415 protein-coding genes, 4 tRNA genes, 23 pseudogenes and 2 riboswitches (1 of these 444 only partly in view) are annotated in these 461373 nt (G+C 65.6%); of the genes and pseudogenes, 233 read left to right on the top strand and 209 right to left on the bottom strand.

Going from position 1 to position 461373, the window contains the following annotated elements:
* Window positions 1-600: 600 nt before the first annotated feature.
* From AADZ78_RS02510 to AADZ78_RS02520, 3 genes are all read left to right on the top strand, one after another.
* Window positions 601-2265 carry a DUF7159 family protein gene (locus AADZ78_RS02510; protein ID WP_341343628.1) on the top strand — a complete coding sequence of 555 codons (1665 nt, stop codon included), beginning with the start codon at window positions 601-603 and terminating at the stop codon, window positions 2263-2265.
* Window positions 2266-2326: 61 nt separating this feature from the next.
* Complete coding sequence (locus tag AADZ78_RS02515; protein ID WP_420873337.1) at window positions 2327-3808, top strand: DUF7159 family protein; 1482 nt, start codon at window positions 2327-2329, stop codon at window positions 3806-3808.
* Window positions 3809-3884: 76 nt separating this feature from the next.
* Window positions 3885-5210 carry a UDP-glucose dehydrogenase family protein gene (locus tag AADZ78_RS02520; protein WP_085248462.1) on the top strand — a complete coding sequence of 442 codons (1326 nt, stop codon included), beginning with the start codon at window positions 3885-3887 and terminating at the stop codon, window positions 5208-5210.
* Window positions 5211-5309: 99 nt separating this feature from the next.
* On the opposite strand, the pseudogene AADZ78_RS02525 reads toward AADZ78_RS02520, so the two are convergent.
* A pseudogene (locus AADZ78_RS02525) lies at window positions 5310-5957 on the bottom strand (PIG-L family deacetylase); the annotation flags it as partial.
* A gap of 95 nt (window positions 5958-6052) precedes the next feature.
* Between AADZ78_RS02525 and AADZ78_RS02530 the strand changes: the two are divergent.
* Window positions 6053-6727, top strand: a complete 675-nt coding sequence (locus AADZ78_RS02530; RefSeq protein WP_085248458.1) for an ArsR/SmtB family transcription factor — start codon at window positions 6053-6055, stop codon at window positions 6725-6727.
* Here the strand turns inward: AADZ78_RS02530 and mddA are convergent.
* Complete coding sequence (gene mddA, locus AADZ78_RS02535) at window positions 6724-7473, bottom strand: methanethiol S-methyltransferase (RefSeq protein ID WP_085248456.1); 750 nt, start codon at window positions 7471-7473, stop codon at window positions 6724-6726. The genes AADZ78_RS02530 and mddA overlap by 4 nt on opposite strands.
* A gap of 107 nt (window positions 7474-7580) precedes the next feature.
* Between mddA and AADZ78_RS02540 the strand changes: the two genes are divergently transcribed.
* The gene (locus AADZ78_RS02540) at window positions 7581-8258 is read left to right on the top strand and encodes a class I SAM-dependent methyltransferase (protein WP_239655275.1); all 678 of its coding nucleotides are present in this window, start codon (window positions 7581-7583) and stop codon (window positions 8256-8258) included.
* A 7-nt stretch (window positions 8259-8265) separates the two neighbouring features.
* Here AADZ78_RS02540 and AADZ78_RS02545 read toward each other — a convergent pair whose 3' ends face one another.
* Entirely contained in the window at window positions 8266-9579 is a 1314-nt protein-coding gene (locus AADZ78_RS02545) for a cytochrome P450 (protein ID WP_085248448.1), read from the bottom strand.
* Between the two features lie 122 nt (window positions 9580-9701).
* Here AADZ78_RS02545 and AADZ78_RS02550 point away from each other — a divergent pair, with 122 nt between their 5' ends.
* Window positions 9702-10304: a TetR/AcrR family transcriptional regulator gene (locus AADZ78_RS02550; protein WP_085248446.1), complete on the top strand. Its 603-nt coding sequence runs from the start codon at window positions 9702-9704 to the stop codon at window positions 10302-10304.
* Here AADZ78_RS02550 and AADZ78_RS02555 read toward each other — a convergent pair.
* Window positions 10285-10911 (bottom strand): class I SAM-dependent methyltransferase, encoded by a 627-nt coding sequence (locus tag AADZ78_RS02555; RefSeq protein WP_085248444.1) that lies wholly within the window; start codon window positions 10909-10911, stop codon window positions 10285-10287. The genes AADZ78_RS02550 and AADZ78_RS02555 overlap by 20 nt on opposite strands.
* Window positions 10901-11644, bottom strand: coding sequence for a TetR/AcrR family transcriptional regulator (locus AADZ78_RS02560; protein WP_085248498.1), 744 nt, complete (start codon window positions 11642-11644; stop codon window positions 10901-10903). Before AADZ78_RS02560 ends, AADZ78_RS02555 begins: the two co-directional genes overlap by 11 nt.
* Before the next feature lie 148 nt (window positions 11645-11792).
* Between AADZ78_RS02560 and AADZ78_RS02565 the strand changes: the two genes are divergently transcribed.
* The 16 genes and pseudogenes from AADZ78_RS02565 to AADZ78_RS02640 all read left to right on the top strand — a co-directional run bounded on the left by AADZ78_RS02565 (window position 11793) and on the right by AADZ78_RS02640 (window position 31284).
* Window positions 11793-12959 (top strand): NAD(P)/FAD-dependent oxidoreductase, encoded by a 1167-nt coding sequence (locus AADZ78_RS02565; protein ID WP_085248442.1) that lies wholly within the window; start codon window positions 11793-11795, stop codon window positions 12957-12959.
* A 13-nt stretch (window positions 12960-12972) separates the two neighbouring features.
* Entirely contained in the window at window positions 12973-13776 is an 804-nt protein-coding gene (locus AADZ78_RS02570; protein ID WP_085248440.1) for a nucleoside phosphorylase, read from the top strand.
* 428 nt (window positions 13777-14204) lie between these two features.
* Complete coding sequence (locus AADZ78_RS02575; protein ID WP_085248438.1) at window positions 14205-17876, top strand: nitrate reductase subunit alpha; 3672 nt, start codon at window positions 14205-14207, stop codon at window positions 17874-17876.
* Between the two features lies 1 nt (window position 17877).
* Window positions 17878-19479, top strand: coding sequence for a nitrate reductase subunit beta (gene narH, locus AADZ78_RS02580; protein ID WP_239655274.1), 1602 nt, complete (start codon window positions 17878-17880; stop codon window positions 19477-19479).
* Window positions 19476-20147 carry a nitrate reductase molybdenum cofactor assembly chaperone gene (narJ, locus tag AADZ78_RS02585; RefSeq protein WP_085248436.1) on the top strand — a complete coding sequence of 224 codons (672 nt, stop codon included), beginning with the start codon at window positions 19476-19478 and terminating at the stop codon, window positions 20145-20147. The genes narH and narJ overlap by 4 nt, the downstream gene beginning before the upstream one ends.
* Window positions 20144-20887, top strand: a complete 744-nt coding sequence (gene narI, locus AADZ78_RS02590) for a respiratory nitrate reductase subunit gamma (protein WP_085248434.1) — start codon at window positions 20144-20146, stop codon at window positions 20885-20887. Before narJ ends, narI begins: the two co-directional genes overlap by 4 nt.
* Before the next feature lie 106 nt (window positions 20888-20993).
* Window positions 20994-22436 (top strand): nitrate/nitrite transporter, encoded by a 1443-nt coding sequence (locus tag AADZ78_RS02595; protein WP_085248432.1) that lies wholly within the window; start codon window positions 20994-20996, stop codon window positions 22434-22436.
* A 16-nt stretch (window positions 22437-22452) separates the two neighbouring features.
* On the top strand, window positions 22453-22821 hold the full coding sequence (nirD, locus tag AADZ78_RS02600) for a nitrite reductase small subunit NirD (protein ID WP_085248430.1): 369 nt from the start codon (window positions 22453-22455) through the stop codon (window positions 22819-22821).
* Window positions 22793-23932, top strand: coding sequence for a uroporphyrinogen-III synthase (locus AADZ78_RS02605; RefSeq protein ID WP_085248428.1), 1140 nt, complete (start codon window positions 22793-22795; stop codon window positions 23930-23932). Before nirD ends, AADZ78_RS02605 begins: the two co-directional genes overlap by 29 nt.
* Window positions 23933-24135: 203 nt before the next feature.
* A complete protein-coding gene (locus AADZ78_RS02610) occupies window positions 24136-24966 on the top strand; it encodes a hypothetical protein (RefSeq protein ID WP_085248426.1) in 831 nt (276 codons plus the stop codon).
* Between the two features lie 191 nt (window positions 24967-25157).
* Window positions 25158-25428 (top strand): annotated as a pseudogene (locus tag AADZ78_RS02615) (hypothetical protein).
* Window positions 25429-25690: 262 nt separating this feature from the next.
* Window positions 25691-26446 carry a maleylpyruvate isomerase family mycothiol-dependent enzyme gene (locus AADZ78_RS02620; RefSeq protein ID WP_085248494.1) on the top strand — a complete coding sequence of 252 codons (756 nt, stop codon included), beginning with the start codon at window positions 25691-25693 and terminating at the stop codon, window positions 26444-26446.
* Between the two features lie 499 nt (window positions 26447-26945).
* Window positions 26946-28337: a group II intron reverse transcriptase/maturase gene (ltrA, locus tag AADZ78_RS02625; protein WP_239656802.1), complete on the top strand. Its 1392-nt coding sequence runs from the start codon at window positions 26946-26948 to the stop codon at window positions 28335-28337.
* A gap of 106 nt (window positions 28338-28443) precedes the next feature.
* On the top strand, window positions 28444-28815 hold the full coding sequence (locus tag AADZ78_RS02630) for a nuclear transport factor 2 family protein (protein WP_085252774.1): 372 nt from the start codon (window positions 28444-28446) through the stop codon (window positions 28813-28815).
* Between the two features lie 27 nt (window positions 28816-28842).
* Window positions 28843-29709, top strand: coding sequence for a glucose-1-phosphate thymidylyltransferase RfbA (gene rfbA, locus AADZ78_RS02635; protein WP_085252775.1), 867 nt, complete (start codon window positions 28843-28845; stop codon window positions 29707-29709).
* Between the two features lie 135 nt (window positions 29710-29844).
* Entirely contained in the window at window positions 29845-31284 is a 1440-nt protein-coding gene (locus tag AADZ78_RS02640) for an ISNCY family transposase (RefSeq protein WP_085251832.1), read from the top strand.
* A 76-nt stretch (window positions 31285-31360) separates the two neighbouring features.
* On the opposite strand, the gene AADZ78_RS02645 is transcribed toward AADZ78_RS02640, so the two are convergent.
* From AADZ78_RS02645 to AADZ78_RS02655, 3 genes are all read right to left on the bottom strand, one after another.
* Entirely contained in the window at window positions 31361-32788 is a 1428-nt protein-coding gene (locus AADZ78_RS02645; RefSeq protein WP_085253203.1) for a selenium-binding protein SBP56-related protein, read from the bottom strand.
* 57 nt (window positions 32789-32845) lie between these two features.
* A complete protein-coding gene (locus tag AADZ78_RS02650) occupies window positions 32846-34417 on the bottom strand; it encodes a PE family protein (protein WP_204903487.1) in 1572 nt (523 codons plus the stop codon).
* A 387-nt stretch (window positions 34418-34804) separates the two neighbouring features.
* The gene (locus tag AADZ78_RS02655) at window positions 34805-35365 is read right to left on the bottom strand and encodes an OsmC family protein (RefSeq protein WP_085251340.1); all 561 of its coding nucleotides are present in this window, start codon (window positions 35363-35365) and stop codon (window positions 34805-34807) included.
* A gap of 252 nt (window positions 35366-35617) precedes the next feature.
* Between AADZ78_RS02655 and AADZ78_RS02660 the strand changes: the two genes are divergently transcribed.
* Entirely contained in the window at window positions 35618-36679 is a 1062-nt protein-coding gene (locus tag AADZ78_RS02660; RefSeq protein ID WP_085251339.1) for an alpha/beta fold hydrolase, read from the top strand.
* A gap of 20 nt (window positions 36680-36699) precedes the next feature.
* Here the strand turns inward: AADZ78_RS02660 and AADZ78_RS02665 are convergent.
* The 6 genes and pseudogenes from AADZ78_RS02665 to iniR all read right to left on the bottom strand — a co-directional run.
* Window positions 36700-36882: pseudogene (locus AADZ78_RS02665) on the bottom strand (HNH nuclease); the annotation flags it as partial.
* Window positions 36883-37721: 839 nt separating this feature from the next.
* Window positions 37722-37868, bottom strand: a pseudogene (locus tag AADZ78_RS28880) (hypothetical protein); the annotation flags it as partial.
* Window positions 37869-37919: 51 nt separating this feature from the next.
* A pseudogene (locus tag AADZ78_RS28885) lies at window positions 37920-38420 on the bottom strand (PE family protein); the annotation flags it as partial.
* Between the two features lie 127 nt (window positions 38421-38547).
* Entirely contained in the window at window positions 38548-39837 is a 1290-nt protein-coding gene (locus AADZ78_RS02675; protein WP_085251313.1) for a pyridoxal phosphate-dependent aminotransferase, read from the bottom strand.
* 30 nt (window positions 39838-39867) lie between these two features.
* Window positions 39868-42795, bottom strand: coding sequence for a heterodisulfide reductase-related iron-sulfur binding cluster (locus AADZ78_RS02680; RefSeq protein ID WP_085251312.1), 2928 nt, complete (start codon window positions 42793-42795; stop codon window positions 39868-39870).
* A 104-nt stretch (window positions 42796-42899) separates the two neighbouring features.
* Window positions 42900-45344, bottom strand: a complete 2445-nt coding sequence (gene iniR, locus AADZ78_RS02685; protein WP_085251311.1) for an isoniazid response ATPase/transcriptional regulator IniR — start codon at window positions 45342-45344, stop codon at window positions 42900-42902.
* A 148-nt stretch (window positions 45345-45492) separates the two neighbouring features.
* On the opposite strand from iniR, the gene AADZ78_RS02690 reads away from it, so the two are divergent.
* From AADZ78_RS02690 to AADZ78_RS28890, 6 genes and pseudogenes are all read left to right on the top strand, one after another.
* The gene (locus AADZ78_RS02690) at window positions 45493-46026 is read left to right on the top strand and encodes an Rv0340 family IniB-related protein (protein WP_085251310.1); all 534 of its coding nucleotides are present in this window, start codon (window positions 45493-45495) and stop codon (window positions 46024-46026) included.
* 341 nt (window positions 46027-46367) lie between these two features.
* Complete coding sequence (locus AADZ78_RS02695) at window positions 46368-48608, top strand: IniB N-terminal domain-containing protein (protein WP_139828800.1); 2241 nt, start codon at window positions 46368-46370, stop codon at window positions 48606-48608.
* A gap of 105 nt (window positions 48609-48713) precedes the next feature.
* A complete protein-coding gene (gene iniA, locus AADZ78_RS02700) occupies window positions 48714-50534 on the top strand; it encodes an isoniazid-induced dynamin-like GTPase IniA (protein ID WP_085251307.1) in 1821 nt (606 codons plus the stop codon).
* Entirely contained in the window at window positions 50531-52012 is a 1482-nt protein-coding gene (gene iniC / locus AADZ78_RS02705) for an isoniazid-induced dynamin-like GTPase IniC (RefSeq protein ID WP_085251306.1), read from the top strand. Before iniA ends, iniC begins: the two co-directional genes overlap by 4 nt.
* Before the next feature lie 699 nt (window positions 52013-52711).
* Complete coding sequence (locus tag AADZ78_RS02710; protein ID WP_204080099.1) at window positions 52712-53935, top strand: IS110 family transposase; 1224 nt, start codon at window positions 52712-52714, stop codon at window positions 53933-53935.
* A 576-nt stretch (window positions 53936-54511) separates the two neighbouring features.
* Window positions 54512-54634: pseudogene (locus tag AADZ78_RS28890) on the top strand (hypothetical protein); the annotation flags it as partial.
* 24 nt (window positions 54635-54658) lie between these two features.
* Here AADZ78_RS28890 and AADZ78_RS02715 read toward each other — a convergent pair.
* On the bottom strand, window positions 54659-56515 hold the full coding sequence (locus AADZ78_RS02715; RefSeq protein ID WP_085252162.1) for an Hsp70 family protein: 1857 nt from the start codon (window positions 56513-56515) through the stop codon (window positions 54659-54661).
* An 86-nt stretch (window positions 56516-56601) separates the two neighbouring features.
* On the opposite strand from AADZ78_RS02715, the gene AADZ78_RS02720 reads away from it, so the two are divergent.
* Window positions 56602-56871 (top strand): hypothetical protein, encoded by a 270-nt coding sequence (locus AADZ78_RS02720; protein WP_204903485.1) that lies wholly within the window; start codon window positions 56602-56604, stop codon window positions 56869-56871.
* Between the two features lie 258 nt (window positions 56872-57129).
* On the opposite strand, the gene AADZ78_RS02725 is transcribed toward AADZ78_RS02720, so the two are convergent.
* From AADZ78_RS02725 to AADZ78_RS02750, 6 genes are all read right to left on the bottom strand, one after another.
* The gene (locus AADZ78_RS02725) at window positions 57130-57672 is read right to left on the bottom strand and encodes a hypothetical protein (protein WP_085252161.1); all 543 of its coding nucleotides are present in this window, start codon (window positions 57670-57672) and stop codon (window positions 57130-57132) included.
* Window positions 57673-57703: 31 nt separating this feature from the next.
* Window positions 57704-58000 carry a hypothetical protein gene (locus AADZ78_RS02730; RefSeq protein ID WP_204804454.1) on the bottom strand — a complete coding sequence of 99 codons (297 nt, stop codon included), beginning with the start codon at window positions 57998-58000 and terminating at the stop codon, window positions 57704-57706.
* A 303-nt stretch (window positions 58001-58303) separates the two neighbouring features.
* Window positions 58304-58858 carry a hypothetical protein gene (locus AADZ78_RS02735; protein ID WP_085252160.1) on the bottom strand — a complete coding sequence of 185 codons (555 nt, stop codon included), beginning with the start codon at window positions 58856-58858 and terminating at the stop codon, window positions 58304-58306.
* Between the two features lie 104 nt (window positions 58859-58962).
* Window positions 58963-59445: a (2Fe-2S)-binding protein gene (locus tag AADZ78_RS02740; protein WP_085252159.1), complete on the bottom strand. Its 483-nt coding sequence runs from the start codon at window positions 59443-59445 to the stop codon at window positions 58963-58965.
* A complete protein-coding gene (locus AADZ78_RS02745) occupies window positions 59438-60325 on the bottom strand; it encodes an FAD binding domain-containing protein (protein WP_085252158.1) in 888 nt (295 codons plus the stop codon). Before AADZ78_RS02745 ends, AADZ78_RS02740 begins: the two co-directional genes overlap by 8 nt.
* Window positions 60322-62652 carry a xanthine dehydrogenase family protein molybdopterin-binding subunit gene (locus tag AADZ78_RS02750; RefSeq protein ID WP_085252157.1) on the bottom strand — a complete coding sequence of 777 codons (2331 nt, stop codon included), beginning with the start codon at window positions 62650-62652 and terminating at the stop codon, window positions 60322-60324. Before AADZ78_RS02750 ends, AADZ78_RS02745 begins: the two co-directional genes overlap by 4 nt.
* Window positions 62653-62704: 52 nt before the next feature.
* Between AADZ78_RS02750 and AADZ78_RS02755 the strand changes: the two genes are divergently transcribed.
* A complete protein-coding gene (locus AADZ78_RS02755) occupies window positions 62705-63286 on the top strand; it encodes a nucleotidyltransferase family protein (protein WP_239655271.1) in 582 nt (193 codons plus the stop codon).
* Here AADZ78_RS02755 and AADZ78_RS02760 read toward each other — a convergent pair.
* The 3 genes from AADZ78_RS02760 to AADZ78_RS02770 form a co-directional block, all read right to left on the bottom strand.
* A complete protein-coding gene (locus AADZ78_RS02760; RefSeq protein WP_085252155.1) occupies window positions 63225-63779 on the bottom strand; it encodes a PadR family transcriptional regulator in 555 nt (184 codons plus the stop codon). The two genes, AADZ78_RS02755 and AADZ78_RS02760, sit on opposite strands and share 62 nt — an antisense overlap.
* 171 nt (window positions 63780-63950) lie before the next feature.
* Window positions 63951-65408, bottom strand: a complete 1458-nt coding sequence (locus AADZ78_RS02765) for an amino acid permease (protein WP_085252154.1) — start codon at window positions 65406-65408, stop codon at window positions 63951-63953.
* 79 nt (window positions 65409-65487) lie between these two features.
* On the bottom strand, window positions 65488-65943 hold the full coding sequence (locus AADZ78_RS02770; protein ID WP_085252153.1) for a nuclear transport factor 2 family protein: 456 nt from the start codon (window positions 65941-65943) through the stop codon (window positions 65488-65490).
* Window positions 65944-65960: 17 nt separating this feature from the next.
* On the opposite strand from AADZ78_RS02770, the gene AADZ78_RS02775 reads away from it, so the two are divergent.
* Both AADZ78_RS02775 and AADZ78_RS02780 read left to right on the top strand, forming a co-directional pair.
* Complete coding sequence (locus AADZ78_RS02775; protein WP_085252152.1) at window positions 65961-66707, top strand: alpha/beta fold hydrolase; 747 nt, start codon at window positions 65961-65963, stop codon at window positions 66705-66707.
* 2 nt (window positions 66708-66709) lie between these two features.
* Window positions 66710-67159 carry a hypothetical protein gene (locus AADZ78_RS02780; protein WP_139828921.1) on the top strand — a complete coding sequence of 150 codons (450 nt, stop codon included), beginning with the start codon at window positions 66710-66712 and terminating at the stop codon, window positions 67157-67159.
* 42 nt (window positions 67160-67201) lie between these two features.
* Here the strand turns inward: AADZ78_RS02780 and AADZ78_RS02785 are convergent, their stop codons facing one another.
* From AADZ78_RS02785 to AADZ78_RS02795, 3 genes are read right to left on the bottom strand one after another with little or no spacing between them, the layout of a single operon-like run.
* Window positions 67202-67801, bottom strand: a complete 600-nt coding sequence (locus tag AADZ78_RS02785) for a hypothetical protein (RefSeq protein WP_085252150.1) — start codon at window positions 67799-67801, stop codon at window positions 67202-67204.
* 25 nt (window positions 67802-67826) lie between these two features.
* Window positions 67827-69443: a long-chain fatty acid--CoA ligase gene (locus AADZ78_RS02790; protein ID WP_085252149.1), complete on the bottom strand. Its 1617-nt coding sequence runs from the start codon at window positions 69441-69443 to the stop codon at window positions 67827-67829.
* Window positions 69440-70927 carry a WS/DGAT/MGAT family O-acyltransferase gene (locus AADZ78_RS02795; protein WP_085252166.1) on the bottom strand — a complete coding sequence of 496 codons (1488 nt, stop codon included), beginning with the start codon at window positions 70925-70927 and terminating at the stop codon, window positions 69440-69442. The genes AADZ78_RS02790 and AADZ78_RS02795 overlap by 4 nt, the downstream gene beginning before the upstream one ends.
* 114 nt (window positions 70928-71041) lie before the next feature.
* Here AADZ78_RS02795 and AADZ78_RS02800 point away from each other — a divergent pair, with 114 nt between their 5' ends.
* The gene (locus AADZ78_RS02800; RefSeq protein ID WP_085252148.1) at window positions 71042-72334 is read left to right on the top strand and encodes a PucR family transcriptional regulator; all 1293 of its coding nucleotides are present in this window, start codon (window positions 71042-71044) and stop codon (window positions 72332-72334) included.
* Here the strand turns inward: AADZ78_RS02800 and AADZ78_RS02805 are convergent.
* The 5 genes from AADZ78_RS02805 to AADZ78_RS02825 all read right to left on the bottom strand — a co-directional run bounded on the left by AADZ78_RS02805 (window position 72331) and on the right by AADZ78_RS02825 (window position 77355).
* Window positions 72331-73116: an SDR family NAD(P)-dependent oxidoreductase gene (locus AADZ78_RS02805; protein ID WP_085252147.1), complete on the bottom strand. Its 786-nt coding sequence runs from the start codon at window positions 73114-73116 to the stop codon at window positions 72331-72333. The two genes, AADZ78_RS02800 and AADZ78_RS02805, sit on opposite strands and share 4 nt — an antisense overlap.
* Window positions 73117-73139: 23 nt before the next feature.
* Window positions 73140-73988, bottom strand: coding sequence for an SDR family NAD(P)-dependent oxidoreductase (locus AADZ78_RS02810; protein WP_085252146.1), 849 nt, complete (start codon window positions 73986-73988; stop codon window positions 73140-73142).
* 114 nt (window positions 73989-74102) lie between these two features.
* A complete protein-coding gene (locus AADZ78_RS02815; RefSeq protein WP_085252145.1) occupies window positions 74103-75020 on the bottom strand; it encodes an alpha/beta hydrolase fold domain-containing protein in 918 nt (305 codons plus the stop codon).
* Between the two features lie 183 nt (window positions 75021-75203).
* Window positions 75204-76571, bottom strand: a complete 1368-nt coding sequence (locus AADZ78_RS02820; protein ID WP_085252165.1) for a cytochrome P450 — start codon at window positions 76569-76571, stop codon at window positions 75204-75206.
* A gap of 283 nt (window positions 76572-76854) precedes the next feature.
* Window positions 76855-77355 carry a nitroreductase family deazaflavin-dependent oxidoreductase gene (locus AADZ78_RS02825; RefSeq protein WP_085252144.1) on the bottom strand — a complete coding sequence of 167 codons (501 nt, stop codon included), beginning with the start codon at window positions 77353-77355 and terminating at the stop codon, window positions 76855-76857.
* Between the two features lie 675 nt (window positions 77356-78030).
* Here AADZ78_RS02825 and dnaK point away from each other — a divergent pair.
* From dnaK to AADZ78_RS28895, 5 genes and pseudogenes are all read left to right on the top strand, one after another.
* A complete protein-coding gene (gene dnaK, locus AADZ78_RS02830; protein ID WP_085252143.1) occupies window positions 78031-79908 on the top strand; it encodes a molecular chaperone DnaK in 1878 nt (625 codons plus the stop codon).
* The gene (gene grpE, locus AADZ78_RS02835; RefSeq protein ID WP_085252142.1) at window positions 79905-80603 is read left to right on the top strand and encodes a nucleotide exchange factor GrpE; all 699 of its coding nucleotides are present in this window, start codon (window positions 79905-79907) and stop codon (window positions 80601-80603) included. Before dnaK ends, grpE begins: the two co-directional genes overlap by 4 nt.
* 43 nt (window positions 80604-80646) lie before the next feature.
* Window positions 80647-81825, top strand: coding sequence for a molecular chaperone DnaJ (gene dnaJ / locus AADZ78_RS02840; RefSeq protein ID WP_085252141.1), 1179 nt, complete (start codon window positions 80647-80649; stop codon window positions 81823-81825).
* Window positions 81826-82206: a heat shock protein transcriptional repressor HspR gene (locus tag AADZ78_RS02845; protein ID WP_085252140.1), complete on the top strand. Its 381-nt coding sequence runs from the start codon at window positions 81826-81828 to the stop codon at window positions 82204-82206.
* Between the two features lie 541 nt (window positions 82207-82747).
* A pseudogene (locus AADZ78_RS28895) lies at window positions 82748-82995 on the top strand (IS110 family transposase); the annotation flags it as partial.
* A 307-nt stretch (window positions 82996-83302) separates the two neighbouring features.
* Here the strand turns inward: AADZ78_RS28895 and AADZ78_RS02855 are convergent.
* Entirely contained in the window at window positions 83303-93907 is a 10605-nt protein-coding gene (locus AADZ78_RS02855) for a PPE domain-containing protein (RefSeq protein WP_085252139.1), read from the bottom strand.
* A gap of 520 nt (window positions 93908-94427) precedes the next feature.
* Here AADZ78_RS02855 and AADZ78_RS02865 point away from each other — a divergent pair.
* Window positions 94428-94583, top strand: coding sequence for a hypothetical protein (locus AADZ78_RS02865; RefSeq protein ID WP_204081231.1), 156 nt, complete (start codon window positions 94428-94430; stop codon window positions 94581-94583).
* Window positions 94584-94702: 119 nt separating this feature from the next.
* On the opposite strand, the gene AADZ78_RS02870 is transcribed toward AADZ78_RS02865, so the two are convergent.
* Together AADZ78_RS02870 and AADZ78_RS02875 are read right to left on the bottom strand one after the other, a co-directional pair.
* A complete protein-coding gene (locus tag AADZ78_RS02870; protein ID WP_085252137.1) occupies window positions 94703-95863 on the bottom strand; it encodes an FAD-binding oxidoreductase in 1161 nt (386 codons plus the stop codon).
* Between the two features lie 34 nt (window positions 95864-95897).
* Window positions 95898-96542, bottom strand: a pseudogene (locus AADZ78_RS02875) (GAP family protein).
* Window positions 96543-96680: 138 nt separating this feature from the next.
* Here AADZ78_RS02875 and AADZ78_RS02880 point away from each other — a divergent pair.
* A complete protein-coding gene (locus tag AADZ78_RS02880) occupies window positions 96681-97964 on the top strand; it encodes a PucR family transcriptional regulator (protein WP_085252136.1) in 1284 nt (427 codons plus the stop codon).
* 121 nt (window positions 97965-98085) lie between these two features.
* On the opposite strand, the pseudogene AADZ78_RS02885 reads toward AADZ78_RS02880, so the two are convergent.
* Window positions 98086-98229: pseudogene (locus AADZ78_RS02885) on the bottom strand (TetR/AcrR family transcriptional regulator); the annotation flags it as partial.
* 137 nt (window positions 98230-98366) lie between these two features.
* Window positions 98367-99485 (bottom strand): annotated as a pseudogene (locus AADZ78_RS02890) (PE family protein).
* A 238-nt stretch (window positions 99486-99723) separates the two neighbouring features.
* Here AADZ78_RS02890 and clpB point away from each other — a divergent pair.
* On the top strand, window positions 99724-102270 hold the full coding sequence (clpB, locus tag AADZ78_RS02895; protein ID WP_085252164.1) for an ATP-dependent chaperone ClpB: 2547 nt from the start codon (window positions 99724-99726) through the stop codon (window positions 102268-102270).
* On the opposite strand, the gene AADZ78_RS02900 is transcribed toward clpB, so the two are convergent.
* On the bottom strand, window positions 102267-103085 hold the full coding sequence (locus AADZ78_RS02900; protein ID WP_085252135.1) for an enoyl-CoA hydratase/isomerase family protein: 819 nt from the start codon (window positions 103083-103085) through the stop codon (window positions 102267-102269). The genes clpB and AADZ78_RS02900 overlap by 4 nt on opposite strands.
* A 154-nt stretch (window positions 103086-103239) precedes the next feature.
* On the opposite strand from AADZ78_RS02900, the gene ttfA reads away from it, so the two are divergent.
* The 5 genes from ttfA to AADZ78_RS02925 are packed head-to-tail and all read left to right on the top strand — an operon-like array spanning window position 103240 to window position 107028.
* Window positions 103240-104124, top strand: coding sequence for a trehalose monomycolate transport factor TtfA (ttfA, locus tag AADZ78_RS02905; protein WP_085252134.1), 885 nt, complete (start codon window positions 103240-103242; stop codon window positions 104122-104124).
* A 29-nt stretch (window positions 104125-104153) separates the two neighbouring features.
* Window positions 104154-104936: an SDR family NAD(P)-dependent oxidoreductase gene (locus AADZ78_RS02910; protein WP_085252133.1), complete on the top strand. Its 783-nt coding sequence runs from the start codon at window positions 104154-104156 to the stop codon at window positions 104934-104936.
* Window positions 104923-105468, top strand: coding sequence for an orotate phosphoribosyltransferase (gene pyrE, locus AADZ78_RS02915; protein ID WP_085252163.1), 546 nt, complete (start codon window positions 104923-104925; stop codon window positions 105466-105468). The genes AADZ78_RS02910 and pyrE overlap by 14 nt, the downstream gene beginning before the upstream one ends.
* A 10-nt stretch (window positions 105469-105478) precedes the next feature.
* On the top strand, window positions 105479-106375 hold the full coding sequence (locus tag AADZ78_RS02920; RefSeq protein ID WP_085252132.1) for a hypothetical protein: 897 nt from the start codon (window positions 105479-105481) through the stop codon (window positions 106373-106375).
* Window positions 106372-107028, top strand: a complete 657-nt coding sequence (locus tag AADZ78_RS02925; protein ID WP_085252131.1) for a TrmH family RNA methyltransferase — start codon at window positions 106372-106374, stop codon at window positions 107026-107028. Before AADZ78_RS02920 ends, AADZ78_RS02925 begins: the two co-directional genes overlap by 4 nt.
* Before the next feature lie 7 nt (window positions 107029-107035).
* Here AADZ78_RS02925 and secE2 read toward each other — a convergent pair whose 3' ends face one another.
* From secE2 to AADZ78_RS02940, 3 genes are all read right to left on the bottom strand, one after another.
* Window positions 107036-107251 carry a calcium dodecin gene (gene secE2 / locus AADZ78_RS02930; RefSeq protein WP_085252130.1) on the bottom strand — a complete coding sequence of 72 codons (216 nt, stop codon included), beginning with the start codon at window positions 107249-107251 and terminating at the stop codon, window positions 107036-107038.
* Window positions 107252-107334: 83 nt separating this feature from the next.
* Window positions 107335-109167, bottom strand: coding sequence for a PE family protein (locus AADZ78_RS02935; RefSeq protein WP_204903483.1), 1833 nt, complete (start codon window positions 109165-109167; stop codon window positions 107335-107337).
* A 130-nt stretch (window positions 109168-109297) separates the two neighbouring features.
* The gene (locus tag AADZ78_RS02940) at window positions 109298-110263 is read right to left on the bottom strand and encodes a LysR family transcriptional regulator (protein ID WP_085251403.1); all 966 of its coding nucleotides are present in this window, start codon (window positions 110261-110263) and stop codon (window positions 109298-109300) included.
* Between the two features lie 51 nt (window positions 110264-110314).
* Between AADZ78_RS02940 and AADZ78_RS02945 the strand changes: the two genes are divergently transcribed.
* From AADZ78_RS02945 to AADZ78_RS02985, 9 genes are read left to right on the top strand one after another with little or no spacing between them, the layout of a single operon-like run.
* Complete coding sequence (locus AADZ78_RS02945; RefSeq protein ID WP_169726346.1) at window positions 110315-111448, top strand: XdhC family protein; 1134 nt, start codon at window positions 110315-110317, stop codon at window positions 111446-111448.
* Between the two features lie 59 nt (window positions 111449-111507).
* Entirely contained in the window at window positions 111508-112398 is an 891-nt protein-coding gene (locus AADZ78_RS02950) for an FAD binding domain-containing protein (protein ID WP_085251402.1), read from the top strand.
* Between the two features lie 13 nt (window positions 112399-112411).
* A complete protein-coding gene (locus AADZ78_RS02955; protein ID WP_085251401.1) occupies window positions 112412-112894 on the top strand; it encodes a (2Fe-2S)-binding protein in 483 nt (160 codons plus the stop codon).
* Complete coding sequence (locus AADZ78_RS02960; RefSeq protein WP_085251400.1) at window positions 112891-115290, top strand: aerobic carbon-monoxide dehydrogenase large subunit; 2400 nt, start codon at window positions 112891-112893, stop codon at window positions 115288-115290. Before AADZ78_RS02955 ends, AADZ78_RS02960 begins: the two co-directional genes overlap by 4 nt.
* Window positions 115291-115299: 9 nt before the next feature.
* Window positions 115300-116004, top strand: a complete 705-nt coding sequence (locus AADZ78_RS02965) for an XdhC family protein (protein WP_085251399.1) — start codon at window positions 115300-115302, stop codon at window positions 116002-116004.
* Window positions 116001-116591, top strand: a complete 591-nt coding sequence (locus AADZ78_RS02970; RefSeq protein ID WP_085251398.1) for a nucleotidyltransferase family protein — start codon at window positions 116001-116003, stop codon at window positions 116589-116591. The genes AADZ78_RS02965 and AADZ78_RS02970 overlap by 4 nt, the downstream gene beginning before the upstream one ends.
* Window positions 116588-117466 (top strand): AAA family ATPase, encoded by an 879-nt coding sequence (locus AADZ78_RS02975; RefSeq protein WP_139828816.1) that lies wholly within the window; start codon window positions 116588-116590, stop codon window positions 117464-117466. Before AADZ78_RS02970 ends, AADZ78_RS02975 begins: the two co-directional genes overlap by 4 nt.
* Before the next feature lie 13 nt (window positions 117467-117479).
* Entirely contained in the window at window positions 117480-118106 is a 627-nt protein-coding gene (locus tag AADZ78_RS02980) for an SRPBCC family protein (protein ID WP_085251396.1), read from the top strand.
* A gap of 6 nt (window positions 118107-118112) precedes the next feature.
* Window positions 118113-119339, top strand: coding sequence for a vWA domain-containing protein (locus AADZ78_RS02985; RefSeq protein WP_085251395.1), 1227 nt, complete (start codon window positions 118113-118115; stop codon window positions 119337-119339).
* 87 nt (window positions 119340-119426) lie between these two features.
* Here the strand turns inward: AADZ78_RS02985 and AADZ78_RS02990 are convergent.
* The 3 pseudogenes from AADZ78_RS02990 to AADZ78_RS03000 all read right to left on the bottom strand — a co-directional run.
* Window positions 119427-119618, bottom strand: a pseudogene (locus AADZ78_RS02990) (VapC toxin family PIN domain ribonuclease); the annotation flags it as partial.
* Window positions 119615-119731 (bottom strand): annotated as a pseudogene (locus AADZ78_RS02995) (antitoxin); the annotation flags it as partial. The pseudogenes AADZ78_RS02990 and AADZ78_RS02995, both read right to left, overlap by 4 nt.
* An 82-nt stretch (window positions 119732-119813) precedes the next feature.
* A pseudogene (locus AADZ78_RS03000) lies at window positions 119814-120571 on the bottom strand (amino acid permease); the annotation flags it as partial.
* 86 nt (window positions 120572-120657) lie between these two features.
* On the opposite strand from AADZ78_RS03000, the pseudogene AADZ78_RS28900 reads away from it, so the two are divergent.
* The 3 genes and pseudogenes from AADZ78_RS28900 to AADZ78_RS03010 form a co-directional block, all read left to right on the top strand.
* A pseudogene (locus tag AADZ78_RS28900) lies at window positions 120658-121245 on the top strand (PPE family protein); the annotation flags it as partial.
* Window positions 121246-121510: 265 nt separating this feature from the next.
* Window positions 121511-121921: a PE/PPE C-terminal domain-containing protein gene (locus AADZ78_RS28905; RefSeq protein WP_264033221.1), complete on the top strand. Its 411-nt coding sequence runs from the start codon at window positions 121511-121513 to the stop codon at window positions 121919-121921.
* Window positions 121922-121959: 38 nt separating this feature from the next.
* Window positions 121960-123069, top strand: a complete 1110-nt coding sequence (locus tag AADZ78_RS03010; RefSeq protein ID WP_085251392.1) for a glycoside hydrolase family 76 protein — start codon at window positions 121960-121962, stop codon at window positions 123067-123069.
* Here the strand turns inward: AADZ78_RS03010 and AADZ78_RS03015 are convergent.
* Window positions 123058-123747 carry a VTT domain-containing protein gene (locus AADZ78_RS03015; RefSeq protein WP_085251391.1) on the bottom strand — a complete coding sequence of 230 codons (690 nt, stop codon included), beginning with the start codon at window positions 123745-123747 and terminating at the stop codon, window positions 123058-123060. The genes AADZ78_RS03010 and AADZ78_RS03015 overlap by 12 nt on opposite strands.
* Window positions 123748-123809: 62 nt before the next feature.
* Here AADZ78_RS03015 and fbaA point away from each other — a divergent pair, with 62 nt between their 5' ends.
* Window positions 123810-124844 carry a class II fructose-bisphosphate aldolase gene (gene fbaA / locus AADZ78_RS03020; RefSeq protein WP_085251390.1) on the top strand — a complete coding sequence of 345 codons (1035 nt, stop codon included), beginning with the start codon at window positions 123810-123812 and terminating at the stop codon, window positions 124842-124844.
* Window positions 124845-124916: 72 nt separating this feature from the next.
* Here fbaA and AADZ78_RS03025 read toward each other — a convergent pair whose 3' ends face one another.
* Complete coding sequence (locus AADZ78_RS03025; RefSeq protein WP_085251389.1) at window positions 124917-125747, bottom strand: hypothetical protein; 831 nt, start codon at window positions 125745-125747, stop codon at window positions 124917-124919.
* Between the two features lie 53 nt (window positions 125748-125800).
* Here AADZ78_RS03025 and AADZ78_RS03030 point away from each other — a divergent pair, with 53 nt between their 5' ends.
* Window positions 125801-126214 carry a DUF3151 domain-containing protein gene (locus AADZ78_RS03030; RefSeq protein ID WP_085251388.1) on the top strand — a complete coding sequence of 138 codons (414 nt, stop codon included), beginning with the start codon at window positions 125801-125803 and terminating at the stop codon, window positions 126212-126214.
* Window positions 126215-126219: 5 nt separating this feature from the next.
* On the opposite strand, the gene AADZ78_RS03035 is transcribed toward AADZ78_RS03030, so the two are convergent.
* Genes AADZ78_RS03035 through AADZ78_RS03045 form a run of 3 tightly spaced genes read right to left on the bottom strand, consistent with a single transcriptional unit; the run spans window position 126220 to window position 128590 of the window.
* Window positions 126220-127119: a cation diffusion facilitator family transporter gene (locus tag AADZ78_RS03035; protein WP_085251387.1), complete on the bottom strand. Its 900-nt coding sequence runs from the start codon at window positions 127117-127119 to the stop codon at window positions 126220-126222.
* A 48-nt stretch (window positions 127120-127167) separates the two neighbouring features.
* Window positions 127168-127938, bottom strand: a complete 771-nt coding sequence (locus AADZ78_RS03040; protein WP_085251386.1) for a site-2 protease family protein — start codon at window positions 127936-127938, stop codon at window positions 127168-127170.
* 10 nt (window positions 127939-127948) lie between these two features.
* Window positions 127949-128590: a peptidase M50 gene (locus AADZ78_RS03045; RefSeq protein ID WP_085251385.1), complete on the bottom strand. Its 642-nt coding sequence runs from the start codon at window positions 128588-128590 to the stop codon at window positions 127949-127951.
* An 88-nt stretch (window positions 128591-128678) separates the two neighbouring features.
* Here AADZ78_RS03045 and AADZ78_RS03050 point away from each other — a divergent pair, with 88 nt between their 5' ends.
* Together AADZ78_RS03050 and AADZ78_RS03055 are read left to right on the top strand one after the other, a co-directional pair.
* Window positions 128679-130001 (top strand): adenylosuccinate synthase, encoded by a 1323-nt coding sequence (locus AADZ78_RS03050; RefSeq protein WP_085251384.1) that lies wholly within the window; start codon window positions 128679-128681, stop codon window positions 129999-130001.
* Between the two features lie 14 nt (window positions 130002-130015).
* Window positions 130016-130657, top strand: a complete 642-nt coding sequence (locus AADZ78_RS03055) for a PaaI family thioesterase (RefSeq protein WP_139828819.1) — start codon at window positions 130016-130018, stop codon at window positions 130655-130657.
* Window positions 130658-130663: 6 nt separating this feature from the next.
* On the opposite strand, the gene AADZ78_RS03060 is transcribed toward AADZ78_RS03055, so the two are convergent.
* Window positions 130664-131998 (bottom strand): PPE family protein, encoded by a 1335-nt coding sequence (locus AADZ78_RS03060; RefSeq protein ID WP_085251409.1) that lies wholly within the window; start codon window positions 131996-131998, stop codon window positions 130664-130666.
* A gap of 220 nt (window positions 131999-132218) precedes the next feature.
* On the opposite strand from AADZ78_RS03060, the gene purT reads away from it, so the two are divergent.
* Genes purT through AADZ78_RS03075 form a run of 3 tightly spaced genes read left to right on the top strand, consistent with a single transcriptional unit; the run spans window position 132219 to window position 135050 of the window.
* The gene (gene purT / locus AADZ78_RS03065; protein ID WP_085251382.1) at window positions 132219-133400 is read left to right on the top strand and encodes a formate-dependent phosphoribosylglycinamide formyltransferase; all 1182 of its coding nucleotides are present in this window, start codon (window positions 132219-132221) and stop codon (window positions 133398-133400) included.
* A complete protein-coding gene (locus tag AADZ78_RS03070) occupies window positions 133397-133813 on the top strand; it encodes a rhodanese-like domain-containing protein (RefSeq protein ID WP_085251381.1) in 417 nt (138 codons plus the stop codon). The genes purT and AADZ78_RS03070 overlap by 4 nt, the downstream gene beginning before the upstream one ends.
* A gap of 7 nt (window positions 133814-133820) precedes the next feature.
* Window positions 133821-135050 carry an O-succinylhomoserine sulfhydrylase gene (locus AADZ78_RS03075; RefSeq protein ID WP_085251380.1) on the top strand — a complete coding sequence of 410 codons (1230 nt, stop codon included), beginning with the start codon at window positions 133821-133823 and terminating at the stop codon, window positions 135048-135050.
* On the opposite strand, the gene AADZ78_RS03080 is transcribed toward AADZ78_RS03075, so the two are convergent.
* Complete coding sequence (locus tag AADZ78_RS03080; protein WP_085251379.1) at window positions 135047-136450, bottom strand: NAD(P)/FAD-dependent oxidoreductase; 1404 nt, start codon at window positions 136448-136450, stop codon at window positions 135047-135049. The genes AADZ78_RS03075 and AADZ78_RS03080 overlap by 4 nt on opposite strands.
* 143 nt (window positions 136451-136593) lie before the next feature.
* On the opposite strand from AADZ78_RS03080, the gene AADZ78_RS03085 reads away from it, so the two are divergent.
* From AADZ78_RS03085 to AADZ78_RS03095, 3 genes are all read left to right on the top strand, one after another.
* Window positions 136594-136953 (top strand): hypothetical protein, encoded by a 360-nt coding sequence (locus tag AADZ78_RS03085; RefSeq protein WP_204804419.1) that lies wholly within the window; start codon window positions 136594-136596, stop codon window positions 136951-136953.
* Between the two features lie 105 nt (window positions 136954-137058).
* Complete coding sequence (locus tag AADZ78_RS03090) at window positions 137059-138063, top strand: PPE family protein (protein ID WP_085251377.1); 1005 nt, start codon at window positions 137059-137061, stop codon at window positions 138061-138063.
* A gap of 633 nt (window positions 138064-138696) precedes the next feature.
* Complete coding sequence (locus tag AADZ78_RS03095; RefSeq protein WP_085251375.1) at window positions 138697-139155, top strand: universal stress protein; 459 nt, start codon at window positions 138697-138699, stop codon at window positions 139153-139155.
* Between the two features lie 12 nt (window positions 139156-139167).
* Here AADZ78_RS03095 and AADZ78_RS03100 read toward each other — a convergent pair whose 3' ends face one another.
* The 3 genes from AADZ78_RS03100 to AADZ78_RS03110 are packed head-to-tail and all read right to left on the bottom strand — an operon-like array spanning window position 139168 to window position 142229.
* Window positions 139168-139788 carry a hypothetical protein gene (locus tag AADZ78_RS03100; RefSeq protein WP_085251374.1) on the bottom strand — a complete coding sequence of 207 codons (621 nt, stop codon included), beginning with the start codon at window positions 139786-139788 and terminating at the stop codon, window positions 139168-139170.
* A gap of 2 nt (window positions 139789-139790) precedes the next feature.
* On the bottom strand, window positions 139791-141023 hold the full coding sequence (locus AADZ78_RS03105) for a serine hydrolase domain-containing protein (protein WP_085251373.1): 1233 nt from the start codon (window positions 141021-141023) through the stop codon (window positions 139791-139793).
* 9 nt (window positions 141024-141032) lie between these two features.
* A complete protein-coding gene (locus tag AADZ78_RS03110; RefSeq protein WP_085251372.1) occupies window positions 141033-142229 on the bottom strand; it encodes an acyl-CoA dehydrogenase in 1197 nt (398 codons plus the stop codon).
* A 35-nt stretch (window positions 142230-142264) separates the two neighbouring features.
* On the opposite strand from AADZ78_RS03110, the gene AADZ78_RS03115 reads away from it, so the two are divergent.
* Genes AADZ78_RS03115 through AADZ78_RS03135 form a run of 5 tightly spaced genes read left to right on the top strand, consistent with a single transcriptional unit; the run spans window position 142265 to window position 146664 of the window.
* Window positions 142265-142645, top strand: coding sequence for a DUF3054 domain-containing protein (locus AADZ78_RS03115; protein ID WP_085251371.1), 381 nt, complete (start codon window positions 142265-142267; stop codon window positions 142643-142645).
* An 11-nt stretch (window positions 142646-142656) separates the two neighbouring features.
* Window positions 142657-143133 (top strand): GNAT family N-acetyltransferase, encoded by a 477-nt coding sequence (locus AADZ78_RS03120; protein ID WP_085251370.1) that lies wholly within the window; start codon window positions 142657-142659, stop codon window positions 143131-143133.
* Window positions 143130-144218 (top strand): LLM class flavin-dependent oxidoreductase, encoded by a 1089-nt coding sequence (locus AADZ78_RS03125; RefSeq protein WP_085251369.1) that lies wholly within the window; start codon window positions 143130-143132, stop codon window positions 144216-144218. The genes AADZ78_RS03120 and AADZ78_RS03125 overlap by 4 nt, the downstream gene beginning before the upstream one ends.
* Window positions 144215-145345, top strand: a complete 1131-nt coding sequence (locus tag AADZ78_RS03130; RefSeq protein ID WP_085251368.1) for an LLM class flavin-dependent oxidoreductase — start codon at window positions 144215-144217, stop codon at window positions 145343-145345. Before AADZ78_RS03125 ends, AADZ78_RS03130 begins: the two co-directional genes overlap by 4 nt.
* Window positions 145342-146664, top strand: coding sequence for an NtaA/DmoA family FMN-dependent monooxygenase (locus tag AADZ78_RS03135; protein ID WP_085251367.1), 1323 nt, complete (start codon window positions 145342-145344; stop codon window positions 146662-146664). The genes AADZ78_RS03130 and AADZ78_RS03135 overlap by 4 nt, the downstream gene beginning before the upstream one ends.
* Here the strand turns inward: AADZ78_RS03135 and AADZ78_RS03140 are convergent.
* From AADZ78_RS03140 to AADZ78_RS03150, 3 genes are read right to left on the bottom strand one after another with little or no spacing between them, the layout of a single operon-like run.
* The gene (locus tag AADZ78_RS03140) at window positions 146661-147248 is read right to left on the bottom strand and encodes a dihydrofolate reductase family protein (protein WP_085251366.1); all 588 of its coding nucleotides are present in this window, start codon (window positions 147246-147248) and stop codon (window positions 146661-146663) included. The genes AADZ78_RS03135 and AADZ78_RS03140 overlap by 4 nt on opposite strands.
* A gap of 30 nt (window positions 147249-147278) precedes the next feature.
* Window positions 147279-147437 (bottom strand): hypothetical protein, encoded by a 159-nt coding sequence (locus AADZ78_RS03145; protein ID WP_204903473.1) that lies wholly within the window; start codon window positions 147435-147437, stop codon window positions 147279-147281.
* Entirely contained in the window at window positions 147434-148180 is a 747-nt protein-coding gene (locus AADZ78_RS03150) for an MBL fold metallo-hydrolase (RefSeq protein ID WP_085251365.1), read from the bottom strand. Before AADZ78_RS03150 ends, AADZ78_RS03145 begins: the two co-directional genes overlap by 4 nt.
* Window positions 148181-148514: 334 nt before the next feature.
* Here AADZ78_RS03150 and fgd point away from each other — a divergent pair, with 334 nt between their 5' ends.
* Genes fgd through AADZ78_RS03165 form a run of 3 tightly spaced genes read left to right on the top strand, consistent with a single transcriptional unit; the run spans window position 148515 to window position 152779 of the window.
* Window positions 148515-149525 carry a glucose-6-phosphate dehydrogenase (coenzyme-F420) gene (fgd, locus tag AADZ78_RS03155; protein WP_085251363.1) on the top strand — a complete coding sequence of 337 codons (1011 nt, stop codon included), beginning with the start codon at window positions 148515-148517 and terminating at the stop codon, window positions 149523-149525.
* Window positions 149518-151599 carry a phosphate acetyltransferase gene (pta, locus tag AADZ78_RS03160; protein WP_139828814.1) on the top strand — a complete coding sequence of 694 codons (2082 nt, stop codon included), beginning with the start codon at window positions 149518-149520 and terminating at the stop codon, window positions 151597-151599. The genes fgd and pta overlap by 8 nt, the downstream gene beginning before the upstream one ends.
* Window positions 151592-152779 carry an acetate kinase gene (locus tag AADZ78_RS03165; RefSeq protein ID WP_085251408.1) on the top strand — a complete coding sequence of 396 codons (1188 nt, stop codon included), beginning with the start codon at window positions 151592-151594 and terminating at the stop codon, window positions 152777-152779. Before pta ends, AADZ78_RS03165 begins: the two co-directional genes overlap by 8 nt.
* A gap of 4 nt (window positions 152780-152783) precedes the next feature.
* Here AADZ78_RS03165 and AADZ78_RS03170 read toward each other — a convergent pair whose 3' ends face one another.
* Complete coding sequence (locus AADZ78_RS03170) at window positions 152784-153986, bottom strand: DUF1501 domain-containing protein (RefSeq protein ID WP_085251361.1); 1203 nt, start codon at window positions 153984-153986, stop codon at window positions 152784-152786.
* 10 nt (window positions 153987-153996) lie between these two features.
* Entirely contained in the window at window positions 153997-155313 is a 1317-nt protein-coding gene (locus tag AADZ78_RS03175; RefSeq protein ID WP_085251360.1) for a DUF1800 domain-containing protein, read from the bottom strand.
* Between the two features lie 53 nt (window positions 155314-155366).
* On the opposite strand from AADZ78_RS03175, the gene AADZ78_RS03180 reads away from it, so the two are divergent.
* Window positions 155367-156269, top strand: coding sequence for an endonuclease domain-containing protein (locus AADZ78_RS03180; RefSeq protein ID WP_085251359.1), 903 nt, complete (start codon window positions 155367-155369; stop codon window positions 156267-156269).
* A gap of 86 nt (window positions 156270-156355) precedes the next feature.
* Here the strand turns inward: AADZ78_RS03180 and AADZ78_RS03185 are convergent, their stop codons facing one another.
* From AADZ78_RS03185 to glnX, 3 genes are read right to left on the bottom strand one after another with little or no spacing between them, the layout of a single operon-like run.
* Window positions 156356-158608: a serine/threonine-protein kinase PknG gene (locus tag AADZ78_RS03185; RefSeq protein ID WP_085251358.1), complete on the bottom strand. Its 2253-nt coding sequence runs from the start codon at window positions 158606-158608 to the stop codon at window positions 156356-156358.
* On the bottom strand, window positions 158608-159591 hold the full coding sequence (locus AADZ78_RS03190) for a glutamate ABC transporter substrate-binding protein (protein ID WP_085251357.1): 984 nt from the start codon (window positions 159589-159591) through the stop codon (window positions 158608-158610). Before AADZ78_RS03190 ends, AADZ78_RS03185 begins: the two co-directional genes overlap by 1 nt.
* On the bottom strand, window positions 159591-160910 hold the full coding sequence (gene glnX, locus AADZ78_RS03195) for a protein kinase G-activating protein GlnX (protein ID WP_085251356.1): 1320 nt from the start codon (window positions 160908-160910) through the stop codon (window positions 159591-159593). Before glnX ends, AADZ78_RS03190 begins: the two co-directional genes overlap by 1 nt.
* A 105-nt stretch (window positions 160911-161015) precedes the next feature.
* Here glnX and AADZ78_RS03200 point away from each other — a divergent pair, with 105 nt between their 5' ends.
* Complete coding sequence (locus tag AADZ78_RS03200; RefSeq protein WP_085251407.1) at window positions 161016-161633, top strand: NUDIX hydrolase; 618 nt, start codon at window positions 161016-161018, stop codon at window positions 161631-161633.
* Here the strand turns inward: AADZ78_RS03200 and thiE are convergent.
* Window positions 161605-162273: a thiamine phosphate synthase gene (thiE, locus tag AADZ78_RS03205; RefSeq protein WP_085251355.1), complete on the bottom strand. Its 669-nt coding sequence runs from the start codon at window positions 162271-162273 to the stop codon at window positions 161605-161607. The two genes, AADZ78_RS03200 and thiE, sit on opposite strands and share 29 nt — an antisense overlap.
* 38 nt (window positions 162274-162311) lie before the next feature.
* A riboswitch (TPP riboswitch) is annotated at window positions 162312-162423 on the top strand.
* On the opposite strand from thiE, the gene thiO reads away from it, so the two are divergent.
* The 4 genes from thiO (at window position 162414) to AADZ78_RS03225 (ending at window position 165133) form a co-directional block, all read left to right on the top strand.
* A complete protein-coding gene (thiO, locus tag AADZ78_RS03210) occupies window positions 162414-163421 on the top strand; it encodes a glycine oxidase ThiO (protein ID WP_085251406.1) in 1008 nt (335 codons plus the stop codon). Its footprint overlaps the riboswitch before it by 10 nt.
* Window positions 163418-163615 carry a sulfur carrier protein ThiS gene (gene thiS, locus AADZ78_RS03215; protein WP_085251354.1) on the top strand — a complete coding sequence of 66 codons (198 nt, stop codon included), beginning with the start codon at window positions 163418-163420 and terminating at the stop codon, window positions 163613-163615. Before thiO ends, thiS begins: the two co-directional genes overlap by 4 nt.
* Complete coding sequence (locus AADZ78_RS03220) at window positions 163608-164366, top strand: thiazole synthase (protein WP_085251353.1); 759 nt, start codon at window positions 163608-163610, stop codon at window positions 164364-164366. The genes thiS and AADZ78_RS03220 overlap by 8 nt, the downstream gene beginning before the upstream one ends.
* Entirely contained in the window at window positions 164363-165133 is a 771-nt protein-coding gene (locus AADZ78_RS03225) for an SGNH/GDSL hydrolase family protein (RefSeq protein WP_239655266.1), read from the top strand. Before AADZ78_RS03220 ends, AADZ78_RS03225 begins: the two co-directional genes overlap by 4 nt.
* A 145-nt stretch (window positions 165134-165278) precedes the next feature.
* Here the strand turns inward: AADZ78_RS03225 and AADZ78_RS03230 are convergent, their stop codons facing one another.
* Window positions 165279-165800 (bottom strand): serine/threonine protein kinase, encoded by a 522-nt coding sequence (locus AADZ78_RS03230; RefSeq protein WP_085251352.1) that lies wholly within the window; start codon window positions 165798-165800, stop codon window positions 165279-165281.
* A 138-nt stretch (window positions 165801-165938) separates the two neighbouring features.
* Complete coding sequence (locus AADZ78_RS03235; protein WP_139828813.1) at window positions 165939-166139, bottom strand: hypothetical protein; 201 nt, start codon at window positions 166137-166139, stop codon at window positions 165939-165941.
* On the opposite strand from AADZ78_RS03235, the gene AADZ78_RS03240 reads away from it, so the two are divergent.
* From AADZ78_RS03240 to AADZ78_RS03255, 4 genes are all read left to right on the top strand, one after another.
* On the top strand, window positions 166133-166465 hold the full coding sequence (locus AADZ78_RS03240) for a CD225/dispanin family protein (protein WP_085251351.1): 333 nt from the start codon (window positions 166133-166135) through the stop codon (window positions 166463-166465). The two genes, AADZ78_RS03235 and AADZ78_RS03240, sit on opposite strands and share 7 nt — an antisense overlap.
* A gap of 14 nt (window positions 166466-166479) precedes the next feature.
* Window positions 166480-166905, top strand: a complete 426-nt coding sequence (locus tag AADZ78_RS03245) for a DUF2752 domain-containing protein (protein WP_085251350.1) — start codon at window positions 166480-166482, stop codon at window positions 166903-166905.
* Between the two features lie 96 nt (window positions 166906-167001).
* Entirely contained in the window at window positions 167002-168504 is a 1503-nt protein-coding gene (locus AADZ78_RS03250; RefSeq protein ID WP_085251349.1) for a M28 family metallopeptidase, read from the top strand.
* Between the two features lie 8 nt (window positions 168505-168512).
* The gene (locus AADZ78_RS03255) at window positions 168513-169985 is read left to right on the top strand and encodes a M28 family peptidase (protein ID WP_139828812.1); all 1473 of its coding nucleotides are present in this window, start codon (window positions 168513-168515) and stop codon (window positions 169983-169985) included.
* 641 nt (window positions 169986-170626) lie between these two features.
* On the opposite strand, the pseudogene AADZ78_RS03260 reads toward AADZ78_RS03255, so the two are convergent.
* Window positions 170627-170866, bottom strand: a pseudogene (locus AADZ78_RS03260) (hypothetical protein); the annotation flags it as partial.
* A 122-nt stretch (window positions 170867-170988) separates the two neighbouring features.
* Here AADZ78_RS03260 and AADZ78_RS03265 point away from each other — a divergent pair.
* Window positions 170989-172452: a peptidase gene (locus AADZ78_RS03265; RefSeq protein WP_085251347.1), complete on the top strand. Its 1464-nt coding sequence runs from the start codon at window positions 170989-170991 to the stop codon at window positions 172450-172452.
* Here AADZ78_RS03265 and AADZ78_RS03270 read toward each other — a convergent pair.
* Entirely contained in the window at window positions 172440-172766 is a 327-nt protein-coding gene (locus tag AADZ78_RS03270) for a hypothetical protein (RefSeq protein WP_085251346.1), read from the bottom strand. The genes AADZ78_RS03265 and AADZ78_RS03270 overlap by 13 nt on opposite strands.
* A gap of 45 nt (window positions 172767-172811) precedes the next feature.
* Window positions 172812-173036, bottom strand: a complete 225-nt coding sequence (locus tag AADZ78_RS03275; protein WP_085251345.1) for a hypothetical protein — start codon at window positions 173034-173036, stop codon at window positions 172812-172814.
* A gap of 47 nt (window positions 173037-173083) precedes the next feature.
* Between AADZ78_RS03275 and AADZ78_RS03280 the strand changes: the two genes are divergently transcribed.
* Window positions 173084-174427 carry a TetR/AcrR family transcriptional regulator gene (locus AADZ78_RS03280; protein ID WP_085251344.1) on the top strand — a complete coding sequence of 448 codons (1344 nt, stop codon included), beginning with the start codon at window positions 173084-173086 and terminating at the stop codon, window positions 174425-174427.
* Here AADZ78_RS03280 and AADZ78_RS03285 read toward each other — a convergent pair.
* The 4 genes from AADZ78_RS03285 to AADZ78_RS03300 all read right to left on the bottom strand — a co-directional run bounded on the left by AADZ78_RS03285 (window position 174318) and on the right by AADZ78_RS03300 (window position 179347).
* Complete coding sequence (locus tag AADZ78_RS03285) at window positions 174318-174962, bottom strand: alpha/beta family hydrolase (protein ID WP_085251343.1); 645 nt, start codon at window positions 174960-174962, stop codon at window positions 174318-174320. The genes AADZ78_RS03280 and AADZ78_RS03285 overlap by 110 nt on opposite strands.
* Window positions 174959-175786: a bifunctional hydroxymethylpyrimidine kinase/phosphomethylpyrimidine kinase gene (thiD, locus tag AADZ78_RS03290; protein ID WP_085251342.1), complete on the bottom strand. Its 828-nt coding sequence runs from the start codon at window positions 175784-175786 to the stop codon at window positions 174959-174961. The genes AADZ78_RS03285 and thiD overlap by 4 nt, the downstream gene beginning before the upstream one ends.
* On the bottom strand, window positions 175783-177417 hold the full coding sequence (gene thiC, locus AADZ78_RS03295) for a phosphomethylpyrimidine synthase ThiC (protein WP_085251341.1): 1635 nt from the start codon (window positions 177415-177417) through the stop codon (window positions 175783-175785). The genes thiD and thiC overlap by 4 nt, the downstream gene beginning before the upstream one ends.
* A riboswitch (TPP riboswitch) is annotated at window positions 177409-177518 on the bottom strand. Its footprint overlaps the gene before it by 9 nt.
* 53 nt (window positions 177519-177571) lie before the next feature.
* A complete protein-coding gene (locus tag AADZ78_RS03300; protein WP_204800886.1) occupies window positions 177572-179347 on the bottom strand; it encodes a PE family protein in 1776 nt (591 codons plus the stop codon).
* 192 nt (window positions 179348-179539) lie between these two features.
* Here AADZ78_RS03300 and AADZ78_RS03305 point away from each other — a divergent pair, with 192 nt between their 5' ends.
* Window positions 179540-180196: a PAS and ANTAR domain-containing protein gene (locus AADZ78_RS03305; protein ID WP_239656450.1), complete on the top strand. Its 657-nt coding sequence runs from the start codon at window positions 179540-179542 to the stop codon at window positions 180194-180196.
* Window positions 180197-180221: 25 nt separating this feature from the next.
* On the opposite strand, the gene AADZ78_RS03310 is transcribed toward AADZ78_RS03305, so the two are convergent.
* The 6 genes from AADZ78_RS03310 to AADZ78_RS03340 form a co-directional block, all read right to left on the bottom strand.
* Window positions 180222-180497, bottom strand: a complete 276-nt coding sequence (locus tag AADZ78_RS03310; protein ID WP_139828455.1) for a hypothetical protein — start codon at window positions 180495-180497, stop codon at window positions 180222-180224.
* Window positions 180498-180546: 49 nt separating this feature from the next.
* Window positions 180547-185124, bottom strand: coding sequence for an HAD-IC family P-type ATPase (locus tag AADZ78_RS03320; protein WP_423752181.1), 4578 nt, complete (start codon window positions 185122-185124; stop codon window positions 180547-180549).
* A gap of 51 nt (window positions 185125-185175) precedes the next feature.
* Window positions 185176-185625 (bottom strand): hypothetical protein, encoded by a 450-nt coding sequence (locus AADZ78_RS03325; protein WP_085248207.1) that lies wholly within the window; start codon window positions 185623-185625, stop codon window positions 185176-185178.
* Between the two features lie 159 nt (window positions 185626-185784).
* Window positions 185785-186591 carry an exodeoxyribonuclease III gene (locus tag AADZ78_RS03330; protein ID WP_085248378.1) on the bottom strand — a complete coding sequence of 269 codons (807 nt, stop codon included), beginning with the start codon at window positions 186589-186591 and terminating at the stop codon, window positions 185785-185787.
* Between the two features lie 48 nt (window positions 186592-186639).
* Window positions 186640-187422 carry a GNAT family N-acetyltransferase, cg3035/Rv0428c family gene (locus AADZ78_RS03335; RefSeq protein WP_085248209.1) on the bottom strand — a complete coding sequence of 261 codons (783 nt, stop codon included), beginning with the start codon at window positions 187420-187422 and terminating at the stop codon, window positions 186640-186642.
* Complete coding sequence (locus tag AADZ78_RS03340; RefSeq protein ID WP_085248211.1) at window positions 187422-188015, bottom strand: peptide deformylase; 594 nt, start codon at window positions 188013-188015, stop codon at window positions 187422-187424. The genes AADZ78_RS03335 and AADZ78_RS03340 overlap by 1 nt, the downstream gene beginning before the upstream one ends.
* Before the next feature lie 140 nt (window positions 188016-188155).
* Between AADZ78_RS03340 and AADZ78_RS03345 the strand changes: the two genes are divergently transcribed.
* The 6 genes and pseudogenes from AADZ78_RS03345 to AADZ78_RS03370 all read left to right on the top strand — a co-directional run bounded on the left by AADZ78_RS03345 (window position 188156) and on the right by AADZ78_RS03370 (window position 192447).
* Window positions 188156-188464, top strand: a complete 309-nt coding sequence (locus AADZ78_RS03345; protein WP_085248213.1) for a DUF3263 domain-containing protein — start codon at window positions 188156-188158, stop codon at window positions 188462-188464.
* A gap of 52 nt (window positions 188465-188516) precedes the next feature.
* Window positions 188517-188990: a LytR C-terminal domain-containing protein gene (locus AADZ78_RS03350; protein WP_085248215.1), complete on the top strand. Its 474-nt coding sequence runs from the start codon at window positions 188517-188519 to the stop codon at window positions 188988-188990.
* 9 nt (window positions 188991-188999) lie between these two features.
* Complete coding sequence (sodC, locus tag AADZ78_RS03355) at window positions 189000-189683, top strand: superoxide dismutase[Cu-Zn] (RefSeq protein ID WP_085248217.1); 684 nt, start codon at window positions 189000-189002, stop codon at window positions 189681-189683.
* Window positions 189664-190815: a glutamate--cysteine ligase gene (locus AADZ78_RS03360; RefSeq protein WP_085248219.1), complete on the top strand. Its 1152-nt coding sequence runs from the start codon at window positions 189664-189666 to the stop codon at window positions 190813-190815. Before sodC ends, AADZ78_RS03360 begins: the two co-directional genes overlap by 20 nt.
* Before the next feature lie 386 nt (window positions 190816-191201).
* Window positions 191202-191782: pseudogene (locus tag AADZ78_RS03365) on the top strand (PE family protein); the annotation flags it as partial.
* Between the two features lie 23 nt (window positions 191783-191805).
* Complete coding sequence (locus AADZ78_RS03370) at window positions 191806-192447, top strand: LON peptidase substrate-binding domain-containing protein (RefSeq protein WP_085248223.1); 642 nt, start codon at window positions 191806-191808, stop codon at window positions 192445-192447.
* Between the two features lie 77 nt (window positions 192448-192524).
* Here the strand turns inward: AADZ78_RS03370 and AADZ78_RS03375 are convergent, their stop codons facing one another.
* Entirely contained in the window at window positions 192525-192908 is a 384-nt protein-coding gene (locus tag AADZ78_RS03375; protein ID WP_085248225.1) for a hypothetical protein, read from the bottom strand.
* A gap of 21 nt (window positions 192909-192929) precedes the next feature.
* On the opposite strand from AADZ78_RS03375, the gene AADZ78_RS03380 reads away from it, so the two are divergent.
* From AADZ78_RS03380 to AADZ78_RS03390, 3 genes are read left to right on the top strand one after another with little or no spacing between them, the layout of a single operon-like run.
* Complete coding sequence (locus AADZ78_RS03380) at window positions 192930-193535, top strand: TetR/AcrR family transcriptional regulator (RefSeq protein ID WP_085248227.1); 606 nt, start codon at window positions 192930-192932, stop codon at window positions 193533-193535.
* Between the two features lie 16 nt (window positions 193536-193551).
* On the top strand, window positions 193552-193779 hold the full coding sequence (locus tag AADZ78_RS03385; protein ID WP_085248229.1) for an antitoxin: 228 nt from the start codon (window positions 193552-193554) through the stop codon (window positions 193777-193779).
* Window positions 193776-194174 carry a TA system VapC family ribonuclease toxin gene (locus AADZ78_RS03390; protein WP_085248231.1) on the top strand — a complete coding sequence of 133 codons (399 nt, stop codon included), beginning with the start codon at window positions 193776-193778 and terminating at the stop codon, window positions 194172-194174. Before AADZ78_RS03385 ends, AADZ78_RS03390 begins: the two co-directional genes overlap by 4 nt.
* Window positions 194175-194190: 16 nt before the next feature.
* Here AADZ78_RS03390 and AADZ78_RS03395 read toward each other — a convergent pair whose 3' ends face one another.
* From AADZ78_RS03395 to AADZ78_RS03415, 5 genes are all read right to left on the bottom strand, one after another.
* Window positions 194191-196392 carry an AAA family ATPase gene (locus AADZ78_RS03395; protein WP_085248233.1) on the bottom strand — a complete coding sequence of 734 codons (2202 nt, stop codon included), beginning with the start codon at window positions 196390-196392 and terminating at the stop codon, window positions 194191-194193.
* Window positions 196340-197200, bottom strand: coding sequence for a CDP-diacylglycerol--serine O-phosphatidyltransferase (gene pssA, locus AADZ78_RS03400; protein ID WP_085248235.1), 861 nt, complete (start codon window positions 197198-197200; stop codon window positions 196340-196342). Before pssA ends, AADZ78_RS03395 begins: the two co-directional genes overlap by 53 nt.
* Entirely contained in the window at window positions 197197-197904 is a 708-nt protein-coding gene (locus AADZ78_RS03405) for a phosphatidylserine decarboxylase (RefSeq protein ID WP_085248237.1), read from the bottom strand. The genes pssA and AADZ78_RS03405 overlap by 4 nt, the downstream gene beginning before the upstream one ends.
* Window positions 197905-197980: 76 nt before the next feature.
* Window positions 197981-199186 carry a gephyrin-like molybdotransferase Glp gene (gene glp / locus AADZ78_RS03410; protein WP_085248239.1) on the bottom strand — a complete coding sequence of 402 codons (1206 nt, stop codon included), beginning with the start codon at window positions 199184-199186 and terminating at the stop codon, window positions 197981-197983.
* Between the two features lie 2 nt (window positions 199187-199188).
* Entirely contained in the window at window positions 199189-200124 is a 936-nt protein-coding gene (locus AADZ78_RS03415) for an SDR family NAD(P)-dependent oxidoreductase (RefSeq protein WP_085248241.1), read from the bottom strand.
* A gap of 314 nt (window positions 200125-200438) precedes the next feature.
* Here AADZ78_RS03415 and groL point away from each other — a divergent pair, with 314 nt between their 5' ends.
* Together groL and AADZ78_RS03425 are read left to right on the top strand one after the other, a co-directional pair.
* Entirely contained in the window at window positions 200439-202061 is a 1623-nt protein-coding gene (gene groL, locus AADZ78_RS03420) for a chaperonin GroEL (protein WP_085248242.1), read from the top strand.
* A gap of 147 nt (window positions 202062-202208) precedes the next feature.
* Window positions 202209-203045: a DUF559 domain-containing protein gene (locus AADZ78_RS03425; protein WP_085248244.1), complete on the top strand. Its 837-nt coding sequence runs from the start codon at window positions 202209-202211 to the stop codon at window positions 203043-203045.
* A gap of 47 nt (window positions 203046-203092) precedes the next feature.
* Here the strand turns inward: AADZ78_RS03425 and AADZ78_RS03430 are convergent, their stop codons facing one another.
* The 3 genes from AADZ78_RS03430 to AADZ78_RS03440 form a co-directional block, all read right to left on the bottom strand.
* Window positions 203093-203494 carry a hypothetical protein gene (locus AADZ78_RS03430; protein WP_085248246.1) on the bottom strand — a complete coding sequence of 134 codons (402 nt, stop codon included), beginning with the start codon at window positions 203492-203494 and terminating at the stop codon, window positions 203093-203095.
* A gap of 21 nt (window positions 203495-203515) precedes the next feature.
* A complete protein-coding gene (locus AADZ78_RS03435; protein WP_085248248.1) occupies window positions 203516-204952 on the bottom strand; it encodes a PPE family protein in 1437 nt (478 codons plus the stop codon).
* Between the two features lie 85 nt (window positions 204953-205037).
* Entirely contained in the window at window positions 205038-206765 is a 1728-nt protein-coding gene (locus AADZ78_RS03440; protein ID WP_085248249.1) for an N-acyl-D-amino-acid deacylase family protein, read from the bottom strand.
* A 17-nt stretch (window positions 206766-206782) separates the two neighbouring features.
* Between AADZ78_RS03440 and AADZ78_RS03445 the strand changes: the two genes are divergently transcribed.
* From AADZ78_RS03445 to AADZ78_RS03455, 3 genes are read left to right on the top strand one after another with little or no spacing between them, the layout of a single operon-like run.
* Window positions 206783-207157, top strand: a complete 375-nt coding sequence (locus tag AADZ78_RS03445; protein ID WP_085248251.1) for a VOC family protein — start codon at window positions 206783-206785, stop codon at window positions 207155-207157.
* A 10-nt stretch (window positions 207158-207167) separates the two neighbouring features.
* On the top strand, window positions 207168-207680 hold the full coding sequence (locus AADZ78_RS03450) for a mycothiol transferase (RefSeq protein WP_085248254.1): 513 nt from the start codon (window positions 207168-207170) through the stop codon (window positions 207678-207680).
* A gap of 9 nt (window positions 207681-207689) precedes the next feature.
* Entirely contained in the window at window positions 207690-208538 is an 849-nt protein-coding gene (locus AADZ78_RS03455) for a hypothetical protein (RefSeq protein ID WP_085248256.1), read from the top strand.
* Here the strand turns inward: AADZ78_RS03455 and AADZ78_RS03460 are convergent.
* Genes AADZ78_RS03460 through AADZ78_RS03495 form a run of 8 tightly spaced genes read right to left on the bottom strand, consistent with a single transcriptional unit; the run spans window position 208535 to window position 217330 of the window.
* Window positions 208535-209239 (bottom strand): anti-sigma factor, encoded by a 705-nt coding sequence (locus AADZ78_RS03460; RefSeq protein ID WP_085248258.1) that lies wholly within the window; start codon window positions 209237-209239, stop codon window positions 208535-208537. The two genes, AADZ78_RS03455 and AADZ78_RS03460, sit on opposite strands and share 4 nt — an antisense overlap.
* A 48-nt stretch (window positions 209240-209287) precedes the next feature.
* Window positions 209288-209851: a sigma-70 family RNA polymerase sigma factor gene (locus tag AADZ78_RS03465; RefSeq protein ID WP_085248260.1), complete on the bottom strand. Its 564-nt coding sequence runs from the start codon at window positions 209849-209851 to the stop codon at window positions 209288-209290.
* A 48-nt stretch (window positions 209852-209899) separates the two neighbouring features.
* Window positions 209900-210670: a DUF1295 domain-containing protein gene (locus AADZ78_RS03470; protein ID WP_139828465.1), complete on the bottom strand. Its 771-nt coding sequence runs from the start codon at window positions 210668-210670 to the stop codon at window positions 209900-209902.
* 17 nt (window positions 210671-210687) lie between these two features.
* Complete coding sequence (locus AADZ78_RS03475) at window positions 210688-211950, bottom strand: class I SAM-dependent methyltransferase (RefSeq protein ID WP_085248264.1); 1263 nt, start codon at window positions 211948-211950, stop codon at window positions 210688-210690.
* Window positions 211947-212645 (bottom strand): DUF1365 domain-containing protein, encoded by a 699-nt coding sequence (locus tag AADZ78_RS03480; protein ID WP_085248266.1) that lies wholly within the window; start codon window positions 212643-212645, stop codon window positions 211947-211949. The genes AADZ78_RS03475 and AADZ78_RS03480 overlap by 4 nt, the downstream gene beginning before the upstream one ends.
* Window positions 212639-213961, bottom strand: coding sequence for an NAD(P)/FAD-dependent oxidoreductase (locus AADZ78_RS03485; RefSeq protein WP_085248268.1), 1323 nt, complete (start codon window positions 213959-213961; stop codon window positions 212639-212641). The genes AADZ78_RS03480 and AADZ78_RS03485 overlap by 7 nt, the downstream gene beginning before the upstream one ends.
* A 55-nt stretch (window positions 213962-214016) precedes the next feature.
* On the bottom strand, window positions 214017-216911 hold the full coding sequence (locus AADZ78_RS03490) for an RND family transporter (RefSeq protein ID WP_085248270.1): 2895 nt from the start codon (window positions 216909-216911) through the stop codon (window positions 214017-214019).
* Window positions 216908-217330 carry an MmpS family protein gene (locus tag AADZ78_RS03495; RefSeq protein ID WP_085248272.1) on the bottom strand — a complete coding sequence of 141 codons (423 nt, stop codon included), beginning with the start codon at window positions 217328-217330 and terminating at the stop codon, window positions 216908-216910. The genes AADZ78_RS03490 and AADZ78_RS03495 overlap by 4 nt, the downstream gene beginning before the upstream one ends.
* Before the next feature lie 253 nt (window positions 217331-217583).
* On the opposite strand from AADZ78_RS03495, the gene AADZ78_RS03500 reads away from it, so the two are divergent.
* The 3 genes from AADZ78_RS03500 (at window position 217584) to AADZ78_RS03510 (ending at window position 221835) form a co-directional block, all read left to right on the top strand.
* Window positions 217584-218270, top strand: a complete 687-nt coding sequence (locus AADZ78_RS03500) for a TetR family transcriptional regulator (RefSeq protein ID WP_085248274.1) — start codon at window positions 217584-217586, stop codon at window positions 218268-218270.
* A 185-nt stretch (window positions 218271-218455) separates the two neighbouring features.
* A complete protein-coding gene (locus AADZ78_RS03505; RefSeq protein WP_204080354.1) occupies window positions 218456-218902 on the top strand; it encodes an MmpS family transport accessory protein in 447 nt (148 codons plus the stop codon).
* Window positions 218899-221835, top strand: coding sequence for an RND family transporter (locus AADZ78_RS03510; RefSeq protein ID WP_085248276.1), 2937 nt, complete (start codon window positions 218899-218901; stop codon window positions 221833-221835). Before AADZ78_RS03505 ends, AADZ78_RS03510 begins: the two co-directional genes overlap by 4 nt.
* 33 nt (window positions 221836-221868) lie before the next feature.
* Here the strand turns inward: AADZ78_RS03510 and AADZ78_RS03515 are convergent, their stop codons facing one another.
* From AADZ78_RS03515 to AADZ78_RS03535, 5 genes are all read right to left on the bottom strand, one after another.
* Window positions 221869-222192: a hypothetical protein gene (locus AADZ78_RS03515; RefSeq protein WP_085248278.1), complete on the bottom strand. Its 324-nt coding sequence runs from the start codon at window positions 222190-222192 to the stop codon at window positions 221869-221871.
* Window positions 222193-222523: 331 nt separating this feature from the next.
* Window positions 222524-222982 (bottom strand): DUF5078 domain-containing protein, encoded by a 459-nt coding sequence (locus tag AADZ78_RS03520; RefSeq protein WP_085248280.1) that lies wholly within the window; start codon window positions 222980-222982, stop codon window positions 222524-222526.
* A gap of 67 nt (window positions 222983-223049) precedes the next feature.
* A complete protein-coding gene (locus AADZ78_RS03525) occupies window positions 223050-223964 on the bottom strand; it encodes a crotonase/enoyl-CoA hydratase family protein (RefSeq protein ID WP_085248282.1) in 915 nt (304 codons plus the stop codon).
* A 21-nt stretch (window positions 223965-223985) separates the two neighbouring features.
* The gene (locus AADZ78_RS03530) at window positions 223986-225020 is read right to left on the bottom strand and encodes a YncE family protein (RefSeq protein WP_085248285.1); all 1035 of its coding nucleotides are present in this window, start codon (window positions 225018-225020) and stop codon (window positions 223986-223988) included.
* Window positions 225017-227353, bottom strand: a complete 2337-nt coding sequence (locus tag AADZ78_RS03535; protein WP_239656796.1) for a prolyl oligopeptidase family serine peptidase — start codon at window positions 227351-227353, stop codon at window positions 225017-225019. The genes AADZ78_RS03530 and AADZ78_RS03535 overlap by 4 nt, the downstream gene beginning before the upstream one ends.
* 65 nt (window positions 227354-227418) lie before the next feature.
* Between AADZ78_RS03535 and AADZ78_RS03540 the strand changes: the two genes are divergently transcribed.
* From AADZ78_RS03540 to AADZ78_RS03555, 4 genes are read left to right on the top strand one after another with little or no spacing between them, the layout of a single operon-like run.
* On the top strand, window positions 227419-228942 hold the full coding sequence (locus AADZ78_RS03540; protein ID WP_085248382.1) for an acetaldehyde dehydrogenase ExaC: 1524 nt from the start codon (window positions 227419-227421) through the stop codon (window positions 228940-228942).
* Window positions 228942-229454 carry a DUF779 domain-containing protein gene (locus AADZ78_RS03545; RefSeq protein WP_085248287.1) on the top strand — a complete coding sequence of 171 codons (513 nt, stop codon included), beginning with the start codon at window positions 228942-228944 and terminating at the stop codon, window positions 229452-229454. Before AADZ78_RS03540 ends, AADZ78_RS03545 begins: the two co-directional genes overlap by 1 nt.
* Window positions 229455-229474: 20 nt before the next feature.
* Entirely contained in the window at window positions 229475-229753 is a 279-nt protein-coding gene (locus AADZ78_RS03550; RefSeq protein ID WP_085248384.1) for a putative holin, read from the top strand.
* Complete coding sequence (locus AADZ78_RS03555; protein WP_085248289.1) at window positions 229746-230294, top strand: hypothetical protein; 549 nt, start codon at window positions 229746-229748, stop codon at window positions 230292-230294. The genes AADZ78_RS03550 and AADZ78_RS03555 overlap by 8 nt, the downstream gene beginning before the upstream one ends.
* Here the strand turns inward: AADZ78_RS03555 and AADZ78_RS03560 are convergent.
* On the bottom strand, window positions 230291-231988 hold the full coding sequence (locus AADZ78_RS03560) for a helix-turn-helix domain-containing protein (RefSeq protein ID WP_085248291.1): 1698 nt from the start codon (window positions 231986-231988) through the stop codon (window positions 230291-230293). The genes AADZ78_RS03555 and AADZ78_RS03560 overlap by 4 nt on opposite strands.
* A gap of 178 nt (window positions 231989-232166) precedes the next feature.
* Between AADZ78_RS03560 and AADZ78_RS03565 the strand changes: the two genes are divergently transcribed.
* Genes AADZ78_RS03565 through AADZ78_RS03575 form a run of 3 tightly spaced genes read left to right on the top strand, consistent with a single transcriptional unit; the run spans window position 232167 to window position 234528 of the window.
* Window positions 232167-232772 carry a TetR/AcrR family transcriptional regulator gene (locus tag AADZ78_RS03565; RefSeq protein ID WP_085248293.1) on the top strand — a complete coding sequence of 202 codons (606 nt, stop codon included), beginning with the start codon at window positions 232167-232169 and terminating at the stop codon, window positions 232770-232772.
* A 55-nt stretch (window positions 232773-232827) separates the two neighbouring features.
* Window positions 232828-234222, top strand: coding sequence for a dihydrolipoyl dehydrogenase (gene lpdA / locus AADZ78_RS03570; RefSeq protein ID WP_085248295.1), 1395 nt, complete (start codon window positions 232828-232830; stop codon window positions 234220-234222).
* Window positions 234223-234228: 6 nt separating this feature from the next.
* Complete coding sequence (locus AADZ78_RS03575; protein WP_085248386.1) at window positions 234229-234528, top strand: hypothetical protein; 300 nt, start codon at window positions 234229-234231, stop codon at window positions 234526-234528.
* Window positions 234529-234531: 3 nt separating this feature from the next.
* On the opposite strand, the gene AADZ78_RS03580 is transcribed toward AADZ78_RS03575, so the two are convergent.
* Window positions 234532-235107 (bottom strand): carboxymuconolactone decarboxylase family protein, encoded by a 576-nt coding sequence (locus tag AADZ78_RS03580; protein WP_085248297.1) that lies wholly within the window; start codon window positions 235105-235107, stop codon window positions 234532-234534.
* The gene (gene ramB, locus AADZ78_RS03585; RefSeq protein ID WP_085248299.1) at window positions 235104-236519 is read right to left on the bottom strand and encodes an acetate metabolism transcriptional regulator RamB; all 1416 of its coding nucleotides are present in this window, start codon (window positions 236517-236519) and stop codon (window positions 235104-235106) included. The genes AADZ78_RS03580 and ramB overlap by 4 nt, the downstream gene beginning before the upstream one ends.
* A 150-nt stretch (window positions 236520-236669) precedes the next feature.
* Here ramB and AADZ78_RS03590 point away from each other — a divergent pair, with 150 nt between their 5' ends.
* The 3 genes from AADZ78_RS03590 (at window position 236670) to AADZ78_RS03600 (ending at window position 239960) form a co-directional block, all read left to right on the top strand.
* Window positions 236670-237464 carry an acyl-[acyl-carrier-protein] thioesterase gene (locus tag AADZ78_RS03590; RefSeq protein ID WP_085248301.1) on the top strand — a complete coding sequence of 265 codons (795 nt, stop codon included), beginning with the start codon at window positions 236670-236672 and terminating at the stop codon, window positions 237462-237464.
* 263 nt (window positions 237465-237727) lie between these two features.
* The gene (aceA, locus tag AADZ78_RS03595) at window positions 237728-239014 is read left to right on the top strand and encodes an isocitrate lyase (protein ID WP_085248387.1); all 1287 of its coding nucleotides are present in this window, start codon (window positions 237728-237730) and stop codon (window positions 239012-239014) included.
* An 85-nt stretch (window positions 239015-239099) separates the two neighbouring features.
* Window positions 239100-239960 carry a 3-hydroxybutyryl-CoA dehydrogenase gene (locus AADZ78_RS03600; RefSeq protein ID WP_139828459.1) on the top strand — a complete coding sequence of 287 codons (861 nt, stop codon included), beginning with the start codon at window positions 239100-239102 and terminating at the stop codon, window positions 239958-239960.
* 6 nt (window positions 239961-239966) lie between these two features.
* On the opposite strand, the gene pcaA is transcribed toward AADZ78_RS03600, so the two are convergent.
* From pcaA to AADZ78_RS03615, 3 genes are all read right to left on the bottom strand, one after another.
* The gene (pcaA, locus tag AADZ78_RS03605; RefSeq protein WP_085248303.1) at window positions 239967-240830 is read right to left on the bottom strand and encodes a cyclopropane mycolic acid synthase PcaA; all 864 of its coding nucleotides are present in this window, start codon (window positions 240828-240830) and stop codon (window positions 239967-239969) included.
* Between the two features lie 145 nt (window positions 240831-240975).
* On the bottom strand, window positions 240976-241986 hold the full coding sequence (locus AADZ78_RS03610; RefSeq protein ID WP_085248304.1) for a prenyltransferase: 1011 nt from the start codon (window positions 241984-241986) through the stop codon (window positions 240976-240978).
* Between the two features lie 9 nt (window positions 241987-241995).
* A complete protein-coding gene (locus AADZ78_RS03615) occupies window positions 241996-242709 on the bottom strand; it encodes a TetR/AcrR family transcriptional regulator (RefSeq protein WP_085248306.1) in 714 nt (237 codons plus the stop codon).
* A 138-nt stretch (window positions 242710-242847) separates the two neighbouring features.
* On the opposite strand from AADZ78_RS03615, the gene AADZ78_RS03620 reads away from it, so the two are divergent.
* From AADZ78_RS03620 to deoC, 6 genes are all read left to right on the top strand, one after another.
* A complete protein-coding gene (locus AADZ78_RS03620; RefSeq protein WP_085248308.1) occupies window positions 242848-244194 on the top strand; it encodes a DUF445 domain-containing protein in 1347 nt (448 codons plus the stop codon).
* A gap of 89 nt (window positions 244195-244283) precedes the next feature.
* The gene (locus AADZ78_RS03625) at window positions 244284-244736 is read left to right on the top strand and encodes a helix-turn-helix domain-containing protein (RefSeq protein WP_085248310.1); all 453 of its coding nucleotides are present in this window, start codon (window positions 244284-244286) and stop codon (window positions 244734-244736) included.
* Between the two features lie 342 nt (window positions 244737-245078).
* The gene (gene hbhA / locus AADZ78_RS03630; protein ID WP_085248391.1) at window positions 245079-245675 is read left to right on the top strand and encodes a heparin-binding hemagglutinin HbhA; all 597 of its coding nucleotides are present in this window, start codon (window positions 245079-245081) and stop codon (window positions 245673-245675) included.
* An 85-nt stretch (window positions 245676-245760) separates the two neighbouring features.
* Window positions 245761-246048, top strand: a complete 288-nt coding sequence (locus tag AADZ78_RS03635) for a DUF2516 family protein (protein ID WP_085248312.1) — start codon at window positions 245761-245763, stop codon at window positions 246046-246048.
* A gap of 3 nt (window positions 246049-246051) precedes the next feature.
* On the top strand, window positions 246052-246486 hold the full coding sequence (locus tag AADZ78_RS03640; RefSeq protein WP_085248314.1) for a DUF2599 domain-containing protein: 435 nt from the start codon (window positions 246052-246054) through the stop codon (window positions 246484-246486).
* On the top strand, window positions 246486-247178 hold the full coding sequence (gene deoC, locus AADZ78_RS03645) for a deoxyribose-phosphate aldolase (protein WP_085248316.1): 693 nt from the start codon (window positions 246486-246488) through the stop codon (window positions 247176-247178). Before AADZ78_RS03640 ends, deoC begins: the two co-directional genes overlap by 1 nt.
* A gap of 8 nt (window positions 247179-247186) precedes the next feature.
* Here deoC and AADZ78_RS03650 read toward each other — a convergent pair whose 3' ends face one another.
* The 3 genes from AADZ78_RS03650 to AADZ78_RS03660 are packed head-to-tail and all read right to left on the bottom strand — an operon-like array spanning window position 247187 to window position 249606.
* On the bottom strand, window positions 247187-248233 hold the full coding sequence (locus AADZ78_RS03650) for a DUF2993 domain-containing protein (RefSeq protein ID WP_085248318.1): 1047 nt from the start codon (window positions 248231-248233) through the stop codon (window positions 247187-247189).
* On the bottom strand, window positions 248230-249060 hold the full coding sequence (locus tag AADZ78_RS03655) for a carbon-nitrogen hydrolase family protein (RefSeq protein WP_085248320.1): 831 nt from the start codon (window positions 249058-249060) through the stop codon (window positions 248230-248232). The genes AADZ78_RS03650 and AADZ78_RS03655 overlap by 4 nt, the downstream gene beginning before the upstream one ends.
* Before the next feature lie 21 nt (window positions 249061-249081).
* A complete protein-coding gene (locus AADZ78_RS03660; RefSeq protein ID WP_085248322.1) occupies window positions 249082-249606 on the bottom strand; it encodes a DUF2505 domain-containing protein in 525 nt (174 codons plus the stop codon).
* 5 nt (window positions 249607-249611) lie between these two features.
* Between AADZ78_RS03660 and AADZ78_RS03665 the strand changes: the two genes are divergently transcribed.
* A complete protein-coding gene (locus AADZ78_RS03665; RefSeq protein WP_085248323.1) occupies window positions 249612-250718 on the top strand; it encodes a UDP-N-acetylmuramate dehydrogenase in 1107 nt (368 codons plus the stop codon).
* A gap of 40 nt (window positions 250719-250758) precedes the next feature.
* Complete coding sequence (locus tag AADZ78_RS03670) at window positions 250759-252111, top strand: L,D-transpeptidase (protein WP_204080344.1); 1353 nt, start codon at window positions 250759-250761, stop codon at window positions 252109-252111.
* Here AADZ78_RS03670 and AADZ78_RS03675 read toward each other — a convergent pair.
* Window positions 252089-252847 (bottom strand): SDR family NAD(P)-dependent oxidoreductase, encoded by a 759-nt coding sequence (locus tag AADZ78_RS03675; protein WP_085248327.1) that lies wholly within the window; start codon window positions 252845-252847, stop codon window positions 252089-252091. The two genes, AADZ78_RS03670 and AADZ78_RS03675, sit on opposite strands and share 23 nt — an antisense overlap.
* 182 nt (window positions 252848-253029) lie before the next feature.
* Here AADZ78_RS03675 and AADZ78_RS03680 point away from each other — a divergent pair, with 182 nt between their 5' ends.
* From AADZ78_RS03680 to regX, 6 genes and pseudogenes are all read left to right on the top strand, one after another.
* Window positions 253030-254334, top strand: a complete 1305-nt coding sequence (locus AADZ78_RS03680) for an ROK family protein (RefSeq protein ID WP_085248329.1) — start codon at window positions 253030-253032, stop codon at window positions 254332-254334.
* Window positions 254335-254372: 38 nt separating this feature from the next.
* Window positions 254373-255713 (top strand): D-inositol-3-phosphate glycosyltransferase, encoded by a 1341-nt coding sequence (mshA, locus tag AADZ78_RS03685; RefSeq protein WP_204080342.1) that lies wholly within the window; start codon window positions 254373-254375, stop codon window positions 255711-255713.
* A pseudogene (locus AADZ78_RS03690) lies at window positions 255710-256247 on the top strand (YbjN domain-containing protein); the annotation flags it as partial. The gene mshA and the pseudogene AADZ78_RS03690, both read left to right, overlap by 4 nt.
* 162 nt (window positions 256248-256409) lie before the next feature.
* Window positions 256410-257165, top strand: a complete 756-nt coding sequence (locus AADZ78_RS03695; protein WP_085248333.1) for a phosphoglyceromutase — start codon at window positions 256410-256412, stop codon at window positions 257163-257165.
* A 135-nt stretch (window positions 257166-257300) separates the two neighbouring features.
* Entirely contained in the window at window positions 257301-258554 is a 1254-nt protein-coding gene (locus AADZ78_RS03700; protein WP_139828461.1) for a sensor histidine kinase, read from the top strand.
* Window positions 258555-258635: 81 nt separating this feature from the next.
* Window positions 258636-259319 (top strand): two-component sensory transduction protein RegX, encoded by a 684-nt coding sequence (gene regX, locus AADZ78_RS03705; RefSeq protein ID WP_085248335.1) that lies wholly within the window; start codon window positions 258636-258638, stop codon window positions 259317-259319.
* Here regX and AADZ78_RS03710 read toward each other — a convergent pair.
* The 3 genes from AADZ78_RS03710 to AADZ78_RS03720 are packed head-to-tail and all read right to left on the bottom strand — an operon-like array spanning window position 259316 to window position 262454.
* Complete coding sequence (locus tag AADZ78_RS03710) at window positions 259316-261181, bottom strand: GMC family oxidoreductase (RefSeq protein ID WP_085248337.1); 1866 nt, start codon at window positions 261179-261181, stop codon at window positions 259316-259318. The two genes, regX and AADZ78_RS03710, sit on opposite strands and share 4 nt — an antisense overlap.
* Window positions 261178-261507, bottom strand: coding sequence for a hypothetical protein (locus tag AADZ78_RS03715; protein ID WP_085248339.1), 330 nt, complete (start codon window positions 261505-261507; stop codon window positions 261178-261180). The genes AADZ78_RS03710 and AADZ78_RS03715 overlap by 4 nt, the downstream gene beginning before the upstream one ends.
* Complete coding sequence (locus AADZ78_RS03720; protein WP_085248341.1) at window positions 261504-262454, bottom strand: hypothetical protein; 951 nt, start codon at window positions 262452-262454, stop codon at window positions 261504-261506. The genes AADZ78_RS03715 and AADZ78_RS03720 overlap by 4 nt, the downstream gene beginning before the upstream one ends.
* Before the next feature lie 29 nt (window positions 262455-262483).
* Between AADZ78_RS03720 and AADZ78_RS03725 the strand changes: the two genes are divergently transcribed.
* Complete coding sequence (locus AADZ78_RS03725; protein WP_085248343.1) at window positions 262484-263200, top strand: FadR/GntR family transcriptional regulator; 717 nt, start codon at window positions 262484-262486, stop codon at window positions 263198-263200.
* Between the two features lie 70 nt (window positions 263201-263270).
* On the opposite strand, the gene AADZ78_RS03730 is transcribed toward AADZ78_RS03725, so the two are convergent.
* Entirely contained in the window at window positions 263271-264050 is a 780-nt protein-coding gene (locus AADZ78_RS03730) for a hypothetical protein (protein ID WP_085248345.1), read from the bottom strand.
* 94 nt (window positions 264051-264144) lie between these two features.
* Between AADZ78_RS03730 and AADZ78_RS03735 the strand changes: the two genes are divergently transcribed.
* The 9 genes from AADZ78_RS03735 (at window position 264145) to AADZ78_RS03775 (ending at window position 271623) form a co-directional block, all read left to right on the top strand.
* Entirely contained in the window at window positions 264145-265164 is a 1020-nt protein-coding gene (locus AADZ78_RS03735) for a Ppx/GppA phosphatase family protein (protein WP_085248347.1), read from the top strand.
* Window positions 265161-266114 carry a hypothetical protein gene (locus tag AADZ78_RS03740; protein WP_085248349.1) on the top strand — a complete coding sequence of 318 codons (954 nt, stop codon included), beginning with the start codon at window positions 265161-265163 and terminating at the stop codon, window positions 266112-266114. The genes AADZ78_RS03735 and AADZ78_RS03740 overlap by 4 nt, the downstream gene beginning before the upstream one ends.
* Before the next feature lie 12 nt (window positions 266115-266126).
* A complete protein-coding gene (locus AADZ78_RS03745) occupies window positions 266127-266969 on the top strand; it encodes a sugar phosphate isomerase/epimerase family protein (RefSeq protein WP_085248351.1) in 843 nt (280 codons plus the stop codon).
* A gap of 1 nt (window position 266970) precedes the next feature.
* Complete coding sequence (locus tag AADZ78_RS03750; RefSeq protein ID WP_085248353.1) at window positions 266971-267813, top strand: thioesterase family protein; 843 nt, start codon at window positions 266971-266973, stop codon at window positions 267811-267813.
* A gap of 36 nt (window positions 267814-267849) precedes the next feature.
* A complete protein-coding gene (gene proC / locus AADZ78_RS03755) occupies window positions 267850-268725 on the top strand; it encodes a pyrroline-5-carboxylate reductase (RefSeq protein ID WP_204080338.1) in 876 nt (291 codons plus the stop codon).
* A 139-nt stretch (window positions 268726-268864) separates the two neighbouring features.
* Window positions 268865-269122 carry a cell division/environmental response transcriptional regulator gene (locus AADZ78_RS03760; protein ID WP_085248357.1) on the top strand — a complete coding sequence of 86 codons (258 nt, stop codon included), beginning with the start codon at window positions 268865-268867 and terminating at the stop codon, window positions 269120-269122.
* A gap of 110 nt (window positions 269123-269232) precedes the next feature.
* Window positions 269233-269334, top strand: a complete 102-nt coding sequence (locus AADZ78_RS03765; RefSeq protein WP_003402602.1) for a 30S ribosomal protein bS22 — start codon at window positions 269233-269235, stop codon at window positions 269332-269334.
* Window positions 269335-269425: 91 nt separating this feature from the next.
* Window positions 269426-270550 carry an SDR family oxidoreductase gene (locus AADZ78_RS03770; RefSeq protein ID WP_085248359.1) on the top strand — a complete coding sequence of 375 codons (1125 nt, stop codon included), beginning with the start codon at window positions 269426-269428 and terminating at the stop codon, window positions 270548-270550.
* Window positions 270532-271623, top strand: coding sequence for a lysophospholipid acyltransferase family protein (locus AADZ78_RS03775; RefSeq protein ID WP_139828463.1), 1092 nt, complete (start codon window positions 270532-270534; stop codon window positions 271621-271623). Before AADZ78_RS03770 ends, AADZ78_RS03775 begins: the two co-directional genes overlap by 19 nt.
* 8 nt (window positions 271624-271631) lie before the next feature.
* Here the strand turns inward: AADZ78_RS03775 and cmaA2 are convergent, their stop codons facing one another.
* From cmaA2 to AADZ78_RS03800, 5 genes and pseudogenes are all read right to left on the bottom strand, one after another.
* A complete protein-coding gene (cmaA2, locus tag AADZ78_RS03780; protein WP_085248361.1) occupies window positions 271632-272540 on the bottom strand; it encodes a cyclopropane mycolic acid synthase CmaA2 in 909 nt (302 codons plus the stop codon).
* A gap of 10 nt (window positions 272541-272550) precedes the next feature.
* On the bottom strand, window positions 272551-273063 hold the full coding sequence (locus AADZ78_RS03785) for an FAS1-like dehydratase domain-containing protein (RefSeq protein ID WP_085248363.1): 513 nt from the start codon (window positions 273061-273063) through the stop codon (window positions 272551-272553).
* Between the two features lie 103 nt (window positions 273064-273166).
* A complete protein-coding gene (locus AADZ78_RS03790) occupies window positions 273167-274090 on the bottom strand; it encodes an HAD family hydrolase (RefSeq protein WP_085248365.1) in 924 nt (307 codons plus the stop codon).
* A 116-nt stretch (window positions 274091-274206) separates the two neighbouring features.
* A complete protein-coding gene (locus AADZ78_RS03795) occupies window positions 274207-275469 on the bottom strand; it encodes an MFS transporter (protein WP_085248367.1) in 1263 nt (420 codons plus the stop codon).
* Window positions 275470-275519: 50 nt separating this feature from the next.
* Window positions 275520-275660 (bottom strand): annotated as a pseudogene (locus AADZ78_RS03800) (MMPL family transporter); the annotation flags it as partial.
* 641 nt (window positions 275661-276301) lie between these two features.
* On the opposite strand from AADZ78_RS03800, the gene AADZ78_RS03805 reads away from it, so the two are divergent.
* The 4 genes from AADZ78_RS03805 to AADZ78_RS03820 all read left to right on the top strand — a co-directional run bounded on the left by AADZ78_RS03805 (window position 276302) and on the right by AADZ78_RS03820 (window position 282310).
* Entirely contained in the window at window positions 276302-277270 is a 969-nt protein-coding gene (locus tag AADZ78_RS03805) for an NAD-dependent epimerase/dehydratase family protein (RefSeq protein ID WP_085248369.1), read from the top strand.
* A gap of 77 nt (window positions 277271-277347) precedes the next feature.
* Window positions 277348-278649, top strand: coding sequence for a UDP-glucose dehydrogenase family protein (locus tag AADZ78_RS03810; protein ID WP_085248371.1), 1302 nt, complete (start codon window positions 277348-277350; stop codon window positions 278647-278649).
* Window positions 278650-278939: 290 nt separating this feature from the next.
* Window positions 278940-279383, top strand: coding sequence for an MmpS family transport accessory protein (locus AADZ78_RS03815; RefSeq protein ID WP_239655261.1), 444 nt, complete (start codon window positions 278940-278942; stop codon window positions 279381-279383).
* The gene (locus tag AADZ78_RS03820; RefSeq protein WP_085248375.1) at window positions 279380-282310 is read left to right on the top strand and encodes an RND family transporter; all 2931 of its coding nucleotides are present in this window, start codon (window positions 279380-279382) and stop codon (window positions 282308-282310) included. The genes AADZ78_RS03815 and AADZ78_RS03820 overlap by 4 nt, the downstream gene beginning before the upstream one ends.
* Window positions 282311-282861: 551 nt before the next feature.
* Here the strand turns inward: AADZ78_RS03820 and AADZ78_RS03825 are convergent.
* The 4 genes from AADZ78_RS03825 to AADZ78_RS03840 all read right to left on the bottom strand — a co-directional run bounded on the left by AADZ78_RS03825 (window position 282862) and on the right by AADZ78_RS03840 (window position 287552).
* Window positions 282862-284499, bottom strand: coding sequence for an IS1634 family transposase (locus AADZ78_RS03825; protein ID WP_085248516.1), 1638 nt, complete (start codon window positions 284497-284499; stop codon window positions 282862-282864).
* Between the two features lie 568 nt (window positions 284500-285067).
* Window positions 285068-286291, bottom strand: a complete 1224-nt coding sequence (locus AADZ78_RS03830) for an IS110 family transposase (protein WP_204903464.1) — start codon at window positions 286289-286291, stop codon at window positions 285068-285070.
* A 690-nt stretch (window positions 286292-286981) separates the two neighbouring features.
* Window positions 286982-287272 carry a WXG100 family type VII secretion target gene (locus AADZ78_RS03835; protein WP_085250405.1) on the bottom strand — a complete coding sequence of 97 codons (291 nt, stop codon included), beginning with the start codon at window positions 287270-287272 and terminating at the stop codon, window positions 286982-286984.
* Window positions 287265-287552, bottom strand: a complete 288-nt coding sequence (locus AADZ78_RS03840) for a WXG100 family type VII secretion target (RefSeq protein WP_275580698.1) — start codon at window positions 287550-287552, stop codon at window positions 287265-287267. Before AADZ78_RS03840 ends, AADZ78_RS03835 begins: the two co-directional genes overlap by 8 nt.
* Window positions 287553-287645: 93 nt before the next feature.
* On the opposite strand from AADZ78_RS03840, the pseudogene AADZ78_RS03845 reads away from it, so the two are divergent.
* The 7 genes and pseudogenes from AADZ78_RS03845 (at window position 287646) to AADZ78_RS03875 (ending at window position 293941) form a co-directional block, all read left to right on the top strand.
* A pseudogene (locus AADZ78_RS03845) lies at window positions 287646-287952 on the top strand (glutaredoxin family protein).
* Between the two features lie 51 nt (window positions 287953-288003).
* Window positions 288004-289371 (top strand): glutamyl-tRNA reductase, encoded by a 1368-nt coding sequence (locus AADZ78_RS03850; protein ID WP_085250403.1) that lies wholly within the window; start codon window positions 288004-288006, stop codon window positions 289369-289371.
* A gap of 13 nt (window positions 289372-289384) precedes the next feature.
* Entirely contained in the window at window positions 289385-290335 is a 951-nt protein-coding gene (gene hemC / locus AADZ78_RS03855; RefSeq protein WP_085250402.1) for a hydroxymethylbilane synthase, read from the top strand.
* Window positions 290336-290357: 22 nt separating this feature from the next.
* On the top strand, window positions 290358-292049 hold the full coding sequence (locus AADZ78_RS03860; RefSeq protein ID WP_139828686.1) for a uroporphyrinogen-III synthase: 1692 nt from the start codon (window positions 290358-290360) through the stop codon (window positions 292047-292049).
* An 85-nt stretch (window positions 292050-292134) separates the two neighbouring features.
* Window positions 292135-293124 carry a porphobilinogen synthase gene (gene hemB / locus AADZ78_RS03865; RefSeq protein WP_139828688.1) on the top strand — a complete coding sequence of 330 codons (990 nt, stop codon included), beginning with the start codon at window positions 292135-292137 and terminating at the stop codon, window positions 293122-293124.
* Window positions 293121-293696, top strand: a complete 576-nt coding sequence (locus AADZ78_RS03870; protein ID WP_239656794.1) for a DUF3093 domain-containing protein — start codon at window positions 293121-293123, stop codon at window positions 293694-293696. Before hemB ends, AADZ78_RS03870 begins: the two co-directional genes overlap by 4 nt.
* Window positions 293693-293941: a hypothetical protein gene (locus tag AADZ78_RS03875; protein WP_085250399.1), complete on the top strand. Its 249-nt coding sequence runs from the start codon at window positions 293693-293695 to the stop codon at window positions 293939-293941. Before AADZ78_RS03870 ends, AADZ78_RS03875 begins: the two co-directional genes overlap by 4 nt.
* On the opposite strand, the gene AADZ78_RS03880 is transcribed toward AADZ78_RS03875, so the two are convergent.
* A complete protein-coding gene (locus AADZ78_RS03880) occupies window positions 293925-294374 on the bottom strand; it encodes an STAS domain-containing protein (protein WP_085250398.1) in 450 nt (149 codons plus the stop codon). The genes AADZ78_RS03875 and AADZ78_RS03880 overlap by 17 nt on opposite strands.
* A 273-nt stretch (window positions 294375-294647) precedes the next feature.
* Here AADZ78_RS03880 and AADZ78_RS03885 point away from each other — a divergent pair, with 273 nt between their 5' ends.
* Both AADZ78_RS03885 and AADZ78_RS03890 read left to right on the top strand, forming a co-directional pair.
* The gene (locus tag AADZ78_RS03885) at window positions 294648-295868 is read left to right on the top strand and encodes an acyltransferase family protein (RefSeq protein WP_085250397.1); all 1221 of its coding nucleotides are present in this window, start codon (window positions 294648-294650) and stop codon (window positions 295866-295868) included.
* Between the two features lie 79 nt (window positions 295869-295947).
* Window positions 295948-296643 carry an Rv0518 family GDSL lipase gene (locus AADZ78_RS03890; RefSeq protein WP_085250406.1) on the top strand — a complete coding sequence of 232 codons (696 nt, stop codon included), beginning with the start codon at window positions 295948-295950 and terminating at the stop codon, window positions 296641-296643.
* Window positions 296644-296695: 52 nt separating this feature from the next.
* On the opposite strand, the gene AADZ78_RS03895 is transcribed toward AADZ78_RS03890, so the two are convergent.
* Genes AADZ78_RS03895 through AADZ78_RS03905 form a run of 3 tightly spaced genes read right to left on the bottom strand, consistent with a single transcriptional unit; the run spans window position 296696 to window position 299891 of the window.
* A complete protein-coding gene (locus tag AADZ78_RS03895) occupies window positions 296696-296869 on the bottom strand; it encodes a hypothetical protein (protein ID WP_204081942.1) in 174 nt (57 codons plus the stop codon).
* Window positions 296870-296919: 50 nt separating this feature from the next.
* Complete coding sequence (locus AADZ78_RS03900; protein ID WP_239656848.1) at window positions 296920-299055, bottom strand: acyltransferase family protein; 2136 nt, start codon at window positions 299053-299055, stop codon at window positions 296920-296922.
* A 2-nt stretch (window positions 299056-299057) separates the two neighbouring features.
* The gene (locus AADZ78_RS03905) at window positions 299058-299891 is read right to left on the bottom strand and encodes an alpha/beta hydrolase (RefSeq protein WP_239656448.1); all 834 of its coding nucleotides are present in this window, start codon (window positions 299889-299891) and stop codon (window positions 299058-299060) included.
* 245 nt (window positions 299892-300136) lie between these two features.
* Between AADZ78_RS03905 and AADZ78_RS03910 the strand changes: the two genes are divergently transcribed.
* Window positions 300137-300880 (top strand): class I SAM-dependent methyltransferase, encoded by a 744-nt coding sequence (locus AADZ78_RS03910; protein ID WP_085250394.1) that lies wholly within the window; start codon window positions 300137-300139, stop codon window positions 300878-300880.
* Window positions 300881-300889: 9 nt separating this feature from the next.
* On the opposite strand, the gene AADZ78_RS03915 is transcribed toward AADZ78_RS03910, so the two are convergent.
* Window positions 300890-302539, bottom strand: a complete 1650-nt coding sequence (locus AADZ78_RS03915; RefSeq protein ID WP_085250393.1) for a PPE family protein — start codon at window positions 302537-302539, stop codon at window positions 300890-300892.
* Window positions 302540-302865: 326 nt separating this feature from the next.
* On the opposite strand from AADZ78_RS03915, the gene AADZ78_RS03920 reads away from it, so the two are divergent.
* A complete protein-coding gene (locus tag AADZ78_RS03920; protein ID WP_239655383.1) occupies window positions 302866-304233 on the top strand; it encodes an amino acid permease in 1368 nt (455 codons plus the stop codon).
* A 90-nt stretch (window positions 304234-304323) separates the two neighbouring features.
* Here the strand turns inward: AADZ78_RS03920 and AADZ78_RS03925 are convergent, their stop codons facing one another.
* Window positions 304324-304701, bottom strand: coding sequence for a hypothetical protein (locus tag AADZ78_RS03925; protein ID WP_139828685.1), 378 nt, complete (start codon window positions 304699-304701; stop codon window positions 304324-304326).
* A gap of 131 nt (window positions 304702-304832) precedes the next feature.
* On the opposite strand from AADZ78_RS03925, the pseudogene AADZ78_RS03930 reads away from it, so the two are divergent.
* The 4 genes and pseudogenes from AADZ78_RS03930 to AADZ78_RS03945 form a co-directional block, all read left to right on the top strand.
* Window positions 304833-304940: pseudogene (locus tag AADZ78_RS03930) on the top strand (hypothetical protein); the annotation flags it as partial.
* 242 nt (window positions 304941-305182) lie between these two features.
* Window positions 305183-307501, top strand: a complete 2319-nt coding sequence (locus AADZ78_RS03935) for a PE family protein (RefSeq protein ID WP_204903463.1) — start codon at window positions 305183-305185, stop codon at window positions 307499-307501.
* A 270-nt stretch (window positions 307502-307771) separates the two neighbouring features.
* Window positions 307772-308113, top strand: a complete 342-nt coding sequence (locus tag AADZ78_RS03940; protein ID WP_085250522.1) for a DUF427 domain-containing protein — start codon at window positions 307772-307774, stop codon at window positions 308111-308113.
* A gap of 7 nt (window positions 308114-308120) precedes the next feature.
* Window positions 308121-308504 (top strand): hypothetical protein, encoded by a 384-nt coding sequence (locus tag AADZ78_RS03945; protein WP_085250521.1) that lies wholly within the window; start codon window positions 308121-308123, stop codon window positions 308502-308504.
* Window positions 308505-308510: 6 nt separating this feature from the next.
* On the opposite strand, the gene AADZ78_RS03950 is transcribed toward AADZ78_RS03945, so the two are convergent.
* The 9 genes from AADZ78_RS03950 to AADZ78_RS03990 all read right to left on the bottom strand — a co-directional run bounded on the left by AADZ78_RS03950 (window position 308511) and on the right by AADZ78_RS03990 (window position 314424).
* The gene (locus tag AADZ78_RS03950) at window positions 308511-309842 is read right to left on the bottom strand and encodes an MFS transporter (protein ID WP_204903462.1); all 1332 of its coding nucleotides are present in this window, start codon (window positions 309840-309842) and stop codon (window positions 308511-308513) included.
* A 77-nt stretch (window positions 309843-309919) separates the two neighbouring features.
* Entirely contained in the window at window positions 309920-310852 is a 933-nt protein-coding gene (locus AADZ78_RS03955) for a transglutaminase-like domain-containing protein (protein ID WP_204903461.1), read from the bottom strand.
* A gap of 45 nt (window positions 310853-310897) precedes the next feature.
* The gene (locus tag AADZ78_RS03960; RefSeq protein ID WP_085251303.1) at window positions 310898-311554 is read right to left on the bottom strand and encodes an ArsR/SmtB family transcription factor; all 657 of its coding nucleotides are present in this window, start codon (window positions 311552-311554) and stop codon (window positions 310898-310900) included.
* Window positions 311555-311927: 373 nt separating this feature from the next.
* Entirely contained in the window at window positions 311928-312221 is a 294-nt protein-coding gene (locus AADZ78_RS03965; RefSeq protein ID WP_239656793.1) for a PepSY domain-containing protein, read from the bottom strand.
* Between the two features lie 51 nt (window positions 312222-312272).
* Window positions 312273-312701: a hypothetical protein gene (locus AADZ78_RS03970; RefSeq protein WP_204079710.1), complete on the bottom strand. Its 429-nt coding sequence runs from the start codon at window positions 312699-312701 to the stop codon at window positions 312273-312275.
* On the bottom strand, window positions 312614-313192 hold the full coding sequence (locus AADZ78_RS03975) for a cytochrome c biogenesis CcdA family protein (protein WP_204079709.1): 579 nt from the start codon (window positions 313190-313192) through the stop codon (window positions 312614-312616). Before AADZ78_RS03975 ends, AADZ78_RS03970 begins: the two co-directional genes overlap by 88 nt.
* Window positions 313189-313782, bottom strand: coding sequence for a thioredoxin-like domain-containing protein (locus AADZ78_RS03980; protein ID WP_085251289.1), 594 nt, complete (start codon window positions 313780-313782; stop codon window positions 313189-313191). The genes AADZ78_RS03975 and AADZ78_RS03980 overlap by 4 nt, the downstream gene beginning before the upstream one ends.
* Before the next feature lie 29 nt (window positions 313783-313811).
* Window positions 313812-314096 carry a hypothetical protein gene (locus AADZ78_RS03985; protein WP_085251290.1) on the bottom strand — a complete coding sequence of 95 codons (285 nt, stop codon included), beginning with the start codon at window positions 314094-314096 and terminating at the stop codon, window positions 313812-313814.
* 19 nt (window positions 314097-314115) lie between these two features.
* Complete coding sequence (locus AADZ78_RS03990; protein WP_085251304.1) at window positions 314116-314424, bottom strand: ArsR/SmtB family transcription factor; 309 nt, start codon at window positions 314422-314424, stop codon at window positions 314116-314118.
* Between the two features lie 171 nt (window positions 314425-314595).
* On the opposite strand from AADZ78_RS03990, the gene merA reads away from it, so the two are divergent.
* The 4 genes from merA to AADZ78_RS04010 all read left to right on the top strand — a co-directional run bounded on the left by merA (window position 314596) and on the right by AADZ78_RS04010 (window position 318038).
* A complete protein-coding gene (gene merA / locus AADZ78_RS03995) occupies window positions 314596-316005 on the top strand; it encodes a mercury(II) reductase (RefSeq protein WP_139828798.1) in 1410 nt (469 codons plus the stop codon).
* A gap of 18 nt (window positions 316006-316023) precedes the next feature.
* On the top strand, window positions 316024-316449 hold the full coding sequence (locus tag AADZ78_RS04000) for a MerR family transcriptional regulator (RefSeq protein ID WP_085251292.1): 426 nt from the start codon (window positions 316024-316026) through the stop codon (window positions 316447-316449).
* An 81-nt stretch (window positions 316450-316530) separates the two neighbouring features.
* Window positions 316531-317190, top strand: coding sequence for an organomercurial lyase MerB (gene merB, locus AADZ78_RS04005; protein WP_085251293.1), 660 nt, complete (start codon window positions 316531-316533; stop codon window positions 317188-317190).
* Window positions 317191-317234: 44 nt separating this feature from the next.
* Entirely contained in the window at window positions 317235-318038 is an 804-nt protein-coding gene (locus AADZ78_RS04010; protein ID WP_085251294.1) for a phytanoyl-CoA dioxygenase family protein, read from the top strand.
* A gap of 1280 nt (window positions 318039-319318) precedes the next feature.
* On the opposite strand, the pseudogene AADZ78_RS04015 reads toward AADZ78_RS04010, so the two are convergent.
* From AADZ78_RS04015 to AADZ78_RS04025, 3 genes and pseudogenes are all read right to left on the bottom strand, one after another.
* Window positions 319319-319577: pseudogene (locus AADZ78_RS04015) on the bottom strand (NlpC/P60 family protein); the annotation flags it as partial.
* Window positions 319578-319599: 22 nt separating this feature from the next.
* Window positions 319600-319860, bottom strand: a complete 261-nt coding sequence (locus AADZ78_RS04020) for a thioredoxin family protein (RefSeq protein ID WP_085251305.1) — start codon at window positions 319858-319860, stop codon at window positions 319600-319602.
* A 114-nt stretch (window positions 319861-319974) separates the two neighbouring features.
* The gene (locus tag AADZ78_RS04025; RefSeq protein WP_169726338.1) at window positions 319975-320121 is read right to left on the bottom strand and encodes a hypothetical protein; all 147 of its coding nucleotides are present in this window, start codon (window positions 320119-320121) and stop codon (window positions 319975-319977) included.
* Window positions 320122-320699: 578 nt separating this feature from the next.
* Here AADZ78_RS04025 and AADZ78_RS04030 point away from each other — a divergent pair.
* From AADZ78_RS04030 to AADZ78_RS04050, 5 genes are all read left to right on the top strand, one after another.
* Complete coding sequence (locus AADZ78_RS04030; protein WP_085251296.1) at window positions 320700-321185, top strand: SRPBCC family protein; 486 nt, start codon at window positions 320700-320702, stop codon at window positions 321183-321185.
* A 12-nt stretch (window positions 321186-321197) separates the two neighbouring features.
* Complete coding sequence (locus AADZ78_RS04035; protein WP_085251297.1) at window positions 321198-322010, top strand: helix-turn-helix domain-containing protein; 813 nt, start codon at window positions 321198-321200, stop codon at window positions 322008-322010.
* A 132-nt stretch (window positions 322011-322142) separates the two neighbouring features.
* Window positions 322143-322673 (top strand): beta-class carbonic anhydrase, encoded by a 531-nt coding sequence (locus AADZ78_RS04040; RefSeq protein WP_085251298.1) that lies wholly within the window; start codon window positions 322143-322145, stop codon window positions 322671-322673.
* Window positions 322674-322686: 13 nt separating this feature from the next.
* Window positions 322687-323817 carry an NmrA family NAD(P)-binding protein gene (locus AADZ78_RS04045; RefSeq protein ID WP_085251299.1) on the top strand — a complete coding sequence of 377 codons (1131 nt, stop codon included), beginning with the start codon at window positions 322687-322689 and terminating at the stop codon, window positions 323815-323817.
* A gap of 225 nt (window positions 323818-324042) precedes the next feature.
* Window positions 324043-324480 carry a MarR family winged helix-turn-helix transcriptional regulator gene (locus tag AADZ78_RS04050; RefSeq protein ID WP_085251300.1) on the top strand — a complete coding sequence of 146 codons (438 nt, stop codon included), beginning with the start codon at window positions 324043-324045 and terminating at the stop codon, window positions 324478-324480.
* Window positions 324481-325058: 578 nt separating this feature from the next.
* Here AADZ78_RS04050 and AADZ78_RS04055 read toward each other — a convergent pair.
* The 8 genes and pseudogenes from AADZ78_RS04055 to AADZ78_RS04090 form a co-directional block, all read right to left on the bottom strand.
* Entirely contained in the window at window positions 325059-326687 is a 1629-nt protein-coding gene (locus AADZ78_RS04055) for a transposase (protein ID WP_085250103.1), read from the bottom strand.
* 65 nt (window positions 326688-326752) lie between these two features.
* A complete protein-coding gene (locus tag AADZ78_RS04060) occupies window positions 326753-326974 on the bottom strand; it encodes a hypothetical protein (RefSeq protein WP_085252580.1) in 222 nt (73 codons plus the stop codon).
* Between the two features lie 74 nt (window positions 326975-327048).
* Entirely contained in the window at window positions 327049-327840 is a 792-nt protein-coding gene (locus AADZ78_RS04065) for a class I SAM-dependent methyltransferase (protein ID WP_085252579.1), read from the bottom strand.
* Window positions 327837-329354: a radical SAM protein gene (locus AADZ78_RS04070; RefSeq protein ID WP_085252578.1), complete on the bottom strand. Its 1518-nt coding sequence runs from the start codon at window positions 329352-329354 to the stop codon at window positions 327837-327839. The genes AADZ78_RS04065 and AADZ78_RS04070 overlap by 4 nt, the downstream gene beginning before the upstream one ends.
* A gap of 462 nt (window positions 329355-329816) precedes the next feature.
* On the bottom strand, window positions 329817-330500 hold the full coding sequence (locus AADZ78_RS04075) for a deiodinase-like protein (RefSeq protein WP_085252577.1): 684 nt from the start codon (window positions 330498-330500) through the stop codon (window positions 329817-329819).
* 43 nt (window positions 330501-330543) lie between these two features.
* Window positions 330544-331875, bottom strand: coding sequence for an MFS transporter (locus tag AADZ78_RS04080; protein WP_204903460.1), 1332 nt, complete (start codon window positions 331873-331875; stop codon window positions 330544-330546).
* A gap of 77 nt (window positions 331876-331952) precedes the next feature.
* Window positions 331953-332114, bottom strand: a pseudogene (locus tag AADZ78_RS04085) (transglutaminase family protein); the annotation flags it as partial.
* A 14-nt stretch (window positions 332115-332128) separates the two neighbouring features.
* The gene (locus AADZ78_RS04090) at window positions 332129-332863 is read right to left on the bottom strand and encodes a Crp/Fnr family transcriptional regulator (protein ID WP_085251513.1); all 735 of its coding nucleotides are present in this window, start codon (window positions 332861-332863) and stop codon (window positions 332129-332131) included.
* A 119-nt stretch (window positions 332864-332982) separates the two neighbouring features.
* On the opposite strand from AADZ78_RS04090, the gene AADZ78_RS04095 reads away from it, so the two are divergent.
* From AADZ78_RS04095 to AADZ78_RS04140, 10 genes are all read left to right on the top strand, one after another.
* Window positions 332983-333549: a hypothetical protein gene (locus tag AADZ78_RS04095; RefSeq protein ID WP_239656790.1), complete on the top strand. Its 567-nt coding sequence runs from the start codon at window positions 332983-332985 to the stop codon at window positions 333547-333549.
* Between the two features lie 26 nt (window positions 333550-333575).
* The gene (nrtS, locus tag AADZ78_RS04100; RefSeq protein ID WP_169726350.1) at window positions 333576-333899 is read left to right on the top strand and encodes a nitrate/nitrite transporter NrtS; all 324 of its coding nucleotides are present in this window, start codon (window positions 333576-333578) and stop codon (window positions 333897-333899) included.
* Window positions 333900-334079: 180 nt separating this feature from the next.
* Entirely contained in the window at window positions 334080-334649 is a 570-nt protein-coding gene (locus AADZ78_RS04105) for a peroxiredoxin-like family protein (RefSeq protein ID WP_085251514.1), read from the top strand.
* Complete coding sequence (locus AADZ78_RS04110; protein ID WP_085251515.1) at window positions 334646-335194, top strand: protein disulfide oxidoreductase; 549 nt, start codon at window positions 334646-334648, stop codon at window positions 335192-335194. The genes AADZ78_RS04105 and AADZ78_RS04110 overlap by 4 nt, the downstream gene beginning before the upstream one ends.
* Window positions 335195-335284: 90 nt before the next feature.
* Entirely contained in the window at window positions 335285-336196 is a 912-nt protein-coding gene (locus AADZ78_RS04115; RefSeq protein ID WP_139828838.1) for an Rv1678 family membrane protein, read from the top strand.
* Window positions 336196-337317, top strand: a complete 1122-nt coding sequence (fadE16, locus tag AADZ78_RS04120) for an Rv1679 family acyl-CoA dehydrogenase (protein ID WP_085251517.1) — start codon at window positions 336196-336198, stop codon at window positions 337315-337317. Before AADZ78_RS04115 ends, fadE16 begins: the two co-directional genes overlap by 1 nt.
* A 9-nt stretch (window positions 337318-337326) precedes the next feature.
* A complete protein-coding gene (locus tag AADZ78_RS04125) occupies window positions 337327-338151 on the top strand; it encodes an Rv1680 family SBP-like protein (RefSeq protein WP_085251557.1) in 825 nt (274 codons plus the stop codon).
* Window positions 338148-339143 carry an Rv1681 family radical SAM protein gene (locus AADZ78_RS04130; protein ID WP_139828839.1) on the top strand — a complete coding sequence of 332 codons (996 nt, stop codon included), beginning with the start codon at window positions 338148-338150 and terminating at the stop codon, window positions 339141-339143. Before AADZ78_RS04125 ends, AADZ78_RS04130 begins: the two co-directional genes overlap by 4 nt.
* A gap of 133 nt (window positions 339144-339276) precedes the next feature.
* On the top strand, window positions 339277-340947 hold the full coding sequence (locus tag AADZ78_RS04135; protein WP_139828835.1) for an HsdM family class I SAM-dependent methyltransferase: 1671 nt from the start codon (window positions 339277-339279) through the stop codon (window positions 340945-340947).
* Window positions 340934-341677, top strand: a complete 744-nt coding sequence (locus AADZ78_RS04140) for a hypothetical protein (protein ID WP_204080204.1) — start codon at window positions 340934-340936, stop codon at window positions 341675-341677. Before AADZ78_RS04135 ends, AADZ78_RS04140 begins: the two co-directional genes overlap by 14 nt.
* A gap of 146 nt (window positions 341678-341823) precedes the next feature.
* Here AADZ78_RS04140 and AADZ78_RS04145 read toward each other — a convergent pair whose 3' ends face one another.
* The gene (locus AADZ78_RS04145) at window positions 341824-342219 is read right to left on the bottom strand and encodes a nitroreductase family deazaflavin-dependent oxidoreductase (protein ID WP_085251519.1); all 396 of its coding nucleotides are present in this window, start codon (window positions 342217-342219) and stop codon (window positions 341824-341826) included.
* A gap of 306 nt (window positions 342220-342525) precedes the next feature.
* Between AADZ78_RS04145 and hemL the strand changes: the two genes are divergently transcribed.
* The 7 genes from hemL (at window position 342526) to AADZ78_RS04180 (ending at window position 350019) form a co-directional block, all read left to right on the top strand.
* Entirely contained in the window at window positions 342526-343947 is a 1422-nt protein-coding gene (gene hemL, locus AADZ78_RS04150) for a glutamate-1-semialdehyde 2,1-aminomutase (protein ID WP_085251520.1), read from the top strand.
* Window positions 343947-344555, top strand: a complete 609-nt coding sequence (locus AADZ78_RS04155; RefSeq protein ID WP_085251521.1) for a histidine phosphatase family protein — start codon at window positions 343947-343949, stop codon at window positions 344553-344555. Before hemL ends, AADZ78_RS04155 begins: the two co-directional genes overlap by 1 nt.
* Window positions 344556-344632: 77 nt before the next feature.
* On the top strand, window positions 344633-345253 hold the full coding sequence (locus AADZ78_RS04160) for a TlpA disulfide reductase family protein (RefSeq protein ID WP_169726351.1): 621 nt from the start codon (window positions 344633-344635) through the stop codon (window positions 345251-345253).
* Window positions 345250-346017: a cytochrome c biogenesis CcdA family protein gene (locus tag AADZ78_RS04165; RefSeq protein WP_085251522.1), complete on the top strand. Its 768-nt coding sequence runs from the start codon at window positions 345250-345252 to the stop codon at window positions 346015-346017. Before AADZ78_RS04160 ends, AADZ78_RS04165 begins: the two co-directional genes overlap by 4 nt.
* 113 nt (window positions 346018-346130) lie before the next feature.
* Entirely contained in the window at window positions 346131-347690 is a 1560-nt protein-coding gene (locus tag AADZ78_RS04170; protein WP_085251561.1) for a cytochrome c biogenesis protein ResB, read from the top strand.
* Window positions 347687-348664 (top strand): c-type cytochrome biogenesis protein CcsB, encoded by a 978-nt coding sequence (gene ccsB / locus AADZ78_RS04175; RefSeq protein ID WP_085251523.1) that lies wholly within the window; start codon window positions 347687-347689, stop codon window positions 348662-348664. Before AADZ78_RS04170 ends, ccsB begins: the two co-directional genes overlap by 4 nt.
* Window positions 348665-348708: 44 nt before the next feature.
* Window positions 348709-350019 (top strand): MinD/ParA family ATP-binding protein, encoded by a 1311-nt coding sequence (locus AADZ78_RS04180; RefSeq protein ID WP_085251524.1) that lies wholly within the window; start codon window positions 348709-348711, stop codon window positions 350017-350019.
* Between the two features lie 6 nt (window positions 350020-350025).
* Here AADZ78_RS04180 and AADZ78_RS04185 read toward each other — a convergent pair whose 3' ends face one another.
* The gene (locus tag AADZ78_RS04185; protein WP_139828837.1) at window positions 350026-350184 is read right to left on the bottom strand and encodes a hypothetical protein; all 159 of its coding nucleotides are present in this window, start codon (window positions 350182-350184) and stop codon (window positions 350026-350028) included.
* Between the two features lie 46 nt (window positions 350185-350230).
* Here AADZ78_RS04185 and AADZ78_RS04190 point away from each other — a divergent pair, with 46 nt between their 5' ends.
* On the top strand, window positions 350231-350551 hold the full coding sequence (locus tag AADZ78_RS04190; protein WP_085251525.1) for a DUF4229 domain-containing protein: 321 nt from the start codon (window positions 350231-350233) through the stop codon (window positions 350549-350551).
* Here AADZ78_RS04190 and AADZ78_RS04195 read toward each other — a convergent pair.
* Together AADZ78_RS04195 and AADZ78_RS04200 are read right to left on the bottom strand one after the other, a co-directional pair.
* The gene (locus AADZ78_RS04195; protein WP_085251526.1) at window positions 350548-351555 is read right to left on the bottom strand and encodes a beta-ketoacyl-ACP synthase III; all 1008 of its coding nucleotides are present in this window, start codon (window positions 351553-351555) and stop codon (window positions 350548-350550) included. The genes AADZ78_RS04190 and AADZ78_RS04195 overlap by 4 nt on opposite strands.
* A gap of 48 nt (window positions 351556-351603) precedes the next feature.
* Window positions 351604-352476 carry a 1,4-dihydroxy-2-naphthoate polyprenyltransferase gene (locus AADZ78_RS04200; protein ID WP_085251527.1) on the bottom strand — a complete coding sequence of 291 codons (873 nt, stop codon included), beginning with the start codon at window positions 352474-352476 and terminating at the stop codon, window positions 351604-351606.
* Between the two features lie 34 nt (window positions 352477-352510).
* Here AADZ78_RS04200 and AADZ78_RS04205 point away from each other — a divergent pair, with 34 nt between their 5' ends.
* Window positions 352511-353287 (top strand): S-methyl-5'-thioadenosine phosphorylase, encoded by a 777-nt coding sequence (locus AADZ78_RS04205; protein WP_204080199.1) that lies wholly within the window; start codon window positions 352511-352513, stop codon window positions 353285-353287.
* On the top strand, window positions 353284-354336 hold the full coding sequence (locus AADZ78_RS04210) for an NAD-dependent epimerase/dehydratase family protein (RefSeq protein ID WP_085251529.1): 1053 nt from the start codon (window positions 353284-353286) through the stop codon (window positions 354334-354336). Before AADZ78_RS04205 ends, AADZ78_RS04210 begins: the two co-directional genes overlap by 4 nt.
* Here the strand turns inward: AADZ78_RS04210 and AADZ78_RS04215 are convergent, their stop codons facing one another.
* Window positions 354337-355866: a hypothetical protein gene (locus AADZ78_RS04215; RefSeq protein ID WP_239655381.1), complete on the bottom strand. Its 1530-nt coding sequence runs from the start codon at window positions 355864-355866 to the stop codon at window positions 354337-354339.
* Window positions 355867-356255: 389 nt separating this feature from the next.
* Here AADZ78_RS04215 and AADZ78_RS04220 point away from each other — a divergent pair, with 389 nt between their 5' ends.
* The 3 genes from AADZ78_RS04220 to AADZ78_RS04230 are packed head-to-tail and all read left to right on the top strand — an operon-like array spanning window position 356256 to window position 359472.
* A complete protein-coding gene (locus AADZ78_RS04220; RefSeq protein ID WP_085251531.1) occupies window positions 356256-358127 on the top strand; it encodes a hypothetical protein in 1872 nt (623 codons plus the stop codon).
* A 29-nt stretch (window positions 358128-358156) separates the two neighbouring features.
* A complete protein-coding gene (locus AADZ78_RS04225; protein WP_085251532.1) occupies window positions 358157-358813 on the top strand; it encodes a glycosyltransferase family 2 protein in 657 nt (218 codons plus the stop codon).
* Window positions 358810-359472, top strand: coding sequence for a TIGR04282 family arsenosugar biosynthesis glycosyltransferase (locus AADZ78_RS04230; RefSeq protein ID WP_085251533.1), 663 nt, complete (start codon window positions 358810-358812; stop codon window positions 359470-359472). The genes AADZ78_RS04225 and AADZ78_RS04230 overlap by 4 nt, the downstream gene beginning before the upstream one ends.
* Window positions 359473-359478: 6 nt before the next feature.
* Here AADZ78_RS04230 and AADZ78_RS04235 read toward each other — a convergent pair whose 3' ends face one another.
* From AADZ78_RS04235 to fadD8, 12 genes are all read right to left on the bottom strand, one after another.
* Window positions 359479-360735, bottom strand: a complete 1257-nt coding sequence (locus AADZ78_RS04235; RefSeq protein WP_085251562.1) for an APC family permease — start codon at window positions 360733-360735, stop codon at window positions 359479-359481.
* 6 nt (window positions 360736-360741) lie between these two features.
* Window positions 360742-362094, bottom strand: a complete 1353-nt coding sequence (locus AADZ78_RS04240; RefSeq protein WP_085251534.1) for a hypothetical protein — start codon at window positions 362092-362094, stop codon at window positions 360742-360744.
* Window positions 362095-362105: 11 nt separating this feature from the next.
* On the bottom strand, window positions 362106-363209 hold the full coding sequence (menE, locus tag AADZ78_RS04245) for an o-succinylbenzoate--CoA ligase (RefSeq protein WP_085251535.1): 1104 nt from the start codon (window positions 363207-363209) through the stop codon (window positions 362106-362108).
* Between the two features lie 44 nt (window positions 363210-363253).
* Entirely contained in the window at window positions 363254-363556 is a 303-nt protein-coding gene (locus tag AADZ78_RS04250; protein ID WP_085251536.1) for a DUF3349 domain-containing protein, read from the bottom strand.
* Between the two features lie 56 nt (window positions 363557-363612).
* Entirely contained in the window at window positions 363613-363903 is a 291-nt protein-coding gene (locus tag AADZ78_RS04255) for a hypothetical protein (protein ID WP_085251537.1), read from the bottom strand.
* Window positions 363900-365144: an inorganic phosphate transporter gene (locus AADZ78_RS04260; RefSeq protein WP_085251538.1), complete on the bottom strand. Its 1245-nt coding sequence runs from the start codon at window positions 365142-365144 to the stop codon at window positions 363900-363902. The genes AADZ78_RS04255 and AADZ78_RS04260 overlap by 4 nt, the downstream gene beginning before the upstream one ends.
* Before the next feature lie 119 nt (window positions 365145-365263).
* Window positions 365264-365650 (bottom strand): VOC family protein, encoded by a 387-nt coding sequence (locus tag AADZ78_RS04265; RefSeq protein ID WP_085251539.1) that lies wholly within the window; start codon window positions 365648-365650, stop codon window positions 365264-365266.
* 51 nt (window positions 365651-365701) lie between these two features.
* The gene (locus AADZ78_RS04270; protein ID WP_085251540.1) at window positions 365702-366583 is read right to left on the bottom strand and encodes an SDR family oxidoreductase; all 882 of its coding nucleotides are present in this window, start codon (window positions 366581-366583) and stop codon (window positions 365702-365704) included.
* Window positions 366584-366643: 60 nt separating this feature from the next.
* Entirely contained in the window at window positions 366644-367546 is a 903-nt protein-coding gene (locus AADZ78_RS04275; protein ID WP_085251541.1) for a 1,4-dihydroxy-2-naphthoyl-CoA synthase, read from the bottom strand.
* Window positions 367543-368241, bottom strand: a complete 699-nt coding sequence (locus AADZ78_RS04280) for a hypothetical protein (protein ID WP_085251542.1) — start codon at window positions 368239-368241, stop codon at window positions 367543-367545. The genes AADZ78_RS04275 and AADZ78_RS04280 overlap by 4 nt, the downstream gene beginning before the upstream one ends.
* Entirely contained in the window at window positions 368241-368690 is a 450-nt protein-coding gene (locus AADZ78_RS04285; RefSeq protein WP_085251543.1) for a nitroreductase family deazaflavin-dependent oxidoreductase, read from the bottom strand. The genes AADZ78_RS04280 and AADZ78_RS04285 overlap by 1 nt, the downstream gene beginning before the upstream one ends.
* 97 nt (window positions 368691-368787) lie before the next feature.
* Entirely contained in the window at window positions 368788-370404 is a 1617-nt protein-coding gene (gene fadD8, locus AADZ78_RS04290) for a fatty-acid--CoA ligase FadD8 (RefSeq protein ID WP_085251544.1), read from the bottom strand.
* A gap of 308 nt (window positions 370405-370712) precedes the next feature.
* Between fadD8 and AADZ78_RS04295 the strand changes: the two genes are divergently transcribed.
* The 7 genes from AADZ78_RS04295 to AADZ78_RS04325 all read left to right on the top strand — a co-directional run bounded on the left by AADZ78_RS04295 (window position 370713) and on the right by AADZ78_RS04325 (window position 378231).
* Window positions 370713-372317 carry an amidohydrolase gene (locus AADZ78_RS04295; protein WP_085251545.1) on the top strand — a complete coding sequence of 535 codons (1605 nt, stop codon included), beginning with the start codon at window positions 370713-370715 and terminating at the stop codon, window positions 372315-372317.
* The gene (locus AADZ78_RS04300) at window positions 372314-373279 is read left to right on the top strand and encodes an o-succinylbenzoate synthase (RefSeq protein WP_085251546.1); all 966 of its coding nucleotides are present in this window, start codon (window positions 372314-372316) and stop codon (window positions 373277-373279) included. Before AADZ78_RS04295 ends, AADZ78_RS04300 begins: the two co-directional genes overlap by 4 nt.
* A gap of 10 nt (window positions 373280-373289) precedes the next feature.
* The gene (locus AADZ78_RS04305) at window positions 373290-374078 is read left to right on the top strand and encodes an alpha/beta fold hydrolase (RefSeq protein WP_085251547.1); all 789 of its coding nucleotides are present in this window, start codon (window positions 373290-373292) and stop codon (window positions 374076-374078) included.
* Window positions 374079-374175: 97 nt separating this feature from the next.
* Window positions 374176-375813 carry a 2-succinyl-5-enolpyruvyl-6-hydroxy-3-cyclohexene-1-carboxylic-acid synthase gene (gene menD / locus AADZ78_RS04310; RefSeq protein WP_085251548.1) on the top strand — a complete coding sequence of 546 codons (1638 nt, stop codon included), beginning with the start codon at window positions 374176-374178 and terminating at the stop codon, window positions 375811-375813.
* A 7-nt stretch (window positions 375814-375820) separates the two neighbouring features.
* Window positions 375821-376309, top strand: coding sequence for a DUF3592 domain-containing protein (locus AADZ78_RS04315; protein ID WP_085251549.1), 489 nt, complete (start codon window positions 375821-375823; stop codon window positions 376307-376309).
* Window positions 376310-376371: 62 nt separating this feature from the next.
* Complete coding sequence (locus AADZ78_RS04320) at window positions 376372-377499, top strand: glycosyltransferase family 4 protein (protein ID WP_085251550.1); 1128 nt, start codon at window positions 376372-376374, stop codon at window positions 377497-377499.
* 30 nt (window positions 377500-377529) lie between these two features.
* The gene (locus AADZ78_RS04325; protein ID WP_085251551.1) at window positions 377530-378231 is read left to right on the top strand and encodes a demethylmenaquinone methyltransferase; all 702 of its coding nucleotides are present in this window, start codon (window positions 377530-377532) and stop codon (window positions 378229-378231) included.
* 4 nt (window positions 378232-378235) lie between these two features.
* Here AADZ78_RS04325 and AADZ78_RS04330 read toward each other — a convergent pair whose 3' ends face one another.
* A complete protein-coding gene (locus AADZ78_RS04330) occupies window positions 378236-378574 on the bottom strand; it encodes a DUF732 domain-containing protein (RefSeq protein WP_085251552.1) in 339 nt (112 codons plus the stop codon).
* Window positions 378575-378649: 75 nt separating this feature from the next.
* The gene (menJ, locus tag AADZ78_RS04335; protein ID WP_085251553.1) at window positions 378650-379876 is read right to left on the bottom strand and encodes a menaquinone reductase; all 1227 of its coding nucleotides are present in this window, start codon (window positions 379874-379876) and stop codon (window positions 378650-378652) included.
* Between the two features lie 15 nt (window positions 379877-379891).
* Between menJ and grcC1 the strand changes: the two genes are divergently transcribed.
* Window positions 379892-380899 carry a nonaprenyl/(2E,6E)-farnesyl/geranylgeranyl diphosphat synthase gene (gene grcC1, locus AADZ78_RS04340; RefSeq protein WP_085251554.1) on the top strand — a complete coding sequence of 336 codons (1008 nt, stop codon included), beginning with the start codon at window positions 379892-379894 and terminating at the stop codon, window positions 380897-380899.
* Between the two features lie 85 nt (window positions 380900-380984).
* Window positions 380985-381848 carry a zinc metalloprotease HtpX gene (gene htpX / locus AADZ78_RS04345; protein ID WP_085251555.1) on the top strand — a complete coding sequence of 288 codons (864 nt, stop codon included), beginning with the start codon at window positions 380985-380987 and terminating at the stop codon, window positions 381846-381848.
* A 235-nt stretch (window positions 381849-382083) separates the two neighbouring features.
* Here htpX and AADZ78_RS04350 read toward each other — a convergent pair whose 3' ends face one another.
* Window positions 382084-384768, bottom strand: a complete 2685-nt coding sequence (locus AADZ78_RS04350; protein ID WP_204903459.1) for a PE family protein — start codon at window positions 384766-384768, stop codon at window positions 382084-382086.
* A 779-nt stretch (window positions 384769-385547) separates the two neighbouring features.
* Between AADZ78_RS04350 and AADZ78_RS04355 the strand changes: the two genes are divergently transcribed.
* Window positions 385548-385727, top strand: a complete 180-nt coding sequence (locus AADZ78_RS04355) for a hypothetical protein (protein WP_139828529.1) — start codon at window positions 385548-385550, stop codon at window positions 385725-385727.
* 631 nt (window positions 385728-386358) lie between these two features.
* On the opposite strand, the gene AADZ78_RS04360 is transcribed toward AADZ78_RS04355, so the two are convergent.
* The 5 genes from AADZ78_RS04360 to AADZ78_RS04380 form a co-directional block, all read right to left on the bottom strand.
* Complete coding sequence (locus AADZ78_RS04360) at window positions 386359-387384, bottom strand: NAD(P)H-dependent glycerol-3-phosphate dehydrogenase (RefSeq protein ID WP_085249207.1); 1026 nt, start codon at window positions 387382-387384, stop codon at window positions 386359-386361.
* Window positions 387374-388858, bottom strand: a complete 1485-nt coding sequence (locus tag AADZ78_RS04365; protein WP_085249206.1) for a flavin-containing monooxygenase — start codon at window positions 388856-388858, stop codon at window positions 387374-387376. Before AADZ78_RS04365 ends, AADZ78_RS04360 begins: the two co-directional genes overlap by 11 nt.
* Before the next feature lie 9 nt (window positions 388859-388867).
* The gene (locus AADZ78_RS04370) at window positions 388868-389437 is read right to left on the bottom strand and encodes an RES family NAD+ phosphorylase (RefSeq protein ID WP_204804256.1); all 570 of its coding nucleotides are present in this window, start codon (window positions 389435-389437) and stop codon (window positions 388868-388870) included.
* Between the two features lie 65 nt (window positions 389438-389502).
* Entirely contained in the window at window positions 389503-390012 is a 510-nt protein-coding gene (locus AADZ78_RS04375) for a hypothetical protein (RefSeq protein WP_139828528.1), read from the bottom strand.
* Between the two features lie 52 nt (window positions 390013-390064).
* Window positions 390065-390556 (bottom strand): YajQ family cyclic di-GMP-binding protein, encoded by a 492-nt coding sequence (locus tag AADZ78_RS04380; protein WP_085249204.1) that lies wholly within the window; start codon window positions 390554-390556, stop codon window positions 390065-390067.
* 69 nt (window positions 390557-390625) lie between these two features.
* On the opposite strand from AADZ78_RS04380, the gene AADZ78_RS04385 reads away from it, so the two are divergent.
* Window positions 390626-390709, top strand: a tRNA-Tyr gene (locus AADZ78_RS04385).
* Between the two features lie 443 nt (window positions 390710-391152).
* On the opposite strand, the gene AADZ78_RS04390 is transcribed toward AADZ78_RS04385, so the two are convergent.
* Window positions 391153-392772 (bottom strand): PE family protein, encoded by a 1620-nt coding sequence (locus AADZ78_RS04390; protein ID WP_085249203.1) that lies wholly within the window; start codon window positions 392770-392772, stop codon window positions 391153-391155.
* 170 nt (window positions 392773-392942) lie between these two features.
* Entirely contained in the window at window positions 392943-394340 is a 1398-nt protein-coding gene (locus AADZ78_RS04395; RefSeq protein ID WP_239657130.1) for an FAD-binding oxidoreductase, read from the bottom strand.
* Between the two features lie 121 nt (window positions 394341-394461).
* On the opposite strand from AADZ78_RS04395, the gene AADZ78_RS04400 reads away from it, so the two are divergent.
* On the top strand, window positions 394462-397389 hold the full coding sequence (locus AADZ78_RS04400; RefSeq protein WP_085249201.1) for a helix-turn-helix transcriptional regulator: 2928 nt from the start codon (window positions 394462-394464) through the stop codon (window positions 397387-397389).
* A 3-nt stretch (window positions 397390-397392) separates the two neighbouring features.
* Here the strand turns inward: AADZ78_RS04400 and AADZ78_RS04405 are convergent, their stop codons facing one another.
* Both AADZ78_RS04405 and AADZ78_RS04410 read right to left on the bottom strand, forming a co-directional pair.
* On the bottom strand, window positions 397393-397743 hold the full coding sequence (locus AADZ78_RS04405) for a DUF4242 domain-containing protein (RefSeq protein ID WP_239655253.1): 351 nt from the start codon (window positions 397741-397743) through the stop codon (window positions 397393-397395).
* Between the two features lie 103 nt (window positions 397744-397846).
* Window positions 397847-399292 (bottom strand): amidase, encoded by a 1446-nt coding sequence (locus AADZ78_RS04410; protein WP_085249200.1) that lies wholly within the window; start codon window positions 399290-399292, stop codon window positions 397847-397849.
* A 117-nt stretch (window positions 399293-399409) separates the two neighbouring features.
* Here AADZ78_RS04410 and AADZ78_RS04415 point away from each other — a divergent pair, with 117 nt between their 5' ends.
* Complete coding sequence (locus tag AADZ78_RS04415) at window positions 399410-399907, top strand: nitroreductase family deazaflavin-dependent oxidoreductase (RefSeq protein WP_085249199.1); 498 nt, start codon at window positions 399410-399412, stop codon at window positions 399905-399907.
* Between the two features lie 30 nt (window positions 399908-399937).
* On the opposite strand, the gene AADZ78_RS04420 is transcribed toward AADZ78_RS04415, so the two are convergent.
* Both AADZ78_RS04420 and AADZ78_RS04425 read right to left on the bottom strand, forming a co-directional pair.
* Window positions 399938-400741, bottom strand: coding sequence for a mycofactocin-coupled SDR family oxidoreductase (locus tag AADZ78_RS04420; RefSeq protein ID WP_085249198.1), 804 nt, complete (start codon window positions 400739-400741; stop codon window positions 399938-399940).
* Between the two features lie 70 nt (window positions 400742-400811).
* The gene (locus tag AADZ78_RS04425) at window positions 400812-402116 is read right to left on the bottom strand and encodes a hypothetical protein (RefSeq protein ID WP_085249197.1); all 1305 of its coding nucleotides are present in this window, start codon (window positions 402114-402116) and stop codon (window positions 400812-400814) included.
* A 112-nt stretch (window positions 402117-402228) separates the two neighbouring features.
* Between AADZ78_RS04425 and ligD the strand changes: the two genes are divergently transcribed.
* Window positions 402229-403242 carry a non-homologous end-joining DNA ligase gene (gene ligD, locus AADZ78_RS04430; RefSeq protein WP_085249223.1) on the top strand — a complete coding sequence of 338 codons (1014 nt, stop codon included), beginning with the start codon at window positions 402229-402231 and terminating at the stop codon, window positions 403240-403242.
* On the top strand, window positions 403242-403502 hold the full coding sequence (locus tag AADZ78_RS04435) for a hypothetical protein (protein WP_239657328.1): 261 nt from the start codon (window positions 403242-403244) through the stop codon (window positions 403500-403502). Before ligD ends, AADZ78_RS04435 begins: the two co-directional genes overlap by 1 nt.
* A gap of 65 nt (window positions 403503-403567) precedes the next feature.
* Here AADZ78_RS04435 and AADZ78_RS04440 read toward each other — a convergent pair whose 3' ends face one another.
* The 3 genes from AADZ78_RS04440 to AADZ78_RS04450 all read right to left on the bottom strand — a co-directional run bounded on the left by AADZ78_RS04440 (window position 403568) and on the right by AADZ78_RS04450 (window position 407347).
* The gene (locus tag AADZ78_RS04440) at window positions 403568-404275 is read right to left on the bottom strand and encodes an RloB family protein (protein ID WP_169726235.1); all 708 of its coding nucleotides are present in this window, start codon (window positions 404273-404275) and stop codon (window positions 403568-403570) included.
* On the bottom strand, window positions 404272-405663 hold the full coding sequence (locus AADZ78_RS04445; RefSeq protein WP_169726234.1) for an AAA family ATPase: 1392 nt from the start codon (window positions 405661-405663) through the stop codon (window positions 404272-404274). Before AADZ78_RS04445 ends, AADZ78_RS04440 begins: the two co-directional genes overlap by 4 nt.
* Window positions 405664-406144: 481 nt before the next feature.
* Window positions 406145-407347, bottom strand: coding sequence for a cytochrome P450 (locus tag AADZ78_RS04450; protein WP_085249193.1), 1203 nt, complete (start codon window positions 407345-407347; stop codon window positions 406145-406147).
* An 81-nt stretch (window positions 407348-407428) separates the two neighbouring features.
* Between AADZ78_RS04450 and AADZ78_RS04455 the strand changes: the two genes are divergently transcribed.
* Both AADZ78_RS04455 and AADZ78_RS04460 read left to right on the top strand, forming a co-directional pair.
* Window positions 407429-408001 (top strand): TetR/AcrR family transcriptional regulator, encoded by a 573-nt coding sequence (locus tag AADZ78_RS04455; protein WP_085249192.1) that lies wholly within the window; start codon window positions 407429-407431, stop codon window positions 407999-408001.
* Between the two features lie 112 nt (window positions 408002-408113).
* Window positions 408114-409469 (top strand): cytochrome P450, encoded by a 1356-nt coding sequence (locus AADZ78_RS04460; protein WP_085249222.1) that lies wholly within the window; start codon window positions 408114-408116, stop codon window positions 409467-409469.
* Here the strand turns inward: AADZ78_RS04460 and AADZ78_RS04465 are convergent.
* Window positions 409449-410615 (bottom strand): FAD-binding domain, encoded by a 1167-nt coding sequence (locus AADZ78_RS04465; protein ID WP_085249191.1) that lies wholly within the window; start codon window positions 410613-410615, stop codon window positions 409449-409451. The two genes, AADZ78_RS04460 and AADZ78_RS04465, sit on opposite strands and share 21 nt — an antisense overlap.
* Before the next feature lie 112 nt (window positions 410616-410727).
* Between AADZ78_RS04465 and AADZ78_RS04470 the strand changes: the two are divergent.
* Both AADZ78_RS04470 and AADZ78_RS04475 read left to right on the top strand, forming a co-directional pair.
* Window positions 410728-410982, top strand: a pseudogene (locus AADZ78_RS04470) (TIGR03086 family protein); the annotation flags it as partial.
* Window positions 410983-410996: 14 nt separating this feature from the next.
* Window positions 410997-411782: a VOC family protein gene (locus tag AADZ78_RS04475; protein ID WP_085249190.1), complete on the top strand. Its 786-nt coding sequence runs from the start codon at window positions 410997-410999 to the stop codon at window positions 411780-411782.
* On the opposite strand, the gene AADZ78_RS04480 is transcribed toward AADZ78_RS04475, so the two are convergent.
* Complete coding sequence (locus tag AADZ78_RS04480; protein WP_249044862.1) at window positions 411751-413922, bottom strand: FUSC family protein; 2172 nt, start codon at window positions 413920-413922, stop codon at window positions 411751-411753. The two genes, AADZ78_RS04475 and AADZ78_RS04480, sit on opposite strands and share 32 nt — an antisense overlap.
* 192 nt (window positions 413923-414114) lie before the next feature.
* On the opposite strand from AADZ78_RS04480, the gene AADZ78_RS04485 reads away from it, so the two are divergent.
* On the top strand, window positions 414115-414873 hold the full coding sequence (locus AADZ78_RS04485; protein WP_085249188.1) for a Mut7-C RNAse domain-containing protein: 759 nt from the start codon (window positions 414115-414117) through the stop codon (window positions 414871-414873).
* A gap of 20 nt (window positions 414874-414893) precedes the next feature.
* Here AADZ78_RS04485 and AADZ78_RS04490 read toward each other — a convergent pair whose 3' ends face one another.
* The 3 genes from AADZ78_RS04490 to AADZ78_RS04500 are packed head-to-tail and all read right to left on the bottom strand — an operon-like array spanning window position 414894 to window position 417792.
* On the bottom strand, window positions 414894-415379 hold the full coding sequence (locus AADZ78_RS04490; RefSeq protein WP_085249187.1) for a hypothetical protein: 486 nt from the start codon (window positions 415377-415379) through the stop codon (window positions 414894-414896).
* Between the two features lie 33 nt (window positions 415380-415412).
* Window positions 415413-417221: a thiamine pyrophosphate-dependent enzyme gene (locus tag AADZ78_RS04495; RefSeq protein ID WP_085249186.1), complete on the bottom strand. Its 1809-nt coding sequence runs from the start codon at window positions 417219-417221 to the stop codon at window positions 415413-415415.
* A complete protein-coding gene (locus tag AADZ78_RS04500; RefSeq protein WP_085249185.1) occupies window positions 417115-417792 on the bottom strand; it encodes an LpqN/LpqT family lipoprotein in 678 nt (225 codons plus the stop codon). The genes AADZ78_RS04495 and AADZ78_RS04500 overlap by 107 nt, the downstream gene beginning before the upstream one ends.
* A gap of 151 nt (window positions 417793-417943) precedes the next feature.
* Between AADZ78_RS04500 and AADZ78_RS04505 the strand changes: the two genes are divergently transcribed.
* Complete coding sequence (locus AADZ78_RS04505) at window positions 417944-420574, top strand: GH92 family glycosyl hydrolase (protein ID WP_085249184.1); 2631 nt, start codon at window positions 417944-417946, stop codon at window positions 420572-420574.
* A gap of 7 nt (window positions 420575-420581) precedes the next feature.
* On the opposite strand, the gene AADZ78_RS04510 is transcribed toward AADZ78_RS04505, so the two are convergent.
* Window positions 420582-422957 (bottom strand): lysylphosphatidylglycerol synthase transmembrane domain-containing protein, encoded by a 2376-nt coding sequence (locus AADZ78_RS04510; protein WP_085249183.1) that lies wholly within the window; start codon window positions 422955-422957, stop codon window positions 420582-420584.
* A gap of 64 nt (window positions 422958-423021) precedes the next feature.
* Between AADZ78_RS04510 and AADZ78_RS04515 the strand changes: the two genes are divergently transcribed.
* On the top strand, window positions 423022-423975 hold the full coding sequence (locus AADZ78_RS04515; protein ID WP_085249182.1) for a class I SAM-dependent methyltransferase: 954 nt from the start codon (window positions 423022-423024) through the stop codon (window positions 423973-423975).
* A gap of 341 nt (window positions 423976-424316) precedes the next feature.
* On the opposite strand, the gene AADZ78_RS04520 is transcribed toward AADZ78_RS04515, so the two are convergent.
* The 5 genes from AADZ78_RS04520 to AADZ78_RS04540 form a co-directional block, all read right to left on the bottom strand.
* Window positions 424317-425552, bottom strand: coding sequence for an ATP-binding protein (locus AADZ78_RS04520; protein ID WP_085249181.1), 1236 nt, complete (start codon window positions 425550-425552; stop codon window positions 424317-424319).
* A gap of 160 nt (window positions 425553-425712) precedes the next feature.
* Window positions 425713-426870 (bottom strand): FIST signal transduction protein, encoded by a 1158-nt coding sequence (locus AADZ78_RS04525; RefSeq protein WP_085249180.1) that lies wholly within the window; start codon window positions 426868-426870, stop codon window positions 425713-425715.
* Window positions 426871-427016: 146 nt separating this feature from the next.
* Window positions 427017-427313 carry a type II toxin-antitoxin system RelE/ParE family toxin gene (locus AADZ78_RS04530; RefSeq protein ID WP_085249179.1) on the bottom strand — a complete coding sequence of 99 codons (297 nt, stop codon included), beginning with the start codon at window positions 427311-427313 and terminating at the stop codon, window positions 427017-427019.
* A complete protein-coding gene (locus tag AADZ78_RS04535) occupies window positions 427310-427561 on the bottom strand; it encodes a type II toxin-antitoxin system ParD family antitoxin (RefSeq protein ID WP_085249178.1) in 252 nt (83 codons plus the stop codon). The genes AADZ78_RS04530 and AADZ78_RS04535 overlap by 4 nt, the downstream gene beginning before the upstream one ends.
* Before the next feature lie 162 nt (window positions 427562-427723).
* Window positions 427724-429007, bottom strand: coding sequence for a metal-dependent hydrolase family protein (locus AADZ78_RS04540; RefSeq protein ID WP_085249177.1), 1284 nt, complete (start codon window positions 429005-429007; stop codon window positions 427724-427726).
* A gap of 334 nt (window positions 429008-429341) precedes the next feature.
* Here AADZ78_RS04540 and AADZ78_RS04545 point away from each other — a divergent pair, with 334 nt between their 5' ends.
* Together AADZ78_RS04545 and AADZ78_RS28910 are read left to right on the top strand one after the other, a co-directional pair.
* Window positions 429342-429812 carry a hypothetical protein gene (locus AADZ78_RS04545; protein ID WP_085249221.1) on the top strand — a complete coding sequence of 157 codons (471 nt, stop codon included), beginning with the start codon at window positions 429342-429344 and terminating at the stop codon, window positions 429810-429812.
* Window positions 429712-430044, top strand: a complete 333-nt coding sequence (locus tag AADZ78_RS28910) for a type II toxin-antitoxin system CcdA family antitoxin (protein WP_423752182.1) — start codon at window positions 429712-429714, stop codon at window positions 430042-430044. Before AADZ78_RS04545 ends, AADZ78_RS28910 begins: the two co-directional genes overlap by 101 nt.
* 32 nt (window positions 430045-430076) lie before the next feature.
* On the opposite strand, the gene recD is transcribed toward AADZ78_RS28910, so the two are convergent.
* From recD to recC, 3 genes are read right to left on the bottom strand one after another with little or no spacing between them, the layout of a single operon-like run.
* A complete protein-coding gene (gene recD / locus AADZ78_RS04555; protein WP_085249176.1) occupies window positions 430077-431798 on the bottom strand; it encodes an exodeoxyribonuclease V subunit alpha in 1722 nt (573 codons plus the stop codon).
* Window positions 431795-435064 (bottom strand): exodeoxyribonuclease V subunit beta, encoded by a 3270-nt coding sequence (gene recB, locus AADZ78_RS04560; RefSeq protein WP_085249175.1) that lies wholly within the window; start codon window positions 435062-435064, stop codon window positions 431795-431797. The genes recD and recB overlap by 4 nt, the downstream gene beginning before the upstream one ends.
* A complete protein-coding gene (recC, locus tag AADZ78_RS04565; protein WP_085249174.1) occupies window positions 435064-438360 on the bottom strand; it encodes an exodeoxyribonuclease V subunit gamma in 3297 nt (1098 codons plus the stop codon). Before recC ends, recB begins: the two co-directional genes overlap by 1 nt.
* Before the next feature lie 64 nt (window positions 438361-438424).
* On the opposite strand from recC, the gene cynS reads away from it, so the two are divergent.
* A complete protein-coding gene (gene cynS / locus AADZ78_RS04570) occupies window positions 438425-438892 on the top strand; it encodes a cyanase (protein WP_085249173.1) in 468 nt (155 codons plus the stop codon).
* A 9-nt stretch (window positions 438893-438901) separates the two neighbouring features.
* Entirely contained in the window at window positions 438902-439933 is a 1032-nt protein-coding gene (locus AADZ78_RS04575; protein ID WP_085249172.1) for a patatin-like phospholipase family protein, read from the top strand.
* 7 nt (window positions 439934-439940) lie between these two features.
* On the opposite strand, the gene AADZ78_RS04580 is transcribed toward AADZ78_RS04575, so the two are convergent.
* From AADZ78_RS04580 to AADZ78_RS04590, 3 genes are all read right to left on the bottom strand, one after another.
* On the bottom strand, window positions 439941-440636 hold the full coding sequence (locus AADZ78_RS04580; RefSeq protein WP_085249171.1) for a crotonase/enoyl-CoA hydratase family protein: 696 nt from the start codon (window positions 440634-440636) through the stop codon (window positions 439941-439943).
* A 39-nt stretch (window positions 440637-440675) separates the two neighbouring features.
* Complete coding sequence (locus tag AADZ78_RS04585; protein ID WP_085249219.1) at window positions 440676-441509, bottom strand: hypothetical protein; 834 nt, start codon at window positions 441507-441509, stop codon at window positions 440676-440678.
* A gap of 120 nt (window positions 441510-441629) precedes the next feature.
* On the bottom strand, window positions 441630-442346 hold the full coding sequence (locus AADZ78_RS04590; protein ID WP_085249170.1) for an MBL fold metallo-hydrolase: 717 nt from the start codon (window positions 442344-442346) through the stop codon (window positions 441630-441632).
* A gap of 121 nt (window positions 442347-442467) precedes the next feature.
* Here AADZ78_RS04590 and AADZ78_RS04595 point away from each other — a divergent pair, with 121 nt between their 5' ends.
* From AADZ78_RS04595 to rplA, 12 genes are all read left to right on the top strand, one after another.
* Complete coding sequence (locus AADZ78_RS04595; protein ID WP_085249169.1) at window positions 442468-442683, top strand: type II toxin-antitoxin system VapB family antitoxin; 216 nt, start codon at window positions 442468-442470, stop codon at window positions 442681-442683.
* A gap of 103 nt (window positions 442684-442786) precedes the next feature.
* Window positions 442787-442859 (top strand) — tRNA-Thr (locus AADZ78_RS04600).
* 55 nt (window positions 442860-442914) lie between these two features.
* Window positions 442915-442988: transfer RNA gene (locus AADZ78_RS04605), tRNA-Met, on the top strand.
* Between the two features lie 47 nt (window positions 442989-443035).
* Window positions 443036-443203: a 50S ribosomal protein L33 gene (gene rpmG, locus AADZ78_RS04610; RefSeq protein WP_083112891.1), complete on the top strand. Its 168-nt coding sequence runs from the start codon at window positions 443036-443038 to the stop codon at window positions 443201-443203.
* 49 nt (window positions 443204-443252) lie between these two features.
* Window positions 443253-443732 (top strand): (3R)-hydroxyacyl-ACP dehydratase subunit HadA, encoded by a 480-nt coding sequence (gene hadA / locus AADZ78_RS04615; protein ID WP_085249168.1) that lies wholly within the window; start codon window positions 443253-443255, stop codon window positions 443730-443732.
* On the top strand, window positions 443719-444147 hold the full coding sequence (gene hadB / locus AADZ78_RS04620) for a (3R)-hydroxyacyl-ACP dehydratase subunit HadB (protein WP_085249167.1): 429 nt from the start codon (window positions 443719-443721) through the stop codon (window positions 444145-444147). Before hadA ends, hadB begins: the two co-directional genes overlap by 14 nt.
* A 3-nt stretch (window positions 444148-444150) precedes the next feature.
* Entirely contained in the window at window positions 444151-444651 is a 501-nt protein-coding gene (gene hadC, locus AADZ78_RS04625; RefSeq protein ID WP_085249166.1) for a (3R)-hydroxyacyl-ACP dehydratase subunit HadC, read from the top strand.
* A 162-nt stretch (window positions 444652-444813) separates the two neighbouring features.
* A tRNA-Trp gene (locus AADZ78_RS04630) sits at window positions 444814-444886 on the top strand.
* A 147-nt stretch (window positions 444887-445033) separates the two neighbouring features.
* The gene (gene secE, locus AADZ78_RS04635; protein ID WP_085249165.1) at window positions 445034-445513 is read left to right on the top strand and encodes a preprotein translocase subunit SecE; all 480 of its coding nucleotides are present in this window, start codon (window positions 445034-445036) and stop codon (window positions 445511-445513) included.
* A 31-nt stretch (window positions 445514-445544) separates the two neighbouring features.
* The gene (gene nusG / locus AADZ78_RS04640; RefSeq protein ID WP_085249164.1) at window positions 445545-446261 is read left to right on the top strand and encodes a transcription termination/antitermination protein NusG; all 717 of its coding nucleotides are present in this window, start codon (window positions 445545-445547) and stop codon (window positions 446259-446261) included.
* Between the two features lie 32 nt (window positions 446262-446293).
* Window positions 446294-446725 (top strand): 50S ribosomal protein L11, encoded by a 432-nt coding sequence (gene rplK / locus AADZ78_RS04645; protein ID WP_085249163.1) that lies wholly within the window; start codon window positions 446294-446296, stop codon window positions 446723-446725.
* A gap of 70 nt (window positions 446726-446795) precedes the next feature.
* Window positions 446796-447503, top strand: a complete 708-nt coding sequence (gene rplA / locus AADZ78_RS04650; RefSeq protein WP_085249162.1) for a 50S ribosomal protein L1 — start codon at window positions 446796-446798, stop codon at window positions 447501-447503.
* Between the two features lie 79 nt (window positions 447504-447582).
* Here the strand turns inward: rplA and AADZ78_RS04655 are convergent, their stop codons facing one another.
* The 9 genes from AADZ78_RS04655 to AADZ78_RS04695 all read right to left on the bottom strand — a co-directional run bounded on the left by AADZ78_RS04655 (window position 447583) and on the right by AADZ78_RS04695 (window position 456315).
* Window positions 447583-448800, bottom strand: a complete 1218-nt coding sequence (locus AADZ78_RS04655) for an RNA polymerase sigma factor (RefSeq protein WP_085249161.1) — start codon at window positions 448798-448800, stop codon at window positions 447583-447585.
* 8 nt (window positions 448801-448808) lie between these two features.
* Window positions 448809-449507: a YciI family protein gene (locus tag AADZ78_RS04660; RefSeq protein WP_085249160.1), complete on the bottom strand. Its 699-nt coding sequence runs from the start codon at window positions 449505-449507 to the stop codon at window positions 448809-448811.
* 83 nt (window positions 449508-449590) lie between these two features.
* Window positions 449591-450490: a hydroxymycolate synthase MmaA4 gene (mmaA4, locus tag AADZ78_RS04665; RefSeq protein WP_085249218.1), complete on the bottom strand. Its 900-nt coding sequence runs from the start codon at window positions 450488-450490 to the stop codon at window positions 449591-449593.
* A complete protein-coding gene (gene mmaA3, locus AADZ78_RS04670) occupies window positions 450483-451409 on the bottom strand; it encodes a methoxy mycolic acid synthase MmaA3 (RefSeq protein WP_085249159.1) in 927 nt (308 codons plus the stop codon). Before mmaA3 ends, mmaA4 begins: the two co-directional genes overlap by 8 nt.
* Window positions 451410-451529: 120 nt before the next feature.
* Window positions 451530-452393: a cyclopropane mycolic acid synthase MmaA2 gene (gene mmaA2 / locus AADZ78_RS04675; RefSeq protein WP_085249158.1), complete on the bottom strand. Its 864-nt coding sequence runs from the start codon at window positions 452391-452393 to the stop codon at window positions 451530-451532.
* Between the two features lie 57 nt (window positions 452394-452450).
* On the bottom strand, window positions 452451-453311 hold the full coding sequence (mmaA1, locus tag AADZ78_RS04680) for a mycolic acid methyltransferase MmaA1 (RefSeq protein WP_085249157.1): 861 nt from the start codon (window positions 453309-453311) through the stop codon (window positions 452451-452453).
* Between the two features lie 59 nt (window positions 453312-453370).
* On the bottom strand, window positions 453371-454285 hold the full coding sequence (locus AADZ78_RS04685) for an alpha/beta fold hydrolase (protein WP_085249156.1): 915 nt from the start codon (window positions 454283-454285) through the stop codon (window positions 453371-453373).
* A 10-nt stretch (window positions 454286-454295) separates the two neighbouring features.
* A complete protein-coding gene (locus AADZ78_RS04690; RefSeq protein WP_085249155.1) occupies window positions 454296-455642 on the bottom strand; it encodes an ABC1 kinase family protein in 1347 nt (448 codons plus the stop codon).
* A 151-nt stretch (window positions 455643-455793) separates the two neighbouring features.
* Entirely contained in the window at window positions 455794-456315 is a 522-nt protein-coding gene (locus AADZ78_RS04695; protein WP_085249154.1) for a DinB family protein, read from the bottom strand.
* A 23-nt stretch (window positions 456316-456338) separates the two neighbouring features.
* Between AADZ78_RS04695 and AADZ78_RS04700 the strand changes: the two genes are divergently transcribed.
* From AADZ78_RS04700 to AADZ78_RS04710, 3 genes are all read left to right on the top strand, one after another.
* Complete coding sequence (locus AADZ78_RS04700; RefSeq protein WP_085249153.1) at window positions 456339-460505, top strand: NEW3 domain-containing protein; 4167 nt, start codon at window positions 456339-456341, stop codon at window positions 460503-460505.
* A gap of 73 nt (window positions 460506-460578) precedes the next feature.
* Window positions 460579-461199 carry a DUF7158 domain-containing protein gene (locus AADZ78_RS04705; RefSeq protein WP_085249152.1) on the top strand — a complete coding sequence of 207 codons (621 nt, stop codon included), beginning with the start codon at window positions 460579-460581 and terminating at the stop codon, window positions 461197-461199.
* On the top strand, window positions 461199-461373 hold the 5' end (the start) of the coding sequence (locus AADZ78_RS04710; protein WP_085249151.1) for an ROK family protein. It continues 728 nt past the right edge of the window; 175 of the gene's 903 nt are visible here — the first part of the coding sequence; the start codon lies at window positions 461199-461201; its stop codon lies beyond the right edge, outside the window. Before AADZ78_RS04705 ends, AADZ78_RS04710 begins: the two co-directional genes overlap by 1 nt.

The following is a 461373-nucleotide window of genomic DNA, read 5'->3' on the forward strand; positions in this document are numbered from 1 at the left end:
TAGGCGATAATCGCGCAGGAAAATGATTGCATGTGTATACTGACGTGGTAGTCGCGCGCCGTTTTGCGTGCACTACGGCCCGTGACTGGCCTGCGAACATTGGGAGCGCTCTTGGACGTGGTACTCGGGGTTTCCGGCGACGTTCGCGCTCCTCACCAATACAGCGTGCTGCGTCGGCCCGTCCTACTGATCGGTCGCGGACTGGCGGTAGTCGCCATCGGTGCGGCGGTGGTGCTGGGGATTGTGCCGGCGATCGGTAACCGTGCGACTGCCGCTTTGCGGCCAAGCTCCACCGAAAGCCGGTTCGTCGCATCGACTGTGCAGGCGCCAACTCAAGTGGCCACTCCGTCGAGCCACAGCCCTGGCGCGGGTGGTTCTGTTGGCGGATACCGGCGTTGCGCATATCAGCCGGCACCGGCGTTGTATATGTGTTGGTGGCAGTCGGCATGACGACGTCTTGACTTTCGCACCCTCGCTCGAGCGGGGGCCCGTGCGGTCCTTGCCACCAAGCTGGTGACTGGCCAGCTTCATACGGTCTACCTAGCCCCGGCATAGCTTGACCGGCGACTATTGAAACCGGGCTTTCCCTCCGCCCAGACCGTGGCCGTACGCAAGACCTTGGGAGGGGTTTTGGACGTCGTACTCGGGGTTTCGATGGCGCCCTCGTCGGTCCGGATGGCGTTGATCGAGGGCGAACACGGCGACGGCGCAATCATCGAAGAAGACAGCTTCCAGGTGGGGCGCGGGCGCGCCGCCGCCGGCGCATCCGACCAGGTGATCGCCGCGATCCTGGGTACCCGCGAAGGCGCGGCCGATGCTGGTCTTCGGGTGTCTTCCATCGGCGTGACCTGGACCGATCAGCTTCAGGCGACCGTGCTGCGCGACGCGCTAGCTGCTTACAAGATCGAGAACGTCATGCTGGTCTCCGCGTTTTTGGCTGCGGCTGCGCTGGGTCAGGCCGTCGGTGGTGCCGTTGGCTACGAGCACACTGCGGTGCTGTACATCGAGCCCGACAGCGCGACGCTGGCCGTGGTGGATACCGCTGACGGGTCGGTGAGTGACCTGCACCGCATGCTCCTGGCCGACGACGACGACGCGGCGCTGGCCGAACTGGTCGAGATGGTGTCGAGTGCCGAGTCGATGGATGCGCACCCGGACGGTGTTTACGTCGTGGGCTCCGGTGTCGACGTCCCTCTGATCAAGCCAGTGTTGGATCGGGCGACGGCACTGACGGTGAGTGTGCCCGAAGAGCACGAAATGGCGCTGGCGCGGGGCGCGGCACTGGCGGCGGGCAGCGCGCCGTTGTTTGTTTCGTCCACCGCCGCGCTGGCCTATGCGCAGGATGCCGAGTACCTCCGAGCCGCCGACACCCCGAACGAGGACAACCGCGCCTACGGCGCTGTGCCGGACGACGCCGACGCTGAAGCCGCTGGCTCCAGGCCGGGCCTGTTGATCGGCAGCGCGGTGGCGGTGGTCGCCATTGCCGCTGTCGTGGCGCTGGAGATCGCGTTGGCGCTCGGCATCCGTCCAACGGTCGGCTTAGCACCGGCTCCCAGCGAAAACCACTTCGTCGCCCCGACCCAGCAGGCGCCCGCGCCAACGCAGGAGGCGGCGCCGCCGCCGAAAATCGATGCGCCTGCGCTCAGTGGGCCACCTCCTGCAGTGAGCCCACATGTGCCGGCTCCAGCCGCGGCGGCTCCCGTCGCGCCGGCTCCCGCCGCACGGGCTCCCGCCGCACCGGTTCCCGCCGCACGGGCTCCCGCCGCACCGGTTCCGATACCCGCGCCAGCTCCCGCCGCGCCGGTACCGGTGCCGGAGGTGCCCCGTCCGGTTATCGTTCCGCCCCTGTTGCCGATCCTTGCGCCGCCGGTTCAGCTGCCCATTCCCGACACGTTGCTACGGCCGCCGGTGCCCCAGCCTCCGGTGCGGGTGCCGCAGCAGCAACCCAGGTTGCCCCAACCCCGTCCTAAGCTTCCGGCGTTACCACCACGCGTCACGCTCCCGGCTCCGAAGGCGCCGGTCCAGCAAGCTCCGCCGGGGCGCGGCCCATGGCCCAAGCCGGGCCGCGGCCCGGGTGCTGGTAGCCCTGGCGGCCGGGGCGGCGGTCATGGTGGTCCCTTCGGCGGTGGCCACGGCGGACTCTTCGGTGGTGGCGGCCACGGTGGGCCCTTCGGTGGTGGCGGCCATGGCGGTCCGTTCGGCGGCGGCCGCGGTGGGCCCTTCGGCGGTGGCTTCGGCGGCGGTGGAGGCCACGGACACAGATAGCCCGCGCGGGTAATGTGGTTCTACAAGGGTTGGGGACCCACGCAGTATGTATGGGGGAGTTTTGGACACCGTACTTGGTGTGTCAGTAGCGCCAACGGCCGTCCGGATGGTGCTGGTTGAAGGTGAGAACGGCGATGGTGCAACCGTCGATGAAGACAACTTTGCGCTGAACGCTGAAGCTGCCGAACCGGATGCCGTTACGGCCAACGCCGCCGAGCAGGTGATCTCTGCGATCCTGGGTACCAGGGAGGGCGCCGCCGAGGGCGGTTACCAGCTGGCGTCGACCGGTGTCACCTGGACAGACCCCATCCAGGCCGCCGCGCTTCGCGACGCGTTGGTCAACCGCAAGATCGAGAACGTCATGCTGGTCTCGGCGTTTCTGGCCGCGGCTGCGCTGGCTCAAGCGGTCGGCAATGCAACCAACTACGCCCACACAGCGCTGCTGTTCATCGAGCCTGACACCGCGACCTTGGCGGTGGTCGACAGCGCCGATGGTTCTATCGCCGACATTCATCGGCAGCCGCTGCCCGACGACGATGACGTCGCGGTGGCTCAGCTGACGGACATAGTCTCCGGTGTCGAGGAGCTGGAGACGCATCCAGACGCGGTGTTTCTCGTCGGCTCTGATGTCGACATCCCGTTGATCAAGCCAACGCTGGAAGCCGCGACCTCGCTTCCGGTGACTGCGCCCGAGGAGCCGGAAACGGCGTTAGCGCGCGGGGCGGCGCTGGCGTCGGCGAACACGCCGCTGTTCGTGTCCTCCACGGCGGCGCGGGCCTACGCGCAGGATCCGGGCACGGGTGGACTCGACCCATACACGCTTGACGCCGCCTACTTCGAGGACGTCGCCGACGCCGTGGATACCGGCGACGGTGCGCTGGCGTACAGCGCCGTCCCAGATTCTGTCGATCATCGCCAGGCCGATCGGCACGAACGGAAGTCTTTCGCCCTAATCGGTAGCGTGCTGGCGTCGATCTTCGTCATTGGAGTGGCGGCACTGGTCGCGGCGCTGGCGATCAGTATCCGGTCAACGTCCGGTGTCCGGCCTGATCCAGGCCATAACGTCGTCGCCCCCACTCCGCCGGCGCTCGAAGCTCCCGCTCCTGCTCCGCAAGCTCCGGCACCAGTCCCCCAAGCTCCGGCGCCAGTTCCTCAGGCTCCGGCGCCAGTTCCTCAGGCTCCGGCGCCGGTGCCCCAGGCTCCTGCGCCGGTGCCTCAGGCCCCAGCCCCGATGCCGGTGGCTCCCGCACCGGTACCTGTTCCGGCGCCTGCTGCACCCGCCCCCGGTCCGGTGCCCATTCCGATTCCCGTTCAGATACCGGGGCCCCCGATCATCGGTCCGCAGTTGCCGTTCGACCCCCCTGGTAGGGGCGGGGGCGGGGGCGGGGGCCGCGGCGGTGGTAAGCCGCCTGGCATCGGCAAGTTCCCCGGTGGCGGCAAGCCTCCTGACATCGGCAAGTTGCCCGGCGGCGGAAAGTTCCCAGGCGGTAAGGGCGGCGGCGGTCGCGGCGGGTTCAACATCCCGGGGATCCCGGGCCTGTAAATTCGCCGAGTAGCCGTCATCTGCTGTTCAGCGTCGCGATGCAGTTCGCTCATCGCGGCCACCTACACACGGTGGTATGCGATGCACCGTATTCGGCACCGGCTACCTGGGTGCTACCCACGCCGTCGGCATGGCAGAGCTGGGACACGAGGTCGTCGGGGTCGATATCGACCCGGGCAAGGTAGCCAAGCTCGCCGGGGGCGATATTCCCTTCTACGAGCCCGGGTTGCGAAAGCTGTTGACTGACAACCTCGCAGCGGGACGATTGCGGTTCACCACCGACTACGACATGGCGGCCGAATTCGCCGATGTGCATTTCCTTGGAGTTGGCACGCCGCAAAAGAAAGGCGAATATGGCGCCGATCTGTGCCACGTCCACGCCGTCATCGATGCGCTGGTGCCGCGTCTGACCAGGGCATCGATCCTCGTCGGCAAGTCGACGGTCCCGGTAGGGACCGCGGCCGAGTTGGGCCGCCGTGCCAACGCGTTGGCACCCAACGGAATCGACGTCGAAGTTGCCTGGAATCCGGAGTTCCTCCGCGAGGGCTTCGCGGTGCGCGACACCCTCAATCCGGATCGCATTGTGCTTGGGGTGCAAGATGATTCGACTCGCGCCGAGGCAGCCGTGCGCGAGCTGTACGGCCCGCTGCTGGACTCGGGTGTGCCCTTCCTGGTGACCGACCTGCAGACCGCGGAGTTGGTCAAGGTTTCCGCGAATGCCTTTCTGGCGACCAAGATCTCATTCATCAACGCGGTTTCGGAGGTATGCGAGGCGGCGGGTGCCGATGTCAGTCTGTTAGCCGACGCGCTGGGCTACGACACCCGTATCGGACGCCAATGCCTCAACGCGGGCTTGGGTTTCGGTGGCGGCTGCCTGCCTAAGGACATCCGGGCGTTCATGGCCCGCGCCGGCGAACTGGGAGCCGATCAGGCGCTGACGTTCCTGCGCGAAGTAGACAGCATCAACATGCGCCGGCGCACCCGGATGGTCGAACTCGCCACCGTCGCATGCGGCGGTTCGCTGCTGGGGGCCAATATCGCAGTGCTGGGCGCGGCGTTCAAACCCGAATCCGATGATGTACGGGACTCACCTGCGCTCAATGTCGCGGGCCAGCTGCAGCTCAACGGCGCCGCGGTCAACGTGTACGACCCGAAAGCCCTAGAGAACGCCAACCGCCTATTCCCCACGCTGAACTACGCGGTGTCGGTCGCGGAGGCCTGCGAGCGCGCGGATGCCGTGCTGGTGCTTACTGAATGGCGGGAGTTCGTCGACCTCGACCCCGACGACTTGGCCGACCGGGTGCGGGCCCGCGTCATCGTCGACGGCCGCAATTGCCTGGATGTTGTTCGCTGGCAGCAAGCCGGGTGGCGGCTATTCCGGCTGGGTTCGCGCCGCCCGTAGCTGGCGCGATGCCGTCACGGGCCGCGGCAAGTTACGGGTTCGAGCGTGGGCGCGGTGAGTGTCGTCGCCCCGGATCAGTTGCCCTCCAGGCACTGCCTCCAGCCACCGCAAGTATTCGCGATTACCCTGCACGTCCAGGCGGCGCCAGAGCACCGGGTTGTCCCGGGACTGGGAGGCGTGACAGTTAATGGCGGCGCGCTGTTGCGTGCGATCGACCTCAATCACGACGTCGAGGCCATCGTGATCGCGTCCCCCGAACGCAGCGCCAAACTCGGCATTGAGCCGATCAGCGACCGGCTGGGGCAGTGCCCAAGCCAAGACGGGGATCCCGGATGCCGCACCCGCGGCGACGGCTGCCTCGGTGGCGCGCCGGTGGTCGGGGTGGCCGGTGATGCCATTGTCGTCGAACGCGATTAGCACGTCTGCCCCGGCGAGGCTGTCCAACACACGCTGGGTCAGCTCGTCCAGCGGTACCTGGGCCAGGCCGCCATCCGGGTAGGCCAGCAGTTGCACGTGCTCGACGCCGAGGACCTCCGCCGCCGCGGCAAGTTCAGCGCCGCGCAGCGCGCCGAGGTTTCGCTCGGTCTGGCCAAGCGTGGAGGCCTCCCCATGGGTGAAGCACAGTACCCGTACCTGTGTTCCCTGCGCGCCGAAACCACCCAGGACTGCCCCGAGCCCGAAGGATTCGTCGTCCGGGTGGGCGATCACGGCAAGCACCTCGCGCGCGCGAGGCAAATGAGCAGCCATCGCTAGCCTCGTGTTCATGGGAGGACCATCCGCCGCGTATTATGTAGTTCCAATGAACAATGGAATTATATTCCAATGAATTTTGGAGAAGCAAGATGACCGGGCCAGCCGATCGCAAAGCGGCACTATTGGAGCAGATCGCCCGGGTGGGCAAGGCGCTAGGTAACGGGCGGCGGTTGCAGATCCTCGACTTGCTCGCCCAGGGTGAGCGCACGGTCGAGGCCATCGCGACCGCTACGGGGATGAACCTGACCACAGCGTCGGCGAATCTGCAGGCGCTGAAGAGTGGCGGGCTGGTCACGGCCCGTCGTGACGGGACCCGGCAGTATTACCGCCTTGCAGGGGAAGACGTGGCAAGGTTGTTTGCGCTGGTGCAAACCGTCGCCGACGAACATCTGGCGGACGTGGCCATGGCGGCCGCGGACGTGCTTGGCTCCCCAGAAGATGCGATCACGAGCGAGGAACTGGTGCGCCGGCGCGACGCGGGCGACGTCACGCTCGTCGACGTGCGACCGCACGAGGAGTACCAGGCAGGTCATATCCCGGGCGCCATCAACATCCCGTTAGCCGAGCTTGCCGAACGGCTCGCCGAACTACCGGCCGACCGCGACATCGTCGCCTATTGCCGTGGCGCCTTCTGCGTTATGGCGCCGGACGCTGTCCGTATTGCTCGCAAGGCGGGCCGGGGAGTGAAGCGACTCGACAACGGAATGCTCGAATGGCGTTTGGCTGGACTGCCGGTTGACGAGGGTGCAGCGGTCGGGAGCTAATCGCGCGTTCGGTGCTTTCGCACGCGAAGCCCGGGGATGAGCATGGGCACACGGGTGCGGTACTGCTGGTATTCATCGCCCAGTGCGCGGCCCAGGTCGTGCTCTTCGATTGGCAAGACGACCAAGATGTAGGCAGTCGTCGTTACGGCGAACAGCAGATGCCCAGCGCTCATCGACGGTGTTGCCCAGAAGGCCACTATGAAACCCAGCATGAGCGGGTGTCGCACCAGCCGATAGAGCATCGTGGCGCGGAATTCCAGGTCTGTGTAGGACTGTTCTCGCCAAGCCAGATAGACCTGTCGCAGCCCGAACAGGTCGAAATGGTTGATCATGAACGTCGATGTGAGCACGACGAGCCATCCGAGCCAGAACAGCGCGTGCAGGGCAAGCTTCCCGGGCGGCCAGCTGACATTCCAGACGATCGCAGGCATCGTCCGCCACTGCCAAAACAGAAGAAACAACAACAGGCTCGACAACAGCACGTAAGTGCTGCGCTCGATGGCAGCGGGTACCAGCCGTGTCCACCGTCGCTTGAAACCCGGTCTTGCCATCACGCTGTGCTGCAGCGCGAACGCTGAGAGCAGAAGAACGTTGACCGCAACCGCCTCGGCGGTGGATGCGGCGATGCCGTTGTCGATGGTGCGCGGCACGACCATGTTCCCGACGAAACCGATGGAGTAGAGGAAGGCCGCCAGGAAGGTCATGTAACAGATCGCGCCGTATCCGACTATGAGTGACCGGTTCATGTTGCCTCCTGGTCTGGTTCACTATAGTCCACTAATCTATAATTCCATAGAATAATTGTGACAAGTCTGGCGGCCGGCCGACCACCTAACAATCCGCGGGTGAGAATGTGAGGCAACTGTTGTCCGACGGACAGTCGGAGCTAGCCGATGCGCAGTACGAACACTGGCAGGACACCTACCTAGCACATCCGGACATGTACGGGTCCGGCCCGTCAGAGCCGGCGGTGTACGCGGCCAGTGTGTTCGAGGCCGAGGGCGTCGCGCGGGTACTCGAATTAGCGGCCGGGCATGGCCGTGACGCCCTCTTTTTCGCTCATCGGGGCTTCACAGTGGTGGCCACCGACTTCAGCGACGTGGCGATCGCACAGATGGGCCGAACGGCCCAGGCTCAAGGCGTGGCCGCGCGGGTGCATGCAATGGTGCATGACATGCGCAATCCGCTGCCCCTGCGGAGCGGCTCCATTGACGGCGCTTTTGCGCACATGGCGTTGTGTATGGCGCTGTCCACCAGTGAAATTCGGACAATAGTCGACGAGGTCGGTCGGGTGTTGAAGCCAGGCGGAAAGTTCATCTACACCGTTCGGCACACCGGCGATGCGCATTACCGAACCGGGCATTGCCACGGTGACGACATCTTCGAGTGCGGTGGCTTTGCCGTGCACTTCTTCAGCCGCGAATTAGTGGAGAGCCTGGCTGCCGATTGGATACTCGACGACGTGCAGGCTTTCGAAGAAGGTGAGCTCCCTCGGCGGCTATGGCGCGTCACCGCGACCAAACGCGACTAGACCTCGACTAGACCAGGCTGCGTTGCGGCGTAAGCCGCAGTTGTGCACCATGTTTGGGGACGGTGGTGATATTTCGCACCAAGGGTCTCTCGCCCTTCTGGGGTCCCGCAGCACTGACAGCGAACTGCCGAAAGATCTCTTGCAGGATGACTACCCCCTCGGTGAGCGCGAATCCGAAACCGAGGCAGCGGCGCACGCCTCCACCGAATGGGAGCCAGGTGTTGGGCGCCACGCTGCCGTCGAGAAACCGGTCGGGACGGAACTCGGTGGGGTCAGGGTGTGATGCCGCGTTCGCATGGGCCAGCAGGATCGACGTGTTGACCACCGTCCCCGCGGGCAATCGCCAGCCGCCGATCTCTGTTGGAGCAGTGACTTTCCTTGCAGTAGAAGCGATTACCGTATGCCGGCGCATCCCCTCTTTGAGGACCGCCTCCAGGAACCCGTCATCACCGGCTACGGCCGCAGATGCGACCTGGTCTTGGATGTCGGGTGCCTGGGCAAGTTCCCATAGCGTCCAGGACAGGGCCGCGGCGGTTGTTTCATGGCCGGCCAGTAACAGGGTGATGAGTTGATCGCGGAGCTCGGCATCGGTCAAGGGCGCTGTGGACGTGTCCTTGGTTTGCAGAAGTCGGGACAACACGTCTGTGCGGGTGTTCAGGTCGGAAACACTGCGACGGGAGGCGATTTCGCGGTAGAGGATGGTGTCGATTTTGCGCTGGCCGTCGAAGAAGCGCTTCCACGGGTTCACGCGTTTAAGCCACGGGTACCGAATGCCCGCGAAGATCGCGGGACGAATGTTGATGATGTCCTGCAGGCGACTGGTCAACTCGGCCTTGACATTTGGGTCGGTGACGCCGAAAACGACGCGCAGGATGACGTCGAGGGTGAGTGCATTCATGCAGTCAAGGCTGTTGATGCTGGCATCGATAGACCATCGCGTGATGTGCTCACGGGCAACGGAGGCGATCATGTCGCGGTATCCATGCAGCGCGGCCCGGGTGAATGCGGGCATCAGCAGCGAGCGCATGCGCGCATGCTCGGCTTCGTCGGTCGTCAGCACCGAGTGCTCGCCCATGACGAGACCAAGGATCTGATTGCCTTCGCCTCCGTGGAGCAACTTCGGATCGGCCGCAAAAATCTCCTTGATGTGTTCGGGGCGGGTGTAGACCACGAGGTTGTCGGCATACGGGGGCACCCGTAACGAGAACACGTCTCCGTACTTGCGGTGCATCGCAGGCAGGAATCGTTCCCGAAACTTCAGATACAGCACGCTTTGCACGTAACGGGGTAGCCGCGGCCCGGGTGGCAGCGCCGCGGTCACCGTGCCGACCCGTCGAACTCGAAGCGGGCGACGTCGGCCGAGCGTTCATTTGCCACGATCGCCTCCAATCTGATAAACAAATGTTTGATGTAAACGATTGTTTATCACGATAGGATGCATCGGTGCAACAGGGACGCAGCAACCGCGACAAGCTGCTGGATGGCGCCCTCGTTTGCCTACGGGAACGCGGCTATGGCAACACCAGCTCCCGCGACATCGCTCGCGCCGCAGGGGTGAATGTCGCGTCGATCAACTATCACTTCGGCAGCAAGGACGCGCTGCTCGACGATGCGTTGGGCCGGTGCTTTTCAACCTGGAACCACCGCGTGCAGGAGGCATTCGATCAGTCCGCGGCTACCGGTCCGTCCGGGCAGATCCGGGCGGTGTTGGAAGCCACCGTCGATTCGTTCGAGGAGATCCGGCCCGCGGTCTATGCGTGTGTTGAGGCGTACGCGCCGGCGCTGCGCTCGGAGGCTCTCCGCGAGCGCCTAGCTGCCGGCTACGCCGACGTCCGCCAACGTTCGGTCGATCTGGCTCGCGCGGCTCTCCGGGGCACCGACGTGGAGCCACCCGAAAACTTGCCCGTCATCGTCTCGGTACTGATGGCTGTCATCGATGGCCTGATGATTCAGTGGATTGCCAACCCGTCTGCCACCCCGCGGTCGGCCGAGGTTCTTGAAGCACTCGCCGCCATCGGCGCAGTCGTTACGTCGCCGTTGCGCTGAGCCAGACGGTGGACGGATGGTCCGGCCGGCGCTCAATACCGATATTGCTGAAGCCGACGAGGCGAAGCCACTCCAAAGTGTGATCGAGGGTGGGCACGCGATAGATCGATGGGTCGAAACGCGTGGGGAGCGGTTGGTCGGTGGATAGTGAGGTCAAGACGAGTCGACCGCCGGGCCGCAGTGTTCTATGTATGTCGGACAGGCTGGCGCTGGGATCGGGCCAGAAGTAAAAGTTGTGCACGCTGATGACCTTGTCGACGCTGCGGTCGGCGATCGGCAGAGTTGTTCCGTCCCCGCGATACAGCGAGATAAGTCCAGTCGCAATGTATTTCGCATTCCGGCGAGCGGCGATTGTCATCATGGTGTCGGAGACTTCCACGCCGATCACCTCTGCGCCGACAGCGGCGAGTAGACCAAGGGTTCGGCCGGGGCCGAAGCCGATTTCGCAGATTCGCTCACCGGGCGCCGGTTCGAGAAGTTCGACAGCTATGCGATTGACGCCGGCCGTCTCCATTGGCCAAATCCGTCCCAGCAGCCGACCGAATGCGCCGCTTGGCCGGGCCGCCTGACTCGACAAGTACCTCCGAATCGAACGGCTAGTCTTCATCAGCTGCGCAGGTGGCTCGAACAACAATCTCGGCCAGTGTCGCGGCCACCGTGTTGTCGTCGGTCACGCCTGGCCGGGTGATGGACCAAGGCCCTGGAGACGGATCGAAGTGACGGTGCACGGCCCACAACGCGCAGAGCTCGACGATGGTGCGTGCGACCACCGGCGCCGGCCCGGGCAACCGCAGCTGGCCGGTACCCTCCCGGCTTAGTAGGTAGGTTTGGACGGCATCAACCTGGGCATCGCGGCCGGTGCCGAACCAAACCCGGGCCAGGTCGGGTAGCTCAGTCGCACAACGGTCCACCAGCTTGAGTGCGATTCGGTGCCGGGCAAGTCGGCCGTAGAGGTCGGTGACGATACCGGCGAGTTCGGCTCGCCCGTCCGCAGCTGTCGCATTGGGGGGCAATGCTTGTTGCAACGCCTGTGTGAGCCTCATGTCGGCGACCTCGCTGGTGAGTCGTTGCGAAACCAAAGCTGCGATCTCGCCGTCGTCGGGAGCCGCCACCGGCAGATCGGTCGGTGGCGGCACAGGTACATGAGCGTCGCCGTAGCGCACGGCCGCCGCGAACAGCGCAGCCTTACCCTGTGCGTAGCCGTACAGCGTGCCCTTCGCCAGGGCGAGCGCGTTGGCCACGTCCTGCATCTGGGTGCGCCGGTAACCGTGGGTGATGAACACCCGCGCCGAGGCAGCGATGACCGCCGGGAACCGATCTGCCGGGATCGTGCGGGCCACGCGCCCCAACATATAACTGACTGACTCAGTCAGTCAATCTGCGTTGTCGAATTCGGGATGTTTCGCCCCAGGCTTGCGGTCACCGCGGCCCAGGCTCTATTATTCCAATGATCTATGGAATAGAGTCACGAGAGAAAGAATCTCGCTCATGAGCAAGACAGTTCTCATCCTCGGCGCCGGTGTCGGTGGCCTCACCACAGCCGACACAGTGCGTCAGCTGCTCCCGCCCGAGGATCGGGTCATATTGGTAGACAACGGCTTCGACGGGACGCTGGGTTTGTCGCTGCTGTGGGTGCTGCGGGGCTCGCGTCGGCCCGACGAGGTCCGTATCCGGGCCACCGCAGCATCGCTGCCCGGTGTCGAGTTGGTCACCGCGACAGTGGACCGCATCGAGATCCCGGGCCAGGCGGTGCATACCGATCATGGCGTCATCGGATACGACGCGTTGGTGATCGCATTGGGTGCGGCGCTGAACACTGAGGGTGTTCCGGGCCTGGCGGACGCGCTCGACACCGGCGTTGCCAGCCAGTTCTACACACTCGACGGTGCTGCGGAGTTGCATGCAAAGGTCGAGGCCCTCGAGCGCGGCCGGATCGCTGTGCTCGTCGCGGGGGTGCCGTTCAAATGCCCCGCCGCACCGTTCGAGGCGGCGTTCCTTATCGCTGCCCAACTCGGCGACCGCTTCGCAGATGGAACCGTACTGATCGACACTTTTACACCCGACCCGTTGCCGATGCCCGTCGCGGGACCCCAGGTCGGCGAGGAATTGGTTGCGATGCTCAAGGATCGGGGTATCGGATTTCATCCACGCAAGACGATCACCCGGATCGATTCCACCGAAACGACACTGCACTTTGACGACGGCACCTCCGAACCGTTCGACCTGCTCGCGGTGGTTCCGCCGCACGTGCCGTCGGCCGCGGCTCGGTCGACCGGCCTGAGCGAGGCCGGGTGGATTCCGGTGGACCCGCACACCCTGTCCACTACGGTGGACAACGTGTGGGCTCTCGGTGACGCGACCGTGCTGACCCTGCCGAATGGCAGGCCGCTGCCTAAGGCGGCGGTGTTCGCCGAAGCCCAGGCTGGAGTTGTCGCCCACGGCGTCGCTGGCTACCTGGGCTACGACGTGCCCGAACGCTTGTTCACCGGAGAGGGTGCCTGCTATGTCGAGACCGGCGACGGCCAGGCCGCGAAGGGCGATGGCAAATTCCTCAGCACCCCCGCACCGTCGGTGACGTTGTACCCGCCGTCGCGGGAGTTCCACGAGGAGAAGGTCGCGCAGGAACGAGCCTGGCTGGATCGCTGGAACACCTGACGTATCGGAGCAAATGATCGCCGACCAAGGCAGTTATCCACTGATCGCACCAAAGGACTTTGACGCGCCTTCGGTGTTTCGCCCCGAAAATCTGCTGCGTGAGGCTCGTCGCCAAAAGTCGCTCCCGGCGGAGCCCGTTCCGGCGGTGTGTGTTCTGGATCCCGACGGCGACATCGTCCGCCACCTGGCGCGAACCGGGACCGGATACCGTCACTCGGGCTGGGCGTGCTACCACACCGATATGTGGGTCACCCATGTCGATGGGCACGAACTCGGAGTTGTCGGAATGGCCGTCGGTGCGCCGTTTGCGGTGCTGGTAGCTGAGCAACTCGCCGCCTCTAACGCGGCGTTGGTTGTCAGTATCACGTCCGCGGGACGCATTGGTGGCAGCGAGACACCACCGCATTTCCTGCTCATCGAACGGGCCCTGCGCGACGAAGGAACCAGCGCGCATTATGTTGCGCCCGGTGAATGGAGTTATCTGGCTCCGGGACTACAGGAAAGGCTGCGAAATGCCTTCGACGACAATGGCATCCGGGTAATCGCAGGCAGCTCCTGGACGACAGATGCGCCCTACCGAGAAACCGCACTGGCAATCAAGGAAGCTCAGCGACGCGGGATCGCATGTGTCGAAATGGAAGCTGCGGCACTCTACGCCTATGCCTCCACGGCAGGTCGAGACGTGGTCTGCCTGGCGCATATCACCAACACGATGGCCATCGACGGCGACGACTTCGAAAAGGGCATCGACAACGGGGTCCACGAATCGCTCGTGGTTGCCGCCGCTATTGCCGCGGCCGTCATAGGCTCGTCCTAGCCGGTGACGGTTTCTACCAATCCCGTTGTCGAAAGCATGATTTCGTTAAGGACTGCGGTGGCCTGGGGTTCGCGACTCCACCGCTTTCTCGCCATCGCGCCGCCGGGTGGCTTCGGGTGTCCCGGTGGCTGTCCCAGGGAGTGCCGCTCAGACCCCAAAAACATGTGTTAACGGAAAGGAAAATATTTAATTCGGCATTGTGACGCTCGCGCGGTCCATCGCCGCGTCGTTCCGGCGATCACTTCCCCTAGCAGCGCATTTTCGGCGTGACGGCGATATTGTGACGCATTTCTCACACCGCAATATGACCGCGGTGTTAAGGCAATCGCACATGCGCCCGAGCGTCCTCGTGCGAACTTTTGACGAGCCGAAAACGTGCCTTACCCTCGGTAAACGACCGCGATAGTCGTTGATCGAGAGGAGGTGCCGTGGTCGATCTGACGCAGAATCAGCAGACCGCCGCCGACGCCTTGCTCCGATTCGGCAAATATTTTCATCGCGGTGAGATCTCTCCGGATTACCGGGCGCTGCACAAGATCGGTGGCCGCTCAGCGGACGACTTTTACCGTGACCGGTGGGCGCACGACAAGGTGGTCCGCTCGACTCACGGCGTCAACTGCACCGGATCGTGCTCGTGGAAGATTTACGTCAAAGACGGCGTCATCACTTGGGAGTCCCAGCAGACCGACTACCCGTCGGTTGGCGCCGACAAGCCGGAGTACGAGCCACGCGGCTGCCCGCGCGGCGCCTCGTTCTCCTGGTATACGTATTCGCCTGCGCGAGTGCGCTATCCGTACGTTCGCGGTGTTCTGCTGGAGTACTACCGCGAGGCCAAACAGCGACTCAACGACCCCGTGCTGGCTTGGGCGGACATCGTCGATGATCCGGTGAAGTCCCGCCGCTACAAGGCCGCCCGCGGCAAGGGCGGGTTCGTTCGTGCCGAGTGGTGGGAGGCCGCCGAGATCGCGGCGGCGGCGCACGTGCACACCATCAAGCGGTACGGCCCCGATCGGGTGGCCGGCTTCTCGCCGATCCCGGCGATGTCGATGGTCAGTCATGCCGTTGGGGCCCGGTTCATTTCGCTGCTTGGTGGGTCAATGCTGTCGTTCTACGACTGGTACGCCGACCTTCCGGTGGCCTCGCCGCAGGTGTTCGGTGACCAGACCGACGTGCCCGAGTCCGCGGACTGGTTCGACGCCGGATACCTGATCATGTGGGGCTCCAACGTTCCGGTCACCCGGACGCCCGACGCGCACTACATGACCGAGGCACGCTATCGCGGCCAAAAGGTGGTCGTCGTCTCACCCGATTACGCGGACAATACGAAGTTTGCCGATGAGTGGCTGCCGGCGCGCCCTGGCACCGACGCCGCGCTGGCGATGTCGATGGGGCACGTCATCCTCAAGGAGTTCTTCGTCGACCGGACCACCCCGTACTTCACCGACTACGTGAAGAAGTACACGGACCTGCCGTTCCTGGTGACGCTCACGCAGCGCGGTGACGACTGGCTGCCTGGAAAATTCCTCACCGCAGCCGATCTCGGCGACACCGGCGAGGGCGCCTCCTCCAAGACGGTGCTGCTCGACGCGCAGGGCAACCCGGTCGTGCCGAACGGTTCGCTGGGACACCGATTTACGGCATCCGGCGAGGGCCACTGGAACCTCGACCTGCACGGCGTGGATCCGATGCTCACGTTGCACGGCACCGGCAGCGACGTGATGGCGGTGAAACTGCCGCGGTTCGACGGTGATCGGCCCGGCGTCCTGACGCGCGGCGTGCCGACGAGAACCATTGCTGGCCAACGGGTCACAACCGTTTTCGATCTGTTGCTGGCGCAGTACGGCGTGCACCGGGACGGCCTGGCCGGTGAGTGGCCGACGGGCTACGACGACGCGACGCAGCCGTACACCCCGGCCTGGCAAGAGCCGATCACCGGCGTGCCGGCCCAGGCCGTGGCACGCATCGCGCGGGAATTCGCCGACAATGCCGAACGTTCGCGCGGCCGGTCAATGATTTTGATGGGCGCGGGAACCAACCACTGGTTTCACTCCGACCAGATCTACCGGTCGTTTCTCACGCTGGTGATGCTCACCGGGTGCCAGGGTGTCAACGGCGGCGGCTGGGCGCACTACGTCGGTCAGGAGAAGTGCCGACCGGTCACGGGGTGGTCGACGCTGGCTTTCGCGTTGGATTGGCAGCGCCCGCCGCGGCAGATGCAGGGCACGGTGTTCTGGTACCTGTCGACCGACCAGTGGCGCTACGACCGGTTCACGTCGGAGGCGATGGCTTCCCCGCTGGCGGAAGGCCGGTTTGCCGGCCGAACGGCGGCCGACAATATCGCGCTGGCGAGCCGGTTGGGCTGGATGCCGAGTTATCCTACGTTCAACCGCAATCCGCTGGATCTGGCCGACGAGGCGGCGCGCCTGGGCAAGGATGCGTCGGCGCACGTCGTGGATGGGTTGAAGTCCGGGCATCTGTCGTTTGCCTGCGAGGATCCGGATGCGCCAGAGAACTTCCCGCGCTGCCTGACCGTCTGGCGGTCGAACCTATTGGGCTCGTCGGCCAAGGGCAACGAATATTTCCTCAAGCATCTGCTGGGTACCGATTCCAACGTCGCCGCTCGCGACGAGGATGCGGTGCGTCCGCAGGAGGTCCGCTGGCGCGACGATGCCCCCGTCGGAAAGCTGGACCTGTTGTTGTCGCTGGACTTCCGAAACACCAGCACCACATTGTTTTCCGACATCGTGCTGCCCGCCGCCACCTGGTATGAGAAGCACGACCTGTCCAGCACCGACATGCACCCGTTCGTCCACGCGTTCTCGCCGGCGATCTCACCGCCCTGGGAGACTAAGACCGACTTCGAGGCGTTCCACCGGATCGCGCGCGGGTTCTCCTGGCTCGCCGACAAGCACCTGGGGAAGCGCAACGACATCGTCGCGGTGCCGCTGCAGCATGACAGCGCCGACGCTACGGCGCAGCCCGGCGGACGGGTGCTGGACTGGAAAGCCGGTGAGTGCGAACCGATTCCGGGCAAGACGATGCCACGGCTGGTCGTCGTTGAACGCGACTATCCGGCGGTCGGTGAAAAGATGGCGGCGCTGGGTCCGATGGTGGAAACCGTCGGCCTCACCACCAAGGGCGTGACGACGCATCCCGACGCCGAGGTCGAGTACCTGCGGGGCGTCAACGGCGCAGTGGTCAGCGGCAGGGCCGTCGGGCGGCCTTCCCTGGCCAAGGACACGCACGCCGCCGAGGCGATTCTCGCTCTTTCCGGTACGACGAATGGGCGCCTCGCGGTCGAGGGGTTCGAGGCGCTGCAACGTCGCACCGGAACGGAGCTCGCCGACCTCGCGAGGGAGAACGAGGGAAGACGAATCACGTTCGCCGACACCCAGTCTCGGCCGGTGCCGGTGAACACGTCGCCGGAGTGGTCGGGCTCGGAGACCGGTGGCCGTCGCTACTCGCCGTTCACCATCAACACCGAACGGCTGAAGCCGTGGCACACGCTGACGGGCCGGCAGCACTTCTACCTCGACCACGACTGGATGGCCGAACTCGGGGAGCAGTTGCCGATCTTCCGTCCACCGCTGGACATGACGGCGCTGTTCGACGAGCCCGTTGTGGGCAACAAGGCCGGCGACGGCGGCATCACGGTGCGCTACCTGACCCCACATTCCAAGTGGTCCATCCACTCCGCATACCAGGACAATTTGTACATGCTCACGCTTTCCCGTGGCGGGCAGGCGATTTGGATGTCAGACGTTGATGCGGCGAAGATCGGCGTGAAGGACAACGACTGGATCGAATGCACGAACCGCAACGGTGTAGTGAATGCGCGTGCGATCGTCAGCCACCGGATGCCCGAAGGCTTGGTCTTCATGTATCACGCGCAGGACAAAGCGGTGGACGTGCCCCGTACCGAGAAGACCGGCAAGCGCGGCGGCATCCATAACGCGCTGACCCGGATCATGATCAAGCCGTCACACCTGATCGGGGGCTACGCCCAGCAGTCCTTCGCCCTGAATTACCACGGCCCCACCGGAAACCAGCGCGACGAAGTCACCACGATCAGGCGGCGTTCGCAAGAAGTGGAGTACTGACATGAAAGTCATGGCTCAGCTCGCGATGGTGATGAACCTCGACAAATGCATTGGTTGCCACACCTGCAGCGTCACCTGCAAGCAAGCCTGGACCAACCGTGGCGGCATGGAATACGCCTGGTTCAATAACGTGGAAACCCGTCCTGGACAAGGATATCCGCGGGGGTACCAAGACCAGGAAAAGTGGAAGGGCGGGTGGACGCTCAACAAGCGCGGGAAGTTGACGCTCAAGTCGGGATCCAAGCTGCGCAGGCTGCTCAATATCTTTGCCAACCCGGACTTACCTACGGTGTCGGATTACTACGACCCGTGGACCTATGACTACGAGAACCTGCTGTCAGCGCCGGCGATGGACACGACGCCGGTGGCTCGTCCCAAGTCGCTGATCACCGGCCAGGACACCAAGGTGACCTGGGGCGCAAACTGGGATGACGACCTTGGCGGCGGCCCCGAGCAAATTGGCCGGGATCCGCTGCTGGCCAAGGTCTCTGACAAGGTGAAGCTTGAGTTCGAGCAGACGTTCATGTTCTACCTGCCCCGCATTTGCGAACATTGCCTGAACCCCGCGTGCGCCGCGTCCTGCCCGTCCGGCGCGATCTACAAGCGCAGCGAGGACGGCATCGTGCTGGTCGACCAGGACCGGTGCCGCGGTTGGCGACAATGTGTCACCGGGTGTCCGTACAAGAAGATCTACTTCAACCACAAGACCGGCAAGGCCGAGAAGTGCACGTTCTGCTACCCGCGCGTGGAGGTGGGCATTCCGACGGTGTGCTCGGAAACCTGCGTCGGCCGGTTGCGCTATATCGGGGTGCTGCTCTACGACGCCGATGCGGTTGCGGCCGCGGCATCGGTGCAGGACGAGAAGAACCTGTATCCGGCGCAGCTTGGCGTGTTCCTCAACCCGCACGACCCGCGGGTGGTCGCCGAGGCGGAGCGTGCGGGCATCTCGAGCGAATGGATTGAGGCGGCGCAGAATTCGCCGGTATACCGCCTCATCGTCGACTATCAGCTGGCGCTTCCGCTGCACCCGGAGTACCGCACCATGCCAATGGTCTGGTACATCCCACCGCTGTCCCCGGTCGTCGACATCCTGGCCAACACCGGCTACGACGGCGAGAACAAGAACAACTTGTTCGGCGCCATCGACGCCCTGCGCGTCCCCATCGAATATCTGGCCGAGCTGTTCACCGCGGGCGACGTCGGACCGGTACGTCTTGCGCTGCAACGGCTTGCGGCGATGCGTTCGTACATGCGGGCCGCGAACCTGGGCGAGGAATTCGACGACACGATACCGACATCGGTACGGCTGACTGGCGACGAGATCGAATCGATGTACCGGCTGCTGGCGATCGCCAAGTATGCCGACCGTTACGTGATCCCCAGCGGCGCAGGGTCAGACGCGCACCGCCTCGACGCATTGGCCACCGGCTGCAGCCTCGACGGTGACGGTGGGCCTGGGATGACGGCATTCGACGCGATGGCCGACAAGTTCCATCTCACCAATGGCAACGGCAACGGCAATGGCAACGGCACCAAGCCCCGAACGGTCAACCTGCTCAATTGGGACGGGAAGAGCACCGATGGGTTGGTGCCGACCAAATGAAGATGCCGATGTTGCAGCGACGGCTGGAACGAAGCGTCGCGCTCTCAGAACGTGATGCGCGGCTGGTATGGCGCATCGCCGCGCTGCTCCTGGACTACCCCAGCATGCAGATGCTCGCGATGATCGATCAACTCACCACCGCGGCAATGGAACTGCCTGCATCCGTGGGCACACCGCTGCTTGATTTCCTGCGTGAGCTCATGTCGGGTGAGCCGATGCAACTGGCTGCGCGCTACGTCGAGACATTCGATATGCGCCGGCGTGCCAGCCTGCACTTGACCTACTACGCCTACGGAGATACCCGCAAGCGTGGCATGGCGCTGCTGCGCTTCAAGCACGCCTACCGGCAGGCGGGGATGCACCTCGGCGACGGCGAACTTCCCGACTACCTGCCGCTTGTGCTCGAGTTCGCCGCAACGGTCGATCCCGTGCAAGGGGAACGGCTGCTCGCCGAGCACATCCCGGTTCTCGAGTTGTTGCGACTGTCCCTGCTGGACAGCGGTTCTACCTACGCCGGCCTGCTGACCGCAATCCTGGCGACCCTGCCACCGATCAGCACCGCCGACCGCCGTCGGATCGCCGAGCTGGCGGCGCAAGGTCCCCCGGACGAGGACGTCGGACTGGAGCCATTCGCGATGGATCCGCTCATGGCAGAAGGCCGCCGATGACTACCCTGCTCTGGATGACCGCACCGTACGTCGCGTTCACATCGTTTGTGTTGGGCCATATCTGGCGCTACCGCACCGATCAGTTCGGATGGACCACACGCTCTTCGCAGATCTACGAGCGCCGGCTGCTGCGGCTCGGCAGTCCGCTGTTCCACTTTGGCCTGCTCGGCGTGTTTGGCGGCCATGTGGTTGGCCTGATGATCCCCGAATCGTGGACATCAGCGGTCGGCATTCCCGAGTGGGCGTATCATCTGATGGCGGTAACAATGGGCTCGCTAGCGGGTTTCGCAGTCGTGGCGGGCCTGGGAATCCTGTTGTACCGGCGCATTACGGTTCCTGCGGTGCGTAAGGCGACGAGCCGTAGCGACAAGCTGATGTACCTGCTGCTGGCGGGCGCGCTGGCGACCGGGATGCTCAACACGCTGACCAATGTGTTCGCCACCTACAACTATCGCGAGACGGTATCGCCGTGGTTCCGCAGCCTGTTTTCGCTGCACCCGGCGGTAGATCTGATGGCCGAAGCACCCTGGACGTTTCAGGTGCACGCGCTGATCGTGCTTGTACTGCTCGGCATTTGGCCCTATACACGGCTGGTGCATATGTTCAGTGCGCCGCTCGGATACCTGGTGCGCCCAGACGTCGTCTACCGCAGCCGTGACCCGAAGAAAGCATCCAGCAACCGCTATGCAAAAGCCTGGGTCGCGCCCGAAGCTCCACCTGCGCGCAGCCGCTGGGTGTAACACTGCGGATACCTCACCGCCCGCAATCACGGATATGTGAGCAACTTGTAGCAAGCAGGTCATCGCGGGCAGCGTTGCCGCAACAACACTTTCGTACGGTGATCGCATGCCGTTACAGACGCGCCAACACACCATCGATGACTGGGACGCCGAAGATGTCCACGCCTGGAACAACGGCGGCGCACAGATCGCGCGCCGCAACCTGATCTGGTCCATCTTCGCCGAGCACGTCGGGTTCTCAGTCTGGTCGATCTGGTCGGTGATGGTTCTGTTCATGCCGCAGAACGTCTACCACATCGACGTGGCCGGAAAGTTCTTCCTCGTTGCGATGCCGACGCTGGTCGGATCGGTCCTGCGGCTGCCTTACACGTTCGCGACCGCGACGTTCGGCGGGCGGAACTGGACCGTGTTCTCCGCGCTGGTGCTGGTGATCCCAACCGTGTTGACGTTGTATTTCATGGCACACCCCGGCGCCTCCTACACGACATTCATGGTCGTGGCGGCGATCGCCGGATTTGGCGGCGGCAACTTCGCGTCGTCGATGACCAACATCAACGCTTTCTATCCGCAGCGACTCAAGGGATGGGCGTTGGGCCTCAACGCCGGTGGGGGAAACATCGGTGTTGCGACGATCCAGATCATCGGGCTACTTGTGATCGCTACGGCCGGAAACCGTTCCCCGCACTTGGTCTGCGCGGTGTATCTGGTACTCCTGTCGATCGCCGCGGTTGGCGCCGCGCTGTTCATGGACAATCTGACCAACCAGCGCACCAATGGCCGCTCGATGATCGACGTGATGGGATACCGGGACTCGTGGCTGATCGCATTGCTGTATATCGGCACGTTCGGGTCGTTCATCGGCTTTTCGTTCGCGTTCGGCCAGGTGCTGCAAATTAGCTTCTTAGCCAATCTCAGTCATGGCGGACAGGTGACCTCGGCGATGACGGCCCAGGCGGCGCTGCACGCCGCGCAGATCGCGTTTATCGGACCACTGCTGGGCTCGCTCGCGCGGCCGGTGGGCGGTTCGCTGTCCGACCGGATGGGTGGCAGCAGGGTCACGCTGTACACGTTCGCGGCGATGATCGCCGCGGCCGGCTGGCTTGTCGTCTGTGGTGGTATCGGCGACGACCGGCATGGCGGCCCATCGGGCGGGATTCTGGTCGCCTACGTGGTCGGGTTTGTCGCGCTATTCATCTTGACAGGTATCGGAAATGGGTCGGTTTACAAGATGATCCCGTCGATCTTCGACGCCAAGGCGCAGAGCATGGACGGTCTTAGTCAGGCCGAGAAGGCCGACTGGTCGCGTCGGATGTCCGGCGCGCTGATCGGCATCGCCGGGGCCATCGGCGCGCTCGGCGGCGTTGGCATCAACGTGGTGCTGCGGGCGTCGTATCTGTCGCCGGCGAAGTCGGCCACGATGGCGTTTTGGGTCTTCCTGGGGTTCTACGTATTGTGCGCGGTCATCACTTGGTTCGCTTACGTACGCACGCCCAGTAGGGCACCCGCCCCGGCAACCGCAACGGTCGCACAGGCAGTCGCACCCGCGTGACGGGAGGAGATAGCCGATGACGGTACTCGTTGAACGCCAACGCGTCGACGCCGATGCCCGCGTCTGGACGAGGGCATGCCGGCTCGATTCGTTGCTGCCGGGACGTGGGGTGTGCGTACTGCTACCCGACGCCGAACAGGTGGCGCTCTTCTTGCTCTCTGACCAGACGTTGGCCGCGGTCAGCAATATCGATCCGTTTTGCGGGGCGGCAGTGATGTCGCGAGGAATCACCGGCGACCGCAACGGTGAACCCACCGTCGCCTCGCCATTGCTGAAACAGGTCTTCTCTGTTCGTGATGGACGCTGCCTCGATGACGAGTCGTGCTCGCTGACGGTCTACGACGTGCGGGTGACCGATGGAATCGTTGAAGTCGCCCGCAAGTGAACCGCTGGCAGGCTTCACCATCGGTGTGACGGCGGCACGCCGGTCCGAAGAACTGATCACTCTGTTGGAGCGCCGTGGCGCTACCGTCGTGCACGCCCCGGCCATCCGCATCGTGCCGCTCATCGACGACATCGAATTACGGCGCGTCACAACACTACTCGTCGAGAACGCGCCCGATGTGGTGATCGTGACCACTGGCATCGGCTTCCGCGGTTGGATCGAGGCCGCGCATGGCTGGGATGTCGCCGACGAACTCGTCGCATCGCTCGCGTTGGCGCGCATCCTGGCTCGGGGACCCAAAGCATGTGGTGCCATTCGCCAGGCGGGGCTATGCGAAGAGTGGAGTCCGGAATCGGAGGCGTCGCAGGAGGTACTGGATCGGCTGCTGGCCGACGGACCGGCCGGCCTACGGATCGCGGTGCAGCTGCATGGTGCGGCCTCGGAATGGGAGCCGAACGCCGACATTTGCGATCCGCTGAGCTTGGCTGGCGCACAAGTGATCAAGGTGCCGGTGTATCGCTGGGAGGCGCCCGCGGACAGCCGGCCGATGGATCAGCTGATCGCGATGACTGTCCAAGGCCGCGTCGACGCGGTGAGCTTCACCAGCGCCCCGGCGGTTGCGTCAATGTTGCAGCGCGCCAAGGCGCTTGGCTGTGTGACCGAATTGATTGCCGCGCTGACCGATCGGGTTGCGGCGATCTGCGTGGGTCCGGTCACGTCCGCGCCGCTGCGCCGCCTCGGAGTCCCGGCGGTCCACCCCGACCGCTACCGGCTGGGTGCGCTGGCCCGGCTGATTACTGACGAGGTCCCGCGCCGCGCCCGCCAGTGCACGGCGGGAGGGCACGACATCAGCGTGCGCAGCGCAACGGTGGCGGTCGACGGCGCCATCCGGGCCATGCCCCCGGCTGCGATGGCTCTGCTGCGGCGACTGATGGACAACCCCGGCCGGGTGGTATCGCGCGACGAACTACTCGCGCTGTTACCCGGGGGCGGGGGAGACACGCACGCGGTCGATACCGCGATGACCAGGCTGCGATCGGCGCTCAGGGCGCCGCACGCCGTGCAGACCGTCGTCAAACGTGGCTACCGGATGGCTATCGACCCGGCTTAGCGGTGCAGTCGTGCCGCTGATGGCATGAGGCGTTAGCTTCGGCCCTGAGCAAACCGGATCCGCGCGCGCCGCGATTCCGTACACACCCGTTGCTGAACGCAGAGCTCAACGTGGCCAGGCAGAGCGGCTGCAACAGGCCGCCGATGTCTACGTCGATCAGGTCAACAGCCCCAACGGCGCCGAATGGATGGGGCAGACCGGCGGTGTCGTACTTCAACGCCGCGTACGCCGACCGGCTGGCGATCGTACCGGCAGTCACGCACGTATACACCATCGCCGAGGTCGCCGCGCGCGGCGGCGACACTCTGCTGGGAGCCCGAGAGGCAACGTTGGCGGCCATCGCTGAGGCTGAGGCCGACGATTTCAGTGTGGGAGAGGATCTGTCGGTCACCGACAACTACGCGCGGGGATCGGCGGACGAGCGAGCGGCTCGCCAGGCCGCTGCGATGGGCCACCGCAATTACATTGCCCACCACGCGGCGCTATTGCACGCCGAAAACCAGCGCATCGCAGCACAACTGAACACCGGCGCTGTGCAGATCGCGGGCATGACTCCAGCACATTGGCGCCAACCCGTCTCCGAATTCGGCCAATCCGTCCCGCGCAGCAGCGGCGTTACCACGTCTGATAACGCCATCATGGAAAACCGCAAGGGTGCGATCCACGCCGTCGACAACCACACGTGGAGACGGGAACCAGCGCCGCCCGAACTACCGCTGGACCCAGCAAGGATGTCAGCAGAGCAGGCGCTGGCAGCGTACGAGGACCTTAAGCACGACATGGCTCGGTATAGCGACCGATGCCTACGCCGCCCTTTCGTGTTGCTGCAAGAGAGGGCAGCATTTGACGCTTGCGTTGCTGATTCCGGTGCGCTCAATGAGAGAAAGGCTGCGCTCGAAGCCAGACTGCGGTCATTGGGCGTGCAGGTAGAGCCTGCGCCCTCACCTGCGCATGGACCACCTGAGACAACGGACACACCGCCATTTCCGCCGCCTACGCGAATCTCCGGATTTACCGGTCATGGAGCGGAGTAAGTTAACGGCCGCGACGGTCATGGAGTCAACGACAGAGCATTGCAGGATGCTGTTGCGAATCCGATCGGACCGCCGAGTTTCAAGTTGGACGAGCTTGGCCGTGGGGCTTACGTATATGTAGGCAAAGACGCAACCGTGGTCTTAAATAGGGACGGCCAGGTGGTTACTGCCTGGGCGAACAGTCGCAATGGATGGAGAAACCCATGAGTAATGTTCTCGACGCTATTCCATCCGAACCTCGCGCTGTTATCGTGAAAGAATTGACGCATCGCAATCCTGCTCTTTTGGTGGAGCTTCGCGGCTTACAGAAACCGACCAATGACCAGAGCGACGCCGTTGTGGATGTACTTTCCGATGCGTTGGTAAAGACGTTCGGGCCGGACTGGGCTCCCAGTGAGTATGGATTGGCGATTGAACGCGCGGGTTAACGCATACTTGGCGGCCTGGCCGATATATCGGTAGCTTTGACAACTTTAGTAACTGCGGCTACGGCGCTGTCATATCGCAAATCTGTAGCCTGAGAAGGCTTAGTCGTTATGTGCGAAGACGTGGTGTTGTTCGGCCACGGACACAGCCGGGCTGTATGTCTTCGCTTGCACGCTCGATCGCAAAGCAACCGGGAGCATCGCAGCAGGGCTATGGTGGAATATTCACGATTTCATCAGGCAGGCCCGGCCGACACTGCAACGAGAAAGCCGCTGTGGAGGCGAGTAGCGTGACCGACGTGGACTACGCGTCGGCCTTCCTCGAGCAGAACCACGCTTTTGCAGAACTGATCGGCAACGCCGACGAGTCCACGCCGGTGTCGACCTGCCCGGGCTGGAGCCTCGACCAACTGATCCGCCACGTCGGTCGTGGCGATCGCTGGGCGGCACAGATCGTTCGCGACAACCTCGACCACTTCCTGGATCCCCGCAGCGTCGTGGATGGCAAGCCACCACGGGGGCGCGACGGGACGATCTCCTGGTTGCTGGGGGGCGCCCGGCTTCTGGTCGAAGCCGTCGAGCAGGCAGGCGGGGAAGCACCGGTGTGGACGTTTCTGGGGAATCGTCCGGCGAATTGGTGGATTCGACGCCGGTTGCACGAGACCGCGGTACACCGGGCTGATGTCGCGATCGCGCTGGGCGGCGAATTCTCGCTCGCTGCCGACGTGGCGGCCGATGGAATCACCGAATGGCTTGAGCGCGTTGCGATTCAAGCCGGAGGCGACGGCGCGGCGCTGCCGCTCGATGGCAGCGAAACCATGCATATACACGCCACCGATCCCGGGCTGGGTGAGGCCGGCGAATGGACGGTTCGGGTCGCCGACAACGGGATCATCTGGTCACATGAACACGGCAAGGGCTCGGTAGCGCTGCGTGGCGGGGCCACCGAGCTGTTGCTAGCCATGGTGCGCCGGGTCTCGGTCGCCGACACCGGTGTCGAGATGTTCGGTGCCGACACCGTGTGGCAAAAATGGCTGGATCGCACGCCTCTTTAAACTTGCACACCATGGTGTGTCCTGGAAGCTGGATCAGGCTTGCGGGTGGAAGTCCCGTCCCGGTAGGTGCCGGAGCGCCGGGTAGCAGGCCCCGGTTCGTCGGAGAGATCTGGCGGGCTAAGCGGGGTGTCAAGAGCCTCTTTGGAGGGAGCAAGTGCGCGGGCCGTAGTGCCATCAGGTGCGAGTCCTGCAGCCTCGTCACAGTCACAACGGAGGAGCCGAGCCGCTCATGTCACGGCGAAGGCCATGTCCGTCCGAGTCGGTTCCGGGGTGCGCTCGGCGGGTCCTTCCGGGGTATGGGGAGCGGCACGTGCACACAGTCTGGTTCGGAACAGGAGAGACCCGTCTGGCACGCCTACGTCGGGCAAGAGACCAAGGGTATAAGCCGATGGTGAAAGCCCTTGGAGCGCAGCGGGAGTCCGACGGGGTCGTAGTACCGCTGATGGGCGTGAGAGACACGCCAGGAGGGAAGGGCCCCGACTTTGATCATGCGCGCGAAGTGGGTAAGTACGAGGGCATGACCGGGCCTGCTCGGTCCAATTCCCCCGGCAAGCCTCGGCTTGCCGTAGCCGATGACGAGCCGTTGTGCCCGTCGGGGGTGAAAGTACGACAACTGCAACACGCGCTATGGGCTGCAGCCAAGCAGTCTTCGGGTCGGCGTTTCCACGCCCTGTTCGACCGTGTCTACAGGGGTGACGTCCTGTGGGAGGCGTGGTTTCGCGTGTGCAAGAACAAGGGCGCGGCCGGGGTGGATCGGATCACCGTGGCCGAGGTGGAGGATTACTGCGTGGACCGCATGTTGCGTGAGTTGCGCCACGACCTCCGCACAGGTCGGTATCGTCCCGCGCCGGCGCGGCGTGTGGAGATTCCGAAACCACAGGGTGGTAAGCGGCCGTTGGGGATTCCCACGGTGCGAGACCGGGTAGTTCAGGCTGCGGTCAAGATCGTGCTGGAACCGATTTTCGAGGCGGACTTTGTGTCGTGCTCGTATGGGTTTCGGCCGAAGCGGTCGGCGGTGATGGCCAAAGAGCGGCTGCGCCGTGGGTTCATCGAGGGCTACCAGTTCGTGGTCGAGTTCGATATCGCGAACTTCTTCGGCGAGATCGACCACGAACGCCTATTGGAGCTGGTGGGTAGGCGGGTCTCGGATCGGCGGGTGCTCAAACTGCTGCGGCTGTGGCTGCAGGCAGGGGTGATGGTCGAAGGGGTGCATGAGCGGACGGTCGCGGGCACTCCGCAGGGCGGGGTGATCTCGCCGCTGTTGGCCAACATTTACCTGCACGTGCTCGACACCGAACTTGCCCGCAGGAATGTGGGTGAGTTGGTGCGCTACGCCGATGACGGTGTGGTGCTGTGCCGCTCCAAGGCGCAAGCCGAGCACGCTCTGGTGGCGGTGGGAGAAATCCTGGCGTCATTGGGGTTGCGGCTGCATCCGGACAAGACGAAGGTGGTCGACCTGCGGGAGGGTCGTGAGGGCCTGGATTTTCTGGGCTGTCACTTCCGAGCCCGCATGTCGGGGCGGTTGTGGGAACAGAAGCGCATCGTGCGCTACTACCTGCACCGCTGGCCGTCCCAGCGGGCCATGGCCCGGCTGCGGGACAAGGTGCGGCACCGCACCGGCCGCAACCGCGCCGGGACAGATATCGGCGTCCTCATCGAGGAATTGAATCCGATCCTGCGCGGCTGGGGCAACTACTTTCGCACCGGAAATGCCGCCAAGAAGTTCCGCCAGATCGACCGGCATGTCGCATGGCGTCTGAAACGGCTTCTGATCAAGAAGCGGGGACGCAACCTGCGCCCCGGCCAGGCCGATCAGTGGACGGAACAGCGGTTCAACGATCATGGCCTGCATCGCCTGCGTGGCACCATCCGCTACCCGAAGGCTGCGTAACCATGCCAAGACGATCATCGGAAAGCCGTGTGCGGGAAAACCGCACGCACGGATTGAAAGGGGGAAGGGGAAACAGGCTCACCGAGCACTGCGCCCCCGACTACCAATGACCACATCGGAGATCGCCACCGTTCTGGCTTGGCATGACGCTCTCAACGACTCCGACCTCGACACCTTGGTGGCCCTGTCCAGTGACGACATCGACATCGGCGATGCGCACGGAGCCGCCCAGGGTCACCAGGCGCTACGCCGGTGGGCCGCCTCCCTCGCCACGACGGCGGAGCTTGGCCGGATGTACGTGCACGACGGGGTGGTGGTCGTCGAGCAGGAAATCAGCAACCCGGACCGACCCGGCGACGTCACCGGCGCGACGGCGTTTCGGGTGGTCCGAGATCGTGTCACCTCGGTGTTCCGGCATCAGGACTTGGCTTCGGCGCTGGCGGCAACCGATCTCACCGAGGACGACTGTGTCGATTGAGATCGACTGAGGCGTTAGGAGCCGATCATGCGCGGGATCATCTTGGCCGGCGGTTCGGGCACTCGCCTGCATCCGATCACCATTGGCATCAGCAAACAGTTGCTGCCGGTCTACGACAAACCGATGGTTTACTACCCGCTGTCCACACTGATGATGGCGGGCATCCGCGACATCCTGGTGATTACCACACCCCACGACGCGGCCGGCTTCCAGCGACTCCTGGGCGACGGCACACAATTTGGTATCAACATCAGTTACGTGACGCAGGATAGACCCGACGGGCTGGCGCAAGCATTCGTCCTCGGCGCCAACCACATTGGCACCGACTCGGTGGCTTTGGTGTTGGGAGACAACATCTTCTACGGCCCCAGGCTGGGTACCAGCCTGAGCCGCTTCCAAACTATCAGCGGCGGAGCGATTTTCGCGTACTGGGTGGCGAATCCGTCAGCCTACGGCGTCGTTGAATTCGGTTCTGATGGCATGGCGCTCTCGCTGGAGGAGAAGCCCGAGACGCCGAAGTCTAACTATGCGGTGCCGGGCTTGTACTTCTACGACAACGACGTGATCGAAATCGCCAAGGGCTTAAAGAAATCAGCGCGCGGCGAGTACGAGATCACCGAGGTCAACCAGATCTATCTCAACCGGGGCCGGTTGGCGGTCGAGGTGATGGCCCGTGGGACGGCCTGGCTGGACACCGGGACGTTCGACTCGCTGCTGGACGCCAGCGACTTCGTTCGCACGCTCGAACTAAGGCAGGGCTTGAAGGTGAGCGTTCCCGAAGAAGTCGCGTGGCGACACGGCTGGATCGACGACGAGCAGTTGGCGCTACGCGCTCGCACCCTGGTCAAGTCCGGATACGGTGGCTACTTGCTGGAGTTGTTGGAACGCAGCTGATTTCGGAGTGATCGCGATGCCGCCGAGCCGTTAACTCCTTCGACCTGAAAAAGTCGGCGCGTTGATCCGCGGGTTGATGGTGCTGAACAGGAAAGATGGCCTCAAGCCCTTGTTGCGGAAGGGATTGAGGCCATCGTGTTTCGTACTGTAGGCGATCAGGTGTCGCTTTGGGAGGCAGTGCTTCCCGCGGAGTTGTTGAAGTTGCCCGATGAGTTGGCGCGGGTCGATGGGCTGCTCGATGATCCGGTGTTCTTCGCCCCGTTCGAGCCGTTCTTCGATACACGGATCGGGCGTCCGTCCACGCCGATGGAGACCTATCTGCGGTTGATGTTCTTGAAGTTCCGTTACCGGCTGGGCTATGAGTCGCTGTGCCGAGAAGTCGCGGATTCGATCACTTGGCGCCGGTTCTGCCGGATCGGACTGGATGGGTCGGTGCCGCATCCGACCACGTTGATGAAGCTGACCACCCGGTGTGGCAGTGCGGCGGTCGACGGGCTCAATGAGGTGCTGTTGGCCAAGGCGGCTGAGGCGAAGTTGTTGCGTACTAATCGGATTCGGGTGGATACCACGGTGGTGCCGGCTAATGTGGCCTATCCGACCGATTCGAGTCTGCTGGCCAAGGCGACGCGCCGGATCGCCGGGATCGGCAAGCGGATCCAGGCCGCTGGGGGCGCGGTGCGCACCCAGCTGCGGGACCGCTCCCGCGCGGCGGGCAAGCGCGCGCACGCGATCGCGTCGAAACTGCGCTCTCGCGCCGCGCTGGGCCGCGACGAGGCCAAGGCCGCGGTGCTGACCAGCACCGGGGAGCTGGCTGTGCTGGCCAAAACCGCGGCGCGCGAGGCCGAGCGGCTACTGGTCAACGCCAAGCGGGCGGTGCGCCGGGCCCAGGTCAAAGCTGCCGACCTGCGCGCCCGCGGCGAGCATGATGCAGCAGCCGGCCGGCGACGTGGCCGGCTGGTGCGTGCGGTCAACGACCTGGCCAAACTGCTGGAAGCGACGCGGCAGATCGTGGCGCAGACCCAGCAGCGCGTCGCCGGGCACATCCCGGACGGGGCGAGTCGGCGGGTCAGCCTTCACGACGGCGATGCCCGCCCGATCGCCAAGGGCAGGCTGGGCCGGCCGGTCGAGTTCGGGCACAAGGCCCAGATCGTCGACAACGACGACGGCATCGTCCTGGACCACCGTGTGGAGCAAGGCAATCCACCCGACGCGCCGCAACTAGCGCCCGCGGTCAAACGGGTCACCAAACGCGCCCGGCGTACCCCGGGCACCGTCACCGCCGACCGCGGCTACGGCGAGGAACGCGTCGAAAACGACCTGCACGACCTCGGTGTACGTACGGTCGTGATACCGCGAAAAGGCAAACCCGGCAAGGCTCGGCAAGCCGAGGAACACCGGCCAGCCTTCCGACGAACAATCAAGTGGCGCACCGGCAGCGAAGGCCGCATCAGCACTCTCAAACGAAACTACGGTTGGAGCCGCTCCTCCATCGATGGCACCGAAGGAACCCGAATCTGGACCGGACACGGCGTCCTCGCCCACAACCTAGTCAAGATCAGCGGCCTCGCAGCATGACCCGACGCCCCAAAGCACGGATCTCTGCCTCCACAGTCACGCGGTATTCGCGCACCAACAGCAGACTCAGGGGCCGTCACTTTTTCAGGTCGAAGTAACTCGTGAAGCAGTACGAGTCGCTGGATGCGTCACCACCCTGCAGCCGGATTTGGTGTACCCGCAGCCCACGGAACTCGTCTCCGTACGGGAAGAAGCGGGTGTCGGGCACCAGACCGCCAGCGGAGATGTCGGCGTCCAGCTTGGCCATCCACGCGCCGACGCCGTCGGGGTAGAACACGTCGTCCCACGCACCGTACAACGAGTTGGTGACGTACACGCGCCGGCCGTCGCGGCTGACTTCCACCATCTGCGGCCCGCCGCTTAGCGGCATCTCTGGGGCCAGCGGGTGCGGCTCGCGCCGCACAACTCCACCGAGCCGCACTGACGCTGTCTCTCGCGGATGGAACGGGTCGCTGACATCGTATTGCTTGAGTTCTCCTGTGCCCCAACATGATACGTACAGCCAGCGATCGTCAACCGAGAGGTCGATGTCGGAGACCAGCGGCGGCACCGCACCGAACGGCTGCAACGCCGGCGGCAGGGTGGCTGCGTCGGCCGGCTCGGCCGGAATCGTGATGACCTTGTCGACGGCCCACCGATCGTCGGCCTTGTGCCACAGCCACACCGAGGCCGACAGATCCTCCACGCTGATCACCACGCCGACGAAACCCCACATTTTGGCCGGGTCGTGGGCCGGGCGCAGTTCGAGCACCATCTGATGCTGATCGCCGAGGTCGACGCGCTGGGTGAGGTTGCGTTCGCTCATGCTCCAGAAGTTCAGGTGATGGCCGAATTTGCGGCCGAGCAGGTCGTCGGGGTTGAGCCCGTTTTCGAGCATCGACGGCGTCCCCCACTCCGACGTCACCACCGTGTCGTGGCGCAGGTGCCACCACACGTCGTAAGCAAAGAACTGCGGTCCGCGGTCGGCCTCCCAGGGCCCGAGCACCTCGAACGTGTCGTGGTCGATCAGCGCGACGCCGCCGGGACCGTCGGCGCCGTTCGCGCCGCCCAGCGCCGACATAAAAATGCCGCCGGGCCCGCAATGAACCGTGTGCGGGCGCGAGTAGCCGGCCTTGGCCGCGAGCTCAGTCGCCTCGATCGTGTGCGTCAGCGTTGGGTGCATTGGGTCGGGCTTGGTGTCGAGGATGAACGTGTTCGACGAGCGAATGCCAGGCACGACGAGATAGCGCCGCTCCGGCTGGTGATGGGCGGCATGGCCCTCATGGCACAGTGCGCTCGAGCATGCGTTCCACCCGTAGTGGTGCACTTCGTTGCCTGCCGATGGGAGCTCGGCCCAGCCGACCACGCCGCCGTATGTCGATGAGCCGGGGTCGCAGTCCACCACGACAATCGCATCGTTTATTTCGCCCGCCGGGTCGAACGCCGCGACATACGCGAGCTGCTCAGGCGCGGCCGCGACTGCGGCGCCCGGGCTGCGGTACAACGTCGGGTCGGTTTCAGCCATGGTCCGATGATCCTCTCCGCGACGTCGGTCAACAATGCTTTCGCAGGGGCACGCCGGCTACGGCGCCAACCCGGGCATCCCGTTCTCGCCGAGCAGCGCTCCGCCGGTGCCGCCGGCGCCGGCGGTGCCCGGCGACTTGCCGGTGCCGGCGTTGCCGCCGTTGCCGCCGTTGCCGATCTGCATGGCGTCGCCGCCCTTACCACCGGTACCGCCTTTGCCCGCAACCGTCCCGGTGGTATTCCCGCCGGCGCCGCCATCACCGCCCTGGCCGATCAGCCCGGCCTTCCCGCCGGCCCCGCCGGCCCCGCCGTCGCCACTGGTGCCGCTGCCCCCGCCGGCCCCGCCGGCCCCGCCGCCCCCGCCGGCGCCATAGACCATGCCGGCGTTGCCGCCGGCCCCGCCGGTCCCGCCCTTGCTGGCGCCGAACCCACCGTCCCCACCCGCGCCGCCGTCCCCGAACAGCATGCCGGCGTTGCCGCCGGCCCCGCCGGCTCCTCCGACCCCACCGGCGCCCCCGGTCGCGCCGCCGTCCCCGCCGGCGCCACCCGCGCCGAAGAGCATGCCGGCGTTGCCGCCGGCCCCGCCAGGTCCGGCGAAGACGCCGCCGAACCCACCGGCCCCGCCGGCCCCGCCGGCGCCGAAATGCCCGTCGGCATTGCCGCCGGCCCCGCCGACGCCGCCGGCGGTATTGCCGGCCCCAGCGGCCCCGCCGGCGCCGCCGGCGCTATACCGCCCGGTACCGCCGGCCCCGCCATCCCCCCCTAGGGTGCCGCCGTGCCCGCCGGTGCCGCCGGCGCCGCCGGGGGCGAACAGCCCGGTGCCGCCGGCCCCGCCGGGCCCGCCGCTGGTGTTGCCGGCCCCGCCGGTGCCGCCGGCGCCGCCGGGGGCGAACAGCCCGGTGCCGCCGGCCCCGCCGAACCCGCCGCCGGTGCCGCCGTGACCACCGTCCCCGCCGGCGCCGCCGGCACCGAACCACCCGCCGGGACCACCGGCCCCGCCGTCCCCGCCGGAAGCGGCGCCGCCGAATCCGCCGGCGCCGCCGGTCCCGCCGGCGCCGAACAGCCCACCGGGACCGCCGCTCCCGCCGTCCCCGGCGTTGCCGGTCGCTACGCCGCCGCCGGCTCCGCCGGCCCCGCCGGTGCCGAACAGTCCGGCGGCTCCGCCGTTGCCGCCCCGCATGCCGGGGGCCCCGGAACCGCCGGCTCCGCCGTTGCCGATCAAGATTCCGCCGTCCCCACCGCTTTCGCCGGTCCCCGGTTTCCCGTTGGCGCCGTTGCCGATCAGCGGGCGCTCCGACAGTGCCTGGATGGGCGCATTCAGTCGATTGAGCGCATCCAGCAGCGATGCGGCAGCGGCCTCGGCGCTGGCATAGGAGCCCGCGCCCGCGGTCAAGGTCTGCACGAATTGGTCATGAAACGCCGCGGCCTGGGCGCTGAGCGCCTGATATGCCTGGGCGTGCGTGCTGAACAGCGCCACAATGGCCGCCGACACCTCATCGGCGCCCGCGGCCAGCAGCGCCGTCGTCGGGGCCGCTGCGCCCGCGTTGGCCGCGTCGAGGGCCAACTCGATACCGGCCAAATCTGAAGCAGCCGCTGCGAGCACCTCCGGCGTCGCGATCACGAACGACATGTGGCACCTCCAAATGAGTTATGAACCATCGACGAATCGGCAGGATGGCCTTGTCTCGCTGGTTGGCGTGAGTTTCTGGGGAAGACCCTGCATCGCGGCGCCGAGGGCAGATAGCGAAACAGCCGTCGCTTCCGCTGGGGCTGCTGGGTCGCGAGGGCGAGGCGGACACCACCGCGCGTGCATGCCAGGTGTCCTGATCCGTATGCACCACGTAGCCGCGCTCTAGCGGTCGCACCGACAGTACGGCGCCAAGAGGTGGCTACCTCGTCGCGTTCGAACACGATGTGATCGATGGACCGGTCGGCCAGCCAGCGACTCACTGCCAGACCGTGGTGGCCGGCGCCCAGCACGACGGTGTCCGTCTTGAGCATCGTGAACCTCGTGTTTTCAGACGACGTCGACGGTGACGTCCGTTGGGTTGGTGAGAATGTCGAAGACCGCGGAGCGCTTCTGTGATTGGGCGACCAGCGCTGTGATCTCGTCGGGCGTCGCGTCGGCGTTGATCTGGTAGCTCACCCGCACCCCGCTGAATCCGTTGCGAACCTCGGGGTCGACACCCAGGATTCCGTGCAGGTCATGCTCGGCCTGGATGGTCGCCTGCACCGAATGCAGCGCGATGTTGCGCTGCTGGGCGATCCACGCGATGCCCGCGGTCAGGCAGCCGCCAAGGGCGACGAGCACATACTCCGCCGGGGTGACCCCGTTGTCCTGCGCCGCGAACACCAACGGATGATCGGCGTCATAGATGAAGTTCGTCTTGTGCTGCTGCGGCTCACCGAACCCGTAGAACGTGTCGACGCTGGACCGGCTGTGGGTTCCGTTGACCCAGTAAACCGTTGTTCGCCATTGGAACTGAGCGATTTCCGGGGCGTAGGGCAATGCGGCGCGGACACCAAGCAGGGCGTCGACGTCAACACCGTTGTCGACCGGACTGCGTACCGTTGTCATGAATATTTCCTTTCCCTGTGACCGGATTAGATGTGTCAGGGGATATGTTGCCGCGCAACAAATTTCACGGCTCTTGAGGCATCCGCCTCGAAATTCGGGTCGTGGTCCGAGGCGACGAGAGCGTGTCGCGACGCGATCATCGCGCGTACCGTTTCGATGCGCCAAACGATAGGAATTTGACGTCTCCAACCCCATCGGTGTTACTACCCAAATTGCGGCAACAACGTGTCGGCGCACACGTAGCATGTTTTCGTGCGCCAGGAACTGCGGTTTTGCACCGCGCCGGATGGCGTGCGGCTCGCGTACGCCACCAGCGGACACGGCCCGGCGGTGGTCAAGGCCGGACATTGGATGACGCACCTCGAGCATGACTGGACGTCGAAGGTCTGGCGCCACTGGGTGGAACTGCTGAGCGAGGAGCACACCCTCGTCCGCTATGACGAACGCGGTTGTGGCCTGTCCGACCGGGAGTACCCGAGCCTGACGCTGCAGAACTGGGTCGACGACCTCGAAGCCGTGATCGATGCCGCCGGTGTGGACCGGTTCAGCTTGTTCGGCGCCAGTGGGGGCGGCCCGGTGGCGATCGCCTACGCGGCTCGTCATCCGGATCGAGTGACTGGGCTGGTGCTCTACGGGACCTACGCCCGGGGCAGAGTCGCGTTCAATCCGACACCGCAGGCACGCGAGGAAGCCGAGCTGCTCGTCGCGCTGACCCGGCTGGGCTGGGGCAAGTCGAACCCGGCGTTTAGGCGAGTGTTCACCACGCTGTTCATTCCTGGCGGCTCGGATGCGCAGATGGCGTGGTTCGACGAATTGCAGCGATCATCGTGCTCGGGCGAGCACGCGGCCCGCTCCCGTGCGGTCCGGTACGTCGTGGATGTCAGCGATCTGGCGCCAACGATCACGGTCCCGACGCTGGTGTTGCACAGCCGGGACGACGCGGTGGTCGCGTTCGACGAGGGGCGCAACCTCGCGTCCTGGATTCCGGGCGCCAAGTTCGTCCCTCTCGACAGCGCCAACCACATCCTGCTCGAGAACGAACCGGCCTGGACCGAGTTCCGCGCGCAGCTGCGCGCCTTCTTGCCGGCCCGCCGCTCCGCGCCGCCACTCGACCGCGGCCTGTTCACTGACCGCGAGATCGAGGTGCTCCGCTTCATCGCCCAGGGTAGGGACAACGACTCGATAGCTGCCGCCATGCATCTGAGCGTGCGGACCGTGGAACGGCACCTGTCGAACTGCTACGCCAAGCTCGGTGTCGGGGGGAAGTCGGCGCGGGCGGCGGCCGCGGCCCGGCTGACGACCCTGGAATGGTAGTGGTTGAGCACTCACCCTTCGTCGCCTCTTGGCGGGTCGGGGTCTCCGTGCAGCAGTTCGTCGAGGTGGTGGGCGTGGTTGACCTCGGGTGGGCCGTTACCGTCGGTCAAGCCACGTCGCCCGCTGTCGGTGACGACGGCGCGCCGTTCGCCGCGGCTCGCCATGCCGTGGTCTCCGCCGCAGGCGAAGAACAGCTTGTCCGATACTTGCTGGAGTTGTTGGAGCGGAGCTGATTTCGACCGACTACCACCGGTAGTTAGGGCAACCCTGCCAGGCCGTCCTGGCCGAGCAGCAGCCCGCCGGCCCCGCCCGTGCCGCCCTTGCCGGTGTTCGGGCCGGTCCCGCCGTTACCGCCGTTACCGCCGTTGCCGATCAGCACCGCGTCGCCGCCCTTGCCGCCCTTTCCGCCGCCCGTCCCACCAGCGGCGGCGCTGCCGCCGGCGCCGCCGTCACCGCCGTTGCCGATCTGTCCGGCCTTGCCGCCGGCCCCGCCGTCGCCGCCAAACACGTTGGCGGCTCCTCCGATGCCGCCGGACCCGCCGTTGCCCCAGAGTTGGCCGGCGGTGCCGCCGACCCCGCCGGTTCCGCCGAAGGTGCCGGCAGCCCCGCCGGCGCCCCCGGCGCCGCCGGCGCCGAAGAGCATGCCGGCGGCGCCGCCTGCCCCACCGTTCCCTCCGCCGGTGCCGCCGAACCCGCCGGCGCCGCCGGCCCCGCCGGCGCCGAAGAGTCCGCCGTCGTTGCCGCCGGCGCCGCCGGGCGCGCCGCTGGTGCCGCCGGTGCCGCCGGTGCCGCCGGAGCCGGCGGCACCGTAGAGGAATCCGGAGTTGCCGCCGGCGCCGCCGAACCCACCGCCGGTGCCGCCTTGCCCGCCGGTGCCGCCTGCCCCGCCGGCCCCGCCGAACATGCCGCCGGCCCCGCCGGCCCCGCCGTCGCCGCCGCTGGTGCCGCCCGTCTTGCCGCCGGTACCGCCGGCGCCACCGTCGCCGAACAACCCGCCGGAACCACCGGCCCCGCCGTTCCCGCCCGACATGCCCGTCGCTGAATTCCCGCCGCTGCCTCCGGCGCCGCCGGTGCCGAACAGCCCAGCGACGCCGCCCGCTCCGCCCGCCCCGCCTGAGCCGATCGTTGCGTTCCCGCCGGTACCGCCGGCGCCGCCGGTGCCGAATAACAACCCACCCGCGCCGCCGGTCCCGCCGGCCCCGCCGGTCGCGGACGTTACGTTCCCGCCAGCACCACCGGCCCCGCCGTTGCCGAATAGCCCGGCGGCCCCGCCGTTGCCGCCCGGCAGGCCAGCACCGCCGGACCCGCCGGCGCCGCCGTTGCCGAACAAGATCCCGCCATCCCCGCCGTTGGCCCCGGTGCCCGGGGCGCCGTTGGCGCCGTTGCCGATCAGCGGGCGCCCCAACAGCGCCTGGGTGGGCGCGTTCAGCACGTCGAGCGCGTTCTGCAGTTGCGAGGCGGCCGTGGCCTCGGCGCTGGCATACGAGCCCGCACCCGTGTTCAGGGCCTGCACGAATTGGTTATGGAACGTTGCCGCCTGCGCGCTAAGCGCCTGGTACCCGTGTGCGTGTCGGGAAAATACGGCCGCGATTGCCGCCGACACCTCATCCTCAGCCGCGGCCAGCATCCCGGTCGTCTGCGCAGCCGCGGCCGCGTTGGCGGCGCCAAGCGCCGAGCCCATACTGGTCAAATCCGAAGCTACGGCTACCAGCGCTTCCGGCGCCGCAATCACAAACGACATCCGACACCTCCCGATGTGTCATGACGCAAGGTTCGAACCGGTGAGTTTGCATCTTCGCGCTTCGGGGCACGACGGCGTGCGGTTTTCGCGAATTCTTCAGAGTCCGTCCGCGAAATTCACCGGGCGGCTATTGCCGGTAGCTGGCGAGGAAGTTGCCTAGCCGTTCGATCGCGGCCACGAGATCACGGGACCACGGCAGCGTCACGATGCGCAAGTGGTCCGGTGTCGGCCAGTTGAATCCGGTGCCTTGAGTGACCAAGATCTTCTCCGACAGCAGCAGGTCGAGGACCAGTTGCTCGTCGTCGTCGATGTCGTAGACCTCGGGATCCAGCCGGGGAAACACATACAGCGCGCCCTCCGGTTTGACGCACGAAACCCCGGGAATCTCATTGAGTTTGGTCCAGGCGACGTCGCGCTGCTCCAACAGCCGACCGCCCGGAAGCACCAGATCCTCGATGCTCTGATGACCGCCGAGGGCCACCTGAATTGCGTGCTGTGCGGGGACATTCGGGCACAACCGCATATTCGCCAGCAGGCTAATGCCCTCGATGAAGCTGCTCGCGTGATCCTTGGGTCCGGTAAGTGCCAGCCAACCTGCCCGGTACCCCGCCACCCGGTATGCCTTCGACAGTCCGTTGAACGTCAGGCATAACAGATCTGGCGCAACCGAGGCCATGCTGATGTGCTTGGCGTCGTCGTAGAGGATCTTGTCGTAGATCTCGTCGGCAAGCAGCAAGAGTTGATGCTTGCGCGCCAAATCCGCTATCTGGGTGAGGATTTCGCGAGTGTAGACCGCGCCGGTCGGATTGTTCGGGTTGATCACGACCAGCGCCTTGGTGCGCTCGGTGATCTTCGATTCCAAGTCGGCGATGTCGGGTTGCCAGCTCTCGGTCTCGTCACACAGGTAGTGCACCGGTGTGCCGCCTGCCAGGGACGTGGACGCCGTCCACAGCGGGTAGTCCGGCGAGGGGATCAACACCTGATCGCCGTTGTCCAACAACGCCTGCAGCGTCATCGTGATCAGCTCGGAGACCCCGTTGCCCAGATAGACGTCGTCGACATCGAATCGTGGGAAGCCGTCGACGAGTTCGTAGCGGGTGACCACGGCACGCCGAGCCGGGAGGATGCCCTTGGAATCGGAGTACCCCTGGGCGTATGGCAGCGCCTGGATGATGTCGCGCATGATCACGTCGGGTGCCTCGAAGCCGAACGGCGCCGGGTTACCGATATTGAGCTTGAGGATGCGGTGTCCTTCGGCTTCTAGCCGCGCGGCGTGCTGGTGCACCGGGCCACGGATTTCGTACAGGACGTCCTGCAGTTTGGACGACTGCGCGAACGATCGCTGCCGGTGCTGACCGGAGGCGTGCACGGGCAGCTGGTGAGTAGTCACGCCAACAATGGTGCCATCGATGTCCACTGAAATTTGCTGACCGGTGTCAAACCGTGATCAGCGCTTGCCGGGCGGACGGGCGCCACGTGCGATACCCAGCCCCTTGACAGGGGGTGCCGGCGGAGCCGTTTCCCCATCCGGATGCGACTGTGCCTGTCCCGGTTCCGATTCCGGCTTTGCCGGCGCGGCCGGCTCCGGAGCCTGGGCTGGCGCTGGGCTCTTCTTTGCTCCGGGGCGTTTGGCGCCGGCGGCGATACCCAGACCCTTAACCGGCGCCGGAGGTGCGGCGGGTGCTGGGGCTTCGGTTGCCGCCGGTGCCTCAGCAGCCTGAGCAGCGGGTGTCGCGGTGGCTTTCTTGGCGCCGGGTCGCTTGGCGCCTGCGGCCAGACCCAGGCCCTTAACCGGCGCGGCAGGCGCGGCCGGCGTGGCCGGCGCCTCCGCGGCTGGAGCTTCGGGTGTGGCTTCAGGCGGCGCCGCCTTCTTGGCGCCGGGTCGCTTGGCCCCGGCCGCCATGCCCAGGCCTTTGGCGGGTGCGGCCGGTGCCGCAGCCTCGGCGGCAGGAACGGCTGCCGTCTTCTTGGCGCCGGGCTTCTTGGCTCCACCGGCCATGCCCAGTCCCTTGACGGGTGCCGCCGCTGCGGGCTTCTCGGGTGCCTGCGCTAGTTCCTCAGCGTGTGCTTCAGCTTCGGCCGGCGCGGTCGGTGCGACAGCCTTAGGCTCCGCCTTGGCGGCGCGCTCCTCCGCCAACTTTGCGGCGGTACCCTTCGCCGGCAGCAGCGACTTGTCGTGGTCGAGGGATCCGAGCAGCACCTGGGCCACGTCGAGCACCTCGACCCCGCTGCGACCGGCCCCCTCCTGCCGGTCGTTGACACCGTCGGTGACCATTACTCGGCAGAACGGGCAACCGGTGGCGATCGTGGCGGCATTGGTAGCCAGCGCCTCGTCGACGCGTTCGTGGTTGATCCGCTTGCCGATGTGCTCTTCCATCCACATCCGGGCACCGCCCGCGCCACAGCAGAAGCTGCGCTCGGCATGGCGTGGCATCTCGGTGAGGTTGGCTCCCGCGGCCCCGATCAGCTCCCGCGGAGCCTCGTACACCTTGTTGTGCCGGCCCAGATAGCACGGATCGTGATAGGTGATGTCTTGGGAGACGGAGGTAACGGGCACCAGCTTCCGATCCCGGACCAACCGGTTGAGCAGCTGAGTGTGGTGCAACACGGTGTAGTTGGCGCCCAGCTGCCGGTATTCCTTGCCGATGGTGTTGAAGCAATGCGGGCAGGTGACGACGATCTTGCGGTCGACAGACTCCACGCCCTCGAAGAGTCCGTCCAGGCTCTCGATGGCCTGCTGGGCCAATTGCTGGAACAGGAACTCGTTGCCGGACCGGCGCGCGGAGTCGCCGTTGCAGGTTTCGCCGGTGCCCAGCACCAGGTACTTCACCCCGGCGACAGCGAGCAGTTCGGCCACAGCCTTGGTGGTCTTCTTCGCCTTGTCGTCGTAGGCCCCGGCGCATCCCACCCAGAACAAGTACTCGTAGCCGTCGAAGCTGTCGACATCCTCGCCGTAGACCGGGACGTCGAAGTCGACCTCGTCGATCCAGTTGGTCCGGTCGGAGGCGTTCTGCCCCCACGGGTTGCCCTTGTTCTCCAGGTTCTTGAACAGCACACCGAGTTCGGAGGGAAACTCCGACTCCATCATCACCTGGTAGCGGCGCATATCGACGATGTGATCGACGTGCTCGATGTCCACCGGACACTGCTCGACGCAGGCGCCGCAGGTCACGCAGGACCACAGCACATCGGGATCGATGACGCCGCCCTGCTCGGCGGTACCGACCAACGGGCGGGCTGCCTGCTCAGGCCCGTGCCCGGGTACCCGGCCGAAGCCCGATTCCGGCACATGGTGGCCCTCCTCGTGCACCGTTTCGAGGTCAAGACCTTCCAACGGCACGGAGCTCTCTTGGCTCTTTTGCCCTAGGAGGTAGGGCGCCTTGGCCATCCAGTGGTCGCGCAGGTCCATGATGACGAGCTTGGGGGACAGCGGTTTTCCGGTGTTCCAGGCCGGACATTGCGACTGGCAGCGCCCACACTCGGTACACGTCGCGAAGTCGAGCATGCCCTTCCAGGTGAAGTCCTCGATCTTGCCGCGGCCGAATTCGGCGTCGTCCGGCGGGTTTTCGAAGTCGATCGGCTTGCCGTCGGACTCGACCGGCAGCAGCTCGCCCAGCCCGTCCGGCAGACGCTTGAAGGTGACGTTGATGGGCGCCAGGAAGATGTGCAGGTGCTTGGAGTGCAGCACGATCAGCAGGAAGGCCAGCATCACGCCGATGTGCAGCAGCAGCGCGACGGTCTCGATGACTTCGTTTGCGTTGTGGCCCAACGGATGTAGCAGCGAACCCATGGCGTGGGAGAAGAATGCGCCTTTGCCGTAAGGGAATTCGCCTTCGAGGGCATTCACCGACGCGCCGCGGAAGATGGCGTAGGTCCAGATGACGTTGAAGATCATGAACAGGATCAGCCACGCACCGCCGGTGTGCGAGCCGTAGAAGCGGGATCCGCGGCCGTATTCTTTCGGTTCGCTGCGCAACCGGATGATCGCGAACGTGACGATGCCGGTCAGCACGGCCAGGGCAAAGAAGTCCTGTAGTGCGCCGAGGGCGTCCCAGCGGCCGATTATCGGGATGTGGAAGTTGGGCTGGAACAGCACCCCATAGGCCTCGATGTAGACCGTCAGCAGGATGAAGAAGCCCCACATGGTGAAGAAGTGCGCTAAACCCGGTAGCGACCACTTCAGCAGCTTGCGTTGGCCGAACACCTCGGAGATTTGGGCCCAGACGCGGGCGCCCAAGTTGTCGGTGCGTCCAGTTGCCGGCTGGCCGGACATGACCAGCTTGTACAGCCACCACACGCGCTTCAGTGCCAACGCGGCCACGACCGTGGTCATGCCCATGCCCAGCACCAATCTGATGAGCGTCTGCGTGGTCACGGAAGGTCACCCCAATGCTTTGTTACTCCGGCGTCAGTCCGCCGTACCCTGCTTAACCTGCCCATACTGACATCTTTGCGGTTTTGATCGCGAGAAAGGCTGCCCTAAGTGCCTTGTGGAGCCAGCATCGCGCGCAGCATGGACAACATCTCCGAGCGGGACCCGGCGCCCAGCCGGCGGCGGATTCGGGCAACGTGGTGCTCGACCGTTTTCGCCGAGATGAACAGTTGGGCACCGATGTCGCGGTACGGCATGCCGAGGAGGAGCAACTCGGCGACCTCGCGCTCGCGGTCGGACAGCGGTGAACCCGCCGGTGGCTGGCGCGCGGGAGCTGGAGCACCCGCGGCCGAGTCCGCAACGCTTTCGACGGGCGCCTCGCCGGCAGCCTGACTAGCCGCCGAGCCCAGCTTGAGGTCGCGGGCCAACTGCAGCATGGCCCCCGACACCCGGGCGTCGGGAGTTTGCAGGGCGGCCTGACCGGCCAGCCGGGTCGCGTCAGAGGTCAGACCGACGTGGGCAAGCGACCGGGCCGCCGCGGTGACCTCGTCGACATCGACGTGATCGGCCAGGACCCGCAGCCAGCATCGTCCGGCGGTCGAAAGCGCGCGGGCAAGGCTGGTATCGGCGCCGCCAAGCGCCTGGGCGTGCGGGGCCACCGACTCCGGCGAGTTGGCGAGGATCGCCGCGTGTACCCCGGCCCAATGCAGCGGGACGGACCACAACACCGGATTGCCCAGCGAATCCAGAAGCGAAAACGCCTCTTGCAAGCTGTGTTGCAGCTGATCCACGTGGCGCATTCGGGCGGCCGCGACCCACAGTTCCCCCAACGGCAGCAGCGCGAAGAGATCGATCGAGTACTCCGCGAGCACCTCCATGGCTGCGTACCAATGCTTTTGCAGCGCACCGGTGTCGCCGCTGCGACGGGCTATCGCCGTCTGCAGCGCCGCCACCCACAGGGCGTCGCGTCGGTGCAGGTTCGCGGCGGAACCGGCCTGGGAGCCGGCCTCAGCGGCGTCCGCGCTGGCCGACGGCAGGTGTCCGTCTTGCATTTTGATCCAGCCGGACAACAGCAGGTGCCGAGGCCCGAACGCCACGTCGCCGTCAGCACGCACGGCTCGCCCAATCACACTGCGGGCGCGGACCGGATCGCCTCCGTGTATCGCCGCCAAGGTCACCAGCGCCGCGGGACTATCCGGAAGGATTTCGGCGAGTGGTTGTTCCAGTGCCAGGGCCTGGCCCAGTCTGGCCATAGCGGCGGGATAGGGCCGGTCCATGGTCATCAGCAGGCCTTCGGCGAGGCTGCGGGAGGCACGTGCCGCCATTGTGGGCGTACCGGTGTCCTTGAGCCGCAACGCGTCGCGCGCCGTCGCCACGCCGCCGGTCGCGGTGAGCGCGATTGCGGCGGCCGCACCCACTACCGCATCCGGATACGGGCCAAGCCAGCCGAACAACTCAGCCGCTTGACCCGCGTTCCCGTCATGTGCGGCAACGCTGGCCGAAATCCGCACCGCCGCAGCACGTTCGGCGGAGTCCGCCGAGCCGAGCAGATCGTCGGCCAACACCGCCGCGGCCGCGCAGTCTCCGCTGCGGGCCAGCGCATCGGCCAGCTGAGCGGTGAGCCCGGTGGCGCCGGCGTCGACCGCCGCCCGATATAGGCGTGCCGCCCGCACCGAGTCGCCGCGAGCCTCCGCGGCCTGACGCGCAAGGATGCCCGCCAGCCGATCGTCGTGCAGTCCGTGTCCGGATAGCCTCACCGCGAGATCCGGCGACACCGTTGAAATGTCGAATTGTGAACGCAAGAGCGAAGTTTCGACCTCATGGTGGCGTGCGTTGCCGACGATCTGGGCGATTGCGTCATGCACCGACTCTAGGAATGCCGGGGTTTGCGACGGATCAATGAGTCCAGTGGCACGCGCACCGTCTACCAATTTGCCGGCATCCGTTGTCGAAATCTTCAGCGCGGCAGCAACATCCACGCTTCCCAATGTTTGGGTCAGCGACATGATGAGCAAGGTGTTCAGCGCGGGCTCATCGAGGCGGCGTAACCGCTCGATCAGCGCGATCCGCGCCGCCTGCGTTGGCTGCGTACTGTCGGATGCCGCATGCACCAGGAATGGCAGTCCCGCGGTGCAGTCCAGTAGGTGCTCGGTCACCGGAAGCGGGCCGAGCGATATTCGCGGTCGGTCCCGTTCGATGGCCGTCGTCAGGGCCCGCAGCGCGGAACGCTGTTCGTGGGGTTCGGTGGCTGCCACCACCGTTGTGCGGGGGTCAACGGCGTAGTCGGTGACTTGTTGCAGTTCGGTGTCGGTGAGCAAGTGGGCATCGTCGACGACCAGCGCCGCGTTCGGCGGACCGTCGTCTCGAGGCGGGAGCGCCACCACCGTCAGCCCGGCGCCGCGCAGCGCGGTGCGGGCGGCGGCCAGAATCGTGGTCTTGCCGGATCCGATGCCGCCACTGAAAAGAACCTTCGCCGGTACCGTTGCCGCGTTTGCAAGGTCCCGGACGGCGCCGCGGGCAGCCGGGGGGATTTCGTTAGACAATTCGGTCACCGCATACGCTCCCTACCCCATAACCCCGATTTCCCCTAATAGGGCGTCCCCTAATGGTGCCGCAAGCCAGGTGGGTTTCGCACCGATCACGGCCGCACGTTGACCGATTAGCATCGTGGTATCCCTAGGTGTGGCAAGGAGATGCGCGATGGCGAACTCGTTACTCGACTTTGTGATCTCGCTAGTGCGTGACCCCGATGCCGCCGCACGCTATGCCGCGAATCCCGCGCAGTCGATTGCCGATGCTCACCTTACGGGCGTGACCAGCGCAGACGTGAACAACCTGATTCCCATGGTGTCAGATTCGCTGTCCATGGGAGCCCCGGCCGGCGCTGCCGCCGGGACCCAGGTCGCCGATCATGGCAACGTGTGGGCAAGTGGCGCGGCAACGGCCGCGCTCGACGCATTCACGCCGCACACTCCCATCGTTGTCGCGCATCAGGGTCCCGCAAGCGGTGTGATCAGCCATTCGGCAACTCCTGGACCGGGCGAGGTGCCCCAGGACCCGCAACCGATGGGGTTTGAGCCGCATGAACCGTCGGTTCTGCTGACCGGGACAGAACTGCCGGAAGACCCGATTGACCACGGAGTTTTCGGGGCAGACGTGGTAGATGCCTGGGACCACTCCGTCGTTCACCCGCACCCCGACCCCGATCACCACGACTTCGGCCTCCACGGGTAGCTAACGGCTTTCAGAGTGTGTCCACGGCGGGATCCGGCCGGTTTTCGCGCCCAGGATTCACCCTCAAAGCCCAGGATTCACACTGGATCGAGTCGCCCGATGTGCACCAACAGCCTTGACGTGCATAAATGCCGTCCCCAGGGGATTTTCAGCCTATGCGTGGGGGTGCCCCAATTTCCCCTAATCCCCTAACGGGATGACCCCGTCGACCCCTGTGGGGACTCGACGGGCTGGGGGATCAGACCCCGATTCCGGGAGGGGTCGGAATCCATAGCGTTTATGGCACAGGGCCGGTCCAAATCGGCGAAGAGCTTCACACATTTGATTGAAGGGGAACGAAGATGACCTCGCTTGTCGACTACATCCTGAGCCTGTTTCGCAGTGAAGAGGCGGCGCGGTCTTTCGTCGCGTCTCCTGGGCAGGCCATGACCAGTGCCGGGCTGATCAACATCTCGCCGACGCAACTCTCGTCGGTGGCAGCCAGCACGGTGCCCGGGCTGGCGCTCCCGGCCGACGACCCCATCGGTGGTCTGCGGCAAGCGGTGTCCAACCAGTTCGGCTTCGCTCCGGCATCGGATGCGGTCTTCGCTGCTGACCCCGGCTTCGTTTCTGAGCCGGCTTTCGCGGCCGCTAGTTATGCCCCTGCGCTTGTCGCTCAGGACGCCGGCGTTGTCGCGAGCGACGCCGGACTCGTCGCGGCCGACGTTGGCGCCGGCCTGGGCTTGCAGACCGGCGTGGGCGGGTTCATGCCGAGCTTTGCTTTCGTTCAGCCAACCGGTGGCTTCGGTACTCAGGTGGGTCTGGGTGCTCAGGCGAGCCTGGGTTTGAGTGTCGGCTTTGAGGCCGAAATCGGCGCTCAGATTGGTGCTGGCGTGGGGGTTGGCGTTGGTGGTCAGACGGGTCTGGGCGCTGGGCTCGGCTTTGGCATCGGTGGTCAAGCCGCCGTTGGCGCTCAGGTCGGCGGTGGCTTCGGTCTTGGCGTCGGCGGCCAGACAGGTCTGGGCGTGGGTCTCGGTGGCCAGGCCGGGATTGGTGGCGCCATCGGCGGTCAGGCCGGTGTTGACGTGGGTGGTCAGGCCGGGATTGTTGGCGGCGCTGGGCTTGGTCTCGGTGGTGGCATCGCTGGCCAGGCCGGGATTGGTGGCGCCATCGGCGGTCAGGCCGGTGTTGGCCTGGGTGGCCAAGCCGGCCTCGGTATCGGTGGCCAGGCCGGCGCAGCAATCGGTGGTAGCGCAGGCGGTCAGGCCGGCATCGTTGCTCGTGCGGTCGGCAACGGCCAGATCGGTGTCGGTGGGCAGGCCGGCGGTGCTGTTGGTGGCCAGGCCGGTGTGGGTCTTGGTGGCCAGGCCGCAATCGGCGGCGGCGCAGGGCTCGGTGCTCAAGCCGGTATCGGCGCCGCAGGCCAGGCCGGTCTTGCCGGCCAAGCGGGCCTGGCAGGCCAAGCGGGTCTTGCCGGCCAGGCGGGTCTGGCGGGCCAGGCGGGTCTGGCCGGACAAGCAGGTCTTGCCGGACAAGCGGGCCTGGCAGGCCAAGCCGGTCTCGCCAGCCAAGCCGGCCTTGCCGCCGGTAGTTCGGCCGGTATCGCTAGCCAGGCGAGTCTCGGCGTTAGCAGCCAGGCGGCCTTGGGCGGTCAGGCCGGTGTTGCGTCCGGCGGTGGGCTGGCGGGTGTCGGCAATGTCAGCGGCATGACCGGCGTCGGCGGCAACGCGGCACTCGGTGCCGGTGCAGGCGCCGGTGCAAGCGGCCAAGCCGGCTTGATCGCCAGCGAAGGCGCCGCGCTGAATGGCGCCGCTACCCCGCACGTGGCTGGACCGCTAGGCGGCGTGGGCGTGGGCGTGGGCGGTCAGGCCGGTGCGGCCGGCGGCGCGGGCCTGGGCATCGGCGGCAACGCGCTGGGCGGCCAACCGGCCCCGACACCCCAACCGGCAACCGTTGGCGCTGCGGGCGGAGCTGGCGCCGGAGCCCAGACGGGTGCCGGGGGCGTTGCGGCCGCCGGAGCCGGCGGTGGCACCGTGGCTGGTGGCGCTGGCGGACCCGGTGGACCGGCCGGACCTGGCGCACACGGCGGCGGCGCGCTGACTGGCGGAGCCGGCGCCGGGACGCACGGCGACATCCTCACCCATGACGGCACCACGCTCGGAACCGGTGGCGTCGCCGGCGGTGGCGTCGCCGGCGGTGGCGGTGTGACCCCCGGCGAGTACGCGCCAACGGTTCCCCCGGTCGGCCACGGTCCTGTCATCCAAACCGGCGGCGGTACCGGTGCCGGCGGCCAGGTGACTCCTCCGTCACACGGTCCCGTCATACAGACACCTGGCGGCGCTCCGGGTCATGGTGGCGCCAACCCGCCGGTGATCAATGCGCCGGCGCCACACGTCGCGACGCCTGCACCGGCTCATCCGGCTCCTACTCCGGCCGAGCATGTACCGGTATTCACGCCACAGCAGCACGTGCCGGTCGAGCAGCCAACCCATCACGAGCCGCCGAGCCCCTCTGTGTTCGGGCATGAGCCACCGGTGCCGCACACGCCGCCGGCGCACATCGAACCGCCGTCGTACGGTCCGGCCGACCACTACGGGTTCTGATTCGAGGGCCCGATGCCAAAACCGGCGGGGACCTCCGTGGTCCCCGCCGGTTTATCCGCATACCGTGATCTGAAGTGCAAGCGATCGAGAAAGTGGGGCAGCACGGTGACTCAACCGGGTGACCCGCGCCGAGTCGGCGTGATCGTCGAGTTGATCGATCACACCATCGCGATTGCCGAACTCAACGAACGTGGTGATCTAGTGCGGCGGTTGGCCAGAGCGCGCGAGCGGATCATCGACCCGCACATCCGGGTGGTGATCGCCGGCCAGCTCAAACAGGGCAAGAGCCAGCTGATCAACTCGTTGCTGAACATGCCGGTCGCGCGAGTAGGTGACGACGAAGCCACCGTGGTGATCACCGTCGTTAGCTATGGTGCCCAGCCGTCGGCTCGAATTGTGCTGGCCGCAGGGCCCAACGGCGAGACCGCAACTGTGGACATCCCGGTCGACGACATCAACACAGACCTGCGCAGCGCTCCGCAGGCCCGCGGGCGTGAAGTGCTGCGTCTCGAGGTCAGTGCACCGAGCCCGCTGCTGCAGGGCGGATTAACGTTCATCGATACCCCGGGCGTGGGTGGCCACGGGCAACCCCACCTGTCGGCGACGCTGGGACTGCTACCCGACGCCGACGCCATTTTGATGGTCAGCGACACCAGCCAGGAGTTCACCGAACCCGAGATGTGGTTCCTGCGCAAAGCACACCAGATCTGTTCGGTCGGCGTGGTCGTCGCCACCAAAACCGACCTGTATCCGCACTGGCGCGAAATCGTCAACGCCAATGCCGCACACCTGCAGCGCGCTCGGGTATCGATGCCGATCATCGGAGTGTCATCGTTGTTGCGCAGTCACGCCGTCACGCTCAACGACAAAGAACTCAATGAGGAATCCAACTTCCCGGAGATCGTCAAGTTTCTCAGCGAGAAGGTGCTGTCCCGCGAGACCGACCTGGTGCGTGACGCGGTGCTCGACGAAATCCGTTCGGCAGCAGAGCAATTAGCGTTATCAGTAGGTTCGGAGCTGTCGGTCGTCAACGATCCCGGGCTGCGTGAGCGGCTCACCGACGATTTGGAGCGGCGCAAGCAAGAAGCCCAGGATGCGATGCACCAGACCGCGCTTTGGCAGCAAGTGCTCAACGACGGCTTCACCGACGTGAGTACGGATGTGGATCACGACCTGCGCGCGCGCTTTCGCGCCGTCACCGAAGACGCTGAGCACCAAATCGATTCGTGCGATCCGACGCAGCATTGGGCTGAGATCGGCGCCGACGTGGAGGATGCCATCGCCACCGCCGTCGGCGACAACTTCGTGTGGGCTTACCAGCGCGCCGAGGCATTGGCTGACGACGTCGCCCGCAGCTTCGCCGATGCGGGCCTGGACTCGGTGATGTCGCCCAAGCTGAGTGCACGCGATATGGGTGGTGATTTCGGCCGTCTCAAGGCCCTGGCCCGGCTGGAGTCCAAGCCGCAGGGCAAGGGACAGAAGGTAGTCACCGGCATGCGGGGTTCCTATGGCGGCGTGGTGATGATCGGCATGTTGTCGTCGGTGGCCGGGCTGGGCCTGTTCAACCCGCTGTCGGTGGGGGCCGGGCTGATACTCGGCCGCATGGCATACAAGGAGGAAAAGCAGCACCGGCTACTGCGGGTGCGCGCCGAGGCCAAGACCAACGTGCGCCGCTTCGTCGACGACATCTCGTTCGTGGTCGGTAAGGAATCTCGCGACCGGCTCAAGATGATCCAGCGCACGATCCGCGACCACTACCGCGGTCTCGCCAACGAGATCACCCGGTCGCTCAACGAGTCACTGCAGTCCATGATCACCGCAGCGCATCTGGAAGAAGCCCAGCGCGACACCAGGATTCGTGAACTCGATCGACAGTTGGACATTCTGAACCAGGTCATAGACAACCTGGACAAGTTGGCGCCGTGAGCACTAGCGATCGGGTTCGCGCGATTCTGGGCGGGACCATCGAGGCCTACCGGGGCGAGCCGACCTACCGCCAACGCCAAGACGTCTTTCACGAACTGGATCGCATCGGTGCGCGCCTTGCCGAACCGATCCGCATTGCACTAGCCGGCACGCTCAAGGCCGGAAAGTCCACGTTGCTCAATGCGCTGGTCGGCGACGACATCGCCCCCACCGACGCGACTGAGGCCACCCGCATCGTGACCTGGTTCCGGCACGGCCCCACCCCGAAGGTCACCGCCAATCATCGCGGCGGCCGGCGCTCGAACGTGCCGATCACCCATGACCGGGGGCTGTCCTTCGACTTGCGCAGGATCAACCCCGCCGACGTGGTGGACCTCGACGTCGAGTGGCCCGCCGAAGAGTTGGCCAACGCCACCATCATCGACACCCCGGGAACCTCGTCGTTGACACGCGATGCATCCGAGCGCACGTTGCGGTTGTTGGTGCCCGACGACGGGGTGCCGCGGGTGGATGCGGTGGTGTTCCTGTTGCGTACCCTCAACGCCGCCGACATCGCGCTGCTCAAACAGATCGGAGAGCTGGTGGGCGGTTCGGCGGGAGCGCTGGGCATCATCGGTGTGGCGTCCCGCGCGGACGAGATAGGCGCTGGCCGCATCGACGCGATGCTGTCGGCTAAGGACGTGGCCAAGCGGTTCACCAGCGAGATGGACCAGACCGGCATCTGTCAGGCGGTGCTGCCGGTGTCCGGATTGCTCGCATTGACCGCACGGACCTTGCGTCAGAGCGAGTTTGCCGCATTGCGCAAACTCGCCGGTGCCGACAACGCCGACGTCAACAAGGCGCTGCTGAGCGTGGACCGTTTCGTCCGGCCGGACAGTCCGTTGCCGGTGGACGCGGGAACCCGCGCGCAATTGCTGGAGCGGTTCGGCATGTTCGGCATCAGAATCTCGATCGCGGTGCTGGCAGCGGGTGTCAGCGACGCGGCGGGGCTGTCCACCGAACTACTGGAGCGCAGCGGGCTGACGGCGCTGCGCGACGTGATCGACCAACAGTTCGCGCAGCGCGCCGACATGCTCAAGGCGCACACCGCGCTGGTGTCACTGCGCCGGTTCGTCGAGGCGCACCCGGTCATGGCAACGCCGTACGTCATCGCCGATATCGACCCGCTGCTGGCCGACACCCACGCCTTCGTAGAACTTCGGCTGCTGAGCCAGTTACGGTCGAGGACAACGACTTTCAACGAGGAAGAAATCGCGTCGCTGCGGCGTCTCCTCGGCGCATCGGGGACGAATCCGGCCGCGCGGCTCGGCCTGACCACCGAGGATCCTCAAGAGGGTCCGCGTGCCGCTTTCGCAGCGGCGCAACGTTGGCGCCGTCGTGCCGAGCATCCGCTCAACGACCCGTTCACCAGCGGGGCCTGCCGTGCCGCGGTGCGCAGTGCCGAAGCGCTGGTGGCGGAGTTCGCCGCGCGTCGCTGACGCGTCAGGCCCGCGGAGCGGGCGCTGGCACGGGAGGGGCGGTGGTGGGCGTGACCAGCGCAGCCGTCGTCGTCGGCGGCTGTTGAGTGGTCGTCGGTGGCGCGGTGGTCGTCACCTGATACCCGACTTGGCTCACGGTTCGCAGTTCGGCATCGCTGGAGCCCGCTGACTTGTGAGTCTGCTTCGGGACGCGTCGAGCGTTGCGCACTAAACCCAGACCTGCGGCGCGGCTGCTGGAGTCTTCCTGGTGGGCCGGTCGCTCAAGCGCACCTGGACGCGAAGATAGCGAATCGGGGCTACGCCGAACTGCGGTGGCGCGCACCAGGACTCAAAATTTGGCGCGAGGTTGTGCTCTGGCTGTCTGTATTGCTCTGTAGTCACATCTGAAACTCTGGCCTGTGCCGGAGGCTATGGTCTCGCTGCCCACCTAATGGGAATGGATCGGCTGTAGTCGTTGACCGTGCTTTATGGATGGTCATCGGCGAGGCTGATTGGTGAGCCGCCGGCCGGTGAGCACTATTGCCCACCAGGAACGATTGATTCCTTCGGCGTAGACCGTTGCCCCGGTCCGGTCGTGGGTCAGTTGTAGCGCTACTGGGATGTTGTGCCATGCGAGCACTGGACCATTAGGCCGCAGCCGGGTGGCTTCAGGCTCGAACAAAGAGTAGTTCGATCCAGTGAGGAGAAGGTGGTGAGGTGATGTTGTTTGTTGGCGATGACTGGGCCCAAGACCATCACGACGTGTATCTGATGGACGAGGCTGGCGCACGTTTGGCCGCAACGCGATTACCTGAGGGGTTGACCGGGATCGGGCAGTTCCACGAGTTGCTCGCCGAGCATGCCGACGATCCCGGCGAGGTGATCATCGGGATCGAGACCGACCGCGGCATGTGGGTGGGTGCGCTGGTCGCGGCCGGTTATCAGGTGTACGCGGTCAATCCGAGGTCGGTGGCCCGGTACCGGGACCGCCATGGGGTTTCGGGCGCGAAATCCGACGCCGCTGATGCGAAGTTACTGGCCGATCTGGTCCGCACCGACCGCCACAACCACCGCCCACTCAGCGCCGATAGTTCGCAGGGCGACGCGATCCAGGTGCTGGCCCGTGCCCATCAGGGCCTGATCTGGACGCGGGCGCGCCAGTCGGCCACACTGCGCGCCAACTTGTTGCAGTACTATCCGGCGGCCCTAGAAGCGTTGCCCAGTCTGGGCGACCGGGATCGCGACCGCGACGCGCTGGCAGTGCTGGGCCGAGCTCCCACCCCCACACAAGGTGCCCGGTTGAGTCTTAGCAAAATCGGATCGGCGCTTAAAGCCGGTGGGCGCCAACGCAACATCGACGAACGCGCTCGCCAGATCCAAGCGGCCCTGCGCACCGAGCAACTGGCCGCCCCCGAGGCCGTCACACAGGCCTGCGGCGCCATCACCAGCGCCACGGTCAACGTGCTGATCGAACTCACCGATCAGATCAGCCAGTTGGAAACCACGCTGGCTGAGCATTGTGAAAAGCACCCGGACGCCGACATCTACCGCTCCCTGCCAGGACTTGGTGTCATCCTCAGCGCCCGGGTGCTCGGTGAGTTCGGGGACGCCCCGAACCGCTACACCACCGCCAAGTCTCGCAAAAACTACGCCGGCACATCACCGTTGACCGTCGCGTCGGGAAGACAAAAACTCGTGCGGGCCCGCTACGTCCGCAACGACCGCCTCTACGACGCCATCGACCGCTGGGCGTTCGCCGCCCTGCAATGCAGTCCCGGTGTGCGCGCCTACTACGACCAACACCGCGCCGCCGGCGACACCCACCACCAAGCCCTACGGGCCTTGGGTAACCGCCTCGTGGGCATCCTGCACGGTTGCCTACGTCACCAAACCCTCTACAACGAAGACACCGCCTGGGCCCACCGACAACTCACCGCCGCTTGACTCTTCCAACGTACCCGCGACAACTGGGGTTTCTGCAGGTCATTCCCGAAGCAGAGGGCCGCGCGGTCAAGACCCCACGGCTGCGTTTGTTTTTGCTTGTTTTGAAGCTTCCTGGTCCTGGCTGGGCGGCGTCGAAGTCGGCGTCGGGGTCAAGGTTCGGGCGCAGCCCGACCGCGTAGCGGCCGTAGGGCCTTGACGGCGGCGCCGTTCGGCGCATGCTGTTCAGGGCAAGGGAGATCGAGATCGCTTGTGCTGCTTTCGGCTTGGGGTTGACGATATTGGTCGTTGACGCTCTTCAGTGCCCGGTTTGCCGGGTTGCGGCCCAAACCGACAACCCACCGCCGCTTGACTCTTCCAACGCTGGGATGTCTACCCGCGACAACTCGGTTTGTGCAGGTCAACGCCCACCTCGGGACCCGCACGGCCACCACCAACGTGGGCACAACACCGCAGCTCAGGCGGTTGTCGCTGCAAGCCGGGCGCATCGGGTGGTCCACCGGGCGCAGCGACACATGTGACTGTTGTGACGCTGCGATGTGCCCGATTTATGGTGCGCACCAATTTAAGCCAAGACAGAAAGAGGGTCCGCGAGCCGCTATCGCAGCGGCGCAACGTTGGCGCCGTCGCGCCGAGCATCCGGTCAACGACCCGTTCACCAGCGGGGCCTGCCGTGCCGCGGTGCGCAGCGCCGAAGCACTGAGTTCGCCGCGCGTCGCTGACGCGTCAGGCCCCCGGAGCGGGCGCTGGCACGGGAGGGGCGGTGGTGGGCGTGACCGGCGCAGCCGTCGTCGTCGGCGGCTGTTGAGTGGTCGTCGGTGGCGCGGTGGTCGTCACCTGCGACGTCGTGGTAGGTGGCGGTGTCGTGGTCGGCTGGGTGGTCGTGGTGGTCGGCGGCGGGGTCGTCGTCGTGGTCGTGGTGGCTGCCGTGGTCGTAGTAGTGGTGGTGGGTGGCCGCGTGGTGGTCGTGGTGACCGGCGGCGCCGTGGTGGTGACCGGCGGCGGGGTGATCACCGTGACAGTGGGGCTGTTGTTCGGCCCAATCACGGTCGTGGTGATGGGCGGGGGCGCCGGTTGAGGCGGCGAGGTGGTATTGACGGGCTTGCTACTGAGTGGGCCCAGGGTCAGCCCCAACACGACGGCCACCAATATCGCCAGGCCCGCTGCCGCCAGGCTGAAGACCACGGCCGCGCGTTTGTACCACGGCAACGGTTCGGGCTCGCCCGGGTAACGGTCCTCGTCGGGGTGATCCAATCCCGGCGGGTAACCGGCAGTAGGTGCGTAACCGGCAGTAACGGTGTCACGGCCATAGTCGTTGGGGCCGGTGTATGGGACCGGTTCGTTGCCGGTGCCGGCGTCTTCGGACCAGGCCAGGGCACGGTAGGTCGCCGATCCGCCGTCGTCGGAGGCTGATTCGCCGGCGGCCGCAGCGGCAGCTTGGGTAGCCCATGCCGTCGGGGATGCTTCGGTCTGGGCGCCGGGAGCGCCGACGATGCTGGTCGGGGCCTCGACAGCGGGGCCCGCGCCGGTAGGGACGCCCGCCGCCGATCGCTCCGCGCCGAGCACCGTCGCGCCGACGGCGGCGCTCAACATCGGTTGCGCGCTGGCAACAACAGGCACCTGCAACCGCTCCGAAAGTCGCGCGGTGATCAACGGGATGCTGGCTCCGCCGCCGACGCTGACGACTGCGCTGAGGCTGGTCCGCGGAATTCCATTGCGCTGCAGTATGTCTTCGACGGCAGTGATGAATCGTTCCAATGGACCCGAGATCAGTTGCTCAAACTCGCTGCGCGTAACCCGAAGATCCGCAGCCGAATCCGGCAGCCCGATCGCGCCCGTCGGAATGGTGGCCACGGTCGTGGCTGAGAGTTGTTCCTTGGCGCGTCGGCATCCGCCGAGTAGCCGGGTCACCGACCCCATCCGGGTCGCGGTGCCGGAAACGTCGGTGGCGTCAACACCGGGAGCGACGGCAAGAAGGTGATTAAGGAGGCCCTGGTCGATATCGTCGCCGGAGAGTTCCCGGTACCGGATGGTGGGTCCAATCTGCTCCAAGTTAGACCCGGCGTTGGCCAGCGTGACGCTGGTGCCGCCAGCGCCGAAGTCGCACAACGCGACGACGCCGTCACTCGGGAACCCGGGTTGGGCTCCCAGCCCTGCGAGCGCGGCCGCGGCGTCGGAGATCAACATCGGCGCACCGTCGGGCGCTAACGTCGGCTGGGTTTGCAACGCCTGGCGCAGCGCCGCAACCTGACCTTCCGACCAGTAGGCGGGAACCGCGATGGTGACCGGTGTCCCGTAGCCGACGGTGCGCGCCATCGCGTCGAGCGCAGCGACCGTCAGCGCCGCGCCGGGGTGCTTGGTACCGTCGGCAGCCACCAGCGGAGCCTGGTCTCCGACCCGCTCGACAAATCCGCGCAGCACCAGGCCAGGCTCATTCAGGTTCGGGTTCTCTTCTGGCAGACCGACTTCGGCTGCTCGGTGGTCGAATAGCGTCAATACCGATCCGCGCTGCACCGGGTTGCTACCCGTTCGAGCGGCGACCAGGTTGGCCGCCCCGATCGACAACCCGAGCGACTCGCTCATGTATCGCATTCCCCCGTGTTCGTGGCTTCGCTGATCGGTCGGCGGTCGTTCCCCACCATAGCGGCGGTCAAAGACCCGGCCGCAGATTGATCACGGTAGGCACCGAGGGCGGCATTATCTGTGACGGCAGCGTCGGCAAAGCCCCGGGCGCTGGGGAATTGGTGGTCGTCGGCGTCGTCGTGGTGGTTGTGGTGGTCGGCGATGTCGTCGTGGTGGTTGTGGTTGTGGTTGTGGTTGTGGTTGTGGTGGTGGTGGTGGTCGGTCTAGTGGTGGTCGTCGGTGAGGTGGTGGTGGTCGTGGTGGTCGTGATGACCGACGTGGGAGACGGGCCATGCACGAGCTCGACGATGCCGTAAACAATCACCGCGATCAGAGCGGCGATGAGCACACCCCAACCGACCAAGGCCAGGGGTTTGGCCCATCCGGGAGTGGGCTCGGGCTCTGGCGGTCGTCCATATCCGCCCTGGTTGCCGCCGTTGCCGAAGTCGCCATCGGCGGACGGATCGTTGGTGCCATAGTCCGGCGGGTCGTACCTTGCCACGGCCGCCGATGCTAGTTGCTAGGAGCAAACGACCACCCCAGCCACGCTGGCCCGTTGCCGATCGGTGACCCGGCTACGGAAGGTTGGGTGGCAGTGTGATCGTCGTCGGAACCCCCGGAAGGGTGATCACCGACGGCAGCGGCGGCAACGGCGGCAGCGGCGGCAGATGTGGGTGATGGGGCGGCGGGGCCTGCGTCGTCTGGCGCGGTGGCTGGACCGGGGGGTTGGTGGCAGGCGGAGCGGTCGTGGCCGGCGGGACGGTGGTTGTCGGCGGAGGGGTGGTGGTAGTGATCGGCGTGGTGGTGGTGCTGGTAACGGGGGGCGTCGTGGTATGGGGCGTGCGGCCGGTGCCTTGGTTTTCACCGATCAGCTGGACGATGCCGTAAATGATCAGCGCGATCAGGATCGCGACGACCAGCGACCAGCCAATGAGCGGCACGGGTTTGCGGTACCAGGGCTTGAACTCGGTCTCTGGGTGGTACGGCTCGAACTGGTCAGTCGGAAATTGTGACAACTCGTCGGGGGGCGGACCCGGCGGCGGATAGCCGCCCCTGCCTAAGGGAGCATGTTGCGTCTGCGCGCTGTTGACGTCTTCGGGTGGGCCATAACGTGCCACGGCACCGATGGTACTGACGCCACCAGCGGGTCTAAATCGAGTCGGAATCCTCACTGGTTTGCACAGACAAGGTCGGCCACGAACATCGGTGCCACAGGCGCAGGCGCTTAAGGTTCGACCGCGCCTGCTCAGCGCCGAAGGGAAGCGCGACACGATCGACCGAGCTGTGCACCCGTTCCATGCATGACCGCACCGCCGCGTCCGCACGCCGCGCACCGATCCCCCAGGATTTTGCCTCAGCGTTCAGATCATCGATATCGATGGCGTCAATACTCGTCTTACCGTTGATCACATGATCTGTGCTCTTGAATGCGGCATCCAGGTACATCAGCGGGGAGCCTTGACCCCAAACGGGCTACCTCGCTGGTGCTTTCGTACTTGGCCTGAGGATCCAGACCCAACGCTTGACGGAAATCTTTCTGATGCAGCCGCTGACCCTCGGCGCTTCGGTCCTAACGGGTGACGACAATAGCCTCGCGCTCGGCCATGTCGTACACCAGCGGAGCAGAATGATGCAAATCTTGATCATATGACCAAAGACCTGCGCATGCTCAATATTTTGATCATGCATTGCTAGAAGGTCGAATGATCTAAATATGCAGCACCGCTACGGCGAGGCGCCCGTGGGCGCTCAGAACGTATCGACCTTCTCGATGCTGACGAACATGCCGTGACCGGTGCCGTTGTTCTGGAAGCGGGTGCCTTCCTTGGTGGCGACGATGGTCCAGCCCTGCGCGTCGTAGGTCTTGTAGTCGATGGCGACGGTGGGGATGGCGCCGAGGTTGCCGAGGATCCACTGCACGGAGCCGGCGGCGGTGATGTGGACGCCGTTGGCGTGCTCGCCGTCCTTTATGGGGGAGTTGGTGAATGGGGCTTCGCAGCCGACGCTGTCCTTGTTGATCTGGCAGCGCGTCTGGCCGGATTTGGTCTCGATGAAGACGTAACCATTCTCGTCGGGCGGGAGCGGAATGGCACCCTCCGGCGCGGTGGGACTTGCCGGCGTTGTCGGTGGCGCCGGGCCGGCAGTTGGCGGCGGCGACTTAGTTGGCTGCGACGTCGGGAACGAGGGCTCGGTCGGTCCCGCCCCCGGCGAGGCGACTGGTCTGCCGTCGATGGTGGTGCTGCATCCGGCAACTAGCACAGCACCGGCCAGCAGGACCCACCGTGCTTTTGGCAACAACCGCACGCGTTACTCCCCAAAATCTGAAATATCAAAAGGTCAGACTACGCATGAGGCGGCGCAAGGTAGGAGCAGGGACGCACTTTTGAAATGTCGCCGATGACAAAGTGTTACTGCGTCATCCGCACCTGTTCCGAGGCCCGGCGAACCGCGGCGACGATCCCCTGGTAGCCGGTACATCGGCAAAAGTTGCCGGACAGCCCCTCGCGTATCTCCTCGTCGGTGGGATCCGGGTGATCGCGCAACAAGGCGGTAATGGACATGACGAAGCCTGGGGTGCAGAAGCCACATTGCAGGCCATGGCACTCCCGCAGCGCCGATTGAACCGCGGACAGTTCACCGCTGGGCGAGGCGATACCTTCGACCGTCGTCACCCCCATGTCGTCGGCTTGCACCGCGAACAGCAGGCACGCGCGCACGGCATCGCCATCCACCAGCACCGTGCAAGCGCCGCATGCCCCGTGTTCGCAGCCGAGGTGGGTGCCGGTGAGTCCACACTTGTCCCGCAGGAAGTCCGCCAGCGTCATACGTGGTTCGACGCTGGCCGCCATGGGAGTTCCGTTGACCGTCAACCGGACTGGTCGTTCATGCATGGATTGCCCCCATGGTTGCTTCGTTGACGGCTTGGGTCCACGCGCGCGCCGTCATGGCGGCACCCACCCGAGCACGGTATGCCGCCGACCCTTGCAGGTCTGTCGGAATATCGTCGAGTCCCGCCATGGCGGCCCGTCCGATCTCCGCAGGCTCCAGGTCGCCGACGAACTTGCCGATCACCGCCGCCTCGGCTGTGATTGCCCGCTTGGGCGTGGCGCCCAGCCCCAACAGCCCTATCGCGCAGCGGGATATCCGCTCAGTGTCATCGAGCTCGAGCGCAACGACCGAGCCGGCGATCGCATAATCGCCGTGGCGGCGCGCGAATTCGTGCACCGCAAAGCCGGATCTGCTGTTCCACTGCGGGAATCGGACCCCGGTGAGTACCTCATCGGGCTCCATGGTGGTTTCCCACAGGCCGGCGAAGAAGTCCGAGGCGGTGATCTCGCGTCGCCCCCGCGGCGACAGCACCTCCATCATTGCGTCCAGCGTGAGCGCAACCACCGGGTACTCGCCCGCAGCATCGGCGTGCGCGATCGATCCGCCGAGGGTGCCTCGGTTGCGGATCTGGAAGTGCCCGATATAGGGCGTGACTCGGGTCAGCAGCGGAACCGCCTCGCGGACTTGGTCATTGCCGCCCACTTTGGCTTCGGTGGTTCCCGCGCCGATCCACAGCTGGTCGCCCCGGCGCTCGATGCCCTGCAGTTCGCCCAGCCGCGAGATGTCGATGAGGTGGTCGAAGAACGCCAGTCGCATCGACAGCATCGGTACCAGGCTCTGCCCGCCGGCCAGGATCTTGGCATCTTCGCCCAGCTCGGCCAGCAGGCCGACGGCTTCCTCGATGGTGTCGGGGCGGTGGTAGTCGAACGACGCGGGCTTCACCGCTGTCCCTCATCGAGTAAGGCGACGATCGAAGCCGGGCTGGCTGGCAGCCGGGTGATGGTCACGCCCAGCGGCGCCAGCGCGTCGTTGATCGCGTTGATCACTGCGGGCACCGAACCGATGGCCCCGCCTTCGCCGACACCCTTGTATCCGCCAGGCCCCGGCCCGGGTATCTCAATGTGGCCATATTCGATCGGTGGCACCTCGGTGGCCGTCGGCAGCAGATAGTCGACGAAGGTGGTGGCCAGCGGGTTGCCGTCGTCGTCGTAAACGAGGTTTTCCATCAATGCGCCACCGATGCCCTGAACCGTCCCGCCGGCGATCTGGCCCTCCACGACGGCCGGGTTGATCATGGGCCCGACGTCTTCGCTGACGATGTAGCGCGACAGCGTGACTTTGCCTGTCTCCGTCTCGACTTCGCAGGTGCAGGCGTGGGTGGCGTTGGCCCACAGGATCGGCGCCTTGGTGACGTAGCGAGCAGAAACCTCCAGCACGGGCGATATGTCCGGCGGAAGTTGTTGGGGCTGGTAATACGCCACGTAGGCCAGCTCACCGAAACTCACCGTCTTCGACGGGTCATCCCGCACCATGGCCGTTGAATGCGCCAGTTCCACTTCGGATTCGGCCACTTTGAGGTGGTGCGCGGCCAGCGCCACGATCTTGTTGCGCAGGATGCTCCCCGCCTCGTTGACGGCTCCGGCGGTCATCGGGCCGCTGCGGCTGCCCTGCGTCCCGGCGCCGTACGGCGTGACCGCGGTGTCGCCCTGGATGGTGGACACATCGTCGATGTCGGCGCCAAGCGCATCGGCGGTCAGTTGAATGACAGTGGTTTCCAAGCTGTTCCCGCTCGACCCGCCGTTGACGTAGACGTTGATCTTGCCCGTCGGCTCCATCCGCATGACGGCGCCTTCGGTGGCCAGGTGGCCGGTCGCGGCTCCCGTCGGCTCGATGTACGCCGAGAACCCGAGGCCGAGGTAGCGCCCCTGCGCCAGCGCTTCGCGCTGTTCTTTCCGAAACCCTTCGTGGTCAAGGATTTTCACGGCCTGCTCGAACGTCTCGATCGGAGCTACATGGTCGTAGGGTATGCCGTTGGGGTTGAAGTAGGGCATCTCGTCGCGGCGTAACAGATTGCGCCGGCGCAGCTCCACCGGATCGATTCCCATCTTGCGCGCGGCGATGTCGAGCAGGATTTCGCGCGCCAGCGTTTCGAACTGCCAGGGCCCTCGGTAGGCGGCTAGGCCGCTGGTGTTGGAAAAAACCGTCTTGTAGTTGAAGCTGGCCTTCGGCACCCGATAAGGCCCCGGGAAGAACAGGCCAATGGCGGCGCTGGTCAACACCGGGTAGGGGGTCGGATAGGCGCCGACGTCCTGGGTGTAGTCGATGTCGACTGCCCGCAATAGGCCGTCGCCGCCCAAAGCCATTCGCGCCGTGCCGGTTACATGGCGGGCCTGACCGGCCGACATCAGGTTCTCGCGCCGGTCCTCGATCCACTTCAGCGCCGCGGGCACCTTGCGGGCGGCCAGCATGATGCACATGTCTTCGCGCATCGGCACGACCTTTTGGCCGAAGCCGCCACCGGTGTCGCGCATGATGACCCGAACACGTTGTGCGGCAATGCCTAACAGGCGCGCGCAAAACGCACGAAGCTCGTGGGGCGTCTGCGTTGATGCCCAGAGGGTGAGTTCCTCGGTAGCCGACGCCCACTCGACGACCAGGCCGCGGGTCTCGATCGGCACCGGCACATAGATCTGTTGGTAGATGTTCTCCTTGACGACACAGGGAGACGTCGCGAATACCTCCTCGTCCGGCAGCGCGCCGGCCATCCCGCCCGCGACGTTCTTCGGATAGCTGTCGTGCACCAGCACATCCGAGGACTGCGCTCGGGTGAAGTCGGTGATCGCCGGCAGGGGTTCGTAGTCGACGTCAACCAGTTCGATCGCGTCCTCGGCGACGTACCGGCTCTCGGCTATCACCAGCGCTACCGGATCCCCGACGAACTTTGCCTCGCCCTGGGCCAGCGGCGGCCGCGGCGTGTCCGGCACGTCCTTGCCCGCTACGGCGTGCCAGGCCTCCCTGACATCCGGGTTGAGGTCGTCGGCGGTGAACACCGCATGCACGCCGGGTAGCGCCAGTGCGGCGGAGGGGTCGATGCCGTTGATTCGGGCGCGGGCAAAGGGACTGCGCACAAAGCAGGCATGCAGCATGCCGGGGCGGGTGAGGTCGTCGACGAAGCCGCCGCGGCCGGTCAATAGCCGGCCGTCTTCGACCCGCGGGACGCGGGCGCCGGCATACCGGGGCGAGACGGCCCCCCGCACGTCCTGAGTCATCGTGCTCCATCCCGTTGTCGCCTGGCGAGAAGCTCAATGTCATCATATGAGAGTGTCGTTATCGGAGTCGATAGTTGTCGGCGTCTTACTGGCCGCGGGCGCCGGCCGCCGGTATGGCAAGCCGAAGGTGCTGGTCGAGGGCTGGCTGGACGCCGCGGTGAGCGCGTTGCGCGACGGCGGCTGCGCCGATGTCATTGTGGTGCTCGGTGCCGCCGAGATTCCGGCCCCATCGGGTGTCATTGCGATCACCGCGCCGGACTGGCAGCAGGGTCTTAGCGCCTCGGTTCGTGCCGGTTTGGCCGAGGCGAAACGCCGAAATGCGGACTACGCCGCCTTGCACGTGATTGATACTCCCGACGTCGACGCCAAGGTGGTTGCTCGGGTCGTTGACCGCGCATTTACATCCCGCAGCGGTCTGGCGCGGGCATACTTCGGCGACCGGCCGGGCCATCCGGTGGTCATCGCGCGCGAGCATTGGCCCGACGTGCTGGTCCGGATTCGCGGGGATCAGGGTGCGGCCGCATACCTACGCAGTGCCCCCGGTGTCGAGGCTGTGGAATGTGCGGACCTGGCTAGCGGTCGCGACGTCGACGAGCCGGGCTCTGCCGGGCGCGCCGGTTCATGCCGTCGATAACCCAGTTGGCCCAATCGATTTCATGCTGGGTCCAACGCAGACCCTGCTCCAGAACCGCTCGGGCGAAGAAGGCGTCGTCATCTTCGGACCAGTCGTAGGACTCCAGGATCTCCCGGTAGTGGGCGTGCTCCCGCTCGGATAGCGACCGCAGTGACTGCAGGTACTCCTGCGCCTGGCTGGCCGTGAGCTGGCCAAGGAGGAGGACACGCAGCATCGCGGCGTTGCGAATCGGCGGATCGTCCTGCGGAGAGGTCATCCACCGATATAGCTCGGCGCGTCCGGCGTCGGTGATCGCGTATTCCTTGCGCCCGCGCGGCCCGATGTCGGACACCTTAATGAGCCCCGCGTCAGCCAGCTTGTTGAGCTCGCCGTAAAGCTGGCTCTGCGTGGCAGGCCACACGTTGTCCATCGACAGCTTGAACTTTTTCAGCAGGTCGTATCCGCTAGCGGGTTCCTGCGACAGCAGTCCCAGGGCGGCATGACGAAGGCTCACCAGACCAGCTTACCCTCCATAGTTGACATGTCGCTATTGATATACCAATATCGACATGTCAGAGTTGAAATGTAAGTCGTCGATGGGAGTTGCGATGACCAAGACCGATGCTGCAATCACGGATAGTGTCGACTACCGGGTGTGAGCTCGACCAGCCCGGCGGCGGCGACCTCAATCCACCACTTCCGCCGACGGGGCGACCGCGACGTGCCCGAGGTCTTGAGCGGCGGCCACCACGCGATGGCGGACCAGATACCAGCCACCGATAAGTGCGGGGACGCCGATCACCAGCGCGCCGAACATCCAGGGGCCGTGTTGTTTATCGAAGAACATCAGGACCAGCACGCCCACCAGGAAGGCCAGCGTGAGGTAACCGCTGTAGGGCGCGAGCGGCATCCGGAACGTCGGCCGCTTCAACTGCCCGGCCTTCACCAGTTGGTGGAATCTGAGTTGGCAGGCCACGATCGTCCCCCAAGCCACGATGACTCCGGTCGCGGCGATGTGCAGGACGATCTCGAATGCTTGGCTCGGTTTGATGGCATTGAGCACGATGCCGAAAAGACCGATCCCGGCGGTCAGTAAGATCCCGCCGTACGGCACGCCGTTCTTGGACATGGGCGCCGTGAACTTCGGGCCGCTGCCGTTGATCGCCATCGACCGGAGAATCCGGCCGGTGGAATAGAGTCCGGCGTTCAGGCTCGACAGGGCTGCGGTCAGCACCACGAGGTTCATCAGGCTGCCGCCCCCGGCAAACCCGACCTTGGAGAAGAACGTCACGAACGGGCTCACGTGTTCGCGATAGGCGGTGTAGGGCAGCAGCAGCGCCAGCAGCACGGTCGACCCGATGTAGAAGACCGCGATGCGGAAAACCACCGAGTTGATTGCACGTGGCATGATCCGCTCCGGATCGGCCGTTTCCCCGGCCGCGATGCCGACCAACTCGATCGCGGCATAGGCAAACACCACACCCGACGTGACGAGTACCAGGGGCAGCAGGCCGCTCGGCAAGAGCCCGCCATGGCTGCTCCACAGCGACACCCCGGTCGCCTGACCGTCGACCTTGAAGCGTCCGGCCAGAAAGATTGTCCCGACGATCAGGAACGTCACCAACGCCAGCACCTTGATCAAGGCGGCCCAGAATTCCAGCTCGCCGAAGAGCTTGACCGAGATCAGGTTCATCGACAGCACTACCATGAGTGCGATCAACGCGAGGGTCCATTGCGGAATGACTTGGAACGTTTTCCAGTAGTGGCAGTAGTGCGCGATCGCGGTGGTATCGACGATTCCGGTCATCGCCCAGTTGAGGAAGTACATCCAACCCGCGGCGAAAGCTACTTTCTCGCCGAAGAATTCGCGCGCATAGGACACGAACGACCCCGAGGACGGGCGGTGCAGTACGAGTTCGCCGAGCGCACGCAGGATCAGAAAGACGAAGACGCCGCAGATTCCATAGACCAAGAACAAGCCCGGCCCCGCCGACGCAAGTCGTCCGCCGGCGCCCAGGAAGAGTCCGGTTCCGATGGCCCCGCCCAGGGCAATCATCTGCAGTTGACGGTTCTTGAGGGCCTTGTGATAGCCGGTGTCTTCGCGGCCGAGCCGCTCGGCGGCGATGTCTAGCGGTGGCCCCAATTTGGTGAGCTCCTATCGCCCGAGAAACGACTGGCTGTCAGGCTATCGCACCGACTGCAACGGGCGCGCCTGCGATCACTCAATCAAGCGCGGCGGACAGGGCCTTAGCGTCAGGCAAGACTCGTTCTTCTACGAGCTTGCCCCATGCGGTGCGGGTGAACTGGACGCCGCGGTAGACCAACTTGCCGTCGCGTCGCGCGGCGTAGCGGGTGGCGATCCGAGTCGACCACGGGCCGCCTTCGATGAGCATCTCTTCCACTTCAAAACGCAGGCCTGGGAGACGACGGAAGAACACGTTACGTAGCCAGCGGCGCATTTCGTCGGCGCCGTGCAGCTCTGTCGCCAGCGGGTGGTCACCGAGGTAGACAAAGTGGACGTCGTTGGCGATTGGGATCTCATCGATTCGCTGATCTGACAGCCGGTCCCATAGGGCCAGGGCCCGTTTGCGAACAAACCAGCGATAGAGCATCTCTCCGAGCATATCCGGGTGAATGCGGCGCGAAGCGGGAACTTGCAAGGGTGTTGGAAAGATCATCTCCGTACCGTCGAACCATGTCGATCCGAATGCACGTCCACCGGTGGGGGCATGGGCCCCGCGTGGTCCTGGTGCACGGCGCGGTCCTCGGCGGACGAGAGGCCTGGCGTGCCCAACGGCCCCTCGCCCAAAGGTGGACCCTGTTGGCGCCGGATCGGCCGGGCCATGGCGGGTCGCCACCGGCGCGTCAGGACTTCGAATCGGAAGCAGCGCTGCTCGCCGAACAGCTATTGGATGAACCAGCGCACCTGGTCGGAATGTCGTACGGCGCGATTGTCGCGATGTATGCCGCCGCGCGAAGGGTCAACACCGTGTCGTCGCTCGCCGTGATCGAGCCACCGGCAACGGCTGTGGCGCGCGGCGTTGCGGCCGTCGACGCGTACGGAGCTGCTGTTCGTGAGATTCTGGGCGAGATCGACGCGGATCCCGAGGACGCACTACATCGATTCCTGCGGTGCGTCGGTGCTTGGACAGTTGTCAGCGATCCGACTCCGCCCGTGTTGATCAGGGGGATTCGGCAGTTGCTTGGGGCCCGGCCCCCCGACGAAGCACAGCCACCACTGCAGGAACTGGCGAACGCGCAATTCCCGACGCTGGTTGTCTCCGGCGGGCATATGCAAGCAAATGAGGTCATCTGTGACACGATTGCCGAACGTATCGGCGCCGCAAGAGCCATTGTGTGCGGCAAGGGCCACCTCGTTCCCGAGACCGGCCAGCCGTTTAACGACGTGCTGGACGAGTTCATGCGCAACGCCCACAGGTGACGATGAAAGCTATTCTGTTGGCGTGTTGTTCTGCCCGGTTCTCGGCCCGGCAGAGATCTGTCGACGACGTATCCGTCGATCTGGGGGGCGCCAAGATGGGCGAGCGCAACTACATCCTGACCGAGGCCGCCGCAGACGCGGAAAATGCGCGCCTTACGTTACTCGAGCAGCTCTTCGACCCGGCAACCATTCGCAGGCTGGAGCGCCTGGACATCGCCGCGGGGGTCGGCCTGGAATTAGCCGGCGGCGAAATTGACTGCGGGATAGCGCGATCCGGCGAACCCGCCTTCGAATTCGAAAGGCGCACCGCCGAAGCCGCGGCACCAGCCCTCATCGCCGCCGGCCTCATGACCGAGGCAGAAGATCGACGTGCACGCGCGGTGCGGTCGGCACCGGCGACCGTGATCAATACCTGGTCACTGGTCGCCGCCTGGGGCCGTCGACCGAACTGACTGGCGCGCAATCGGCCCAAGCCTGGCTGCGGTGCGGTGCGGTCACCCGAGGAACGGATTGTGCGCCGGAAGTGGCTTGATGAGCGGATCGAGCAGTTTTGCCGACTGTTCGACCGCAAGCACCTCGGACCGATCGAGTTCGATGATTTCTCGTACCGTTTCGTCGTACTCCCAGACGTCTTCGCCGATCAACCGGCCGTGATCGTCGTACGGCCAGATCATGTGCTCGGCGGTCTTCACCAGATAGGTGGCGTCGGGGTTGACGGGCGCGCCCTCGGCGGCCAGGACGCTGCCTGGAGTCTGCTGGTAGATGAACGACGTCGACACGATCATGGTGTCACTGATCGCCAGCCTCTCGTCGTCGGCGTAGAAGATGCACTGCGCCGTGTCCACCCATGCGCTGTAGAGGGATTTGACCGCCTCGGCCCCTTCGACCGTGATGCTCTTGCCCAGCATGTTGAAGTGATACACCGGCTTTTCCACCGTCATCTCCGGGGCGAAGATCTCTTCGTAGCGGCCGGCCATTTCCAGATAACGGTGCCGGTTGTAGGCGTGCAACAGGTAGCGATGACGCGGGTTCTCCGTCGTCTCGATCAACCGCTCTACGGCTCGGTTGGTCTGTGTGATGTCGAAGCGGCTCATGTTGAGTTTCCTTTCTTGGGTTGGATCAGGCTGTTATGAACAGGTCTCGCAGCTCGGATTTCTTGAACTTGCCGGTGGCCGTGCAGGGAATAGCGGCCATGAATTCGAAGCGGTCGGGCAACTGCCACTTGGCGAAGTCCTGTGCGAGGTGTTCGCGGAGTTCGTCGGTAGAGGCTTGGGCGCCGTCACGTAGCACCACGACGGCCAGCGGCCGCTCGCCCCAACGGTCATCGGGAACGGCGATCACAGCGGCCTGCGCAACCGCCGGGTGGGCCATAAGCTGGTTCTCCAGGTCGACCGACGAGATCCATTCACCCCCGGACTTCACCAGATCCTTTGAGCGGTCACAGATTCGGACACAACCCTGCTTGTCGATACGCACCACATCGCCGGTCTTGAACCACCCATCGGCGGTGAAGCTGTCGGCTCCTCGGCCACCGTGATAGCCGGCCGCCACCGAGGGCCCGCGCACCTCGAGTTCACCCATGGCAGCGTCGTCCCAAGCGATGGGCTGGCCGTCCTCGTCGCGGGCGCGGATGTCGAAGAATGGGCTCGCGACGCCCTGCCGGGTGCGGTAGCGGTACCGCTCGTCGCGCTCGGCGTCGTCCAGGCGAGCCGGGAGCCGGCAGACCGTCCCCAACGGCGCCGTCTCCGTCATACCCCAGGCTTGGACCACGGTAAGGCCGTGGCGGTCGAACCCCTCGAACATCGACCGCGGCACGGCGGCTCCACCCACGATCAACCGGTCGAGCTCCGAGAGGTCCCATCGGTCCGGTTCGGCGTCCAGGGCGCCGAGCAGCCCCATCCACACGGTCGGAACGCCCGCCGTCATGGTGACCCGTTCGTCGGCACACAGGTCGAGCAGGCCTTGCGGGTCCAGATGTGGACCCGGCAGAACCAGGCGCGCCCCGGTTAGTGCCGCCGCGTAGGGCAGGCCCCAGGCGTTGGCGTGAAACATGGGTACGACGGGAAGGATTGTGTCCCTTGCGGATACGGCGAGCTGGTCCGGCAAGGCCGCAACCAGCGAGTGCAGCACGAGGGCTCGATGCGAGTACCCGACACCTTTCGGACGCCCGGTGGTGCCGGAGGTGTAACACATTGCTGCGGCTTGGCGTTCGTCGAGCGCCGGCCATTCGGCCGGTGCTGCGCTCGCCACCAACCACTCATAGTCGAGCGTCCCGGCCGGGGCCTCCCCGGTATGCGCAACGACGATAACGTGGGTGAAATTGCGCCCGTTACCAAAGGTTTCGAACACGTCCAGCAACGACTCGTCCACAACGATCACTCGATCGTCGGCGTCGTCGACGATGTAGCCGAGTTCGTCGGGGAACAGTCGGGGGTTGAGCGTGTGGATGACCGCTCCCATGGCCGGAACCGCGAAGTACAGCTCAAGGTGTTCGCTCTGGTTCCACAGCAGCGTGGCCACCCGATCGCCTTCGCGCACACCGAGTTCGGACAGCGCGCTGGCCAAGCGCCGGGCTCGGCGAGCGCAGGCGCCCAACGTCGTACGCGCAATCGCTCCCGAAGGACGACGTGATACGACCTCCTGGTCAGCGTGGAATCGCTGAGCCCGCTCGACGATGCTCGTTAGTGTGAGTTGGTAGTCGTCCATGCTGTTGCCAGCGAACGTGTTTCGGGTCATCGGCGTGCCTTTCGAGCGGTCGAACTGCTCGCCAGTTCGCGCAATTCGTCCAGGCCCGCGTGCACCGCATCCAGGATGGGCCACGGGTCGTCGAGCAATTCGCGATCGACGACTATGCCGAACTCAAGCGAATCCTGGTAGCTCATCACGGTGATGTTGATGCCGATGCCGTCCAGCACGCCGGACACCGGGAACTGTGCACGTTGCCGCGCGCCGCCGAGATACAACGGGCTCGACGGGCCCGGGACATTCGAGATCATCACGTTGGCCGGCTGGTTGATGCCGCGCATACTCGCCAATCGCGAAGTGGCCCTAGCCGCCTGCGCGAAAAGCGCTGGGGGAATGAAGTGATTGGCGTCCTGCAGCAGTGACGCCGGCAGCGCGCGGTGCCGCTCTTTGGCCGCCCGCATCGTCTCGTTGATGCGGCGCAGGCGCTCCAGCGGGTCAGCCGAATCGGTTGGTAGCTCGGCGATCATCACCGAGACCCGATTGCCGAATGTCCCCACCTGCTCGGGCGTACGCACTGACATCGGGATGAAACCCGCAAGGGGTGCGGCAGGGAGTTCGGCTCGTTCGTCGAGCCAGTTGCGCAGCCCGGCCGTGCAGATCGCCAGGACGACGTCGTTGACGGTGCAGCCGAACGTGTTCTTGATCGTCTTGACTTCGGCCAGCGACAACGAACCGAATGCGACCCGGCGGTGCGGAGACACCCGTGCCTGGAATCGGGTCCGAGGAGCCTTGACGGCGGTGCCGCGCAGCGCGACACCGCCGGAGCCCGTCGACAGTGTTCGCTTGAGCAGCCGCCCACTGCGCGCGATGGTCTTGACGCCGGGCAGGTGCCCAATCGTCGGAACGTCGTCGAGATGCGGCAACGCGGTGGGCCCGGCGCGCAGCACCCGCAGCGGCTGCCGCAGCAGACCGACTAGACCGCGGCCCAGCATCTCCACCTCGGACGGGAAGGTCTCCGCGACGAACGCCGGCGCCGATTCCGGTTCCCGCCCGGTCGCGGCGTCGTCGAGAAGGATGCTCATGACCTCCGCGCCCGAGACTCCGTCGACGGCCGCGTGATGCATCTTCGTCAGCACTGCGACGCCGCCGTCCTCGAGTCCATGGATCACATACACCTCCCAGAGGGGGCGCGCGCGGTCCAACTGTCGGCCGATGATCCGGGCCACCTGCTCGGCGAGCTGACGCTGCCCGCCGGGGGCGGGCAGCGCGAGCTCGCGGACGTGGTATTCGAGGTCGAAGGTGCCGTCGTCGACCCAGTACGGGTAGTCAAGAGCGAACGGCACCGTCGCGAGCCGCCACCGAAACGTAGGTAACAGATGCAATCGTTGGCCGATCAGCTCGCGGACCAGCGCGGCATCCAGCGGCCGTCCCGAGTCGGTCACGGGGTCGTAGGTCCCCAGCACGCTCACGTGCCCTTGGACACGGTCGTTTTCCATGGCGAGGAACTGGGCATCGAGGCTGGTGAGTTGTCGCATGCGACGATCGTCCTGCGCACGCGCCGCGTTCCGCTTGTCTGCAAGCGCCAACGCGCCACTCCGCCGTTGTCGAATATCCGCACCAAGCTGTGGCCACGGCGATAGCGTGCAGGCATGCAGCCGGACTGGAGCGCCGCACAGGGCGATGACCAGCGGCGGGTGTGGTCGGCGGTGCTGCGGCCGGCCGCGACCGAACTGGCGGAGCGTGCCGCCGAGATCGCGGCCGCGGTAAACACTTACACCAGTGAGCGATTGACCGATCTGCTCAGCAGCGCGGAGGCGCTCGAAGTAAACCGCGCTAGCACCGAAGCCAGCATTCGCGACTTCGCCGGGGTGCTCATCGCCGGCGCCGACCCAGCCGAGGCTGCCCGCCTCGGCCCACCCACCCTCGCCTACGCACAAGCCGGTGCGCAACAGGGCATCCCGCTCACCACCTTGATGCGCAGCTATCGGCTCGCCCATGCCGAGACGTCTCGACACTTCAACGCCATCCTGGATACGCACGCCCGCAATGCCGACGAGTTGAATCGTGCGTCCGAGTTGGGTTCGGCGTGGATGTTCGCCTATGCCGACGCCGCGCTGTGTTTGGTCGAGGAGGTCTATACCGCCGAGCGTGACCGATGGCTGCGCAGCGCCGCCGCCAGCCAGGCCGAAACGATCCGCACCATCCTGGCCGGACAACCCATCGACGCCGAGGTGGCGAGCCGGCGGCTTCGTCACGAGGTCAGCCGCGTGCATGTCGCCGCCATCGCCTGGCTCGAATCTCACGAAGAAGGCCGTAACACCCAGGCCATTCTGGAAGCCGCCATCCGCGACATCGCCGCCCTAGTAGGCAATCAAAAGCCTCTCGTCCATCCGCTCGGCATCCTGTCGGTTGCGGCCTGGATCAGCTCCCACAGCGACGTGCCGTCAAAGGTCCTCGACGAGTTGCGGTTTCGGACCGCGACCGCGCCGGGCGTCCGGGTCGCTGTCGGCGAACCCGCACGCGGCATCGCTGGGTTTCGCGCCAGCCATTTCGAGGCCCTCGAAGCGCAACGCGTCGCCGCACTGGCCGCTCGCCCGGTCGGCAGTGTCACTCGCTACCACAACGTCTCCCTGCGCGCCATCGCCACGGCCGACATCGATCAGGCGCGCGCCTTCGTGCGACGTGAGTTGGGCCGCTTGGGATCCGACGATGAAACCACCCGTCGCCTCGCCGCCACGCTGCGGACCTATCTCGACGAGAACTGCAGCCGCGGGCGAACCGCCACGCGACTGCACGTTCACGAGAACACGGTCGCCTACCGGGTCCGCCAAGCCGAGGAGATTTTGGGGAGATCGATAGACAGACGCACGCTCGAGTTGCGCGTCGCGCTGTCCCTTGCCGAGCTCGTCGCCCAGGCAACCGACGCGCCGACGTCCCCTTAGGCGTCAAGCATCGCCTCGCGAACCCGTCCCACCCCGGCCAGCCGCGCGAGTTCGCCGATCAGAATCGGCGCGACGGCACCGACCCCCACGAGTAGACGCACGCCGACCGACGCAACGGTGGTCTCCGGCCGGTCTCGCTCGATCGCATGCGCCACCGCCCGCGCGACATCGGCCGGCGAGCTCGTACCGAAGCCCCGCGGCAGGGCGACCCCGGTTTCGGCCAACATCCCGGCGTCGCGGATGGGTCCGGGAAAGATCGTGGAGACGCCCACACCCGTGCCGCGCAGCTCCTGCCTCAGGGCAAGCCCGAGCCCGCGCAGCCCCCATTTGGTGGCCGTGTAAACGGTGCCGTTTCCCGGTGTTGCGACCAGTCCCGCTCCCGACGAAATGAACACGATGTGGCCCTGGCCGCGCTGTTTCATTGGCGCTATTGCCGCGCGCGCGAGTGCGGCCGGGGCCAGGAAGTTGATGCGGACTGCCTCCTCGACCTGCTCGTCGCTCAGCACCGCGAGGTCCTGCGGGATGCCGATGCCGGCATTGGCGACGAGCACGTCCACCGAGCCCGCGCGGTCCATCAGTCGGTGTACCTCGTCCAGATTGGTGAGGTCGGCGGTCAACCCCCGGACCGACGGGCCCAGCTCGCGGGCAAGGCGGCGGAGCTCTGCCTGCCGCCGACCCGTGACCGTCAGGGTGCATCCGCGTGCCGCCAGTTCACGCGCGATGGCTTGGCCGATGCCTCCTGTCGCGCCGGTTACCAGTGCGCTTCGACCCTTGAGCTGCATATCGAATCCTATTGCTCGTCAGGTCATTTCGACAGTTCAGCGGTGCGCATCGCGAGCCACCGGGCCAGCGGCGGGGTGACATGAGAGAGCGCGTACATCACGTGCGCCTCGGCGGCGATCGGTGCCACGGCACGATTGCGGTCGACTGCACGCAGAATGTTGTGTGCCACGCGCCTGGCCGGATACCCGCGCTTCTCATAGGCCGATGCCAGGCGGTTGCGGCGTTCGCCGTGGTCACCGCCGCCGCGGATGGGCGTGTTCTGCGTGATGCTGGTGTTAATGATGCCGGGGCATACCGCGGTGACGCCGATGCCGTGGGGTTTCAGCTCCATGCGCAGCGCCTCGGACAGCCCGAGAACCGCGAACTTCGTTGCGCTGTAGGCGCTTAACTGGGGGTTGGCCAGCAGCCCGGCGGCCGAGGACAGGTTGACGACGTGGCCGCCGGACCCGGACTGGATCATCGTGGGCAGGAAGGCCTCGCAGCCGTGCACGACGCCCATGAGGTTGATGTCGATCAGCCAGTGCCAGTCCTTGCGGCTGGTGTCGAGGAACCCACCGAGCAGGCCGACGCCGGCGTTGTTGACCAACAGGTCGACCCGATCGAACTGGTCGAACGTGGCCTCTGCGAAGGGGGGCATGTGTTCGGGATCGGACACGTCGACTCGCGAGGTCAGCACCTGGGTGCCCAGGTTTTGGGCCGCCTCGGCGGTATCGGCCAACGCGGCCTCGTTGATGTCGCAGAGCGCTAGGCGGGCACCGCGTTCCGCGCATAGCAGCGCCAGCTCGCGGCCGATGCCGCTGCCTGCGCCAGTGATGACCACCACCCGATCGGTCAGGTCAGAGGTCTTGAGACGGGATCGAAATCTAGGCATGTGAGCAAACTAGGGCCACGACCCGGCAGTCCGCCTGTACTGGAACGCCAGAATGTTGGTCGCCGGTTGTGGCACTGCGACAACGGCCCGTGGTTGCGGCCGTTCCACCGGCGCTCACTCTAGGTACCGGATGAGATGGGCCCCAATGAGTTTCATCGCCGCGTGCGCGGTATGGGTTTCCGCCTTGGTGAAACCGTGGTCCGTGCGCGAGAAACGGTGATGGGTGACCGCGACACCGCGGCGAGAAAGTTGTGTTGCGAGATCGTCGCCCTCGGGGCCGAGCGTGTCGAGCTCGCCGGTCATGATCAGCGTGGGCGGCATCGCCGCGGCCAGGTCGACGTCGAGCACGGGGGACGCCAACGGCTGGTTGCGGGCGCTCGGGTCGACGACGTAGGCGTCGATGGCCAGTCGCTGGATGCGCGGTGAGATTCGCGGGTGCTTCTTGATTGAGGTTCGATCGGCGCGGGTGAGGTCGACGACCGGGAACGCCAGCCCTGCTGCCCGCAGCGCGAAATCCCCTGCACGATAAGCCTGTTGGCACACGTTGACGGCTAGCTTTGCGCCGGCACTTGCACCCGTGACCGACATCCGAGACGCATCCCAACCGCGGTGCGGAGCTTCGGCACGCACCCATGCTGCGATGTCGAAGCACTGTTGTTCGGCCACGGGGTATCGGACTTGAGGAGCGGTCGCGTAGTCGGCCAGCACCACCACGGCGCCGACCTCCGACGCAATGTATTGCGCGATGTACTCCTCTTGCTGCGGGTTGCGCACGATGAATGCGCCGCCGTGCAGGTGCAGGTCAATCGGAAGTCCGTCCCCGCTGGTCCTCGCGAGCGGGGCGTCCGGGTGCGGCAAGTAGAGCAGGCACCGGACAGGTCCGTGGCGGGTCGGCACGGTTACCCTCGCCGGTTTGGCGACCTGACGGGTGGCGAAACGGAAGCTGCGCGGGGTGCGGACGAGCGGCTGCAGACGCTGTGCTAGGTGCGCGGCGACCCATGTGCCGGCTTGGCGCCTCGGGGTTACGGGCATCGGACTCCGCGTCTTTCGTTTTGACCACTTTCGAACCGCGTCCGCGCTGCGGCAGCTCTACGGCGCTGCGTTCCTGACGGAAGTTAGCCACGGCGCTCCGACGCGCGCTTGTCGCGAATGGACGAAACTCCGAGGTGCTCTTGTTCGGCGAGGACAACCCCGACAATTCGTCGCGCTGAACGCTCACGAAGCGCGCGGCTGCGCTATCGCGCGCGATGCCACCTGATCGGCTCGAATGGCTTGGACCCGGATGCGCGCACCGCGGTGTGGGACGAGGGTGACGTGCTTTAACCTTTGGCGTTCATCGGGGGCTGTGGTGGTGCTCAGTTCGACCCGGCGTAGGACCTCGCGCAGCACGACTCGCATCTCGACCATGGCGAAAGCGGCGCCGAGGCAGCGACGGTTGCCGCCGCCAAACGGTAACCAAGTGGAGGGGCTCAGCGTGGCGCCCAGCATCCGGTCCGGGTCAAAGCGGTCCGGATTCGGATACTGGTCGGCGCTGGCGTGCACCAGGCCGATCGCCGGGGCGACCAGGACGCCCGTGGGCAGCCGGTAGCCGGCCAGCTCGAAGGGCTCGGTCAGCACTCTGCCGATGTCGAACACGACCGGACGGATTCGCAGCGTCTCCTTGGCCACTGCGTCGAGGTAGTCGTCACCAGCTGGGTCGCCCGCCGCGGTTGCCTCCGCAGCCCGCATCGCCTTGGCCAGCATCGCCGGGTGGCGCGTCAGTCGCTCCAGCGCCCAGGACAGTCCTGTCGCTGTCGTGTCGTGCCCAGCGACGAGCAATGTCATGAGTTGGTCGCGCAGCTCTTGGTCGGTGATGGTTCGTTCGTCGTCGTGGGCGACGCGAACCAGCATGGCCAGTACGTCGGAGCGCGAGGCCAGGTCGGGATCATTTCGGCGCTCGGCGATCTCGGCGTACAGCAGGCGGTTCGCTTCCTCGATTCGCCGCTGTGGCCCTCGCCACGGAAGGTGGCGCTGCAGATTCTGGTTGGCGATCGCCAGGCTCGCCCATGGTCCGATGGTGAGCAGCCGCGGCATCACCTGACGCAGCGCGGCCAGCCGCGCCGGGTCGCTGGCGCCGATGACGGTGCGCAGGATCACCTCGAGCGTGATCTGTGCCATCTTGGGCGCCACGGCGAACTCGCGACCCACTGGCCACCCGGCAATGTTCGCCGCTGCGATTTCGGCCATCACCGCGGCTTGGCGACTGATGGCGTCGCGATGGAACGGCGCCAGCATCAGCCGTCGTCGATCCTGATGCGCGTCTTCGTCGATGACCAGCACCGAGCTGTCGCCAAGCAGTCCGCGCAGCATCGAGTTGGCCTCCCCGGCGTGGAAAATCCTGGGGTTGCCGGCGAACACCTTCTTGATGTCGGCAGGGTCGGTCAGATACACCAGGGTGCCGATCGACGCGATTCGCAGTGTGAACACGCTGCCGTAGCGGCGTCGGCACGTGGCCGCCAAGCGCGGCCCGTAGCGGAGGATAAGTGCAGTCTGGAGCCACTTGGGGAGCCGTGGTCCGGGGGGCAGGGTGGTGTCGAGTGTCATGATGCACCTCCATTGACCGAAGTCGTAATTTGGCAGGCGATAGCTGCGCCGCAGGACAAGTGCGAAAACCCGTTGCGCAGCAGTGTTTTCAACCGAGGAAGTCCGAGGCCAGGCGGCGTCCGCCGGAGCGGTCTCCGCGGCGAATCCCTCGTGCATGCATCCGGCGTTGTTCACCAGAATGTCGAGATGGCCAGTGCGGGAAAGGATCGTCGCTAGGCCGATCTCCGACGACGCAACGGTCACCAGAACGTTACGGCCCGACCGTGGGTGCGATGACACGGCATCACCCGGTAGCGTCGTGCGTCTCGCTTCGTGGTCGGAAAGCCACGACCGGGAGTTGGCGGACCAGACGTTGTCGAGCGTCCTCGCTGCCGTCGTAGTGCCATCCGATTAGCGCGCTCAGGCCTCGACGCACGATCGGCCCGATCCAGTGGTTGCGTCGTTCATAGTCCGCGATGACCGTTATCGCTTCGGGTTCGTCGAGCACGCGGTGCTGCGGCCGGAAACGGCGGCGGCCGACGACAACCTCGATGGCCGGGTTGGCCTCGATATTGCGATACCAATCCGACGACGGGCCCCACCCGGCGACGACCATGTACTCACCGGCCGTCGGCTTGGTGTCGACAACCTCGAGCACGGTGCGGTACCGGCGACCCGACTTCCGTCCAAGGTGTGTCAAACACAGCAGCCGCCTACTCAGCAGCCACCCGAAACCGGCGTCGTACAAGCGAATTGGGGCCCGGAACACCCAGCGGAGGAGCGGACCCGGATCACTCAAGCTCATTGCGCTCCTTCACCCCTGTGTTGGCTCCCGGCCAGCTCGCTTGCGCAAGTCCGGTGCAACTCGGTGATCAATGAGGCGGATTCGTCGGCTAGAGCTGCGGGCACTGCCTTTTCATTTGCATGCCTGCCGTGGTCCTCCTCGTGGGTACGGATCGCCCGAGGGACCCCTTATCCCCGTGGGCAAGCCATCAGGAGCCGTCGTATCGAGTACGAATACCATGCTATGCGCAATTGTTGCGCTAGGCAATTAAACGGCGGGTCCGGTCGAGTCGGAAGTGTAGTAAATCGGCAACTATGCAGTCCGTCGACCGGGGTTCCTAGCGCGATGTCGCCGCGACATTCTCACTAGCGTGTCCAAACACTCAGATCCCGAGGGCCACCCGTTCGTATCCACGGCACCGGAGGTTCCGATCACAGTGACAACGTCGCTAAGAACTCGCACAGACCCGGATACCGCCTCGGGACGCGATGTGGACACGAAAGTGGGATTGACGCGATCCGCGACTTCTACAGGAAGCCCTCGGGAACAAGAACCGGTCACCCTCCGTTAACATCGTCAACAAATTGAGTGACTCAGACTCAACCCTGGGTTGACATCACGCCGGTGTCAGAGGCAGTCTTGAGCGGGGTTCACTCAGCATAGTGCACGCAAGATACATACTCAGGAGGATTCACTATGGCTCGTGCGGTCGGGATCGACCTCGGGACCACCAACTCTGTCGTCGCGGTTCTGGAGGGTGGCGACCCGGTCGTCGTCGCTAACTCCGAGGGCTCCAGGACCACACCGTCAGTCGTCGCGTTCGCCCGCAACGGCGAAGTGCTGGTTGGCCAGCCCGCCAAGAACCAGGCGGTGACCAACGTCGACCGAACCATTCGATCGGTCAAGCGGCACATGGGCAGCGACTGGTCCGTGGAGATTGACGACAAGAAGTACACGGCCCCGGAGATCAGCGCCCGCGTCCTGATGAAGCTGAAGCGGGACGCCGAGGCCTACCTCGGTGAGGACATCACCGACGCGGTGATCACCACGCCCGCCTACTTCAACGACGCCCAGCGCCAGGCCACCAAGGACGCCGGCCAGATCGCCGGCCTCAACGTGCTACGCATCGTCAACGAACCGACGGCCGCCGCGCTGGCCTACGGCCTGGACAAGGGGGAGAAGGAGCAGCGCATCCTGGTCTTCGACCTGGGCGGCGGTACCTTCGACGTTTCCCTGCTGGAAATCGGCGAGGGTGTCGTTGAGGTGCGTGCCACCAGCGGTGACAACCACCTCGGTGGCGACGACTGGGACGACCGGATCGTCGACTGGCTGGTCGACAAGTTCAAGGGCACCAGCGGCATCGATCTGACCAAGGACAAGATGGCCATGCAGCGGCTCCGCGAAGCCGCCGAGAAGGCCAAGATCGAGCTCTCCAGCTCGCAGTCCACGTCGATCAACTTGCCCTACATCACGGTCGACGCCGACAAGAACCCGCTGTTCCTCGACGAGCAGCTGACCCGCGCGGAGTTCCAGCGCATTACTCAGGACCTGTTGGACCGCACCCGCAAGCCCTTCCAGTCGGTGATTGCCGACGCCGGTATCTCGGTGTCCGACATCGACCACGTGGTGCTCGTCGGCGGCTCGACCCGGATGCCCGCGGTGACCGAACTGGTGAAGGAACTCACCGGAGGCAAGGAGCCCAACAAGGGCGTGAACCCGGACGAGGTCGTGGCCGTTGGTGCCGCGCTGCAGGCGGGCGTCCTCAAGGGCGAGGTGAAAGACGTTCTGCTGCTTGATGTTACGCCGCTGAGCCTGGGTATTGAGACCAAGGGCGGCGTGATGACCAAGCTGATCGAGCGCAACACCACCATTCCGACCAAGCGGTCGGAGACCTTCACCACGGCCGATGACAACCAGCCGTCGGTGCAGATCCAGGTCTATCAGGGTGAGCGCGAGATCGCCTCGCACAACAAGCTGCTCGGCTCCTTCGAGCTCACCGGCATCCCGCCGGCGCCGCGGGGCATCCCGCAGATCGAGGTCACCTTCGACATCGACGCCAACGGCATCGTGCACGTCACCGCCAAGGACAAGGGCACCGGCAAGGAGAACACCATCCGGATCCAGGAAGGCTCGGGCCTGTCCAAGGAAGAGATCGACCGGATGATCAAGGACGCCGAGGCGCACGCCGAGGAGGACCGCAAGCGTCGCGAGGAGGCCGATGTTCGCAACCAAGCCGAGACGCTGGTTTACCAGACGGAGAAGTTTGTCAAGGAACAACGCGAGGCCGAAGGCGGTTCGAAGGTTCCCGAGGACACGCTGAACAAGGTCGATGCCGCGGTGGCGGAGGCAAAGACGGCGTTGGGTGGAACCGACATCACCGCGATCAAATCCGCGATGGAGAAGCTCGGCCAAGAATCTCAGGCGCTCGGACAAGCGATCTATGAGGCCACTCAAGCCGAGGCCGGCGCAGGCCAGCCCGGCGGTGGCGCCGCGCCCGGCGGTGGCGCTGGGCCCGGCTCGGCCGACGATGTGGTGGACGCGGAGGTGGTCGACGACGACCGGGAGTCCAAGTGACGGGCGGAAATCCAACGACGGAAGGCAATCCGCAGGAACAGGTGACGGTCACCGACAAGCGGCGAATCGATCCCGAGACAGGTGAAGTGCGGCACGTCCCTCCCGGCGCTACGCCGGGGGGGACGGCCCCGGAAGGGGCGGCGCCGGGCGGGCCGGCGGCGGGCAAGGACAACAAAGTCGCCGAGTTGACCGCCGATCTGCAGCGAGTGCAGGCCGACTTCGCCAACTACCGCAAGCGCGCGTTGCGTGATCAGCAGGCGGCCGCGGATCGGGCCAAGGCCGCCGTCGTCAGCCAATTACTAGGTGTGCTGGACGATCTCGACCGGGCGCGTAAGCATGGCGATTTGGAGTCGGGCCCGCTGAAGTCGGTCGCCGACAAGTTGGACAGCGCGTTTGCCGGGCTTGGCCTCGTCGCGTTCGGTGCAGAGGGCGAAGATTTTGACCCCGTGCTGCACGAAGCAATTCAGCACGAGGGCGACGGCGGGCACGGGTCCAAGCCCGTGATCGGCACCGTCATGCGGCAGGGCTACCAGTTGGGTGAGCAGGTGCTACGGCACGCGCTGGTAGGTGTGGTCGACACGGTTGCCGTGGACACCGACGAACCGGAATCTGCTGGGCCGGCCGCCGTGGCCGAGGACACAGCCGAAGCCGAGCAGGCCGACACGGGCGATAACGCCGACATAGCGAGTGAGTAGGGCACAAAATCAACAGGGAAAGGGTGAGAGGGGGTGACGCGACATGGCCCAGCGTGAATGGGTCGAAAAGGACTTCTATAAGGAGCTAGGCGTCTCCTCTGACGCCAGCCCCGAAGAGATCAAGCGGGCTTACCGCAAGTTGGCGCGCGATCTGCATCCAGACGCAAATCCCGACAACCCGGCCGCCGGCGAACGCTTCAAGGCGGTTTCGGAGGCGCACAACGTGCTGTCCGACCCCGCCAAGCGTAAGGAGTACGACGAAACACGCAGGCTGTTTGCCGGCGGCGGCTTTGGCGGCCGTCGGTTCGACAGTGGCGGCTTCGGTGGCTTCGGAATGGGCGGCGACGGCGCCGAGTTCAACCTCAACGATTTGTTCGATGCCGCCAGCAGAAGCGGGGGCACCAACATCGGTGACTTGTTCGGTGGCTTGTTCGGACGCGGCGGCAGCTCCCGTCCCAGCCGGCCGCGGCGTGGCAACGACCTGGAGACCGAGACCGAACTGGACTTCGTGGAGGCCGCCAAGGGCGTCGCGATGCCGCTGCGGCTGACCAGCCCGGCGCCGTGCACCAACTGCCACGGCAGTGGCGCGCGGCCGGGCACCAGCCCGAAGGTGTGTCCCAGCTGCAACGGTTCGGGCGTGATCAACCGCAACCAGGGCGCATTCGGCTTCTCCGAACCGTGCACCGATTGCCGGGGCAGCGGCTCGATCATCGAGCACCCCTGCGAGGAGTGCAAAGGCACCGGCGTCACCACCCGTACCCGCACTATCAATGTGCGGATCCCGCCCGGTGTCGAAGACGGCCAGCGGATCCGGTTGGCCGGGCAGGGCGAGGCCGGGTTGCGTGGCGCCCCGTCGGGTGACCTGTACGTGACGGTGCACGTGCGGCCCGACAAGATCTTCGGCCGCGACGGCGACGACCTCACCGTGACCGTTCCAGTCAGCTTTACCGAATTAGCTTTGGGCTCAACACTTTCGGTGCCCACACTGGACGGAACGGTCGGGGTCCGGGTGCCTAAGGGTACCGCCGACGGCCGCATCCTGCGGGTGCGCGGACGAGGCGTTCCCAAACGCAGTGGCGGCAGCGGAGACCTACTCGTCACCGTGAAGGTGGCCGTCCCGCCGAACTTGGAAGGTGCCGCTCAGGAGGCGCTCGAGGCCTATGCGGCGGCCGAGCGGTCCAGCGGGTTTAACCCGAGGGCCGGATGGGCAGGTAATCGCTAGATGGCGAAGAACTCCAAGAGAGATGAATCTCGGACATTTTTGATCTCGGTGGCCGCCGAGTTGGCGGGCATGCATGCGCAGACCCTGCGCACCTACGACCGGCTCGGGTTGGTCAGCCCGCAGCGCACATCCGGTGGCGGACGACGCTATTCCCAGCACGACGTCGAGCTGCTGCGGGAGGTGCAGCGCCTTTCGCAGAACGAGGGGGTCAACCTCGCCGGTATCAAGCGCATCATCGAGCTGACCAATCAGGTCGAGGCGCTGCAGTCGAGGCTGCATGAAATGGCCGAGGAGTTGGCGGTCTTGCGTGCCAACCAGCGCCGCGAGGTCGCCGTGGTGCCGAAGAGCACCGCCCTGGTGGTCTGGCAACCGCGCCGGTAGCAGCGCGTCGCGGTCGAGCGTGAACCGTGGGCTTCCAACGTGCGTCCAAGGCGGCTCGAAGCTCAGGGTTTGTTGCTGCGGAGGATGCCGGCGAGTTTGGTGCCGCAGTTGCCGAAGCCGGAGATAAAGGCCTGGGTCATAAGGTTCAGCATGCGAACTGCGGTGGCGCGCACCATGACTGCATTTGACGCGAGGTTGTGCTCTGGCTGTCTGTATTGCTCTCTAGTCACGTCTGCAACTCTGGCCTCTGTCGGAGGCTATGGTAGCGCTGCCCACCTAAGAGCGACAACGCGGTTTCTGCAGGTCAACGCCACCGCGAAACCCGAACCGCCACGACCAACTTGGGCACAACACCGCAGCTCAGGCGGTTGTCGCTAAGAGCCGGGCGCATCGGGTGTCCACCGGGCGCAGCGACACATGTGACTGTTGTGGCGGTGCGATGTGCCCGATTCATGGTGCGCACCACTGTATGCCGGGCCGAGTGGGTGATCGAGCGGGTCGCCGCCATCGACGTGGTCAAAGCGGCGGGCAACGTGTGCGTTGGCGGATCTTTTACTACCCGCTGCAGGCGGCGGGCCTTGAGGTGCAGCTGGTCAATGCCCGGGATGTGACGAATGTGCCGGGCCGGCCCAAGACAAGCTCGACGCGGTCAGCTTGGCCAAGCTGACCGAAAAGGGCCTGCTGCGATCATCTTTCGTGCCACCGGCTGAGATCCGGCGGCTGCGCGACGACACCCGGCTGCGTGAAGACGTGACCCGCGACCGCACCCGCTACTGGCAGCGGCTGGAAAGCCCTGGTCGCGCTCGCCCGCCCCATCCTGGTCATCGTCTGGCACCTGCTGGTCAACCTGGCCGCCCGCTTCCATGACCTGGACCCCGATTTCTACACCAACCGCATCCTCACCCAACGACGACCACGCAACCACCTCGCGCACCTCGCCGCCATGGGCTACCGGGTCACCATCGAACCCCCCGCCTAGCCCCAATACACCAGTCTCGCAACAACACCCCGCTCCGCCGAGTCACTGTCGCGTGCCCACTCACCTTGGGCATTTACCGGTCAGTCACGTCAAAGCCCCAGAATTCACACTCGAAGCTCAGGGGTTGTTGCTGCGGAGGATGCCGGCGAGTTCGGTGCCGTAGTTGCCGAAGCCGGAGATAAAGGCCTGGGTCATAAGGTCCAGCATGCTCGTGTTGTAGACGCCGGAAACGAAGTTGCCCAAGTTTGCCCAGCCCGACTCCTGCGAGCCGTGATTTTGCAGGCCCGAGACGTCTACGCCGCCAGAGTTGAACATGCCCGAACTCTCGGTGAACGAGTTCCAGAAGCCCGAGACGGCGCCCTGGGCGTCGTTGAAGAAGCCCGATGCGCCGCCAGATCCGGAGTTGAAGAAGCCCGACGACGGGTTGGTGGTCGAATTGAAGAACCCAGGGGCCTGCTGCCAGCTAAACCCGAAGGTGTAAGGGCCCACCGTCCCGTTGTCGGCGAAATGAATGGGTTGCGAGAACGTGAAGTCGATCGGGGTTTCGGGGTTGATCACGTTGGCACCGATTTCGAAGGGTCCGACATGTTCGGTGGTTATGTGTATTGGCGGGAGGGTGGCGTGCAGAACGCAACCGACGAACGGGATGTAGATGAGGCAGATCGTGACTTCTAGGCTGATGTCTATCGGGAACTGGGCGAGCGTGAATGCCTCCTGCGTAATTGCGTTGATGGTCCCCTTGATTGGTATTTCGATGTCGCCGCTGATGTCGTAGCTCCATGGCGTTTCTTGAACGACGCCCTCGTACTTGAAGCTGGCTAGCCCCTGGTATTCGCCTCGCCAGAAGAAGCCGTTGCTGTAGTTGCCCGCGATGAAGGCGCCGGTGTTGACGTTGCCGGAGTTGGCGAACCCGGTGTTCGAGTTGCCGGTGTTGAAGTAGCCGGTGTTGAAGTTGCCCGTGTTGAATCCGCCCGTGTTGTAGTCGCCCGGGTTGAAGCTGCCCGAGTTGGTGTTGCCCGCGTTGTAGAAGCCGGTGTTGTAGTTGCCCGAGTTGCCGATACCGGTGTTGACGAAGCCGCTGTTGAAGGAGCCCGTGTTAGTGGTGCCCGTATTACCGATGCCGGTGTTGTAGCTGCCGGTGTTCCCGATGCCCCAGTTTCCGGTGCCCGAGTTGCCGATACCGATGTTGTCGGTGCCGGAGTTGAACAAACCGACGTTTCCGCTGCCCGAGTTCCAGCCGCCAAAGCCGGTCTGCGCGTTGCCGGTGAGCCCGATACCGATGTTTCCGTCGCCGGTGTTGCCGAAGCCGATATTCCCGTCGCCGGTGTTGCCGAAACCGATGTTGAAGCTGCCGGTGTTCCCGAACCCGAAGTTTTGCAGAGCCGCAGTCAACCCGGGACCAGAGTTTCCGAAGCCGATGTTGCCGCCGCCGATGTTGCCGATGCCGAAGTTGCCGCTGCCGATGTTGCTGCTGCCGAAGTTGCCGCTGCCGATATTGGCGTTGCCCAGGTTGAAGCTGCCGATGTTTCCGTTGCCAATGTTGTAGTTGCCAACGTTGGCACTACCCAGGTTGAAGTATCCGTGGTCCGCCAAGCCGAAGCTGAAGCTCGTCGCGTCGGGCCCGTTGCGGAACCAACCGGCCAGGTTGGTGCCGACGTTTACCAGGCCCGAGACATTGGCCGGCGTTGCCGTGCCGGTGTTGAACCACCCGGAAATGTTGTTGCCGAGGTTCGCCCAGCCAGATTGCATTGAACCGACGTTCTGCAGGCCGGAGTTTCCGATGGCTCCCATGGCGTAGTTGAGGAAGCCCGAGTTATTGCCGAAGTTGAAGAAGCCCGACGCATTACCGGTACCCGAGTTGAAGAAGCCCGACGACGGAACCGGTGTGGAGTTGAAGAAGCCCGGCATCGGCTTAATGTCGATGAGCGTGAGGTAGCCGTTGCCGAAGCCGCCGGTGCCGCCGATGTGCACCACGGTTGAACCGTCCGGAGCGCCGATGTTGAGATTCACCGCGGGCTGCGTGCCGAAGTCGATCACGATTGGTGTGGTCGACGGGGCGGTGTTGTCGCCGCCGTGGAAATTGATGGGACCGACGGGCGCGATGACGGTGCCCTTGAGGACGGCGAGATCAAGGGTTCCTCGGGCGGGGATTTGAGGAATGGTTACGGCCGGGATGTTGACGTCCGTGATGCTGCCGACGATGGGTATGTTTATCGGGGCGTCTATGGTGAGGAAGGCGGGGACCCTCTCCATCGTGATGGTGTAGTTGAAGGCCAGTAAGCCGTGACTATCCGCCCGCCAGAAGAAGCCATTGTTCATGTTGCCGGTGATGAACCCGCCGGTGTCGAAGTCGCCGCTGTTTGCCAGGCCGGTGTTGTAGTTTCCGGTATTCGCCAGGCCGGTGTTGAAGTCGCCCCGGTTGCTGAGTCCGGTGTTGAAGTTGCCGATGTTGAACAGGCCGGTGTTGTAGTCGCCGGGGTTGGCGACGCCGGTGTTGAAGTTGCCGATGTTGAACAGGCCTGAGTTGTAAGTGCCGGTATTGCCGATGCCGGTGTTGCCGGTGCCGGTGTTGCCGATACCCCAGTTTCCGGTGCCCGAGTTGCCGAAACCGACATTGCCGGTGCCCGAGTTGAACAGGCCGATGTTGAAGCTGCCGGAGTTCGTGCCGCCGATTCCGATCTGGTTGTTGCCGGACAGGCCGATACCGATGCCGCCGGTGCCCATGTTCCCGATACCGAAGTTGCCGGTGCCGGAGTTGAACAGGCCAATGTTGGCGGTGCCCGAGTTGAACAAGCCGGTGTTGCCGATGCCCGCGTTGAAGAAGCCGGTGTTGCCGAAGCCCGAGTTCAGTGAGCTGAACCCGGATTGGTTGTCGCCGGTGAGCCCGATGCCGACGTTGTTGTTGCCGGTGTTGAACAGGCCGATGTTGTTGTTGCCGGCATTGGCGAAGCCCTGGTTGAAGTTGCCGGCGTTGCCAATTCCGACGTTGTTGTCGCCCAGGTTGAACAAGCCCACATTGGCGATGCCCGAGTTCAGCGGGCCCAGCCCGACCTGGTTGTTGCCGGTCAGGCCGATGCCGATGTTGCCGTTGCCGGTGTTGCCGAACCCGAAGTTGCCGTCTCCGGTGTTGCCGAAGCCGAAGTTGGCGTTGCCGGTGTTGCCGAACCCGATGTTGTTCAGCGCCGCCGTCAACCCCGGACCGGCGTTGCCGAACCCGATGTTGCCACTGCCGATGTTGCCGCTGCCGAAGTTGTTGTTCCCGAGGTTTCCAAAGCCGATGTTGCCACTGCCGATGTTGCCGCTGCCCACGTTGAAGTCGCCGACGTTTCCGCTGCCGATGTTCAATTGCCCGAGGTCGGCAAGACCAAGGTTGAGGATTGGCGTCCCGGACGGGCCGCGGAACAGGCCGGACAGGTCGGTGCCGATGTTTGCAAAGCCCGACAAGTTGGCCGCCGTCGCGAAGTTCGCTTGGCTGGTGTTATAGAAGCCGGAGACGGTGTTGCCGAGGTTTGCCCAACCCGATTGCAGCGAGCCCAAGTTTTGCGCGCCCGAGCTTCCCAAGGTGCTGCCGACGTTGGTGTTGCCGAAGCCCGAGAGGTTGGCACCCAAGTTTCCGAAGCCCGAGACGGTCCCGCCGGTGGCGTTGTTGAAGAATCCCGACGAAGGGGTGCCGGTGGGCGAGTTTCCGATGCCGGGGGCCGGCGGGATGTCGACGAAGACAATATGGACGGGGCCGGTGCCGCTGCGGATCGCAATCGGAATCGAAGTATTTGGTCCGCCGATGGTGATATCGATCACCGGCAGGGTACCGGTAATGGTCGGGATGACGATGGGTCCGAAGTTCAAGTCGATAATGCCGATGGCACTGACATTGAACGCCGGAATGGTGAATCCACTGAGGGCGAGGCTGTTGAGGTTGGCGTGGATGGGGATATTGATCGGGATATTTATGTCCATGTTGAGCACGGGGAATTCGGGGATATAAATTTCATAGTGGGCGCCCCATAGGCCCTGGTAGTCGCCCCGCCAGAACATGCCGTTGCTGAAATTGCCCTCGATGAAGGCGCCGGTATTGACATTGCCCGTGTTTGCCAGGCCGGTGTTGTAGTCGCCGAGGTTGAAGTAGCCGGTGTTGTATTCGCCCGCGTTGAAGCCGCCCGTGTTGGTGCTGCCCGTGTTGTAACTGCCGGTGTTGTAGTTTCCGGGGTTGACAAAGCCGGTGTTGGTGCTGCCGGTGTTGTAGCCACCGGTGTTGTAGGTGCCGGCGTTGGCGATGCCGGTATCGCCGAGGCCCGCATTCCACAGCCCCCAGTTCCCGGTGCCCGAGTTCCCGAGACCAGTGTTGCCGATGCCCGGGTTGCCGATCCCGACGTTTCCGGTGCCCGAGTTCCCGATACCGACGTTTCCGGTGCCCGAGTTGAACAAGCCGATGTTGTTGGTGCCGGAGTTGAACAAGCCGATGTTGTTGGTGCCGGAGTTCCAGGCTCCGAAACCCACCTGCCCATCGCCGGTGAGCCCGATGCCGATGTTGTTGTTGCCGGTATTAGCGAAACCGATGTTGTTGCTGCCGGTGTTTGCAAATCCCTGGTTGGAGCTGCCGGCGTTGCCGAACCCGACGTTGTAGTTGCCCAGGTTGCCCAGGCCGACGTTGTAGTCGCCCAGGTTTCCGGGACCGAAATTGTAGGAACCGTGGTTTCCGGAGAAGACGTTGAAATTACCGATGTTGCCGGTGCCGAAGTTCCCGATCCCGACATTTCCGAAGCCGACATTGTTGGTGCCGATGTTGCCGCCGCCGACGTTTCCGGTGCCGATGTTTGCAAAGCCCACATTCGCGATCTGGTTGTTGCGGAAGAACCCGGCAATGTCGTTGCCGACGTTGCCCAGGCCGGACACGTTGGCCGGTATTGCGAGGCCGGGCGTGCCGGTGTTGAGGAAGCCGGAGACGGTGTTGCCGAAGTTGGAGAAGCCCGACACCAGGTCGCCGTAGTTTTGGAAGCCGGAGATTCCTGAGCTGCCGGAGGTGAGGTTGAAGAACCCGGAGCTGTTGCCGCCGACATTTCCAAAGCCCGACACGGTGCCCGACCCGGAGTTGAAGAACCCCGATGACGGTGTGGTTGTCGAGTTTCCGAATCCGGGGGCCGCTGGGATGTCGACGATCGGGACCTTGATGGGCAGCAGTCCTCCGGTTGCGACGATATCGATCAGAGGTCCCGGGCCGGTACCGATGTTCATGTTGATTGGGGGAAGGGCAAGCGCAATATTCGGGATAAAGATTGGCGTGACGGTTACGACGTTGGAAAAGGAAATAACGCCGAATAAAGTCAAGTCGACGGTGACCGACGGAATGGTGAATCCTATGACGGTGAAGACGCCCAAGGTGCCGTTGATCGGAATGTCGAGGTAAATGGGAATATGGACGTTCACCGGGATTGCGGTGTCGGGGATGCTGATTACGTCGTCAACACCGAACAGACCCTCGTAGTCACCCCGCCACAAAAACCCGTTGCTGTAGCTGCCGGAGTTGAAGGCACCGGTATTAACGTTGCCCGGGTTGGCAAATCCGGTGTTGTAGTTGCCCGCGTTCAAGTACCCGGTGTTGTACGAGCCGGCGTTCAGGCCGGCCGTGTTGTAGCTTCCAACGTTGAAGCTGCCGGAGTTATAGCCGCCCGCGTTGCCGATACCGGTGTTGACGTTGCCCGGGTTCAAGAAACCGGTGTTGACGTCGCCAGCGTTGAGGACCCCGGTGTTGGTGTTGCCGGTGTTGCCGATGCCCCAGTTTCCGGTGCCGGAGTTTCCGATGCCGACGTTTCCAGTGCCCGAGTTGAACAAGCCGAGGTTGTTGGTGCCCGAGTTGAACAAGCCGATGTTGTTGGTGCCGGAGTTCCACGCTCCGAAGCCCTGTTGGTCGTCGCCGGTGAGCCCGATGCCGATGTTGTTGTTGCCGGTATTAGCGAAACCGATGTTGTTGCTGCCGGTGTTTGCAAATCCCTGGTTGGAGCTGCCGGCGTTGCCGAACCCGAAGTTGTAGTTGCCCAGATTCGCCAGGCCGATGTTGTAGTCGCCGAAGTTTCCGGAGCCGAAATTGTAGGAACCGTGGTTTCCGGAGAAAATATTGAAATTGCCGAGGTTTCCGGTGCCGAAGTTGGCGGTGCCGAGGTTACCTAGGCCGACGTTGAAGTCGCCCGCATTTCCGAAGCCCACATTGTTGGCGCCGACGTTGCCCAATCCCGCGTTGAATGTCGACCCCCCGGCCACCTCGTTGTGGAAGAAGCCTGCGAGGTTGGTGCCGATGTTGTACGCGCCCGAGACGTTGGCCGGCGTCCCGATCCCCGTGTTCAGCAGGCCCGACACGGTGTCGCCCAGGTTCGCCAGGCCCGATTGCATGTTGCCGTAGTTCTTGAAGCCCGAAGTTGCGGCGGTCGCATAGTTTTGGAAGCCGGAAAGGTTGGCGCCAACGTTGCCGAAGCCCGACACGGTTCCGGGTCCGCTGTTGAAGAACCCTGAGGATGGGTTGGTGGTGGTGTTGAAGTAGCCGGTCTGTGCCGGGATGTTGAAGACCGTCCAGTCGGCGGGGCCCACGCTGAACGTGGCGGGGATCAATATCTTGGTTGAACCGCCAGGTATGCCGATGTTGAACGAGACGGCGGGACCCGTAGCGGTGACTGGCGCGAGGGTGACCGAGTTGATTACGCCAGTAAGCAGCGGGACCCCCGGGGAGATCTCGAACCCGTAGTGGACGTCCGCAAGACTAATCCCGCTGTAGACGGTGTTGGTAAAGCCGGCAGTGATGGGGATATCGATGGGAGCGGAGCCGTCGACATGGCCGGGAATTTCGGGAATATGGATGGTGTAGCTCGCGCCCCACTGGCCCTCCTCATCACCCCGCCACATCAAGCCATTGGTCATGTTGCCGGTGAGGAAAGCGCCGGTGGCAATGTCACCTTGATTGGCAACGCCCGTGCTGTAATTGCCAATGTTGTACAGGCCGGTGTTGTAGTCACCAGGATTGGCTATGCCGGTGTTGGCGTTGCCGGCGTTGTACCAACCGGTGTTGTAACTGCCCGTGTTGGCGAAGCCGGTGTTGACGGATCCGATGTTGAAGAAGCCGGTGTTGGTACTGCCGGCGTTGCCGATACCGGTGTTGAAACTGCCGGAATTGCCGAAGCCCCAGTTTCCGTTGCCCGAGTTGCCAATTCCGACGTTATTGCTGCCCGAGTTGAACAGGCCGATATTGCCGGTGCCCGAGTTCAGCCCGCCGGCGAAGTTGATGCCCAGTTGGTTGTTGCCAGTTAATCCGATACCGAAGTTGTCGTTGCCGGTGTTGCCGAAGCCGATGTTGCCATCACCGGTGTTGCCGAACCCGAAGTTGCCGCTGCCGATGTTGCCGAAGCCGACGTTGTCCACCGCCGCTGTCAAGCCGGGACCCACATTCCCGAACCCGATGTTGCCGCTGCCGATGTTGCCGCTGCCGAAGTTCTGGCTGCCGATGTTGCCGCTGCCGAAGTTGCCGCTGCCGATGTTTCCGCCGCCGAAATTGAAGTCGCCGATGTTTCCGCTGCCCACGTTCAAACGGCCCAGGTCTGCAAGACCCAAGTTGGCGATTGTCCCCGCGTTGTCGCGCAGCACGCCGGCGAGGTTGGTGCCGGTGTTCATCAAGCCCGAGACATTGGCTGGCGTCGCGAGGCTCGCGGTGCTGGTGTTGTAGAAACCCGAGACGCTGTTGCCCAAGTTTGCCCAGCCCGATTGCAGCGAGCCGTAGTTTTGGAGGCCCGAATTGCCCATTGCCGTCCCCAAGCCGCTGTTCACGAACCCCGAACTGCCGCTGCCGAAGTTCGCGAAGCCCGACGTACCACCGATGCCCGAGTTCGCGAAGCCCGACGACGGGTTGGTGGTGTTGTTCCCGAAGCCCGGGGCCGGGTCGATCTTGAGGAACGTGATCGTGCGGCTCTCGATGGCGCCCTGAAAGGTGATCGGTATCGAGACGTTCGGACCGCCGATGGCGAGTGTGACATTCGGAATGTTGAGAGTGGAGGCGCCCAGAATTACCGGGCCGAAATAGAAGAAGCCGCCCAGGTAGTAAGTCTTGGGGAAAACCGTACCTGCCTCGGTGACCTGGATCACCTGGCCGCCGAGGTTCATCACGTAATTTACCGGGATGACGAACTGTTCATTTATGGGCACGTATGGGGTAGTGACCGAGAGGTCGATGGAAATTTGGCCATGGTTATCGCCGGAGATGAGGAAGCCATTGTTATAGTTGCCGGTGTCGAACGCGCCGGTGTTAACGTTGCCTGGGTTGAAATAACCGGTGTTGATGTTTCCTGTGTTGTAGCCGCCGGTATTGGTGTTGCCCACGTTGAAGCTGCCGGTGTTGGTGTCGCCGACGTTGAACAGGCCGGTGTTGTAGTCGCCCGTGTTACCAAAGCCCGAGTTGAAGATTCCGGCGTTTAGTGAGCCCGTATTGTAGCTGCCCGCGTTGCCGAATCCGGTATTTCCGTTACCTGGGTTTCCGATGCCCCAGCTCCCGATTCCTGCGTTTAGGAAACCCGAATTCCCGATGCCCGAGTTTCCGATACCGATATTTCCGGTGCCGGAGTTGAAGACGCCAATATTGTTGGTGCCGGAGTTGAACAAGCCACTGTTGCCGGTACCCGAGTTCAGGGTGCCGATACCGAACTGACCGTTGCCGGTCAGCCCGATACCGAAACTGTCGTTGCCGGTATTTGCAAAACCGATGTTGTTGTTGCCGGTATTCGCAAAGCCCTGATTGTAGTTGCCCGCGTTCCCGAAGCCGATGTTGTAGTTGCCCAGGTTTCCAGAGCCGAAGTTGTAGTTGCCAAAATTTCCGGAGCCGATATTGAATATGCCGATATTGGCATTGCCGAAGTTTTGGCTGCCGATGTTGCCGCTGCCGAAGTTCTGGCTGCCGATGTTGCCGCTACCGAAAATGTTAAGACTGCCGATGTTGCCGCTGCCGAGTACGTTGGAGCTGCCGACGTTTCCGCTGCTGAGGATGTTGTAGTCGCCGATGTTTCCATTGGCGATGATATTGTAGTAACCGGTATTTGCATTAGCGAGAATATTGCCGGCACCTTTGTTCGCCAGGCCTATATTAAATGTCACTGGTCCACGGAAGAAGCCAGCCATGTTACTTCCGGTATTAACGAAACCGGAGACATACGCCGGCGTCGTGATAGCCACCAGGCTCGTGTTGAAGAGGCCCGACACGGTATTGCCGGAGTTAAAGGCACCCGACTCCAGGGCACCCGAGTTGGCCAGGCCCGAGTTGCCGATGCCGATGGCACCCTGCTGTGAGTTGAAGAAGCCGGAATTGTTGGCGCCGGAGTTGAAGAAGCCCGATGCCGCCCCGGCGCCATTGTTAAAGAAGCCCGACGAGGGGGCGGTGGTCGAGTTTCCGTAGCCGGGGCCTCTCCCGAAAAGCCAGCCCTGATTGTCGCCCCTCCACAAGAAGCCGTTATTGTTGTCGCCCCCGTTTAAAGCACCGGTGTTGACGTTGCCACTATTCGCGAATCCGGTGTTGTAATTGCCGGTATTGAGATAGCCGGTGTTGTAGCTGCCCGCATTGAAGCCACCCGTGTTGCTGCTGCCCGAGTTGTAGCTGCCAGTGTTGTAGTTGCCCGAGTTCGCGATGCCGGTGCTGGCGATGCCGGAGTTGAAGAATCCAGTGTTGGCATCACCCGAATTGCCGATGCCCGTGTTGTAGCTGTTGCCCGAGTTACCGATGCCCCAGTTTCCGGTGCCGGAGTTGCCGATGCCGACGTTCTCGGTGCCGGAATTGAACAAACCGATGTTGCCGGTACCCGAGTTGAAGGATTCGAACCCGGATAGACCGTTGCCGGTGAGTCCGATGCCCTGGTTGTTGTTACCGGTGTTGCCGAAACCGATGTTGTTGTTACCGGTGTTGCCGAAGCCAATGTTGCCGCTGCCAGTGTTGCCGAAGCCAATGTTGGAGAGGCCGGCCGTCAGACCCGGACCCACGTTTCCGAAGCCGATGTTATTGCTGCCGCGGTTTCCGCTGCCGATGTTGTTGCTGCCAATGTTTCCGGAACCGATGTTGAAGTCGCCAACGTTCGCATTGCCGGTGTTGCCCTCACCGACATTTGCGAAGCCCAGGTTGCCGAAGATTCGTTGGACGAGAACGCTCAAGGCGTCTGGCGTGCCGGCAGCCGCGGCAGGCTGGCTCGGCATCCCCGGGGCGAACGGCGTCAACGCGGAAGCGGCGGCCGCGGCCCCGGAGTAGTAGTCGAACATTGCGGCCACATCCTGGGCCCACATCTGCTCATACTGGGCCTCGGCCGCGGCGATCGCCGGGGCGTTCTGCCCCAGCAGGTTCGAAATCACCAGCGACACAACCTGAGCGCGGTTGGCCGAGATGACTGCTGGGTGCACCGTGGCCGCGAGCGCCGCCTCGAAAGCGGCCGCCGCTACCCGCACCTGGGTGGCCGCCTGATCGGCTTGCGCCGCTGCCGCGTTCAGCCATCCCAAATAGGGTGCCGCCGCGCCCGCCATCGCGACCGACGCGGGACCCTGCCATGCGTAACCCACCAAGCTTGAGGTCACCGACGAAAACTGACCCGCGGCCAAACCCAACTCGTTGGACAGCCCCTCCCAGGCGGCCGCCGCGTTGAGCATCGGCTCCACCCCCGCACCGAGCAACAGACGTGCCGAGTTGATCTCTGGGGGCAGCACCGCGAAGCTCATCACCTGGTCCCTTACTTGAACCGTTCGTCACTTGAACCGTTCGTCGTCACCGCAGTGGCGGTCGGTGCCATACATCCCGTCAGGTGCCTGAACGTCTCAGAGGTCGATTATTCAACAGTTGTCAGCTTCAGGGTCGTCTTTGGGACGCCAAAAGTTTACACATGTCAATAATTCCAAGACGGTGTCGGCCCCCCGCGCAGCGGCCCGTCGCGATGTTGGTTTCAGACCGCGTCGTTGGGCCGTGCAGTTCGGATCCCGAATCCGTCAGCGATGTGCAGATCACGCCTGCTCGAGGCACAAATTGTGCCGCCACCGACGACGACTGGTCGCGCAGCGTCACGACGTGCACTTGGTCACCCTGGGCGCACGTCTGCGCACAACTGCGTAGTACCGCCGCGAACCAGGTGGCAGGCATACGACCCCCGCCGCCCAAATCTACGCGTCGTGGCCGATGGGATTTGTCGCGCCGAATCGCACAGTAAGAGGCACCTGAAGGTTGATTGGAAGAAGGAAGACCCACATGAAGACCCTCAAAGGCCGGGTGGCACGTGTTCGCGCGTTGCTGAAATCGACTCCGGATGGCTTGGCGCCGCGTCAGGGCTGCACAAGATATCGCCCGGCGCGCTATGCATACCTGGAGGAGGGCGGCATGGCACGCGCGGCGCATCGCCTCTGAGGGCTGTGAGCATCACACACGGCTGGCGGTGGTGAGACAATGGGCCGCGTCGTACCCGCCAGCACGGCCGTGGTCACCAAAGGGATTTCCGGGCCGCATTTGTGCTTGCCAGCAAGGAGCTAGCGCGATAGCGGGTCGTGCTGGATACGTTCCGGTGGAGCGCCTTTGGCGATCAGGGCGGCCCTGGTCGCGCGGATCATCGCCGGTCCGCCACTGATCAGGATTTGCCGGTCGCCCCAGCCGCCGTACTTGGTGACGACGTCGGGCAACCGACCGGTTTGGCGAACGTGCAGGCCGCGCGGCGGCGAAACATCGGGATAGTCGGCGGCCCAGGACGGATCGCGGTTGTACTCCGAGACCGGCGAAACCGAAAGCCACGGATTGTGCGCCGCGATCTGCCACAGCGTGCGCAGGTCGTACAGTTCGCAGAGGTAGCGCGCACCGAAGAACAGGTGCACCCGCGGGTTTTCGGCGTAGCGGCTCAGCTCCATGATCAGTGCGCGTAGCGGTGCCAGCCCGGTGCTGCCGGCGACCATCAACACGTCGCCGCCGTCGCGGTCGACCCGCAGTCCGCCGTGCGGACTCGACAGTCGCCATCGATCGCCCGGCCGGGTTTCGCAGACGATGGCGTTGCTGACGATGCCGCCGGGGACCACGCGGATGTGAAACTCGATCCCACCGTCGGCGTCGGGCGGTATCGCGGGGCTGAGGAATCGCCAGCGACGCGGGCATTGCGGGACATGGACGTTGACGTACTGGCCGGCGTGAAAGGGCAGCGGGCGGTCCAGTTGCACCCGGACGACCGCGAGATCCCTTGACACCCGCGAGTGCTCGATGACCGTGGCGTCCCACCAGGCGGGCCCGTCGTCAGATTCGGCGGCGCCGCTCATCACCCCGGTGATCAGGTTGAGCGACTGATCTGCGGCTCTTTCGACGGCGCCGGTCCAAGCTTCGGCCAGGCAACTGCGCAGCGTCGCATACAGCGCGCGGCGCAGCGTGTCGTAATGTGTAGGCAGCACGCCGTATTTGCGGTGATCCCGGCCGAGTTGGGCTAGGAAGGCCACCGGTTCCTCGGCACGCCGGGCGACCAGTTCGCCGAATACCCAGTGCAACGCGTGCGCGAAAGCGGCTCGCTGGCCGTCCATTTCGGGCGGGAACAGGTCGCGCACCGAGACGTCAAGAGCGAACCAGTGTGTGTAAAACCGGTGGACGAGGTCCGGGTCATCTGGGTTGAAGGCGGCGTGCAACACCCGCAGCGCATCCCGGTCCTCAAGGCCCACGGACCCCGATTCTAAGCCCGTCACCGAGACCGGCCTATAGGGCGTGAATTCCCTTGTACAGCACCGCTAGTCCGATTAGCACCAGGATGGCGGCAACCACGGCGGTGTTGTGCTTTTCCATCCAGTGCTTGAGTCGCTCCAGCGGGGCGTCGAGGCGATCGCCCGCGGCCACGTAGGCCAGGATTGGGATCGCAACAGACGATGTGGCGAAAGCAACGAAAATCGCGGCGGTGAGCACTGTCCCCGAGGCGCCCAGCGCGTCGGTGCCGATCGCCAAACCGGCTGCCGCGCAAACGAACAGCACCTAGAGGTTGAGCACGGCAAGCGCGGCGCCCGTCATCCCGGCACGGGCAGTGATCGACGTGAGTGTTCGCATCCAGGCTGGTATGTGGTCGTGTCCACGCCGGGTAAACCAGCGGATCACGCCGAACGCAATGAGCGTGATGCCGACGCCGATCCGCAGCCAGGATGCCCACTCCGGGGGCTGCTCACGCAGGCCGCCGAGCATGTTGGAGATGCCGATGGCGATCGCCGTCAATCCGGCTATCCCGAACACCCAACCGGCGAGGTAGGCGAGGCCGCTCTCACGAGGATGCGGCGTGTGCAGGACGAGCACCCCCGGAATTATCGATAGCGGCGAAACCGTGATCACCAGCGCCAGCGGCAGCACCTCCACCATTTGCAAACCCTTCCGACGGTCACGCGAGAACGGTAGCGGACCGGTTCCTGTGAATCGGCTGAAAGGCCGGGGTAGCCCTGGCGGTCGAAGGATGCGAATTCAGCATGCTCGATGCACCGAATGTCCTAGCATCGACCCGTGGTCAGGCCAGAGCCCTCGCCGCGGGTATGTGAGCTCATCCGTGCCGGAGCGCGGATCGTCTTGAATTCCAGCCAAGACTTCCTCGACGCGGTTGATCGCGACATGCTGGCCGCCAACCCAACCATCGCTAACGATCCCGGCCTCGCAGCAATGGTCAGCCGCGCCAACCGGGCCAACCTGATCCACTTTGCCGCTGCCAACCTGCGTAACCCCGGCGCCCCGGTGCCCGCGAACCTCGGCGGCGAGCCGCTGCGCTTGGCACGCGAACTGGTGCGCCGCGGCCTAGCCAGGTCGGTGCTAGAAATCCACCGCATCGGACAAAACGTGGCCTGGCAGCGCTGGCATGACGTCGCGTTTGGCCTTACCTGCGACCCTCAAGAGCTGCGCGAACTGCTCGACGTGCAATTTCGCTTGGCCAACGACTTTGTCGATGCCACGCTGGCTGGCATCGCCGCACAGTTGCAGTCGGAATATGACGAACTGGCTCGCGATGGTCGTGCCGAATGCCGCAGAGTCGTCGATCAGATCCTCGAAGGCGAACCCGTCAACCCTGCGCGTTGCCAGGCACGATTGGGCTACTCTCTCGACCAGTCTCATACCGCCGCCATCATCTGGACCGACCGGCTCAATGGCGACTACAACCAGCTTGACGACGCCATGGGCGCGGTCGGCCGCCTGGCGGGATGGCCGCGCCCACTGTGCGTGGACGTCGACGCCGAAACCCGTTGGGTGTGGGTCAACGACGCGGTTGCCCTGGACAGCGACCAGATCGCCACGGTGCTCATCAACGCGTCGCAGGCACGCATCGCGATTGGGACCACCGCGAAAGGAATCGACGGATTCCGGCGCAGTCACACAGAAGCACTCACCGTGCAGCGCATGATGGTTCGGCTGCGATCACCTCAGCGAGTCGCGCGCTTCGAAGACGTCGAGATGATCGCGTTGCTCACGGAAGATTCCGCCGGCGCAGACGACTTCATCAAGAACACCCTCGGAGATTTGGCCTCAGCCAGCCCCTCCTTGCGGCACACCGTTCTGACATACATCGAGGAACAATGCAACGCCACGCGTACCGCAAAACGCCTCTACACCCACCGCAACACCTTGCAGCACCGGCTCGACACAGCTGACCGACTCCTCCCGCGGCCCCTCGACCAAGCCAGCGTTGAGGTCGCCGTCGCGCTCCGAACCCTGCGGTGGCGTGGTGGTCAAATAGTTGATTCCACCCGACCGCGCACCCACGCGCACCACAACGGCACCGTGCAGCAGTGCACTGGCTAGCTATCGACCGACGATGAAGACTCGATGTGGCTGCGGGAGACCCGCCCGAGGGGACGGTGGGCGCTGCGCGCCCCGCCGGGCGAAACATAAACTTGAGCGGAACAAACTCAATCTTCGACTCGTAGCGCCGGTGGATCGAATTGTGGCTGATGCCCAAGTGCCGGCACAGTGCCCGCAAGCTGGTGCCGTGATAGCCGAGGTCTGCGAACGCGTCCAGCAACTGGTCCAAGAGCTCGGACCCCTCGATGACCTTCGGCCGCGGCACAAACCCAGGGATGGGGCCAAACGTACCTGTTGGAGTTCGTGCAGGACTGGACGACGTGCATTCCAGACCACAACCGGCGACGGCGCACCGACCGCCACGCGAGAACGGCAGCCGATGGCGGGCCTGGGCCTGGTGTCCTACGCTGGGCCGCCAGCGCCGCTCTGACCGCCAACGCCGCCGGTGCCGCCGCTACTGCTACCTGCGGGGTTGCCGGGCTGGCCAGTGCTGCCGGGCGTTCCGGCAGCCCCGCTGGCGCCGGTGCCGCCGGTACCGCCCGTGCCGCCGGCGCCGCCTCTGCCGCCCAAGCCGCCGTCGGGGTTGCTGTCGACCCTGCCGCCGGTGCCGCCCCTGTCCCCCAGCGCCACCAGCCCCTTCGGTGCCGTTGCCGCCGACTCCACCGACACCGCCGGCGCCACCGGCACCGCCGATGCCACCGGCACCCGACAGCAGGCCGCCCGCTCCGCCGGCACCGCCGGTGCCGCCCGCACCCCCGGCGCCGCCGACGCCACCCGACTCACCCGGGGCGATGCCCGCACGTCCAGCGGCACCGGTCGCCCCCGCGCCGCCGGCACCACCAGCCCCGCCATCGCCGTGCAGCCAGGCGTGGCCTCCCGCTCCGCCCAGCCCACCGGCTCCTCCGGCCGCCGTGGCCGTCCGACCGACGCCGCCGTCACCGCCGTTGCCGGACCACCAACCGCCATTCCCGCCGACCCCGCCGGCTGCACCCGCTCCGCCGGTTCCGCCACTGCCGCCATTGCCGAGCAATCCGGCCGATCCCCCAGCGCCGCCGGCCATCCCGGCCTCGGTCGGGGAATAGCCGGTGCCGCCATTGCCGTACAAAAGCCCGCCAGCGCCACCATTGGGGTTGGCCGCTGTCCCGTTGGCGCCGTCGCCGATCAACGGGCGCCCCAGCAATGCCTGTGTGGGCGCATTGATCGCGCCCAGCACGCCTTGCTGCAATATCTGCAGCGGCGAAGCATTGGCCGCTTCCGCGCTCGCGTACGCCACACCAGCCGAGGTCAGCGCGCGCGCAAAGTTGTCTTGAAGGGCCGCGGCCTGCGCGCTGAGCGCCTGATACTCCCGGCCGAAGTTGCCGAACAGAGACGCGATGGCCACCGACACTTCGTCGTCAGCGGCGGCTAACACCTGAGTGATCGAGAAGGCGGCGGCGGCGTTGGCGGCGCGTACCGCCGAAGCAATCCCAGCCACGTCCAAGAGGCGCCCGCCAACGCCTCTGGCATCGCTATCAACAACATGACCAAGCCTCCAGCCCCGAGTAGTGGCAACTCGCGACGTAAAAGCTATGCAGAAGTTGTTGAAAGAATGCTGAGCAACTATTGGATCGTCACTTCGATCCCGCGGCTGATGCCGGTGTCGCATTTGCCGCCCGTGCCCCAAGGTCGCTGGGTTCGCTAGAGTTGAGCGGAACAGACTCAACATTGACGGCGTTGAACAACCCGACAAGCATTTTTTGTGTATCCGAACGGAGGCGTCGTGGACTCTTTTAATCCGACAACCAAAACGCAGGCGGCGCTGACGTCGGCTCTGCAGGCGGCTTCGGCAGCTGGCAACCCCGAGATCAGACCCGCGCACTTGCTGTTGGCGCTGCTGACGCAGAACGACGGGATTGCCGCACCGCTGCTGGAGGCTGTCGGTGTCGAGCCCGCCACCATTCGCACCGAAACCCAGCGCCTGCTTGATCGGCTGCCGCAGGCCAGCGGCTCCAGCTCGCAGCCCCAGCTGTCCCGGGAATCGCTGGCCGCCATCACCACCGCGCAGCAGCTGGCCACCGAGATGGACGACGAATACGTCTCCACCGAACACCTGCTGGTCGGGCTGGCCACCGGCGACTCCGACGTCGCCAAGCTGCTCACCGGTCACGGCGCCTCGCCACAAGCTTTACGGGACGCGTTTGTGAAGGTGCGCGGCAGCGCGCGGGTCACCAGCGCCGACCCGGAGTCCACATACCAGGCGCTGGAGAAGTACTCGACCGACCTGACGGCACGGGCCCGCGACGGCAAACTGGACCCGGTTATCGGGCGCGACAACGAGATTCGCCGCGTCGTGCAGGTGCTGTCCCGTCGGACCAAGAACAATCCGGTGCTCATCGGCGAGCCCGGCGTCGGCAAGACCGCGATCGTGGAGGGCCTGGCCCAGCGCATCGTGGCCGGCGATGTACCGGAAAGCCTGCGCGACAAGACGGTGATCGGTCTGGACCTTGGGTCGATGGTGGCCGGCGCCAAGTACCGCGGTGAATTCGAGGAGCGGCTCAAGGCCGTGCTCGACGACATCAAAAACTCCGCGGGGCAGATAATCACGTTCATCGACGAGCTGCACACCATCGTCGGCGCCGGCGCGACGGGTGAATCGGCGATGGACGCTGGGAACATGATCAAGCCCATGCTGGCCCGGGGCGAGCTGCGGTTGGTCGGCGCCACCACGCTCGACGAGTACCGCAAGTACATCGAAAAGGACGCCGCGCTGGAGCGCCGTTTTCAGCAGGTGTTCGTCGGGGAGCCGTCGGTGGAGGACACGGTCGGCATCCTGCGGGGCCTCAAGGACCGCTATGAGGTGCACCACGGGGTTCGGATCACCGACTCCGCGCTGGTGGCCGCGGCGTCGCTATCCGACCGCTACATCACGGCCCGATTCCTGCCAGACAAGGCCATCGACTTGGTCGACGAGGCCGCCAGCCGGTTGCGCATGGAAATCGACTCGCGGCCGGTCGAGATCGACGAGGTGGAGCGCCTGGTGCGCCGCCTGGAGATCGAAGAGATGGCGCTGGCCAAGGAGGAAGACGAGGCGTCCAAGGAGCGCCTGGAGAAGCTGCGCGCCGAGCTGGCCGACCAGAAGGAAAAGCTGGCCGAGCTCACGGCCAAATGGCAGAACGAGAAGAACGCGATCGACATCGTCCGCGAGCTCAAGGAACAGCTCGAAACGTTGCGCGGGGAGTCCGAACGCGCCGAACGTGACGGCGACCTGGCCAAGGCCGCCGAGCTGCGGTACGGGCGCATTCCCGAGGTGGAGAAGAAGCTCGATGCGGCGTTGCCTTCTGCCCAGGCCCGCGAGGACGTGATGCTCAAGGAAGAGGTCGGACCGGACGACATTGCCGATGTGGTGTCGGCATGGACGGGCATTCCGGCCGGGCGCCTGCTGGAAGGTGAGACGGCCAAGCTGCTGCGGATGGAAGACGAGCTGGGCAAGCGGGTTGTGGGGCAGAAGAAGGCCGTGCAGGCGGTTTCCGACGCCGTGCGACGCGCCCGCGCCGGGGTCGCCGATCCCAACCGGCCCACCGGTTCGTTTATGTTCCTCGGCCCCACCGGTGTCGGGAAGACCGAGCTGGCAAAAGCGTTGGCGGACTTCCTCTTCGACGACGACCGGGCGATGGTCCGCATCGACATGAGCGAGTACGGCGAAAAGCACTCGGTGGCCCGACTGGTCGGTGCGCCTCCCGGCTACATCGGCTACGACCAGGGCGGTCAGCTGACCGAGGCGGTGCGCCGCCGGCCCTACACCGTGGTGCTGTTCGACGAGATCGAGAAGGCCCACCCGGACGTGTTCGACGTGTTGCTGCAGGTGCTCGACGAGGGCCGTTTGACTGACGGTCAGGGCCGCACGGTCGACTTCCGCAACACCATCCTCATCCTGACCTCCAACCTGGGGTCCGGCGGCAGCGAGGACCAGGTGCTGGCCGCCGTTCGGTCGGCGTTCAAGCCAGAGTTCATCAACCGGCTCGACGACGTGCTGATCTTCGACGGGCTCAACCCAGAAGAACTGGTGCAGATCGTCGACATCCAGCTCGCGCAGCTGGGCAAGCGGCTCGCGCAGCGGCGGTTGCAGTTGGAGGTGTCGCTGCCGGCCAAACGCTGGTTAGCGCACCGCGGCTTCGACCCCGTGTACGGCGCTCGGCCGTTGCGCCGGTTGGTGCAGCAGGCGATTGGCGACCAGCTAGCCAAGATGCTGCTCGCCGGTGAGGTGCACGACGGCGACGTGGTGCCGGTCAATGTCAGTCCGGACGGCGACTCGCTGGTCCTGGGCTAGGTGTCGCCCAGCTCGAACGCACGGGTTTGGGCGCCGGCGTCGATGATCGCCTGGAGCCGTTCGTGGGCGACCGGCTGCGCGAGGGTTTCGCGAAACAGCTGATCCTCGATGCGCAGGCCGGTCGTGAGGTCCGCGGTCAGGGCGGCGTCGACCGCTCGCTTGGCGGCGGCGATGGTCGCTGCCGGAGCCGACGCGATCTGTGCCGCCAGCTTGTCGACGAACGGCCTTAGTTCATCGGCCGGCAGCGCGCGGTCGACATATCCCCAGGCCTCGGCGGTAGCGGCGTCGACGTCCATGCAGCCGAGGATGACCTCGAGGGCCCGCCCACGACCGACCAGTCGGGGCAGTCGCTGCGTGCCACCGCCCCCGGGGATGATCCCCAGCGCCACCTCAGGCTGGCCAAAGCGGGCGCTGCCGAGCGCGGCATAGCGCATGTCGAAGGTCATCGCGAACTCGCTGCCGCCGCCTCGGCAGATGCCTTCGATGACGGCGACGGTGGCCTTGGGCAGGGTTCGGAACAACTCCATGGTCGCGTGGAAGGCTGAGAGCTCGTCATGCAATGCGGTATCGGATTCGGGGCCGGTCGGCAGATCCAGAATCAGCCCGACGTCCGCGTGCGCAATGAAGAACTCCGGATCGGCCGAGTCGACGACGAGCACGCGAACCTTGTCGTCGACCGCGACTTGCCGCGCCAGCCGGCCGATTTCGTCCAGCAGCTGCAGGTCAAGCAGGTTGATCGGCGGATGGTCGATCGTGGCGCGGCAAATGCCGTTGTCCGCGGCGATGTGCAGGAGCCGGTAGTCGTCGTAGGCCATAACCCGAACCCTAGGACGGGCTTCGCGAGCGTAACCACACCGCCAGAATCCCTGCCCAAAATCGCAGCCACGTGACGCTCGCGGGACCCTGTGATTGGGTTGTGACCTGGTCGGATTCTCTGTTCGGCCCCAACAGCAGATAGGCTATTCGCCAATGGTCCCGCTTTGGTTCACACTCTCCGCACTGTGCTTCGTCGGTGCGGTGGTGTTGCTGTACGTCGACATCGATCGTCGGCGGGGCCGCAGCAGGCGCCGTAAGTCGTGGGCGCGGTCGCACGGATTCGACTACGAACGTGAATCAACCGAGATACTGAAACGCTGGAAGCGCGGCGTGATGTCGACGGTGGGCGATGTTGCGGCCCACAACGTGGTGCTGGGTCAAATCCGCGGGGAGGCGGTCTACATCTTCGACCTCGAGGAAGTCGCCACCGTGATCGCGCTGCATCGCAAGGTGGGCACCAACGTCGTGGTCGATCTGCGGCTCAAGGGGCTCAAAGAGCCTCGGGAGAGCGACATTTGGTTGCTGGGTGCAATCGGGCCGCGGATGGTGTACTCCACCAATCTCGATGCGGCCCGGCGGGCCTGCGACCGGCGCATGGTCACGTTCGCGCATACCGCGCCCGACTGCGCCGAGATCATGTGGAACGAACAGAACTGGACGCTGGTCAGCATGCCAATCGCGAGCACTCGCGCCCAGTGGGACGAGGGTCTGCGCACCGTGCGCCAGTTCAACGACCTGCTGCGGGTTTTGCCGCCGCTGCCTGCCGAGGCCCCACAGGAATCGGGCGAGCCGAAGCCACACAGCGCGGCACCGGGCCGTCCGTTGGCGCCGGCGGGCCGGGCGGAGTTGCCTCCGCGACGCGCCGAGCAGGATGTCGCCGGTCTGGTGGGTGATGCGGGCCGCCCTGGACAGGCCCGGCCGGCTGAGCCCGTTCGGCGTGAGGCTGAGCCGGTGCGTCGCGACGAGGGCCGCTCCGAAGCGGGTCGCCGGCCGCCGCACGGTCGCAACGGCAGTCAGGCCACCCACTACCAGCGCTAACGGACCGGCGCTTCGCTACGCTGTCGCACATGCCTCGCCCCGTCGCGCTGATCACTGGGCCCACGTCCGGGATTGGCGCCGGCTATGCGCGCCGGTACGCGCGCGACGGCTATGACTTGGTCCTAGTCGCCCGGGACGTCCACCGGCTCGAGCAGCTCGCCGACGAGCTGGCCACCCTCAACAGTCAAGCCGGCAACGTCGAGATTCTGCCCGCTGATCTGGCCCATCCCGTCGACCGCGAGAAGGTCAGCGCCCGGCTCACCGAAGGCGTTCGGGTACTGGTGAACAACGCCGGCGTCGGCACCTCCGGGGAATTCTGGACGGCAGATCCGGCTCTGCTGCAAGCGCAGTTGGACGTCAACGTGACCGCGGTGATGCACCTCACCCGGGCCGCAGTTCCGGCTATGCTCGCCGCCGGCGCTGGCACCGTCATCAACATCGGCAGCGTCGCCGGTCTGCTGCCCGGAAGAGGGTCGACGTACTCGGCGTCGAAGGCGTGGGTGGTCGCGTTCAGCGAGGGGTTGGCCAACGGGTTACAGGGCACCGGCGTCGGGGTGCACGCGGTGTGCCCGGGCTATGTCCACACCGAATTCCACAGCAGAGCCGGCATCGACATCGCCAAGCTGCCGTCGTTTATGTGGCTCGAGGTCGACGACGTGGTCAGGCAGAGCCTGGCCGATATCGCCGCCGGAAAGGTGATCAGCATCCCCAGCACGCGGTACAAGGCGTTGGTAGCCAGCGGGCGGATGATTCCGCGAGGACTGATGCGGGCAGCCGTCAAAAGGTTTGGTAGTGGCCGTGGCCGTACCTAACCCTGAACGGGAGGAGCTCGCCGAGCTGGTGCGCCGGCTCTCGGTGGTGCACGGCCGTTTCACGCTGTCGTCGGGCGCGGAGGTCGACTACTACGTCGACCTACGCCGCGCCACCTTGCATCACCGGGCGTCCGCGCTGATCGGGCGGCTGATGCGCGAACTCACCCAAGACTGGGACTACGCCGTCGTAGGCGGTCTGACACTGGGTGCCGATCCGGTAGCGACCGCCATCATGCACGCGCCGGGCCGCCCGATCGACGCATTTGTGGTTCGCAAGTCGGTGAAATCCTATGGCATGCAACGACTTATCGAAGGATCCGACGTTTCCGGTCAGCGGGTGCTGGTTGTCGAGGACACCAGTACGACGGGCAACTCGGCGCTGACGGCGGTGCGCGCCGTCCAAGAGGAGGGTGGCGAGGTGGTCGGCGTGGCTACTGTGGTGGACCGCGCCACGGGTGCCGCCGAGGCTATCGAAGCCGAGGGTGTCCCTTACCGCAGCGTGCTGGGCGTTGCCGATCTGGGGCTGGGCTAGGCCGCCTGCGGTGCGCACACTCATTGCGTTGGCGCTGGCTGCGGCTTGCTTGGCGGGGTGCGCGAGTTCGAACCATTCCGGTCACATCTACGGCGCTCAGACTGCCCGGTTCGGTGAGTCGCTGGCGGTGCTGGGCTGGAACATGTCGGTGTCGAATCTGCGCTGGGACGGTGACTACGTGCTCATCGACGTGGACGCGTCGCCAAGCGACCCCAAGGCGCCGCACGCCAAGGCTGAGGACATTCGGTATGGCTTGTACGGCGCTCTGGCCCACCCGCTAGAGGTCGGCGGGCTGGGCAGCTGCGGCGACGCGATGAATCGCGTGGCCAACGTCACCTCGGCGCTGTCGGCGCCACCCGACCGGCTTACCGGCACGGTCTGTCTGGGTCCGCTGAAGGACCGAAGTGCGGTCCGCGGTGTGTACATCTACTCACCGCGTGAACGGATCGCCGATACCGCGGCGGCATATCCAGCGGCGTTTCCGGTGGGGCTGTTGCCGACAAAGGAAAACGACACCGGCCTGGTGGTCAAGACGATCAGTGCGGAGGCGTGGCGCGCCGACGGTATGCCGGTGACCAAGGCCCAGCTGGGCGACCCGGCGGCGTTCACCGGCGATGGCTACATGCTGCTGGGGCTGGAGGCCAACGCCGTGGCGGCCCGATATCGCGACGACTCCGCGGCACGCGGCGGTCCCATGATGCTGCTCGCGACGCCGACCCTGCCGGGACGCGGGCTGAGTCCGGCCTGCTCGGCGTACGGGTCGTCGGTGCTCATCCTGCCCGATGCGTCGCGGGACGCGGTGCGGGTCAACGCGTCATTATGCACACAGGGCGAAATCAGCCAGGCGCTGCTGTACGCGACTGTGGCGATCGTGGGGACGCACGCCGCGGTGTGGACCACTCGATGAGCGAACCCGGGCCTACCGAATGGGGCGCATCGGCCGGTCTGGGGGCCGGCGGCGTCGGGCCCTGGCCAGGTGACCCTCCCGACGACCCACGGTACGACCCAATCTTGTTGCGTGACGGGGACACTCGCAATGTCGTCGACGCGTACCGGTACTGGACCCGCGAGGCGATCATCGCCGATATCGACAGGCGCAGGCACCCGCTGCACATTGCGATCGAAAACTTCGGCCATGACGCCAACATCGGCGCGGTGGTGCGCACCGCCAATGCGTTCGCCGTCGACACCGTGCACATCGTGGGTCGTCGGCGCTGGAACCGGCGTGGTGCCATGGTGACCGATCGTTACCAGCGGTTGTGCCACCACGACAGCACCGCCGAACTGCTGGACTTCGCGGCGGGTGCCGGTTTGACGGTAGTTGCGGTGGACAACGTTCCCGGCGCAGCGCGACTGGAGGAGACCGCGCTACCGCGGGAATGCCTGTTGGTGTTCGGTCAGGAAGGTCCGGGCATCAGCGATGACATCCGGGCGGGCGCGGCGATCACGGTGTCGATCGCCCAGTTCGGCTCGACGCGCAGCATCAACGCCGGTGTTGCGGCCGGGATCGCGATGCATGCCTGGATTCGGCAGCATGGGGACCTCGGCCACGCATGGTGAGGTTCCGTCAGCGCGGTTGCGCGGGCCGCATCTTGAACGAGACCTCCAGCTTGATGCGATAGGTGATCTTGCCGTCACCGTCCACCGCCATGTCCTGCTCGATGACCCGAGCAACGCGGATGTCGTCGACGCTGTCCCGCGCCCGCTGCACCGCTTCGGCCGCGGCCTGCTCCCACGAAGTGGGGCTGGTGCCGATGATGTCGATCACCTTGTACACGCTCATGGGGGTAAAGCGTATAGCTTCCGCGACGGAAACGGATCGGGCGTCGATGGTCTAGGGCCGCCACACCGAGGTAGGTCGTCGGGTCAGCCGTTCGCGCCGTCCTCGCCCGGTGCGCCGAGGTTACCGTCGAGGCCCTTGCCGCCGGGGTTGGCACCGGTGCCACCGGCGCCACCCGTGCCGACGTCGGTGGACCCGACCCCGCCCGCACCCCCGAGGCCGCCAGCGCCGGTGTTGCCGGCGCGGCCGATCAATCCGCCAGCGCCGCCCCCGCCGCCATGTCCACCGTCACCGCCGTCACCGCCGTCACCGCCGTCGCCGCCGTCGCCGCCGACCCCGCCATTGCCCTGGGTCACGTTGACGCTGCCGGGGCCGCCGTTGCCGCCGGTGCCGCCGTCGCCGCCGGGCGCGCCGACGCCGCCGGTGGCGCCAATGCCGCCGTTGCCGCCGTGGCCGCCGTCGCCAACCAGCAGCCCACCACGACCACCGGCACCCCCGTTGCCGCCGTGACCGCCGTGGCCGCCAGACGCGCCGTCGCCGCCGGCGCCGCCGGCGCCGCCGTCGCCGCTGCGGACCAGACCGCCGGTGGCGAAGCCGGAGCCGCCATTGCCCCCGTTGCCGCCACGCGCGCCAACGCCGCCGTCGCCGCCGGCACCGCCGCCACCACCACCGCCGCCGGGAAAGCTGCTGGTCGAGACGCCTTGACCCCCGTTGCCGCCGTTACCCCCGTTGCCTCCGGGGGCGCCGGCGCCTCCGTCGCCGCCGCGGCCGCCGCCGCCTCCGCCGCCTCCGCCGCCGCCGCCACCACCGCCAGCGCCGCCGCCGATGCCGCCCCCAGTCCCGCCCTGCGAATCGGCGCCACCGGCGCCGCCGTCGATGCCGCCGCCTGCGGCGCCGGCACCACCCTCACCGCCGCCGCCGGCGCCGCCAGCGCCACCGCCGCCGCCACCCCCACGGAAGCCGGACGCCGAACCGTTGCCGCCGGCGCCGCCGTTGCCGCCGGGCGCCCCGGTGCCGCCGTCGCCGCCCGCGCCGCCGCCCGTGCCGCCGTGGAAGGCGGTGCCGGTGCCGCCGTTGCCGCCGGCTTGCCCGGTGCCGCCGTCGCCGCCGGGGCCGCCGCCGGCGCTGCCGCTGCCTACGGAACCGCCGGCCGCTCGGTCGATGCCATTCCAGGTCTGGGTCGGGTTGACACCGGCCGCGCCGGTCGCGCCGGCCCCGCCGTGCCCGCCGGCCCCGCCGGTGCCGAACAGTCCGGCGTTGCCGCCGACACCGCCGTTGCCGCCGTCACCGCCGAATACGGTGGCGGCGCCGCCGTGCCCGCCCGCCCCGCCGTTGCCGGTCAACCACCCGCCGGCGCCGCCGTTTCCGCCGGCCCCGCCCGACCACCCGGTCCCGCCGGCGCCACCCGAGCCGATCAACCCGGCCGAACCGCCGTTGCCGCCGGCTTTGCTGCCGCCGCCGCTGGTGTAGCTGTAGCCATTGCCGCCGTTGCCGTACAACAACCCCCCGTCTTGCCCGTTGGGGTTCGCGGCCGTCCCGTCGACGCCATTGCCGATCAGTGGGCGCCCCAACAACGTTTGGGTGGGCGCATTGATCACCGCGAGGATGTTCTGCTGCAGCGTTTGCAACGGCGACGCGTTGGCGGCCTCAGCGGTCGCATACGAGATGGTGGCATTGGTCAACGCTGCGACAAACCGCTGGTGAAGCTGCTCGACCTGGGCGTTGACCACCTGATACTGCTGGGCGTGATCGGAAAATAGGGCCGCGATGGCCGCGGACACTTCATCGGCGCCGGCTGCCGCCAAGGCAGTGGTCGTGCGGGCCGCGGCAGCGTTGGATGCCCTGATTGCCGACCCAATAGTGGCCGCATCGGCCGCCGCAGCATTCAAAACCTCTGGCGTCACAATCACAAATGACATTCCGCACCTCCTAGCAAGCCCGAAGCACTCAGGATCCCGACCGGCGAACGCCTGGTTCAACGGTGGAACGCAACAAACGACGTCAATGAACAGTGCACAATGCACAACGGTTGGGCCGGCGTGGAAGTGGCTAGCTCCAGAGAGTGACGTGAACCTTCGGGCGAAACCTTGTCACGCCGACGCCGCTGCCCCGGATCATCGCCTGGATGCACCTCGGGGTGGTGATGAAGCGAACGAGTTCGGACACGGCGGGTTGGCGCGCCGATGGCGCCAAGGTGGCCGCACACCACTCGCCGGCCTTGTCTAGTCCCGGACCGGTCAGGTGGGTCAGCCGTCCGGCGGCAAGATCCTTGGCGACCGCGAAGCCGATAGTCAGCGTGGCACCGCCGACCCGCATAACTTCCTCCAGCGCAGCGGCGTCACTTTGAAAGATCCTTTGCCGCGATTCCGGAATTGCCAAGTCGCGCAACATGGTTGCGATCTCGCCGTCCACGCTTCCGGCTGACGGGCCAAGCATCCACTGTTGCTGTCGCAACAGCCCGGTTGTCGGAATGCCCACGGCTAACGGGCTTTTCGGAGCGACGACGGCGATGATCTGATACTTCAGGAAGGGCCGGACAAAGATCGCACCGTCGGAACCGCGCGAACTCTCGCTGGCCGGGCCAATGGCGATGTCGACAGCGCGCGAGCAGATCAGGTCGCGGAACTGGCTCGTTGGATGCACGCTCAACTCAACGGACAGGTCGTCGGCGCGCGACGAGAACAACTCGATCAGGCCGGGCGCCGCGTGCTCGGCGAAGGTGCTGGACGCGGCGATGCGCAACAGCCGGCGGCCATGGGCGGCCTCGGTGACCTCGATCGCCGTCTGCTGTTGCAGACCCAGGATTTCGACCGCGCGGCTGGCCAGCCGCAGCCCGCCGGGCGTGAAGGCCAGCCCGGCGCCGGTCCTGGTGAACAACTGATCGTCGAGCTCCTTGCGCAGCGCCGCAACATGCATCGAGACTCCGGCGTCGGAAAGGCCTAGTTCCGTGGCGGCGGCTCGCACCGAGCCCAAACGCACCACTGCAGAATAGGCCCGAAGTTGAGCCGGGGTCATGAGGCCAGCCTAGTTTGGGGGCCTACTTCCGGGGGGCCTACTTTTGGATGCGTGCGTGACGTGCTTGCCGAGCTGATGTCGGTTTGGCGCGCGGGTGACACCGCGGGGCTGGCCACGGTGGTCCGAACGATGCGGTCGGCGCCGCGGGCGCCGGGTGCATCGATGGTGGTGGCGCCAGACGGTTCGGTGAGCGGGTCGGTGTCCGGCGGTTGCGTGGAGGGTGCAGTCTACGAGCTCGCCACGCGCGTCGCACGCACTGGGCGGGCGCGGCTGGAACGGTACGGCGTGAGTGACGACGACGCCTTTGCCGTCGGTCTGACCTGTGGCGGCATCATCGACATCTTCGTCGAGTCGGTATCGCGTGCCGCATTCCCCGAACTTGGCGCGGTGGCCGACGACATCGGCGCCCACCGACCGGTCGCCATCGCGACCGTCATCGCCCACCCGGATGATCAATGGATCGGCCGCCGGCTGGTGGTCCGTCCGGCATCGGCGGCGGGGTCGCTGGGTTCGGTGCGCGCTGACGCGGCGGTCACTGACGACGTGCGAGGTCTGCTTGCCTTGGGCCGCAACGAGATTCTCAAGTACGGTCCCGACGGGCAGCGTCGCGGCGAAGGTATGGAGGTTTTCGTCTCCAGCTACGCGCCGCGTCCTCGGATGCTGGTGTTCGGTGCCATCGACTTCGCCGCTGCCCTGGCGCGGCAGGGGTCGTTCCTTGGCTACCGGGTTACCGTCTGCGACGCCCGTTCGGTGTTTGCTACGTCGGCGCGCTTCCCGACGGCCGACGATGTTGTCGTCGATTGGCCCCATCGGTATCTGGCCGCTGAAGCGGCGGCGGGCGCCATCGACGAACGGACGGTGGTCTGCGTGCTCACCCATGATCCGAAGTTCGATGTGCCGGTGCTCGAGGTGGCGCTGCGCCTGCCGAAGGTCGGATATGTGGGAGCGATGGGCTCTCGGCAAACCCACGACGACCGGATGGACCGACTGCGGGCGGCGGGGCTGACCGACGCCGAGCTGAGCCGGTTGTCCAGCCCGATCGGACTCGACCTCGGCGCGCGCACCCCCGAAGAGACCGCGGTCTCGATCGCCGCCGACATCATCGCTCGGCGGTGGGGCGGCGGGGGCCGGCCGCTGGCCGAGATCGTCGGCCGAATCCACCATGACGCGCAGGTAGAGGGCTAGTTCAAGGATTACTTAACTCGATATTGACGCCTATTCGATAGCGGCAGACACTGAGCCGCATGCAAGTACCTGGCCCCTTCGAGTACGAACGCGCAACCAGCGTCGATCACGCCATCGGACTGCTGGATCGGTTGGGGGATACGGCGCGCATCGTCGCCGGCGGACATAGCCTGCTGCCGATGATGAAGCTGCGCATCGCAAACCCCGAGTACCTCGTCGATATCAACGACCTGGCGCCTGAGCTGGGGTACGTGATCACCGATCCGACGCTGGTTCGCATCGGCGCCATGACCCGCCATCGCGAGATCCTGGAGTCGGACCGGCTGGCCGCGGTATGTCCAATTTTCCGCGATGCCGAACGGGTGATCGCCGACCCCGTGGTGCGCAACCGCGGCACCCTCGGCGGTTCGCTGTGCCAGGCCGATCCGGCCGAGGATCTGTCGACGGTGTGCAACGTGTTGGGCGCGGTGTGCCTGGTGCGCGGGCCGTCGGGTGAACGCGAGATCGCGATCGACGACTTCCTAGTGGGCCCGTACGAGACGGCGGTGGCTCCCAACGAGATCCTGATCGAAGTGCGAATACCGGTGCGGCACAACACGTCCAGTGCCTACGCCAAGGTGGAGCGGCGGGTCGGCGATTGGGCGGTCACCGCGGCCGGCGCGGCGATCACGCTCGACGACGGTGCTATTGCCGCGGCTCGGGTGGGCCTGACCGCGGTGAATCCGGACCCCACTGCGCTGGCGGAGATCTCGGCGGGGTTGGTGGGCCGGCCTGCCACCGAGGACACCTTCGCCGAGGGGGGCCGCCTGGCTGCGCAAGCCTGCGACCCGGTGACTGACGTTCGCGGCACCGCCGAATACAAACAGCACCTTGCCTGCGAATTAACCATCCGCACGCTGCGCTCCGCCGCCGAGCGAGTACGCAGTATCCCTGCGCCCGAAGGGAATTAAAGGAGCAAAGCTTATGCACGTAAACATGACCGTCAATGGAGAACCGGTCAGCGCCGACGTCGAGCCCCGGATGCTGCTGGTGCATTTCCTGCGGGATCAGCTGCGGCTCACCGGAACTCACTGGGGCTGCGACACCAGCAACTGCGGAACGTGTGTGGTCGACGTGGACGAGGTTCCGGTGAAATCGTGCACCATGCTGGCCGTCATGGCATCCGGCCACAGCATCCGGACCGTGGAGGGGCTAGCGGGGCCGGACGGCTCCCTCGACCCGGTGCAGGAAGGTTTCATGCGATGCCACGGGCTGCAATGCGGTTTCTGCACACCGGGAATGATGATCACCGCCCGCGCCCTGCTGGACCGCAACCCCGACCCCGATGAGGCGACCATCCGGGAGGCCATCTCCGGCCAGATCTGCCGGTGCACCGGATACACAACCATCGTGCGGTCTATCCAATGGGCCGCGCAGCACCCCAAGACAGAGGCGGTCAGCTCATGACGACCATCGAGTCTCGTCCACCGTCACCCGAAGACACCGTCGACAACGACCAAAAGCCGTGTGGCCATGGCCGGATGCTGCGCAAAGAGGATCCCCGCTTCATCCGCGGCCGCGGCAAGTATGTCGACGACGTGTCGCTGCCGGGCATGCTGCACCTGGCGATCCTGCGCTCGCCGTACGCACACGCTCGCATCGTCAGCATCGATGGGACTGCGGCCCTTGCCCATCCGAAAGTCAAGGCGGTGGTGACCGGAGCGGCGCTGGCGGAGAAGGGTCTGGCCTGGATGCCGACGCTGTCCAACGACGTGCAGGCGGTGTTGGCCACCGACAAGGTGCGCTTCCAGGGCCAAGAGGTGGCGTTCGTCGTTGCCGAGGACCGGTATTCGGCGCGCGACGCGCTGGAGTTGATCGACGTCGAATACGACCCGCTGGATCCGGTCGTCGATGTGCGTAAAGCCCTTCATCCGTCCGCTCCGGTGATCCGCACCGACCTTGAAGGCAAGACCGACAACCACTGCTTCGACTGGGAGACCGGTGACGCGGCGGCGACGGACGCGGCCTTCGCGAAGGCCGACGTCGTGGTCAAGCAGGAGATCGTCTACCCCCGGGTGCACCCGGCGCCGATGGAAACCTGCGGTGCCGTAGCCGATTTGGACCCGGTCACCGGCAAGCTGACGCTGTGGACCACCTCCCAGGCGCCGCACGCCCATCGCACGGTGTACGCCTTGGTTGCCGGTCTGCCCGAGCACAAGATCCAGGTGATCTCACCCGATATCGGCGGCGGCTTCGGCAACAAGGTGCCGATCTATCCCGGCTATGTGTGTGCGATCGTGGGCTCGCTGTTGCTGGGCAAGCCGGTCAAGTGGATGGAGGATCGGAGCGAGAACCTGACCTCGACGGGCTTCGCACGCGACTACATCATGGTCGGCGAGATCGCCGCGACGAAAGAGGGCAAGATCTTGGCGATCCGGTCCAATGTGCTGGCCGATCACGGCGCGTTCAACGGTCAGGCGGCGCCATTAAAGTACCCGGCCGGATTCTTCGGGGTGTTCACCGGCAGCTACGACATCGAGGCCGCCTACTGCCACATGACCGCGGTGTACACCAACAAGGCGCCCGGCGGCGTGGCTTACGCGTGCTCGTTCCGCATCACCGAGGCGGTGTACTTCGTCGAGCGGCTGGTAGACTGCCTGGCCTTCGAGCTGAAGATGGACCCGGCCGAGCTGAGGCTGCGAAACCTGTTGCAGCCCGAGCAATTCCCATACCAGAGCAAGACGGGATGGGTGTATGACTCGGGCGACTACGAGGCCACCATGCGCAAGGCCATGGGCATGATCGGTTACGACGCGTTACGGGCCGAGCAACAGGAGCGGCGGGCCCGCGGCGAGCTGATGGGCATCGGGATGTCGTTTTTCACCGAGGCCGTCGGCGCCGGGCCGCGCAAGGACATGGACATCCTCGGCCTCGGCATGGCCGACGGCTGCGAGCTACGGGTGCACCCGACGGGGAAAGCCGTTGTGCGGCTATCGGTTCAGACCCAGGGCCAGGGCCACGAGACGACGTTCGCACAGATCGTCGCCGAGGAGCTGGGCATCCCGCCCGACGACATCGACGTCGTACACGGCGACACCGACCAGACGCCGTTCGGGTTGGGCACCTACGGCAGCCGGTCCACTCCGGTTTCGGGTGCGGCCGCGGCCCTGGTGGCGCGCAAGGTCCGCGACAAGGCCAAGATCATCGCGTCGGGCATGCTGGAGGTTTCTGTCGCCGACTTGGAGTGGGAGAAGGGCGCGTTCCACGTCAAGGGCGACCCATCGGCGTCGGTGACAATCCAGGATATTGCGATGCGCGCGCACGGCGCCGGTGATCTGCCCGACGGCATCGAGGGCGGCCTGGACGCCCAGATCTGTTACAACCCGTCGAATTTGACTTACCCGTACGGTGCGTATTTCTGTGTGGTGGATGTCGATCCGGGCACCGGGGTGGTCAAGGTGCGGCGCTTCCTGGCCGTCGACGACTGCGGCACCCGGATCAACCCGATGATCATCGAGGGCCAGGTGCATGGTGGCATCGTCGACGGCATCGGCATGGCGCTGATGGAGATGATCGCCTTTGACGAAGAGGGCAACTGCCTTGGCGGCTCGTTGATGGACTATCTGATCCCGACCGCGCTCGAGGTGCCACACCTGGAAACCGGATACACCGTGACGCCGTCGCCGCATCACCCGATCGGCGCCAAGGGCGTTGGCGAATCGGCCACGGTCGGGTCGCCGCCCGCGGTGGTGAACGCGGTGGTGGATGCGTTGGCGCCGTACGGGGTTCGGCACGCCGATATGCCGCTGACGCCGTCGCGGGTGTGGGAGGCAATGCAGGGTAGAGCTAGGCCCCCGATCTAGCAGGTGTAGATGACGATCAGCGAACGGGCTCAGCAACTAGTGGCCGCGCGCACGCCGTTCGTGCACGCGACCGTGGTACGCGCGCAACAGCCCACCTCGTCACGTCCTGGCGACGAGGCAATTCTGCTGGCGGACGGCACCATCGAGGGCTTCGTCGGCGGCCACTGCGCGCAGAACTCGGTCCGCAAGGCGGCGCTGGGTGTATTGCAGGCCGGCGAAAGTGTGTTGCTGCGAGTACTTCCCGACGGCGACGTCCACTTCCCGGAGGCCCCGGGCGCCTGCGTGGTGGTCAATCCATGTCTGTCCGGCGGCTCGCTAGAGATCTTCTTGACGCCGCAGTTGCCACCCCCGCTGGTCCGGGTCTACGGTGCCACGCCGATCGCCGACGCATTGATCCAGGTGTGCGAGGTGTTGGGGTACGACGCCCGACGCGAAGCCGACCTGTCCGACACCACCGCGGTCGTGATCGCCAGCCACGGCGGGCCGGAAGCCGAAATCATTCGCGCCGCGCTGGATAGCGGGATCGGCTATATCGGGTTGGTGGCCAGCAAGGTTCGCGGCGCGTCGATCCTGAACGAGCTTGAACTGACCGACGCCGAACGTGCCCGCGTCCACACCCCGGTCGGGCTGGCCATCGGAGCCAAGACGCCGGCGGAGATCGCGGTGTCCATCGCCGCGGAGCTGATCGCTGCCCTGCGCAACGGCGGCGCATGACCGCGCGGCGCGTCACCGGTGTCGTGCTGGCCGCCGGCGGTTCCAGTCGCTTGGGCATACCCAAACAGCTACTGCCATACGGGAATACGACCCTGCTTGGCGCGACACTCGACGTAGCCCGGAGCGCCGGATTCCACCAGCTGATCGTCACCCTGGGTGGCGCCGCGCAAGCGGTCCGCAACCAAGTCCGGCTGGGTGGCGTCGACGTGGTGAGCGTCGAGGACTTCGGCACCGGTTGTTCGGCATCACTGCGTGCCGCGCTGGAACGGGTGGGCCGGCAGTCCGCCGGGATCGTGTTGATGCTGGGCGACCAGCCGGGGGTAGGCTCCGCGACCCTACGGCGGATGATCAACGAGGGCCCACCCAACGACATCATGGTGTGCCGATACGCCGACGGGATCGGGCATCCATTCTGGTTCAACCGCAATGTGTTCGATGACATTTCCCAACTGCACGGCGACAAGGGGGTCTGGAAACTCATCGCGTCCGGGCGGCGCCTGGTAAGTGAACTCGCCGTGGACGGCCCGGTGCCACTGGACGTGGACACCTGGGATGACTATCGGCGCTTACTGGAATCGGTGTCGTGATGTTCACAAACCCCGATGACGTGGCTCGCCGATTCGACCGTGAGGATTACCTGCTCGACACCGGCACAGCGTCCGCGATCTACCTCGCCGTGACCCTGGGCAGGCCGCTGCTGCTGGAAGGTGAGCCCGGCGTCGGCAAGACGACTGCGGCGAAAACCCTTGCGGCGGTGTTAGATAGCACGCTAGTGCGATTGCAGTGCTATGAGGGATTGACCGCAAACGAGGCGCTCTACGACTGGAACTACCAACGCCAGTTGCTGTCTATCCGACTGGCCGAGGCACGCGGCACGACGATCGAAGAGGCGGATCTCTACACCGAGCGGTATCTGGTGGACAGACCCATTCTGCGGTGCGTGCGCCACCGCGGCTCGACACCGCCGGTGCTGTTGATCGACGAAATCGACCGGGCAGACGACGAATTCGAGGCGCTGCTGCTGGAGTTCCTCGGTGAATCCGCGGTCACCGTCCCCGAAGTGGGCACCTTCGTCGCCGAGCGCCCCCCGATCGCCGTGCTCACCTCCAACCGCAGCCGAGACCTGCACGACGCGCTGCGCCGGCGCTGCCTCTACCATTGGATCGACTACCCGGAACCGGCCCGGGCTGCCGCGATCGTTCGTCGGACGGTACCCGGGGCCACCGCGCCGCTGATCGAGCATGCCACCCAATTCGTCAGCAGCGCACGCGATCTCGACCTGGACAAGCCGCCGGGAGTGGCCGAGACCATCGACTGGGTCGCCGCGCTGGTGTCGCTTGGGGTCGCGGACCTCGTCGACGAGTCCCTCACCGCGGCGCTCGTCAGCCTGGGGACGCTGGCCAAGACACCCGATGACCGTAGTCTCATTCGTGAAGCGTTTATCGAGTACAGCCGCACATGAGAGGACTTCAAGGATGAAGATCGCCAACCAGTTCACCGTCAGCGCGCCCATCGAGCGGGCCTGGGACGTGCTGTCCGACCTGGAACAGGTGATCCCGTTGATGCCGGGGGCGCAGCTGACCGGCCACGAGGGCGACGACTACCTCGGCAAGGTCAAGGTCAAGGTCGGGCCGGTAACCAGCGAATTCAGCGGCAAGGTGCACTTCGTCGAGCAGGACCGCGACCAACACCGCGCGGTAATCGACGCCAAGGGCAAGGAGGAGCGCGGCACCGGCAACGCGGCCGCCACGGTCACCGCGCAGTTGCACGAGGCGGGGGAGCGCACCCAGGTCACCGTCGACACCGACCTGAAAATCGTCGGCAAGCTGGCCCAATTCGGCAGCGGGATGCTGCAGCAAGTGTCGGAGAAGTTGTTGGGCCAATTCGTCGAATCCCTAGAAGCCGAACTCAAAGCCCCAAGCCAAACCAGCCCGGAGGGCCCAGAAAGCCCGCAGCCGCAACCCGCCGCCGCCCCGGCCGAGCCCGAGCCCATCGACCTACTAGACCTCGCCGGTGGTGACCAGCTCAAGAAGTATGGCGCCGCTGTGGCGGCGGTGCTCGCCGTGTTGCTATTCATCTGGGTACTGCGCCGGCGGGGCTAGATCACCGTGAACACCCCAGCGCTGCTGCGGGGCGTCGATCTAGCGGCGTTCGCCGCCGCGCTGGTAGCGCGGCTGCGCGGTGTGGGTGTACTGGTATCCGCCAGCGGCCCAGCGAGTTTCGTGCACGCGCTGCGGCACCTGGTCCCGCAGACCCAGTCGGCGCTGTACTGGGCCGCTCGGTTGACGTTGGTCAACCGGATGGAAGACCTCGGCGCCTTCGACGAGGTATTCGCTGCGGTTTTCGGCAGCCTGGAACACGACCCGACCACAGCGCTACCGTTGCCCGGTCCAAAGACCCCCGCTGCCGGCACCCTGCAGCGCGCAGCCAGTTCGTCGTCCGGCACGGCCGAGCGCCTGCCCTGGGTCACCCGAACCGCCACCGACTCCGACGGCACCTCCGGTACCGGCATCCAGCTACCCGATTTCTTGCCCAGCCGCATCGCTGTCCTGGCCCAAGAACCGTTCGACCAATTCGATGCCGACGACCTGCGTCTGCTCGGCTCCTGGCTGGAGGCGTCGATGAAGCACTGGCCGAAGCGTCGCAGCCTGCGGTTCGAGTCCAGCCCGCATGGCAAACGGATCGACCTGCGCGCCACCATGAATGCCTCCCGTTCGACCGGCTGGGAATCGGTGCGACTGGCGCGCACCCGCCCGCGTCGCCGGCCGAGGCGGGTGGTCCTGGCTTGCGATGTGAGCCGCTCGATGCAGCCCTACGCCGCGATCTACCTGCATTTGATGCGCGCGGCGGCACTACGCAAGGCGGGACTGCGCCCCGAGGTCTTCGCCTTCTCGACATCACTGACGCGGCTCACGGCGGTGCTGTCGCACCGCTCGGCAGAGGTGGCGCTGGAAAAGGCCAACGCCAAGGTGACTGACCGGTACGGCGGCACGTCGATTGGCCGCAGCATCGATGCCCTACTAAGCCCACCACACGGCAATGCGTTGCGCGGCGCGGTGGTGCTCATCGCCTCCGATGGCTGGGACAGCGACCCGCCCGAGGTACTGGATCACGCGATGGCCAGGTTGCGTCGCCGCGCCGAGATGCTGATCTGGCTCAATCCCCGTGCGGGACAACGAAATTTCGAGCCGCTTGCAGGTTCCATGGCCACCGCCTTGCCTTATTGCGACCACTTCCTACCGGCGCATTCCCTGGCGGGACTGCACCAGCTGCTTTTGGCGCTCGGTGGCGACGACCCGGCGGTGAGCTCCGACAGCCGGCGCAGACCGGTCTAAGACCGAGTGACCAAACACGTTTCTGTGAACGGATTATATTGTGACACAATCGAATTAAGTTCAACCGTTGCTATTCGCAGCGGTAGATCAAAGCGTGGTCAATAGCTCCACATCGCGTCCCAGTGCGAGAGCCAGGATGGCCGCGTCGAACGTCACTAGACGGACTCCTCTTCGGCGCGCAAGCGTAAGGAGATGCGCGTCGGTCACTTGGCGGTGACTGACGATCGCCGGAACATCCTCGTCGACGAGTGACACGTCGTCGGACAGGAACTGGTGACCAGGCCGCGGCGCGCCAGCTCAGAGATCACCGCGCCCACGGACCGGCGCTCGCCGGCGGCAAGTTCGCGTGCCGCGGCGACCACGTCGTCATCCATATCGAGTGTTGTCCGCACCTTGTGATGCTACGGAGTCAATCAGCCCAGACTTAATGCGTTACCCGCGGACAGCTCGGTGCGAGAAGTGTCTTTCAGGGTCGCGCGGAACATTGCGTGCCGGATCCGCCGTCTCCTCGGCGGCCAGCGGCACTCCCTCGACAGCGAGGAAGAACCAGATGGCGAACGGCAAGGCCGACCACACGCCGAGGTAACCGTGCGGCAGAAAGGCCGATGCGCCCAACGCATGGGCCGGCGCGATGTTCGTCAAATTTGACCAGGTGAAATGGTTCATGGTAGCGAAAACGAAAATCGCGATGTCCACCAGCGCTATTCCGGTGATCACGAACATCACTTTCAGCGCCTCACCCACGCCGGCCAGGTGAATACCAATGAAAAACGCGTAGATCACCAAATACACCCACCAGCCGTCTCGAATGCCGAATAACCCGAGCGACTGCACGTATGCGCCGATAAACGTAGCGACAGCCGCCGGCGCGATCGAATACTCGATCAACACCGCGGTGCCCGTCGCGAACCCGCCCCACGGCCCCAGCGCGCGCCGGGCGAACGTATAACCTCCACCCGCCGCGGGCAGTGCCGACGACAGCTCGGCCATTCCCAACACCAGGGCCAGATACATCGCGGCAATCACCCCGGCCGCGATCAGCAATCCGCCGAACCCACCGCGGGCCAGGCCAAAGTTCCAGCCCGAGTAGTCACCCGATACGACGTAGCTGACACCCAGCCCCGCCAACAACAACCAGCCGGCGCTACGGTCTGCAGCTGTCGTTTCTCGAGGTAGGCAGACTGATCACTTGCGACCACGTCGTTTCCTCCGTTTAACCATGCATCGCGCATTTGGCGTGCTAGAAATGGCGTGGAGCACGTGCTCCACGCCTGACATTACAGGTGGCACGCATTTTTTGCGCGGTCGGAGTTCGATGGTGGATTTTGCGGTGTTGCCGCCGGAGATTAACTCCGGTCGGATGTATGCAGGGATGGGTTCGGGGCCATTGGTGGCGGCCGCACAAGCGTGGGACGGGTTGGCTGCCGAATTGAATTCGGCGGCCACGTTGTATCAAGCGGTGGTGGCTGAGCTAACTGGTGAGCAGTGGGTGGGTCCGTCGTCGATGTCGATGGCCGAGGCGGCGGCTTCGTATGTGTCGTGGATGAGCGCCACTGCGGCTGCGGCTGCGCAGACCGCTAGTCAGCTCAGGTCGGCGGTCGCAGCTTATGAAGCGGCATATCTGGCTACCGTGCCTCCGGCGGAGATCGAGGTTGACCGGGCGTTGTTGGCGGCGTTGGTGGCCACCAACCTTTTTGGGCAAAATAGTTCGGCGATCGCGGCTACCGAGGCGCAGTATGCGCAGATGTGGGCCCAGGATGCCGCGGCGATGTACGGCTATGCCGGGGCCTCGGCGGGCGCAACGATGTTGACGCCGTTCACCGCACCGGCGCAGCACACCGACCCGGCAGCTATGGCCCCTCTCTCGACGGTGCCCGCCTTACTAAACCAACTCTCCTCGGGATCAGCATTCGGCAGTGCTGTTGGGTCTCCTCGGCACCGTTCCGGTGCATGCCTTCCAATCGCTGATCGAAGGCACTCTAGGTTTGGGCACGTTCTCCTACGGTGTGAATTTCCTTGTGTCTGGCGTCATGTTGACTGCGGCGCCGATGATCGCTGTGTGCTTCAACCCGTTGGCCGCTACGCTCTCGGCGCCGGCGGCGGCGGTGGCAGCCGCTCCTGAGGGCGCGCTGGCGCCGACCTTAGTAGGTTCGTACGGCTCAGATGTGGGCGTGTCAGCGTCGGCCGGTTTAGGAGCGGCGGCGTCGGTCGGAAAGTTGTCGGTGCCGCCGTCTTGGGTTACGAAGTCGCCCGAAATCCGGCTTGTCGCAACGGCATTGCCGACAACCTCAATGGGCGAGTCCTACGGCGGCATGCCGCTGGTGGGTCCGGTGACGAGCGTTGTCAACGCGCCACGAGGCGACGGGTCCCGGGTCCGCTCCGCAATGCGTGCCAAGGTTCTTGCCGGGCCGGATGAGGAGCTGGGCAACCGACGTGGCCCAGACCGTGGTCCAGATGGAGACCCGCTTAGCGAACGGGATGAGCTCAACCAGTTGCGCAAAACGGCAACTCAATTGGCCAAGCAGCGCGATGTGCTCAAGCGCACGGCGGCGACGCTGATTCAGGAATCGAGGGAGAAGTAGGAAAACGTGCTGCCGCACATAGGGCAGGATCGGCAGGTATGGATCAGGTATGGGCCAACCGGGCAGCTAGCTCCGAAGCCGCCGTCACGCAACGGCACCTGAAACGGCTCTGGGCGCTGCCGGGAACTCAGCTGGGAGTCGTCGCATATCCGCCGGACCGCAAAGACCGGTTGTTCGGCACCTGGCACTACTGGTGGCAGGCGCATCTGCTGGACTGCCTAGTCGATGCGCAGCTACGCGACCCGCAGCCGCAACGGCGCATCCGGATCAATCGGCAGGTCCGCTCGCAGCGGGTCCGCAACAACTTCTCGTGGGTCAATAACTACTACGACGACATGGCCTGGCTGGCGCTGGCGCTGGAACGTGCCGCCCGGATAGCGGGCGTCGAGCGCAAGCGCGCGCTGCCGAAGCTCGCCGATCAGTTCGTCAAAGCCTGGGTGCCCGAAGACGGCGGTGGCATCCCGTGGCGCAAGCAGGACCAGTTCTTCAACGCGCCCGCCAACGGCCCGGCCGCGATCTTCCTGACCCGCTACGGCGACCGGATGCGGCGGGCCCAGCAGATGGCCGACTGGATCGACGAAACCCTGATCGACCCCGACACCCACCTGGTGTTCGACGGCATCAAGGCCGGCTCGCTGGTCCGCGCCCAGTACACCTACTGCCAGGGTGTGGTGCTCGGCCTGGAAACCGAACTCGCCGCACGCACCCATGACGACCGGCACGCGCCACGCGTGCACCGTCTGGTCACGGCCGTCGGCGAACACATGGCGCCCTTGGGTGTGCTGCGGGGCGCCGGCGGCGGGGACGGCGGCCTGTTCGCGGGCATCACCGCCCGATACCTCGCGCTGGTGGCCACCACGCTGCCGGGTGATTCCGCCGCCGACGTCGCCGCCCGCGACACGGCCCGCGCGATAGTGCTGTCCTCAGCGAAGGCTGCGTGGGATTACCGGCAAACGCTGGACGGGTTGCCGGTTTTCGGGGCGTTCTGGGACCGGGACGCGGAACTGCCCGTCGCGGCCGGCAAGCAGGCGGAGTTCGTCGAGGGCGCGGTGATGAGCTCCGAAATCCCCGAGCGGGACCTGTCGGTGCAGCTTTCCGGGTGGATGCTGATGGAGGCCGCGCATGCGGCCACCGATTCACTCGGGTAGCGCGGGCTCGGACGCGGCCTCGGCTGCTTTGGTTTTGGCACGTCGCGACCGATAGCCCCGCCAGGCCGCGATCAGCGCCGGCAGCACGGATACGAACACGATGGCCAGGATGATCTTTTCCAGGTTTTGGTTGACGAACGGCACAGTGCCCAGGAAGTAGCCCGCCAGCGTCACACCGCCGCCCCAGAGGACGCCGCCGATTATGTCGAACCCCAGAAACACCGGATAGCGCATGTAGGACACCCCGGCGACCACCGGAGTGAAGGTCCGCAGGAACGGCGCGAACCGGGCCAGAATGATCGCCCAAGGCCCGTACTTCTCGAAGAACGCGTGCGACTCGGTCACGTAGTGCCTTTTGAAGAAGCGGGAATCTTCCTTTTTGAACAGTGCGGGCCCGATGCGACGGCCGATGAAATACCCGGTCTGATCGCCCGCCACGGCGACCACTGCGACGGCGGGTGCCAGCACCCAGATGCTGGCCGGCGGGTTGGGGTGCGTGGCCAGCAGCCCTCCGGTGAACAATAGTGACTCGCCCGGCAGCAGCGGAAACAGCAAGCCGGTCTCGATGAAGACGATGATGAGGATGCCGGGCAGTACCGCGGAGCCGAAAACGCCGTCGGCGCCCAGCCAGTACCAGGGGTCGAGGATGTCGCCCAGGGCCACCACCGCGGTGCTCATGACGCTTCAACATACCGGCGTTGTAATACTGAGGGGACCCAGCCTTGTAGGAGGAGAGTTTCATGCCCATCGCAACACCCGAGGTCTATGCCGAGATGCTGGGACGTGCCAAGGCCAACTCGTACGCCTTTCCGGCCATTAACTGCACTTCCTCAGAAACGATTAACGCCGCCATCAAAGGCTTCGCCGACGCCGGCAGCGACGGCATCATTCAGTTCTCCACCGGTGGTGCCGAATTCGGCTCCGGCCTGGGTGTCAAGGACATGGTGACCGGTGCCGTGGCGCTGGCCGAGTTCACCCACATCATCGCGGCCAGATACCCGATCAACGTCGCGCTGCACACCGACCACTGCCCCAAGGACAAGCTCGACGGCTACGTACGGCCGTTGCTGGCGATCTCGTCGGAGCGAGTTTCAAAGGGCAAGAACCCGCTATTTCAGTCGCACATGTGGGACGGCTCGGCGGTGCCGATCGATGAGAACCTAGTGATCGCGCAGGAACTGCTCAAGGCGGCCGCCGCCGCCATGATCATCCTGGAGATCGAGATCGGTGTGGTCGGTGGCGAAGAGGACGGCGTTGCCAACGAGATCAACGACAAGCTGTACACCACCCCGGATGACTTCGTGAAGACCATTGAAGCATTGGGCGCCGGTGAACACGGCAAGTACCTGCTGGCCGCGACGTTCGGCAACGTGCACGGCGTCTACAAGCCGGGCAACGTCAAGCTGCGCCCCGACATCCTTGCCCAGGGGCAGAAGGTTGCCGCGGCCAAGCTTGGATTGGCCGACGACGCCAAGCCGTTCGACTTCGTCTTCCACGGCGGTTCGGGTTCGGAGAAGTCCGAGATCGAGGAGGCGCTGCGCTACGGCGTCGTGAAGATGAACGTCGACACCGACACCCAGTACGCGTTCACCCGCCCGATCGCCGGTCATATGTTCAGCAACTACGACGGCGTGCTCAAGGTCGACGGTGAAGTGGGTTCGAAGAAGGTCTACGACCCGCGCAGCTACCTCAAGAAGGCTGAAGCCTCGATGACCGAGCGGGTCATCGAGGCCTGCAACGACCTGCATTGCGCTGGTAGGTCACTCGCCAGCTAAGCGCGAGCAGACGCGAAAGCCCCCAATTTCGTGCCGAATTGGGGGCTTTCGCGTCTGCTCGCGCCCGGGCGGCTAGTTGCTGGGGGCTTGGCAGATCTTCCACTGGTCGTCGCGGAACTGCAGGTCCAGGCTGCGTGTCGAGCGGACCTGCGGGTCGAAGGCCATGAACGTGGTGATGTTGGCCTCGGCGTGCTGGCCGTTAACGACGATCTGATCGATGCTGGCGATGACCGGATACTGCTTGGCCGCCGAAACCCGACTATAGGTTTCGGCCCAGGCCTTTTCGTCGTACTCCACATAGCCATCGCGGGTGGTGCCGCAGGTGATGCTGCGCAGTGCGGTCAGGTCGCCGGTCTGGATCGCGATGTCAAAGCTCTGAATGGTGTGACGCACCTGGTCTTCCTGCGAAACCTTCGAATGCTTGGTGCGGGTCAGCAGCACGGTCCCCAGGATGGCGATCGCCGCCAACGCCAAGACGATCACCACGATCGCCAGTACCCAGCCCCACTTGTTTTGCCGGGACGTCGGCGGCTTCATCCCGCTTCGAGGTGGTATCGATTGTGGCACAGCGGTTTTTGGAGGCATTCCGGGCGGCGGGGGTGTTGGCGGACTGCCAGACGCCGGACGGGTTTGGAAGACTTCGGTGGCAGCCTCCGGGGCCGTGGCGATGATCTGGGTCTCTTTTGCGTCGAAGCCCGGCGCGGTGAAGCGGCGTTCGCGCGGCCCCTCCGGATTGACGGGCTCGGGATCTGTCTGCGAATCGGGTTTGCTGATCACTACGGTCTCGGTTTCCGAGTCGGGCGGAATCAGCGGAGCGTCTGTGCCGGGGTCCGTCGTCCGCTCGTCGTCCGGTTCGCCCGTGGATTCGGTGCCGTCGCGGTCGGGCTCGGGTGCGTTAGGCATGAGGCGAGCTTAGCGACCCTGCAGCCGCTGCGCGGAACGGCACAATAGAGCCCATGACGCAGATGGGCGACCTCCTGGGACCTGATCCGATCCTGCTGCCTGGTGACAGCGACGCCGAAGCGGAGCTGCTCGCCAACAAAAGCCCGAGCATCGTCGCCGCCGCGCATCCGGCGGCGTCGGTGGCCTGGGCGGCACTCGCCGAAGAGGCGCTGGCTGAAGACAAGGCCATCACGGCCTACGCGTACGCCCGTACCGGTTATCACCGCGGCCTGGACCAGTTGCGCCGTAATGGCTGGAAGGGATTCGGCCCGGTGCCGTACTCGCACGAGCCGAACCGGGGTTTCTTGCGCTGTGTTGCCGCGCTGGCGCGAGCGGCCGACGCTATCGGCGAGACCGATGAGCTGGGCCGCTGCCTGGATCTGCTCGACGATTGCGACCCGGCAGCTCGCCCAGCTTTGGGTCTTTAGGGGCGCTAGAAAGCTTCCGAACAGTGGGCGTCGCCGGCCGCGGAATCGATCTGCACCGTGGCGTGATCCAGCCCGTGCTCGTGCAGCACCGCACGCGCGTCGCGCAGCACCCGGGCGGAATCGCCGTCACTGGTCAGGTGCGCGGTAACCATGTCCTTGCCCGGCGACAGCGTCCACACATGCAGGTCGTGCACCCCGGTCACGCCCGCGACGGCGCCAAGCGCGGCGCGCAGCTGCGTCACGTTGATGTGGCTCGGCGACGATTCGGAAAGGATCCGCAGCGCGGCGCGGGCCAGCGAGATCGCCCGCGGGAGCACCCAGAGCGCGACCAGCACGGCCACCACCACGTCGGCGTAGGGCCAGTGTGTCGTGATGGTCACCACACCGGCGATCAACACGCCTAAGCTGCCGACGGTATCGGCGACGACTTCCATGTAGGCGCCTTTGACCGCAAGGCTGCCCGCGGCTTGCGAGCGCAGCAAGAGGGCAACCACGAGGTTGGCGGACAGGCCGGCCAGGGCCACCACGACCATCGGCACGCCTGGGATGGACGGCGCATCGCTGAGCCGGTCGATCGCTTCGAAAAGGATGAACACCGAGACCCCGATCAGCAGCACGGCGTTGGCCACCGCGGTGAACACCTCGGCGCGATGCCAGCCGTACGTGCGGTCGGGCGACGAGCTGCCCCGCCTGGCCAGCACGACGGCGGCCAGCCCCATGAACACGGCAACCACGTCGGTGAGAATGTGTCCGGCATCGGCCAGCAGCGCAATCGAATTGATCAGCAACGACGTGGTCAATTCGACGACGAAGAACGTCGCCAGAATCCCCGCGGCAATGATCATCCGCGGAATCGTCCGTGCGGCGTCCGCCTCCGCGGGTGTATGACTGTGCCCAGCGCCCATGGCGAGTAATATATGCGTGCTAACGCATATATTGCAATACCGTAACCGTCAGAACCAGATGCTCCAGAAGCGGGTAAGGGTGCCACCCGCGGCCGCCAGCCAATGCGGAACGCCTGACAGCTCGAACAACGAATACACAACCCCGAAGAACCAGCGGCTAAGCGCCGGCGCCAGAAACAGGAACAGCAGAAAAAAGATGCCGAACTGCTTCGCCGGTGCCAACGCGCGCTGCGTCTCAGGACTCAGATGGGGCTCTAGCGCGTCGTAACCGTCGAGACCCGGGATCGGCAGCAGGTTCAGCACTACCGCGGTGAGCTGAAGGAACCCCAGGAACGCCACGCCCGCCCACAACACCGCGTGCGCCGGGTCGTACCGCAACCGGGTGACAACCAGCAGCAGCACCGCCAGCAGCAGATTGACTGCCGCTCCGGCCAAGCTGACCAGGGTCCGGCGGGTAGCCGACATGAACCACGTGCGCACGTATACGGCGCCGCCGGGCAGTCCTATCCCGCCCAGCGCGATGAACAACATCGGCAGACCGAGCGACAGCATGGGGTGGCTGTAGCGCCGCGGGTCCAGCGTCAGATACCCGCGCAGTGCCACATCGTGGTCGCCGAACCGCCACGCGGTGAACGCATGCCCGAATTCGTGCAGGCACAGCGACACCAGCCAGCCCGCGATCACGAAGATGAACACCCCGGCATAGGCCAGTGGTCGCACGCTCGCGCCGCAGGCCCAGGCCAGCGCGCCCCCCACGGCCGTCAACGCGACCAGGCCCAGAAAGATCGGGCTGGGCCGCACCGATTCACGCACGATCACCGCTCGAAAGCTACCGGACCAACAGCCAGCCCTCGACGTTGCGGTAGAACGTCGATCGGCGCACCGTGCGGGGTGCCGGCACGCCGTCACGCAGCATCGCGGCACCGGTGGTGCCCAGCTGTGCGGCGCGCCCGGAAACCCACCGCCGCCACCGCCTGCCTATCGCGGCACGAAGGCCGGGCAGGGCCAGCGTCGGCTCGATGCACACCCCGGCAACTTCGCCATCGAACAGGACGGTGTCGTCGACCACCGCCTCGCCCCGGATCACGGGCTGCCCATCTGCCGGCAGCCACTGCGCCTGGCCCACGATCACCGACCCGGTTTCGTCGCGGATCAGCGGCACCCGCCCGGCGGTACCACGTCGGGCGCGCCGCGCCGCGCGGCGGCCGGCCGGCAAACGGTAGATCCGGGTCGCCCGAGTGCGCCGGCGCGGCGCATAACCCACCTCAATGTCGAGTCGGTCGGCTCGCATCAGCCTGGTCAGCACCGCGGCCAGGTCCGCGTCGGCGCCGACAACGATCAGCCGCGCGTACCCTCCGATGGCGGCGTCCAGGTCGTCGGGATGGGAAGGCAGGCCGGTCAACGGGCCGGGCAAAGTCGCACCGCCGAACAGCAACACCGCCACACCGGGGGCGTTCTCGCCCGTTTTCATGACACTCCTCGTTAACCGCTGGGTAGGGTAGGTCACCGGCTGGACCACAATAGGCGGAGTAATCCGCGAGAGCAGGTGGGAGCAAGGCATGCCGGCGATCGTCCTCATCGGCGCCCAGTGGGGCGACGAGGGCAAGGGTAAGGCCACCGATCTGCTCGGGGGGCGGGTGCAGTGGGTGGTGCGCTATCAGGGTGGCAACAACGCCGGGCACACCGTCGTCTTGCCTACCGGCGAGAACTTCGCATTGCATCTCATCCCGTCGGGTGTGCTGACGCCCGGGGTGACCAACGTCATCGGCAACGGCGTAGTCGTCGATCCCGGTGTCCTGCTCGACGAGCTGCAGGGTCTGGGGGACCGCGGCGTGGACACCTCCAAGCTGTTGATCTCTGCCGACGCGCACCTGCTGATGCCCTACCACGTCGCCATCGACAAGGTCACCGAGCGCTACATGGGCAGCAAGAAGATCGGCACCACCGGCCGCGGCATCGGGCCTTGCTATCAGGACAAGGTTGCGCGCATGGGAATCCGAGTCGCCGACGTGCTTAACCCGGAACAGCTGACCCATAAGGTGACGGCCGCGCTGGAATTCAAGAACCAAGTGCTGGTCAAGATCTACAACCGCAAGGCGCTGGAACCGGCGCAGGTGGTCGACGCGCTGCTGGAGCAGGCCGAGGGTTTCCGGCACCGCATCGCCGACACCCGCCTGCTCCTCAACGCCGCCCTGGAGGCCGGCGAAACCGTGTTGTTGGAAGGCTCCCAGGGCACCCTGCTCGACGTGGATCACGGCACCTACCCGTACGTGACGTCGTCGAATCCGACGGCGGGCGGGGCAGCCGTCGGCTCCGGCATCGGCCCGACCCGGATCACCACGGTGCTCGGGATCCTCAAGGCATACACCACCCGGGTGGGATCCGGCCCGTTCCCCACCGAGCTGTTTGACGAGCACGGCGAATATCTGTCCAAGACCGGTGGCGAATTCGGTGTCACCACCGGACGGCGCCGACGCTGCGGTTGGTTCGACGCCGTCATCGCGCGCTACGCCACCCGGGTCAACGGCATCACCGACTACTTCCTGACCAAGCTCGACGTGCTGTCCAGCCTGGAAACGGTGCCGGTCTGCGTCGGGTACGAGATCGACGGCAAGCGGACCCACGACATGCCCATGACCCAGAGCGACCTCTGCCGTGCCCAGCCCGTTTACGAGGAGCTGCCGGGCTGGTGGGAGGACATCTCGACGGCACGGGAATTCAACGACCTGCCGGCCAAGGCGCGTGATTATGCTCTGCGGCTGGAAGAGCTTGCCGGAGCACCGGTTTCGTGCATCGGTGTGGGCCCGGGACGGGATCAGACCATCGTGCGCCGCGACGTCCTGCTGGGGGCACCTCCCGCTTGCGGGGGAGCTCGCCCGTGACCCATTACTCTTCGGTGCGCCCAGAGGATCGGCCAGAAGATGAAGATCCTGAATACGAACACCACGGCGGCTTCCCGGAATACGGCCCTGCCAGCCCCGGTGCGGGTTTTGGCCAATTCGTGGCGACCATGCGCCGGTTGCAGGACTTGGCCGTGTCCGCCGATCCCAGCGACGACGTCTGGGACGAAGCGGCCGAGCGCGCCGCCGCGCTGGTCGAGCTGCTCGGCTCGTTTCAGGCCGAAGAAGGCAAGGCGCCCGCGGGGCGAACCCCCGACCTGCCCGGCATGGGCAGCCTGTTGCTGCCGCCGTGGACGTTGACCCGCTACGAGCCCGACGGCGTCGAGATGACGGGATCTTTCAGCAGGTTCCACGTCGGGGGCAACTCCGCGGTGCACGGCGGTGTGCTGCCCCTGCTGTTTGATCACATGTTCGGCATGATTTCGCACGCGGCTGGACGGCCGATCAGCCGGACGGCTTTTCTGCACGTCGATTACCGCAAGATCACACCGATCGATGCACCGTTGGTGATCCGTGGGCGGGTCACCAGCACCGAGGGCCGCAAGGCATTCGTGGCGGCGGAATTGGTCGACAGCGACGCGACGGTGTTGGCCGAAGGCAATGGCCTGATGGTGCGGCTACTGCCCGGACAGCCCTAACGAGCGCTACTGGTTCTGATTCGGGTTCGGCGGCACCACGATGATGGTCGCCCCCGGGATGGCCGCCAGCGTCGCCGCCAGGTTCGCCACCACACCAGGCGGCAAGCCGGGCGGTAGACCCGGAAACTGCGCTGCGGTGGCCGCAGCGGGGACCGCGGGCGTGTTCGCGGCAGGCCGGGTGGCAGCCGCGCCGCCCCCCGATCCGCCCGCCGCCGGGGCGGCCGCTTCGGGCGTCGTCGGGGAGGAGCCGCCCCGCGCCGCAAGACCTGCCAGGCTGGTCCCGGCCAAACCCGCCGCCGCCATCCCGGCGTAGGAGCCGTCCGAGCCGCCCGTCAGGTACATCGGGGTCGCGCCGGGGAACATCGCCGCGACTTGGCGCACCGCCGGCGGCAGATGCCAGCTCTGGGGCACGGATAGCCCGCCGACGTTGGACGAGTAGCCGGACAGCGCGGCGATCGGCGGCTGCATCGGGGTCGTCAGCCTTCCACCGCCTTCGAACGTCCGCTCTTCCCCGGCCGGACCGGGTGTCACTCCCAGTTCCACTTCCTTGTCGTACTCGTCGATGGCGTCGTGGCGATAGACCTCGCCCAGCTGTGCTCCCGATACGGCTAAGGCGCCAGCCGCGACTACCACGGCTGCGAGCACAAGAACGTCAAGATCCTCGAAGGGGTTGGGGAGGTCGCTGAAGGGCGGGGGGAGGAAGGATTGCAGGGTGGGTAGCACGCTCGTTTCGGCGGGTGCGGCCGCGGCCGCGGCAGCGGGTGCGGCAGCGGCCTGAGCCGCCGACGTCGCGGCGTCGCTCGCCGGCTCGACCCCGGTGGTGGTCGCCGGTGGCGGAGCGAACGGCGTTAACTCCGACGCCGCTGCTGAGGTGCCTGCGTAGCTGTCCATGGCGACGATGTCCTGGGCCCACATTTCGCCGTAATCGGCTTCGCTATTCGCGATCGCCGGCGTGTTTTGGCCGAAAATGTTGGTCTGGATCAGCGACATCATGGTGCTGCGGTTGGCCGCGATCGCCGCCGGGGGCACGGTAGCCGCGAAAGCCGCCTCGTAGGCGTTGGCCGCGGTCACCGCTTGGGCTGCGGCTTGCTCGGCTTGGGCGGCCGTGGCCCGCATCCACGCCACGTACGGGGCGGCCGCGGCCGCCATTGATAGCGAAGCGGAACCCTGCCAGTCCACTCCGGTTAGCCCGGAAATCACCAAAGCGTACGAATCAGCCGTTGCGTTCAGTTCGTTGGCTAATCGCTGCCAGGCCGCGGCCGCTTCTATTAGCGGAGCCGAGCCCGGGCCGGAATACATTCTGGCTGAATTGATTTCCGGTGGTAGCTCACCGAAGTCCACGGCAACCCCCGGATGCGCCACTCACTCGTCCCCACCTCCTCATGGGCAAATTACACAGGCACCGATTAGCAGAGTTACATAAAAATCGAAAAAATTAACCCAGACGCGATGTTCTCTTATGACGCCTCGGTGAACGCGCGGGCGCAGGCCGGCGCGCGGCCCTACCGTGCGCCCCTATCCTTGAGCGGCGGGACAACTATTTCAGCGAGAGGGTGAGCTGGTGACTGACGGCTTGACCGAAGGACAGGACGAGCCGACCCCGCCGGACCAGACGATCGACCTTAACGGGCCGCGGGTATTGCTGCTGGGTTCCGGTGATCTCAGTCGGGAGTTGGCGATTGCATTGCAGCGTCTCGGAGCGGAAGTGATTGCCGTCGACGGGTACTCCGGTGCGCCTGCACACCGAGTCGCAGACCAGTCGCTGGTGATTGCGATGACGGATGCCGACGAGCTGGCGGCGGTTTTCGGACGGCTACAGCCGGATTTCGTGGTTACGCTCACCGATGCGGTCTCCGTGGATGGCCTCGAGGCCCTCAGCGACAGCGAACTGGTGCCCAGTGCCCGCAGTGTCCGGCTGACGGCCGATCGGGAGGGTCTGCGCAAGTTGGCCGCCGATCAGCTCGGGCTGCCCACCGCGCCGTTCTGGTTCGTCGGGTCGCTGGCCGAACTCGAGGCGGTGGCCGCCCATGCCGGGTTTCCGTTGCTGGTCAAGCCGGTGTCAGGCGCGGCGGGTCAGGGGCAGTCGGTGGTCGCCAGGCCCGACCAGGTCGAGCGTGCCTGGCGGCATGCGGTTGGCGGCGCGGGCTCGCGGGTGTGGGCCGAGGCGGCGGTCGAGGTCGAGTTTTTGGTCACCATGATTGTTGTGTGCAGCGACGGCCCAGCGGGTCCAGTAATCGAGTTCTGCGCACCCATCGGCCATGCCCGTGCAGATGCCGGTGAGCTGGAATCCTGGCAACCGCAGCAGATGAGCACGGCCGCGATGGATGCGGCCAAGTCGATCGCCGCACGCATCGTCAAGGCACTTGGTGGGCGTGGTGTTTTCAGCGTCGAATTGATGATCAACGGCGACGAGGTCTACTTCGCCGATGTCGCCGCGCACCCGACCGAGAGCACCTGGGTCACCGTGCGCAGCCAGCGGCTTTCGGTGTTCGATCTGCAGGCCCGGGCCATCCTGGGCCTGGCGGTAGACACCATGATGGTGTCGCCGGGTGCCGCCCGCGCAGCGGTGGGCGCAACGCCAAGCGCCGACGCGCTAACCGCTGCTCTTGCTGTGCCGGAAAGTGATGTCCGGGTGGACCACGCCCTCGGAGTGGCGCTTGCGACCGCACCGGACGTGGCGACCGCCCGTGACCGCGCCCGCGACGTCGCGACTCGGCTGAATATGCGAGACTCACGCGGGTGAGCTACGCAGGTGACATTACGCCGCTTGAGGCATGGAAGATGCTCAGCGACAACCCCGAGGCAGTGTTGGTCGACGTGCGCACCGACGCCGAATGGCGCTTTGTCGGTGTGCCCGACTTGTCGAGCCTTGGCCGTGAGGTGGTCTTCATCGAATGGAGCACGTCCGATGGCAAGCACAACGACGACTTTCTCGACGAACTGAAGGACCGGATTTCCGCGGGCCAACAAGAGCGGCCGGTGATTTTCCTGTGTCGCTCGGGTAACCGCTCCATCGGCGCCGCAGAAGTCGCGACGGCGGCGGGCATTGCGCCGTCCTACAACGTGCTGGACGGATTCGAAGGACACCTCAACGCGCAGGGCCACCGCGGCGATGACGGCTGGCGCGCGGTCGGCTTGCCCTGGAAGCAGGGATGAAACAGGGATGAATGACCAGCCGTCGGTCCGCACGCCCAAGGAGCTACCCGACGGCGTCGGCCAGGCCACGATCGGTGTGCGCGGCGGGCTACTGCGTTCCGGCTTCGAAGAGACCGCCGAGGCGATGTATTTGACGTCCGGATACGTCTACCCGTCGGCCGAGGTTGCCGAACAGTCGTTCAGCGGCGAGCTGGACCACTATGTGTACTCGCGCTACGGCAACCCGACGATCACCATGTTCGAGGAACGGCTGCGCCTGATCGAAGGCGCCCCGGCAGCCTTTGCCACCGCCAGCGGCATGGCCGCGGTGTTCACGTCACTGGGCGCCTTGCTGGCCGCCGGCGACCGGTTGGTCGCGGCGCGCAGCCTGTTCGGGTCGTGCTTCGTGGTGTGTAACGAGATCCTGCCGCGTTGGGGGGTAGAAACCGTCTTCGTCGACGGCGACGACCTTTCGCAATGGGAACGGGCGCTGGCCGACCCTTCCAAGCCCACCCGAGCAGTGTTCTTCGAGACACCGTCGAACCCGATGCAGTCGCTGGTGGATATCGCAGCCGTGACCGAACTGGCTCATGCCGCTGGCGCAAAAGTGGTGCTGGACAACGTTTTTGCGACGCCTTTGTTGCAGCAGGGCTTTCCGCTCGGGGTGGACGTGGTGGTGTACTCGGGTACCAAGCACATCGACGGTCAGGGCCGGGTTCTCGGCGGCGCCATTCTGGGAGATAAGGAGTACATCGACGGTCCGGTGCAGAAGCTGATGCGCCACACCGGCCCGGCAATGAGCGCCTTCAATGCCTGGGTCCTGTTGAAAGGCCTTGAGACGCTTGCGGTTCGGGTCGAGTACAGCAATTCCTCGGCGCATCGGATCGCGGAGTTTCTCGAGGGACATCCCGCGGTGCGGTGGGTGCGCTACCCGTATCTGCCGTCGCACCCCCAGTACGACCTGGCCAAGCGTCAGATGTCCGGCGGCGGAACGGTCGTCACCTTTGAGCTCGACGCTGCGGAAAGCACCGCCAAGCAACGGGCCTTCGAGGTGCTGGACAAGTTGCGGCTGATCGACATCTCCAACAACCTTGGCGACGCCAAATCGCTTGTCACGCATCCGGCGACGACGACGCACCGGGCGATGGGTCCGGAGGGTCGCGCCGCGATCGGGCTCGGTGACGGCGTGGTTCGCATTTCCGTCGGGCTCGAAGGTACCGACGACCTGATCGCGGATATCGACCAAGCTCTGCGCTAGCCGGCGGCTTTCCGTTCGGCCGCTTCGGCGCGTTCGGCAGCGGCCAACGCTCCCTCTTCCGCCCGCGCCTGCACAAAGCGCATCGCCAATCTGGCATAGACCATCTGGCTGGTGATGGCCATCTGGCCGCGAGTGCGGCCCAGGAAGGAGATCCCCCAGGAGAACATGGCGGCGATGCGGTTCCGGTGGCCGACCAGGTAATAGAGATGCAGTACCAACCATGCCAACCACGCAATGAAACCCCCGAACTCGAGCTTGCCGACCTGCGCGACGGCGCTGTACCGGGAGATGAGGGCCATGCTGCCTTTGTTGAAGTACTTGAAGGGCTTGCGATTGGCCGGGTCGTCGTGTCCCTTCAGGGCATGTTTGATCACCGTGGTGGCGTAGTGCGCCCCCTGGATCGCGCCCTGCGCCATCCCTGGCACACCGGGCACCGACATCAGATCGCCAACGACAAAGACGTCCGGGTGACCCTTGACGGTGAGGTCGGGTTCTACGATTACCCTTCCGGCACGGTCGGTTTCGGTGCCGTCGGATTGTTCTGCGATCATCTTGCCCAGCGGGTTGGCCGCAACGCCGGCCGCCCATACCTTGCACGCGCAGTCGATCCGGCGTTGGGCGCCGTCCTTCTCCTTGATTGTGATGCCCTTGTAGTCGACGGCCGTCACCATCGCGTTGAGCTGGACCTCGACGTCCATCTTTTCCAGTCGCTTCTGTGCCTTGAGACCCAATTTCGGGCCCATCGGCGGCAACACCTGAGGTGCCGCGTCCAGCAGGATCACCCGGCACTCGCTGGGCGTGATGGTCCGAAATGCGCCAGCCAGCGTGCGCTCCGCGAGTTGGACGATCTCGCCCGCCACTTCGACACCGGTCGGTCCGGCTCCGACCACGACGAAGGTAAGCCGACGTTCCCGCTCGGCATGGTCGGTGGCGACTTCGGCGGCTTCGAATGCGCCCAAGATGCGGCCGCGCAGTTCCAGTGCGTCGTCGATGGTCTTCATGCCCGGGGCGAAGATGGCGAACTCGTCGTTGCCGAAGTACGACTGCTGCGCACCGGCGGCCACGATGAGACTGTCGTACGGAGTCACCGTCTCCATGTCCATCAATTTGGAAGTGACCGTCTTCGTCTGCAGGTCTATCGCGTTGACCTCTCCCAGCAGCACCCGGACATTTTTCTGCTTGCGCAGGATCAGCCTGGTGGTTGGTGCGATATCGCCCTCGGACAAGATCCCGGTGGCGACCTGATACAGCAACGGCTGGAAGAGGTGGGTGGTCGTCTTCGAGATCAGGGTGACGTCCACCTCGGCTCGCTTGAGCGCCCTGGCTGCATTCAGGCCGCCGAATCCGCTTCCGATGATGACGACTTGGTGGCGCCTGCCTTCGCTGGGTGGGGGCGTCATGGTCCTCCTTCAGTCTGGTCGCTGCAGCGCATCTACACCGTACGACTCCACCCAGCTCGGACACCACAAGCGTCCCATTTACAGCATACGGGTAGGGGGTATACCCTGGCAGGGTGCTAGCCGGGCTGTGCAGGGCGCCTCGGTTGCGAACCGTGGTCGCCGCGATCGTCGCGGCGTGGCTGGTCTTCGGTGCGGCTGGCGTGCATTGTGGCATCCCGCGCTTCGATCAGGCTTTGTCAGGCGTTGCGATCGCCGGCGACCAAGCGCATCTGATGGACGGCTCGGCATCGCCATGCCAGGCCAAGTTCGCGACGCCGGCGCTGGCGCCTGCCTCGACCTCGCTGGTGGCGCTCGGGGTGGTGGCGATGGTCGGCATCGTCACCGCTTCGCTCGCACTACCGGGGGCACCAGGCGGACGGAGTCCACCTGTTCGGTGTGGTTTCCCAGTAGGCGGCATTGGCGGCCGAGACCGCCTGTCGCGCTTCTGCCTAGCTCGTCGCTGATTGGTCAGCGCCAGGCCGTCGGCTCTGCTGCCGCGGTCGGTGTCCGCTTGCCCCGTAGTCGATGGCGATGCCACCGATGAGCTAATCCATTGGAGGTCAAAAGAAATGGACTTTGGCGCACTACCGCCCGAGGTCAACTCCGCGAAAATGTATTCCGGACCCGGTATCGGGTCGCTACTGGTCGCTGCGGCGTCCTGGGACGCAATAGCCGACGAACTCTACTCGGCGGCGAGCCGCAGCAACACGATCATCTCGGCGCTGACCGGCCGGGCTTGGCAGGGCCAGGCCTCGATCGCGATGGCGACGGCGGCGGCACGTTACCTGGCGTGGATGAATGCGACTGCGGCACAGGCTCAGCACACTGCGGTCCAAATACGCTCGGCTGCAGGCGCATTCGAAACGGCGTTCGCGGCGACGGTGCCCCCGCCCATGATCGCCGCTAACCGCGCCTTGTTGATGTTGCTGACCGCGACCAACGTACTGGGTGTCAACACTCCCGCGATCGCCACCGTGGAGGCCCACTACAGCGAAATGTGGGCCCAAGATGCCGCAGCCATGTACGGCTACGCCGCCGCCTCGGCGGCGGCAACGGCCCTGCCGGCATTCGCTTCGCCCGCCGAAGTAGCCGACCCGGCGGCACAGCTGACATCGGCTGTGCCGCAAGCATTGCAACTGCTGTCACCTGCCAGCTCGGCGGCCTCGACGATGAGTTCGTCGATGTCGGCGATGTCGTCGGTGAGCTCGGTGGCCAAGACGCTGAGCTCGTCTACCGCTTTGGCGGCGCCCGTTGCCGGCGAAGTCAAGACACTCGGCTCGGCTGCAGGGCTAGGCGGCCCGATATCTGTGGTGTCGGCTGAGGTGGGTAAGGCTACGACCCTGGGGACGTTGTCAGTACCGCAAAGTTGGGCCACGACCGGATCGGCAGCCAGGACGGTCGCCGTCCCGTTGCCGAACACCGGCAGCGTCGCACTCTCAAGCGGTACCGGAAACATGTTGGGCGGTCTACCGATCGCCGGTATGGCCCCGCGCGGCGAGGGCGCTATGACCACCGCGACGACGAGGGCAGGCGTACGTCCCACCGTGATGCCGCGCCCCGAGTTCGCCGGCTGAACCCAAACGCGCTGTGCCCGTTAACCGTTCGGACGGACTTTCCAGGTGTCGGTCGGGTAGCTACATAGCAGGGCGACACCGTCAGGCGACGGTGCGATAAATGCCCCATTACCGTCCGGAACAACGCTACGCAGCTCCGCCACGCACTTCGAGTAGATTTGTCGAACTCCGACCAGCGTCCCGGGATCGACCCAAATACCCGGCCGTCCGGGTCCACCACAAGCCAAGACCATGCCGTTAGCGTCGTAGCCGATGATGAACCGTCCGGTGGTGGGTTAGCAGGGCTGTCTAAGCACCGCATTGTTCTTCATATTGTGGACTGCACCACGCTAATCGCCCGGAGCCCGTCTCCGGACTTCGCGACCATATGCGAGACGTCGGGGATATGTACGTCGCAGGTCCAGGAGATCAAGTCTGTGATCTTCAGGTTCGGGAACTCCCGCGCTGGGTGCTTGACCTCCTTCCAGCCCCGACTTGCGCAAGTTTGCAGAAGCAAAACGCGCAGGTAGCAACGCTTATCGAGAACATGGAGCGACTGGGGCGCAAGACTGTGCGGGCCGTGCGGGCTCGGGCTATGGCCGATTCGTCTCCATCTGGGAGGTTTAGCCGCCGTCGGGCCTTACACTGGGGCGAGTGAGCGCTTATCAGACCGTGGTGGTCGGCACCGATGGCTCGGACTCGTCGCTGCGTGCGGTGGCGCGCGCAGCCGCGATCGCTGCGGATTACGGCGCGACATTGATCGTTGCGACGGCGCATCTCGCCGTCCCTGAGGAAAAGGGTCGCTACGCCATACCGCCGGGGAGCGACCACGGCGCGGACTACCGGACGGTGGGCGAGGCCCCCTTCTACGCGATCCTGCAGAACGCCAGGGAGCGGGCGCACCAAGCCGGGGCCAAGCACGTGGTGGAGAAGTCGATCGTCGGTGCCCCCATCAACGCGCTGGTGCACTTGGCCGAGGAAGTCGAGGCCGACCTGCTGGTCGTCGGCAACGTCGGACTCAGCAGCGTCGCCGGGCGGCTGCTGGGATCAGTCCCATCCGAAGTCTCCCGCAAGGCCAAGACCGACGTGCTGATCGTCCATACCACCGACTGACCTACCGCTCTTTTAGCTGGGCCACCCGCTGGCGGTGTTCCGGTAGTTCGCGTTGGGCGCACTGCAGAAGTCCGAGGCCGTACCAGCCAGCAAGACAAAGTAACCTTCGACGCCGCGGCGGGTGTCGCTGAAGGGCGGGTAATTCCAGCCGCTGTTGCACATCGCATTCGGTCCACCCGCCGTTGCCCGACGCCAAGCTGACTTGACGCACGCAGTGAGCGCCTCGACGTTGGGGACGGTGCTCTTGGCGATGACCAGCATGCCGCCGCCCCATTGTCCGTCGGCCCGTCGGTAGGCGCGCGCCCCGAATCCGGCGTTGTTTTGTTGGCAACCCAATGCCCGTTGCAACGGCTGGAACACCGAGGCGAGGTCGCGATTCGTTAGCGCGGCTGCGGCCGTGATGAATTGGGCCGCGTCCGAGCCGTCAACCTCTTGGACGTTGGGATTGCCGAAGCTAAACAGCTGCTGCGCGATCCCCTGGGCTGCTCCACCACCACCGATGACCGGTCCGCTGCCGGTGGACGTCATCGGTGGCAGCGTCACGCTGGGGTCGGCGTCCGCACGGGGCGTCACCACCGAAAGGCACAATAGCGCAGCGATAGTGACGACTATCCGATGTGCAATAACTCCCATGGCTATCTCCCCAGTGGCATGGGTGGGGCGTCGTTCGGCGCCACCTCGGCACCGATCTTGCGAAATAATATGTCGGCCTCGTTGCTGTAGTTGCCCTGGTTGTCGAACGCCTCGGGGGCGTAGGTAACCGCGACGGCGATCGCAACCTTCTGCGACGGCAGATAGGCTTCAACGGCGGCGTAACCGGCAAACATGGGATTCTGCATCAGCCAATCGCCCGATATGACGATGCCGAGACCGTAGGTATAGCCATCGACTTGCTCGAAGCAGGTCGGACAGCCGGGTTGAGTATGCGTCTTGCCGCGCAGATCGGTCGACACCATCTTCTTGTAAGACGCCGCGGAGAGGAGTTTGCCTGAGCCGATACCGACTGCGGTGGTCTCCATGTCATAGATGGTCGTCGTCTGGATGGCACCGTGCGTGATGGTCCAGGACGGATTCCAATACGTCGACTCTTCGTAAAACGGTGTGTCAGCAGGGATTTTCAGAAACGCGCGACGCTCGGAGCTGAATGCGTGCAGGGCGGGTTGGGGGATGACGGGCGTATCGGAGTTGGCGGTGGCTGTCAGGCCCAACGGCGCAAGGACCTTCTTCTGCAGCAGCGAAGCCATGTCCTGGCCGGTGGCCTTCTCCAGCGCCAGACCAAGCAGGATGTAGTTGGTGTGCGCGTAGTTCCAGTTTGTCCCTGGTTCATACAGCAGTGGTCGCGACGCGATGTGGTCAAGTATGTCCTGAGTTGTCCACTGCCGGAACGGGTTGGCATAAAACAAGTTGTCGAACGCATCATTGCCCAGGACGTAATCGGGATAGCCCGATGTCATCTGAGCCAGCTGACCCAGCGTGACGCGATCGGCGTGCGGAAAGTCGGGCAGCCACTTGGACAACTTGTCGTCGAGGCTGACCTTCTTCTCGTCGACCAGCTTCAGCAACAAGGTCGACACGTAGGAGATCGCGACCGCGCCGTTGCGAAAGTGCATGTCAGTGGTGGCGGGCACGCCGGTCATGGAGTCGCCGACGGCCCGCGTGACGATCTCTTTGCCGGCCGCGGTAACCCGGACGATCACCGCTTTCAGATGCGCCTGCGCCATGAAGTCACGGACGACGCGCATCACCGCTTCAGCCTTGGCCTCGGAGCCATTCGCTGATGAGATCGGTGGTGCGGTCGGCGGCGATCCGCAGCCGGACACCATCGTGACAGAGACCAGCACACAACCGACACGTCGCAAGATTTGCATGCATGTCTCCTACCGGAAGGCAGCCAAGCCCGTGAAGGCTTGGCCCAGAACCAGTTGATGCATCTCGGGAGTGCCCTCGTAGGTCAACACCGACTCGAGGTTGACCATATGCCGGATCACCGGGTACTCGAGCGATATTCCGTTGCCGCCCAAAATGGTTCGCGCGGTGCGGCAGATCTTGATCGCCTCGCGGGTGTTGTTGAGCTTGCCAAAGCTCACCTGTTCGGGCCGCAGGCCCACGCTGTCCTTGAGACGGCCCAGGTGCAGTGACAGCAGCTGGCCCTTGTGTAGTTCGACCGCCATGTCGACGAGTTTGGCCTGCGTCAGTTGAAAGCCGGCTATCGGACGGCCGAATTGGGTGCGCTGTGTCGCGTAGTCGAGCGCGGACTGCCAGGCAGACCGAGCTGCGCCCATCGCTCCCCACACGATTCCGTAACGCGCCTCAGACAGACACGCCAGTGGCCCCTTGAGACCGACGGCCTGGGGCAGCATCGCGTCGGCGGGCAGTCGTACATCGTCGAGGACCAGCTCGCTGGTGATCGACGCTCGCAGGGACAGCTTGTGGTGGATGGTGTTGGCGGAAAAGCCTGGAGTGTCGGTCGGGACGATAAACCCCCGAATGACCCCGCTCCCGTCGTCGGTGGCGGCCCAAACGATCGCGACATCGGCGACCGAGCCGTTGGTGATCCACATCTTGCGGCCGTTGAGCACCCAATCCGAACCATCCCGTCGCGCACGGGTTTTCATCGCGGCCGGGTCGGAGCCGACGTCGGGTTCGGTCAACCCGAAGCAGCCGACCAGCTCGCCGGTGGCCATGCCGGGCAGCCATTGCTGCTTCTGCTCCTCGGAGCCGTTATTCCAGATCGCGAACATCGATAGCGAGCCCTGCACGGACACCAGTGAACGGATGCCGGAGTCGGCGGCTTCGAGTTCCAGACAGGCCAGGCCGTAGTGGACGGCGGACGCGCCGCCACATCCGTAGCCGTGCAAATGCATGCCCAGCAAGCCGAGTTCCCCGAACTGTTTGGCCAGTTCGCGCGCGACGGGCAGGTCACCGTTCTCGAACCAGCCGGCGACGTGCGGGGTGACGTGCTCGGCGCAGAATTTTCTGACGGTGTCGCGAACCGCGAGTTCGTCGTCGGACAGCGACGCGTCGAGCCCAAGTGGGTCGTAAGGGTCGAAGGCGGGGAGTGTGTCGATGCTCATGCCCCAATCCTGCCCGGGCCCGGTAATCTCGCTGCATGCAACCGCGGCATGGGTCGGCCTGGCTAGCCACGGACGTCGTCGCGGTGCTGGTGTTCTGCGCGGTGGGGCGCCGCAGCCACGACGAAGGAATCACGATCACCGGCGTCGCGACCACGGCCTGGCCGTTTCTCAGCGGGACCGTCGTCGGGTGGCTGGCGTCTCGCGGCTGGCAGCGTCCCACGGCCGTGGTCCCCACCGGACTGGTCGTCTGGGTGTGCACGGTCGCGGTCGGCATGCTGCTGCGTAAGGCGACTTCGGCGGGCGTGGCCGCGAGTTTCATCGTGGTTGCGGCGTCGGTTACCGCGGTGCTGCTGCTCGGTTGGCGAGCCGCCGTCGGGTTGGCAACGGCTGGAATGCACCCGAGGCGCAGACGTTAGACATGTAGGTGATGCCCCTCCGCTTTGTCCCGGCGGCACTCGCCGACCCACTGGCGCAACCGCTGCTGGCCGAGCTGGCCGTGGAGTATGCGCGGCGATACGGTCCCACCTCGGAAACGGTGCTCGCGTGGCTCAAGACCAGCCCACCCTCCGAGTTCGCACCCCCGGACGGCGGGATGCTGATCGGGCTGCTCGACGGGCGGCCGGTCACCGGAGGTGCGTTCTGTCGGTACGACGCCGATACCGCCGAACTCAAGAGGATATGGACGGACCGCGCGCATCGCCGTCGTGGCTACGCCAAGGCGCTGTTGGCCGAGCTGGAGGCCGAGATCGCGGCCCGCGGCTACCAGAAGGTTTACCTGGTCACGGGCGATCGTCAGCCAGAAGCCGAGGAACTGTACCGCGCGGTCGGCTACAGGAGGCTGCACCAGCCGCCGCCCGCAGAGGGCCCGGTCCATTTGATCGCCTATCAAAAGAGCCTGCTATGACCGGTCAGCTGCATCTGGCCGTCGCGCTCGACGGGTACGGCTGGCATCCGCAGGCGTGGCGGGCCACACTGGCGTCCAACCCGGACACCCCGTCGGTGCTCAGCGGCAAGTACTGGGCCGGCTTGGCTGCCGCCGCCGAGCGCGGCCTGCTCGACTTTCTCACCATTGACGACACATTGATGCCGCAAATCGGACGGGGCGAGCGCATCCACCCCGAGCGTCTGGCCGGTCGCGGCGACGCCGTGTTGGTCGCGGCCCGCATCGCCCCGGTGACCCGGCATATCGGGCTGATTCCGGTAGCGACGGTCACCCACACTGAGCCATTTAATGTTTCGAAATCAATTGCCACCCTTGACTATGTGTCTCATGGCCGGGCGGGCTGGCAGCCGCGGGTTAGCGTGACGACGCACGAGGCGGCGCTGTTTGGCCGCCGATCGGTGAACGCTGACGAGTTGTTCAGCGAAGCAGCCGATTACGTCGAGGTGGTGCGCAGGCTATGGGACAGCTGGGAGGACGACGCGGTGATCCGCGACGTGGCCACCGGGCGCTACATCGACAGGGACAAACTGCATTACATCGATTTCACGGGAAAGCTTTTCTCGGTCAAGGGACCGTCGATCACGCCGCGTCCACCGCAGGGGCAGCCGGTGCTCGCCGCGTTGGCGCACGCCGGCCCCGCGTATGAGTTTGCGGCGGCCAGCGCCGACATGATGTTCATTACGCCCACCGATGCCGCGTCGGTGCGCGACATTCTCGACGAGGTGGCCGATAGTCAGTTGAAAGTGTTTGCGGACGTTGTTGTTTCGTTTCATGGCGAGGGTGACTTCCGGTCCGACGCGCTGGTGTGGTCGGGCAGTGCGACGGAGTTGGTGGACATGCTGCTGCAGTGGCAGCGGATCGGCATCGACGGCGCGCGGCTGCGGCCCGCCGTGAACGCCACCGATCTTGCGGTCATTGTCGACGAGGTGGTGCCGTTGTTGCAGGGGGCCGGGTGTTTTCGCACCGGCTACCGGGAGGGCGAGACGCTGCGCGAGCGGCTGGGTCTTCCGGCGGCAGTCAACCGGTACACGGCGGTGGCGCGGTGATTCCGCTGTCGATCCTGGACCTGGCTCCAATCAGCGCCGGGAGCGACGCCGCGACAGCCCTGCGCAACACCATCGAACTGGCCCAGCACGCCGAGCGGTGGGGCTATCGCCGGTTCTGGATCGCCGAACATCATTTCGTCGCCGTCGCCAGTGCGGCACCGGCCGTGCTGATCGGTCAAATCGCCGCCGCCACCAACACAATTCGCGTTGGATCCGCCGCCGTGCAGCTGAGTCACACCACCGCCGCCGCGGTGGTGGAGAGTTTCGGCATGCTCGACGCGTTCTATCCCGGCCGCATCGATCTCGGCCTCGGCCGGTCCGGGCAGCGGCGTCTCACGACGAAGAGGGCGGGCTCGTCGAAGCGGCGAAAGCCCCGGGAACCGAGGCCGCCGCGAGAATGGCGCGAGGTCGACGGCGTGGTGATCCCGCCGCCCTTCGACCTACGCAGCCTGCTCGGCAGCGGCCGGGTACAGGCCACCATGGCGATCCTGCAGCAGCCGGAGGCGGTGGCGCCCGAGTTTGCCGAACAGGTCGGCGACATCGTCGCCATGCTGTCCGGCACCTATCAGGTCGACGGCTTCGACGTGCACGCGGTGCCCGGCGAAGGCGCGGGCCTAAGACCGTGGATCTTCGGAAGTAGCAAGGGACCCAGCGCCCAGCTAGCCGGAGCGCTGGGGTTGCCGTTCGTCGCCAGCTATCACATCACTCCGGCCACCGCGCTGGAAGCCATCGACGCCTACCGCGACGCCTTCGTCCCTTCGGCGGCGCTACAGCGGCCATACGTCGTGGTGTCGGCCGACATCGTGGTGGCTGACGACACCGACACCGCCCGTCACCTGGCGTCCACGTACGGCCATTGGGTGTACTCGATCCGGGCCGGCGACGGCGCCATACCCTACCCCGACCCCGACGACAACGTGCCACTGACCGATCAGCAGCAGGCCGTCGTAAAAGACCGGACCGAAACGCAATTCGTTGGCAATCCGGACGAAGTCGCCGAACGGTTGCAGGCGCTGCAGCGAGCGGCTGGAGCCGATGAACTCGTGATCACCTCGGTGACACACCGGCAGCAGGACCGGCTGCGGTCACACGAGCTGATCGCCAAACGCTGGGGGATAAGCTCATGAGCCGCAAGCCAATTCACCTGGCGGCCCACTTTCCGGGCGTCAACAACACCACGGTGTGGACCGACCCGGGTGCGGGCAGTCAGATCGCATTCGACTCGTTCGTGCACCTGGCGCGCACCGCCGAACGCGGATTGTTCGACTTCTTCTTTTTGGCCGAAGGGCTGCGGCTGCGCGAGCACCGCGGCCGGATCTACGATCTCGACGTGGTGGGCCGGCCCGATACATTCACCGTGCTGGCGGCGCTGGCCGGCGTCACCGACCGAATCGGGCTGACCGGGACCATCAACACCACCTTCAACGAACCATTCGAAGTGGCAAGGCAATTCGCTACACTAGACCAGCTGTCCGGCGGCCGCGCCGGCTGGAACATCGTCACTTCGTCCGACGCATTCACCGGTGCCAACTTCCGGCGCGGTGGGTTTTTGGCCCACGCCGATCGCTACGTGCGGGCCGAGGAGTTCCTCACCGTGGCTCGCGAGTTCTGGGCCAGCTGGGCGCCGGACGCCGTAGTGGCGGACGTAGCGGCCGGGGTATATATCGATCCGGAGCGAATCCGCAGCGTCGAATTCACGGGTTCTCACTTCGATGTGCGGGGCTTCGCGACGTTGCCTGCGGGGCCGCAGGGTCAGCCGGTGCTGTTGCAGGCCGGGGACTCCGATGAGGGTCGGACGTTCGGCGCCAGGCACGCTGATGCCTTGTTCACGTTGCACGGGTCGCTCGAGGACGGTCAGCGTTACTATGCCGATGTCAAGAGACGTGCTAAGGCCCACGGTCGAGACCCAAACCAGCTCAAGGTGTTTCCGGCGGCGACGTTCGTCCTGGGCGACACCGACGACGAGGCGCAGGACAAGGCGCGTCACATCCGTTATCAACAGGTGAGCGGTGCAACCGCGATCGCGATGCTCGAGCAGGTGTGGGGCCGGGACTTGTCGGGCTATGACCCCGACGGTCCGCTACCCGACTTCGACCCGATCGTCGACAGCAATATCACCCAGGGACGCGTCCGTCACGGCGACCCGATCGCGATGGCCCGCAAGTATCGCGAACGTGCTCTAGCCGAGAACCTGTCGATCCGCGAACTGGTCATCGCCGTCACCAGCCGGCAGCAATTCGTCGGCACGCCAACGTATATCGCCGACGAGATCGACCGCTACATCCAGGCCGACGCCTGCGACGGGTTCATCTTGGTGCCGCACCTCACGCCGCACGGCCTCGACGAATTCGTCGACCGGGTGGTGCCGCTACTGCAGGAGCGCGGCGCGTTTCGCACCGAGTACACCGGCGAGACACTGCGCGAGCACCTGGGGCTGGCGGGCTAGCGGAGGTTCTGGTAGGCCAGCCGCACCAGCCCGTCGTCCAACTGCTCCGAGCCAACCAGGGCGAACCGGTGCTCGCTGGAAACCCGCCCGAATAGTGGCGTGCCGCCACCGAGCACCACCGGGTGCACGGTAAGCCTCAACTCGTCGAGCAGCCCGCGCTCAACAAAATTTCCGACCGTAGTAGGCCCGCCCACCACATAAATGTCGCGGCCGGGCGATTCGCGCAATCGTTGCACCGCGCCGAGGTCACCGATGGCCTGCGCCACCGGCCAGTCGAGTTCGTCGGGGCTGTGAGTCAGCACGTAATGCGTTGTGCGGTCTGCAAATTTGGCGTACCGGATCTCATCGGTGGTGGGAATGGCGCCGGTAGCCGCCAGCGGCGTGGCCGGATCGGCGATGATTGCGCGCCAATACTGTTCGTAGTCCGGATACATCGCACGGCCGAGCACGCAGGCGTCGACCCGGTCGAACAGCTCCCAATCAAAGGTGTCGGGATTGCTGCCGATCCAATCGGTCGCACCGTTGGCCCTTTCGGCCATGCCGTCCAGGGAGATCTGCATGCTGGCGACAATCTTGCGGGTCATGTCGGTACTGACCGCGGTTTGGTACGAAATTCACCGCGATTCGACGAGGGCAGCGAGCTTGTCCAGCGCCATCCGGGTGCCCGTCTCGTTGTCCGTCACGGAAACCCCGGGCGGGATGCACTCGTGCAGCACGACCACATCGGTGCAGCCTGACGCGCGGATGTGGCGCAAGACGCAGGTTTTCGTCACCCGCGGCCTTGCGCGAGGGCGGTCGCTTGTTCGGTTGCCTCCCGAATCGGGCCGCGCCATAGGTCGCCGTGGCCGGGTGCCAGGATCTCGGATTCCAGCAGGGCTAGCGCGGACAAACTGCGGATACAGTCTTGCTGGCTGCGGCTGAACACTTCGGGCAGCAGCTGCGGCCCGCGGTGCCGCAGCAGCGGATGACCGGTGATCAGCGCATCCCCGCTGGCCAGCACACCGTCGACGAGATACGAGCAATGACCGCTGGTATGCCCCGGGGTGAACACTGCCCTCGGGTGGCCGGGCAACCCGGCGGCCGTCTCGTTGGTCAGCGGCTGGGTGGTCGGGATGCCGTCGCGGATCAGGCCGCCACTGCGGACCACGTGAACACCCCAAACCGCCCAGCGGGGCCGCCAAATGCGCAGTGCGACATCGAGAATCGACACCTGCTCGAGGTATTCCCGCTTGGCGTGACCGACCTCCTCGGCGTGGCAGTACACGGGCGTGCCGTGCTCGCTGGCAAACCAGATTGCTGAGCCTAGATGATCGATGTGCGCATGCGTGAGCAGGATGGCGCGCACATCTGCGGGCTGATGGCCCAGGTGTCGCAGCGACGCCAGCACCTCTGCGCGGTCGCCGGGATAGCCGGCGTCGATCAGCATGACACCGCTTTCGTCGCTGACCAGCACCCAGTTGACGGCATGGCCCTGGGCGAGGTGAACCTTGTCGGTGACCTGAAGGAGCTGTGCCATGCCCGCGAGTCTAGGAGCGATCGCAAGCGCGGCGTAGCCGGGCGTGGCGGGTCGCGACGATGGTGGGGGAGCGATCGCAAGCGCGGCGTAGCCGGGCGCAGCGGGTCGCGACGATGGTGGGGGAGCGATCGCAAGCGCGGCGTAGCCGGGCGCAGCGGGTCGCGACGATGGTGGGGGAGCGATCGCAAGCGCGGCGTAGCCGGGCGTAGCGGGTCGCGACGATGGTGGGGGAGCGATCGCAAGTGCGGCGTAGCCGGGCGTAGCGGGTCGCGACCGCGAGTCTAGGAGCCGGGCGTAGCGGGTCGCGACCATGGGATAGGAGTAGAAAGAACTGGTGGCTGAACTGAAACTCGGGTACAAAGCATCTGCTGAACAATTCGCACCGCGCGAGCTCGTCGAACTGGCTGTCGCCGCCGAGGAACATGGCATGGACAGCGCCACCGTCAGCGACCATTTCCAGCCGTGGCGGCACAAGGGCGGGCACGCCCCGTTTTCGTTGTCCTGGATGACCGCGGTCGGCGAGCGTACCCAGCGGTTGCTGCTGGGAACCTCGGTGCTTACCCCCACCTTCCGCTACAACCCCGCCGTCATCGCACAGGCTTTCGCCACGATGGGCTGCCTGTATCCGAATCGCGTATTCCTCGGAGTGGGGACCGGTGAGGCACTGAACGAGATCGCCACCGGATACGAGGGTGCATGGCCGGAGTTCAAGGAGCGGTTCGCCCGGCTGCGCGAATCGGTGCGGTTAATGCGGGAACTGTGGCGGGGCGACCGCGTGGACTTCGGCGGCGAGTACTACCGGCTCAAGGGCGCCTCCATCTACGACGTCCCGGAGGGCGGAGTGCCCGTCTATATCGCCGCCGGCGGTCCCGCGGTGGCCAAGTACGCCGGCCGTGCCGGCGACGGCTTCATCTGCACGTCCGGCAAGGGCGAGGAGCTGTATGCCGAAAAGCTGATGCCCGCGGTCCGTGACGGCGCCGCGGCGGCCAATCGTAACGTCGACGACATCGACAAGATGATCGAAATCAAGATCTCCTACGACACCGACCCCGAGCTTGCCCTGAACAACACCCGGTTCTGGGCGCCGCTGTCGCTGACCGCCGAACAGAAGCACAGCATCGACGACCCGATCGAGATGGAGAAGGCCGCCGACGCCCTGCCCATTGAGCAGATCGCCAAGCGCTGGATCGTGGCATCGGACCCCGACGAGGCGGTGGCAAAGGTCGGCCAGTATGTGACGTGGGGTCTTAACCACTTGGTGTTCCACGCGCCCGGGCATGACCAGCGCCGGTTCTTGCGGCTCTTCCAAACGGACCTGGCGCCCAGGTTGCGGCGACTTGGCTGACACCTCGGCGATCTACATAGCCGCGCCCGAATCGGAGACCGGCAAGTCGACGATCGCGCTGGGGCTTTTGCATCGCTTGACCGCGATGGTGGCCAAAGTGGGTGTGTTCCGGCCGATTACGCGGTTCGGCGAGGACCGCGACTACATCCTCGAACTGCTGCTGGAGCACACCACCGCAGGTCTGTCCTATGAGCAGTGCGTCGGCGTGACCTATCAGCAGCTGCACGATGACAGCGACGCCGCGATAACCAGCGTCGTTGACTCATATCACGCGATGGCCGATAAGTGCGATGCGGTGGTGATCGTCGGCAGCGACTACACGGACGTCACCAGCCCCACAGAGCTCTCGGTCAACGCGCGAATCGCGGTCAACCTCGGTGCGCCAGTGTTGTTGACGGTGCGAGCGAAGGGCCGCACTCCCGCTGAGGTCGCCAGCGTGGTCGCGGTCTGTTTGGCCGAGCTGTCCGCCCAGCGCGCACACACCGCAGCGGTGGTGGCCAACCGATGCGCTCCCGGCGAGCTGGACGCCATGCGCGACGGGTTGGCGGCGCTTCCGCCACCTGTCCCGCGCAGCTATGTGCTGCCCGAGGAGCCGCTGCTAGCCGCGCCCACGGTGACCGAACTAACCGCGGCCGTGAACGGGACGCCGATCCGCGGTGACGCACAGCTGGCCCAGCGCGAGGTGATGGGCGTGATGGTCGCCGGGATGACCGCCGACCACGTGCTGGAGCGGTTGCGCGACGGCATGGCGGTCATCACCCCCGGCGATCGTTCGGACGTGGTGCTTGCGGTCGCCAGCGCCCATGCGGCCGAGGGGTTTCCGTCGCTGTCGTGCATCGTCCTCAACGGCGGGTTTGAGCTGCACCCGTCGATCGCGGCTCTGGTGTCGGGGCTGCGGCTGAGGTTGCCGATCATCGGCACCACGCTGGGAACCTACGACACCGCCAGCGCGGCCGCCGCGGCGCGCGGCCGGGTCACGGCGGCGTCCCAGCGCAAGATCGACACCGCGTTGGAACTAATGGATCGCCACGTCGACGTCGCAGACTTGTTGGCGCAGCTGGCCATTCCGATCCCGGCCATCACCACCCCGCAGATGTTCACGCGTCGGCTCCAGGAACAAGCGCGTTCGGACCGCAAGCACATCGTTCTTCCCGAGGGGGACGACGACCGCATCCTCAAATCCGCCGGGCGCCTCCTGCAGCGTAGCGTCGCCGACCTAACCATCCTTGGTGAGGCAGCCCAAGTCCGGTTGCGGGCAGCAGAACTCGGCGTCAACTTGGACGAGGCGAAAGTGATCGATCCGCGCACCAGCGATCTGCATCACGAGTTCGCCTCCCAGTACGCGGAGTTGCGCAAGACAAAGGGAATCACCGTCGAGCAGGCTCGCGAAATAATGAACGACGCCACCTATTTCGGCACCATGCTGGTTTACAACGGCATGGTCGACGGTATGGTCTCCGGCGCTGCGCACACCACGGCGCACACGGTGCGTCCGGCGCTGGAGATCATCAGAACCGTTCCGGACGTCTCCACGGTGTCCAGCATTTTCCTGATGTGTCTGCCGGACCGGGTGCTCGCCTACGGAGACTGCGCGATCGTCCCCAACCCGACGCCCGAGCAGCTGGCCGACATCGCCATCTGCTCCGCCCGCACCGCCGCACGGTTCGGCATCGAACCGCGGGTGGCCATGTTGTCCTACTCGACCGGCGATTCCGGCAAGGGAGCTGACGTCGACAAGGTCAGGGCGGCAACGGAGTTGGTACGCGGCAGGGATCCGGAACTGTTGGTCGAGGGGCCCATTCAGTACGACGCCGCGGTAGAGCCCTCCGTCGCCGCCACCAAGTTGCGTGATTCGCCGGTGGCGGGGCGCGCGACGGTGCTGATTTTCCCCGACCTCAACACCGGCAACAACACCTACAAGGCGGTGCAGCGTTCCGCCGGGGCGATCGCGATCGGCCCGGTGCTGCAAGGTCTACGCAAGCCGGTCAATGACCTATCTCGGGGAGCGCTGGTCGAAGACATCGTCAACACCGTTGCCATCACTGCGATTCAGGCGCGGGATGTCCATGGTTAGCACCGTGCTGGTGATCAATTCCGGCTCGTCGTCGCTGAAGTTCCAGCTGGTCGAGCCCGGCTCCGGCGAGTCCCTGGCACGCGGCAGTGTCGAGCAAATCGGAGAGCCATCGTCGTCCGTCACCGACCACGACGCGGCATTGCGTCGCGCGTTCGACATGTTGGCCGCCGACGGCATCGACCTGCAGACCTGTGGGTTGGTCGCGGTCGGACATCGGGTAGTCCACGGCGGCAACGAGTTTCACCAACCGACGGTGCTGGACGACCAGGTGATCGACAAGCTCGGCGAGCTTTCCCCACTGGCCCCCTTGCACAACCCGCCCGCGCTGTTAGGCATCTCGGTGGCGCGCACGTTGTTGCCCGAAGTTCCGCATGTCGCAGTGTTTGACACGTCCTTTTTCCATGACCTGCCGCCCGCGGCGGCGACGTATGCGATTGACCGTGGGCTCGCCGAGCAATGGCAGATCCGGCGTTACGGGTTTCATGGCACATCGCATCGGTATATCAGTGAGCAAGCCGCCTTGTTCGTGGACAGGCCTCTTAGTGAGTTGAATCAGATTGTGCTGCATCTAGGTAACGGTGCGTCGGCTTCGGCGATCGCCGGCGGCCGGCCGGTGGAAACGTCGATGGGCCTCACACCGCTGGAGGGTCTGGTGATGGGCACCCGTAGCGGTGACGTGGATCCGGGCGTTTTCAGCTACCTGTGGCGCACGGCGAAGATGGGCGTGGACGGCATCGAGTCGATGCTCAACCATAAGTCCGGGGTGTTGGGGTTGTCGGGTGAGCGCGACTTTCGGCGACTGCGGTCAATGATCGAATCAGGCGATAGCTCCGCGCAATTGGCTTACGACGTGTTCATCCACCGGCTGCGCAAGTATATCGGCGCCTACCTGGCCGTGCTGGGGCACACCGATGTGGTGAGCTTCACCGCCGGAATCGGAGAGCACGACGCGGCGGTGCGCCGGGACTCCATGGCGGGGATGACTGAGCTCGGCATTGAACTCGACGAGGACCTTAATGCTGGCTCGTCGGGGGACGCGCGACGGATTTCGTCAGACAATTCACGCATTGAGGTGTTAGTAGTCCCGACCGACGAAGAGCTAGCGATTGCCCGCGATTGCCTCGGAGCGATCGCAAGCGCGGCTAAGCCGGGCGCGGCGGGTCGCGACCGACGAATGTAGCGTGCTATAGGAAACCCAGGCTGGCGCGGTCCGTTCCGACGGACGGTGTGGGGTCGGTCCCGAGGGTGTGCATCAGCAGCTCGTAATAGATGTCTCGAAAGTCGGTGGTGGGCTTGAGGTCTCCGTGGTCGAGGTCGGTGAGGCTGGGCTCCTCACCGTAGCAGCCGCCCTTGACGGGTACACCCGCGACAAATACCGGTCCGGCGGTTCCGTGATCGGTGCCTTGCGAAGCGTTGGCGGCCACCCTGCGCCCGAACTCTGAATATGCCATCAACACGACGTTGCGACCCCAGCGGTCCCCGGCCATCTGCTGCAGGAATCCGGTGACGGCTTCGTCGAACGTCTGCAACAGTCGCTGTTGGGTGTCCCGTTCGTCGGCGTGCGTGTCGAAGCCGCCAAGATGCACCATGTACACACGAGTCGGGACGCGTGCCAGTATTGCGCTGGCCACCATGTTCAGCCGGGCGGCGAGCGCGTTGTCCGCCGCGCCCGTCGCCCTGATTAACCCGAACGCCGCGTCGGTGGTGCGTGCGGCGCGATAGGACTTGCGCACGGCCGACATGGTGGGTGTGTCGTCGGGGTCGTCGGCGCCAAGCACCTGCATCGTTTCGCCGAATATATCGGCCTTCTGCCACCGTCCCGCTGGCACTGTTGTCGTCGAAAGTGCTGCCGCCGTGCGTGTCTCGCCAACAGCGAGCAGAGGCAGCACCGCGCCGACACTGACCGCGCGCAGCGGGTCGTCGCCGGTCGCGTCCAGCCAGCGACCGATCCAGCCCGTCGGGACGGGTGTGGCCGGTGAGGCCGTCTGCCAGATGTCCATGGACCGGAAGTGGCTGTGGTCTGGTTTGGGATAGCCCACGCCGCGCACGATCGCAAGCTGTCGCTGGTTCCATACCTGAGCCAGGCCCCGCATTGCCGGGTTGAGCCCTAGCTGCTCGTCCAGGTGTAAGACCTCCTCCGGTGCGTAGGCGAGTTCTGGTCGAGCGTCGTGATAGGCGTTGTTCGCGTATGGAATTACCGTGTTGATCCCGTCGTTCCCACCGTAAAGTGTGACGATCACCAGGATTCCGGCGTTATCGGCCAGCGGCCGGTCCCGTGCCGCGAGAAGCAGGTCGTGCCAACTGACTGCCACCGCGCCGGACAGTAATCCGACGGCGCCCACGCCGGCGCCGGTGATCAGGAATCTGCGGCGGTTCAGTCCAGGCATTCCAATCTCGCTACGACGTAAGGTATTCGGGAGTATTGACGGCGGCGGCTACCAACTGGGCGGGTCTACTTGCCAGGGGTGCCAGTGCGGCTACCGTCCGGTCGGTCCACGCTCCCACACCGATCAGATAGCCGACCGCGTCGATACGTTCGCGCGGCGCAGCGCTTTCGATCATCGACAGGTCGGCGACGCGCGCTAGCGCAATCCCGACGCGCAGCCGCGCCCTGGCCGATGCGGTGGATAGCCACACCTGGCCGCGTGGCCAGCCGTTGACGTCGGCGGGGAAGAAGGGCCGCTGACCCAGCGCTCTAAGCGTCGCGTCGACGAGCTTCAGCTGCGCAGGTGCGTCGATGGGGACTCGCAATGCGCGGACCACGCCGACCAGCCACTCGACCGGGGCGGTGACGACGGCTGCCCGGGCGCCGGTGAATTCGTCATCGGTGAGGACGGCTCGGGTGACGGCCTTGAGGTCGCGTTTGGGGCCATAGGCTGCGACCAGACGGTCCAGAACCTGGGGGGACGGTGGGTCGTCGGAGGCCAGCTGCTGCCACAAGCGCCCGGCGACGTGGGCCGGTGAGCTGGGCTGACCAAGGACGGCGTCGCAGAACCCGTCGGCGTCGAAGTCGCGGGTTACCCCGAACAGCGTCTTGGGACCGAAGTCATGGCGCCGGGGAACCATCGAGGTCTGACCGTCGGCGCCGATGACCCATCCGGTCAGGGCGCGAGCGCCGGCGCGAACGTCGTCCTCGGTGTAGCCGTTAGCGTGCCCTAGTGTGAACAGCTCCATGAATTCGCGCGCCAGGTTCTCGTTCGGGGCTTTGGCGGTGTTGAGCTGGCCGTCCAGCCAGCGCAGCATTGCGGCGTCGGTGAGCATGGTGTATGCGAGGCTGCGGAAGTCGCCCAGGGCCAGCGTGCGTAGCTTCTGATTCTGCGCAGCCATATACGCCGCGACCTTGACCTTGTGGGCCGAAGTGGCAAAGTGGTTGTGCCACACCAGCGTGAGCTTTTCGTGGATCGGCGTCTGGGCGGCGACCATGCGGCGTAACCACCAGCGGGTCAGCTCGTCTGTTTGCTCGGATAGCTGGCGCGTGTACTGTGTCCGAGCCGCGGGCGTTGCGCCCTTGCCCGGAGGCTGCGGTGGGATCAGCGTGGGCATAGGGGTCGCGGCCGCGCCCGGGTCGGCGTCGGGGTTGGCTGCGAGCACACCGTCGACGTAGGTCGGCCAATCCTGACCGACCACCGCGTCGACCTCCGTTCCGGTTGCACCGAACCCGGCTCGGCGCAGAACCCGAGCCGTGGTGATCCACCGCGCGGACTGCCCGGCCATGGTTCAACTGTGAAGTGTGTACCTATGTTTTCGCTTAGTTTTGCGGCCTGTGGATGGACGAATGCGCAGTCCGCAGTCGTCGTGCGATTGTTTGCGCCGTGGCGGGCGCTCCGTTCATCGGCAGTGAGGCACTGGCGTGCGGAGCATTGAGCCGGCATCAACTGCGCGCGCGGTACCGCGCGGTGTTTCCCAACGTATACCTGGGCAAAGACGTCGAGCCATCGTTGGAGCAACGCATCGCGGCGGCCTGGCTCTGGTCCAACCGGGAGGGCGTCATCGCGGGAGCGGCCGCGGCCGTCTTGCACGGCGCCAAGTGGGTTCCCGACAGTGTCCCGGTTGAGCTGATGCATAGCAACACTCGCCCGCCGAATGGTGTGGTGACTCGGCGTGACGTGCTCCTCGACGGTGAAACGCAGCTGATGGACGGTCGCATCGTCACCACACCGGAACGTACCGCATTCGACATCGGCCGCCGTGGCGCGATTCGTTCGGCGGTTGCGCGGCTTGACTCGCTTTCGCGTGCAACGGGTTACAAAATCGAAGACGTACTGAACATAGCGAAGGGCCATCCAGGAGCGCGCGGGGTGCGGCGCCTGGAGACTGCCTTGGAACTCGTCGACCCAGGCGCGCAGTCGCCCCGCGAGAGCTATCTGCGGCTGCTCCTCATCGATGCTGGCCTGCCCCGGCCGCGGACCCAGATACCGGTGCTGGACGTGGACCGGGTTCCGGTCGCTTACCTGGACTTGGGCTGGGAGGAATATCTCGTCGCCGTCGAATACGACGGAGACCACCATCGGGTGGACCGAGGTCAGTACGTCAAGGACATTCGGCGATACGAGATGCTCGAGCGGATGGGCTGGATCGTCGTGCGGGTCGTCGCCGAAGACCGTCCCGCGGACATCATTCGCCGTGTGCGGGCCGCGATCACGAAATCGAGTGTGCACCTAGGGCTTTGAGTGTGTATCAGGGGCGGGATCTGAGCGATTTCACCGCCAAGGATTCACACTCGAAGCCAAGGATTCACACTCGACCGCCCCGCGATTCAGAACGTGCTCGTGGGCCGCACCTTGTTGGCCATGTCCACCAGGGTGTAGCGATGCCGCTGGGTAGGCGCGACCCGGGCCAGGCTGCGCAGCGAGGCCTCGACCCCCAGCCGTAGCCCGTGCTTGGTGAAGGGAAAACCGAGGATGTGATTGGTGCTGGCTTCGTTGTCTTCGAGCCAGTCCATCGCGCCACCGAGCACCAGCGCCCGAATCTGCAGCACTCGCGGTTCGGTGGGCGGCAACGCCTCCACCCGACGGGCGGCGTCGCGGATCTGCTCCTCGGTGATTTCGTTTGCCGACCGGCCGGACAGCAAGGTCACCGCGCTGGTCAGTCGTGCGGTCGTGAAATGCCTTGACGTAGGCGGCACCTCATCGAGAGTTCGCACCGCACCGGTTCGATCGCCTTCGGCCGACTGGGCTCGGGCCAGTCCGAAAGCCGCCGAGATCACCCCGTCGTTGGTCCGCCACACCGTCTGGTAGAACTTGTGCTCGTCGGTGGCGCCGGCCAATTCGGCGGTCGCCGCCAGCGCCAGCTTGGGCGCCAGTTCGCCGGGGAAAGTATCCAACACCTCGGTGAAATGCTTTGTGGCAGAGTCGTAGTCACCGGTGAGCAACTCGGCGAGCGCGCGGTACCAGACCAGTCGCCATTGCCAGCCGACCCGCTCGTAGAGGTCGTCGAGTTTGCGGGTGGCCTTGCTTACATCGCCCAGGTCCAGCAAGGCCCGCACTTCCATCAGCGGCAGCTCTATCGACTCCGACAGGTCGAGGCCTTCGGCGTCCAGTGTGCCGTGACGGGCGGCGCGCAGCGAGTCCAGGGTCTGCACCGGCTGCGAAAGCACCGTCGCCTGCAGCACCGGAGCGGCGACGTCGGCCGGGTCGACCAGCGGCACCTGCAGGGCGGTCACGATCTCCTTGGCGGTCAGCTTCTCCGAATGCACCTGGCCATCCAGATACACATCGGTGTGTGCGACGGAGAGGTCCACGCCGAACGTCGAGCGGCTGGGACTGAAGATCGTCGAGAGCCCTGGCCTCGGAATTCCGGTGTCCTGGGCGACCACTTCCCGCAACACACCCATCAACTGCGCGGACATCTCCTCGGCGCTGGCGAACCGTCGCCGCGGGTCGGGCTCTATGGCGCGGCGCAGCAACCTGCCGAACGAGTCGTATGTCGTCAGCACCGGATCGTCGTCGGGCAGCCCGTCGACATAGCGGCCGTTGCGGGTGCGCAGGTCTAACGTCAAAGCCGCGAGCGTGCGTCCCACCGTGTAGATGTCGGTGGCCACCGTCGGACCGGTCCGTACGATCTCCGGTGCCTGGAAGCCGGGGGTGCCGTAGAGATAGCCGAACGAGTTGATCCGCGACACCGCACCCAAATCGATCAGCTTGAGCTGCTCCTCGGTGAGCATGATGTTTTCCGGCTTCAGGTCGTTGTAGACCAGGCCGATGGAATGCAAATAGCCCAGCGCCGGCAGGATTTCCAGCACGTAGGCAATCGCCTCGGCGACTGGCAGCTTCTCGCCTTTGGCGCGCTTGAGCGATTGCCCGCCGATGTACTCCATGACGATGTAGCCGACCGGATCGCCGTGCTTGTCGGTGTGCTCGACAAAGTTGAAGATCTGCACGATCGACGGGTGCACCACCTCGGCCAGGAACTGCCGTTCGGCCATCGCGATCGCCTGCGCTTCGGCATCGCCGGAATGAACCAGGCCTTTGAGAACGACCGGACGGTCGTTGACGTTGTGGTCGACCGCCAGGTAGACCCAACCCAGCCCGCCGTGCGCGATGCAGCCCTTGACTTCGTACTGGCCCGCGATGATGTCTCCCGGACTCAGCTGCGGCAGGAACGAATACGGACTGCCGCAGTACGGGCACCAGCCCTCCGACGCGCCCTTGCCTTCCGAACTCGACCGGCCGACCGGGCGTCCGCAGTTCCAGCAGAACCGCTTGGACTCCGGGACCACCGGATTGGTCATCAGGGCCTTGAGCGGATCGATATCGGGTACCCGCGGGATTTCCACCAGGCCGCCGCCCAGCTTTCGGACCGGCTGGAGCACCCGCTGAGTCGCCGTGACCCGGTCCTGCGGCTGGGTATCTATGGTGCCTAACGAGATCGGAAAGTCGTCGTCTTCGTCGTCGTCGAAATCGGGGCGGAAGAGCGCCTGGGTGGCCAGCGGCCGTTCCGATGACCCCGTGGTGTGCATGTCCGCGGGTTGCGTGCCAGGACTCACGTCCTCCGAGTCAGGCTTGCCCATCAGTCCACATACCTGGGCGTGGGTGGGGCGGGCGCCGGGCCAAGTACCGTTAGCCACTTGCGGTACAACGCGTTCCAGGTGCCGTCGGTGCGGATGCGTTCGAGCGTGCCGTTGACGAACCGAACCAGCCCGGTGTTGTCGAGGTTGATCCCTATCCCGTAGGGCTGGTTGGCCATGTTCGGGCCGACGATGTGCAGGTAGGGGTCTTCTTCCACCAGCCCGGCCAGGATCGAGTCATCCGTGCTGACGGCGTCGATCTCCCGCTGCTGCATTGCCACCAGGCAATCAGCCCAATTCACAACCGACACGACGATGGGCGGCGGTGCGATTTCCCGGATGCGGCGCAGCGAGGTGGTGCCCCTTGCCACACAGACTCGTTTACCAGAAAGGTCCGACGCTTTTGCGATCGCCGAGTCCCGCGGGGCGAGGATGCGCTGGTTGGTGTCGAGGTAGACGGTGGAGAAATTCACCAGCTTGCGCCGTTCGCAGGTGATGGTCATGGTCTTGACGACGACATCGACCTGGGATTTCTGCAGCGCGGTGATGCGCTCGTCGGCCGACAGGATCCGGTACTCGACATGATTCGGGCTACCGAAGATGTCGCGCGCCACCTCGCCGGCGATGTCGACGTCGAAGCCGGTGATCTCGCCGGTGATTGGGTCGCGGAAGCTGAACAGGTTGCTGCCGATGTCGAGCCCGACGATCAACCGCCCCCGCTCGCGGATGTTGGCCACCGCGGCGTCAGCGTCGGCCTTGTTGGAGAAGGGACGCAGGCTGGCGGTGGGGTTGCAGTCCTGGCTCGTGTTGTCCGGCGGCAGTGGCGGCTCGACCGGCATGACCTGCATCCCGACCGGCGTGGGCAGCGGCAACGTCGGAGTGGCTTCGACCTTCAGCGGCTCGGAGTGACCGCAACCGGCCACCACCATCGCCACTGCGAGCGGGGCAACTGCCCGCCGGAGAACTCTGCTGGGCAGGCGCCGCATCACCGATACTCTTTCAGCCTCGGCCACAGGCCCAGGGCCACCGCAATGGCGGCACCCAGGCTGAGCACCACGCCGCCCACCTGCGCACCGGCCAGGCCACGATGGGCGTTGAGGATGTCGTTGCGCAGATGGTTGCGGCTTTGACCCATGGCTTTGGCGAGCGCTTCCTCGAGCTTGTCGAACGCTGGGGTGGAATCGTCCGCACCCTTGCCGAGCGCAACCTGGGTGGCCGCCCGGTAGTTGCCGACCGAGATGTAGGAGTTAATTCGGTCGTTGGCCTGCTGCCAGCGGACCAGCAGCTGGTCGGCGCCTTGCAGGTCCGGCTTGTCGACGGCGTCGTGGCGGGCCATGTAGGCCTCGAGCTGGTGGTGCATGGCGTCGATGCGCTGATAGAAGGATTGCTTTCGGACTTCCTCGTCGCCGCGCCGGATCAGTGACAGCGTCTCGTCGGCGCGTGCCTGCTGGGCGGTGATCGCCAGGTTGGTGACGGTCTTGAGCGATTCGGCGGCGGTATCTTTCGCGCTGCGGCTGGCCGTCGTGGAGATTGTCAGCGCGGTTCCGACCCACACCACCATTACGAGAATACCGAGTGCGCCCACGACAAGGCCTGGGTTAATTCGCCTTCGGGTGCGCCGGGCTAGCCAGCGATGCGAGAACGCGCCGAAGGCGACCGTGGTGGCGACGACGAGGATCACCGGCGCCGGGATCTGGGTGGATGCGGTGGTTTCGGTGTCTACCCGCGCTGATGTGGCCTGGTACAGCTGTTGCGCGTCGGGCAGGATCGTCGACTGCATCAGCCCTGATGCCTCCGACAGGTATGACGACCCGACGGGGTTGCCCGCCCGGTTATTGGTGCGCGCGATCTCGATCAGCCCGGCGTAAACGGCCAGTTCGGCGTTGATCCGGCCCAGCAATTGCACCAGCGGCTCGTCGGTGAGTCCGCCGGCCGCCCGGGTAACGGCTACTGCGGCGTCGGTGATGGCCTGCTCATAGCGCATTCGGACGGCGCGCGGTTCGGCCTGGGCGATGAACGCGGTGGCCGCCGCGGCGTCGGCCACCGAGAGCGTGGTGTAGAGCCGCCCGGCCGCGAATGACAGCGGCTCGGTGTGGTCGAGCACGGTGGTCAGCACTTGCTGACGGTGGGTGATGGTCGTCGAGGTGGCGAATGCGCTGGAGACGCCCAGGGCCGCCAGCACGATGCCAATGGTCAGGATGCGGCCAGGGGTGGTCGAGATGAACCACCAGCGGGGATGGGCCGGTTCGGCAGGCGAGCGCGATCCCAGCGGCTCGGTTGACGGGTGCGCCAGCTCAACCGTCACGTCAGCTCCGACCTCATCTTTCGGCCATCTTACGAACCTCTATAAGCGAATCTTAAGAGAATGTTCCGACAGATGGGGGGAGGTGCGCGCAATTATCCTGTCTTCGTGCGGGGCGACGGCGACGGTTGGGTGATCTCCGACAGCGGCGTCCACTACTGGGGCCGATATGGCTCCGCCGGCCTGCTGCTTCGGGCGCCCCGGGTCGACGGAACCCCCGCGGTGCTGCTCCAGCATCGGGCGGTGTGGAGCCATCAGGGTGGCACCTGGGGTCTGCCGGGTGGTGCTCGCGACAGCCATGAGACGCCCGTGCAGACCGCGGTTCGCGAAGCGTATGAAGAGGCGGGCCTGGACGCCGAGCTGCTGGCGGTACGGGCGACCGTGGTGACTGCCCGCCCGGGTGGCACCTCCTGGACCTACACGACGGTCGTCGCCGACGCCAGCGAATTATTGGACACCGTGCCCAATCGGGAAAGCGCCGAGCTGCGCTGGGTCGGCGAGGACGAGGTGGCCGACCTGCCGCTGCATCCCGGCTTCGCCGCCAGCTGGCACCGGCTGCGCACGGCTCCGGCGACGGTACCGCTGGGTCACGCCGACGAACGGCGGCGACGACTGCCGCGGACCGTGGAGATCGAGGCCGGAGTCTTCATCTGGTGCATGCCCGGTGACGCCGATCAGGCGCCGCTGAGTCCCAGCATCAGCTCGCTGCTACAAGCGCTGACTTGAGCTGTGCGGCCGCCGCCTGAGGGTCGTCGGCGGCAGTGATCGCCCGCACCACCACGATCCGGCGGGCACCGGCCGCGACGACTTCGGGCAGCCGTCGGGCATCGATCCCGCCGATGGCGAACCACGGCTTGTCGCCGCCGAGTTGAGCCGCGGCGCGTACCAGGTCCAGGCCCGGCGCTGTGCGGCCCGGCTTGGTTGGCGTGGGCCAGCAAGGTCCGACGCAGAAATAATCGGCTTGCCCGGCTGCCGCGGCAGCTTGTTCAGCGTTGTGACTGGACAGCCCGATGACGACATCGGGGCCTACGATGTCGCGCGCTATCTCCAGGGGCAGGTCATGCTGGCCCAGGTGCAGCACGTCGGCGCCGGCGGCGCGGGCGATATCGGCGCGGTCGTTGACCGCGAACAGGGCGCCGTGCCGGCGGGCGGCGTCGGCCAGGATCTCGCAGGCGGCCAGCTCGTCGCCCGCCTCCAGCTGGCCGAACCGCCGCTCTCCGGCCGACCCTTTGTCGCGCAGCTGGATGATGTCGACTCCGCCGACCAGGGCCGCGTCGGCGAACTCGGCTAAGTCGCCACGCTCGCGACGGGCGTCGGTGCACAGGTACAGCCTTGCGGTGGCGAGACGGCTGGCAGGTTGGTGCACATCACTGACGTTATCCGGGTTAGCGCGCTAGCGTGGACGCTGAAACACACGGGAGTCCCGGGAGCGGGGCTGAGAGTGGGCACACATCCTGCCCTGACCGTCACACCTGATCCGGGTCATGCCGGCGAAGGGAGCAGACGATGTCGAATGCGCTGGCCGTCATAGGCGGCGGCATCATCGGGCTGTCGGTGGCGCGCCGAGCGGCCCAAGCCGGTTGGTCGGTGCGGGTGCACCGAAGCAACGAGCGGGGCGCGTCCTGGGTCGCGGGCGGCATGCTGGCACCGCACAGCGAAGCCTGGCCGGGTGAGGAACGGTTGTTGCGGCTGGGTCTGCAGTCGCTGCGGCTGTGGCGCGAGGGCGGCTATCTGGATGGGCTGCCACCAGAGGTGGTCACCGCACGCGAGTCGTTGGTGGTGGCCGTCGATGCGGCCGACGTCGCCGACCTGCGTACCGTCGCGGATTGGTTGTCCGATCAGGGTCACCCGGTGGTCTGGGAGCCGGCTGCGCGCGATGTCGAACCCCTGCTGGCACAGGGCATTCGGCACGGCTTCCGGGCGCCCACCGAACTGGCTGTCGACAACCGCGCCGTGCTCGACGCGTTGAGCCTGGAGTGCGAGCGCCTCGGAATCCAGTGGGCCGCACCGGTGGCCGACCTGACCGGGGTTGAGGGCGACGCGGTGGTAATTGCCAATGGCATTGACGCGCCCACGTTGTGGCCCGGCCTGCCGGTGCGTCCAGTGAAAGGCGAGGTGCTGCGGCTGCGCTGGCGAAAGGGGTGTATGCCGTTACTGCAAAGGGTCATTCGAGCCCGGGTGCACGGTCGGCAGGTGTACGTGGTGCCGCGTTCCGACGGCGTGGTCGTCGGCGCCACCCAGTACGAACATGGCCGCGACACCACGCCCGTCGTATCGGGAGTGCGTGACCTGCTCGACGATGCGTGCGCTGTGGTGCCGGCGCTGGGCGAGTACGAACTTGCCGAGTGTGCCGCCGGGTTGCGCCCGATGACACCCGACAACCTACCGATCGTGCAGCGCCTGGACGCGCGCACCCTGGTGGCCGCGGGCCACGGAAGATCCGGGTTTCTGTTGGCACCATGGACCGCCGAGCAGATCGTGTCCGAACTCGTTCCGGTGGGAGCGCACTCATGATCGTGGTTGTCAATGACAAACGGATCGAGGTCGACGAACAGACCACGGTGGCCGCCCTGCTGGCGTCGCTGGGTTTCCCGGACCGAGGTGTCGCGGTGGCGTTGGACGCGACGGTGCTGCCCAGATCCAATTGGGCGACAACGCTTTCCGAAGGTGCCCAACTCGAGGTGGTGACGGCGGTGCAGGGTGGTTGAGTCCAAGCTAACAATCGGCGACCGCAGTTTCGCGTCCCGGCTCATCATGGGCACTGGGGGAGCGACCAATCTGGCGGTACTGGAGGAGGCGCTGATCGCATCGGGTACCGAGCTGACCACCGTCGCGATCCGCCGGGTCGACGCCGAGGGCGGAACCGGACTGCTCGATCTGCTCAACCGGCTCGGCATTACGCCGCTGCCCAATACCGCGGGCTGCCGCAGTGCCGCCGAGGCGGTGCTGACAGCGCAATTGGCCCGCGAGGCGCTGAACACCAACTGGGTCAAGCTCGAGGTGATTGCCGACGAACGCACCCTGCTGCCCGACGCCGTCGAATTAGTGCGTGCCGCAGAGCAATTGGTGGACGACGGGTTTGTGGTCCTGCCGTACACCAACGACGACCCGGCGCTGGCCGGTCGGCTGGAGGACATCGGATGTGCGGCCGTGATGCCGCTGGGGGCACCGATAGGCACCGGTCTTGGCATTACCAATCCACACAATATCGAGATGATCGTCGCTCGTGCCGGCGTTCCCGTGGTGCTCGATGCGGGTATCGGTACCGCGAGTGACGCCGCGCTGGCGATGGAATTGGGTTGTGACGCCGTGTTGTTGGCTACCGCGGTGACCCGGGCCGCCGACCCGCCGGCGATGGCCGCCGCGATGGCCGCCGCCGTCACCGCCGGCTATCTGGCCCGTCGGGCCGGGCGGATCCCGAAACGCTTCTGGGCGCAGGCGTCCAGCCCGACGTTATGACCAAACGTTATGTCGCGCTGGGCAGTTCGATGGCTGCCGGTCCGGGTATCAAGCCTCGCGCGGCGGGAGCGCCTTGGTGGGCAGGCCGATCCGCCCGCAACTACCCACATCTTGTCGCCGAACGGCTGAACCTTGATCTGGTTGACGTCACATACTCCGGTGCGACCACCGCGCATGTACTTGCCGACCGCCAGCATTGGGCGCCGCCCCAAGTCACCGCTCTGAATGGATCGGAGACCCTGGTAACGGTCACGATCGGCGGCAACGACGTCGGCTATGTTCCGTTGCTCATGGCCGCCTCGGTGCCACGGTTGGCGCGGCGACTGCCGCTGCTGGGCACGCGCATACGTGAATTGCTGGACGGTGATGCCCGGGATGGAGCGCTGACCGGGGTGTTCGACTCGTTGTGTGAGATCGGTCGCGTGCTACGTCAGCGCGCGCCACGAGCGCGAGTGTTGTTCGTCGACTACCTCACGCTGTTGCCACCGGCGGGCACGCCAGCGCCGCCGCTGTCCGCGGCAGACACCGAACTGGGGCGCCACGTTGCCGGCACACTCGAACGGCTCACGGCTGACGCCGCTACGGCGACCGGGTGTGGGCTCGTGTGCGCCGGTGCCGCCAGCCGCGACCATCACGCGTGGTCGGCCGAGCCTTGGACGGTGAAGCCCACGAGATCCGTTGTGCCACTACCGGGTCGGCCGGCACCGCTGCATCCCAACGGCGCCGGGATGCGTGCGGTGGCGCAGCTTGTTTTAAAGGCGCTTTAAAGAAGTCGTTGTAGCCTTCAAGTCGATCTGGCGTGAATCCTGGGTTCCGAGCGTGAACTGTGGGCGCGAAAACCGGCCGGATCCGGCCCTGGATACACGCTGAAAGCCCTGAGCTCACACTCGATCTCGAGGACTACGAGTGACTTCAGCCGTTAGTACGCCACCACTGGTAGAGGGCGGGGACGTCGGTGTTGGAGGCGCGGATATAGCTGAGGATGTTCTTAGCGTCGGTGGTCCAGATGATCTCGGCGGCGCCCTGATAGGTCCCGCACGCCACCTGGCCAGCCGTGGAACCGGCGCTGCCCTGGCGCCAGGTGGTGGGTGATTGGCCGCTGTCGCCGCAAGCGGTCAGGGTTTCGTCTTTGATGCTGGCTTTGAATGAGCCGTTCATGTCGTCGGCATTGGCGAACAGGATGTACTTGGCTTGAACGGGTCCGGCTGAGTCCGGGCTTTGTCCGCACGAAAGAGCGGCCAGTTCACCAGCGCTGATTGATTGGGCGGTGCAATTGCTAAGGCCGTAGCCCTTCGACAGCGACGCGGCGAGGGCGTTGACATCCGACGAGTTGCCGGTGGGGTCCGCGATCGCGGTGGCAGTACCCAGGCAGGCAAAGCTACCCAATAGCGCTGTAGCCGTCGCGGCTCGCAACGCGTTGGTGAGGTGAGACATCCTTGCTCCTTGCGGTTGTCGGGCCGACGATGCAGCAACGTTGACATCGGGAGTCTATTTCTGTCGCTCACCGGAAAACTAGAGCTTCTTATTAATACGACCCCGCAGCGCTAGTTGTTGGACATGCAACATATTCCGTTAGAAATTGTCTGTCTGTGCAGCAATCATCTTTAATTGGTGGCCAGGTGTCGGCGCAGCATAGACGTTGGGATCGCGCAAGCAATGGTTAATCTGCACAAGTGCCATTTTCCGGTTGGTGATGCCGTCGCGACGCCTCTCCGGTATGGTAAGCACCGCTTCACGCCAGCTAACTTCTTTTGACTGGAGAATCCATGACACAACCACCACCTCCCGGTTACCCGCCGCAGCAGCCGCCCGCCGGGCAACAACCTGACAATTACTTGGTCTGGTCAATTCTGGTGACGTTGTTCTGCTGTCTTCCCCTTGGCATCGTTGCGATTGTCAAGTCCACCCAGGTCAACGGGTTGTGGGCGCAGGGTCGTTATGCCGAAGCTCAGGCCTCGGCCGATTCCGCCAAGAAGTTCGTGATCTGGTCGGCCGTCGCTGGCGTGATCGTGTTCGTCATCTACGGCATTTTGTTGGCGGTGGGTGCCCTCAATGCCGGGACTGAGAGCGTGGCGATGATGCTCACCACGATGTACTAGGCCTGGGTGAGCTGATGGTGACCCGCCAAGGGTCGGTGCCGCTGAGCTTGGGTGCGCCACTGCTGGTGGCCGCGTCTACGACATTGGTATGCGCCGCCATCTGGGTGGGTGATCCAACGACCCCGAACGGTCCACTACCGGTATGTCCCACCAAGGCTCTGTTGGGAATCGATTGCCCTGGGTGTGGCAGCCTCCGAATGCTGTACAGCCTTATGCACGGCAATCTTTTGGCGGCCGTCAGGTTTAACGCCCTTGGCCTGGCGGCGGTGGCGCTGTTGGTGTGGGCCTACCTGGCTTGGACCTATGGCCGTTTAGTAGGCCGACGAATCGGGAGTTGGCAGCATCGCCGTTGGGCGGCGGTAGTGGCCCTGGCGCTGGTGCTGGCTTGGTTTGTGGTGCGCAACATCCCGGTTGCGCCATTCACCACGCTGTTTGTCTGAATTTGGTCACTGTGATGCCAAAGCCGCATTCGCTTGTGCGGATGCGGCTTTCGCTACTTCAGGAGCCCGCTTCTAATCTGAGCTAGTCTGAGCCCGATGGTGCACAAATCAAAGATGATGCCGGTGGTACTGGCCGTCGCCGTGGTTGTTGCGTTCCTGGCAACGGGTTGTGTTCGTTGGCGGACTCAGTCGAAACCGGCTTCCAATAACCCCGTCGCGGCTGAGTTCGCCATGACGCTGCGCAACAAGGTGAGCGCCGACGCGATGATGGCGCACCTGTCGAAACTTCAAGACATCGCCAACGCGAACAACGGCACCCGGGCGGTTGGCACTCCCGGCTATGAAGCCAGCGTGGACTATGTGGTAAATACGTTGCGCAACAGTGGTTTTGACGTGCAAACCCCGGAGTTCTCGGCCCGCGTGTTTCACGCTGAAAAGGGTTCGGTGGTCGTTGGCGGTCTGACTGCCGAGGCGCGCGCCCTGGAGTACAGCCTCGGTACCCCGCCGGACGGCGTGACCGGGCAGTTGGTGATCGCACCCGCCGACGACAGCCCGGGCTGCACACCCAGCGACTACGACAATCTGCCAGCGCAAGGTGCGGTGGTGCTAGTTGATCGCGGCAACTGTCCGTTCGCTCAGAAAGAGGATGCCGCGGCACAGCGCGGCGTCGCGGCGTTGATCATCGCCGACAATGTCGACGAGCAGTCGATGGGCGGCACGCTGGGGGCAAACACCGACGTCAAGATCCCGGTGGTGGGTGTCACCAAGTCCGTCGGGATTCAGCTGCGGGGCAAGTCCGGACCAACCACCATCAAGCTCACGGCTAGCACCCAGAGTTTCAAGGCCCGCAACGTGATCGCGCAAACCAAAACGGGGTCGCCCACCGACGTGGTGATGGCGGGCGCACACTTGGACAGCGTTCCAGAGGGTCCGGGCATCAACGACAATGGCTCCGGGGTGGCCGCGATTCTGGAAACCGCAGTGCAGCTGGGTAACTCACCGCACGTCCGCAACGCGGTGCGATTCGGCTTCTGGGGCGCCGAGGAACTCGGGCTGATCGGTTCGCGCAACTACGTCGAGTCGCTGAATCTCGACGCTCTCAAGAACATCGCGCTGTATCTGAACTTCGACATGCTGGCCTCGCCGAATCCGGGCTACTTCACCTATGACGGTGACCAGTCGTTGCCGATGGATGCGCGCGGCCAACCGGTGGTGCCCGAAGGATCGGCCGGCATCGAGCGCACGCTGGCCGCGTATCTGAAGATGGCCGGCAAGACCCCGCAGGACACGTCGTTCGACGGTCGCTCCGACTACGACGGGTTCACCCTGGCGGGAATCCCGTCCGGCGGGCTGTTCTCCGGCGCAGAGGTCAAGAAGACTGACGAGCAGGCCAAGCTGTGGGGCGGGACCGCCGATCAGCCGTTCGATCCGAACTATCACCAGAAGGGCGACACCCTCGAACACATCGACCGCACGTCGCTGGGCATCCAAGGAAGCGGCGTCGCCTACGCGGTGGGCCTGTACGCGCAGGACCTCAGCGGCCGCAATGGCGTTCCGGTCATGGAGGACCGCACCCGCCACGTGCTCACGAAGCCATGATGCCGGCCATGGTTCGGGGACTGGCCGCGACGATGCTGCTGACCTGCCTGTTGGGGGGATGCTCGACGACGCATCAGCCGGCGCCGCCGGGAGCGGCGCCGGACCTGGGCCGAACACTTTCGGTAAAGGTGACCGCGGACGGCATGTTCACACATCTGCGTGCGCTGCAGGCGATCGCCAACGGCAACAAGGGAAACCGGGCCGATGGCACGCCTGGCTACGACGCGACCGTTGAATATGTGGTGAAAGCGCTGCGCGACAAGGGCTTTGAGGTGACGATACAGAAGTTCGAACGGCTGTACCCGGCGTCGCCGGGTAAGCCGTCGCTGACGGTCGCCGGACGCAGCTATTCCGTTGATCAGGCGTCGTTGCTGGCGCGAACGCCTCCCGGAGGGCTGACAGGTCAGCTGGTTCGGCCCGCACAGCCGGCCGGCTGCACCGCGGGCGATTACCAGTCCGTGCTGCCAACGGGTGCGATCGCGGTGGTCGATGACACCCGCTGCTCGGTGGTCGACAAACAGGACAGCGCGGTTGCCAAGGGGGCCGCGGCGCTGATCGTGATAAGCCAAGCCAGCAATCAGGGAGCCCCGCCCACGCTGTTCAGTCCCGGCTACTACAACCAGCTGAGGGTGCCGGTCGCGGTGGTCGGTGGCAACGGCGCGGCCGCCCTGGGCCGCGCTACCGCGCCGGTGCGCCTGGTGCTGGACGCCGAGAACGTCAAGGTTTCGTCGCGAAACGTGCTGGCGCAGACCAAAACCGGTGCGCCGCATGAGGTAATTACGGTGGGCGCCCATCTCGCCAGCCCGCCTGATAGCCCCGGGATTAACGACGGCGGGTCGGGCGTGGCCGCGGTCCTCGAAACGGCGCTGCAGTTGGGTCCGCTGCCGCCGGTGGCCAACGCGGTGCGGTTCGCGTTCTGGGGAGGCCAGGAGGACGGGCTCAACGGTTCCATGGACTACGTGTTCGGCCTCGACAACAACCAGCTCAACGACATCGCGCTGTACCTGAACTTCGACATGCTCGGGTCGGCGAATGCGGGCTTCTTCACCGACGACGGTGACCAGTCCGGTCCGGCCGGAGCGGGCGTGGCCGCTGCGGATGTGCCGGAGGGCTCGGCCGGAATCGAGCGCACCCTGGCCGGCTATCTGAATCTGGCCGGCAAGCGACCCGCTGACATGCCGCTGACCACCAGGACCGCCTACCATCCCTTTTTCGTTGCCGGTGTGCCGATCGGGGGCCTGACCACTGGCGCTTCGCAGACGAAAACCGTTGTGCAGGCGCGTCTCTGGGGTGGACAGCCCGGCGTCCGGTTCGACCCCAACTACCAGAGCGTTCGTGACACCGTCGAAAACATCAACCGGGAAGCACTGGCCGTCATGGGCTCTGGCGTGGCATACGCGGTGGGCAGCTACGCGGAATCAATCGGGGGCGCCAACGGCGTCACACCCCATGGAAAGCGCCATCGCACCCGAGTGTCGTAGCTCGGCGGTACCGGGACTAACGCTCTGGCGTCGCGAGGAGCCTGAACAGCATATTGTTGACATCAGTGAGGGCCTGGATGTCGGCTTGCCGAAGCCGTTCGCTCTAGTTGGTCTTGCGCAAGCTGGTTATCAGACCGGGAGCCGCCCAGCCGTCAGCCAAGTCCACGCCAAAGCCGGCGCCAGGCTCGGAATCGAACACCGGCACAACGATAACGGTTGGCTCGCTGGGAATCTCGTTGTACATCGTTGACGAAATCACCAGAACGGTAACGCCGGTGTCCGTCCGCCAAATGTCGCCCCGGCGTGGGGATGGAGTCAATGCTTAGCCAGGGTCCCGAGGTTGCGATCCGCCCAAGCCTCACTGAACGCCGCGGCCTTAGGGTGCGCCCGCATCCACCGATCATGCTCCGCGCAGCGCCGCCTCATGTCGTTTATGTCGAGCAAGCTAGCGCTCCACGCGTCAATCGACGGTTTGTCCAGGCCGGAATAGCGTTTCAGGACCTGGTACGCGCTATCAAAAAGCCGCAACGCAATCATCCGCGCCACGGCTTGATGCTAGCAAGCGAACTTACTTGAATGGCCCGGTTGACCGTAGCTGTGGATCGCTCGATTCCGTGGTTTCGGTTGCGCACCATAATGTGCTTGCACTGGATTGCGGTGTAGTTTCCGGTGTCGCGCTCGCGGGCCATCAGGTCGATGCCGGTGTCGGGCTTGCCCTGCCGTCCCGGCCAATCGATCCAGCGCCACACCGCGTCGTACTGCTGCGACATCATCGGGTCCAGCTCGAAGTAGCGCACCATCAACTCCTCGAACTTCGTTCCCCGTTCCGAGTTCGACGGAGCCTTCCGGAACGCCTCGATGACCTCGTGCACCGACCCCATGGCTGACGACGATACTGCGCAGCTCCGACATCGCGGCAGTTTCGTTTGGGTACTGACCGTAAACCAACCCATCTAAGATGGGATTCCTTATAGTGCAGGCCGGTTGGGACGGGGTTGGTCAAATGAATGTGCGCGCTCGCAGGCTGATCGCGTCGGTGCGGGCCGCGATTGCCTGCCTGGGGGCGGTACTCGTGGTGGCCAGCTGCACGACGGTCGTCGGCGGTCGTGCCCTGTCGATCCTCAACGACCCGTTCCGCGTGGGGGGCCTGCCCGCGACCAACGGTCCTAGCGGTGCTCGCCCGAACGCACCCGCGGCGACGGGCACGGTGATCAACACCAACAACGGAGCGATCGACAAGCTGTCGTTGCTCTCGATCAACGACATCGAGCAGTACTGGAGAGCCAACTACACCGACCCGCTGAAGGGAACGTTCAAACCCGTCGACAAGCTCGTGTCCTACGACTCCAACAATCCGAACAGTCCAATCGTCTGCCACAACGAGACCTACCAGCTCGTCAACGCATTTTTCACCTCGCGGTGCAACCTGATCGCCTGGGATCGCGGGGTGTTCATGGCGATAGCGCAAAAGTACTTCGGCGATATGTCCGTGAATGGCGTCCTGGCACATGAGTTCGGGCACGCTCTGCAGAGCATGGCGAAATTGGTTACCAGAAGAGACCCGACGATCGTCCGTGAGCAGCAGGCGGACTGTTTCGCCGGGGTCTACCTGTATTGGGTGGCCGACGGTAAGTCACCGCGCTTCACGCTGAGCACCGCGGACGGGCTAGACCACGTGATCGCCGGGATCATCACCACCCGCGACCCGGTTATGGACGCCGACACGCAGAACGACGACGAACATGGGTCAGCGTTGGATCGGGTCAGCGCCTTCCAGATGGGTTTCATTGACGGCACCCCCGCGTGTGCGGCAATCGACAAGGCCGAGATCGAGCAGCGCCGCGGTGACTTGCCGACGACCCTGCGGGTCGATGACTACGGGGAACCGGAGACTGGCGAGGTCCCGATCAACGAAGACACCTTGTCGACGCTGATGGAGCTCATGGGCAAGATCTTCTCGCCCAAGAACCCGCCGACGCTGTCCTACAAGGCGGCCGGTTGCCCCGACGCGAAGCCCAGCCCACCGGCGTCCTACTGCCCAGCCACCAACACCATCGTGGTCGACCTGCCCGCGCTGGCGGCGATGGGCAAGGTTGCCAGCGAAAAGGAACAAAGCCTGCCACAGGGCGATGACACCGCCCTGTCGATCGTGATGTCGCGGTATGCGCTAGCGGTGCAGCATGAACGCGGCCTCGCGATGCAGAGCCCGTGGACCGCGCTGCGGACCGCGTGCCTGACTGGTGTTGCGCACCGCAAGATGGCCGAGCCCATTGATCTGTCGTCCGGCAAGCAACTCGTCCTGACCGCCGGTGACCTCGACGAAGCCGTAGCCGGGCTGCTCACCAATCACATGGTGGCCAGTGACGCCGATGGTGTCAGCGTGCCTGCCGGATTCACCCGCATCGCGGCGTTCCGTGGCGGCGTGGGCGGCGATATGGACGGCTGCTACGCGCGCTACCCGGTATAGGTGACTTCCCGCTTCCGGTTCTGGTCGTTATGCACCCAGATCACCAGGAAGCTGGTGATCAGCACCCACCCGGCGGCAACGCTCGGGATCGCCCAGGCGCGACGCACCAGCAGTGCGGTGTCGCACTGCGACGCAAGTGCGTCGCTGTTGGCCTGGTGGGCCTGGGTGAGGTCGGAGCCAAAGCCGTTGCCGCAAGTGATCTTGACGCCGTACGAATCGAATTGATTCAGGTAGACCGGTAGGTAGAGGGCGAACAACCCGACGACGCCCAATAGCAGGCCGGCGATACCCAGGTACATCTGACGACGAGTCACAACTTCTCCATGGTACGTATGTAATTCATTATTCGGCGCTAGCGCTCATATCATGCAAACGTCGGAGAACAGCAGCACTGGCCATGAGGCGATCGACCCCAAAAACGACACCGCCAGATCCGTCCCGTGGAGCCGGTGCAGATGCTCGGTGTGCGTCAGCGACCAGACCGTTCCTACCAGCAGATACGGTGTTCCGACGATCAATCCGAGGACTATCAGTTGGCCGACCGTCACCTGGAAGTTCAGCGCCTGGCGAACTTTCTCCAACATCTCGGTCCCTCCGGCGACCTACGGACAATTCCCCCCAAACGAGCACTATGTTAATCGACATTCCGCACTGGCGATACAGTGAGGCCGTGTCCACCGGCGTCAGCGCCAATCGGAGGCGGCCAAAGCACCGCAAGGCGCAAATAGCCCGCGCGGCCGCCGAGGCGTTCAGCGCACAGGGCTATCACGCGGTCAGCATGGAAACCATCGCGGCCAAGGTCGGGGTTTCGGCGCCCGCGCTGTACCGGCACTACGCCGGCAAGTACGACCTGTTCCGGGGCGCGGTGCTGGCCCTGAGTCAGCAACTTGTCGACTGCACGGACTTAAAACCGGGCCCAGCATGGGACCCAGAACCGGGTCCGGACCCGGCCGCGATGCTGGACCGGCTCGTTGCGGTGCTCATCGACGCTACTCTGGACAACCGCGATTCCGGCGGCCTGTACCGCTGGCAGGCGCGCTATCTGCGTGCCGAGGACCAGTCCACACTGACCGGTCAACTGCGCCTAGTGAATCGTCGGATTCAGAAGCCGCTCATCGCGATTCGGCCGTCATTGACTTCCGCACAGCGGTGGATGCTGTCGGCGGGGGTGCTGAGCGTGATCGGCAGCACCGTCGATCACCGCGCGCGGCTGCGGGCCGACGAGATCCGTGCGCTGCTGGCGGCGGCCGCCGCGGCGATCTTATCCGCGGAGCTTCCGCAACCTGGGGATGTCTTTCCTCGGCCAGTGTCCTGGCGGATCTTCGCCGAGGATGCTGGTGTCTACGAAGCGTTGCTGCATGCGGCGATGGCGTTGTTCAAGGACCGGGGCTATACGGAAACCAGCATGGCGCAGATCGCCGCGGCCGCCGGCATACCGGTGTCGGGGATCTATCGTTATTTCTCCAGCAAGTGCGAGATTCTGGCAACTGGACTGCGCCGGGCGACCGACCGAGTCTCCGGGCAGCTGTCGCCGATCTTCGGCGCTATCACCGACCCACGGCAGGCATTGCTGCTCTTGATCGACGCATACGTAGCAACGTCGTTCGCCAACCCCGAACTGGTCGCGGTCTACTACACCGAGCGGGTCAACCTGACGCCCGCCGACCAGATGTTGCTGCACAACGTGCAGCTGTCGACAGTCGACTCTTGGGTGCGGCTGCTGACAGCTGCGCGACCGGCGCTCACACCGATTCAGGCGCGGTTCTTGGTGCACGCCGCCATGGCACTGGTGGTCGATCTGGGGCGGATGGCGAGCCCGGACGATTCGGCTTATGCCCAGGCGTGTGTGCGAAAGCTTATGGAGGTCACGATGTTTGGTCCCGGAGCTGACCCCCCAGCAGGCCCAGTGCTGCCGCGACCGCCAAAGCGCCCACGTCGAGGGTCTTCGAGCCCAAGTCGTGTCGCGCGCCGGTAATTTCGACGATCTCGGTAGGCACAGGGATCAATGCCGCGGCGGCCCGCAGCTCCGCGATCGTGCCGAACGGATCCGACGTGCCGTGGGTGAAAACAGTCGGCACCGCGATGTCGGGCAGGTGCTCGGTGCGGGTTCGCTCCGGCTTGCCCGGTGGGTGGACCGGATAGGAGAACAACGTCAGCACGTTGACGGGCAGTTGCTTGTCGGTGGCCACCACCATGGACGTCTGCCGACCGCCGTAGGAATGTCCGCCGGCGATCAGCGGACCGTCGGCAAGGCCGCGGCACAACGCGATCGCTTCGGCGATCCCGTCGCGGTCGGCGGCCGCCGAGCCGGACGGTGGCCCCTTGGGCCGGCGTCGGCGATAGGGGAGGTTATACCTGACCGCCAGCCAGCCGCGTCGCGACCATTCCTCGCAAACCTGTTGCAAGAGTGTGGATTCTCGGTTGCCGCCAGCGCCGTGGGTCAAGACGACGATCCCTTTTGGAGAGCCTTCGGGTTCGTGCGCGACACCCGCAATCTCGTTGAGGTTCATGTGAGCCTGAAAAAGGGAGATACGGGGCCATGGCCCCCGCCCAGCGGATAAGCGGCTCGCAGGCATTCGGTGACCCACCACTTGCCGAACGTGACCGCGTCCGGCACGGTGCGGCCGTGTGCGAGCGCACAAGCGATTGCGGCGGCCAGTGTGTCACCGCCGCCGTGGTCGTTACCGGTGGAAAGCCGCGGTGCGTCGAACTCGTAGCAGGAGGCGCCGTCATAGAGCAGGTCGCAGCTGGTGTCCGAGGAGCGTAGGTGTCCGCCCTTGACCAGTGCCCACCGCGGACCCAGCGCGTGCAGGGCCTTGGCGGCCGCGCGCTGTGAGTCGGCGTCGACGACCTCGATATCGACCAGCAGGCGCACCTCATCGAGGTTCGGTGTTACCAACGTGGCCAACGGAAACAGTTGAGTTCGAAGCGAATCCAGGGCCGACGCTGCCAGCAGCGCGTCCCCGTGCATCGATGCGCACACCGGGTCGACGACGAGCGGAACGGACAGTTCCAGGCGGCGCCAGGCGTCGGCCACCGCGGCAATGATGGCCGACGACGCCAACATCCCGGTCTTGGCGGCCTGGACGCCGATGTCGGTGACCACGGCCTCGATCTGGCCGGTCACTACATCGGCGGGAACCTCGTGAAAGCTCTTGACTCCCAATGTGTTTTGCACGGTAACTGCGGTGACGGCGACGCATGCGTGCACGCCCAACAAAGCCATGGTGCGCATATCGGACTGGATACCGGCACCGCCTCCGGAGTCCGATCCGGCGATGGTCAGCACCCGCAGCGGCGTCGTCCCGGGCGGTGCCAGCGGCAGGTAGTTCACTGGGTGATCGGCAAGTACACCCGGTTGCCGTGCTCGGCGAACTCGTGTGACTTTTCGGCCATCCCCGCGGCAAGCACAGCTTCGATGTCCTGTTCCGTCTCCAGCCCGTGTGCGGCAGCGTAGTCGCGGACATCCTGCGTGATGCGCATCGAGCAGAACTTCGGCCCACACATCGAACAGAAGTGCGCGGTCTTGGCCGGTTCGGCCGGCAGCGTCTCGTCGTGGAATTCCCGCGCGGTGTCGGGATCCAGTGACAGCGCGAACTGGTCGTTCCACCGGAATTCGAAACGCGCCGTGCTCAATGCGTCGTCACGCTCCTGCGCGCGGGGATGACCCTTGGCCAGATCCGCCGAGTGCGCGGCGATTTTGTAGGCGATCACGCCGTCCTTGACGTCCTTGCGGTCCGGCAACCCGAGGTGCTCCTTCGGGGTGACATAGCACAACATCGCGGTGCCGGCCTGGGCGATGATGGCCGCGCCGATAGCCGACGTGATGTGGTCGTAGGCCGGCGCGATGTCGGTGGCCAGCGGGCCCAACGTGTAGAACGGGGCCTCCTCGCACAGCTCCTCTTCCAGCCGGACGTTCTCCACGATCTTGTGCATCGGAATGTGCCCTGGCCCCTCGATCATCACCTGTGCGCCATGGGCTTTCGCGATCTTGGTCAGTTCGCCCAGGGTGCGCAGCTCGGCGAACTGGGCGGCGTCGTTGGCGTCGGCGATAGACCCGGGACGCAGCCCGTCGCCCAGTGAGAAGGTGACGTCGTAGCGCGCGAAGATGTCGCACAGCTCCGCAAAGTTGGTGTACAGGAATGACTCCCGATGATGTGCCAGACACCAGGCGGCCATGATCGACCCTCCGCGGCTGACGATGCCGGTGACCCGTTTGGCCGTCAGCGGAACGTAGCGCAGCAGCACACCGGCATGCACCGTCATGTAGTCCACGCCCTGCTCGCACTGCTCAATCACGGTGTCGCGGTAGATCTCCCAGGTCAGTTCGGTCGGGTCGCCCTTGACCTTCTCCAGCGCCTGATAGATCGGCACGGTGCCGACCGGCACCGGCGAATTGCGCAGGATCCACTCACGGGTTTCGTGAATGTTCTTGCCGGTGGACAGGTCCATGATGGTGTCCGCGCCCCAGCGGGTGGCCCACACCATCTTGTCGACCTCCTCGGCGATCGACGACGTGACCGCCGAGTTACCGATGTTCGCGTTGACCTTGACCGCGAACGCCTTGCCGATGATCATCGGCTCGGTTTCGGGATGATTGTGGTTGGCCGGGATCACCGCGCGACCACGGGCGACCTCGTCGCGCACCAACTCGACCGGCATGTCCTCGCGGGCGGCGATAAACGCCATCTCCGCGGTGATCTCACCGGCACGAGCACGCTGCAGCTGAGTGCCACGGTCGCGGGCCACTCCGGGCCGGGGTGGCAGGCCGGCCGTCAGGTCGATCACCGCGTCCGGGTCGGTGTAAGGCCCCGAAGTGTCGTACAGGTCGAAGTGATCCCCGGTGGATAGGTGCACCCGTCGGAACGGCACCCGCGCGTCTGGAAAACCATCAACCGAGCGGTACACCTTGCTGCTGCCCGCGATGGGGCCGGTAGTGACGGCAGGCTCGACAGTGACGGTCATCTTTCATCTCCCTACGCCGGCATTACCCGGTCAGGTTCGTACGGTCGACGGCCCCAGCCGTCCTCTCAGCGCACTCGGCGTGCGCTCCCGCGTTTCTGGTTAGCGCCTCCCACGCTAGCGCAGCGGCGCGCCGGTGTGCAGGCGCGTCTTGGGGTCAGCCGTGCGGGCCGGTCGCGCCAGGGGTGCCGAACAGTTGCCCGCGGCTACCGCCCTTGCCACCATCCCCACCGTCACCGTCGGGAGTGCCGAGCCCGCCGGCGCCTCCGGCCCCGCCGTTACCGCCGTTGCCGATCAGCCCGACGGCGTTCCCGCCGTCGCCGCCGAGGCCGCCGTTCCCGCCGGGCCCGACTCCGACGCCTTTCGCGCCGGCCTGGCCGGCGCCGCCAGCTCCGCCGTCGCCGAACAGCCCCCCGCCGTGACCGCCGGCCCCGCCGTTACCGCCGTTCCCGCCGTTGCCGCCGTTCCCGCCTTGGTTGGAGGCTCCGCCGATCCCGCCGGCCCCGCCGTTTCCGATCAGCTTTGCGTCGCCGCCGGCCCCGCCGGCCCCACCGGACCCTCCGGCCCCGAAATCGGCCAAGCTGGCCCCGCCGTGACCGCCGGCCCCGCCGGCCCCACCGGCCCCGATCAGCCCGGCGAAACCGCCGTTACCGCCAACGCCGCCGTTTCCGCCGTTGTCATCGGCGGCCGTAGCGCCGTTTCCACCGGCCCCGCCCGCTCCGCCATTGCCGAACAGCTGGCCGCCGTTACCCGCGTTGCCGCCGTGCCCGCCGAAAACGCCGTTGGGTGCGGAAGTGTCGGCATGGCCGCCGGCCCCGCCGGCCCCGCCGTTGCCGATCAGGAAGGCGTTGCCGCCGGCACCGCCGTTGCCGCCGACCCCGCCAATTGCGCTGCCGGGGCCGCCGGTGCCGCCGGCCCCGCCGGCACCGCCATCGCCATACAAGAACCCACCACTGGCTCCATGACCGCCGTCCCCGCCAAACCCGCCTTCGGTGGCTTGACCCCCGATACCACCGGCCCCGCCGGCCCCGCCGGCGCCGAACAGTCTGGCCGCACCCCCGGTCCCGCCGGTGCCGCCATGCCCGCCGAACCCGAACGGTGCACTGGTTTCGGGCCCGCCGGCCCCACCACTTCCGCCTGCTCCGCCGTTTCCGTACAGCAGTCCGCCGGTCCCGCCGGTTCCGCCGGCCCCGCCGGGCCCGCCTTCGCCCAACACGGAGTCTTCGGCCCCGCCTGCCCCGCCGGTTCCCCCGGTCCCGCCGGTGCCCCAGAGGCCGGCGGCGCCGCCGCTGCCGCCAGCCCCCCCGGCTTGGCCTACACCGCCGGTGCCGCCACCGAGCACTCCCGCTCCACCGGTTCCGCCGACGCCGCCGTTGCCGAACAGCCACCCGCCGGCCCCGCCGTTACCCCCCGGCGCGCCTGCGCCCCCGGTTGCTCCGGCCCCGCCGTTGCCGATCAGCCCGGCGGGTCCGCCGCTGCCACCGGCCTGACCCGCCGCGCCCGCGGCCCCGTTACCGCCGTTGCCGAATAAGATTCCGCCCGCTCCACCGTTGCCGCCCGGGGTGGTCGCGTTGGCGCCGTCGCCGATCAGCGGGCGGCCCAACAGCGTCTGGGTGGGCGCGTTGACGGCGTTGAGCAGAGCCTGCTGGGCGTTGGCGGACTCGGCGCTGGCATACGATCCGGCACCGGCGTTCAAGGTCTGCACAAGCTGGTCATGAAACGCTGACGCCTGGGCGCTCAGCAGCTGATAGGAGTGTGCATGAGCGTCGAACAGCGCCGCGACCGCCGCCGACACTTGATCGGCGCCCGCGGCGAGCACGCCCGTCGTCGGGGCCGCCGCCACCAGATTCGCCGCGCTGATCGTGGAACCGATATTGGCCAGATCCGTTGCCACGGCGGCGACCGCCGCTGGTGACGTGACCACAAATGACATCCCATACCTCCGACCAGCCCAGTAACGACCCTGAGGTGGAGCCTATCGTCGTTGCCCAGGGAATTTGTCGGAGTTGCGCCGATCGCGGCGGAGTGCACAAAGTAGCCGTCGCAACTGCCGGGTGGGATGATGCAAAACGTGCCCCAACCCGTTCAGAAATGCACACCGACACCCGATCGCCAAGATTCGTCGATGGGCGCCGGAGCCGGCAAGCACTTGAACGTGGGCAGTTTCCGGTTGTGGTTCGTAGGTCAACGTTGGGAGTGGTCCGACGAGGTAGCGCGGATGCACGGATATGAACCCGGATCGGTGGTGCCGACGACGAAACTGCTGTTGTCCCACAAGCATCCGGACGACCGTGCGCACGTCCAGGACCTGCTCGATTACGCATTGCGGTCGGGCGAGTCGTTTTCGAGTCGGCACCGGTTTGTCGACACCGCGGGCAAGGTGCATGACGCGATTGTGGTGGCCGATCGCATGCTGAACGAGGCAGGTGCGGTGGTTGGTACCGCCGGTCATTACATCGATCTCACCGACACCTTGGATGAAACCCGCTACCAGACGCGGCAGGAGGTGCTCGACGAGGCTCTTCCGGACTTGTTCGAGAATCGGGCGGCCATCGAGCAGGCCAAGGGTGTGCTGATGTTTGTGTATCGGGTCAGTGCCGATCAGGCCTTTCGCGTCCTGCAGTGGCGGTCGCAAGAGACAAACACCAAGTTGCGCGTGCTGGCGATGCAACTGCTTGCCGAAGTCGCCACGCTGGCGGCACCGTCGCCTGCTGCGCAAAGCCAGTTCGACCATCTGTTACTGACGGTGCACGAACGCATCCCTGCCGACTCCGCGCGGTAGTTGGACGGGAGCGGCCGGTGGCTGATTAGGCCTCCTCCAGCGCCTCGCCGAACTCTTCCAGCAGGCGGTTGTGGTGATTACTGGCCAATACGTGTCCGGTAGCGATGACCAGAGCGACCGGCCAGTCGATGAGCTCGAAGGCGGCCAGGGCGGCCAGACCGCCGTAGTAGGCCAACTGCTCGGGACGCGGAATGGCCACTTGCCCCACCACCGGCAGGTTCACCGCAAAGGTCTCGGCTTCACGAACTTTTTTCACGGCCTCACGCTGGGAGGTTTCCCGGCGAGCCTTTTTTTCGGCCATCATTTGCCTTTCAGTAACTAAGGGTTTGCCGCTAGGCAGGACGGTGCGGTCACCGTCTGACGTATGACGAGGACCGACGCCGATCCGCTGGTTTCGTCGATTGCCGTGCTGCTGACCGTGCCGTTGCGGGAGCTTTACGCGGTGCTGTGGCGCGTTGGGGTGGTCGAGGTCCGCGAGACGGGCCGCGCGATGCGCCGCCCGCCGGGGAGGGCTTCCTCGTCGGCGGCTCCCGGTCCGATTTGTCCCGATCCGTCAGCACACGACTCAGGATGGCCACTGCGATGGTCGCAGCAGTCGCGGCTCCTAGGGCCTGTGCCCAGCCGAGCGGTCCGAGCGGGGTGCAGCCGAGCAGTTGGCTGACGCCGGGAATGCTGATCAAGATTCCCACCAGCGCGAGTGAGCCCAGCGCGGTCAGCAGCACCATTGGGGCCTGCGACTCCAGCAACGTCTGGCCCAATTCGGCTGCCACCAGCGCGATCAGCGCCACGGTGGATGCACGTTGCGGCAGGCCGGTGAACCCGGCCATCGCCCAGGCGGCGGTCGCCGCCGCCGCCGTGGTGACGCCGCGGATGGCGACGGCGTTCCACAACGCGGGCTGATCTGCGCCGCGTAGGTTGGGGTCCACCTGGCTGCGGGGCTTACTGACGGCAAGGGCCGCGGCCGGCAGCGCGTCGGTCAACGTGTTCACCAGCAGCAGTTGGCGGGTATTGAGCGGCGACGTCCCGGTGATAGCGCTCCCGATGATCGCGAAGATCACCTCACCGGCATTACCGCCGAGCAGCACCGCCACCGCGGCCTGCACCCGCCGCCACAGCTGACGTCCTTCTTCGATGGCCTCCAACAGCGCGTCGATTCGGCCGTCGACCAGCACAACGTCGGCCACAGTGTGAGCCGGGTCGCTGCCGCGCCCGACCACCCCGATACCGACCGTGGCCGCTCGGATCGCCGCGGCGTCGTTGGCTCCGTCACCGACCATCGCCGTACGCACACCGGCATTCTCGAGCGTCTGAACGACCTCGACTTTGTTCTCCGGTGTCATCCGGGCGAATATCACCCGCTCGGTCACGACGCGCTCTTGGTCCTTGCGCGACAACGAGTCCCATTCGGCGCCGCTGATGATCTGATCGGCGGTCACCGGGAGGCCAAGTTCCTCGGCGATGGCTTTCGCGGTAATCGGATGATCGCCGGTGATCAGCAGTATGCCCATCCCCTGCTGCCGCAGACTCGCGATCAGGCCGGCGGATTCGGCACGCGGAGTGTCGGACAATCCGAGGAAACCTGCCAGGGTCAAGCCATCAGAGCAGAATTCGGCGATGTTATCGGGGCTTTCCTGGATCGCCCGAGCCTGTTGCGGCGTCAGCCGGCGCTGCGCCACGGCGATCACCCGCAACCCGCGAGCGGCCAGCGCGGCGACGGTGCTGTCCATCGACGTGACGTCTCCGCACGCTGCTAGCACCACTTCGGGTGCGCCCTTGACGGTCAGCTCGGTACCGGTCACCGAGGCCGAAAACGACCGGCCGGAGCGGAACGGCAGGTGCGCGGTAACGGAGCCGCCGTTGTGGAGGTCGGCAACGGAGGCATCCGCCGCCGCGGCGGCTTCGACAATGGCAACGTCGGTCGCGTGCACCTGCGGACCGCCGTTGGTCACCGGCGCGGCGTGCGCCGCGCAGCGCAGCACCTCCGCACGCGAATAGCCCGGCGCGGGATGGACGCGCGAGACCCGCAGCCGGTTCTCGCTGAGCGTTCCGGTCTTGTCGAAGCAGACCACCTCGATGCGGCCAAGAGCCTCGACCGAACGCGGAACACGAACCAGCGCACCGAATTTCGTCAATCGTCGTGCTGACGCAGCTTGCGCCAGGGTTGCCACCAAGGGCATCCCTTCGGGAACCGCTGCGACCGCGATGGCGATGCCGCTGGCCACCGCGTGCCGCAACCCGGTGCGGCGCAACAGCCCGAGCGCACCGACCAGCGCACCGCCGGTCACGCTGACGGGAAGCGCCCGATTGGTGAGCTGGCCGAGCTGATGCTGCAGGCCGATTTCCGACGACAACTCGCCGGACACCAGATCGGCGGCGCGTTGCTGCTGGGTGTCGGCGCCCACCGCGGTCACCAGCGCGACCGCGGTGCCTGCCACCACGGTGGTGCCGGCGAACAGCATGCAGCGACGCTCAGCGAGGGGGACGCCCGGTGTGGCCTCGACCTGCTTCGGCACCGACAGCGACTCGCCGGTGAGCATTGACTCGTCGACCTCGACGTCGACCTCCTCGATGACCCGGGCGTCGGCCGGCACCACCTCGTGGGTGCGGACTTCGATGACGTCACCCGGCCGCAAGAGCGCTGCGTCCACATCGACGTATGCCCGCTCACCGTGCGCGGCGGTGACCACTGTGCGGGCCGGCGGAATCTGCTGAGCCAGTAGGAGATCCAACCGTTTCTCGGCTCGTAGCCGTTGCGCGGCGGCCAGTATCGAGTTTCCCGTCAGTACCGTCCCGACCAGCACCGCATCGACCGGCGAACCCAGCACCGCACTGGCTGCCGAACCGAGCGCCATCACCGGGGTCAGCGGGTCGGACAATTCGGCGCGGACGGCCTTGAGGAGCTGCCAGACCCCGAGCGCCGGTCTTCCCGCCAACTGGACGATTCGCTGGGCCGCTTCCCGGCCGCCGGCGAGCGCCCGGGTACGCCCCTCGTCGAATTCCGCGGGCGGCCCGGGCGGGGGCAACGCGTTACGTACTTGTTCGACCGACATGGCGTGCCATTCGTGGCTGGCGGCCGGGCGCGGCGATTCCGCGCCGATGACCGCGCGCGCGAGTAGATATCCCGAGAGCATACCGGCGGCCGCGCCGGCAGTGACCGGGCCGGTCCCAATGCCACGGACACCGGGAATCAGAAAGAGCGAGCCCATAGCTGTTGCGCCAGCGGACATTCCGACGCCTCGTTGGGTAGCCGACTTGGCTGCCGGCAGCGCGTGCAGAACTCGCCAGGCAGCTGCAAGGCCGGGCAACAAGAGGTCGGCATCCCAGGGTGGTGGACCCTGCCGTGGCATCACGCCCAGCGCCAAGTCTGCAGACGAAATCGCTTGCGCGCCAGTTGATGACAACACGGCTACCATCCGGCCCGCCCGCTGCAGGTCGGTCACCGCGCGGGCCAGGGCGGTGTCGATGGCCTTGTCCGGGGATCCATTCGCGGCGCTCCTCAGGGGCCGGATGTCGTCGAACGCGGGTCGCAGCTCATCCAGAGAGTCGGCCTCCACCGTGACGAGTTCTGCCCCGGTGCGGTGTGCCTCGGCAACGACGGCGGAGGCCAACGGGTCGTGTGTGGGAAGCAGCAGCGCCTCGACTTTGGAATCCGGCTGACCAGCCGAAATGCCGGGCACCGGCTGCCAACCCGGGCGCAGACCGTTTCGGTCCAGCATGAGTTGGGCACTGTTCCAGGCCGCCGACAGCTCGTCCTCGTCGGCACCTCGGATCCGCGCGACCCGCATGCTGTCGGTACACAACACTCGCGGATCGACGACGATCGCGTCGACCCGGTCCAACCCACGCAGACTCTTTGGCCGCAACGGCAGTACCCCGTGTTGATCGGCCAATCCACGTCCAAGCGCCGCGGCAAACGCCTCGGGTGTGGTCCGGTTGGCCTTGGGTGCTGTCACCAGGGCGGCGGTGGCGGCCAGATTCACGTCGCGGGTGCCGGCGCCGATCAGCCCGGCGCTGAGCGCCTGCAAGAGTGCGAAACGTGCGGCGTTGCGCTCGCCGGGTTCGGAGGTCGGCGGTGGCCGCTTCGCGCTCCAAGCCGGTTGGTCGGCGTAGCGCACCAATTCCGGTTCATGCTGTTGCCAGGCACGTGCCTGGGCACGGCATTCGGCGGCTTTGAGCGACTGCATCAGCAAACCGACCGACAATGCCGCCGGTGATTGGGTGACGGTTTCGGCTGCCGCCGTCGCCAACGTCATAAGCGTGTCCGTCGCGGACCTACCGATCCCGTCCTCAAGCAGACGGCGCAGCAGGGGCTGGTAGTCCACCGCCACCACGCCCGCGAGGACACTGATCGGCAACCGCGGCCACCGCAGCAATCGGCCGGTGAGCGCTAAGCCCAGACCGGCCGCGTTGGCTGCCAGCGTCACCGCTCTGGTGGCCAGCACCACGCCGTCGCCCGGCAGACTTGGTGGTGCCGCACCCGACGTGTCTTGGCTTGGATGACAACGCTTTTCGGCGTCGTCGATGATGCGGCACAGGTCATCCAATGAGGTGTCCGGACCGTCGATGCCGACGACGACACGGGCCAAGGGATAGTTGAGGCTGGCCGACGTCACGCCGGGGTGGGCGCGAACCGCGTCGAGCACGAGACGCCCTAGTTCACCGTCGCCGGTTTCGTCGAGGCCGCGCACCTCGATCCAGGCGCGGTTCTCGCCACGCCAACAGTGCCGGCTGAGCGTCTCGCGGGAAAGCTCGCCAGAAAGTGCCTTGGCTCCTTCTCGCAGCGGGATCGCAGCGATCTCGATTCCAGCCTTGGCGACCGATCCCGCCGTCTGCCCCAGCGTGCCCGCAAGAGCTGTGGCGGCGGTGATCGATGTGTTGGTCAGGACGGTGGACGCCTGCAGGCCAATCGCGACGGCGCGAAACGGCACAGACCTTCTTACGGATGTGGCAATGCTCAACGGCTGCTCAAGAGGTGCCGACTAGTTGGTGCTGCGCAACTCGGTGGCACCCGCGCGGCGGCCCGCCGACTTCTTGGCCGCCGATTTAGGGGCGGCCTTGTGCGGCTGGGCCTTTTCAGGCGACGGCTTGGTGGGCACCGGGGTCAGCTTCGCCTTCACCGGCGGTGCGGACACCTCCGGCTTGTTGTTGCTCATCTTCCGCAACAACAACGCCCCACCGCCAACGGCCAACAGGATTGGCCAATCGACGATTCCGGTGACGCCGATCGCGCCAATGGCCAGTGCGGCTGCCGCGGTCGACTTGCTGCCGCTGCTGAGTCCTTTTTGAATGCCCTTTGCGGCGCCGGTCACACCCCCGGCAACGCCGTTGACCGCCGCGCCGCCTACCGCGCCCGCGGCCGCTGTGGTCGCCGTCGCTGCGCGACTCACCGTTCGACCCATCCCCCGAACTGCCCCGCCGACGACACCCATGATGACTCCTTGGCCCAAATTGCTTTCGTTTCCAAAACGTATAACTACCGTTTTACACCCGTTAACCCGCGCGCTGCATTCGCAGCAGCGAGATTTCGTCAAGCATCTAAGACATGCAAGCTTGCCACGCCGCGAACACACAGACAACGCACGGATGTTTTACTCGTCGCGCAGATCGACCAGCACCGGCGCGTGATCACTGGGCGCCTTGCCTTTGCGCTCGTCGCGCACAATCTGCCCGTCGATCACGCGATCGGCCACCGCCGGCGAGGCGAGAATGAAGTCGATGCGCATGCCCTGCTTCTTCGGAAACCGAAGCTGCGTGTAGTCCCAGTAGGTGTAGACCCCGGGGCCCGGGTTGAAAGGTCTTACCACATCAGCGAATTGCGCGTCGACGATGGCGTTGAACGCCCGGCGTTCCGGCTCGGAGACGTGGGTGCTGCCTCGATAGAATTCGGTGCTCCACACGTCGTCGTCGGTCGGTGCGATGTTCCAGTCGCCGACCAGTGCGATCGGAGCCCCGGGATCGTCGCGTAGCCACCCCTCGGCCGTATCACGTAGCGCGGCAAGCCAATCCAGTTTGTAGGTGTAGTGCGGGTCGTCCAGGGTGCGGCCGTTGGGCACGTACAGGCTCCACACGCGCACGCCACCGCAGGTGGCGCCCAGTGCGCGGGCCTCTGCCGTGGCCGCTACCTCCGGCTTGCTGCTCCAGGTGGGCTGGCCGTCGAAGCCGACCTGCACGTCGTCGAGACCGACGCGAGATGCGATCGCCACGCCGTTCCACTGGTTGAAGCCGACGTGTGCGACCTCGTAGCCGAGTTCGAAGAATGGCAGGGCGGGGAATTGGCTATCCGAGCACTTGGTCTCCTGCATGGCCAGCACGTCGACCTCGGCGCGGGCAAGCCAATCGACGACGCGGTCCAGGCGGGTGCGGATCGAATTCACATTCCAGGTGGCCAGCCGCAGCCGCGGCGGGTCGCCGCCATCAACCGTGCGGTCGGGCAAAGGCTTCTCCTATCTCAACCGGTCGGGTGGCACGACATACCGACTGCGATGGTGCAGTCGGAATCCGAGGGACTCGGCGAGCGCGGTCGTGTCAGTGTCGAGCACGCGCATATAGCCACGGGTCGCGCCGCGGTTCGCGCCCCACGCCAAGAGTGCTTCACATGCCCGGCGCTGCGCTCCCCGCGTTGCCGACAAGCCGACCCACCGGGTGTCGTCGGGTGCGTCGGCCACTGCGGCGCGCGCGAGCGGCGGCTGCTCCAGCGTGACGTTCGGGTCCGGCGGCGACGCTGGCGTGTCGCTCGACACGTCGCGTACCAGGATTTGCTCGGTGTGCTCGCTCGCCAGGCCGGGTGGCAGCTTCAGCAAGCGGTCGGGGACGGCCAGCAGCGGTGTCAGGTTGCGCCGTGTGTACCAATCAACGATCGCCGGAATGGCGGCTGTTCGCGCCGAAATATCCAGCGGTACAGCCGAATTGGTAACGGGTGTAGCTCCGGGTTCGGCCCGTAGCAGCCAGCCGTCCACCCAGGCTTGCTCAACGCCGGGCCAGGCCGCGGCGGCGGCGTGCTCGAGATTCCGGATCTCGGAGGTGCGCACCGGGACGTCGGTGAGCACCCGCAGCGCCACCACGTCGGCCGGCGAGAACTCGAGGACGGCGCCCCGCTTCGTCTGCACTCGCACCGCTGGGTCGACTGCCAGCAGGTGTCCTACCGCATCGGTCAGCGGCGGGACCGATCCGGCTGGCCGGCGGTAGCGGACTGCCACCCGCGCCCCGAGGTCCGGCCACGGTTCCATCAGTGACCGAACGGGTCGGGACCCTCACCCGGCAGCCACGACAATCCGGGCACGCCCCAGCCGTGTGACTTGACGCTGCGTTTCGCGGCGCGCGCGTGCCGGCCGATCAGGCGATCCAGGTAGAGAAATCCATCCAGGTGCCCGGTTTCGTGCTGCAGCATCCGCGCGAACAGGCCGGTGCCCTCGATGGCGACCGGACTGCCGTCGGCGTCGAGTCCGGTGACTCGTGCCCACTTGGCCCGTCCGGTGGGGAATGACTCGCCGGGGACCGACAGGCAACCTTCGTCGTCGTTGGTCGGGTCGGGCATGGTCTCGGGGATTTCGGAGGTTTCCAGCGCCGGATTGATGACGACGCCGCGGCGGCGGCTGGTCAATCCGCGGTCCTCGGCGCAGTCGTAGACGAAGATGCGCAGCCCGTACCCGATCTGGTTGGCGGCCAGGCCGACCCCATTGGCGGCGTCCATCGTGTCGTACATGGTGGCAATCAGTTCGGGCAGATCGGCGGGGAGCGATCCGTCGGGGGCGACCGGTATCGGCGTCGTCGGAGTGTGCAGTACCGGATCGCCCACTATCCGGATGGGTACGACTGCCATGGTCGGCTAGCTTATCTAAAGTGAGTCGGCCGACTCGCGGGTCGGGATTACCGCCCAACAGTTCCGGGCATGATTCAATATTCGCGCAAAACATGCCCCTCTGTCGGTCAAGTCATTCGGAAGGGTCCAGGGGAAGCGATATGGACAGCGCCATGGCGCGGGCAAATCGAGCGGGGGACGATTCTGAAGTCGCCGATGGGCTAACCCGTCGCGAACACGACATTTTGGCATTCGAACGCCAGTGGTGGAAGTTCGCCGGTGTCAAGGAAGAAGCGATCAAAGAGCTGTTCTCTATGTCGGCGACGCGTTACTACCAAGTGCTCAATGCGCTGGTGGACCGCCCCGAAGCACTGGCCGCTGACCCGATGCTGGTGAAGCGGTTGCGACGGCTGCGCGCCAGCCGGCAGAAGGCGCGGGCCGCGCGACGGCTCGGCTTCGAGGTGACCTGACGCCCGGAGGGCTTTTGCAGGTTCTGGCCCGCCCCTGGCTACAGTGGGCTCGATGAATGAGCGCGTACCCGACTCTTCGGGGCTTCCACTGCGGGCCATGGTGATGGTGCTGTTGTTCCTCGGTGTCATCTTCCTGCTGCTCGGTTGGCAGGCACTGGGATCGTCGCAGGACTCCGACGAGGATTCCGCGTCGCCGGTGTCTACCGTGACCACCACCACGGCGCCCACCTCGACCAGCAGCAAACCCACGGCCAACCACGCTGAGGTTCGCGTCTACAACATCTCGGGCAAAGACGGCGTGGCTGGGCGCGCCGCGGATCAGCTCAAGGCGGCCGGTTTCAAGGTGACTGAGGTCACCAACCTTGCTGTCTCTGATGTCTCGGCCACCACGGTGTATTACACCGATGCCGAGGGTGAGAAAGCTACCGCCGACGCGGTCGGGGAGCAGCTGGGAGCACCAGTCGAGCGGCGCATCTCCGCACTTGCCGACCAACCGCCCGGAGTCATCGTCCTAGTGACGGGCTAGGCTCTCGCTATGCCTAAGCCCGCCTTGATTCTGGCCGCTTGCGTCGCTCTGTTGAGCGCGTGCTCATCGCCCCAACACGGGTCGTCAATCCCGGGCACCACCCCGTCGGTATGGACCGGATCACCTTCGCCGTCCGCAGCTTCGGGTCACGAGCAGGACGAGGGGCCGGTGGCGTCGGAGAGCCTGACCACCGTCCTGCGGACACCCGATGGCACACAGGTCGCCACCGCGAAGATCGAATTCAGCAACGGCTATGCCACCGTCACGATCGCGACGACCAGTGTCGGCGTGCTGTCGCCCGGTTTCCACGGGGTGCACATCCACAAGGTGGGCAAGTGTGAGGCAAACTCGGTTGCCCCAACCGGTGGTGCGCCCGGCGACTTCCTGTCCGCCGGTGGCCACTTCCACGTGCCGGGGCACACCGGAGTCCCCGCAAGTGGCGACCTGAGCTCGCTGCAGGTACGTAAGGACGGTTCGGCGATGTTGGTGACCACCACCGACGCGTTCACCATGAACGATCTGTTGAGCGGGGAAAAGACCGCGATCATCATTCACGCCGGCGCAGACAATTTCGCCAACATCCCGACTGATCGCTACATCCAGGTCAACGGGACGCCGGGTCCCGACGAGACGACGATGACCACCGGTGACGCCGGCAAGCGGGTGGCGTGCGGTGTCATCGGTTCCGGCTAGCTCGCTGTCCAGTAGGGCGGCTAACCGCATCGATTTCGCCCGCTCACCGCGGCCGACGGTGGGCGTCGAATGGGAGTTCGCGCTCGTCGACGCGCAAACCCGCGACCTGAGCAACGAGGCCACCGCGGTCATTGCCGAGATCGGCGAAAACCCGCGCGTGCACAAGGAATTGCTGCGCAACACCGTCGAAATTGTCAGCGGCATCTGCGAATGTGCCGGGCAGGCGATGGAAGATCTACGCGACACGCTGGGTCCAGCGCGCCAGATTGTCCGGGACCGCGGCATGGAGCTGTTCTGCGCCGGCACACATCCGTTCGCGCGATGGTCGGCCCAGAAGCTCACCGACGCGCCGCGCTACGCCGAGCTGATCAAGCGCACCCAGTGGTGGGGCCGCCAGATGCTGATCTGGGGAGTGCATGTGCATGTCGGGATCTCGTCGGCCAACAAGGTGATGCCGATCCTGACGTCGCTGCTCAACTACTACCCGCACCTGCTGGCGCTGTCGGCGTCCTCGCCCTGGTGGGGCGGCGAGGACACCGGGTACGCCAGCAACCGGGCGATGATGTTTCAGCAGTTGCCCACCGCCGGACTGCCGTTCCACTTTCAGACCTGGGCGGAGTTCGAAGGCTTCGTCTACGACCAGAAGAAGACCGGGATTATCGACCATATGGACGAAATCCGTTGGGACATAAGGCCGTCACCGCACCTGGGCACCCTTGAGGTGCGGATCTGTGACGGTGTGTCCAACCTGCGTGAGCTCGGCGCGCTGGTGGCGCTGACGCATTGCCTGGTCGTGGATCTGGATCGTCGGCTGGACGCCGGCGAAAGCCTGCCGACCATGCCGCCGTGGCATGTCCAGGAAAACAAGTGGCGTGCCGCTCGTTACGGCCTGGATGCGGTGATCATCTTGGACGCCGACAGCAACGAGCGGCTGGTTACCGACGATCTCGACGATATGCTGACCCGGCTGGAACCGGTCGCGAAATCATTGCACTGCGCCGACGAACTGGCCGCGGTCTCCGACATCTACCGCTACGGCGCCTCGTACCAGCGACAGCGGCGGGTGGCCGAGGAGCACGACGGAGATCTGCGAGCGGTTGTCGACGCGCTGGTGGCCGAGCTGGATATCTAGTTACCCGGCCGCGCGGATCAGCCAGAGTGGCCCCGCTGCCCACAGCGCCGTTGACGCTGTCGACGGATACCTCGTCGGGGCGGGCTCGGCCCCGCCGAGGCAACCCGCGCCGCCCTTACCGCCGCCGCGACCGTCACCGCCGTCACCCTACCGTCGGGACCGGCGGAATGCCGGTGCCGGAACCGCCCGCACTGGCGGTTCGGGAGGCGGTCTGGCGGGCCCTTCTCGAGCTTCCCCTTCGCCGGGACGCCGGCCGCCAGCGGTGCCACCGGCTCGGATGGCAACCGGCGGCCGTGGGAATTGATCGGGGCCAGCTGATCAGCAATTCAACCTCTCCTCAACCTTCCTGTGGATGAATACCAGCACCGGTAGTGGAAGGGCAGCCCATGGCATTCGTAATCGCGGTCCCAGACTTGCTTGCCGCGGCCGCGACGGACTTGGCGAATATCGGTTCGACAATAGGTGCGGCCACAACTCTGCGGCAGCTGCCCCGACTACGGCGGTACTAGCCGCCGGTGTGGATGAGGTCTCGGCGGCCATCGCTGTGTTGTTCGAGTCCCACGCCCAGGCATATCAGGCGATCAGCGCACAGGTGTTGGCGTTTCATGACCAATTGTTCGGACGTTGAGCACCGGCAGTGGCTCCTATGCGAGCGCTGAGGCCGCCAACGTTCAGCAGACACTGTTGAATCTGGTGAATGCGCCCACTCAGGAACGGCGCCGGCAACGGCGGCCAGGGCGGTGCCGGTGGCGCCGGCGGTGATGGCGGCGATGGTGGACTGGGTGGCGCGGGCGGTCTGTTTGGCCGCACCGGCAGCCACGGTGTTGGCGGCGACGGGGGCTTGGGCGCGGCCGGTGGCGCGGGCGGCGCCGCCGGCGTCGCCGGGACCGGCGCCCATAGCGGCGATCCCGGCAGCGACGGCCTCCCCGGTGCCACCGGGCTCGACGGTCATTCCGGCGGCTCCGGTTGATATCCGTCTAGGTTTGGGTTATGGCGGATCCCGCAGTAGTCGAATGGGCCATGTTTCCGCTCGAATCGGCGCTGTTGCCGAACCAGGATTTGCCGCTGCGCATCTTCGAGCCCCGCTACAGCGCGCTGGTGCGGCACTGCATCGACACCGGCGAACCGTTTGGAGTTGTGCTGATCTCCCGGGGCCGTGAGGTTGGCGGCGGCGAGACCCGTTGCGACGTCGGGACTTTGGCCCGGATCGACGAATACTGCGATCAGGGCGCGGGCCTATATGTGCTGCGCTGTCGGACCGGCGAGCGGATCCGAGTGTGCGATTGGCTCCCCGACGATCCCTACCCGCGGGCGGCCGTGCAAATTTGGCCCGACGAGCCGGGAGATCCCGTGACAGAAACCCAGTTGCAGGAGCTCGAGGACCGGGTGATGACGCTATTCGAACGGATCGCTACCGCCCGTGGGGTCCAATTGCCCGACCGCGATGCGTTGCTGGGCTCCGGAGAGGCCGATCCCGGGCAACGGTTATATGCGGTGGCGTCGCGCGTCCCGATCTGCACGGCCGACCGCTACGCGGTGCTGACGGCGCCGTCGGCCGCGGCTCGGCTCGCCGCGCTGGGCGAGGCCGTCGACTCGGTTGCCGCGATCGTGGAGTTCGAGCTCTCCGAGTAGCTCCGAGCGGGGACTTTAAGCGTGAGCCCAGGGTGGAAAAACCGTCGATCTTCCGCCCTGCGTGCACGCCGAGATCCCTACGCGCACACTCGAGGACGGGCCGCGGCCGCGATGCGTTTGAGCATGCGGCGCACCACGATTCGGTGCCCGCCGCTGCCGATGACCAACGCTCGGTACAGCCTTCCGTGCAGCCCGGGAAAGGCCGCCCAAGTCAGCGCTCGCAACCGGACGCCGGGGCCGTCCGGATCCAACTCGAACACCAGGCGGTATACGGCAAATAGGTGCCGGCCATTCAGTGCCAGCCGCCGCGGCGCGTCCGCCTCCTCGAGCCGGAAGCCCAGTGGAACCGTGGTGGGATCGTTGGGATCGCGGCACATCTTGCTTAGCAGCGCCGACCAGGCTTCCTCCGTCGACGTGCGCAGCCAGATAGCATGTTCATCGATATAGGGTAATCGTTCCATATAGAAGGACCATACTAGATCGTGGCACCTCCGCGGAAGCATGAGACCGATGTGATCCTGGACGCAACGCGCGGCCTGGTGCTCGCGCACGGGCCGCGCGCGGCCAGCGTTGCGGCGATCGCCCAGGCCAGTGGCGCGCCGGCTGGCACGCTGTATCACCGCTTCGGCAATCGTGACGGCGTGGTGATGGCGGCCTGGCTGCGGGCACTGCAGCGATTCCAATCGCGGGCACTTACCGCGGAAGCTGATACCGCCATCGGTGCCGCCACGGCCATGGCGGTTGCAGCTATAACCTTCGCGCGCGAGTTCCCCGATGACGCCCGGCTGCTGTTGACCATACGCCCGGGCGATCTCCTCGACGGCCAACCCGACGCCGAGTTCCGGGAGACCCTCAACGCGATGAACGCGCCCCTCATCGAGCGGGTGCGCGAGTTGGCCGCGCAGCTCTATGGAAGCAGCGATCCACGCGCGCTCGACGCGGTGAACCGGGCCGTTTCCGACCTGCCCTACGCCGTCGTGCGACGACATGCTTACGACGACCCGCTGCCCGATTGGCTGGAGTCCGACGTCGCGGCCGCCGCCCGGGCTGTTTTACAGAGCTTTGGGCGCGCGCATCATGATGCATAGACGATATGATGAGCATGTGCGTACGACCATCGACCTTCCCGACGACCTGCACAAACAAGCGCGGGCGATCGCCCGAGATACCCGTCGCACGCTAAGCGATACGATCGCCGATCTCATTCGCCGAGGGTTGGGTTCCGGCCAGCGCGCGGAGGTCGTGTGGAGCCCGAAGACGGGTTTGCCGGTGGTGAGCCTTGGCACGATCGTCACCACCGAGGATGTCCGTTCCCTCGAGGATGATGAATGACGACGCTGTTGGATGCGAATGTTTTGATATCGCTAGTGATTTCCGATCACATACATCATGACTGGGCTGAAGAGTGGCTTTCCACCACCGACGTGGGATTCGCGACCTGCCCGATCACGCAGGGGAGTCTGGTCCGGTTGCTGGTCCGGGAAGGGCAAACCGCGGCTATGGCAAGGAAGATCGTCGGTTCGATTACTCGCGACGCGCGGCACGAGTTCTGGCCAGACAGCCTCTCATTCGTCGATGTCGAACTCGCGGGTGTTGTCGGTCATCGTCAGGTGACCGATGCGTACCTAGCGCAATTAGCCCGGAAACACGGCGGTCGGCTTGCCACCTTTGATCAGGGACTTGCGCAGCTGCATAGCGACGTCGCGGAGCTCGTGCCCACCGGCTGAGTGCCAGGCCAGTCGATCACCGGGCCGCGGCGAACGCGCGTAGCGATTCCACCTGTAGCGGATCCAAAGACGGCCGCACGGTCTCGCGGGCGGCCGTAAGATCGGCCGCGGTGACGTCGGCGGCGTCGATGGAACGGCGCATCGCGGTCAGCGCGGCCTCGCGCAGCAGCGCCACACAGTCGGCGGCGCTGTAGCCGTCGAGCCCGGCCGCCACCTCGTCCAGGTCGACGTCGTCGCTCAGCGGAACGGATTTGCCTGCGGTGCGCAGGATTTCGCGGCGGGCGTCAGCGTCGGGCGGCTCGACGAACACCAGCCGTTCCAGCCGGCCCGGGCGCAGCAGTGCCGGGTCGATGAGATCGGGCCGGTTGGTGGCGCCCAGCACGACAACATCGCGCAGCGGGTCGATGCCGTCGAGTTCGGTCAGCAGCGCGGCCACCACCCGGTCGGTCACGCCCGAGTCGAAGCTCTGGCCGCGCCGGGGCGCCAGTGCATCCACCTCGTCGAGAAACAGCAACGAGGGCGCGGAATCGCGGGCGCGTCGGAATAACTCACGGACCGCTTTCTCCGAGGAGCCCACCCACTTGTCCATCAGCTCAGAGCCCTTGACCGCGTGCACGCTGAGCTGACCGGTGCTGGCCAGCGCGCGGACCACGAAGGTCTTCCCGCAGCCCGGTGGGCCGTACAGCAACACCCCGCGCGGCGGGTCGACGCCTAACCGGGCGAACGTGTCCGGGTGCTGCAGCGGCCACAGCACGGCTTCGGTGAGCGCCTGTTTGGCGTCGGCCATGTCGCCGACGTCATCGAGCGTGACGTTTCCTACGGATATCTGTTCGCCGGCCGACCGCGACAACGGCCGGATGACGGTGAGCGCGCCGATCAAATCGTCTTGACTCAGCTTCGGTGGTTGGCCGTCGGCGCTGGCCCGCGAGGCGGCCCGCAGCGCCGCCTCCCGCAGCAGCGCGGAGAGGTCGGCAACGACGAAACCCGGTGTACGACTGGCAATCTCGTCGAGATCGAGGTCGCCGGTGGGCACCGGCTTGAGCAGCGCCTCCAACAGCGCCTTGCGGGTGGTGGCGTCGGGCAGCGGCAAGCCCAACTCGCGGTCGCAAAGATCGGGTGCGCGCAGTCGAGCATCGAGCTGGTCCGGTCGCGCGGAGGTTGCGATCAATGCCACGCCGTCGGTGGCCACCGCGGTGCGCAGCTCACCCAGGATCAGCGCGGCCACCGGCTCCGGGCTGGCCGGCAGCAACGCGTCGACGTCGGTGATCAGCAGCACTCCGCCGCGGTCGCGAATCGCCGCCACCGCCGCGGCGACGGCGTTGAGCCGCTCGTCGGCAGCCAGCGCGCCGACCTCGGGGCCGTCCAGCTGCACCAGCCTGCGACCGGCGCACACCGCGCGCACCAACGTCACCTTGCCCACGCCGGCCGGGCCCGACACCAGCACGCCCAAGTTGCTCTCTGCACCCAGGCTCTTCAGCAGGTGCGGCTCATCGATGGCGAGCTTGAGCCATTCGGTGAGCTTTGCGGCCTGCGGCTGGGCGCCCTTGAGCTCCTCGACTGCGATCTCCGGGCTTGCGACGCTGACGGGCGCCGGGGTGCTGGACGGGACACCGGTTCCCCATGTCACCAGCGAGTTTGGTTGCACGCTGACCGGCCCTTCGGGATCGGCACCGGTGACGGTCAACAGCTCCGATGTCCAGCTGATCCCAACCGCGGAGGCCAACGCGCGGCTGGCCGCCGAAGTGGATGTGCCGGGCCCCAGGTCGCGGGGCAGCAGCGACACCGCGTCGCCGACGGTCATCACCTTGCCGAGCAAGGCCTGCCGCAGCGTGCCCGGCGACAGCGACTGGGTGGCCAGCTTCGAGCCGCTCAGCGTCACCGATCGTGCGCCGTACACCGTGACCGTCCCGACGATCACCACGGTGCCCTCCCGCAGCCCCGCATTGGACAGCGTCACGTCGTCCAGCAACACGGTGCCCACCGGGACGTCCTGGCTCGCCATTCCCGCGACCGCCGCCGTCGTTCGGGATCCGGTCAGTGATACCGCGTCCCACTCCCGGATGCCAAGGGCCGCAATCGCGCTGGGGTGCAGTCGGATTACGCCACGGCGCGAGTCGACGGCCGAGGTGTTCAGTCGCGCGGTAAGGGTGAGCTGCTGGGACAAGTCACAGCCGCCCGCCCGGCTTGCGCAACCCCAGCCGCGCCATCGACCGGCGATGCGGCTGTGCCCGGCGGATCGCGCGTCGCGCGGCTCGTCGTTGCTTAGGTTTGTCGTCCCATACCTCGGGATGCTTGGCCAGCCAGCGGTTGCTGCGCACCGCGAACGGGATATGGCATACGTAGGTGATGATGATCACCCAGATCAAGATGTAGGGGGCCAAGACCGCGGCCGCTGCGGCGATGGCCAGCACCGCCAGCAGCACGACCGCAAGGTTTGGCGGCACCGAAACGGTGTGGATCTTCTTCATCGGGATGGTGCTGACCATGAGTAGCGACGTCCCCGTGATCCAGAAGGCGAGGAACCCCACCGAGGTCCACCAGCCCTCGCCGAACTGCAGTTTGAGGCCGATGAGACCGATCATGGAGACCGCGCCCGCCGGTGCGGGCATTCCGACGAAGAATTCCTTCGCATAGGCCGGCTGGGTTAGGTCGTCCTGTTGGGCGTTGTAACGCGCCAGCCGCAATATGACGCACACCGCGTAGAGCAGCACCACCATCCAACCGACCGGCCACTTCGACAGCATCGTCACGTAGAGCACCAGGGCGGGCGTCACCCCGAAGTTCACCGCGTCGGCAAGCGAGTCGATTTCGGCGCCCATTTGCGACTGGGCGTCCAGAATGCGGGCCACCCGCCCGTCGAGCCCGTCGAGGATGGCGGCCGCGGCGATCAGCGCCATCGCGGGTATCGGCTTGTGTTCGAGGGCGAACTTGATTGCGGTGAGTCCCGCGCAGATGGACAGCACCGTCATCGCGCTCGGCAGGATCTGCAGGTTCACGGTTCGCCTGCCGCGGGGCTTGGTGATCATGGCAGGTCGGCCAGGACGGTCTCGCCGCCGACCGCGCGCTGCCCGACCTTGACGATCGGTTCGACGCCCGGCGGCAGGTAGGTGTCGAGGCGAGAGCCGAATCGGATCATGCCGTAGGTGTCGCCGATCGACAGCTTGTCCCCGACGTGCGCGTCGCACACGATGCGCCGCGCCACCAGCCCGGCGATCTGCACAGCGACGACTTCAGCGCCGCTGGGTGTGCGGATTCGCAGACTGGTGCGCTCGTTGTCGGTGCTGGCCGCGGCCAAATCGGCCGACCCGAAGCGGCCCGGCCGATGCTGCACGGCGATCACCTCGCCGCTCACCGGCGCGCGTTGCACGTGGACGTCGAACACCGACAGGAAGATGCTCACCCGGGGCAGTGGCGCCTCACCCATGCTGAGCTCGGCGGGCGGGGCCGCGGAGTCGATCACGCAGATCACGCCATCGGCCGGCGCGACGATGGCACCGGGACGGGTGGGTGGCACTCGCGTGGGGTGACGGAAGAACCCCGCGCACGCACCCGCCGCCAGCAGACCGGAGCGGCGCACCCATCGGTGGCGGTATCCCGCCGCGGCAACGGCCAGGCCGGCGGAGATGAATGGCCGCCCGGCCGGGTGAATCGGCGGAATGGTGGACCGCACCAACTCGAGCAGATGTGCGGGGCCCTCCCTAAGGGGATGGGCGCTGGGGCGTCGTGCCACGCGGTCATCTTACGGAAGGCGCCAGGACGGGCGTGGCCAAGTCGGCAAGGGCAACTGAGCCGCCCCTACCCACGGACTAAGTCAGATCCCAAACCTGCACCCGGGTTCCCGCGGATACCTCCTCGACATCCTCAGGGATGTCCAGCAGGCCGTTGGCCGATGCCAACCAGCGCAGATGGTGTGACGCGGGTGGACCGTAGCTGGTGACCTCGCCCGCGACGACATCGAGCACCGCACGCCGGAACTGCCGCTTACCCCGCGGCGACGTCACCGTGTCCGTGAGCACGGCGGTCCGCTGCGGACGCTGCGGGTCTGGCAGCCCCATGGCCGTGCGCAGCGCGGGACGGACGAACACCTCGAAGGACACCAGCGCGCTAACCGGGTTGCCGGGCAGCGTGACGATCGGTGTATCTGCCACGCGTCCGACGCCCTGGGGCATTCCAGGCTGCATCGCCACCTTGACGAATTGGACGCCCTGGTCGCCGTCCCGGCCGAAGGCATCCTTGACCACTTCGTAGGCGCCGGCACTGACGCCCCCGGTGGTGATGATCAGGTCGGCCTCGGCGGCGTAGCGGTGCAGGGCCGCGGTGAACTGGGCGACGTCGTCGCCGGCGGTGGGGGTGGCGACAACGGCGGCGCCGGCTTCGCGGACGGCGGCGGCCAGCATGACCGCGTTGGACTCATAGATTTGTCCGGGCCGCAGCGGGACACCCGGCGACACCAGCTCCGACCCGGTGGAGATCACCAGCACGCGCTGACGGGGCAGCACTGTCAGCTCGGCCAGTCCCAACGCCGCGGCCAGGCCGAGCGCGGCCGGCGTCACCACCTGGCCCTTGCGCAGCACGGTGGTGCCGGCGGCGACGTCTTCCCCGGCGCGCCGGATGTGCTTGCCAGGTAGCGCAGGCTGGCGGATCTGCACCGCTGCCACGCCACCATCGGTGGCCTCGACCGGCACGATGGCCGTCGCCCCGGCCGGCAGTGGTGCTCCGGTCATGATCCGATGCGCGGTGCCCGGTTGCAGCGTCAATCGGTCGGTGCGGCCGGCTGGAATGTCTTCGGCGACCGGCAACACCACCGGTTGTTCCGGTGTTGCGCCCGAGGTGTCCTCGGCGCGCACCGCGTAACCGTCCATCGCGGAGTTGTCGAACACCGGCAGCGACAGCGGGGCGATCACGTCATCGGCCAGGACCAGGCCTTGGGCGTCGGCCAGCGGAACCGTGGCCGCTTGGCGGGTCCGGATCATCTCGGCTACGACACGCTGATGCTCGTCGACGGATCGCATCGTCAAACTCCGAAGCTGACGCCGGTAAGTTCTTCGGACACCGTCCACAGCCGGCGTTGCAGGTCCTCGTCATGGGACTGGGCGCTGGACCTGACGAGCTTGGGGTGGCCGCGTTGTTCGGCGAAACCGTCGGGACCGTAGTACTGCCCACCCATGACGGACGGATCGGTGGCGGCCCGCAGCGTTGGCAGCGCGCCCATCGCGGGACTCTGGAATAGCAACGGTCCCAGCACGTTGATGGCCGGCTGGAAGGCTTTCGGCAGGTGACGGGCCAGTTCGGTGTTGGAGCCTCCGGGGTGAGCGGCGACGGCGATCGTCGGCCTTTCCGCTGCGGCCAGCCGGCGCTGCAGCTCGTAGGTGAACAGCAGGTTGGCCAGCTTGGCTTGCCCGTAGGCGGCGACCCGGTCATAACGACGTTCCCATTGCAGATCGTCGAAGTGGATAGCGGCGCGAAGCCGGTGGCCGAGGCTGCTGACGGTCACCACTCGTGAACCTCGCACCGCCAGCAGATGATCGAGCAGCAGCCCGGTCAACGCGAAATGACCGAGGTGGTTGGTGCCGAATTGCATCTCGAAGCCGTCTTCGGTGACCTGCTTGGGCGTCCACATCACCCCTGCGTTGTTGATCAGCAAGTCGATCCGCGGGTAGGCGCTGCGCAGTGCGTCAGCGGCCGCGCGCACCGAGTCGAGTGAGCTTAGGTCTAGTTCCTGCAGCGTGACGTCGGCTTGTGGTTTGGCGGCGACGATGCGTGCCAGGGCGGCATTGCCCTTCTCGAGGTTGCGTATGGCCAGCACGACGTGTGCACCGCGAAAGGCCAGCGCGGCGGCCGTCTCGTACCCGATGCCGGTGTTGGCGCCGGTGACGATGACGACACGGCCGCTTTGATCAGGTATGTCCGACTCCGACCAGCTGCGGGTGTTCTCGTCGGTAGATCCCATGGGGCAAAACATACTCAACCCATCAAGGAACCGCGGAGCTCGAGAGTTGGGGTGCGTGCCGCGCGAGCCGAGCGCAACGCCACCGCGAAAATCCGCGTGGAAAGTCGCCGTGGCGTTACGTTCGCGGCGGGAATTGGTGGCGGATCGCCTGCTTGCACTCGGCATAGGCGAGTGCTAAGAATGACGTTGGCACTCGCGACCGGTGAGTGCTAGGTCGGGACGGTGAGACCCAGCTCCCGTAAGCTGTGTCGTCCGTCGCGGGCACTGCGCCCGGCCATGACGTGTCATCCCCAATCCGGAGGAATCACTTCGCAATGGCCAAGACAATTGCGTACGACGAAGAGGCCCGTCGCGGCCTCGAGCGGGGCCTGAACAGCCTCGCCGACGCGGTAAAGGTGACGTTGGGTCCCAAGGGCCGCAACGTCGTCCTGGAGAAGAAGTGGGGTGCCCCCACGATCACCAACGATGGTGTGTCCATCGCCAAGGAGATCGAGCTGGAGGACCCGTACGAGAAGATCGGCGCAGAGCTGGTCAAAGAAGTTGCCAAGAAGACCGACGACGTTGCCGGTGACGGCACGACGACGGCCACCGTGCTGGCCCAGGCGTTGGTCAAAGAGGGTCTGCGCAACGTCGCGGCCGGCGCCAACCCGCTGGGCCTCAAGCGTGGCATCGAGAAGGCCGTCGAGAAGATCACCGAGACGCTGCTGAAGTCGGCCAAGGAGGTCGAGACCAAGGAGCAGATCGCTGCCACCGCCGCGATCTCGGCTGGCGACCAGTCGATCGGTGACCTGATCGCCGAGGCGATGGACAAGGTCGGCAACGAGGGCGTCATCACCGTTGAGGAGTCCAACACCTTCGGCCTGCAGCTCGAGCTCACCGAGGGCATGCGGTTCGACAAGGGCTACATTTCGGGCTACTTCGTCACCGACGCCGAGCGTCAGGAAGCGGTCCTCGAGGATCCCTACATCCTGTTGGTCAGCTCCAAGGTCTCGACCGTTAAGGACCTGTTGCCGTTGCTGGAGAAGGTCATTCAGGCCGGCAAGCCGCTGCTGATCATTGCCGAGGACGTCGAGGGCGAGGCACTGTCCACCCTGGTCGTCAACAAGATCCGCGGCACCTTCAAGTCGGTGGCGGTCAAGGCCCCCGGGTTCGGTGACCGGCGCAAGGCGATGCTGCAGGACATGGCCATCCTCACCGGTGGTCAGGTCATCAGTGAAGAGGTCGGGCTGACGCTGGAGAACGCCGACCTGTCGCTGCTCGGCAAGGCCCGCAAGGTGGTCATCACCAAGGACGAGACCACCATCGTCGAGGGCGCGGGCGACACCGACGCCATCGCCGGGCGGGTCGCCCAGATCCGCCAGGAGATCGAGAACAGCGACTCCGACTACGACCGCGAGAAGCTGCAGGAGCGGCTGGCCAAGCTGGCCGGCGGTGTTGCGGTGATCAAGGCCGGCGCTGCCACCGAAGTGGAACTCAAGGAGCGCAAGCACCGCATCGAGGACGCGGTCCGCAACGCCAAGGCCGCCGTCGAGGAGGGCATCGTCGCCGGTGGTGGCGTTACCCTGCTGCACGCGGCCCCGGCCCTCGAAGAGCTGAAGCTCACCGGTGACGAGGCGACTGGCGCCAACATCGTCAAGGTGGCGCTGGAGGCTCCGCTGAAGCAGATCGCGTTCAACTCCGGGCTGGAGCCGGGCGTGGTGGCCGAGAAGGTGCGCAACCTCCCGGCGGGTCACGGCCTCAACGCGCAGACCGGCGAGTACGAGGACCTGCTCGCCGCCGGCGTTGCCGACCCGGTCAAGGTGACCCGTTCGGCGTTGCAGAACGCGGCGTCCATCGCGGGGCTGTTCCTGACCACGGAGGCAGTCGTTGCCGACAAGCCGGAGAAGGAGAAGGCCGCCATGCCCGGTGGGGGCGACATGGGCGGTATGGACTTCTAGTCCTAGAACGAAAAAGCCCGGTCCCTTTGGGGGCCGGGCTTTTTCGTGCGCGAGTGTGGGGGCTAAGTACGTCCACACACCGCATTTCGTCCACAGGCCCCACGCTCGACGCACACGGCAACGGGCCATACCGCCGAATATGCGGCCATGGACCCATTTGTCGGCAGTCAAGCGCTCAACCGCGGTGCTGTCACCCGCAATGAATTACGCACGCGATATCGAGCGGTGTTCCGCGACGTCTATATCCGCAGGGACGCGGAGTTGACGGCCGCCGTCAAGGCCCGCGCAGCCTGGCTGTCGACGGGTGCTGTGCTGGCTGGCCTATCCGCCGCGGCGGTGCTCGGCACGAAATGGCTCGACCCGGCCGCCCCCGCAGAGATCGTGCGCGCTGATAGGCACAGTCAGCCAGGCATCGTTGTGCACAGCTATCAGCTGGCCGATGACGAGGTGCACACCGCCAGGGGAATGCGTGTGACGACCGCGGCCCGAACTGCATTCGACATCGGTTGCAGCTTGTCCGTTGCCAAGGCGGTACCGATTCTCGACGCGCTGCTCAATGCGACAGGTATCAAACCTGCAGACGTCATCGCTACGGCCGACCGACACCCTGGAGCCCGTGGCATTCGCCGGCTGCGGGCTGGACTTGACTTGGCCGACGGCGGCGCGGAATCGCCGCAGGAGACGAGGTTGCGGCTGCTCTTGGTAGCTGCTGGACTGCCAAAGCCGGAGACGCAGATCGAGTTTCGGGATCTGCACATCCGGGTCGACTTGGGGTGGCGTGAGTGGAAGGTCGCTGTGGAATACGACGGCATCCAGCATTGGGAGAACCGATATCAGCGGTCCTGGGATATCGAACGAATCGCCCTGCTGGAAGCGGCTGGCTGGACCGTGATCAGAGTCAGCGCCGAGATGCTGTCGCGGCGACCGGCCGCGATCGTTGCGCGCGTCACAACCAAGCTCCGCGAGCGTGGGGCCTATGGATGAATGCAAGGCAGCTCCCGTACATAGGGCCCACACTCGGCGCCAAACGTTTATGCCGGTACCGCGAAAACCACACAGTCGTGCAGGCAGCCCTTGGCCGCCGAGGGCGATTCGGCATCGCGGTGCAGTAGCGCGCGGGTGGGCACGACCCGCAGCCGGGCCGTCTCGGCGTCGGAATCGGTGACCACGGCGCTGCCGTCGACGATCAGCGAGTAGCCGCCGGGCTCAGGCGGGGGCCACAGCAGGGTGACGTGGCTGCGCTGGCCCAGGTTTTTGCGGGTACGCCCTCCGATGAGCCCGACGTCGAGGAGCGCTTCGCGCAGCATCGGTTCGACCGTCACGGTGTGTACGCGATAGCCGTCATCGACGGTGATTAGGTAGGCAAACGGGAAGTCGGGTAGAGCGGCCGCGAGTCGCTCGAGGTCTACCTTTTTCGCACCCTTTTCGCTCATGGCCTCGAGGATAGGCCGACGCTACTCGGGTCGGATTGGCTCTGGCTTCGTGATGAGCCGTAGTGGGTCGCCGGGTTCGCGGTTGTCCGGGTAGAAGTTCGATCTGGGGATGGGTGGGCCGGCGGTAGCTGGGCTTGCGACGTTCGGCTCACGCATGGCCGCGCTCCGCAAACCCGGGTCGTTGGCGGCTGAATTGTAGAAGCCCGGGTAGCCGGTGCCTCGTAGGCCAGGGTTGGCCGCGGCGCCGCTGGTGTTCGAGCTGGCCGATTCGAGGCCGCTGGCAGGAGCCGCGGCCGCGGCCGGTGCGGCGGCCGCGTTGGTGATGCCGGAGTTCAACGCGCTGGCAACTCCCGGGTGGAGGCCGCCCGTATTTGCCAAGGCCGAGTTGAGCAGGCCCGAACTCAACGCCGCAGTGCCCAAGCCGCCCGTGGCATAGCGCGCGGAGTTCGCTAAGCCGGCATCCGCGCTGACACCGCCGTCCGGCATCCCCGAGTGCCAGGAGCTCATGCCGCCGGCAGTGCCGAGTCCCGCGTTGACCGACGAATTCCCGAAGCCATCGTTGCGGGAGCCCGAATTCCCGATGCCCGTGTTGTCGCTGCCGGAGTTGAAAATACCGGTGTTCCCGCTACCGGAGTTCCCGAAGCCGACGTTGTCGCTACCGGAGTTGAAGCCACCGAAGCCGACTTGGTGATTGCCGGTGAGTCCGAACCCGAAGGCCCAGCTGCCGGTGTTGCCGAAGCCGACATTCCCGCTGCCCAGGTTGCCGCCGCCCAGGTTGTAATTGCCGGTGTTGCCTATACCCAGGTTGCGATTGCCGGTGTTGCCACTACCCCAGTTGTTGTTGCCGACGTTGTTGATGCCGATGTTGCCACTGCCGGTGTTGTTGAAGCCCAGGTTGAGACCGTTCTTGCTGATGTCGATGCCGAGGTTGCGCAGCACCTGCTGCCAGGGCGCGAGTTGTGCCGCGGCGGCGGACGCATCGAAGTGGTAAGCGGCCATCGCCGCCACGTCCAGCGCCCACATCTGCTCGTAGGCGGCCTCGATGTCCATGATCGCCGGGGTGTTGAACCCCAACCAGTTCGTGGCCGCCAACACCTGCATCAGGCCACGATTGGCCGCAACTACCGCCGGCTGTACCGTGGCCGCCAGCGCCGCTTCGAACGCGGACGCTATGGCGCCGGCCTGTGCGGCCGCCTGCTCGGCCTGTACCGCGGCAGCGCTGAGCCACGCCATGTATTGCGTCGCGACGGCCATCATCGCGGCCGATGACGGACCGAGCCAGGCGCCACTGGTCAGGTCCGCCGTCACAGACGCAAACGACTCCACTGATGACAGCAAATCCGCGGCGAGCCCGTTCCAGGCCGCGGCCGCGGCAAGCAACGGCCCCGACCCGGGACCGGCGAACATCAGTGCCGAATTAATCTCTGGCGGCAACCACGCGAAATGCGGGTTTGTCACCTACTCAAACTACCCGGCAGCGTCAGTTGGCGTGGCCATATCGGGATTAATAGTGGCTGTCTGCAGAGTCTTACAGCAACCGTTGTCAGACGGTGAGGGGCGCTGACCGCCGCCCCCGGACCAGCTTGCCTGGCCGGGCATCGGTGGGAACACCGTTTTCGGCGATGACTTGACCGGACACCACGGTCGCGACGTAGCCATCCGCTGTTTGGTCCAGGCGGCGACCGCCGGCGGGCAGGTCGTAGCTGATCACCGGCTTATTCAGGCGTAGTGCGGCGTGGTCGATGACGTTGAGGTCGGCCTTGTAGCCGACGGCGATGCGCCCCCGGTCGCCCAGGCCGGCCACGCGCGCGGGTACCGACGTGAGTTCGCGGACGGCCTCGGCCACCGTGAACCGTCCAGACTTCCGATCGCGTGCCCAGTGCGCCAGAAAATACGTGGAATAGCTCGCGTCGCAGATCATTCCGTAGTGCGCGCCGCCGTCGCCAAGGCCGAGCACCACGTCGTCGCGATGTAGCAGCTGACCCACGGTGTCCAGCGAGTTATTCTCCAAGTTGCTCGTCGCAACCAGCAGCATGGCGTGGCCGTCGTCGTCGAGCAGTCGGTCATAGGCCTCCTCCATCGGTGCCACCCCACGAGCACGGGCACGGGCCCCGACGCTGTCCGCCGGGTCGGGCTCGTAATTGGGGTTGTCACCGAGCGGGAAGATCCAATCCCACATCTGGGCCACGTACAGGATGGGGTGTCCGGCGCCGGGTCTGTCGCCAAGGATGTGCGCGCGAACCTCGGGCTTGCGCATCTCGGCCACCCGCTCGGCCAGGGGGAGATGCGCGATCTCGCGATAGCTCGGGTAGAGCACGAAGGGGTTGGCGGACAGTTGCAGCCCGATGATCAGCCCGATCGGGCGCGGCAGCAATTGCGCGGTGATATCGCCACCAGAAGCGTTGGCCTTTTCGACCATGGTGATGGCGTCCGGCCAGGTGGGGTCGCCGGCGTTGGCGACCACCAGGGTGAAGGTCACCGGCAGCCCGACATCCTCGGCAACGTCGAAAACGGTCTGCAGCACGGGCTGGTAGCCGCCAGCGGGAATGTCGGGCACGAATTGCAACAGGCCGCCGCCACCGTCGACGACGCCTCTGGCGATCTCCTCGATCTCTTCGCGTGCCGCGTCGTAGCTGGGAATCGGTGAACCGCTCTCGGTCTTGTGGATCGTCAGCCTCGAAGACGCGAAACCCAGCGCCCCGATTTCGATTGCCTCCTTGGCCAGCGACCGCATTTTCGCCAGGTCTTCAGGGGTGGCGGGCTCACGGTCGGCGCCGCGCTGACCCATTACGTAGACCCGCAACGGGGAGTGCGGCAGATAGGCGGCCACATCGATATCCCGTTTGCCCGCGTCCAGCGCGTCCATGAATTCGGGGAAGGTTTCCCAGGTCCACGGCAGTCCGTCGGTCATCACGACGCCGGGAATGTCCTCCACGCCGGCCATTACGTCGACGAGCACGTCGTGGTCTTCCTGGCGGCACGGCGCGAAGCCGACGCCGCAGTTGCCCATCACCACCGTGGTCACCCCGTGCGCCGACGACGGAGTCAGCCGGTCCGACCAGATGGCCTGGCCGTCGTAGTGGGTGTGCAGGTCGATAAAGCCGGGCGTGACCAGCAGCCCGGTCGCGTCGATCTCTCGCTTGGCGGTCTCGCCGTTGCTGGGGCCCACCGCTGTGATGACCCCGTCTTGTACCGCGACGTCGCCGATGTAGGGCTCGCCTCCCAACCCGTCGACGATGGTGCCATTGCGGATGAGAAGGTCGTAGCTCATCCAACTAATCTACGACCGTGATCGATCACCTAGGAATCAACTGCGGCGACTACCCGAAATCCCAGGAGTTCTACGACACAGTGTTGGGCGTGCTGGGCTATACCCGCCAAATGGATTTCGGCGTGGCAATTGGATACGGCCGTAACGGCAAGCCGGATTTCTGGATCGCCGACGGCTCAGGCATGGGCCCGAATCGAGAAGTCCACATCGCGTTCCAGGCCGCCGACGAAACTGCGGTGCGCGCGTTCTACGACGCCGCTATGGGCCTGGGTGCGGAGTCGTTGCACGCGCCGCGGCTCTGGCCGGAGTATCACCCAGGCTATTTCGGCGCTTTCGTGCGCGACCCCGATGGCAACAACGTCGAAGCGGTCTGGCACGGGGCACTCCCGTAATGTCGCTGGTATGGCCAGCACCGACGCGGCCGCTCGGGAGCTGCTGCGCGACGCGTTCACGCGGCTGATCGAACACGTCGACGAACTCGCCGAGGGCCTGACCGACGAAATCGCGAATTACCGGCCGACCGAGAGTGCCAACAGCATCGCGTGGCTGATCTGGCACAGCGCCCGGGTGCAAGACATTCAGCTGGCCGATGTGGCCGGCGTCGAGCAGGTGTGGACCCGCGACGGCTGGGTCGACCGGTTCGGCCTGGACTTGTCGCGCAACGACACCGGCTATGGGCACAATGCCGAGGATGTGGCCAAGGTCCGTGCCCCTGCCGACCTGCTGTCCGGCTATTACCACGCGGTGCACCAGCTCACCTTGGATTACGTCGCCGGTGTCACCGCCGACGAGCTGTCGCGCATCGTGGACACCAACTGGGATCCCCCGGTGACCGCCAGCGCACGTTTGGTCAGCATCATCGACGACTGCGCGCAGCACCTCGGCCAGGCCGCCTATCTGCGGGGTATTCAGTAAGTTCTAGGCGTGCGATTCGTGGCGACCATGCTGTTCTGGCTCTTCGCCACGGTTACCCTGGCGGCGGCGATCCCGGCGGCATGGGTACAGACGAACATCGTCGACGAAGGCGGCTACGCCGCACTGGCCCAGAAGGCAGCCGGCGATCCGGCGCTGCAGTCGGCCATGGCGGCCGAACTCACCACCCGAGCTATGGCGCTCATCAACGATCACGGCGGACGGCGCTACCCCGTCGACAGCTCGGTGGTGCACGACGCCGCTACCGCCTTCACCGCGAGCGCTTCGTTTCCGCCACTGTTCGCGCAGGTGAACCGGGCGGCGCACCGGTGGTTGTTCAGCGATCCGGTCGCCGGCGGTGACCGGTGGGTGATCGATGTGGCCCCAATGCTCAAAGACCCTGCAATTCAACGGGTTTTGAGCACATACAACGTGAAGGCGCCCGAAACGCTGAAGGTCGCGTTGACGGTTTCGGCGGCGCAGCCGGTGCGTCCGGGACAGCTGCACCGGATCGCCGTTTGGGGTCCCTGGGTGACTATCGCCGTGATCGCACTCAGCGGTGCCTGCGCGCTGGTTACGTTGGTCGCCGCGCGCCGCCGTGGCAAGGCGCTGACCGGCCTCGGCGTCTCGGCGCTGCTGGTCGGTGCGACCGGTTGGGCCGCGATTGAGGTCGGCCGTCGCTATGTCAACGACGCGCTCAATCGGACCACTGGCGACATCCGCCGGATAGCCGATGTGATGGTCAGCAACGCCGAGGACAGCTTGCACCTATGGCTGAATCTGACGCTGCTGGCCGGCGTCGCGCTGGTCGCGTTCGGAGTGCTCGTCGCGGTGCTGGGAAGCCTGGTTAAGCGGACTTAACGCAGGGGCAGCTCGGACAGTATCGGACTGGTCGGCTGCGGCGATCCGGAGCCGGGTTCGACGGTGAACGCCAGGGCGGTCGAGCTTCCGAGGTCGGGGAGCATGGCTTTTGTCGAGGGCGTGACCGCGGCGGCGCCCATCGTCCCCGCCGATGTCGGACCGTTGGCGCCGATCAACCACATCTGATAGACGGTGCCCGGCGACGGCGGCGGCACGTTGTTCATCACCAGCACACCCGCATTGCGGTCGCGGGAGAACATCACCGTGGCCGTGCCCGTGCCGAGCGGGCGGGAGACCGTCTGCACATCCGGTGCCGCGAGAACTTGCTCGGCCATCGTGGGCGTTGGGGTCGGCCGCGTCAGCACCCCGACACCAAAGGCTGCCAGCCCCACCGCGATGGCCGCCGCAGATGCGAAAACAGTTGTACGCCAACGTGACTGGCGCTTAAAGTCAGGTTTTGCGGGTTCGGTCGTGGCCAAGATCGCGGCCCGCAGGTGGGCCGGAGGTTCGGCGGCGGTCGCGGCCGAGGCCACAGCCATCGTCTCGCGGACGGCGCGAACTTCGTCGTTGAACGCCGCAGCGACCGGCGGGGGCGCCGCTGCCACCCGCTGGCTTATCTCGGCTCGCTCGTCGTCAGACATCGCATGCAGGGCATACGGGGTTGCCAGCTCAAGCAGTTCGAAGTCCGTCGGCTGTGTCATCAGCGCCGCTCCTCCTCATCGCTTCGCTCTGCATCGTCGCCGGCGCGGTCATGCCACGTCCAGGCAGTTGCGCAGGCCGCGCAGCGCGTCGCGCATGCGTGACTTGATCGTCGACAAATTGGTGACCAACCGCTGCGACACTTCGACATAGGTGAGGCCGCCATAGTAAGCCAGTTCGATGCATTGCCGCTGCGCATCGGTCAAGCCGTCCAGACACTCGGCCACCCGGCGCCGCTCGTCACCGGCGATCGCCGACTCGGCGACGACATCCGTCGCCGTATCGACATTGGCCGCACCGTAGCGCGATTCCCGCTGACTGCCGGCTTGCTCACTGCGGACCCGGTCGACGGCGCGCCGGTGCGCGATGGTCAACAGCCAGGCCAGCGCGGATCCCTTGACGGAGTCGAACTCTGATGCGTTGCGCCACACCTCGAGATAAATCTCCTGGGTGGTTTCTTCGCTGTAGCCGGGATCACGCAACACCCTGGTCACCAGCCCGTACACCCGGCTCTTGGTGTGGTCGTAGAACGTGGCGAACGCGGCATTGTCGCCACGCGCGACCCGGCGCAGCAAGGCGTCCAGGTCGCTGCTCAGGCGCGGCGGACCGGTCATCGATCGGTAGCCTAACGCCCGCCGGCATCAAAACCGAGAAGTCGGTCCTCATCGACGTGCCGATCTGGGTGGGCGGGGCACGAAATATGCTGTCCGCTCTTGGTATTCGGCGAAGCCGGGACGGCCCTTCATGTAGCTCTCGGTCAGCCGGGCCCCGCTGACGTCCACCAGGAAGTACGTCATCAGCAGCGGCGAGACCACCGTGATCAACGGAACCCAGCCGTTGATGGTGATCAGCCATAGCCCCCACCAGACACAGGCGTCGCCGAAATAGTTGGGGTGCCGCGTCCAGGCCCAGAGCCCGCGGTCCATGACGACCCCGCGATTGGCCGGGTCGGATTTGAATACCCGCAACTGCCGATCACCCACCGCCTCGAAGATGACACCTGCCAGCCACACCGCTAAGCCCACGCCCGTCACGGCCAGCAATGGCCTCGGCGTCGGCCCAGTTACCGCGGATAGTTGCAGCGGGAAAGAGATGAACAGCGTCAAGAAGCCCTGCAGCCCGAAGACCTTCCGCACCACCTGACCCAGCCCCGCTCCACGCAGCAGGTCTGCATAGCGGGGATCCTCACCCTTGCCGGCCGTCTTGCGGTACATGTGCCAGCTCAGCCGCACAGCCCAGATCGACACCAGCGCCAGCAGCAGCCACCGGCGAGTCGGATCGCCTTGGCCAAGGACGGCGGCGACGGCGGCCACGGCCACGAAACCGATGCCCCATGCGACGTCGACGACGTTGTAGCGGCCGAGCCGGCGACCGATCACGAACGCGACCGAATGCACCACGGCCAGCGCCAACGCCGAAGCGGCCGATACCACCAAGATGCCGGTCTCGTTCATGGGACACTCCTGCGCTCAAGTATCCACTGGTTGACGTCGAGATAGCCGGACCGGAATCCGGCCTCCGAGTACGCCAGGTACAGCTCCCACATCCGTCCGAACACTTCGTCGAAGCCCAAGTGCGCCAACTTGTCTCGCCGCTGCAGGAAGCGCTCCCGCCACAGCCGCAGCGTCTCGGCATAGTGCGGTTGCAGCGAGGTCGTGTCGACGGTGCGCAATCGCGTGTGACGCTCGGTGATCCCCGCAATGGCCTCGGTGGACGGCAATAGCCCGCCGGGGAAAATGTACTTCTGGATCCAGGTGTGCGTGTTGCGGGTGGCCAGCATCCGGTCGTGCGGCATCGTGATCGCCTGGATCGCGGCCCGGCCGCCCGGCCGCACCAGCCGTTCGAGCGCGGCGAAATACCTTGGCCACGAACGAAATCCCACCGCCTCGATCATCTCGACCGATATGACGCAGTCATAGCATCCCTGCACATCGCGGTAGTCACAAAGGTCGATTTCCACCCGGTCGGACATACCGGCCGCGGCCACCCGCCGCTGCGCCAACCGCTGCTGCTCGACCGACAGGGTGACTGAGCGCACCTGCGCCCCGCGGGCAGCCGCACGGATGCACAGCTCGCCCCATCCGGTGCCGATCTCAAGAACCCGGCTGCCCCGTTGGACCCCGGCCATATCCAGCAGCCGGTCGATCTTGCGGCGTTGGGCTGTCGCCAAATCCGACCACGAGGCCGGCAGGCGGGTGAACAGCGCCGACGAGTACGTCATGGTTTCGTCGAGAAACTCGCCAAACAGCTCATTCGAGAGGTCATAATGCTCAGCGACGTTGCGGCGGGCCTGATCTCGGCTGGGGTCTCGCCAGGTCGGCGCAAAGCCCGGCGCAAGCGGTCGCAGCCAGTGCAGCGAGCGGGGCACCAGGTCGGTCACCGACTTGGCGAGTACCGTGAGCGCCCCGGTGAGATCCGTCGATGACCATTCACCGGCCATGTACGACTCCCCGAACCCGATGAGGCCGTGGCGTCCGACCCGGCGGCACAGCGCGTCCGGATGATGGAGGAACAGCGTGGGCTGGGTCGGATCGGCGGCGCCCACCACTGATCCGTCCGGGTAGGCCAGTCGCAACGGTAGCCGGGCCGCCGCGCGCCGCAGCAGACGGTCGACGACGGCGGCCGATACCGCGGCGACGGGGCCGGACGGCGCCGTGGCTATCGCCGGCCAGCGCCGGTAATCGATTGCGGCCGTGCGCGTTTGGACGCTCATCGCGGCACGACTGGAACTCGATGTAACCACAGTTTGATGCCCTGTATTCGGATTCGCGTGGCCACCATCAGCGGCGCCAGCGGTGACGTAATCTGGATCATCACGACGTGTTTCAATGTCGCCGGTTCGCGCGTCCCGCGTAGCGTCGCGGTGAATGCCAGCCGATTCTCGCGGTGTAGTGACACCGTGATGTCCACATAGCGGGCGGGTCGTGGCGCCAGCACCAGGTAGTGGCCGTCCACCGGATTGAACGGCGAGACATAGAACTTCTTACTGACCAACACCGGCGCATCGGCCGGTGGTAGCAGGTAGGCGTGGCGCCCTCCGTACGTGTTGTGCACCTCGGCTATCACGTGGCGCAGGCTGCCGTCACGGTCATGGCACCAAAAGATGCTTATCGGGTTGAAGACGTACCCGAAGACGCGTGCCTGCAGCAGCGCGGTGATGCGTCCGTCGGGGACGGTCACGTCATGGTCGGCAAAAAAGGCTTCCAACCGGTCCCGTAGCGAGCCGCGTGAGTGCTGCGCGAAGTGGTCGTCGGCGTGGAATCGCGCGAACGGTCGCAGCCACCGGGGCAGCCGGGGCAGGTCGTCGATGTCGACATACCAGCTATAGCTTTGGTATTCGAACGCGTGCTGCACCGGAACCTGCCGAAAGTGGGTGATGGTGGTGCGGTAGATCGCCGGAGTCAGCATGCGGCCACCGCCTCCCGCGCAGCGACTGCCGGCCAGTCGGCGCCGAGCCGCCGGGCCGCGCGCAGCCCGGAGGCGGCGCCGTCCTCGTGGAATCCCCAGCCGTGATAGGCGCCCGCGAAAGCCACCCGATCATCGTCGAGTGTCGGCAATAAGCGTTGAGCTGCAACCGATTCCGGTGTGTACAGCGGATGGCTGTAGGTCATCTCGGCAAGCACCGACTCCGGGTCAACGCGGTCATGGACCCCGAGGGTCACCAGAAACCGGCGGTTGCCGCCGATACGCATCAGCCGGCTGATGTCATAACTGACCACCACGTGGTCGTTCCCGGGTGACACCAGGTAGTTCCAGGATGCCCGCGCCCGACGGTGTCGGGGCAGCACCGATTCGTCGGTGTGCAGCCGGGCGACGTTGGTCGAGTAGGGAATCGCCCCCAGGACGGCACGCTCCCGCGGGGTCGGCTGGTCGAGCAACAGCAGCGCCTGGTCGGGGTGAACGGCCACGACGGCGGCATCGAAGAGCCGCGGTGCGTTGTTGCCGGCTTGCACCAGCACCCCGTTGGGAACTCGCCGCAGCGAGCGCACCGGTGTCCGGGTCAACACCTCACCGAGCCGAGATGCGATGGCCCGCACGTAGCTGGCCGAGCCTCCGGCGACCGTGCGCCACGTGGGTGAGCCGAAGACCGTCAGCATGCCGTGATGCTCAAGAAAGACGAACAGGTACCGGGCCGGATAACGCAACGCGTCCGCGGCAGCGCACGACCAGACCGCCGCCACCAGCGGCGTGATGAAGTAATCGACGAAGTACGACGAGAAGCGGTGCCGGTTCAGGAAGTCTTCCAGTGTCACTAGGTCGTCCTCCGCATTGGAGGCCGTGTCACGCAGCATCGCCGACGCGACACGGTGAAACCGGAGGATCTCGATGAGCATCAGCAGGTAACGGGGCCGCAGCGATTGTCGGCAGGCGAACAGTCCCCGCGCTCCCAGGGCGCCGGCGTACTCGAGTCCGATGTCGTCGGCTCGCACCGACATCGACATATCGGACTCTTGGGTGGCCACACCGAGTTCGGCGAACAGTCGGCACAGGGTGGGATAGGTCCGGTCGTTGTGGACTAAGAACGCCGAGTCCACGGCGGTAACGCCGCCGTCACCGCTCGCCACATAGTGGGTGTGGGCGTGACCGCCGAGTCGATCGTCGGCCTCGTACAGGGTGACGCGGTCCCGACCGGACAGCAGATAGGCGGCGGTGAGTCCGGAGACGCCGCTGCCGATGACCGCTACCGAGCGCCCCGAAGGAGCAGAAAGGTGTGAATGTTGCACACCAGCTATTCGGAGTCGCCGTCGCCTCGGTTGGCCCAACCCGCGCTTGCAGAGGCTAGCGTTCCCCGCTCATCGCAAAGGCTCGGTCCGTCGGCTGTTCGACCGGCGCAACCGGAGTCCGGGCAGGCCGGCTACGCACCCTCATGGGCCACCAGAACCAGCGGCCCAGCAGCGCGGCGATGGATGGCGTCATGAACGAGCGCACGATCAACGTGTCGAACAGCAAGCCCAGACCGATGGTGGTGCCCACCTGCCCGATAACCCGAAGATCGCTGACGACCATCGAAGCCATGGTGACCGCGAATACCAGGCCCGCATTGGTCACCACCTTGCCGGTACCGCCCATCGAACGGATGATGCCGGTCTTCAGGCCTGCGCTTATTTCCTGTTTGAACCGGGAGACCAGCAGCAGGTTGTAGTCAGACCCCACAGCCAAGAGGACGATGACCGACATCGCGAGTACCAGCCAGTGCAACTTGATTTCTAGAATGTGTTGCCAAAGCAGCACCGAAAGTCCAAAGGAAGCACCCAGCGAAAGCGCGACCGTACCTACGATGACAGCGGCGGCAACAAACGCTCGGGTGATGATCAGCATGATGATGAAAATGAGGCAGAGGGATGAAATGCCCGCGATGAGAAGGTCCCATTGGGCGCCTTCAGAGATGTCGTGGAATACGGCCGCCGTGCCGGCCAGATAGATCTTGGAGTCTTCCAATGGAGTGCCCTTGAGCGCCTCCTCGGCGGCCGTACGTATTTGGTTGACGCTCTTGATGCCTTCTTCTGATTGGGGATCTGCTCGGTGCAGAATAATGAACCGTGCCGCGTGACCGTCCGATGACAGGAACGATTTCATGGCGCGCTGGAAGTCCTTGTTCTTGAATACTTCGGGCGGCAGGTAGAACGAGTCGTCATTCTTGGCGGCGTCGAACGCGTGTCCCATGGCGGTCGCGTTTTCGCTCATCTCGTCCATTTGGTTGTAGATGCCCATCATGGTGCTGTGCATGGTCAGCATCTGGATCCGCATGCTCTCCATGACTTCGATCTGCGGCGGGATTGTGGCGACCATCTGCGGTACAAGGCGATCCATTTCGCGGAGGTCGACCAACAGGACACCTATTTGCTCGCTGAGCTTATCGACACCGTCCAGCGCATCGAATATCGATCGCAACGACCAGCAGATCGGAATGTCGTAGCAGTGCTTTTCCCAGTAGAAATAGCTGCGAATTGGGCGCCAGAAATCCTCAAAATCTGCGATGTGATCGCGTAATTCGTCGGTGATTTCCTTCATCTGTTCGGTGTCGCCGACCATACGGTGGGTAGTATCGGCCATCTGCTGCATCAGGTCTTGCATGTGCGTCAGAATCGCGATCGTCTGGGCCATCAAGTCGGCCTGCTTCAGCATGTCGTCCATGCGGTCGCGCTGGTATTTCATGGTCTGCAGCTGCCCGGCATTTTGCATGCTTATTTGGAACGGTATCGACGTGTGGTCCATTGTCGTTCCGTCCGGTCGGGTTATTGCCTGTACCCGGGAGATTCCCGGAACCCGGAAGATAGCTTTAGCTAGTCTATCCAGCACCAAGAAATCCGCCGGATTGCGCATGTCATGATCCGACTCGATCATCAGGATTTCCGGCTTCATGCGGGCTTGAGAAAAATGGCGGTCCGCAGCCGCATATCCTTCGTTGGCGGGTATGAAGCCGGGCAGGTAGGCCCTGTCGTTGTAGTTGGTGTGGTATCCGGGCAGCGCGAGCAGGCCGACGAGGGCAATGGCGCACGTGGCGACCAGAACCGGTAGCGGCCAGCGAACCACCACGGTGCCAACCCGGCGCCAGCCGCGAGTCTTGAGCAGCCGCTTGGGGTCGAACAGGCCAAAGCGGCTGCCGACGTGCAGAACCGCCGGCGCCAAAGTCATTGCCACCGCGACTGCGACCAGCATCCCGACCGCGCACGGAATGCCGAGGGTCTCGAAATAGGGCATGCGGGTGAACTTGAGACAGAAGGTGGCACCGGCGATCGTCAAACCCGAGCCAAGGATCACATGGGCGGTCCCACGGTACATGGTGTAATAGGCCGCTTCTCTGTCCTCGCCGGCCTGGCGGGCTTCTTGATAACGCCCAATGATGAATATGCCGTAGTCCGTTCCCGCGGCAATCGCCAGCGACGTGAGCAGGCTGACCGCAAATGTGGACAGTCCGATCATCCCCGAATGCCCCAGTAACGCTACGACTCCCCGGGCCGCCGTCAATTCGACCCCGACCGTGAACAACAACAGAATCACGGTGATCGGCGACCGATAAACCAGTAACAACATAACGAAAATCACCCCGACCGTCACCGCGGTGATCCGGAGCATCGATCGGTCGCCGGAGTTATGCATATCCGCGGCCAGCGCGGCCGGGCCGGTGACATATGTGGTAATTCCGGGCGGCGCCGGCGTACTGGCGACGATATTGCGGACGGCCTCGATGGATTCGTTGGCCAGCGGCTCGCCTTGATTACCGCCGAGACTCATTTGGACATAGGCGGCCTTGCCGTCGTTGCTTTGCGCCCCCGGCGCCGTCAGCGGATCCCCCCAGAAGTCCTGCACGCTTTGCACGTGCTTGGTATCGGCGCGCAGTCTGCGGATCAGGTTGTCGTAGTACTTGTGGGCTTCATCGCCGAGGGGCTGGTTACCCTCGATGACGATCATCGCGATGCTGTCGGTGTTGCCTTCCTTAAACACCTCGCCGATGCGCTTCATCGCTGCGAACGATGGAGCTTCCTTGGGACTCAGTGAAACCGAACGCTCTTGCCCTACCTTTTCCAGGCTTGGGACGAAGATGCTGACGGCGACGCAAACTGCCAACCAACCCAGGATTATGGGTACCGCAAAGGCGTGGATTATCCGCGCGATGAGGGGCTTTTCGGCCTCGGTTCTGGTTTCGGGGTCGTTCGCATATTTGGTAGTCACGCGGATTTCACCAGGCAGTAGGTGTAGGCATTGACCTCGTTGGAAATTCTTTCAGCCTTTACGACGTCGTCTACGAGGATCCGGCAACCGATGCTGTTGGTATTGCCCTGCGCAACAAGGTTTCCCATCACCGCCGCCAAATTTGTTGTGATGTGTAACGACCAGGGTAACACCGCGTCATCGACCCGTTGCGGGTCAGAATTGACGTCGAAATAGCTGATGTCCGCGACCGTTCCGGGTGGTCCGAAGACTTCGTAAGTTAGCCGCTTGGGGTTGAAAGGCTTGGTGCTTTCCAGGTTGCTGTCGGCATACGACTCACGTCTTTCAGAGGCGAAGAAACCGCGGACCCGGTACACGGTGAACCCACCGATGACCACAACCACCAGGATGACCAGTGGAATCCAAGTCCGCGAAAGCACCCTGAAAATCTCAAGTCCCCTTTACCGTTCGATGTTGTTACGGGCGGACAATACCGCCCGTCTGGGCCTGTTGGAACATGTTCAACCAGCGTCGCACCCGGCCAGCGGCTTCGGCCGATAGCAGAACTAAGCCTTGCCTAAGTAAAGCACGGCCTCCCGGTGGGGTGAGCGGTAGCTGCCCCTCCTTTCAGTCGGGCCACGAGTGTAACGCATATCACGTGCGTAAACGGCAAAGTCTTACAAGTCACATGATGTGCGTTATCCTCTGGCGGTGGCGCAAGTCAGTTTCCGGCGCGCCCGCACCGAGGAGAACAAGCGTCGGCGTGCGGCGGCGCTCGTCGAAGCCGCTCGCTCGTTGGCGCTGGAGACCGGTGTCGCGTCTGTGACGTTGACCGCTGTCGCCGGACGCGCCGGAATCCATTACTCGGCGGTGCGCCGCTACTTCTCCTCGCATAAAGAGGTCCTGTTGCACTTGGCCGCCGAAGGTTGGGTGCGGTGGTCGAACACGGTGTGCGAGAGCCTGAACGAGCCAGGACCGATGTCGCAATCGCGGGTGGCCGAGGCGTTGGCCAACGGTTTGGCGGGCGACCCCTTGTTTTGTGATCTGCTTGCCAACCTTCATCTCCACCTCGAACACGAGGTGCATGTCGATCGGGTTGTCGAGGTCAAGCGGACGAGTACCGCTGCGGTCATCGCACTCGCGGACGCGATCGAGAATGCGTTGCCCGAGCTCGGTCGTTCGGGGGCTTTCGACATCCTGCTGGCTGCATACTCTCTGGCCGCCACGCTGTGGCAAATCGCAAATCCCCCGGAGCAGCTCAACGACGCCTATGCCGAGGAGCCGGAGGTTCTCCCGCCGGAGTGGAACCTCGACTTTGCGTCCGCACTGACCCGCCTGCTCACCGCTACCTGTATCGGGCTGGTCGCCGAGTCGTCGTGAACCAAGGAGATAGATCTTGCCTATGGGTCTAGGATACTTAGTGCAACAAAGCATCGGCTGCGATGGTTGCTGGGATCGCTTGGGAGACCAGCCTTTTCGAAACGTTTCGGATCGGACGCCGGATCGCATCGCGGCGGCGGCGCTCGAACGGCTCGACATGCCTTGGGCAAGCGGAAGGTGATTGAGTGGCGAAGTTGTCGGTTGCCAGCGCCCTGAGGCGGGTGTGGATCGTGCTGGTCATCGCAATCGTCGTGGCGGTGGCCGGGTTCTGCGTGTCTCGGCTGCGCACCTTCTTCGGTGTGCACGACAGGGGCCAGATCACCAGCGGCATTGCCGATGACATCAAGCCCTTCAACCCCAAGCACGTGGTTTATGAGGTATACGGCCCCGCCGGGGCGATAGCCAACATCAACTACCTGGACATCAACGCCCAGCCTCAGCGAGTGAGCAATGCGCCCCTGCCGTGGACGCTGTCGGTCACCACGACACTGCCCTCGGTGAGCGTCAACGTGATAGCGCAGGTCGACGCCGACCAGGTCGGCTGCCGGATCATCGTGAACGACGTAGTCAAAGACGAAAGGTCGGCGAGCGGAGTGAAAGCTCAAACCTTCTGCATAGTGAAGTCCGGATGACAGTCAACTCGACCGCACAGCTTCCGACGAGCCCGAAATTCGCGCGGTTTGTGCACACGTTCGCGGTGCCGATCGTGTTGTTCTGGGTGGGACTTGTCGTCGTCCTCACCGTGTTCGTCCCGTCGCTGGACCAGGTCGGAAGAGACCACACCGTGTCGATGAGTCCCAACGACGCGGAGTCGATGCAGGCGATGAAGCGCGTCGGCAAGGTGTTCAACGAATTCAGTACCGACAGCGCGATCATGATCGTGCTGGAAGGCGATCAACCGCTGGGCGACGACGCGCATCACTTTTATGACGAGCTGATCAGGAAGCTCTCCCGGGACGCCAAGCACGTGCAGCACATCCAGGACTTCTGGGGGGATCCACTCACGGCGGCCGGATCGCAAAGCTCCGACGGCAAGGCCGCCTATGTCCAGGTCTACCTCGCCGGTAACCAGGGCGAGACGTTGGCCAACGAGTCCGTCCAGTCGGTGCGCAAGATCGTGGACGGGACACCGGCGCCGCCCGGTGTTAAGGCGTATGTCACCGGCGCGGCCGCGCTCAATGCCGACCAGTCGACAGCCGGTGAGAAGGGTGTTCAGAAGGTCACCGCGATCACCTTCCTGGTGATCATCGTGATGTTGCTGTTTGTCTATCGCTCCATGGTTACGGTGATTCTCACCCTGCTGATGGTCGCACTTGAGTTAATGGCGGCCCGGGGGGTTGTCGCTTTCCTGGGCCATAACAACATCATCGGATTATCAACCTTCGCGGTTAATCTGCTGGTATTGATGGCCATCGCTGCCGGGACGGACTATGCGATCTTTGTCCTCGGGCGATATCAAGAGGCCCGCGGGCTCGGTGAGGACCGGGAAAAAGCGTTCTACACCATGTTCCACGGGACCGCGCACGTAGTGATCGGTTCGGGTCTGACCATTGCCGGCGCCATGTACTGCCTCAGCTTCACGCGGCTGCCCTACTTTCAGACGCTCGGTGTGCCGTGCGCCGTAGGAATGCTGGTCGCCGTGGCGGCGGCGATCACCCTGGGCCCGGCCGTGTTGACCATCGGCAGTCGCTTCAAGCTGTTCGACCCTAAACGGAAGATGCGGACGCGGGGATGGCGACGGGTGGGCACCGCGATCGTCCGCTGGCCCGGGCCGATTCTGGCCGTCTCGATTGCGATCGCCCTGATCGGGCTGCTCGCGCTGCCGGGTTACCGGACCAATTACGACAGCCGCAAGTATCTGCCACCCAGCACGCCGGCGAATATCGGGTATGCGGCCGCCGATCGCCACTTTTCACAAGCCCGGATGAACCCGGAATTGTTATTGGTGGAGACCGATCATGATCTACGTAATCCGGCCGGCATGCTGGTATTGGACAGGATTGCCAGGGGCGTTTTTCACATCCCGGGTGTGGCGCGGGTGCAGGCAATAACGAGGCCGTTGGGAACGCCGATCGAGCACACCTCCATACCGTTCCAGATCAGCATGCAAAACACCACGCAGGTGGAGAACCAGCAGTATATGCACCAACGCATGGACGACATGCTTAAACAGGCCGACGCCATGCAGCAGTCGATCGACACCATGCAGCGGATGTACGACATCATGTCGCAAACCGTCGCGGTCACACACAACATGGACCTGTTGACGCGCGAGATGGTGGGAATTACGAGTGAACTACGCGATCACATCGCCGATTTCGACGACTTCTGGCGCCCGATTCGCAGCTACTTCTACTGGGAGAGGCACTGTTTCGACATCCCCATCTGCTGGTCGCTGCGGTCCATATTCGACGCACTTGACGGCTTGGACCAGCTCACCGAAAAGATCACGCAACTCTCCGGCCAATTGGACAAGCTGGATGTGCTGATGCCGCAGATGCTGGCCCAGCTCCCGCCGCAGATCGACACGATGAAGACGATGAAGACGATGATGTTGTCCATGCACAGCTCCATGTCCTCGCTGTATGACCAGATGGACGTGATGAGCCAAAACTCGACCGCCATGGGTCAGGCATTCGACGCCGCCAAGAACGACGATTCTTTCTATATTCCGCCGGAAGTATTCGACAATCCTGATTTCAAGCGGGGCCTGAAAATGTTCGTGTCGCCGGACGGGCATGCCGCTCGCTTTATCATCTCCCACGAGGGCGATCCGGCGACCCCCGAAGGGATTTCGCACGTCGATCCGATAATGAGGGCCGCGAAGGAAGCCATCAAGGGAACCCCGGTGGAGGGCGCTCATATCTGGCTTGGCGGCACCGCTGCGGTGTATAAGGATATGCGCGATGGTTCCAAATATGACCTGATGATCGCGGGAATAGCCGCGGCCAGCTTGATTCTGATCATCATGCTGATCATCACCCGAAGCCTGGTTGCCGCTATCACCATTGTGGGCACGGTATTGCTTTCGCTCGGTGCATCGTTCGGGCTTTCTGTGTTGGTCTGGCAGCATATTTTGGGCTTCGAATTGCACTGGATGGTGCTGGCGATGTCCGTCATTCTGCTTTTGGCGGTGGGATCTGACTACAACCTGCTGCTGGTTTCCCGATTCAAAGAGGAAATTCATGCCGGATTGAAGACCGGGATAATCCGGTCGATGGCCGGCACCGGCGCCGTGGTGACGAACGCTGGCTTGGTCTTCGCCGCCACCATGGCCTCGTTCATCTTCAGCGACTTGAAGGTCATCGGGCAGGTCGGCACCACGATCGGCTTGGGTCTGTTGTTCGACACGCTGATCGTGCGCTCGTTCATGATGCCGTCTATCGCCGCGCTGATGGGGCGGTGGTTCTGGTGGCCGCAGCAAGTACGCACGCGCCCCGCCAGTCAGCTACTACGGCCGTTCGGACCGCGCCCGTTGGTTCGTGCCCTGTTGCTTCCCAAGGACGACGGCGCAGGGGAGGCGGCGAACGCCGACCGGGTTCCGGTCGCGACTCCGCACTACTAATGGTTCGAGGGCCAGACGGCCTTAGCGGGCGACCTACAAGGCCACGACTTCGCGCATGATGTCGCTGAGCTCAGTCAATGGCGCACCGCACGTCAGACAGGTTGCGTTGGAGTGGCGCCTGAGGCGGCCCACCTGTAGCAGGGCCTCGGCCTCGGCGCGCCACAGGCAGGCAATGCACAGTATCTCGATGGTGTTCCCGAATGGGTCGAGCTGTGGATGGTTGCATGCGTCCACAGCGTGCAGGTGAACGACGAAATTGGCTCGGTTAGTGCAGCCGGCTTCGGACTGGCAAGTGATCTCGCGCCAGTCGAGGGCCGCCAGCATGTCCGGGATCTCGTTGCCAGTTGTTTGGCTCATGCCAGAACCTCCGACTTCCCGACCACAGTCGTACCCGACACGCTCGCGCCCACTCGATGCTCAGCTAGTCGGGGATTCATTATGGTTACCCGTGCCCGGCCGTGGCAAGGATTCCCAGCGCGCAGCTTGCGGTTGTTTGGGAACCAACTGCTGTGTTGTGCATAGCCTGCGTCCCGGTCCTAGCAGCGAGTCAAGAGAAACGCTGTGTATTGATAAGTGTCACTATTCCGCGGCGGCGTAGCGGAATCAATGCTGCTGGGTAGCCAACGATTGGATGGAAACGATTTGTTCCCCGATCGGCGGACAAATCGTGACTACTTCAATAAGTGACTTACGCCCAGTCCCACACCGACATGTTGCCGGCGGGGTAGTTGTTGCAGACCTCGGTGGACTTGGCGACGACGCCCTTGTTATTGAAAAAGATCTTCATGTGGTTGGGCCATGCGAACCACAGCGGATCACCGTTGTAGAAGTGTTCGGAGTAGTCCCGGCGGTCGGCGGGTGATAGCGAGAAGAACCAGTGGGCCTTGTCTTGGGTTGCCACTTGAACGTTGGGGTGGTTGTTGTAGTCGATCATGTAGCGCTGGTAGTAGACCGGGCTGGTGTCCCTGGTTGCCGCCAGGATCTGTTCGGCGTCGCAGGTGGTTGAGATCATCCTACGGGGAATCGGGAAGTCCTCGGTGGAATCGGCGGCGGCCGTCTTCGGGAAGGTCGCCGCGGCGACCGCGAAGGCGGCAAAAAATGCGAGGAAGGCGGCGCCTGCGCGCAGGCGGAGGTTCGGCCGAGACATATTCAGTACCGTAACACTTTCAACACTGGGGCGACGATCTCCGGAGCGAGATTCCTAGCCCACCTTACTAGCCGTCTTCACCAGGAACAATCACGTGTGCGGGGTCAGGTCGAAGTTCTGGCGGAGCCTGGCTGTAGTCGCCAAACGGGCCGTCGCGGCGCTCAACGGCAGCCCGCACACCCTGGGTTTGTGCGGTCTGGATGAACTCGAGTGCGTCTGGCGTATTCCGCATCAGGCCGTCAAGAATGCCGCCCAGGACCTGAGTGGATGCCAGGCCCATATTCTCGTAGGCCTGGTTCACGATCAGCTTCTGTGCCTGCAGTTGCGACAACGGGATCTGCGCCAGTTCGGCGGCGATCTCGGCGACGCGAGCCTCGAGTCGCTCGAACGGGACCGCCTCGTTGATCAGCTCGACCTCGGCGGCCTGAACCCCGGTCAGCGGGCGGCCCGTCAGTGAGTGCCATTTGACCTTGGCAAGGCTCAGTCGGTAGAGCCACATCCCGGTCAGGTAGGCACCCCACATGCGGCTATACGGGGTTCCGATCACGGCGTCGTTGCTGGCGATCACGATGTCGGCGCACAGCGCGTAGTCGCTGGCTCCGCCGACACACCAGCCGTGTACTTGTGCGATCACCGGTTTCGATGCCCGCCAGATGGCCATAAACTTTTGTGTCGGCCCGGTCTCGCGGGCAGACACCATGGCGAAATCCTTGCCCGGATCCCACTTTCCGTCGGTCAGCATGGATTCACCCCAGTGCTGAAAGCCGCCGCCGAAGTCGTAGCCGCCGGAGAAGGCGCGGCCGGCGCCACGTAGCACGATGACCTTGATGTGTTGGTCCCGCTCGGCAAGCCCAACTGCGGCCTCGATCTCGTCGGGCATGGGCGGCACGATCGTATTGAGGTGTTCGGGGCGGTTGAGCGTGATCGTGGCGACCGGACCGGCGGTCGTGTACAGCAGCGTCTCGAAGTCGGATGTCAGCATGTTCAGCGACGATATCCGCGCCTATTCACCCGTTGCGCCGGGGTCGATGACTTGGACAACGCCACCGGTGACGCCGGCGATGAAGAGCCGCCCGGTCACCGAATCCACACCCAGCGAGTAGGCGTTTTGCACGCTGGGAATCCGGGCGACTTGTTGAGGGGTCTGCTCGGCGAGGCTGTAGCCGATTACGTCGTTGGTCCCCGAGGAGGCGACCCACAAGCGCTCGCGAGTTGGGTCGTAGGCCATTCCATACGGACCGCCCGGCTGTGCTGCGCTGCCGATCTCGCGTGGCGTCGGTAGCGGATTGAACACCCTGACGGTGTCGCCGCGGGTGTCGCTGACGATCATTCGGCCTTGCCGGTCGGCGACCACGTGGGTGGGGCCGGCGCCGGCCGGGGTCGAGCCGACGACGGTCAGCTTCTCGGCGTCGTACACCGTCAAGGTGTTGTTGCGCGCATCGACCACGCCCACGGTGTTGCCGAACGCTGCCACCCCGGCAGGTTGGACGCTGTCTTTGAAGACCTTCACCGTCTGGTCGCCGCGCAGCACGCTCACCGTGCCGTCGTGTTCGTTGGTGACGAAGACGGTTCCGTTGGACGCCGCCGCGGCGTCGTGTGGGGAGTTGCCAGTTGGAATGGGCGGCAAGGCTTTTCCGTCTGGTCCCCGCGTCAATTCCACCCGCACCAGGGCGTTGGCGGTTTCCACCGGAACCAGGATCGGGCCGCCCGGCGCGGCCAGCTTGAGGTGGCGAGCGGTCCCGGGTAGCGGAACTCGGGCGGTTATGGCTGCCGAGTCGATATTGATCAGTACCACTTCGTTGGGGTAGCGCGTGGCGATCGCGGCGGTGCGGGTTACTGGGTCGACGGCAATGCCTTCCGGGTAGGTGCCGACCCCAACCATGCGCCCGGACGGGGTGATGGTCGGCGGCGACGCGAACTGCGGTTCGGCCGCCGGGGGCAATGCTCTTGCGCCCTTGTCGCCGTTCTGATGGCCGCAACCGACCAGCGCAATCGCGGCGAGGGCAATCGCAAGCTTCAGGTGATCGCGCCGGTTCATCGCTGCGGCGCCAACATCCGGTGCAGGAACGAGTAGGTCAGCGCCGATTTGAACGCGAGTTGTTCGTTGTCGGCCGCGCCGCCGTGCCCGCCTTCAATGTTCTCGTAGTACCAGACGCGATGGCCCGCGGCTTGTAGCGCCGCCGTCATCTTGCGGGCGTGGCCCGGATGCACCCGATCGTCGCGGGTGGAGGTTGTTATGAGTATTGGCGGATACCTCCGATCGGCCGAAATGTTTTGGTATGGCGAGTATTCGGAGATAAATGCCCAGTCGTCCGGATTGTCGGGGTCACCATATTCGGCCATCCAGGAGGCACCGGCCAGGAGGAGGTGGTAGCGCTTCATGTCCAGCAGCGGGACACTGCAGACCAGTGCTCCGAATTTCTCCGGGTATTTGGTCAGCATGATCCCCATCAACAGCCCGCCGTTGCTGCCGCCCTGCGCGCCGAGCTGTGCGACGCTGGTGATGCCCCGGTCCACCAGGTCGTCGGCCACCGCGACGAAGTCCTCGGCCACCTTGTGCCGGCCTTCACGCATCGCCTGGGTGTGCCAGCCGGGTCCGTACTCGCCGCCACCGCGGATGTTGGCCAGCACATAGGTGCCGCCGCGGGCCAGCCATAGCCTGCCCAACACACCGCTGTAACTCGGCGTGTTGGACGTCTCGAATCCGCCGTAGCCATACAGCAGGGTGGGCCTCGGCTCGCCAGGGCTATGGGCCCCCTCGGGCCGCACCACGAAATACGGGATTGACGTGCCGTCCGACGACGTCACGAAATGCTGTGCCACCGCCACGTTTTCGGCATCGAAAAAGGCAGGTGCGGACTTGATCTGCACTGGTTCGGCGGGGCCGGTACCGCGCATTAACCGGGAGGGTGAGGTGAATCCGCTTGAGTCAAGGAAGAATTCGTCGCTCTTGTCATCGGCGGCGACGATCACGGTGTTGGTTGCGGGCGGGATGCCGGCGAGCGGTTCGCGCCGCCAGCTGCCCGGTGACGATCGCAAGCGCGGCGAAGCCGGGTGCAGCGGGTCGTCGCCCAAACAACCCGGTGACGATCGCAAGCGCGGCGAAGCCGGGTGCAGCGGGTCGTCGCCCAGACAACCCGGCGACGATCGCAAGCGCGGCGAAGCCGGGCGCAGCGGGTCGTCGCCCAAACGACCCGGTGACGATCGCAAGCGCGGCGAAGCCGGGTGCAGCGGGTCGTCGCCCAAACGACCCGGTGACGGTCGCAAGCGCGGCGAAGCCGGGCGCAGCGGGTCGTCGCCCAAACAACCCGGCGTGACGATCTCGACGCGGCTGGCGACGTCGGCCAGCGTGACGATCAGCAGGCGATCTCGGGTCCACGCGTAGTGGTTGAGCGAGGTGCGCTCGTCGGGGGCGAACACCACCTGCAATTCCGCTGTGCCAGCGAGGAATTCGTCATAGTTGGCGGCCAGCAACGATCCGGCGGTGTATGTGGTGGTGCCGCGGGTCCAGTCGGTGCGCGGCTCGATCAATAGCCAGTCGCGGTGAATCGACACATTCGCGTCGGTGGGCGCATCGATACGGATCAGTTCCGAGCCGCGCAGTTCGTAGACCTCGTCGTTCCAGAAGTCCAGAGCTCGCACCAACAGGGTGCGTTCGTAGCCGGGCGTCCGATCCACGGACGCGCCGACGCGGACGTCGGCGGGTGTGCCTTCGAAAATCGTCTGCGCGTCCGCCAGCGGCGTGCCCCGGTGCCAGCGTTTGATGATCCGCGGGTAACCGGACTCGGTGAGCGAGTCGGGCCCGAAATCGGTGCCCACCAGCACCGTGTCGGCATCTTCCCAGCTGACCTGCGATTTGGCTTCGGGCAACTGGAACCCGCCGTCGACGAATTGGCGAGTCAGCATGTCGAATTCGCGCACGACGCACGCATCCGAGCCGCCCGGGGATAGCGCGACCAGGGCGCGGGTGTGATCGGGCTCGATGACTCCGGCGCCGGCCCACACCCACTTCTGATCGTCGGCGCGACCCAATTCATCGACGTCGATCAGTACGTCCCACTCGGGAGAATCGGTGCGGTAGCTCTCCAGCGTGGTGCGCCGCCACAGGCCGCGAGGGTTGGCAGCATCGCGCCAAAAGTTGTAGAGGTACTCGCCGCGACGGACCACATACGGGATGCGGGCATCGGTGTCGAGCACTTCGAGCGCCTGAGCGCGCATCCGCTCGAACTCCGCCTCGAACTTACCGCTGCAAAACTCCGCTAGTGTCGGCTCGTTGCGCGCGCGTACCCAATCCAGTGCCTCCGCACCGGTGACGTCCTCGAGCCATAAGTACGGGTCGGTCGTGACGGCGGACACAGCCTCAGATGTCATGGAAGCCATTCTGGCCCCGGCGGTAGTGTGAGTTGTATTACATGATCGAGCGAGGAGCCGAAAAGATGCCTGTCTTTACACGTCCCGGTTCCGACGGGGCGCTGATGTCCTATGAATCCCGGTACGAGAATTTCATCGGCGGCGAGTGGGTCGCTCCCGCTCACGGCCGCTACTTCGAGAACCAGACGCCGGTCACCGGCCAACCGTTCTGCGAGATACCACGCTCCGACGAAGCCGACGTCGACAAGGCGCTGGACGCCGCACACGCGGCCGCGCCCGGGTGGGGGAAGACCGCACCGGCCGAGCGCGCCGCGATCCTGAACAAGATCGCCGACCGCATCGAGGCCAACAGGGACGCGCTCGCAGTCGCCGAAGTCTGGGACAACGGCAAACCGATCCGCGAGGCGCTGGCCGCCGACATCCCACTGGCGGCCGACAATTTCCGATATTTCGCCGCGGCGATCCGGGCCCAGGAGGGTTCGTTGTCGCAGATCGACGAGAACACCGTTGCCTATCACTTCCACGAGCCGCTCGGGGTAGTGGGGCAGATCATTCCGTGGAACTTCCCCATCCTGATGGGCGCCTGGAAACTGGCGCCGGCATTGGCCGCCGGCAACACCGTGGTGCTTAAGCCCGCCGAGCAGACCCCGGCGTCGGTGCTGTACCTGATGTCGCTGATCGGCGATGTGATTCCGCCCGGCGTGGTCAACGTCGTCAATGGATTCGGGGTCGAGGCCGGCAAGCCGCTGGCATCCAGCGACCGGATCGCCAAGGTCGCGTTCACCGGGGAGACCACCACCGGGCGACTGATCATGCAGTACGCCTCGCAGAACCTGATCCCGGTCACCCTGGAACTCGGCGGCAAGAGCCCCAACATCTTCTTCTCCGACGTGATGGCGGCCAATGACGACTTCCAGGACAAGGCGCTGGAAGGGTTCACGATGTTCGCCCTCAACCAGGGCGAGGTCTGCACCTGCCCGTCGCGCAGCCTGATCCAAGCGGATATCCATGACGAGTTCCTGGAGCTGGCTACGATCCGAACCAAGGCCGTCCGGCAGGGTGATCCGCTGGACACACAGACCATGCTGGGTTCCCAGGCTTCCAACGACCAGCTGGAAAAGATCTTGTCCTACATCGAGATCGGCAAGGACGAGGGCGCCAAGATCATTACCGGCGGCGAGCGCGCCGAACTCGGCGGCGACCTGTCCGGCGGCTACTACGTGCAGCCGACGATCTTCACCGGGAACAACAAGATGCGGATCTTCCAGGAGGAGATCTTCGGTCCGGTCGTCGCGGTGACGCCCTTCGCCAACTACGACGACGCGATGGGCATTGCCAACGACACGCTCTACGGTCTGGGTGCGGGTGTGTGGAGCCGGGACGGCAACACCGCCTACCGGGCGGGTCGTGACATCAAGGCCGGTCGGGTGTGGGTCAACTGTTACCACGTCTATCCGCCGCACGCGGCGTTCGGCGGCTACAAGCAATCCGGTTTCGGCCGCGAGACCCACAAGATGGCACTTGACCACTACCAGCAGACCAAGAACCTGATGGTGTCCTACGCCGATAGGGCGGTCGGGTTGTTCTAATGAGCGCGACGCCGAGCGCTCCTGCGGGCGTGGTGATGACTGCTGCCGCCGCCAAATTGCTGACCCGACTGCAGGACCGCCATGGGCCGGTGATGTTCCACCAGTCCGGCGGCTGCTGCGACGGTTCGTCGCCGATGTGCTACCCGCGTGCGGACTTCGTCGTCGGTGACCGCGACGTCTTGCTCGGCGTTCTCGACGTGGGAGAGGGGGTTCCGGTGTGGATCTCCGGTCCGCAGTACCAGGCCCACTATCGGGGAGCGCAGCACACTCAGCTGATTATCGACGTGGTGCCGGGCCGCGGCGGTGGGTTCAGTCTGGAAGCCCCCGAGGGCGTGCGGTTCCTCAGTCGCGGTCGGGTGTTCACCGAGGCCGAGCAAGAGCTGCTACGGGCCGTACCGGTGATTACCGGCGCGGCTTTCGAGCGTGGCGAACGGCCGTCGACTCGGGGTTTTGTCGTCGATCTCGACGATAAAACGCCGGCGCCGGGAGTGTGCGGGGCGACCGGGCCATAACCGCAGTAAGGTCGTACACCGTGATCCCGCTTCCACGATCATGGCTGTTGACCAGCGCCATGCTGGTGGGTAACGCAGTAGGCGCGCTCGCGGGAGTGGCGGCCACCGTGCTGGTTCATGCCCGGGTCCGCCCGGACGTGGTCATCGCGCTGGTGGTCGGGATTCCCAGCGTGATTGGGCTGTTGGTGATCCTGTTGTCCGGGCGTCGCTGGGTGACGACGGTGGGTGCGTTCATTCTTGCGTTGGCGCCGGGTTGGTTGGGTGTGCTCGTCGCGATCCAGGTGGTGTCGGGTGGCTGACGGAGACGCTGACAAAGACCGTGAATCAAGCCCGGGGACGGAGCCGTTCGTACCGGATTTCGATGACACGGGTTCGCAACCGCTGGCTTCGTTGGCCGACCTCGAAAATGCCGAGAAGCCGCACAGGTCGTCGACGGCCGCGACTCCGGCGGAGGATTCGGACATCGGGGAAGCGGCAGCGGCAGAGCCGGCCGCACCGGTTGTCGTTCCGGGCCGGTACCTCTACCTGAAATGGTGGAAGTTAGTCCTGGTGATCCTCGGCGTTTGGTTCGCTGCCGCCGAGGTGGGGCTCAGTTTGTACTACTGGTGGTACCACACGATCGACAAGACACCGCCGGTGTTCGTCGTCCTGGTCTATGTCGTCGCTTGCGCCGTGGGTGGCTTGATGCTCTCGATGGTGCAGGGCAGGCCGCTGATCACGGCATTGTCGATCGCTGTGATGTCGGGACCATTCGCCTCCGTCGCCGCGGCCGCGCCGCTCTACGGCTACTTTTTCTGCGAGCGGATGAGCCGCTGCCTGATCGGCATCCTTCCGTATTAGCGGCCCGGCAAGCAGAGCTGTCGGTCGGTTGCCGCTCTGGCCTCGGCCAGCGTGTCGAGCCTGATCGCAAGACAGGCGGTGAATTGGTTCTCCGGTTCTCGGATGTCCAGACCGATCGCGCGTGAGATTCGGTCGAGCTTGTTCAGCAGCGTGTTGCGATGGACGTTGAGTGTGCGCGCGGCGTCAGTGATGTTCCCGCCCCGGGCGAGGTATCCGGTCAACGTCTCCAGCAGATTCGGCCCCGACCGCAACGGCTCGACGAAGCGCTCAATCAGTTGCCGGCTTTCTTCGGAGTCGGCGATTTCGGCGAGCATCGTGAAGCTGCGCAGGTCCTGATGGGAGGTGGCGCCGGTACGGCCGAGCCGATGCGCGATGTCCGAAGCGATTTGGGCGTCGCGGTAGCTGTCGGAGACTTCCCTGGCGCCGTGCGCCGGTTGTCCGTAGGCGACGGCCACGGCCTTCCCGCAGCGCAGCTCTAGTGCACTGCACATTGATTGAGCAAAAGCCGCCATCTCGTGGCTCAGCACTGGCTCGTCAGCATCGCGCAGGGTACGCACTACTACCAAGACATCGCCGACCGCGGTCGCATCGGCGCGCACCGACTGGTCGGCGAAGATATTGGCGGCATAGCGGACCAATCGCAGCATTCTGGCCGCCCGATTTCGTACCGTTTTCGGTAACAAGCCGCGGGCAACGAACACGCCGAACGTCGAATCGGGGTCGATCTCGTGGTGCTCGGCACGGGCCCGCAGTTCGTGGTCACTGAAAAAGGCGCCATGGACCAGCGCTCGGATGAAGTCATCGCGCGCCCGCTCTTCGGCTTCCACGACGCTGCGCTGGCGCAGTAGCTCCACGCCAACGACGGCAGCCGCCTGCTCGGTAAGGACACGGTGACGGGCCAGATCCTGGGGGTCCAAGATGGCATACGGGACGAGGACGATTACCCAGCCCTCGAATGCCTTGCCGACCTTGACTTCGTGGGCGATCGAGGTCCAGGCTCCGCGGCCGGCACCAACGACGCGCTCAATCCGGCAGCGCTGTGCGGTCAAACGGCGTGCAGCGGGCACACCGGTTGCTAGCACGCGGCGAACCGAGGCGGTGAGCGCTTCACTGTCGTTTGCGTTAAGTCCAGCCTGGGCAACCACCTGACCGCGAGCATCGAGGACCATCGCAGGGTTGCGGGCCAGATTGCAAACCTCACGGATGAGAATCTCCAGGCCGGCCCCGCGATGGAACAGCCTCGCCAGCAACGCATGGACGTGCATCGAGTACCGCATCACCGGCACTTCCTGATTCAGCGTCAGGGTCGCGAAAAGGCGGCTAAGGGCGGCAAAGCCGACACGCGAGGCCATCTCGATGACGACCAGTCCAGTGGGGAGGCCCGAGTGCCGAACCTCTGCTGATATCGGCCCGTCCACCACCAGAACCGCCGCACCCCGGGAGGCTAGCGAGGCAAGCAGGATGCCGCCGCCGGCCACGGCCTCGGCGCGGGCATATACCGCCACCGCCTCGAGTCGATTCGGCAACGGTGGTACTTCAGTCAGCGGCAGAATCCATGTCAACTCGCGATCGAGCTGGTCAGCGCCGCTCACAACGCGGGCGCCGGACATCAGTGATTCATCGAGCAGCCTCCGAATCGTCAATTCGTTGGTATCGATCGATGGCTCGGAATAGTGGGTAATCGGAGCGGCCATGATCTGCCCTTCTGTGTGCTGCGGCCAGTCGCGTCCTGCGGCGGATGCCGGCGGCCCAGCCTCGACGCGTTAGTTGGCAAGTGTCATCATATTGAATTAGTGGCAGCTGTCAACTGTGTCCATGGATGCCGATACGGCCGCTGCGTACGCTTGGGCACGGCGCGAATAACCTAGACAAGTGGCACGCCCGAAGCTCATCGAGGAGGAAGAGCTCCTAGACCGGCTACTCGACGCATTCGCCGATCTCGGTTATGAGGGCACGAGTCTGCGTGAGCTATGCCGACACCTCGGGATGAGCCACAATCTCATCCATCGGCGTTACCAATCCAAGGACGCGGCCTGGCACGCCGCGGTCGATCATGGTTTCGCCGATCTGTATGCGGCGCTACAGGTGCCGCCGGCCGAGGTGCCGTCGGACCTTTTCGAGGTTCTACGCGTGCTGATGGTCAAATTCTCCGAAGCGACGCTGCGTCGACCGGCGCTGGCCCGGATCATCCAGCACGAAGCCGCAATATCTGGTCCACGGTTTGAATACATGCTCACGCATTACATCGGTCCGACCCGCGAGGCCTCTGCCGCACTTCTGGCGCAGCTGCAAGCCTCCGGCGCAGTCCGGGAGGGCGCGGTTGAGACGGTCTACTTCTTCTTGACCACATGGGGAATCGGCGGGCTGGCCAGTGCTTCCGACGAGCTGCGCGGAACCTGCGAATCCGACCATTCCCGTCAACACCTGGCGCGACTGGCCGTCGACGTGGTGGTGGATGGCCTGCGTGCCCGCACCTAACGAGTCGCCAGTCCTGCCCGCGATCTAGGCGGTTGGAGCCATTAGGGTGGGGGCCGTGACTCACTATGACGTCGTCGTTCTCGGAGCCGGTCCCGGCGGATATGTCGCGGCGATTCGCGCCGCACAGCTAGGCCTCAACACCGCAATCGTCGAACCCAAATATTGGGGCGGAGTCTGCCTCAACGTCGGCTGCATCCCGTCCAAGGCGCTGTTGCGCAACGCCGAACTTGTCCACATCTTCACCAAGGACGCCAAGACTTTCGGCATCAACGGCGAAGCCAAGTTCGACTACGGGGTCGCCTTTGACCGCAGCCGCAAGGTGGCCGACGGTCGCGTGGCCGGTGTGCACTTCCTGATGAAGAAGAACAAGATCACCGAGATCCACGGCTACGGCCGGTTTTCCGACGCCAACACGCTGTCGGTTGAGCTCAACGACGGCGGAACCGAAACCGTCACGTTCGACAATGCGATCATCGCCACCGGCAGCAGCACCCGGCTGGTGCCCGGGACGTCGCTGTCGGCCAACGTCGTGACCTATGAGGAACAGATCCTGTCGCGGGAGTTGCCGAAGTCGATCATCATCGCCGGAGCCGGCGCGATCGGCATGGAGTTCGGCTATGTGCTGAAGAACTACGGCGTCGACGTGACCATCGTGGAGTTCCTGCCGCGTGCACTGCCCAATGAGGACGCCGAGGTCTCCAGGGAGATCGAGAAGCAGTTCAAAAAGCTCGGCGTCAAGATCCTGACCGGAACCAAGGTGGAGTCCATTTCTGACGATGGTTCGCAGGTCACCGTGGTCGTTAGCAAGGACGGTAAATCCGAGGAGCGTACGGCCGACAAGGTATTGCAGGCCATCGGGTTTGCGCCCAACGTCGAGGGCTACGGACTGGACAAGGCCGGCGTCGCGCTGACCGACCGCAAGGCCATCGGCATCAACGACTACATGCGCACCAGCGTCCCCCATATCTACGCCATCGGCGATGTCACCGGGCTGCTGATGCTGGCGCACGTTGCCGAGGCGCAAGGCGTGGTCGCGGCCGAAACCATTGCCGGCGCAGAGACTTTGGCTCTGGGTGACTACCGCATGCTGCCGCGCGCGACCTTCTGCCAACCACAGGTCGCCAGCTTCGGGCTCACCGAACAGCAGGCCCGCGACGAGGGTTACGACGTCGTGGTCGCCAAGTTCCCGTTCACCGCCAACGGCAAGGCGCATGGCCTGGGTGACCCCAGCGGCTTCGTCAAGCTGGTAGCCGACGCCAAGCACGGCGAGCTGCTGGGCGGGCATTTGGTTGGCCACGACGTCTCCGAACTGCTGCCCGAACTCACGCTGGCGCAGAAGTGGGACCTCACGGCCACTGAATTGGCGCGCAACGTGCACACCCACCCGACGATGTCCGAGGCGCTGCAGGAGTGCTTCCATGGCCTGACCGGCCACATGATCAACTTCTGAGCAATGATGAGCACCCAGACTTCCCGGACTCCCCAGACCCCCCAGACCATTGTGGGTGGCATCGGTGGTTTGGCCGCCGGCTACATCCTGTGGTTGGTGGCCATTTCGATCGGCGACGATCTCACCACGGTCAGCAAATGGAGCCTGGCGGTGTTGCTGCTGTCGGGTGTGCTCGCGGTCTGCGCCGTGGTGGGGGGCTGGGGCCTGCGCTGGCGCCGCAAGTTTGCGTGGTCGGCGTTTGCGTTCGGATTGCCGATCTTGCCCGTGGTGCTGACGTTGGCCGTACTGGCCGAGATCTATTTCTAACAGTCAGCGCGGGTTGTCCAGCGGGATTTCGAGTGCCGTGATCGTGGCGGCCAGCCCGTCGTAATGAGTTGCCAGCATGCAGAATTCGATCAACCGCGGGCGGTTGAGGTGCGCCGCCAACTGTTGCCAGGTGTCCGCGGTGATCGACCGGTCCTTGATCAATTCGTCCGTCGCCTTTAACAGCGCCTGCTGTCGGGCGCTCAAAACCCTGCGGGGACCGTCGGTTTCCGGAGAGTGAGGCCAGGCGAAAATGGTGGCTTGCGTCTGTGGATCCAGTCCTGCCCCGCGTGCCATGCGGCGATGGTGCTGCAACTCGTATTCGCAAGAGCGCAAATGCGCGACGCGCAAAATCACCAACTCGGTATCGATGCGGGGCAGCCGTCCCCGCAACACCCGGCCGCCATAGAGCAGCCAGGCCCAGAACAGGGATTGGCGGTGGCCCAGCGTGGTGAACAGGTGCATCTCCGGCGCCCGCACCGTGCGCGCGCCCAGCTTGGCCAGCACCCAGTTGACGGGACCCAGCTGGCGGAACCTGCCCGACGGGATGCGCGCGAGCTGGCCGCCGTGCGGGGCGGTCACGGCTGCTTCACCAGGTAGGGGGACACCGTGCTGCGATGTTCGTCGAGATCGAGTGCGCGCCCGAGCGCGGGGAATGCCCGTTGCGGGCAGTTGTCGCGCTCGCAGACGCGGCAACCGGCGCCGATCGGTGTCGCGATATCCCCCGACAAGTCGAGTCCTTCCGAGTGGACGAGCCGGTGCGCGTGCCGTAGTTCGCAGCCGAGCCCGATCGCGAAGGTTTTACCGGGCTGACCATACCGGGCAGCGCGGCGCTCGACGGTGCGGGCCACCCACATGTAGTTGCGGCCGTCGGGCATCTGGGCGATCTGCACCAGGATCTTGCCGGGGTTGGCGAACGTCTCATAGACATTCCACAACGGGCAGGTGCCGCCGCTGGAGGAGAAGTGAAACCCGGTGGCCGACTGGCGTTTTGACATGTTTCCGGCGCGGTCGACCCGTACGAACGAGAACGGCACGCCCCGCATCGAGGGCCGCTGCAGAGTCGAGAGCCGGTGCGCGATCGTCTCGTAGCTCACCGAATAGAACGCCGACAGACGCTCGACGTCGTAGCGAAAATTCTCGGCGACGTCGTGAAACTGCCCGTAGGGCAGCACGGTGGCCGCGGCGAAGTAATTGGCCAGCCCGAGCCGGGCCAGGGTGTGCGACTCCTGGCTGGTGAACTTGCCCTCCTCGACCATGCCGTCGATCAGGTCGCCGAACTCGAGATACGCCAATTCGGCGGCCATCTTGAATACCTGCTGACCCAAGGACAGGTGATTGCTGATTTCCAGCGTCTTGGTGTTGGGGTCGAAGCGGTGTAACACCGTGTCGCCGAGGTCGATCCTTCTGGTGATGCGGACTCCGTGTACCTCGGTGAGCCGCCGGGTCAACTCGCGGGCCAGGTCGCCGTGATGCATCCGCATCTGAATCGTCAGGTCTTCGGCGGCGGTGTCCAGCTCGTGCAGGTAATTCTGCCGTTGATAGAAATAGTCGCGCACTTCTTCATGGGGCATGGTGATCGACCCGCTGCCGCTGCCGTCGGAATACCGCTCCTCGGTGGCGGCGGCCAGCTGTGCTGTGGTGATTCGGTACCGCCGGTGCAGATTGACCACCGCCCGCGCGAAGGCTGGATGAGCCCCAACCAATTCGGCCACCTGGGTTGGGTCGATGTCGATATCCAGATCGCGGTCCATGGTTACCTCGCGGAGCTCGGCGACCAGCCGGGTGTCGTCCTGAGAGGCGAAAAATGTCGCGTCCACCCCGAACACCTCGGTGATCCGCAACAGCACCGCCACCGTCAGCGGACGGACGTCATGCTCGATCTGATTGAGATAGCTCGGTGAGATCTCCAGCATCTGCGCCAGTGCGGCCTGGCTGAACCCGCGCTCGTTGCGCAACTGGCGAACCCGGGAGCCAACGAACGTCTTGGACACTCAACCGAGCGTACGCGCGGCTGTGAAGGCACGATTTGCAGAGTTGGCACGGCCCGGCGATTGGTATTTCGAGGACGTCATTGGCATGATTCGCACGGAAAGCCTGGGTCAACCTAGGGCGCGGACGAGGAGGAAACGGGGAACTAAGCCGTGAGCCTGGACAAAGAGTTAATGCCGGTACCGGACGGTCACCCCGACGTATTCGACCGCGAATGGCCGCTGCGCGTAGGGGACATCGATCGCACGGGCCGGCTGCGCTTGGATGCCGCCTGCCGGCACATCCAGGACATCGGCCAGGACCAGCTGCGCGAGATGGGCTTCGAGGAGACCCATCCGCTGTGGATCGTCCGGCGCACCATGGTCGACCTGATCCGGCCGATCGAGTTTCAGGACATGTTGCGGTGCCGACGCTGGTGCTCGGGCACCTCCAATCGGTGGTGCGAGATGCGGGTCCGCGTCGATGGACGCAAGGGGGGCCTGATCGAATCCGAGGCCTTCTGGATCCACGTCAACCGGGAGACCGAGATGCCGGCCCGCATCGCCGACGACTTCCTGGCGGGTCTACACAAGACCACTTCGGTTGATCGGCTGCGGTGGAAGGGCTATTTGAAAGCCGGCTGCCGCGATGACGCGACGGAGATTCACGAGTTCCCGGTCCGGGTCACCGACATCGACCTGTTCGACCACATGAACAACTCGGTGTATTGGGGTGTGATCGAGGACTATCTGGCTTCTCACCCCGAGCTGCTAGCCGGACCGTTGCGGGTGACCATCGAGCACGAGGCTCCGGTTGCGCTTGGCGACAAGCTGGAAATCATCTCGCACATCCATCCGGCTGGCTCCACCGATCAATTCGGTCCCGGCCTGGCCGACAAGACTGTTACAACGCTCACATATGCGGTCGGCGACGAGACGAAAGCCGTCGCATCGCTGTTCTCCCTTTAGCCGCAGCTACGGCCCGGCCAAATCCGTGGTGACCTGCGAGTATTCGATTACCGGTGGGTAGCTACTGAAACGGTTCAGTTAACCGTGCCTTTGCAAAGTTAGCAAAATCATGGAAAGTCGTTGCTCAAATTGGCAACGGAAATGGGTGGACCTGCATAGACGGGCTGTGCCATGGTCGTGGCAGCACACCAGTGAAGTTGAGCCTCTAGCACCGCTGGTTGGTGCGGCATCAGCGATTCAGCAAGCATGTTAAGGAGCATTCGATGTCTGTCGTTGGCACGCCTAAGAGCGCCGAGCAGATCCAGAAGGACTGGGACACCAACCCGCGCTGGAAGGGCATCACCCGTACCTATACGCCCGCCGAGGTGGTCGCGCTGCAGGGCAGCGTGGTCGAGGAGCACACCCTGGCCCGCCGCGGTGCCGAGGTCCTGTGGAGCCAGCTGCATGACCTGGAGTTCGTCAACGCGCTGGGCGCGCTGACCGGCAACATGGCCGTCCAGCAGGTGCGTGCCGGCCTGAAGGCCATCTACCTGTCGGGCTGGCAGGTCGCCGGCGACGCCAACCTTTCCGGCCACACCTACCCCGACCAGAGCCTGTACCCTGCCAACTCGGTGCCCCAGGTCGTCCGTCGCATCAACAACGCGCTGCTGCGCGCCGACGAGATCGCCAAGGTCGAGGGCGACACGTCCGTCGAGAACTGGCTGGCGCCGATCGTCGCCGACGGCGAGGCCGGCTTCGGCGGTGCGCTGAATGTCTACGAGCTGCAAAAGGCCATGATCGCCGCGGGCGTTGCCGGGTCGCACTGGGAAGACCAGCTCGCGTCGGAGAAGAAGTGTGGTCACCTCGGTGGCAAGGTGCTCATCCCGACCCAGCAGCACATTCGCACGCTGACCTCGGCTCGTCTGGCGGCCGACGTCGCCGACGTCCCGACCGTCGTGATCGCGCGCACCGATGCCGAGGCGGCCACGTTGATCACCTCCGACGTCGACGAGCGCGACCAGCCGTTCATCACCGGCGAGCGGACCAAGGAAGGGTTCTACCGGGTCCGCAACGGCCTGGAACCGTGCATCGCCCGCGCCAAGGCCTACGCGCCGTACTCCGACCTGATCTGGATGGAGACGGGCACCCCGGACCTCGACCTGGCCGCCAAGTTCGCCGAGGGCGTCAAGGCCGAGTTCCCGGACCAGATGCTGGCCTACAACTGCTCGCCGTCGTTCAACTGGAAGAAGCACCTTGACGACGCCACGATCGCCAAGTTCCAGAAGGAGCTCGGGGCGATGGGCTTCAAGTTCCAGTTCATCACCCTGGCCGGCTTCCACGCGCTGAACTACTCGATGTTCGATCTGGCCTACGGTTACGCCCGCAACCAGATGACCGCGTACGTCGAGCTGCAGGAGCGCGAGTTCGACGCCGAGGAGCGCGGCTACACCGCGACCAAGCATCAGCGCGAGGTGGGTGCCGGTTACTTCGACCGCATCGCCACCACAGTGGACCCGACTTCGTCGACCACCGCGCTGACCGGCTCCACCGAAGAGGGCCAATTCCACTGAGTTAGTCTGCCGAGCAGACGCAAAAACACCCTTTTGCGGCGCAAAAGTGGTGTTTTTGCGTCTGCTCGCGCAGTTGAGAGGAGCGGTGAGGGTGGCGATCCAGCGAGTAGGGGTTATTGGGGCCGGACAGATGGGATCCGGTATCGCCGAGGTGTCCGTGCGCGCCGGCGTCGACGTGACCGTGTTCGAGACCACCGAGGCGCTGATCACCGCCGGGCGCAACCGAATCGTGAAGTCGCTGGAGCGTGGCGTGAGCGCCGGCAAGGTCACCGAGCGTGAGCGCGACCGCGCCCTGGGCCAACTGACCTTCACCACCGACCTCGACGACCTGGCCGACCGGCAGCTGGTCATCGAGGCCGTCATCGAGGACGAGGCCGTCAAGGCCGAAATCTTCGCAAAGCTCGATCAGGTCGTCACCGATCCCGACGCAGTGCTGGCGTCGAACACCTCCAGCATCCCGATCATGAAGATCGCGGCGGCCACCAAGAATCCGCGGCGGGTGCTGGGTCTGCACTTCTTCAACCCGGTCCCGGTGCTGCCGCTGGTCGAACTGGTCAGCACGCTGGTGACCGATGAAGCCGCCGCCGCTCGCACCGAGGAGTTTGCCAGCACGGTGCTAGGCAAACAGGTGGTCCGTTGTTCGGATCGGTCCGGCTTTGTGGTCAACGCGCTGCTGGTGCCCTATCTGCTGTCGGCGATCCGGATGGTTGAGGCCGGGTTCGCCACCGTCGAAGACGTCGACAAGGCCGTTGTCGCCGGGTTATCGCATCCGATGGGCCCGTTGCGGCTTTCCGATCTAGTCGGTCTGGACACCCTCAAATTGATCGCGGACAAGTTGTACGAAGAATTCAAGGAACCACACTATGGGCCGCCACCGCTATTGCTGCGGATGGTCGAGGCCGGTCTATTGGGCAAGAAGTCCGGGCAGGGCTTCTACACGTACTGAATCCAGTTACTTTTCCATTGTGAACTGATCAATGTCGGTGTAACCCTCGCGGAATAGTTTCGCGCAGCCCGTCAGGTACTTCATATACCGGTCGTAAACCTTCTCCGACTGGATCGCAATCGCCTGGTCCCGCTTGGATTCGAGCGCCGCCGCCCACAGGTCCAGGGTTCGCGCGTAGTGCAGTTGCAAGGACTGGATCCGAGTCACCTTGAAGCCCGCCGCCCCGGCATGCTCTTCGACCGACGGGATGGTCGGTAGCCAGCCACCCGGGAAGATCTCCGCCAAGATGAACTGGGTGAAGTGAACGATTTCGTGGGTCAGCGGCAGGCCCTTCGCCCGGGCCTCTTTAAACGTGGGACGGGCGATGGTGTGCAGCAGCATGATGCCGTCGCTCGGCAAGACGTTGTAGGCCATCCTGAAGAAGCGCGGGTAGCGCTGGCGTCCGAAGTGCTCAAAGGCACCGATGGAGACGATACGGTCGACGGGCTCGTGGAACTTCTCCCAGCCCTCCAGCAGGACCCGCCGGCTCCGGGGGGTGTCCATCTCGTCGAACATCTTCTGGACATGGGCGGCCTGATTTTCCGACAGCGTCAGGCCCACGACGTTGACGTCATATTTCTCGAGGGCGCGTCGCATGGTGGCGCCCCAGCCGCAGCCGATGTCCAGTAGCGTCATCCCGGGCTCGAGCTTCAGCTTTCCCAGCGACAGGTCGACCTTAGCGACTTGCGCCTCTTCCAGTGTCATGTCGTCGCGCTCGAAGTAGGCGCAGCTGTAGGTCTGGCTGGGGTCGAGAAACAACCGGAAGAAATCGTCGGAGAGATCATAATGGGCTTGCACGTTCTCAAAATGCGGCGTGAGCTGCACGGACATTACGCTTCGAGCCTTTCTGTTTCCGGAGGCGAGCACAGCGCTTGGCAATGACGCACCCTGTTCTGCCCCCGATGCATCTCAAGCATGCTATCTGCTGGAAATAGTTCTAGCCGCATTCCGCGCGGCAATATCGGGTGGCCAAAATTCACCACATGCGCAGCACAATGCCGATCGTGAGACCCGCAACCAGCAGCGCACCGGCCCGGCGCACGTGCAGCCACGCCAGTGCGGCATACCACAGCGGCCACACCGGAAACTTCGGTGGTGGCTGGTCAGGCGGCTCTCGACGGAAGTACGGCCACACTTTGGCCAGCCGGGGCAGCGCCAGGCCGACTAGCAGCGCGGGCCACGCCATCGCCCCCATCGCGACGGCAACAACGACCAGTACATAGAAGCCGAGCATCATGGCCAACGTCACAATGCGGGCCCGCGCAGCGCCCAACAGCACCGGCAACGTGCGGATGCCGAGTGGTTGGTCGTAGGGGATCTTGTCGATGTGCTTGCCCATTAGCACCGTCGTGCACAACAGCCCGTAGGGAAGCGAGGCGAGCACCACCGTCCAGCCAACCTCGCCCACCGCGGAGTAGTACGTGCCGCATACCATCAGCGGGCCCCACACGACGAATACGTCGGGTTCGCCCAGACCGCGTTTCTTAAGTCGCAACGGTGGTGCGGTGTAAGCAACGCTCAAAGCGAATCCGCTGAGCGCAAACGCCGCCACGGGCCAGCCGCGAGCCCAAGTCAGCACGACGAGGATCGCCAAATCGGCGAGGTTCACCACGAGTATCGCCAGGCCCAGCGTGCGACGGCTGATCAAGCCGGACAACACCGGGTGCGGGGCGTAGCGAGCGCGGGGGTAGCTGGCGCTGTCGGAACCGACCTCGGTGTCGTACAGGTCGTTCATCAGGTTGTTGGAGATGTGCGCCAGCGTGATCCCGACGACCGCCAGGACCAGCCAGCGCCAGTCGAACCCAGGCTGACCTATCGCCAGTAGCGCCGCGACCAGGCCGGAGACCAAGGTCATCGGCAGCACGGCCGCGCGGGTTACGACGAGCCAGCGCGTCACCGCATCGATCGGCCCGTCGGGTGGCGGGTTGGTGGTGCCCAGTGCGTATGACCACGACTTCAGCCGTGAGCCCACGCTCAGCTCAGGCATCCCACCAGCCTAGACCGGTCCGGCAAGATCCCGCGGCGGCACGATCGGCGAGGGATGCGGTTGCTCCCGGAACTTCTCCAGCGATCCGCCGACCTCGACGATCCCGCACAGTGCATTCCAACTGAGCATGGTCAGGTAGTCGATCAGCTCGTCGCGGCTCATCCGCGGGTCCGACATCCACGAGTGGGTCGCCAGCTGCACTCCGCCGACAATCAGGTAGGCCCACGGCTCGGCCCCTCCGGTGTCCATCCCGGCCTGCTGCATGCGCCGGCGCATCATTACCGCGAGCATGCGGGCGATGATCCGCTCGGAGTCCGCGATCACCTTGCTTTTGCTGGCCGAACTGTTGGCCATCACGAACCGATACGGCTCGGGTTCGTCCGCCACAGTGTCGACATACACCCGGATTATTTCGCGGGCCAGGTCGAAACCGTCCAGGTCGGACATCAGCGCCGCGGCCATATTGGGAATCAGCGTGGTCTGGGTGAAGCGCATCATCACAGCGGTCGTCAGGTCGTTCTTGTCGACGAAATACCGGTAGAGCACCGTCTTGGAGACCCCGATCTCAGCGGCTATCTCGTCCATGCTCAGGAAGCGGCCGTGCCGGCGAATGGCCACGATCGTGCCATCCACTAACTCATTGCGCCGCTCGACTTTGTGCTGATGCCAGCGCCGTTTGCGCCCATCCGTCTTCACTGTCACGGCCGGGATACGCTCCGCCACTCTCGCCGATTCCCATTCACTAGACGACTTGATACTACGGCGTGTGGCGGCGCTTTTGGCGTAGCGGCGGTGTGTGCAGAAGTGCTCCGGCAACAGGTGGAGTCACATTAACTGAGCATTCCGATAGCGGATGATGGTGTGGTGGCACATAGAGCCTTCCCCGCCGGCGGATCGCCGGGCCCACCGCCCCCGAGGACACGCGTGTCCTTCGCGGAGTCATTCGCCGGGGCCGATCCGGAGGCCGACGCGCAGCGGCGGACTGCGCTGCGCCGGATGAAAGTGGTCGCCCTGAGCTTCCTGGTCGGCGCCACGGTGGTGTTCCTCGCCTGCCGTTGGGCGCAGGCGCACGGCGCCGCGCCACTGTGGGTCGGCTACCTCGGCGCCGCCGCGGAGGCCGGCATGGTGGGCGCCCTGGCGGACTGGTTCGCCGTCACAGCTCTGTTCAAGCATCCGCTGGGCATCCCGATCCCGCACACCGCCATCATCAAACGCAAGAAAGACCAGCTCGGCGAGGGCTTGGGCAGCTTTGTGCGAGAGAACTTCCTATCCGCGGAGGTTGTGGAGACCAAGCTGCGTAATGCGCAGGTGCCGAGCCGCCTGGGCAAGTGGTTGTCCGAACCCGTGCATGCCCAGCGAGTGGCGAGCGAGACGGCCACGGTGTTGCGGGTGCTGGTCGAGCTACTGCGCGATGAGGACGTCCAGCACGTGATCGACCGGATGATCGTGCGCCGCGTCGCCGAACCGCAATGGGGTCCGCCGGCGGGCCGGCTGCTGCAGACGCTGCTGGCCGAGAACAGGCAGGAGGCTCTGATCCAGCTGCTGGCCGACCGGGCGTTTCAGTGGTCGCTGAACGCGGGCGTGGTCATCCAACGTGTGGTCGAGCGCGATTCGCCGACATGGTCGCCGCGATTCATCGACCACCTGGTCGGCGACCGCATCCACCGCGAATTGATGGACTTCACCGACAAGGTGCGCCGCAACCCCAACCACGAATTGCGCCGTTCGGCGACCCGGTTCCTGTTCGAATTCGCCGACGACCTGCAGCACGACCCGGCGACGATTGCGCGCGCCGACGCGATCAAAGAGCAACTGATGGCGCGCGACGAGATCGCCAACGCCGCCGCGACGGCGTGGAAGACGCTCAAACGGTTGGTGCTCGAGGGCGTCGACGATCCGTCCAGCGCGCTGCGCACCCGGATTGCCGACGCGGTGATCCGAATCGGGGAATCGCTGCGCGATGATGCCGAACTACGGGACAAGGTGGAGAACTGGATGGTGCGCGCCGCGCAGCAGCTGGTCTCGCAATATGGGGTGGAGATCACCGCGATCATCACCGAGACGATCGAGCGTTGGGACGCCCAGGAAGCCAGTCGGCGCATCGAACTGCACGTCGGTCGTGACTTGCAGTTCATTCGGATCAACGGGACCGTGGTAGGGGCGCTGGCAGGTCTGGTGATCTACGCCGTCGCGCAGCTGTTGTTCTGAAAGGGTGCTAACAAAGCGCTTGCAAAAGCAAGCACCTGTACGTAACCTGGTGTCCGTAACCGACCACGCTGACGCAAGGAGTGCTCCAAATGCCACCGGAGGAGAAGCTGGGCGCCAAGGTGTCCCACAAAGCCTCCGACATCGGCAGCTTCATCAGGTCGCAGCGCGAGACGGCCCAGGTTTCGATGCGCCAACTCGCCGAGCGGTCCGGGGTCAGCAACCCGTACCTAAGCCAGGTCGAGCGGGGACTGCGCAAGCCGTCCGCCGACGTCCTAGCCCAGATCGCCAAGGCGCTGCGAGTTTCCGCCGAGGTCCTCTATGTGCGGGCCGGGATTCTCGAGCCCAGCGAGTCCAGTCAGGTGCGCGACGCGATCATCACCGATACGGCGATCACCGAGCGTCAGAAGCAGGTTCTGCTGGACATTTATGCGTCATTTAGCCAACAAAACGAAACCCAACAAAACGAAACCCAACAGAACGAGACCCAACGGAACGAAGCGAACCGCGAGGAGTGTCCGAGCGATCCGGCATCGAACGATTGAATAGGCCGTTTGCCGACTGCAGTGGCGCAATCGGTTGCGGGGCTTTACATGTCGCATGAGTCACCGCGATTGCGTCTAGATCACCGGCTGTCGGGTTATCCAAGAGGAAGGGAAGTCGGGCCGGCAGTGTAAGGACTTCGCTCGGCGGCGCCCAGAGACACAACCCACCACGAGCTCGAACCAGCAACCCGACCCGACGAACCAGGAGGTTTCCCGCAAGTCGCGTGCACTGTCAATCCGCGGGTCTTGACGAGTCCTGTTCGCAGGAGCCGACGCTTGCCCCTACTTCCAGACCACAGATCGAATAACGCCGATAACGAAGAAACAATGAAAGGAAACACCATGGCCGAAAATTCGAACATAGAGGACCTGAAGGCTCCGTTGCTTGCTGCGCTGGGCGCCGCCGATTTGGCCCTGGCCACCGTCAACGACCTGATCGCCAACCTGCGTGAGCGCGCCGAGGAGACCCGCTCGGACACCCGTACCCGCGTTGAGGAGAGCCGTGCTCGCCTGACCACGCTGCGTGAGGACCTGCCCGAGCAGATCACCGAGTTGCGCGAGCGCTTCACCGCCGACGAGCTGCGCAAGGCCGCGGAGGGTTACCTTGAGGCCGCCACCACCCGGTACAACGAGCTGGTCGAGCGCGGCGAGGCCGCTCTGGAGCGGCTGCGCAGCCAGCCGGGCTTCGAGGACGCGTCGGCGCGCGCCGAGGGCTATGTGGACCAGGCTGTCGAGCTGACCCAGGAGGCCCTGGGGACGGTCGCCTCGCAAACCCGCGCCGTGGGTGAGCGTGCCGCCAAGCTGGTCGGCATCGAGCTGCCCAAGAAGGCCCAAGCCAAGAAGGCCCCGGCCAAGAAGGCTGCACCGGCAAAGAAGGCGGCCCCGGCCAAGAAGGCTCCCGCGAAGAAGGCAGCGGCCAAGAAGGTCACCCAGAAGTAGTTCGGACCTGCACTAATCGACTCCGAGTCGCCCTCAGGGCGACTCGGAGTCGACGTGTTGGACGAAACCCGCATAGTCTTAATGCGTGAACCACCTCGTGGGTACCGTCATGTTGGTCTTGCAGATCGCCGTCTTGGTGACGGCCGTGTACGCGTTTGTGCACGCGGCGCTGCAGCGGCCCGACGCCTATACCGCCGCCGACAAGCTGACCAAGCCGGTGTGGTTGGTGATCCTTGGCGTAGCGGTCGCGCTGACCTCCATCCTGGGCTTCGTTTTCGGCGTGCTCGGGATGGTTATTGCCGCCTGCGCGGCCGGCGTGTATCTGGTCGATGTGCGGCCTAAGCTTCTTGAAATTCAAGGTAAGTCGCGCTAACGGATGAAAGCGGTGGTGGCCGCGCCGGCGGCCGTGGTTGTCGCGCTCCTAGCGGCGGCACCCGCCGTCGGCGATCCCGATGCCGGCGTGTCGAGTTCGACACCGTCTCCGCCGTTTATCGACCACACCGAATGGACGCAGTGGGGTGGTCAGAATCTGACCAGCCTGCGGGTCTTTCCGACGCCATCGGGGCGCGTGGCCTCACGACGGCCCGCAATAACTGCGGCCGTCGACGAGGCCTGGGCCGAGGTGCTCGCCCGCTCACCGAACGCCGACACCGCCGGCATGCGCGCACAGTTCGTCTGCCATTGGCGGCTCGCCGAAATCGCAGAACCCGGCAAGACCAGCTGGAACCTCGAGCCGTGGCGGCCGGTCGTTGACGACGCCGAGATGTTCGCGTCCAGCTGCAACCCAGGTAGCCCAGAAGAACCGTTTTAGTGCCCAGTCCACCTACGCGCGAGCAGCTGGCGGCATTGGTCGACCACACCCTGCTCAAACCCGAGGCAACCCACGCCGACGTGGCTGCCCTGGTTGGCGAGGCCGTCGAGCTGGGGGTCTATGCGGTGTGCGTGTCGCCGTCGATGGTGCCGGCCGCGGTCCAAGCCGGCCACCCAAGCGGCAAGGTACGGGTCGCGGCGGTCGCGGGGTTCCCGTCGGGCAAGCATCTGTCCGCCGTCAAGGCTCTAGAGGCGGCCGAGGCGGTGGCGTCCGGTGCGGCTGAGATCGACATGGTCATCGACGTGGGTGCCGCGCTGGCCGGAGCCTTCGATGCCGTGCGCTCCGACATTGAGGCGGTGCGGGCGGCTGCGGCCGGCGCCGTGCTCAAGGTGATCGTGGAGTCGGCGGTGCTGCTTGCCCAGGCAAACGCGCAGACGCTGACCGACGTGTGTCGCGCCGCCGAGGACGCCGGCGCGGACTTCGTGAAGACCTCGACCGGGTTTCATCCCGCCGGCGGGGCAACGCTGCGTGCCGTCGCGTTGATGACCGAGACGGTTGGTGGGCGGCTGGGGGTCAAGGCCAGCGGTGGCATCCGCACGGCCGCCGATGCGATCGCGATGCTGGACGCTGGCGCCACCAGGCTGGGCCTGTCCGGCACTCGAGTTGTCCTCGACGGACTCGGGCCGGCCTGACCGCGTCTTTAGAGGTTGGCGAAGCAGGGGTTCTGGCCGCCGCTGGGGATGGTGGCGTTACGGGTGGAGAAGTGGCTCACCACGCCGGTCGAGGTGACCTGCACGCTGTCGGCGTGGATCCCCATCGGATAGTTCTTGGTCAGGTTGCCCGTGAACTCGTTGAGCGTCGACTGCACTGACTCCTTCGGCAACGAGAAGCCCAACGTGTTGAAAGTGACGATCTGCAGCTCGATGCCCTTGCCGGAGACCACCGGCTTGGCGACGATGTCGTTGAGCATGCCCTTCAACTCGATCGTGCCGTCGCTGGGGTGAGTGGTCACGCTGTTGGTGACGAACTCGCCCAGAATTGGAATCGCGTTTTGCACCGACTGCTTGATGCCGTCGGATGACCAAGTGATGGTGGCGTCCAGCGCGCCGAGCGTGCCCTTGGAGTCGGCGGCGTCTTTGAGCTGAACGTTTTGGATGGTCAGTCGCAGCTTCATGCCTTTGGCGTCGCGGATCTGGTTACCCGCCGTCTCCACCGAGATGTTGGTGTAGTGGCGCGTGGCAACCTGCCACAGCACCAGCGGCGCCACCCCGAACGACGCGGTGGCTTGGTCCTTGACCTCGCATGCCACCGCTGCGGCGACCTTGCTGTTGGCTTGGTTGCGAACGTAGAGCTCGGCGCCGATCAGCCCGGCGAGAACAAGCGAGAACACGATGATGAGAACCAGAACGACCGACAGTGGGTCGCGACGCCGGCGTCGTTTGGTTTTTCCGGGTTCCGGTTCTTGCGTCGGTGCGGCGAGCGGTGTCGTTCGGTTCGCGGATCGGCTGGCTGCGGCTGGGTTTCCGGGTCGCTGAGCGTCGGCATTGGCTGCGGTCAAGGGCTGGGTTTCTTGCGGCACCTGGCTAGCCGCGGTCGCAGCTTCCTGGCCACGGCTAGCTTCGGGCGCGCCCTGATGCAGCCTTCCGCCGGTGGGAGTGCCCGGCGCCGGAGGTCGACCGAGAGGGCCTTGACTGCCCGGACGCGCCCACGCCGACGGATCGCTCGGTGGTCCTTGTGGATTCGTCACCCCCGCGATTCTGCCCTATCAAGCTGAGCAAAGCTTGAGCGGTTGCGCAGCACGGCGATCTTGTCACGGGCCGCAGTGACGCTGTCGACGTCGATCTCGCCGACCACCAGTTGTGGGTGGGCTCCGGCCGACGCGACCACCTCGCCGAGCGGCGAGGCCAACAGGCTGCCGCCGACTCCGGTTGGTGCCCCGGCAGTGGACAACGCCGCACCGGGGTCCGCTTGGCCGACTGCGGCGACGTAGCTCATCGAGTCCAGTGCCCGCGCCCGAGCCAGCAACCTCCATTGCTCGAGCTTGCCGGGACCCGAGCCCCAGGACGCGCAGATGACGATCAACTGGGCGCCCCGATCGGCCAACTCCGTATAGAGCGCTGGAAACCGAATGTCGTAGCAGACGGTCAACCCCACTGCGACGTCATCGACCGACACCACCACCGGATCGTGCCCCGGCGCCACGGTGCGCGACTCGGTGAACCCGAACGCGTCGTAGAGGTGAATCTTGTGATAGTGGGCGTCCGGTTGATTGGGTGTGCCCGGTCCGGCCGCGATCAGAGTGTTTGTCACCCGTCCGTCGCCGGCAGGAGCGAACATGCCGGCGATCACGGTGATTTCCGCGTCGGTTGCGATCCGGCGGACACCGTCTGCCCAGGGCCCGTCGACGGGTTCGGCGATCGGTAGTAGCGGAACCCCGAACCGACACATGGTTGCCTCCGGGAACACCACCAACGCCGCGCCCGCGTCGGCGGCCCGCTCGGCGTACTCGCGCACCAACCGCAGATTCTCGGCAGGGTCGGTGCCGCTGAGGATTTGCGCCAGTGCGATCCGCATGTGCGCCAGCCTAGAAGTCGCTCAGACGTTGTTGGCGATCCACTTCGTGGTGAAGCGTTGTTCGAGCGCCACCAGCTCGCGCAATTGGGCGCCGATGAGCTTTTCCACCTTGCCCCCGATAAGGGGGATCCGCGCCTGGACGGTGAGCTGCCCCGACAGCCGGGAGCCTCCCGATTCGCCGACGGGAGACAGCACGCCAGTTCCCCACACGTTCACCGGAGTTCGTTCGACCGATGCCCGAACCGACAACGTAGTGAACCCATCGTTGACCGGGCCCCAGGCCTCCTCCCGCCGTATGCACAGGTCGCCGCGATGCAACTGGGTGACCAGGCCGGGCAGGTTATGGCTATGCACCGTCTGGACGGTGACTACCTCGATGGTGCCGTCGGTTCCGGACTCGCCACCGATGCGCAGCAACTCAACGGACGCGACGTCGGCCGGGACTTCGGCCAGCCTGGCCGTCCAGTAGTCCGTCTCGTGGAAAGCCCGGTGGATTTCTTCGACGCTGCCCTCGAAGTCGGCCGACATGTCGAATGAACGCGGCATAGCAGGTGAGGCTACCGTTACGGGCCGTGGTCGGTTCGCTGTTTGCCGGTGCTCATGTCGCCGAGTCGGTGCCCCTGGCGCCGTTGACGACGCTGCGCGTCGGGCCCGTCGCACGGCGTGTAATCACGTGCGCCAGTACCGATCAGGTGGTCGCGGTGTTGCGGCAGCTCGACGCCGATGCCCGTGCCGAGGGCAGTCGCCGCCCGCTCGTGTTTGCTGGCGGTTCCAATCTGGTGATCGGCGATATTGGCGATCTGACCGTGGTCCGGTTGCTGAACGACGGCATCACTGTCGACGGCAACCTGGTCCGCGCCGAGGCGGGCGCGGTTTGGGACGACGTGGTGGTCCGGGCCATCGAGCACGGCCTGGGCGGGTTGGAATGTATGTCCGGAATCCCCGGATCGGCCGGGGCCACCCCGGTGCAGAACGTGGGGGCTTACGGCGCAGAGGTGTCCGACACCATCACCCGGGTGCGGCTGCTGGATCGCAGCAGCGGTGCGGTGAGCTGGATACCTGCCGACAGACTGCGCTTTGGTTACCGCACCAGTGTATTGAAGCAAGCTGACGGGCTTTCGCTGCCCGCTGTCGTCCTGGAAGTGGAGTTCGCGCTGGATTCGTCGGGCCGCAGCGCGCCATTGCGCTACGGCGAGTTGACGGTCGCGCTGGGCGTGTCCAGCGGCGAGCGCGCCGACCCGCAAGCGGTGCGGGCGGCGGTGCTGGCGTTGCGGGCGGGCAAGGGCATGGTGCTCGACGCGGCCGACCACGACACCTGGAGCGTGGGTTCGTTCTTCACCAACCCGGTGGTGGGCCCGGACGTCTACCAACGGCTGGCCACCGACATGGATGGGCCGGTACCGAACTATCCGGCACCCAATGGAGTCAAGCTGGCGGCCGGCTGGCTGGTGGAGCGGGCCGGCTTCGGCAAAGGGTATCCGCATGACGAAAATGCGCCGTGCCGACTGTCCACCAAGCACGCGCTGGCGTTGACAAACCGGGGCACCGCCACCGCCGAGGACGTCATGGTACTGGCGCGCACCGTCCGCGACGGGGTTCGTGATGTGTTTGGTATCACACTGAGACCCGAACCTATCCTGGTCGGCTGCAGTTTGTAGCTGCAATTTTCGTTCTGGCGTACCCCCGGCGCGGTTCTCGGTGGCGGGGGAGTGGGCGTTTCGCCCGGTATCTTTGAGTCTCGTGAGCACATCCAGCACCCCCCAAAACCAGGGGCCGATCAGCCGGCGCCTGGCTTTGACGGCCCTTGGGGTCGGCGTGCTTGCACCCAACGTGCTGGCCGCTTGCGCCGGCAAGGTCATCAAACAGTCCGAGAAAAAGGCGCCCCCGTCGCCCCGCCTGACGTTCCAGCCCAACGATGCCGCCGAGGATGTGGTGCCGGTCGCGCCGATCAGCGTCGAAGTGGGCGACGGGTGGTTTCAGCGGGTTGCGCTGACGAACTCGGCGGGCAAGGTCGTCGCCGGCGCATACAACCAGGATCGGACCGTCTACACGATCACCGAGCCGCTGGGCTATGACACGACGTACAACTGGGCCGGTTCGGCCGTCGGCCACGACGGTAAGGCCATTCCGGTGGCGGGCAAGTTCACCACCGTGACGCCCACGAAGAAGATCGATGGCGGTTTCCAGCTGGCCGACGGTCAGACCGTGGGGATCGCGGCGCCGATCATCATCCAATTCGATTCACCAATTAGCGACAAGGCCGCCGTCGAGCGGGCGCTCACCGTCACCACCAACCCGCCTGTCGAGGGCAGCTGGGCCTGGCTGCCCGACGAGGCTAAGGGCGCGCGCGTCCATTACCGTCCCCGCGAGTATTACCCGGCGGGTACCACCGTCAACGTCGACGCCAAGTTGTACGGGCTGCCGTTCGGCGACGGCGCGTACGGCCTGCAGGACATGTCGTTGAGCATCCAGATCGGTCGACGGCAGGTGGTCAAGGCCGAGGTCTCGTCGCACCGGATCCAGGTCGTCACCGACGCCGGCGTCATCATGGACTTCCCGTGCAGCTACGGCGAGGCCGACAAGGCGCGCAATGTCACCCGCAACGGCATCCACGTGGTCACCGAGAAGTACGCCGACTTCTACATGTCCAACCCGGCCGCCGGCTACAGCAACGTGCACGAACGATGGGCGGTGCGGATCTCCAACAACGGCGAGTTCATCCACGCCAACCCGATGAGCGCCGGCGCTCAGGGCAATAGCAACGTCACCAACGGCTGCATCAACCTGTCGACGGAGAACGCCGCGGAGTACTTCCAAACCGCCATCTACGGAGACCCCGTCGAGGTGACGGGCAGCTCGATCCAGCTGTCCTACTCCGACGGCGACATCTGGGACTGGGCCGTGGACTGGGACACCTGGGTGTCGATGTCGGCGCTGCCGCGGCCCACCCGCACTCCGGGGACCCAGATCCCCGTCACCGCGCCGGCCACACCATCGACGGCGCCCACCTTGTCGGGCACGCCCACCACTACCTCAGGTCCGGGTGGTTAGCCCGACGGGTCGCTGACGCCTGGTCGCGCGGCCGGACGATGATCTGGTCCAGGTTGACGTGCGAAGGCCGCGACGCTACGAACCCGATCACCTCGGCGATGTCGGCGGCCACCAGCGGTGTCATGCCCTGATACACCGCGTCCGCGCGTTGTTGGTCGCCGTCGAAACGGACCAGGGAGAACTCGGTCTCGACCGCGCCCGGGGCGATCTCGGTGAGCCGCACCGGCTTTCCCAGCAGCTCGCCGCGCAGCGTGCGGTGCAACGCCCCCTGCGCATGCTTTGCCGCGGTGTAGCCGGCGCCGCCGTCGTAGGTCTCCAGCGCGGCGATCGAGGTGACGGTGACAACCAGGCCGTCACCGGACTCGATCAGCTTGGGCAACAGCGCGCGGGTTACCCGCAGGGTGCCGAGCACGTTGGTCTCCCACATCCAGCGCCAGTGCTCCAAGTCGGCGTCGGCGACGAATTCCAGCCCCTTTGCGCCACCGGCGTTGTTGACCAGCACGTCAACCCGACTCAAGCTGCGTGCCAGGGCCTCGACCGCCGCGTCGTCGGTGACGTCGGTCACAGCGGCTGTGCCGCCGATCTCGTCGGCCAGGGCGCTGATACGGTCTGCCCGGCGTGCCACCGCAACCACGTGAAACCCTTGGGCGGCAAGGGTTCTGGCGGTTGCCTCGCCGATTCCGGAACTGGCACCGGTGATTACCGCAACCCGGTGGGGCGCGTCGGCTGTCGTCATCGGAATAACTCTAATAACCGTGCTAAATTTCTCGGTGTGCACCACAGCGCCTTGTTCAACACCACGACCGCGTGTCTTTTCGCGGCGGGTGCGTGTTGTTGCCGCGCAACTTGCCGCGCCTGACCCAACAACGTCAGGTGCGGCCAAGGAACCGGCCAGTGAACTAGGACCTAAGGACACCCGTGCACTCACCTACCCTCACCCCGCAATCCGCAATCCGTCGCAAGCTCCAGGCGCGGCCCCATCGCCACGTTGTGCCGCCGTCCTTGCACCTGGCTGAATCCGCGGCGGCGGCAGTCTTTCGGGCCGTGCGGTTACGTGGCCCGGTCGGACGCGACGTCATCGCCAAGGTCACGTCGCTGAGCATCGCTACGGTTAACCGTCAAGTGATCGCGCTACTGGAGGCCGGCCTGCTACGGGAGCGCGCCGATTTGGCGATTTCCGGAGCCATCGGGCGGCCGCGGGTGCCCGTGGAGGTCAACCACGAACCGTTTGTGACGCTCGGTATTCACATCGGTGCGCGGACCACGAGCATCGTGGCCACCGACCTGTTCGGTCGCACCCTCGACACCGTCGAAACGCCGACGCCGCTCAATCCGGCCGGCACCGCGCTGGCCGCGCTGGCCGATAGTGCCTGCCGGTACCTGAGGCGCTGGCATCGGCGCCGGCCGCTGTGGGTTGGTGTGTCGATCGGTGGTGTTGTCGACAGCGCTACCGGTCATGTCGATCATCCGCGACTGGGCTGGCGACAAGCGCCGGTCGGACCCGTGCTGGCCGATGTGCTGGGTCTGCCGGTGTCGGTGGCGTCCCACGTCGACGCGATGGCAGGAGCTGAACTGCTGCTCGGCATGCGGCGTTTCTCGCCCACCTCGCCGACCAGCCTGTACGTCTACGCCCGCGAAACCGTGGGCTATGCGCTGGTGATCGGTGGACGGGTGCACTGCCCGGCCAGCGGCCCAGGCACCATCGCGGCCCTGCCGGCCCACTCGGAGCTGCTCGGCGGGACCGGGCAGCTGGAATCCACCGTCAGCGACGAAGCGGTGTTGGCCGCTGCCCGTCGACTCCGGATCATGCCGGGCGTCGGCCCAGCCACCCGCACCGGCGGGTCGGCTACCGCCATCACCGACCTGCTGCGGGTGGCTCGTGCCGGCAACCGGCAGGCCAAGGATCTGCTGGCGGAGCGGGCCCGGGTGCTTGGCGAGGCCGTCGCGTTGCTGCGCGACCTGCTCAACCCCGACGAGCTGGTGGTCGGTGGCCAGGCGTTCACCGAGTATCCGGAGGGCATGGAGCAGGTGGAGGCGGCTTTCGCCGCGCGCTCGGTGCTGCCGCCGCGCGATATTCGCGTCACCGCTTTCGGCAACCGGGTGCAGGAAGCCGGGGCGGGCGTGGTGTCGCTGGGCGGGTTGTATGCCGATCCGTTGGGTGCGATGCGGCGCTCGGGGGCCCTCGAGACTCGGCTACCGGATACCGAGGCTGTTGCCGAGTAGCGACCGGCTCTCGTGCAGTGTCCTGTAAACATGGGAGTGTGCGCCCCGACCCGATTGTGACGGACCCGCGCCGGGTGGCGCTGCTGGCGGTGCACACGTCGCCGCTCGCCCAGCCGGGCATCGGTGACGCCGGCGGCATGAACGTCTACGTGTTGCAGAGCGCGCTGCACCTGGCCCGCCGGGGCATTGATGTGGAGATCTTCACCCGGGCCACGGCGTCCGCGGATCCGCCGCTCGTGCAGGTCGCGCCCGGCGTGCTGGTGCGCAATGTGGTTGCGGGGCCATTTGAGGGTCTGGACAAATACGACCTACCGACCCAGCTGTGTGCGTTCGCCGCCGGGGTGCTGCGTGCCGAAGCCGCCCACGAACCCGGCTACTACGACATCGTGCACTCGCACTACTGGCTGTCCGGTCAGGTCGGCTGGCTGGCCCGTGATCGCTGGGCGGTGCCGTTGGTACATACCGCGCACACGCTCGCCGCCGTGAAGAACGCGGCGTTGGCCCACGGCGACACCCCCGAGCCGCCACTGCGTACCGTCGGCGAACAGCAGGTTGTCGACGAGGCGGATCGGCTCATCGTCAACACCGAAGATGAAGCACAACAATTGATTTCGATCCATCACGCCGATCCGACGCGCATCGACGTGGTCCATCCCGGCGTTGACCTGGACGTGTTCCGTCCGGGCAATCGGCGGGCGGCCCGGGAGGCGTTGGGGCTCGGGTTGGACGAACAGGTGGTCGCCTTCGTTGGACGGATCCAGCCCCTGAAGGCGCCCGACATTGTGCTACGCGCCGCGGCGAAATTGCCGGGCGTGCGCATCATCGTGGCTGGCGGACCGTCGGGCAGCGGTCTGTCCTCGCCGGACGGACTGGTTGGGCTCGCCGACGAACTCGGCATCACGACGCGGGTGGCGTTCCTGCCGCCGCAGTCGCGCGCCGATCTGACGACACTGTTCCAGGCCGCCGATCTGGTTGCGGTGCCGAGCTATTCGGAGTCGTTTGGCCTGGTCGCCGTCGAAGCGCAGGCGTGTGGCACGCCGGTGGTGGCGGCCGCGGTGGGGGGACTGCCGGTGGCGGTGCGCGACGGGATCACCGGCACCTTGGTGTCGGGGCATGACGTCGATCGGTGGGCGGATGCGATCGATCATCTGCTGCGGCTCGGCGCGGGCCCACAGGGATGGGCAATGAGCCACGCAGCGGCCAAGCACGCGGCCAACTTCTCCTGGGAGCACACCACCGATGCGCTGCTGAGCAGCTACCGCCGCGCGATCGGCGACTTCAATGCCGAGCGCCGGGCAGCAGGCGGTGAGGTGATTTCGGATCTGGCGGCAGCGCGCAAGCCGCGGCGTTGGACCCCGCGACGTGGGGTAGGCGCATGAGTTCCACTGTGCAGCGGGTGATCGAGGCTGCGCTGCAGGCCAGCCGGCTGCAGTACGCCAAACACCCGGGCGCCCATGGAGGGCCGTCGGGGCTGATCGTGGAGTTGCCCGGAGAGCGCAAACTGAAGACCAACACCATCTTGAGCATCGGCGAGCATTCGGTGCGCGTTGAGGCGTTCGTATGTCGCAAGCCCGACGAGAACCACGAGGGTGTCTATCGGTTCCTGCTCAAGCGCAACCGACGGCTCTACGGAGTGGCCTACACGCTGGACAACGTCGGCGACATCTATCTGGTGGGCCGGATGTCACTGGCCTCGGTCGACGCCGACGAGATCGACCGGGTGCTCGGGCAGGTGCTCGAAGCGGTGGATTCGGACTTTAATACGTTGCTGGAGTTGGGTTTTCGCTCGTCGATCCAAAAGGAATGGGAGTGGCGGATATCCCGTGGGGAGTCGCTGAAGAACCTGGAGGCCTTCGCGCACCTGATCGACACCGAAGACGACGATGCAGAGCGCGAAGCGCGATGAGAAGGAGTCGAGCAATCGACACCGAAGACGACGATGCAGAGCGCGAAGCGCGATGAGAAGGAGTCGAGCAATCGACACCGAAGACGACGATGCAGAGCGCGAAGCGCGATGAGAAGGAGTCGAGCAATCGACACCGAAGACGACGAGCCTGCGTGAGAGACTTGCCGGCATGGGTGACACTGCCACGCTGGTTCTGCTGCGCCACGGCGAAAGCGACTGGAATGCCCTCAACCTGTTCACCGGCTGGGTCGACGTAGGCCTGACCGAGAAGGGCCAGGCGGAGGCGGTGCGCAGCGGCGAGCTGTTGGCCGAACACGACTTGCTGCCCGATGTGCTCTACACGTCGCTGTTGCGGCGCGCCATCACCACCGCGCATCTGGCGCTGGACCGCGCCGACCGGCTGTGGGTTCCGGTGCGGCGCAGCTGGCGGCTCAACGAGCGCCACTACGGCGCGCTGCAGGGTCTGGACAAGGCGGAGACCAAGGCCCGCTACGGCGACGAGCAGTTCATGGCGTGGCGCCGCAGCTACGACACCCCGCCGCCGCCGATCGAGAAGGGCAGCAAGTTCAGCCAGGATGCCGACCCCCGCTACGCCGACATCGGCGGCGGCCCGCTGACCGAATGCCTGGCCGACGTGGTATCCCGGTTTCTGCCGTACTTCACCGACGTCATCGTTGGTGACCTGCGGGCCGGCAAGACGGTGCTCATCGTCGCCCACGGAAATTCGTTGCGTGCGCTCGTCAAGCACCTGGATCAGATGTCGGACGACGAGATCGTCGGGCTGAACATCCCCACCGGCATTCCATTGCGTTATGACCTGGATGCTCAGTTGCGGCCGGTGGTAGGTGGGGGCAGCTATCTCGACCCTGAGGCAGCGGCCGCCGGTGCCGCCGCGGTGGCCAGTCAGGGAGCCGGCAAAGCGTGATTCGTGGCGCCGATAGAGCGGTTGGCTAAACATCACGTGAACAGCAGTCGAATACCTGTAGCGAAGTATGTGACTTGTCCGAATTTGGCCTCGCTCAGCTAGGGCGGCGTTCACCCGATTTGTAGGATTTTGCTTGTGACTGTGTTCTCGGCACTGTTGCTGGCCGCGGTCCTGTCCGCGGCGGCACTGGCCGTAGGCGTCGCGGCTGGAACCAGGCTGTCGTCGCGGATTGTTCAACGCCGGCAACGAGTGGCCACCGAGTCGACGGGAATCACCGTCGCACAGATGCTGCAACGAATCGTCGCGCTGATGCCGGTGGGCGTGGCGGTTGTGGATAGCCATCGCGACGTCGTTTATCTCAACGATCGCGCCAGGGAGTTAGGCCTGGTGCGCGACCGTCAGCTCGACGACCAGGCTTGGCAGGCCGCAAAGCAGGCGCTGAGCGGCGACGAGGTTGAGTTCGATCTGCCACCAGGCAAGCGTCCCTCTGGGCGATCCGGGCTGGCGGTGCATGGGCAAGCCCGATTGCTTAGTGAGGAGGACCGCCGATTCGCGGTGGTCTTCGCCAATGACCACTCTGACTATGCCCGCATGGAGGCGACGCGGCGTGACTTTGTGGCCAACGTCAGCCACGAGCTCAAGACCCCGGTTGGTGCGATGGCCCTGCTCGCCGAGGCGCTGCTGGCATCGGCGGATGACTCCGACACCGTTCGCCGGTTCGCCGAAAAAGTGCTCATTGAGGCCAATCGACTGGGCGACATGGTTGCCGAGCTGATCGAGCTGTCCCGACTGCAGGGCGCCGAACGGTTGTCCAACGTGACCGATGTTGACGTCGATACCATTGTGTCCGAAGCGATTTCGCGTCACAAGGTGGCCGCCGACAACGCCCGCATCGATGTTCGTACCGACGCGCCGAGCGGGTTGCGGGTGCTGGGCGACCAAACATTGCTGGTGACGGCGCTGGCCAACCTGGTGTCCAATGCGATCGCATATTCGCCCCCAGGGTCGCCGGTGTCGATCAGCCGCCGCAGGAGAGGCGACAACATCGAGATCGCCGTCACCGACCGGGGCATCGGCATCGCTCTCGAAGACCAGGAGCGGGTCTTCGAGCGGTTCTTCCGCGGAGACAAGGCCCGGTCGCGGGCGACCGGCGGCAGCGGACTGGGGCTGGCCATCGTCAAACACGTCGCCGCCAACCACAACGGCACCATCGGCGTGTGGAGCAAGCCGGGAACCGGATCGACATTCACGTTGTCCATCCCGGCATCAAGCGCGGCCACGGCGCCGGACCACGTGGAGCCCGAGGGCGACGACGAACAACCCGAACAATCGCAACGGCGCGACGTGCGGCCCAACCGGTCACAACGAGAGGAAGAGCTAAGTCGATGACCCGCGCTAATGAGGAGGAGTGGGGCTGATGACCCGCGCTAACGACGATGCAGAGCGAAGCGATGAGGAGGCGTTGCGCAGATGACGAGTGTGCTGATCGTAGAGGACGAGGAGTCGTTGGCCGATCCGTTGGCGTTTCTGCTGCGCAAGGAGGGCTTTGAGGCCACGGTGGTGACCGATGGTCCCGCGGCGCTCGCCGAGTTCGACCGGGCTGGCGCCGACATCGTGTTGCTCGACTTGATGCTGCCAGGGATGTCGGGAACTGATGTGTGCAAGCAGCTGCGTGCCCGTTGCAGCGTGCCGGTGATCATGGTGACCGCTCGGGACAGCGAGATTGACAAGGTGGTCGGCCTGGAACTCGGTGCCGACGATTACGTGACCAAGCCCTATTCGGCACGCGAGTTGATCGCACGGATCCGGGCGGTGCTGCGCCGTGGTGGCGACGACGACTCCGAAATCGGCGATGGCGTCCTGGAATCCGGGCCGGTCCGGATGGACGTCGAACGCCATGTCGTCTCGGTGAACGGTGACACCATTACGTTGCCGCTGAAGGAATTCGACCTACTGGAATACCTGATGCGCAACAGTGGGCGGGTGCTGACCCGCGGACAGCTGATCGATCGGGTCTGGGGTGCGGACTACGTCGGCGACACCAAGACGCTCGACGTCCACGTCAAGCGGTTGCGGTCCAAGATCGAGGCCGATCCGGCCAATCCGGTGCACCTGGTGACGGTGCGGGGCTTGGGTTACAAGCTCGAGGGCTAGCGGGCGCCGACGATCTGGTCGGCGACCGCTAACGCCATCGCCATGATCGACACCTGCGGGTTCACCTCCGGGCAGCTGGGCAGGATTGACGCGTCGGCAACCCACACACCGTTGACGCCGCGCAGCCGGCCGGTCTCGTCGACCGGACAGAACTGCTCGTCGGCGCCGGCGGCCGCCGTGCCCGTGGGATGGAAGGCAGCCAGGTGCAGGCTGCGGGGGTGAGTTTGCCGCAACACGTCCTGCAGCGCGGGGAACGAGGTTGCGGTCATCGCGCCGGGCAGGCCGGTGAGCACCTCGACGGCGCCGGCGGCGAAGAGCAGCCGACCGATAGCCTCCTGCGCCACCCGCAACTTGGCGAGGTCGGCCTGGGCGATGTGGTACCGCACCAGCGTTTCGCCGCGCACCGCCAGCACCGAGCCGACGCCCTGATCGGCCACCAGCGCACCGAAGGTCGCGACCTGGGGTGCCCGGTCGAGCCAGCGCAGCAGCTCGGCTCCGTAGCCGGGGAAGATCATCGACCCCATGCCGGGCGGCGTTGAGGTCGCTTCGATCAGCACGCCGTCGGACTCGTGAAACTCGTGCACCGCAGCGCTTTGGAGCACGCCGCGCCACGCGTAAACATCGTCGTCGAAGCGCCCGGCGAGCATCGTCGCTGGATGCACCGCGAGGTTCCGGCCGAGCCGCGGATGTCCACCAAGGCCGCTGCGCCGCAACAGACCTGGCGTCTCGGTAGCACCGGCGGCCACCACGACGGCCTCGGCGAGCACGTCGATCGCGGTCCCATCAGGCCGGCGGGCACGCACCCCGCGAGCCCGTCCATATTCGTGCAGCACCCGTTCGACCCGCGCCTGCGAAACGATCCGCGCGCCGGCCGCGCAGGCCTGAGGCAGGGCGTTGAGGTGTACGCCGAATTTGGCGTTGCGCGGGCAGCCGATCGCGCACTGGCAGCAGCCTTCACAACCGGGCGCATTGCGCGGAATGGGAGCCGCTTGCCAGCCCAGCGACTTGGCGGCGTCCAGCAGCAGGTTCCCGTTGCGGCCCATGACGTCCAGCGGCACGGGCGCGACGCGCAGAGTGCGCTCCACCTCGTCAAGTTGGCCGGCCAACCGGTCCGGGTCGGCTAGCCCGAGGCCGAATTCGTCGCGCCAACGTCGCTGCACGGCAAGTGGCGGCCGGTAGCAGGTGCCGGAGTTGATGACGGTGGTGCCGCCGACCGCCCGCCCCATCGGTAGCATCACCGCCGGACGCCCCAGTGCGACGGTTGCCCCGGCGCCGCGGTACAGGCCGGAAAAGCGGTCGATTGGGTGGGTGGTACGGAATTCCTCGACCGTCCAGCGCCGCCCCTCTTCGAGCACAACGGTGTTCATGCCTGCCCGTGTCAGGGTGCGCGCCACCATCGCGCCGCCGGCGCCGGAGCCGACGACCACGGCATCGGTGGTAACGACGGACGGGCTCTCGCTCGACGAGGTGACGTTCAAGGCCGCGTCGGGGCGCGCAACGTCGTGTTGCTGCGCGCGGGAGAGCAATTCCTGCGCATAGGTGTCTGCGCCGTTGGCCAGCAGCACGATGGCCTTCAAGCCGTCCACGGCCGCGCCGGCATCCGGGCTCAGCACGGCGACCCGACGCAGCACCAGTTCCCGCTCGGCGGGCCCGAGCCGCGACAGCGATCGGCCGGTGGTCAGGTAGCTCGCCGCGGCCAGTGACAGCAGACCGACACGCACCGCCAGCCGCGAGGAGGTAGGCATTCGCATGACGTAGCGGTCGACGCGCTCGACCAACTCGGCCGCCGACGGACCGCCGCGCTCCTCGGGTAGTAACGCGGTGCCGAACGAAGCGGTAGCCCGATCGGCGAGACGGCTCATTTGCGGCGTCCGAGCCGCCGCCCGAGTTTGAGGAAAAACGGGTAGGTGGCGAAAATGGCGCCGGCCGTCGCGTGCAGCGGCCACTCGGCTTGCTCGGTCTCCACGCTGAAAACGCCGCTGTTCCACATGAAGTCGCGGCCGTTCTGCGAGCGGAACGGCCGCCAGAGCAGTCCTAGCCCGGGCACGTTGTTGTAGAGCCCAAACGATCCGGCGAAGAAGACGCCGAGGGTGGCCGCTTCGGCGACGTCGCGCCGCTCTTCGGGCAGCCGGCGCTCGATGAGCAGTCCAGCGATGACCAGCAGCGGTGGGTCGAGGGCGAAACTCACGACGGCGTCCTTTCGTTGACGGCCGGCGCGTGGGCGCCGCGCAGGCCGACTTCGGCGTGCCCGGTGCCCAGCACCGACCAGTGCCGGTCGTCGATATCGATATGGATGTCGGCCTGCTCGGTGTTGGTGCACACCGCTTTTCCCCCATCGGGATCGGTGTATTGCAGGCTCACACACCGCTCGGGCGGTTGGTCGACGCGGATCAGCACCTCGCGGCCGCCGATGCGCCCCTCCAGCTGCCAATGCTGCAAGCCGAGCGTGGTCCGCATCCGTAGCGACGGCAAAGTGCTTGCGGGCCAGTCTTTTCCGTCGATGCGGAAGCGAACGAACGCCATCGGCGCAAGCCGGCGTAGACCGGGTTTGTGCGAGACGGCGGTTACTGCTTCCACCACGTCGCCGTCACCGAGGTCGGCATGGATCCATCCCCAGCGCTTGGCGTTGCCGTGCCCGTAGATGTGGGCAACGCCGCCGCGCCAGCCGCCGACGGAATGGATTGTGTCGTCGACGGTCAGTGAGCCCGTGAAGTCGGCGGTGGGGGCCAGCACCACCTGGGCGCCCGGCAGCAGCTCGCGTTCCCACGCCACACATGGAAATGTCCACAGTGGCGCCGTCGGGTCCTTCCAGGACAGCTCCCATGCCAGGGATCCCGCCCGCCCGGTCAGCTCGTGCGGCCCCACTCGTGCCCCCGCGTTGTCGAACCAGGCTGCCCCGGTCGCGGGCTGAGCGGGCTCCGGTCCGAAGCGCTCGGTGCGCGGCGTGCCGTCGGGTGGAAACCAGGTTGTCCAGCCGTGGGCATACGGAACACCGGAGGTCGGGGCGACGGTCTCGCAGTGAACCCAGAGGCCGGCACGGGTCAGCGGATTCGAGAGGGTGGCGTACCAAACCTCCAACCGGCCGGCCTTACCCCGCCAACGCGGCGCGCTGGCCGAGCGCAGTTCATCGTCCACCCGGCCAGCCTACTATATTGGTTGAGCCAATGAACCAATCACTCAAGATTCAGCCGCCGAATCGTCAGCGTGTGGACGAGCAGATCGCCACGTCGATCGCCGACGCGATCCTCGATGGAGTTTTCCCGCCCGGCTCGGCGTTGCCGCCCGAGCGCGAGCTCGCAGAGCAGTTGGGTGTCAACCGCACATCGTTGCGCCAGGGCCTGGCCCGGCTGCAGCAGATGGGTCTTATCGAGGTCCGCCACGGCAGTGGCAGCGTGGTCTGTGACCCCCAGAGCCTCACTCATCCCGCGGTGGTTGAGGCGTTGGTCCGCAAACTGGGCCCGGACTTCCTCGTCGAGTTGCTTGAGATCCGCGCCGCGTTGGGCCCGTTGATCGGCCGGTTAGCGGCCGACCGGAACACGCCCGAGGATTCCGACGCGTTGCGTGTGGCGCTCGCGGTGGTGCAAGAGGCGAACACCCCCGCAGAGCGGCAGGCGGCCGATCTCGCCTACTTCCGGGTGCTCATTCACAGCACCCGCAACCGCGCATTGGGGTTGCTGTATCGCTGGGTCGAGCAAGCCTTCGGCGGCCGCGAGCACGAACTCACCGGAGCCTACAACGACGCCGCGCCAGTGGTGGCCGATCTGCGGGCGATCACCGAGGCGGTCGTTTCGGGCGACGGCGAAAATGCCGCCGGGACCGTCGAGGCGTATCTGAACGCCAGCGCGTTGCGCATGGTGGCGGCCTACACGAACGGCGGCTAGTTTGGCCGAGCAGACGCAAAAGCCCCCAAAACAGGCCAGTTTTGGGGGCTTTTGCGTCTGCTCGGCCTAGCTACCTGGCCGCTCGCGTTGCGGGATGCACGGCAACCAGCCCCAATTTGCTGCGGCGTTTGCACATTGCCGCCAATTCACCGTAAGCCTTCTCGCCCAGCAGTTCGGTGAGTTCGTCGGCCAGGCTTTCCCACACCTGCTTGGCGCCGACGTGGGCGGCGGGATCGCCGGTGCAATACCAATGCAGGTCCGCGCCCCCGGCGCCCCAGCCGCGGCGATCGTATTCGGTGAGGGTGGTCTTGAGGATCTCCGTGCCGTCCGGCCGGGTCACCCACTCCTGGCTACGCCGGATCGGCAATTGCCAGCAGACGTCGGGTTTCATCGTCAGCGGCGCCACGCCCAGCTTGAGGGCCTTGCTGTGCAGCGCGCAGCCGGCGCCGCCTTTGAACCCTGGCCGGTTCAAAAAGATGCAGGCGTCCTTGTGTTTGCGGGTGCGAAACTGGGACTGGCCATCATGCTCGTCGAGCTCCAGGTACCCCTTGCGGCCCAAGCCTTTCTCGCGAAATTGCCAATCGTCGGTGGTGAGCTTTTTGACCGCGTCGTCCAACCGGGCGCGATCGTCATCGTCGGAGAGGAACGCGCCGTGCGAGCAACATCCGTCGTGCGGCCGGCCCGCGACGGTGCCCTGGCAGGCCGGCGTGCCGAAGACGCACGTCCAGTGCGACAGCAACCAGGTGAGGTCGGCTGCGATCAGATGCTCAGGATTGTCGGGGTCGTAGAACTCCACCCATTCGCGGGCGAAGTCCAATTCGACCTCTTGTCGCGGGCGCGAATTTGCCACGGTGTCAACGTTAGACCAAGATTTGCGCCTCGATTGCGGGTCGGGTGCACGGGTCGCGACACGCCGGAATCTTCGCCCGGCTAGTTTGTGTTTCGTGCGATTGGGCGTGCTGGACGTGGGGAGCAATACGGTCCACCTGCTGGTGGTCGACGCTCATCGTGGTGGGCATCCGACACCGATGAGTTCGACGAAGGCCACGCTGCGGCTGTCCGAGGCCACCGACAGCTCGGGCAAGATCACCAAGCGTGGCGCCGACAAGCTGGTTTCCACGATCGACGAATTCGCCAAGATCGCGGTCAGCTCCGGTTGTGCCGAGTTGATGGCCTTCGCCACATCCGCGGTCCGAGATGCCGAGAATTCCGATGACGTGCTCGCCCGGGTGCGCAAAGAGACCGGTGTCGAGCTGCAGGTGCTGCGCGGTGTCGACGAGTCGCGACTGACCTTCCTGGCGGTGCGCCGGTGGTTCGGGTGGAGCGCGGGACGCATCATCAACCTCGACATCGGTGGTGGATCGCTGGAGTTGTCCAGCGGCGTGGACGAGGAGCCCGAGGTCGCGTTGTCGCTGCCGCTGGGTGCCGGGCGGTTGACGCGCGAATGGCTGCCTGACGATCCGCCCGGGCGCCGCCGGGTGGCGATGCTGCGTGATTGGCTGGACGCCGAGGTTGCGGAGGCCAGCGCGACCGTCCTGGAAGCCGGCGAGCCCGATCTCGCGGTGGCGACGTCGAAGACGTTCCGGTCGTTGGCGCGCCTCACCGGCGCCGCCCCGTCGGCCGACGGGCCGCGGGTAAAGAGAACCTTGACGGCCAACGGTCTGCGGCAACTAATTGCATTTATCTCTAGGATGACGGCGGTTGACCGTGCAGAACTGGAAGGAGTCAGCGCCGAGCGCGCACCGCAGATCGTGGCGGGCGCTCTGGTGGCCGAGGCGAGCATGCGAGCGCTGTCGATAGAAACGGTGGATATCTGCCCGTGGGCGCTACGGGAAGGTCTCATCTTGCGCAAACTCGACAGTGAAGCCGACGGAACTGCTCTCGTCGAGACTTCGGTGCGCGATGCTAAAGGTCAGGTAGTTGATCGGAACGCGGCCAACCGATCGAGAGGCAATAAACCATGACCGAACCACACTCCGAGACAGCGAACTCCGAGGACTCTAGCCGGCAGATCTCGGTGGCCGAATTGCTGGCCAGGAATGGAAACGTCGGTGCTCCGGCCGTCTCCCGGCGGCGGCGCCGCCGGCGGGGCGACAGCGACGCAATCACGGTCGCGGAGCTAACCGGCGAAATCCCGATCATCCGTGACGAGCATGACCAGAAGGCCAAGCCACGAGCCGAGGTTGTCGTCGAGCCGGCCCCGCAACCTGCCCCTGAGCCGGTCTCAGAACCGACCAAGACGGTGTACTGGTCTGAACCCGAACCTCGCTGGCCTAGGTCCGAGCCGGTCCCTCGACGCGCGTCCGGGCCGGAGCGGAGTGAATATCCAAGGCCGCTGCGCCACACCGGGTCGAGCGAAGCCGAGCTTGCCGGGCAGCAATCCGGTGCCGAGCACATGAACCCCGATCCGGTGGAGCACTACGGCGATACCTCCGTGGACGTCATGGACACCGAGGTTCGCGACGTGGAATCGGCGGCCGAGGATTCTGCGTACGTGCGTTCCTACCTGCAGGCCGACGAAGGAACACTGTTCGGCGGGCAGTCGATCGCCGATGAGATGGCTCGCCGGCGCGGCCAGGAGCAGACCCAGGCGCTGCTCGAAGAGGATCTCGCAGACGAAGCTCAGGTCGCTCGCCGCGCGCCGCGGACGATCACGGCATTGTGGCACGCAACGGTGATCGTGTTTCAATCGATCCTGGCCGTTGTGTTCGGCGCCGGGCTGTTCATCGCCTTCGATCAGCTGTGGCGTTGGAACAGCATCGTGGCACTGGTGCTTTCGGTATTGGTCATCCTGGGCCTAGTGGTCGGCGTGCGCGTCGTCCGCAAGACCGAGGACATCGCCAGTACGTTGATCGCGGTTGCGGTAGGGGCGTTGATCACCCTAGGACCGCTGGCACTGTTGCAATCGGGCTAGGCGCCGGCAGCCTTGCGCCCAGCCATCAAAGTCGGTTTATCGACGGCCTCGGTGTACCCGTTGCGGGCGGAGGCCGCATTTGAGTATGCGGCCAGGCTCGGCTATGACGGCGTCGAGCTGATGGTGTGGGGCGAGTCGGTCAGCCAGGACATCCATGCCGTCAAGAAGCTGTCGCGCCGCTACCGCATGCCGGTGTTGTCCGTGCACGCGCCCTGCCTGCTGATCTCGCAGCGGGTGTGGGGTGCCAATCCGATCCTCAAGTTAGACCGCAGTGTGCGGGCCGCCGAACAGCTGGACGCCCAAACGGTCGTCGTGCACCCACCGTTTCGGTGGCAACGGCGTTACGCCGAGGGATTCAGCGAACAGGTTGCCGCCCTAGAGGCATCCAGCGACGTGGTGGTGGCGGTGGAAAACATGTTTCCCTTTCGGGCCGATCGATTCTTCGGGGCCGATCAGTCCCGCGAACGCATGCGCAGGCGCGGCGGCGGCCCGGGTCCGGCGATTTCGGCGTTTGCCCCGTCCTACGACCCGCTGGACGGCAACCACGAGCACTACACGCTGGACCTCTCGCACACCGCCACAGCGGGTACCGACGCGCTAGCCATGGCCCGGCGGATGGCCTCGGGGTTGGTGCACCTGCACCTGTGCGACGGCAGCGGGCTGCCCGCCGATGAACACATGGTGCCCGGGCGCGGGACGCAACCCACCGCCGAGGTGTGCCAAATGCTGGCCAGCGGCGGCTTCGCCGGCCACGTCATTTTGGAGGTGTCGACTTCGAGCGCACGTTCGGCCAACGAGCGCGAGTCCATGCTGGCCGAGTCCCTGCAGTTCGCGCGTACGCACCTGCTGCGCTGACATGACGGCGTTGTTCACCACCGCGATGGCGCTGCGGGAGATCGACTCCGGTCGCAATGGTCGGGCGTTTGCGGGCGAGCTGGGTACGCACTGGACCATCGGCCCCAAGGTGCATGGCGGCGCGATGGTGGCCCTGTGCGCCAACGCCGCCCGCAGAGCTTACGGCGACGACCGGCTGCAGCCTGTCGTGGTTTCGGCGAACTTTCTGTGGGCGCCCGATCCGGGGGAAATGCGGCTGGTGACCGCGATCCGCAAGCGCGGCCGCCGGATCAGTGTGGTGGACGTCGAACTCATCCAGGGCGAGCGCACCGCGGTGCACGCCGTGGTCACGCTGGGCGAGCCGGAGCACCACCTACCCGGCGCAACGGCGCCGTTGTTATCGGCCAACCCGGTCGTGGACCTGATGGCACCCGAACCGCCCGCCGACGTCGCACCGATCGGGCCTGGTCACCGCCTGGCCGGGCTGGTGAACCTGGGTGAAGGCTGCGATGTCCGACCGTTGCTGTCCACGCTGGAACCCAGTGCCAGCGGACGGCCTCCGGTACTACAGATGTGGGCCCGCCCGCGCGGCGTCGCGCCCGATGCGCTGTTTGCTCTCATGTGCGGGGACTTGTCGGCGCCCGTGACCGTCGCGGTGGATCGCACCGGCTGGGCGCCCACCGTTCAGCTCACCGCCTTCCTCCGGGCCATGCCCGTCGACGGCTGGTTGCGAGTGATTTGCACCTGCGTGGAGATCGGGCACGACTGGTTCGACGAAGACCACATCGTCGTCGACCAGATGGGTCGCATCGTGGCGCAGTCACGACAACTGGCGCTAGTACCTCCCCGACCGGCTGCCCGGTAGGGCTCGTGGCGAAAGCCGTCTGCGATGCTGTCGGGCATGGCAAGAATCGCGATCATCGGCGGCGGCAGCATCGGTGAGGCGTTGCTGTCGGGTCTGCTGCGGGCGGGGCGGCGGGTTAAAGATTTGGTGGTGGCCGAACGGATGCCGGATCGGGCCAAGTACCTCTCGGAAACCTATTCCGTGTTGGTGACGTCGGTAGCGGACGCGGTAGAAAACGCGACGTTTGTTGTCGTCGCCGTAAAGCCCGCCGATGTCGAGGCCGTGATCGGCGATCTCGCTAATGCGGCGGCCGCGGCCGACAACACCAGCGCTGAGCAGGTGTTCGTGACTGTCGCGGCAGGCATCACCATCACGTACTTCGAATCCAAGCTGCCGGCCGGAACGCCGGTGATACGGGCCATGCCCAATGCGGCGGCGTTGGTGGGCGCGGGGGTAACCGCGCTGGCCAGGGGTCGTTTCGTCACCCCGCAGCAGCTCGATGAGGTCTCCGCACTGTTCGACGCGGTCGGCGGGGTGCTGACCGTTCCGGAGTCGCAAATGGACGCGGTCACGGCGGTGTCCGGCTCGGGGCCGGCGTATTTCTTCCTGCTTGTGGAGGCGTTGGTGGATGCCGGTGTCGCGGCGGGATTGAGCCGTCAGGTGGCCACCGACCTGTCCGCGCAGACCATGGCCGGGTCCGCGGCAATGCTGCTGGAGCGAATGGATGAACAACGGCGAACGGCCGACGGTGAGCCGCTCGGGTTGCGCGTGGATTCCTCGCCATCGGAGCTGCGTGCCTCGGTGACCTCGCCCGGCGGTACCACCGCCGCTGCGCTGCGCGAACTTGAACGCGGCGGGTTTCGGGTGGCTGTCGACGCGGCGGTACAGGCCGCCAAAAGCCGCTCTGAGCAGCTAAGAATTACATCGGAATAATTCAAGATTTTCAAACTGATTGTCCCCCACCAGTACCAGTAACCCCACTAGTCCCGCTATTCTCCTCTGTGTATGCATGTGTGGGGCCAGCGGAGGGGAAGCCGCTGGGTTTGCGCGTGCCTGACACGATTGGGTTGCGATGACGTCTACGAACGGGCCATCGGCACGGGATACTGCAGGCAAGGGGCGGGACACCGGTCCTGTCGAGGCACAGCAGGGTCGGACACAATTCCTCACCGTCGCCGAGGTGGCGGCACTGATGCGGGTGTCCAAGATGACGGTCTACCGGCTGGTGCACAACGGCGAGCTGCCCGCGGTCCGGGTGGGGCGGTCCTTCCGGGTGCATGCCAAGGCGGTTCACGACATGCTGGAGACTTCGTACTTCGACGCTGGCTAGAGGGGCAACCAGCCTGCTGAGCCCGTGGCCGGTTTGGCGTTCCGTACGCCGGGCCGGGTAAGGTGACCGGGTCATTTCACGAAGCAGACACGGGTCAGATAGCGGAGTCCATGGGTTCAGTAATCAAGAAGCGGCGCAAGCGCATGTCGAAGAAGAAGCACCGCAAGCTACTGCGCCGCACCCGGGTGCAGCGCAGAAAACTTGGCAAGTAGCGCGCCGACCCGGCCCGAAAGCGGGTTAGCCGCGCGCGGACCGTCATCCTGCCGTAACGCGCCCGTTTCTCCCCGCGGCTAGGCTATCGGGGTGGATTCGTCCGACAGCCGGAGTGGCGGCGCAACCGGCGGCGCCGACAATGTGCATTACCCGAAGGTCGTGCTGGTTACTGGTGCGTGCCGGTTTCTCGGTGGCTACCTGACCGCCCGGCTTGCGCAGAATCCGCTGATCAACGGTGTCATTGCGGTCGACGCGATCGCGCCGAGCAAGGACATGCTGCGCCGCATGGGCCGGGCCGAGTTTGTTCGTGCCGACATCCGTAATCCGTTTATTGCCAAGGTGATTCGAAACGGCGACGTCGACACGGTGGTGCACGCCGCGGCGGCGTCGTATGCGCCGCGATCCGGGGGCAGCGCGGCGTTGAAGGAGCTCAACGTGATGGGCGCGATGCAATTGTTCGCAGCCTGTCAGAAGGCGCCATCGGTGCGCCGCGTCGTGCTGAAATCGACCTCTGAGGTTTACGGTTCGAGTCCCCATGATCCGGTGGTATTCACCGAGGACAGCGTCAGCCGTCGTCCCTTCCGGGAGGGCTTCGCGAAGGACAGCCTCGATATCGAGGGTTACGTGCGTGGGCTGGGCCGGCGTCGGCCCGACATCGCGGTGACTATCTTGCGGTTAGCCAACATGATCGGACCGGCGATGGATACCACGCTGTCACGGTATTTAGCTGGGCCTTTGGTGCCGACGATGCTCGGCCGCGATGCGCGACTGCAGTTGCTGCACGAGCAGGATGCACTGGGCGCGCTGGAGCGTGCAGCCATGGCCGGCAAGGCCGGCACGTTCAACATCGGTGCCGACGGCATCATCATGCTGTCGCAGGCGATCCGTCGCGCCGGGCGAATCCCGATACCGGTACCCGGGTTTGGGGTGTGGGCCCTGGATTCGCTGAGGCGAGCTAATCGTTACACCGAAATCAATCGGGAACAATTTGATTACTTGAGTTACGGCCGCGTTATGGACACCACCAGAATGCGTTCTGAACTCGGCTTCCACCCCAAGTGGACGACGGCCGAGGCGTTCGACAACTACGTCCGCGGCCGAGGCTTGACTCCCATTATCGACCCACATCGGGTACGCTCCTTGGAGGGTCGCGCAATAGCCTTGGCGCAGCGCTGGGGTAGTCGAAAGCCAATTCCATGGGGTGGGGTCAGGTAGATATCGTGGCGGGTGAGTCCAGAGCGAATGTCATTCCACTGCACACCAATCGGGGTCGGGTAGCCGCGCGGCGGCGTGCCGGTCAACGGGCCGAGGCGTCTCGTCAGCATCCCTCGTTGCTGTCTGATCCGAACGGGCGGGCATCGGCCGAACAGATTGCTGCTGTCGTTCGTGAAATCGATGAGCACCGCCGCATCGCCGGTGCGACTCCGACACCCGAGGCGCCGCTCAACGACCTTGCGCAGCGTGTCGCCGCGGTCGCCGGATTTCTGCGGCAACGATTGACCGGTGATTACGCCGTCGACGAATTCGGGTTCGACCCACACTTCAATAACGCGATCGTTCGGCCTTTGCTGAGGTTCTTCTTCAAATCGTGGTTCCGGGTCGAAGTCAGCGGTATCGAGAACATCCCTAGCGATGGCGCAGCGCTAGTGGTCGCCAATCACGCCGGCGTATTGCCGTTCGACGGGTTGATGTTGTCGATCGCGGTTCACGACGAGCATCCGGCGGAGCGGGATCTGCGGCTGCTAGCCGCGGACATGGTGTTCGACCTGCCCGTGATCGGCGAAGCGGCCCGGAAGGCGGGCCACACCATGGCCTGCACGACGGACGCGCACCGGTTGCTCGCCTTGGGTGAACTGACCGCGGTGTTTCCGGAGGGCTACAAGGGCCTGGGCAAGCGATTTGAGGACCGCTACCGGTTGCAGCGGTTTGGTCGCGGCGGTTTCGTTTCGGCGGCGCTGCGCACGAAGGCGCCGATTGTGCCGTGTTCGATCATCGGCTCCGAAGAGATCTATCCCATGTTGACCGACGTCAAGCTGCTGGCGCGGCTGTTCGGCTTGCCCTACTTTCCGGTCACGCCGCTGTTCCCGCTCGCCGGTCCCGCCGGCCTGGTCCCGCTGCCGTCGAAATGGCGCATCGCGTTTGGTGAGCCGATCTACACCGCGGACTACGCAACCAGCGACGCCGAGGACCCGATGGTCACCTTCGAGTTGACCGACCAAGTGCGCGAGACGATCCAGCAGACGCTATACCGGCTACTGGCTGGGCGTCGCAACATCTTCTTGGGTTAATTCGCGGCCTACTTCACCAGGGTGAACTGGCAGACGTCGGTGTACTTGTCGCGGAACAGGTCCGAGCAGCCTCTCAGGTAGTGCATGTAGATGTCGTAGACCTCTTGGCCCTGCAGCTCGATGGCCTTCTCCTTATGCGCTTCGAGCGCGTCGGCCCAGGCGTTCAACGTCGGCACGTAATTGGAGCCGATCCGGTGGTAGCGCTCGATCTTGAATCCGGCGTTGGAGGAATAGTGGTCGATCTGCGAGATCCTGGGCAGCCGGCCGCCGGGAAAGATCTCGGTCAAGATGAACTTGATGAAGCGCAGCAGGCTCATCGGCGACGTCAAGCCGAGCGCTTCAGCTTCCTCCTTGTCGGGGATCGTGATCGTGTGCAGCAGCATCCTGCCGTCGTCGGGCAACAAGTTGTAGTACTTCTTGAAGAAGGTGTCGTAGCGTTCGAATCCGGCGTCGCCGGCGCCGTCCGCGAAGTGCTCGAACGCGCCGAGGGACACGATGCGGTCCACCGGCTCGTCGAACTGCTCCCAGCCTTGCAGCCGCACCTCTTTGCGACGAGGGCTGTCCATCTCGGCGAACTTCGCCTTGTCATGGGCGAACTGGTTCTCGCTCAGCGTCAAGCCGATGACGTTGACGTCGTATTCCGCGACGGCGTGCCGCATGGTTGAGCCCCAGCCGCAACCGATGTCGAGCAGCGTCATGCCGGGCTCGAGGTTGAGCTTGTCCAGCGCTAGCTTGCGCTTTGCGTACTGGGCTTCTTCCAGCGTCATGCCGGGACGTTCTTCGAAGTACGCACAGCTGTAGGTCATCGAGGGATCGAGGAACAGCTTGAAGAACTCGTTCGATCGGTCGTAGTGGGATTGGACTGCTTCGACCGGTGGCTTGAGCTGCGTGCCACCCGTTTCGCCCTGTGACGTCATTAAATCGACCCTACTTTCCGGCTGATATGGATGCAATTGCGGCGACGGTTTCTTCAGCGCCGGCATCTTGGTGGGCGGCCTCTCCCAGCATTGTGACGACGCTGGTGACCACCGGCTTCCCGTCGGCATCTGTGACTTCGCTGCGGATTTCGGCGAGCACGGTGCCATGGGATTCGATCACCGAGTCTAGATAGGTGTCGAAGTGCAGCTTGTCTTGGGCCAAGATTGGCCGGTGAAACCGGAACTTCTGGTCGCGATGGAAGACCCGGGCGATGTTGATCGGGATGTTGAACTTGGTGAAAATCTCCAGCTGCACGCGCCGGCCGGCTACCGCCAGGAAGGTCAGCGGCGCCACCAGCTCGTCGTAACCGGCCTCGGCGGCGGCGGCCTCATCGAAGTGGGTTGGGTGGTCGTCGTGGACGGCGCCCGCGAACTCGCGAATCTTTTCCCGTCCGACCTCGAAATGGTCCGGTGCCCGGTAATGGCTGCCGATGATTCCTTGGGCACCTTCGGGAAGTGTCATGCCGCTGCCGCTCTCCGCTCTAATGGTTGCTAGGCCCCATTGCCCGGCTCCTCCTCGCCCCGCTGCGCGGGCCGCATTGTCGTCGGGCTAACGGCGCAGCTTATCAGCGGGATTGCCGCCGGGATGCCAGAGCCGCCAGCGCGCCCCCGGCGGCGCCCAGAGCCAGGGCCGACGGCACCCCGATCCGCGCGGCCTTGCGAGCAGTTCGGAAGTCGCGGATCTCCCATCCGCGTTCGCGGGCCAAACTGCGCAGGCGGGCGTCGGGGTTGATGGCGACCGCAGTACCTACCAGCGACAGCATGGGTACATCGTTGAAGCTGTCTGAGTACGCGGTGCAGCGCTTGAGGTTGAGTCCCTCGCGGATTGCCAGCGACCGCACCGCGTGGGCCTTGCCGGTTCCGTGCAGGATCTCCCCGACGAGCCTGCCGGTGAATACCCCGTCGACCGACTCGGCGACCGTGCCCAGGGCGCCGGTCAGGCCGAGTCGGCGCGCGATGGTCGCTGCAAGCTCATATGGCGTGGCGGTTATCAGCCACACCTGCTGACCGGCATCGAGGTGCATCTGGGTGAGCTCGCGGGTACCTGACCAGATCTTGTCGGCGATGATTTCGTCGTAGATCTCCTCGCCCAGGGCGATCAGCTGCTCAACCGACCGGCCCTCAATGAACGCGAGCGCTTTGCGGCGGCCTGCGGCGACGTCGTCACTGTTCTCCTTGCCCAGCAGCTGGAACTTCGCCTGGGCGTAGATGAATCCGAGGACATCGCGGTAGGTGAAGTAGTCGCGAGCGGCCAGCCCGCGGCCGAAATGCACCGCCGAGGAGCCCTGCACCAGCGTGTTGTCCACATCGAAGAACGCGGCGGCGGTCAAGTCGATCGGCGGCTGGTGACCACTATCGTCGGCGGCGGGGCGGATATCGTCCAGCGCACGTTCGGCGCTGGCGCTGCCAGCCAGCGACTCCAGGTCTACGCGACCGGCGCAATCGCCGGTGCCCTCGGGGCTAGAGCGACCAGACGGATACGAAGCCATCACATACCTCCGATATCGCTATGCCCGGCCCTGGCCGATGCTGTGGCCAATCTCAACCCTATCCGGCAAAGGTATCGAGGTTATTTAGTTCACCAACGCGCAGAAACCACCCGAGATCATGCCCGCTGTTGTCTTCGAACACGATCAGTGCCGCTGACGCAGCTCTCCAACCGATGCAACCCTGCCACAGCCGCCAAGCCCACGAGAACCAGTGTGCACCAAATGATTTCGTTGGTATTGAAGCGGTGCGCGGCGCCCATTAGCGACCCGACCCCAAAATTGCCGACAAGGACTCCGACTCCGATGATGGTGCCGTAAAACCCCTGGTGGGTCGCCAACAGCCGATCATCCGATAGTAAGGCGACGGTACGCATCTCGAACGGAAACATCACCGCCGAAGCAGCGGCAAGCAAAACCGCGGTGACTAACAAGGCTGTTACTGCGGCCGCGGTGCCGAACCTGTGGCCGTTCGGGACAAGCGCGAGGGGCACCAACGCCACTGTCATGACCGTCGCCCCGACAACCAGGCTGCGTCCGGCTTCGTACCGCGAGGCGAACCAGCTGGTGATGCGCAGCTGGATGGTGATCGTGATCAGGCTCGATAGCGCGAACATCCCTGCTACCAAGAAAGATTGGTTATGTGGCGCCAAGGCGGACGCCTGGATCGGAAGTGCCAAATAGAATTGTGATGACAACACGTAACGCCCAGTCATTGCGGCGGCGAACCACAGAAAATGCCGGTTGCCAACTATCGTCCGCCAGTCCCGCAGGATCGAGCGCTTTTCCGCGCTTACCGGATTCGGATCGGCTGCGTGCTGGGGTAGTGCCGTCAGCTGAGCGACAGTCAGTGCTGCGAAGGCACCCGCGGCACCCAGGATGGCTATTCTGAAATCCAGTGCCAATAGTGCCGATCCAACTAGCGGTCCGAGCAAGATTCCCGCCTGATAGAAGACGTTGAACAACGCAAATGCCTCGACCTTGCGGTCACCTGACTCAGCAGTGAGATAGGCGCGCACCGCAGGACTGAACAGCGCTGAGGCGAAACCCGTTGCAGCCGCAGCGATTAACAAGCTGGGTAGCGACCGCCCGACTACCAGCAACGCAAAACCGCCAGTTTGCATCAAGCACCCGGCCACGATCGGTGGTTTGTAACCAAATCGATCGGCAAGCGTGCCGCCAACGAAGAACATGCCCTGGTGGGAAAAGTGGCGCACGCCTATCACCAGACCCACCGCCCACGCAGCCAGCCCAAGTGGCCCGCTTAGGTAGTCCGCCAGATAGGGCATCAACATGAAGAACCCCATGTTGATGCCGAGCTGGTTGATCATCAGAAGACGACTCGGATAGTTGAAACTACGGAACTGAGCGAATAGCCCCATCAGCAGGCCGCTTCGGTTGGGCTAACCACTTTGGCGGTGCGTGTCCATCGAATTCCGGTAGCTAGACCGGCTCCAGCTTTTTGTGTGAGCCGCGAGATCAGCAACAGGTTGTAGTCGGATACTGTGGCCAAGAGAAGAATCACCGCCCGTGCCGCAACGGTCCGGTACAGCAAGATGCCGAGGATGTCCTGCTGTCGTTCGGCGGCAGCCCGGCCGCAATTTCGGTATCAGTTTCAAGCATGGCGTACAATTAATGGACCTTCCGCGAAACTTATCTCAGCTTTGTGTGCGAATCACCCATGCGGCGCGCGAACATATATAAGGTCAACGACGCACTCTGGGTTGATCGACATCTACTGATGCCGACAAGAACTCAAGAAAGCCAAAAGTTAGGTCGTCCAACGCCATTTTAGGTTCGGAAGTTAACTAACTTCTGCGGAACAATACTAGGAGATCAACCCTCGCCCAGGGTGTGACTTTGCTTGGATTTTGCTGTATGGCTGGTATTCGATCGTGATGCGCACTTCGGGCCTGGTGGAGGCCGCTGACCGCTCTTGACGGGAGTACCCCGGGAGAGTGTATAACTTATGCATCCGTAGATACCCGCACGCGGACACTGCGGCGCCGCAATTCGGGGCGAGGTATCTGGGAACTCGGGCGCTTTCGGCGTGGAAATCAGCGCGCGAACTCGCAGGCTTTTCGTCATAAAGTCGTCGCCGATCGGGGTAACGGGCGGACTCGACGCGATTGACGAGGCTGCGCTATAAGCAGGGACCGGCCCAGCCCGAGGGAAACGGCTCTGCGACCCGATATAGCTGACGAAGGAAGTCGAATGTCGAAAGCTGAATCGACCAATCGGCGTGCCGTAGTGACCGGTGGGGCAGGATTCCTGGGTTCCCATCTTGTGGATGCGCTTGTTCTGGACTCCTGGCAAGTGGTAGTGATTGACGATTTATCGACGGGTTCGCCGCAGAATCTCACGAAACATCTGGGTCGTCCCTATCTCGAGATGATGGTGACCAACGTCTGCTGTGACTGGACGGTGGAAGGTCCTGTGGATCTCATCCTGAACTTCGCGTGTGCGGCGTCGCCTCCGCAGTACCTGAAGCGGCCGATCGAGACGCTGCATGCCGGATCGGTCGGTACCCAGAATGTGATCGATTTGGCGCTCGAGAAGGGTGCCAGGCTGGTGCACGCCTCCACGAGCGAGGTGTACGGAGACCCGCTCATGCATCCACAGTCGGAGGACTATTGGGGCAATGTGAACCCGATCGGCCCGCGCAGTGTCTATGACGAGTCCAAAAGATACGCGGAGGCGCTGATCGCCGCCTACGTCCGGGCTTACGGGCTGGACGGCGGCATAGTGCGAATCTTCAACACCTACGGCCCCAGGCTGCGGCCTGGCGACGGACGGGTCGTGTCGAATTTTGTATGGCAGGCGCTGTCGAGTGCCTCGTTGACTATCTACGGCGACGGCGAGCAGACCCGGTCTTTCTGCTATGTCGATGACATGACCCAGGGGATTCTGGATTTCGCGCGTCTTTCTGGCGAACTGGGTCCCGTCAATCTCGGCAATCAGGAAGAGACCACCATCGCCGAACTTGCAACGCTGGTCTGCGACATCACCGGCATTGGAGCCTCAGTCGTGCACCGGCCGTTGCCGATCGATGATCCGACACAGCGTTGCCCCGAACTTTCCCGGGCGCGCGAACTCTTGAACTGGAGTCCGGAAATTGGACTCCGCGAGGGCTTGAGCCGCACTCTTGACTGGTTTCAATCGTCAGTGCGAATTGCGAAGTAATCCGACGATGGTTGGTAACGATTCAGAGGCTGGCTTCGTGCACTGCCCATATCAGCAATCCTGCATAGATCAGCATCATGCCTAACGTCAGCGACAAGGTTGTGGTTGTCGGTGCCGGCTATGTGGGTCTCACAACTGCGGCCTGCCTGGCATCGTTGGGTCATACCGTCGACTGCGTCGACATCGACGAGGCGAAGATCGCCGCGCTAACAACCGGGTTGGTGCCGATTGTCGAACAGGGCCTGCCGGAACTGGTTCAGCAGGGCGTCCTGTCGGGTGATCTGCGATTCCGGAGCGATCTGGCAGTGACAATCGCCGACGCTGGATACGTCATCCTGTGCCTGCCAACGCCGCTCGGGGCGGACGGCGCCGCGGACCTCTCCGCGGTGTGGGCTGTGGTGCGCCTACTGGGTTCGTTGTTGCCCAGCGGATGTGCCGTTGTGGCCAAGTCGACGGTGCCGGTCGGCACCACACGGCGCATCGCGGCGCTGATCGGCCGCCCGGATATCGCAGTGGTGAGCAATCCGGAATTCTTGAGCGAAGGCACCGCGGTCTTCGATTTCTTCCACCCGTCCCGGATCGTCATAGGTGCCGACGATTCGCGAGCGGCGGAGCGGGTGCTCGGCCTCTACGACGGGATCAGTAGTGACGTCGTAGTCACTGACCCGCCCACCGCGGAGCTGACCAAATACGCGGCCAATTGTTTCCTGGCCTTGAAGCTGTCCTACGCGAATGCGATGGCCGAACTGGCCGAGGTCCTAGACGCCGACGGCGTGGTGGTTCTCGATGCAGTCGGGCGCGACGCGCGGATTGGTGTCGGATACTTCAATCCGGGGCCCGGCTGGGGCGGTTCATGTCTACCCAAGGACACCGCCGCCCTGCGTCACATGGCGCGGTCGGTCGCGATGCCGTTCTCGCTGCTGGATGCGGCGATCGAGACGAATGCCCGGCAATCCCGGTTGGTGGTGGACAAAATACGCGAGGCAGCCGGCGGCGTCCTGACGGGATCCGCGATCGGAGTTCTTGGGCTGACCTTTAAGGCGGGTACCGACGACTTGCGAGATTCACCCGCACTCGCTGTTGTCGACGGCTTGGTCGCCGAAGGAGCGGTGGTGCGGGCCTACGATCCCACCGTGGCAACGCCGGCGCCGGGCTGGACGAACGCTCTGACCATAGTCAAGTCGGCCTACGACGCCTGCGAGGACGCGGCGGTGTTGGTTGTACTTACCGAGTGGCCGGAATTCCGGAAATTGGAGTGGTCACGGGTGGCCGCCGGGGTGACACGGCGTGCTGTGGTCGACAGCCGCAATCTGCTAGATCCCGATATCCTCACCGAGGCCGGTTTGCGCTGGATCGGGGTCGGACGGTCATGCGAGTGATGGTGCGATCCGCGCCAGAGCAGCACCGGAGCGGGGGATCACCTGCGGTGCCGATCGTGCGCGAGCCCGTAACGAGATCTATTCGAATTTCGAAATGCTTAGCGATGCTTACCGCGTCAGCGGTAGCGTCTACGTGCTAGCGCAATAAGACATCACGCTAATACGCACATTGGACATTTTCGGGAGGTACAGGGTCGAGCGATCGGCGCTTCCAGCTCCAACTCGGCGAGAGTCCGAGCAGTGGCCGGACGCTCGATCGAGCAGGCAATTACCGGTGGCGGAGCACGAAGGTGAGGATGATTCGGGTTACTGGCGTCGTAAAACGAACATGGCTGCTGCTGGCCGTCGTCGCGGTTACCGTCGTCGCGGGATCCACTATCTATCGGCTGCACCGGATCTTCGGCGTTCATGAGCAACCCGTTGTCAAGGTCAAGGCTGACGACGATGCCCCGCAGTTCAACCCCAAGCGCGTGACCTACGAGGTCTTTGGCCCCGCCCGGACCGCAAGAATCACCTATCTGGACCCTGATGCCAAGGTGCAAAAACTGGAAAACATCCCGCTGCCGTGGTCCGAAACTGTCTCGACAACGCTGCCCTCGGTCAGCGTCAACCTCTTCGCGCAGAGCAACAGCGACATGATCGGCTGCCGGATCCTCGTTAACGGCACCGTTAAGGACGAACAGTCGGAGACCGGCCTCAAAGCTCTGACCGTCTGCCAGGTGTCGGCGGCATGACCGGAAGAGACGCCGACCCAACTTCGCAACGGCCTTTTTTGCCACGGATGATCCACCGGTTTGCGGCAGTGATCGTCCTGCTGTGGCTGGCGCTCACCGCCATCGTTAATCTCACCGTGCCGCAATTGGAACAGGTGGGAAAAGCGCACTCGGTATCGATGAGTCCCAGGGACGCCGCGTCGATTCAGGCGGTCAGGCATGTCGGCCAAGTTTTCGGTGAGTTTGACTCCGATAACGCGGTGACGATTGTGCTGGAAGGCGACAAGCCACTCGGTGACGAGGCTCATCGCTTTTATAGCGAGCTGATGAAGAGGCTGTCCGCCGATACTCGGCATGTTGCGCATATCCAGGACTTCTGGGGTGACCCGTTGACGGCGGCGGGATCGCAAAGCAGCGACGATAAAGCCGCCTATGTCGTGATCTATCTCGTTGGCGACAATGAAACCGCAGCTTATCAGTCGGTAGCCGCGGTGCGGCATATTGTGGACACCACACCGGCACCGCGCGGGGTCAAGGCCTATGTTACCGGTCCGACCGCGCTGAATGCGGACCAATCCGAGGCCGGCGATAAAAGCATCGCCAAGGTCACCTTGATAACCAGCTTGGTGATCGCTCTAATGCTGCTCTTTATATACCGTTCCGTGGTGACCATGATTCTTGTCTTGATCATTGTCGGAATTGACTTGGGTGCAATTCGTGGGGTCATAGCCTTTCTCTCATATCACAATGTTTTCAACCTTTCCACCTTCGCAACCAACCTGCTTGTACTCTTGGCCATTGCGGCCAGCACTGACTATGCGGTATTCATGCTCGGCCGCTACCACGAGGCGCGCTACGCCGGTGAAGATCGGGAAACCGCCTTCTACACGATGTTTCACGGGACCGCCCACGTAATCTTGGGCTCGGGGTTGACCATTGCCGGCGCCATGTATTGCCTGAGTTTCGCCCGGCTGCCCTATTTTCAAACGCTCGGCGCTCCAACTGCGATAGGCATGCTGGTTGCGGTCTTGGCGGCGCTCACGCTGGGCCCGGCCGTGTTGGCGGTCGGCAGTTTTTTCAAGCTCTTCGATCCCAAGCGAAGGATGAACACGCGGCGGTGGCGCCGGGTGGGAACGGCAATTGTTCGTTGGCCCGGGCCGATTTTCGCCATGTCGGTCTTGATTGCTCTGATTGGCCTGCTGGCCTTGCCTAGCTACAAGACGACGTACGATCTGCGCAAATTCATGCCGGCCAGTATGCCTTCCAATGTCGGAGATACGGCTGCGGGTCGACACTTCTCACAGGCTCGGCTTAACCCCGAGGTGCTGCTGATCGAGACCGATCACGATATGCGTAATCCCGTCGACATGCTGGTGCTGGACAAGGTGGCCAAAGGTATTTTCCACACCCCGGGTATCGCACAAGTCAAGGCAATCACGCGGCCATTGGGCACTTCCATGAAGCACACTTCGATACCGTTCGTGATCAGCATGCAAAGTGTGTCGAATAGCGAGAACATGCAGTTCATGAGAAATCGATTGGACGATATGTTGGTGGAGATCGATGGCATGAATGTAACCATCGACACGATGCATACCATGTATAGGCTCATGGGCGAGATTATTGATACCACGGTGAATATGGATCACCTGACGCACGACATGGCAGACATTACGGACTCCTTAAGAGATCACCTCGCGGACTTCGAGGACTTCTTCCGGCCAATCCGCAATTATTTCTACTGGGAAAAGCATTGTTTCGACGTCCCGCTCTGCTGGTCGATAAGACAGATATTCGACATGTTCGATAGCGTCGACCAGTTGAGTGAAAAGCTCGAATATCTCGTCAAAAATCTGGATATTCTCATTACGCTGTTGCCGCAAGTACGCGCGCAGATCCCAATAATGATAAATACGATGACGATCATGCGTGACCAGCTGATTGTTTGGCACGGCACGCTGCACTCGCTGTATAAGCAGTCGGACACGAGTAACGCCAAGGATCCCGGTGCGATGGGCCGGGTATTTGACGCCGCACAAGTCGATGATTCGTTCTATCTGCCGCAGTCGGCTTTTGAGAATCCAGATTTCAAGCGCGGCCTTAAGATGTTCTTGTCTCCGGACGGCAAGGCTGCCCGCTTTATCATCGCGCTGGACGGAGATCCGGCGTCGCAAAAGGGCATCTCTCGTGTCGGCCCGATCAAGGAAGCGGCAGAAGAGGCGATTAAAGGAACTCCCTTGCAGGGGGCCGCCATCTATATGGGTGGCACCGCCGCGACATTCAAGGATATTCAACAGGGTGCCCTATACGACCTCCTGATTGCCGGCATCGCCGCGATCAGTTTGATTTTGATCATCATGATGATCATCACCCGAAGTATCGTCGCCGCGGTGGTCATTGTGGGGACCGTGCTGCTTTCCATGGGCGCTTCTTTCGGGCTTTCGGTGCTGGTCTGGGAGGACATTCTCGGCATCGAGTTGTACTGGATGGTGTTGGCGATGTCGGTGATCCTGCTCTTGGCGGTGGGATCCGACTACAACTTGTTGCTGGTCTCCCGGCTCAAAGAGGAAATTGGCGCCGGTTTGAATACGGGAATCATCCGTGCCATGGCGGGCACCGGGGGAGTAGTGACAGCCGCCGGCATGGTGTTCGCCGTCACGATGTCCCTCTTTGTGTTCAGTGATCTGCGCATTATTGGCCAGATCGGTACCACCATCGGCCTGGGCTTGTTGTTCGACACGCTGATCGTGCGGTCGTTTATGACGCCGTCCATCGCCGCGTTGCTCGGCCGCTGGTTCTGGTGGCCGCAACGGGTGCGTCCGCGCCCGGCCAGCCGGATGCTCCGCTCCGCGGGGCCGCGTCGTTTGGTTCGTGCCCTGTTGCTGCCGCCGCCCAACGGTAAGTCGCCGGCATCGGCGAATCGATCTGGTGTGAATCCCGACCTTTGATTGTGAATTCCGACTGTGAAACCCGGCCGGATCCGGCCCTGCACGCTCACTCAAACGTGACTCGGGTCAAGTTGGTGCGCACATAGATCGGGCACATCGCACGGTCACAACAGTCACATGTGTCGCTGCGCCCGGTGGACCACCCGATGCGCCCGGCTTGCAGCGACAACCGCCTGAGCTGCGGTGTTGTGCCCACGTTGGTGGTGGCCGTGCGGGTTTCGCGGTGGCGTTGACCTGCACAAACCGCGTTGTCGCGGATAGACATCCCAGCGTTGGAAGAGTCAAGCGGCGGTGGGTTGTCGGTTTGGGCCGCAACCCGGCAAACCGGGCACTGAAGAGCGTCAACGACCAATATCGTCAACCCCAAAAGCCGAAAGCAGCACAAGCGATCTCGATCTCCCTTGCCCTGAACAGCATGCGCCGAACGGCGCCGCCGTCAAGGCCCTACGGCCGCTACGCGGTCGGGCTGCGCCCGAACCTTGACCCCGACGCCGACTTCGACGCCCGCCCAGCCAGGACCAGGAAGCTTCACCTGAGTTTGGACATTTGGCTTAGTACCCGGGTTTGAAGCCGAGGTCGGTGAGGATTTTGCGCTCGGCCTCGGGGATCGCTGGTGGGAAGGTCTGAGTGGCGCCGTTGATGGTGATGGTGGCGCTGCGTAGCGGGCGTAGTTGTTTGACGACTTTGGCGATGGATACCCCGGTGCGCGATTGGATGACGTGAGAGACGGCAAGGGCGGCAAAGACGAGGGTCAGGTGAGCTTCGATGGCATCGCGCATCCGGTTGAACATGGGCCGCGCTTCGAGGTCGCTCTTTGACATCCGAAAGGACTTCTCCACGTGCCACAGCTCGTGGTACTTCGCGATGACTTCGGTGGCTGGCATCACTGTGACCGGCACATTTGTCACATACCCTTTCAGACCTACGAGGGATTGAGCCCGGGCGAGGCTGGCCTCGTCGATGGTGCGGTCATCGCCGCGGACCGTCACAAATCGGGCGGCCTTGGCCTGCCTCGTGCCGTCGACGATGGCCCGGGCGCGGGCTTCCTGGGCGGCCAGGGTTTTCTGGTCGCGGCGGGCTCGCTTGGCCGAATACGCCCAGACTGCCCGCCAGGCGCCCGGATGAGCTTCGGGGTCCCAGACTGGTTCAGCGCGCTTGTTGCAGTCGTTGACAGTGTTGTTGCCGTGCCGTGGTGTGACGGTGTCGATGATCTGCCCGTCGGTGAAAACATCGCCGTTCCAATGGAAATAGGACTCCAGATCTCCAGGGGCTTTGGTCATCCGGGACCCGACGATGAACGACAACTCCAAATCGTCGAGGGCCTTGAGGTTTGTCGCAGAGAGCATCCCGGCGTCAGCAGCCACCACCATCGGAATGCCGGCCAGGCGGTGGCGTTCGACGAAGCTGCCGATGATCGGAACGATGGTGGTCGTCTCAGCGGTGTTGCCCTCGAAACAGCCGATCTCCAAAGGCATCCCCATGCGGTCCACCAGCAGTCCGACGACAATTTGCGGGTCGACGCGGCGGTCCTTGCTATATCCGACCCGTCGCAGCTCATCTTCGTGCTCGGCCTGAAAATGAAGCGTGGTCGTGTCATAGAGCAACAGCGACAGGCCACCGCAATCACGGGAGTGCTCAAAGCATTTCGCGGCGACCACATCCCGAGCGGGACCGGCATGGATGCTGCGGACGTGGCGGTCGATCGTCTTATATGACACCAGCGCTGCCCCGAGATCGGCCAGCACCCGCAACGCGTCGATCTTGCTGGTCGGCTCCACGATCCGGGCGATCACCAGATCCCGGAACACCACATCGCCGACTGCGTCGAAACCCAGCCAGTCATACACATGGGCGAGCACGTCATAAAGCAGCCGCGAGTTCGTGCCCAGCGTGCGACCTGGCGGCACCACGGGTGCGGGGGCTGTGGGCTTGGGCTGTTCTGCGATCAGCGACTGCGCCCGGAAGTCGGCCACATCGGCCACCGATTGGGCGCGGGCGGAGACTTCGAAATCCAGGGCGGCCTGGCCATCGAGGACCATCTGCTGGGCCGCATCGAGCAGAATGCCCAGCTCAGCATCGGTATGCGCTGAACCCAGATGCGCCAGGATCACTACCCGGCCAAGGTCCTTGTGCGCCACCTGCACCGCCACCGCACCCGAGGCAGTGCGCACCTTCCGCACGTACGCCACCGCACGAACCTACCCGGTTAGTACCCCGAAACACCCACCCTCGCGGCCAAAATGCCAGGTCAGGGAACTACGCAGCGTCAAAATCATCGGAGGTGTCCAAACTCAGGCCTGAGCTGCGGTGTTGTGCCCACGTTGGTGGTGGCCGTGCGGGTTTCGCGGTGGCGTTGACCTGCACAAACCGCGTTGTCGCGGATAGACATCCCAGCGTTGGAAGAGTCAAGCGGCGGTGGGTTGTCGGTTTGGGCCGCAACCCGGCAAACCGGGCACTGAAGAGCGTCAACGACCAATATCGTCAACCCCAAAAGCCGAAAGCAGCACAAGCGATCTCGATCTCCCTTGCCCTGAACAGCATGCGCCGAACGGCGCCGCCGTCAAGGCCCTACGGCCGCTACGCGGTCGGGCTGCGCCCGAACCTTGACCCCGACGCCGACTTCGACGCCCGCCCAGCCAGGACCAGGAAGCTTCAAAACAAGCAAAAACAAACGCAGCCGTGGGGTCTTGACCGCGCGGCCCTCTGCTTCGGGAATGACCTGCAGAAACCCCAGTTGTCGCGGGTACGTTGGAAGAGTCAAGCGGCGGTGAGTTGTCGGTGGGCCCAGGCGGTGTCTTCGTTGTAGAGGGTTTGGTGACGTAGACAACCGTGCAGGATGCCCACGAGGCGGTTACCCAAGGCCCGTAGGGCTTGGTGGTGGGTGTCGCCGGCGGCGCGGTGTTGGTCGTAGTAGGCGCGCACACCGGGACTGCATTGCAGGGCGGCGAACGCCCAGCGGTCGATGGCGTCGTAGAGGCGGTCGTTGCGGACGTAGCGGGCCCGCACGAGTTTTTGTCTTCCCGACGCGACGGTCAACGGTGATGTGCCGGCGTAGTTTTTGCGAGACTTGGCGGTGGTGTAGCGGTTCGGGGCGTCCCCGAACTCACCGAGCACCCGGGCGCTGAGGATGACACCAAGTCCTGGCAGGGAGCGGTAGATGTCGGCGTCCGGGTGCTTTTCAAAATGCTCAGCCAGCGTGGTTTCCAACTGGCTGATCTGATCGGTGAGTTCGATCAGCACGTTGACGGTGGCGCTGGTGATGGCGCCGTAGGCCTGTGTGACGGCCTCGGGGGCGGCCAGTTGCTCGGTGCGCAGGGCCGCTTGGATCTGGCGAGCGCGTTCGTCGATGTTGCGTTGGCGCCCACCGGCTTTAAGCGCCGATCCGATTTTGCTAAGACTCAATCGGGCACCTTGTGTGGGGGTGGGAGCTCGGCCCAGCACTGCCAGCGCGTCGCGGTCGCGATCCCGGTCGCCCAGACTGGGCAACGCTTCTAGGGCCGCCGGGTAGTACTGCAACAAGTTGGCGCGCAGTGTGGCCGACTGGCGCGCCCGCGTCCAGATCAGGCCCTGATGGGCACGGGCCAGCACCTGGATCGCGTCGCCCTGCGAACTATCGGCGCTGAGTGGGCGGTGGTTGTGGCGGTCGGTGCGGACCAGATCGGCCAGTAACTTCGCATCAGCGGCGTCGGATTTCGCGCCCGAAACCCCATGGCGGTCTCGGTACCGGGCCACCGACCTCGGATTGACCGCGTACACCTGATAACCGGCCGCGACCAGCGCACCCACCCACATGCCGCGGTCGGTCTCGATCCCGATGATCACCTCGCCGGGATCGTCGGCATGCTCGGCGAGCAACTCGTGGAACTGCCCGATCCCGGTCAACCCCTCAGGTAATCGCGTTGCGGCCAAACGTGCGCCAGCCTCGTCCATCAGATACACGTCGTGATGGTCTTGGGCCCACTCATCGCCAACAAACAACATCACCTCACCACCTTCTCCTCACTGGATCGAACTACTCTTTGTTCGAGCCTGAAGCCACCCGGCTGCGGCCTAATGGTCCAGTGCTCGCATGGCACAACATCCCAGTAGCGCTACAAGTGACCCACGACCGGACCGGGGCAACGGTCTACGCCGAAGGAATCAATCGTTCCTGGTGGGCAATAGTGCTCACCGGCCGGCGGCTCACCAATCAGCCTCGCCGATGACCATCCATAAAGCACGGTCAACGACTACAGCCGATCCATTCCCATTAGGTGGGCAGGAAGACCATGGCCTCCGGCGCGGGCCAGAGTTGCAGATGTGACTACAGAGCAATACAGACAGCCAGAGCAGAACCTCGCGCCAAATTTTGAGTCATGGTGCGCGCCACCGCAGTTCGGAGTAGCCCTGGCTCGCTATCGTCGCGTCCAGGTGCGCTTGAGTGACCGGCCCACCAGGAAGACTCCAGCGGCGCGCCGCAGCTCTGGGTTTACTGCACAATTTCGACGCGTCCCGAAGAAAACTCACAAGTCAGCGGGCTCCAGCGATGCCGAGCTGCGAACCATGAGCCAAGTCGGGAGTGTGAAACCCGGCCGGATCCCGCCCTGCACGCTCACTCAAACGTGAGCCAAGTCAGGTCGTGGGACTGCCGGCGCCACGACAATCTCGAGCCTGCAGGGTCCTGAGATCAGGTCATGACCACATGCTCAAATTCGTTGACATCGCGCCGGTGTAGTTGGCATGCGCGGTCGCACCGGCGGCCCGCAACCGAGCCAATGCCTCGCGCATCATCGCCTCGCCGGCGGTCCAATGCCGGTGCGCTTCGGCATGTGCCGCGGCAGCTTCGCCGGACCATGTAGTGTGCAAATTGCTTACTAGAGAGTCGATTTCGGTGAGCAGGCTTTCGGCGTAGCGCCCAAACTCGGCCATCTGCGCGACCGCGTCGGCCAATGCCTCGGGATCTACCCGAAACTCCTCAGGCATCGCCAACCGCTCGCACCGTTTGCTGAGCAGCCGCCTCGTTCTGCTGGTAGCCAACACCGGCCCGAGCCAGCGCCCCGCCCAATATCGACAGACCGAGTTGCACCTCGCCGGCCCCGCGATGCCACAGCTCCCAGGCCGCGGTGTAGGCGTTGCCCGATGCGCCGCGCCAGCCCTCCAGCATCGCGCCAACCTCGCCGTCGAGTTCAGTCAACCGATTCCGCAGGTCCTCGGCGGCACCGCGCAGCGCTTGGGAAAAGCCATCCATCACCTGCGGATCCATCCGCAATGTGTTCTCAGCAGCCACAGCGGCAACGTAACGGTGACCCGACGCTGCCCGCAATTCAGCAGCCATGAAAATGCCACACTGGTACCCATGAGCCAGTCCGAAGGCCGGCCGCAGGTGGAATTGCTGACCCGTGATGGGTGCGCCATCTGCGGGCGGGCCCACGCCCAGCTCGCTGAACTGGCCGCTGAGCTGGGCTTTGACCTATCGACAACCGATGTCGACGGCGCGGCGTTGGCGGGCAATCCTGGGCTGCGGGCCGAGTTTGGCGACCGGCTGCCGGTGATCCTGCTTAACGGCCGTGAGCACAGCTATTGGGAGGTCGACGAGGCCCGGCTGCGCGCGGATCTTGCCGGCGCCGATATTTGGTAGCCCAGCTGACAAACGTCTACCGTAGACACCAGTTCACTTACTGGGAAAGCAAGGGAGCCGGCCGGGTGATGCTGCCGTGAGCATCCTGCTCTTCGGAGTTTCGCACCGTAGCGCGCCGGTCTCCGTACTAGAACAGCTCAGCATCGAAGAGTCCGATCAAGGAAAGATCGTCGACCGGGTGCTGCAGTCGCCGCTGGTAACCGAGGCCATGGTGCTGTCGACGTGCAATCGGGTTGAGGTCTACGCCGTGGTCGAGGCGTTCCACGGCGGGCTGACGGTGATTGGGCAGGTGCTGTCGGAATACTCCGGCATGTCGATGGGTGACCTGACCAAGTACGCCTACGTCCGCTACAGCGAGGCCGCCGTCGAGCACCTGTTCGCGGTGGCCAGCGGCCTGGATTCGGCGGTTGTCGGCGAGCAACAGGTGCTGGGTCAGGTGCGACGCGCATATGCCAGCGCTGAGGCCAACCACACCGTCGGCCGGGCGCTGCACGAGTTGGCCCAACGGGCACTGTCGGTCGGCAAGCGAGTGCACTCCGAAACCGCCATCGACGCCGCCGGTGCCTCGGTGGTGTCGGTCGCCCTCGGAATGGCCGATCGCAAATTGGGCGGTTTGGCGGGTAAGTCCGCTGTGGTCGTCGGCGCGGGGGCGATGGGCGCCCTGTCGGCAGCACATCTGACCCGCGCCGGCATCGCGGGAATCCAGGTGCTCAATCGATCGTCGTCCCGTGCCGCGCGGTTAGCGCGCAAGATCCGCGAATCGGGTGTGTCGGCCGAAGCGCTGACGCTGGATCGCTTGCCCGACGCGTTGGCCAGTGCCGACGTGGTGGTCAGCTGTACCGGAGCCGTTAGCCCGGTGGTGTCGCTGGCCGATGTGCACCATGCGCTGGCCGCTGCACAACGCGACGAGGCAACTCACCCGCTGGTGATATGTGACCTGGGCATGCCGCGTGACGTCGATCCGGCCGTGGCCGGACTGCCCGGTGTCTGGGTGATCGATGTGGACCGTGTGCAATACGAGCCGTCCGCGCACGCCGCGGCCGCAGACGTCGACGCGGCGCGCCACATCGTCGCGGCCGAAGTCGCCGCGTACCTGGTAGGACAGCGGATGGCCGAGGTCACCCCGACGGTTACCGCGCTGCGCCAGCGGGCCGCCGATGTGGTCGAAGCGGAGTTGCTGCGCCTGGACAACCGGCTGCCTGGCTTGGAGAGTGCCGAGCGCGAAGAGGTGGCCCGCACCGTTCGCCGGGTGGTGGACAAGTTGCTGCACGCGCCCACTGTACGGATCAAGCAACTTGCCAGTGCCCCCGGCGGCGACAGCTATGCCGAGGCGCTGCGCGAGCTTTTCGAACTAGACCAGACCGCCGTCGATGCCGTTGCGACTGCCGGTGAATTACCAGTTGTATCAACCGGATTCGACAGCCCGAAGACGTCTGCTGAGTAACTGATTGGCCCACGTGATCCGGATAGGCACTCGGGGCAGCCTGCTGGCCACGACCCAGGCCGCGACCGTTAGAGACGCGCTCATCGCCAACGGCCATCTCGCGGAGTTAGTGACCATCAGCACCGCGGGCGACCGATCGTCGGCGCCGATCGCCGATCTCGGTGTGGGCGTGTTCACCACCGCGCTGCGTGAGGCCATCGAGGATGGCCGCGTCGATGCCGCGGTGCACTCGCACAAGGACTTGCCAACCGCGGCCGACCCGAGGTTCACGGTGGCGGCGATTCCCCCGCGGAACGACCCTCGGGATGCCGTGGTTGCCCGCGACGGGCTAGTCCTCGCCGAACTGCCGCCCGGCTCCCTGGTGGGGACGTCCTCGCCGCGGCGGGCTGCACAGCTTAGGGCATTGGGTCTCGGTTTGGAAATCCGCCCCCTACGAGGCAACCTAGATACCAGGTTGAACAGGGTAAGCAGTGGTGATCTCGACGCCATCGTGGTGGCCCGGGCAGGTCTAGCCCGGTTGGGCCGCCTCGAGGACGTCACCGAGACGTTGGAGCCGGTGCAGATGTTGCCAGCACCGGCTCAAGGCGCGCTCGCGGTCGAATGCCGGGCCGGTGACGGCCGGTTGGCGGCAGTGCTGGCGGAGTTGGACGACGCCGACACGCGAGCGGCCGTCACCGCGGAGCGAGCCTTGCTGGCCGAATTGGAGGCCGGTTGCTCCGCACCGGTGGGTGCGATCGCGGAAGTGGTCGAATCCATCGATGAGGAAGGGCGGGTCTTCGAAGAGCTGTCGCTGCGCGGCTGCGTGGCGGCGCTGGACGGATCCGACGTGATCCGTGCGTCCGGTGTCGGCACTTCCGGTCGGGCACGGGAGCTGGGGCTCGCGGTCGCCGCGGAGCTGTTCGAACTGGGCGCAGGAGAGCTGATGCGGGGAGTGCGACAAGACCCCGCGCGAGGAAGTACCTGAGTGAGACGTGGGAGCGACAATGATGACGCGAGGGCGTAAGCCGAGGCCGGGCCATATCACGTTCGTGGGCTCTGGTCCTGGCGACCCCGGTCTATTGACCACCCGGGCCGCCACGGTCCTGGCGAACGCCGCGTTAGTGTTCACCGACCTTGATGTACCCGAGCCGGTGCTGGCGTTGATCGGCAAGGACCTGCCCCCGGTCTCGGGTCCGGCGCCCGCCGCTGCAGCGGGCGGAAGCGGCGACGCGGCGTCGGGGGCATCCTCCGACCGAGATGTCGCAAGCGTGGTGGTGTCGGGTGGCCCCGACATCCGCCCGGCGCCGGGTGACCCCGCCGAAGTCGCCAAGACACTGACCGCCGAGGCCCGCTCCGGCGTCGACGTCGTGCGACTGGTGGCCGGTGATCCGCTATCGGTGGACGCGGTGGTCAGCGAGGTGAACGCCGTCGCACGCAGCCACCTGCACATCGAGATCGTGCCGGGCCTGGCCGCCACCAGCGCGGTGCCGACCTATGCGGGACTTCCGCTGGGCTCGTCGCACACGGTTGCCGATGTGCGCAACGACCCCAAAGACACCGACTGGGAGGCGCTGGCAGCGGCCCCCGGGCCGCTGATCCTGCAGGCGACCGCATCGCACCTGGCCGAGGCCGCCCGCGCCCTGATCGACCACGAGCTGGCCGAGAACACCCCGTGTGTGGTCACCGCGCAGGGCACCACCTGCCAGCAGCGCTCGGTCGAAACCACCCTGCAAGGGCTTACCGACCCGGCCGTGCTCAGCGGCACCGACCCCGTGGCCGCCGCACACGGATCCGACCCGCAAACCGGGCCGCTCGTGGTGACCATCGGCAAAACGGTGGCCAGCCGGGCAAAGCTCAACTGGTGGGAGAGCCGGGCGCTGTACGGCTGGACCGTACTGGTGCCACGCACCAAGGACCAGGCCGGCGAGATGAGCGAGCGGCTGACGTCGTACGGCGCGCTGCCCATTGAGGTGCCGACCATCGCCGTGGAGCCGCCGCGCAGCCCGGCGCAGATGGAACGTGCCGTCAAGGGCCTGGTCGACGGTCGATTCCAGTGGGTGGTGTTCACCTCCACCAACGCGGTGCGTGCGGTGTGGGAGAAGTTCGGCGAGTTCGGCTTGGATGCCCGCGCATTCTCCGGGGTCAAGATCGCCTGTGTGGGCGAGTCGACCGCCGACCGGGTCCGGGCGTTCGGGATCAGCCCCGAGCTGGTACCCGCCGGGGAACAGTCCTCGCTGGGCCTGCTGGACGACTTCCCGCCCTACGACAGTGTTTTCGACCCGGTAAACCGGGTTTTGCTGCCGCGGGCCGACATCGCAACTGAGACGCTGGCCGAGGGATTGCGCGAACGAGGCTGGGAGATCGAGGACGTCACCGCCTACCGGACCGTGCGGGCCGCTCCGCCGCCGGCAACCACCCGGGAAATGATCAAGACGGGCGGCTTCGACGCGGTGTGCTTCACGTCGAGTTCGACGGTGCGAAACCTGGTCGGCATTGCCGGCAAGCCGCACGCGCGCACCATCATCGCGTGCATCGGCCCCAAGACTGCCGAGACCGCCGCCGAGTTCGGGCTTCGGGTGGATGTCCAGCCCGAGACTGCCGCCGTGGGCCCGCTGGTTGACGCGCTGGCCGAACATGCGGCCCGGCTGCGCGCCGAGGGCGCGCTGCCCCCGCCGCGCAAGAAGAGCCGCAGGCGCTAGTGGCCTGCCCTTGTGCGGCGAGCGTGCGTGTTTGTACTCCGACACGCCGTCGGGGCTGGCATTCTGCGCACGCTCGCTGCGGCGACTGAGCATGGGTGCCTACCCCCGGCAGCGGCCGCGACGGCTCCGCTCCACCCCGGCTTTAAGGCGCTTGGTGGCGCAAACGTCTTTGGAGCCTAGGCATTTGGTGCTGCCGATGTTCGTCGCCGACGGGATATCGGAATCGCGACCCATCCCTTCTATGCCAGGCGTGGCGCAGCACACCGTGGATTCGTTACGCAGCGCCGCCACAGACGCCGTCGCCGCCGGTGTCGGCGGGCTGATGCTCTTCGGTGTGCCGCGCGAGGAAGACAAGGACGCGTCGGGCTCGGCCGGCACCGATCCCGACGGCATCCTCAACGTCGCCCTGCGCGAGGTGTCCAAGGACCTCGGCGACGCCACGGTGTTGATGGCGGACACCTGCCTCGACGAGTTCACCGACCACGGGCACTGCGGCGTACTCGACGCCCGGGGCCGTGTCGACAATGATGCCACCGTGCAGCGGTACGTGGAACTGGCTGTGGCGCAAGCGGAATCGGGCGCGCACGTGGTCGGGCCCAGCGGCATGATGGACGGCCAGGTGGGCGCGATACGCGACGGACTAGACGCTGCGGGCCACTCCGACGTCGTGATCCTGGCTTATGCCGCGAAGTTCGCCTCGGCGTTCTACGGACCGTTCCGCGAAGCGGTGAGCTCCAGCCTCGCGGGCGATCGGCGCACGTACCAGCAGGAGCCAGGCAACGCCAGGGACGCAGTGCGTGAGATCGAGCTGGACCTCGACGAGGGCGCCGACATCATCATGGTCAAACCCGCCTTGGGGTACCTCGACGTTGTGGCGGCCGCCGCGGCGGTCTCGTCGGTGCCGGTGGCCGCCTATCAGGTCTCGGGGGAGTACGCGATGATTTGTGCGGCTGCGGCCAACAACTGGATCGACGAAAGGGCCGCGGCGCTGGAGTCGCTGACCAGCATCAGGCGTGCCGGGGCCGACGTCGTGCTCACCTATTGGGCCGCCGATGCGGCAAGCTGGCTGTCATGACGGAGGCTGCGATGAGGCCAGGGGAGACGCCAGCGGGGGACATCAAGACCAAGCCGTTGTTCTACGAACGCGGCGCCAGCTGGTATTGGGTGCTGGCCGGGCCGCTGTCGGCGGTGTCGCTGATCTTCATCCAGAAGTCCAGCGGCGCTCCGGTGTCGCTGGTGGTTCCGCTGATTTTTCTGGTGCTGGTGTCGGCGTTCGTGGGCGTGCAGGTGAAGGCCGCGCGCATCCATACCTCGGTGGAGCTGACCGAGCGGGCGCTGCGCCAGGGCACCGAGACCATCCTGGTGTCCGAAATCGTCAAAGTGTTTCCGGAGCCCGAGAATTCGCTGGCGTCGGGGAAGCCGCTGGCGAGGTGGCAGTCGGCGCGGGCGCTGGGCGAACTGGTCGGCGTACCGCGCGGCCGGGTGGGCATCGGCCTGAAGCTCACCGGCGGGCGCACCGCGCAGGCCTGGGCGCGTCGTCATCGTCACCTTCGGGCGGCGCTGACTCCGTTGGTCGAGGAGCGGGTCGGCCCCGCATTCGATGTCGACGATAACGTCGCCGATGACGAAGAGGAGTCGCCGCAGTGATCGCCCGCTACCGGGGCCTAGTTGAGCTTGGCTGCGCCGGTGTCGCCGCGGTGGCCACCGCGATCAGTTGGTTGCACACGCGCGGCACTGTGGCGGTCGGGCCAGTCGTCGACGGGCAGCCGGCCACCACATCGGTCGTCTACCACCCGCAGCAGCTGGTGCTGACGCTGCTGCTGGCAACGGTCGCCGGGGTGTTTGCGGTGGTGGGAATCGCCAGGCTGCGCCGCTCTAGGCCGTCTTCCTGATCAGCGGCAACACCAGCTGACGACGGCGAGCGATGGCGTCGGCCAGGTTGCGGAGCGCCTCGTGTACCGAGCGCGCTATCGGAAATATGGCGTCGTCCTGTTCACCCAGCTGCTCCACGACCGGCGGGCTCGCCACCAACGTCCACTCCACCCCAGCGGCGGCGCACTCCTCATCGAGCATGTACAGCAGCGAGATACCGGCGGCACCGAAGTGGCTCACGTCACTGAGATCGAGTACCACGGGGTTACTTTCGAGGACGAAACGCCGGATGTACTCACTGACCCGCTCGACGTTGACGGCGTCGACAATTCCTCGGACGGTCACCACGGTTGCTAGGTGACGGCAGTGCGCCCGAATCTGGGCGCCACTGCACTCGTATATGCCGTTTCCCTGCCGAGCCATGGCGCTCGACGTGGTAATCGCGATACTCATGAGCAGCCCCGTTCCCCTTGGCGTAACGCCGACCAAACTTGTCCTCAACGGTGCCCGCAAAATCTAAGGAGACCGGAAACCGTGTCTAACTCTTCGCTAAGAAGCGGCTTTCGGGGTCCTCGCGCGCGTGCGGCACTTCGGGCGGCGCAGCTGTTAGGCTGCGATGGCTGCCGGTTGCCATGTCGGGGGGCCTTGTGAGGGCCAGATCGCCCGGCCAGCCGAATTGATGACGGACGAAACAGCAGAGCCCGGAAAGAGCCCGGAAAGAGCATTGTGCGCAGCCCAGAGATCAAGGCCCTGACCGGACTACGCATCGTCGCCGCGGTGTGGGTGGTGCTATTTCACTTCCGGCCGATGTTGGACGATGCCTCGCCTGATTTCCGCGAGGCCCTCGCGCCGGTGCTGAACTGCGGCGCGCAGGGCGTCGACTTGTTCTTCATTCTCAGCGGGTTCGTGCTGACCTGGAACTACCTCGACCGAATGGGCCGGTCGTGGTCGGCGCGCGCCACCTTGCACTTCCTGTGGCTGCGGCTGGCCAGGGTGTGGCCGGTGTACCTGGTAACACTGCACCTTGCGGCGGTGTTGGTGATCCTCACCCTCCACATCGGTCATGTACCGCTGCCTGAGGCCAGTCAGCTCACCGCGACCAACTATGTGCGCCAGGTCCTGCTGGTGCAGTTGTGGTTTCAGCCGTATTTCGACGGGTCCAGCTGGGATGGGCCGGCCTGGTCGATCAGCGCCGAATGGCTGGCCTACCTGCTGTTCGGTCTGATCGTGCTGGTGATTTTCCGGATGATGCACGCCACGCGGGCGCGGAGCCTGATCTGGCTGGCCATCGCGGCGTCGTTGCCGCCGGTTGTGCTGTTGTTAGCCAGCGGCCAGTTCTACACACCGTGGAGCTGGCTGCCGCGGATTGTGACGCAGTTCATTGCGGGCGCGCTGGCCGCGGCCGCCGTGCGGAGGTTGCGGCTGAGCGGTCGCGCTCGGCGCATCGCCGGGTACTGTTCCGCACTCCTGATCGTCGCGATTGTGGGAATCCTCTACCTGTTTGACGCATACCCGATCACCGGAGTCGTGGACAGCGGTGGCGTGGTTGACGTCCTGTTCGTTCCGTTGGTGATAACGCTGGCGGTCGGGGTGGGCAGCCTGCCCGGGCTGCTGTCGACACGGCTCATGGTCTATGGCGGGGAGATCTCGTTCTGCCTTTACATGGTGCATGAACTGGTGCATACCGCCTGGGGATGGGCCGTATTGCAATTCGAGCTCACACCGCATGACAACCCGTGGAAATGGAATGTCATCGGCCTGCTCGCGATCGCCGTCGGTGCCGCGATCTTGCTGTATCAATTCGTCGAAGAACCCGCTCGTCGGTGGATGCGCCGGATGGTTGACGTCCACGCCGTGGACTCCAGGGGCGGGCCTGCCGAGTCGGGCAATACCAAGCTGCATCAAATCGATGGTGGGCTGGAAGGGGTTTCGGCTCGCGCGGTGTGACCACCCTCGCAGCGAGTTGACGTCAGGTTCGTATCAGTTTCCTCGTACGATGCCGTTGACGTTCACCGTGGAGGTGGTAGTGAGTCGACTGGCGACGTTCGTCATTGGTCTCACTCTGCTGGCCGGCGTGGTCATGCAGTATCCGCCGCACCCGGGGCGCGTGCGTGCCTACGACGCACTAACCCTGGATTACCGGCTAAACCACGTCGCGGTGATCGGCGACTCCTACACCACCGGCACCGATGAGGGCGGCCTGGGCCCGCAATCGTGGACCGCTCGCGCTTGGCGGCGGCTTGATGCCCGCGGCCTGCGGATCGCGGCCGACGTGGCAGCCGAGGGCAGAGCCGGCTACGCCGTGCCCGGTGATCACGGCAGCGTCTTCGAGGACCTGACGGCCCGGGCGGTCCACCCCGACGACGTGCTGGTGGTGTTTTTCGGCTCCCGCAACGACCAGGGCGTCGATCCCGGACTGGTGGCCGAAAGAGCCAGCGCGACTTTCGATTTGGCTCACCGTTTGGCGCCTTCCGCGAAGTTCCTGGTGATCGGTCCGCCATGGCCAACCGCTGACGTGCCTGGCTCGATGCTGCAGATTCGCGACGCCCTCAGCGCCGCGGCCCGCGCCGCACGAGCGGCGTTCGTCGATCCGATCGAGGACCGCTGGTTCGTCGACAGGCCCGACCTGATCGGCGCGGATGGGGTGCACCCCAACGACGAAGGACACGCATATCTGGCGGACCAGATCGCACCGCTCATTCGCACACAGTTGTCTGGGTGAGTGTCTCGGTGAGGTTAAAGAGCCAGCCGCGCAAGGTGTTTAGCGGATAGCTTCAGTCTTCTGCGTGCCGCTCGTAGTCCCAACGTTCAAGGCGCGCTTGCAATTGCATGAGACCAAGTCCGGCGAGTGGCGCGGCCACCGAGAGGAAGGCCAACAGCATCGGACTCATCTCAAACCTCCAAAGCTCTTTCATTCCTAACACGTTCGTCGTCGTCGCGAGGTTCATTCGCGAATAAATTCACCTTGTAATTTCGTAATATCTCGGCTCATCCGACGTCATCCGTCCGACAGGGCGCGATCGGCCAGCGCGCCGATAACAGGTGCCAGCAGCTGTGCGTACTCGGTCGTCACGTGATTGTCGTCGCGGAATACCAGGGTGTTGCCGACGATCACCGGACAGCGGTCCGGGCCGCAGAACAAATCGGTTAGGTCCGCGTAACGCCCGCCGCCCGCGGCGGTCGCGCCCTGCTCTGCGGCGATGCCGTCGCCGTTGACCGCAACCAACCGGCTTGGCGCGCAGGCGGTGGCATCGTCGAGGTGGGCCGACAGGCAGGCGGGTACCGATGATTGCGGATCGGCGACCGGCCCCAGGATCAGAACCCTCGCACCGAAGCTGCGTAGCTGCGCCACCGTCTTCGTTACGGTGTCGATCCACGCCGGGTCGTATGACGCGAAGCTGAAGTCAGCGTGATAGCGACGGCTCATGCTCAGCACGACCAGCCGCGGCGGCGCGGCCTGCAGGCGGCTCATGATCTGGCTGCGCCACTGTTCGCACTCGGTGTACCTGCGGCCCAAATACGGGCTGACGATCGGCAGATCCTGCAGCGGGCAGGTCACCTTGGCCATCGTTTCCAGCCGCCAGTGCCGCTGCTCGGCCACCTGTTGCAAGGCCGGGTCCCACATGGCTGCGTGCGAGTCGCCAATCAGGGCCACGGTTGTCGGCGAGGCGGTATCGCCTGAGGCGCATTCGCCTTGCCCGACGTCACGCCAGGAACGCATGCAGCCGTTGACGAATACCGGCGCCTTGTCGCCCGCCGCCACGCCCAGCGGTGGGTTGAGGTTCGACGGGACCGCGTGCAAGCCGGCGGAGGCGGCCACCGCGGCACGCGCCTGCGAGAACGCGTTTTGCACCGCGGCTTCTTGCGGACTGACGGTCGTGGAGGGTATTGCAACGATCCTGGCCTCCGGGACGGCAGCCCCATGGCCCACCGGCACCGGTATCGCCGTCAGCAGCAGCGCGCACGCGCACGCGGCGACGGCGCTGGCCGCGCCCGCCACAACCAGACTGGCCTTCGCCGAGCGGCGCAGGGCCGCGGCGAACCGACCGGGATTCTCGACCAAGTGCATCGTGATCACCGCGAGCCCGGCGGAGACCGTCGTCGCGGCCAGCCGGCTCGGCAGGCCCGCGGGATCACCCAACAGCGGCGGCATCAGCAACAGCACCGGCCAGTGCCAGAGGTACCAGGAGTACGACACCCGGCCGATCGCGCGCATCGCCGGCGGGCACAGCACGCGGCCGACGCCCATGCCGCCGGTGACACAACCGCCGCCGATCACCAGTGCGGTGCCCAGCACCGGCAACAGCGCCGAGGTCCCGGGGTAAGGAGTATGCGGGCCCAGTTGGGTGCAGGTCAGCAGGATCAGTGCCAGACCACCCCAGCCGGCGACCGCCGCGGGCAGCAGCGGCAGTCGGCGCCATTGGCCGATCGACAACGCAACCAGACCACCGGTGGCCAGCTCCCAGGCGCGGGTGGGCAACGAGAAGAACGCCCACGTCGGCGACGTGCGGGTCCACACCATGGCCGCGGCCAGCGACGCGGCCGTAACGAGCGTCAGGACCACCGCGTACGGGGCGGCGGCTCGGATGTCGCGTCCGAAGCGTCGGACCAGCCACGCCGTACCCAGGATCAATGCCGGCCACACCAGGTAGAACTGTTCCTCCACGCCGAGCGACCAGTAGTGCTGAAACGGCGATGGCGGCAGGTCGGAGACCAGATAGTCGGTGCCCTGCGCGGCGAACCGGTAGTTGCCGACATACAGGGCGCTGGCGATGCCGTCGACGAAGACGCGACGCGCCTGCAATGGCGGCAACACAACCGCCGCGGCGATCGCGGTCACGACGCCGACCGTGGCCGCGGCCGGCAGCAGCCGGCGGGCCCGGGCACCGTAAAAGCGGCCCAGCGCAACGGTGTTGGTGGTTGTCACCTCACGCCAGAGCAGTCCGGTGATGAGGAAGCCGGAGATGACGAAAAAGACGTCGACACCGATGTAGCCGCCGCCGACGCCGGGTATGCCCGCGTGATATAGGACGACGGCGACGACCGCGACGGCGCGCAAGCCCTCGATGTCCGGGCGAAACGCGGTCCGCGCTATGCGCCGCTCCGCTGGGCGGGGCGGGCTGGACGCGTCCACCGTCAAGACGCCATCCAGGCCAGTTCGCCCGGTAGTTGCTGGCGCCAGTAGTCCACGTCGTGCCCGCCGGGGGAGAAGCCGCCCGCCGGCCGCTTTTTCAGCTGGCTGACGAATTGGCTCGTGGAGAAGAAGAACCGGTCGGCCAGGCCGCAGTCGACCCGGATGGGGATTGAGTTCAGCACCGGCAATCCGAACACGGTGTTGCGGTTCCAGTCGTCGACACTGTCGAACGCGCCGGGCGCGGCGCCGATGTAGGTCATGTACAGCGCCGGACTGATCGCGCAGATCCCTGCGGTGCGGGCCGGTCCCAGCCGGGCGCCCAGCAGCAGGGCGCCGTATCCGCCCATCGACCAGCCCATGAATCCGACCCGGGAGGTGTCCATGCCCATCGAGGTCAGCATCGGCAGCAGCTCTTCGAGCACCATGGCGCCGGAGTCTTCGCCGTTTGAGCGCCGGTGCCAGTAGCTGCTGGGGCCGCCGTCGACGCCCACGACGGCGAACGGCGGTTTGCCCTCGTGGGCCAGTTGGGCCAGCGCGTCCTCGACACCGAGGTCGAGCATCATGTTGGCGTCGCCGTCCTTGCCGTGCAACGCGATCACCGGACGCAGCATCTTGGTTTGGCCTGGCGGCATGGCGATCACCCAGTTGGTCTTGATGCCGCCGCGTGCCGACGAGATGAATGAACCGGTCAGCTTGGTGGGCAGGGTTTTGCCCGCGGTCGGCGGTTCAAACGGGGCGGGACTTTGCGGCGCCGGCGTGGCCTGTGGCTTGACCGGGTCCAGCAGCGCGCTCAACGCCCACACGCCGGCCGCACCAACGCTGGCGCCGGCGCCCATCCGGAGCACGGCGCGGCGGGTCAGCACGTCAGCCACGAGCGTCAATCATGCCGCGCCGATGGGGGTTTGACGCCCCTGCCACGCCGTATCGCAAGGCACTCGTAATGACGGCGTGATACGCAACGGCCTGAGCCGGGAATCCGTCTGCTCTCTAATAGACGATTGCGTTCCTTGATGGAGTCGGCTAGGCTCGCGTTATTAGTGAACAATTACGTCTACTACCATCGCAAGGAAGCGAGACGCATATGACTATTGACACGAGCGTGGCTGGTTTCGAGCCGTTGTACGGTGACGCGACGGCGGCCGACGGGCTGATCCCGTGGGATATCGGCGGGCCGCAGCCCGTCGTGCAGCAACTGGTGGCCTACGGCGCGATACGCGGCGAGGTACTCGACCCAGGTACCGGTCCGGGCTACCATGCGATTCACTATGCCGCGCATGGGTATTCGGCCACCGGTATCGATGGTTCGCCGTCGGCGATCGAGCGGGCCAAGCGCAACGCGGAGCGGGCCGGGGTGCAGGTCGACTTTCGGGTGGCCGACGCCACCAAGCTGGACGGGTTCGAGGGCCGGTTCGACACCGTCGTGGACAGCGCGTTCTACCACGTGTTCCTGGATGACGAGGGCATCCAGACCCGGTATGCGCAAGCGCTGCACCGGGCCACCAAGCCCGGCGCCCGGTTGTACATGTTCGAGTTCGGCCAGCACAACGTCAACGGGATCCAATGGGCCGGCATCCCGGCCGACAACTTCGAGCGTGTGCTCGGGGCAGGCGGCTGGCGCGTGGACTACCTAGGCACCACGACCTACCTAGCTCGCTTCCTGCCGGAGACCTTCGAAGCCATGAGCAAAGTTGTCTCCGAAAACCAGAATGAGATATCGGAACGGATGCAGCCGATGTTCCAACAGTTGCGCACTCTTGAGCCGCTGTTGGAAGACCACAGGGTGCACCTGCCGGTGTGGGCCGTGGTAGCTACCCGTCTGGACTGACAACCGGGGCTAACGGCGTCCGAAGCCTGCCAAGAAAGTGCCTATGTTGTAGACGCCCGAATTTCCGAAGCCCGAGTTGATGAAGCCGGAATTGAAGAGGAAGCCCGAGTTGAAGAAACCCGAGGTGTTCCCGCTCGAATTGAGGTATCCCGAGGCAGGGGTCGAGTTCCTGATGCCCGAAGCGTTGGAGTCTGCGTTTTGGAAGCCCGAGCTGCCATTGCCCAAGTTGAAGAAGCCGGAGCTGCCGGTGCCACTGTTGAAGAAGCCTGAGTTGGGGCCGATGCCGTTTGCTGTATATCCGAAGCCGGTGTTGAGGTTTCCCGCGTTGTAGCCGCCCGTGTTCGTGTGGCCCGAGTTTCCGAAGCCCGTGTTGACGCTGCCCGCGTTGTAGCTGCCCGAGTTTGAGTTGCCCGCGTTGAAGCTGCCTGTATTAAAGACGCCCGAGTTGAAGCTGCCGGTGTTGCCGTTGTCCGAGTTCGCGAAGCCGGTGTCGGCCGTGGCCGAATTCATCCAGCCTGTGCTGGAGGCTCCCGAGTTGTAAAAACCGGTATTAACCTCGCCCGAGTTGCCCAGCCCCCAGTTCATGGAGCCGGAGTTGAACAGGCCGGTGTTTGTGACGCCGGCGTTGAAGAAGCCGGTGTTCCCGGTGCCCGAATTGAACAGGCCGGCGTTACCGGTCCCCGAGCTCAGGCCGCCGATGCCCACTTGGTTGTCGCCGGTGAGTCCGATGCCGATGTTTCCGTTGCCGGTGTTCCAAAGGCCCCAGTTGCCGTTACCGGTGTTGGCCAAGCCCCTGTTGGCGCTGCCATCGTTGCCCCAGCCGATGTTATGGCTGCCAAAATTCGCGGAGCCGATGTTTGTGCTGCCGCGGTTACCGTTGCCGACGTTTTCGCCACCGAAGTTTCCAGCGCCGACGTTTGCGCTGCCCCGGTTCCCGATGCCGAGATTTTGGCTGCCGTTGTTTCCGCCGCCGAGGTTCTGGTTGCCAGTGTTGCCGCCGCCAACGTTGGAATTGCCGCGGTTACCGCTGCCGAAGTTGTAGTTGCCGATGTTTCCGTTGCCAAAGTTTTCGAGGCCGTTGTTGCCGTTGCCGACATTGAAGTTGCCGATGTTGCCAATGCCGAAATTGGGGCCCGGCACGCTTGCCAGCACCTGCCACGGCGTCAATTGTGTCGCTGCCGCCAAAGCCCCGCTGTGATAGCCCACCATCGCGGCCACATCCGCGGCCCACATCTGTTCGTAGCTGGCCTCGGCGGCCGCGATCGCGGGGGCGTTGAGCCCCAACACATTCAACCTCACCAACGACACCAGCTGCGCACGATTGACCGCCACCAGAGCCGGATGCACCGTGGCCGCCCGCGCTGCCTCAAACGCGGTGGCCGTAGCCCGTGCCTGCCCGCCCGCCGCCTGGGCCTGGGCGGCCACGGCAGCCAGCCACTTCGCATAAGGAGCCGCCGCGGCCGCCATTGCCGTCGATGCTGGTCCCTGCCACGCCGCCTCGGTCAGCGCAGCGGCCGCCGAGCCGAATGATGTGGCCGCAGTGCTCAACTCGGCGGCCAACCCATCCCACGCCGCCGCCGCGGCCAGCATCGGCTCCGGGCCGGCGCCGAGATACATACGCGCCGAATTGATCTCGGGCGGTAACACCGGAAAGTCCATCACGTCAATTCTTTCTCAGCCGTCGTTTCCCATACCTATCCCGGGGATCCTGGGGTGAGCCTGTCCGGCAACACAGACGCTAGAACATTTCCCGGGTAAGAACCGGTGTTTTCCGGCGAAACAGCAACTGGGCTGGCAGGCATCCAGGCCGCACTTTCATCGCCGACGCGCCGGCGAGCGGCAGAAGCTGCTAGCGTCCGGTCATGCGGCGCAGGCAAAGCCGAGCTCATCCCCGACCTGGGGAACACATCCCAATTGGTCCAGAGCGCCCCGGGCCAAGTTACATTTCGCAGCTGCACCAAGGACTGTCGCTGCGGCAGCTGAACATGATCGCCATCGGCGGTGTCATCGGCGCGGGATTGTTCGTCGGTTCTGGCGTGGTGATCCATGAGACCGGGCCCGCCGCATTCCTGACCTACGCCGTTTGCGGCCTGCTGATCGTTCTGGTCATGCGGATGCTGGGCGAGATGGCCACCGCGAATCCGTCGACCGGATCGTTCGCCGACTATGCGGCCCAGGCACTGGGTGGTTGGGCCGGGTTTTCGGTTGGCTGGCTGTATTGGTACTTCTGGGTCATCGTGGTCGGTTTCGAGGCGGTGGCCGGCGCGAAGGTTCTTAGTTACTGGTTCGCTGCGCCGCTGTGGTTGCTGGCGCTGTGTCTGATGGTGTTGATGACGGGGACGAATTTGTTCTCCGTCACCTCCTTCGGCGAGTTCGAATTCTGGTTCGCTGGAATCAAAGTCGCGACCATCATGATCTTTCTCGGCGTCGGTGCGGCTTTCATCCTCGGGTTCCTGCCGGGCCACGACATGGACCTTTCCAACCTGCACTCGCACGGCGGATTCTTTCCCAACGGCGTCGGGGCGGTGTTCGCCGCGATCGTGGTGGCGATCTTTTCCATGGTCGGTGCCGAGGTCGTCACGATCGCGGCTGCCGAGAGCCGGAACCCGGAGCATGCCATCCAGCGAGCGACGAACTCGGTGGTCGCGCGGATCGTGATCTTCTTCGTCGGTTCGGTCTTTCTGCTTGTCGTTGTGCTGCCGTGGAATTCGTTGGAACTCGGTGCTTCGCCGTATGTCGCGGCACTCAAGCACATGGGTCTTCGCGGTGCGGATCAGATCATGAACGCGGTGGTGCTCACGGCAGTGCTGTCCTGTCTGAACTCGGGCCTATACACCGCCTCGCGGATGCTCTTCGTGCTCGCCGGCAGACGCGAGGCGCCTGCCCAGCTGGTCAGGGTCAGCCGGCGCGGGGTTCCCTCAATCGCGATCTTGTGCTCGTCGGCGGTGGGCTTTGGTTGTGTCCTCATGGCCTGGCTCGCGCCGGGTACGGTGTTTCTGTTTCTGCTCAATTCGTCGGGCGCCGTCATCTTGTTCGTCTACTTGCTGATCGCACTGTCGCAGATTGTGCTGCGCCGCCGGATGTCTGCGGACAAGCTGCGGGTGAAGATGTGGTTCTTCCCGGTGCTGTCAATCCTGACCGTCGCCGGAATCACCGCCGTGCTGGTGCAAATGGCGTTCGACCGCGCCGCGCGTACCCAGCTATGGCTCAGCCTGTTGTCATGGGTGGTGGTGGTTGTGGTGTACTTCGTCGCCACCTGGTGGGGTGGGCACGGCGAACCCAAAGCCGATACCCTGCCGGGCGGAAAGACCAAGTGCATCGCTGCTCGCAAGCGAAAACCTTTCGAAGGCTAAGCCATTCGATGCGCAACGCATACCGACACGGGAACACCAAGCCGCATAGTCGTGCTCCCGTGTCTGGTTCTCATGTCTTCTCCACGACCATCAGGGCGTACCCGATGCGTCGCTCTTTGGCCGCGCCGGCGGCCAGCCGGGTGTATGCCAGCACGGCATCGGGGTCAACGCCGTTGTCGGTGAGGATGGTGGGCGCCCAATACGTAGGGCGGCGATCCGGGCTTCGATGCGGCTGATCATGCGCAGCAGGCAGTCGTCGTGAGACTCGATAGTCCGTGTGCGCAGTCCGGCGCCGGCGAGGCTGGCCGTGTAGTCGATGACCGAGCGGGCGTCCGCGATGCAGGCTACCCACGCCGTGACTGTGGTCAACTCCGCCCGTAGACCGGCGTCGGTGACGGCGACATCGGTGATGCCGGCCAGCCCGCCGGCTCGCAGAATCCGTGCGAACTGCTGCAGATAGATGTGCACCCGCAGCCGAACAATCCGGCGTTGACTCGATGGACAGTGTCACCACGATGACAGTTCGCCGGCGCACCGCACCCTAACCGAGTGCACTACCGACGGTGGCACGTTCAGCAGGACTTGAGGAGGCCAACGCGATGATCGGCGTTGTGTGGAACGGGACAATGCTCGTCGAGCCGCCGCGAGCCGTCCGGCTTGAGGGCAATCACTACTTTCCACCCGAGTTGCTGCACCGGGAGCACTTAACCCCTGGCCGGGCGAATGCTTCCGGGGCCGTTGTGCCCTTGGAATCCGACACCATTTCGTCGATGACAGCTGAACCGCATCTCGTTCAACACCGCGGCCTGCAACACGAAACCCCGCCACCGCAATTGGTTTCGATGACCAGCAGTCGGATTTCGCGTACGTGCGGGCGCGCAAGGTGGTGTACCGGCTGGCGATCGGGTGCACGACGAGTCGGGTCTTGTGGCTGTCGAGGAGGTCACTGATGTCATTTGTGATCGCGGTGCCGGTGCTGCTGGGCGCGGTGGCCAATGAGTTGGCCGGTCTGGGTTCGATGCTAAGTGCGGCGAATGCGGCCGCGGCGACCCAGACGACGACGGTGCTGGCCGCGGCCGAAGACGAGGTGTCGGCCGCGATCGCGGCGCTGTTTGCTGCTCATGGTCAGGCCTACCAGTCCGCCGGTGCGCAGGCGGTGGAATTTCATGCCCGGTTCGTGCGGGCGCTGACCGCCAGTGCGGGGGCCTATGCGGTCGCCGAAGCGGCCAACGCCTCGCCCTTGCATCAGCTGCAGGACACCGTTAACGCGCCGTCGGTGGCGCTGACCGGGCGTCCGCTGATCGGCAACGGCGCGCCCGGGGCCCCGGGAACCGGGCAAGACGGCGCACCGGGCGGCTGGTTGCTCGGTAGTGGCGGAGCTGGCGGGTCGGGCGCGCCCGGCCAACAAGGCGGGAACGGCGGGGCGGCAGGGTTGCTCGGCACCGGCGGGGCCGGTGGCGCGGGCGGGGCTATCACCAGCGGCGTGGGCGGGGCAGGCGGGGCCGGCGGGGCCGGCGGGTGGCTGTTCGGCGCCGGCGGGGCCGGTGGCGCCGGCGGGGCCGGCTTTGGAACCGGCGGAACCGGCGGAACCGGCGGAACAGGCGGAACCGGCGGGCTGTGGGGCGCCGGCGGGGCCGGCGGTATCGGCGGGGACGGCAATTCCGGCGGTGGTGCCGGCGGGTTCGGCGGGGCCAGCGGGCTGTTTGGCGGCGGCGGGGCCGGCGGAGCCGGCGGGCAAGGAATTTCCGGCGGTGGCGCCGGCGGGCCCGGCGGGGCAGGCGGCAACGCCGGGCTACTGGGCGGACTGGTGGGCGCTGCCGGCGGGGAGGGCGGTGCCGGTGGCGCGAGCAGCCAAAGCGATGGCGGGGTCGGCGGGGCCGGCGGCAACGGCGGGCCGCTGTTCGGCGCCGGCGGGGCCGGCGGAACGGGCGGGGTCGGCTTTTCTAATGGTGGTGTCGGTGGGGCCGGCGGCGAGGCCGGCCTGCTGTTCGGCGACGGCGGGGCCGGCGGAACAGGTGGCGTCGGCAGATCTGGCGCCGGGGGTTCCGGCGGGATCGGCGGCGGAGCCGGTCTGCTGCTGGGTAATGGCGGTGCCGGCGGGGCCGGCGCGCTGGGTGCCACGGTCGGTGGCGACGGCGGGGCTGGCGGCAACGCCGCGCTGATCGGCACCGCCGGCAACGGCGGCAACGGCGGACCGGGCACCCCCGGTGGCAACGCCGGCGCTCAAGGTGCAACCGGACCGCTCCAGGGGATGTTCGATGCGGTGAATGCCCCCACCCAGGCGCTGACCGGGCGCCCGCTGATCGGCAACGGCGCCAACGGTGCCCCGGGGACCGGACAAAGCGGCGCACTCGGCGGGTGGCTGCTCGGCAACGGCGGGGCCGGCGGCTCGGGCGGGCCAGGTGAAAGCGGCGGTGCCGGCGGCGCCGCCGGGCTATGGGGCACGGGTGGGGCCGGCGGCTCCGGCGGTGCCGTGGGTAGCGGCACCGCCGGAGCTGGGGGGGCTGGCGGGGCCGGCGGGTGGTTGTTCGGCACCGGCGGGGCCGGCGGCACCGGCGGGACCAACTTTGGGCTCAACGGTGTTGGCGGGGCCGGCGGGGCCGGCGGCGCCGGCGGGCTCTGGGGTGTTGGTGGGGGCGGCGGCACGGGCGGGAGCAGCTTTGGTGGCGGTAGCGTCGGCGGGGTGGGCGGGGCCGGCGGCGTCGGCGGGCTGTGGGGTGTCGGCGGGGCCGGCGGCACCGGCGGATTCGGCCCAGATGGCATTGGCGGCGTCGGCGGGACCGGCGGTGCGGGCGGGCTGCTGTTGGGCGCCGGAGGGGCCGGGGGGACCGGCGGGGCTGGCAACACTGGCGGAACTGGCGGGGCGGGCGGCAACGCAGGCCCGCTGTGGGACGCCGGTGGCGCCGGCGGAAACGGCGGTTTCGGCGATTTCGATGGTGGAGCCGGCGGATCCGGCGGCAACGCCGGGCCGTTGTTCGGTGGTGGCGGCGCCGGCGGGGCCGGCGGGGTTGGCACATTTACTGGTGGTGCCGGAGGGTCCGGCGGCAAGGCTGGGCAGCTAATCGGCAACGGTGGCGCCGGCGGAGCGGGTGGGCACGGCCTCGCCGCCGACGGCGGTGCCGGCGGGGTCGGGGGTAGCGCCGTGCTGATCGGCACCGGGGGCAACGGCGGCAACGGCGGAACAGGCGGCGTCACGCCGGGCGGCGCCGGCGCCGGCGGCACCGGCGGGCTGCTGTTGGGGACAACCGGAATCGCCGGGTTGCCGTAGCTAGCTGGCGCGCGCGCCGTCGCGCACGACCGTTCGGAACAACCATGTGGTCGAAAGCCCAACCACGTCGATATGCCCGTGGAAAGGTCTGGCTCCCACCGATCCACGGGTTTTGACGATTCCGTGATGAACACCTCATCACGATCACGTTTCACGAATGCCGTGATCCGACCGATCGTGTCACCACGATGACAGTTCGCCTGCGCATCGGACCCTCAGCGAGTGCACCATCGACAGTGACACGTCCGGCGGATTTGAGGAGGCGAGTCAATGATCCGCGCTGTGTGGAACGGGACAGTGCTAGCGGAGGCACCGCGCACCGTGCGGGTGGAGGGCAATCACTACTTTCCGCCCGAGTCGCTGCACCGCGAGCATCTGATCGAAAGCCCAACCACGTCGATATGCCCGTGGAAAGGTTTGGCCCATTACTACAACGTCATCGTGGACGGCGATGTCAACCCGGACGCCGCCTGGTACTACCGGCGGCCCAGCCCACTGGCGCGTCGGATCAAGAACCATGTCGCGTTCTGGAACGGTGTGACCGTCGAAGGCGAATCCGAGGGCGACCGGCAAGGCCTGGCCCGCCGGGTCGCGGCGTGGCTGGGCAAATAGTTTGGCGATGACTGAGCATCTCGCGCGTACCCCGGGCCGCCGCGTGGCGACCGCGGATCGGCTGCCGATATGGCGGATCGGTATCGCTGGCGGGCTGGTCGGCATGCTGTGTTGTGTCGGCCCCACGATCCTGGCGCTACTTGGGATCGTGAGTGCGGCAACGGCTTTCGCGTGGGCGGACGACCTCTATGACAACTACGCGTGGTGGTTCCGCGTTGGGGGTCTCGCGGTGCTCGCCGTTCTGGTGTGGATGGCGCTACGGCAACGAAACCAGTGCAGCCTCAACGCAATCCGGCGATTGCGGTGGCGTCTGATAACGCTGCTGATAATAGCGGTTGGTACCTACGGCGTCTTGTACACCGTGACGACGTGGTTGGGCACCTTTGCATAGCTGCGGTCAGACGAACGGGGTTGCCGGCGACGTGTCCGACATGATTTCGGCGTTGTCGGCGGATGCCGTCCGGCCAGTGTGGCGTAGTGACAGGCTGCAGGCCGCTGCGGTGGCTAGCACCGCGGCGACGGTAAGCAGAGCGAGCTGATAGGTGCCGGTGGCGTCTTTGAGGTAGCCGGTGGCGTAAGGACCGGCAAAGCTTGCCAGGCTGGCTGCGGCATTGACCGCCGCGATGGCCACGGCGACCCGGGGACCGGCCAGCGCTGCGGTGCAACGGCTCCAGAAGGCGGGCGTGGCTGCAAGGATTCCGGCGACGGCGATTGTCAGCCAGCCCAGCGTCACCATCGGTGACATCGGGCTCAAAGCCGCACCGAGCGCGGCGGCGCCCGCGGCCACAGTCGGTATCGTGATATGGCCGATTCGGGCGCCTGCGCGGTCGATGCTGCGGCGACTCCAGACCAGCATGGCCACCGCAGCGACACCATAGGGCAGGGCCGACAGAGTGGCGGCCGTCAGGGTGGATGTGCCGTGTGCGAGCGAGGCAACCAGCTGGGGCAGGAAGAACTGCAACGCATACAGCGCGAAATACAGTCCCCCATAGACGACGGCGAATACGACAAGACGCCAACCGGCTCCGCCAGACCGACCGGCCGGGGTAGGGGTATCCTCGGCCAGCCGGGCCGACAACTCTGCGCGCTCCTGCGCGGTGAGCCAGCTTGCCCGTCGAGGGCTGTCCGGCAACAGCCGCCGAAGAAGCGGTGCCAGCACCAGTGTGGGCAGCGCCTCGATCAAAAACATCGCCCGCCAGCCGGGTAGCTCGGCCAGATGGACGTGGTCGACGATAAGTCCGGACAGCGGCAAACCAACCGTATTGGCGACCGGAATCGCGAGCAGGAAGGTAGCTACGGCGCGGGCTCGCTGCGCGCACGGAAACCACACGGTCAGATACGCGATGACGCCGGGGAAGAAGCCGGCCTCGGCGATCCCGAGGGCGAAGCGCGCCATATACAAGGTGTGCGCGCTGGTGACAAAGGCCGTGGCCGCCGAGCACACACCCCAGGCCAGGACAACCGTCGTGAGCGTGCGACCGGCGCCGAAACGCGCCAGCGCCGCGTTGGCGGGAACCTGGAATAGGACGTAGCCGAGAAAGAAGACGCCGGCGGCGGTACCGTACGCGGTGGCGCTCAGGCGCAGGTCGGCGTTCATCGCCAGGGCGGCGACGGAGATGTTCGCACGATCGACGAAGTTGATCACATACAGCACGAACAGCAGGGGCAGCAGCCGTCGCGCGGCCTTGCCTAGGGCATTGTGCGTGGGGCTTGCCGCAATTGTCGCCACTTGCGGCTCCTTCCTTCGGCCTGTCGGTCGATGTCTACCAATCACAGTCAGTCGATCAAATTCAGCCGCCCGACCGGTTACGGCAGTGCGGTGAAACGGATTTGGCGTTGCACCGGACGGGTTTTGCCGTCAACCTCGGCGTAGGGGCCAGCGAAGAACAGGCTGCGGCCGGCGCGCTGCGGCGGGGCCAGCAGGATGTCGCGGCCGGTTGACCAGGCGATGTGGTTTGCTTCCAGATTCGCGAACAGGCCGTGGGTGCCGTACTTCGTTGCGCAGGAGGCGTCCGCGGGTAGCCAGCCGTGGCCGGCGACGAAGAACTCCGCCCAGCAGTGGTAGCCGCACACCTCGCAATCCTGGGCACCGGGCTGCGGTTGCTCCAGGGCCTGACCGAGCACGAACCGAGCCGGGATGTCGATCGACCTACACAGTGAGACGAACAGCGCGTGGATGTCGTTGCAGTTGCCCACCGAGCAGGTCAGCGCATGCTCGGTGCTGCCCAGAAAAGACTGCTTTGTCGCGTCGTAGTCCATGGCGCCGGTGACGTAGTCGTAGATGCGACGGGCTTGCAAGAGCGGGTTGGTTTCGGTGCCGACGACGTCTTGAGCCAGTGTGCGGGTGCGCTCGTCCACATCGACGTGTGCCTCTGGGGTCAAGGCGCGGGTGAACAATTGCGCGGTGGCCAAGGGGCGGGCCCGTGCCGGGTCCGGTGCATGCCCAATCGGCCGCCGTTCCACGACATAGCGGATGGACAAACTTGGCGCTTTCGCCGAGCGCTGTCGGCTGTACAACATCAGGTTTCCGAACTCCGGCTCACGCGTGAGGTCATAGGGATCCTCGCTGGTCACCTCGGCGTCCAGGACGCGCTGAAAGGCGCCGTCGCCGATGACGGGGCACCACAGGTCGACGGTCCGGGCGCCTTCCGTGGAATCGATCGTGATGTGATCGGTGATTTCGAACAAGCTCGTCGCGGCCTCTTCCTGTGCGGATACCGCGGGGTCGGTGATGGTCATCGGATGGATCCTTTCCGGTGGGAATCGATTTGGTGTTTTGCTTGTCTACGATCGAACGACCGGCAGATCGGCGGCGAGCCATTCGGAGAACCCGCCGTCGAGGCGGCGGGCGGCAAATCCGTTGGGGCGCAGCAGTTCCAACGCGTCATAGGAATACACGCAGTACGGTCCCCGGCAGCAGGCGACGATGTCCATGCCGGACGGGAGTTCGTCGAGCCGCTCGGCGAGTTCGTCGAGGGGAATGCTCACTGCCCCGGGCAGGTGCCCAGCGGCGTATTCCGCGGCCGGGCGCACATCGAGGACCAGCACTGTCCCGGCGGCCGCCCGGGCCCGCAACTCGTCTCGGCCGACGGGTTCCAGGCCGTCTCTGTCGGTGTAGTACTCCCGCACCAGGGAGTCGACCTCGGCGAGATTGCGTTCGGCCACCCCGCGCACCGCCCGCACCACATCCCACACTTGGGGGTCCGACAATTTATAGATCACACGTTTGCCGTCCCGGCGGCTGGTCACCAGACCGGCGCGCCGCAGCTGCAGCAGGTGCTGGGAGGCATTGGCCAGCGTCAGCCCCGCCGACCGAGCCAGCGCGTCCACGCTGCGTTCACCCTGCACCAGCAGATCCAGCAGCTCTAACCGGTGACCGCTGGACAACGCCTGCCCGACCAGCGCGAACTGCTCGAAGATCAGCTTCTTCGCACCCTGCACGCGCCGCTCCATTCCCCAGGTTCAGACATTCGTATGTTCAATAGATTGTTTGATAATGTCAACCCGACACGCCGCCGTCTCAGGGTGTTGCTCTCGTCAATCCGGGTGATCGAAGGTCGTTGACGCCGACACCGCGCTGCGTGCCAGCGTCGCGGGCAGTTGCGGTCCGCCCGGGTCGTGAGTGGCGAAAGGTGTTGGTAAGCACGCTGTTCCAGGTTCCGGGGGCCGCACAGCGTTCATTGGTGGGCGTACGGGACGCCAGGGTGAGGGTCAAGCGGATTTCGACTCGATCACGCGGGCACGTCTGGGCGCGGGAAAGTCAACGTGGCGATGATGATTCGTCACCGTCACGTGGCTGACTGTCCACCGGTGGTCAGCACTTGGCGTCGACGTAGACCGTGGTGTAGAGCAGTTGTTCGATGGTGCCGTCGCTGCCGGGGACGGTGACGCGATGGGTGACATCTCGGCCGGGCCGGATGGCGGTCACGGTGCATTCGCGCAGCGGCCCATCGCCCACTTTGTTCAGGATCACCTTGTAGCCTTCTGCTTCAAGCTGATTGACCGCGTCGTCGGCTGACCCGGGCGTCGAGGGTGTCGGCGCCGCCACTGCTGGTGAGGCAAGTCCCAGGGACGCTGCGGTGAGGCCGATGGCGGCGACTGTGGCCATTGTTGAGCGCTTCATCTGCGTGCCCTTTCCTGTTGCTGGGATGAAGCCCGTTCAGTTCTTCGGGGCCTCAACGTTGTCGACGCCGTCGGCGGGCGCTGCGGTGGGTGCACAGCAGTTCTCGGCGGTGTCGGTGGTGTGGTTGGTGGCGCGGGCAGTGAGGGCGGCACCCGCCGTGATGAGGATGATGCCGAGCGCGGTGACGGTGATTGCGAGTTGGTGTTCGCTGATCCAGGTAGACAGGGTGGCGGCCACGCCGGTGAGCCCGCCGGTGCCGGGCCGGCCGCCGAGCTGCTGGGGCAGCCAGAACAGCAGCAGGTAGCCGCCGGACAGCACCAGCACGGCGCCGGCGATGCGGTTCACGTGGGGCAGCAGTTGGCGCAGGAAGCGGTTGATCAGGCCGCTGGTGAAGGCTGCGAATACCGCCAGCGACAGCAGCAGGGTGGCCGAGCCGGCGGCGTAAGCGCCGAACACCAGCAGCACCCCTGACAGGTTGGTGCTGGCCAGCGCTTGGTGACCACCGCGAGCAGCACCGTGATCGAGCAGGAGGCCGAGGCCAGCGCATAGCCAATGCCGAAGGCCAGCATGCCCATCGGCCCGTGCCGCGCGGCGCTGGAGCGGCGGGTGGGCAGCCGCAGGGGCAGATGCCAGCCGGCGAGCATGACCAGGCCAGCGACGGCGAGCAGCGCGCCGATACCGGCGGCCAGCCACGGGAAGACACCGACCAGGGAGCGCAGCCCGAGCGCGAGCAGCACCCCAATGACGGTGAGGGTGCCGGCGAACCCGGCGGTGAGGGCCGATCCGGCTCGCAGCCCGCCGGCCACCCGCGCCAGTGCACCTACCCGGCGGCCCGAGGGGTCGTCTGTGGTGTCGACGGCGTAGGCCAGGTAGGCGGGCAGCACGGCGAACCCGCACGGGTTGACCGGGGCGAGCATTCCCGCGCCGAAGGCCAGTGCCAGCAGCGGGCCGATCACGCGCCCACCTTGCCCAGTTCGGCGCGGATGGTGTCGGCGCCGGGTTCCACCGCGCGAAACGCCGTCCTACCGGAGGTGTCCAAGACGACGACGGTGGACACCTGGGTGGCCTGGTAGGTGCTCATCAGGGTGGCGTTGGTGTCGCGGGTGTAGGCCAGACCGGTGGCCTGGTTGGCGGTGAGGAAGTCTTTGATGTCCTGCTCGCTGTCGGCGGGGTCGATGTTGACCGCGACGAAGGTCGCCTTGGCCCCGGTGGCCTGTTGGGCCTGGCCGAGGGCGTGAGCGGTGGGGCCGCAGCCGCCACAGGCGACGGAAAAGAACAACAGCACACTGGGCCGCGACCCGTCGGGCACCGTGATCTGCTGGCCCTGCAGCGTCTGGGCGGTGAACGTTGCCGAGGCCACGGGAGCCGCGGTTTCGCCGGGGCCCGCGGCCGGCTCCGGGGCTGTCTGGTTGTTGGACCGCGACAGCGCCGAATAGAGCACGACCGCGATCGCGAGAACCGCGGCCGCCGCTACCGCGATCCACACCAGGCGGCGGCGGGAACGCGGCGCGGCGCGACGAGTGGTGGTGGCGGGCTGGTCAGGCATGGCTCGGTGCCCCTTGTTCGGATGGAGGGCTAACGGGTCCGATCGGAGTGGTGGCGGGCGGATGGGATCGGCGGGCGGCCCGAGTCATCGCGGGTGAAACCGCCAGGGCGCCTAGCGGTCCATGCCACCGCGACAAGAAGTACGAGGACGGCACCGGCCCCGATCATCCAGGGGTTGGCCAGCGCCGCAGCCAGTGCGCCGAGGGCACCGGCGGCGATCAACAGCGGAAGGGCGCAACACAGCACCGGCAGCAGCGCCAGACCGGCGGCAGCCAGTGCGGTGCGGGTGCGGTTTGGGCCGGGGCCGGTGGACATGGTGATCCTCGTGCGCTGGTTAGGCGTCCGGGCCGGTGATACGCATGCAGGCGGCCAGCGCGGCGGCGTTGTCGGCGGCCAGCGAGCGGGCCAACAACACCAGTTCGGCCACCCGCGGGTCGGCCACCCGGTAGTGGGCGAAGCGGCCTTGGCGGCGCAGCGCCACGTAGCCGCAGTCGGACAGGCAGGCCAGGTGGCTGGAGACCCGGCCCTGCGACAGGCCGATATGCGCGATGCACTCGCTGACGGTGTGCTCCTCGTCGAGCAGGAACTCCAGCAGCCGCAGCCGGGCCGGGTCGCCGAGGGCGCGGAAGAATTTCGCCACCATCTCCACCCCGTTGGGCGTGGTGGGCAGCAGTGCGGTGGTGCTGGGCTGGGACGCGTCGGCCACGGTTTGCCGTCCTCACATCGGTCATATTCTGTAGTATTCGGATAAACGAATATTACGATTGTATCGATATATTTGGCAAGGCGAATGCGTGCTGGCGAGGAGGCTGCGATGCGGTATGACCTGGCGATCATCGGGTCAGGGGGCGCCGGGTTCGCCGCGGCGATCGCCGCCCGCGGTAAGGGCAAGCGTGTGGTGATGATCGAGCGTCGCACGGTCGGCGGGACATGCGTGAACACCGGATGTGTGCCGTCGAAGGCGCTCTTGGCCGCCGCGGCGGCCCGCCACGACAGTGTTGATGGGCGGTTCCCGGGCATCGTCGTGACCCCGTTCGGCGTCGACATGCCGCGGCTGATCGGCGCCAAGGACGCCCTGGTGTCGGCGATGCGGGACGATAAGTACACCGGTCTGGCAGCCGACTACGGCTGGGACATCCTGGCCGGCACCGCCCGCTTCGCCCACGGGCCTGTCCTCGATGTCGGCCTGACCGCCGGCGGGTCGGCCCGGGTGCAGGCCGAGCACTATCTCATCGCGACCGGGTCGGCGCCGTGGGCCCCGCCGATCGATGGGCTGGCCGAGGCCGGGTTCTTGACCTCGACCACCGCGATGGACCTCGATGCGCTGCCGGAGTCGATGATCGTGCTCGGCGGCAACGCGGTGGGCCTCGAGCAGGCCCAACTATGGGCACGGCTCGGGGTCGAGGTCACCGTGGTCGAGTTGCTGCCGCGGTTGGCGCCGTTCGAGGAACCCGACGTCTCTGCGGTCGTCGCGCAGGTGTTCACCCGGGAAGGCATCGGGGCTTTCACCGCCACGACCGTCGATCGGGTCGAGCATGACCACACCGGGTACCGGCTGGGCTACCACAGAACCGATGGGCAAGACGGCGAACTGCGCGGCCAACAACTTTTGGTCGCCACGGGCCGCCGACCGGTCACCGCGTCACTGAACCTGGCAGCCGTCGGGGTGAAAACCGGAAACCGGGGTGAAGTCGTCGTCGATGACTACCTACGCACCAGCAACCCGCGGATCTGGGCGGCCGGCGACGTCACCGGCGCCCCGCAGTTCGTCTACGTCGCCGCCGCGCACGGAAACCTGGTGGCCGACAACGCATTCGACAATGCCCAGCGCAGTATCGACTACGCGGCGCTACCGCGGGTGACGTTCACCAGCCCCGCGATCGCCGCGGTCGGGATGACCGAGCTCGAGGCCATCGACGCCGGATACGACTGCGACTGCCGGGTGCTGCCACTGAACTACGTGCCCCGAGCGATCGTCAACCGCGACACCCGCGGCCTGATCAAACTTGTCGCCCAACGAGATTCGGGCCGCCTGCTGGGGGCGCACGTGATCGCCGACGGTGCCGGCGAGGTCGTCGCCACCGCGGTGGGTGCACTGAGCGCCAAGGCTACCGTGGCCCAGCTGGCCGAGCAGTGGTGCCCGTATCTGACCATGGCCGAAGGGCTCAAACTGGCCGCGCAAACCTTCACCCGCGATGTCACCAAACTGTCCTGCTGCGCCTGACAAGCACCGAGGAAACCTATGACGCACACCGCACCATTGAGAACCGATGAACTGTGGACCGTCGGACAGCTCTCCCGCCGCACCGGCATCCCGATCAAAGCCATCCGCGACTACACCGACCACGGTCTGGTCAACACCCTGGGTCGAAGCCGCGCCGGCTACCGCACCTACACCAGTGAGGCGCTGTGGTGCCTGCGGCTGATCACCATCCTGCGCGGTCTGGGGCTCACCCTCGCCGAGATCCGCGGCCTGACCCGCCCACAGCCGCAACCACCCGGACCGCGCCTCGCGAGGCTGTTGGCGACGTCCAGGGAACGCATCAACGAGCGGATCGCGGCCCTGCAGGCCACGTTGGCCGGCATCGACGCCTACGAGCGCGACCATCACGCCGAGCTGGCCGGGCACAAACCGCTGTGGGGCACCGAAGCGCGGCGGCGCGGCTGACAAGCACTTGACTCTCACCCCGGGGGAAGGCCCTACCGTCGCACACATCAGCCCGACAACCATTGCGAAGGAGCCGATCCCGTGACCGACCACACCGTGGCCGCCGATCTCAGCGACAAACTGTTCGGTGCCCCCGAGACGGCCGGCACCGGCGACAAGTCGCGTCTGCTGCGCGCCGCGTTGCGCCTGCTAGCCGACGGCGAACCGATCACCCCCGCCCAGTTGGCCGCAGCCGCCGGCGTCGCCGAAACCGACCTCGAACAGGCCACCGCCGGTGGCGACATCGAATACGACGACCGGGGCTGCATCATCGGCTGGGGCCTGACCAACAAGCCCACCCCGCACAAGTTCACCGTTGACGGCAAGCAGCTCTACACCTGGTGCGCCCCCGACACCCTGATCTTCCCCACCGTGATCGGGCGCCCCGCCGTCATCGAATCACCGTGCCCGACAACCGGAACCACCATCCGACTCCGCGTCGACCCGGACACCGGGGTGACCGACCTCGAACCATCGACGGCAGTGGTGTCGATCGTCGACCCGAACCAGATAGACACCAGCGCGGTGCGGACCACCCTCTGCAACCCGCAACACTTCTTCGCCACCGCCGAGGCCGCCCGTGACTGGCAATCCCGCTACCCCGGCATGAGGGTGCTGCCCGTCGCCGAGGCTTACACGCTGATCATGCGGCCCCTCGCCGACGCCATGCTCGGCGACGACGATCCCGACGTGTGCTGCTAACTGTCAAACCCCGTCCCACACCAGATCACCGGAATGCGAACACGATGACCACGACCAGATCCGCCGCGCCTGACGCGGCACCACGCGAAATCCAGCGCCTTGTCAACGACTTTCACACTCAGGGATTCGTGCACGTCGCACACATCGTCGCCGAGGAGGAAGTCACCGAACTGCGGGCCGCGGCCTACACGGTGTTGACGGCCGAACATGTCACCAAACGCAACGACAACTCCGGCATCGTGGCCACAGTTGATGCCTGGGAAGACAACGACACCCTGCGTCGGCTGGCATTACATCCCCGACTCGCAGCGATCGCCGGGCACCTTGCCGGTATCCCGCTGCGGGTCTTCGGCGGCGAAGTACTCCTCAAGACCCCCAACGACAGGCCCACCGGCCTGCACGACGACAAACCCTGCGAAATCGTGGACAGCCGCATCAGCCTGAACGCCTGGGTGGCGCTAGTCGACGTCCCGGTCGAGAGGGGCTGCCTGACGTTTCTGCCCGGGTCACACCGCCGCGGCGGCCCCGACCGCATCGATATGACCGACATCAAGTTCGACGACCTGCTGCGCGACGACGACGCCCACTCCTACTTGTTCGACCACTGGCCCGAACTACGCTGGACGCCACGGATTACCGTGCCGCTGCGCGCCGGCGACGTCACCTTCCACCACCGTCGCACCGCACACGCGGCCGGCGCCAACCAAACATCGCAAGACCGTGTGTCGATGGTGATCACCTACACCGACGCAGACGCGACATACAACCCCAGACCAGGCCACGATCCGCTGCCATACCAGCCAGGTCAGCCACTACCCGACGATCGGTATCCGCGCATCAGCAATTGACGCCCGCACCTCCTTTCCGCAGCAGCCCACCGCCTGCGATGTCGGTTGCGTGGATACCGAACGCAACCCTCAAACCATTCCGCTGGCGGCCAGGAATGAACCACCCGCCCGGTCTACTCAGCCAGCAACGACAACTCCCAACGGACCAGATCGAGCGCCGTGACTACGGCGGGGTCGTCTGGGTTCAACCCCTTATCAACAAGCACCGCACGTTCCACAGCATCCATGATGATTTCGACGCCAAGCGCCCACTCCGCGGTTCGCCCACAACGGAAACCGGCTCCGCCGTCAACGGATACGCCTGGCCACGCCCAACACCACCGCCGGCTTGCGATACTCCAGCCGTAATCGGGAACGAATAACTATCAGCCTGTTGCCCGTTAGGCCGAATCACACCGCAACCCCTAATCGGGAACAGTGATACACACCTCGATCGACCCCCAGTTAAACCCACAGAACTCTAAATGCGTTGTGGCCGAAGCGCAACACGCTGGGCGCGGGATCGCCGCCGCCTGTTGGGCAGCAGCCGTGAGCCGGTACAGCTCGGTAAGCCCCAACGGGTCGCGCTACATTCCTGGGCGTTCGCCCTAGTCCTAGTCGCTGGCGTCCAGGGCTACAAAGTCCAAGGGATCAGGGTTCGGCGCGGTAGATCCTGCCCACGACAGCCGTCGGCGTGGATGGTCGACAAACGTAACCGCCGCTCGCAGAGCAAATTCGAGTGTGGCCGGTGTCCGTCGTTTGGTCCGCTGACCGTAACGCGGCGACCATCGTCGCAACCCACGTACGCCCGCAAATCGGCTAGGGTCGGGCACCGGCGGAGAGTCACCTGATGCACAGGTACCGGTGTGGATGGCTTAGCCTGGCGTTGCTGGTGCTGTGCCCATCCAAGGCCGCAAACTCTCCGACACATCGGGGGAACTTCTGGAATCCTTCGTACCTCGACCGGTGTTTCAGGTCCTCTTGATGGCCCAGCCAGATCCCGAATAACCAGATCCCAGCCAATGTCATAACTGAGGCTATTGCGATTGTCATGTCCACTCCTTGTCGGATCACTTTTGTCGTGCTAATCGCTGCAACGGGTGCCGGGAGGCTGTCACTCCTCCAATGTCAGTGCCATGACAGACTCGGCCGTGACGCCTTGACCGCGCCGTCGGCGACAGCCTTGGTCCCGCAGCGGCGACGACATTGGACCGGGTGATCGTGCCCTCCGGGCTATGGCATCGTCTGGGCTTGTGCCCGTTAGGCACCCGCGAGATCTTTCGCGGCACCCCAGTTTGTTGGGCCTCGAGCATCCGACCACTGCCGAGGAAGATCGCCACGTGGCGGCTGCCGCCGGGTCCATAGAAGATCAGGTCGCCGCGCTTGGCCTGTGAGCGTGGAATATGCCGTCCGGCGTTGTACTGGTCGCCGGAGTATTGCGGGATCAGCACACCAACGCCGGCGAAGGCGTAGCGAGTAAGCCCGAAGTAAGCCCGGAGCAGTCGAACCCACGGTGTTGGCCTCCGAGCCCACACCGCGGCTGGGACCGGTCAGGCTGCCCCGGGGTCCCGCGCTAGCTTGGCTAGAGCCGCTGCCCGATGCCGGCTGCCGCGAGAGTCTGCCGGTCGGGCCCCCGGCCCTGGCAGCACGCAGCCAGGGTGCCGTCCACGACCACCGCGGGCACCGACGCGATTCCGTACCCGGCTGCAGCGTCGGCACCACCCGCTCGCAGATCCTGGACGGTCACCTCGCAATCCGGGCAGGCTAGTTCCTGCACCAGACGAACGGTCGGCTCGCACACCGGGCATCCAGCGACGAACACTTCAACCTGGCGCTTTGCCATCATCATCACCTCCAGCCCCAACGCTACGGGTTCCACTCGACTGGAATGTCAACCCCGACCCTTGCTGTGTGCGCGACTTTCACGTCACCGGATCCCATGCGCCGGAAACCGAACTCACCAGCTGCGCCACACCACCGGCGCCGGGACGGAAAGATGGCACTGCGCTGGCGTACGGGCGGCATCGTCGAGGCCGGCAATGGCTTCCGCGCGCCAACAGTTGCCGCCGCGGTAGCCGACCGACCGATCCTGGTCAGCTGTCATTCACTGCAATTTGAGGACTTTCGGCGCCATCAGCGCGGTGGTGGGTAGAGGTGGTGCACCACGAGGGCGGTGACCACGCCGCATGCGAAGTGCGGGATCAGATCGCTGATCCAGCCGATGATGCCCCAGGCTCCGGGGAGGGTACCCCGAGAACAGTCATCGGTCCATTGGTTCTGATCAACGCGAAGAGGTTGGCGGTCCGCGTAGCGACTAAGCTCAACCCAACAACAGTGGCTCTCAATACCTTTCGCCCTGGGCGCGATCGTCACGCGAAACTCGTGCGCTGCGCTCCTGCGCACAAAGGTGGACGCGAGTGTGCCCATTGCAGGTCGCCGCCAAAGGATCCGGGCCGGCAAGACCCGCCGTGAATCCCGGGCGGGTGGCCTTGGCCGATCTGCCCAACGACTATGAGTGATCACAGTTAGTCAGTACAACCGCAAACCAGCACTGATAATCACAGACAGTCAGTACGACGACAAACCAGATCTGGGAAGCATCACAAGTTCGACGAACCGGAGACCGTCGCTTCCCGAAACGGGAATGGTGAGAAGGCACCTGGTGCGTGCATCGTCTATTCCATGAGGATTCAACGATCAATCGACGTCAACGCATCGGCTGCCGACGCCTGGGTGCTACTCGCCGATGGCTTCGGCGACATCGGCACGTGGACAACAACTGTCGATCGTTCCCACCTCGTCGGTCGCCAGGTCGAGGTGGGCGCCCAGCGCCACTGCCAGGTTTCATCCGGCCCGTTCAGTGGCGACGAGGTGGTCGAACGTGTTATCGCGTTCGACCCCGGCAAGATGACCTACAGCTATGAAGCCGTTCGCGGCCTGCCGAGCTTTCTGACATCGGCGCGCAACACTTTGTCAGTGACACCGCTGGTTGGTAACCGGTGCCGTATCCACGCCAACGGGTTCATCGTGCTGCCGTGGTGGCTCGTGCCACTCGGCCCGATCGTCTCGCTGGCTCTGGGCTTCGTCATCCGAAAGTTCTTCCGCGACTTGCAGCACCGCCTCGAACACGGGGTGCCTCGCCCCGAGGTCGCCGCGCGCGGGCAGTGAGACGATGAAGCGATGAAGCTAGCCGAGTTCAACGGCCAGGCGGCACCGGAGGCGTCGAGCCCGTTCGGCGCGGTCTTGCGCTCACTGCGCCACCGGCACCGCGTCAGCCAGCTGGAGCTCGCCGACCAGGCCGGATCGACACCGAGATACATCTCGTTCATCGAGACCGGGCGATCCCGGCCCGGCCGCGAACTGGTGGAGCGCATCGCCGACGCGCTCGATGTCTCGGCCCGCGACCGTGCGGAGCTGCTCCGCGCGGCCGGACTCGCCGCCTCGGTCTCCGAGCACCACCTCACCGACGCCGAGCTCGACGCACATCGCATCGCGATCGAACGGCTGCTCTCGACGCACAAGCCCTTCCCCGCCTGCGCGATGGATGCCTACGGGCGGGTCCTCGCGCTCAACCGCCCGTGCGCCCTGCTCAATCCGGGAATCGACGCGCTGTCACCGGAAGAGCTGGTGGATGCCGCCGTCGGGCCGGGTCCGGTGCGCACAGCGATCGTCAACTTCGCGGAGGTCGCACACGGCTATGTCGAGCGGCTGGAACGGCGAGCCAGGGCGTCTACCGACCCGCGGTTGCGCGCGCTGGCCGACCGCGCCCGCCGGCATGTCACCGACATTCCGCGGCCCAGCCGCGAAGCGAGCAACCCGACGCTGACGATCCAGCTTCGGGTCGGCGACGACATGACGTTGTCGATGCTCGCCACTATCGTCCGGTTCGAGCACGCCTCCGACATCACGCTCGCCGAGTTGTGGATCGAGCTGCTGTTCCCGGCCGATGAGCCCACGCGGCGATGGTTCGAGGTTGCCGAGGCCGGCCGCTGAGGCTCTAACAACCACGGCACGGGCTCGCCGCCCATCCGACCGCAAGATCCTCTGTTTGTTGCATCTACAACTCAGCTTTCGCTATGGTCCGTGTTGTATCTACAACACAGTTTGCTTCCGAAAGGTGCCGCCATGTCTCAGATCGACCCGCTCCTGGAACGCAACCGTGCGTTCGCCGCGACCGGCGCCCACCAGGGCCTGAAGCCGCTGCCTCGCCACCAGGTACTTGTGGTCACCTGCCTGGAGCCTCGGCTGGACCCGGCCCAGTTGCTCGGTCTCGAACTCGGCGACGCCCTGGTCATCCGGAACACCGGAGGCCGGGTCACCAACGAGGTGATCGAGCAGATCGCGTTCATCGGACACGCCGCAGAATCCAGGTTCGGCGCCGAGGCGGCGGCCTTCGAAGTGAGCGTGATCCACCACACCAGCTGCGGAACCGGCGCTCTCGCCGACCCCGATTTCCGTCGAGGTTTCGCCGAACGCATCGGTGCGGACGACGCAACACTCGCCGAGCGGGCGGTCACCGACCCCGAAGCCACCGTGCGGGCCGACGTCGAGCTGCTGCGCCGGTCGCCTCTCCGGCCGGGCCGGGTCATCGTGTCGGGACACGTGTACGACGTCGACACTGGCCTCATACGGACCGTCGTCCCCAGCACGCGCTGACGGAGGGGATTCGATGAAGCCGCGCATCCTTGTCACCACCGGCGCCGGACGCACCGGATCGGTCGCCGCTCTCGAACTGGCCCGCAAGGGATTTCCCGTCCGCTGTCTCGTCCATCGCGACGACCAACGTGCGGCCCGGCTGCGAAAAGCCGGCATCGAGGTCGCCGTGGGCAGCCTGTATGACTGGCGCGATCTCCATGCCGCACTGCACGATGTGCAGCGGGCCTATCACTGTCCGCCCTTCGACTCACGCCTGCTTCACGGCTCCGCGATGCTCGCAATGGCCGCGCAGGAGGCCGGGCTCGAGGTCGTCGCACTCATGAGCGCCTGGAATCCCCACCCCACCCATCCGTCCATCGTGCAGCGCGAACACTGGCTGACGAACAACCTCTACCGGCGGCTGCCGTTCGACGTCATTCACGTCAACCCGGGTATGTTCGCGTTCACATACTTCCTGGGCCTTCCCGCGATAGTGCACATGGGCCTGCTGGCGTTGCCGTTCGGCGACGGATTGAATGCACCACCGTCGAACGAGGACATCGGCACGGTGGCGGCCCGCGTACTCGAAAACCCCGCCCCCTACGTCGGACGGTGCCTGCGCCCGACGGGCCCTCGACTCCTGTCGCCACAGGATGTCGCGGCCTCAATGGGCGAGTTGTTGGGGCGCCGGATCCGTTACCGAGACGTGTCGATCCGGATGTTCGCCAAAGCCGCTGTGGCGCAGGGATTCCCGACATTTCAGATCGCGCAGGTCCGCCACTACGCTGCCGAACTGCGGGCGGGCGCCTTTGCCGACGTCACGAACCACGTAGAGGAGGTGTGCGGGCGCCCGCCGGAGGGCTTCACCGAGATCGCACGCCGCTACCTCAACGAGCCCGAGCGCGTCATGCCCGGACTCCGATTGGGAAGCCGCGCAGCAGCGATCGCCTTCGCCGTGCGCATGATGGCGGCGCGCGCTCCCGACCTCGATCGCTGGGAACGTGCCCGCGACTATCCACTCATCGCGAATGGTGCACTGGCCCATGACAACCCGGACTGGGTGGCCGCTGCCCGCCGCCGCCAGCTGTTCCTGCTGCCCGAAACCGCCCCGCCCACGGACACCCTGCGCACCGCATCGCACCGGCTAGAGAGGGAACCCATGTGATAAGCGCCCGGCCCTTTGCCGAGAACAAATTGGCCGAGATCAACGGTGTCCGAATGGCCGATATCGACGACTGTTCGAGCTGCAAACCGACGAAGTGGAGCGCTTGACCGGAATCGTTTCACAGACGCTGGGCCGATTTGCGCACGAGCACCTGTCCCTGTTCCGCAGCGAGGAGGTCGTGGAACCGACGCATATGATGTACCTACAACATACAGAAGGTTGTAGATGCAACAAAAAGCCCGAAACCTCGCCCTCGACATGCGGGAGGGTTGCCTGGGGGTGCGGATCGGCCGACTGCACCGTCTCGTGGCCCGCCGGTTCGATCACGCCCTCCGCCCCCAGGGATTGTCGCTCCCGCAGCTGGAGGTCCTCGGCGTCCTGATGCTGAGGGGGCCGCTGAAGCCGAGTGCCGTCGCCGACGCGCTGGCGGTCGAGCGTTCGACGATCAGCCGCAATCTGTCCCTCATGGCGCAGCGGGGATGGGTCGAGCTCGAATACTCACCCTCCGGCCGGTCGACGTCGGCCACCCTTACCCGCCAAGGAATCGAGACCCTCGCACAGGCGAGGACCGCCTGGGCTGCGGCCCAGCGTGACGTCTTGAGCCTCCTGGGCGCCGACTCCGCCGCGACCATCGACAACTGGCTCGAAGCACTCGCGGAATGACCTGCGAAATGATTGCCCATACTGCTTGATGCGCAGAAGGATTCACTCATTGCCTAGAGTCGACTCGTAGCGAAAAGCCGCGCCCTCGTTCGCCATGCCGTTCACGGGATACAGACCGTGCCTGAAACTGGGCATCCCGGCCGGGCCACCATTGCAGGCCGTGTCGTCGGGAACACACAACTCGATGGTCTTGTCATACGCGGGCCCGATTGCGATAGGCGGCGCACCGACATCGCGCAGGAACTGAATCGACCGCTCCCGAACAGGACCACCGCGGCGACATGGCTGGCCAACGCTTGCGGCATCGGCGAAGGCAACTCGGGTCGGTACTCAGCAGGTATTTCCTCCGCCACGACGGCCGCGGTGACGAACCTGGCCCCTGCCGCGCCTTGGGAACCCAAGCATTTCCTGATCTGATGACGCTCAATTCGACTACCGCCCTCCGGTTCCCGACCCGCGCCGCGCCTAGGACGCCGCTGATGTAATGGCCCCTGGTGGGTTGGCGTCGACGGCGTCCGAATTCTGACCCGTGACGGCATCTGAAAATTGACCCCTTGGATGGTCGGTCGGTGGTGGGGTCAGGCAATCGCCCAGCCCGCGGCTCCGTGGTGTAGGCCCAGGGCGGCCAGTCGGGCGAGGTTGATGGCGCCGGCTCGGGCCAGGATGTCGGTCAGGATGCGTTTGTGTCCGCGGCAGCGGGCTCTTCGGCCACCCCAGGGGCGGTGGGTGAAGTGGCTGATCTTGCGTTCCACCACCGGCCGATAGGTCCGGTAGTCCTGCTGCCAGGCCGGATCTCGTTGGCGCGCTTTGGCGTGCTGCAGCGCGGCTTCCCGCGGGTGAATGCTGATCACGCGCCCCCGACGGGACTTCGTGCACTCCGCCCGCAACGGACACGACTGACACAGCACACCGAAGCGCGCCACGGGGTGACGCACACCAGCGCGGATGCTCACGGTGTGATCAGCCGGGCAGGTGACGGTGCGGCCGGCCAGATCAATCCTGAACTGGTCTTTGGAATAGCCGTTGGCGTTGCGCACCGGAGGCACTTTGGCGCGCATGTCATGACCCCGCTGGGTCTGCTCATCCAGCGTAGCCCCGCCGGCGTAGGCCGAATCCCCATACACCTCAAACCCTTTGGACCCCGAACCATTCTGTGAGTCGCTACCGTCGTCATCGTCATCGTCCGATTCGGCATCGGCAGGTGCGCCCGCGACGGGTTCGTTCAGCAGCTCGTCGATGACCTCGCGATCGGCGGTGTTGGCCGCGGTGATGGCCACATTGGTGATCAGCTCCTCATCCGGATCCACACTGAGGTGACTTTTGTAACCGTCGAAGGTACGGGCCCGTGACTTGTGCCCGTGGCGGGCCTCGACATCGACGGTGGAGATCAGCCGATCCCGGGCCACCCGCCGGGCGATACGAAACACCCCATCCTCGCCGGCCTCGACGTCTTGGCCGGCCACCAACCCCAGCAGCTGGGCGGCTTCGGCGAGCGGCCCGTCCAACTCGCGGCCATCCAGCACCTCCAACGCCGCCTGGGCATCGCGGGCCAGCGCATCCACCAGCGACTCTCGGGCTTTCGGGTCGTCCCAGTCGCACGGCGGCTTACCCAGGCTGGCGTAGTCATCGTCGCGGGTCAGCACCTGCCGCACCGCACCCGCCAACGCAGGATCGGCCCGGTCAGCCACGGACAGTACTTTGCGGATCGCGGCCCGCAACTGGATCACCGTGTCCTGAGTGGCCACCGCATCAAACAACGGGGTGGAATCCAACACCCGCCGCCGTCCCCGTAACAACCCGGCCGCTTGGGCGGTGGTATTGACGTCATCGAACAACCGCCGCGGCCGATCGGACTTCCGCAGCCGGTTGCGCATCCCAACGAGCACCGTGGGGTGAAAAGCCTCCGCCCCCACTGTCAACCCGGCAGCGGCCTTCCAACGCAAGTCGAAAGCCAGCCGGTCACACGCTTCCCGATCCGACAAGCCCTCGTAGGCCTGCAACAGCATCACCGTGGCCACCACGCGCGCCGGCACAGTCGGGCGGCCCCGCGTCGAGGCCTTGAACAAGTCGGCGAAATAGTCATCGCCGAACAGCGCGCCGCCGTGCTCGGCCAACAGCCGATAGATGCTGCCCTCGGGCAACTGATCACCCACCAGAAGCATCGCGTCATCGAACCGGCCCTGCCGATTCTCACATCCCAACGCCACCCACCGATCCTCATGGCACACCCGCGCCAAACCCGGTCAGGCACGCCGAAACCCGGGCCACTAAATCAGCAGCGTCCTAGTAGCCCAGGCCGCCAGCCCAGCGCGTAAGCCAGTCCCCGGATTGGTCGGATGCCGGTACCGGCGGCGTAGCCGGTGAGCGCGCCAAGGCTCGAGAGTCGGCCGACCAGGATGTCACCGGTGCCCGGGATCGTCAGGTGAACGAACTTCGCCGGGGTCTCGACGGTTGGTTCGGTCGTTGTGCTCGGCGGCCGACCGCCGACCGCCATGTCCAGCTAGGCGATCGCATTGAGCGTGGTGGTGCCCGGTCGGCTGGTTCTCATCGGCAATGCTTCCTTGAGTGTCATGTTTTTTCCGCGATGATGAGGGTGTATCCGATGCGTCCGGCCTTGACCGCGTCGGTCACCAGCCTCGTGTATGCCAGCACAGCGTCGGGTGCAACGCCGTTGTCGGCGAGGAGCTTTGGGACTGCGATGCCCAGGGCGGTGATCCGCGCGTCGACGCGGTCGATCATTTCCAGCAGGCTCTCGTCGTGGGATTCGATGTGCCGCACCTGAAGTCCGGCGCTGGCGAGGATGCCGGTGTAGTCGGTGACTGTGCGGGCGTCGGCAACGCAGGCGACCCAGGCGGTGAGTGAGCTCAGCTCCGCCGGTAGGCCGGCCCCGGTGATGGTGACGTCGGTGATGCCGGCCAGGCCGCCCGGACGCAGGATCCGCGCGAACTGATGAGCGGCGGCGCTCTTGCCCGGGAAAGTGCACAGCGCGCATTCACACACCAGCGCATCGAATGCGTTGTCCGGCAACGGAAGTTCTTCGGCGTCGCCGTGGTGGAATCGCACCCGCTGGCCCAGCCCGGCCTGCGTCGCGGCGGCCTGGGCACGGTTGACGTTGATCTCGCTGAGGTCGACGCCGTCGACGGTGACGTGGTATTCGCCGGCGAGCAGGCGGGCGGTGGCGCCGGGTCCGGAGGCGACATCGGCCACCCGCTGGCCTGACTGGAGCCCGAGCTGATCGGCCAGTCTGCGGGTCAACACCGCGCCGCCAGGGTGATACGAGTCGCCCAACAGCAGGGCGACGATGTCTTGGGAATAGGCATCGGCGCAACAGGCCTTGATCTGCTGCGGCGGGAGGGTCATCGGAGCACCTGTTTGGAGCCGTGCGGGGAGTCGGCCAGCAGCCCGGCGAGCGGGGCGGCGTTGGGCACGATGTCGGGCACCGGCACGCCGGTGAGCTGTTCGCGGATCTGCTCTCGGTAGCCAACCGAGTTGTAGGCGCAAAACGGGATCAGCCGCCCGTCCGGGGTCAGTTGCTGCACGCAGCATTTCATCAGCTGTTTGACGTTGAGGGTAAACGGGTCCTGGAAATCCTGGATCACGATCGCGAACACCCGATCGGTGAGCTGCGCGAGCGCCTCGGGCAGGTTGATCCCGCAAGCGTCGGCGCAATCCAGGGCGGCGGCGGCCCGCTGCAGCTGCTCGATCGTGGTGTCGGTGCCCATCACCGCCGATGCGGACCACAGCTTCTCCAACGCTTCCCGGATCGCCAGATCGGGGATTACCCGGTTGGAGACGTAGTCGAGGTAGTCCTCAATGTCGAGCAGCCGCGGAATCGGGACTACATGCTCACCGTCGGTGAGCAAATAGGTGATCGATCGACAACTCGGGAAGCAACACGGAACCGGGAAGAAATCGTCGGCCTTAAACCAGTCCGGCAATTGCGCGGCTATGCCGTGGACGATATCGGAGTTGGTCAGCCGGGTGAGGGGGTCGAACTGGACGTGCCGACCGGCGTGGGTGACCGGCTGGAACACCACCGATTGCACCCCGGGCCGCGCCATGCCGTGGCGGATGATGGCACCAAGTTCGTGATCGTTGAGACCACGTTCCACGGCAGCGACCAGACTGACGGTCAGGCCCGCCTCTGCGCAATTGTCCAGCGCGCGGGCCTTGATGTCCCGTAGATCGCGGCCCCGGATCTGGCGGTGGGTTGCTTCCTCGAGGCCGTCGAACTGCAGGTAGATGTGGACGGGGCGGCCGGGCTGGTTGCGTTCGGCCAGGTTGGCGACGAACCGACGATCTGATGCCAGCCGGATGCCGTTGGTGTTGATGATGACGGTCTTGACCGGGCGGGCCTGGGCGGCGTCGACGAACTCGAGGATCTGTTTGTGGATGGTCGGTTCGCCGCCGGAGAACATCACGACTTCGGGTTCTCCCTCGGCGGCGACGAACGCGTCGAGCATCTGTTCGCATTGCGCCAAGGTGATGGCGTACCCGTCATGCTGGTGACCCGAGTCGGCGAAACAGATTGGGCAGTCCAGGTTGCAGTGCGTGTTGACTTCGATTAACCCCAGGCAGGCGTGCTGCTTGTGGTCGGGGCACAGGCCGCAGTCGCTGGGGCAGCCATCACGGATCTCGGTCTGGAATCGCAGCGGAATGGTGCCCGGCTTGTTGAATCGTGTTGATTCCATGTACATCTGGGCATCCCCGTACACCAGGGCTTCGAACTCGCCATGGTCGCGGCACCGCTTACGTAGGTACACTTTGCCGTCGCGGATGTTGACTTGTGCGTCCACCACGACCTTGCAGACCGGGCAGATGCTCTTGGTGTACTCGATGAATACCTCATTGCGATCTTGCTTCGTCGTCGCCACCGATGCCCCACATTCCGTCGACCCATGCACTTGGGCTAGCTCAGCACGGGGTAACCCGTGCGCGGTGAGTAACTGTCAGGAGCCGAACAATCCGCTGGTTGTGTCACCAGGACGATAGTTCGCGTGAACACAGCACCGTACTAGCGTGCTAATGAGGCAAAAGATCCGCGTGAAACGTGTTGGCTCGTGCCCTGTCAGCGGGCGGACGCGATCGGTGCCGATCAGCGCCGCAGCCGCGACCGCAGGGCGGACCACCATCCGCCGCTAAAGATCTGCTGGTCGAGCAATTCGGGCGCCTGCTCGATGCCTCACCAATAGATCCCACTCGACGAGTCCGAGTCCGCTACTACGCTAAACCCCCAGACGTCCCAGCCGGCGAGGTCTTAGCTCTCAACGCTGACGAAGTGATCTGTCTCGACTCGCAGGCCTTGGTCGCGTTCGCACCCAGCCGGGTATTGGTCTTCAGTGATCACCGGCCCGTCGGTGCATGATCAGGAGGCGCGGAAGCCCAATGACGAAGTCCCACAACGCGAGCGGTCCACCGATCCACAGCGGCTTCAGTGCACCGATCGGGTTCGGGGTCTTGAGCTTGAAATCCGACGTGTCGAAGGTCTGCTTAGCTTGGAGCGCGGCAAGGACCGCGCCGAGTTTGTCTGTGTTGTTCCAAGCACTTCGAAACACAATCTTTCCGTCAACGTCGATGATGTAGATCGAGTTTGGCATTGCGCCGTAGATATGGTGTGCGTGCCCGTCCATTGAGTCGATCAGCACCGTGCGCTGCTCATCGTAGACACTGGGCAGCCGCAGGGCATCGAAACGCTTGTCGTCAGACGATTCGTGTGCGCGGGTTCGGTTTCCCGGATGCGCCTCCCGCACGTACAGGAGGAGAAAATTCATGCCCGGATACTTTGCGGCGTACGCCTGCATCGGCGGTACCGCCTGAGCGTACATGGGACACGTCACGCTTCCGGTTTCCAGGACGATCGGCTTGTCCAGGTAGTCGGACAGGTGTACCCGCCTGCCGTCCACGGTGGTCAGCTCACAGTCGACGTATTTGTCGCCGACACTGAGCCCGGTGAAGTGCTCGAAGTCGTAATCGGATGAGTGAAATCGTTGGTAGTTGTAAGCCTTTCCAATTCTCGACATGGGACCTCCGGTTCTCGACTCCCTGGCGCGAACGGGTTCGATGTTAGACGAACGGGGTTGCAGGCGATCTGTGTGACATGACTTCGGGCTCGCCGGCGCATGCCATCCGGCCAGCGTTGCGCAGTAGCAGGCTGCACGCCGCCGCGGCAGCCAGCACGGCGGCGACGGTGAGCAAAGCGACATGGTAGGTGCCGGTGGCGTCCTTGAGGTGGCCGGTGGCGTAGGGACCGGCAAAGCTTGCCAGGCTGGCTGCGGCGTTGACCGCCGCGATGGCCACGGCGACCCGGGGACCGGCCAGTGCTGCGGTGCAACGGCTCCAGAAAGCGGGCATGGCCGCAAGGATTCCGGCGACGGCGATCGTCAGCCAGCCCAGCGTCACCATCGGTGACATCGGACTCAACGCCGCACCGAGCGCGGCGGCGCCCGCGGCCACCGTCGGTATCGTGATATGCCCGATTCGGGCGCCAGAGCGGTCGACGCTGCGGCGGCTCCAAGCCAGCATGGCCACCGCGGCGACACCATAGGGCAGGGCCGACAGGGTGGCGGCCGTAAGGGCGGCGGTGCCGTGTGCGAGCGAGGCGACCAGTTGGGGTAGGAAGAATTGCAGCGCGTAAAGGGCGAAATACAGTCCCCCGTAGACGACGGCGAATAGGACGAGCCGCCAACCGGGTCCGCCCGAGCGATCGGTCGCAGCAGGGGTGTCCTCGGCGAGCTGGGCCGACAGTTCTGCGCGTTCCTCGGCGGTGAGCCAGCGCGCCTGTCGAGGGCTGTCCGGCAACAGCCGTCGAAGCAGCGGCGCCAGCACCAGCGCGGGCAGCGCCTCGATCAAAAACATCGCCCGCCAGCCGGGTAGCTCGGCCAGATGGACGTGGCCGACGATCAGGCCAGACAGCGGCAAACCAACCGTATTGGCGACCGGAATCGCGAGCAGGAACGTAGCTACGGCGCGGGCTCGCTGCGCGCAGGGAAACCACACGGTCAGATACGCGATGACGCCGGGGAAGAAGCCGGCCTCGGCGACCCCGAGGGCGAAGCGCGCCATATACAAGGTGTGCGCGCTGGTGACAAAGGCCGTGGCCGCCGAGCACACACCCCAGGCCAGGACAACCGCTGTGAGTGTGCGCCCGGCGCCGAAACGCGCCAGCGCCGCGTTGGCGGGAACCTGGAATAGGACGTAGCCGAGAAAGAAGACGCCGGCGGCGGTACCGTACGCGGTGGCGCTCAGGCGCAGGTCGGCGTTCATCGCCAGGGCGGCGACGGAGATATTGGCACGATCGACGAAGTTGATCACATACAGCACGAACAGCAGGGGCAGCAGCCGTCGCGCGGCCTTGCCTAGGGCATTGTGCGTGGGGCTTGCCGCAATTGTCGCCACTTGCGGCTCCTTCCTTCGGCCTGTCGGTCGATGTCTACCAATCACAGTCAGTCGATCAAATTCAGCCGCCCGACCGGTTACGGCAGTGCGGTGAAACGGATTTGGCGTTGCACCGGGTGGGTTTTGCCGTCAATCTCGGCGTAGGGGCCAGCGAAGAACAGGCTGCGGCCGGCGCGCTGCGGCGGGGCCAGCAGGATGTCGCGGCCGGTTGACCAGGCGATGTGGTTTGCCTCTACATTACCGACCACCTCCATCACTGCGCCCTGACGCGCAGCCCGTCTAGGTCGGTTATCTCGATGACTGCGTACCCAATGGTGATCAGCCGAGCGTGCTCAAACTCCTTGAGGATCTTGTTGATCGAGGGGCGCTGGGCTCCGAGCATGGCCGCCAGGGTGCGCTGGGCGAGTTCGACACGGGCATCGACGGCCTCGTCGAGCAAGAGTTGCGCCACCTGCTCGGGTAGCGACCGTCCAAGCAAGCCCATCAACCTGATCTGGCTTGCCGACACCCGTTGTGCCACGCTCGACAGCCACCGCCGCGCAATGGCCGGGTGGGTCGCCAGCAGCCGCTCGAATGCCTGCCGGTCCAGGAACAGGCACGTCGCGTGGGTCAAAGCGCGCGCCGTGTAGGCCATTGGCATCTCCAGCAGCAGCGAGATGTCTCCGTCCACGTCGCCGGGATGAAGGATATTCACCACAGCACGGCGGCGTCCGGTGCCCAGACCGAGCTCGATCTGGCCCTGCCGCACAATCCACACCCCGTCCGCGGCGTGACCGGCGTGGAAAACCACTGCGCCTGGGGCAAACTCCTTCGCCTGCAAGGTCCCCGCCAGCGCCGCCAGGTCGTCGCGGTGCAATGGTGCTGAGGCGCCACGCCCGACGCATCGCGCAATCCAGGCTGCCTGTCGGACCTGGGCTTCGGAAGCCGACTCACCGCCGGTTAGCGACTGCACGAAATGCCGAAGCGGGCCCACCGACTGGTCTGACATCGTCCCTCCTCGACAGCAAGTCGATGCTGTCATCGTGCTGACAATTGTGCTTCAGCGTGGATCGCGTGCGCGTTGGCTTGCTCTGAATGGGCAATTAGGCCGATCGGAAGGAACAAGCAATGATCACCGCACGCGGTCCGCAAGCAGCGGCGAAGGTCACCGCCCGAGACCTCGGCAGGGCGGCCGGATGGGGTGCCGGCGCAGGATTGGTCGCCTCGGTCGTCATGGCGATGTATGCGATGTTCGCGGCGGCCACCTACCAACACACCGGGTTCTTCACGCCCCTGTACCACATTGCGTCGACAGTCATCGAACCCGACACCATGATGACGTCCATGCTGCAGGCGACGGCTGGTCATTCGTTCACGTTCGCCTCGGGGCCAGCCGCGCTCGGAGCGCTCATCCACATGATGGTCGGCGCGATATACGGCGCGGTGTTCGGCGTTCTCATTCGGCTTGCCCGCGCCCACGGGTTGATAGTGCCGATAGCCGGACTGGTGTGGGGCGTGATCGTCCTCGCCGTCAGCTCGTGTATTGGATTGCCCATCGCCGCAGCAGTACTCGGCGCCGGCTATCCGATCCGGAATATGGCTGCATTGGTCGGCTATCCTACGTTCGTTATCGAACACCTGATTTTCGGCGCCACGCTGGGCGTGCTGGTGCAAGCCCGTTTTACGCGGCGCTGATCGCGGTCGACGGGTGGTGACCAGAGATGCCTCGAAACCCGCACGCAACGTGGTCGCGCCCCAGCCAGGCAGCGGCGATATTCCTGCGCGGCTACACCATTCGCGCCTCGTCGCCGATCGCACTCGTCGTCGGCACGATCCTTTCAGCGGTCAACCAGGGCGCCGTCATCGCCGGGGGCCAGGCCGACACCAGCACTTGGTTGCGGGTGGCCTTCAACTACGCGGTGCCGTTCGTGGTAGCCAGCCTCGGCTACCTATCAGCCCACCGCAGCAACGTTGACGAACACACCGACCGTGCAGTCAATCTAGGTACCGGGGGTGGTACGGGCGACGTCGGCCAAGAGCAGTGACGAGGTCGCACGCGCGGTGCCGACGACGTGGACATCAGATCTGGAAGTTCGTTGGTGCGCCTGCCTTTTCCCAGGACGGTTGCGGCCGTTGCTTCGCGGGATCCTGCCGACGGGATGGGAACTGTGTGCGCGCTGACAAACTGATTCTTGGCGAGGCTTCGCCAGCTGTATGGTGCTGGTATGCCTACTCGATTGTCGCCCGGCGCGACCGTGCCGGGCCGCCGCCTGCAGGACATTAGTGGCCAGGCTGTGGACGTGCCGGCGGGGACCGGAAGGACACACCTGCAGTTTCGGCGGTTCGCGAGCTGCCCGATCTGCCACCTGCATCTGCGCAGCTTCGCCAATCGCCATGAGGAGGTTGCAGACAGTGGCATCACCGAGGTGGTGTTCTTTCACTCGGCGGTCGAAGCGCTGCGCGGTTACCAGTCGTTGCTACCGTTCACCGTGATCGCCGACCCGAACAGGGTGCAGTACCGCGAGTTCGGGGTAGAGACAAGCTTGGGCGCAATCACCCATCCGCGGGCGTGGTGGGCTGCCTTGCGCGGGGCGGCAGCGATGTTGCATCGCAACGATCCTGATCGGGCGGGCGTCGGACTCGGTGACGGCACAACGCATCTGGGATTGCCCGCCGACTTTCTCATCGATCCCGACGGAACCGTTGCCGCTCTGCACTATGGACGTCACGCCGATGACCAATGGTCGGTGGATCAACTAATAGACATCAACCGCTCGTTGGGACGCGCGCGGTGACTCAGTACCGCCTGATAGGCGCACTTACCGTTGTGGCGGTTATCGCCGCCTCGTGTGGTTCGCAGCCGAAATCCCTACCCACAGTGGCGCCCCTCGGAGGCCCAGCGGCCGCGAGCCCGGTGCCGGCAGGTCGAACCGTTCCCGCCCGGCTGCAGTTCACCGCCAAAACCGTTGATGGGCAGGACTTCAACGGGGAAAGCCTGCTGGGTAAGCCGGCAGTGCTATGGTTCTGGGCGCCCTGGTGTCTGACGTGCCAAGCCGAAGCGCCGATGGTCGGCCAGGTCGCCGCGTCGCACCCGGAGGTTACCTTCGTCGGGGTGGCTGGACTGGACCAGGTACCGGCAATGCAGGAGTTCGTCGATAGATACCCGGTGAAAAAGTTCACCCACCTGGCCGACGCCGACGGGTCGGTCTGGGTGAGAATCGGCGTCACCCAGCAACCCGCGTTCGCGTTCATCGGCCCGGACGGCAGCATCGACGTCGTAGCGGGCCGGATGTCTGAGGCCGAGCTGGCCCGGCGGGTCACGGCGTTAGCCAACCAATGATTGACGCCGCGGCTCTCCGCCTTCGCGCTGGGCGTGGACTGGTGGCTGCGCGCAAGTTGTTGCCTCGCGTGTGATACTGCCCGAATGACGATGGCTCGGTTTCGTCGCGGCTCGGAGTTGTTGTTCTCTCCCGCCAATGCAATGAGGCCGCCAGCCACCGGCGCGCTGATCGCGTTGGTCGGTCTTCGGTTGCTGGCCGGGCTGATCTGGCTCTACAACGTGGTCTGGAAGCTGCCGCCGGACTTCGGGGAGCGAAGTCGCGGTGGGCTGTACCACTTCACTCATCTTGCGATCGAACATCCGGTGTTCAAACCGTTCAGCTGGGCGGTCGAGCACCTCGTGCTCCCGAACTTCACCGCATTCGGTTGGGCGGTGTTGTTCGCCGAGTCAGCGCTGGCGGTGCTGCTGCTAACGGGGACGGCAGTGCGGCTGGCTGCATTGGTCGGAATTGGGCAGTCAATCGCGATAGGCCTGTCGGTGGCGGAGTCGCCCGGGGAATGGCCTTGGTCGTACGCAATGTTGCTCGGCATCCACGTCGTCTTGCTGTTTGTACCGTCTACCCGGTACGCGGCCGTCGATGCCCTGCGCGCGGCGACCGGTCCATCGGCCGCCCGGTCTACAGCGCGACGACTGCTCGGTGGGTGGGGGATCGCGCTTGGGCTGATCGGCCTTATCGGCGTATGGCGCAGTCCCGGCGGCGAGCAGTCGGCGAACGTCGGTGTAAGGCCGTTGGAGTTTTCGCTCGGTGACTACAACCTCCGCGGCGCCCTGCTATTGGTCGCAATCGCACTGGTAATGCTGGCGGCGGCGAAAGTCGGCTTGCGCGTACTGGCGATCGTCGCGGCGGTGGTAGCGGCGGTCGCCGCCGTCTCCATCTATCTGCAAGTCGGCAGGACTGGGGTGTGGCTCGGTGGGACGAACACCACTGCAGTTATTTTCGTTTGCGCCGCGGTGGTAAGCGTGACAACAGGATTCAGTATCGGACGCACGAAAGGGGCGTAATGGCCGCACCCGAGGCTTTGCAGGAAGTTCTCGCCATCGCTGCAGAACACGCCGAGCGGGTGGACACCGACGGCGCATTCCCGGCCGAGGCTGTCGATGCACTCCGCAGGAGTGGTCTTCTGGGTCTGGTGCTGCCCTCCGATATCGGCGGAATGGGCGCGGGCCCTGTTGAATTCACCGAAGTGGTCGCCCAGCTTTCGGCGGCCTGCGGATCGACCGCAATGATCTACCTGATGCACGTGGCAGCCGCTGTCACCGCCGCGGCGGCGCCCCCAGGCGGACTACCGGATCTGTTGGCGGACATGGCTTCCGGAAAGCAACTCGGCACACTGGCCTTCAGCGAGCGGGGCTCCCGTTCGCACTTCTGGGCGCCGGTGTCCACCTCGTCGGTCGACGGTGACGAGGTCGTCGTGCAAGCTGACAAGAGCTGGGTGACCTCGGCGGGGTTCGCCGACGTCTATGTCGTGTCTGCCGGTTCGGCAAACGGTGCCGCGGGAGACGTCGACCTTTACGCGGTTCCGGCCCACACAACGGGTCTGCGAGTGTCGGGCACCTTTACCGGGATGGGTCTGCGTGGGAATGCCTCCGCGCCAATGTCTGTCGATATCCGGGTTCCGGCGTCGTATCGCCTCGGCGCGATAGGCGGCGGGTTCGCCGCGATGATGGAAACGGTGCTGCCGTGGTTCAACCTCGGAAACGCTGCTGTCTCATTGGGTCTGGCTACCGCCGCCACCGGTGCCGCGGTAAAGCACGTCGCGACTGCCCGGTTGGAACATCTCGGTGGGAGCCTGGCCGAGCTACCGACGATCCGTGCTCAGATCGCCCGAATGGGCACCGCCCTGGCCGCGCAGAAGGCTTATCTGACGTTGGCCGCCAACAGCGTGAGTTCGCCCGACGACACCACCTTGGCAAATGTGCTCGGTGTGAAGGCGTCGGCCAACGACGCCGCACTGACCATCACCGAGTCGGCGATGCGAGTGTGCGGCGGTGCGGCGTTCTCCAAGCAACTGCCCATCGAACGCGCGTTCCGTGACGCTCGCGCCGGATCGGTCATGGCGCCAACCGCCGATGCGTTGTACGACTTCTACGGAAGAGCCCTTACCGGGCTGCCGCTGTTCTAGGAGGTGATCGTGTCAGGCGAACCCCTGGTCGTCGGGGCGGTGGCATACACACCCAACGTCGTCGGTATCTGGGAAGGAATTCGAAGCTACTTTCAGAGCTCCGAAAGTCCGGACACACAAATGGATTTCGTGCTCTACTCCAACTACGGGAGGCTGGTCGATTCGCTGATCGCAGGCCACATCGACATTGCCTGGAACACCAACCTGGCCTATGTGCGGGCCATGCTGCAAACGGGTGGGCACTGCACCGCACTGGCCCAGCGTGATACCGACGTGGACTACACCACCGTGTTCGTGGCACGTCCGGGCAGCGGGATGCGGGCACCCGAGGACATTGCCGGGAAGCGCCTCGCGCTCGGGTCCGCCGACTCCGCACACGCCGCGATCTTGCCGCTCTATTACTTGCGCCGAGCGGGGATAGCCGAGTCGGACCTGCACGTCATCCGCTTCAACACCGACATCGGCAAGCACGGCGATACCGGCCGCAGTGAACTCGACGCGGTGGACGCCGTGATGGCCGGTGAGGCCGACGTGGCGGCGATCGGCAGCTCCACGTGGGCGGCGATGGGCGCCGAGGAGCTGATGGGGGATTCGCTGGCCGAGGTGTGGCGCACCGACGGCTATTGCCACTGCATGTTCACCGCACTGGACACGCTGCCCGCCGCCCGGTACCAGCCGTGGCTCGATCGGTTGCTGGCGATGAGCTGGGACGACCCTGAGCATCGAAAGATCCTCGAACTCGAGGGTCTACGGCGCTGGGTGCCTCCTCACCTGGACGGATACCAGCCACTGTTCGAGGCCGTCGAGGAGCAGGGTATCGACCCACGATGGTGATTCTGGATCTGATGCGCCGGGTGGGTGGCCTTGCGCAGGGAGCCACCGCCGAGGTCGCCGTCTCTGGCGACCGGGACCGTGAGCTCGCCGAGCGGTGGTGTGCGCAAACCGGAAACACTGTTGTGCGTGCCGAAGTGGACCAGGCGGGAGTCGGCACCCTGGTCGTCCGACGCGGCCGCCCGCCCGACCCGGCGAGCGTCCTCGGCGCCGATCGGTTACCCGGCGTGCGGCTGTGGCTGTACACCAACTTCCACTGCAACCTGTCCTGTGATTACTGTTGCGTCGCCTCGTCGCCGCAGGCCCCGCACCGCGAACTCGGCGCCGAGCGAATTGCCCGGATAGTCCGCGAAGCCGCGGACTGGGGAGTGCGCGAATTGTTTCTCACGGGTGGTGAGCCGTTTCTACTGACCGACATCGACACGATCATCGAGAGCTGTGTCGACACGTTGCCCACGACTGTCCTCACCAACGGCATGGTCTTTAAGGGGCGGGCGCTGCGCGCGCTGGAGTCGCTGCCCAGGACTGGGCTCGCCTTGCAGATCAGCCTGGACTCGGCGACTCCGGATCTACACGATTCGCACCGAGGTGTCGGGACATGGGCCAAGGCCGTCACCGGGATCGGTTTGGCGTTGTCACTTGGCTTCCGGGTGCGCGTGGCCGCGACGATTGCGGCGCCGGCACCCGGCGAGCTGGCGGCGTTTCACGATTTCCTGGACGAGCTCGGGATAGCCCGCGCCGATCAGCTGGTCCGGCCGATCGCCTTGGAGGGCGTCGCGTCCGAGGGGCTAGCGCTCAGCCGCGAATCGTTGGTTCCGGAGGTGACGGTCACCGCCGACGGCGTGTACTGGCACCCGGTGGCAGCCATCGACGAGCGGGCCCTGGTGTCGCGCGCGATCGAACCCCTCGCCCCCGCGCTGGACAAGGTGAACCGGCTGTTTGCCGAGCAGTGGGCGCGGGCCGCCGAAGCGGCCGCCTTGTTCCCGTGCGCATAAGTACTGCGCGCCTTGTGGTCGAACAGGGCCACGGCTTGGCGTCGGGCATGGCGGCGATTTAGGTGACCGCGGCGGCGTCGAATCCTGGTGTGGCTCCCACTGATTGTCGGCCGGGCAAGGCACAATGCCGACCATGGTGCTGGGGGCAAATCAGGGTGACACTGCCGCCCTCCGCAAGGCTCGCGGCGCGTTCTTCACTCCCGAGGCCGTCGCGCGCTACATCACTGAGTGGGCCGTCCGCACCACGTCGGACCGCATTCTTGAACCCTCGTGCGGTGAGGCTTCGTTTCTGCTGGCTGCGGTCGACCGGCTCGCCGCGCTGCGCACCCCCGACGGTAGCGACCAGTACGCCGCCCTCGATGGCATTGAGCTCCATCACGACTCCGCCCGGGCGGCCCGCGCCCTACTGCGAAGCGTTGGGGTCGATGCCCGGGTGAGGTCGGCCGACTTCTTCTGTGTCGAACCCTCCGCCTGCTATGACGTCGTTATCGGCAACCCGCCCTATATCCGATATCAGGAGTTCTCGGGTGCTGCACGCGCGCGATCACGCGAGGCGGCGCTGCGGGCAGGCGTCGGTCTGACCAACCTCGCGTCGAGTTGGGCGGCGTTCGCGGTGCATTCGGCGCTGTTCCTGCGCCCCGGCGGACGAATGGGGCTGGTCTTGCCGGCCGAATTGCTGAGCGTGAACTACGCCGCCGAGGTACGCCGTTTCCTGTTGCAGTCGTTCGCGCATGTCGACTTGGTGCTGTTCACCGAGCGGGTATTTCCGGACGCCCAGGAAGAGGTGCTGCTGCTCCTCGCCGACGGCTATCTAGAGGGTCCGACCAATTACGCCTCGATTTACCAGGCCCGTAACGCCTCTGAGTTGGCGACGATCGCAGCTGGACGGACCTGGAAACCGCCGCGACCGGAGGAGAAGTGGACTCCCTCGCTCCTGTCGGCCGACGCGCTGGACGCGTACACGAGTTTGCTGTCGAGCGGCGGCTTCACCGTGCTCGAAAGCTGGGGCGACACGACGCTGGGCATGGTGACTGGCAACAACAAATACTTCGCGCTCTCGCCAGCCCGAGTGGCCGATCTTGGCCTCGAATCGACCGACGTCTTGCGGCTGTCCCCGCCTGGCAGCCGCCACCTCCGCGGCCTCGCACTCGGCACCGCCGCCCTCAATGAGCTAGGGCGCAATGGATCGGCCACCTGGCTGTTCCGGCCGGCGGGCGAGCCGTCCCCGGCGGCGTGGGCCTACATCGCCGCTGGAGAGGCCGCTGGTGTGGACACGGCCTACAAGTGCCGGGTGCGCAAGCCCTGGTGGCGCGTGCCACATCTAGCGCCGGCTGATCTGCTCCTCACCTACATGAACGCCGATACGCCTCGGCTGTCGACCAACACCGCAAAGGCCGCACACCTCAACTCGGTGCACGGCGTCTATCTCGCCCCGAAGCTCCGCCGACTGGGGAAGGCGCTGTTGCCACTTGCCTCACTAACGTCGATGACGCTGGTTGGTGCGGAGACCGTTGGCCGCGCTTACGGCGGTGGGATGCTCAAACTTGAGCCACGCGAAGCGGATCGGTTGCCGGTTCCCACGGCGGCGCTGGTGGAAGCCGCGGCCGAGCGCTTGACGAACATACGCCCCCAGGTAGCCGGGCTGCTACGCGGCGGCAAGCTCATCGAGGCCTCGAAACTCGTCGACGACGTCTTGCTCGTCAGGGAGTTGGGCATGTCTCGCGCCGAGGTTCGGGTGCTGCGAGACGCGCACTCCGAACTCACCGCGCGACGGGTCGCAAGAGGCCGCCGTGGCGCGGATTGACGACCTCCTCGTCGGCGCGATCAGGGCGGCAGGACCGAAGCCACCTGATGACGCCCCACAGGCCCACAAGAATCCATGGGGGAACAAGATCAGCAACGCGCTGGCGCTGGCGATTGCGCAAGAGTTGCGGGCGCGCGGCATGGATGGTGCCCGTCCGGGTGAACCCGGCGAAGTGGGTCTATCGGGCGCGGAGCGGCGGCTCGCAGGCGGTCTCGGAGCCAAGAAGGTCGACGTCACTTGGGCGACTGAGGAATCCGGCCTGATGCTGGCCTGCTCGGTAAAGACGATTATGTTCCGCGATGGCGTTGGCGGGCACTTTCAGAAGAATCTGACCAACCGGCGCGGCGACCTGCTATTCGAGTCGACCACGTTGCACCGCCGGTTCCCGTTCGCGGTCGTGGCCGGGTTCTTGTTCTTCGATATCGGGGCGGCCAGTGACGACACACCGCGCCGCAACAGCACCTTCGAGAATGTCTTCCCCCGATTTCGGTTGTTCACCGGGCGTGCCGACCCGGCTGACCGCGATGAGCAGTTCGAACGGCTGTACGTCTTGCTGGTCGACTCCAATCAGCTTGCCCCGTCGGTCATCTGCCATGAAGCAAACAGCCCGGAGGCGCCGGTCGCGCTTGGAGCTGTGTTCGATGATCTGATCGCACTGACGGCTGAGCGCAACTTTGACATGTACGAGACGCCGGGCGACGGCACCATCCGGAAGGCCCGCAGCAAGTAGGACTGTGCTGTTGCCAGCATGTCCGGGTAGGCGATCTGGTTGCTGCCGGGACGGTGACTGAGACGGTGTTGCCGGTGAACTTGACCATCGCGTTGCGGCCCCGCCGCGCAGCCGGACCGACCGCTCCCGGATCTCGTTGAGTCGCGTCACCCGGTCTCGGTGAACAGAACCGCTTGCTCGAACGGCAGCCGCGCAAAGATTCGCCGCCATCCCGGGGTGACCTGCGCCGCGGCTTCCGCCTTGCTGACGACGTGCGGGTCGGTGATCCCGAACGTTTTACCCCTGCGGCGCATCTGTCCGCCGCCGGCGGCGGTCAGGTTCTTCAGCCAGTCTCGGTCGGGTCCGTAAGTCAATAGGACCGCCACACCGGGCTTGCCGTCGACGGTGGTGGGGAACGCATTCACCGGTGTGCGGTACTGCTTTCCGGAGCGTCGTCCCACGTGCTCGATGATCGCGAACGCGGGAAGCCGGCCGGCCCACAGCCGCTGAATGGGGTTGGTGACGTGGCGATTGAACCGCGCTAGCCCTTCAGGAAGTTGCATGCAACCATCCAACTAGTACCTGATGGTTCATCTCAAGACCGCGGCGGGCTAGCCGAACGGCCCGCACCTCTATCGCCATTGGCGCCGTCGAGGCCACCGGTCCTGCCTCTCTCATCGGGTCAAGCAACCCCGTGCACGACAATCCGGCGTGCTTGCCGTTGGGACATTTTCGCGATTTCTGCTGGCATGATCACCGTCAGGCGGCACCGACCAATTTCGCCCGGTTGTGCACTCGGCACCCGCCCATACCGTCAACTCTTACACCCTGTAGTTGAGCGAGTCGCGGAGGCTGGGACACTGGTCGGCATGGGTAGCACCGACCAAGCGATCGCGAGCGCGCGCGCCTCGGCGAAGCTATTCGAGGACGCCTGCACGGTCATACCCGGCGGGGTGAACTCCCCGGTTCGGGCCTTTTCGGCGGTCGGCGGCACCCCGCGCTTCATCACCGCAGCACACGGCTGCTGGCTCACCGACGCCGACGGCAACCGCTACGTAGACCTGGTCTGCTCATGGGGCCCGATGATCCTCGGCCATGCGCACCCCGCTGTCGTTGAAGCCGTCGCCAACGCCGCCGCCAACGGCCTGTCGTTCGGGGCGCCAACCCCGTCCGAGACCGAGCTGGCCGCCGAGATCATCGGGCGGGTGGCGCCGGTCGAGCGGGTGCGGATGGTGAACTCCGGTACCGAGGCCACCATGAGCGCCGTGCGGCTGGCCCGAGGGTTCACCGAGCGGGCCAAAATCGTCAAGTTCTCCGGCTGCTACCACGGACATGTGGATGCGCTGCTCGCCGACGCGGGTTCGGGGGTGGCCACGCTGGGCTTATGTGACGACCCGTCCCCCCCAAGCGGGTGGGGGCACCTCCCGCGTGCGGGGGAGTACCCCCAGCGCCCGGCCGCGCCGCGCTTGCGATCGTCACGGGGGCTGCCGTCCTCGCCCGGGGTTACCGGCGCCGCTGCGGCCGACACAATCGTGTTGCCCTACAACGACATTGAGGCGGTACGGCAGACCTTCGCCAGTTACGGTGAACAGATCGCCGCGGTGATCACCGAGGCCAGCCCGGGCAACATGGGAGTGGTCCCGCCGGCGCCCGGCTACAACGCGGCGCTGCGCGCCATCACCGCCGAACACGGCGCACTGTTCATCATCGACGAAGTGATGACGGGCTTTCGGGTCAGCCGAAGTGGTTGGTACGGAATCGATCCGGTGGCCGCCGACCTGTTCACCTTCGGCAAGGTGATGAGCGGTGGGTTGCCGGCCGCCGCGTTCGGCGGGCGGGCCGAGGTGATGGGGCGCCTGGCGCCACTGGGGCCGGTGTATCAGGCCGGCACGCTGTCGGGTAACCCGGTGGCGATGGCAGCGGGGCTGGCAACGCTGCGGGCCGCCGACGACGCGGTCTACACCGCATTGAATCGCAACGCCGACCGGTTGGCCGCGCTGCTAGCCGAAGCGCTGACGGATGCCGGCGTGCCACACCAGATTCCACGGGCCGGCAACATGTTCAGCGTGTTCTTCGCCGACCAGCCGGTGACCGACTTCGCGTCGGCGCGGGCCAGCGAAACGTGGCGCTATCCAGCGTTCTTTCATGCCCTGCTGGACGCCGGTGTCTACCCACCGTGCAGTGCCTTCGAGGCGTGGTTTGTCTCGGCCGCTTTGGACGAAGCGGCGTTCGACCGGATCGCTCAAGCGCTGCCTGTCGCAGCCCGCGCCGCCCGGGAGGTCGCGCGCTGATGGCTGACGAAACCCGGGTCCACGTGGTGCGCCACGGCGAGGTGTACAACCCCACCGGCATCCTCTACGGACGGCTGCCCGGCTACCACCTCTCGCAGACCGGCGCGACGCAGGCGGCCGCGGTCGCGGACTTCCTGGCCGATCGTGACATTGTCGCCGTGATCGCCTCCCCGCTGCAGCGGGCCCAGGAGACCGCCGCGCCGATCGCCGCGAAGCACGACCTGCCGGTGGACACCGACCCCGACCTGGTCGAATCGGCCAACTTTTTCGAGGGCCGGCGGATCAGCCCGGGCGACGGCGCCTGGCGCGATCCGCGAGTGTGGTGGCGGCTGCGTAATCCGTTCACCCCGTCGTGGGGCGAGCCCTACGTCCAGATCGCGGAGCGGATGACGACCGCGGTGGACAAGGCACGCGCCCGCGCCGCCGGCCACGAGGTGGTGTGTGTCAGCCACCAACTGCCGGTATGGACGCTGCGGCGGCATCTGACCGGTAAACGGCTCTGGCACGACCCGCGGCGCCGGCAGTGCGGTCTGGCGTCGGTGACCTCGCTGATTTACGACGGCGACCGGCTGGTCGACGTGGTGTACTCCCAGCCGGCGGACGCTTGACCGCGCCGGCGACGATGCAGAGCGAAGCGATGAGGGGGCACCTCCCGCGTGCGGGGGAGAGCAGCGGCGCACTGACGATGTGGCGATGGCGGGCTTTGACCGTGGCGGCCCTGGCCCTGCTGATGGCCGTAGTCGCCGGCTGTTCCGGGCGCGACGCCGTCGCGCAGGGCGGCACCTTCGAATTCGTCTCGCCCGGCGGGAAAACCGACATCTTCTACGATCCGCCGGCCAGCCGCGGCCACCCCGGGCCACTATCCGGGCCGGACCTGACGGATCCGGCGCGCACGGTGGCGCTGGACAACTTCGTTGGTCAGGTCGTCGTGATCAATGTTTGGGGTCAGTGGTGTGGGCCCTGTAGGGCCGAAGTCACCCAACTGCAGCGGGTCTACGAGGCGACGCGCGGGTCTGGAGTGTCCTTTCTCGGGATCGACGTCCGCGACACCAGCCGTCAGGCCGCGTTGGACTTTGTCAACGACCGCCACGTGACGTTCCCGTCGATCTACGATCCGCCGATGCGCACTCTGATCGCGTTCGGCGGCAAGTACCCCACCACGGTCATTCCGTCCACGCTGGTGCTGGACCGCCAGCACCGGGTCGCCGCGGTATTTCTGCGGGAACTGCTGGCCGAGGATTTGCAGCCGGTGGTCCAGCGGGTGGCGGCCGAGGAACCCTTGACCCCTGCGCCGGGACGCCAATGACAGGTTTCACCGAGATCGCCGCCGCGGGGCCGCTGTTGGTTGCTGTGGGGGTGTGCTTGCTGGCGGGGCTGGTGTCGTTCGCCTCGCCGTGCGTGGTGCCGCTGGTGCCGGGCTACCTGTCGTATCTGGCGGCCGCGGTTGGGGTCGACGAGGCTGACGGCGCCGTCAAGGCCCCGGCCCGCTGGCGGGTGGCCGGATCCGCGGCGCTATTCGTGGCCGGGTTTACCACGGTGTTCGTGCTGGGCACGGTCGTGGTCCTTGGTATGACGTCCACGTTGATCACCAACCAGCTGGTGTTGCAGCGGGTCGGGGGGGTGCTGACCATCGTCATGGGGTTGGTTTTCGTCGGGTTCATTCCGGCCCTGCAACGTCAGGTGCGGTTCAGCCCGCGGCAGTTGACCACGGTCGCGGGGGCGCCGCTGCTCGGCGCGGTATTCGCGCTCGGCTGGACGCCGTGCCTGGGGCCGACGCTGACCGGGGTGATCACGGTGGCCTCGGCCACCGACGGCGCCAACGTGGCGCGCGGAATCCTGTTGGTGATCGCCTACTGCCTAGGATTGGGGATTCCGTTCATCCTGCTGGCGTTCGGTTCAGCCGGGGCGGTGGCGGGTCTGGGCTGGCTGCGTCGGCATACCAGGGCCATTCAGGTGTTCGGGGGCGCGCTGCTGATCGTTGTCGGTGCGGCCCTAGTCGCCGGGGTGTGGAACGACTTCGTCTCCTGGCTTCGCGACGCGTTCGTTTCCGACGTGAGGCTCCCGATTTGACGGCGCGAGAGGTGGCGCGAGCAGACGCAAAAGCACCCCAAAATGGGCCATTTTGGGGGCTTTTGCGTCTGCTCGCGGCAAAAGCGCGCAACACCTGGCGCTCGCTGACGTCGATGGGCACCGCGCTGGTGCTGCTGTTTCTGCTCGCGCTCGCCGCGATCCCCGGGGCGCTGCTGCCGCAGCGCAGCCTCAACGCCGGCAAGGTCGACGAATACCTGAAGGCCCATCCGCTGATCGGCCCGTGGCTCAACGAGTTGCAGGCCTTCGACGTGTTCTCCAGCTTCTGGTTCACCGCCATCTACGTGTTGCTGTTCGTCTCCCTCGTCGGCTGTCTGACCCCACGGTTGATCGAGCATGCCCGCAGCCTGCGTGCCACGCCGGTGGCCGCGCCGCGCAATCTCGCCCGGCTGTCCAAGCACGCCGGCCGCCGCGTCGTCGGCGATCCCGACGACTTGGCGACCACGATCCGCGGCCGGCTGGGTGGCTGGCGCACAGCCGTCCGCGAGCACAACGGCACATACCAGGTGTCCGCCGAGAAGGGTTACCTGCGCGAATTCGGCAACCTGGTGTTCCACTTCTCGCTGCTGGGCCTGCTGGTCGCGGTGGCCGTCGGTAAGCTGTTCGGCTACGAGGGCAACGTGATCGTCATCGCCGACGGCGGCCCCGGCTTCTGCTCGGCATCGCCGGCCGCGTTCGACTCGTTCCGCGCCGGCAACACCGTCGACGGCACCTCCCTGAACCCAATTTGCGTCCGGGTCAACAACTTTCAGGCGCACTACCTACCGTCGGGACAGGCCACGTCGTTCGCCGCAGATATCGACTATCAGGCCGGCAACGATCTGGCGGCCAACAGCTGGCGGCCTTACCGGCTGGAAGTCAACCACCCGTTGCGGGTCGGCGGCGACCGGGTGTACCTGCAGGGCCACGGCTACGCGCCCACCTTCACGGTGACCTTTCCCGACGGACAGACCCGCACCTCAACCGTGCAATGGCGACCCGACAACCCGCAGACCCTGCTGTCGTCGGGCGTGGCAAGGATCGATCCGCCGGCCGGCAGCTATCCCAACGCCGGCGAGCGTCGTAAACACGAGATCGCGATCCAGGGCCTGTTGGCACCGACCGAGCAGCTCGACGGCACCCTGTTGTCGTCGCGCTTCCCGGCCCTCAACGCCCCCGCGGTGGCCATCGACATCTACCGCGGCGACACCGGGCTGGACAGCGGGCGGCCGCAGTCGTTGTTCACCCTGGATCCCCGGCTGATCGAGCAGGGCCGGCTGACCAAGGCGAAGCGGGTCAACCTGCGCGCGGGCGAAGACGTCCGCCTTGATCAAGACGGCACGGTCGTCCGCTTCGACGGCGCCGTGCCGTTCGTCAACCTGCAGGTCTCCCACGACCCCGGCCAATCCTGGGTGCTGGTTTTCGCGATCACGATGATGGCCGGACTGCTGGTGTCGCTGCTGGTGCGCCGACGCCGGGTGTGGGTCCGCCTCAATCCGGCAACCGCAGCGGACACCGAGGCGCCAGGTACGGTGAACGTCGAGCTGGGCGGCTTGGCGCGCACCGATAACTCCGGGTGGGGTGACGAGTTCGAGCGGCTGACCGAGCGATTGTTGGCTGGGCTCGCCGAAGCGGCGCCAGAGCCCAGAAGGAGCCCCCAGGTGGACGTCACATGAACACCGCACACATCAATATCGGCCTGGCCAGATACTCCGACTGGGCGTTCACCTCGGCGGTGGTGGCGCTGGTGGTCGCGCTGTTGCTGCTGGCCTTCGAGCTGGCTTACGTGCGTGGCCGCAAAGTGGTCGACCGCGAGCTGGTGTTGGCCGGATCGGTTGCGACCGACAGCACCACCCCCGGGATCGTGGTGGGTGATGCAGCGCGACCGTTCGACGAACGCGTCGGACGAGCCGGTCTGGCGGTGGCCTACCTCGGCATCGGGCTGCTGCTGGCGTGCATTGTGCTGCGCGGTCTGGCCACCCTGCGGGTGCCGTGGGGCAACATGTACGAATTCATCAACCTGACCTGCTTGTCCGGGTTGGTCGCCGGTGCGATCGTGTTGCGTCGCCCGCAATACCGCCCGCTGTGGGTTTTCCTGCTGGTTCCGGTGCTGATTTTGCTCACGGTGTCCGGACGCTGGCTCTACGCCAACGCCGCGCCGGTGATGCCCGCGCTGCAGTCCTACTGGCTGCCCATTCACGTGTCGGTGGTCAGCCTCGGTTCGGGAGTGTTCCTGGTCGCCGGCATTGCCAGCATCCTGTTCCTGCTGCGGACGTCCCGGTTCGGCGCCCCCCAGGCTGACGGCGGGCTGGCGCGGATGGTGCAGCGGTTCCCCGACGCGCAGACCCTGGACCGGATCGCCTACCGAACCACGATCTTCGCCTTCCCGGTGTTCGGTTTCGGGGTGATCTTCGGCGCTGTCTGGGCCGAGGAAGCCTGGGGCCGGTACTGGGGCTGGGATCCCAAGGAGACGGTTTCGTTTGTCGCGTGGGTGGTATACGCGGCCTACCTACACGCAAGGTCAACCGCGGGTTGGCGGGACAGAAAGGCAGCCTGGATCAACGTCGCCGGATTTGTGGCCATGGTCTTCAATTTGTTCTTCGTTAACCTGGTGACTGTCGGCCTGCATTCCTATGCGGGTGTGGGCTGACCGTTCGTCAGCCGACCCGAGCAACGCAACAAGGGGGAGCGCACGTGTCAGAGCATCCAACGACGGGCGTGGGGGCGCCCCAAGGCTATGCGGAAAAAGGGGACACCGACCATCCGACTATGGAGTTGCCGCCCCAACCGCACCCCAGCGAAGCACCCGCGGACTCCGGCGGCGAGGCGCCGACCCGTAGCTTCGCAGGGTTCCGCACCGAGCGGCGCAAGCCGGGGCCCGATACCGCCGCCGGGCCGACGGCGGCACCCGGCGAGGTGCCGCAGTGGGACTCCGCACCAGATACCGGACCGCTGACCGGCATTCCGCGGGTCGACCCGACGGCATACGGCGCGTACTACGGGGGCCCTGCCGAATCGCGGGTAGAGCCCCAATACCGCCCGGAACCGTTACCACAAACCCCGTATCCTGAGCTATCCACCAGCGTGCTGCTGCGGCCGGTCAAGCCGCCGCCGTCCGAAGGTTGGCGCCGGTTGCTGTACGTGATGTCGGGTCAGCTGATCAACGTGGGCGAGGGCCCGCGGGCGGCCCGCTACAACAACCTGGTAGCGCAGGTCAACCGGCCGCTGCGCGGCTGTTACCGCATTGCGCTGCTGTCGCTGAAGGGTGGTGTCGGCAAGACCACCATCACCGCGACGCTGGGTGCCACCTTCGCCTCGGTGCGCGGCGACCGCGTGGTCGCCGTGGACGCCAACCCCGACCGCGGCACGCTGAGCCAGAAGGTCCCGCTCGAGACACCGGCAACCGTCCGGCACCTGTTGCGTGACGCCGAAAGCATCCAGCGCTACAGCGATGTCCGCGGCTACACATCGCAGGGCATGAGCGGGCTGGAAGTGCTGGCGTCGGACACCGATCCGGCCGCATCGGAGGAGTTCAGCGCCGACGACTACACCCGCACCCTGGAAATTCTGGAGAAGTTTTACGGCCTGGTGCTCACCGACTGCGGCACCGGGCTGCTCCATTCGGCGATGTCGGCGGTGCTGGCCAAGTCCGATGTTCTGATCGTGGTCAGCTCGGGATCCATCGATGGCGCCCGCAGCGCCTCGGCGACGTTGGACTGGCTGGAGGCGCACGGCCACGAAGACCTGGTGCGCAATTCGATCGCGGTGATCAACGCGGTGCGGCCACGGACGGGCAAGGTTGATATGGGAAGGGTGATCGAGCACTTCGCGCGGCGTTGCCGTGCGGTCCAAACGGTGCCGTTCGACCCGCATCTCGAGGAAGGCGCCGAGATTTTCCTGGACCGGTTGAAGCGGGAGACTCGTGAAGCGCTGACCGAATTGGCGGCGGTGATTGCCGATGGGTTTCCCAGCGACCAACGGCGGTCAAATCCGAACTTCGTATAGAAGGGTCTAGCGAGGCCCGTCGCCGTGGCCCAGTCGACGCAGGAACTCTGGATCGTCGTCGGGTCCGATGACGCGAGTCTTGGGTCGGCTCGCCTGCAATCGCGCCGCGCGCCAGCCAATGTAGATCAGCGTCACCAGAACCAGGACGATGAGCAGGTAAAGCACTCGACACCTCCTTCGACCGAATATACCCGCGTCGTAGGCTCAGCCTGTGTCAGAAGCCCCTAGCGACAAGGCCACCGCGACCCGTGGCGTTATCGACGTATTGGTGTACACATTGGCCCGGCTGCTGCTGGTCGTCGTGGTCAGCGGCGCGATTTATGGGGTGGCGCGCCTGGTTGGTCTGACCGAATTCCCGGTTGTGGTCGCAGTGCTGTTCGCTCTGATCATCGCGATGCCATTGGGCATTTGGTTGTTCGGTCCGTTGCGCCGGCGCGCGACCGCGGCGCTGGCGGCAGCCGGCGAGCGCCGACGCCGCGAACGGGAACAGCTGCGGGCCCGGCTGCGCGGTGACGAGCCTCCCGACGTTTAGCCTGGCGGCATCCGCACGACCTGTGCGGCGTAGCTCAGGCCTGCGCCGTAGCCGATCAGCAGCGCCAGATCGCCGGGCTTGGCGGCGCCGGTCGCAAGAAGTTCGGCCATCGCCAACGGGATGGAAGCTGCCGACGTGTTTCCGGTGTGCTCGATATCGTTGGCAATTATCGCGTCCGGCCGCAGCTGCAGGTTCTTGGCCAGGATCTCGTTGATTCGGCTATTGGCTTGATGCGGGATGAACACGTCGACCTCATCGGGCCGGACGCCGGCGGCGTCCATTGCCTGTCGACCGACTTTGCCCATCTCGAATGCCGCCCAGCGGAAAACCGCCGTGCCTTCCAGTCGCAGGAACGGGCGCGGGCCGGCTGGGTTCTCCGCGTGAGTGATCCAGTCGATGTCCTGACGGATAGCGGTGGCCTGTTCGCCGTCACTGCCCCAGACGGCCGGTCCGATGCCTTGAACGGGCGTCTCGCCCACCACGACCGCGGCGGCGCCGTCGGCGAAGATGAAGCAGTTGCTGCGGTCGTGCATGTCGACCGTGGGGGACAATTTCTCCGAGCCGATCACCAGTATGGTTCGGGCACTTCCACCGCGGATCATGTCGGCCGTGATTCCCAGCGCGTATCCGAAGCCGGCGCATCCCGCTGAGATATCAAAAGCGGGCACACCTTGGGTGCCCAATCCCGCCGCGACGATCGGGGCACAGGCCGGGGTCTGCAGGAAGTGGGTGCTGGTGGCGACGATGACGCCGTCAATGTCGGACGCGTCGACTGCCGCCCTTGAGATTGCCTCGCGACTGGCCTCGATCGCCATGGAGGCCGCGGATTCGTCCTCAGCGGCGAACCGGCGCGTCTTGATTCCGGTGCGCGTGTAGATCCATTCGTCCGACGAATCGATGTTCTGACATAGCTCGTCGTTGGTCACCACACGCGCTGGGCGATACGCCCCGACGCTGAGCAGTCCGACGCTCTTAGCCCCACGGGTGGTGGCGATCTCCGTCATAACCGTCCTATCTGTTCACGTCGAGTGTGCACCCACGGCGACGACACGTCACCCAGCCAGGGCCAACGCTGTCGCCACCGCGATAGACCACACCACCATCGCCAGCCCGGTGTCGCGCAGCACTGGGATCAACTCCGGACCGCCGCGGCCGGTTCGCACCGGACCCGCGGCCCGCAGGGCCAGCGGCGTGGCCAGCAATCCTACGGCGCACCACGGTGTTGCCGTCATCAGCACGATAGTCAGAATTCCGGCGGTGGCTAGTAGTGCGTGGTAGAGCACCCGGGTGCGGGAGTCGCCCAAGCGCACCGCCAGCGTGATCTTGCCGGTTTGCGCATCGGTGGGGATGTCCCGCAGGTTGTTTGCCACCAACACCGATGACGACAACGCGCCCGTGGCCACGGCGAGCACCAGCCCCACCCAGTCGACCCGCAAGGCCTGGGTGTACTGGGTGCCGAGCACCGCGATCAAGCCGAAGAAGACGAACACCGCAACCTCGCCGAAACCCGCATAGCCGTACGGTTTCGACCCGCCGGTATACAGCCAGGCTCCGGCGACGCAGAGTACGCCGACCGCGATCAGCCACGGCGCGGTGACCAGCGCCAGGGCAAAGCCGGCCAGCGAACCGACCGTCAGGCCCGCTAGTGCCGCTATCAGCACCGCCCGCGGGGTCGCCAGCCGCGAGCCGACCAGCCTTATCGGGCCGGCCCGGTTGTCGTCGGTGCCCCGGATGCCGTCGGAGTAGTCATTGGCGTAATTGACCCCGATGATCAACGCGACCGCGACGACCAGCGCTAGCAGCGCTTTCCACCACACGGCCGCGTGCAGCCATGCCGCAGCGCCGGTGCCGGCGACGACCGGCGCCACCGCGTTCGGCAGCGTCCGCGGGCGGGCGCCGGAGAGCCACTGGGTCAAACTGGCCACCAGGGCATCCTGCCCTATGCCCCACAATGGGCGGATGCTCGGAGTCATCGGCGGCAGCGGCTTCTACACGTTCTTCGGCTCGGAAATTCGCACCGTCAATCCGGACACCCCCTACGGCAAGCCCAGCGCCCCGATCACGATCGGCACTGTCGGCGCGCATCAAGTCGCGTTCCTGCCCCGCCACGGTGCACACCACCAATACTCCGGCCACACCGTGCCGTACCGGGCCAACATGTGGGCATTGCGCGCGCTCGGCGTCCGGCGGGTGTTCGCCCCGTGCGCGGTCGGCAGCCTGGACCCCGAACTCGGCCCGGGCACGATCGTGGTGCCCGACCAGTTGGTCGACCGCACCACAGGCAGAGCCGATACCTACTTCGACACCGGCGGTGTCCACGCCAGCTTCGCCGATCCGTACTGCCCGACGCTGCGCGGCGCGGTCATCGGTCTGCCCGACGTCGTCGACGGCGGCACCATTGTGGTGATCCAGGGTCCGCGGTTTTCCACCCGCGCGGAAAGCCGGTGGTTCGCCGCCGCCGGCTTCAGCCTGGTCAACATGACCGGCTATCCGGAAGCGATACTCGCCCGCGAGCTCGAACTATGCTATGCCGCAATCGCTTTGGTGACCGACCTGGATGCCGGTGTCACTGTCGGCGACGGTGTGAAAGCCGCGGATGTGTACGCCGGTTTCGGGGAGAACATCGAGTTGTTGAAGGAGTTGGTGCGGGCGGCGATCGACCGGGTCGTCGATGAACGCACCTGCACACAGTGCCGGCACCACGCCGGTGTCCCGCTGCCGTTCGAACTGCCATGAGGGTGCTGCTGACCGGTGCGGCCGGTTTCATCGGGTCCCGGGTGGCTGCGGCGCTGCGGGCCGCCGGTCATGACGTGGTCGGCATCGACGCGATGCTGCCCGCCGCGCACGGCCCAAACCTGGTGTTACCGAACGGATGTCACCGGGTCGATGTGCGCGACGCCGACGCGCTGGCCCCGTTGTTGGCCGGAGTCGACGTGGTGTGTCATCAGGCCGCGATGGTGGGTGCCGGTGTGGATGCCGCGGACGCGCCCGAGTATGGCGGCCACAACGATTTCGCGACGACGGTGCTGTTGGCGCAGATGTTCGCCGCCGGGGTTCGACGTCTGGTCCTGGCGTCGTCGATGGTGGTCTACGGGCAGGGCCGCTACCGCTGTCTCGAGCACGGGCCGGTGGACCCGCTGCCGCGACGTCGCGCCGACCTGGACGCCGGGGTGTTCGAGCACCGCTGCCCGGTCTGCGGGGAACCGGTCAGGTGGCAATTGGTCGACGAGGATGCCGCGCTGCGGCCGCGAAGCCTGTACGCGGCCAGCAAGACGGCCCAGGAGCATTACGCGCTGGCGTGGTCGGAGGCGACGGGCGGTTCGGTGGTGGCGTTGCGCTACCACAACGTCTACGGCCCCGGCATGCCGCGCGACACACCGTATTCCGGGGTGGCGGCGATCTTCCGGTCGTCACTGGAAAGAGGTGAGCCGCCACGGGTCTTCGAAGACGGCGGTCAGATGCGCGACTTTGTCCACGTCGACGATGTGGCCGCGGCCAACCTGGCCGCGACACATCTGGTCGAAGCCGATCGGGGCGGCTTCACCGCGGCGAATGTCTGCTCCGGACAGCCCATCTCGATTCTTCAGGTGGCGACCGCACTGTGCGATGCGCGTGCTGGCTCAACAGGCGACTCGGTGTCTCCGGTCGTCACGGGCCAGTACCGCAGCGGCGACGTGCGCCATATCGTCGCCGATCCGGCTCGCGCGGCCGACGTGCTGGGGTTCCGCGCGGCCATCGATCCGACCGAGGGCCTGCGCGAATTCGCGTTCGCCCCGCTTCGGTAACTACGACGCGCCGGGCGGCCGGAAGATCTTCGGGCGCAATCGCTGCGTCGTCTCGGATGATCGGAAGATCCGGGGCGACGGGGCCGGCCGGGACAGGTCGGCGGTGGGCGCATCGTCGTCGACCGCGGTGGCCACGCCGAATCGGGTTGTCTTGGCCTCCGACGGCACGCCGGCGGCGGCGCGCGGCCGGCGCGGGTGTCGCGGTGCTCGTCGGGGTCGGCGCACGCGTCCGGTGATGACGGCGGCGGCCAGGATGCACAGGGCCAACCCACACAGCACGACGTCGAAGGTGCTGGTGATCTGCTGGGCCAGATTGTTCCCGTACACCGGGTTCGAAAGCACCTTCGGAGACTTCTCGAATCGCGGAGCCAACGCGATGCCGAGGATGACCCGACAGACGGTGAGGCTGAACAGAAACCCGCACAATGACCAGACCAGCCGCGCGCGCAGCGCCGCGTTGGCCACATTGAACAGCAGCCACAGCGCAAGAACCGCGGTGGCCAGATCGAACGCAGCCAACGTCATGGTGTCGTAACGCGAGTACGGGTAGTTCAAAATCACCGCGACCACGAGATCGGTGATCCGCATCAGCACCGAGCTGAACGCCCATACGGTGATGAGCAGCAGGCCTTTTCGCATCGCCGTGTGCCAGACGTCCTTATCGGTGCGTGCGTTCGAGGAGCTGAACACCGTCAGCGGGGCGAACAGGGCCGCGGCCGCCGCCCACGCCAGATAACCCTCGTACCCGACGCCCGCGGTCGACGTGTTCTGCGCAATGCCGTGGAACGCGTCGATCTCGCGGCCGATGGGAAGGCTCCACACGATGATCCCGGACACCAGGGTCGACACCCCGAGCGCGGCGGCGGCGAGCCGGGAAGGCTTGTCCCCCCGAAGAATCCAGCGTGACGCGACGAGGACCGCCGTCAGTGCCACGGCGCCGTAGACGACGGCGGCGAGCAGGACGGTGATGTTCTGCCGACCGAACTCAACCGGGCCGCCGTCGGAGCCCTGCAATGCGAACCGCACCCGCCAGCACAGGTTGAAACCGGAGCTGAGCGCTGCCCCGAACATCGACGAGTAGCCGAGGATCCGGGCCGTTCTTAGCCACCTGCGGTAGTACCTGTCATCGTCGGCGGCTGGGCCGGTGATCACCGGTTGTGCGCTCAACAACGAGCCGGCGATCCCCAGCCAGCCGCCGGGCCCCACGCCGCCCGGCACGTGGACGGTGCCGCCGGATCGGATCGTCTGAAACGCGTCGTAGCCGACGAACGCCAACACCAGCAGCAGATAGGGGATGTTGAGCGCGATTCGAAGCCGGCCGGCCATGACACGGTTGAAACGCACGCGGGACACCACCAGCGATGCCAGCGCCAGCAGCGTCACCAGCAATAGGGTCAGCCAGATCCATCTGTTGCTGCCCGGGATTCGGAAACCGAAGTAGAGGTTCCACGGGAACAACGGCGCAATCACGAGCAGGACGCCGGCGGTCACGTCGCGGATGATGTTCTGCCTTCGGATCGAATCCGGCATCGGTTCCCTGGCCGCAGTGGGAGGTGCCTGCTGCGCCCACCCGCCCGCGATGGGGCCGGTAGGCATGTCGTCGCTGTTCAGGCTCACGATGCCCCCCAAGGATCAAGGTCGGCTAATGCGGGCGCAGGTTCGGTCGTGCGGCAAGGGAACCCCCTGCCGGAGCCGCTGCGTTGTGCGGTTGCGAACATATTCTCCGTTCGGACGACGCGTCACTGGCTGTGAGCAGGTTATGAACGCGCGGTGACTGTTTCCGCAGGTTGGGAATCCGGTTACGCTGCGCTCATAGCGGAACCCTGTCGCCCGAACGACGATTACTGCCGACGGTATCGCAGTGTAGTGACGCCGGGACATTGCTGGCTGTGGGGTAGCCAGCTGAAGGAGAGCCGTACATGGAAGTCGTCTTGGGGGTGGCGGTCACGGGTCGAGTCGCGCGCTTGGCGCTGGTCGACCCGGCCGCCCGGAATGGTGACGCGATCGACCAATACACGGTCGATTTGGGGGAGAACCCGGTTGGGGTATTGACCGAAACCGTGGTTGGCACCGATCGGTTGCTCGCTGACGAGGGCCATCGGCTGGCCGCCACCAGACTGTGTTGGGCGGATCACGACCAAGCCAACCGGCTGCGGCAGACCTTGGACGACTCCGGTGTCGCGAGCGTCGAGGTGCTATCGGAGTCTGAGGCGGCCACTGCGCTGCTTGGGGCCGGACGCTTGGGCGCCGCCGTGCTGCTGGTTGGCGATGAGACGGCGAGTTTGTCGGTGGTGGACTCCGAGAACGCGCCGCCGACGCTGCTGGCCGCCGCGCCGGTTGACGACGCCGACGCCACCGGCATGTTCTACACCATGATGGCCCGGCTGGGCGATCAGGCCGCCGCCCCGGGGGATGTCCTGGTGGTGGGCACGTCTTCGGAGCACACCACCGCTATTGCCGATCAGCTTCGAGCCGCCTCGACGATGAGGGTAACGACTCCCGGCGATCCCGCTTTCGCGCTGGCCCAGGGTGCGGCGGCGGCCGGCGCGGCAAGCGCCACGATGGCGGCGCCGGCCCTGGCCGCCGATGCGACGATGGCCGCCCCCGCGGCCGGAGATGCCACCGCCTATGTGCCCCCCGCTGCTGCCGGGCAACCGAATCCCGAGGATGAGCAGCTGGCGTACTCGCAGGCCGGCGACTACGAGCCGCTTCCGGTTGAAATGGACGGCTACGACGAATATGACGACGGCTTTGACGACGAAGAGGTTGATGTTCCGGCGCGGCTTAGTTCACGGTCTTTGCTGATCGGCAACGCCGTTGTCGCGTTCGCCGTCATTGGATTCGCTTCGCTGGCTGTCGCTGTGGCGGTCGCCGTCCGGCCGACCGCGGCTTCACAGCCGGTTGAGGGACACCAGAACGCCCAGCCCGGTAAGTTCATGCCGCTGTTGCCGACGCAGCAGCAAGCGCCGGTGCCGCCGCCTCCGGCCAACGAGCCGACCGCAGGGTTCCAGGGCGGAACCATTCCCGCGGTCGAGGGCATGGTTCCGCGGCAGGCCCCAGCACCGGCTGCTCCAGTCCCGGCGCCGGCGCCGGGTGTCGTGCCCGCCCCGGTGCCGGTCCCGGTGCCGGTGCCGATCATCATTCCGTACCCGGGTTGGCAGCCGGGGATGCCGACCATCCCGACCTGGGCGCCGACGACACCACGGACCACGCCGCCGACGACGCCGCCGACGACACCACCGACGACTCCGCCGACTACTCCGCCGACCACGCCGCCTACGACTCCGCCGACCACGCCGCCTACGACTCCGCCGACGACTCCGCCGACGACGCCGCCGACGACCGCGGTTACGACGCCGCCCACCACGGTGGCCCCGCCGACCACGACCGTCGCGCCGACCACGGTCGCTCCGACCACCGTGGCACCGAAGCCGACGCAGCAGCCGACACAGGAGCCGACGCAAGTACCGACCCAGCAGGTGCCGACCCAACAGGTTCCAACCCAGCAGGTACCGACCCAGCAGCAACAGACCGTGGCCCCGCAGGCGCCGCAGACGGTGGCCCCGGCTCCGCAGCCGCCGGTTGGCGGTGGCGGCACCGGTGGTGGCTCCGGTGGGGGTGGTGGCGGTACCGGTGGTGGCTCCGGTGGTGGTAGCGGCGGCACCGGTGGTGGCTCCGGTGGTGGTAGCGGTGGCAGCAGCGGCGGCAGCAGCGGAGGTAGCAGCGGCGGCAGCAGCGGAGGTAGCAGCGGCGGCGGCAGCAGTGGCGGCCACTCCGGCTCCGGCCACTAGTTCGCCGGCTTCGCTTAAGGTCAGGTGCCATGGCCGGCGATGTGGTGACGGTGGTGCTGCCCTGCCTCAACGAGGAGGAGTCCCTACCGGCGGTGCTGGCGGCCATTCCGGCCGGCTATCGGGCGCTGGTGGTCGACAACAACAGCAGCGATAACACGGCGGCCGTCGCCGCCCAGCACGGCGCGCAGGTGGTCGCCGAGCCGCGGCCCGGATACGGCGCGGCGGTACACGCCGGCGTGGTCGCCGCGACCACGACCATCGTGGCGGTCATCGATGCCGACGGCTCGATGGATGCCGGTGACCTGCCCAGGCTGGTCGCCGAGCTCGAACGGGGTGCGGATCTGGTGACCGGTCGGCGGCGGCCGGTGCCTGGCCTGCATTGGCCGTGGGTAGCCCGGGTGGGCACGGTGGTGATGAGTTGGCGGCTGCGCACCCGTCACGGCTTGCCGGTGCACGACGTCGCGCCCATGCGGGTCGCTCGACGTGACGCTCTGCTGAAGCTGGGTGTGGCCGATCGACGCTCGGGGTATCCGCTGGAACTGCTGGTTCGCGCGGCGGCGGCGGGGTGGCGCGTGGTCGAACTGGACGTTCGGTACGGACCACGTACCGGCGGAAAGTCCAAAGTCAGCGGATCGCTGCGGGGCAGCGTCACCGCGGTTTTGGACTTCTGGAAGGTGATCTCGTGAGCGACCTCCCCGTTACCGTGCTGGTGCTCGCTAAGGCCCCGGAGCCCGGTCGGGCCAAGACCCGGCTCGCCGCGACGATCGGCGAACACCTTGCTGCCAACATCGCCGCTGCGGCACTGCTCGACACCCTGGACGCGGTGGCCGCCGCGCCCGTGGCCGCGCGGGTGGTCGCGCTCACCGGCGACTTGGACGCCGCCGCCAGGGCCCACGACATCCGTCGCCGCCTCGAGTCGTTCACGGTGATCCCGCAGCGCGGCGACGACTTCGCCGACCGGCTCGCCAACGCACACGTCGACGCCGCAAACGGCTACCCGGTGCTGCAAATCGGGATGGACACCCCGCAGGTGACCGCCGAGCTGTTGGCCGATTGCGCGCGGCGGCTACTCGAGACGCCGGCGGTGCTGGGCATGGCGTTCGACGGCGGGTGGTGGGTGCTCGGCCTGCGCACCCCGGCCGCGGCGCAGTTCCTGCGCGGTATACCGATGTCCACGCCAGACACCGGTCGGCTCACGCTGAAGTCTTTGCGTAACAACGGAATTGACCCAACTATGTTGTCGCCACTTGTCGACGTCGACCTCATCGAGGACATCGCGGCGGTGCGGGATGCCTGCGGTCCGGGGAGCCGATTCGCGCGGATCACCCGCGCGGCCGGGCTCTAACGTCCCTTAACGCTCACTCGATGAACGCGCCACGAAAGCGCGCCCGGCGATCCCGACAGCGAACACGCCCAGCCCGACGACGACCGATTCCCACGGCAGTGTGGCGACCAACACGAGACAACCGACCAATCCGCACACGTTGCCCACCCGGCGCCACCGACGCTGGGAGGGCAACGTGTAGGCGGACGCATTGGCGATCGCGTAGTAGATCAACACTCCGAACGACGAGAAGCCGATCACGCCGCGCAGGTCGACGGTGGCGGCCAGGACGCAAACCACTGCGGCCAGCGCGACTTCGGCATGGTGCGGTACCTGGTAGCGCGGGTGGACGGCGGCCAACCAGGCGGGCAGGTCGCCGTGACGGGCCATCGCCAGCATCGTGCGGCCAAGCCCGGCGATCAGCGCCAGCAGCGCACCAAGGCTGGCCAGCGCGCCGCCGATCGCTACCACGGGCACCAGCGAAGCGGCACCGGCGGCGCGTAGCGCCTCGGCCAGTGGCGCGGCGGCGCGGCTCAACCGGTCCGGACCTGCTGCCAGCAACACGGCCACGCCGACGACCAGATAGGTCGCCACCGCGATCGCCAGCGCGAGCGTTATCGCCTTGGGAATGGTGCGCGCGGGGTCACGAACCTCTTCACCCATCGTCGCGATCCGCGCGTAGCCGGCGAAGGCGAAAAACAGCAGACCGGCCGACTGCAGCACCCCGTAGACGGTGACGCCGGACCAGGTAGTCAGGCGTGACGGGGTTCCGCTCACCTGGTTGATGGCGATGCCGATCACCACCACCGCAAGCGTAATCAGCGTGCACGCCACCAATATTCGGGCCAGCAGTGCGGTCTTGGTGATCCCACGGTAGTTCAGCGCGGCGAGCACCACTACGGCAGCAACGGCGACGGCTCGCTGCGCCCACCAAGGGCCGGGAAGGGTGTAAGAAGCTACGGTCAACGCCATCGCCGCGCACGACGCCGTCTTGCCGATCACAAATCCCCAGCCGGCGAGGAAGCCCCACCACGCGCCGAGACGCTCCCGGCCGTAGATGTACGTACCGCCCGACGTCGGATACACGGCGGCGAGCTGCGCCGAGGCGCTGGCGTTGTAGTACGCGATCGCCGCGGCGAGCGCCAGCCCGATCAGCAGGCCGGCGCCGGCCGCCCGGGCGGCCGGACCGAACGCAGCGAACACCCCGGCGCCGATCATCGATCCCAGGCCGATCGTCACCGCGTCGGCCGTGCCGAGCCGGCGCGCTAATACCGGTTCTTCCATCTGCACCTACCAGTTCGTGAAGATGATGCTGTTCAGCAACAGGGCCCCGATGGCGTTCACCGCCAGCCACCCGCGATGCGTCCGGGGCTGCAGCAGTGCGGGCGCCGCGGTCAGCCAGACGGTGAAGGGCAGCCAGATCCGTTCCGTCTCGGCCTTGCTCAGCATGCTCAAGTCCGCGCAAACAATGGCGGCAATAACGGCCAGCAGCAGCAGGTGGAAACCGGACCGGCGACGGATGGCGGCGGTGTCGAATACCCGGCTGATACCGGCGACACTGCCCAGCCCGATAGCGCAGATCGCACACGCGAGGTTGGCCCAGCCCCAGTACTGGAACGGGCGGTCCGAGGCGATTCCCTGCCAATAGCGTTGCTGCACAAGGGTATAGCCGTCAAACCAATAGAATCCGGCGGCAGCGAAGACCACCGCGACCGCCACGGCGGCGAGTACGGCCGGCCCCAATGCCCGCGTTGCCGCCCGCCAGTCCGCCGCCGATATCAACACCGCCAAAGCCGGCAACCCCATGAGCATCAGGCCGTAATTGAGAAACACCGCCCAGCCCAGCAGCAGCCCGGACCCCGCGGCCACCAGCGCCGGGAACCGAGACCAACCGTGCACCGCCACCGTCAACAGCGCGATGCCCCACGCCGCCACCCCGGCGAAATAGCCGTCGGCCGATACCGCGATCCAGATCGCCGTCGGCGCCACCGCCACGAACGGCGCGGCCCGTCGCGCGGTCTGCTCGCCGGCCAGCGCCCGCACGGCGATCGTCACGGCCATCGCCGCACTGGAACCGATCAGCAGGCACAGCAGCCCGGCCCACGTGCCGCCATGCAGACCGATCCGATCCAGCCAGACGAACGTCAGCAGCGCACCCGGCGGATGCCCGGAGACATGAGTCACCCAGGAGTTGGGCTGAAAGTCGAGAATCCGGCTCGAGAACGTACGCAACGTGGTGGGGATGTCGGTGACGCCGGGCACCTGCCACAGATACTCGTCCCGGGTGGTTAGCCGGCCGGCGAAGCCACGCTGCCAGCCGTCGATCATCGCCAGCGAGAACGCCCACGCGCAGGCGGTAGCCCAGGTGCCGACCGTCAGCGCCTGCCACGAAAGCCGTTGTGCCACAGCTGGTCCCCACACGACGACAACCACCGCAAGGACGATGGCGGGCACGGTGCCCCAGCCGGCGTGCAGGTCCCAGTAGCCGAAGATCGGTGCCGCGCCCGCGTGTGAGGCGAAGCGTTCCAAGCCGGTATCGCGTCGCGGGTTGATGCCCAGGTGCAACCGGGGCAGGAGGAACGCGGCGGCCACCAGGACCAAGCCGACGGTCACAGCGAATGTCTCCCGCCGAGCGATCCTCACGACTGAGCAGCCTATTGATCGCGTCCGGCAAACCGGCGCACCAACGCCATGCGGTCGAGCTTGCCGATGCCGCGTCGCGGCAGCGCGTCGACGATATGCAGTTCGCGGGGTGCGGCGGTGGCATCCAGGCTGGCCGACACATGCGCCCGCAGTGCGTCCAGCGTCGGCGCCGCGCACCCGTCGCTGATCACAATCGCGGCCACCACCCGCTGGCCGAGCCGGTCGTCGGCAAGCCCGAAAACCGCGCAATCGCGGATCGCGGGATGCGTAGCCAGGGCGGCCTCGACAGGCTGGGGCAGCACGGTCAAGCCACCCGTGCTGATCGCGTCGTCGGCGCGGCCCAGCACGGTCAGCGCACCCGAATCATCCACGGCGCCAAGGTCGTTGGTGAGAAACCAGCCCGGTTCGGCGAACGGATCGGGATCGACGGGGTTGCGATAGCCCTTGGCCAGCGTCGCGCCGCCCAGCACGATGCGGCCATCGGCCGCCACCCGCAGCCGAACCCCGTCCAGCGCCACCCCGTCGTAAACGCAGCCTCCCGCCGTTTCACTCATCCCGTACGTACGAACCACCGTGATACCCGCGGCCGCGGCAGCATCCAGAACCCGCCGGGAAGCCGGTCCGCCACCGATTAGCACCGCGTCCAACACGGCCAGCGCGTCCGTCGCAGCCGGGTCGGTGAGCGCCTTGGCCAACTGGGCCGCGACCAGCGACGTGTAACGCCTACCAGGACCCAATCTTCTTACAGCGCTGGGTAACTCGGTGACGTCGAACCCGTTGGACACATTCAGTTCGACCGGCGCGGTGCCGGCGAGCACGCTGCGCACCAGCACCTGCAGACCGGCGATGTGAAACGGCGGCACGGCCAGCAGCCAGCGGCCCGGCCCGCCGAGACGGTCGTGGGTGGCCGACGCGCTCGCGGTCAACGCGGCAGCCGTCAGCAACGCGCCCTTGGGAGCACCGGTGGTGCCGGACGTCGTCACCACCAGGGCGACATCGTCATCGATCTCTTCGCCCACCCGTAAGGCGCGCAGCGCTGCGTCAGGTTGGGGCGGCGCCGCGACCAGTGCGGGATCACGGCCGTCGAGGACCCGCTCTAGGGCCGGCAGCAGCAGCGGTACGGCCGAACCCGGAGGGACGCTGAGCGCACGCAGGACGGCTATGTGTAGTCCTCGCTATCGCGCGCGTTATCGAGGGGCCAGCCCTTGGCGGCTAACCGGGCGCGCACTCGCTCGATATCTTCCGGCGACGGCAATTCGTCGGTGATGTGAGTGATCGCCACACCGATATCGATCTGGTCGAACTCGCCGCGTTGCATCAGCTCGGTGGCGACGGCTTTGACCTCATCGGTCGTCAACCGGCGCGCCAGTAGGGCAAGCACCGCAAAGGAATCCGTAGGCGGAATGCCTTCCGGATATCCCGCGCGCAGCCACGACACGATCGAAGCGAGAAAATGGTTCACGCTGGTACAACTTCCCCTCGAAGCCCTCGGCAAACCTTTATGTCACGAGGACGACGTTACTTTGGTTTCGCTCCGAGGAAGGCCCAACCGGTGTGATGCGCAATGAAGTCGCGGGCGATGTACAGCACCCCGACGATGATCACCGCAAGAACCAGCGCGTAGATCGCCCAGGCGATCGCAACCAGCACTGGGTTGCGGTGCGGTCCGGCGCCGTCGGTGCTGATATCACCGGCGCCGTCGGCTTGCAGTCGGACCCCGATCGCGAACAGCCCCGGCAGTGCGGCACCGGCCAGCAGGCTGAACAGCAGGATTTTCAGGGTGGCCTCGTAGTTGAACCAGTCGCTCATGAAGGGTTCCCCGCGGTAACCGTGTCGTCGTCGGAGCCGAACTGCGGCGTTCGGCCCCCGAACTTAGGGCCCGGGGTCGAGGGTGGCTTGTAATCCTCTGAACCTTCGAGCCCGGCCGTCAGGTTGCCTTCCCAGTCGGCGTTGACGTTGTTGTGGTCGACCTTGACCCGGCGCGACCGGATGTAGATGGCGGCAGAGACCGCGACCAACAGCGAGAAGCCGATGATTGCGCCCGGATAGCCGCCGATGATGTGGACGATCCAATAAGTGATCGCCCCGACGAGCCCGGCCAACGGAAGCGTGACCAGCCAGGCGGTCGCCATCCGGCCGGCCACGCCCCAGCGCACCTCGCCGCCGGGCTTGCCCAGCCCGCTGCCCAGCACCGAGCCGGTGCAGACCTGCGTCGTCGACAACGCGTAACCGAAGTGGGCGGATAGCAGAATGACCGCGGCAGAGGATGATTCGGCGGACATGCCCTGCGGCGGATGAATCTCCACCAATCCCTTGCCAAGGGTGCGGATGATCCGCCAGCCGCCCAGGTAGGTGCCCAGCGCCATCGCTATCGCGCAACTCACGATGACCCACAGTGGCGGCATTGAAGCGGTCCTGCTGACTGCGCCGTACGACATCAGCGCCAGAAAGATGACTCCCATCGTCTTTTGAGCGTCGTTGGTCCCGTGCGCCAGCGACACCAGCGACGCCGAGCCGATCTGGCCCCGTCGGAACCCGGTCGCGGTGCGCGGCTCCGGGACACCGCGGGTAATCCAGTAGACCAGCCAGGTGGCCGTCGCCCCGACCACCACGGCCAGGAAAGCGGCGATGATGGCCGGGATGATCACCTTGGACACCACGCCGTGCCAGATCACGCCCCGCGCGCCGACGGCGGCGATCGTGGCGCCGACGATGCCGCCAATCAGCGCGTGCGAGGAACTCGAAGGGATACCCAGGAGCCAGGTGAGCAGGTTCCAGACGATGCCCCCGACCAGACCGGCGAAGACCAGTTCCAGGGTTACCAGGTTGGCGTCGATCAGACCCTTGGCAATGGTTGCCGCAACGGCTGTGGACAAGAACGCGCCGACCAGGTTCAGGACCGCCGAGAGCGCCACGGCTGCCTTGGGCGCGAGCGCACCGCTGGCGATGGAGGTCGCCATGGCATTGCCCGTGTCGTGGAACCCGTTGGTGAAGTCGAATGCCAATGCCGTGATCACGACAATGACCAAGAGGAACAAGTCTATGCTCACAGGCCCTGATTCTGGTGGTAGGGGTATTCCGTTGTCGAACAAAGAGGTAGACGAAATGCAGGTGTATCGCGACTCGTCGCCAGATGTTACCTAGCCGTTCATCTTGGGTTCGCTAGCGTTCACTGTCGGGTGTCTACCCGCAGCGGGTGCCCCTTGGGAACCTCGATAAAAATCAGCGTGACGCCGTCCGGATCGATCACGTGCATCTCGTGCAGTCCCCACGGTTCGCGGCGCGCCTCGCGAGCGATCGCTACCCCGCGGCGCTGCAGTTCCGCCTGGGTCGCCTCCAGGTCGCGCACCTGCAGCCACAGCGCGCCGGGAAAGGGTCCCCGGGAGTGGTCCGGCTTGCCGTATCCGGCCAGTTCGAGTAGCGACTGGCCGGCGAAAAATACTGTGCCAGCACCATATTCACGGGCAATTGCCAGCCCGATCTGGTCGCGGTAGAAACTCAGCGATTGTTCATAGTTCGCCGGCCGAAGCAGCATCCGGCTGGCCAGAATCTCCATGTCCTCGTGTCTATCACGTCGGACTGCAGCGACCACGAAGAGTCGGCGCACCTATCCGGCCTGCTTGCCACGCCGCCCCAGCAGCGCGTCGACCCACCGCGGACCCACGGTGTTCATCGCCTTGGCCGCAAGCGCGATCCGCGGCGCGATCCGCACCGGCCGGGTACGCGCGGCGGTGATCATCCACTCCGCGGCTTCTTGTGGCGTCAGCGCGGGCAGGCCTTCGTAGGCCTTCGTCGGCGCGATCATGGGAGTCGCCACCAGCGGGTAGTACAGGGTCGTGGAATGCACGCCCTTTCGGCCCCACTCGGTTTCGACGATCCGGCTCACCGAGCACAGCGCGGCCTTTGATGCGTTGTAGACGGAGAACAGCGGCGAAGATTCCGACAGCACGCCCCAGGTCGCGACGTTGATGATGTGGCCGTCGGCGCGCTCGAGCATTCCTGGCGCAAATCCGCGGATCAGCCGCAGCGGGGCGTAGTAGTTGAGCACCATGGTCCGCTCGACGTCGTGCCAGCGTTCCAGCGACTCGGCCAGCGGCCGCCGGATCGAGCGGGCGGCGTTGTTGATCAGGATGTCGACTCCGCCGATGCGCTTTTCGACGTCGGCGACGAGCGCGTCGACAGCGTCCATGTCGGAGAGGTCGCAGGGAACCGACATCGCCGTGCCGCCTGAAGTGGTGATCCGGTCGGCCACCTCGTCCAGCAGATCCTGTCGACGAGCAACCACGACCACGGTGGCACCACGTTGCGCGAACTTCTCGGCCGCGGCTTCGCCGATGCCCGACGATGCGCCGGTGAGCAGGACGCGCTTGCCGGCGAGTTCAACCGGTTTGATCGCGGGGCGATTGATCAGCAGTTGCGGCGAAGCCGGGGGCCGCATGCTGGCCAGCGTGATCTGATCGGCCAACCGGCGCAGCGGACTCCTGCTCACGTGGGGAGTCTAAGCGCGGCGCTCTCGCCGAGCGTCACGCTGGCGTGACGCTCGGCGGTTTTAGAAGTACCTCGGGAACGGCCTGAAGTCCGGTGCCCGCTTCTGCAGAAACGCGTCACGACCCTCGACGGCCTCGTCGGTCATGTAGGCCAGCCGGGTGGCCTCACCCGCGAACAGCTGCTGACCCACCAGGCCGTCGTCGAGCAGATTGAACGCGAATTTCAGCATCCGTTGCGCCTGAGGCGATTTGGCGTTGATCTCCGTCGCCCATTGCTGGCCCACCATTTCCAGCTCGGCGTGCTCGACGACCTCGTTGACCGCGCCCATGCGGTGCATCTGCTCGGCGGTATAGGGGCGGCCCAGGAAGAAGATCTCACGGGCGAACTTCTGGCCCACCTGACGAGCCAGATACGCGCTGCCGTAGCCACCGTCGAAGCTGCCGACGTCGGCGTCGGTCTGTTTGAAGCGGGCGTGCTCGCGGCTGGCCAGCGTGAGGTCGCACACCACGTGCAGGCTGTGCCCGCCGCCCGCGGCCCACCCGTTGACCAGGCAGATCACCACCTTGGGCATGAACCGGATCAGCCGCTGTACCTCGAGAATGTGCAGCCGACCGGCGCGCGCGACGTCTACGGTGTCGGCGGTCTCGCCGGAGGCGTATTGGTATCCGCTGCGCCCGCGGATGCGTTGGTCACCGCCGGAGCAGAATGCCCAGCCGCCGTCCTTCGGCGACGGCCCGTTGCCGGTCAATAGCACCACGCCTACATCGGGGGACATCCGGGCATGGTCGAGCACTCGGTACAGTTCGTCGACGGTGTGTGGCCGAAACGCGTTGCGCACCTCGGGGCGGTCGAATGCCACCCGCACGGTGGCGTCGGTGACGTGCCGGTGGTACGTGATGTCGGTCAGATCGTCGAACCCGTCGACGAGTCGCCATTTTGTCGCGTCAAATGGGTTGTCGCTCAAGGCTCTTGAACTCCGTCCTGGTTGATGGTGAGGTTGCCGCAGCTGATCGTCTGCGCGGAGGTCACCGCCGGGTCCTGCGCGGACGTCGCGGTCAGGGTGTCGGAGCGCCCGGTGGTGGCCCGGGTGCCGCTGAGGTCGATCTCGGTGCGGCGTACCGTCCATTGGCTCGTGCCCGCGGGGTCAGGCAAGGCCTGCAGGCCGACCAGGTGGCGACCGTCGCCGAGATCACTGCAACCGATCCCGGTGCCGTTGCCCGCCAGGTTTTCCAGGTCGAAGACATACGGCCGACCGTAGTGACCGTCGACGACCGTTTGCAGTCGGCAGTCGGCGAACACGTAAAGGCGTGCGCTGCGCCCGTCGCTGACGATGACCTGATGACCACCATTGGCTTGTGCGTCAATCGCTAAGGCGCGCAGTGGTATTGGGCTCGCCGATGTAATTTCGACGTCACTGTGGGCGCCGCTTGCGGTGCTGACGCCGACGACGCGCGCGATCGAGCCGTTGGCCGTCTGGAGCTTTCCGATCCATAACGCATCCGGTAGTCCGTCGCCATCGAGGTCACCAACTTGCCGTTGGACGCTGCCGGGCGGGGGAGGCGTGCCGCCCGGTGCGCAACCCGGTGCGGCCAACGCGTGCGGCGCAGCGAGCACAAGGCTCGCTGCCAACAACGGCACAACCATTGCGAGGCGCAGCATCACACCGGGTCGAATCGGAAGACGGCGCACCGTCCAGCCAATGCCTCGAATTCCTCGGGGCGACCGTCGTGGACCAGTCCGGCGCGCTTCATGAAGCCGACGCCGGTGGGCACTTCGGTGGGGTATGCGCGCAGCAGCGGCTTGGCATCCGCGGCGGAGAGTTCCACCATTCGAACGCGCTCCTTGGTGCGGCCGCGGGTCAGCGTGACTTCGCCTGCCGCTCTGACGTTTTGCACCCAATCCGCGCCCGGGAAGCCGCCGACGACGTAACGCTTGCCGTCCACCGTCATCGGTGTGATCGGCGTCGACCGCGGAGTACCGGACTTGCGGCCCGGGACCGTCAACACGACGGGGCTTTCACCGCCGAAGCTCATCCCGAGCCGCGACATCTGAATGAAAACCTTGTTCAGCGGCTTGAGCCACCATGGTGGTCTGATCCGTTCAGCCATGCTTGCCACAGTAGTCAGCGCGCCTATCCATGCCGAGCAGACGCAAAAGCCCCCATTTTCGTGCCGAAATGGGGGCTTTTGCGTCTGCTCGCGCAGCCTAACCGACCGCGCGCTCGGTGCCCGCCCAGAACTGGGCGCGCACCGCCTTCTTGTCCGGCTTGCCCAGCCCGGTCAACGGCAGCGACTCGACGACCACCACCCGCTTGGGCGACTGCACCGAACCCTTGCGCTCCTTGACCGCGGCCTGGATCTCGGCGGTCATGGTCGCGATCGAGGCCTCGTCGCGGGCAGCGTCGGCACGCAAGACCACCACCGCGGTGACGGCCTCGCCCCACTTGTCGTCCGGTGCCCCGACCACACACACCTGGGCGACCGCCACGTGCTCGGCGACGACATCTTCGACCTCGCGGGGGAACACGTTGAAGCCGCCGGTGACGATCATGTCCTTGACCCGGTCGACGATGTAGAGGAAGCCGTCCTCGTCCTCGCGGGCCATATCCCCAGTGTGCAGCCAGCCGTCCCGAAACGTCTCGGCCGTTGCTTCCGGCAGATTCCAGTAACCGCCGGCCAATAACGGTCCGCTGACGCAGATTTCGCCCGGCTCGCCCTGGGGCACCGGGTTGCCGTCCTCGCCCAGCAGCGCGACGCGGGCGAACAGCGTCGGACGCCCGCACGAGGTCAGCCGCTTCTCGTCGTGATCGCCCTTGGCCAGATAGGTGATCACCATCGGTGCCTCGGATTGCCCGTAGTACTGGGCGAAGATTGGGCCGAACCGCCGGATCGCCTCGGCTAGGCGCACCGGATTGATCGCCGAGGCTCCGTAGTAAACCGTCTCCAGCGACGACAGATCGCGCGTGTGCGAGTCGGGGTGGTCCAGCAACGCGTATAGCATCGACGGCACCAGCATGGTGGCCGTAATGCGTTGCTCTTCAATGATTCTCAACACTTCTGCAGGGTCGAACTTGGCCAGCACGATCATTTCCCCGCCCTTGATCACTGTGGGCGTGAAAAACGCCGCGCCCGCATGCGATAGCGGCGTACACATCAAAAACCGTGGGTGCTCGGGCCATTCCCATTCGGCAAGCTGGATCGACGTCATGGTGGAGATCGACTGCGCGGTACCCATCACGCCCTTCGGCTTTCCGGTGGTGCCGCCGGTGTAGGTCAGGCCGATGACCTGATCGGGCGGCAGGTCGGCCGCCACCAGCGGCTGCGGCTCGTACTTGGCGGCCTCGGCCGCCAGGTCCACGGCCACATGCCGCAATGCCTCGGGTACCGGACCGATGGTGAGGATCTGCGTAAGCGACTCCACCTTCTCCAGCAGCCCCAGCGCGCGCTCGACGAACATCGGATTGGGGTCGATGATCAGCGAGCTGATCCCGGCGTCGTTTAGCACGTAAGCGTGGTCGTCCAGCGAACCGAGCGGGTGCAGCGCGGCGCGCCGGTACCCGCGGGCCTGGCCGGCGCCGATGATCATCAGCACCTCGGGCCGGTTGAGCGACAGCAGGCCGACCGCGACGCCGGTGCCCGCGCCCAGTGCCTCGAACGCCTGGATGTACTGGCTGATCCGGTCGGCCAGCTGACCACCGGTCAGTGTTGAATCGGCTTGGGTGGTGTCGCCGAGGAACAACACCGGCTTGTTCTTATGCCGCTTGAGCGCGCCCACCAGCAGATGGCCGTTATGAGTCGGATTGCGCAACAGTTCGTCACCCATGTGGGCAAGACTAGAACGTGTTCCAATTTGGGTCGGCTGCGGCCTCGGCTTGCCGAGTGTCCCGCCGCAGAGCGTGACGGTCGCTTGGCCGCGTCCAGTGCAGCCAATACATAGGCGAAGCCTGCCATGCGTCCGGGAATCTACCGACCCCGAAACGGTTGCGGCCGTTCGGCATCACCATGATGGTGTAACGGTTTACATTGGCTTGGCAACACCATCCGCGGCCCCGAAAGGCCAGCCGCACGCACGGATTGAAAGGGGACGGGGAACGGGGCCCAGAAACATGGACACCGCACCCCTGACTGCCCATGGCTGACGCTGACCTCGTCATTACCGGAAGCCTGCTCACCGTCGACGACGCCCGGCCGACGGCCGAAGCGCTTGCGGTCGCCGACGGCCGGATCGTCGCGATAGGCAGTAGAGCCGACGTAGGCGGGTTCATCGGTGCGAACACCCGAACCATCGATGTCGGCGACGGCTGCGTCATGCCGGGATTCGTTGAGGCACATGGTCATCCGCTGATGGAGGCCGTCGCGCTGTCGGACCGGATTGTCGATATCCGCCCGGTTACCGTCCGCGACGCGGGCCAGGTCGTCGACGTGATCCGTCGCGAGGCCGCACAAAGGGGGTCGGCCGGCGCCTACCTCATCGGTTGGGACGCCCTGCTGCAGTCCGGTCTTCCGGAGCCGACGCTGGCCTGGCTCGACGAGATCGCGCCGGACGCGCCGCTGGTGATCATTCACAACTCCGGGCACAAGGCCTACTTCAACACCCACGCCGCGCGGCTCAACGGGCTGACCCGGGATACTCCGGATCCCAAGGGCGCCAGCTACGGCCGTGACGCGAACGGGGAACTCGACGGCACTGCCGAGGAAATAGGCGCGGTGTTCCCGCTGCTGGCCGGTGCGATCCAGCCCAGCGACTATCCGGACATGCTGCGTGCCGAATGCGCTCGGCTCAACCGGGCGGGTCTGACCACCTGCTCGGAGATGGCGTTTGATCCGGCATTTCGGCCGATGGTGGAGCAGCTGCGCGGCGAGCTGACAGTCCGGCTGCGCACCTACGAGGTCTCCAATCCACGAATGTCCACCGACGCAACACCGGGCGACGGCGACGACATGCTGCGCCAGGTCGGCATCAAGATCTGGGTCGACGGCTCGCCGTGGATCGGCAATATCGCGCTGTCGTTTCCGTACCTGGACACCGCCGCCACCCGCGCCGCCGGTATCGCGCCGGGATCCTGCGGATGCGCCAACTACACCCGCGAACAGCTCACCGAAATCGTCGGCGCCTACTTCCCGCATGCCTGGCAGATCGCCTGTCACGTGCAAGGCGACGCCGGCGTCGACACCATCCTGGACGTCTATGAGCAGGCGCTGCGCCAGCATCCACGCGACGATCACCGACTGCGACTCGAACACGTTGGCGCCATCCGGCCCGACCAACTTCGGCGAGCCGTCGAGCTGGGCGTCACCTGCAGCCTGTTCGTCGATCAGATTCACTACTGGGGCGACGTCATCGTCGACGGTCTGTTCGGCGAAGAGCGCGGGTCGCGGTGGATGCCGGCCGGGTCCGCGGTGGCCGCCGGTATGCGCATTTCGCTGCACAACGATCCGCCGGTCACACCCGAGGAACCGCTGCGCAACATCAGCGTGGCCGCAACCCGGATTGCGCCGAGCGGCCGCGTGCTGGCTCCCGAAGAGCGATTGACGGTCGAGCAGGCGATCCGCGCCCAGACCATCGATGCGGCGTGGCAGCTGTTCGCGGACGACGTGATCGGCTCGCTGGAGGTCGGCAAGTACGCGGACATGGTGGTGCTGTCCGCCGATCCGCGGACGGTGCCGCTGCAAGAGATCGCCGATCTCGACGTGCGCGCGACGTTTCTGGCGGGCCGCCAGGTCTACCGGCGATGACACCGACGCTGCCCGAACTGCTGGAGCGCCTGCATGTCGTGGCGCTGCCGATGCGGGTGCGGTTTCGCGGCATCACCACCCGCGAAGTGGCATTGATCGACGGCCCAGCCGGTTGGGGCGAGTTCGGAGCGTTCGTGGAATACGGCCCCCACGAGGCCGCGCACTGGCTCGCCTCCGGCATTGAGGCCGCTTACGGGCGGCCGCCGCCGGTGTGGCGCGACCATGTCGCGATCAACGCCACCGTGCCCGCCGTCGCCGCCGCGCAGGTAGCCGAGGTGCTGGCCCGGTTTCCTGGAGCGCGCACCGCCAAGGTGAAGGTTGCCGAGCCGGGGCAGAGCCTGGCCGACGACGTCGATCGCGTCAACGCGGTACGCGAACTGGTCGAAACCGTGCGGGTCGACGCCAACGGCGGCTGGAGTGTCGAACATGCGGTGCAGGCAGCCGCCGCCCTGACCGCCGACGGCAACCTGGAGTACCTCGAACAACCCTGCGCCACCGTCGACGAGCTAGCCGAACTTCGTCGGCGGGTCGACGTCCCGATCGCCGCCGATGAAAGCATCCGCAAGGCCGACGACCCCCTGGCCGTGGTGCGCGCCGGAGCCGCCGACATCGCGGTGCTGAAAGTGGCTCCGATGGGTGGGGTTTCGGCGCTTATCGACATCGCGGCGCAGATCGACATCCCGGTCGTGGTATCCAGCGCGCTCGACTCAGCCGTCGGCATCGCCGCCGGGCTGACCGCCGCCGCAGCCTTACCCGAACTCCGCCACGCCTGCGGGCTGGGCACCGGGGGGTTGTTCGTCGAAGACGTCGTCGCGGCCTGCGAGGTCACCGTGCCCGTCGATGGCAAGCTGACGGTCGGCCCGGTGACGCCCGACCCCGGGCGGCTGGCCGCGCTGGCCGCGCCGCAGGACCGCCGACAGTGGTGGATTGATCGGGTCAAGGCGTGTTATCCGCTGCTGTAGCGTCTCTCGCGTGATCAACCTGGCTTACGAAGACCGTGGCAGCGGAGAACCCGTTGTCTTCATCGCCGGCCATGGCGGCCCCGGACGCACCTGGCACCCCCATCAACTGCCGGCCTTTCTCGCCGCCGGGTATCGCGTTATCACCTTCGACAATCGCGGGATCGGCGCCACCGAAAACGCCGAAGGATTTACCACCCAAACCATGGTCGCCGACACCGCGGAGCTAATCGAGTCGCTGGACATCGCGCCGGCGCGCATCGTCGGCGTGTCGATGGGCTCGTTCATCGCCCAAGAACTCATGGTGGTGCGGCCGGAGTTGGTCCACTCGGCTGTGCTGATGGCCACCCGCGGCCGGCTGGACCGCAGCCGCGAGTTCTTCCGCACGGCCGAGTACGAGCTTTGTAACGCCGGCGTCACACTCCCGCCGGCGTACGACGCGAAAATCCGTATGCTGGAAAGCTTTTCACCCAAGACCCTCAACGATGACAACGCGGCCAGTGACTGGATCGCGATGTTCACCATGTGGCCGACCAAATACACCCCGGGCTTCTATGCCCAACTGGAGGTCTCGCCGACGACGAACCGGCTGCCCGCGTACCGCAACATCGCCGCACCGGTGCTGGTGATCGGTTTTGCCGACGACGTGGTGACTCCGCCCTACCTAGGACGCGAAGTCGCCGATGCCCTGCCCAACGGCCGGTATCTGCAGATACCCGATGCCGGTCATCTCGGTTTCTTCGAGCGGCCGGAGCCGGTCAACGCCGCGATGTTGAAGTTCTTTGCGGGTGTGAGCGGCTAACGGCCCAACGCGCCGCCACCTCATCAAAGCTGCTCAGCGGCGTGGCGCAAACTTGCGCCGGCGGGATTGGCCGCGGTGGCTATGACACCCTGTACTGATGAACCCCTCGACGACACAGGCGCGCGTCGTCGTCGACGAGCTGATCCGTGGCGGCGTCCGCGACGTGGTGTTGTGCCCGGGCTCGCGCAACGCTCCGCTGGCCTTTGCGTTACAGGACGCCGACCGGTCCGGCCGAATCCGGTTGCATGTTCGCATTGACGAACGCACCGCCGGCTACCTCGCCATCGGGCTGGCCATCGCGGCCGGCGCCCCGGTGTGTGTCGCCATGACCTCTGGCACCGCCGTGGCCAATCTCGGTCCAGCGGTGGTGGAAGCCAACTACGCTCGCGTGCCGCTGATCGTGCTATCGGCCAACCGGCCCTACGAATTGCTGGGCACCGGGGCCAACCAGACCATGGAGCAGCTGGGCTACTTTGGCACCCAAGTGCGCGCCACCATCAGCCTGGGATTGGCCGAGGACGCGCCCGAACGAATGGCCGCCCTCAACGCGACGTGGCGGTCGGCCACCTGCCGGGTGTTGGTGGCTGCCACCGGTGCTCGGACCGCCAACGCGGGCCCGGTGCATTTCGACATCCCGCTGCGGGAACCGCTGGTGCCAGACCCGGAACCGCACGGTGCCGTCACACCGCCAGGCCGGCCCGACGGCAAGCCGTGGACCTACACACCGCCGGTCACCTTCGACCAGCCGCTGGAGGTCGACCTGTCGGCGGACACCGTCGTCGTCGCCGGTCACGGCGCGGGCGTGCATCCCAACCTGACGGAGTTGCCGACCGTAGCCGAGCCGACGGCGCCGGGGCCAGCCAACCCACTCCATCCGCTGGCGCTGCCGCTGCTGCACCCCCAGCAGGTGATCATGCTGGGCCGCCCAACACTGCACCGCCCGGTGTCGGCGCTGCTGGCCGACCCCAAGGTGCCGGTGTACGCGCTAACCACCGGGCCGCGCTGGCCGGATGTCTCGGGCAACTCGCAGGCCACCGGCACCCGGGCGGTCACCACCGGGTCGCCCAACCCGGCCTGGCTGCACCGCTGTGCGGACCTTGACCGGCACGCGAACCAGGCAGTGCGCGGTCAACTTAGGGCGCACCCGCTTACCACAGGACTGCACGTCGCCGCCGCCGTGGCGGATGCGCTCAGGCCCGGTGACCAGCTGGTACTGGGGGCGTCCAACCCGGTGCGCGACGCGGCGCTGGTGGGCCTGGACACCCACGACATCCACGTGCGGTCCAATCGGGGCGTCGCCGGCATCGATGGCACTGTGTCCACCGCCATCGGGGCGGCACTGGCTTACGAGAGGGCCCGTACCGGCCGGACGATCGCGCTGATCGGCGACCTGACGTTCGTCCACGACAGCTCCGGGCTGTTAATCGGTCCCACCGAACCGACGCCGCGAAAGCTGACGATCGTGGTGTCGAACGACAACGGCGGTGGCATCTTCGAACTGCTCGAGCAGGGCGACCCGCGGTTCGCGGACGTGTCATCGCGGATCTTCGGTACCCCCCATGACGTCGACGTGGGAGCGCTGTGTCGGGCTTACCACGTGGAGAGCCGGCAGATCGAGGTCGACGAGTTGCGGTCGGCGCTCGACGAGGCCGGCCCCGGCATGCGCGTGTTGGAGGTCAAGGCGGACCGGTCCTCGCTGCGGCAGCTGCACGCCGCGATCAAGGCGGCCCTGTGAGGATCGCGTGATTTCGCCAAAATTGATGCTGCGCATTCTCGTTCACGGCACCAGCGAAGAACTGCCGGACACCCGCGCGCGGATTGTGGTGCGGTGGGCGCGAATTGCCATCCTGATCATTGCGGTTCTGGTCACGCTGCAGTCGGTGCTGTTGGTGGCCGGGGCCTGGCGCAACGATCTGGCCATCGACCGCAACATGGGCGTCGCGCGGGCCGAGGTGCTCAGCGCCGGGCCGCGGCGCTCAACCATCGAGTTCGTGACGCCGGAGCGCGTCACTTATCGGCCCGAACTCGGTGTGCTGTATCCGTCCGAGCTGGCCACCGGTATGCGGATTTACGTCGAATACAACAAGAACGATCCCAACCTGGTCCGGGTGCAGCACCGTAACGCCGCACTGGCGATCATCCCGGCGGGGTCTATCGCGGTGGTGGCCTGGCTGGCCGCAATCGTTGCGCTGGTCTTCCTGGCACTCCTGGACAAGCGCCTGAATCGGTAGATTTCGCGTCCCGTATTCCCGTCGGCAACCTTTCCGACAGCCGTCGCTGACACGGTGGTGGCGTGCGCGTTGCGATCGTCGCCGAGTCGTTCCTCCCGAACGTCAACGGTGTCAGCAACTCGGTGATTCGGGTGCTCGAGCACCTGCGTCGGACCGGTCACGAAGCCCTCGTCATCGCCCCGGATGCACCCCCGGGTGAACCCGGTGCCGACCGCCTGCACGACGGCGTCCGGGTACACCGGGCGCCGTCGCGAATGTTCCCCAAGGTGACCACGCTGCCGCTGGGGGTACCCACCCCCCGAATTCTGCGTGTGCTGCGCGGTTTCGATCCCGACGTGGTGCATTTGGCGTCGCCGGCACTGCTCGGCTACGGCGGGCTGCGGGCTGCGCGCCGTCTCGGAGCGCCCACGGTCGCGGTATTCCAAACCGACGTACCGGGTTTCGCGGCGAGCTACGGAATCCCGATGACCGCGCGGGCCGCGTGGGCATGGTTCCGGCACCTGCACGGTCTCGCTGACCGCACCCTAGCGCCTTCCACGGCAACGATGGAAGTCCTTGCTGCCCAAGGCATCCCGCGGCTCCATCGGTGGGCGCGCGGGGTGGATCTGCTCCGGTTTGCACCGTCGGCGCGAGATGAGGCGTTGCGGCGCCACTGGTCGCCGGACGGAAAGCCGATCGTTGGCTTCGTGGGCCGGCTCGCACCCGAGAAGCATGTCGATCGTCTCGCGGCTCTGGCGGCCGGCGGCGCGGTGCGGCTCGTGATCATCGGCGATGGAGTCGACCGACTCAAGCTGCAATCGGCAATGCCGACAGCGCTTTTCACTGGCGCGCTGTATGGCGACAAGCTCGCCGCGGCGTACGCCAGTATGGACGTATTCGTGCATCCCGGCGAGCATGAGACGTTCTGTCAGGTCGTACAGGAGGCGCTGGCGTCGGGGCTGCCGGTGATTGCCCCCGACGCCGGCGGTCCGCGAGATTTGATCACTCCGCGACGCACCGGGCTGCTGCTACCCGTCGACGAATTCGAGGCCCGGCTCCCCGCAGCCGTAGCTCACCTGATCCGCGAACGCGACCGCTACGCGCCCGAAGCTCGGCGCAGTGTGCTCGGCCGTAGCTGGTCGGTGATCTGTGACGAGCTGGTCGGCCACTACGAGGCGGTGCAGGGGATGCGACGGGTTCAGGCTGCCTAGAGCTCAACGAGCGTGAGGTAGCCTCGCCCCGTGAGCCGCGCGGCGCTGGACAAGAACCCCCGAGACGTGGCGTCGATGTTCGACGGCGTCGCGCGCCGCTATGACCTCACCAACACCGTCCTGTCGTTCGGGCAGGACCGGCACTGGCGGCGGGCCACCCGCTCGGCATTGCGCCTCAAGCCCGGCCAGAAGGTGCTGGACCTGGCCGCGGGTACCGCGGTGTCAACGGTGGAGCTGACCAAGTCCGGGGCGTGGTGTGTGGCGGCCGATTTCTCGGTCGGGATGCTGGCGGCCGGCGGTGCGCGGAAGGTGCCGAAGGTGGCCGGTGACGCCACCCGGCTGCCGTTCGACGACTGCGCATTCGATGCGGTCACAATTAGTTTCGGCCTGCGCAACGTCGTCGACCAGCAGGCCGCATTGCGCGAGATGGCCCGCGTCACTCGGCCCGGCGGCCGCTTGGTGGTCTGTGAGTTCTCCACACCGACCAGCAAGTTGTTCGCCACCGTCTACAAGGAATACCTGATGCGGGCATTGCCCCGATTGGCCCGAGCGGTGTCGAGCAACCCTGAGGCCTACGTCTACCTCGCGGAGTCGATCAGGGCTTGGCCCGGCCAGGCCACGCTGGCGCATCAGATCTCCCAAGCGGGGTGGGCGGCGGTGCGGTGGCGAAACCTGACCGGCGGCATCGTTGCCTTGCACGCCGCATACAAACCGCTCAACCGAGTGAGGTGAGAACTTAGCGGGTTCCCGCCCGCTGCAGCACGCCTATTTGCTCCGGGCAGTAGTGGTCGATCGCGGCGCCAAGGAACTGGAACGCTTGCCCGTCGGTGGTGCCTCGCGGCAGATTGTGCTGGATGAAATTGGCCGACTTGTACGCATCGCCGTCCACGCCCCGGCCCAGTCGCTGACAGCTGATCTTGGCCAGCCAGGCGTTGTAATCCTGCGGTCCATAGATGCCGAAGCCGTGGAGGGTGTTGTTGAAGGGGGCGTCGTAGTCGTCGGCCTGCGCGGGCGCGGCGAGCGTGATTGCCGCCGCTGCGGTACCGGCGATCGTAGCCAGCTTCTTGCCGTTCATTAGGTGGACTATACGCCTGGGCATGCCGCGACGTGTTGGACATGTTGCCCTGAAAAATCGGCCGGCTTTCATCGCTCAGCTGAACGGCGGTCGGGGATCGATCAGCCGTGACGCGCGCCCGGCGCTTCGCCACACCCGCGCTATCCAGTCGGCGTCGTCGTCGGTGACCAGGTTGGCCATCACCCGCACCGCGATATTCATCAACGTCGTCGATCGCATGGCAATGGGTCCGGTCGCGGGCAAGAATCGTGGAAAGGTCAGCAGCGACGCCAGCCTGCGCGCGACCGAGAATCCGCGGCTGTAGTGATCGCGCAACAGCGACGGCCACAGCCGCGACAGATCCCGTGCGTCCAGCAGCTCGGCGGCCAGCCTCCCGGTCTCCAGTCCGTAGTCGATGCCCTCGCCGTTGAGTGGGTTGACGCAAGCCGCGGCGTCGCCGATCAGCATCCAGTTCGGCCCGGACACCCCCGAAACCGCGCCCCCCATCGGCAACAACGCCGACGACACCGCCCGCGGGTCGCCGGTAAAGCCCCACTCCTCGCGGCGCAGGTCGGTGTAATACGAGATCAGTGGCCGCAGCGCCAGGTCGGCCGGTCGCTTGGTCGTCGATAGAGCCCCGACGCCGATATTCACCTCGCCGTTGCCCAGCGGGAAAATCCAACCGTAGCCGGGCAGCACCGCGCCGTCGGGGGAGCGCAGTTCCAGGTGCGACGTCAGCCAGGGGTCGTCGCTGCGGGTCGTGGTCAGGTAGCCGCGTGCGGCAACGCCGTACACCGTCTCCTGGTGCCATCGCCGGCCCAGTTTTCGGCCTAGCGGGGAGCGCGCGCCGTCGGCAACGATCAGCTGGCGGCAGCTCACCTGGGTGTGGTCGGCCAACGTCAGCGATACCACCCGCCTCGACGAGTCATGGTGAACGGCAACGGCTTTGGTCCCCAGCAGCATGCGTGCGCCGGAATCCTCGGCGACTTTGCGGATCCGGTCGTCGAGTTCGAGGCGGGCCACCGCGCTGCTGTAGGTCGGGAATGACCGGCCGGGCCACTCCACTTCCACTTCGCCGCCGAACCCGCTCATCCTTAAGCCCCGATGCCGGATGCGCCCGCCCAGCCACTCGCCGAGTCCCAGGCGCTCCATCTCGGCGACCGCGCGCGGTGTCAGCCCGTCTCCGCAGGCCTTGTCGCGCGGGAAGCTGGCGGAGTCGATGACCAGCACGTCTCGGCCGGCGCGGGCGGCCCAGGCTGCCGCCGCTGAGCCGGCCGGCCCGGCGCCTACGACTACCACGTCAGCTCTGGTCTGCACACTCACCAGTATGTTGGTCGGGTGAGGACTCCGGCGACGGTGGTGGCGGGCGTTGACTTCGGCGACGCCGTTTTCGCCGCGACTGTGCGTGACGGTGTCGCCCAGATTGAGCAGCTCATGGACGCCGAGTTGCGCAGCACCGACGAGGTGATGACCGATTCGCTGCTGCACCTTTTCAAGGCTGGCGGCAAACGGTTCCGCCCGCTGTTTACCGTGTTGTCCGCGCAGATCGGGCCCAAGCCGGACGCCGCGGAGGTGACCATCGCCGGCGCGGTCGTCGAGCTGATCCACCTGGCGACGCTGTACCACGACGACGTGATGGATGAGGCGCAGGTCCGCCGCGGTGCACCCAGCGCCAACGCGCGCTGGGGCAACAACGTGGCGATCCTGGCCGGCGACTACCTGTTGGCGACGGCGTCGCGGTTGGTGTCCCGGCTGGGGCCGACGGCGGTTCGGATTGTCGCCGACACGTTCGCTGAGCTCGTCACGGGCCAGATGCGCGAGACCCGCGGTGCCCCTGACGGCGCGGACACGATTGAGCAGTACCTCAAAGTGGTCCACGAGAAGACGGGCAGCCTGATCGCCGCGGCGGGCCGGTTCGGCGGGATGTTCGCCGGCGCCGACGACGGCCAGGTCGAACTGCTGAGTCGCCTCGGCAATCTCGTGGGCACCGCGTTTCAGATCGCCGACGACATCATCGACATCGACAGTGCGTCCGACAAGTCGGGCAAGCTGCCCGGCACGGACATCCGCGAAGGGGTGCACACGCTCCCGATGTTGTACGCATTGCGCGAAACCGGACCCGAAGCCGCGCGGCTGCGGGAACTGCTGGCCGGACCCGTCCACGACGACGCGGAGGTGCTCGAGGCGCTGACCCTGCTACGCGCGTCGCCGGGGATGGCCACGGCCAAAGACGTCTTGGCGCGATATGCGGCACAGGCCCGCCATGAGCTGGACTTGCTGCCGGACGTCCCGGGCCGGCGAGCTCTAGCCGCGCTAGTCGACTACACCGTCAGCCGGCACGGCTGATCGCGCTTAGTGGAACCCAGGGGGCCATGATGGGCGTTGGGTAGCTAGAAGCTGCAAGACCGGGTGTGCGTAGGAGGACACACTGATGACCTGGCATCCGCATGCCAACAGGCTGAAGACCTTCGTGCTGTTGGTCGGTATGTCGGCGATGATCGTGTTCGTCGGCGCGTTGTTCGGCAGGACGGCGTTACTCATCGCCACCCTGTTCGCCGTCGGGATCAACGTCTACACGTACTACAACAGCGACAAGCTGGCCTTGCGCGCGATGCACGCCCAGCCGGTTTCCGAGCTGCAGGCGCCGGTGATGTACCGGATCGTGCGTGAGCTGGCGACCGCTGCGCACCAGCCAATGCCCCGGCTGTACATCAGCGACACCAGCGCGCCCAACGCGTTTGCCACCGGCCGCAACCCGCGCAACGCCGCGGTGTGTTGCACCACGGGAATTCTGCAGATCCTCAACGAGCGCGAGCTGCGCGCCGTGCTGGGTCATGAGCTGTCCCACGTCTACAACCGCGACATCCTGATCTCGTGCGTGGCGGGCGCGCTAGCGTCGGTGATCACCGCGCTGGCCAACATGGCCATGTGGTTCGGCGTCTTTGGCGGTGACCGCGACCAAGGCGCCAATCCTTTTGCGCTGCTGCTGGTTTCGTTGTTGGGTCCGATCGCCGCGACGGTGGTGCGGCTGGCCGTATCGCGGTCCCGGGAATATCAGGCCGACGAGTCCGGTGCCGTGCTGACCGGAGACCCGCTGGCACTGGCGTCTGCGCTGCGCAAGATCTCCGGTGGTGTGCAGCTGGCGCCGCTGCCGCCTGAACCGCAACTCGCCAGTCAAGCGCATCTGATGATCGCCAACCCGTTCCGTGCGGGTGAGCGGATCGGGTCGATGTTTTCCACTCACCCGCCGATCGAGGACCGCATCCGCCGGCTGGAAGCGATGGCGCGGGGCTGACGCTGGCTTAACGCTGAACCATGCGTATCGCTGCGGAGAATTAGCTCCCACGCCACAGCTGAGATGAGGTGGTGAATCCAGCGCTGGGCGCAGCGGACTGTCGGCGCTGCGATTTTTCGGCACTTGTGTCACCACGGTGCAGGTGGATCCGACGCTGGGGTGGGCGAGGGACCGGCACCGCGATCGCTCAGTGTTGCATTGCTGGCGGAGACACCTCCGACGGGCGGCCGGTCGGCTACGACGGGCCTGTCGCTCCGGGTTTGCCGTACAGGGACCCACCGGCTCCGCCGGCCCCGCCGGCCGCGTCACCAGAACCGGCGCCGCCGGCCCCGCCGTCGCCGATCAAAACGGCGTCGCCGCCCTTGCCGCCAGGCCCGCCGGCGCCGTCGCTTCCTCCGTCCTTGCCGACGCCGGCCTTACCGCCGTGACTGCCGTCACCGCCGTTGCCATACTGCGTCCCGCCGGAGCCGCCGGAGCCGCCGGCGCCGCCGTTGCCGCCGTCGCCGCCGGCCCCGGCGGCGCCGTCGGGGCCGCCGCCAAAGCTGTTGTTCTTCCCGCCGGCGCCGGCGTCGCCGCCGTTGCCGCCGTTGCCGCCGTGACCGCCGGCGCCGCCGCCGCCGAAGTAGACGGCGCGGCCGCCGTTTCCGCCGTCCCCGGCATCGCCGGCCGCCCCAGCATCTCCGCCGGCCCCGGGTGTGCCGCTGCTACTGAAGGTATCGCCGCCTTTACCGCCTTTGCCCCCGTTGCCGCCCGCCCCGGCATCGCCGCCGACACCGCCGTTGCCGAGCAGCGTCGCGCCGCTGCCGCCGTGGCCGCCGGTCCCTCCTTTGCCGCCGGCCCCAGCATTGCCGCCGTCACCGCCGTTGGCGGCGATGGCGGGGCCGGCGCCGTGGCCGCCGTCGCCGCCGTCGCCGCCGATCCCGCCGTGGCCGCCGGTCCCGCCGGCCCCGCCGCTGCCGTATAGCCACCCGCCGTTTCCGCCGGCTCCGCCGGTGCCGCCGTCGCCGGCGACACCGGCGATGCCGCCGTCACCGGGGACAGCTGTGCCCTCGAAGTCGCCGTCGCCGCCGGTGCCGCCCCCGCCGCCGTGGCCGCCGGTCCCGCCGGCCCCGCCGCTGCCGTATAGCCACCCGCCGTTTCCACCGGCCCCGGCATCGCCGCCGGAACCTCCGGCCCCCCCGGCGCCACCGATTCCGCCGAAGCCGCCACGACCGCCGGTTCCGCCGGGGCCGCCCGTTCCGGCGGTGCCGCCGGTTCCGCCGACGCCGATCAGTCGAGCGGAACCGCCCGCCCCGCCCGCCCCGCCGGCCCCGCCATTGCCGCCAGAGCCGGCGGTCAAGCTGAATGCGGTGTCAACGCCCTGGCCGCCGTTGCCGCCGTTCCCGCCGTTGCCGCCGACCCCGCCGTTGCCAAATAACGTTCCGCCAGCCCCACCAGAACCACCAGCACCACCAGCACCGCCAACCCCACCAGCTCCGCCTTGGTCGCCCACGCCCGTCCCGCCGCTCCCGCCATTCCCGGCGTTGCCACCGGCCCCGCCCTGGCCAATCAGGCCGGCGGACCCACCAGCGCCCCCGGCCCCACCAGCACCGCCGGTAGTGGCGGTGGCTTTGCCGAAGTCGGCCGTGCCACCATCGCCGCCGTTGCCGCCATTGCCGGCGATGCCATACAGCGACCCGCCGGCCCCACCGTTGCCGCCGCGGCCACCGCTACCGCCGATGTTGCTGCCCGTCCCGTGGCCTCCGGCACCGCCGATGCCCCCGGTCCCACCGTGGCCGATCAGCCCAGCGGCACCACCGGCACCACCGGCACCGGCGTCGGCGCCGAACCCGCCTAAGAACACACCGCCGTTGCCGCCGGTTCCACCGTTGCCTCCGTCACCGCCGTTGCCGTAGAGCCACCCGCCCTGGCCTCCGGCCCCACCGTCACCGCCGACACTGCCGCTACCGGCGAAGCCTCCGTTGCCGCCGTCACCGCCGATACCGCCGGCCCCGCCGTGGCCTATCAGCCTGGCGACCCCGCCAGCACCTCCGGCACCACCGGGCCCACCAGCGATGGCGGTAAGGCCGGTGCCGCCGGCCCCGCCAGCGCCCCCGTTCCCGTAGAGCCACCCGCCGGTTCCACCGTCACCGCCGGCTCCGCCTGCCCCGCCAGCCCCGCCGAAAAGGTCGCCAGCGGGGGCGTTACCGCCGGCACCGCCAATACCGCCGGCTCCGCCGGTACCGATGAGCCCGGCAGCCCCACCCGCACCTCCGGCACCACCAGAACCACCAGAAACATTGTTGACGGAGCTGTTGAAGCCAATGCCGCCGATCCCGCCGACCCCGCCGTTGCCGTACAGCCAGCCGCCGGCCCCGCCGGTCCCACCGGCACCGGCGATGCCGCCTTGGGCACCAGGCCCGCCGGCTCCACCTTGCCCGCCGTTGCCGATCAGCCCGGCGGCGCCGCCGGCCCCCCCGGCCACCCCGGGAGCGGTGCTGGCCCCGCCGGCGCCGCCGTTGCCGTACAACAACCCCCCGGCCCCACCGGGCTGCCCGGTCCCATCCACGGTGCCGCCGTCGGCACCGTTACCAATCAATGGACGCCCCAACAACGCCAGGGTCGGCGCATTAATCGCATCCAGCAGGGCCTGCTGGGCGTTGGCGACCTCGGTCCCTGCGTAGGCGCCCGCGCCGGTGGTCAGGGCTTGGACCAACCGGTCGCGAAACACCTCCGCCTGGGCACCGACCGACTGATACTGCTGGGCGTAGTTGGCGAACAGCGCGGCCACCGCCGCCGACACCTCATCACTGGCGGCGGCCGTCAGCGCCGTGGTGGGGCCCTCCGCGGCGGCATTGACCGCGGTGAGCTTCGAGCCGATGGCGGCCAAATCCGCGGCCGCGGCGGCCACCAGTTCTGGAACCACGTTGACAAAGGACATCGCGAATCTCCAGCAACCCAGTTGGCGGCAACACCACCAACACCGCTATGACGCGTGCCACGCTGCCCTCGAATGCGCCAAAGCCGCGTAGGCCCGCAATGTTGCTGCCGATGCTGCTTGCCCCACCACTACCCGTACAAGAGGCAAGTGCCCAATATCATGCGGCGATTAGATGCAGAGTGCACATGCCTCAACGGCCATGAGTGGGCCAGCGCAGGCCAAGGCCGACTCATGTTTGAGGCGCTCGGCAATGGGTTCGCCGCAGTCGAGGACCCAAACGCTGCCAACCATCTGCATCAGCTTTGCCCCGACCCTATCGACACGCGGCTGCGAAAGTGACTGGCGATCCTGGCCCACTCGATGAGGTGTCCATCTCTGCTTTTGGCCAACCGTGACCGGAATTCGCAACCTAAGAAAGGTTGCTGACCGGCATGGCGATAGTGGGGCTACGTCGTTTACGTTTTCTTCGAGCGGGTCATCCGTGACAACATCCGTCACCGGTCACGGTCTACATATCGCAGGCTTCCTCACCTGCGTACACGATTGTCTCCAAAACTTCGCCCGCACAACAGGACTCGCTGCCCGACCCAAAACACCCCTCCCAGCATGTCATATTTGACCTAAATTTCAGGCCTCGCCAGAACAAGATCAGCTCCACCAATTCCGGTACTGCGCCCGGAAGTGGTTGCGCTGCCGGCAGCTTTCGGCTCGCCGCAGGTGGTGGGCGGTCGTTGGGGTGTTTTGGTCCTGGTGGCCAAGCGCCAGCGCAGGTGTGGCAGGTGACCCGTTCGGCCAAGAACGGCGCGGACCTCAACGTCGAGAGGAGGCGCGAATACGTCAACCACTATTCGTTGCACATCATCGACCCCGAGTGGGGCCATGTCACGATCACGATGTCGGGACATCCGCCGTCCGGCGCGCAGGTCATCCTCAACGGGTATGAGTACGTGGCCCGCTAGGCGCTGCGGCGGGGATAGCATTTCGCAAGGCCGGCAATTGTTTCACCGCGGTCGCGGACCCAGCGCGCCTGGCTCGGATCGCAGATGCCTCGTCGCAGGATGCAGCACTAGGGCGGGCCGCCGGGCTAGGTTTGCCAACGCTGGATCTATTCCGCGTGTTTGTGCTTCGGGCTCGACCTGGCCGAGCAGCGCAAAGCGGGTTCACCGCCTTGGCCTTGGTGTTCTCGTCGTACCTGATCGCCGTCGCACCAACCTTCCTTCCAGCGGAAGGTGCCGCATAAAGCCAAAGGAAGGTGCGTATAAACCTGGGACGGTTCAGAAGTCGATCCTCAAGCGGGTAGCCGGGGTCAACGGCCGGCCTGGCCGGGTCGAGATCAGCGACGGCCACGGTGCGCCCGCCCGGGGGATCACCAACCTGCGGTGGCGATCCACCTTAGGCTCCGCAGACAATCCCCATCGACGAAAACCACGAGCGATGATGGCAAGTCGTGCTTGATGACCGAGCCATAGCGAACGCGAATTTGCAGCTTTGACGGCGCCAGCATGGACGTGACGCTGGATGCGCGAGCAGACGCGAAAGCCCCCAATTTCCGCCGGAAACTGGGGCTTTCGCGTCTGCTCGCGCAACTAGTTAGAACCCGGAGCCGTGGACCTCGTGTCCCGGAACCTCGGCGATCAGGCCGCGGTAAGCCTGCTCCACGGTGGACCCGTGGTTGATGACCGCGTCGACCTCGCGGGCGATCGGCATGTTCAGCCCGAATTCGTTCGCAAACTCCATGACCACGCTGGCGGCCTTGACGCCCTCGGCGACCTGATTCATCGAGGCGATGATCTCGTCGATCGGCTTGCCCGCGCCGAGCTGCTCGCCGACGTGCCGGTTTCGGCTGCGCTGGCTGGTGCACGTGACGATCAGGTCGCCCAGCCCGGCCAGCCCGGGGAAGGTTTCGGGATTCCCGCCCAACGCCACCCCCAGCTTGGTCATCTCGCGCAGCGCGCGGGCGATTACCAGCGCGCGAGTGTTTTCACCGATACCGAGCGAGTAGCCCATCCCAACCGCGATGGCAAAAACGTTCTTGAGCGCGCCCGCGGTCTCGACACCGATGACGTCGTCGGTGGTATAGACGCGGAAGCGTCGGGTGCGCAACAAGGCCGCCAGCCGGGTCGCCAGGTGTTGGTCGGGCATTGCCAGCACGGCGGCGGCCGCGTAACCCTCGGCCACCTCGCGGGCGATGTTCGGCCCGGCCAGGATGCCCGCCGGGTGACCGGGCAGTAGCTCCTCGATGATCTGCGACATCCGCATATTGGTGCCCTGCTCGAGCCCCTTGACCAAGGACACCACCGGCACCCAGGGGCGCAATTCCTTGGCCAGCTCGGTGAGCACACCCCGGAAACCGTGTGAGGGCACCCCCATGACGACGACGTCGGCGCAGTTGGCGGCCTCCGCAAAGTCGGTGGTGGCGCGCAGAGTATCGCTCAACACGACGTCGTTGCCGAGGTAACGGGTGTTGCGGTGACGGTCGTTGATGTCGTCGGCGGTCGCTTTGGAGCGCACCCACTGCAACGTCGGTCCCCGGCGTGCGCAGATTGACGCAACCGTGGTTCCCCAGGAACCACCACCGAGGACAACAACTTTGGGTTCGCGCTTCTCAACTGCCATGCAGATCAGCGTATTGGTGAACTCGGCCGAACACCATCGCCTCCTCGATGCGGTCGAAGCGGTAATCGATGGCATCGGCGAAGTAATTCTGCCGCACGTTCCATGGCCGCTTGGTACCTGACTTGGGCAGCGCGTGCAGCGACCGTTTCACATAGTTGGCCGCAATGTCCCAGGACGGCTTTTCGTTCATCGGTTGGTTGCCCAGGTGCGGATAGGCATGCGTGTAGCCACGAGATGCCATGTGCGCCAGCAACTTTGCGGTCGCTCGGGCCGTTATGTCGGCCCGCAGCGTCCAGGACGCATTGGTATAGCCCACGCACCAGAACAGGTTGGGCACGTCTTCGAGCATGTGCGCCTTGTAGACGAAGCGGTCCCGTGGATTGATCTCTATACCGTCGAGGCTGATCGTGGCACCGCCGAGAGCCTGCAGCTGCAGGCCGGTGGCGGTGACGATGATGTCGGCGTCGAGGTGTCCACCGCATTGCAGCGCGATGCCGGTGGCGTCGAAATGGTCGATGTGGTCGGTGACCACCTCGGCGCGGCCTTCGGCGATGGCGGAGTACAAGTCGGCGTCGGGGATCAGGCACATCCGCTGGTCCCACGGGTTGTAGCGCGGCCTGAAGTGCGTGTCGATGTCGTATCCAGCGGGCAGATTGTTGATCGCCACGCGCCGCAGCAGCCACTTCACGAACGCCGGTATCTTGCGGGACAAGAACCAGAAGACCGCTTCCATCAACGCGTTGTACATCCGGATGACTTTGTGAGAAGCCCTGCGGGGCAACAGAGTACGAGCAACTGCGGCGACCCTGCTGTACTTGGACGCCGACATCATGTAGGTGGGCGAGCGCTGTAGCATCGTCACCTTTTCGGCCCGGTCGGTCAGTGCTGGGATCAGCGTGACCGCCGTGGCTCCGCTGCCGATCACGACGATTTTCTTGCCGGCGTAGTCCAGTTCCTCAGGCCAGTGCTGCGGGTGGAGGACGGTGCCGCCGAACTGCTCGATGCCGGGGAAGTCGGGGGTGTAGCCCTCGTCGTAGTTGTAGTAGCCGCTGGCGAAGAACACGAACCGGCTGCGGCAGTGCTTCAGGGCGCCGCCTTGTTCGAAGGTGACGGTCCAGGTGTCGGTGGACGAATCCCAGTCAGCCGCACGGACATAGCTGTTGAAGCGAATATGGCGGTCGATGCCGTACTTGTGGGCGGTGGTGGTCAGGTACTGGCGAATGTGGTCGCCGTCGGCGACGCCTTCCTCGCGGGTCCACGGCTCGTAGGGAAAGGACAGCGTGAAGATGCTGCTGTCGGACCGCACACCCGGATAGCGAAACAGATCCCAGGTGCCGCCGATTCGTTCGCGACGCTCCAGGATTGTGTAGGTCATCCGCGGGTTGCGCTCGGTCAGCCGATAGGCCGCGCCGAGGCCGGAGATGCCGGCGCCGACGATCACGACGTCGACGTAGTCGGCATCTTGTGGAGTCACGTCACCAGACTAGGCAGGCTCAATCAACACGTCGACGTGCAGGGGCGCGCACCGGTCGATGAGCCAGATCTGGTCTGCCGGGCTGGCGAAGATGCGCGCGTGGGTCGGGTCTTGGATGAACGCTGGGCTTCTTTCGCCGGCGCATCTGTCACCGAAGAAGACGTATGCTTTCGCGTCATTGCACATCCGGGACATCCAGACCAGCCCGTCCAACCCGACACTGTGGGCAGCCTCGGCCCACCGCACGGTCGCGCGATAGCTCGACGCCGGGCCGGCCGTCAGCTCACCGGCGGTGACCTTGAGGCGGCGCAGGCCCGTGCCGTGCAGGATCCCGACGCGCAGCGTGCGTGTCACCTTCAGCCGGACCAGCACCTTGCTCGCGTACTGGTCGTAGGGCAGGGCGCCGCCCTCGACGGGAATGTCGTGCAGCAGTGTTTCGGCGATGGCGGCGTCTTCGGTTTCGGCGGCATACAGGATGGGCACCACGGGGTCGCCGAAGAAGCCGAAGCGGGTCGGGGCGCCGAAGCCGGGATTGAAATCGGTGGCGGTGCGGGTCGCCGACAGCACGCGGTAGAGCAAATGGCCGGGCGGCAGGGTAGCGGTGGCCGGGTCGAACGGGTCTGGAGGCCGCCGCACTGGCCCTCTTACCAAGAGACGGCCATCGCCTCCGCCGCCACCGCGACAACCCGGTCCGGGTCGGTGGCCAGGTGGTCCACGGGGCGTTCGCCATCGAAGTAGGTAGTGGGCGAGCAGAGCCATTGCACCAGGCCCGCCTCTGACCAGCCGCTGGAATCGGCAACCTCACGCAGCCGGGCGATGACGGCCAGCGGCTTTCCGTCGGGCCCGAACTGGAACCCCGGGTAGGCGAGGTAGTTGCCCTGGCGGACGGCGACCAGCGCGTTGTTGCGGTGGGCGGTGGTGGCCAGGTTGCGGGGTGCGCTCGATCGCGACCCCATCCGTTTGCCCGCTTCGGTGCTGGTCAGCATGCCGAACTCGGTCTCGATGCGCGCGTAGAGGTTCTGCGCGGCTTGTACCGCTCGCGCGACGGCGGGTTCGGTGTACACCGTGACCGACGACAGCGCGATGCCGACGGCGTGCGCGCTTTCCCGCAGGCGCCGGTTCGCCGCGTCCAGCTCGGCGACCGTTGTCTTCACGGGTAATCCTCCATTCGGTTCGTGCAGTCCAGTTTAATGCATGAACCGAACGCTACCGGTAGTTCACGAACTGCAACGCGACATCGAGGTCGGCCTTCTTCAGCATCGAGATGACGGCCTGTAGGTCGTCGCGCTTCTTGCTGGTGACGCGGATCTCGTCGCCCTGGATCTGTGTCTTGACGGTCTTGGGTCCCTCGTCGCGGATGAGCTTGGTGATCTTCTTGGCGTTCTCGCTGCTGATGCCTTGCTTGATGGTGCCAGTGACCTTGTAGGTCTTGCCGGAGGCCTGCGGATCGCCGGCGTCGAAGGCCTTCATCGAGATGTCGCGCCGGATCAGCTTTTCCTTGAATACATCGACCGCGGCCTTGACGCGCTCCTCGGTGGACGAGGTCAGCTCGACGGCCTCGTCGCCCTTCCAGGCGATTTTGGTGTCGGTGCCGCGGAAATCGAACCGCGTGGCCAGCTCCTTGGCGGCCTGATTGAGCGCGTTATCGACTTCCTGGTGGTCGACCTTGCTGACGATGTCGAACGATGAGTCCGCCATGCGATAGCCCTTCCTCGTTGGTGCTAGCCGTTTGTGCTCTGTCTACCCGTTCGTTGTAACCTGCTAGGCGGCAGGTTGCCCGAGCGGCCAATGGGAGCGGACTGTAAATCCGTCGCGAAAGCTACACAGGTTCGAATCCTGTACCTGCCACCACGAGGTCAGCGGGTGTTTTTGACTACCGCAACAGCTTTGAGCTATGCGGTCGTCCGCAGAATCAAGCTCAACGTCTAGAGCGCCGGAACAACGTGCGGTCCACCGTTTCCGGCGGCTCCGAGCACGAGCGCGGGTATCGACTCGAACGGGGAAAGCGCCCGTTCGGTCGGTCGAATTGGCTCACACCCCAGGCGTCAAATCATCGACAGTGACGACGACGTCTCTCGTGACCGCCGGCCTGGTTTCGTCGGTGGCGCGACCGTGGTGGCGATGCCGCCGGTTGCTAAGACATTTCATTCGCCTCGTTTGCGGCATAGAGACCGGGCGACTCGGCTGTTGGTGCGGCCACACGATGACCGCCGATCACCGCCAGGCATGAGTATTTGGCTACTTGTTTCCTGCGCCTCGTCCCGACCGTCAGTCGGCGAGTTACGAGTTCTCGACTATGCCAACCCGGCTATCCCGTCCAGCCCGAGTAACAACCCGCCGGTGCCGCCGGAGCCGGGGGTGCCCGGCATGGCGCCGAACCCACCGTTGCCGCCGTTGCCGCCGTTGCCGATCAAGTCGGCGTTGCCGCCCTTGCCGCCGGCTCCACCGGCGGTGTTACCGATGCCGCCGGCGCCGCCGTTACCGCCGTTACCGATCAGTCCGCCGTTGCCGCCGTTACCACCGGCACCTCCGGCCGCGTTCGCACCAGCCGCGCCGACGCCCCCGGCACCTCCGGCGCCGATGAACGCGCCGGCGTTGCCGCCGTTCCCGCCGGCCCCGCCGGATAGGCCAAAGACGGGATCGGTGGCGCCGCCGGTGCCGCCGGCCCCTGCGGCAGCGAAGAGCCCGGTGCCGCCGATCCCGCCGTTCCCACCGACCTTGCCGCCGAATCCGCCGGCACCGCCGGTCCCGCCCGCGCCGTAGAACATGCCGGCATTGCCGCCGGCACCGCCGGTTCCGCCGTTGTTGGCGCCGGATCCGCCGGCGCCGCCGGCGCCACCGGCGCCGAACATCCCGGTGCCACCAGCCCCACCGCTGCCGCCGTTGCCAGTAGTGCTGGTGCCCGTCCCGCCGCTGCCGCCGGTCCCGCCGTCGGCGAACATCCCGGTGCCGCCAATCCCTCCAGATCCGCCGGAACTACCGCCCGTCCCCCCGGTGCCACCGCCGCCGCCGGCAGCAAAAATTCCGGTGCCGCCCGCCCCACCCGGTCCGCCCAGGCCGAGTGAGCCGCTGCCCCCGTGGCCGCCGGCCCCGCCGGCACCGCCGGGAGCGAACAGCCCGGTGCCGCCAACGCCGCCTCCGCCGCCCTCGCTTCCTCCCGCGCCGCCGATGCCGCCGGGGCCGCCGGGAGCGAATAGCCCGGTGCCGCCGGCCCCGCCGGTTCCGCCGGAACCTGCGCCGCCTCCGCCGGTACCGCCCGCGCCGCCGGGAGCGAACAGCCCGGTGCCACCAATGCCGCCGGCGCCGCCGGCGATGCCGGCCCCACCGGCGCCGCCAGCACCGCCGGTCCCGAACAGCCCACCAGCCCCGCCAGCGCCGCCGTCGAGCCCGTTCCCGCCGCCGCCCGTTCCGCCGGTGCCGCCGGCCCCGCCATTGCCGAACAGTCCGGCGGCCCCGCCGTTGCCACCCCGCTGGCCGGGCGCTCCCGAGCCGCCGGCCCCGCCGTTGCCGAACAACAGCCCGCCGTCCCCGCCGTTTGCCCCGGTGCCGGGGGCGCCGTTGGCGCCGTTGCCGATCAGCGGGCGCCCCAGCAGGGCCTGGGTGGGTGCGTTGATCTCGTTGAGCAGCTGCTGGCTCGCGGCCTCGGCGGTGGCATACGAGCCCGCACCAGCGGTCAAGGTCTGCACGAACTGGGCATGAAACGCCGCCGCCTGGGTGCTGACGGTCTGATATCCCTGGCCGTGGGCGGAAAAGAGCGCGGCGATGGCCGCCGACACCTCATCCTGCGCGGCGGCCAGCAGTTCTGTGGTCTGGGCCGCCGCGGTCGCGTTGGCAACGCTGAGTGCCGAGGCGATACCGGTCAAATCCGAAGCGGCCGCGACCAGTGTGTCCGGCACCGCGATAACGAACGACATTCGGGACCTCTCTACGAGTCATGGCCTGACCGTCATGACAGTTGGCTTCACACCAGACCGCCGCTGGTCTGTGAGTTTTGGAGAAAATCGGCGTTCTTGCTGACCTGAAAAGTGGACTGCCGCAATGGCCTTCGACCGGTCGGCTCAGCCGGCTTTGTCGCGTGCTGTCGTCAGCGCTGTGGTACCGACGGCGCAGGCGGGATGTTCTGGTTGATGCGAAATACGTTGTGCGGATCGTATTCAGCTTTGATCTCGCTGAGCCGGCGGTAGTTCGGACCGTAGGTGGCGCGGACCCGCTCCTGCCCCTCGTCCATCATGAAGTTCACATAGGCGCCGCCCGCAGAGTATGGGTGGGTGGCGTCCCAGTAGCCCACCGTCCACCGCTTCAACGCCTCCGCGTTGTCCGGGTCCGGATCAACCCCCGCGATGACCTGTGAAAAGTTGACGTCTCGGTAGGCCCACGCGGTGTCGGTTTGCCCCACCCGATGGACCGCGCCGTCGATCGGATACAGATGCATCGTGGAGTGCATGCTCGGCAGTTCTTCGCTGAAGCGGGCATGGGCCTCGACGGCGCCGTCGGCGACGGTCCGGAAGAAGTCGCCGCGCCAATACCATTGCAATCCCTTCGGATACAGGGCATCAAACGTGGACTGCAGCGCCGGGTAAGGGGCCACACCGAGGCCGTCGAAGGCCGGCTCCATCTGCCGCACCGGCGCGAATGCCTCTTTGGCACCTGCCGGATCGCCGATGTAGCACCAGACCACCGCGCACGCCTTGTGCAGGTGGAAGGCCTCCGGGAAGGGTGGCGCCGGTGGGACCGTCATCGTCGCGAAGAACCCGTACAGATCCTCGTCTTGAGCCGGGATGAAATCCCGGAACCAGCCGAGAATGTCGGCAGTGGCCGACACCGGCCACGCCGTGGGGCCGCAGATCACTGTGTGCACGGGATGCAAGCGGAACGTAAACGAGGTGACCACGCCGAAGTTGCCACCGCCGCCGCGCAGCGCCCAGAACAGGTCTGAGTGTTCGGATTCAGACGCCGTCACCACGCGGCCGTCGGCCAGCACCACCTCGGCCTCCAGTAGGTTGTCGACGGTCAGGCCATGCTTGCGGGACAGATATCCGTGTCCACCACCCAAAGTGAGACCCCCGACGCCGGTGGTGGAGATGATGCCGGCCGGTGTCGCCAGACCGTGTGCGTGGGTCGCGGCGTCCACCTGACCCCACGTCGCGCCGCCTTGGACCCGAACGGTGCGCCGGTCGGGGTCCACGTCGATCCGGTTCATTGGCGACAGGTCGATGACGATGCCGCCCTCGACGGTGCCGAAGCCGGGACCGTTGTGGCCGCCCCCGCGGACGGCGATCGCTAGGTTCGACGTTTGCCCGAATTCCAGCGCACCCGCGATGTCGGCGGCGGATCCGCACCGCGCTATCACCGCCGGCCGCTTGTCGATCATCGCGTTGTGCAGCGCTCTGGCTTCGTCGTATCCCGGGTCGTCGGGCAGGATTACCTGCCCACCCAGCCGAGTACGCAGTTCGTCGGTTGCGGTCACCATGCGAGTCATCATGCTCTGAAGCTATGCGGCGAGGTAGGGGCCCGTCATGACCACAACGAGGCATTTGCCAACGCCCGCCGATAGTCAGATCTGACTATCGACCAGCCAGCGGCGCCGCGGCTACGTTGACATCATGGCGCAGTGGGTGCCGCCGCCGCTTCCCGCAGAACTGACCGCCCGTCGCGGCGGTCCACTGGTGGGTCGCGCCGCCGAGCTCGCGGCTTTCGAGCAGGCCTGGGAACGGGTCGAAGGCGGCAACCGGCAAGCGGTGTTCGTCGGCGGTGAGCCCGGAGCCGGTAAGACACGCCTGGCCGCCGAGGTGGCCGGGAAACTGGCCGATCACGGTGTCGCGGTGCTCGTCGGGAGCTCCACGGCCGATGCGAACGTCCCGTACGCACCGTTCGCCGAGGCGCTGGATCGTCTGCTGATCGCGACACCGCCGGGTTCGCTGGCGGACGCGCTGGCGGACGCGGGACCACAACTGCGGCGGTTGACAACCCAGGTGGATCGGCATCTGCCCGGCACCGGCCCGGCCGACGACGTCGACGCGGTCCGGCGTGCCCTCTTTGACGCGGTGACGGGCTTTCTGCGGCGGCTGGCGATCGATCGCCCGATCGCGTTGGTCCTCGAGGACATGCATTGGGCGCAGATTCCCACGCTGGCGATGCTCGAGCACGTGCTTATGGGCTGCGTGGATGTGCGCATGCTGGTGGTGGCCACGTTCCGCACCACCGAACCGGACCGCTCCGAGGAGCTCGTCACCCGGCTGGCCGAACTGCACCGATTCGACGGTGTTCGGCGTCTTGATCTCGGGGGCTTGGACACCGAGGCGATCGCCGAGTTCGTCGGCCAAACCCAGCGGTTGCGCCCGCCGTCGGCGCGCACGGCGGCGGCGTTGCTGCGGGACAAGACCGGCGGGAATCCGTTCTTTCTGACCGAACTGTGCAACCATCTGGAAATCCGGGGCGGGTGGGATGGGTTAGGCACGCTGAGCTCACGCCAGACCGTTCCGGCCTCGATCGGGGATGTGATCGCCCGCCGGCTCGGCGGGCTGGGGGCCAGCGTCCGCGGCCTGATCGAGCAGGCGGCGGTGTTGGGCGAAGCGTTCGATGTGGCGGCGCTGATCGCCACCAGCGAGGCCGATCTCGCGTCGACGCTGGCGGCGATCGATTCGGCCGAAGCCGTCGGGCTGATCCGAGCGGTTCCCGGCTCCGACGGAGAGTTCGCGTTCGTTCATTCGCTGACCCGTGAGGCCGTGCTCGACGGGATGGCCGCGTCGCGGCAACGGATCATGCACGCTCGGGCCGCTGAAGCACTTCAGGGGCGCGCCGACCCATCGGTTGTTCCTCGCCTGGCCAACCACTACCTGCTCGCGCACGTACTGGGCTACCACGAGCAGGCGTTGCATTACGCGCGGAAAGCGGCCCAAGTAGCCGAGCAGAGCCTGGCCTATGAGGACGCGGCGAAGTGGTTCGAGCGGGCGGCGTCGCTGCCCGAACTGAGCCCCGAAGATCGGGCACGACTGAATTTCGGGGCGGCCGCAAATCACGTGCGGGCCGGCGATTTTGCCCGGGGCCGGGCCATCTACGAACGCATCAGCGCGATGGACGATCCGCTGGTCCGGCTGGAGGCGGCCGTTGGCTACGAGGACGCGAGTTGGCGTCCAGGGCTGGCCGACCCGAAAGCGGCCGATCTGTTGGATTCGGCGCTGGAAGGGTGCGGCCTTAGTGCCGACGACCCCCGCTACGTGCAGGCGCTCGCCAGTTTCGGACGCGCGCTGACCTTTTCCGGGGAGGCGGCACGCGCTCGAGAAGTCGGTATCCGCGCCATCGAACGCGCGCGGGTCGTCGGCGATCCGGCGGTCATGCTGCACGCGCTGCACGCCAGCCTGTGGCAGGGCGTTACCCCGGAGATGTCTGACATCCAACTGGAGCGGTCTGCCGAGCTGGTGCGCGGGGCGCAATCATCCCGCGACTACGACGCGCTGGGCTCGGTGTCGCATTTCCGCGCCTTGGTCAGCTATGTCGTTGGCCGGCCCGACGACCTGGCCGCCTCGGCGGCCGAGCTGCGGCGAGCGGTCCAAGCCTGCGGACAGCCCTTCTTCCGCTTCATCAGCGGGTGCGTCAATCAGGCGCTGACGTATCTGCGCGGCGATTTCGCCGGCGCCGAACGGTGGGCGGACATCGCGTTGCGCACCGGTCAGCTTTTCACCGGAGACGAGACAGAGGGCTCGCACGGGGTTCAGATGTTCATGATTCGCCGCGAATCCGGGGACCTGAAGAGATTCGCCGGATTCGTGGACGGCAGCGAGACGTTCGCCGGCCGGTGGGTGCCCGGGTTGCTTGCGTTGTATACCGAACTGGGCTGCGAACGTGGCATGACCCGCGCACTGAATCACCTGCTCAACCGCAATCTTGGCGATCACACCGACGAGGCGCAGTGGCCGATGGAGCTGGTATTCATGGTCGAGGCGGCCCTAGAGCTGGGCAGCCGCGAAGCGGTGCACGCGCTGCGGCCGTTCGTCGCCCGCTATGCCGGCAAGAACCTGGCGGCCGGACAGTTCGTCGCGCTGTTCGGCAGTGCCGACCGATATCTCGCCCGGATTGCGGCCCTTGGCGGTGACACCGATGCCGCCGAGCGTCATTTCGCTGCAGCGCTTGCGATGGACCAGCGGATGGGCGCGGTGGTTCATGTTGCGGAGACGCTGGCCCGACACGCGCTGTTTGCTGCGTCCGTCGATCGCACCGAGGAGGCCCGGCGCCTGGCCGAACGGGCACGCGACATCGCGGCGCCGATCGGCCAGTCTCGGGTCCTTGACCTGGTGGAACCGTTGCTTACCTTGGGTCTCGAGGGCCCGCAGGGCCCGGATGGACTGACCGACCGGGAGATTGAAGTGCTGCGGCTACTGGCCGAGGGGCTGAGCAATCGCGCGATCGGCGAGCGCCTCTACATCAGCACCAACACCGCCGCCAACCACGTTCGCAGCATCCTGCTCAAGACCGGTGCCGCGAATCGCACGCAAGCGGCGATGTACGCCGCCGACCACGAACTGCTCGGGTGAGGATCAGATGTCGGACAAGGCGCCGTCGGGCATGATGCGATCGGTTACCTCGACAATGACATCGGCGGGAAGACCGGCACGTGCGGCTGCGGTTCTGATGGCCTCCGGCGAGGGCGCCTCGTAGAGGCAATACGTCTTTCGCTTGTCCGCGGACAGAAACGAGTACAGCCAGCGAACGCCCTCCTGCGAATTGATGCGGTTGATCCCATCCACAGTGTCGAGGCTGGGCTCCAGGGCCGCCGCATAGTTGCGCTCGATCATGAATATCGGCACGGTGAACTCCTGTTGATCGTCTCGTCTTACCGTGGAACCTACGCCGACGATGAACGCCGGGCGGTGACGATCCAAAAACATTTGGAGCGTTGCGGAGTTTCTCAAAACCGCAACCCTCAGGCCACCCGAGCGACTATGGCGACGAGCTTTTTGCAGACGTCACTGCTGCATCCCGGGTCTCGGTTCAGCAACGGATCGTCGGGTGATCCGACGACCAGGGCTGGGCCGATTCCAATTGCGTGGCAACGCGGATGAGGATGTCTTCGCGTCCGTAGGCGCTGACCAGCTGTATGCCGATGGGCAGGCCGTCGGCGTTGCGGTGCAAGGGCAGGCTGATTGCGGGCTGCCCGCTCATGTTGAACGGCGGTGTGAACGCGGCGAATTGCCCGCCGCGGCGCATCGGTGCCGTTGGATGCTCGGGGTTGTTCTCGAACTCGCTCAGTGGCAGCGGTGGTTCGGCCACCGTCGGTGTGAGTAGCACGTCCCAACCGTGGGCCCACCACCGTTGCAGTGCACGCCGAAACGCCCACACCGTGTCCTGCGCCGCGGCGTATTCGACGGCGCTCAACAGCTGCGCACGCTCAATGAGCGCCCAGTTCACCGGCTCGATGTCGTCAGCGGTCACTTCGCGCCCCAGGGTCTCGCTGAACCTGCGTGCCGCCAGTGCTAGCTGCGTCGACCACAGCGTCATGAACTTCTCGGTCAACATAGTATCGGCGAGAACGGCCGGCCACGCCGGCTCGACGAGGTGACCGAGCCCTTCCAGTAGCGATGCCGCGGCCCGCACCGCAAAGATGCAGTCTTGATGCAGGAACTCGCCGCGCGGGTGCACGTCGAGCATCCCGATGCGCAACCGGCCGGGATCGGCGCCCACCTCTTCGACGTACCGTCGCTGCGGCGCGGGTGCGATTACGGTGTCGCCGACACCGGGACCGCGTACCGCGTCGAGCAGTCCCGCCGTGTCGCGCACGGTGCGGCTCACGCACAGTTCCACCCCCAGTCCCGCCTCGGCGCGTATCGGGCCCATGGTGGTCCGGCCCTGGCTCGGCTTGAGCCCGACCAGTCCGCAGCACGACGCGGGAATGCGGATGCTGCCACCGCCGTCCGAGGCGTTGGCGAACGGGACCATTCCAGCTGCGACCGCCGCCGCGGCTCCGCCGCTGGATCCGCCCGACGTGCGGTCGAGCGCCCACGGGTTGCGGGTCGGTCCCCAGGCCAGCGGCTGTGCGGTCGGCAGGCTGCCCATCTCGGAACTGTTCGTCCGTCCGGCAATCACCAACCCGGCCGCCTTGAAGCGGGCGACCAGCGTGGTGTCGGCGACGTCGATCTTGCCCGCCTCTTTCAACGCCACATTGCCGTTGGACAGCGTCTGACCGGCGAAGCTGGTGTAAAGGTCCTTGAGTAGAAAGGGCACCCCGCGAAACGGGCCGCCGGGCAGATCCGGGTCCGCGGCGGCTGACCGCGCGTGATCGAACCACTCGATGACCACGGCGTTCAGCGCGGGGTTGGACTGCTCGATCCGTTCGATCGCGGCCTCCAACAGCTCGCTGGCAGTGACCTCACCCATGGCGACCAAGCGTGCCTGATCCGTGGCGTCCATCCATCGTGTCTGCTCGGCAAGTTCACTCATGACTTCGGGTCTAGCACCGCCGGCGACGAAATGAAAAGCCCTCCAAGGGGCTGTTGAAGGCGGTCCGGAAAATCGGAATACCGCTTCATACAGTTCGATTTCGGTGAGAATGCCGCTATGTCAGTCCGCTCTTTCGACGATGCCAACGTGTTTCATCGCGCGATGCGCGCTGCCGCCGCTACGAAGACTGGTCGCATCGTCTTCCGGCCGACGGCACATCGCCTGGACCGGCTGGTCAGTAGGCTCACCGGGGGCAAGCGTAGCTTCGCCAGGATCGCGGCCGGCCTGCCAGCGGTTATCCTCACCACCACCGGCGCCAAGTCCGGGAAGCCCCGCACCGTCGCGCTGATGGGCATTCCGCGTCCCGATGGTGTGGCCGTGGTCGCGACGAACTACGGCAATGCCAAACACCCGGGCTGGTATCACAACCTCAAGGCCAGTCCTGCGGTCAAGGTGACGATGGATGGCGGTACCTGGGATGCCACCGCCCGCCTCGCCACACCCGTTGAGCGCGAGGAGATTTGGGCGAAAGGCGTCGAAATCTTCCCGGGTCTCATCAAGGAGCGAGCTTGGGCCGGCGACCGCCAGATCGAGGCGTTCATCCTCGTCTGGTGACCGTCGGGGAGGGGCTCGGACGTGCCGGCGTCAGTGAGTGCGCGCGCTGCCTCCGAGGCCAATCTCCAGGACACTGCCGGTGATAACGCCGGGGTCGGTGACCAGGTAGACCACGCCGCGGCTGACGTCCTCGGGTTGTAGCCACGGTCGAGGTATCGGGTTGGCTTTCATCATGCGGCGCACCAAGTCGTCGGGAACGTCGTCGGCGCCCGCGGGCTGCACCATCGGAGTCTGCGTAGTGGTCGGACAGATGACATTGACCGTGATGCCCACTTTGGCGACCTCCAAGGCGACGGATTTGGCGAGCCCGATGATCCCCCATTTGGTGGCGTTGTACGCGGCCAGCTCCGGGATGCCCATTCGACCACCCATGGAGGATGTCACCACGATCCTGCCGAAATGCTGCCGTCGCATGACCGGTATGGCCGCCCGCAGGGTGTGAAATACGCCTGACAGGTTGGTGTCCACGAGCTGCTGCCAAACCTGATCGCTCACCTGCTCCACGGGTCCGGTGCTGACGATGCCAGCATTGGCCACCACGATGTCGAGGCTGCCCAGGTCGGTTACCGTCTGTGCGATCGCGGCATCAACCTGGGCTGAGTCTCGCACGTCGATGGCTATCGGCAGACAGCGTCGGCCAAGCTCGTCAACGAGCTTGGCCGTCTCTCGTAGGTCGTCCTCGGTGGCGAGCGGGTAGGTCAAGTCACTCATCGGACCGGGCGCATCGGCGGCGACGATGTCCGCCCCTTCGGCCGCTAAAGCCAAGGCATGCGCGCGCCCTTGCCCTCGAGCCCCTCCGGTGATCAAGGCGACACGTCCATCCAAGGCACCCATGAGCGGTTACGTTAACAGCCTTGCGAAATGAATTGCGGCGGACCTTGTTTGCGTTAAGCGCCGGCCAGCGTCAGAACCAGGGTCCGGGATAGTGACCGTCCTGATCTCGCACCAAAAGGATCTCCCGGCATTCTCCGCCCGCGGACGCAGAAGTCTCGCCGCGGCATACCAGCGTCCAACCGGATATCCGCCCGAAGGGCCGCACGGCCCAGCTCGACGTAACCAGCTCGCCGGCAGGCAACGCGATCGCCGAAAACTTGCCGGCGGCGTTCGTGATATAGAGATGGCCGCCAAAGTAAGCCACTTTGGAAATCGATGACTTGTTGACTTCATCTCGATTCTTCAGAAAGTCCCAACGCTGCGTCCGCAGATTCCAGACACCGACCCCGAACTGCGAGGTGGCGGACGCGTGACCATCGATGAACAGCTGCCCGTCCGCCAACGTCGCGCCCAATCCATCGCCGGAAAGACGTTCGGAATCACCGATTTTGACGATCGATCGGGAGTTGAGGTCGAAGAATATTGTCGACATGATTCCAGGGCCATCCGAGCGCGTGAGCTTTACCAGCCGGTCGGGCCCGTCGGCCAGTTCACCGTCGACACTCGAAATATCGTTGTCCTGAAATATTGGCTCGCCCGACGGCAGTCGCAGTTCTGCACCCGATGCCCGGCCAACATCGGTGTTCCGCTGGAAGGCCAGAACGTCTTGCCAGGCCCGCCCGGGCTGTGGGTCGTCCCACATAACCGACAGGTCGGCATTCGAAAGTACAACGGTCCGTGGCGGTTTCAGGCTGTGGCCATCGGCGAAGGCATTCATCCAGGCCACGCCGGATGCGGCGCCGACGAGCCTCCAGTTCTTGGATGCTGACAATTGCAGGTCTGGGACCGGGGGTTGCAGTTGCCTTGTTGCCAACGGCTGGCTCGATCTGAGATCAAACACATATGCGGTCGCCGACCTGACGCTCGCTACCAAGTAGGCGACCTTCGGATCGTCCGCGGTGCCCGACAGCGCGCATGCAGCGCCTGTGATCTCCACCCCCGCAGCAACCGTGGGGACAGCCGGCGTTATCAATTGGCCCGTCTTCGTGTCGAACACCTTGGGACGGACCCGCTCCAGCGCCGACTTGCCGAGTGTGAATTCCTCGGGACAGCCGTAATAGACCGTTCCGCCGTAACTCTTCCAATCTTTCGCCAACACACTCGCTTGAGTGGGTGGCGGGACAACCGCATTGGCGACGGGTTTCGACGTCGAAGTAGCGGGCTGGGCCGCAGGTGGGGATGCGGTCGTTGAACACGCGGAAATGCCCAGACAGACGGCCGCCGCGCATGCCGCCATTCGGCGCTGGGACGCAGCTATCTGCGTGACCAGACTCATTAGCGAATTCCCCCCGCTAAGTCCTCCTCCCGACTGAGCCTAGAGCCGTTCGGTGTGGCGCGCGACTCGAACAACTCAACCTGCAACGGACGCATAGGCTAGCCAGATGATGATGAGCGCCGCCGAACAGCGCGCGGGCATCGACCTGACCAACCTCGACCAGCCGCTGAGCCCCGATGCCGGGGCCACCAAGCGTGACCTGGTGGATTACCTCGATGCGGTCGCCGAGCGGATGTTGCCCGGACTGGCCGGGCGGCCGCTGACCGTGCTGAGGGTCCTGCGGGGACAAGCGCCGTTCATGCAAAAGAACGTCTCCAAATACGCCCCGGACTGGGTACGAACGGTTCCGATTTGGGCGGAAAGCTCGCAGCGAATGGTTCATTACCCGGTCTGCGACGACAGGCGCACGCTGCTCTGGCTCGCCAATCAGCGTGCCGTGGAGTACCACCCGACGTTGGGCTTGGCCGACGACTTCTACCGGCCAACGCATCTGGTGCTCGATCTCGATCCGCCCACCGCCGACAACTTCACCGCCGTGGTCAACGTTGCCTACCTGGTGCGGCAGGCGCTTGCGAATTGCGGCCTTGCCGGCGCGGTAAAGACCAGCGGCTCGAAGGGCCTTCACGTGTTTGTGCCTATCGACGACAATGCGCCGGTCGACGATGTCGCGGCAGCCACACGCGCGCTGGCCGCTCGCGCTGAAGAACTCGATCCCGCCTTGGCGACAACGGCTTTCATTGTGGAGGACCGCGCGGGCAAGGTGTTCGTCGACTCTACCCGCGCCGGGGGTGCGACGGTCGCAGCCGCCTACAGTCCGCGCTTGCGCCCGGGCGCACCGGTGTCATTTCCATTGGATTGGTCGGATCTGGACCGCGTCAATCCCGGTGACTTCACGGTGCATACCGCGATCGAAGCCCTGTCCGGGCGCGACCCGTGGGCCGAGTCGATGCCCGACCCGCAGCGCCTACCAAGCGATCTCATCGAACACGGACGCACCATTCCCATTGCCCGAGTGGCCGCCATGCACGAAGGAAAGCGACGTGCCCGGGCGCGACGGGCCCACAGTGACAAGCGAGGGGAGATTGCAGATTGTCCACCTTCAAGCGGTATCTCGGATTCCAGCTGATGATGTTCGTGTTCGGCATCGTCGGCCCGATATTTCTGGCCATGTTCTTCGTGTCGCAATCGGATCCAACCATGAAGTGGGCGTATTGGGCCGGGCTGTTCATTACCTACGCCGACATACAGATCGCACTCGCGCTCACGAAATCAACGGGCGACGTCAAGGCACCCTCGGACATCGGGGCCGCCCGGGCGGTAGCCAAGCGCACTCAGGGCAACCGCACGCACGGACTGGACTTCGACTCGTCGGCGTCGTCTGACTGAAGCCGGAAAGCGCCGGCAGGTGCGGCTTGCTGACCGACGGCGCGTTCTACCAGCCTGCGAACTTGTTATTTCGCGAGCCGCGGAGAAGGCATGTGGTCAGTGAGCACTGAGCTGGTCATCGGTGGGATCTTCGGTAGGCCAGATCCAGGCACCGAACCGCCTTTAGCGATCGTCTCCATCAGCTCGAACATATTCGAACTCGGGTTGGCGGGAAAGGGTGTGCCGTTCTGTAAGTGGCGAGTAATGAGGTGTCGAGCCCGGTTCTTCGCGTCTTCGTATCGGGCATCGAGCAAAGCCTGCGCTGCGTCGGTCATGCTCTTGCCGCAGCTGAGATACTCATAGGCGAGCTTCTGCGCTTGACGACGATCCAAATGCGCCGTCTGCTCCCGGAAATGGAGCAGAAACCATTGTTCGAGGCAGGGGTTCGAAAGCGCGATCTTGACCTCATTGGCCCTGGCCATTTCCAGCGCGTCGCTCAAGTTCGCGTGTTCGTCAACATCGAAGACACACCAATACTCGTCGTACGGATCTCCAAATCGCTTGGCTGCCCGCATGTCTGTCCGCCGGTCACTTGCTGCGAGGCGCACTAAGTCCATCGGTGACGAGTATTGGTGCTCCGCGATCGTGACGATCGTCCTGAATCGAAACTTCTTACGCCAGTAGTTGACATATGCTACTTCGGTGTTTTGGCCTTCAGCGTGAATTCGGATTCGAAGCGACGGTGCTTGGCTATTGGCAGTTCGTCGCGTCCTCCGTGACCGATTGCCGCTCACAAGTCGACGGTTTCTTTCGCGAGCATGGCTGCTAGCGCGGTGAACTCCTTGGCATTCACAATCGGTGTCGCCCCGTAGCGCCCCTCCATGTATCGGCGCGCTACAGCCTCCGACTTTCGCGGGTTGAGATCAGACAGCGGATATATCCGGGTACTGCCGTCCTCTAGCTTCACCGTGAACCACGCCTGGTCCCGCCCCAGGACCCGGGTATCGGTGGAGTTGCCCAGCAACCTCGCTTCGTGTGAGTTAAAGATGAGCTGCGCTCCGTGCGGGTTCGACTCTGGGGACTGAAACAGCTTGACAAACCGTTCGACGAGTAGCGGATGAAGACTGGCCTCAAGTTCATCGACGAGCAAAACTGAGCCGTGAATCAGTGCATCGAGCAGCGGTCCAATCAGACCCAACCAAACGAGTGTCCCGAGAGATTCATCGCCAGTCTGAAACTCAACACTTCCGTGCCGGCCGCGATGACTCAAGACGATTCCACCAATATCTGGTTCTGCGACCTCGCCAGCCTCGTCGGAATCGTCGTCGTCGCCAGGGATGTCGACCTGCTCCCGGATTACCTGAGCGATCCGCTTGATAAGTTCGAGCTGCTCCGGGTCCGGCTTACGCTGGCTTGCATCCGTGATACCGAGGTCGGCCAGTTGGAGAAGCTCGAGCACTTGCAGACGCCGGTGTTCGTGCTTCATCAGATGAGCTGTGTACCTTGACCGCGAATCGCGGCTGGAGGCGTCGCACATCCAGAAGTTTTTGTCGAACCAGCGGTAGAGCGGCTCCAGTTCCTCGTATTCTGCGGCAGCCGCGATGGATAGGAAGAGTGCATCGTCTCGAAGAAGCTCCTGGACAGCGCGCGCTTTCCCGGATCGTCCCTCCATGACGTGGATGAAGCCGGGCTTCCTCTCGAAGATTGTCTGGGGTTTGCCTCGTGGATAGCGCCGAGCCCATTCCGAAATCACACGGACGTCGTCCACCACGAAGCCGTACTCGTACCGAATACCTCCGAGTATCAAGTCGATTTCGTAAGTGGAAGGCAGTCGTTCACACCTCGGGTCGAGTCGGAACGGTCGACGCAGCCGACGTAGCGGACGCTCGCCACGTCGGCCGCCGGTCGCCTTGTATGACAACTGCACGAAGCGGCGCATGTCGGCCATCGCGCGCAGAAGATTGGTCTTGCCCGAGGCATTCGCACCGAAGACGCCCGCCGCCGGCAGGATCGAAAGTAGGGTTCGGCCGTCTCGGCGCCAGGGAACCTGTCGCACGACATCTGGCTCTGCGATCGCAGTCGCTTCTAGCGAGAAGTCGAGGCGGTCCCGGAACGATCGAGCGTTCTCTGCCTGAAACGCCAGCAGCATAGTATGTGCCTTCGGGACCTGGTTGTCGACCATAACAGCGATTATTGCAACTTTTCTGCAATTTTTGCCATTTACGGCAGGATTATGCTGTGGACGAACGGTGTGGCCTGTTGGCATGGATGGAAGCGATGAGCACGACAGTGACGCACGGGTGGTGTGCCACAACTCGCTTGAGGGGTTGCCGGTAGCGGTCCTCGCATCTTGCGGCTCAAGATCGCCTGATGCTCATTGATCGCCGGTATCTGTCCCCGCCCGGGCGGTGCAGCGCGGTGTGGGCTCGACCTCGGGATTTGCTGGCCCTGCACAGGCCTCTAGTCCCAGTATGTTGCCAGTACCTAGCGCAACTTCGGAGAGTTTCGGCGGCCGGCGCTCTCGACCCGTAGTCTCGCGTGACGTCTCTTGCTGTCAACACAGTTTGACCGCCGCCGCGACCATGTTCGCCGTGGCGGCCGCCGATGACACGCTGCCGGCCATCGAGGCCGGCACTCTGGGCGCAGCCTCAGCCCGCCTCCACTTATGACACGACCATTCGCAGTCGCTCCCAGCCGCGAACGGTTGATGTTGGCGCAAGCTTGAGGCTGTCGTAGTCGATGTCCCATTCGGGCCACCGGTTGAGCAACTCGTCCAGCGCCACCCGCCCCTCTAGGCGAGCCAGGTTGGCCCCCAGGCAATAGTGCACGCCCTTGCCGAAGGTCAGGTGAGAAATGTTGTCGCGGTGGATGTTGAAGGTGTCGGGGTCGGTGTACCGTCGCGGATCGCGGTTGGCGGCACCGAACAGCAGCAGCATGGCGCTGCCGGCGGGCACGGTGGTGTCGTAGCACTCGATATCGCGGATAGTGTAGCGAGCGACATGCGGACCCGTCGGCTCGAAGCGCAGCGTCTCGTCGACTGCGCGCGTCAAAAGTGTTCTGTCCTCAGCGATTTCGTGGCGCTGGTCGGGGTGTTCGGCCAATACTTTGGCCAGCCAACCGATCAGCCGGCCGGTGGTTTCGTTCCCGGCACCGGCGACGACCTGGGTGTAGTGCAGCACCTCTGTGCGCGTCAGCTTTCTGGTGACGCAGTTCTCGTCCTCGAACTCGACATTGAGCAACGCGGTCATCAGGTCGTCGGAAGGATTCTTGGCGCGCCAGTCAACGTAATCGGCGTAGATGCGTCCGTCGGCGATCGCATCGGGATCCGCCACCTTCATCGGTGTGCCGGGCTTGGTCCGAAGGTTGGCGTCGTTGGCGTCTCGGACGCCGACCTGGTCATCCTCGGGGATGCCGAGCAGCATGCCGATGACGCGCATCGGCATCATCGAGGCCAGTTCGGCGATGATGTCGAAGCTGTCCAATCCAACCAACGGATCCAGGCAACGGACGCAGTACCGTCGGATCTGGTCTTCGATTTCGGCCATCCGCCGTGGCGTGAAGACGCGTGACATCACCCCGCGCAACATGGTGTGCATCGGCGGATCCTCAAACATCATCACGCCGGGGGGCATGTCGAACTCGGACTTCACCAGTTCAAGAATGTCGCTTCGGCTGTTGGAGAAGGTCTGCCAATCCGCAAGTGCCTTTTCGACATCCGCATGGCGCGAGATCGCCCAGAAGCCGTAGCGCTCGTTGTAGTAGATCGGCGCTTCGTCACGAAGCCGGGCATAGGTCGGATAGGGGTTGGCGGTGATGTTGACGTCGTAGGGGTCGTAGTAGACCTCGGTGTCGTGCGCAATCGTCATGCGGCCGTGGTCCCTTCGTGTAACCGCGTTACACCGAGTACAGTAACCGTGTTACTCTGCGGCGGCAAGGGTGGTCTGCTAATGGCTCAAGACGATCGGATCCTGCGCATCGTGGTGGACATTCTCGAAACCGAGGGCTACGACGCGGTGCAATTGCGGGAAGTTGCTCGCCGCTCGCGAACGTCGCTGGCCACCATCTATAAGCGCTATGCGAACCGCGACGAACTGATTCGCGCGGCGCTACAGGCCTGGATGGAGGAGAACCCCTACTCAACGCTCGCCCGGCAATCGCATCAGCCCGATGAGTCGCTCTACGCCGGCATGATGCGGGTGCTTCGGACGGTCTTCGAACCGTGGGAGCAGCACCCCCGCATGCTTACGGCCTACTTTCGCGCCCGGGTCGCACCCGGCGGGCAGCAGCTGGTCAGCCGCGGCCTCGATGTCGTCGTGCCCGCCGTTCTGGAAGTCCTCGGTGACGTCGACGACCGTTTCATTGCCGACCTCGACACCATCATCTCCAGCCTCGTCTATGGCCTGCTGGGCCGCTTTGTCGCCGGCGAGATCGCGGTGACCGATATCCTGCCTATCCTCGAGCGCAATGTGTTCTGGCTGACCAGCGGCTACGAGGCGCAGTACATCACCCGGCCCAGCTGAATCTCGTTCGCATGTGACCAGGCGCCTTTCGAAAGACATTGCTGCAGTGAGCATTTAGGGCTTCATATTGGTGAACCGGGACCGTCTCGACGCCGTTCGTAGAATGACGTCCATGACGAACACCAGGTCGACCGTGACCACGTCGTCCCGACTGCCGCCCGGACGTCGCCTTTCCCGCTGGATGCAGGTGGCGCTCACGCTGGCCCCCTGGACGCAATTTGTCGATGCCTGTCATCGGCGCTACGGCGACGTCTTCGCGTTGCGCGTCCCATGGATGGGCACATTGGTGTATTTGGCTGATCCGGCCGATATCAAGACGGTGTTTGCCGGCGATCCCGGCGTCTTTCATGCCGGCGAAGCCAACAGCATGTTGCGCGGCTTGCTTGGGGACACTTCCCTGTTGGTGGTCGACGACGAGGTGCATCGAGAGCGACGCCGCCTGATGCTGCCGCCGTTCCACCGCGACGCCGTTGCGCGCCAAACCGGGTTGATGGCCGAGATCGCTGCGGCCAACATCGCCGAGTGGCCGGTAGCCAAGCCGTTCCCCGCGGCGCCCAAGATGTCTGAGATCACACTCGAGGTGACCTTGCGGATGGTGATCGGCGCGACCGACCCTGCCCGATTGGCCGCGCTACGCAAGGGGATGCCAAAGCTGCTCGATTTGGGGCCGTGGCAGATGCTGGCAATTGCCAACCAGGATCTGCTGCGCCGCCGCCCGTGGCGAGGATTGCGACGGCGAATCGCGGAGGCCGACGTTCTGCTCTACGCGGAGATTGCCGACCGACGCGCCGATCCGAATCTGGATTCACGCGCCGACACTTTGGCCATGCTGGTGCGCGCCCAACCGGCGATGAGTGACCGCGAACTGCGTGACCAGCTGATCACATTGCTGGTGGCCGGTTATGAAACCACTGCGACCGCGCTGTCCTGGGTGCTGGAGCGCCTTACTCGTCACCCGGACGCCCTGCAGAAGGCGATACGGGCGGCCGAGGCCAGCGCGGCTGGTGATCCGGCCGGCGACGAGTATCTCGACGCGCTGGCGAAGGAGACGTTGCGGATCCGCCCGGTGGTCTACGAGCTGGGCCGGGTGTTGACCGAGCCGGTCGATGTGGCCGGCTATCGGCTGCCCGCCGGCACGATGGTGATGCCGTCGATATCGCTGGTGCACGCGAACGCCGCGATCTACCCGGATCCGGATCGGTTCGACCCGGACCGGATGCTGGGCGCCACCCTGAGCCCTACCACCTGGTTGCCGTTCGGTGGCGGCAACCGACGCTGCCTCGGCGCTACCTTTGCTATGACCGAAATGAGGGTCGTGCTGCGTGAAATCCTGCGCCGGGCCGAATTGAACACCACGACTGCTGCCGGCGAACGGCCGAAACTGAAGCACGTCGTCCAGGTTCCGGGCCGCGGCGCTCGCATCAGTGTTCGCGCGATCAAGCACGGGCTAGATCCCGTAGTCGGGTAGCTCGAAGTCATCGCGCACGTTGCCGGCAAAAAGCGTTGCCAGCGGTCCAAAGTTCATCGTGCGCAGCGCCAGGTTGCGGAACCAGAGGCCGAATCTGGTCCGCGTCGCAAAGAATCCGACGAATCGCGCCGCACCGGCTTGCTTGCTCTGGATGAAGGGATGCAGACGCGCCTGGTAGGCATCGAAGGCGCGGCGGTGGTCACCATCGGCGTTCTGCAGTTCGCCGGCCAGCACGTACGCCTCGGTGAGCGCCAGGCCGGTGCCCTCGCCGCCGAGTAACGAGATGCACCCAGCAGCGTCGCCGATCAGTGCGACCCGGCCGCGCGACCAGCCGTCCATGCGGATCTGGCTGACCACGTCGAAATACAGGTCGTCGACGTCGTCCAGCGTCGCCAGGATATCGCGGCATTCCCAGCCGGCGTCGCTGAACTCGTTGCGCAACTGAACTTTTGGTGATTCGCCGGTGTCGCCATGCTCGGCACGAAAGACGAACAAAAACATGGTGCGGTGGCCGCGCAGCGCGAACCGCCCCACCTGTTTGCCGGGAGTGTTGTAAAGGACATAGCTCAGGTCGTCGCGGGGGCGGTAGCCGTCGACCACGCAGGCTGCGACCTTGCAGCCAAGGTAATGCTCGAAATTGCGGTCCGGCCCGAAGATGAGGCGCCGCACGTTCGAGTGCAGTCCGTCCGCGCCGACGACCAGGTCGAAGTCGCGCGGCGGGCACCGCTCGAAGGTCAGACGGACGCCGTCGCTGTCCTGGTCGATGGTGGCGATGCTGTCGCCAAAGATCGTCTCGACCTTGTCTTCGATGCTGCCGTAGATCGCCGCGGCCAGATCGCCGCGAGGCAGGCTGGTGAAGTCGTCGCCGATAATGCGGCGCAAGACATTGACGTCCACGTCGGCCTTGACCTCGCCGTTCGAGCCGACGGAGCGCAGGCGCTCGATCTGGTAACCGGCGGCGCGGATCGGATCCTCGATGCCCATGCGTTTGGCCACCTGGTAGCCGACGCCCCAAAAGTCGATCATGTAGCCGCCGGTGCGGAATTTCGGTGCCCGCTCGATCAGTGTCGGGGTATGGCCGATGCGGTAAAGCCAGTGGGCGACCGCCGCTCCTGCCACACCGGCACCGCTGATTGCTACCTTCACACTGCAATTGTGCCCTTAGGCATGTGTCGGTGGCCCATCGCTTGACAGTTTCCGGCTACCGATGATCTGGACCGCCTCGCTGCAGATGCCACTCGAACGAGGTGTGCGCCGTCTGCCTGTCGACATGTTGTTCTTCGAATTCTTGGTCCACGCTTGGGATTTCGCGATCGCCACTGGTCGTCACGTGGTTGTGTCCGAGCCTGTTTCGGAGTACGTTCTGGGGGTGGCCCGCAAGGTCATCGGCCCGGCGCGTAACTGCGTGGGCTTCGCCGAACCGGTGGCAGTCGGGTCCCTTGCCCCGGTCCTGGATCGACTGATCGCCTGCACCGGCCGCCGGCCGACCGGCATCTCCGCGGCCACCAACTAACAGGAAGGTCAATCATGCCCAAGAGAACCGAATACGCACAGGGCACACCGAACTGGGTCGACCTGCAGACCACTGATCAGTCGGCTGCCAAACAGTTCTACTCGTCGCTGTTGGGCTGGAGTTACGACGACAACGAGATGCCTGGCGGTGGCGGTGTGTACGCGATGGCCACGTTGAACGGAGAAACCGTCGCCGCCATCGCGCCGATGCCGCCGGGTGCGCCCGAGGACCGGCCGCCGGCATGGAACACCTACATCGCTGTGGACAACGTCGACGCAGTCGTTGCTGAGGTGTCGACAGCAGGAGGCCAAGTGTTGATGCCGGCGTTCGACATCGGCGACGCCGGTCGGATGACCTTTGTCACCGATCCAACCGGCGCGGCGGTGGGACTGTGGCAGGCCAACCAGCACATCGGCGCAACACTGGTTAACGAGGCAGGCACCGTGATATGGAACGAATTGCTCACGGACAAGCCGGATTTAGCGTTGGCATTCTACGAAGCGGTGCTGGGTCTGACCTACACCACGATGGAGATGGCTCCCGGCCAGAGCTACCGGGTGCTCAAGGCCGGCGGAGCGGATGTCGGCGGCTGTATGGAACCGCCGATGCCCGGCGTGCCGAACCACTGGCATGTCTATTTCGCGGTCGACGACGTCGATGCGACGGCGGCAAAGGCGGCCGCGGAGGGTGGCCAGGTCCTCGCGGAACCGTTCGATATTCCGTCGGTAGGACGGTGTGCCGTCCTGTCCGACCCGCAGGGCGGGGCATTCAGCTTGCTGAAGCCCGTGCCACAGCAGTAAGGCCGGCGTCCGCACCCAAGTGGGTAGCGGCCGTGATGACGGCCCGTTCGATCCTGCGCAGCGAATGCAACGCGGTGAGGAGTCGTCGCGTATTGTGCGGTGGCTCTGCCTGATTGGACGCGCCGTCCTGCTGCCTGGCCAGGGTTTCGGCGGTGTCGAGCAGATCGGCCGCCGGGCTGACCGTCACGGCGTGGGCTCCGTCGAGTGCGGCGACCAACGCGTCGATGTTGCGTTGGGTCTGAGTAGCTGCGGTGGACACGGCATCCGACAACGCCTGAGGGCAGTGCGGGTCGTGATACTGCTCGCTGCTGCGGGCCAGATTGCGCGCATAGCGGTCGCAGGCGGTGAACAGGCGCAGACTTCTTTGAATGCTGCGTCGGCCGGCGAACCCGGCAACCCCCGCCAGAAGCGGCTTGGCCGTTTCCCGGAACTGTTGCAGGTATCGGTCGAGTTGGCGGGCCTGCTCAGTTGGGCTCGCGGCGTCGTCGTCATCGAACATGCTCGCAATCGATGTCTCGATCAGGGCGGATAACGACGTCAGGAAGGCGCGGGTGTCGTTGCGGATGGTCGTTCTGATGTTGGTCGGCAACACCAGGATCGCGACGGTGACGCCGATGACGGCGCCGACTGCGGTCTCCTCGATCCGCACCAGCAGCACCCCGAAGCTGAAGTTTCCGACCAGTCCATACAACAGCGCCAACATCGTGGTGATCCAGAACGTCATCAGGCTGTAGGTGACCTTCATGAAATAGAAGGCGCAGAACAGGCATACGAAGATCATGACGAGCGAAGCGACCTTGTCCCCGGCGACCAGCGTGGCAATCAGCATGCCGCTGGGCACGCCGAGTGCGGTACCGAGCAGGCGCTGCCAACCCTTGGTCAGGGTTTCGCCCCAGGAGTTGGTGCCGGCGAAGATCACGAACGCTGCGATCACCGCCCAATACCAGCGCTCCGGCGATACCAACTCGCCAGTGATGATGGCAAGCGATGCCGCGATGGAGACCTGGATTGCTTGACGCGTCGTCGGCAACAGGCCGCTGGCTGGTTCGCTCACGGCGCCGATGTTCGCACCATCGTCTTCCGGTGCCGGTGCCGGTGCCGGTGCCGGTGCCGGTGCCGGTGCCGGTGCGCCCTCGCCGTGTCCGGCATGTGCGGCCTGCTCGACCAGTGCCCGGACTTCCGCAGTGGCGTTCGCCGCGGCGATTATCGCTAAGGCAAGCCGGCGCACCGCGGGTTCACTGTCGGTGGGTTGGGGTTCCTTGTCGAGAACAGCTTGCGCCAGGCTCGCGGCTTGTTGCAGCCCGTGGGGTTGCGGAATCCTGATGGCCCAAGCGAGTTGGGTGAGCGCCCCGGCGAGCTCGGCGCGGGTGGCCGCGGGTAGTTCCGTCGCGTTGGCCGCGGTACGCTGCCCCGCGACCGCGACCCATTCGACGGCAAGTTCGGCGTCGAACAACCACGGGGCGAGGTGTTCGGCGCTGACCCCGGGCCGCAGCGTGGCCGGGTGGTATTTGTCCTCGATCTGGCTTTGCACCATCAGTGCGGTGGCATTGAGCCGGGTAATCCGGGCGCGTATGCGGCGCCGTCGACGTTCGTCGAGTCGGCCCGTCCGGATCACGTCGGCGGTGGTGTCGACGACGATGGCCATGCGCGCACGCAGCGAGCGAATCGTGGCTCGCAGCACGCGTTCTGGTCGATCCGGCATGACATAAGTGCTCATCACGAACGTGCACAGCGTGCCGACCAGAACCGCGCCGATCAGCCACGGCAGCTCGGCCAGGTTTGCCCGCAGGTACAAGGTGAAGAAGTACGCCATGAACGCGACCATGCCCAGTGCCCGACCCCGGGCATCGAATCGGCGGATATAGACCGCGATAAAGACGATGAGTACGAACACGATGTCGGCGGCGAGCTGGTGGGGCGTGAGCAGCGCGGCCGCGGTGATGCCAAGTGCGGCCGGCACCGGCAGCAGCGCCATGGTGATCCGCTGCTGGCGTGGATCCGGTTCGGTGACAGATCGCGCCGCGATCATCGTGATAACGACGCCGAGCAGAGCGACCGTCAAGGGCTGCCCGGTTGCCTTGGTCAACACGTATAGCGCCAGCAGTGAGCAGGCCAGTGCGGCCGTCGTCCGGATGGCCATCCGAAGCCGCAGCAGCCCGGGGTCGGAGCCGATCGTCCAGATTCGCGCGCGCTGGTAGAGCGCCGCTATACGGGTGAAAAATGTTGTGGCTAAGGCAGAGTCGGGAAGTCGATTGGACATCCGCGACCGCCTCTCTGGTGGTGATTTCTCTATATCTTGCCCCCGGGAGACTCCGTCGGTGACCATGGGCACATGACCGGCAATGTCGGCCATGTAGATGTCCGCGCATACGCCGAGCTCAACGATTTCCTAGAGCCCGGGTCACGCGGTCTGACCGTGCGCCGTCCGTTCCGCAGTCACCAGACGGTGAAGGATGTTCTAGAGGCCATGGGCATTCCGCATACCGAGGTTGACCTCATCCTGGTCAACGGCGATCCGGTGGACTTCTCGCACCGGCCGACTGCGGGGGACCGTATCGCCGCCTACCCGATGTTCGAGGCGGTCGACATCGGCGCGACGGCGAAGCTGAGGCCGGTGCCCCTGCGTAATCCGCGGTTTGCCGTCGATGTCAACCTCGGGCGGCTGGCGCGGCTGCTGCGATTGCTGGGCTTCGACGTGTGGTGGTCGAGTGACGCCGACGACCCTACGCTTGTTGACGTCAGCCTCGATCAGCAGCGGATCCTGCTGACCCGAGACCGCGGCCTGTTGAAGCGCCGGTCCATCACGCACGGGCTGTTCGTCCGCTCACAAGACCCCGAGGAGCAGACGCTCGAGGTGATACGGCGTCTGGACCTGGGGCAACGGCTGGCGCCGTTCACCCGGTGCTTGCGGTGCAATGGCGGGTTGGCGGTGGTAACCAAAGACGAGGTGTTCTCCCAGCTTCAGCCGTTGACCCGCAGGTACTACCGGGAATTCAGCCGCTGTGTGGAATGTGGGCAGATCTACTGGGCCGGTTCACATCACGCGCGGATGGTCAGTCTCGTCGATAGACTCTGTGACCAACTCAAGTGATTCGCGATGTCGGCGAGGAGTTATGTTGCCGCCGTCAATCGGATGGCTACCAGTTTCAGCCGGTCAATCGCCTCGGCGAACTCCTCCCGCGTTGGTATGCGGTCGTCGCGGAATTTCAGCCCCATCATGCGTTGTGCGCGCTTGACGCCGTAGGACTGGGCGCAGCGCTGGTAAAGATCGGGAACGATCGCGGAGTCCCGGATGAGTTCGCCGCGCATCGCGGTTGTCTTACCGTCGTACACGACCTGGGCGTCCCTGCCGTCGCGGAAGTTCGCCTTCCACCCCGCATCGGTGAGCGTATAGAGATCGCCGTCGATCACGTGGGCGCTCAACGGAATTGCGAACTGCCGCCCCGATTTTCGCCCGGTGAATTTCAACACCATCAGCTGCTTGCGCAAGGAACCCGCGAGCGGTGTGCCCAGTAAGAAGCCCAGAGCTGGATTGATAACGCGAAGTAGGGCCTCGGGTGGATGTCCGACGTCGACGGCATACGACTGTTCTGTCATGCCAACACCGTAAGACCAATCGGGGTTGTCCGGCTACGGGTTGACAAAGACGTCGAGCAGAAACGTCTTGCCAGCGGCCACGACTTCAAGCGCGCGCTGCAGGGCCGGTCGCAGCTTGGCGGTTTCCTCCACACGCTCGCCATCGCCGCCGTAGGCTTGCGCGACCTTGACGTAGTCGGGTGTGGGGCTGATGACGTCGCCCACGAAGTTGCGGTCGCGAACGGCTTCGCCGTCGGGGAAGTAGCGCAGGACGTTCCACGTCTGCGAGGCCAGACCCCGGTTGTTGCACAGCACGATCAATAGCGGCACCGAGTACTCCTGGCTGAACCCGAGTGCCGCCGGGACTGGGTTGTAATGCCAGGCCCCGTCGCCCAACACCGACACGACGAGTTGTTGGGGCCGTGCGAGTCTGATTCCCAATGCGGTACCCAGGCTGGTCCCCAGCGCTCCGGCCCAGCCGCGGTACTGCTGAATGGGCTTGTGCTCGAACAAAAACTGAATCATGTGCGGCACCTGGGCGATGATCTCGTCGACGCAGATCGCATCATCTGGCAAGGCGTCGTGCAGTTGCCGGAAAAGCTCGGCCGCCGGTACGAAACCCGTTGGCTGCGAGCGAGATTGACGCAAGTCATCGAGGCCCTTGGCGCGAACGGCCTGGGAGTGGCGCGACCAGCGTTGCACGGCATCGGGCCGGGGGGTCGACCGCTTGCCCAGATTAGCGGCCAGCGCGCCAAGGTTGCGGGCGAGGTCTCCGGGGATGGTGTGGGTGGTCGGATAGCCCCAGTACGCGGCCCGCGGGCGCAGCGGGTCCTCCTCGGCGTGGATGACGGCGCACCCCGAACGCAGCGGCGGGTGCGGCGGATGCCACGGCGCGTTGCAGCCGGCCAGCAGAATCGCGTCGGCCTCACCCAGCACCGCCTCGACCGGTCCCGCGCCGTAGAGCCGATGACAGCGCGGGAAGTTGTGATATGCGGGACTCATGAACTCAAAGACCGGTGCCGACAGTGCTTCGGCGATCCTGACCAGGGCGTCTCGTGATTCGTCGGTGCGACCGCCGTGTTCGGTGATGACGAGTGGGCACTGCGCACCGGCCAGAATCGCAGCGGCCTGATCGATCTGTTCTTCGCTGGCGACGACCAGGGCCGGCGTGACCCAGTCCGGAATCCTGTCGTGACCCGTGCCAACCAAGAGGTCGAAAGGGATCTCCAGCAGCGTTGGTCCGCGCGGTACCGACTCGGCGATGAAGCAGGCGCGACGCAGTTCGTGCACAAGTTCGGAGGCGGTTCGTGCCCGTTTCGCCCATTTGACAACGGCTTCGGCGTTGCGCGCCGGACCGACCAGATCGACAAGCAGGGAGGGCCATTCGGGACCGGGGTCGGCGGTGGGATCCTCGCCGTAGCTGAGTGTGTCCGGCGACAGCACCGTCATCGGGGTGCGTTCCTGCAGCGCGGTGTGCAGACCCAGGGATCCGTTTTGAACTCCGAGTGACGACGGCAGAAACACGATCTGGCTGCGGCCGGTGGCCTTGTAGTAGCCGGAGGCCAGACTCACCGCCAGCAGTTCATGCCGGCACCGAAAGTAACGCGGCTTCCGGTCGTCGGCCCGGCGGGCCAGCACTTCCCAGATCGGCGCCATCACCGCGATCGGAGAGGCGAACACGCAGTCCACACCTTGGGCTTCGAGCTGCTCTAAAAGAACCTCGGATCCGTTCGGCATGGAATCGCGGGAATGAGCGTCAGGGCGTGATGGTCGTCTGTTCGTCGATGACGCCGGTGGCGTCCACCAATTCGCCCGTCTCGGCGTCGAGGGCGTCGGCGTCGAGCTGCAGCACGTACAGGCCATTCGGGCCGGTAATCACCACCGTCTTCTGTGCGACGGTCCGCTTCTTGCCGTTCTTGGTGTAGGAACCACCAAGCTGCCATGCCTGAAACCCGCCGAGCGTGGACGCGTTACCATCGCCGGAGCCCTCGTATCCGGGCAGATTCTTCAGTTCACCCGGAGCGAATTGGATGATCTTTGCCGGGTCGACGTCACCGGTGAGCTTAGAGACGAGCGCCACGATCGTGGGTGGATCGTTGGGATCGCTGGGCTGGGTGAAGACGATGCCGCCGTAGGGTGCGTTGGAACTTTCGGGGAGTAACTTCCACCCGTTGGGCACCGGCAGGTTGATGGTCGGGGAGCCGGGATCGCCGTGATGGACCGGGGTCTCCTGAATGTGGTTGTCCCTGATGTAGTCGGCGATGGTGTAGTTGGCCAGCGCGCCCGCCGTGGTGCTGGTCGTCGGCGATGCGGTCGTCGATGTCGTGGTCGACGTGCTCGTGGTTGTCTTGGTCTCGCTCTTGTTGTCAGCGCCGCAACCAACCAGCGTCAAGCTCAGCGCCACAGTCGCGACAACCGCGGTCAGGTCCTTCATCTGTTGTACTCCCGAAACTAGTGGCCCCGGTGCCAGCGCCGGCGACGTCGGACTGAGACTAGCCGAAATGACACGCGGCGGCGCCAGTGTCGGCGATTGCCATCCCTCGAAAACACCCACGGCTAGCGGCGGCTTGCAGTAAGAGACAGGTATGTGGTCACGACGGGCCCTCATCGCACTAATCGCGGCGGTGGCGCTTTTCGTGGCGTTCATTGCGGCGGTTTCGCCCATTGCGTACGACGGTGAGCCCGGCTTGGTTGCGAACCCGGTGGAATATGTCGACACCCTCGACGGCACGGGTTCCGGTGGTGAGACGGTAGGGGAAGTCAACAATTTCCCCGGCGCCTCGGTGCCGTTCGGGATGGTGCAGTACTCGCCGGACACCATCGACAACTACGCCGGATACGACTATCACAATCCCCACTCGACCGGATTCAGCATGACCCACGCCTCGGTGGGCTGCGCTGCGTTCGGTGACATTTCGATGTTGCCGACCACCACCTCGATCGCCGCGCAACCTTGGCGCGCCTGGGAACGGATTGCCCACGACGATACGGAGGTGGGGGTGCCCGGGTATTACACCGTGCGGTTGCCCGACACCGGAGTGGTCGCGGAACTCACCGCCACCACGCGCACCGGCTTTGGCCGGTTCAGTTACCCGCGCGACGGCCGGCCAGCCCTGTTCCGGGTGCGCTCCAGCGCGTCACTGGCTGGCAACTCCCGGTCGACCATCCAGATCGGTAAGGACAACACCACCATTACCGGATGGGCGACCAGTGGTGGGCTCTGCGGTAAGAGCAACACCTACACCGTGTACTTCGCCATGAAGTTCAGTCAGCCGTTCAGCTCTTACGGCACTTGGGACGGGTACGCGGTGTACGCCGGTGTCCGCAGCGCACATTCACCTTACAGCGGGGGGTACGTGGAGTTCCCGTCCGGCTCGATGCTCGAGGTGCGGACCGCCATCTCCTACGTGGGTATCGACGGAGCCCGGGCGAACCTGGCCGCCGAGGGGACAGCGAGCTTTGACGACGTTCGCGCGGCCGCCACGAGGGAGTGGAATGCTGTGCTGTCGCGGATCATGGTGGCCGGGCGCGACGCTGACCATATGGAGACCTTTTACAGCTGCCTATACCGATCGCTATTGCACCCCAACACTTTCAACGACGCCGACGGCCGCTATCTCGGATTCGATAGCGCCATCCACAGTGTGGTCAAAGGACATACCCAGTACGCCAATTTTTCCGACTGGGACACCTACCGGAGCTTGGCCGCCCTACAGGGCCTGCTCTTCCCGGAGCGAGCCAGCGACATGGCCCAATCTCTGGTGAACGATGCCGAGCAGAGCGGAGCGCTTCCGCGTTGGGCCCTTGCGAATTCCGCGACCGGCATGATGAGTGGTGACAACGTGGTGCCGTTGATCGTGAACTTATATACCTTTGGGGCCAAGAACTTTAACGTCAAGTCGGCGCTGCGCTACATGATCAACGCCGCGACCCAGGGCGGTGTCGGCCTCAACGGCTACGTAGAACGGCCGGGAATCGCCACCTATCTGCAGCTCGGATACGCGCCGCAGCAGGCCGATTTTCGTACTGACGGCCGCATCGCCGGCGCCTCGATCACGCTGGAATGGTCGGTTGACGACTTCAGCATCTCGCGATTCGCCGAATCGCTCGGCGACACCGCGACCGCCGACGAATTCCAGCACCGCGCGCAGTACTGGCAGAACCTGTTCAATCCCACGACGGGTTACATCTCACCCCGCAGCCCGACCGGGTTTTTCCGCAACGGCCCAGGGCTCATAGAGTCGCCGTTCGGATTCGGTCAGGACGGATATGACGAAGGCAACGCCGAGCAATACCTGTGGTGGGTACCCCATAACATCGCGGGCCTGGTGACCGCTCTCGGCGGCCGCGCCGCAGCGGCCGACCGGCTCGACCGCTTCACCAAAAAGCTGAACGTGGGGCCCAATGAGCCCTATCTTTGGGCGGGTAACGAGCCTGGCTTTTCAGTGCCGTGGCTATACAACTACCTCGGCCAGCCGTGGAAAACTCAGCGGACGGTCGATCGAGTGCGAGGGTTATTCGGCCCACACCCCGACGGCGAGCCGGGCAACGACGACCTCGGCGCGATGTCTAGCTGGTATGTCTGGGCCGCCCTCGGCATGTACCCGAGCACTCCGGGTACGCCGATCCTGACCGTCAACACACCGATTTTCGAGCGTGCCGTGATCGCGCTTTCGGATGGCCAATCCATCCGGATATCCGCGCCAGGGGCGTCGGCGCCCAACCGCATGAAGTACATCAAGGGCCTTAGCGTCGATGCCCGAGCCACCAATCAAACGTTTCTTCCGGAGTCGATCATCCATACCGGTGGCGACATCAGGTACTCGCTTTCCGGCCGTCCGAATAAGGACTGGGGCACGGACGAGTCCTCGGCGCCACCGTCGTTCGGTGCCGGTAGTTCGGCTGTGACGGTTAATGTTTCGCAGCCAATCGTCACAATCGCCCCGGGAAGCAGCGGGGCTGCGACCGTCGATGCGCAGCGGATGATCGACGGGGCCGGGGATTACACCATTACCGGCACGGCTTCTCACAGTGGGATCACCGCCGCACCGCAGTCTGGACGGTTCTCGGACAAGGGTTCGGCCGAGGTGACCGTACCGATCACGGTGGCGCAGTCGGTGCCCGAAGAGTACTACCTGGTCTATCTGACCGCCACGGTCGGCAACAGCAGCAGAAGGTCGATCGTCCTCGTCGTGGTCACCGAGTTCGAAACATGACGTCTCGTCAGATCATCTCGTTTGCGGTGAACCAGCGCATCACCAGCCAGCCGAGGAATACCGGAAGCCAGCAAGTGAGGACCCGGTAAAGCAGCACCGACGGCACGCCGACGGCCGCAGGCACACCGAAGGCGGCGAGCCCACCGATCAGCGCCGCCTCGACGGCGCCGACGCCACCGGGTGTCGGCGCCGCGGAGGCGAGGGTTCCGCCCACCATCGTCACCACGGTGACAGTGACGAAGGTCGTGCCCCCGCCGAAAGCCTCGACACTAGCCCACAATGCCAGGGCCGCACCGAGAGTCGTTCCGGCACAACCGAGCAGGATCAGCGCCAATCGTTTCGGTTCGCGGGCGAGATCGATGAGGTCGCTCCATACCTCCTTGAGCCTGGGGCGCACCGCCGTCGCCAGCCAGCGCCGCAGGTTGGGCACCATGACAAAGGTGCCGACGATGCCCAGCGCCACCCCGGCGATCAGGTACAGCACGGTGGCATTCGGGACGAAATGGGAAAGGTCGGTCGACGTCCCCGCAATAGCGCTGAACAAGATCAGCAGCGCGACGTGGACGATTACCTGCACGGCTTCCAGCAGCGCCACGGCCGCGGTGGCCCGCAGCGCGCTCAGACCTGATTTCTGCAGGAACCGCGTGCTCAGGGCGAGCCCCCCGACACCGGCCGGGGTTGTCGTTGCGGCAAAAGTGTTGGCCACCTGCATGAGCGACAACTTCCCAAAGCTCACCATCCCGTCGGCGCAGGCCCACAACGCCGCTGCCGCACCGAAATACGTCAGCGCCGATACCGTCAGGCCCACCAGTGCCCACCACCAGTTGGCGGTCCGCAGCTCGGAGAAGAACGTCGGTACCGCGCTGATGAAGGGGTATGCGACATAGACCAGCGCGCCGATGAGCACCAGTTGGATGACCTGGCTGCGGCTGAACCGGGTGATCGTTTCGGTCTCAATCTGATCCGCGCCCGTCTGGCGCATCACCTCCGCGCGAGCGTGCGAGATGATGTCCGACGCGTTGGCCACCGATGAGCGGATCCGCTTTGGCACAGCCGATTTGGTGAGCCGGCGAGAGGCGATCAGGATGGCGTCCTCGCCAAACGCGTCGATCGCTGCACCCACCGCGGACTCCGCGTCATACAGCGCTGACGTGGTCACCAGCAGTTGGGCGATATCGGATTGGAGTTGGGCGTCGGTGGCGCCGTATTCGGCGCTACCAAAGCCGCCGAAGAGTACGGTCCCGTCGTCGACTGTGATCTCATGGCAGCGCAGGTCCCCGTGCGAGATCTGATGGCCGTTGAGGATTCGCAGCGATTCCCACACCCGGGCAACCGGTGTCTGGATTGCACATTCGTCGAGCGGAATGCCCCGAACGGGCTTGTGCGCGTACAACGTCCAGCCCCGCTCGAGCGTGGCGACGGCGATTGACGACGTATTGGCTACGCCCACTTCACCGATGGCGATGGCCATCAGTGCGCGATGCTCAACGGCGCGGCGCATCGACGCCTGCAGGGGTGCGGTCTCGGAGCCGCGCAACCGCAGCTTCCACCAGAGCTGTCGCAGTGCACCGCCGCTGCGTTGATGCGGGCCGTACAACTCGACGGCCGCCCGGGACTCGGGATCAGTTGACATAGCCGACAATACGAGCGGTCCGGGCCCGCCGGGCCGGACCACGGTGAGCATTGACGCGACGAATCCGCGTTTGGTCAACGCACGAACCGCACCATCGAGCGGCACCTCGAGAGCGGGCGTGCCGACGACCAGGACCACGAACGCGCCGACAAACCATCCCACCGCCAGCCCCACCAAGGAACGGGCCGGCACAATGGCGCTGACGACGAGGTGGATTGGCACGAAGGCCAGCAGCAGCGCCCACCACCAACGTCGCCAACGCGCCGGCAGCCACGGACCCGACACCGTGAGCACCGCCGCGAGCATCGCGATCCACCGCGGGTCGTCGAGGAACTGGGCCGGCAGGGTGGAGAGCTTGTCGGAGAGGTCGAAATGCCACCGAGGCGCTGCGATGCGATTGCTGCTGATCGACAAGGGCAGGACGGCCATGAGCCCGGCGGCCGCGTAGGCTCCCAACAGCTTCCATTGCCGCGACACGATCAGGCCGATCAAAATCACGAACGGCAACGCCAGGATGGCGATGCCGTACGCCAGGTAGACCAGATCGGATTGCGTGGGGGTCAGGACCCCGACGATCTGCGAGATGGATTTCTCGAGCGCCACCCAGCGCGGCCGGGTGATTAGCGAACTCGTGATCACAACCGCGAGGAAAATCGCCGCCAGCACGAGCCGGATGATGTCGTTGGTCCGCCGGGTCAACGGTTGCAGCAAGCTGCCGGACACGGCTATGTCGCGCCCGTCAACTCGCATGTCGCAAACTTAACCCGCGGCTTGCGGCGGATTCCGCACATCTAACTCACGTAGGGTCGCCACTATGGCACGAACCGATAACGACAGCTGGGAGATCACCGAGGGTGTGGGGGCTACGGCCCTGGGCGTGGCCGCCGCTCGCGCCACGGAAACCGAGAGTGAGAATCCACTGATCAGTGACCCGTTCGCACGCGTCTTCCTCGACGCCGCCGGCGACGGGATATGGAGCTGGTTCGCCGCTCCCCAGCTTCCCGACGAGGTTCTCCAGGCTGAGCCCGACCTGCCGATGCAGATGCAGTCGATGGTCGGATACATGGCGTCGCGGACGGCGTATTTCGACGGCTTCTTTCTGGATGCCGCCCGCGCCGGGGTGAGTCAGGCGGTGATCCTGGCGGCCGGCTTGGACGCGCGCGCGTGGCGGTTGCCCTGGCCCGATGGCACGACGGTCTATGAGCTCGATCAGCCCAGGGTGCTGGAGTTCAAGGTGTCGACTTTGCAGGAGTATGGGGCCGAACGAGAGGCCGAGCCCACGTGCAACCGGGTCGGTGTGCCGGTGGATCTGCGTCAGGACTGGCCGGCGGCGTTGCTGCGGGCCGGTTTCGATCCCTCGGCGCCGAGCGCCTGGTCCGTCGAGGGTCTGCTGCCCTACCTCCCTGCGGTCGCCCAGGAATTGTTGTTCGACCGGGTCCAAAGCCTCAGTGCCGCCGGCAGCCGGATCGCCGTCGAGGCGCCCGGACCGGACTTCCTCGACGCCGACGTGCGTGCGCAGCGGCGCGAACGAATGGACCGGATCCGCGCGGCGATGGTCAAAGCGGACCCGCAACGTGAGCTGCCCCGCACCGACGAGTTGTGGTACTTCGAGGAGCGCGAAGACGTGGGAGAGTGGTTGCGTGGTCACGGTTGGGACGTGACGGTGACGCCGTCCCACGAGCTCATGGCGGGGTACGGCCGCGGCGCGCCCGAAGGAGTTGAGGACACATCGCCGCGCACCCTGTTCGTGTCCGCAGAGCGGGCATAGCGGGATTCGTTGGCGACTTGGTTGCTTGATGGGTGGCTGCTTTGGTTGCGTTATTGACGGCGCCCTGGGCTGCGGCAATCACATCCGCCACACACGTCTCTGCTGAGAGGGACACATTACTTGCCCACCTTCGAGCGACAAGCCAGGGCGCGCAAGGGATTTATCGCTTGTAGTAAGGCATATCGAACACGCGAGCCGCAATTCAACTGGCTTGCCGATCAGCCGGCAACCCTGCGACACGATCGGGGCACTGTGCGTGTAGGGCAGCCCTTGACCGGCGGTGCGGCGGCCTCGATGTATTCGTGGCACCGGGTTTCCTCACCGGCGCCGCGTCTGCGAATTCAACCGGTCCACAGCGCGCTGACCGGTAAGGCCGCAAGCCTCGGACCGAACGGCGTGGCCTCCGGCGCCGCGGTGAGCAGGACGCCGAATTGAAACCGGTCACCGAGCCTGTCGGCGAGATAGCGCAGACCGCGCAGGTCCTCGGCTCGCGGCGTGCTGGTCGCCTTGACTTCGATGCCGCAGACCCGCCCGTCGGGGTGTTCGAGTACGAGATCGACTGCGGCTCCGCCTCGATCGCGAAAGTGCCAGAGGCTCGCCCGCTCGGCTGACCAGGTGAGTTGCTTGCGGATCTCGTTGGCTACGAACGTCTCCAGGAGCGGGCCCAGCGGGCCACCTCGACGATCCAGCGTCGTGCCCGTAACCCCGAGCAAATGACAAGCCAGGCCGCTGTCGGACACGACCAGCTTGGGCCTGCGAATTACCTTGCGGCTCAGGTTGGTCGACCAGGCCGGCACCCGGTAGATCAGGAAGGCCGCTTCCAGCAAGGCCAGATAGCCGTCGGTGGTGCGGGCCGGAATTGACAGCTCGCTGGCCAGCGTGCTCACGTTGAGTTCGGCACCGGTCCGCGCGGCGCACAGCCGGAGCAGTCGCGGGATTTCGGCGAGCCGCTCGATCGCCGAAAGCTCGCGGATGACCGACTGCGTCGCGGTGGTGAGATAGTTGTCAAACCATGGACGGCGCCTCGACGGTGACCGCGCGACGATGTCGGGAAAGCCACCGGTGGCGATCCGTTCGACCAGGTCGGCACGCCGCATATCCGAGCCCTGGATCAGCTCGCGTGGGGCGGTGAACAGCAGATCGACGAAGTGGTCCGCGAAACCCGCGCGCTCGCCTTGCGAGAACGGCCAGAGCTCGATGATCTCGACTCGGCCCACCAGCGCGCTGGCCATGTCAGGGGCGGAGAGCAGCCGCGCCGAACCGGTGAGCAGGAAGCGGCCGGGCCGGCGATCCCGGTCAACTTCGGCTTTGATCGCCCGGAACAGTCCGGGTTCGAGCTGCGCCTCGTCGATCACCAGCGTGTCCACCGGCCGGGATACGAATGCGCGGGGATCATCGCGAGCAGCATCACGGTTGGCGGCGTCGTCGAGGGAGACGACTTCACTGGACCTCGGATAGTCAAGTCGCGCAACGAGTGTCGTTTTTCCGACCTGACGCGCGCCGTTGACGACGACGACGGGGGTGTCGGCCAGAGCGGCCAGCACGACGGGTCTGATCGCGCGTTCGACGACGGCCATCTAGACAGAATACATTGCTGATTTGTCCACATATGTGCTGCTGATTCGTCGTATATAGCGCTACGGATTTGTCCACTTAGCTGTTGCGGATCCGTCCAGCATCGAGGACCAAGGATGTGGACGCCCGGCGTGGTGCTGGGAACCGTCCCGATTTGCTTCTTTACGAATCCTCGACGAACAGCGCCATCGACGCGGTAAATCCGTGCAACGCGTTGCGGCCAGCGATCGGGCCGATCTCCCCGGCGGCGAAGAAACCGGCGAGCGGAATCCCGCCAAGCAGGTCCTCGATGGTCGACGCGTCGTGGTCGGCGACCCCGAACATCCGCCGCCCGCGTCCATTGCAGGTGAACAACAGCGCGCCAACCGGACGCCCGGGTAGCTCCGCTTCCGCCCGTTCTACGGCTAGGCGCAGATCCTTGTCGGCGCCCACCGCGTCACGGATCTGGAACTGCGCTGTCGTGCCGACCTCGACAACGTCGCCGATCTCGATCGCCCCGGTCGAAGGATCGGCACCGAGCAGCCCGCGGATCATGAAGTCGCCCTGACCCGGAGCCGCCAGACGCTCGTCGACGACGATCCCGATCTGCAGGCCGCGGCTGACCAGTTCCCGCTCTTCGGGCGGCAGTCCCACGACGATCTCACGGAGGCGCTGCAACGGCGACCGGCCGCCGAGCTCGGTGATGAGTGCGCCGTCCGCGCCGGTGACGATGTAAGGGTGGCCGATCGGCCGACAGCCCTGCGACACGATCGGGACACCGTGCGCGCCGGGCAGGCGCACGCCCACCACCCCGGAGGCGAGCACGTCGCGGTCGCGGAACAGCCGGGTGTATCCCGGTCCGCGCCCACCGCTCACCACGCCGCCCACGACAGTCGTGCCCGGCAGGTCGGTATTGAGGTGCTCGATGAGCAGGTTCGCCGGGAATGTGTACGGGTCGGGCAGCAGCAGGTGCAGATCGTGCGCGGTCCGGTCGAACCGGTAACCGGTGAGCAGGGCGCCCGATTCGGTGCGGACGAAGTCCAGCTGGAACGTCTCGGCGGCCATGCCGGACGCCAGCCATACCGCCACCGCGGGCCCGTTCTCCATTTCATGGCGGCCGGCGACGATCCCCTGGGCGACGCAACCGATCAGCGCCGGCGGCTCTACCGTCTCCTGCACGGCGTTGAGGACCTCCACAGCGTGGTCGGTGTGCGATCGCGATCCGAGTAGCACGGCCAGCGACGGCGCCTCACCCGCGAGCTTGTCACGCGCGTGCGCTGCAGCCTCCACCGCGGCCTGCCGCGCGTCGGGCGCGGTGGAAACCCCGACTCCGATCCGCACACTTCCATGATGCGCCGCTCCAGGGCTCCATCCTCGGGAAGTTAACCGCCGGGGTGAGGGGCGGCGACTCATCGCAGGTCGAACCATCGCGCGAACTCGGGCCCATCGCCTCGGCGCATCGGAACGACGGGCGGCGGCATAGGAAGTCAGAGGTGCCGATCGACGTCCATGCGTTGGTGCAGGACTCGCACAACGTCGATGATGTCTTCGCCGGTCACCCGATAGAACAGCGTGTGTGACCCGGCCGAGAGCTTGCCATAGCCGGGGCGGATCTCGTCGCACGCTCGTCCGATCCGCGGGTTTGCCGCAGCACGGTCGACAGCGTGTTGAAGTTCGCGCAGGTACTCCTCGGCCTGATCGACGCCCCAACGGTCATAGGAGTAGTCCCAGATCTGTTCCAGATCTGCCTGCGCGGCAGGCGAGAGAAGGTATCGGCTACTCACCTGCCATGCGACGCCTCGGCGCGCTTGCGGCCGAGGAACGCGTCGAAGTCGAACGGTGTCGAGCTGCCGCTGCGTTCGCCGGCCTCGAAAGCCTCGCGAAGTGCGCGCAGCTGGGTTTCACGGTCCTCGAGCAGTCGCAACGCGGAGCGGATGACTTCACTGGCCGACCGGTAGCGGCCCGCGGCGATCTCGCCGTCGATGAAGGCGCTGTAATGCTCGTCGAGGACGAAGGACGTGTTCTTACCCACGAACGCACGATTCCAATTATTGGTACTAGCTGTTAGCCCCCGCTGAGGTGAACGAGTTCGCTGATCACCTCGGTAGCCGGCAGCCAATGGCGGCATCGCGTCAGGTGCAACGAGCGTCGCGAACCATCACGGCTACGCGCCCAGCCGAGGCTCGCCGACAGGTCAGGTCGGACTCTGGGCGCCGTTCTTGACCAGGCGGCCGTCCTTGATGATCGCGGTGAACGCTTCGTCGGGACGTGCTATCAGCGATATGTCGGCGAGGGGATCGCCGTCTACGAGGACTAGGTCGGCCAACGCCCCGTTGGCCACGACGCCCAAGCGTCCCGGGTACGGGTTGCGGGAGCCGGACATCGCCAGCAGTTCGGCGTTGCGGATCGTCGCCTGCTGCAGCACCTCAGCGGGTGTGAACCAGCGGGTGAGCTTGGCGAGCATGGCGCCTTGGCGGCCGGCGAGCTCGGGGGCGAACAAAATGTCCGTGCCGAACGCGATCTTGACCCGATGCTTAATGGCGAGCCGATACGCGGTGTCGGTGCCGACCGTCATCTCTCGCAGCTTTGCTTGGTTTTCTGGAGGCAGCGGAATCGTGTCCTCGTCGCCGAGAAACGGTTGCAGACACCACCAGATATCCTTTTCGGCGAGCAACGCCGCGGTGTCTTCGTCGATGAGTTGGCCATGCTCGATGCAACGGACGCCGGCGGCGACAGCGGTTCGGATCGCGCGCGGCGTATAGGCGTGCACCGTGACGTAGGTGCCCCAGTTCTCGGCGGCCTGCACCGCCGCGCGCATTTCGGCCTGCGTGAATTGGGAAACGTCGAGCGGGTCGTAGTTCGAGGTCACACCTCCGCCGGCCATCAGCTTGAGTTGCGAGGCGCCCCGGCGCAGCATCTCGCGCGCGCCGCGTAGCACCTCGGCTTCGCCGTCTGCGATCACAGCGGTACCGATGATCTCGGTGTAGCTCAGGTGTCCGCAGATGCCGCGCGGCACCTCGTGGGGCAGCCGGAAGTCGCCGTGGCCGCCGGTCTGGGAAATGAAGCCACCTGCCGGGTAGATGCGCGGTCCCGGGATCACGCCCTCGTCGATAGCTTGCTTCATGCCAAACACTGGTCCGCCGAGGTCGCGGACCGTGGTGAAGCCCCGCAACAACGTCTCCTCGGCGCCGACCATCGCGCGGGCGAATACATAGCCGAGGTCGCTGGTGTGTGCTACCGGGGCGGGGGTGGTGGTGAACATGGCGTGCCAGTGCGCGTCGATCAACCCCGGTATCAATGTCTTGCCGGTTCCGTCGATCGTGACGCCCGAGAAGTCGATCGATCCGTTCGTCGTTCCGGCCGGCGCGACCGACGCGATCAGCCGGTCCCTAGTGGTGACGTCCATCGGGCCGCTCACCCGGCCGTCGATGCTGTCGAAGACATTGACGTTCGAAATTCGCAGCTCGTGTTTGTCCATCCCGGGCTCCTCACTGAGACTGCGGTTGTCCCCGTAGGTTACGTCCGCCAACGCGGTGCCGCGGCCGCACCGCCCAGCCGGCTACCGCAAGCCCAGGGCGGCGGGCAACCGGTGGGCGTCCATGCCACCGCGGGTGGCTGCACCAGCTAATGGACGGATCAATGTCGGACCCTCGACGGAGACTGTGGCCAAGCGACGCGCGATCTCCAGACCGCGTCAATACGTGTCCAGGTGGAGGATATGGGAAACAGGGCTAGACGCCGACGGACGACTTCGGCTGTGGCCCCTGTGGTGGGACCTCAGTCAAGCATGGCTTGGGCCTGCTCTGCTGGACATGTTGCCCGGTCGTGGTGTCAGGAGGTTGACACTCGGCAAGATCCCTGAGGGCGGCGTTCATATTGATGTGCGCCAACAGACGGTGGGGGCGTGGCACACCGCCGACACCATGGGTATTTTCCAAGCCCTTCCCGGCGTATGGAGCGGGTGGCAGGCAGAGGGCTGGGAGGATCGCTTCGCGGAGCAAGTGATTCGATGCAGCGGAGCATTGCGGGTACCCGCAGTGGACACGGTCGCCGGTATCGATAGCGCTCAGGCGTGGATCCACGACAGGGTGTTTCAGAGTTACTCGGACAGTCCAGCGGGGCAGGTTCGCAAACTCGTTGAGCTGTTGGATCCCGTCGGGCCCGGTCTCGTGGTAAGTGACGGTGCTGTGGCCGACAGCGCGGTTCATCCACGCAGGGCGGAGTGGTCACGCTTCGTCGGGGGATGCAAACTGGTGCGCGAAATCCACGCTGAATCAGCCTGACCACTGCATCGCAAAGTGCCGAAGAGCGGCCTATGTCCCAGATCAGCTGGCCGAACAGGCTCGCTCGCGGGGACTGAATATTTCCGGGTTGACTCAAGCCGCCATTGCCGACGAGCTAAAGCGGACATCGGTGTCGGCTTGGCTGGACGGTTTGCCAACCGTCGGCCGGCCCGTCGACCACGACGCTGCGCTGGCTGCACTTGACGAAGCGCGTGATGAGTTCGGCACGTGACCGGTGCCGAGAATGCGATTTGCGATCAGCTGTCACTGCGCAAGCCTCATTCGCAACCCCGTCGCCCGCACCGCGCGTCGCTCGACCGCAGCACGAACCTCGGCTTCAGAGCCGACCACCCGCACCCTGTCCTTCGCTCGGGTGACGGCGGTGTAGAACAGCTCCCGCGTCAGCAACCGCGAATCCTCCGGCGGCACAAGCACTGTCACCTCGTCGGCCTGGCTGCCCTGGCTTTTGTGAATCGTCATTGCGTGCATCGTCTCGACGTCGGCCAGCCGGCCCGTCGCGAAATCAAGGAGTCCGGTTGCCCCGGCGATGACGGCGCGCAGACCGTCCGGGCCGGCCACCGCAACACCGGTGTCGCCGTTGTACACCTGCAGGCCGTAATCGTTGGCCGTCACCAGCAACGGCCGACCGGCATACCACGGCGACCACGGCGGCTGGCCCGTCTCCTCGGCGAGCCAGGACTCCACCTGTCGGTTCCAATGTTGGACACCGAAAGGCCCGCGCCGGTGCGCGCACAGCAACCGGTGTTCGTCAAGTATTCCCAACGCGATGTCCACGGCTCCCAACAGCGCCGCCTGGCGCAGCCGCAACGCGTGTGGCACCAGGATCGCGCGTATCAGAGCCGCCGGGTCGGCACCCTCCCCGAACTCGAGGTACTCGATATGGTCGTCGCCAGACCGCAACAGTGCGAGCGCTTGGTCGCCGTCGCCCACCCGGATCGCCTCGGCCAGTCCTCCGATCGCCGCCCCGAACCGGTGCGAGGTGCGCAGCGCCGCCACGCGCACGTCGCTACGGTCCGCCAAGCCGTCCACCAGATCGGCCAACACCGCACCGGCTTCCACCGACGCGAGCTGGTCGGCGTCGCCGACCAGAATCAGCCGTGCGCCCGGACGGACCGCTTCCAGCAGTCGGGCCATCAGTGTCAGCGACACCATCGACGTCTCGTCGACCACGATCACGTCGTGCGGCAACCGGTTTGCGCGATCGTGCCGAAACCGGGCCGAGGTGTCCGGCCTACGGCCGAGTAGACGATGCAGCGTCAGCGCCTGCAGCGGTCCTAGCCGCACGCGATCGACGGCATCGAGTGCGGCCACTTCGTGCTGCACCGCCTCGGCCAGCCGTGCCGCGGCCTTACCGGTCGGCGCTGCCAGCGCAATGCGGGGCTGCGCCTTCCCGGAGAGCTCCGCCTGCTCGGCAAGCAATGCCAACAGCCGCGCGACCGTTGTCGTCTTGCCGGTCCCGGGCCCGCCCGTCAGAACCGTGACGCCTTGCGAGAGAGCGATTTCCGCCGCTTCTCGCTGTTCTTCAAAGCCGGGCGGGAATAGTCGCTCGAACGCGGGCACTTCGACTGCCGGTCTGGGCGACAGCAGGGCCAGCAAGTCGTCGCACACCTGCTTTTCTTCGCGCCAGTACCGATCGAGGTAGAGCAGGCGTTCGTCATACAGATGCAACACCGGCGGAGCGCCGCACAGCGGGCTTGCGCGCACGGCCGCCAGCCACAGCTCGGGATCGGGCCACGGCAGGCCGGGGTCGACCTCGGCAACCGTGGGCAGATCTACACAGACCGACCCGGCCCGAAGCGCGCGCACCGCCAGCGCTGCCGCCAGCGCGACGCGCTCATCGGTCTCCTTGGCCAATGCGCAGAGTCGTCGTGCTACATGCACATCCGAGACATCCAGCACTCCGGCCTCGTTGAAGAGCCGTAACAGGCCGGTCGCGACGATGGCGACCTCAACGTCTACCGTCATTCGACCCCCGTATCGAGCAGCTCCGACACCGCCATCACCAGTCCCGACGGCGGGCCCCAACTGAACACGCCGGCCGGATTGCCGCCCCAGACCGGGGTGTCGACGCCGCACATGCCCCGAACGAACAAATACAGCACCCCGCCGAGATGCCGCTGCGGATCGTAGCCGGGCTGCCGCCACCGCAGAAATCGGTGCAACACAACGCTATACAACAATGCCTGTAGGGGATAGTCGGAATGCAGCATCGACTCGGTCAAGCGCGGCAAGTTGTAGTCGGCCGCGGTGCCGCCCAAATGGTTGGTCTTGTAGTCCACCACCAGATAACGCTGCTCCGGCAGTCGCAGTACCACGTCGATCGATCCCGACAGATACCCCCGCAGCGACTGTCCACCCAAGCCGGGAGACGTGAGCCGATCGGCGTAGCAAGACAGCGGGTCGCCGGCGGTCAGATGCAACCGCAACAGCTCACCCACGTCGGACAGCGACGCCGAACGGGCCGAGCCACGCAAGTCGCCCCCGGTCAACGGAATCTCGAAATCCAACTCCCGCAGGCGATCCCGCAGACCGATCTCCCGCAACGTCGATCCTCCTGCCAATGGTCCCAGCGGGGTGTCGTGCATCGGCACCAGTCCGGAGGCCAGCTCGCGGGCACTGACATCAATTGGCCACCATGGCAGGTGCCGCCGTACCTGTGCCTCGAGTTCGGTGACCAGGTTGGGGGCATGCGGGTCGGTGGTCTCCAGCACCGCGTGTACCAGCGACCCGAACGTCGCACCCGAGGGCATGGCCGCCAGCGGCGACTCAACGTCGGCTGCCGCGCTTGACGATGCGACCACGGTTGCCTCGACCTCGTCGTCACGCAATCCAACTTCCGGTTCGCTGGCAACCCCCTCGCTTGGCGCGTCGTGCACCAGCGCCGAATACGATGTCCGCCGCCACGCCGTATCAATCCGGCGATGAAAGTGCCGCACCGCCAGCCTTTTTGACGGTGACACCGGCTCGGGAGCGGCGGCAGGAGCTATCTCCGATTTTTCCACCGACGGCCCGCCCGCGGCCTCCCACCGCGCGAACACCGCCCAGGCCTCTTCATCGGTGACCCGCGGCGCACACCGGTCCGGAACCTGCGGGTCGCCAATGCCGCGGCCCCGCAGCAGTCGCGACAACCCGCCATTGACTTCGTCCTTGGTCGGCGCCCACCACGTGACCACCTGCGACTGCGCCCGGGTGAGCGCGACATAGGTGAGCCGGATGTTGTCGCGGGCCACCTCGATGCGGTTCAGCTCCTCAACTGATTGGCGGGTCGGACTGCGCCGCTCGCCGCCGATATATAAGCAGCGAGTGCCGTCCTCGTCGTGATACAGCAGGATGTCGTCGCTGCGGACGTGGCGGTTGAACATGAACGGCAAGTACACAATCGGAAACTGCAGGCCTTTAGCCACGAACACCGTCATGATCTGCACCGCTGCAGCGTCGCTGTCCAGGCGGCGATTGTGCTCCGTGGTGCCATTGCGGTTGTCGCACTGCCCGCGCAGCCAATCACGCAGCGCCGGAAGCCCGTAGCGTTCCCGATGCGCCGTCTCGTGCAACAGCTGCGCGATGTGCGCCAGGTCGGTCATATGTCGCTCGCCGCCCCGCTGGCCCAAGACTCGACGTGCCATCCCGGCGAGCTGCGCGGCCTCGAACACCGCCGCCACCCCGCGCTGCCGAGCCTGGTCGGCCCATTGCCGCAACCGGCCGGCCACTCGGTCAGTGAGCGCATCTCCTTCGGCAGCAAGGGTTTCCGCCGTCTCACCGAAGAACATGGTGCACGCGGCCGCGCGCACCAGCCCGCTGCGCTGCGGCGCGTCGAATGCTTCCAATAGACACAGCCAGTCCTTGGCTGCCGCCGAAGCGAACACATCGGTGTCGCCGGTGTAGATCGCTGGGATGCCCGCCGCCGCCAGGGCGTCGCGGCACGCTCGCGCATCTCGATGATGCTCGACGATCACCGCGATGTGCCCCGCTGCGATGGGCGCACCGTCAAATGTGGCGCCGCTGGCCAAGAGCGCCGCGATATCGGCGGCCAGGTCGAGCGGGATGTGGCGGCGCAGTACATCGATCGGCACGTTGCTGGTCCCGCTATAGCCGACGGTTGGCCGCGACACGACGCGCAGTCGAAACGGCGCCGGCCGCGGTGCCGACACGAGCCGGTGTCCCTCGTGGTGGGCGTCGATCTCGTGCACAACGATCTCGGGGTGGCCCAGCGTGGCCCCGCGCAGCACGGTCTGCAAGCTCTCGACGAGCACCCGGTCGCTACGCCAGTTGACACCCAACGTGTAGCGGGCGTCGGCGGAGCGGGCCGCCTGCAGGTAGGTGTGGATGTCGCCGCCGCGGAAACCGTAGATGGCCTGCTTCGGATCGCCGATCAGGATCAGCGTCGAACGGCGGTGAAACGCGCACTGGAGCACTCGCCACTGGATCGGATCCGTGTCCTGGAATTCGTCGACCAATACGATCCGCCAGCGCTTGCGCATCCGCTCGCGAGCCGGCGAGTCGTGGCTTCCAAGGGCTTTCGCCAGTCGGGTGAGCAGGTCGTCATAGCCGAGGATGCGCAGCCGCCGCTTGCGGCGTTCGAGCTCGTCGAGAAGCTCGCCGGCAAAGCGCAACCGGACCGCGGCTTCGCTGTGCGGTTCCGGATCAAGCGGCCGCAGCTGTGCACACGGGTCGCCCACGACCTCACGTGCCAGGGTGAGTGCCTGTGCATGCGTGAGCACCGGATCGTCTGGTTGACGCCCGAAGTGCGCGAGATACAGGTCGTCCACGATCTCGGCGACCAGGTCGTCCAGGTTCTCCTGCAGGGTCCGACCGCTGTCGGTATCACCGGCCACACCAAGGGATTTGAGCACCGACCCGCAGAATTCATGCGTGGTGGCGATGGTGGCCGCATCGAAGTTGGCCAGGGCGTCGCGCAGCCGGGCTCGCCTTTCGGTGACGTCGGCTTCGTCGCCGCGCACCAGATGCTCGACGAGATCGCTGCCGGGCGGCACTCGACCATCCAGGGCCGCGACCGCCTCGACGATCTGGTCGCGGACGCGTTCCCGAAGCTCGCGGCTGGCTGCGCGGTTGAAGGTGATCAACAGCATTTCATCGAGGCCGACGCCGGTCTCGGCGAGATAGCGGGTCACCAGCCCGGCGAGTGCGAAGGTCTTGCCAGTACCAGCACTGGCTTCCAGCACCGTGGTGGAGCCGTCAGCGGGCAATGGGCCCAGAAGGTCGAAACGCTGCATCAGCCCACGGCACCGTTCGCGGTGCGTTCAGAGGCCAGTAACGGCAGCCACAACCGCCGAGCCAGCGCGCCCAGCCGCGTGTTTTCACGCGGCGTTTCTTCGCCCACACGCGGCGGACCCAGCAGCACATCGAATGCCGGCTTTTCGCCCCAAACCCGCAGATGTGCGGGCTCGCGATCGTCGCCGTCGCGAAAGCTGTTGGACTCCCACCTATCCCGCGCGGCTTCGTATGGGTTCTCGTCGTCGCGCCGGGCTTCGGCCCACGCGTAGGACGTCTTCAGCGGAAGCGGCAGCGGCTCCCGTCGACCCGCGTCATACAGCAACACCAGGTCGCGCAGGACGGCCGCAGGGTCGGGCGGCGGCGCGAATAGCCGCTGCGCGACCCGGTTTCGGCTCTTGCCGCGGCCGATGCACACTGCCGTCCAATCACGGTCCGGCGGTTGCGCCGCCAAAGCAACCAACTCGACCCACGATGCCAGTACATGTTTGGGAGCCAGCTTCGAGTACGTCACAGACACCAGGTGCTCGCCGAACACCGGCGATACGGTGCCGGTAACACGGCGCCCGTCACCAAGATCGACGTCGATGTCGTGTGCGTCGGCAGCAACCCTTTGGTGTCGCAGCGCTGCGATCGCAAGTTCGCGTGCGAGGTCACGGATCTCCGTGGCCTTGCGCATGCCAAGGCGCCCGGGCGGGAGCGTGCCGCGACGCCACTCGGCGTTGGCGGCCATGTCTGGATGCATGCCGCGCAACATGTCGCGCAGCATGCGGTCTCCGACGGTCCAGGCCTGCAAGGCATCGATCTCGACCGGCATCGCGTCCTCAACGGTGTCGACCTCCCAAGGCAGCGTGTAGTCGATCGCGCGAAAGAATCCTTTGACAGGGTCTTTGAAGAAGTCGAGCAGATCCGCCAGGGGCACGTCGGCGGCGGGTACCGCGGGCAGCCGATCGGTAATGAAAGCCTTTGGTGTGCGGCGTTTCCCACTGGCAGATTCGGCGGCGGCAAGCGCTGCGGGGTCGAACGTGAATGGCTTTCCGGGCACCAGCTCACCGGGTGTGACGTTCCTGCGGTCGAACGGCTGCAGCGGATGTCGGGTGACGATGTGCTCGCGAATCGGCACCGGGGTCGTCTGATCAAGGGCGTCGAGCAACTCGGCAAGCGGCACGGCCGGCGGACGCGGGTGACCGGTGTGCTCGTCCGCGCCGGTGTAGGTGATCACCAGCGTCTCGGTGGCAGCGCCGATTGCGTCGAGCAGCAACTGGCGGTCCTCGGCGCGGATGTCACGCTCGCCGGTCATCGGTTCGCGCGCCAGCGCGTCGTCACCGTCGGGGACGCTGTGCCGTGGGAACGATCCGTCGTCCAGTCCGACCAGGCAGACCACCCGGTGGGGGACCGATCGCATCGGCACTAACGTGGCGACCGTCAGCGTTCCGGTGCGGAAGTTGGCCCGCGTCGGGCGCCCGGCGAGGCACCCGTCAAGCAGGCAAGACACATCCGAAAGACGCAACGGCGTGGACGCGCGCGAACCGGCCTGGCCGAGGATGTCGGCGAACTCGCGCTGCAGCTGCGCTTCCTGCCAAGCTTCGTCCGACCGGGTGAGCAGGCACACTCCTGCAGCAACGTCATCGAGCCAGTCGGTCAATGGCTTTGCGCCGCTGAGCCTTTCGGTCACGTAATGCAACCGCTCGACGTATTCGGCGAGGCGCCCTGCCAGCTCCACCCTGTTGCTGCCGACATCGTCGAGTGGCAGTGCGGTGTCCAGCCACGCCTGCGAATCGTCGGACATCGCCACTCCGGTCAGGATGCGGTCGAGGCCAAATCGCCAGGTGTTGTGCAGGAAATGATCGAGCCCGTACGGCTGGCGATGCTGTGGATCGAAACCCCAGCGGATGTTGGACTGGCGCACCCAGTCGGTGATGGCGTCGAGGTCGTCGTTGGTGAAACCGAAACGGGCGCGCACCGGCGCGGCCTGCGCGAGGTTGAGCACCTGGCTGGCGGTGGCGCGAGTTCCCGCGATGGTGAGCAGTTCCGCTGCGACCCCGAGCAGCGGGTTGGTCTGGTTCAGCGCGCGGTCGGCAAGCTTGACCCGCAATCGGTGGGCGGGGTGAGTGTCACCGGCTACCTCGCCAAGCCCGAAGCCGGCGACGATCAACGGCGCGTAAGTCTCGACGTCGGGGCACATCACGATGATGTCGCGCGGTTCCAGCGTCGGGTCGTCTTCCAACAACCCGAGCAGAACCTCGCGGAGCACGTCGATCTGCCGGGCCGGGCCGTGACAGGCGTGGACCTGGATCGACCGGTCGCCCACGGCGAGCGCCCGGCCGGCGGGCTGCACGGCATTGGCGGCGATGTCCGCCTGTAGCCAGCCGAGTAGGGTGTTGGGTTTGGTTGTGCCACTGATGAATTCGTCGGTTGCTCGGTCATCCGGCAGCGCCCGCTGCAGCTCGCGCAGGTCGCGGCCCAGCGTTTCTAACAGCGGATGCTTGGCGGCGTGCCGGCTGGTGTCCGCGCGGCGCGGGGCGGTGCCGGTCAGGCCGGCAAGGGCCCGCCACAGATCGTCGCTGGGATGTGGCAACCACAGGTGCAGGTCGTGGTGGGTGGCAAGCGCGTCGAGCAGCTCGATATCGGTGATCGGCAGCCGGGTGTGGCCAAACAGCGACAGCCGAGGAGGCAGGTCGGTGGGCGACTTACGAAGCCTGGCGACGGCCTTTTCATGCCGGACATGCGGCGGTTCGGCGGGCTCCCGCGCGACCAGCAGCCGCCACAGCGGTGGTTGCCAGGCTAAGTCGCCATCGAGGTCGCCGACGTTGCCGTCCAGCCACCCGGCGAGCAACCGGGGCCGCTGTCTGGCGTAGGAGGCGAACAATCCCGCAAGCCGGCGGGCGACCGCGTACCGGCGACCGCTGCGCAACTGCGCCTCAGCGCCGATGTCGAAGTGGCCCAAGTGTTTTGCCAGCGTCTGGCACCACGGCTCGTCGAGGCTGGCGTCGATCACCTCCAGCAGCGGCCAGGTCATGGCCTCGGGCGACCACGGGTCGTCGTCGATGGTGCCGGTGATCTCGGCGATCAGCGACCCCGGGCTGCGGAACGAGATGCCTGCGCACACGCCGTCGCCACCGGCAGGCCCACACCCCAGAAGGTGGGATAACCGCTGACTCAACCAGCGTTCCACGCCGCGGGCCGGCACCAGAACCAGTTCCTCGGCGAATGGGTCGGCCAGCGGGACGGCAAGCAGGGCGCCGAGCCCATCGGCGAGTAGGTCGGTGCGCTCGGCACGGTGCAGATGAAGCGCCATCGGCCGCCACCATAGACCGCCGCACCGACGGCGGTGGCACGATGGTCGAGACGAGGGAGGGACCATGAACCGAAACGAGATCACCGAACAGATCGTCGTCGCCCGTCTGACGCGAGGCCTGAGTTGGCAGCAGCTGGCCGACGCCATCGGCAGGCCGGTCGTGTGGACCACGTCCGCGTTGCTTGGCCAGCACCCCATTCCCGCCGAGCTCGGCAAGGTCGTCGTCGAGATGCTGGGTCTTGACGAATCGGCGGTGCCGGTGCTGGCGGCGCCGCCGATGCGCGGAGGCCCGCCCACCTTCTCAAACGGGGGGGTCCCGACCGACCCCACCATCTATCGCTTCTACGAAGCGCTTCAGGTCTACGGCGGTGCCATCAAGGAATTGATCCACGAGCAGTTCGGCGACGGCATCATGAGCGCGATCAACTTCAGCGTCGACATGCAGAAGAAAGCGCACCCGTCCGGCGATCGCGTCGTGGTGACGTTCGACGGCAAATTTCTTCCTTATCAATGGGTTTCGGCGGACAACTGAAGGGTCGACATGGCAGACCAGCGTTCCAGTACGCGGCCCAAGCCGGTCGACCTGGTTCTCTCGGGTGGGGGCGTCAAGGGTGTGGGGCTGGTGGGCGCCGTGGTCGCCGTGATGGATGCCGGCTACTCGGTCAAACGGGTGTCCGGCGTCTCGGCCGGATCATTGGTCGGGTCGATCCTGGCGGCGGCATCCAACGGCAACCAACTGACCACCGCCGAGATCAAAGAACTCGCACTCACGTTGCCATATGAAAAATTCCGCGATGCCGGCCCCATCGGTCACGTGCCGGTCGTCGGTCAGGCCTGGGGATTGTTGCGCGACAACGGAATCTACCGCGGCGACTTCGCTCACGAATGGGTCCGCAGCGAGCTGAAAAACCTGGGCGTGACCACCTTCGGCGATCTGGCCCTCAGCGACAGGCAAATTCGCGAAGAGCGCCGCTACCGACTGGCGGTCACCGTCACGGACGTAACGACCGGGCAGCTGGTGCGGCTGCCCTGGGATTACCGGCGGGTCTACGGACTCGATCCCGACGAGCAATTGGTCGCCGACGCGGTGCGCGCCTCGATGTCGATCCCGTTCTACTTCCGGCCGGTCACCTTGACCAGCGCCGACGGGCTCACCTCGACCCTGGTGGACGGTGGCGTGTTGTCGAATTTCCCGATCGACTCGTTCGACCGGTTCGACGGGAAACCGCCGCGCTGGCCGACTTTCGGTGTCACCGTGCTGCCGAACCTGCCCGAAGGCAATGACCAGGTCATTCCCGGGGTGGGCGCGCTGCGTCTGTTGGGCCCGCCGTCGGTGCTGCTCGAACAGCTGATCACCACCATGTTCGTCGGCCGTGACCAGACCTATCTGAACCAGCCGTGGGTCAGTGCCCGCGCGATCCGCGTCGATTCAACCGCCGTTAACTTCCTCGACTTCGGTATCTCCCGAAAGGACGCCGAAGCGCTGTATGACAAGGGTTACGAGGCGGGAGGGGCCTTCTTATCGACCTGGAACTGGGTCAAATACCTGGAACGGTTCCGGCAATACCAGTAGCGGGTCCTTACAGGCCGAACTCGGCTTCTATCCCGTCGATTCCGGCGCGAATGGCTTTGAGCGCCTCTTCCCGAGCGCGCAATTTGGTGGCCGCATGGGCGTGCTGGTTCAGACCTACGAATTCGTGGGCCGCTTCCTCGGCACGGCTGACCACTACCTCGGGCAGCGCGATCTCGTCGATAAAGCCCGCGGTGATGGCGGTTTCGCCGAAGAACGTCTTGGCCAGCCCGGTGGCTTGCTGGTACGCCGAACGCGTCAGCCGCAGCTTCATGATCTCCAGTGCCGCATACGGAATGGTCATGCCGATCGCGACTTCGTTGGCCTGAATGTTGTACGCGTGGGCGGCGATGCGGTGGTCGCCGGACGACAGCAGGAACGCACCCATCGCGATGGCATGGCCGGTGCAGGCCATCACCACCGGCTTGGGGTAGGACAGCAGTCGATATGCCAGCTCAAAGCCGCCTCGCAGCATGTCGATCGCGGGCTGCACCTCGCCGGAGGTCAGGATCTTCAAGTCGAAGCCGCCGCTGAACACCCGCTCGTTCCCGGTTATCACCAGCGCGCCGACATTGTCGCGGTCGGCGTTGTCGATCGCAGCGTTGAGGGCCTGCTGCATGGTCGGGCCCAGCGCGTTGACCTTGCCGTCGTCCATCCTGATGACCGCGATGGAATCCTTGTGGCTGTAGATGACCGGACCGCTCATGGTTACTCCCCTTCGATTCCGACAGCGGAGTCGATTGAATCAGACGGGCTGACTGTGATGCTTGCCGAGTTCGGATTCGGCTTCGTCCCAGCGCAAGCTGACGTCGGTGGGCTGATCGAGCTGTCGGGTGCGCCACCTGTCCTGTGTTTCGGCCACGGCGCGGTTGATTCGTTCGATCTCGCTGCGGAAAACTTCGGGACGGGTTTCCTTGCTGGCGTAGTGGAAGTAGGTCAGCAGGCTGCGCAGCAGCTCCAGCTTCTGCTTTTCCCTTTTTGCCAGGTCATGGGTCGTCATTAGCTCGATGCGCTGAATCGGTGGCAGAGCGTCCCAGTCCAGTACCACTTTGGTCTCCAGGGGACGACGACCCCGCTGCCAGAACCGCCACCCGCGCGGCTGCTCAGGGCGGTCGTAGTAGGTCACCGTCCCCTCGAAGCGGGACTCGACGCCGGAACCGATCTCGGCGCGATCGATTGCCGAATCCCACACCATCCGCCACTCCTGACCGGGCGCCAATGTCGGCAACTCACGGGGGAGCTGCAGTTCGACGACATCGGCGTAGCCGTCGGAGGCATTCTCGTATTCGGCGACGGTCGGGGGATTCGGGAATGAGAACCGGACGTCGTAGGCCGCGGTGCGACCGAAATTTCGGACGACAAGCTCGATCACATGCCAGTCCGCGACGTGGGGTTCCATCAGCATGGCCACATAGGGCCTGGTTTCCTCGGTGGCCAGCCGACGGTTGCGCTGGATCTGGCGATTGGTGACGACGAATGCGACGACACCGAGCGCAAGCGCTGCCCATGCCGCCCACGCCAACCAAGTGCTGGACTCGACGTCGGTGACTCCGTGCCACCCCCCTTGGACCCACCCCATGGCATCCACCCTCCGCTCATACCACTCTCGGTGATCTTGCATCAAAATTTAGCTGAGATGGTCGTCGAGGGGTTACTCGGCATATTGCTGACCGGCAAATTACCAGCGCTCGCTGACCCGTTAACCGCCCATCAACATTCGCCACTGATCGAGGTTGGCGGCTCGATACACATAGTTGGAACGCTTGACCTCGGCGAGCGAGGCGCTTGGTTCGGCCGAATACCAGTGCCCCGGAAATACCGTCGGGTCACCCGGAAGCGCAGCGAGCTGCTGCAGGCTGCGGTAGATCTCGTCGGAATCGCCACCTGGAAAGTCGGTTCGTCCGCACCCTTCCAAGAACAGCGTGTCACCAGCGACCAGCCGGCCATCGAGCAGAAAGCACTGACTGCCAGGCGTGTGACCCGGCGTGTGGAGCAGCTCGATTTCGATATCGCCGACGGCGACCTTGTCGCGGTGCTCATGAGTGGTCAGGTCGCCGACGGGGATGCCGGTAACGCGCGAAACCCACAGGGCCTCATGGATATTCACGTGTACCGGCACAGTTTCCCGCTCCAGCAACTCGGCCAGCCCCTTGAGCTCGAAACCCATCATCGAGCCGCCGACATGGTCGGGATGGTGGTGGGTTACCAGTACCCCGGACAGGTGCATGCCGTCGGCCTCGAGTGTGTCGACCAAATCCCCGGCTGCGTACGCCGGATCGACGATCACGCAGTCCCCGGTTTTGCGGTCGCCCATGAGGTAGGCGAAATTGCGCATTTGCGCCGCGATCATGTCGCCGATGGCGAAATCGCGACCGGAAAGCAGTTGCCGGAAGTACAGCCGGTCCGAATCTGACACGTCACCAGACTATTGCTCGGCCAGGGACCGTCCAACCTGCCTCGGACGCCGCACAACTGGGGGACATAACATCGCGTATCCTCGGCGCACGTTTTTGCAACCCAGTGGGTATTGTTGGCCCATGCTGAAGAGGGTCGAGATCCTCGTCGACGACGACCTGGTCCAAGAGGTTATACGTCGGTATCACTTGGCTGACGCGCGAGAGGCCATCCATCTCGCGCTGCGAACGCTCTTGGGCGAGGCGGACGACGGCGAGCATGACCCTCACGATGACGAGTATGACGAGTTCAGCGATCCGAGTGCCTGGCAGCTGCGCCGGAGCAGCGACACCGGCTGAGCAAGTAGCGCACATCTGATGGCGCATGTGGTTTGGTGACGTTGTGAGGCAGGCTGTACCCTCTTTTAGGCCCGCTGGCACGACTGGTCGCTACGGGTGAGCGGCCCCCTTAGCTCAGTCGGTAGAGCGTTTCCATGGTAAGGAAAAGGTCAACGGTTCGATTCCGTTAGGGGGCTCGGGCGGACGCCGAGCAGGCGGACGGCCCCGCCCCTTAAACAGGGTGGGTCCAGAGGCGATGTAGCTCAGTCGGTTAGAGCGAACGACTCATAATCGTTAGGTCGCCGGTTCGAGTCCGGCCATCGCTACAACACAACAACGAGACGTTTGACATCTGATTTGAGAGAGAACCGTCATGGCTTCCAGTACCGATGTGCGGCCAAAGATCACTTTGGCATGTGAGGTGTGCAAGCACCGTAACTACATCACCAAGAAGAACCGCCGCAACGACCCGGACCGGCTGGAACTGAAGAAATTCTGCCGCAATTGCGGAAAGCACCAGGCGCACCGCGAGACGCGTTAGCTCGCGGCCGTGAGCAGTTACACAGACTGACTAGGTAGGTTCTACAGCCGTGGCCTTAAGCGCAGACATCGTCGGGAAGCATTATCGGTATCCCGATCACTACCTGGTGGAACGCGAGAAGATCCGCGAGTACGCAGTAGCCGTGCAAAACGACGACACCTGTTATTTCGAGGAAGACGCAGCCGCCGAACTCGGCTACAAGGGGCTCTTGGCGCCGTTGACCTTTATCTGCGTATTCGGCTATAAGGCGCAATCGGCATTCTTCAAGGACGCCAACATCGCGGTCCAGGATGCTCAGATCGTCCAGGTCGACCAGGTGCTCAAATTCGAACAGCCGATCGTTGCGGGCGACAAGCTTTACTGCGATGTGTACGTGGATTCGGTGCGCAGAGCACACGGCACCGAGATCATCGTGACCAAGAACATCATCACAAACGAAGCCGGTGACATTGTGCAGGAGACCTACACGACCCTGGCGGGCCGTGCCGGTGAGGACGGAGAAGAGGGATTTAGTGATGGCTCTGCGTGAGTTCAGCTCGGTGAAGGTCGGGGACCAGCTTCCGGAGAGGACTTATCCGCTGACCCGCCAGGATCTGGTGAACTATGCGGGTGTTTCGGGTGACTTGAACCCGATCCACTGGGACGACGAGATCGCCAAGGTCGTCGGGCTGGACACCGCGATCGCCCACGGCATGCTGACCATGGGCATCGGGGGCGGCTACGTCACGTCGTGGGTCGGCGACCCGGGTGCGGTCACCGAGTACAACGTCCGGTTCACTGCGGTGGTGCCGGTGCCCAACGACGGCAAGGGTGCCGAACTCGTGTTCAATGGCCGGGTGAAGTCGGTGGATCCCGACAGCAAGTCGGTGACCATCGCGCTCACCGCCACCACTGGTGGCAAGAAGATCTTTGGGCGGGCAGTCGCCTCGGCGAAGCTGGCGTAGCTCATGGCTTTGAAAACCGACATCCGCGGGATGAGCTGGAAATACCCGGACTGCTTCGTCGTCGGCCGCGAGCAGGTCCGTGGATTCGCACGATCGATCCAGTGCGAGGATGCTGCCTGCTACGACGAGGACGCGGCCGCGCAGCTGGGCTACCACAACATCGTCGCACCGATGACGTTCGTGACAATCCTTGCCAAGCTCGTCCAGTCGGATTTCTTTCGGAATGTCGACGTGGGCATGGAAACCATGCAGATTGTCCAGGTCGACCAGAGGTTTGTCTTCTACAAGCCGGTGCTGGCCGGCGACAAATTGTGGGCCCGTATGGACATCCACTCGGTGGACGAGCGTTTCGGCGCCGACATCGTCGTTACCAAGAACATCTGCACCAACGATGACGGCGAGCTGGTTCTGGAGGCGTACACCACCCTGATGGGCCAGCAGGGCGACGGCTCCGCCAAACTCAAATGGGATAAAGAATCCGGGCAGGTCATCAGGACCGCGTAATTAGTATCTGGCACCTGCGTCCATGTACACTCGGGCTTCGGGGTTTTCCCAGCGTCTACGCGCTTTCCGTGAGTCGAACGAGCGGAGGGCGCGTGTGTTATGTAAGCCCCGGCACATGCAGGTTGACTCGGGCCAGTCTGGGTGTGGTCTGCCAACCCGCGAAGGGGCGTAGCTCAACTGGCAGAGCAGCGGTCTCCAAAACCGCAGGTTGCAGGTTCAAGTCCTGTCGCCCCTGCTGAAGACGGACGCCCGGCGACGATGCGGGCCGGGACGGCCCGAGGAGGAGGCGGACCATAGGGCCACTGTGCAATGGTGGACACTGGGAGTGTTCCCATCACGGCGGGACGGCCCGCGGAACAGCTAGCGAACAAAGGAGCACGCGGTGAGCGACGAGGCCGACGAAGACGTCGACGCCGCACGCGACGGCGGTGACACCGAGGACAGCCGCCGAAGCGGCGGTCGGACGGCCCTGGTGACCAAGCCGGCGGTGCGTCCGCAGCGTCCCACCGGCAAGCGGTCCCGACAACATGCAGTGGACGCGGAGGCCGACGAAGAGTTCGACGGCAAAGAGTCGTCGGCAACGGCTGAGGTCTCCGAGAAAGACGCCAAGGCGAAGGCGGCTCGGAAACTCAAGGCGGCGAAGAAGGTCGGCAAACCGGGTACCCGTGCCGTCAACCCGATCGCATTCGTCTACAACTACCTCAAGCAGGTCGTGGCCGAGATGCGCAAGGTGATCTGGCCCAACCGCAAACAGATGTTCACCTACACATCGGTTGTGCTGGTATTTCTGGCCTTCATGGTGGCGCTGGTCGGCGGTGCCGATTTGGGCCTGAGCAAGCTTGTGCTGTTGGTGTTCGGCTGAGCTTCGAGAGTGACAGAGAGGACTGAGAACCGTGACTACCTTCGACGGTGACACGTCCGCGGGTGAGGCGGTCGACTTAAAAGAGGCCAGCACACCTCAGGACGCGGCGGCCCCGGCTGAAGAACTCGACCCGGCCGCCGCGCTGAAGGCGGAATTGCGCAGCAAGCCCGGCGACTGGTACGTCGTGCACTCCTATGCGGGTTACGAGAACAAGGTGAAAGCCAACCTCGAAACTCGTGTGCAGAACCTTGATGTCGGCGACTACATCTTCCAGGTCGAGGTACCCACCGAAGAGGTCACCGAGATCAAGAACGGCCAGCGCAAGCAGGTCAACCGCAAAGTACTGCCCGGCTACATCCTGGTGCGCATGGATCTGACCGACGACTCGTGGGCCGCGGTGCGCAATACGCCTGGGGTTACCGGGTTCGTCGGCGCCACTTCGCGCCCGTCGGCGCTCGCGCTCGACGACGTGGTGAAGTTCCTGCTGCCCCCGGGGTCGACCAAGAAGGCTGCCAAGGGCGCGGCCAGCACCGCGGCTGCCGCAGAAGTTGGTGGCCTGGAACGTCCGGTTGTCGAGGTCGACTACGAGGTGGGCGAGTCGGTAACGGTCATGGACGGGCCTTTTGCGACGTTGCCGGCCACGATAAGCGAGGTCAACGCCGAACAGCAGAAGCTCAAGGTGCTGGTGTCCATCTTTGGCCGCGAAACACCGGTGGAACTGACCTTTAGCCAGGTCTCCAAGATCTAACACGTAGTAACCAGGAAGGACATCGACCCCTCATGGCCCCGAAAAAGAAGAAAGTCGCCGGGCTGATCAAACTGCAGATCGTGGCGGGGCAGGCAAACCCTGCGCCGCCGGTTGGCCCCGCGCTCGGCCAGCACGGCGTCAACATCATGGAGTTCTGCAAGGCGTACAACGCCGCGACGGAGAACCAGCGCGGCAATGTGATCCCGGTGGAGATCACGGTCTATGAGGACCGCAGCTTCACGTTCACGCTGAAGACGCCGCCCGCGGCCAAGCTGCTGCTCAAGGCCGCCGGCGTGGCCAAGGGTTCTTCAGAGCCGCACAAGACCAAGGTCGCCAAGGTCAGCTGGGATCAGGTTCGCGAGATCGCCGAGACCAAGAAGACCGACCTCAACGCCAACGACATCGACGCCGCCGCCAAGATCATCGCCGGCACTGCCCGGTCAATGGGCATCACTGTCGAGTAATAGCTGAACCGTGGGAGGGCCAGCTTCGGCCCGCTTACTAACCACAACCCAACACCAGATTGGATATCAAATGAGCAAGACCAGCAAGGTATATCGCGCCGCCGCCGAGAAGGTGGACCGCAGCAACCTCTACACCCCGTTGCAGGCGGCCAAGCTCGCCAAGGAGACGTCGTCGACCAAGCAGGACGCGACCGTCGAGGTGGCGATCCGGCTCGGCGTCGACCCGCGTAAGGCAGACCAGATGGTCCGCGGCACAGTCAACTTGCCGCATGGTACGGGTAAGACCGCCCGGGTCGCGGTGTTCGCGGTGGGGGAAAAGGCCGACGCTGCCGTTGCCGCGGGGGCTGATGTTGTCGGCAGCGACGATCTCATCGAGAAAATCCAGGGCGGCTGGCTGGAATTCGACGCCGCGATCGCGACCCCCGATCAGATGGCCAAGGTAGGTCGTATCGCTCGGGTGCTCGGTCCGCGTGGTCTGATGCCCAACCCCAAGACCGGCACGGTCACCGCCGATGTCGCCAAGGCCGTCGCCGACATCAAGGGCGGCAAGATTAACTTTCGCGTGGACAAGCAGGCCAACCTGCACTTCGTGATCGGTAAGGCGTCGTTCGACGAGAAGAAGCTGGCGGAGAACTACGGCGCGGCGATCGATGAGGTGCTGCGGCTTAAGCCGTCGTCATCGAAGGGCCGCTACCTGAAGAAGGTCACCGTGTCGACGACGACGGGCCCGGGCATTCCGGTCGACCCGTCCATTACCCGCAACTTCGCCGAGGCGTAATTTCCCGGCGCGAGCAGACGTAAAAGCACCCTTTTCCATCAGGAAAAGGGTGCTTTTACGTCTGCTCGCCATGCATCCGCTACCCGCCGCACTCGGCGATGCGGCGCCGCAGGAAGTCCCGGCCGGGTTCGGAGCCGTTGTGTTCCAACGCTGTTCGGTACCAGATGACGGCTTCGGTGCGGCGTCCCGCGCGGCGCAGCAGATCGGCGCGCACCGACGCAACCAGACTCGAGCGGGCCAGCCGGGGATCGTTGGCCACTTTCTCCAGCGCGGCCAGGCCGGCGTCGTAGCCGTCGCGGAAACCAAGCGCCAACGCGCGATTGGCCCGCACCATCGGCGAGTCACTCAGCCGCAGCAGCCGGTCATATGCCGCGCAGATGGTCGTCCAGTCGGTCTGCTCCCAGGACGGCGCTGTCGCGTGCACCGCGGCGATCACCGCCTGCGGCAGATAGGGACCGGTCGATCCCTCGGCCTGCCGCAGTCGGTCCAGGCCTCGCGCGATGCGGCCGCGGTCCCACCGGCGCCGGTCCTGTTCGTCGAGCGGCACCAGGGCGCCGGTGTCGTCGACCCGGGTTGCCCGTCGTGAATCATGCAGCAGCACAAGGGCGGACAAGGCGTGCGCCTCGCGCTCGCTCGGCATCAGCAGGCACAGCTCCCCGGCCAGGCGGACCCCTTCATCGCACAGTTCGTCGCGGATCGCCGACGGGCCCGCCGTCGACCAATAGCCTTCGGTGAACACCGAGTAGATGCAGCCGAGCACGTGGGGAGTGCGCTCCGGGAGCAGCTCGGCGGGTGGGACTCGCAGCGGGATATTCGCGTGCCGGATCTTGTTCTTGGCCCGGGTGATTCGCTGACCGACGGTGCCATCGGTTTGCAGCAGCGCCCGGGCGATCTCGGCGACGGTCAGCCCGGACACCAACCGTAACGTGAGCGCCAGTTGCGACTGCCGGTCCAACGCCGGGTGCGCGCAGGTGAACATCATTCGCAGCTCGTCGTCGCGGACCGGATGCGGGTCGCGGTGATCGGTACGTGCCCGGATATCGTCGACCACAGCGGCCAATTCCTTTCCAGGGCGGATGGATTCGCGACGCAGCCGATCGCGAGCGCGGTTACGCGCGACCGCCACCAGCCACCCGCCGGGACTATCGGGCAGCCCGTCGCGGGGCCAAGCGCGAAGCGCCTCGGCGCAGGCTTCCTGAACGGCGTCCTCCGCGACGGTGAGGTCGCCGGACCACCGCGCGAGCGCGGCGACGGCGGGTCCCCATTCCCTGCGGAAGACGCCGTCCAGGGTGGACATTCGCGAGCTTAAAGTCCCGAAATGCCAGCCAGCTGCCGCAATTCCACGGCAGATGCGGGAATCATCGAGGCCAGCTTGACGGCCTCATCGCGGCCGTCGGCACTCAGCACATAGAAGCCATTGGCGACTTCGGCGCCCTCGGCATATGGCCCGTCGGTGATCAAGACCTCGTCGTCGCGTACCCGAACCGTAGTCGCTGTGGACGTCGGATGCAGGGCCGCGCCGGATTTGATGTGACCGCCGGCAACTGCTTCGAATCGCTTGTGCTCGGCAACCGCCGCCGCCCACTCAGCGGAACCGGGCTCCGCTGTCCCATCGGCCGGCTCGAGCAGCAGCGCGATCCAGTTGGTGCTTTCGAGCGGCTGGTTCGCCAACCGTGGCGGGACCATCGGCCAAATTTCCACGGCCCCGAACGCGGCGACCGGGACATCGCGCGCCAATGCCAGCGCCTCGTCAAGGTTTTCCGCTTCGAACACGTAGTAGCCGCAGGCCACCTCGGCGGACTCGGCGAACGGACCGTCGGTGACAACTGGCTCATCCGGGCCACCGGTGATGCGTACCCCGGTCGCCACCGGTGTCAGGGCGTCGCCGGCTCGAATCGCCGAGCCGGCTTTGGCGTGGAAGCTCTCGAACGCCGCCATCGCTTCGGCCCCATCCTCGGGCGTGCGGTCTTGTTCCTTGCTGATCAACAACGCGAAGTACTGCATTTATCGTCACCTCCCGTAGTGAGCGAAGCCCTGTGCTCCACTCTCTACCTGTTCGACGAACGGCGCAGCCCCGATCCGACAGGCTATGCCGCCGCAGCGCCCGGCTTGAGGTAGGTCACCAAGCTGCAGTCGAGCATTTCGTCGGTGAAGTAGTGTTCGCAGCCGCGCAGATACTTCATGTAGCGGTTGAAGACCTCTTCAGAGGTGATCTCGATCGCCTTGTCCTTGTTGGACTCCAGCGCATCGCCCCAGATGTGCAGCGTCTTGATGTAGTGCGGGCGCAGCGAAAGTGGTTCGGGGACGATGAAACCCGCCTTTTCGCCATGCTCGACCATCATCTCGGTGGAGGGTAGGCGGCCACCGGGAAAGATCTCGGTGATGATGAACTTGATGAAGCGCGCCGTCTCGAAGCTCAGCTTCTTGCCGCGCGCGGCCATGTCGAAGGGGTGGTAGCCGACGCTGCTTTGCACGGTCATCCGACCGTCCTCAGGCATGATGTTGAAGCACCGCTTGAAGTAGTCGTCGTAATTCTCGTGTCCGAAATGCTCGAAGGCCTCGATGGACACGATCCGGTCGACCGGGTCGGAGAAATCTTCCCAGCCTTGCAGCAGCACCTCGCGCGAGCGGTTGCTGTCGATCGAGGCCAACACCTGCTCGCAGCGGGCGTGTTGGTTCTTGGACAAAGTAAGGCCGATGACGTTGACGTCGAACCGTTCTACGGCGCGCCTCATGGTGGTGCCCCAACCGCAGCCGATGTCGAGCAGTGTCATGCCGGGCTTGAGATCCAGCTTGTCCAGGTTGAGGTCGATCTTGGCGTACTGGGCTTCTTCGAGCGTGAGTTCCGGCGGCTCGAAGTAGGCGCAGCTGTAGGTCCGCGTTGGGTCCTGGAACAGGGCGAAGAAATCGTCGGAGACGTCGTAATGCGCCTGGATATCTTCCGAGCGCGTCCGCGTCGCGGTATGGGTATTCGGTTTCTCAGCCATGGTTGTCTTGTTCTCCTGGATGGTGCTCACCGCTTGGACGCTTCGCCAGGGTGAACTGGTTGCAGTCGATGTAGCCCGCGCGGAATGCCTTCGCGCAGCCGGTCAGATACTTCATGTACCGGTCGTAGATCTCTTGAGACTGAATCGCGATGGCCTGGTCCCGGTGCGCCTCCAGGGCCTCGGCCCAAAAATCAAGGGTCCTGGCGAAATCGAGCTGCAGCGACTGGATGCGGGTCACTTCGAAACCCACCTTCGCGCAGTGCTCTTCGACGGTCTCGATCATCGGCAGCCGGCCGCCAGGGAAAATCTCCGTCACAATAAACTTGATGAACTTCGCCATCTCCATCGTCAACGGTATGCCGCGTTCCATGACCTGCTTTACGTGCAACCCGGTGATCGCGTGCAGCAGCATCACCCCGTCGGCGGGCATGGCCTGGTAGACGAAGTTGAAGAAATCGTCGTAGCGGTGGAAGCCGAAGTGCTCCAACGCTTCGATAGTGACGATCCGGTCGACCGGTTCGGTGAAGTCTGCCCAGTCAGATAGCAGGACCCGGGCCGAGCGGTTGGTGTCGACCTGGTCGAGCAGTTGCTGGCAGTAAGCGTGCTGGTTCTTCGACAGTGTCAGGCCGACGACATTGACGTCGTATTTCTCGATTGCGCGCTTCATGATCGAACCCCAGCCACAGCCGACGTCGAGCAGCGTCATCCCCGGCTCGAGGCCCAGCTTGCCGAGCGTCAAATCCAGCTTGGCGATTTGCGCCTCTTCCAGGGTCATGTCGGCGCGCTCGAAGTACGCACAGCTGTAGGTGCGTGTCGGATCTACGAACAGCCCGAAGAACTCGTCGGAAAGGTCGTAATGGGCCTGGACGTCGTCCGAATTTGACCTCAAGCGCCCGGCGCGAGTTGAGGTATCAGCCATGTGTCCTCCCGATCCGACGGCCACCCGCGCGGGGTGACCATCCCCGGCACCCTACACGGGGTAGGACGCATCCTCCGCATTTGCGCCCGCTTAGCCCGGCATTTCTCGGCGTGATCACGACTACTTCTCGAGGGTGAACTGGTTGACGTCGATGTAGCCGATGCGGAATGCGTTGGCACAGCCCGTCAGGTACTTCATGTAACGCTCGTAGACCTCTTCGGACTGAATCGCGATGGCCTCGTCCTTGCTGGCCTCCAGGGCCTCGGCCCACAGGTCGAGGGTCCGCGCGTAGTGCGGCTGCAGCGACTGTCGGCGGGTCAGGGTGAAACCGGCCTTCGCGGAGTGCTCCTCGACCTTCTCGATCGACGGCAACCGCCCGCCCGGGAAGATTTCGGTAACGATGAACTTGATGAAGCGGGCCATCTCGAAGGTCATCGGCATGCCGCGCTCGACGATCTGCGGTCCGGTCAAGCCGGTGATCGTGTGCAGCAGCATCACCCCGTCAACGGGCAGGATCTTGTGGGCGAGCGCGAAGAAGTCGTCGTAGCGATCGTGGCCGAAGTGCTCGAACGCGCCGATTGACACGATGCGGTCGACGGGCTCGTCGAACTGTTCCCAGCCTTTGAGCTCCACCCGTCTGGTCCGTGGGCTGTCCATCTCGTCGAACGTCTGTTGCACGTGGGCGGCCTGGTTTTTGGACAACGTCAGGCCGATGACGTTGACGTCATACTTGTCGATCGCCCGGCGCATGGTGGCCCCCCAGCCGCAGCCCACGTCGAGCAGCGTCATACCGGGCTGCAGGCCCAGCTTGCCCAGCGCCAGGTCGATCTTGGCGATTTGGGCCTCTTCCAGGGTCATGTCGTCGCGCTCGAAGTACGCGCAACTGTAGGTCTGGGTCGGGTCCAGAAACAGCCGGAAGAAGTCGTCGGACAGGTCGTAGTGCGCCTGCACATCATCGAAGTGCGGTGTTAATCGTTCAGCCATGAGTTGTGATGTCCTTCCGAACTTCAAAGTGCGCCGGTGCGGTGCGCCGGTGCGGTGCTACTTCGTCAGGGTGAACTGAGCAACATTGATGAGGCCCCTGCGGAAGCGGTCGGCACACCCGGTCAGGTAGTGCATGAAGTTGTTGTAGATCTCTTCGGACTGCAGCGCGATGGCGCGTTCCCGCGCGGCCTTCAAGTTGGCGGCCCACATGTCCAGCGTCCGGGCGTAATGCTGCTGCAGTATCTGGGTCTGCTGCAACGAGAAGCCGGCGGCCTGAGCGTTGTCGACAATGTCGGGTTCGGAAGGCAACTCGCCGCCCGGGAAAATCGACTCCCGGAGGAACTTGAGGAACCGGATGTCGCTCATCGTCAGCGCTATGCCCTGGTCGTGCAACCACCGGCGGTCATAGGTGAACAAGCTGTGCAACAGCATCCGGCCGTCATCGGGGAGGATGTCGTACGAGCGCTCGAAGAATGCGGGGTACCGCTCCTTCTTGAACGCGTCGAACGCCTCGAAGCTGACGATCCGGTCCACCTTCTCGTCGAACTCTTCCCAGCCCTGTAGGCGTGCCTCGGCGCGCCGCTGCGTCGGGATCGCCGCCAACCGGTCTTTGCTGCGCTGGTAATGATTTTTACTCAGGGTGATGCCGATGACGTTGACGTCGTACTTCTCAACGGCCCGGACCACCGCCCCGCCCCATCCGCAGCCGACGTCGAGCAGTGTCAGCCCCGGCTCTAGGTTCAGCTTGTCCAACGCCAAATCCAACTTGGCGAGTTGCGCCTCCTCGAGGGTCATGTCGTCACGCTCGAAGTAGGCGCACGTGTAAACCCAAGTGGGGTCTAGGAATAAGCCGAAGAAGTCGTCCGAAATGTCGTATGCCGATTGCGACTCTTCGTAATACGGTCTCAGTTCGGCCACTTGCGACAACCTCCCGCGTAGTACCTGAATATAAGTCCTAGGCTTGCCCGGCCACAGACTCAGCCCGCTTCGGCGAAATTGCTATTCAGCTCGCCGATCACCCGATCCCAAACCTGGCTGGGCAGATCATGACCCATGCCGTCGACCAGAACCAATCGTGCGTTGTTGATGGCGCGGGCGACGGCGCGGCCCCCGAACGGACGCATCAGCTTGTCGGCCCGTCCGTGGATCACGACAGTCGGGGCGACGATGCGCCGATCGTAGTGCAGCAGGCTGCCGCTACCCAAAATCGCGCTGAACTGCCGGGCGATACCCCAGGGGTGGAAATTGCGGTCGTAGCACTCGGCGGCGTCGGCGCGGACCTGTTCGTCGGCTATCGGATACCGCGGACTGCCGATGATCTTGCTGACCCGGACGGCGTGGTCGACGATGACGTCACGTGGTGAATCCGGCGCCGGGCCTTTGATGAGCGCCAGCAGGGCACGGGGAGCCGGCGGCGGCAGGAACCTGTGATTGTTGCTGGAGAAGATGACCGCCAACGTCTTGGTGCGCTCCGCGAACCGTGCGGCGAAGATTTGGGCGATCATGCCGCCCATCGATGCCCCGACGATATGGGCTCGTTTGATTTCTAGGTGATCCAGCAGAGCCGCGGCGTCGTTGGCCATGTCTTCCAGGGTGTATGCCGCCTTATTGGGCAGACCGAGCCAGGAGCGGACTAGCCGTGTGATCAGCGGCTGTCCGGGGCCCCGATGCTCGGTCTTCGTGGATAGGCCGACATCGCGGTTGTCGTAGCGGATGACGCGCAGGCCCTCGTCGACCAGTTTCTCGCAGAACTCGGTCCGCCACAGCAGCATCTGGGCGCCCAGACCCATGATCAACAGCACGGGCGGGGCGTCGAGATCGCCCATGTCCTCGTAGTACAGCTTCACCTGCCCAGATGGGCCTGATGCCGCCAGGCCGCTCCGAATTTCCATCAAATCCTCTTTAGACTTCGATGTCTTCTTGATGCTCGCGGCTGACTTCGACCATAAAGTTGGCAAAGTACCCCGTCAGCTGGGGGTCGGACATCATCTGCCACTTCGGTGCCAGCAGCTTCATATACCGCTCGACGTAAAGGAATTGCTTGCCGATCAGCACCAGCTCGCGGGGCAGCTTGACGTCGTAGGCGTCGGCCAGCGCCGAGAGCTGACGACCGATGTCGGCGTAGGACATATCACCCAGCGTCTGCATAGTCAGCGGCGTGGCGAACTTCTCCAGGTCCTTGGCGGCCTGAGCCTCGGGCTTCATGGTCCCGACGGCGCCCATCAGCACGACGATCTTACCGGCCGCGGCGTGGTCCTTCTTCACCAGCAGCGCATAGACCAGCTCGCGCAGCAGCCAGCGGGTGCGGGGATCGATGCGGCCCATAATCCCGAAGTCGAAGAACACGATGCGGCCCGCCTCGTCGACGTAGAGGTTGCCTGCGTGTAGGTCGCCATGGAACAGCCCGTGCCGCAGACCGCCCTCGAACACCGAGAACAGCAGCGCCTTCACCAGCTCGACCCCGTCGAAGCCGGCCTTGCGGATCGCGGCGGCATTGTCGATACGGATGCCGTGCACCCGTTCCATCGTCAGCACCCGTTCGTTGGTGAATTCCCAGTGCACGTCCGGAACCCGGATGTTGCGGCCCAGCGGCGAGGCGTGCAGGTGGGACACCCAGGCCTCCATCGACTGCGCCTCGAGCCGGAAGTCCAGTTCCTCGGCGAGGTTGTCGGAGAAGTCGGCAACCACGTCTTGTGCAGAGAGCCGGCGACCCAACTTGGCCAGCTCGACGGCTTGGGCGAATCGCTTCAGGATCTGCAGGTCGGCGGCAACCCGACGACGGATGCCGGGCCGCTGGATCTTGACCACAACATCCTCGCCGCTGTGCAGGGTCGCGTAGTGCACCTGGGCTATGGACGCCGACGCGAACGGCTCCTCCTCGAACGAGGCGAACAATTTGGACGGCTCGTCGCCGAGTTCCTCGACGAAAAGCTTGTGTACCTCGTTGGTGTTGGCGGGCGGTACCCGGTCGAGCAGGCCACGGAATTCGCGGGACAGCGCCTCGCCGAATGCGCCGGGGCTGGATGCGATGATCTGCCCGAACTTGACGTATGTCGGCCCCAGGTCGGCAAAGGCCTGCGGGATTTCCTTGATCACTTTCTGCTGCCACGGACCCTTCGACGGCAGCTTAGTGACGACGCGACCGGCGGCGCGGGTGGCCTGCCAACCGGTGGCCACTACCCGGGCCGCTTCGACCGGCAATGGCACCCGGTCCAGCCTGGCCACGTCGCGGTGTTTGGTGGAACTCATCTGAGCAGTGTGCCAAATTGGGGCAGGCAATTCCCAATTCGCGTGAGCCACTCCCTTTCTGGCTTCCTCACCGCGAGCGTGCAACCATTGCGAAATTCCGGCCAGAATTTCGCACTGACCACACGTTCGGTGTCGCGGCCGAATTACTTCTTCAAGCCTCCCGGCTATGCAGGTAAAGGTCGCGCAGGCAAGCGATTTCGGCGCCGTGGTGGATCGCTTCTCGATTGATGTGCAGTACCAGCTCACTCAGCGGGTGCTCGGCGTACGGCCCTTCGGCCGGGCCGCAGGGGCGGTTCAGGTCGTCGACGGACAGCGACCGCACGCCGGTGATCCACGCCGCGTACGTCTCGTCGAGTTGGCTAAGCGCGGTGGCCGCGTCGGTGGCGTAGTGCCAATTGAGGTAATCGGCGGGTGGTCCGCCGAAGTGGTGGTGGTTGCGCATCGCGAATACCCCGACGATGACGTGGGCCATGCGCCAGGCGATGGTGGTGAACGGCGCCGGGCTGGGCTCTGGGAATGCGAAGTCCACCGAGCCGTCCAAATGTACGGTCCAGCAGTTCGGCACTGGTTGCCAGAAGTACTCGTCGTCGGTGAGGCCGTTCAGGCGAGGGCGCAGATATTCGCGCCAGTGCCAGTCGAGCTGGTCGGCAAGTTGGGTTGTGAAGTCCGCCATAATTCCGAGCGTAGGGTTCTGGCATGCAAGTGGCTTCGGCCGAGTCGACCCAACTGTTTGTTGGTCCGCCGGAGGCGCCAGTGCAGCTGGCGCGTGTCACAGTCGCCGCGTGCACCGAGCCCGCGGCAATCCGGATAGCCGGTGACGGCCTGCGCGGCGAGGCCATGGCCTTGGGGGAACAGGCCGGCGACGAGATCGTCGAGGTTCCGGTCAGGGTCGACCACCCGGTGGTCGGCGAGCGACGAGCTGCGCGGGTGCACGCCGGCGGCGACAGCGTGTCGTTCGAGTTCACCGTTGCCGAACCCGGGTGGACGATGTTCATGGTCAGCCACTTCCACTACGACCCGGTGTGGTGGAACACCCAAGGCGGCTACACCAGCCTGTGGACCGAAGATCCGCCGGGTCGAGCCCGGCAGGCCAACGGCTTCGAGTTGGTGCACGCCCATCTGGAAATGGCTCGTCGCGAACCCGAGTACAAGTTCGTGGTGGCCGAGGTGGATTACCTCAAGCCGTACTGGGACACCCACCCGCAGGACCGCGCCGACCTGCGCCGGTTTCTCGCCGAGGGCCGCGTCGAGGTGATGGGTGGCACTTATAACGAACCCAACACGAACCTCACAGGCCCGGAGACGACTATCCGAAATCTGGTGCACGGCATAGGATTTCAGCGTCATGTGGTGGGCGCCGATCCGGCCACCGCATGGCAGCTCGACGTGTTCGGTCACGACCCGCAGTTTCCCGGGATGGCCGCCGACGCCGGCCTGACGTCGAGTTCCTGGGCACGCGGACCGCACCACCAATGGGGCCCGGGCCAAGGTGGTGATCTCGACCGCATGCAGTTCTGCAGCGAGTTCGAGTGGATTGCGCCGTCGGGCCGCGGCCTGCTCACCCACTACATGCCGGCGCATTATTCGGCGGGCTGGTGGATGGACTCGTCGACCTCGCTGCAGGAGGCGGAGGACGCCACCTACGCGCTGTTCGATCAGCTCAAGAAGGTCGCGTTGACCCGCAATGTGCTGCTACCGGTCGGCACCGACTACACGCCGCCGAACAAGTGGGTCACCGCGATCCACCGGGACTGGGGCGCGCGTTACACCTGGCCGAGATTCGTCTGCGGGCTGCCTCGGGAATTCTTCGCCGCGGTGCGTGCCGAATTGGCGCAGCGGGGCCAAGCGCCGTCGCCGCAGACGCGCGACATGAACCCGATCTACACCGGCAAGGACGTGTCCTACATCGACACCAAGCAAGCCAACCGGGCGGCCGAGAACACCGTCCTGGACGCGGAGCGCTTCGCCGTGTTCGCCGCGCTGATGACCGGCGCCGACTATCCGCAGGCGGCGCTGGCCAAGGCGTGGGTGCAGCTGGCCTACGGCGCGCACCATGACGCCATCACCGGGTCGGAATCCGACCAGGTCTACCTCGATCTGCTGACCGGTTGGCGTGACGCGTGGGAGCTGGGCGGCGCGGTCCGCGACAACTCCCTGGCGTTGCTGTCCAGCGCGATCGGTGGCGACTTGGTGGTGTGGAATCCGCTGACACACCAGCGCAGCGATGTCGTCACCGCACGGCTTGACCCGCCGCTAACAGCCGGCGTCCGGGTGCTGGACCACGATGGCACCGAGATGCCGGCCCTCGTCGAACACGACGGGCGGTCGGTCACTTGGCTGGCGCGCGACGTGCCGTCGCTGGGCTGGCGTGCTTACCGGTTGGTCCCGGGTGGCGAATCGGCCTGCTGGGAGCCGATGCCTGGGTCGCGGATCGCCAACGACCACTACCGGCTGACCGTCGATCCGGCGCGCGGGGGAGCGGTGGCGTCGTTGATTCGGGACGGTCGCGAGCTGATCGCCGACGGCCGGGTGGGCAACGAGCTCGCCGTATACGAGGAATATCCCGCGCACCCGTCGCAGGGTGAAGGCCCGTGGCACCTACTGCCCAAGGGGCCGGTGGTCTGCTCATCGGAATCGCCGGCGCAGGTGCGGGCCTATCACGGCCCGCTCGGTCAGCGGCTGGTGGTGCAGGGCCGGATCGGCACGTTGCTTTGCTACACCCAGACCCTCACCCTATGGCGGGGTATCGCGCGGCTGGACTGCCGCACCACCATCGACGAGTTCACCGGGGAAGACCGCCTAGTGCGACTGCGCTGGCCGTGTCCGGTGCCCGGAGCCATGCCGGTAAGTCAGGTCGGCGACGCCGTCATCGGACGCGGCTTTGCGCTGCTGCATGACGGACCCGAATCGGTGGATACCGCGCAGCATCTGTGGACCTTGGATAACCCCGCCTACGGCTGGTTCGGGCTGTCCTCGGCCGCACGGGTGCGGGTTGGCGGCACGAGCGTGCGAGCTGTGTCTGTCGCGGAGGTGGTGTCGCCGGCCGAGGCGATGTCCGGCCCGCTGGCGCGCGACCTGATGGTCGCTCTAGTCCGCGCCGGCGTCACGGCCACCTGCAGCGGTGCCGACAAGCCCCGCTACGGCAACCTCGACGTCGACTCCAATCTGCCGGATGTCCGGATCGCGCTGGGCGGGCCGACCCGCAACGCCTTCACCAAGGCAGTGCTGGCCGACGCGGACCCGGCGTACACGAACGAACTCGAGCGCCAGCTTGCCAAGACCGGCGCGGCCAGGGTGTGGGTGCCCGCGGCGAAGCCATTGGCGCAGGTATGGGTGCCCAGCGCGGACCTGCGCCCGCTGCGGGCACTGCCGGTCCTGGTGATCGACGGCCGGGACAACAAGAGCCTGCGCGCCGCCATCGCGTCGGTGGCCAAGGACCTGGGCGATGCCGAGATCCCGGTCGACCAGCAGGCGCCGCCGGAAATGGAACCTTTCGTAGCCCGCACGGTCGCGCTGCTCAACCGCGGGGTGCCCAGCTTCGCTGTCGACGTCGAAGGCACCCTGCACACCGCGCTGATGCGGTCCTGTACCGGCTGGCCATCCGGGGTCTGGATCGACGAGCCGCGGCGCACCGCGCCCGATGGTTCGAACTTCCAACTTCAGCACTGGACACACGTTTTCGACTACGCGTTGGTCTGCGGTGACGGCGACTGGCGGGATGCCGAGATCTCGTCGCGCAGCGCCCAGTTCTCCCACCCGCTCGTCGCGGTGACTCCGGAACCGTCAGAGCGCATGCTGCCGCCGATCGGCTCACTGTTGCATCTCGACCCTGCCGACGTGCAGCTGGGCGCCCTCAAGGCGGCTGGCAACCCGCTGACGGCAGGCAGCGCACAGCCGGTGGATCCCGGCGCGGTGGCCCTGCGGTTGGTGGAAACCGCCGGGAACAACGTCCGCGTCAACGTCGGCTCCGAGCTGGGCAAGCTGCGCGAAATCCAGCTCGCCGACCTGCTGGAAAAGCCGGAACGGCGCAAACGAAGGGTCGACCTGCACGGTTACCAGGTCGCCACGGTGTTGACCCGGCTCGAGATGCCCAAGGTGTTGGCCGCGGACGGCACCGCGCTGGGCCCGGACGCCGAGATCGCTCAGCCGCTGTACGCGCGGTACTGGTTGCACAACCGCGGCCCTGCGCCGCTTGGTGGGCTGCCGACCGTCGCTCACCTGCACCCCCAGCAGGTGCGTGCCGAGCCGGGTGCCGAGGTGAGATTGCGCCTGACCGTGGCAAGCGACTGCACCGACTCCGCAGTGGAAGGATCGGTCGACCTGGTGTGTCCCGACGGCTGGACGGTGGCTATCGCCGAGTTGCCGTTCTCGTTGTGCACGGGCGAATACCTGGAAACCGACGTGGTACTGGCAATTCCGGCCGACGTGGCAGCTGGGCTGTATCCGGTCCGTGCCCAGTTGCGGATCACCGACGGGTCGGTGCCGGCCGCCTGGCGACAAGTCGTCGAGGACGTGTGCGTGGTCGCGGTCGGGACCGAACCCACCGAGCTCGTCTACCTCGTCGACGGGCCCGCCGATATCGAGGTGGGCCCGGGCGACTCGGCCCGCCTGACCGCGACCATAGGCAGCCGCGCCCGGTCCGACCTTGCGCTGGAGGCGCACCTGATCAGCCCATGGGGTACCTGGGAGTGGATCGGCCCGGCCGCGCTCGGCGCTGTCCTGCCCGCGCGTGGCACCGCCGAACTCGTCTTCGACGTGTCGCCCCCGGCGTGGTTGGAAGCTGGCCAGTGGTGGGCCTCGGTACGGATCGGCTGCGCCGGTCGGCTGGTCTACTCGCCGGCGGTGAAGGTGACCGTGATATGAGTCACGCCGACGACGATGCACGGCGAAGCGATGAGGTGGGGGTACCTCCCGCTTGCGGGGGAGAGCGGCGCATATGAGTCACGTCCACGTCGTTGCGACGGTCGCCGGCACGCCGATTGCCGTCGAGGAGGTCGACGCGGCCGAAGCGCGGTTGCGCAGCGGTCGGGGAGCGGCCGCCCTGCCGGCAAGCGACACCAGTGCGGGCCGGCAACTGCGACGCTGGCTCACGCAACTGATCGTGACCGAGCGGGTGGTCGTCGCCGAGGCGGCCGCGCGCGGCCTCAACGTCGCGGACGCCCCGACCGAGGCCGAGCTGTTGCCCGACGTGACGGCCCGGTTGGAGATCGGCAGCATCGCGGCGGCGGCGCTGGCCAATCCGTGCGCGCGGGCGCTGTTCGCCGACGTCACGGCCGCGGTTCAGGTCTCCGATGACGAGGTGACCGAGTACCACGCCCGCAACCCGCTGCGATTCGCCGCGCCGCGCCCCGGCGGCCACGGCTGGCGGGCACCCGCCGACGCCGGGCCGTCACTGGACCAGGTGCGGTTCGCGATCATCGAGCATCTGCGCGGCGCCGCGTGCCGGCGTACGTTTCGGACGTGGCTGGATGCGCGGCGGGCCGAGCTGGTGCAACTGGCTCCCGGCTACGAGCACCCCGGCGACCCGCGGCAACCCGACAACACCCACCGGCACTGATGCTGACCCTCGGCATCGACATCGGCGGGACCAAGATCGCCGCCGGACTGATCGATCGCGACGGTGCGCTGGTCTACACCGCCACCCATCCCACCCCGACAAACAGCGGAGCCGAACAGGTCTGGGCTGCCGTCGCCGCAACGATTGCCGACGCGTTGCGGGCGGCAGGCGGCG

It is taken from the genome of Mycobacterium riyadhense, assembly GCF_963853645.1.
Classification (GTDB): domain Bacteria; phylum Actinomycetota; class Actinomycetes; order Mycobacteriales; family Mycobacteriaceae; genus Mycobacterium; species Mycobacterium riyadhense.

Excerpts from the sequence above, each read along its gene's own strand:
- AADZ78_RS02520 (WP_085248462.1), top strand. The coding sequence starts at position 3,885 with ATGCGATGCACCGTATTCGGCACCGGCTACCTGGGTGCTACCCACGCC.
- AADZ78_RS02530 (WP_085248458.1), top strand. The coding sequence starts at position 6,053 with ATGACCGGGCCAGCCGATCGCAAAGCGGCACTATTGGAGCAGATCGCC.
- mddA (WP_085248456.1), bottom strand. The coding sequence starts at position 7,473 with ATGAACCGGTCACTCATAGTCGGATACGGCGCGATCTGTTACATGACC.
- AADZ78_RS02555 (WP_085248444.1), bottom strand. The coding sequence starts at position 10,911 with ATGAAGACTAGCCGTTCGATTCGGAGGTACTTGTCGAGTCAGGCGGCC.
- AADZ78_RS02565 (WP_085248442.1), top strand. The coding sequence starts at position 11,793 with ATGAGCAAGACAGTTCTCATCCTCGGCGCCGGTGTCGGTGGCCTCACC.
- AADZ78_RS02570 (WP_085248440.1), top strand. The coding sequence starts at position 12,973 with ATGATCGCCGACCAAGGCAGTTATCCACTGATCGCACCAAAGGACTTT.
- narH (WP_239655274.1), top strand. The coding sequence starts at position 17,878 with ATGAAAGTCATGGCTCAGCTCGCGATGGTGATGAACCTCGACAAATGC.
- narJ (WP_085248436.1), top strand. The coding sequence starts at position 19,476 with ATGAAGATGCCGATGTTGCAGCGACGGCTGGAACGAAGCGTCGCGCTC.
- narI (WP_085248434.1), top strand. The coding sequence starts at position 20,144 with ATGACTACCCTGCTCTGGATGACCGCACCGTACGTCGCGTTCACATCG.
- AADZ78_RS02595 (WP_085248432.1), top strand. The coding sequence starts at position 20,994 with ATGCCGTTACAGACGCGCCAACACACCATCGATGACTGGGACGCCGAA.
- nirD (WP_085248430.1), top strand. The coding sequence starts at position 22,453 with ATGACGGTACTCGTTGAACGCCAACGCGTCGACGCCGATGCCCGCGTC.
- AADZ78_RS02605 (WP_085248428.1), top strand. The coding sequence starts at position 22,793 with ATGGAATCGTTGAAGTCGCCCGCAAGTGAACCGCTGGCAGGCTTCACC.
- AADZ78_RS02630 (WP_085252774.1), top strand. The coding sequence starts at position 28,444 with ATGACCACATCGGAGATCGCCACCGTTCTGGCTTGGCATGACGCTCTC.
- rfbA (WP_085252775.1), top strand. The coding sequence starts at position 28,843 with ATGCGCGGGATCATCTTGGCCGGCGGTTCGGGCACTCGCCTGCATCCG.
- AADZ78_RS02645 (WP_085253203.1), bottom strand. The coding sequence starts at position 32,788 with ATGGCTGAAACCGACCCGACGTTGTACCGCAGCCCGGGCGCCGCAGTC.
- AADZ78_RS02650 (WP_204903487.1), bottom strand. The coding sequence starts at position 34,417 with ATGTCGTTCGTGATCGCGACGCCGGAGGTGCTCGCAGCGGCTGCTTCA.
- AADZ78_RS02655 (WP_085251340.1), bottom strand. The coding sequence starts at position 35,365 with ATGACAACGGTACGCAGTCCGGTCGACAACGGTGTTGACGTCGACGCC.
- AADZ78_RS02690 (WP_085251310.1), top strand. The coding sequence starts at position 45,493 with ATGGCGAACTCGTTACTCGACTTTGTGATCTCGCTAGTGCGTGACCCC.
- AADZ78_RS02695 (WP_139828800.1), top strand. The coding sequence starts at position 46,368 with ATGACCTCGCTTGTCGACTACATCCTGAGCCTGTTTCGCAGTGAAGAG.
- AADZ78_RS02710 (WP_204080099.1), top strand. The coding sequence starts at position 52,712 with ATGTTGTTTGTTGGCGATGACTGGGCCCAAGACCATCACGACGTGTAT.
- AADZ78_RS02715 (WP_085252162.1), bottom strand. The coding sequence starts at position 56,515 with ATGAGCGAGTCGCTCGGGTTGTCGATCGGGGCGGCCAACCTGGTCGCC.
- AADZ78_RS02730 (WP_204804454.1), bottom strand. The coding sequence starts at position 58,000 with ATGTACCTGGATGCCGCATTCAAGAGCACAGATCATGTGATCAACGGT.
- AADZ78_RS02740 (WP_085252159.1), bottom strand. The coding sequence starts at position 59,445 with ATGCATGAACGACCAGTCCGGTTGACGGTCAACGGAACTCCCATGGCG.
- AADZ78_RS02750 (WP_085252157.1), bottom strand. The coding sequence starts at position 62,652 with ATGACTCAGGACGTGCGGGGGGCCGTCTCGCCCCGGTATGCCGGCGCC.
- AADZ78_RS02770 (WP_085252153.1), bottom strand. The coding sequence starts at position 65,943 with ATGATCTTTCCAACACCCTTGCAAGTTCCCGCTTCGCGCCGCATTCAC.
- AADZ78_RS02775 (WP_085252152.1), top strand. The coding sequence starts at position 65,961 with ATGTCGATCCGAATGCACGTCCACCGGTGGGGGCATGGGCCCCGCGTG.
- AADZ78_RS02780 (WP_139828921.1), top strand. The coding sequence starts at position 66,710 with ATGAAAGCTATTCTGTTGGCGTGTTGTTCTGCCCGGTTCTCGGCCCGG.
- AADZ78_RS02785 (WP_085252150.1), bottom strand. The coding sequence starts at position 67,801 with ATGAGCCGCTTCGACATCACACAGACCAACCGAGCCGTAGAGCGGTTG.
- AADZ78_RS02790 (WP_085252149.1), bottom strand. The coding sequence starts at position 69,443 with ATGACCCGAAACACGTTCGCTGGCAACAGCATGGACGACTACCAACTC.
- AADZ78_RS02795 (WP_085252166.1), bottom strand. The coding sequence starts at position 70,927 with ATGCGACAACTCACCAGCCTCGATGCCCAGTTCCTCGCCATGGAAAAC.
- AADZ78_RS02800 (WP_085252148.1), top strand. The coding sequence starts at position 71,042 with ATGCAGCCGGACTGGAGCGCCGCACAGGGCGATGACCAGCGGCGGGTG.
- AADZ78_RS02805 (WP_085252147.1), bottom strand. The coding sequence starts at position 73,116 with ATGCAGCTCAAGGGTCGAAGCGCACTGGTAACCGGCGCGACAGGAGGC.
- AADZ78_RS02810 (WP_085252146.1), bottom strand. The coding sequence starts at position 73,988 with ATGCCTAGATTTCGATCCCGTCTCAAGACCTCTGACCTGACCGATCGG.
- AADZ78_RS02815 (WP_085252145.1), bottom strand. The coding sequence starts at position 75,020 with ATGCCCGTAACCCCGAGGCGCCAAGCCGGCACATGGGTCGCCGCGCAC.
- AADZ78_RS02820 (WP_085252165.1), bottom strand. The coding sequence starts at position 76,571 with ATGACACTCGACACCACCCTGCCCCCCGGACCACGGCTCCCCAAGTGG.
- AADZ78_RS02825 (WP_085252144.1), bottom strand. The coding sequence starts at position 77,355 with ATGAGCTTGAGTGATCCGGGTCCGCTCCTCCGCTGGGTGTTCCGGGCC.
- dnaK (WP_085252143.1), top strand. The coding sequence starts at position 78,031 with ATGGCTCGTGCGGTCGGGATCGACCTCGGGACCACCAACTCTGTCGTC.
- dnaJ (WP_085252141.1), top strand. The coding sequence starts at position 80,647 with ATGGCCCAGCGTGAATGGGTCGAAAAGGACTTCTATAAGGAGCTAGGC.
- AADZ78_RS02845 (WP_085252140.1), top strand. The coding sequence starts at position 81,826 with ATGGCGAAGAACTCCAAGAGAGATGAATCTCGGACATTTTTGATCTCG.
- AADZ78_RS02855 (WP_085252139.1), bottom strand. The coding sequence starts at position 93,907 with ATGAGCTTCGCGGTGCTGCCCCCAGAGATCAACTCGGCACGTCTGTTG.
- AADZ78_RS02865 (WP_204081231.1), top strand. The coding sequence starts at position 94,428 with ATGAAGACCCTCAAAGGCCGGGTGGCACGTGTTCGCGCGTTGCTGAAA.
- AADZ78_RS02900 (WP_085252135.1), bottom strand. The coding sequence starts at position 103,085 with ATGGCCTACGACGACTACCGGCTCCTGCACATCGCCGCGGACAACGGC.
- ttfA (WP_085252134.1), top strand. The coding sequence starts at position 103,240 with ATGGTCCCGCTTTGGTTCACACTCTCCGCACTGTGCTTCGTCGGTGCG.
- AADZ78_RS02910 (WP_085252133.1), top strand. The coding sequence starts at position 104,154 with ATGCCTCGCCCCGTCGCGCTGATCACTGGGCCCACGTCCGGGATTGGC.
- AADZ78_RS02925 (WP_085252131.1), top strand. The coding sequence starts at position 106,372 with ATGAGCGAACCCGGGCCTACCGAATGGGGCGCATCGGCCGGTCTGGGG.
- secE2 (WP_085252130.1), bottom strand. The coding sequence starts at position 107,251 with ATGAGCGTGTACAAGGTGATCGACATCATCGGCACCAGCCCCACTTCG.
- AADZ78_RS02935 (WP_204903483.1), bottom strand. The coding sequence starts at position 109,167 with ATGTCATTTGTGATTGTGACGCCAGAGGTTTTGAATGCTGCGGCGGCC.
- AADZ78_RS02940 (WP_085251403.1), bottom strand. The coding sequence starts at position 110,263 with ATGACCCCGGCTCAACTTCGGGCCTATTCTGCAGTGGTGCGTTTGGGC.
- AADZ78_RS02950 (WP_085251402.1), top strand. The coding sequence starts at position 111,508 with ATGCAAGTACCTGGCCCCTTCGAGTACGAACGCGCAACCAGCGTCGAT.
- AADZ78_RS02955 (WP_085251401.1), top strand. The coding sequence starts at position 112,412 with ATGCACGTAAACATGACCGTCAATGGAGAACCGGTCAGCGCCGACGTC.
- AADZ78_RS02960 (WP_085251400.1), top strand. The coding sequence starts at position 112,891 with ATGACGACCATCGAGTCTCGTCCACCGTCACCCGAAGACACCGTCGAC.
- AADZ78_RS02965 (WP_085251399.1), top strand. The coding sequence starts at position 115,300 with ATGACGATCAGCGAACGGGCTCAGCAACTAGTGGCCGCGCGCACGCCG.
- AADZ78_RS02970 (WP_085251398.1), top strand. The coding sequence starts at position 116,001 with ATGACCGCGCGGCGCGTCACCGGTGTCGTGCTGGCCGCCGGCGGTTCC.
- AADZ78_RS02980 (WP_085251396.1), top strand. The coding sequence starts at position 117,480 with ATGAAGATCGCCAACCAGTTCACCGTCAGCGCGCCCATCGAGCGGGCC.
- AADZ78_RS03010 (WP_085251392.1), top strand. The coding sequence starts at position 121,960 with ATGGATCAGGTATGGGCCAACCGGGCAGCTAGCTCCGAAGCCGCCGTC.
- AADZ78_RS03015 (WP_085251391.1), bottom strand. The coding sequence starts at position 123,747 with ATGAGCACCGCGGTGGTGGCCCTGGGCGACATCCTCGACCCCTGGTAC.
- fbaA (WP_085251390.1), top strand. The coding sequence starts at position 123,810 with ATGCCCATCGCAACACCCGAGGTCTATGCCGAGATGCTGGGACGTGCC.
- AADZ78_RS03025 (WP_085251389.1), bottom strand. The coding sequence starts at position 125,747 with ATGCCTAACGCACCCGAGCCCGACCGCGACGGCACCGAATCCACGGGC.
- AADZ78_RS03030 (WP_085251388.1), top strand. The coding sequence starts at position 125,801 with ATGACGCAGATGGGCGACCTCCTGGGACCTGATCCGATCCTGCTGCCT.
- AADZ78_RS03035 (WP_085251387.1), bottom strand. The coding sequence starts at position 127,119 with ATGGGCGCTGGGCACAGTCATACACCCGCGGAGGCGGACGCCGCACGG.
- AADZ78_RS03045 (WP_085251385.1), bottom strand. The coding sequence starts at position 128,590 with ATGAAAACGGGCGAGAACGCCCCCGGTGTGGCGGTGTTGCTGTTCGGC.
- AADZ78_RS03050 (WP_085251384.1), top strand. The coding sequence starts at position 128,679 with ATGCCGGCGATCGTCCTCATCGGCGCCCAGTGGGGCGACGAGGGCAAG.
- AADZ78_RS03075 (WP_085251380.1), top strand. The coding sequence starts at position 133,821 with ATGAATGACCAGCCGTCGGTCCGCACGCCCAAGGAGCTACCCGACGGC.
- AADZ78_RS03080 (WP_085251379.1), bottom strand. The coding sequence starts at position 136,450 with ATGACGCCCCCACCCAGCGAAGGCAGGCGCCACCAAGTCGTCATCATC.
- AADZ78_RS03090 (WP_085251377.1), top strand. The coding sequence starts at position 137,059 with ATGGACTTTGGCGCACTACCGCCCGAGGTCAACTCCGCGAAAATGTAT.
- AADZ78_RS03100 (WP_085251374.1), bottom strand. The coding sequence starts at position 139,788 with ATGGGAGTTATTGCACATCGGATAGTCGTCACTATCGCTGCGCTATTG.
- AADZ78_RS03105 (WP_085251373.1), bottom strand. The coding sequence starts at position 141,023 with ATGCAAATCTTGCGACGTGTCGGTTGTGTGCTGGTCTCTGTCACGATG.
- AADZ78_RS03110 (WP_085251372.1), bottom strand. The coding sequence starts at position 142,229 with ATGAGCATCGACACACTCCCCGCCTTCGACCCTTACGACCCACTTGGG.
- AADZ78_RS03115 (WP_085251371.1), top strand. The coding sequence starts at position 142,265 with ATGCAACCGCGGCATGGGTCGGCCTGGCTAGCCACGGACGTCGTCGCG.
- AADZ78_RS03120 (WP_085251370.1), top strand. The coding sequence starts at position 142,657 with ATGCCCCTCCGCTTTGTCCCGGCGGCACTCGCCGACCCACTGGCGCAA.
- AADZ78_RS03125 (WP_085251369.1), top strand. The coding sequence starts at position 143,130 with ATGACCGGTCAGCTGCATCTGGCCGTCGCGCTCGACGGGTACGGCTGG.
- AADZ78_RS03135 (WP_085251367.1), top strand. The coding sequence starts at position 145,342 with ATGAGCCGCAAGCCAATTCACCTGGCGGCCCACTTTCCGGGCGTCAAC.
- AADZ78_RS03140 (WP_085251366.1), bottom strand. The coding sequence starts at position 147,248 with ATGACCCGCAAGATTGTCGCCAGCATGCAGATCTCCCTGGACGGCATG.
- AADZ78_RS03150 (WP_085251365.1), bottom strand. The coding sequence starts at position 148,180 with ATGGCACAGCTCCTTCAGGTCACCGACAAGGTTCACCTCGCCCAGGGC.
- AADZ78_RS03165 (WP_085251408.1), top strand. The coding sequence starts at position 151,592 with ATGGTTAGCACCGTGCTGGTGATCAATTCCGGCTCGTCGTCGCTGAAG.
- AADZ78_RS03170 (WP_085251361.1), bottom strand. The coding sequence starts at position 153,986 with ATGCCTGGACTGAACCGCCGCAGATTCCTGATCACCGGCGCCGGCGTG.
- AADZ78_RS03175 (WP_085251360.1), bottom strand. The coding sequence starts at position 155,313 with ATGGCCGGGCAGTCCGCGCGGTGGATCACCACGGCTCGGGTTCTGCGC.
- AADZ78_RS03180 (WP_085251359.1), top strand. The coding sequence starts at position 155,367 with ATGGACGAATGCGCAGTCCGCAGTCGTCGTGCGATTGTTTGCGCCGTG.
- AADZ78_RS03185 (WP_085251358.1), bottom strand. The coding sequence starts at position 158,608 with ATGGGCAAGCCTGACTCGGAGGACGTGAGTCCTGGCACGCAACCCGCG.
- AADZ78_RS03190 (WP_085251357.1), bottom strand. The coding sequence starts at position 159,591 with ATGCGGCGCCTGCCCAGCAGAGTTCTCCGGCGGGCAGTTGCCCCGCTC.
- thiO (WP_085251406.1), top strand. The coding sequence starts at position 162,414 with ATGTCGAATGCGCTGGCCGTCATAGGCGGCGGCATCATCGGGCTGTCG.
- thiS (WP_085251354.1), top strand. The coding sequence starts at position 163,418 with ATGATCGTGGTTGTCAATGACAAACGGATCGAGGTCGACGAACAGACC.
- AADZ78_RS03225 (WP_239655266.1), top strand. The coding sequence starts at position 164,363 with ATGACCAAACGTTATGTCGCGCTGGGCAGTTCGATGGCTGCCGGTCCG.
- AADZ78_RS03230 (WP_085251352.1), bottom strand. The coding sequence starts at position 165,800 with ATGTCTCACCTCACCAACGCGTTGCGAGCCGCGACGGCTACAGCGCTA.
- AADZ78_RS03240 (WP_085251351.1), top strand. The coding sequence starts at position 166,133 with ATGACACAACCACCACCTCCCGGTTACCCGCCGCAGCAGCCGCCCGCC.
- AADZ78_RS03245 (WP_085251350.1), top strand. The coding sequence starts at position 166,480 with ATGGTGACCCGCCAAGGGTCGGTGCCGCTGAGCTTGGGTGCGCCACTG.
- AADZ78_RS03250 (WP_085251349.1), top strand. The coding sequence starts at position 167,002 with ATGGTGCACAAATCAAAGATGATGCCGGTGGTACTGGCCGTCGCCGTG.
- AADZ78_RS03255 (WP_139828812.1), top strand. The coding sequence starts at position 168,513 with ATGGTTCGGGGACTGGCCGCGACGATGCTGCTGACCTGCCTGTTGGGG.
- AADZ78_RS03265 (WP_085251347.1), top strand. The coding sequence starts at position 170,989 with ATGAATGTGCGCGCTCGCAGGCTGATCGCGTCGGTGCGGGCCGCGATT.
- AADZ78_RS03275 (WP_085251345.1), bottom strand. The coding sequence starts at position 173,036 with ATGTTGGAGAAAGTTCGCCAGGCGCTGAACTTCCAGGTGACGGTCGGC.
- AADZ78_RS03280 (WP_085251344.1), top strand. The coding sequence starts at position 173,084 with ATGTTAATCGACATTCCGCACTGGCGATACAGTGAGGCCGTGTCCACC.
- AADZ78_RS03285 (WP_085251343.1), bottom strand. The coding sequence starts at position 174,962 with ATGAACCTCAACGAGATTGCGGGTGTCGCGCACGAACCCGAAGGCTCT.
- thiC (WP_085251341.1), bottom strand. The coding sequence starts at position 177,417 with ATGACCGTCACTGTCGAGCCTGCCGTCACTACCGGCCCCATCGCGGGC.
- AADZ78_RS03300 (WP_204800886.1), bottom strand. The coding sequence starts at position 179,347 with ATGTCATTTGTGGTCACGTCACCAGCGGCGGTCGCCGCCGTGGCAACG.
- AADZ78_RS03305 (WP_239656450.1), top strand. The coding sequence starts at position 179,540 with ATGGGCGCCGGAGCCGGCAAGCACTTGAACGTGGGCAGTTTCCGGTTG.
- AADZ78_RS03310 (WP_139828455.1), bottom strand. The coding sequence starts at position 180,497 with ATGGCCGAAAAAAAGGCTCGCCGGGAAACCTCCCAGCGTGAGGCCGTG.
- AADZ78_RS03325 (WP_085248207.1), bottom strand. The coding sequence starts at position 185,625 with ATGGGTGTCGTCGGCGGGGCAGTTCGGGGGATGGGTCGAACGGTGAGT.
- AADZ78_RS03335 (WP_085248209.1), bottom strand. The coding sequence starts at position 187,422 with ATGGAACCGTGGCCGGACCTCGGGGCGCGGGTGGCAGTCCGCTACCGC.
- AADZ78_RS03340 (WP_085248211.1), bottom strand. The coding sequence starts at position 188,015 with ATGGCAGTCGTACCCATCCGGATAGTGGGCGATCCGGTACTGCACACT.
- AADZ78_RS03345 (WP_085248213.1), top strand. The coding sequence starts at position 188,156 with ATGGACAGCGCCATGGCGCGGGCAAATCGAGCGGGGGACGATTCTGAA.
- AADZ78_RS03350 (WP_085248215.1), top strand. The coding sequence starts at position 188,517 with ATGAATGAGCGCGTACCCGACTCTTCGGGGCTTCCACTGCGGGCCATG.
- sodC (WP_085248217.1), top strand. The coding sequence starts at position 189,000 with ATGCCTAAGCCCGCCTTGATTCTGGCCGCTTGCGTCGCTCTGTTGAGC.
- AADZ78_RS03370 (WP_085248223.1), top strand. The coding sequence starts at position 191,806 with ATGGCGGATCCCGCAGTAGTCGAATGGGCCATGTTTCCGCTCGAATCG.
- AADZ78_RS03375 (WP_085248225.1), bottom strand. The coding sequence starts at position 192,908 with ATGGAACGATTACCCTATATCGATGAACATGCTATCTGGCTGCGCACG.
- AADZ78_RS03390 (WP_085248231.1), top strand. The coding sequence starts at position 193,776 with ATGACGACGCTGTTGGATGCGAATGTTTTGATATCGCTAGTGATTTCC.
- pssA (WP_085248235.1), bottom strand. The coding sequence starts at position 197,200 with ATGATCACCAAGCCCCGCGGCAGGCGAACCGTGAACCTGCAGATCCTG.
- glp (WP_085248239.1), bottom strand. The coding sequence starts at position 199,186 with ATGCGATCCGTCGACGAGCATCAGCGTGTCGTAGCCGAGATGATCCGG.
- AADZ78_RS03415 (WP_085248241.1), bottom strand. The coding sequence starts at position 200,124 with ATGGGATCTACCGACGAGAACACCCGCAGCTGGTCGGAGTCGGACATA.
- groL (WP_085248242.1), top strand. The coding sequence starts at position 200,439 with ATGGCCAAGACAATTGCGTACGACGAAGAGGCCCGTCGCGGCCTCGAG.
- AADZ78_RS03425 (WP_085248244.1), top strand. The coding sequence starts at position 202,209 with ATGGACCCATTTGTCGGCAGTCAAGCGCTCAACCGCGGTGCTGTCACC.
- AADZ78_RS03430 (WP_085248246.1), bottom strand. The coding sequence starts at position 203,494 with ATGAGCGAAAAGGGTGCGAAAAAGGTAGACCTCGAGCGACTCGCGGCC.
- AADZ78_RS03440 (WP_085248249.1), bottom strand. The coding sequence starts at position 206,765 with ATGAGCTACGACCTTCTCATCCGCAATGGCACCATCGTCGACGGGTTG.
- AADZ78_RS03450 (WP_085248254.1), top strand. The coding sequence starts at position 207,168 with ATGGCCAGCACCGACGCGGCCGCTCGGGAGCTGCTGCGCGACGCGTTC.
- AADZ78_RS03460 (WP_085248258.1), bottom strand. The coding sequence starts at position 209,239 with ATGACACAGCCGACGGACTTCGAACTGCTTGAGCTGGCAACCCCGTAT.
- AADZ78_RS03465 (WP_085248260.1), bottom strand. The coding sequence starts at position 209,851 with ATGACCGGTCCGCCGCGCCTGAGCAGCGACCTGGACGCCTTGCTGCGC.
- AADZ78_RS03475 (WP_085248264.1), bottom strand. The coding sequence starts at position 211,950 with ATGAGCGTCCAAACGCGCACGGCCGCAATCGATTACCGGCGCTGGCCG.
- AADZ78_RS03480 (WP_085248266.1), bottom strand. The coding sequence starts at position 212,645 with ATGCTGACTCCGGCGATCTACCGCACCACCATCACCCACTTTCGGCAG.
- AADZ78_RS03510 (WP_085248276.1), top strand. The coding sequence starts at position 218,899 with ATGACAGTCAACTCGACCGCACAGCTTCCGACGAGCCCGAAATTCGCG.
- AADZ78_RS03515 (WP_085248278.1), bottom strand. The coding sequence starts at position 222,192 with ATGAGCCAAACAACTGGCAACGAGATCCCGGACATGCTGGCGGCCCTC.
- AADZ78_RS03520 (WP_085248280.1), bottom strand. The coding sequence starts at position 222,982 with ATGTCTCGGCCGAACCTCCGCCTGCGCGCAGGCGCCGCCTTCCTCGCA.
- AADZ78_RS03525 (WP_085248282.1), bottom strand. The coding sequence starts at position 223,964 with ATGCTGACATCCGACTTCGAGACGCTGCTGTACACGACCGCCGGTCCG.
- AADZ78_RS03530 (WP_085248285.1), bottom strand. The coding sequence starts at position 225,020 with ATGAACCGGCGCGATCACCTGAAGCTTGCGATTGCCCTCGCCGCGATT.
- AADZ78_RS03535 (WP_239656796.1), bottom strand. The coding sequence starts at position 227,353 with ATGACATCTGAGGCTGTGTCCGCCGTCACGACCGACCCGTACTTATGG.
- AADZ78_RS03540 (WP_085248382.1), top strand. The coding sequence starts at position 227,419 with ATGCCTGTCTTTACACGTCCCGGTTCCGACGGGGCGCTGATGTCCTAT.
- AADZ78_RS03545 (WP_085248287.1), top strand. The coding sequence starts at position 228,942 with ATGAGCGCGACGCCGAGCGCTCCTGCGGGCGTGGTGATGACTGCTGCC.
- AADZ78_RS03560 (WP_085248291.1), bottom strand. The coding sequence starts at position 231,988 with ATGGCCGCTCCGATTACCCACTATTCCGAGCCATCGATCGATACCAAC.
- AADZ78_RS03575 (WP_085248386.1), top strand. The coding sequence starts at position 234,229 with ATGAGCACCCAGACTTCCCGGACTCCCCAGACCCCCCAGACCATTGTG.
- aceA (WP_085248387.1), top strand. The coding sequence starts at position 237,728 with ATGTCTGTCGTTGGCACGCCTAAGAGCGCCGAGCAGATCCAGAAGGAC.
- pcaA (WP_085248303.1), bottom strand. The coding sequence starts at position 240,830 with ATGTCCGTGCAGCTCACGCCGCATTTTGAGAACGTGCAAGCCCATTAT.
- AADZ78_RS03610 (WP_085248304.1), bottom strand. The coding sequence starts at position 241,986 with ATGCCTGAGCTGAGCGTGGGCTCACGGCTGAAGTCGTGGTCATACGCA.
- AADZ78_RS03625 (WP_085248310.1), top strand. The coding sequence starts at position 244,284 with ATGCCACCGGAGGAGAAGCTGGGCGCCAAGGTGTCCCACAAAGCCTCC.
- hbhA (WP_085248391.1), top strand. The coding sequence starts at position 245,079 with ATGGCCGAAAATTCGAACATAGAGGACCTGAAGGCTCCGTTGCTTGCT.
- AADZ78_RS03640 (WP_085248314.1), top strand. The coding sequence starts at position 246,052 with ATGAAAGCGGTGGTGGCCGCGCCGGCGGCCGTGGTTGTCGCGCTCCTA.
- AADZ78_RS03655 (WP_085248320.1), bottom strand. The coding sequence starts at position 249,060 with ATGCGGATCGCACTGGCGCAAATCCTCAGCGGCACCGACCCTGCCGAG.
- AADZ78_RS03660 (WP_085248322.1), bottom strand. The coding sequence starts at position 249,606 with ATGCCGCGTTCATTCGACATGTCGGCCGACTTCGAGGGCAGCGTCGAA.
- AADZ78_RS03675 (WP_085248327.1), bottom strand. The coding sequence starts at position 252,847 with ATGACGACAGCCGACGCGCCCCACCGGGTTGCGGTAATCACCGGTGCC.
- AADZ78_RS03695 (WP_085248333.1), top strand. The coding sequence starts at position 256,410 with ATGGGTGACACTGCCACGCTGGTTCTGCTGCGCCACGGCGAAAGCGAC.
- regX (WP_085248335.1), top strand. The coding sequence starts at position 258,636 with ATGACGAGTGTGCTGATCGTAGAGGACGAGGAGTCGTTGGCCGATCCG.
- AADZ78_RS03710 (WP_085248337.1), bottom strand. The coding sequence starts at position 261,181 with ATGAGCCGTCTCGCCGATCGGGCTACCGCTTCGTTCGGCACCGCGTTA.
- AADZ78_RS03725 (WP_085248343.1), top strand. The coding sequence starts at position 262,484 with ATGAACCAATCACTCAAGATTCAGCCGCCGAATCGTCAGCGTGTGGAC.
- AADZ78_RS03740 (WP_085248349.1), top strand. The coding sequence starts at position 265,161 with ATGACCGAACCACACTCCGAGACAGCGAACTCCGAGGACTCTAGCCGG.
- AADZ78_RS03750 (WP_085248353.1), top strand. The coding sequence starts at position 266,971 with ATGACGGCGTTGTTCACCACCGCGATGGCGCTGCGGGAGATCGACTCC.
- proC (WP_204080338.1), top strand. The coding sequence starts at position 267,850 with ATGGCAAGAATCGCGATCATCGGCGGCGGCAGCATCGGTGAGGCGTTG.
- AADZ78_RS03760 (WP_085248357.1), top strand. The coding sequence starts at position 268,865 with ATGACGTCTACGAACGGGCCATCGGCACGGGATACTGCAGGCAAGGGG.
- AADZ78_RS03765 (WP_003402602.1), top strand. The coding sequence starts at position 269,233 with ATGGGTTCAGTAATCAAGAAGCGGCGCAAGCGCATGTCGAAGAAGAAG.
- AADZ78_RS03775 (WP_139828463.1), top strand. The coding sequence starts at position 270,532 with ATGGGGTGGGGTCAGGTAGATATCGTGGCGGGTGAGTCCAGAGCGAAT.
- cmaA2 (WP_085248361.1), bottom strand. The coding sequence starts at position 272,540 with ATGACGTCACAGGGCGAAACGGGTGGCACGCAGCTCAAGCCACCGGTC.
- AADZ78_RS03785 (WP_085248363.1), bottom strand. The coding sequence starts at position 273,063 with ATGACACTTCCCGAAGGTGCCCAAGGAATCATCGGCAGCCATTACCGG.
- AADZ78_RS03790 (WP_085248365.1), bottom strand. The coding sequence starts at position 274,090 with ATGGCTTCGTATCCGTCTGGTCGCTCTAGCCCCGAGGGCACCGGCGAT.
- AADZ78_RS03795 (WP_085248367.1), bottom strand. The coding sequence starts at position 275,469 with ATGGGGCTATTCGCTCAGTTCCGTAGTTTCAACTATCCGAGTCGTCTT.
- AADZ78_RS03805 (WP_085248369.1), top strand. The coding sequence starts at position 276,302 with ATGTCGAAAGCTGAATCGACCAATCGGCGTGCCGTAGTGACCGGTGGG.
- AADZ78_RS03810 (WP_085248371.1), top strand. The coding sequence starts at position 277,348 with ATGCCTAACGTCAGCGACAAGGTTGTGGTTGTCGGTGCCGGCTATGTG.
- AADZ78_RS03820 (WP_085248375.1), top strand. The coding sequence starts at position 279,380 with ATGACCGGAAGAGACGCCGACCCAACTTCGCAACGGCCTTTTTTGCCA.
- AADZ78_RS03830 (WP_204903464.1), bottom strand. The coding sequence starts at position 286,291 with ATGTTGTTTGTTGGCGATGAGTGGGCCCAAGACCATCACGACGTGTAT.
- AADZ78_RS03835 (WP_085250405.1), bottom strand. The coding sequence starts at position 287,272 with ATGCCTGAGGAGTTTCGGGTAGATCCCGAGGCATTGGCCGACGCGGTC.
- AADZ78_RS03840 (WP_275580698.1), bottom strand. The coding sequence starts at position 287,552 with ATGGATCCGCAGGTGATGGATGGCTTTTCCCAAGCGCTGCGCGGTGCC.
- AADZ78_RS03860 (WP_139828686.1), top strand. The coding sequence starts at position 290,358 with ATGACGCGAGGGCGTAAGCCGAGGCCGGGCCATATCACGTTCGTGGGC.
- AADZ78_RS03870 (WP_239656794.1), top strand. The coding sequence starts at position 293,121 with ATGACGGAGGCTGCGATGAGGCCAGGGGAGACGCCAGCGGGGGACATC.
- AADZ78_RS03880 (WP_085250398.1), bottom strand. The coding sequence starts at position 294,374 with ATGAGTATCGCGATTACCACGTCGAGCGCCATGGCTCGGCAGGGAAAC.
- AADZ78_RS03895 (WP_204081942.1), bottom strand. The coding sequence starts at position 296,869 with ATGAACCTCGCGACGACGACGAACGTGTTAGGAATGAAAGAGCTTTGG.
- AADZ78_RS03905 (WP_239656448.1), bottom strand. The coding sequence starts at position 299,891 with ATGGGCGCCGGCGCCAGCGTTGGTGCGGCCGGCGTGTGGGCGTTGAGC.
- AADZ78_RS03910 (WP_085250394.1), top strand. The coding sequence starts at position 300,137 with ATGACTATTGACACGAGCGTGGCTGGTTTCGAGCCGTTGTACGGTGAC.
- AADZ78_RS03915 (WP_085250393.1), bottom strand. The coding sequence starts at position 302,539 with ATGGACTTTCCGGTGTTACCGCCCGAGATCAATTCGGCGCGTATGTAT.
- AADZ78_RS03920 (WP_239655383.1), top strand. The coding sequence starts at position 302,866 with ATGATCGCCATCGGCGGTGTCATCGGCGCGGGATTGTTCGTCGGTTCT.
- AADZ78_RS03935 (WP_204903463.1), top strand. The coding sequence starts at position 305,183 with ATGTCATTTGTGATCGCGGTGCCGGTGCTGCTGGGCGCGGTGGCCAAT.
- AADZ78_RS03940 (WP_085250522.1), top strand. The coding sequence starts at position 307,772 with ATGATCCGCGCTGTGTGGAACGGGACAGTGCTAGCGGAGGCACCGCGC.
- AADZ78_RS03945 (WP_085250521.1), top strand. The coding sequence starts at position 308,121 with ATGACTGAGCATCTCGCGCGTACCCCGGGCCGCCGCGTGGCGACCGCG.
- AADZ78_RS03955 (WP_204903461.1), bottom strand. The coding sequence starts at position 310,852 with ATGACCATCACCGACCCCGCGGTATCCGCACAGGAAGAGGCCGCGACG.
- AADZ78_RS03965 (WP_239656793.1), bottom strand. The coding sequence starts at position 312,221 with ATGGCCACAGTCGCCGCCATCGGCCTCACCGCAGCGTCCCTGGGACTT.
- AADZ78_RS03980 (WP_085251289.1), bottom strand. The coding sequence starts at position 313,782 with ATGCCTGACCAGCCCGCCACCACCACTCGTCGCGCCGCGCCGCGTTCC.
- AADZ78_RS03985 (WP_085251290.1), bottom strand. The coding sequence starts at position 314,096 with ATGTCCACCGGCCCCGGCCCAAACCGCACCCGCACCGCACTGGCTGCC.
- AADZ78_RS03990 (WP_085251304.1), bottom strand. The coding sequence starts at position 314,424 with ATGGTGGCGAAATTCTTCCGCGCCCTCGGCGACCCGGCCCGGCTGCGG.
- merA (WP_139828798.1), top strand. The coding sequence starts at position 314,596 with ATGCGGTATGACCTGGCGATCATCGGGTCAGGGGGCGCCGGGTTCGCC.
- AADZ78_RS04000 (WP_085251292.1), top strand. The coding sequence starts at position 316,024 with ATGACGCACACCGCACCATTGAGAACCGATGAACTGTGGACCGTCGGA.
- AADZ78_RS04010 (WP_085251294.1), top strand. The coding sequence starts at position 317,235 with ATGACCACGACCAGATCCGCCGCGCCTGACGCGGCACCACGCGAAATC.
- AADZ78_RS04020 (WP_085251305.1), bottom strand. The coding sequence starts at position 319,860 with ATGGCAAAGCGCCAGGTTGAAGTGTTCGTCGCTGGATGCCCGGTGTGC.
- AADZ78_RS04025 (WP_169726338.1), bottom strand. The coding sequence starts at position 320,121 with ATGACAGCTGACCAGGATCGGTCGGTCGGCTACCGCGGCGGCAACTGT.
- AADZ78_RS04030 (WP_085251296.1), top strand. The coding sequence starts at position 320,700 with ATGAGGATTCAACGATCAATCGACGTCAACGCATCGGCTGCCGACGCC.
- AADZ78_RS04035 (WP_085251297.1), top strand. The coding sequence starts at position 321,198 with ATGAAGCTAGCCGAGTTCAACGGCCAGGCGGCACCGGAGGCGTCGAGC.
- AADZ78_RS04040 (WP_085251298.1), top strand. The coding sequence starts at position 322,143 with ATGTCTCAGATCGACCCGCTCCTGGAACGCAACCGTGCGTTCGCCGCG.
- AADZ78_RS04045 (WP_085251299.1), top strand. The coding sequence starts at position 322,687 with ATGAAGCCGCGCATCCTTGTCACCACCGGCGCCGGACGCACCGGATCG.
- AADZ78_RS04050 (WP_085251300.1), top strand. The coding sequence starts at position 324,043 with ATGCAACAAAAAGCCCGAAACCTCGCCCTCGACATGCGGGAGGGTTGC.
- AADZ78_RS04060 (WP_085252580.1), bottom strand. The coding sequence starts at position 326,974 with ATGGCGGTCGGCGGTCGGCCGCCGAGCACAACGACCGAACCAACCGTC.
- AADZ78_RS04065 (WP_085252579.1), bottom strand. The coding sequence starts at position 327,840 with ATGACCCTCCCGCCGCAGCAGATCAAGGCCTGTTGCGCCGATGCCTAT.
- AADZ78_RS04075 (WP_085252577.1), bottom strand. The coding sequence starts at position 330,500 with ATGTCGAGAATTGGAAAGGCTTACAACTACCAACGATTTCACTCATCC.
- AADZ78_RS04090 (WP_085251513.1), bottom strand. The coding sequence starts at position 332,863 with ATGTCAGACCAGTCGGTGGGCCCGCTTCGGCATTTCGTGCAGTCGCTA.
- AADZ78_RS04095 (WP_239656790.1), top strand. The coding sequence starts at position 332,983 with ATGATCACCGCACGCGGTCCGCAAGCAGCGGCGAAGGTCACCGCCCGA.
- nrtS (WP_169726350.1), top strand. The coding sequence starts at position 333,576 with ATGCCTCGAAACCCGCACGCAACGTGGTCGCGCCCCAGCCAGGCAGCG.
- AADZ78_RS04105 (WP_085251514.1), top strand. The coding sequence starts at position 334,080 with ATGCCTACTCGATTGTCGCCCGGCGCGACCGTGCCGGGCCGCCGCCTG.
- AADZ78_RS04115 (WP_139828838.1), top strand. The coding sequence starts at position 335,285 with ATGGCTCGGTTTCGTCGCGGCTCGGAGTTGTTGTTCTCTCCCGCCAAT.
- fadE16 (WP_085251517.1), top strand. The coding sequence starts at position 336,196 with ATGGCCGCACCCGAGGCTTTGCAGGAAGTTCTCGCCATCGCTGCAGAA.
- AADZ78_RS04135 (WP_139828835.1), top strand. The coding sequence starts at position 339,277 with ATGGTGCTGGGGGCAAATCAGGGTGACACTGCCGCCCTCCGCAAGGCT.
- AADZ78_RS04145 (WP_085251519.1), bottom strand. The coding sequence starts at position 342,219 with ATGCAACTTCCTGAAGGGCTAGCGCGGTTCAATCGCCACGTCACCAAC.
- hemL (WP_085251520.1), top strand. The coding sequence starts at position 342,526 with ATGGGTAGCACCGACCAAGCGATCGCGAGCGCGCGCGCCTCGGCGAAG.
- AADZ78_RS04155 (WP_085251521.1), top strand. The coding sequence starts at position 343,947 with ATGGCTGACGAAACCCGGGTCCACGTGGTGCGCCACGGCGAGGTGTAC.
- AADZ78_RS04160 (WP_169726351.1), top strand. The coding sequence starts at position 344,633 with ATGTGGCGATGGCGGGCTTTGACCGTGGCGGCCCTGGCCCTGCTGATG.
- AADZ78_RS04165 (WP_085251522.1), top strand. The coding sequence starts at position 345,250 with ATGACAGGTTTCACCGAGATCGCCGCCGCGGGGCCGCTGTTGGTTGCT.
- AADZ78_RS04170 (WP_085251561.1), top strand. The coding sequence starts at position 346,131 with ATGGGCACCGCGCTGGTGCTGCTGTTTCTGCTCGCGCTCGCCGCGATC.
- ccsB (WP_085251523.1), top strand. The coding sequence starts at position 347,687 with ATGAACACCGCACACATCAATATCGGCCTGGCCAGATACTCCGACTGG.
- AADZ78_RS04195 (WP_085251526.1), bottom strand. The coding sequence starts at position 351,555 with ATGACGGAGATCGCCACCACCCGTGGGGCTAAGAGCGTCGGACTGCTC.
- AADZ78_RS04205 (WP_204080199.1), top strand. The coding sequence starts at position 352,511 with ATGCTCGGAGTCATCGGCGGCAGCGGCTTCTACACGTTCTTCGGCTCG.
- AADZ78_RS04210 (WP_085251529.1), top strand. The coding sequence starts at position 353,284 with ATGAGGGTGCTGCTGACCGGTGCGGCCGGTTTCATCGGGTCCCGGGTG.
- AADZ78_RS04215 (WP_239655381.1), bottom strand. The coding sequence starts at position 355,866 with ATGCCGGATTCGATCCGAAGGCAGAACATCATCCGCGACGTGACCGCC.
- AADZ78_RS04220 (WP_085251531.1), top strand. The coding sequence starts at position 356,256 with ATGGAAGTCGTCTTGGGGGTGGCGGTCACGGGTCGAGTCGCGCGCTTG.
- AADZ78_RS04225 (WP_085251532.1), top strand. The coding sequence starts at position 358,157 with ATGGCCGGCGATGTGGTGACGGTGGTGCTGCCCTGCCTCAACGAGGAG.
- AADZ78_RS04235 (WP_085251562.1), bottom strand. The coding sequence starts at position 360,735 with ATGGAAGAACCGGTATTAGCGCGCCGGCTCGGCACGGCCGACGCGGTG.
- AADZ78_RS04255 (WP_085251537.1), bottom strand. The coding sequence starts at position 363,903 with ATGAGCGACTGGTTCAACTACGAGGCCACCCTGAAAATCCTGCTGTTC.
- AADZ78_RS04265 (WP_085251539.1), bottom strand. The coding sequence starts at position 365,650 with ATGGAGATTCTGGCCAGCCGGATGCTGCTTCGGCCGGCGAACTATGAA.
- AADZ78_RS04280 (WP_085251542.1), bottom strand. The coding sequence starts at position 368,241 with ATGCTGCGCCTCGCAATGGTTGTGCCGTTGTTGGCAGCGAGCCTTGTG.
- AADZ78_RS04285 (WP_085251543.1), bottom strand. The coding sequence starts at position 368,690 with ATGGCTGAACGGATCAGACCACCATGGTGGCTCAAGCCGCTGAACAAG.
- fadD8 (WP_085251544.1), bottom strand. The coding sequence starts at position 370,404 with ATGGGTGACGAACTGTTGCGCAATCCGACTCATAACGGCCATCTGCTG.
- AADZ78_RS04295 (WP_085251545.1), top strand. The coding sequence starts at position 370,713 with ATGGCTGACGCTGACCTCGTCATTACCGGAAGCCTGCTCACCGTCGAC.
- AADZ78_RS04300 (WP_085251546.1), top strand. The coding sequence starts at position 372,314 with ATGACACCGACGCTGCCCGAACTGCTGGAGCGCCTGCATGTCGTGGCG.
- menD (WP_085251548.1), top strand. The coding sequence starts at position 374,176 with ATGAACCCCTCGACGACACAGGCGCGCGTCGTCGTCGACGAGCTGATC.
- AADZ78_RS04330 (WP_085251552.1), bottom strand. The coding sequence starts at position 378,574 with ATGAACGGCAAGAAGCTGGCTACGATCGCCGGTACCGCAGCGGCGGCA.
- htpX (WP_085251555.1), top strand. The coding sequence starts at position 380,985 with ATGACCTGGCATCCGCATGCCAACAGGCTGAAGACCTTCGTGCTGTTG.
- AADZ78_RS04350 (WP_204903459.1), bottom strand. The coding sequence starts at position 384,768 with ATGTCCTTTGTCAACGTGGTTCCAGAACTGGTGGCCGCCGCGGCCGCG.
- AADZ78_RS04360 (WP_085249207.1), bottom strand. The coding sequence starts at position 387,384 with ATGGCAGTTGAGAAGCGCGAACCCAAAGTTGTTGTCCTCGGTGGTGGT.
- AADZ78_RS04380 (WP_085249204.1), bottom strand. The coding sequence starts at position 390,556 with ATGGCGGACTCATCGTTCGACATCGTCAGCAAGGTCGACCACCAGGAA.
- AADZ78_RS04390 (WP_085249203.1), bottom strand. The coding sequence starts at position 392,772 with ATGTCGTTCGTTATCGCGGTGCCGGACACACTGGTCGCGGCCGCTTCG.
- AADZ78_RS04395 (WP_239657130.1), bottom strand. The coding sequence starts at position 394,340 with ATGATGACTCGCATGGTGACCGCAACCGACGAACTGCGTACTCGGCTG.
- AADZ78_RS04400 (WP_085249201.1), top strand. The coding sequence starts at position 394,462 with ATGGCGCAGTGGGTGCCGCCGCCGCTTCCCGCAGAACTGACCGCCCGT.
- AADZ78_RS04405 (WP_239655253.1), bottom strand. The coding sequence starts at position 397,743 with ATGTTTTTGGATCGTCACCGCCCGGCGTTCATCGTCGGCGTAGGTTCC.
- AADZ78_RS04410 (WP_085249200.1), bottom strand. The coding sequence starts at position 399,292 with ATGAGTGAACTTGCCGAGCAGACACGATGGATGGACGCCACGGATCAG.
- AADZ78_RS04415 (WP_085249199.1), top strand. The coding sequence starts at position 399,410 with ATGTCAGTCCGCTCTTTCGACGATGCCAACGTGTTTCATCGCGCGATG.
- AADZ78_RS04420 (WP_085249198.1), bottom strand. The coding sequence starts at position 400,741 with ATGGGTGCCTTGGATGGACGTGTCGCCTTGATCACCGGAGGGGCTCGA.
- AADZ78_RS04425 (WP_085249197.1), bottom strand. The coding sequence starts at position 402,116 with ATGAGTCTGGTCACGCAGATAGCTGCGTCCCAGCGCCGAATGGCGGCA.
- ligD (WP_085249223.1), top strand. The coding sequence starts at position 402,229 with ATGAGCGCCGCCGAACAGCGCGCGGGCATCGACCTGACCAACCTCGAC.
- AADZ78_RS04435 (WP_239657328.1), top strand. The coding sequence starts at position 403,242 with ATGATGTTCGTGTTCGGCATCGTCGGCCCGATATTTCTGGCCATGTTC.
- AADZ78_RS04445 (WP_169726234.1), bottom strand. The coding sequence starts at position 405,663 with ATGGTCGACAACCAGGTCCCGAAGGCACATACTATGCTGCTGGCGTTT.
- AADZ78_RS04450 (WP_085249193.1), bottom strand. The coding sequence starts at position 407,347 with ATGACGATTGCGCACGACACCGAGGTCTACTACGACCCCTACGACGTC.
- AADZ78_RS04455 (WP_085249192.1), top strand. The coding sequence starts at position 407,429 with ATGGCTCAAGACGATCGGATCCTGCGCATCGTGGTGGACATTCTCGAA.
- AADZ78_RS04460 (WP_085249222.1), top strand. The coding sequence starts at position 408,114 with ATGACGAACACCAGGTCGACCGTGACCACGTCGTCCCGACTGCCGCCC.
- AADZ78_RS04475 (WP_085249190.1), top strand. The coding sequence starts at position 410,997 with ATGCCCAAGAGAACCGAATACGCACAGGGCACACCGAACTGGGTCGAC.
- AADZ78_RS04480 (WP_249044862.1), bottom strand. The coding sequence starts at position 413,922 with ATGGCCATCCGGACGACGGCCGCACTGGCCTGCTCACTGCTGGCGCTA.
- AADZ78_RS04485 (WP_085249188.1), top strand. The coding sequence starts at position 414,115 with ATGACCGGCAATGTCGGCCATGTAGATGTCCGCGCATACGCCGAGCTC.
- AADZ78_RS04490 (WP_085249187.1), bottom strand. The coding sequence starts at position 415,379 with ATGACAGAACAGTCGTATGCCGTCGACGTCGGACATCCACCCGAGGCC.
- AADZ78_RS04495 (WP_085249186.1), bottom strand. The coding sequence starts at position 417,221 with ATGGCCTGTACGTGCTGCAGCTCGACGCCGACGCCCTCGACGCCGAGA.
- AADZ78_RS04500 (WP_085249185.1), bottom strand. The coding sequence starts at position 417,792 with ATGAAGGACCTGACCGCGGTTGTCGCGACTGTGGCGCTGAGCTTGACG.
- AADZ78_RS04505 (WP_085249184.1), top strand. The coding sequence starts at position 417,944 with ATGTGGTCACGACGGGCCCTCATCGCACTAATCGCGGCGGTGGCGCTT.
- AADZ78_RS04510 (WP_085249183.1), bottom strand. The coding sequence starts at position 422,957 with ATGCGAGTTGACGGGCGCGACATAGCCGTGTCCGGCAGCTTGCTGCAA.
- AADZ78_RS04515 (WP_085249182.1), top strand. The coding sequence starts at position 423,022 with ATGGCACGAACCGATAACGACAGCTGGGAGATCACCGAGGGTGTGGGG.
- AADZ78_RS04520 (WP_085249181.1), bottom strand. The coding sequence starts at position 425,552 with ATGGCCGTCGTCGAACGCGCGATCAGACCCGTCGTGCTGGCCGCTCTG.
- AADZ78_RS04540 (WP_085249177.1), bottom strand. The coding sequence starts at position 429,007 with ATGGACAAACACGAGCTGCGAATTTCGAACGTCAATGTCTTCGACAGC.
- AADZ78_RS04545 (WP_085249221.1), top strand. The coding sequence starts at position 429,342 with ATGTTGCCCGGTCGTGGTGTCAGGAGGTTGACACTCGGCAAGATCCCT.
- recD (WP_085249176.1), bottom strand. The coding sequence starts at position 431,798 with ATGACGGTAGACGTTGAGGTCGCCATCGTCGCGACCGGCCTGTTACGG.
- recB (WP_085249175.1), bottom strand. The coding sequence starts at position 435,064 with ATGCAGCGTTTCGACCTTCTGGGCCCATTGCCCGCTGACGGCTCCACC.
- recC (WP_085249174.1), bottom strand. The coding sequence starts at position 438,360 with ATGGCGCTTCATCTGCACCGTGCCGAGCGCACCGACCTACTCGCCGAT.
- cynS (WP_085249173.1), top strand. The coding sequence starts at position 438,425 with ATGAACCGAAACGAGATCACCGAACAGATCGTCGTCGCCCGTCTGACG.
- AADZ78_RS04575 (WP_085249172.1), top strand. The coding sequence starts at position 438,902 with ATGGCAGACCAGCGTTCCAGTACGCGGCCCAAGCCGGTCGACCTGGTT.
- AADZ78_RS04580 (WP_085249171.1), bottom strand. The coding sequence starts at position 440,636 with ATGAGCGGTCCGGTCATCTACAGCCACAAGGATTCCATCGCGGTCATC.
- AADZ78_RS04585 (WP_085249219.1), bottom strand. The coding sequence starts at position 441,509 with ATGGGGTGGGTCCAAGGGGGGTGGCACGGAGTCACCGACGTCGAGTCC.
- AADZ78_RS04595 (WP_085249169.1), top strand. The coding sequence starts at position 442,468 with ATGCTGAAGAGGGTCGAGATCCTCGTCGACGACGACCTGGTCCAAGAG.
- rpmG (WP_083112891.1), top strand. The coding sequence starts at position 443,036 with ATGGCTTCCAGTACCGATGTGCGGCCAAAGATCACTTTGGCATGTGAG.
- hadB (WP_085249167.1), top strand. The coding sequence starts at position 443,719 with ATGGCTCTGCGTGAGTTCAGCTCGGTGAAGGTCGGGGACCAGCTTCCG.
- hadC (WP_085249166.1), top strand. The coding sequence starts at position 444,151 with ATGGCTTTGAAAACCGACATCCGCGGGATGAGCTGGAAATACCCGGAC.
- rplK (WP_085249163.1), top strand. The coding sequence starts at position 446,294 with ATGGCCCCGAAAAAGAAGAAAGTCGCCGGGCTGATCAAACTGCAGATC.
- rplA (WP_085249162.1), top strand. The coding sequence starts at position 446,796 with ATGAGCAAGACCAGCAAGGTATATCGCGCCGCCGCCGAGAAGGTGGAC.
- AADZ78_RS04655 (WP_085249161.1), bottom strand. The coding sequence starts at position 448,800 with ATGTCCACCCTGGACGGCGTCTTCCGCAGGGAATGGGGACCCGCCGTC.
- AADZ78_RS04660 (WP_085249160.1), bottom strand. The coding sequence starts at position 449,507 with ATGCAGTACTTCGCGTTGTTGATCAGCAAGGAACAAGACCGCACGCCC.
- mmaA4 (WP_085249218.1), bottom strand. The coding sequence starts at position 450,490 with ATGGCTGAGAAACCGAATACCCATACCGCGACGCGGACGCGCTCGGAA.
- mmaA3 (WP_085249159.1), bottom strand. The coding sequence starts at position 451,409 with ATGGCTGATACCTCAACTCGCGCCGGGCGCTTGAGGTCAAATTCGGAC.
- mmaA2 (WP_085249158.1), bottom strand. The coding sequence starts at position 452,393 with ATGGCTGAACGATTAACACCGCACTTCGATGATGTGCAGGCGCACTAC.
- AADZ78_RS04685 (WP_085249156.1), bottom strand. The coding sequence starts at position 454,285 with ATGGAAATTCGGAGCGGCCTGGCGGCATCAGGCCCATCTGGGCAGGTG.
- AADZ78_RS04690 (WP_085249155.1), bottom strand. The coding sequence starts at position 455,642 with ATGAGTTCCACCAAACACCGCGACGTGGCCAGGCTGGACCGGGTGCCA.
- AADZ78_RS04695 (WP_085249154.1), bottom strand. The coding sequence starts at position 456,315 with ATGGCGGACTTCACAACCCAACTTGCCGACCAGCTCGACTGGCACTGG.
- AADZ78_RS04700 (WP_085249153.1), top strand. The coding sequence starts at position 456,339 with ATGCAAGTGGCTTCGGCCGAGTCGACCCAACTGTTTGTTGGTCCGCCG.
- AADZ78_RS04705 (WP_085249152.1), top strand. The coding sequence starts at position 460,579 with ATGAGTCACGTCCACGTCGTTGCGACGGTCGCCGGCACGCCGATTGCC.